443 protein-coding genes, 6 tRNA genes, 3 rRNA genes, 2 pseudogenes and 1 riboswitch (2 of these 455 only partly in view) are annotated in these 461373 nt (G+C 58.7%); of the genes and pseudogenes, 207 read left to right on the top strand and 247 right to left on the bottom strand.

The window, feature by feature from the left end; all coding sequences use genetic code 11:
• The 5 genes from miaB to lnt form a co-directional block, all read left to right on the top strand.
• Positions 1–709: the 3' portion of a tRNA (N6-isopentenyl adenosine(37)-C2)-methylthiotransferase MiaB gene (miaB, locus tag KQP88_RS21185; RefSeq protein ID WP_216704106.1), read on the top strand. The gene continues 620 nt to the left of window position 1, outside the view; 709 of the gene's 1329 nt are visible here — the last part of the coding sequence; its start codon lies off the left edge, out of view; its stop codon occupies positions 707–709.
• 156 nt (positions 710–865) lie between these two features.
• On the top strand, positions 866–1888 hold the full coding sequence (locus KQP88_RS21190) for a PhoH family protein (protein ID WP_025261953.1): 1023 nt from the start codon (positions 866–868) through the stop codon (positions 1886–1888).
• The gene (gene ybeY, locus KQP88_RS21195) at positions 1881–2381 is read left to right on the top strand and encodes an rRNA maturation RNase YbeY (RefSeq protein ID WP_025261954.1); all 501 of its coding nucleotides are present in this window, start codon (positions 1881–1883) and stop codon (positions 2379–2381) included. Before KQP88_RS21190 ends, ybeY begins: the two co-directional genes overlap by 8 nt.
• A gap of 5 nt (positions 2382–2386) precedes the next feature.
• The gene (locus tag KQP88_RS21200) at positions 2387–3229 is read left to right on the top strand and encodes an HlyC/CorC family transporter (protein ID WP_025261955.1); all 843 of its coding nucleotides are present in this window, start codon (positions 2387–2389) and stop codon (positions 3227–3229) included.
• A 17-nt stretch (positions 3230–3246) separates the two neighbouring features.
• A complete protein-coding gene (gene lnt, locus KQP88_RS21205; RefSeq protein WP_216704107.1) occupies positions 3247–4767 on the top strand; it encodes an apolipoprotein N-acyltransferase in 1521 nt (506 codons plus the stop codon).
• 101 nt (positions 4768–4868) lie between these two features.
• On the opposite strand, the gene KQP88_RS21210 is transcribed toward lnt, so the two are convergent.
• Complete coding sequence (locus KQP88_RS21210) at positions 4869–5627, bottom strand: YdcF family protein (RefSeq protein WP_216704108.1); 759 nt, start codon at positions 5625–5627, stop codon at positions 4869–4871.
• A gap of 85 nt (positions 5628–5712) precedes the next feature.
• On the bottom strand, positions 5713–6084 hold the full coding sequence (locus KQP88_RS21215) for a hypothetical protein (protein WP_200994501.1): 372 nt from the start codon (positions 6082–6084) through the stop codon (positions 5713–5715).
• A 315-nt stretch (positions 6085–6399) separates the two neighbouring features.
• On the opposite strand from KQP88_RS21215, the gene leuS reads away from it, so the two are divergent.
• The 5 genes from leuS to KQP88_RS21240 all read left to right on the top strand — a co-directional run bounded on the left by leuS (position 6400) and on the right by KQP88_RS21240 (position 12507).
• Positions 6400–9006 carry a leucine--tRNA ligase gene (gene leuS, locus KQP88_RS21220; RefSeq protein WP_216704109.1) on the top strand — a complete coding sequence of 869 codons (2607 nt, stop codon included), beginning with the start codon at positions 6400–6402 and terminating at the stop codon, positions 9004–9006.
• Between the two features lie 88 nt (positions 9007–9094).
• On the top strand, positions 9095–9700 hold the full coding sequence (locus KQP88_RS21225; RefSeq protein WP_200994499.1) for an LPS-assembly lipoprotein LptE: 606 nt from the start codon (positions 9095–9097) through the stop codon (positions 9698–9700).
• Positions 9701–9741: 41 nt separating this feature from the next.
• On the top strand, positions 9742–10779 hold the full coding sequence (holA, locus tag KQP88_RS21230) for a DNA polymerase III subunit delta (RefSeq protein ID WP_025261961.1): 1038 nt from the start codon (positions 9742–9744) through the stop codon (positions 10777–10779).
• Positions 10780–10935: 156 nt separating this feature from the next.
• Positions 10936–11091 (top strand): alternative ribosome rescue factor ArfA, encoded by a 156-nt coding sequence (gene arfA, locus KQP88_RS21235; RefSeq protein ID WP_198728013.1) that lies wholly within the window; start codon positions 10936–10938, stop codon positions 11089–11091.
• 87 nt (positions 11092–11178) lie between these two features.
• The gene (locus tag KQP88_RS21240) at positions 11179–12507 is read left to right on the top strand and encodes a lytic murein transglycosylase (RefSeq protein ID WP_200994497.1); all 1329 of its coding nucleotides are present in this window, start codon (positions 11179–11181) and stop codon (positions 12505–12507) included.
• Positions 12508–12576: 69 nt separating this feature from the next.
• Here the strand turns inward: KQP88_RS21240 and lipA are convergent, their stop codons facing one another.
• The 12 genes from lipA to KQP88_RS21300 all read right to left on the bottom strand — a co-directional run bounded on the left by lipA (position 12577) and on the right by KQP88_RS21300 (position 23970).
• Positions 12577–13584, bottom strand: coding sequence for a lipoyl synthase (gene lipA, locus KQP88_RS21245; protein WP_025261964.1), 1008 nt, complete (start codon positions 13582–13584; stop codon positions 12577–12579).
• 1 nt (position 13585) lies between these two features.
• Positions 13586–14233: a lipoyl(octanoyl) transferase LipB gene (lipB, locus tag KQP88_RS21250; RefSeq protein ID WP_200994496.1), complete on the bottom strand. Its 648-nt coding sequence runs from the start codon at positions 14231–14233 to the stop codon at positions 13586–13588.
• A complete protein-coding gene (locus tag KQP88_RS21255; RefSeq protein WP_025261966.1) occupies positions 14233–14508 on the bottom strand; it encodes a DUF493 domain-containing protein in 276 nt (91 codons plus the stop codon). The genes lipB and KQP88_RS21255 overlap by 1 nt, the downstream gene beginning before the upstream one ends.
• Before the next feature lie 89 nt (positions 14509–14597).
• Positions 14598–15758, bottom strand: coding sequence for a D-alanyl-D-alanine carboxypeptidase family protein (locus KQP88_RS21260; RefSeq protein ID WP_200994495.1), 1161 nt, complete (start codon positions 15756–15758; stop codon positions 14598–14600).
• Between the two features lie 234 nt (positions 15759–15992).
• The gene (locus tag KQP88_RS21265) at positions 15993–17009 is read right to left on the bottom strand and encodes a septal ring lytic transglycosylase RlpA family protein (RefSeq protein ID WP_200994494.1); all 1017 of its coding nucleotides are present in this window, start codon (positions 17007–17009) and stop codon (positions 15993–15995) included.
• Positions 17009–18016, bottom strand: coding sequence for a lytic murein transglycosylase B (gene mltB, locus KQP88_RS21270; protein ID WP_200994493.1), 1008 nt, complete (start codon positions 18014–18016; stop codon positions 17009–17011). Before mltB ends, KQP88_RS21265 begins: the two co-directional genes overlap by 1 nt.
• 17 nt (positions 18017–18033) lie before the next feature.
• Positions 18034–19137, bottom strand: coding sequence for a rod shape-determining protein RodA (gene rodA, locus KQP88_RS21275; RefSeq protein ID WP_200994609.1), 1104 nt, complete (start codon positions 19135–19137; stop codon positions 18034–18036).
• A gap of 31 nt (positions 19138–19168) precedes the next feature.
• The gene (gene mrdA / locus KQP88_RS21280) at positions 19169–21064 is read right to left on the bottom strand and encodes a penicillin-binding protein 2 (protein WP_216704110.1); all 1896 of its coding nucleotides are present in this window, start codon (positions 21062–21064) and stop codon (positions 19169–19171) included.
• Positions 21065–21092: 28 nt separating this feature from the next.
• Positions 21093–21560 (bottom strand): 23S rRNA (pseudouridine(1915)-N(3))-methyltransferase RlmH, encoded by a 468-nt coding sequence (gene rlmH, locus KQP88_RS21285; RefSeq protein WP_025261972.1) that lies wholly within the window; start codon positions 21558–21560, stop codon positions 21093–21095.
• Between the two features lie 9 nt (positions 21561–21569).
• Entirely contained in the window at positions 21570–21956 is a 387-nt protein-coding gene (rsfS, locus tag KQP88_RS21290; RefSeq protein WP_025261973.1) for a ribosome silencing factor, read from the bottom strand.
• 60 nt (positions 21957–22016) lie between these two features.
• A complete protein-coding gene (nadD, locus tag KQP88_RS21295; protein WP_162883684.1) occupies positions 22017–22676 on the bottom strand; it encodes a nicotinate-nucleotide adenylyltransferase in 660 nt (219 codons plus the stop codon).
• A 22-nt stretch (positions 22677–22698) separates the two neighbouring features.
• The gene (locus KQP88_RS21300) at positions 22699–23970 is read right to left on the bottom strand and encodes a glutamate-5-semialdehyde dehydrogenase (protein ID WP_198728019.1); all 1272 of its coding nucleotides are present in this window, start codon (positions 23968–23970) and stop codon (positions 22699–22701) included.
• Between the two features lie 274 nt (positions 23971–24244).
• Here KQP88_RS21300 and KQP88_RS21305 point away from each other — a divergent pair, with 274 nt between their 5' ends.
• Both KQP88_RS21305 and KQP88_RS21310 read left to right on the top strand, forming a co-directional pair.
• The gene (locus KQP88_RS21305; RefSeq protein WP_216704111.1) at positions 24245–24916 is read left to right on the top strand and encodes a DNA-3-methyladenine glycosylase; all 672 of its coding nucleotides are present in this window, start codon (positions 24245–24247) and stop codon (positions 24914–24916) included.
• Positions 24917–24919: 3 nt separating this feature from the next.
• Positions 24920–26236, top strand: a complete 1317-nt coding sequence (locus tag KQP88_RS21310; protein WP_216704112.1) for a bifunctional DedA family/phosphatase PAP2 family protein — start codon at positions 24920–24922, stop codon at positions 26234–26236.
• A 157-nt stretch (positions 26237–26393) separates the two neighbouring features.
• On the opposite strand, the gene KQP88_RS21315 is transcribed toward KQP88_RS21310, so the two are convergent.
• Genes KQP88_RS21315 through KQP88_RS21325 form a run of 3 tightly spaced genes read right to left on the bottom strand, consistent with a single transcriptional unit; the run spans position 26394 to position 28072 of the window.
• Positions 26394–26984, bottom strand: a complete 591-nt coding sequence (locus KQP88_RS21315) for an LON peptidase substrate-binding domain-containing protein (RefSeq protein WP_200994488.1) — start codon at positions 26982–26984, stop codon at positions 26394–26396.
• A gap of 12 nt (positions 26985–26996) precedes the next feature.
• On the bottom strand, positions 26997–27713 hold the full coding sequence (locus KQP88_RS21320) for an LrgB family protein (RefSeq protein ID WP_374011506.1): 717 nt from the start codon (positions 27711–27713) through the stop codon (positions 26997–26999).
• Entirely contained in the window at positions 27710–28072 is a 363-nt protein-coding gene (locus KQP88_RS21325; protein WP_216704113.1) for a CidA/LrgA family protein, read from the bottom strand. The genes KQP88_RS21320 and KQP88_RS21325 overlap by 4 nt, the downstream gene beginning before the upstream one ends.
• 205 nt (positions 28073–28277) lie before the next feature.
• On the opposite strand from KQP88_RS21325, the gene KQP88_RS21330 reads away from it, so the two are divergent.
• The 3 genes from KQP88_RS21330 (at position 28278) to KQP88_RS21340 (ending at position 31255) form a co-directional block, all read left to right on the top strand.
• Positions 28278–28733 carry a MaoC family dehydratase gene (locus KQP88_RS21330; RefSeq protein WP_216704114.1) on the top strand — a complete coding sequence of 152 codons (456 nt, stop codon included), beginning with the start codon at positions 28278–28280 and terminating at the stop codon, positions 28731–28733.
• 128 nt (positions 28734–28861) lie between these two features.
• A complete protein-coding gene (locus tag KQP88_RS21335; RefSeq protein WP_216704115.1) occupies positions 28862–30586 on the top strand; it encodes a C13 family peptidase in 1725 nt (574 codons plus the stop codon).
• 27 nt (positions 30587–30613) lie between these two features.
• A complete protein-coding gene (locus KQP88_RS21340) occupies positions 30614–31255 on the top strand; it encodes an oxidoreductase (protein ID WP_216704116.1) in 642 nt (213 codons plus the stop codon).
• A gap of 55 nt (positions 31256–31310) precedes the next feature.
• Here KQP88_RS21340 and KQP88_RS21345 read toward each other — a convergent pair whose 3' ends face one another.
• Genes KQP88_RS21345 through mpl form a run of 3 tightly spaced genes read right to left on the bottom strand, consistent with a single transcriptional unit; the run spans position 31311 to position 33563 of the window.
• Complete coding sequence (locus KQP88_RS21345) at positions 31311–31595, bottom strand: YceK/YidQ family lipoprotein (protein ID WP_025261985.1); 285 nt, start codon at positions 31593–31595, stop codon at positions 31311–31313.
• Positions 31588–32217, bottom strand: coding sequence for a flavin prenyltransferase UbiX (gene ubiX, locus KQP88_RS21350; protein WP_025261986.1), 630 nt, complete (start codon positions 32215–32217; stop codon positions 31588–31590). Before ubiX ends, KQP88_RS21345 begins: the two co-directional genes overlap by 8 nt.
• Positions 32214–33563, bottom strand: a complete 1350-nt coding sequence (gene mpl, locus KQP88_RS21355) for a UDP-N-acetylmuramate:L-alanyl-gamma-D-glutamyl-meso-diaminopimelate ligase (RefSeq protein WP_216704117.1) — start codon at positions 33561–33563, stop codon at positions 32214–32216. The genes ubiX and mpl overlap by 4 nt, the downstream gene beginning before the upstream one ends.
• A gap of 192 nt (positions 33564–33755) precedes the next feature.
• On the opposite strand from mpl, the gene exaC reads away from it, so the two are divergent.
• From exaC to KQP88_RS21395, 8 genes are all read left to right on the top strand, one after another.
• Positions 33756–35276 (top strand): acetaldehyde dehydrogenase ExaC, encoded by a 1521-nt coding sequence (exaC, locus tag KQP88_RS21360; RefSeq protein WP_216704118.1) that lies wholly within the window; start codon positions 33756–33758, stop codon positions 35274–35276.
• A 304-nt stretch (positions 35277–35580) separates the two neighbouring features.
• The gene (locus tag KQP88_RS21365) at positions 35581–36975 is read left to right on the top strand and encodes an ethanolamine ammonia-lyase subunit EutB (RefSeq protein ID WP_216704119.1); all 1395 of its coding nucleotides are present in this window, start codon (positions 35581–35583) and stop codon (positions 36973–36975) included.
• Positions 36972–37811: an ethanolamine ammonia-lyase subunit EutC gene (eutC, locus tag KQP88_RS21370; RefSeq protein WP_216704120.1), complete on the top strand. Its 840-nt coding sequence runs from the start codon at positions 36972–36974 to the stop codon at positions 37809–37811. Before KQP88_RS21365 ends, eutC begins: the two co-directional genes overlap by 4 nt.
• 84 nt (positions 37812–37895) lie before the next feature.
• Positions 37896–38348 (top strand): GNAT family N-acetyltransferase, encoded by a 453-nt coding sequence (locus KQP88_RS21375; RefSeq protein ID WP_200986290.1) that lies wholly within the window; start codon positions 37896–37898, stop codon positions 38346–38348.
• A gap of 209 nt (positions 38349–38557) precedes the next feature.
• A complete protein-coding gene (locus KQP88_RS21380; protein WP_216704121.1) occupies positions 38558–39205 on the top strand; it encodes a DedA family protein in 648 nt (215 codons plus the stop codon).
• Positions 39206–39208: 3 nt separating this feature from the next.
• Positions 39209–40021, top strand: a complete 813-nt coding sequence (locus tag KQP88_RS21385) for a M90 family metallopeptidase (protein WP_216704122.1) — start codon at positions 39209–39211, stop codon at positions 40019–40021.
• Positions 40022–40125: 104 nt separating this feature from the next.
• Entirely contained in the window at positions 40126–40653 is a 528-nt protein-coding gene (ppa, locus tag KQP88_RS21390) for an inorganic diphosphatase (RefSeq protein ID WP_201018648.1), read from the top strand.
• Positions 40654–40999: 346 nt separating this feature from the next.
• A complete protein-coding gene (locus KQP88_RS21395; RefSeq protein WP_200994476.1) occupies positions 41000–41731 on the top strand; it encodes a LexA family transcriptional regulator in 732 nt (243 codons plus the stop codon).
• Positions 41732–41987: 256 nt separating this feature from the next.
• On the opposite strand, the gene KQP88_RS21400 is transcribed toward KQP88_RS21395, so the two are convergent.
• The gene (locus KQP88_RS21400) at positions 41988–42290 is read right to left on the bottom strand and encodes a hypothetical protein (protein WP_253950512.1); all 303 of its coding nucleotides are present in this window, start codon (positions 42288–42290) and stop codon (positions 41988–41990) included.
• A 123-nt stretch (positions 42291–42413) separates the two neighbouring features.
• Here KQP88_RS21400 and KQP88_RS21405 point away from each other — a divergent pair, with 123 nt between their 5' ends.
• A complete protein-coding gene (locus tag KQP88_RS21405) occupies positions 42414–42659 on the top strand; it encodes a helix-turn-helix domain-containing protein (protein ID WP_216704123.1) in 246 nt (81 codons plus the stop codon).
• A 334-nt stretch (positions 42660–42993) separates the two neighbouring features.
• Here the strand turns inward: KQP88_RS21405 and KQP88_RS21410 are convergent, their stop codons facing one another.
• The 5 genes from KQP88_RS21410 to KQP88_RS21510 all read right to left on the bottom strand — a co-directional run bounded on the left by KQP88_RS21410 (position 42994) and on the right by KQP88_RS21510 (position 55858).
• Positions 42994–43311: a helix-turn-helix domain-containing protein gene (locus KQP88_RS21410; protein ID WP_253950513.1), complete on the bottom strand. Its 318-nt coding sequence runs from the start codon at positions 43309–43311 to the stop codon at positions 42994–42996.
• A complete protein-coding gene (locus KQP88_RS21415; RefSeq protein WP_216704124.1) occupies positions 43308–44627 on the bottom strand; it encodes a type II toxin-antitoxin system HipA family toxin in 1320 nt (439 codons plus the stop codon). The genes KQP88_RS21410 and KQP88_RS21415 overlap by 4 nt, the downstream gene beginning before the upstream one ends.
• A gap of 234 nt (positions 44628–44861) precedes the next feature.
• Positions 44862–45233 (bottom strand): hypothetical protein, encoded by a 372-nt coding sequence (locus KQP88_RS25335; RefSeq protein WP_253950514.1) that lies wholly within the window; start codon positions 45231–45233, stop codon positions 44862–44864.
• Positions 45234–45383: 150 nt separating this feature from the next.
• Positions 45384–54944, bottom strand: a complete 9561-nt coding sequence (locus KQP88_RS25340) for a calcium-binding protein (protein WP_253950515.1) — start codon at positions 54942–54944, stop codon at positions 45384–45386.
• 536 nt (positions 54945–55480) lie between these two features.
• On the bottom strand, positions 55481–55858 hold the full coding sequence (locus KQP88_RS21510; RefSeq protein ID WP_216704125.1) for a hypothetical protein: 378 nt from the start codon (positions 55856–55858) through the stop codon (positions 55481–55483).
• Between the two features lie 312 nt (positions 55859–56170).
• Between KQP88_RS21510 and KQP88_RS21515 the strand changes: the two genes are divergently transcribed.
• Both KQP88_RS21515 and yghU read left to right on the top strand, forming a co-directional pair.
• Positions 56171–57067 (top strand): EamA family transporter, encoded by an 897-nt coding sequence (locus tag KQP88_RS21515; RefSeq protein WP_216704126.1) that lies wholly within the window; start codon positions 56171–56173, stop codon positions 57065–57067.
• Between the two features lie 71 nt (positions 57068–57138).
• Positions 57139–57978, top strand: coding sequence for a glutathione-dependent disulfide-bond oxidoreductase (yghU, locus tag KQP88_RS21520; protein ID WP_216704127.1), 840 nt, complete (start codon positions 57139–57141; stop codon positions 57976–57978).
• A 178-nt stretch (positions 57979–58156) separates the two neighbouring features.
• On the opposite strand, the gene KQP88_RS21525 is transcribed toward yghU, so the two are convergent.
• Positions 58157–59203: a PDDEXK nuclease domain-containing protein gene (locus tag KQP88_RS21525; RefSeq protein ID WP_216704128.1), complete on the bottom strand. Its 1047-nt coding sequence runs from the start codon at positions 59201–59203 to the stop codon at positions 58157–58159.
• Between the two features lie 143 nt (positions 59204–59346).
• On the opposite strand from KQP88_RS21525, the gene metC reads away from it, so the two are divergent.
• From metC to dxs, 4 genes are all read left to right on the top strand, one after another.
• Positions 59347–60519: a cystathionine beta-lyase gene (gene metC / locus KQP88_RS21530; RefSeq protein ID WP_216704129.1), complete on the top strand. Its 1173-nt coding sequence runs from the start codon at positions 59347–59349 to the stop codon at positions 60517–60519.
• 89 nt (positions 60520–60608) lie between these two features.
• Positions 60609–60851, top strand: a complete 243-nt coding sequence (locus KQP88_RS21535) for an exodeoxyribonuclease VII small subunit (protein WP_025262006.1) — start codon at positions 60609–60611, stop codon at positions 60849–60851.
• Positions 60848–61735, top strand: a complete 888-nt coding sequence (locus KQP88_RS21540; protein WP_216704130.1) for a polyprenyl synthetase family protein — start codon at positions 60848–60850, stop codon at positions 61733–61735. The genes KQP88_RS21535 and KQP88_RS21540 overlap by 4 nt, the downstream gene beginning before the upstream one ends.
• A gap of 149 nt (positions 61736–61884) precedes the next feature.
• Entirely contained in the window at positions 61885–63777 is a 1893-nt protein-coding gene (dxs, locus tag KQP88_RS21545) for a 1-deoxy-D-xylulose-5-phosphate synthase (protein ID WP_216704131.1), read from the top strand.
• 74 nt (positions 63778–63851) lie between these two features.
• Here dxs and KQP88_RS21550 read toward each other — a convergent pair whose 3' ends face one another.
• The 10 genes from KQP88_RS21550 to nrdR all read right to left on the bottom strand — a co-directional run bounded on the left by KQP88_RS21550 (position 63852) and on the right by nrdR (position 71006).
• On the bottom strand, positions 63852–64271 hold the full coding sequence (locus tag KQP88_RS21550; protein WP_198728201.1) for an MFS transporter: 420 nt from the start codon (positions 64269–64271) through the stop codon (positions 63852–63854).
• Positions 64268–64885 (bottom strand): GTP cyclohydrolase II, encoded by a 618-nt coding sequence (gene ribA / locus KQP88_RS21555; protein ID WP_200994463.1) that lies wholly within the window; start codon positions 64883–64885, stop codon positions 64268–64270. Before ribA ends, KQP88_RS21550 begins: the two co-directional genes overlap by 4 nt.
• A gap of 104 nt (positions 64886–64989) precedes the next feature.
• The gene (locus KQP88_RS21560) at positions 64990–65499 is read right to left on the bottom strand and encodes a phosphatidylglycerophosphatase A family protein (protein WP_025262011.1); all 510 of its coding nucleotides are present in this window, start codon (positions 65497–65499) and stop codon (positions 64990–64992) included.
• Positions 65496–66461, bottom strand: a complete 966-nt coding sequence (gene thiL, locus KQP88_RS21565) for a thiamine-phosphate kinase (protein ID WP_200986269.1) — start codon at positions 66459–66461, stop codon at positions 65496–65498. The genes KQP88_RS21560 and thiL overlap by 4 nt, the downstream gene beginning before the upstream one ends.
• An 18-nt stretch (positions 66462–66479) precedes the next feature.
• On the bottom strand, positions 66480–66977 hold the full coding sequence (gene nusB, locus KQP88_RS21570) for a transcription antitermination factor NusB (protein WP_025262013.1): 498 nt from the start codon (positions 66975–66977) through the stop codon (positions 66480–66482).
• The gene (gene ribH, locus KQP88_RS21575) at positions 66974–67450 is read right to left on the bottom strand and encodes a 6,7-dimethyl-8-ribityllumazine synthase (RefSeq protein ID WP_025262014.1); all 477 of its coding nucleotides are present in this window, start codon (positions 67448–67450) and stop codon (positions 66974–66976) included. The genes nusB and ribH overlap by 4 nt, the downstream gene beginning before the upstream one ends.
• Before the next feature lie 130 nt (positions 67451–67580).
• On the bottom strand, positions 67581–68672 hold the full coding sequence (gene ribBA, locus KQP88_RS21580; RefSeq protein ID WP_200994461.1) for a bifunctional 3,4-dihydroxy-2-butanone-4-phosphate synthase/GTP cyclohydrolase II: 1092 nt from the start codon (positions 68670–68672) through the stop codon (positions 67581–67583).
• 17 nt (positions 68673–68689) lie between these two features.
• Positions 68690–69352, bottom strand: a complete 663-nt coding sequence (locus tag KQP88_RS21585; protein WP_198728196.1) for a riboflavin synthase — start codon at positions 69350–69352, stop codon at positions 68690–68692.
• A gap of 47 nt (positions 69353–69399) precedes the next feature.
• Positions 69400–70545 carry a bifunctional diaminohydroxyphosphoribosylaminopyrimidine deaminase/5-amino-6-(5-phosphoribosylamino)uracil reductase RibD gene (ribD, locus tag KQP88_RS21590; RefSeq protein WP_216704132.1) on the bottom strand — a complete coding sequence of 382 codons (1146 nt, stop codon included), beginning with the start codon at positions 70543–70545 and terminating at the stop codon, positions 69400–69402.
• The gene (gene nrdR / locus KQP88_RS21595) at positions 70542–71006 is read right to left on the bottom strand and encodes a transcriptional regulator NrdR (protein WP_025262018.1); all 465 of its coding nucleotides are present in this window, start codon (positions 71004–71006) and stop codon (positions 70542–70544) included. The genes ribD and nrdR overlap by 4 nt, the downstream gene beginning before the upstream one ends.
• Positions 71007–71199: 193 nt before the next feature.
• Between nrdR and KQP88_RS21600 the strand changes: the two genes are divergently transcribed.
• The 3 genes from KQP88_RS21600 (at position 71200) to trxA (ending at position 73266) form a co-directional block, all read left to right on the top strand.
• Entirely contained in the window at positions 71200–71649 is a 450-nt protein-coding gene (locus KQP88_RS21600) for a hypothetical protein (RefSeq protein WP_216704133.1), read from the top strand.
• The gene (locus KQP88_RS21605) at positions 71646–72299 is read left to right on the top strand and encodes a class I SAM-dependent methyltransferase (protein WP_216704134.1); all 654 of its coding nucleotides are present in this window, start codon (positions 71646–71648) and stop codon (positions 72297–72299) included. Before KQP88_RS21600 ends, KQP88_RS21605 begins: the two co-directional genes overlap by 4 nt.
• A gap of 94 nt (positions 72300–72393) precedes the next feature.
• Positions 72394–73266, top strand: a complete 873-nt coding sequence (gene trxA, locus KQP88_RS21610) for a thioredoxin (RefSeq protein WP_025262021.1) — start codon at positions 72394–72396, stop codon at positions 73264–73266.
• A gap of 40 nt (positions 73267–73306) precedes the next feature.
• On the opposite strand, the gene KQP88_RS21615 is transcribed toward trxA, so the two are convergent.
• The 4 genes from KQP88_RS21615 to KQP88_RS21630 are packed head-to-tail and all read right to left on the bottom strand — an operon-like array spanning position 73307 to position 76134.
• Complete coding sequence (locus tag KQP88_RS21615) at positions 73307–73666, bottom strand: hypothetical protein (protein WP_216704135.1); 360 nt, start codon at positions 73664–73666, stop codon at positions 73307–73309.
• Between the two features lie 42 nt (positions 73667–73708).
• Positions 73709–74125: a nuclear transport factor 2 family protein gene (locus KQP88_RS21620; protein WP_216704136.1), complete on the bottom strand. Its 417-nt coding sequence runs from the start codon at positions 74123–74125 to the stop codon at positions 73709–73711.
• A gap of 12 nt (positions 74126–74137) precedes the next feature.
• Positions 74138–75076, bottom strand: coding sequence for an aldo/keto reductase (locus tag KQP88_RS21625; protein WP_253950516.1), 939 nt, complete (start codon positions 75074–75076; stop codon positions 74138–74140).
• A 2-nt stretch (positions 75077–75078) separates the two neighbouring features.
• Complete coding sequence (locus KQP88_RS21630; protein ID WP_216704137.1) at positions 75079–76134, bottom strand: type III polyketide synthase; 1056 nt, start codon at positions 76132–76134, stop codon at positions 75079–75081.
• Positions 76135–76343: 209 nt separating this feature from the next.
• Between KQP88_RS21630 and KQP88_RS21635 the strand changes: the two genes are divergently transcribed.
• From KQP88_RS21635 to KQP88_RS21655, 5 genes are all read left to right on the top strand, one after another.
• Positions 76344–76931 (top strand): DUF2796 domain-containing protein, encoded by a 588-nt coding sequence (locus KQP88_RS21635; protein WP_200994453.1) that lies wholly within the window; start codon positions 76344–76346, stop codon positions 76929–76931.
• Positions 76932–77012: 81 nt separating this feature from the next.
• Positions 77013–77723: an ABC transporter ATP-binding protein gene (locus KQP88_RS21640; RefSeq protein WP_200994452.1), complete on the top strand. Its 711-nt coding sequence runs from the start codon at positions 77013–77015 to the stop codon at positions 77721–77723.
• A 1-nt stretch (position 77724) separates the two neighbouring features.
• Positions 77725–78990, top strand: a complete 1266-nt coding sequence (locus KQP88_RS21645; protein WP_200994451.1) for an ABC transporter permease — start codon at positions 77725–77727, stop codon at positions 78988–78990.
• A gap of 11 nt (positions 78991–79001) precedes the next feature.
• Positions 79002–79523, top strand: a complete 522-nt coding sequence (locus KQP88_RS21650) for a DUF3299 domain-containing protein (RefSeq protein WP_025262029.1) — start codon at positions 79002–79004, stop codon at positions 79521–79523.
• Between the two features lie 104 nt (positions 79524–79627).
• Positions 79628–80314, top strand: coding sequence for an OmpW/AlkL family protein (locus KQP88_RS21655; RefSeq protein WP_200994450.1), 687 nt, complete (start codon positions 79628–79630; stop codon positions 80312–80314).
• A 55-nt stretch (positions 80315–80369) separates the two neighbouring features.
• On the opposite strand, the gene KQP88_RS21660 is transcribed toward KQP88_RS21655, so the two are convergent.
• The 4 genes from KQP88_RS21660 to KQP88_RS21675 all read right to left on the bottom strand — a co-directional run bounded on the left by KQP88_RS21660 (position 80370) and on the right by KQP88_RS21675 (position 85152).
• A complete protein-coding gene (locus tag KQP88_RS21660) occupies positions 80370–80825 on the bottom strand; it encodes a hypothetical protein (RefSeq protein ID WP_216704138.1) in 456 nt (151 codons plus the stop codon).
• A gap of 205 nt (positions 80826–81030) precedes the next feature.
• Positions 81031–81960: an NAD-dependent epimerase/dehydratase family protein gene (locus KQP88_RS21665; protein ID WP_216704139.1), complete on the bottom strand. Its 930-nt coding sequence runs from the start codon at positions 81958–81960 to the stop codon at positions 81031–81033.
• The gene (locus tag KQP88_RS21670; protein WP_117163564.1) at positions 81953–82837 is read right to left on the bottom strand and encodes a sugar nucleotide-binding protein; all 885 of its coding nucleotides are present in this window, start codon (positions 82835–82837) and stop codon (positions 81953–81955) included. Before KQP88_RS21670 ends, KQP88_RS21665 begins: the two co-directional genes overlap by 8 nt.
• 122 nt (positions 82838–82959) lie before the next feature.
• Complete coding sequence (locus KQP88_RS21675; protein ID WP_216704140.1) at positions 82960–85152, bottom strand: mechanosensitive ion channel family protein; 2193 nt, start codon at positions 85150–85152, stop codon at positions 82960–82962.
• A gap of 207 nt (positions 85153–85359) precedes the next feature.
• Between KQP88_RS21675 and KQP88_RS21680 the strand changes: the two are divergent.
• The 5 genes and pseudogenes from KQP88_RS21680 (at position 85360) to KQP88_RS21700 (ending at position 90432) form a co-directional block, all read left to right on the top strand.
• Positions 85360–85674 (top strand): annotated as a pseudogene (locus KQP88_RS21680) (DUF1348 family protein).
• A 174-nt stretch (positions 85675–85848) separates the two neighbouring features.
• Complete coding sequence (locus tag KQP88_RS21685) at positions 85849–86754, top strand: LysR family transcriptional regulator (protein WP_216704141.1); 906 nt, start codon at positions 85849–85851, stop codon at positions 86752–86754.
• 112 nt (positions 86755–86866) lie between these two features.
• Positions 86867–88057, top strand: coding sequence for a CaiB/BaiF CoA transferase family protein (locus KQP88_RS21690; RefSeq protein ID WP_216704142.1), 1191 nt, complete (start codon positions 86867–86869; stop codon positions 88055–88057).
• On the top strand, positions 88054–88992 hold the full coding sequence (locus tag KQP88_RS21695) for a hydroxymethylglutaryl-CoA lyase (protein ID WP_216704143.1): 939 nt from the start codon (positions 88054–88056) through the stop codon (positions 88990–88992). The genes KQP88_RS21690 and KQP88_RS21695 overlap by 4 nt, the downstream gene beginning before the upstream one ends.
• Before the next feature lie 105 nt (positions 88993–89097).
• Positions 89098–90432 (top strand): MFS transporter, encoded by a 1335-nt coding sequence (locus tag KQP88_RS21700; protein WP_216704144.1) that lies wholly within the window; start codon positions 89098–89100, stop codon positions 90430–90432.
• Between the two features lie 384 nt (positions 90433–90816).
• On the opposite strand, the gene KQP88_RS21705 is transcribed toward KQP88_RS21700, so the two are convergent.
• On the bottom strand, positions 90817–91362 hold the full coding sequence (locus tag KQP88_RS21705) for a single-stranded DNA-binding protein (RefSeq protein ID WP_200994442.1): 546 nt from the start codon (positions 91360–91362) through the stop codon (positions 90817–90819).
• 9 nt (positions 91363–91371) lie between these two features.
• On the bottom strand, positions 91372–92766 hold the full coding sequence (locus KQP88_RS21710; protein WP_216704145.1) for an MFS transporter: 1395 nt from the start codon (positions 92764–92766) through the stop codon (positions 91372–91374).
• Between the two features lie 140 nt (positions 92767–92906).
• On the opposite strand from KQP88_RS21710, the gene uvrA reads away from it, so the two are divergent.
• Positions 92907–95741, top strand: a complete 2835-nt coding sequence (gene uvrA / locus KQP88_RS21715) for an excinuclease ABC subunit UvrA (RefSeq protein WP_216704146.1) — start codon at positions 92907–92909, stop codon at positions 95739–95741.
• Between the two features lie 84 nt (positions 95742–95825).
• Here uvrA and bfr read toward each other — a convergent pair whose 3' ends face one another.
• The 54 genes from bfr to KQP88_RS21985 form a co-directional block, all read right to left on the bottom strand.
• Positions 95826–96290: a bacterioferritin gene (gene bfr / locus KQP88_RS21720; RefSeq protein WP_095067807.1), complete on the bottom strand. Its 465-nt coding sequence runs from the start codon at positions 96288–96290 to the stop codon at positions 95826–95828.
• A 155-nt stretch (positions 96291–96445) separates the two neighbouring features.
• On the bottom strand, positions 96446–97894 hold the full coding sequence (locus tag KQP88_RS21725) for a catalase (RefSeq protein ID WP_095067808.1): 1449 nt from the start codon (positions 97892–97894) through the stop codon (positions 96446–96448).
• A gap of 164 nt (positions 97895–98058) precedes the next feature.
• Complete coding sequence (gene rplQ, locus KQP88_RS21730) at positions 98059–98445, bottom strand: 50S ribosomal protein L17 (RefSeq protein ID WP_025262043.1); 387 nt, start codon at positions 98443–98445, stop codon at positions 98059–98061.
• 42 nt (positions 98446–98487) lie between these two features.
• Entirely contained in the window at positions 98488–99489 is a 1002-nt protein-coding gene (locus tag KQP88_RS21735; protein WP_025262044.1) for a DNA-directed RNA polymerase subunit alpha, read from the bottom strand.
• A 22-nt stretch (positions 99490–99511) separates the two neighbouring features.
• Complete coding sequence (rpsD, locus tag KQP88_RS21740) at positions 99512–100132, bottom strand: 30S ribosomal protein S4 (protein WP_025262045.1); 621 nt, start codon at positions 100130–100132, stop codon at positions 99512–99514.
• An 18-nt stretch (positions 100133–100150) separates the two neighbouring features.
• Positions 100151–100540 (bottom strand): 30S ribosomal protein S11, encoded by a 390-nt coding sequence (rpsK, locus tag KQP88_RS21745; RefSeq protein ID WP_002555466.1) that lies wholly within the window; start codon positions 100538–100540, stop codon positions 100151–100153.
• A 30-nt stretch (positions 100541–100570) separates the two neighbouring features.
• Complete coding sequence (rpsM, locus tag KQP88_RS21750; RefSeq protein WP_004883692.1) at positions 100571–100927, bottom strand: 30S ribosomal protein S13; 357 nt, start codon at positions 100925–100927, stop codon at positions 100571–100573.
• A 130-nt stretch (positions 100928–101057) separates the two neighbouring features.
• Entirely contained in the window at positions 101058–101174 is a 117-nt protein-coding gene (gene rpmJ, locus KQP88_RS21755; protein ID WP_002555468.1) for a 50S ribosomal protein L36, read from the bottom strand.
• A 28-nt stretch (positions 101175–101202) separates the two neighbouring features.
• A complete protein-coding gene (gene secY / locus KQP88_RS21760; RefSeq protein WP_025262046.1) occupies positions 101203–102537 on the bottom strand; it encodes a preprotein translocase subunit SecY in 1335 nt (444 codons plus the stop codon).
• On the bottom strand, positions 102538–102972 hold the full coding sequence (rplO, locus tag KQP88_RS21765; RefSeq protein WP_007924183.1) for a 50S ribosomal protein L15: 435 nt from the start codon (positions 102970–102972) through the stop codon (positions 102538–102540).
• 3 nt (positions 102973–102975) lie between these two features.
• A complete protein-coding gene (gene rpmD / locus KQP88_RS21770) occupies positions 102976–103152 on the bottom strand; it encodes a 50S ribosomal protein L30 (RefSeq protein ID WP_010220317.1) in 177 nt (58 codons plus the stop codon).
• A gap of 2 nt (positions 103153–103154) precedes the next feature.
• Entirely contained in the window at positions 103155–103655 is a 501-nt protein-coding gene (gene rpsE, locus KQP88_RS21775; protein WP_024687031.1) for a 30S ribosomal protein S5, read from the bottom strand.
• Between the two features lie 3 nt (positions 103656–103658).
• A complete protein-coding gene (gene rplR, locus KQP88_RS21780; RefSeq protein WP_002555473.1) occupies positions 103659–104009 on the bottom strand; it encodes a 50S ribosomal protein L18 in 351 nt (116 codons plus the stop codon).
• Between the two features lie 10 nt (positions 104010–104019).
• The gene (gene rplF, locus KQP88_RS21785; protein ID WP_200994439.1) at positions 104020–104553 is read right to left on the bottom strand and encodes a 50S ribosomal protein L6; all 534 of its coding nucleotides are present in this window, start codon (positions 104551–104553) and stop codon (positions 104020–104022) included.
• Between the two features lie 12 nt (positions 104554–104565).
• The gene (gene rpsH, locus KQP88_RS21790; protein WP_025262048.1) at positions 104566–104958 is read right to left on the bottom strand and encodes a 30S ribosomal protein S8; all 393 of its coding nucleotides are present in this window, start codon (positions 104956–104958) and stop codon (positions 104566–104568) included.
• Between the two features lie 213 nt (positions 104959–105171).
• Entirely contained in the window at positions 105172–105477 is a 306-nt protein-coding gene (gene rpsN / locus KQP88_RS21795; protein ID WP_025262049.1) for a 30S ribosomal protein S14, read from the bottom strand.
• A gap of 13 nt (positions 105478–105490) precedes the next feature.
• Positions 105491–106030 carry a 50S ribosomal protein L5 gene (rplE, locus tag KQP88_RS21800; RefSeq protein ID WP_004883677.1) on the bottom strand — a complete coding sequence of 180 codons (540 nt, stop codon included), beginning with the start codon at positions 106028–106030 and terminating at the stop codon, positions 105491–105493.
• A 20-nt stretch (positions 106031–106050) separates the two neighbouring features.
• Positions 106051–106365 (bottom strand): 50S ribosomal protein L24, encoded by a 315-nt coding sequence (gene rplX, locus KQP88_RS21805; RefSeq protein WP_002555478.1) that lies wholly within the window; start codon positions 106363–106365, stop codon positions 106051–106053.
• Positions 106366–106376: 11 nt separating this feature from the next.
• Complete coding sequence (gene rplN, locus KQP88_RS21810; RefSeq protein WP_002555479.1) at positions 106377–106745, bottom strand: 50S ribosomal protein L14; 369 nt, start codon at positions 106743–106745, stop codon at positions 106377–106379.
• A gap of 23 nt (positions 106746–106768) precedes the next feature.
• The gene (rpsQ, locus tag KQP88_RS21815) at positions 106769–107035 is read right to left on the bottom strand and encodes a 30S ribosomal protein S17 (protein WP_002555480.1); all 267 of its coding nucleotides are present in this window, start codon (positions 107033–107035) and stop codon (positions 106769–106771) included.
• A 2-nt stretch (positions 107036–107037) separates the two neighbouring features.
• A complete protein-coding gene (rpmC, locus tag KQP88_RS21820; protein ID WP_002555481.1) occupies positions 107038–107229 on the bottom strand; it encodes a 50S ribosomal protein L29 in 192 nt (63 codons plus the stop codon).
• On the bottom strand, positions 107229–107642 hold the full coding sequence (gene rplP, locus KQP88_RS21825; protein ID WP_025262050.1) for a 50S ribosomal protein L16: 414 nt from the start codon (positions 107640–107642) through the stop codon (positions 107229–107231). The genes rpmC and rplP overlap by 1 nt, the downstream gene beginning before the upstream one ends.
• A gap of 12 nt (positions 107643–107654) precedes the next feature.
• On the bottom strand, positions 107655–108341 hold the full coding sequence (gene rpsC, locus KQP88_RS21830) for a 30S ribosomal protein S3 (RefSeq protein ID WP_025262051.1): 687 nt from the start codon (positions 108339–108341) through the stop codon (positions 107655–107657).
• Between the two features lie 13 nt (positions 108342–108354).
• Positions 108355–108687, bottom strand: a complete 333-nt coding sequence (gene rplV / locus KQP88_RS21835; RefSeq protein ID WP_002555485.1) for a 50S ribosomal protein L22 — start codon at positions 108685–108687, stop codon at positions 108355–108357.
• A gap of 13 nt (positions 108688–108700) precedes the next feature.
• Complete coding sequence (rpsS, locus tag KQP88_RS21840) at positions 108701–108976, bottom strand: 30S ribosomal protein S19 (protein WP_004883670.1); 276 nt, start codon at positions 108974–108976, stop codon at positions 108701–108703.
• Positions 108977–108992: 16 nt separating this feature from the next.
• A complete protein-coding gene (gene rplB, locus KQP88_RS21845; protein WP_007924198.1) occupies positions 108993–109817 on the bottom strand; it encodes a 50S ribosomal protein L2 in 825 nt (274 codons plus the stop codon).
• Positions 109818–109831: 14 nt separating this feature from the next.
• Positions 109832–110131 carry a 50S ribosomal protein L23 gene (gene rplW, locus KQP88_RS21850; RefSeq protein WP_002555488.1) on the bottom strand — a complete coding sequence of 100 codons (300 nt, stop codon included), beginning with the start codon at positions 110129–110131 and terminating at the stop codon, positions 109832–109834.
• Positions 110128–110730, bottom strand: coding sequence for a 50S ribosomal protein L4 (gene rplD / locus KQP88_RS21855; RefSeq protein ID WP_117163586.1), 603 nt, complete (start codon positions 110728–110730; stop codon positions 110128–110130). The genes rplW and rplD overlap by 4 nt, the downstream gene beginning before the upstream one ends.
• Positions 110731–110742: 12 nt before the next feature.
• The gene (gene rplC / locus KQP88_RS21860; protein WP_025262053.1) at positions 110743–111378 is read right to left on the bottom strand and encodes a 50S ribosomal protein L3; all 636 of its coding nucleotides are present in this window, start codon (positions 111376–111378) and stop codon (positions 110743–110745) included.
• 81 nt (positions 111379–111459) lie between these two features.
• The gene (gene rpsJ / locus KQP88_RS21865) at positions 111460–111771 is read right to left on the bottom strand and encodes a 30S ribosomal protein S10 (RefSeq protein ID WP_003186070.1); all 312 of its coding nucleotides are present in this window, start codon (positions 111769–111771) and stop codon (positions 111460–111462) included.
• Between the two features lie 140 nt (positions 111772–111911).
• Positions 111912–113105 (bottom strand): elongation factor Tu, encoded by a 1194-nt coding sequence (gene tuf / locus KQP88_RS21870; RefSeq protein ID WP_025262054.1) that lies wholly within the window; start codon positions 113103–113105, stop codon positions 111912–111914.
• Between the two features lie 31 nt (positions 113106–113136).
• Positions 113137–115239, bottom strand: coding sequence for an elongation factor G (gene fusA / locus KQP88_RS21875; protein WP_025262055.1), 2103 nt, complete (start codon positions 115237–115239; stop codon positions 113137–113139).
• A 30-nt stretch (positions 115240–115269) separates the two neighbouring features.
• Positions 115270–115740: a 30S ribosomal protein S7 gene (gene rpsG / locus KQP88_RS21880; RefSeq protein WP_010490886.1), complete on the bottom strand. Its 471-nt coding sequence runs from the start codon at positions 115738–115740 to the stop codon at positions 115270–115272.
• 122 nt (positions 115741–115862) lie between these two features.
• Positions 115863–116234, bottom strand: coding sequence for a 30S ribosomal protein S12 (gene rpsL / locus KQP88_RS21885; protein ID WP_002555494.1), 372 nt, complete (start codon positions 116232–116234; stop codon positions 115863–115865).
• Positions 116235–116431: 197 nt separating this feature from the next.
• A complete protein-coding gene (gene rpoC, locus KQP88_RS21890; RefSeq protein WP_200994438.1) occupies positions 116432–120631 on the bottom strand; it encodes a DNA-directed RNA polymerase subunit beta' in 4200 nt (1399 codons plus the stop codon).
• A 64-nt stretch (positions 120632–120695) separates the two neighbouring features.
• A complete protein-coding gene (rpoB, locus tag KQP88_RS21895; RefSeq protein ID WP_200986236.1) occupies positions 120696–124769 on the bottom strand; it encodes a DNA-directed RNA polymerase subunit beta in 4074 nt (1357 codons plus the stop codon).
• Between the two features lie 219 nt (positions 124770–124988).
• The gene (rplL, locus tag KQP88_RS21900) at positions 124989–125354 is read right to left on the bottom strand and encodes a 50S ribosomal protein L7/L12 (protein WP_200994437.1); all 366 of its coding nucleotides are present in this window, start codon (positions 125352–125354) and stop codon (positions 124989–124991) included.
• Positions 125355–125432: 78 nt separating this feature from the next.
• A complete protein-coding gene (rplJ, locus tag KQP88_RS21905) occupies positions 125433–125933 on the bottom strand; it encodes a 50S ribosomal protein L10 (protein WP_117163592.1) in 501 nt (166 codons plus the stop codon).
• A 193-nt stretch (positions 125934–126126) separates the two neighbouring features.
• Positions 126127–126822, bottom strand: coding sequence for a 50S ribosomal protein L1 (gene rplA / locus KQP88_RS21910; protein ID WP_025262060.1), 696 nt, complete (start codon positions 126820–126822; stop codon positions 126127–126129).
• Positions 126822–127253 carry a 50S ribosomal protein L11 gene (gene rplK, locus KQP88_RS21915; protein ID WP_025262061.1) on the bottom strand — a complete coding sequence of 144 codons (432 nt, stop codon included), beginning with the start codon at positions 127251–127253 and terminating at the stop codon, positions 126822–126824. Before rplK ends, rplA begins: the two co-directional genes overlap by 1 nt.
• A gap of 118 nt (positions 127254–127371) precedes the next feature.
• Positions 127372–127905: a transcription termination/antitermination protein NusG gene (nusG, locus tag KQP88_RS21920; RefSeq protein ID WP_025262062.1), complete on the bottom strand. Its 534-nt coding sequence runs from the start codon at positions 127903–127905 to the stop codon at positions 127372–127374.
• 9 nt (positions 127906–127914) lie between these two features.
• Positions 127915–128283, bottom strand: coding sequence for a preprotein translocase subunit SecE (gene secE, locus KQP88_RS21925; protein WP_025262063.1), 369 nt, complete (start codon positions 128281–128283; stop codon positions 127915–127917).
• Positions 128284–128329: 46 nt separating this feature from the next.
• Positions 128330–128405, bottom strand: a tRNA-Trp gene (locus KQP88_RS21930).
• A gap of 171 nt (positions 128406–128576) precedes the next feature.
• Positions 128577–128652: transfer RNA gene (locus tag KQP88_RS21935), tRNA-Thr, on the bottom strand.
• A gap of 26 nt (positions 128653–128678) precedes the next feature.
• A tRNA-Gly gene (locus KQP88_RS21940) sits at positions 128679–128752 on the bottom strand.
• Positions 128753–128776: 24 nt separating this feature from the next.
• Positions 128777–128861: transfer RNA gene (locus KQP88_RS21945), tRNA-Tyr, on the bottom strand.
• A gap of 142 nt (positions 128862–129003) precedes the next feature.
• Positions 129004–129432: a hypothetical protein gene (locus tag KQP88_RS21950; RefSeq protein ID WP_216706017.1), complete on the bottom strand. Its 429-nt coding sequence runs from the start codon at positions 129430–129432 to the stop codon at positions 129004–129006.
• A gap of 7 nt (positions 129433–129439) precedes the next feature.
• A complete protein-coding gene (locus KQP88_RS21955; RefSeq protein WP_216704147.1) occupies positions 129440–130189 on the bottom strand; it encodes a pantothenate kinase in 750 nt (249 codons plus the stop codon).
• Positions 130179–131138: a bifunctional biotin--[acetyl-CoA-carboxylase] ligase/biotin operon repressor BirA gene (gene birA, locus KQP88_RS21960; RefSeq protein WP_216704148.1), complete on the bottom strand. Its 960-nt coding sequence runs from the start codon at positions 131136–131138 to the stop codon at positions 130179–130181. The genes KQP88_RS21955 and birA overlap by 11 nt, the downstream gene beginning before the upstream one ends.
• 132 nt (positions 131139–131270) lie before the next feature.
• A 5S ribosomal RNA gene (gene rrf, locus KQP88_RS21965) occupies positions 131271–131386 on the bottom strand.
• A 133-nt stretch (positions 131387–131519) separates the two neighbouring features.
• Positions 131520–134412, bottom strand: a 23S ribosomal RNA gene (locus tag KQP88_RS21970).
• Between the two features lie 258 nt (positions 134413–134670).
• Positions 134671–134746 (bottom strand) — tRNA-Ala (locus tag KQP88_RS21975).
• Positions 134747–134753: 7 nt separating this feature from the next.
• Positions 134754–134830: transfer RNA gene (locus KQP88_RS21980), tRNA-Ile, on the bottom strand.
• Between the two features lie 64 nt (positions 134831–134894).
• A 16S ribosomal RNA gene (locus tag KQP88_RS21985) occupies positions 134895–136433 on the bottom strand.
• The 16S, 23S and 5S rRNA genes sit together here with 2 tRNA genes alongside, the layout of an rRNA operon.
• A gap of 32 nt (positions 136434–136465) precedes the next feature.
• Between KQP88_RS21985 and KQP88_RS25345 the strand changes: the two genes are divergently transcribed.
• Positions 136466–136939, top strand: coding sequence for a hypothetical protein (locus tag KQP88_RS25345; RefSeq protein WP_253950517.1), 474 nt, complete (start codon positions 136466–136468; stop codon positions 136937–136939).
• Positions 136940–136947: 8 nt separating this feature from the next.
• Here KQP88_RS25345 and tyrS read toward each other — a convergent pair whose 3' ends face one another.
• Positions 136948–138147 (bottom strand): tyrosine--tRNA ligase, encoded by a 1200-nt coding sequence (tyrS, locus tag KQP88_RS21995; RefSeq protein WP_216704149.1) that lies wholly within the window; start codon positions 138145–138147, stop codon positions 136948–136950.
• A 202-nt stretch (positions 138148–138349) separates the two neighbouring features.
• Here tyrS and KQP88_RS22000 point away from each other — a divergent pair, with 202 nt between their 5' ends.
• Together KQP88_RS22000 and KQP88_RS22005 are read left to right on the top strand one after the other, a co-directional pair.
• Positions 138350–139768 (top strand): peptidoglycan DD-metalloendopeptidase family protein, encoded by a 1419-nt coding sequence (locus tag KQP88_RS22000; RefSeq protein WP_216704150.1) that lies wholly within the window; start codon positions 138350–138352, stop codon positions 139766–139768.
• Between the two features lie 3 nt (positions 139769–139771).
• Positions 139772–140866 (top strand): anhydro-N-acetylmuramic acid kinase, encoded by a 1095-nt coding sequence (locus KQP88_RS22005; protein WP_216704151.1) that lies wholly within the window; start codon positions 139772–139774, stop codon positions 140864–140866.
• Between the two features lie 57 nt (positions 140867–140923).
• Here KQP88_RS22005 and erpA read toward each other — a convergent pair whose 3' ends face one another.
• Both erpA and argC read right to left on the bottom strand, forming a co-directional pair.
• Positions 140924–141274, bottom strand: coding sequence for an iron-sulfur cluster insertion protein ErpA (gene erpA / locus KQP88_RS22010; protein WP_025262070.1), 351 nt, complete (start codon positions 141272–141274; stop codon positions 140924–140926).
• A 156-nt stretch (positions 141275–141430) separates the two neighbouring features.
• The gene (gene argC / locus KQP88_RS22015; protein WP_025262071.1) at positions 141431–142465 is read right to left on the bottom strand and encodes an N-acetyl-gamma-glutamyl-phosphate reductase; all 1035 of its coding nucleotides are present in this window, start codon (positions 142463–142465) and stop codon (positions 141431–141433) included.
• 133 nt (positions 142466–142598) lie between these two features.
• Between argC and hemJ the strand changes: the two genes are divergently transcribed.
• From hemJ to coq7, 5 genes are all read left to right on the top strand, one after another.
• Complete coding sequence (hemJ, locus tag KQP88_RS22020) at positions 142599–143027, top strand: protoporphyrinogen oxidase HemJ (protein WP_198728606.1); 429 nt, start codon at positions 142599–142601, stop codon at positions 143025–143027.
• A gap of 77 nt (positions 143028–143104) precedes the next feature.
• Positions 143105–144013 carry a DUF805 domain-containing protein gene (locus KQP88_RS22025; protein WP_216704152.1) on the top strand — a complete coding sequence of 303 codons (909 nt, stop codon included), beginning with the start codon at positions 143105–143107 and terminating at the stop codon, positions 144011–144013.
• A gap of 65 nt (positions 144014–144078) precedes the next feature.
• Positions 144079–144855: an SDR family NAD(P)-dependent oxidoreductase gene (locus KQP88_RS22030; protein WP_216704153.1), complete on the top strand. Its 777-nt coding sequence runs from the start codon at positions 144079–144081 to the stop codon at positions 144853–144855.
• 92 nt (positions 144856–144947) lie between these two features.
• The gene (locus KQP88_RS22035; protein ID WP_216704154.1) at positions 144948–145286 is read left to right on the top strand and encodes a histidine triad nucleotide-binding protein; all 339 of its coding nucleotides are present in this window, start codon (positions 144948–144950) and stop codon (positions 145284–145286) included.
• Between the two features lie 137 nt (positions 145287–145423).
• Positions 145424–146071 carry a 2-polyprenyl-3-methyl-6-methoxy-1,4-benzoquinone monooxygenase gene (gene coq7 / locus KQP88_RS22040; protein WP_025262076.1) on the top strand — a complete coding sequence of 216 codons (648 nt, stop codon included), beginning with the start codon at positions 145424–145426 and terminating at the stop codon, positions 146069–146071.
• A gap of 58 nt (positions 146072–146129) precedes the next feature.
• Here coq7 and speD read toward each other — a convergent pair whose 3' ends face one another.
• The gene (gene speD, locus KQP88_RS22045) at positions 146130–146924 is read right to left on the bottom strand and encodes an adenosylmethionine decarboxylase (RefSeq protein WP_025262077.1); all 795 of its coding nucleotides are present in this window, start codon (positions 146922–146924) and stop codon (positions 146130–146132) included.
• A 240-nt stretch (positions 146925–147164) separates the two neighbouring features.
• Positions 147165–147587 carry an OsmC family protein gene (locus KQP88_RS22050; RefSeq protein ID WP_025262078.1) on the bottom strand — a complete coding sequence of 141 codons (423 nt, stop codon included), beginning with the start codon at positions 147585–147587 and terminating at the stop codon, positions 147165–147167.
• Between the two features lie 208 nt (positions 147588–147795).
• Here KQP88_RS22050 and crp point away from each other — a divergent pair, with 208 nt between their 5' ends.
• A complete protein-coding gene (crp, locus tag KQP88_RS22055) occupies positions 147796–148440 on the top strand; it encodes a cAMP-activated global transcriptional regulator CRP (RefSeq protein ID WP_216704155.1) in 645 nt (214 codons plus the stop codon).
• 12 nt (positions 148441–148452) lie between these two features.
• Here the strand turns inward: crp and KQP88_RS22060 are convergent, their stop codons facing one another.
• The 23 genes from KQP88_RS22060 to KQP88_RS22170 form a co-directional block, all read right to left on the bottom strand.
• Positions 148453–149148: a lipoate--protein ligase family protein gene (locus KQP88_RS22060; RefSeq protein WP_216704156.1), complete on the bottom strand. Its 696-nt coding sequence runs from the start codon at positions 149146–149148 to the stop codon at positions 148453–148455.
• Positions 149149–149158: 10 nt separating this feature from the next.
• Positions 149159–149995, bottom strand: a complete 837-nt coding sequence (trpC, locus tag KQP88_RS22065; RefSeq protein ID WP_216704157.1) for an indole-3-glycerol phosphate synthase TrpC — start codon at positions 149993–149995, stop codon at positions 149159–149161.
• Positions 149992–151041, bottom strand: coding sequence for an anthranilate phosphoribosyltransferase (gene trpD, locus KQP88_RS22070; protein WP_216706018.1), 1050 nt, complete (start codon positions 151039–151041; stop codon positions 149992–149994). The genes trpC and trpD overlap by 4 nt, the downstream gene beginning before the upstream one ends.
• 8 nt (positions 151042–151049) lie before the next feature.
• The gene (locus KQP88_RS22075) at positions 151050–151658 is read right to left on the bottom strand and encodes an aminodeoxychorismate/anthranilate synthase component II (RefSeq protein ID WP_198728610.1); all 609 of its coding nucleotides are present in this window, start codon (positions 151656–151658) and stop codon (positions 151050–151052) included.
• Between the two features lie 430 nt (positions 151659–152088).
• Entirely contained in the window at positions 152089–152598 is a 510-nt protein-coding gene (locus KQP88_RS22080; RefSeq protein ID WP_216704158.1) for a lysis system i-spanin subunit Rz, read from the bottom strand.
• Complete coding sequence (locus KQP88_RS22085) at positions 152595–153140, bottom strand: glycoside hydrolase family 19 protein (protein ID WP_216704159.1); 546 nt, start codon at positions 153138–153140, stop codon at positions 152595–152597. The genes KQP88_RS22080 and KQP88_RS22085 overlap by 4 nt, the downstream gene beginning before the upstream one ends.
• 66 nt (positions 153141–153206) lie before the next feature.
• A complete protein-coding gene (locus KQP88_RS22090; RefSeq protein WP_216704160.1) occupies positions 153207–153797 on the bottom strand; it encodes a hypothetical protein in 591 nt (196 codons plus the stop codon).
• A gap of 17 nt (positions 153798–153814) precedes the next feature.
• Positions 153815–155557, bottom strand: coding sequence for a phage tail protein (locus KQP88_RS22095; protein WP_216704161.1), 1743 nt, complete (start codon positions 155555–155557; stop codon positions 153815–153817).
• Positions 155558–155568: 11 nt separating this feature from the next.
• A complete protein-coding gene (locus KQP88_RS22100; protein WP_216704162.1) occupies positions 155569–156168 on the bottom strand; it encodes a YmfQ family protein in 600 nt (199 codons plus the stop codon).
• On the bottom strand, positions 156156–157196 hold the full coding sequence (locus KQP88_RS22105; RefSeq protein WP_216704163.1) for a baseplate J/gp47 family protein: 1041 nt from the start codon (positions 157194–157196) through the stop codon (positions 156156–156158). Before KQP88_RS22105 ends, KQP88_RS22100 begins: the two co-directional genes overlap by 13 nt.
• Complete coding sequence (locus KQP88_RS22110; protein ID WP_216704164.1) at positions 157186–157584, bottom strand: phage GP46 family protein; 399 nt, start codon at positions 157582–157584, stop codon at positions 157186–157188. Before KQP88_RS22110 ends, KQP88_RS22105 begins: the two co-directional genes overlap by 11 nt.
• Positions 157584–158093, bottom strand: coding sequence for a phage baseplate assembly protein V (locus KQP88_RS22115; RefSeq protein WP_216704165.1), 510 nt, complete (start codon positions 158091–158093; stop codon positions 157584–157586). Before KQP88_RS22115 ends, KQP88_RS22110 begins: the two co-directional genes overlap by 1 nt.
• Before the next feature lie 45 nt (positions 158094–158138).
• Positions 158139–159188 carry a phage baseplate assembly protein gene (locus tag KQP88_RS22120; RefSeq protein ID WP_216704166.1) on the bottom strand — a complete coding sequence of 350 codons (1050 nt, stop codon included), beginning with the start codon at positions 159186–159188 and terminating at the stop codon, positions 158139–158141.
• A 4-nt stretch (positions 159189–159192) separates the two neighbouring features.
• Positions 159193–160542: a DNA circularization protein gene (locus KQP88_RS22125; RefSeq protein WP_216704167.1), complete on the bottom strand. Its 1350-nt coding sequence runs from the start codon at positions 160540–160542 to the stop codon at positions 159193–159195.
• Positions 160526–162685 (bottom strand): phage tail tape measure protein, encoded by a 2160-nt coding sequence (locus KQP88_RS22130; RefSeq protein WP_216704168.1) that lies wholly within the window; start codon positions 162683–162685, stop codon positions 160526–160528. The genes KQP88_RS22125 and KQP88_RS22130 overlap by 17 nt, the downstream gene beginning before the upstream one ends.
• 130 nt (positions 162686–162815) lie before the next feature.
• Positions 162816–163112, bottom strand: coding sequence for a phage tail assembly protein (locus tag KQP88_RS22135; RefSeq protein WP_117167738.1), 297 nt, complete (start codon positions 163110–163112; stop codon positions 162816–162818).
• Complete coding sequence (locus tag KQP88_RS22140; RefSeq protein WP_216704169.1) at positions 163109–163456, bottom strand: phage tail tube protein; 348 nt, start codon at positions 163454–163456, stop codon at positions 163109–163111. Before KQP88_RS22140 ends, KQP88_RS22135 begins: the two co-directional genes overlap by 4 nt.
• 60 nt (positions 163457–163516) lie before the next feature.
• Positions 163517–165013, bottom strand: coding sequence for a phage tail sheath subtilisin-like domain-containing protein (locus KQP88_RS22145; protein WP_216704170.1), 1497 nt, complete (start codon positions 165011–165013; stop codon positions 163517–163519).
• Positions 165014–165031: 18 nt separating this feature from the next.
• The gene (locus tag KQP88_RS22150) at positions 165032–165214 is read right to left on the bottom strand and encodes a DUF2635 domain-containing protein (RefSeq protein ID WP_216704171.1); all 183 of its coding nucleotides are present in this window, start codon (positions 165212–165214) and stop codon (positions 165032–165034) included.
• Positions 165211–165801, bottom strand: a complete 591-nt coding sequence (locus KQP88_RS22155; protein ID WP_198727701.1) for a phage tail terminator protein — start codon at positions 165799–165801, stop codon at positions 165211–165213. The genes KQP88_RS22150 and KQP88_RS22155 overlap by 4 nt, the downstream gene beginning before the upstream one ends.
• Positions 165802–165834: 33 nt before the next feature.
• Complete coding sequence (locus KQP88_RS22160; RefSeq protein ID WP_117167743.1) at positions 165835–166173, bottom strand: hypothetical protein; 339 nt, start codon at positions 166171–166173, stop codon at positions 165835–165837.
• Entirely contained in the window at positions 166154–166543 is a 390-nt protein-coding gene (locus tag KQP88_RS22165) for a DUF3450 domain-containing protein (protein WP_198727700.1), read from the bottom strand. Before KQP88_RS22165 ends, KQP88_RS22160 begins: the two co-directional genes overlap by 20 nt.
• 535 nt (positions 166544–167078) lie before the next feature.
• Entirely contained in the window at positions 167079–167537 is a 459-nt protein-coding gene (locus tag KQP88_RS22170) for a hypothetical protein (protein ID WP_216704172.1), read from the bottom strand.
• A gap of 158 nt (positions 167538–167695) precedes the next feature.
• On the opposite strand from KQP88_RS22170, the gene KQP88_RS22175 reads away from it, so the two are divergent.
• The 4 genes from KQP88_RS22175 (at position 167696) to estP (ending at position 171267) form a co-directional block, all read left to right on the top strand.
• Positions 167696–168307 (top strand): LexA family protein, encoded by a 612-nt coding sequence (locus KQP88_RS22175; RefSeq protein ID WP_198727720.1) that lies wholly within the window; start codon positions 167696–167698, stop codon positions 168305–168307.
• A gap of 155 nt (positions 168308–168462) precedes the next feature.
• Positions 168463–168729, top strand: coding sequence for a DUF1654 domain-containing protein (locus KQP88_RS22180; protein ID WP_216704173.1), 267 nt, complete (start codon positions 168463–168465; stop codon positions 168727–168729).
• A gap of 165 nt (positions 168730–168894) precedes the next feature.
• Positions 168895–169137, top strand: a complete 243-nt coding sequence (locus KQP88_RS22185) for a pyocin activator PrtN family protein (RefSeq protein WP_198727696.1) — start codon at positions 168895–168897, stop codon at positions 169135–169137.
• Between the two features lie 201 nt (positions 169138–169338).
• Positions 169339–171267: an esterase EstP gene (estP, locus tag KQP88_RS22190; protein ID WP_216704174.1), complete on the top strand. Its 1929-nt coding sequence runs from the start codon at positions 169339–169341 to the stop codon at positions 171265–171267.
• A gap of 43 nt (positions 171268–171310) precedes the next feature.
• Here estP and KQP88_RS22195 read toward each other — a convergent pair whose 3' ends face one another.
• Complete coding sequence (locus tag KQP88_RS22195) at positions 171311–172588, bottom strand: acetyl-CoA C-acetyltransferase (RefSeq protein WP_216704175.1); 1278 nt, start codon at positions 172586–172588, stop codon at positions 171311–171313.
• Positions 172589–172708: 120 nt separating this feature from the next.
• On the opposite strand from KQP88_RS22195, the gene KQP88_RS22200 reads away from it, so the two are divergent.
• The 7 genes from KQP88_RS22200 to KQP88_RS22230 all read left to right on the top strand — a co-directional run bounded on the left by KQP88_RS22200 (position 172709) and on the right by KQP88_RS22230 (position 179584).
• Positions 172709–174064, top strand: coding sequence for a 3-oxoacyl-ACP reductase (locus KQP88_RS22200; protein WP_216704176.1), 1356 nt, complete (start codon positions 172709–172711; stop codon positions 174062–174064).
• A gap of 28 nt (positions 174065–174092) precedes the next feature.
• Entirely contained in the window at positions 174093–174944 is an 852-nt protein-coding gene (locus KQP88_RS22205; RefSeq protein ID WP_216704177.1) for a MaoC family dehydratase, read from the top strand.
• Positions 174945–175014: 70 nt separating this feature from the next.
• Positions 175015–175320, top strand: coding sequence for a MazG-like family protein (locus tag KQP88_RS22210; protein ID WP_198727691.1), 306 nt, complete (start codon positions 175015–175017; stop codon positions 175318–175320).
• Entirely contained in the window at positions 175317–176066 is a 750-nt protein-coding gene (locus KQP88_RS22215; protein ID WP_216704178.1) for a methyltransferase domain-containing protein, read from the top strand. The genes KQP88_RS22210 and KQP88_RS22215 overlap by 4 nt, the downstream gene beginning before the upstream one ends.
• Positions 176067–176084: 18 nt before the next feature.
• Positions 176085–176711, top strand: coding sequence for a DUF4136 domain-containing protein (locus KQP88_RS22220; RefSeq protein WP_200995281.1), 627 nt, complete (start codon positions 176085–176087; stop codon positions 176709–176711).
• An 18-nt stretch (positions 176712–176729) separates the two neighbouring features.
• A complete protein-coding gene (locus KQP88_RS22225; RefSeq protein ID WP_216704179.1) occupies positions 176730–177293 on the top strand; it encodes a DUF4136 domain-containing protein in 564 nt (187 codons plus the stop codon).
• Positions 177294–177538: 245 nt separating this feature from the next.
• A complete protein-coding gene (locus tag KQP88_RS22230) occupies positions 177539–179584 on the top strand; it encodes a TadG family pilus assembly protein (protein WP_216704180.1) in 2046 nt (681 codons plus the stop codon).
• Here KQP88_RS22230 and KQP88_RS22235 read toward each other — a convergent pair.
• Together KQP88_RS22235 and KQP88_RS22240 are read right to left on the bottom strand one after the other, a co-directional pair.
• Positions 179581–182349, bottom strand: coding sequence for a PAS domain-containing sensor histidine kinase (locus tag KQP88_RS22235; protein ID WP_216704181.1), 2769 nt, complete (start codon positions 182347–182349; stop codon positions 179581–179583). The genes KQP88_RS22230 and KQP88_RS22235 overlap by 4 nt on opposite strands.
• Complete coding sequence (locus KQP88_RS22240) at positions 182339–182794, bottom strand: TadE/TadG family type IV pilus assembly protein (protein WP_216704182.1); 456 nt, start codon at positions 182792–182794, stop codon at positions 182339–182341. Before KQP88_RS22240 ends, KQP88_RS22235 begins: the two co-directional genes overlap by 11 nt.
• 75 nt (positions 182795–182869) lie before the next feature.
• On the opposite strand from KQP88_RS22240, the gene KQP88_RS22245 reads away from it, so the two are divergent.
• Together KQP88_RS22245 and KQP88_RS22250 are read left to right on the top strand one after the other, a co-directional pair.
• The gene (locus KQP88_RS22245; protein WP_216704183.1) at positions 182870–183340 is read left to right on the top strand and encodes an A24 family peptidase; all 471 of its coding nucleotides are present in this window, start codon (positions 182870–182872) and stop codon (positions 183338–183340) included.
• 130 nt (positions 183341–183470) lie between these two features.
• Positions 183471–184205, top strand: coding sequence for a response regulator transcription factor (locus KQP88_RS22250; protein ID WP_216706019.1), 735 nt, complete (start codon positions 183471–183473; stop codon positions 184203–184205).
• 37 nt (positions 184206–184242) lie between these two features.
• Here KQP88_RS22250 and KQP88_RS22255 read toward each other — a convergent pair whose 3' ends face one another.
• From KQP88_RS22255 to cpaB, 8 genes are read right to left on the bottom strand one after another with little or no spacing between them, the layout of a single operon-like run.
• On the bottom strand, positions 184243–184518 hold the full coding sequence (locus KQP88_RS22255) for a DUF3613 domain-containing protein (RefSeq protein WP_216704184.1): 276 nt from the start codon (positions 184516–184518) through the stop codon (positions 184243–184245).
• Positions 184515–185228: a tetratricopeptide repeat protein gene (locus KQP88_RS22260; RefSeq protein WP_216704185.1), complete on the bottom strand. Its 714-nt coding sequence runs from the start codon at positions 185226–185228 to the stop codon at positions 184515–184517. The genes KQP88_RS22255 and KQP88_RS22260 overlap by 4 nt, the downstream gene beginning before the upstream one ends.
• 28 nt (positions 185229–185256) lie before the next feature.
• Positions 185257–186144 carry a type II secretion system F family protein gene (locus KQP88_RS22265; protein WP_216704186.1) on the bottom strand — a complete coding sequence of 296 codons (888 nt, stop codon included), beginning with the start codon at positions 186142–186144 and terminating at the stop codon, positions 185257–185259.
• 1 nt (position 186145) lies between these two features.
• Complete coding sequence (locus KQP88_RS22270; RefSeq protein WP_216704187.1) at positions 186146–187030, bottom strand: type II secretion system F family protein; 885 nt, start codon at positions 187028–187030, stop codon at positions 186146–186148.
• Positions 187031–187051: 21 nt separating this feature from the next.
• The gene (locus KQP88_RS22275) at positions 187052–188308 is read right to left on the bottom strand and encodes a CpaF family protein (RefSeq protein ID WP_025262123.1); all 1257 of its coding nucleotides are present in this window, start codon (positions 188306–188308) and stop codon (positions 187052–187054) included.
• A complete protein-coding gene (locus KQP88_RS22280; RefSeq protein ID WP_216704188.1) occupies positions 188308–189498 on the bottom strand; it encodes a pilus assembly protein in 1191 nt (396 codons plus the stop codon). The genes KQP88_RS22275 and KQP88_RS22280 overlap by 1 nt, the downstream gene beginning before the upstream one ends.
• Positions 189495–190766 carry a type II and III secretion system protein family protein gene (locus tag KQP88_RS22285; protein WP_216704189.1) on the bottom strand — a complete coding sequence of 424 codons (1272 nt, stop codon included), beginning with the start codon at positions 190764–190766 and terminating at the stop codon, positions 189495–189497. The genes KQP88_RS22280 and KQP88_RS22285 overlap by 4 nt, the downstream gene beginning before the upstream one ends.
• A gap of 19 nt (positions 190767–190785) precedes the next feature.
• Positions 190786–191742, bottom strand: coding sequence for a Flp pilus assembly protein CpaB (cpaB, locus tag KQP88_RS22290; RefSeq protein ID WP_216704190.1), 957 nt, complete (start codon positions 191740–191742; stop codon positions 190786–190788).
• Positions 191743–192033: 291 nt separating this feature from the next.
• Here cpaB and KQP88_RS22295 point away from each other — a divergent pair, with 291 nt between their 5' ends.
• From KQP88_RS22295 to KQP88_RS22310, 4 genes are all read left to right on the top strand, one after another.
• Entirely contained in the window at positions 192034–192240 is a 207-nt protein-coding gene (locus tag KQP88_RS22295; protein WP_122320494.1) for a Flp family type IVb pilin, read from the top strand.
• A gap of 62 nt (positions 192241–192302) precedes the next feature.
• On the top strand, positions 192303–192710 hold the full coding sequence (locus tag KQP88_RS22300; RefSeq protein WP_025262128.1) for a response regulator: 408 nt from the start codon (positions 192303–192305) through the stop codon (positions 192708–192710).
• An 83-nt stretch (positions 192711–192793) separates the two neighbouring features.
• Complete coding sequence (locus tag KQP88_RS22305; RefSeq protein WP_200995295.1) at positions 192794–193087, top strand: hypothetical protein; 294 nt, start codon at positions 192794–192796, stop codon at positions 193085–193087.
• A 172-nt stretch (positions 193088–193259) separates the two neighbouring features.
• Complete coding sequence (locus tag KQP88_RS22310; protein ID WP_216704191.1) at positions 193260–194600, top strand: MATE family efflux transporter; 1341 nt, start codon at positions 193260–193262, stop codon at positions 194598–194600.
• Here KQP88_RS22310 and KQP88_RS22315 read toward each other — a convergent pair.
• The 5 genes from KQP88_RS22315 to KQP88_RS22335 all read right to left on the bottom strand — a co-directional run bounded on the left by KQP88_RS22315 (position 194594) and on the right by KQP88_RS22335 (position 200348).
• The gene (locus tag KQP88_RS22315; protein WP_216704192.1) at positions 194594–195994 is read right to left on the bottom strand and encodes a type VI secretion system Vgr family protein; all 1401 of its coding nucleotides are present in this window, start codon (positions 195992–195994) and stop codon (positions 194594–194596) included. The two genes, KQP88_RS22310 and KQP88_RS22315, sit on opposite strands and share 7 nt — an antisense overlap.
• Positions 195995–196174: 180 nt before the next feature.
• Positions 196175–198088 carry an arginine decarboxylase gene (gene speA, locus KQP88_RS22320; RefSeq protein ID WP_216704193.1) on the bottom strand — a complete coding sequence of 638 codons (1914 nt, stop codon included), beginning with the start codon at positions 198086–198088 and terminating at the stop codon, positions 196175–196177.
• An 88-nt stretch (positions 198089–198176) separates the two neighbouring features.
• A complete protein-coding gene (locus KQP88_RS22325; protein ID WP_025262133.1) occupies positions 198177–198548 on the bottom strand; it encodes a translation initiation factor Sui1 in 372 nt (123 codons plus the stop codon).
• 175 nt (positions 198549–198723) lie between these two features.
• Positions 198724–199269, bottom strand: a complete 546-nt coding sequence (locus KQP88_RS22330) for an NUDIX hydrolase (protein ID WP_200995299.1) — start codon at positions 199267–199269, stop codon at positions 198724–198726.
• Positions 199269–200348, bottom strand: a complete 1080-nt coding sequence (locus tag KQP88_RS22335; protein ID WP_200995300.1) for a DUF2333 family protein — start codon at positions 200346–200348, stop codon at positions 199269–199271. Before KQP88_RS22335 ends, KQP88_RS22330 begins: the two co-directional genes overlap by 1 nt.
• A 299-nt stretch (positions 200349–200647) precedes the next feature.
• Between KQP88_RS22335 and KQP88_RS22340 the strand changes: the two genes are divergently transcribed.
• The 13 genes from KQP88_RS22340 (at position 200648) to KQP88_RS22400 (ending at position 217332) form a co-directional block, all read left to right on the top strand.
• The gene (locus KQP88_RS22340) at positions 200648–202312 is read left to right on the top strand and encodes a response regulator (protein ID WP_216704194.1); all 1665 of its coding nucleotides are present in this window, start codon (positions 200648–200650) and stop codon (positions 202310–202312) included.
• Between the two features lie 100 nt (positions 202313–202412).
• Positions 202413–204185, top strand: a complete 1773-nt coding sequence (locus tag KQP88_RS22345; RefSeq protein ID WP_216704195.1) for a protein-disulfide reductase DsbD — start codon at positions 202413–202415, stop codon at positions 204183–204185.
• A 128-nt stretch (positions 204186–204313) separates the two neighbouring features.
• A complete protein-coding gene (aroQ, locus tag KQP88_RS22350) occupies positions 204314–204766 on the top strand; it encodes a type II 3-dehydroquinate dehydratase (protein WP_025262138.1) in 453 nt (150 codons plus the stop codon).
• Between the two features lie 79 nt (positions 204767–204845).
• Positions 204846–205301, top strand: coding sequence for an acetyl-CoA carboxylase biotin carboxyl carrier protein (accB, locus tag KQP88_RS22355; protein WP_200995303.1), 456 nt, complete (start codon positions 204846–204848; stop codon positions 205299–205301).
• 17 nt (positions 205302–205318) lie between these two features.
• Positions 205319–206662 carry an acetyl-CoA carboxylase biotin carboxylase subunit gene (gene accC / locus KQP88_RS22360; protein ID WP_216704196.1) on the top strand — a complete coding sequence of 448 codons (1344 nt, stop codon included), beginning with the start codon at positions 205319–205321 and terminating at the stop codon, positions 206660–206662.
• A 126-nt stretch (positions 206663–206788) separates the two neighbouring features.
• Entirely contained in the window at positions 206789–207667 is an 879-nt protein-coding gene (gene prmA, locus KQP88_RS22365; protein WP_216704197.1) for a 50S ribosomal protein L11 methyltransferase, read from the top strand.
• Positions 207668–207691: 24 nt separating this feature from the next.
• Positions 207692–209017, top strand: a complete 1326-nt coding sequence (locus KQP88_RS22370) for a DUF3426 domain-containing protein (protein WP_216704198.1) — start codon at positions 207692–207694, stop codon at positions 209015–209017.
• A gap of 315 nt (positions 209018–209332) precedes the next feature.
• Positions 209333–210346, top strand: coding sequence for a tRNA dihydrouridine synthase DusB (gene dusB / locus KQP88_RS22375; protein ID WP_200995306.1), 1014 nt, complete (start codon positions 209333–209335; stop codon positions 210344–210346).
• The gene (gene fis / locus KQP88_RS22380; protein ID WP_002555375.1) at positions 210343–210663 is read left to right on the top strand and encodes a DNA-binding transcriptional regulator Fis; all 321 of its coding nucleotides are present in this window, start codon (positions 210343–210345) and stop codon (positions 210661–210663) included. Before dusB ends, fis begins: the two co-directional genes overlap by 4 nt.
• An 86-nt stretch (positions 210664–210749) precedes the next feature.
• A complete protein-coding gene (purH, locus tag KQP88_RS22385; RefSeq protein ID WP_216704199.1) occupies positions 210750–212351 on the top strand; it encodes a bifunctional phosphoribosylaminoimidazolecarboxamide formyltransferase/IMP cyclohydrolase in 1602 nt (533 codons plus the stop codon).
• A gap of 171 nt (positions 212352–212522) precedes the next feature.
• Positions 212523–213818: a phosphoribosylamine--glycine ligase gene (gene purD, locus KQP88_RS22390; protein WP_200995308.1), complete on the top strand. Its 1296-nt coding sequence runs from the start codon at positions 212523–212525 to the stop codon at positions 213816–213818.
• 91 nt (positions 213819–213909) lie between these two features.
• Positions 213910–216696 carry a hybrid sensor histidine kinase/response regulator gene (locus KQP88_RS22395; RefSeq protein ID WP_216704200.1) on the top strand — a complete coding sequence of 929 codons (2787 nt, stop codon included), beginning with the start codon at positions 213910–213912 and terminating at the stop codon, positions 216694–216696.
• A 39-nt stretch (positions 216697–216735) separates the two neighbouring features.
• Complete coding sequence (locus KQP88_RS22400) at positions 216736–217332, top strand: MarC family protein (protein ID WP_025262147.1); 597 nt, start codon at positions 216736–216738, stop codon at positions 217330–217332.
• A gap of 13 nt (positions 217333–217345) precedes the next feature.
• On the opposite strand, the gene KQP88_RS22405 is transcribed toward KQP88_RS22400, so the two are convergent.
• The 8 genes from KQP88_RS22405 to cobG form a co-directional block, all read right to left on the bottom strand.
• Positions 217346–218005, bottom strand: a complete 660-nt coding sequence (locus KQP88_RS22405; protein ID WP_122320490.1) for a hypothetical protein — start codon at positions 218003–218005, stop codon at positions 217346–217348.
• Positions 218002–218817 carry a hypothetical protein gene (locus KQP88_RS22410; RefSeq protein WP_216704201.1) on the bottom strand — a complete coding sequence of 272 codons (816 nt, stop codon included), beginning with the start codon at positions 218815–218817 and terminating at the stop codon, positions 218002–218004. Before KQP88_RS22410 ends, KQP88_RS22405 begins: the two co-directional genes overlap by 4 nt.
• Positions 218783–219574, bottom strand: a complete 792-nt coding sequence (locus tag KQP88_RS22415) for a hypothetical protein (RefSeq protein WP_200995311.1) — start codon at positions 219572–219574, stop codon at positions 218783–218785. The genes KQP88_RS22410 and KQP88_RS22415 overlap by 35 nt, the downstream gene beginning before the upstream one ends.
• A gap of 310 nt (positions 219575–219884) precedes the next feature.
• Positions 219885–220532 (bottom strand): hypothetical protein, encoded by a 648-nt coding sequence (locus KQP88_RS22420; protein WP_216704202.1) that lies wholly within the window; start codon positions 220530–220532, stop codon positions 219885–219887.
• Between the two features lie 197 nt (positions 220533–220729).
• Positions 220730–222433 carry a precorrin-3B C(17)-methyltransferase gene (gene cobJ / locus KQP88_RS22425; protein ID WP_216704203.1) on the bottom strand — a complete coding sequence of 568 codons (1704 nt, stop codon included), beginning with the start codon at positions 222431–222433 and terminating at the stop codon, positions 220730–220732.
• The gene (locus tag KQP88_RS22430; protein WP_198727719.1) at positions 222433–223164 is read right to left on the bottom strand and encodes a precorrin-2 C(20)-methyltransferase; all 732 of its coding nucleotides are present in this window, start codon (positions 223162–223164) and stop codon (positions 222433–222435) included. Before KQP88_RS22430 ends, cobJ begins: the two co-directional genes overlap by 1 nt.
• Positions 223164–223790 carry a precorrin-8X methylmutase gene (locus KQP88_RS22435; protein WP_198727653.1) on the bottom strand — a complete coding sequence of 209 codons (627 nt, stop codon included), beginning with the start codon at positions 223788–223790 and terminating at the stop codon, positions 223164–223166. The genes KQP88_RS22430 and KQP88_RS22435 overlap by 1 nt, the downstream gene beginning before the upstream one ends.
• The gene (cobG, locus tag KQP88_RS22440; RefSeq protein WP_318295324.1) at positions 223787–225127 is read right to left on the bottom strand and encodes a precorrin-3B synthase; all 1341 of its coding nucleotides are present in this window, start codon (positions 225125–225127) and stop codon (positions 223787–223789) included. The genes KQP88_RS22435 and cobG overlap by 4 nt, the downstream gene beginning before the upstream one ends.
• 129 nt (positions 225128–225256) lie before the next feature.
• On the opposite strand from cobG, the gene cbiE reads away from it, so the two are divergent.
• The 19 genes from cbiE to ureC all read left to right on the top strand — a co-directional run bounded on the left by cbiE (position 225257) and on the right by ureC (position 243187).
• Entirely contained in the window at positions 225257–226459 is a 1203-nt protein-coding gene (gene cbiE / locus KQP88_RS22445; RefSeq protein WP_216706020.1) for a precorrin-6y C5,15-methyltransferase (decarboxylating) subunit CbiE, read from the top strand.
• The gene (locus KQP88_RS22450; RefSeq protein ID WP_216704205.1) at positions 226459–227556 is read left to right on the top strand and encodes a cobalt-precorrin-5B (C(1))-methyltransferase; all 1098 of its coding nucleotides are present in this window, start codon (positions 226459–226461) and stop codon (positions 227554–227556) included. The genes cbiE and KQP88_RS22450 overlap by 1 nt, the downstream gene beginning before the upstream one ends.
• Entirely contained in the window at positions 227553–228317 is a 765-nt protein-coding gene (locus KQP88_RS22455; RefSeq protein ID WP_216704206.1) for a cobalt-precorrin-6A reductase, read from the top strand. The genes KQP88_RS22450 and KQP88_RS22455 overlap by 4 nt, the downstream gene beginning before the upstream one ends.
• 195 nt (positions 228318–228512) lie before the next feature.
• Positions 228513–228890, top strand: a complete 378-nt coding sequence (locus tag KQP88_RS22460) for a DUF2946 domain-containing protein (protein WP_200995316.1) — start codon at positions 228513–228515, stop codon at positions 228888–228890.
• Between the two features lie 55 nt (positions 228891–228945).
• Positions 228946–229407, top strand: a complete 462-nt coding sequence (locus KQP88_RS22465; RefSeq protein ID WP_200995317.1) for a copper chaperone PCu(A)C — start codon at positions 228946–228948, stop codon at positions 229405–229407.
• Between the two features lie 22 nt (positions 229408–229429).
• The gene (locus KQP88_RS22470; protein WP_216704207.1) at positions 229430–229846 is read left to right on the top strand and encodes a DUF2946 domain-containing protein; all 417 of its coding nucleotides are present in this window, start codon (positions 229430–229432) and stop codon (positions 229844–229846) included.
• 101 nt (positions 229847–229947) lie between these two features.
• Positions 229948–231321, top strand: coding sequence for a PepSY-associated TM helix domain-containing protein (locus KQP88_RS22475; RefSeq protein ID WP_216704208.1), 1374 nt, complete (start codon positions 229948–229950; stop codon positions 231319–231321).
• 318 nt (positions 231322–231639) lie between these two features.
• On the top strand, positions 231640–232905 hold the full coding sequence (urtA, locus tag KQP88_RS22480) for an urea ABC transporter substrate-binding protein (RefSeq protein ID WP_216704209.1): 1266 nt from the start codon (positions 231640–231642) through the stop codon (positions 232903–232905).
• Between the two features lie 241 nt (positions 232906–233146).
• Positions 233147–234076, top strand: a complete 930-nt coding sequence (locus tag KQP88_RS22485; protein ID WP_216703852.1) for an IS110 family transposase — start codon at positions 233147–233149, stop codon at positions 234074–234076.
• A gap of 156 nt (positions 234077–234232) precedes the next feature.
• Positions 234233–235822, top strand: a complete 1590-nt coding sequence (gene urtB, locus KQP88_RS22490; protein WP_216704210.1) for an urea ABC transporter permease subunit UrtB — start codon at positions 234233–234235, stop codon at positions 235820–235822.
• Positions 235822–236901: an urea ABC transporter permease subunit UrtC gene (gene urtC / locus KQP88_RS22495; RefSeq protein WP_200995321.1), complete on the top strand. Its 1080-nt coding sequence runs from the start codon at positions 235822–235824 to the stop codon at positions 236899–236901. Before urtB ends, urtC begins: the two co-directional genes overlap by 1 nt.
• Entirely contained in the window at positions 236898–237758 is an 861-nt protein-coding gene (gene urtD / locus KQP88_RS22500) for an urea ABC transporter ATP-binding protein UrtD (protein WP_216704211.1), read from the top strand. The genes urtC and urtD overlap by 4 nt, the downstream gene beginning before the upstream one ends.
• Before the next feature lie 149 nt (positions 237759–237907).
• A complete protein-coding gene (gene urtE, locus KQP88_RS22505) occupies positions 237908–238606 on the top strand; it encodes an urea ABC transporter ATP-binding subunit UrtE (RefSeq protein WP_216704212.1) in 699 nt (232 codons plus the stop codon).
• A gap of 48 nt (positions 238607–238654) precedes the next feature.
• Positions 238655–239500, top strand: a complete 846-nt coding sequence (locus tag KQP88_RS22510) for an urease accessory protein UreD (RefSeq protein ID WP_216704213.1) — start codon at positions 238655–238657, stop codon at positions 239498–239500.
• A 148-nt stretch (positions 239501–239648) separates the two neighbouring features.
• Positions 239649–239951 carry an urease subunit gamma gene (gene ureA, locus KQP88_RS22515; protein ID WP_117165508.1) on the top strand — a complete coding sequence of 101 codons (303 nt, stop codon included), beginning with the start codon at positions 239649–239651 and terminating at the stop codon, positions 239949–239951.
• Between the two features lie 12 nt (positions 239952–239963).
• Positions 239964–240506, top strand: coding sequence for a GNAT family N-acetyltransferase (locus KQP88_RS22520; RefSeq protein WP_200995325.1), 543 nt, complete (start codon positions 239964–239966; stop codon positions 240504–240506).
• Positions 240507–240516: 10 nt separating this feature from the next.
• The gene (locus KQP88_RS22525) at positions 240517–241050 is read left to right on the top strand and encodes a GNAT family N-acetyltransferase (protein ID WP_216704214.1); all 534 of its coding nucleotides are present in this window, start codon (positions 240517–240519) and stop codon (positions 241048–241050) included.
• Positions 241047–241352: an urease subunit beta gene (locus KQP88_RS22530; RefSeq protein WP_095068296.1), complete on the top strand. Its 306-nt coding sequence runs from the start codon at positions 241047–241049 to the stop codon at positions 241350–241352. Before KQP88_RS22525 ends, KQP88_RS22530 begins: the two co-directional genes overlap by 4 nt.
• Positions 241353–241486: 134 nt before the next feature.
• Positions 241487–243187 (top strand): urease subunit alpha, encoded by a 1701-nt coding sequence (ureC, locus tag KQP88_RS22535; protein ID WP_025262173.1) that lies wholly within the window; start codon positions 241487–241489, stop codon positions 243185–243187.
• Between the two features lie 39 nt (positions 243188–243226).
• Here ureC and KQP88_RS22540 read toward each other — a convergent pair whose 3' ends face one another.
• A complete protein-coding gene (locus KQP88_RS22540; RefSeq protein WP_216704215.1) occupies positions 243227–243553 on the bottom strand; it encodes a thioredoxin family protein in 327 nt (108 codons plus the stop codon).
• A gap of 229 nt (positions 243554–243782) precedes the next feature.
• Here KQP88_RS22540 and KQP88_RS22545 point away from each other — a divergent pair, with 229 nt between their 5' ends.
• Positions 243783–244904, top strand: coding sequence for a sensor histidine kinase (locus tag KQP88_RS22545; protein ID WP_216704216.1), 1122 nt, complete (start codon positions 243783–243785; stop codon positions 244902–244904).
• A gap of 39 nt (positions 244905–244943) precedes the next feature.
• Here the strand turns inward: KQP88_RS22545 and cbpA are convergent, their stop codons facing one another.
• Positions 244944–245894 carry a curved DNA-binding protein gene (gene cbpA, locus KQP88_RS22550; protein ID WP_198727636.1) on the bottom strand — a complete coding sequence of 317 codons (951 nt, stop codon included), beginning with the start codon at positions 245892–245894 and terminating at the stop codon, positions 244944–244946.
• 303 nt (positions 245895–246197) lie between these two features.
• Positions 246198–247862, bottom strand: coding sequence for a DUF4153 domain-containing protein (locus tag KQP88_RS22555; RefSeq protein ID WP_216704217.1), 1665 nt, complete (start codon positions 247860–247862; stop codon positions 246198–246200).
• Between the two features lie 155 nt (positions 247863–248017).
• On the opposite strand from KQP88_RS22555, the gene KQP88_RS22560 reads away from it, so the two are divergent.
• Positions 248018–249283, top strand: a complete 1266-nt coding sequence (locus tag KQP88_RS22560) for an Hsp70 family protein (RefSeq protein WP_216704218.1) — start codon at positions 248018–248020, stop codon at positions 249281–249283.
• Between the two features lie 130 nt (positions 249284–249413).
• Here the strand turns inward: KQP88_RS22560 and KQP88_RS22565 are convergent, their stop codons facing one another.
• Both KQP88_RS22565 and KQP88_RS22570 read right to left on the bottom strand, forming a co-directional pair.
• On the bottom strand, positions 249414–250424 hold the full coding sequence (locus KQP88_RS22565) for an AI-2E family transporter (RefSeq protein ID WP_216704219.1): 1011 nt from the start codon (positions 250422–250424) through the stop codon (positions 249414–249416).
• 188 nt (positions 250425–250612) lie between these two features.
• Positions 250613–250903 (bottom strand): PsiF family protein, encoded by a 291-nt coding sequence (locus KQP88_RS22570; protein ID WP_025262180.1) that lies wholly within the window; start codon positions 250901–250903, stop codon positions 250613–250615.
• A gap of 134 nt (positions 250904–251037) precedes the next feature.
• Here KQP88_RS22570 and KQP88_RS22575 point away from each other — a divergent pair, with 134 nt between their 5' ends.
• Positions 251038–251916 (top strand): DMT family transporter, encoded by an 879-nt coding sequence (locus tag KQP88_RS22575; protein WP_216704220.1) that lies wholly within the window; start codon positions 251038–251040, stop codon positions 251914–251916.
• Here KQP88_RS22575 and KQP88_RS22580 read toward each other — a convergent pair.
• The gene (locus tag KQP88_RS22580; protein ID WP_198727632.1) at positions 251913–252803 is read right to left on the bottom strand and encodes an esterase/lipase family protein; all 891 of its coding nucleotides are present in this window, start codon (positions 252801–252803) and stop codon (positions 251913–251915) included. The genes KQP88_RS22575 and KQP88_RS22580 overlap by 4 nt on opposite strands.
• A gap of 236 nt (positions 252804–253039) precedes the next feature.
• Between KQP88_RS22580 and osmE the strand changes: the two genes are divergently transcribed.
• On the top strand, positions 253040–253378 hold the full coding sequence (osmE, locus tag KQP88_RS22585; RefSeq protein WP_200995332.1) for an osmotically-inducible lipoprotein OsmE: 339 nt from the start codon (positions 253040–253042) through the stop codon (positions 253376–253378).
• A 49-nt stretch (positions 253379–253427) separates the two neighbouring features.
• On the opposite strand, the gene KQP88_RS22590 is transcribed toward osmE, so the two are convergent.
• From KQP88_RS22590 to KQP88_RS25705, 8 genes are all read right to left on the bottom strand, one after another.
• Positions 253428–254126 (bottom strand): permease, encoded by a 699-nt coding sequence (locus KQP88_RS22590; RefSeq protein WP_216704221.1) that lies wholly within the window; start codon positions 254124–254126, stop codon positions 253428–253430.
• 104 nt (positions 254127–254230) lie between these two features.
• Positions 254231–254929: a permease gene (locus tag KQP88_RS22595; RefSeq protein ID WP_216704222.1), complete on the bottom strand. Its 699-nt coding sequence runs from the start codon at positions 254927–254929 to the stop codon at positions 254231–254233.
• 102 nt (positions 254930–255031) lie between these two features.
• Positions 255032–255730, bottom strand: a complete 699-nt coding sequence (locus KQP88_RS22600) for a permease (RefSeq protein ID WP_253950518.1) — start codon at positions 255728–255730, stop codon at positions 255032–255034.
• Between the two features lie 104 nt (positions 255731–255834).
• Entirely contained in the window at positions 255835–256536 is a 702-nt protein-coding gene (locus tag KQP88_RS22605) for a permease (RefSeq protein WP_216704223.1), read from the bottom strand.
• 77 nt (positions 256537–256613) lie between these two features.
• A complete protein-coding gene (locus KQP88_RS22610) occupies positions 256614–256865 on the bottom strand; it encodes a hypothetical protein (RefSeq protein WP_216704224.1) in 252 nt (83 codons plus the stop codon).
• 31 nt (positions 256866–256896) lie between these two features.
• Entirely contained in the window at positions 256897–257598 is a 702-nt protein-coding gene (locus tag KQP88_RS22615; protein WP_253950519.1) for a permease, read from the bottom strand.
• Between the two features lie 9 nt (positions 257599–257607).
• Entirely contained in the window at positions 257608–260991 is a 3384-nt protein-coding gene (locus KQP88_RS22620; protein WP_216704225.1) for a T6SS effector BTH_I2691 family protein, read from the bottom strand.
• Between the two features lie 342 nt (positions 260992–261333).
• Complete coding sequence (locus tag KQP88_RS25705) at positions 261334–261420, bottom strand: small membrane protein YohP (RefSeq protein WP_442963079.1); 87 nt, start codon at positions 261418–261420, stop codon at positions 261334–261336.
• A 206-nt stretch (positions 261421–261626) separates the two neighbouring features.
• Between KQP88_RS25705 and KQP88_RS22625 the strand changes: the two genes are divergently transcribed.
• Complete coding sequence (locus KQP88_RS22625) at positions 261627–262160, top strand: ferritin-like domain-containing protein (RefSeq protein ID WP_117165493.1); 534 nt, start codon at positions 261627–261629, stop codon at positions 262158–262160.
• A 93-nt stretch (positions 262161–262253) separates the two neighbouring features.
• Here the strand turns inward: KQP88_RS22625 and KQP88_RS22630 are convergent, their stop codons facing one another.
• Entirely contained in the window at positions 262254–264320 is a 2067-nt protein-coding gene (locus tag KQP88_RS22630; RefSeq protein ID WP_216704226.1) for an AsmA family protein, read from the bottom strand.
• A 226-nt stretch (positions 264321–264546) separates the two neighbouring features.
• Between KQP88_RS22630 and KQP88_RS22635 the strand changes: the two genes are divergently transcribed.
• The 12 genes from KQP88_RS22635 to KQP88_RS22690 all read left to right on the top strand — a co-directional run bounded on the left by KQP88_RS22635 (position 264547) and on the right by KQP88_RS22690 (position 275495).
• A complete protein-coding gene (locus KQP88_RS22635) occupies positions 264547–265179 on the top strand; it encodes a TetR family transcriptional regulator (protein WP_216704227.1) in 633 nt (210 codons plus the stop codon).
• 181 nt (positions 265180–265360) lie between these two features.
• Entirely contained in the window at positions 265361–265861 is a 501-nt protein-coding gene (gene ureE / locus KQP88_RS22640) for an urease accessory protein UreE (protein WP_198727629.1), read from the top strand.
• Complete coding sequence (locus tag KQP88_RS22645) at positions 265858–266532, top strand: urease accessory protein UreF (protein ID WP_216704228.1); 675 nt, start codon at positions 265858–265860, stop codon at positions 266530–266532. The genes ureE and KQP88_RS22645 overlap by 4 nt, the downstream gene beginning before the upstream one ends.
• A gap of 17 nt (positions 266533–266549) precedes the next feature.
• Positions 266550–267167 (top strand): urease accessory protein UreG, encoded by a 618-nt coding sequence (gene ureG / locus KQP88_RS22650; protein WP_216704229.1) that lies wholly within the window; start codon positions 266550–266552, stop codon positions 267165–267167.
• 26 nt (positions 267168–267193) lie between these two features.
• Positions 267194–267766, top strand: a complete 573-nt coding sequence (locus tag KQP88_RS22655; protein ID WP_216704230.1) for a HupE/UreJ family protein — start codon at positions 267194–267196, stop codon at positions 267764–267766.
• 228 nt (positions 267767–267994) lie between these two features.
• Positions 267995–270262 carry a pyrroloquinoline quinone biosynthesis protein PqqF gene (gene pqqF, locus KQP88_RS22660; RefSeq protein ID WP_216704231.1) on the top strand — a complete coding sequence of 756 codons (2268 nt, stop codon included), beginning with the start codon at positions 267995–267997 and terminating at the stop codon, positions 270260–270262.
• 170 nt (positions 270263–270432) lie between these two features.
• Positions 270433–270504, top strand: a complete 72-nt coding sequence (gene pqqA, locus KQP88_RS22665) for a pyrroloquinoline quinone precursor peptide PqqA (RefSeq protein ID WP_008365141.1) — start codon at positions 270433–270435, stop codon at positions 270502–270504.
• Positions 270505–270599: 95 nt separating this feature from the next.
• A complete protein-coding gene (gene pqqB, locus KQP88_RS22670) occupies positions 270600–271511 on the top strand; it encodes a pyrroloquinoline quinone biosynthesis protein PqqB (protein ID WP_216704232.1) in 912 nt (303 codons plus the stop codon).
• Between the two features lie 8 nt (positions 271512–271519).
• Positions 271520–272272, top strand: a complete 753-nt coding sequence (pqqC, locus tag KQP88_RS22675) for a pyrroloquinoline-quinone synthase PqqC (RefSeq protein WP_216704233.1) — start codon at positions 271520–271522, stop codon at positions 272270–272272.
• Positions 272269–272544 (top strand): pyrroloquinoline quinone biosynthesis peptide chaperone PqqD, encoded by a 276-nt coding sequence (gene pqqD / locus KQP88_RS22680; RefSeq protein WP_216704234.1) that lies wholly within the window; start codon positions 272269–272271, stop codon positions 272542–272544. Before pqqC ends, pqqD begins: the two co-directional genes overlap by 4 nt.
• A complete protein-coding gene (pqqE, locus tag KQP88_RS22685; RefSeq protein ID WP_216704235.1) occupies positions 272537–273703 on the top strand; it encodes a pyrroloquinoline quinone biosynthesis protein PqqE in 1167 nt (388 codons plus the stop codon). The genes pqqD and pqqE overlap by 8 nt, the downstream gene beginning before the upstream one ends.
• Complete coding sequence (locus KQP88_RS22690) at positions 273669–275495, top strand: S9 family peptidase (protein WP_216704236.1); 1827 nt, start codon at positions 273669–273671, stop codon at positions 275493–275495. Before pqqE ends, KQP88_RS22690 begins: the two co-directional genes overlap by 35 nt.
• Before the next feature lie 87 nt (positions 275496–275582).
• On the opposite strand, the gene KQP88_RS22695 is transcribed toward KQP88_RS22690, so the two are convergent.
• The 10 genes from KQP88_RS22695 to bioB form a co-directional block, all read right to left on the bottom strand.
• On the bottom strand, positions 275583–275744 hold the full coding sequence (locus KQP88_RS22695) for a YqaE/Pmp3 family membrane protein (protein ID WP_038400070.1): 162 nt from the start codon (positions 275742–275744) through the stop codon (positions 275583–275585).
• Positions 275745–276067: 323 nt separating this feature from the next.
• Positions 276068–277846: an acyl-CoA dehydrogenase C-terminal domain-containing protein gene (locus tag KQP88_RS22700; RefSeq protein WP_216704237.1), complete on the bottom strand. Its 1779-nt coding sequence runs from the start codon at positions 277844–277846 to the stop codon at positions 276068–276070.
• A 226-nt stretch (positions 277847–278072) separates the two neighbouring features.
• Positions 278073–279371 (bottom strand): GGDEF domain-containing protein, encoded by a 1299-nt coding sequence (locus KQP88_RS22705; protein ID WP_216704238.1) that lies wholly within the window; start codon positions 279369–279371, stop codon positions 278073–278075.
• 238 nt (positions 279372–279609) lie between these two features.
• A complete protein-coding gene (locus tag KQP88_RS22710) occupies positions 279610–281415 on the bottom strand; it encodes an acyl-CoA dehydrogenase C-terminal domain-containing protein (protein WP_216704239.1) in 1806 nt (601 codons plus the stop codon).
• 322 nt (positions 281416–281737) lie between these two features.
• A complete protein-coding gene (locus KQP88_RS22715) occupies positions 281738–282034 on the bottom strand; it encodes a pyrroloquinoline quinone biosynthesis protein PqqE (protein WP_200995201.1) in 297 nt (98 codons plus the stop codon).
• Positions 282035–282196: 162 nt separating this feature from the next.
• Positions 282197–282877, bottom strand: a complete 681-nt coding sequence (bioD, locus tag KQP88_RS22720) for a dethiobiotin synthase (protein ID WP_200995202.1) — start codon at positions 282875–282877, stop codon at positions 282197–282199.
• A 31-nt stretch (positions 282878–282908) separates the two neighbouring features.
• Positions 282909–283718 carry a malonyl-ACP O-methyltransferase BioC gene (bioC, locus tag KQP88_RS22725; protein WP_216704240.1) on the bottom strand — a complete coding sequence of 270 codons (810 nt, stop codon included), beginning with the start codon at positions 283716–283718 and terminating at the stop codon, positions 282909–282911.
• Positions 283711–284442 (bottom strand): alpha/beta fold hydrolase, encoded by a 732-nt coding sequence (locus KQP88_RS22730; RefSeq protein WP_216704241.1) that lies wholly within the window; start codon positions 284440–284442, stop codon positions 283711–283713. The genes bioC and KQP88_RS22730 overlap by 8 nt, the downstream gene beginning before the upstream one ends.
• On the bottom strand, positions 284435–285625 hold the full coding sequence (gene bioF, locus KQP88_RS22735) for an 8-amino-7-oxononanoate synthase (RefSeq protein ID WP_216704242.1): 1191 nt from the start codon (positions 285623–285625) through the stop codon (positions 284435–284437). The genes KQP88_RS22730 and bioF overlap by 8 nt, the downstream gene beginning before the upstream one ends.
• Positions 285626–285691: 66 nt before the next feature.
• Positions 285692–286750, bottom strand: a complete 1059-nt coding sequence (gene bioB, locus KQP88_RS22740) for a biotin synthase BioB (protein ID WP_200995205.1) — start codon at positions 286748–286750, stop codon at positions 285692–285694.
• Positions 286751–286842: 92 nt separating this feature from the next.
• Here bioB and KQP88_RS22745 point away from each other — a divergent pair, with 92 nt between their 5' ends.
• From KQP88_RS22745 to KQP88_RS22755, 3 genes are all read left to right on the top strand, one after another.
• Positions 286843–287577: a ComF family protein gene (locus tag KQP88_RS22745; RefSeq protein WP_216704243.1), complete on the top strand. Its 735-nt coding sequence runs from the start codon at positions 286843–286845 to the stop codon at positions 287575–287577.
• 62 nt (positions 287578–287639) lie between these two features.
• Positions 287640–288404 carry a TOBE domain-containing protein gene (locus KQP88_RS22750; protein WP_216704244.1) on the top strand — a complete coding sequence of 255 codons (765 nt, stop codon included), beginning with the start codon at positions 287640–287642 and terminating at the stop codon, positions 288402–288404.
• Between the two features lie 82 nt (positions 288405–288486).
• Positions 288487–290388 carry a PhoX family protein gene (locus KQP88_RS22755; protein WP_216706023.1) on the top strand — a complete coding sequence of 634 codons (1902 nt, stop codon included), beginning with the start codon at positions 288487–288489 and terminating at the stop codon, positions 290386–290388.
• A gap of 167 nt (positions 290389–290555) precedes the next feature.
• On the opposite strand, the gene KQP88_RS22760 is transcribed toward KQP88_RS22755, so the two are convergent.
• From KQP88_RS22760 to KQP88_RS22785, 6 genes are read right to left on the bottom strand one after another with little or no spacing between them, the layout of a single operon-like run.
• The gene (locus KQP88_RS22760) at positions 290556–291389 is read right to left on the bottom strand and encodes a phosphodiesterase (RefSeq protein ID WP_216704245.1); all 834 of its coding nucleotides are present in this window, start codon (positions 291387–291389) and stop codon (positions 290556–290558) included.
• 24 nt (positions 291390–291413) lie between these two features.
• Complete coding sequence (locus tag KQP88_RS22765) at positions 291414–292445, bottom strand: ABC transporter ATP-binding protein (RefSeq protein ID WP_216704246.1); 1032 nt, start codon at positions 292443–292445, stop codon at positions 291414–291416.
• A complete protein-coding gene (locus KQP88_RS22770) occupies positions 292442–293236 on the bottom strand; it encodes an ABC transporter permease (protein ID WP_216704247.1) in 795 nt (264 codons plus the stop codon). Before KQP88_RS22770 ends, KQP88_RS22765 begins: the two co-directional genes overlap by 4 nt.
• Positions 293233–294102 carry an ABC transporter permease gene (locus tag KQP88_RS22775; protein ID WP_216704248.1) on the bottom strand — a complete coding sequence of 290 codons (870 nt, stop codon included), beginning with the start codon at positions 294100–294102 and terminating at the stop codon, positions 293233–293235. Before KQP88_RS22775 ends, KQP88_RS22770 begins: the two co-directional genes overlap by 4 nt.
• Complete coding sequence (locus KQP88_RS22780) at positions 294102–295103, bottom strand: ABC transporter substrate-binding protein (RefSeq protein WP_216704249.1); 1002 nt, start codon at positions 295101–295103, stop codon at positions 294102–294104. Before KQP88_RS22780 ends, KQP88_RS22775 begins: the two co-directional genes overlap by 1 nt.
• Entirely contained in the window at positions 295087–296106 is a 1020-nt protein-coding gene (locus KQP88_RS22785) for a substrate-binding domain-containing protein (RefSeq protein WP_216704250.1), read from the bottom strand. The genes KQP88_RS22780 and KQP88_RS22785 overlap by 17 nt, the downstream gene beginning before the upstream one ends.
• A gap of 182 nt (positions 296107–296288) precedes the next feature.
• Here KQP88_RS22785 and KQP88_RS22790 point away from each other — a divergent pair, with 182 nt between their 5' ends.
• A complete protein-coding gene (locus KQP88_RS22790) occupies positions 296289–297263 on the top strand; it encodes a serine/threonine protein kinase (RefSeq protein ID WP_216704251.1) in 975 nt (324 codons plus the stop codon).
• A gap of 33 nt (positions 297264–297296) precedes the next feature.
• The gene (rarD, locus tag KQP88_RS22795; protein ID WP_216704252.1) at positions 297297–298184 is read left to right on the top strand and encodes an EamA family transporter RarD; all 888 of its coding nucleotides are present in this window, start codon (positions 297297–297299) and stop codon (positions 298182–298184) included.
• A gap of 273 nt (positions 298185–298457) precedes the next feature.
• Here rarD and KQP88_RS22800 read toward each other — a convergent pair whose 3' ends face one another.
• The 3 genes from KQP88_RS22800 to KQP88_RS22810 form a co-directional block, all read right to left on the bottom strand.
• On the bottom strand, positions 298458–298733 hold the full coding sequence (locus KQP88_RS22800; protein WP_216704253.1) for a type II toxin-antitoxin system RelE/ParE family toxin: 276 nt from the start codon (positions 298731–298733) through the stop codon (positions 298458–298460).
• Positions 298733–299005, bottom strand: a complete 273-nt coding sequence (locus tag KQP88_RS22805; protein WP_216704254.1) for a CopG family ribbon-helix-helix protein — start codon at positions 299003–299005, stop codon at positions 298733–298735. The genes KQP88_RS22800 and KQP88_RS22805 overlap by 1 nt, the downstream gene beginning before the upstream one ends.
• 185 nt (positions 299006–299190) lie before the next feature.
• Positions 299191–299709 (bottom strand): glycine cleavage system protein R, encoded by a 519-nt coding sequence (locus KQP88_RS22810; RefSeq protein ID WP_198727608.1) that lies wholly within the window; start codon positions 299707–299709, stop codon positions 299191–299193.
• Between the two features lie 320 nt (positions 299710–300029).
• Here KQP88_RS22810 and KQP88_RS22815 point away from each other — a divergent pair, with 320 nt between their 5' ends.
• Entirely contained in the window at positions 300030–302204 is a 2175-nt protein-coding gene (locus tag KQP88_RS22815; RefSeq protein ID WP_200995216.1) for a malate synthase G, read from the top strand.
• Between the two features lie 61 nt (positions 302205–302265).
• Here KQP88_RS22815 and KQP88_RS22820 read toward each other — a convergent pair whose 3' ends face one another.
• On the bottom strand, positions 302266–302712 hold the full coding sequence (locus tag KQP88_RS22820) for a response regulator (RefSeq protein WP_198727606.1): 447 nt from the start codon (positions 302710–302712) through the stop codon (positions 302266–302268).
• Positions 302713–302945: 233 nt separating this feature from the next.
• On the opposite strand from KQP88_RS22820, the gene KQP88_RS22825 reads away from it, so the two are divergent.
• From KQP88_RS22825 to otnI, 7 genes are all read left to right on the top strand, one after another.
• On the top strand, positions 302946–304880 hold the full coding sequence (locus KQP88_RS22825; protein ID WP_216706024.1) for a putative nucleotidyltransferase substrate binding domain-containing protein: 1935 nt from the start codon (positions 302946–302948) through the stop codon (positions 304878–304880).
• Complete coding sequence (locus KQP88_RS22830) at positions 304877–305590, top strand: 3'-5' exonuclease (RefSeq protein WP_216704255.1); 714 nt, start codon at positions 304877–304879, stop codon at positions 305588–305590. The genes KQP88_RS22825 and KQP88_RS22830 overlap by 4 nt, the downstream gene beginning before the upstream one ends.
• Before the next feature lie 244 nt (positions 305591–305834).
• Positions 305835–306740, top strand: coding sequence for an L-threonate dehydrogenase (ltnD, locus tag KQP88_RS22835; protein WP_216704256.1), 906 nt, complete (start codon positions 305835–305837; stop codon positions 306738–306740).
• 10 nt (positions 306741–306750) lie between these two features.
• Positions 306751–308040 carry a 3-oxo-tetronate kinase gene (gene otnK / locus KQP88_RS22840; protein ID WP_216704257.1) on the top strand — a complete coding sequence of 430 codons (1290 nt, stop codon included), beginning with the start codon at positions 306751–306753 and terminating at the stop codon, positions 308038–308040.
• Positions 308040–308678 carry a 3-oxo-tetronate 4-phosphate decarboxylase gene (gene otnC / locus KQP88_RS22845; RefSeq protein WP_200995219.1) on the top strand — a complete coding sequence of 213 codons (639 nt, stop codon included), beginning with the start codon at positions 308040–308042 and terminating at the stop codon, positions 308676–308678. Before otnK ends, otnC begins: the two co-directional genes overlap by 1 nt.
• A gap of 161 nt (positions 308679–308839) precedes the next feature.
• The gene (locus KQP88_RS22850; RefSeq protein WP_200995220.1) at positions 308840–310297 is read left to right on the top strand and encodes a GntT/GntP/DsdX family permease; all 1458 of its coding nucleotides are present in this window, start codon (positions 308840–308842) and stop codon (positions 310295–310297) included.
• Between the two features lie 21 nt (positions 310298–310318).
• Entirely contained in the window at positions 310319–311098 is a 780-nt protein-coding gene (gene otnI, locus KQP88_RS22855) for a 2-oxo-tetronate isomerase (protein ID WP_216704258.1), read from the top strand.
• Between the two features lie 44 nt (positions 311099–311142).
• Here otnI and KQP88_RS22860 read toward each other — a convergent pair whose 3' ends face one another.
• Positions 311143–311541 carry an acyl-CoA thioesterase gene (locus KQP88_RS22860; protein WP_200995222.1) on the bottom strand — a complete coding sequence of 133 codons (399 nt, stop codon included), beginning with the start codon at positions 311539–311541 and terminating at the stop codon, positions 311143–311145.
• A gap of 166 nt (positions 311542–311707) precedes the next feature.
• Positions 311708–311812: riboswitch (S-adenosyl-L-homocysteine riboswitch) on the top strand.
• A gap of 23 nt (positions 311813–311835) precedes the next feature.
• Here KQP88_RS22860 and ahcY point away from each other — a divergent pair.
• The 3 genes from ahcY (at position 311836) to KQP88_RS22875 (ending at position 316538) form a co-directional block, all read left to right on the top strand.
• Positions 311836–313245: an adenosylhomocysteinase gene (gene ahcY, locus KQP88_RS22865; RefSeq protein WP_025262223.1), complete on the top strand. Its 1410-nt coding sequence runs from the start codon at positions 311836–311838 to the stop codon at positions 313243–313245.
• Between the two features lie 188 nt (positions 313246–313433).
• Positions 313434–314279 (top strand): methylenetetrahydrofolate reductase [NAD(P)H], encoded by an 846-nt coding sequence (metF, locus tag KQP88_RS22870; protein WP_025262224.1) that lies wholly within the window; start codon positions 313434–313436, stop codon positions 314277–314279.
• A gap of 366 nt (positions 314280–314645) precedes the next feature.
• Positions 314646–316538, top strand: a complete 1893-nt coding sequence (locus tag KQP88_RS22875; protein WP_216704259.1) for a DEAD/DEAH box helicase — start codon at positions 314646–314648, stop codon at positions 316536–316538.
• Between the two features lie 107 nt (positions 316539–316645).
• Here the strand turns inward: KQP88_RS22875 and KQP88_RS22880 are convergent, their stop codons facing one another.
• Genes KQP88_RS22880 through KQP88_RS22895 form a run of 4 tightly spaced genes read right to left on the bottom strand, consistent with a single transcriptional unit; the run spans position 316646 to position 319956 of the window.
• Positions 316646–317224, bottom strand: a complete 579-nt coding sequence (locus KQP88_RS22880) for a YceI family protein (RefSeq protein ID WP_216704260.1) — start codon at positions 317222–317224, stop codon at positions 316646–316648.
• A gap of 27 nt (positions 317225–317251) precedes the next feature.
• Positions 317252–317800, bottom strand: coding sequence for a cytochrome b (locus KQP88_RS22885; RefSeq protein WP_200995225.1), 549 nt, complete (start codon positions 317798–317800; stop codon positions 317252–317254).
• 22 nt (positions 317801–317822) lie between these two features.
• Positions 317823–318131, bottom strand: a complete 309-nt coding sequence (locus tag KQP88_RS22890) for a hypothetical protein (RefSeq protein ID WP_200995226.1) — start codon at positions 318129–318131, stop codon at positions 317823–317825.
• A 4-nt stretch (positions 318132–318135) separates the two neighbouring features.
• Positions 318136–319956, bottom strand: a complete 1821-nt coding sequence (locus KQP88_RS22895) for a flavin monoamine oxidase family protein (protein ID WP_216704261.1) — start codon at positions 319954–319956, stop codon at positions 318136–318138.
• A gap of 188 nt (positions 319957–320144) precedes the next feature.
• Here KQP88_RS22895 and KQP88_RS22900 point away from each other — a divergent pair, with 188 nt between their 5' ends.
• A complete protein-coding gene (locus KQP88_RS22900) occupies positions 320145–321551 on the top strand; it encodes an adenosylmethionine--8-amino-7-oxononanoate transaminase (protein WP_216704262.1) in 1407 nt (468 codons plus the stop codon).
• Between the two features lie 141 nt (positions 321552–321692).
• Complete coding sequence (locus KQP88_RS22905; protein ID WP_216704263.1) at positions 321693–322412, top strand: 16S rRNA (uracil(1498)-N(3))-methyltransferase; 720 nt, start codon at positions 321693–321695, stop codon at positions 322410–322412.
• An 86-nt stretch (positions 322413–322498) separates the two neighbouring features.
• On the opposite strand, the gene trhA is transcribed toward KQP88_RS22905, so the two are convergent.
• Positions 322499–323113 carry a PAQR family membrane homeostasis protein TrhA gene (trhA, locus tag KQP88_RS22910; RefSeq protein ID WP_216704264.1) on the bottom strand — a complete coding sequence of 205 codons (615 nt, stop codon included), beginning with the start codon at positions 323111–323113 and terminating at the stop codon, positions 322499–322501.
• Between the two features lie 141 nt (positions 323114–323254).
• Between trhA and KQP88_RS22915 the strand changes: the two genes are divergently transcribed.
• Positions 323255–324178, top strand: a complete 924-nt coding sequence (locus tag KQP88_RS22915) for a LysR family transcriptional regulator (RefSeq protein WP_216706025.1) — start codon at positions 323255–323257, stop codon at positions 324176–324178.
• 86 nt (positions 324179–324264) lie between these two features.
• Here KQP88_RS22915 and madM read toward each other — a convergent pair whose 3' ends face one another.
• From madM to mdcA, 9 genes are all read right to left on the bottom strand, one after another.
• Entirely contained in the window at positions 324265–325029 is a 765-nt protein-coding gene (gene madM, locus KQP88_RS22920) for a malonate transporter subunit MadM (RefSeq protein ID WP_200995231.1), read from the bottom strand.
• A 1-nt stretch (position 325030) separates the two neighbouring features.
• Positions 325031–325447 carry a malonate transporter subunit MadL gene (gene madL, locus KQP88_RS22925; protein WP_025262235.1) on the bottom strand — a complete coding sequence of 139 codons (417 nt, stop codon included), beginning with the start codon at positions 325445–325447 and terminating at the stop codon, positions 325031–325033.
• Between the two features lie 70 nt (positions 325448–325517).
• Positions 325518–326453: a malonate decarboxylase subunit epsilon gene (gene mdcH / locus KQP88_RS22930; protein WP_216706026.1), complete on the bottom strand. Its 936-nt coding sequence runs from the start codon at positions 326451–326453 to the stop codon at positions 325518–325520.
• Positions 326450–327088 carry a malonate decarboxylase holo-ACP synthase gene (locus KQP88_RS22935; RefSeq protein WP_216704265.1) on the bottom strand — a complete coding sequence of 213 codons (639 nt, stop codon included), beginning with the start codon at positions 327086–327088 and terminating at the stop codon, positions 326450–326452. The genes mdcH and KQP88_RS22935 overlap by 4 nt, the downstream gene beginning before the upstream one ends.
• Positions 327082–327882: a biotin-independent malonate decarboxylase subunit gamma gene (gene mdcE, locus KQP88_RS22940; protein ID WP_216704266.1), complete on the bottom strand. Its 801-nt coding sequence runs from the start codon at positions 327880–327882 to the stop codon at positions 327082–327084. Before mdcE ends, KQP88_RS22935 begins: the two co-directional genes overlap by 7 nt.
• Entirely contained in the window at positions 327879–328730 is an 852-nt protein-coding gene (locus tag KQP88_RS22945) for a biotin-independent malonate decarboxylase subunit beta (protein ID WP_216704267.1), read from the bottom strand. Before KQP88_RS22945 ends, mdcE begins: the two co-directional genes overlap by 4 nt.
• A complete protein-coding gene (locus KQP88_RS22950) occupies positions 328723–329022 on the bottom strand; it encodes a malonate decarboxylase subunit delta (RefSeq protein ID WP_025262240.1) in 300 nt (99 codons plus the stop codon). The genes KQP88_RS22945 and KQP88_RS22950 overlap by 8 nt, the downstream gene beginning before the upstream one ends.
• A 2-nt stretch (positions 329023–329024) precedes the next feature.
• Positions 329025–329900 carry a triphosphoribosyl-dephospho-CoA synthase gene (locus tag KQP88_RS22955; protein WP_216704268.1) on the bottom strand — a complete coding sequence of 292 codons (876 nt, stop codon included), beginning with the start codon at positions 329898–329900 and terminating at the stop codon, positions 329025–329027.
• A complete protein-coding gene (gene mdcA, locus KQP88_RS22960; RefSeq protein ID WP_216704269.1) occupies positions 329900–331576 on the bottom strand; it encodes a malonate decarboxylase subunit alpha in 1677 nt (558 codons plus the stop codon). The genes KQP88_RS22955 and mdcA overlap by 1 nt, the downstream gene beginning before the upstream one ends.
• A 263-nt stretch (positions 331577–331839) precedes the next feature.
• Between mdcA and KQP88_RS22965 the strand changes: the two genes are divergently transcribed.
• Positions 331840–333774 (top strand): M60 family metallopeptidase, encoded by a 1935-nt coding sequence (locus tag KQP88_RS22965; RefSeq protein WP_216704270.1) that lies wholly within the window; start codon positions 331840–331842, stop codon positions 333772–333774.
• Positions 333775–333822: 48 nt separating this feature from the next.
• Here the strand turns inward: KQP88_RS22965 and KQP88_RS22970 are convergent, their stop codons facing one another.
• The 10 genes from KQP88_RS22970 to KQP88_RS23015 all read right to left on the bottom strand — a co-directional run bounded on the left by KQP88_RS22970 (position 333823) and on the right by KQP88_RS23015 (position 356550).
• Positions 333823–334053: a DUF6124 family protein gene (locus KQP88_RS22970; RefSeq protein WP_216704271.1), complete on the bottom strand. Its 231-nt coding sequence runs from the start codon at positions 334051–334053 to the stop codon at positions 333823–333825.
• Positions 334054–334512: 459 nt separating this feature from the next.
• A complete protein-coding gene (locus tag KQP88_RS22975; RefSeq protein WP_374011527.1) occupies positions 334513–334743 on the bottom strand; it encodes a DUF6124 family protein in 231 nt (76 codons plus the stop codon).
• Between the two features lie 557 nt (positions 334744–335300).
• On the bottom strand, positions 335301–336440 hold the full coding sequence (locus KQP88_RS22980) for a Fic family protein (RefSeq protein WP_216704272.1): 1140 nt from the start codon (positions 336438–336440) through the stop codon (positions 335301–335303).
• A gap of 170 nt (positions 336441–336610) precedes the next feature.
• Positions 336611–345100 (bottom strand): calcium-binding protein, encoded by an 8490-nt coding sequence (locus KQP88_RS22985; RefSeq protein WP_253950520.1) that lies wholly within the window; start codon positions 345098–345100, stop codon positions 336611–336613.
• Positions 345100–345885 carry a hypothetical protein gene (locus KQP88_RS22990; protein ID WP_253950521.1) on the bottom strand — a complete coding sequence of 262 codons (786 nt, stop codon included), beginning with the start codon at positions 345883–345885 and terminating at the stop codon, positions 345100–345102. Before KQP88_RS22990 ends, KQP88_RS22985 begins: the two co-directional genes overlap by 1 nt.
• A gap of 86 nt (positions 345886–345971) precedes the next feature.
• Entirely contained in the window at positions 345972–346925 is a 954-nt protein-coding gene (locus KQP88_RS22995) for a sulfotransferase family protein (RefSeq protein ID WP_216704273.1), read from the bottom strand.
• Positions 346913–347701, bottom strand: coding sequence for an aspartyl/asparaginyl beta-hydroxylase domain-containing protein (locus KQP88_RS23000; protein WP_253950522.1), 789 nt, complete (start codon positions 347699–347701; stop codon positions 346913–346915). The genes KQP88_RS22995 and KQP88_RS23000 overlap by 13 nt, the downstream gene beginning before the upstream one ends.
• A gap of 6 nt (positions 347702–347707) precedes the next feature.
• Positions 347708–349228: a TolC family protein gene (locus KQP88_RS23005; protein WP_216704274.1), complete on the bottom strand. Its 1521-nt coding sequence runs from the start codon at positions 349226–349228 to the stop codon at positions 347708–347710.
• A 73-nt stretch (positions 349229–349301) separates the two neighbouring features.
• On the bottom strand, positions 349302–355568 hold the full coding sequence (locus KQP88_RS23010) for an Ig-like domain-containing protein (protein WP_216704275.1): 6267 nt from the start codon (positions 355566–355568) through the stop codon (positions 349302–349304).
• Positions 355569–355713: 145 nt separating this feature from the next.
• A complete protein-coding gene (locus KQP88_RS23015) occupies positions 355714–356550 on the bottom strand; it encodes a sulfotransferase family protein (RefSeq protein WP_200995240.1) in 837 nt (278 codons plus the stop codon).
• A 413-nt stretch (positions 356551–356963) separates the two neighbouring features.
• Here KQP88_RS23015 and KQP88_RS23020 point away from each other — a divergent pair, with 413 nt between their 5' ends.
• Both KQP88_RS23020 and KQP88_RS23025 read left to right on the top strand, forming a co-directional pair.
• Entirely contained in the window at positions 356964–357557 is a 594-nt protein-coding gene (locus KQP88_RS23020) for a phage tail protein (RefSeq protein WP_216704276.1), read from the top strand.
• A 47-nt stretch (positions 357558–357604) separates the two neighbouring features.
• On the top strand, positions 357605–357916 hold the full coding sequence (locus KQP88_RS23025; protein WP_200995242.1) for a DUF6916 family protein: 312 nt from the start codon (positions 357605–357607) through the stop codon (positions 357914–357916).
• Here the strand turns inward: KQP88_RS23025 and KQP88_RS23030 are convergent, their stop codons facing one another.
• From KQP88_RS23030 to pilG, 10 genes are all read right to left on the bottom strand, one after another.
• Entirely contained in the window at positions 357917–358414 is a 498-nt protein-coding gene (locus KQP88_RS23030) for a GNAT family N-acetyltransferase (RefSeq protein WP_200995243.1), read from the bottom strand.
• Positions 358415–358447: 33 nt separating this feature from the next.
• Positions 358448–360544 (bottom strand): HlyD family efflux transporter periplasmic adaptor subunit, encoded by a 2097-nt coding sequence (locus KQP88_RS23035; protein ID WP_216704277.1) that lies wholly within the window; start codon positions 360542–360544, stop codon positions 358448–358450.
• Complete coding sequence (locus KQP88_RS23040) at positions 360545–361867, bottom strand: efflux RND transporter periplasmic adaptor subunit (RefSeq protein ID WP_216704278.1); 1323 nt, start codon at positions 361865–361867, stop codon at positions 360545–360547. It abuts the gene before it with no gap.
• Positions 361864–362649: an efflux RND transporter periplasmic adaptor subunit gene (locus tag KQP88_RS23045; RefSeq protein WP_216704279.1), complete on the bottom strand. Its 786-nt coding sequence runs from the start codon at positions 362647–362649 to the stop codon at positions 361864–361866. Before KQP88_RS23045 ends, KQP88_RS23040 begins: the two co-directional genes overlap by 4 nt.
• Before the next feature lie 424 nt (positions 362650–363073).
• A complete protein-coding gene (locus KQP88_RS23050) occupies positions 363074–363544 on the bottom strand; it encodes a chemotaxis protein CheW (protein WP_198729158.1) in 471 nt (156 codons plus the stop codon).
• The gene (locus KQP88_RS23055; RefSeq protein WP_216704280.1) at positions 363537–369515 is read right to left on the bottom strand and encodes an Hpt domain-containing protein; all 5979 of its coding nucleotides are present in this window, start codon (positions 369513–369515) and stop codon (positions 363537–363539) included. Before KQP88_RS23055 ends, KQP88_RS23050 begins: the two co-directional genes overlap by 8 nt.
• 44 nt (positions 369516–369559) lie before the next feature.
• The gene (locus tag KQP88_RS23060) at positions 369560–371602 is read right to left on the bottom strand and encodes a methyl-accepting chemotaxis protein (protein WP_200995249.1); all 2043 of its coding nucleotides are present in this window, start codon (positions 371600–371602) and stop codon (positions 369560–369562) included.
• Positions 371603–371681: 79 nt separating this feature from the next.
• Entirely contained in the window at positions 371682–372221 is a 540-nt protein-coding gene (locus KQP88_RS23065; protein ID WP_025262260.1) for a chemotaxis protein CheW, read from the bottom strand.
• 14 nt (positions 372222–372235) lie between these two features.
• Positions 372236–372601, bottom strand: coding sequence for a twitching motility response regulator PilH (gene pilH, locus KQP88_RS23070; RefSeq protein ID WP_002551739.1), 366 nt, complete (start codon positions 372599–372601; stop codon positions 372236–372238).
• 42 nt (positions 372602–372643) lie between these two features.
• Complete coding sequence (gene pilG / locus KQP88_RS23075) at positions 372644–373054, bottom strand: twitching motility response regulator PilG (RefSeq protein WP_025262261.1); 411 nt, start codon at positions 373052–373054, stop codon at positions 372644–372646.
• Positions 373055–373283: 229 nt separating this feature from the next.
• Between pilG and gshB the strand changes: the two genes are divergently transcribed.
• The 7 genes from gshB to KQP88_RS23110 all read left to right on the top strand — a co-directional run bounded on the left by gshB (position 373284) and on the right by KQP88_RS23110 (position 379417).
• Positions 373284–374237, top strand: a complete 954-nt coding sequence (gshB, locus tag KQP88_RS23080) for a glutathione synthase (protein WP_216704281.1) — start codon at positions 373284–373286, stop codon at positions 374235–374237.
• Positions 374238–374522: 285 nt separating this feature from the next.
• The gene (locus tag KQP88_RS23085) at positions 374523–375425 is read left to right on the top strand and encodes an energy transducer TonB (RefSeq protein WP_200995252.1); all 903 of its coding nucleotides are present in this window, start codon (positions 374523–374525) and stop codon (positions 375423–375425) included.
• Between the two features lie 75 nt (positions 375426–375500).
• On the top strand, positions 375501–376070 hold the full coding sequence (locus KQP88_RS23090; RefSeq protein WP_095068379.1) for a YqgE/AlgH family protein: 570 nt from the start codon (positions 375501–375503) through the stop codon (positions 376068–376070).
• Positions 376070–376513 carry a Holliday junction resolvase RuvX gene (ruvX, locus tag KQP88_RS23095; protein WP_025262265.1) on the top strand — a complete coding sequence of 148 codons (444 nt, stop codon included), beginning with the start codon at positions 376070–376072 and terminating at the stop codon, positions 376511–376513. The genes KQP88_RS23090 and ruvX overlap by 1 nt, the downstream gene beginning before the upstream one ends.
• A 100-nt stretch (positions 376514–376613) precedes the next feature.
• A complete protein-coding gene (gene pyrR, locus KQP88_RS23100; RefSeq protein ID WP_095068380.1) occupies positions 376614–377132 on the top strand; it encodes a bifunctional pyr operon transcriptional regulator/uracil phosphoribosyltransferase PyrR in 519 nt (172 codons plus the stop codon).
• A gap of 12 nt (positions 377133–377144) precedes the next feature.
• Complete coding sequence (locus tag KQP88_RS23105) at positions 377145–378149, top strand: aspartate carbamoyltransferase catalytic subunit (RefSeq protein ID WP_117166432.1); 1005 nt, start codon at positions 377145–377147, stop codon at positions 378147–378149.
• Positions 378146–379417 carry a dihydroorotase gene (locus KQP88_RS23110; RefSeq protein ID WP_216704282.1) on the top strand — a complete coding sequence of 424 codons (1272 nt, stop codon included), beginning with the start codon at positions 378146–378148 and terminating at the stop codon, positions 379415–379417. Before KQP88_RS23105 ends, KQP88_RS23110 begins: the two co-directional genes overlap by 4 nt.
• Before the next feature lie 165 nt (positions 379418–379582).
• On the opposite strand, the gene KQP88_RS23115 is transcribed toward KQP88_RS23110, so the two are convergent.
• Entirely contained in the window at positions 379583–379987 is a 405-nt protein-coding gene (locus tag KQP88_RS23115; RefSeq protein WP_216704283.1) for an NINE protein, read from the bottom strand.
• 250 nt (positions 379988–380237) lie between these two features.
• Between KQP88_RS23115 and KQP88_RS23120 the strand changes: the two genes are divergently transcribed.
• Positions 380238–380921 (top strand): C40 family peptidase, encoded by a 684-nt coding sequence (locus tag KQP88_RS23120; protein WP_200993707.1) that lies wholly within the window; start codon positions 380238–380240, stop codon positions 380919–380921.
• 37 nt (positions 380922–380958) lie between these two features.
• On the opposite strand, the gene KQP88_RS23125 is transcribed toward KQP88_RS23120, so the two are convergent.
• Positions 380959–381993, bottom strand: coding sequence for a type IV pilus twitching motility protein PilT (locus tag KQP88_RS23125; RefSeq protein ID WP_025262272.1), 1035 nt, complete (start codon positions 381991–381993; stop codon positions 380959–380961).
• Between the two features lie 55 nt (positions 381994–382048).
• Here KQP88_RS23125 and KQP88_RS23130 point away from each other — a divergent pair, with 55 nt between their 5' ends.
• From KQP88_RS23130 to KQP88_RS23170, 9 genes are all read left to right on the top strand, one after another.
• Positions 382049–382735, top strand: a complete 687-nt coding sequence (locus KQP88_RS23130; protein ID WP_025262273.1) for a YggS family pyridoxal phosphate-dependent enzyme — start codon at positions 382049–382051, stop codon at positions 382733–382735.
• A gap of 22 nt (positions 382736–382757) precedes the next feature.
• Complete coding sequence (gene proC, locus KQP88_RS23135) at positions 382758–383576, top strand: pyrroline-5-carboxylate reductase (protein WP_200978651.1); 819 nt, start codon at positions 382758–382760, stop codon at positions 383574–383576.
• Between the two features lie 26 nt (positions 383577–383602).
• Positions 383603–384193: a YggT family protein gene (locus KQP88_RS23140; protein ID WP_200993710.1), complete on the top strand. Its 591-nt coding sequence runs from the start codon at positions 383603–383605 to the stop codon at positions 384191–384193.
• Between the two features lie 133 nt (positions 384194–384326).
• Positions 384327–385466: a homoserine O-succinyltransferase MetX gene (gene metX / locus KQP88_RS23145; RefSeq protein WP_200993711.1), complete on the top strand. Its 1140-nt coding sequence runs from the start codon at positions 384327–384329 to the stop codon at positions 385464–385466.
• 7 nt (positions 385467–385473) lie between these two features.
• A complete protein-coding gene (gene metW, locus KQP88_RS23150) occupies positions 385474–386094 on the top strand; it encodes a methionine biosynthesis protein MetW (protein ID WP_117166441.1) in 621 nt (206 codons plus the stop codon).
• A gap of 26 nt (positions 386095–386120) precedes the next feature.
• Positions 386121–386555 (top strand): DUF4426 domain-containing protein, encoded by a 435-nt coding sequence (locus tag KQP88_RS23155; protein WP_200993712.1) that lies wholly within the window; start codon positions 386121–386123, stop codon positions 386553–386555.
• On the top strand, positions 386552–387148 hold the full coding sequence (rdgB, locus tag KQP88_RS23160) for an RdgB/HAM1 family non-canonical purine NTP pyrophosphatase (protein WP_038400085.1): 597 nt from the start codon (positions 386552–386554) through the stop codon (positions 387146–387148). The genes KQP88_RS23155 and rdgB overlap by 4 nt, the downstream gene beginning before the upstream one ends.
• On the top strand, positions 387145–388359 hold the full coding sequence (gene hemW, locus KQP88_RS23165) for a radical SAM family heme chaperone HemW (protein ID WP_253950523.1): 1215 nt from the start codon (positions 387145–387147) through the stop codon (positions 388357–388359). The genes rdgB and hemW overlap by 4 nt, the downstream gene beginning before the upstream one ends.
• Before the next feature lie 9 nt (positions 388360–388368).
• Positions 388369–388692, top strand: a complete 324-nt coding sequence (locus KQP88_RS23170) for a DUF3392 domain-containing protein (protein WP_117166444.1) — start codon at positions 388369–388371, stop codon at positions 388690–388692.
• 65 nt (positions 388693–388757) lie between these two features.
• Here the strand turns inward: KQP88_RS23170 and trmB are convergent, their stop codons facing one another.
• The 4 genes from trmB to KQP88_RS23190 all read right to left on the bottom strand — a co-directional run bounded on the left by trmB (position 388758) and on the right by KQP88_RS23190 (position 391027).
• Positions 388758–389405, bottom strand: coding sequence for a tRNA (guanosine(46)-N7)-methyltransferase TrmB (gene trmB, locus KQP88_RS23175; protein ID WP_216706031.1), 648 nt, complete (start codon positions 389403–389405; stop codon positions 388758–388760).
• 97 nt (positions 389406–389502) lie between these two features.
• Positions 389503–390297: a thiazole synthase gene (locus KQP88_RS23180; protein WP_025262283.1), complete on the bottom strand. Its 795-nt coding sequence runs from the start codon at positions 390295–390297 to the stop codon at positions 389503–389505.
• 46 nt (positions 390298–390343) lie between these two features.
• Positions 390344–390544: a sulfur carrier protein ThiS gene (gene thiS / locus KQP88_RS23185; RefSeq protein ID WP_117166447.1), complete on the bottom strand. Its 201-nt coding sequence runs from the start codon at positions 390542–390544 to the stop codon at positions 390344–390346.
• Positions 390545–390643: 99 nt separating this feature from the next.
• Entirely contained in the window at positions 390644–391027 is a 384-nt protein-coding gene (locus tag KQP88_RS23190) for a DUF423 domain-containing protein (protein ID WP_200993715.1), read from the bottom strand.
• 81 nt (positions 391028–391108) lie between these two features.
• On the opposite strand from KQP88_RS23190, the gene mtgA reads away from it, so the two are divergent.
• On the top strand, positions 391109–391819 hold the full coding sequence (mtgA, locus tag KQP88_RS23195; protein WP_200993716.1) for a monofunctional biosynthetic peptidoglycan transglycosylase: 711 nt from the start codon (positions 391109–391111) through the stop codon (positions 391817–391819).
• Between the two features lie 83 nt (positions 391820–391902).
• On the opposite strand, the gene rpoH is transcribed toward mtgA, so the two are convergent.
• The 4 genes from rpoH to ftsY form a co-directional block, all read right to left on the bottom strand.
• Positions 391903–392757 (bottom strand): RNA polymerase sigma factor RpoH, encoded by an 855-nt coding sequence (gene rpoH / locus KQP88_RS23200; RefSeq protein ID WP_198725241.1) that lies wholly within the window; start codon positions 392755–392757, stop codon positions 391903–391905.
• 114 nt (positions 392758–392871) lie between these two features.
• Positions 392872–393903, bottom strand: a complete 1032-nt coding sequence (gene ftsX / locus KQP88_RS23205) for a permease-like cell division protein FtsX (protein WP_200993717.1) — start codon at positions 393901–393903, stop codon at positions 392872–392874.
• Positions 393900–394571 carry a cell division ATP-binding protein FtsE gene (gene ftsE, locus KQP88_RS23210; RefSeq protein ID WP_216704284.1) on the bottom strand — a complete coding sequence of 224 codons (672 nt, stop codon included), beginning with the start codon at positions 394569–394571 and terminating at the stop codon, positions 393900–393902. The genes ftsX and ftsE overlap by 4 nt, the downstream gene beginning before the upstream one ends.
• Positions 394568–396037: a signal recognition particle-docking protein FtsY gene (gene ftsY / locus KQP88_RS23215; protein ID WP_216704285.1), complete on the bottom strand. Its 1470-nt coding sequence runs from the start codon at positions 396035–396037 to the stop codon at positions 394568–394570. The genes ftsE and ftsY overlap by 4 nt, the downstream gene beginning before the upstream one ends.
• 257 nt (positions 396038–396294) lie before the next feature.
• On the opposite strand from ftsY, the gene KQP88_RS23220 reads away from it, so the two are divergent.
• The 3 genes from KQP88_RS23220 to rsmD are packed head-to-tail and all read left to right on the top strand — an operon-like array spanning position 396295 to position 399721.
• Positions 396295–397647: a M16 family metallopeptidase gene (locus KQP88_RS23220; RefSeq protein WP_216704286.1), complete on the top strand. Its 1353-nt coding sequence runs from the start codon at positions 396295–396297 to the stop codon at positions 397645–397647.
• The gene (locus KQP88_RS23225; protein ID WP_216704287.1) at positions 397644–399137 is read left to right on the top strand and encodes a M16 family metallopeptidase; all 1494 of its coding nucleotides are present in this window, start codon (positions 397644–397646) and stop codon (positions 399135–399137) included. The genes KQP88_RS23220 and KQP88_RS23225 overlap by 4 nt, the downstream gene beginning before the upstream one ends.
• Positions 399137–399721: a 16S rRNA (guanine(966)-N(2))-methyltransferase RsmD gene (rsmD, locus tag KQP88_RS23230; RefSeq protein WP_216704288.1), complete on the top strand. Its 585-nt coding sequence runs from the start codon at positions 399137–399139 to the stop codon at positions 399719–399721. The genes KQP88_RS23225 and rsmD overlap by 1 nt, the downstream gene beginning before the upstream one ends.
• A 278-nt stretch (positions 399722–399999) precedes the next feature.
• Here rsmD and KQP88_RS23235 read toward each other — a convergent pair whose 3' ends face one another.
• From KQP88_RS23235 to rpmE, 3 genes are all read right to left on the bottom strand, one after another.
• The gene (locus KQP88_RS23235; RefSeq protein ID WP_025262294.1) at positions 400000–401268 is read right to left on the bottom strand and encodes a malic enzyme-like NAD(P)-binding protein; all 1269 of its coding nucleotides are present in this window, start codon (positions 401266–401268) and stop codon (positions 400000–400002) included.
• Between the two features lie 184 nt (positions 401269–401452).
• The gene (locus KQP88_RS23240; protein ID WP_216706032.1) at positions 401453–402256 is read right to left on the bottom strand and encodes a thermonuclease family protein; all 804 of its coding nucleotides are present in this window, start codon (positions 402254–402256) and stop codon (positions 401453–401455) included.
• Between the two features lie 23 nt (positions 402257–402279).
• Positions 402280–402501, bottom strand: a complete 222-nt coding sequence (gene rpmE / locus KQP88_RS23245) for a 50S ribosomal protein L31 (RefSeq protein ID WP_216704289.1) — start codon at positions 402499–402501, stop codon at positions 402280–402282.
• Between the two features lie 165 nt (positions 402502–402666).
• Here rpmE and KQP88_RS23250 point away from each other — a divergent pair, with 165 nt between their 5' ends.
• From KQP88_RS23250 to KQP88_RS23295, 10 genes are all read left to right on the top strand, one after another.
• The gene (locus KQP88_RS23250) at positions 402667–404886 is read left to right on the top strand and encodes a primosomal protein N' (RefSeq protein ID WP_216704290.1); all 2220 of its coding nucleotides are present in this window, start codon (positions 402667–402669) and stop codon (positions 404884–404886) included.
• A gap of 154 nt (positions 404887–405040) precedes the next feature.
• Entirely contained in the window at positions 405041–406777 is a 1737-nt protein-coding gene (gene argS / locus KQP88_RS23255) for an arginine--tRNA ligase (protein WP_216704291.1), read from the top strand.
• 1 nt (position 406778) lies between these two features.
• Complete coding sequence (locus tag KQP88_RS23260) at positions 406779–407474, top strand: SPOR domain-containing protein (RefSeq protein WP_198725260.1); 696 nt, start codon at positions 406779–406781, stop codon at positions 407472–407474.
• 236 nt (positions 407475–407710) lie between these two features.
• The gene (hslV, locus tag KQP88_RS23265; RefSeq protein WP_025262300.1) at positions 407711–408241 is read left to right on the top strand and encodes an ATP-dependent protease subunit HslV; all 531 of its coding nucleotides are present in this window, start codon (positions 407711–407713) and stop codon (positions 408239–408241) included.
• Between the two features lie 45 nt (positions 408242–408286).
• Positions 408287–409624 carry an ATP-dependent protease ATPase subunit HslU gene (hslU, locus tag KQP88_RS23270; RefSeq protein ID WP_200993724.1) on the top strand — a complete coding sequence of 446 codons (1338 nt, stop codon included), beginning with the start codon at positions 408287–408289 and terminating at the stop codon, positions 409622–409624.
• 99 nt (positions 409625–409723) lie between these two features.
• Complete coding sequence (locus KQP88_RS23275; protein ID WP_200993725.1) at positions 409724–410101, top strand: gamma-butyrobetaine hydroxylase-like domain-containing protein; 378 nt, start codon at positions 409724–409726, stop codon at positions 410099–410101.
• Positions 410102–410523: 422 nt separating this feature from the next.
• Positions 410524–412203 carry a class II poly(R)-hydroxyalkanoic acid synthase gene (gene phaC, locus KQP88_RS23280; RefSeq protein WP_200993726.1) on the top strand — a complete coding sequence of 560 codons (1680 nt, stop codon included), beginning with the start codon at positions 410524–410526 and terminating at the stop codon, positions 412201–412203.
• A gap of 147 nt (positions 412204–412350) precedes the next feature.
• A complete protein-coding gene (phaZ, locus tag KQP88_RS23285) occupies positions 412351–413208 on the top strand; it encodes a poly(3-hydroxyalkanoate) depolymerase (protein WP_200993727.1) in 858 nt (285 codons plus the stop codon).
• 161 nt (positions 413209–413369) lie between these two features.
• On the top strand, positions 413370–415055 hold the full coding sequence (gene phaC, locus KQP88_RS23290) for a class II poly(R)-hydroxyalkanoic acid synthase (protein ID WP_200993728.1): 1686 nt from the start codon (positions 413370–413372) through the stop codon (positions 415053–415055).
• A gap of 135 nt (positions 415056–415190) precedes the next feature.
• Positions 415191–415805 carry a TetR/AcrR family transcriptional regulator gene (locus KQP88_RS23295; protein ID WP_216704292.1) on the top strand — a complete coding sequence of 205 codons (615 nt, stop codon included), beginning with the start codon at positions 415191–415193 and terminating at the stop codon, positions 415803–415805.
• A 43-nt stretch (positions 415806–415848) separates the two neighbouring features.
• Here the strand turns inward: KQP88_RS23295 and KQP88_RS23300 are convergent, their stop codons facing one another.
• Both KQP88_RS23300 and KQP88_RS23305 read right to left on the bottom strand, forming a co-directional pair.
• A complete protein-coding gene (locus KQP88_RS23300; RefSeq protein WP_200993729.1) occupies positions 415849–416625 on the bottom strand; it encodes a phasin family protein in 777 nt (258 codons plus the stop codon).
• Between the two features lie 10 nt (positions 416626–416635).
• A complete protein-coding gene (locus KQP88_RS23305; protein ID WP_216704293.1) occupies positions 416636–417109 on the bottom strand; it encodes a phasin family protein in 474 nt (157 codons plus the stop codon).
• A 188-nt stretch (positions 417110–417297) separates the two neighbouring features.
• On the opposite strand from KQP88_RS23305, the gene KQP88_RS23310 reads away from it, so the two are divergent.
• From KQP88_RS23310 to KQP88_RS23325, 5 genes are all read left to right on the top strand, one after another.
• Entirely contained in the window at positions 417298–417561 is a 264-nt protein-coding gene (locus tag KQP88_RS23310; protein WP_216704294.1) for a hypothetical protein, read from the top strand.
• A 491-nt stretch (positions 417562–418052) separates the two neighbouring features.
• Positions 418053–418586: a PAAR domain-containing protein gene (locus KQP88_RS23315; RefSeq protein ID WP_216704295.1), complete on the top strand. Its 534-nt coding sequence runs from the start codon at positions 418053–418055 to the stop codon at positions 418584–418586.
• A gap of 5 nt (positions 418587–418591) precedes the next feature.
• Positions 418592–419305, top strand: coding sequence for a peptidoglycan recognition protein family protein (locus KQP88_RS23320; protein ID WP_216704296.1), 714 nt, complete (start codon positions 418592–418594; stop codon positions 419303–419305).
• Positions 419302–419589, top strand: a complete 288-nt coding sequence (locus KQP88_RS25350; protein WP_253950524.1) for a hypothetical protein — start codon at positions 419302–419304, stop codon at positions 419587–419589. Before KQP88_RS23320 ends, KQP88_RS25350 begins: the two co-directional genes overlap by 4 nt.
• Before the next feature lie 214 nt (positions 419590–419803).
• Positions 419804–420496, top strand: coding sequence for a hypothetical protein (locus KQP88_RS23325; protein WP_216704297.1), 693 nt, complete (start codon positions 419804–419806; stop codon positions 420494–420496).
• A gap of 54 nt (positions 420497–420550) precedes the next feature.
• Here the strand turns inward: KQP88_RS23325 and KQP88_RS23330 are convergent, their stop codons facing one another.
• The gene (locus KQP88_RS23330) at positions 420551–420829 is read right to left on the bottom strand and encodes a polyhydroxyalkanoic acid system family protein (protein WP_117182510.1); all 279 of its coding nucleotides are present in this window, start codon (positions 420827–420829) and stop codon (positions 420551–420553) included.
• Positions 420830–420973: 144 nt separating this feature from the next.
• Here KQP88_RS23330 and ubiE point away from each other — a divergent pair, with 144 nt between their 5' ends.
• From ubiE to KQP88_RS25665, 12 genes and pseudogenes are all read left to right on the top strand, one after another.
• Positions 420974–421744: a bifunctional demethylmenaquinone methyltransferase/2-methoxy-6-polyprenyl-1,4-benzoquinol methylase UbiE gene (gene ubiE, locus KQP88_RS23335; protein WP_117182508.1), complete on the top strand. Its 771-nt coding sequence runs from the start codon at positions 420974–420976 to the stop codon at positions 421742–421744.
• Complete coding sequence (locus tag KQP88_RS23340; RefSeq protein WP_216704298.1) at positions 421744–422367, top strand: ubiquinone biosynthesis accessory factor UbiJ; 624 nt, start codon at positions 421744–421746, stop codon at positions 422365–422367. The genes ubiE and KQP88_RS23340 overlap by 1 nt, the downstream gene beginning before the upstream one ends.
• A complete protein-coding gene (ubiB, locus tag KQP88_RS23345) occupies positions 422364–423983 on the top strand; it encodes a ubiquinone biosynthesis regulatory protein kinase UbiB (RefSeq protein WP_216704299.1) in 1620 nt (539 codons plus the stop codon). The genes KQP88_RS23340 and ubiB overlap by 4 nt, the downstream gene beginning before the upstream one ends.
• A 70-nt stretch (positions 423984–424053) precedes the next feature.
• Positions 424054–424446, top strand: coding sequence for a phosphoribosyl-AMP cyclohydrolase (gene hisI, locus KQP88_RS23350; protein WP_025262313.1), 393 nt, complete (start codon positions 424054–424056; stop codon positions 424444–424446).
• Positions 424447–424448: 2 nt separating this feature from the next.
• Positions 424449–424781 carry a phosphoribosyl-ATP diphosphatase gene (locus KQP88_RS23355; RefSeq protein ID WP_025262314.1) on the top strand — a complete coding sequence of 111 codons (333 nt, stop codon included), beginning with the start codon at positions 424449–424451 and terminating at the stop codon, positions 424779–424781.
• Between the two features lie 42 nt (positions 424782–424823).
• On the top strand, positions 424824–425099 hold the full coding sequence (locus KQP88_RS23360; protein WP_095068435.1) for a twin-arginine translocase TatA/TatE family subunit: 276 nt from the start codon (positions 424824–424826) through the stop codon (positions 425097–425099).
• Positions 425100–425102: 3 nt separating this feature from the next.
• Positions 425103–425537 (top strand): Sec-independent protein translocase protein TatB, encoded by a 435-nt coding sequence (gene tatB, locus KQP88_RS23365; RefSeq protein WP_198725282.1) that lies wholly within the window; start codon positions 425103–425105, stop codon positions 425535–425537.
• Positions 425534–426331, top strand: a complete 798-nt coding sequence (tatC, locus tag KQP88_RS23370; protein ID WP_025262317.1) for a twin-arginine translocase subunit TatC — start codon at positions 425534–425536, stop codon at positions 426329–426331. Before tatB ends, tatC begins: the two co-directional genes overlap by 4 nt.
• Complete coding sequence (locus KQP88_RS23375) at positions 426328–427035, top strand: 16S rRNA (uracil(1498)-N(3))-methyltransferase (RefSeq protein WP_216704300.1); 708 nt, start codon at positions 426328–426330, stop codon at positions 427033–427035. Before tatC ends, KQP88_RS23375 begins: the two co-directional genes overlap by 4 nt.
• A 90-nt stretch (positions 427036–427125) precedes the next feature.
• The gene (locus KQP88_RS23380; RefSeq protein WP_200993734.1) at positions 427126–429042 is read left to right on the top strand and encodes a methyl-accepting chemotaxis protein; all 1917 of its coding nucleotides are present in this window, start codon (positions 427126–427128) and stop codon (positions 429040–429042) included.
• Between the two features lie 331 nt (positions 429043–429373).
• Positions 429374–430330, top strand: a pseudogene (locus KQP88_RS25660) (methyl-accepting chemotaxis protein); the annotation flags it as partial.
• A gap of 144 nt (positions 430331–430474) precedes the next feature.
• Complete coding sequence (locus KQP88_RS25665) at positions 430475–431191, top strand: methyl-accepting chemotaxis protein (RefSeq protein WP_407681847.1); 717 nt, start codon at positions 430475–430477, stop codon at positions 431189–431191.
• A 79-nt stretch (positions 431192–431270) separates the two neighbouring features.
• On the opposite strand, the gene mdoH is transcribed toward KQP88_RS25665, so the two are convergent.
• From mdoH to pip, 4 genes are all read right to left on the bottom strand, one after another.
• Positions 431271–433853, bottom strand: a complete 2583-nt coding sequence (mdoH, locus tag KQP88_RS23390) for a glucans biosynthesis glucosyltransferase MdoH (RefSeq protein WP_216704302.1) — start codon at positions 433851–433853, stop codon at positions 431271–431273.
• Positions 433846–435792: a glucan biosynthesis protein G gene (locus KQP88_RS23395; protein ID WP_200993737.1), complete on the bottom strand. Its 1947-nt coding sequence runs from the start codon at positions 435790–435792 to the stop codon at positions 433846–433848. The genes mdoH and KQP88_RS23395 overlap by 8 nt, the downstream gene beginning before the upstream one ends.
• A 263-nt stretch (positions 435793–436055) precedes the next feature.
• Entirely contained in the window at positions 436056–436493 is a 438-nt protein-coding gene (dtd, locus tag KQP88_RS23400) for a D-aminoacyl-tRNA deacylase (protein WP_200993861.1), read from the bottom strand.
• Between the two features lie 126 nt (positions 436494–436619).
• On the bottom strand, positions 436620–437591 hold the full coding sequence (gene pip / locus KQP88_RS23405; RefSeq protein ID WP_216704303.1) for a prolyl aminopeptidase: 972 nt from the start codon (positions 437589–437591) through the stop codon (positions 436620–436622).
• A 277-nt stretch (positions 437592–437868) separates the two neighbouring features.
• Between pip and KQP88_RS23410 the strand changes: the two genes are divergently transcribed.
• From KQP88_RS23410 to KQP88_RS23435, 6 genes are all read left to right on the top strand, one after another.
• Positions 437869–440319, top strand: coding sequence for a glycogen/starch/alpha-glucan phosphorylase (locus KQP88_RS23410; RefSeq protein WP_216704304.1), 2451 nt, complete (start codon positions 437869–437871; stop codon positions 440317–440319).
• A gap of 279 nt (positions 440320–440598) precedes the next feature.
• Positions 440599–441948, top strand: a complete 1350-nt coding sequence (locus tag KQP88_RS23415) for a DUF3999 domain-containing protein (protein ID WP_253950625.1) — start codon at positions 440599–440601, stop codon at positions 441946–441948.
• Between the two features lie 146 nt (positions 441949–442094).
• Entirely contained in the window at positions 442095–443105 is a 1011-nt protein-coding gene (locus tag KQP88_RS23420; RefSeq protein WP_200993740.1) for a class 1 fructose-bisphosphatase, read from the top strand.
• Between the two features lie 4 nt (positions 443106–443109).
• Entirely contained in the window at positions 443110–443712 is a 603-nt protein-coding gene (locus KQP88_RS23425; protein WP_216704305.1) for a DUF924 family protein, read from the top strand.
• Positions 443713–443900: 188 nt separating this feature from the next.
• Positions 443901–444155 carry an outer membrane protein assembly factor BamE domain-containing protein gene (gene bamE / locus KQP88_RS23430; RefSeq protein WP_025262329.1) on the top strand — a complete coding sequence of 85 codons (255 nt, stop codon included), beginning with the start codon at positions 443901–443903 and terminating at the stop codon, positions 444153–444155.
• A gap of 3 nt (positions 444156–444158) precedes the next feature.
• Positions 444159–444728 carry a lipocalin family protein gene (locus KQP88_RS23435; protein ID WP_200993742.1) on the top strand — a complete coding sequence of 190 codons (570 nt, stop codon included), beginning with the start codon at positions 444159–444161 and terminating at the stop codon, positions 444726–444728.
• A gap of 66 nt (positions 444729–444794) precedes the next feature.
• On the opposite strand, the gene KQP88_RS23440 is transcribed toward KQP88_RS23435, so the two are convergent.
• Complete coding sequence (locus KQP88_RS23440) at positions 444795–446159, bottom strand: formimidoylglutamate deiminase (protein ID WP_216704306.1); 1365 nt, start codon at positions 446157–446159, stop codon at positions 444795–444797.
• 185 nt (positions 446160–446344) lie between these two features.
• Between KQP88_RS23440 and hutC the strand changes: the two genes are divergently transcribed.
• The 6 genes from hutC to KQP88_RS23470 all read left to right on the top strand — a co-directional run bounded on the left by hutC (position 446345) and on the right by KQP88_RS23470 (position 450859).
• Positions 446345–447055: a histidine utilization repressor gene (gene hutC / locus KQP88_RS23445; protein WP_200993863.1), complete on the top strand. Its 711-nt coding sequence runs from the start codon at positions 446345–446347 to the stop codon at positions 447053–447055.
• Positions 447052–447648: a HutD/Ves family protein gene (locus KQP88_RS23450; protein ID WP_216704307.1), complete on the top strand. Its 597-nt coding sequence runs from the start codon at positions 447052–447054 to the stop codon at positions 447646–447648. The genes hutC and KQP88_RS23450 overlap by 4 nt, the downstream gene beginning before the upstream one ends.
• Positions 447649–447674: 26 nt before the next feature.
• Positions 447675–448850, top strand: coding sequence for a Na+/H+ antiporter NhaA (gene nhaA / locus KQP88_RS23455; RefSeq protein WP_216704308.1), 1176 nt, complete (start codon positions 447675–447677; stop codon positions 448848–448850).
• A gap of 106 nt (positions 448851–448956) precedes the next feature.
• Complete coding sequence (locus KQP88_RS23460; RefSeq protein ID WP_198725313.1) at positions 448957–449490, top strand: DUF3455 domain-containing protein; 534 nt, start codon at positions 448957–448959, stop codon at positions 449488–449490.
• 104 nt (positions 449491–449594) lie between these two features.
• Positions 449595–450161: a sigma-70 family RNA polymerase sigma factor gene (locus tag KQP88_RS23465; protein ID WP_216704309.1), complete on the top strand. Its 567-nt coding sequence runs from the start codon at positions 449595–449597 to the stop codon at positions 450159–450161.
• Entirely contained in the window at positions 450158–450859 is a 702-nt protein-coding gene (locus tag KQP88_RS23470; RefSeq protein ID WP_216704310.1) for an anti-sigma factor, read from the top strand. Before KQP88_RS23465 ends, KQP88_RS23470 begins: the two co-directional genes overlap by 4 nt.
• A gap of 20 nt (positions 450860–450879) precedes the next feature.
• Here the strand turns inward: KQP88_RS23470 and KQP88_RS23475 are convergent, their stop codons facing one another.
• From KQP88_RS23475 to KQP88_RS23485, 3 genes are all read right to left on the bottom strand, one after another.
• Positions 450880–452067 (bottom strand): cyanate transporter, encoded by a 1188-nt coding sequence (locus tag KQP88_RS23475; RefSeq protein ID WP_216704311.1) that lies wholly within the window; start codon positions 452065–452067, stop codon positions 450880–450882.
• 114 nt (positions 452068–452181) lie between these two features.
• Positions 452182–453444, bottom strand: coding sequence for a type II toxin-antitoxin system HipA family toxin (locus tag KQP88_RS23480; RefSeq protein WP_216704312.1), 1263 nt, complete (start codon positions 453442–453444; stop codon positions 452182–452184).
• Positions 453437–453751, bottom strand: a complete 315-nt coding sequence (locus KQP88_RS23485; protein WP_216704313.1) for a helix-turn-helix domain-containing protein — start codon at positions 453749–453751, stop codon at positions 453437–453439. Before KQP88_RS23485 ends, KQP88_RS23480 begins: the two co-directional genes overlap by 8 nt.
• A gap of 414 nt (positions 453752–454165) precedes the next feature.
• Between KQP88_RS23485 and hutU the strand changes: the two genes are divergently transcribed.
• The 6 genes from hutU to hutH (KQP88_RS23515) form a co-directional block, all read left to right on the top strand.
• On the top strand, positions 454166–455863 hold the full coding sequence (hutU, locus tag KQP88_RS23490) for a urocanate hydratase (protein ID WP_216704314.1): 1698 nt from the start codon (positions 454166–454168) through the stop codon (positions 455861–455863).
• Between the two features lie 131 nt (positions 455864–455994).
• Entirely contained in the window at positions 455995–456960 is a 966-nt protein-coding gene (locus tag KQP88_RS23495) for an ABC transporter substrate-binding protein (RefSeq protein ID WP_200993752.1), read from the top strand.
• A gap of 71 nt (positions 456961–457031) precedes the next feature.
• Complete coding sequence (locus KQP88_RS23500) at positions 457032–457883, top strand: ABC transporter permease (RefSeq protein WP_117182789.1); 852 nt, start codon at positions 457032–457034, stop codon at positions 457881–457883.
• Positions 457883–458710 carry a quaternary amine ABC transporter ATP-binding protein gene (locus tag KQP88_RS23505; protein ID WP_260406385.1) on the top strand — a complete coding sequence of 276 codons (828 nt, stop codon included), beginning with the start codon at positions 457883–457885 and terminating at the stop codon, positions 458708–458710. Before KQP88_RS23500 ends, KQP88_RS23505 begins: the two co-directional genes overlap by 1 nt.
• An 11-nt stretch (positions 458711–458721) precedes the next feature.
• Positions 458722–460263: a histidine ammonia-lyase gene (gene hutH, locus KQP88_RS23510; protein WP_216704315.1), complete on the top strand. Its 1542-nt coding sequence runs from the start codon at positions 458722–458724 to the stop codon at positions 460261–460263.
• Positions 460264–460332: 69 nt separating this feature from the next.
• Positions 460333–461373, top strand: the 5' portion of a protein-coding gene (hutH, locus tag KQP88_RS23515; RefSeq protein ID WP_216704316.1) for a histidine ammonia-lyase. 507 nt of this gene lie beyond the right edge of the window; only the first 1041 of its 1548 coding nucleotides appear in the window; the start codon lies at positions 460333–460335; its stop codon lies off the right edge, out of view.

The following is a 461373-nucleotide window of genomic DNA, read 5'->3' on the forward strand; positions in this document are numbered from 1 at the left end:
CGGCACGACCCATGACGGCCGCGTGGCCGATCTGGCCGACCTGATCCGCGTGGTTGCGGCAGTCGACGGTATCGACCGCATCCGCTACACCACTTCGCACCCTCTGGAGTTTTCCGACAGCCTGATCCAGGCTCACGCCGAAGTGCCGGAGCTGGTCAAACACCTGCATTTGCCTGTGCAATCGGGCTCCGACCGCGTTCTGGCAGCCATGAAGCGCAACCACACCACGCTGGAATACAAGTCCAAGCTGCGCAAGCTCAAGGCTGCCGTGCCGGGTATCAGCATCAGTTCGGACTTCATCGTCGGCTTTCCGGGGGAAACCGAGAAAGACTTCGAGAACACCATGAAGCTGATCCAGGACGTGGGTTTCGACTTCTCGTTCTCGTTCATCTACAGCCCGCGCCCTGGCACACCAGCCGCCGATCTGAAAGACGACACCCCGGAAGCCCTCAAAAAGGAACGCCTGGCGGCCCTGCAACATCGTCTCAACCAGCAGGGTTTCGAGATCAGCCGACAAATGGTCGGCAGCACCCAGCGCATTCTGGTGACCGATTACTCGAAAAAAGACCCCGGAGAGCTGCAAGGGCGCACCGAAAACAACCGGATCGTCAACTTTCGCTGCGACAACCCCAAGCTGATCGGGCAATTCGCCGATGTACACATTGACGATGCACAGCCGCATTCCTTGCGGGGTTCGCTGTTGCAGTAACGTTTTTTCGCAAATGAATTCGCGCCCACAAATGGCCGTGTGGGCGCGAATTCATTCGCGAACAACTCCTGCATGGCAAGTCAGACCTTTCGCCCAAGGTTCTCTAGGGGTATTCTTCAATTCAACTCAACTGCCGTCGGGCGGCTAAAAACGACCTTGAACGCTCCCACAGAACCTCATCGCTTCATCCTCGAACCTTTCGAGGCCCATCGTTTCGCCAACTTGTGCGGGCAACTCGACGAGCATCTGCGCTTGATCGAACAACGCCTGGACATCGAGATCCGCAATCGCGGCAATCAATTCGAGCTCATTGGCGAGTCCCGGCAAACCACCTCGGCTGAAAACCTTCTGCGCCGCCTGTACCGTGAAACCAAAGGTACGGACCTGACGCCAGACATGGTTCACCTGTTCCTGCAGGAATCCGGTGTCGACGGGCTGGACAACCATCCGGCCGCCGAAGTGGGCGTGGCCCTGCGCACCAAGAAAGGCATGATTCGCCCACGCGGCTTGAATCAGCAGCGTTACGTCAAGGAAATCCTCGGTAACGACATCAACTTCGGCATCGGCCCTGCGGGTACCGGCAAGACCTATCTGGCTGTCGCCTGTGCGGTGGATGCCCTGGAGCGCGAACAGATCCGCCGTATCCTGCTGGTGCGTCCGGCCGTGGAAGCGGGCGAAAAGCTCGGCTTCCTGCCCGGCGACCTGGCCCAGAAGATCGACCCCTATCTGCGCCCGCTCTACGACGCCCTCTACGAAATGCTGGGCTTCGAGTACGTCGCCAAGCTGATCGAGAAGCAGGTCATTGAAGTTGCACCGCTGGCCTACATGCGCGGACGCACCCTTAATAACAGCTTCATCATTCTCGACGAGAGTCAGAACACCACCGTCGAGCAGATGAAAATGTTCCTGACACGTATTGGCTTCGGCTCTACCGCCGTCATCACGGGTGACATTACCCAGGTCGACCTGCCCAAGGGCACGAAGTCGGGCCTGACTCATGTCATCGATGTCCTCAAGGACGTACCGGGCATCAGCTTTACCCATTTCAAACCCAAGGACGTGGTTCGCCATCCGCTGGTGCAACGCATCGTCGAAGCCTATGAGCGCTTCGATGACCGTTTCAGCGACACGCAGAGCAGCAGCGTCAATTCCTCACGGGACAGCCGCCGCGATGCTTGAGCTGGATCTGCAACTGGCAAGCGAAACAAAAGCCCCCAGCGAAGCCCAGTTCCGCCTCTGGTGCGAAATGGGCCTGCGCCAGCGCAGCGCCGATTCGGAGCTGACCATCCGTCTGGTCGACGAACCCGAAGGGCGCGAACTTAATCACACATGGCGGCACAAAGATTACGCCACCAACGTGCTTTCCTTTCCTGCGGACGTGCCCGACGACATGCTGGACATCCCGTTGCTGGGTGATCTGGTCATCTGCGTGCCGGTGGTCAATCGCGAAGCACAGGAACAAGGCAAGGCCGTTGATGCGCACTGGGCGCACATGGTCATTCACGGCTGCCTTCATCTGCTTGGTTACGACCATATCGACGATGAAGAGGCCGAAGAAATGGAAGCACTGGAACGAACGTTGCTTGAGGAACTGGGCTATCCGGATCCTTATGCAGACGACGAAAGCGCCGAACATCAACCTTCAGAAACGACAAGCAAGGATCACGAGTAAGGGCTATGAGCGAAGACCGATCGAGCAACGGACAAAAGTCATGGCTGGGTAAACTGACCCAGGCTTTTGTCCACGAGCCGAAAAACCGCCAGGAGCTGCTTGAGCTGCTGCGCGAAGCCCAACAGAACAAACTGCTGGACAGCGAAGCGCTGGCCATTGTCGAAGGCGCCATTCAGGTGGCTGACCTGCAAGTACGCGACATCATGGTGCCGCGCTCGCAGATGATCAGCATCAAGGCGACCCAGACACCCCGCGAATTCCTGCCAGCTGTCATCGATGCCGCGCATTCGCGCTATCCGGTGATCGGCGAAAGCCACGACGACGTGCTCGGCGTGCTGCTGGCCAAGGATCTGCTGCCGCTGATCCTCAAGGCCGACGGCGACAGCGACGACATCAAGAGCCTGCTGCGCCCGGCGACATTCGTCCCCGAGTCCAAGCGCCTCAACGTGCTGCTGCGCGAGTTCCGCGCCAACCACAACCACATGGCCATCGTCATCGACGAATACGGCGGTGTGGCGGGTCTGGTGACCATCGAAGACGTACTGGAACAGATCGTCGGCGACATCGAGGACGAGCATGACGTCGAAGAGGACAGCTATATCAAACCGCTGCCCAGCGGCGACTTCCTGGTCAAGGCCCTGACTCCCATCGAGAGCTTCAACGAGTTCTTCGACAGCGAATTCTCCGATGATGAATTCGATACGGTCGGCGGGCTGGTCATGAATGCCTTCGGTCATTTGCCCAAGCGCAACGAAATCACCGAAATCGGTGCCTATCGTTTCCGCGTCCTGAGCGCTGACAGCCGTCGCATTCACTTACTACGCCTGAGCCCTATCTCTCGCCCGTAACGCTTCAAGGAATAGACATGCGCTGGATAACCCGTCCCGGCTGGCCCGGTAATCTGCTGGCCGTGGCGGCTGGCGGACTCACGACCCTGGCCCTGGCACCCTTCGACATCTGGCCTCTAGCCCTGGTGGCGGTGGCGATTTTCTACCTGGGCCTGCGCGAACCGAGTCCGCGCCAGGCATTCGTCCGAGGCTGGTGCTACGGCTTCGGCCTGTTCGGCGCAGGCACCAGCTGGATCTACGTCAGCATCAACACCTACGGCGGTGCATCGCCACTGCTGGCCGGGTTGTTGATGCTGCTGTTCATCAGCCTGATCGCCCTGTTCTTTGCCCTGCCCGCCTGGGTCTGGGCACGCTGGATTCGCCGCAATGAAGCACCTTTGGCCGACGCCCTGGCCTTCGCAGCCTTATGGACCGCCCAGGAAGCGTTCCGCGGCTGGTTCCTGACCGGCTTCCCGTGGCTGTATTCGGGTTACAGCCAGCTCCATGGTCCGCTGGCCGGTCTGGCACCGGTCGGTGGCATCTGGCTTATCTCCTTCGTACTGGCGCTGACCGTTGCACTGCTGAGCAATCTGCACCGCTTGCGGGCACGCAAGTCCTTCCTGGCGGCAGGCATCGCGCTGTTGCTGGCCCCCTGGATTATCGGTATCGCCCTCAAAAACCACGCCTGGACTTCACCGGCGGGCGCACCGCTGAAAGTCGCAGCGATACAGGGCAACATCGAACAAAGCATGAAGTGGGACCCCAAGCAGTTGAATGCGCAACTGGCGCTTTATCGCGACATGACTTTCAACTCGCAGCAGGCCGACCTGATCGTCTGGCCGGAAACGGCTGTGCCGGTGCTCAAGGAGTCGGCGGAAGGTTACCTGACGATGATGGGCAAGTTCGCCGCCCAACGAGGCTCGGCGCTCATTACCGGCGTACCGGTGCGCGAAGTGACCGAGCGCGGCGAGTCCCGCTACTACAACGGCATCACGGTCACTGGCGAAGGTGATGGCACCTACCTGAAGCAGAAGCTCGTTCCGTTTGGCGAATACGTGCCGCTGCAGGACATTCTGCGCGGGCTGATCGCCTTCTTCGACCTGCCGATGTCAGACTTCGCCCGCGGCCCGAGCGACCAGAGCATGTTGCAGGCCAAGGGTTATCAGGTTGCGCCGTTCATTTGCTATGAAGTGGTCTACCCGGAATTCGCGGCCGGCCTTGCGGCACAAAGCGACGTGCTGCTGACCATCAGCAATGACACCTGGTTCGGCACCTCCATCGGCCCGCTGCAACACCTGCAAATGGCTCAGATGCGTGCCCTGGAGGCCGGTCGCTGGATGATCCGCGCCACCAACAACGGCGTCACCGGCCTGATCGACCCGTTCGGCAAGATCACCGTGCAGATACCGCAATTCGAACGCGGCGTACTGTATGGCGAAGTGGTCCCGATGCAGGAACTGACACCCTACCTGCACTGGCGCTCATGGCCGCTGATCATACTCTGCGGGCTGCTGTTTGGCTGGGCGTTGCTGGCGGCGCGGATTGCGAAGACGGTATAGGAGCACAAGCTGCAAGCTGCAAGCTGCAAGCTGCAAGCTGCAAGCTGCAAGCTTTTGACTTGAAGCTTGCGGCTTGCGGCTTGCAACTTGCCGCTTCCCGCTCAATACATTGCCCTATAAAACAGCTGCCCCAACGCCTCGTTGATCAGCCACATGTTCTGCATGAAGGCCTTGGCTTCCGGCATCCAGCCACCCAATGGCTGGTCGTTGGCGCCTCCCAGGAATCCGACGGGGGCGGCGACTACGGTGAAACCTGCTTCCTCGAAGCTCCAGCGTGAGCGAGGCATGTGCCAGGCCTGAGTGACCACTACAACGCGCTTGATTCCCAAGGGCTGCAAGACCTCGGCTGTCATGGTCGCGTTCTCCCAGGTGGTGCGGCTGAGCCCTTCCTGCCAGCGCACCGTGACACCGAAGTCATCCTGCAGCGATTGAGCCATGATCGCTGCCTCGCTTGGCGGCTCACCAAAATGCAGGCCACCGGTTGTCAGGATCGGCAGCCCTGAAGCCTTCGACAATTGTGCAGCAAAGCGCAACCGCTCAAGTCCGGGCCCCGTCGGGGTATCCGTGCCCCAGGCCGGGTCATTACGCTCGCGCCCTGCCCCAAGAACCACAATGGCATCGGCCTGCTGTGCAAGCGTCGACCACTGCTGGCGCGACAGCGGCTGCTCGCTTTCAAGCCCCCGCGCAGCCCACTCCACCACCACAGGCAGGGTCATCAGCCAGAAGCCGCCCAGGCCCAGCGTGAAACACACAGCCGCGATACGCGGACGGGTGCGACGCAGCCACCAGGCGCTGATCAGCAATACAAAGAAAATGCCCGGAGGCAGAAGAAGGGCTTTAAGCAGGTAACGTATAGGCATCGAGCATCTCCAGAGATGCCCGAAGCCTAAGTTTTTTGAAACTAAGCAGCAATGCTTATAAGGCGGACACGCAGCCCGCTACGGTTTAGAGCTTGAACGTGGTATTTGACGTGTAACGGCTCAACCCACCCGATGCCCTGGCCCGCCTCTTGTCCTTGAGCCAGATGATTCTGGCGGACTCTTTAGGCGGCATTATCGAATGTGTCTGCTCCGGCGAAACAATGAAACTGCCCTCAGACTTACCCTTAACAGCCCCGCTCACACCCACCGTATCTTTCTCAAGATAAGCCTCGATAAATTCGAGTTCGGCACTGCTCAAACCTGCAAGCTCAAGCTCGACGGGCGACTCGTTACGGAGTCGAACCGCGGTATCTGCCGTTTCCAGAGCAAGCCCCAGACGATGGATCAAACGTTCATACAGCTCAGGAGTGCTTACTGTGTGCTGCAACTCTGTCATCCGCTCACCTCTTTGAAGAGTAAAAACATACTCTCGTCATTGAGCTTAGCGCTGCTGTAAAAACAGGCGAGATACTGCGACCAACGGCCAGATAGAGCCGTCTGAACGGTCTTTGGAGGGGCGGTGCAACAATCAGCGTTTCCCTCGGTAGACAGCGCTCATGTATGCTACGGCGCTTCCTGTAATTCCACTTCCGCTCTCCAAGAGCCTGTACGCACCGCAAAGACAGTCACGATTGTCCGGCAAAGGGTGCCAAGCTGACTCGGCGAAGCAATGAAGAGGTCAAGGGTCACCAATCTTTAGTAAAAAGTAGCCATGCACGAACTCTATCAGCCCCGCGAAATCGAAGCCGCCGCCCAAGCCTTTTGGGAAGAGCAAAAGTCTTTTGAAGTCAGTGAGCAGCCAGGCAAGGAAACATTCTACTGCCTGTCGATGTTCCCTTATCCGAGCGGCAAGCTGCACATGGGTCATGTGCGCAACTACACCATTGGCGACGTGATCTCTCGCTACCAGCGCATGCAGGGCAAGAACGTCCTGCAGCCCCTGGGCTGGGATGCTTTCGGCATGCCTGCGGAAAACGCCGCAATCGACAACAATGTCGCGCCGGCCAAGTGGACTTACGAAAACATCGCTTACATGAAGGCTCAGCTCAAGAGCCTGGGCCTGGCCATCGACTGGTCCCGTGAAGTGACCACCTGCAAGCCAGACTACTACCGCTGGGAACAATGGCTGTTCACTCGCCTGTTCGAGAAAGGGGTGATCTACCGCAAGAACGGCACCGTCAACTGGGACCCGATCGACCAGACCGTACTGGCCAACGAGCAGGTCATCGACGGCCGTGGCTGGCGTTCGGGCGCGCTGATCGAGAAGCGCGAAATCCCGATGTACTACTTCAAGATCACTGCCTACGCCGATGAGCTGCTGCAAAGCCTCGACGAGTTGCCGGGCTGGCCTGAACAGGTCAAGACCATGCAGCGCAACTGGATCGGCAAGTCCCGTGGCATGGAAGTCCAGTTCCCTTACAACGAAGCTTCCATTGGCGAAGCCGGCGCGCTGAAAGTCTTCACCACACGCCCCGACACCCTGATGGGCGCCACCTACGTGGCCGTGGCCGCCGAGCACCCGCTGGCGACCCAGGCAGCGCAAGGCAATCCCGAGCTGCAAGCGTTCATCGATGAGTGCAAGGGCGGCAGCGTCGCCGAAGCCGACGTCGCCACCCAGGAAAAGAAAGGCCTGCCGACTTCGCTGTTCGTCGAGCATCCACTGACCGGTGAAAAACTGCCGGTGTGGGTCGCCAACTACGTGCTGATGCACTACGGCGATGGCGCGGTAATGGCCGTACCGGCTCATGACGAGCGCGATTACGAGTTCGCCACCAAGTACAACCTGCCGATCAAGGCCGTTGTGCGTACCAGCGCGGGCGACGAAACCCCGGCGCCATGGCAGGAAGCCTACGGCGAGCATGGCGTGCTGATCAATTCCGGCGAATTCGACGGCCTGGATTTCCAGGGCGCGTTCGACGCCATCGAAGCCGCCCTTCTGAAGAAAAACCTGGGCCAGTCCCGCACCCAGTTCCGCCTGCGCGACTGGGGCATCAGCCGCCAGCGCTACTGGGGCTGCCCGATCCCGATCGTCCACTGCGCCACGTGCGGCGACGTACCGGTTCCGGAAGATCAACTGCCGGTCGTACTGCCGGAAGACGTCGTACCCGACGGTGCAGGCTCGCCACTGGCGCGCATGCCTGAGTTCTACGAGTGCAGTTGCCCGAAATGTGGCGCACCGGCCAAGCGTGAAACCGACACCATGGACACCTTCGTGGAATCGTCCTGGTACTACGCTCGTTACGCTTCCCCGCACTACGAAGGTGGTCTGGTCGAGCCGAACGCTGCCAACCACTGGTTGCCGGTGGATCAATACATCGGCGGTATCGAACACGCGATCCTGCACCTGCTCTATGCGCGCTTCTTCCACAAACTGATGCGCGACGAAGGTCTGGTAACGTCCAACGAGCCGTTCAAGAACCTGCTGACTCAAGGCATGGTCAACGCCGAAACCTACTTCCGCATGGAAGCCAGTGGCAAGAAGACCTGGATCAACCCTGCCGATGTAACCCTGGAGCGTGACGCCAAGGCCAAGGTCATCAGCGCAGTCCTGACCAGCGACGGCCTGCCAGTGGAAATCGGTGGCACCGAAAAGATGTCGAAGTCGAAGAAAAACGGCATCGACCCGCAAACCATGATCGACCAGTACGGCGCCGACACCTGCCGTCTGTTCATGATGTTCGCCTCGCCGCCTGACATGAGCCTGGAATGGTCCGACTCCGGCGTCGAAGGTTCGCACCGCTTCCTGCGCCGCGTATGGCGTCTGGCTCAGGCCCACGTTGGCCAGGGCCTGCCGGGCAGCCTCGATCTGACGACCCTGAGCGATGACCAGAAGGCCATCCGCCGCTCCATTCATCAGGCGATCAAACAGGCGAGCCAGGATATTGGTCAGAACCAGAAATTCAACACGGCCGTCGCCCAGGTGATGACCTTGATGAACGTGCTGGAAAAGGTCCCGCAGGCCACTGCCCAGGATCGCGCACTGCTTCAGGAAGGCCTGGAAACCGTCGCCCTGCTGCTGGCACCGATCACGCCGCACATCAGCCACGAGCTGTGGAAACAGCTGGGGCATGACAATGCGGTTATCGATGCCGGCTGGCCGGTTCTGGACGAAAGCGCACTGGTACAGGACAGCCTGCAACTGGTGATTCAGGTCAACGGCAAGCTGCGTGGCCAGATCGAAATGCCGGCCAGCGCCAGCCGCGAAGAAGTCGAAGCCGCTGCACGGGTCAACGAAAACGTGCTGCGCTTCATCGATGGCCTGACGATCCGCAAAGTGATCGTCGTGCCGGGCAAGCTGGTCAATATCGTCGCAAGCTGATTGGATCGGGCGCCTGGCAAGGGTCGGGCGCCAGACATATTTCCAGGGCTGCATGGTCGGCCCAAACGGATTCAAGGGGAGCATCAAGATGATCAAACGCAATTTGCTGGTGATGGGCCTGGCGGTGTTGTTGAGTGCCTGTGGCTTCCAGCTGCGTGGCACCGGCACCAACGAGCTGGCGATCAAGGAACTGGATCTGAGTGCACGCAATCAGTACGGCGAGACAGTCACCCAGCTCAATCGCACACTGACCAACTCGGGCGTCAAGATCTACACCGGCGCGCCCTACAAGCTGATCCTGACCAACGAAGCCGAAACCCAGCGCACCGCCAGCTATTCGGGCTCCGGTCGCTCGGCCGAGTACCAGCTGACCGTTACGCTCAACTACGAAATGCGTGGCGAGAAAGACCTCGTCCTGCTGGGCGATAAAGTCACCGTGGAGAAGATCTACAACCACGACGGCAACAACCTGACCGCTTCGGACAACGAAGCCCAGCAAGTGCGCAATGAAATGCGTAGCGAACTGGTCCAGAAGATGATGGCTCGTCTGCAACAGTTGACCCCGGAGCGTCTGGAGCAACTGCAGAAGAAAGCCAACGATGTTGCCAAGGCTGAAGCGGACGCTCTGGAAGCGGCCCAGCGGGTACGCGACGCAACACCTCAGCAATCGCCTCTCGAAATACCAGCCAGGTAAGTGTCCGGGGCCAGCTTGCTGGCCCCGGTATCATCTGAACCATGAAACTCGCCCCCGCCCAACTCAGCAAGCATCTGCAAGGCGCGCTCGCGCCTGTGTATGTCATCAGCGGCGACGATCCGCTGCTCTGCCAGGAAGCTGCCGACGCCATCCGCACGGCCGCACGCCAGCAAGGTTTCGACGAACGCCAGGTATTCAGCGCCGACGCCAGCTTTGACTGGGGCACGCTGTTGCAGGCAGGTGCCAGCATGTCGCTGTTCGCTGAGCGCCGTCTGCTGGAACTGCGCCTGCCGTCGGGGAAACCCGGCGACAAAGGCGCTGCCGCGCTGATGGAGTACTGCGCCAACCCTGCCGAAGACACGCTGCTGCTGATCAGCCTGCCCAAGCTGGACGGCAGCGCCCAGAAGACCAAATGGGGCAAGGCGCTGATCGAAGGCCCGCAGACCCAGTTCCTGCAGATCTGGCCGGTGGATATCGGCCAGTTGCCGCAATGGATTCGCCAGCGTCTTTCCCAGGCCGGACTGTCTGCCACTCAGGATGCCGTCGAGCTGATTGCAGCCCGTGTCGAAGGCAACCTGCTGGCTGCCGCCCAGGAAGTCGAAAAGCTCAAGCTGATGGCCGAGGAAGGCCAGATCACCGTCGACACCGTACAGGCTGCCGTGGCTGACAGCGCACGCTTCGATGTTTTCGGCCTGACCGACGCGGTACTCAATGGCGAAGCCGCCCATGCCCTGCGCATTCTGGAAGGACTGCGCGGTGAAGGCGTCGAGACGCCGGTGATTCTCTGGGCGCTGACCCGGGAGCTTCGGGTACTGGCCAACATGTCATTGCAGTACAGCCAGGGCATCCCGCTGGATAAAGTCTTCAGCTCGGCAAGGCCGCCGATCTGGGACAAGCGCAAACCCCTGATGAGCAAAGCCCTGCAACGCTACTCCGCCAAGCGCTGGGCTCAGTTGCTGATGGACGCCCAACGCATCGACGCCCAGATCAAAGGCCAGGCCGCCGGTTCACCCTGGAGCAGCCTGAGTCGGTTGGCCCTGTTGATGGCTGGCCAGAAACTGCCGTTGCCTGCTGAGTGAACGCTTGTTCGTGAATGAATTCGCTCCTACGGATTTTTTTTTGTAGGAGCGAATTCATTCGCGAACAAGGTCTGCCATAGCACACAACTATTAGACACAAGCCCCACCCTGCCTGATCATACGCACCGTTCAATCCCCAGCCGAGAGTACCCCGCCATGAGCAAACCGAAGCGGCCGAACAAGGCCAAGTCCATCATTGCCCAGCCATTGTTCCGCAGTCGTCAGGAACGACCAGCCAAGGGCAAAGGCAGCTACCGCCGCGAAGCCTTCCAGTCTAAAAGCTGGGAGGCTTCTTGCTTTCTGGCTGCGTGATAAAGAGCAACAAGCCTCCAGGCGCTTTCAACCGCCAAGCCGTGTTAAGGTCTGCATCTGTCGTCGGTAATCCCTTTGGACCCAAGCATGCCTTCTTGTTTTACCCATCCCTGGCAGTTGCGCCAACTCATCGCCGCCTCCAGCCTTATTGCTCTGGTAGCTTGCGCAGAAAAACCCACTGCTGCCGATGCCACCCCTCTTCAAGCCAGCAAGACCCTGCCTGTTGCGCCCGTAGCGGTGCCGACACCGGCTCTGGTCGTGGATGAAAACCTCACCATCCAGCCCGCCATCAGCTTTGCGGAATGGCAGGCAGGCTTTCGCAATCAGGCACTGAAGGCCGGTATTCGCGCAGACGTCTTCGACCGTGCATTCAGCGGCGTGACGCCAGACATGAGCGTGGTAAAGGCCGACCGCAGCCAGCCGGAGTTCAGCCGCCCGGTGTGGGAATACCTGGACGGCGCGATTTCTGCCGCACGGGTACGCAAGGGCCAGGCCCTGCTTTCCCAGTACAGCACCGACCTGCAGAACATCGAGCAACGCTATGGCGTCGACCGTCAGGCACTGGTCGCGGTATGGGGCATGGAGAGTAACTTCGGACAGTTCCAGGGTTCACAGTCGGTAATCCGCTCTCTGGCCACACTGGCCTATGAAGGCCGTCGCCCGGACTTCGCCCAGAGCCAGTTGCTGGCGGCGCTGGAAATCCTCCAGCAAGGCGATATCACGCCTGAGAAAATGCTTGGCTCATGGGCTGGCGCCATGGGACAGACCCAGTTCATACCGACCACCTACAACACCCATGCGGTGGACTTCAACGGAGACGGTCGTCGGGATATCTGGAACACACCGGCCGACGCCCTGGCGTCCACCGCTCATTACCTGCAAAGCTCCGGATGGCAGCGTGGCCAGCCGTGGGGCTTCGAAGTCGTGTTGAGTTCGGATTTCGACTACGCCCTGGCTGACGCGTCGACCCGAAAGAGCCTGACTGAATGGCAAAAGCTTGGCCTGAAGCTTCCCGACGGCTCGGCACTGCCTCTGGCCTCCAGCCAGCAGCAAGCGGCCCTGCTTCTGCCTGCAGGCTATCGCGGCCCGGCCTTTCTGGTGCTGGACAACTTCCGCGCCATCCTGCGCTACAACAACTCGTCGTCCTATGCCCTGGCCATCAGCCTGCTGTCCGACCGCTTCAAGGGGGCCGGTTACATCGTAGGCAATTGGCCTCGTACAGACCTGCCTCTGAGCCGCTCAGAGCGGATCGAGCTGCAGACCCTGCTGTCGGCCCGCAAGTACGATGCAGGCGCGCCAGACGGCATTATCGGCGCCAACACCCGCAAGGCGATTCGCAGTGCCCAACAGTCTCTGGGCTGGCCAGCCGATGGCTATCCGACTCATGAGCTGCTGAACAACCTGCGCAAACCCTGACAGACCGCCATAAAAAAACGGGCCGGATATCACTATCCGGCCCGTTTTTCATTACCCGTCAAATGCTCTTCAGAGCAGATTCTTGGCAATCTTGGCCTGTTCGTCAGCGTGGTACGACGAACGCACCAGCGGCCCGGAAGCCACGTTCTTGAAGCCCATCTTGTAACCTTCCTCGGCGAACCAGGCAAAAGTGTCTGGATGCACGAAGCGCTGAACCGGCAAGTGGCTGCGCGAAGGTTGCAGGTACTGACCCAGGGTCAGCATGTCGATGTCGTGTTCGCGCATGCGCTGCATGACTTCGATGACTTCGTCGTCGGTTTCGCCCAGGCCCAGCATCAGACCGGATTTGGTCGGAACGTGCGGCACCATCTGCTTGAAGCGTTGCAGCAGGGTAAGCGACCACTGGTAGTCAGAACCCGGACGCGCAGCCTTGTACAGGCGCGGTACGGTTTCCAGGTTGTGGTTGAACACATCAGGCGGCTCGGCTGCGGTGATTTCCAGCGCAACGTCCATGCGGCCACGGTAGTCCGGGACCAGGGTTTCGAGCTGGACATTCGGCGACAGGGCACGGATTTCACGGATGCAGTCGGCAAAGTGCTGGGCACCGCCGTCGCGCAGGTCGTCGCGGTCCACCGAGGTGATGACCACGTACTTGAGGCGCAGGTCGGCAATCGCCACCGCCAGGTTATGCGGTTCTTCGGTGTCCAGAGGCTTCGGACGGCCATGGCCGACGTCGCAGAACGGGCAGCGACGGGTGCAGATGTCACCCATGATCATGAAGGTCGCGGTACCGCCGGAGAAACACTCGCCCAGGTTCGGGCAGGATGCCTCTTCGCAGACGCTGTGCAGCTTGTGCTTGCGCAGCAGTTGCTTGATACGGTCGACTTCAGGGGAAACCGGGATTCGTACACGAATCCAGTCCGGCTTCTTGGGCAATTCAACCGTCGGGATGATCTTGACCGGGATGCGTGCGACTTTTTCGGCACCGCGCAGCTTTACGCCCGCTTCGACTTTCGGACGGGGAGCGCGCTCGGAAACATCCAGCGTCGGGATCAGGGTTTGCACGGTGTCAGTCATATCATTCTATTCCGCCCGTAAGGGTCGCCTGCTCAGCATAGTCGAGGTGTTTGACGAGCTGCGCGCGCAGCCGGGCACTTACCTCGGAAAATTCCGTCTTCCCTGCGTGATCGCGCAACTGGGTCATTGCCAGCCCGGCATATCCACAGGGGTTGATGCGGCGGAACGGCTCCAGGTCCATGTCGACGTTCAACGCCAGTCCATGGAACGAACAACCGTTACGAATGCGCAGGCCGAGAGACGCGATTTTCGCGCCGTCGACATATACGCCAGGGGCATCGGCCTTGGCCGCCGCCGTCACCCCATAACTGTCCAGCAAGGCAATAAGGGTGTTTTCGATCCGGGTAACCAGATCGCGAACCCCGAAACCAAGGCGCCTGACATCGAGCAACAGATAGGCAACCAATTGGCCGGGGCCATGATAGGTCACTTGGCCGCCACGATCGACCTGTACGACAGGAATATTACCCGGCAACAGCAAATGTTCTGCCTTGCCGGACTGTCCCTGGGTAAAGACCGGGGGATGCTGCACCAGCCAGATCTCGTCTGCGGTGTCACGGTCACGCCCGTCGGTGAAGCGCTGCATGGCATGCCAGGCGCTTTCGTAATCGATCAAGCCAAGATCACGAAAGCCCAGGATATCGCCCATCAGAGCACCATGTGCACGACACCCGTAGCGCGAAGAGCACTATTGATATCGCGCAACTGGTCTTCGCCGGTGGCGACGATATGCAGTTGTACGGTGGTGTACTTGCCGTTGCTGCTCTGACGCTCGGCGAGCGTGGAGACGTCGATCTTGGCATGTTTGCCGAGAATCTCGATCACTGCAGCAGTAAAACCCACGCTGGTATCACCGATCACCTTGATCGGGTAGTCATCGCAGGGGAATTCGATTTTGTGCGACTTGACGTCGGTATCGGTCATGGCAGTAAAGGTCTCACAAGCCGTGACGACGGACACGCGGCCTGCTCAGGAAGCAGGCCGCGAGAAGGTCGGCATTGATTACTAGAAGGTCAGTTGAACAAGCCGTAGAAGAACAAGCGAATGCTATCCCACACGCGGCGGAAAATACCACCTTCCTCGACAGCTTCAAGTGCGATCAGGTTGGCAGTGTGCACAACCTTGTCTTCCTTCTTCACTTCAACCTTGCCGATCACGTCACCCTTGGCAATGGGCGCAACCAGTTGCGGGTTCATGGTCATGCTGGCGCTGAGCTTCTTCATGTCGCCCTTGGGCATGGTCATGCTCAGGTCTTCTGCCAGACCGGCCTTGACCTGACGGGTGGAGCCTTTCCAGACGGACGCCTGGGCCAGCTCGGTACCCTTCTGGTAGAAGTTCTGGGTTTCGAAGAAACGGAAACCGTAGGTCAGCAGCTTCTGGGTTTCGGCTGCACGAGCCTGCTCGCTGTTGGTGCCGAACACCACGGCGATCAGACGCATGCCGTCACGTACGGCCGAGGACACCATGCAGTAGCCGGCTTCTTCGGTGTGGCCGGTTTTCAGACCGTCAACGGTCTTGTCGCGCCACAGCAGCAGGTTGCGGTTAGGCTGTTTGATGCCGTTCCAGAAGAACTCTTTCTGCGAGTAGATCGCGTAGTGAGCCGGGTCTTCGTGGATGATGGCACGTGCCAGGATGGCCATGTCATGAGCCGACGAGTAGTGCTCGGGGTTCGGCAGACCGGTCGGGTTCATGAAGTGACTGTTGGTCATGCCCAGATCGCCAGCCGTCTTGTTCATCATGTCGGCGAAAGCGTCTTCGCTGCCGGCAATGTGCTCGGCCACTGCAACGCTGGCGTCGTTACCCGACTGGATGATGATGCCGTGCAACAGGTCGCTGACCGTTACCTGGCTGCCAACCTTGATGAACATCCGCGAACCGCCGGTGCGCCAGGCGTTTTCGCTGACGGTGACCGGATCGTTCTCGCCGATCTGGCCGCGACGGATTTCCAGGGTTGCGATGTAGGCCGTCATCAGCTTGGTCAGGCTCGCAGGAGCCAGACGCTGGTCACCGTTGTTTTCAACCAGAACGTTGCCGCTGGAGGCATCCATCAGCACGTAGGACTTGGCGGCCAGTTGCGGCGCAGCAGGCGTCATCTGTTCGGCAGCCCAGGCAGCCGGGGCAATGACCAGTGGCACAAGCAGGCACAAACGTTTTGCAAAGGTGGTGATGTTCATCCGTCTCTCGAAATTGCTAATGGGCAAACATGCCCTCACGGGCAAAGCGGAACAAGCTGGCGAAGCGCATGCACTTCACCGCGGCTCGTGGCGCCAGGCTAAAACCCTGGCTGACAAGATCGCCTGTTCAACACACGATCCTGCGGGCAGTGCCTGCAACACTTGCTCTGACGGCAAGTCCGCATTGCGGGCCACTGCATATCGCTCTTCATACTGCCAAGAACGACTGTTGACTCAATCCAGTGTTACAAGGCTCGGCTGACCAAGGTTGGCCGATCTGACACTATCCTGCAATTGCTGGGCTTCACCCTGAGTGCCTATCGGCCCCATGCGAACCCGATAGAGCGTCTGTTGGTTGCGGGCTATCGAACTCACGAAAACCGGCGCCCGGACCATCGCGCTCAACTTCGATCTCAGGAGCTCTGCAGCGTCCGGATTCGCGAAGGCTCCCACCTGGAGAAATAGCCCAGAGGCTTGTCCTGAAGCGTTTTTTTTTGCGTCAACCTGCAAAGGTACAGGCGGAGCGGCATGCTGCTGAGGCGGTGGCGTGTATTGCTCGACCGTCCCGGTGGAGGTCGTGAACGCCGGCGTAGCCGCCTGGGCCACCACTTGTGGCTGATCCAGGGCCAATGGCGCCGGGCGACCCCGTTGTGCCCACCATTCCTGGGGATCGATACCTTCGACCTTGACCCGCGCCGTGCCGATTTCGGCATAACCGAGCTTCTTGGCGGCCGCATAGGACAGGTCGATGATCCGGTCGGAGTAGAACGGACCACGGTCGTTGACGCGCAGAATCACGGTGCGGTTGTTGTCCAGGTTGGTCACACGCACATAGCTGGGCAATGGCAGGGTCTTGTGGGCCGCGCTCATGCCGTACAGGTCATAGACCTCGCCATTGGCGGTGTTCTGACCATGAAACTTGGTGCCGTACCAGGAAGCCGTACCCGTGGCGACATAGCGCTTGGATTCGCTCATCGGGAAGTAGCTCTTGCCCAGCACCGTATAAGGGTTGGCCTTGTAGGGACCTGTGTGGACAGTCGGCGTGGCATCGGGAATACGCGAGATATCCACATCCCACCAGGGAGCCCCGTCCTTGTGCGCACGGTTGATATCGAGCCCGGGAGCAGAGCGCACGGCGGTGCCGCTCTGCTGTTGTGGCGACCGCGAAGTGGACGAGCAGCTTGCCATCAGCAATGCCAGCCCAGCACAAGCCAGCACTTTCAAAGGTGTACGAATCGGCAATGGCCGCATTACTTAACGCCTCGTGCTTGAACCAACGATTCAGACAGCTGATACACGGCCATGGCGTACATCACACTGCGGTTATATCGCGTGATTGCATAAAAATTATTCAATCCCAGCCAGTATTCCGGACCTTGATCGCCTTCAAGGCGAAATGCCGTGACGGGCAGGTCGTCACGCAGCGCATCATGACTCGCCCAGCCCAGGCCTCGCAACTCCCCGACCGACATGACCGGGTCCAGAGCAGGGCTCAAACCCTCATCGACCCGACTGCCGCGTGCCGAGGCACGACTGACGACACGCTGTCCGGCCACCCAGCCATGGCGCTTGAAGTAGCTGGCGACACTGCCGATGGCATCGTCCGGATCGGTCCAGATATTGATGTGCCCGTCACCGTCGAAATCCACGGCATAGGCGCGAAAGCTGCTCGGCATGAACTGCGGCAGGCCCATCGCACCGGCGTAGGAGCCCTTGAGCGTCAGAGGATCGACCTGCTGTTCACGGGCCAGCAGCAGGAACTCGCGCAGTTCCTTGCGGAAAAACGGGGCGCGGGGCGGATAGTCGAAGCCCAGCGTGGACAGCGCATCGATCACCCGGTAGTTGCCGGTATTGCGACCGAAGAAGGTTTCGACGCCGATGATCGATACGATGATCTGCGCAGGCACGCCATATTCCTGCTCGGCACGAGCCAGGGCCGCTTCATGCTGACGCCAGAAATCGACGCCGCGAGCGATACGGGCATCGGTAATGAACATCGGGCGATATTCTTTCCACTGCTTGACCCGTTCGGCCGGGCGGGAAATGGCATCTAGGATCGCCTGCTTGCGCTCGACCTCGCGAAACACGTCCATCAATTGCTCGCCGGCAAAACCGTACTCACGGGTCATCTCACCGACAAATTCGGCCACTTGAGGAGAACCTTCGTAGTCGCCGGCGATAGCTTCTTGTACAGATCCAAGGATGCTGACCAGACCGACCACCGGAGCATATCGAGCCCAGTTTCGCACTACCTGCATTGAATTCTTCACCTTAATCAAACCTGAGCGATCCATTTACGATGCGTATGGATCGACATCAAAACCCCAAACGCTGACAGCAGCGTCACGAGCGAAGTTCCGCCATAGCTAATGAAAGGCAGTGGTACGCCTACAACCGGCAACAGGCCACTGACCATACCGATATTGACGAATACATAAACAAAAAATGTCATTGTCAGCGCCCCGGCCAGCAACTTGCCGAACAGGGTCTGGGCTTGCGCGGTGATGACCAGGCCACGACCGATCAGCAGCAGGTAAATGACCAGCAGCGCGCAGATCCCCACCAGGCCGAATTCCTCGCCCAGTACGGCAATGATGAAGTCCGTGTGGCTTTCAGGCAGGAAGTCCAGGTGCGACTGGGTGCCCAGCAGCCAGCCCTTGCCGAAGACGCCACCCGAACCGATGGCCGCCTTGGACTGGATGATGTTCCAGCCGGTGCCCAGCGGGTCGCTTTCCGGATCGAGAAAGGTCAGTACCCGCTGCTTCTGGTAGTCGTGCATGAAGAAGAACCACATGGCGACAGCCGCTGGCACCGCAGCAGCCAGCACGCTGACGATCCAGCGCCAGCGCAGCCCGGCCATGAACAGCACGAAGGCGCCCGAAGCAAGGATCAGCAGCGAGGTGCCAAGGTCAGGCTGGCGCACGATCAGCACGAAGGGCACGCCGATCAGCGCAAGACTGACCGCCACATGCTTGAGCTGCGGCGGCAAGGTGCGCTTGGACAGGTACCAGGCGATGGTCGCCGGCATGATGATTTTCAGGAACTCCGAAGGCTGGAAGCGGATGACCCCCGGAATGTTGATCCAGCGCGTGGCCCCCATGGCGTTGTGGCCCATCACATCCACCACCACCAGCAACAACACGCCCATGACGTACATGACCGGCACCCAGCGCGCCATGAATCGCGGCTCGAACTGGGCAATGATCAGCATCGCCGTCAGGCCGATCCCGAAAGAGCTGGCCTGCTTGAGCAGCAGATCCCAGTTCTTGCCGCTGGCCGAATACAGGACGAACAGGCTGCCCGCCGCCAGGGTGAGCAACAGGATCAGCAACGGGCCATCGATATGGATGCGCTGCAGCAACGTCGCACGACGACGCATCACGTCTTCGCTGGAAAGGATGCGGTCGAAATTACTCTTCACGGGCCGCAGCCTCCGGATTCAGGGAACCGGCGTACTCAGGCTTGAGTGCGCCATTCTGGTCGAGCAGCCAGGCATCCATCACCTGACGAACCACGGGAGCCGCAACGCCAGAGCCGGACTCACCGTTCTCCACCATCACAGCCACGACAATCTTGGGGTTGTCGGCGGGCGCAAAGCCCACGAACAAGGCGTGGTCACGATGGCGCTCCTGAACCTTGGTGCGGTCGTACTTCTCACCCTGCTTGATGGCGACAACCTGAGCGGTACCGCTTTTACCGGCGATCCGGTATTGCGCACCGATGGAAGCCTTGCGCGCCGTACCACGGGCGCCGTGCATCACTTCCTGCATGCCGTGGTTCACCCTGGCCCAGTTGGACGGGTCGCGCAGGATGATGTCCGGCATCGGGTTCTCGTCAACCGGCGCCTTGCCTTCGATGCTCTTGGCCAGATGCGGCCGGTTCCATTTGCCCTTGTTGGCGACCAGCGCCGTGGCCTGCGCCAGTTGCAGCGGCGTGGCCTGCATATAGCCCTGGCCGATCCCGAGAATCAGGGTTTCGCCGGGGAACCACGCCTGACGCCGGGTGGCCCGTTTCCAGTCACGGGACGGCATCAGGCCGGGAGATTCCTCGAACATGTCCAGAGACACCTTCTGCCCAAGACCGAACTTGTTCATGTAGCTGGACAGCCGATCGATACCGAGCTTGTGCGCCAGATCGTAGAAATAGGTGTCGTTCGAACGCATGATCGCCACATCGAGGTCCACCCAGCCATCGCCGGTGCGGTTCCAGTTGCGGTATTTGTGGTCATAGTTCGGCAACTGGTAGTAGCCGGGGTCGAACACACGGGAAGACGGAGTCACGACGCCAGCATCCAGACCGGCAATGGCGACCGCTGGCTTGATGGTGGAACCCGGCGGATAAAGGCCGCGCAGAATACGGTTGAACAGTGGCCGGTCGATGGAATCGCGCAGCTCGGCATAAGCCTTGAAGCTGATGCCCGTCACGAACAGATTCGGATCGAAACTCGGTGCGCTGACCATCGCCAGCACCTCACCGGTATTCGGCTCCAGGGCCACTACGGCACCGCGACGACCGCCCAGTGCGGCTTCGGCGGCTTCCTGAAGATTGATGTCCAGGCTCAGGACGATGTCCTTGCCGGGAATCGGGTCGGTGCGCTTGAGCACACGCAAGACACGGCCCCGGGCATTGGTTTCGACTTCTTCGTAACCGACCTGACCATGCAGCTCGTCTTCGTAGAAACGCTCGATACCGGTCTTGCCGATATGGTGCGTGCCGCTGTAATTGACGGGATCGAGGCCTTTGAGCTCTTTCTCGTTGATGCGGCCCATGTAACCGACCGAGTGGGCAAAGTGCGGCCCCTGGGGATAGTGACGGACCAGTTGCGCAACCACTTCGACGCCAGGCAGGCGGAACTGGTTAACAGCGATCAGGGCAATCTGCTCTTCGGTCAGCTCGAACAGGATCGGCACCGGCTCGAATGGCCGACGCCCCTGTTTCATGCGTTTCTCGAAGATGATGCGGTCATCGGGCGTGAGCTGCAGCACTTCGACGATGGTATCGAGCACCTGGGACCAGTTGCCGGAGCGCTCGCGGGTCACGCTGAGGCTGAAGCTTGGCCGGTTGTCGGCCACCACAACGCCGTTGCGGTCGAAAATCAGGCCGCGACTCGGCGGAATCGGCTGGACATGGACCCGGTTGTTTTCCGACAGGGTCGAGTGATAGTCGTACTGAATGACTTGCAGGAAATACAGGCGCGCAATCAGGACGCACACCAGCAACATGACGGCCACTGCCCCGAACACGACCCTGCTGCGCACAAGGCGTGCGTCTTTTTCATGGTCTTTTAGGCGGATCGGCTGAGGCATCTAGGGCGCGTTCACAGTAAAGACAAGGCTACTTGTGATAAGGGTGCCCGGACAGAACTGTCCAGGCGCGATAGATCTGCTCACCGATCAGGATCCGCACCAGCGGGTGCGGCAAGGTCAGTGGTGACAGCGACCAGCGCTGCTCGCTGCGCGCGCAAACCTCGGGGGCAAGGCCTTCCGGCCCTCCGACCATGAGGTTTACCGTGCGCGAGTCCAGACGCCAGCGATCAAGCTCGCTCGCCAGTTGTTCGGTGCTCCAGGGCTTGCCCTGCACTTCAAGCGTGACGATCCGCTCACCCGGTTGCACCTTGGCCAGCATGGCTTCGCCTTCCTGACGGATCAGGCGTGCCACGTCGGCATTCTTGCCACGGGTATTGAGCGGAATTTCCACGAGTTCAAGCGCAAGTTCGGAAGGAAGACGCTTGGCGTACTCATGCCACCCCTCTTCCACCCACTTGGGCATACGCGAACCAACGGCGATCAGACGCAGACGCACAACGATGCCTTATTCGTGGCCCGGAGTGTGGTGCGCAGCGCTGGCAGCGCGGCTCTGCTCTGCGCCTTGCCACAGACGCTCCAGGTCGTAGAACTGACGTGCGGCAGCAGTCATCACGTGAACCACGACATCGCCCAGGTCCAGCAGAACCCAGTCGCTGTCGCCCTTGCCTTCTTCGCTCAGCGGCATCAGGCCGGCAGCCTTGACCTTCTCGCGAACGTTATCGACCAGCGCGTTGAGCTGGCGGTTGGAAGTACCGGTGCAGATCAGCATGTAATCGGCGATGCTGGTCTTGTCACGCACGTCGAGCGCCAGGATGTCCGACCCTTTGACGTCTTCCAGTGCAGCCGTTGCCAATGCCACGACTTCTTCACTACTCATTTTCTGCTTTGTCATAAAAAACTCATTCAACTCATAGGTGTGGAAACGCCCAAACGCTTATCTATAAAAGCAGCTTCAGGGCGATCCATCAGTTTTCGGCGCACAGTACAGTCCGTGCACATCGATATAGGCCAGTACCGCGTCTGGCACCAGAAAACGTACCGACTTACCGCTGGCCAGCAGTTGACGGATCTGGGTGGCAGACACCGATAACGGCGTCTGCCAGACGAATGTAATGTGTCCGCCCGGCCCTTTCAGGGCCTTGGGGTCGCTGACCGAGCGTGCCGCCAGCAGGTTGCGCATGGCATCCGGCGACTCGCTGTCCGCGTCCGGGCGTTGCAGCACCACGATATGGCAGTGCTCCAGCAGTTCTTCCCACCGATACCAGGTGGGCAGCCCGCAAAAGGCATCCCAGCCCAATAACAGAAACAACTGGTCCTCTGCGGCCAGTTCGGCCCGCATCGATTCCAGAGTGTCGATGGTGTACGACGGTTTATCCCGTTTCAGCTCACGGTCATCCACCGTCAAGGGTGACACACCGGCCACCGCACACTGAACCATCGCCAGACGGTCCTGCGCAGTCACGCTCGGCATGTCGCGATGGGGAGGTCTGGCGCTGGGCGTCAGGCGCAACTCATCGAGTTCAAGCAGCTCGGCCACTTCCAGTGCGCCGCGCAAATGACCTATATGTACCGGGTCGAACGTTCCCCCCAGCATGCCGATACGTCTGGGCAAGGCTGCTACGGGCTCGCTCAAGTCAGGCTGGCTCCTGGCCGCGCAATTGACCGTCACCGATCACGATGTACTTCTCGCAGGTCAGGCCTTCAAGGCCGACAGGGCCACGGGCGTGCAGCTTATCAGTAGAAATGCCGATCTCGGCACCCAGACCGTACTCGAAGCCATCGGCGAAGCAGGTCGGGGCATTGATCATCACCGAACTGGAGTCGACTTCCGCCATGAAACGGCGAATCTGGCCCTGCTGCTCGGAAACGATGGCGTCGCTGTGATGCGAGCCATAGTGGTTGATGTGTTCGATGGCTTCATCCAGCCCGGTCACTACGCGAATCGACAGGATCGCCGCCAGGTACTCGGTGTGCCAGTCTTCTTCGGTCGCCGGAATCGCGTCGATCAGCTCGCGGGTACGTTCGCAGCCACGCAACTCGACGCCCTTTTCATGAAAGCGGGCCGCCATTGCAGGCAGGAACTCGGCCGCAACGGCCTGATCCACCAGCAGGGTTTCCATCGAGCCGCAGATACCGTAACGGTAGGTCTTGGCATTGAAGGCGATGTTCCGGGCCTTGGGCAAATCGGCGTAAGCGCTGACATACACGTGGCAGATGCCGTCCAGATGCTTGATGACCGGCACACGGGCATCACGGCTGACACGCTCCACCAACCCCTTGCCGCCACGCGGAACGATGACGTCCACGTATTCGGGCATGGTGATCAGCGCGCCCACGGCATCGCGATCGGTGGTTTCGACAACCTGCACCACACCGGAAGGCAACCCGGACTCGGCCAGACCGCGCTGGATGCAGGCAGCCACTGCACGGTTGGAATGAATGGCCTCGGAGCCGCCGCGCAGGATAGTGGCGTTGCCGGACTTGAGGCACAGGCTCGCGGCATCGATGGTCACGTTCGGGCGCGACTCATAGATGATCCCGACTACGCCCAGCGGCACGCGCATCTTGCCGACCTGAATACCTGAAGGCCGGTAGCTCATGTCGCGGATGGCGCCTACCGGGTCCGGCAGACTGGCAACCTGACGCAACCCGACGATCATGCTGTCGATACGTGCGGGGGTCAGGGCCAGGCGTTCGAGCATGGCGGGAGCCAGGCCATTGGCGCGACCTGCGTTCAGGTCAAGCTCGTTGGCGGCGGACAGCTCGGTGCGGGCTTCGTCCAGAGCGGCGGCAATGGCCTGCAGGGCGCGGTTTTTCTGCGCTGTGCTGGCACGACCGATCACTCGCGAAGCTTCGCGGGCGGCGCGACCCAGGCGGGTCATGTAGTCAAGAACGGACTCAGTCATGGTCTCAGAGGTCTTGGCAGAGAAGAAAGCGGCCGATTATAGCTGTCGCGCCGCCCGAACGACAGCGCAGACAGGCGGATGGTCGATAACAGTGCAAAAAATGACCATGCAGCGCCCATTTCGCCAGCATCCAGCCTCTCAGGGTGAAAGGTTGCGAGTGAGCCTGTATTTTTGTCATGTCCAGAAACAACAAAGTTGGCGGCCAAATGACATTAAGGTGCTTTTAAGACAGCGCTTGTTATGATTTGCGCCCTCTCACTTCATGTGTCCGCTTATGCCCGTTGCTCTTGCCGACAGCTTTTTCAACCGAGATGCCCAGGTCCTGGCCCGCGACCTGCTGGGCAAGGTCATCCGGCACAAGGTCGGTGAGCTATGGCTGGCAGCACGGATCATTGAGACCGAAGCCTATTACTGCGCCGACAAGGGCAGCCATGCTTCGCTGGGCTACACCGAAAAACGCAAGGCGCTGTTTCTGGACGGTGGGCACATCTACATGTATTACGCCCGTGGCGGGGACTCGCTGAATTTCAGCGCCCAGGGCCCTGGCAATGCGGTGCTGATCAAGTCCGGTTTTGCCTGGGTCGATGAACTCAGCGATGCCAATGCCCTGGCACAGATGCAACTCAACAACCCGGATGCCAGCGGAGCCATTCGCCCGCAGGAGCGCCTGTGTGCGGGCCAGACGCTGCTGTGCAAGGCACTGGGCCTGAAAGTGCCCATGTGGGACGCCAAGCGCTTCGATCCGCAAAAGCTGCTCGTCGAAGACATTGGCCAGACACCGAAACTCATCGTTCAAACCACACGCCTGGGGATTCCCCAAGGCCGCGACGAGCACTTGATGTACCGCTTCGTCGATGCCGAATACGCCCGCTTCTGCACGCGGAACCCACTACGTCGCGGTCAGGTCGAAGGCCGCGACTATTTTCTAATCCCTCAAGGAAACTGATCCATGGGCGAACTGCTCGATGGCATTACCGGCTGGTTGACTGCTAACCCGTCCTGGGTGGCGATAGCGATATTCGTGGTGGCATTCATCGAATGTGTCGCCATTGCCGGGATCGTCGTGCCAGGCACCGTTCTGATGTTCGCCATTGCGGCCCTGGCAGGCAGCGGCATTCTGTCGTTGAGCGAAGTCCTGCTGCTGGGCTTTCTGGGCGGCCTGTTGGGGGATGCGGTGTCGTACTTCATCGGCAAGCACTTCCATCAGAATATCCGCCAGTTGCCGGGCCTGCGTCAGCACCCGGAATGGCTGACGGGTGCAGAAACCTATTTCCATCGCTATGGCATCGCGAGCCTGCTGGTGGGCCGCTTCATCGGCCCGTTGCGCCCGATGCTGCCGATGATTGCCGGCATGTTCGACATGCCCTTCCCGCGCTTTGCCATTGTCAGCATCATCGCCGCCGCTGGCTGGTCGATCGTTTACCTGATGCCGGGCTGGGCTGCGGGCGCCGCCATTCGCCTGCCTTTGCCGGAAGGGTTCTGGAGCGAAGCCGCCTTCGTCGGTGCAGGCCTGGCCATTCTGTTCGGGCTGAGCATCCAGGCCAGCATGCGCAAACAGCGTCATGCGACCAAGGTGATTGCAGGCCTGAGCGTGGTGATGCTGGCGGCCTTGCTGATCGGCTGGCCGTACCTGAACCATTTCGACCAGGGCCTGATGACGCTGGTCCAGGAACATCGCAGCGCGACCGCACAGAATATCGTCCTGCTGGTCACCAGCATTGGCGACTTCAAGGCCCAACTGCTGGCGGCGGCGCTGCTGATCATTGTCCTGCTGATCGCCCGGCAATGGCGCCATGCCGCCTTCGCCCTCGCCACCACGCTGGGCACCGCCGTGGCGAACGGCACGCTCAAGGCCTTCTTTGGTCGCGCCCGACCTGAGGTTCTGCTCGACCCGCTGACCACCTACAGCATGCCCAGCGGACACAGCTCGGCGGCGTTTGCGCTGTTCATGACCCTGGCAGTGCTGGCCGGACGCGGGCAGCCGATCAGACTGCGCCTGAGCTGGCTGCTGCTGGGCGGCGTTCCGGCGCTGGCGATTGCCTTGTCACGGGTTTATCTGGGGGTTCACTGGCCAACGGATATCCTGGCCGGGATGATGCTGGCGTTCTGTATCTGCGCCGCGAGCCTGACCCTGATCCAGCATCAGACGCCATTGCCGGCCATGTCGGCAAAAGTGTGGTGGCTGATCGTGCCGGCCATCACCGGCCTGCTGGGCATCTTTGCGGTCAATGCCCTGGCTCATGCGACGTTGCGGTATCAGTATTGATAGCGGGCTTTCGCATCACTTTGTGGGAGGCAGCTTGCTGGCGACTTCAGCGTACGACGCAGAATATCTGCCAATCTCAGGCATTTTTCGCCAGCAAGCTGCCTCCCACACGTATTGTTTGTGCCTTAACTGATCGGCATTAGAATGGAGCGCGAAATCAGGCCTGCAAGTCGCCCTGCATTTCATCGAGCAACTCCTGGATTGCATCCAGGCGCTCCTCGGGGTCGTCGATTTTCAGCAGTTCGATCTTGTCCTGCTCGGTAAAGGGCAGCAGGTAGGCCAGTTGATTGGCCAGTGATTGCTGACCGCTGGCCTCAAGCCCCATGTTCAGGGAAGCCACCATCGGGTGCTCTCCCAAGGCTTCGAGCAAGGCGACCAGATCGGCGTCCTCCTCCTGCAACGGCCGATCCTGCCGCTCGTCCAGCCACTGGATTTCGGCCAGCAACGACTGGTCCCGCTGCACGGTGGCGTCGGTCACCCGAAAACGCCGTCCGCCGACGACGCGAATCCCCAGCAGGCCGTTTTCCTGCTGCTGGAAGTCGGTGACCAGCGCTTCACAGCCGATCAGCGAATAACCTTCAGGCGCCATGCCGACTTCGCTGCCATGGGTGATGCACACCACGCCGAAGCCCTCTCCCTGTTTCATGCAGCGGCTAACCATGTCCAGATAGCGCGCCTCGAACAACTGCAGGTCGAGCACACAACCGGGAAACAGCACAGCATTGAGTGGAAACAGTGGCAACGTCATAAATAAGTACCCTTAAACAGCCAAAGACACGGCCAACGGCAGAAACAATGCAGTTGCAACACCCATCAGGCTCATTGCCAAGGCAGCAAACGCGCCCGCCTCCTCACCTTCCTGCAAGGCCAGCGAGGTTCCCACCGCATGGGCGGTAAGCCCCAGCGCCATGCCGCGGGCCGCATGATTGTGCACCCGCGCCAATGACAACAGGCCCGGTCCGAAAATGGCACCGAACACACCAGTAATCAAGACGAACACCGCAGCCAGCGCCGCAACGCCACCAATCTGTTCAGCCACCAGCATGGCAATCGGCGAGGTGACCGACTTGGGCGCCATGGTCATCAGGATCATGTGATCAGCACCCAGCAACCAACCCAGGGACAGGCACAGGCCGGTGGCAAAAACACCACCAATCACCAGCGTAGTTAAGGTTGGCCACAACAACTGCCGAATCCGCCGCAGATTCAGATAAAGCGGCACTGCCAGCGCCACCGTGGCCGGCCCCAGGAGAATGCCCAGGATCTCGGTGCTTTTGCGGTACTCGGTGTAATCCAGGCCGCAAGTGAACAGGATGCCGATCACGACCACCATCGAAACCAGCACCGGCTGCAGAAACAGCCAGCGGGTTTTCTCATAAGCGGCCATCGCCAGCTGATAGGCGCCCAGCGTGATGGCGATGCCAAACAGAGGATGATGAATCACCGACATCCAGGCCCCGTGCCAATCCAGGTTCATGGCTGCTCCTGACGGCGCGCCTGACGCTCGATGAGTTTCTGCATCAGCCAGCCGACAAAGGTCAGCGAAACGATCAGCGACAGAAAGAGGGTGCCAAAGATGGCCCAGAAGTCCTCGGCAATGGCAGAGGCATAAACCATCACGCCCACCGCAGGCGGCACCAGCAGCAGCGGCAGGTAACGCAACAGGCTGCTGGCGGCGATGCTGATGGGCTCGCTCACTTCACCGCGCCAGATCAGGTACACGATCATGAAGACCAGCCCGATGATCGGCCCCGGCAGTATCGACAAGAACAGATGATTGAGCGCCGTCCCCAGCAATTGGAACAGCACCAGCCACGTCAGACCCCGTAACAGCATGGGAACTCCAGAAAATAAATGAACCCGGTGAATTCACGGCGCCATTATAAACACGCTGCGTTCAACGCTATGGACAGGTATTCGCCTGCAAGGAGTCACTTGACCAACCGGCAACCCTCTGCTGATCTTGTCACTCGCCCGACAGGGAATGCCCCGCACGGAGTCGGGCATCAAGGTGTAAAACCGAAAGATCAAGGAGAGTGACATGCCTTTTGTACCTGCTACAGAGCTCAAGAACTACATCGGCAAGGAACTGGGACGTTCCGAATGGCTGACCATCGATCAGGAACGCATCAATCTGTTCGCTGAAGCAACCGGCGATTTCCAGTTCATTCATGTCGATCCGGTCAAGGCAGCAAAAACTCCTTTTGGCGGCACCATCGCCCACGGCCTGCTATCGCTCTCGCTGATCCCCAAACTGATGGGCGATCTGCTGGTTATGCCCGAAGGCCTGAAGATGGTGGTCAACTATGGCCTGGACAGCGTGCGTTTCGTCCAGCCAGTGAAGGTCGACTCACGGGTGCGCCTGAAAGTGGAACTCACTGACGTCACGGAGAAAAAACCGGGGCAATGGCTGCTCAAGGCCACGGCCACCATGGAGATCGATGGCCAGGAAAAACCGGCCTTTGTCGCAGAGCCTTTGACCCTGTGCTTTGTGTAATCCCGCTGAAACATGAAACAGTCGTAACAGACTGTTTCACCCCTATTACTCGCTGCGGCATACTCCCACCGGTGTGACACCAATATCTGCTCAAGCAGAGTCACGGACCAACTCTCTTGGGATCTTAAATGCGCGCGCTTGCTCCTCTGGCTCTGACCCTTCTGATCGCTGGCTGCGGCGACAGCGAATCCCTGTTGCCGCCCGATGGCCTGCTGCCCGACGGCGGACGCTACCGTGGCGATCTGGTCAATGGCCGCTTGCAGGGCGAAGGCCGTATCGACTATCCCAATGGCAGTTGGTACGCCGGCCAGTTCGAGAATGGTCTGCGCCATGGTCGCGGCGAATGGCATGCCAGTAACGGCGACATTTACAAAGGCCAGTTCGAACACGGCATGTTTCAAGGTCAGGGCAAGCTGACCACTGCAGGCGGGACGTACGTCGGCGGCTTCAAGCTCGGCCGCCGGGATGGCGAAGGCACCTGGCAGGAAAAAGGCGTGCTCTACAGAGGTCATTTCAAGGACGGTCAATACGATGGTCCCGGACGCCTCGAGATGGAAGACGGCAGCCAGTTCCAGGGCCAGTTCGCCCAGGGCAAACCCAATGGCGAAGGCGTGCGCACCGATGCCAGCGGCAATCAGTTCAGCGGCCCGTTCGTCAACGGTCAGCTCCAGGGTAACGGTAGCTTCGCCAGTGCCGATGGCGATCACTACATCGGCGGCTTTCGCAACAACCTGCTCGACGGCGATGGCCGCTACGAGAACAGCGATGGCGATGTCTGGAACGGCCAGTTCAAGGAAGGGGCGCTGACCGGCCCGGGCGAACTGATCGGATCGGACGGCAGCCGCTACAAAGGCCACTTCAACAATTGGCAGTTTTCCGGCGAAGGCCATCTGCAACTGGCAGATGGCAGCCACTACGTCGGCCAGTTCGCCAATGACACCTACCAAGGCCCCGGCGTGCTGACGTCCGCCGACGGGACCGAACTGCGCGGAGTCTGGGCCAACGGTCAGCGGATTCGCGACGCTCAGGGCAAGTTGCTGCCCGATCCACTGGAAGCCGGCCTGCTCGCCCAGGGCCCGTTACTGGACAAGGCGCTGGCCGCCGTTCCCGCCTCGACACCCGGCCTGGAGCTGTACAGCCTGGTGGTGGCCGGTGACGGCAAGCAGAGCGTGTTCATGCGCGAAGCCGATTACGTCAACAACCTGCTGGCGTCGAGGTTTGGCGCTTCAGGGCAAATCAGCCTGGTCAATCATCGCGATCACATGATCGACCGCACTCTGGCGACCCGCGAATCCATCAGCCGTGCCGCCCAGACCCTGGCGCAACGCAGCGGCCCGGAAGACCTGGTGTTCATTTACCTGACCAGCCATGGCACTCAGGATCATGAACTGGTGCTCGATCAGCCGCGCCTGTCACTGGCGGATCTGCCTGCCGATGCACTGGCCGCAGCACTGGCACCGCTGAAAGACCGCGACAAGATCATCGTGATTTCTTCCTGTTACTCGGGAGGCTTCATCCCCGACCTCAAGGACGAGCGAACCCTGGTCATGACGGCCTCGCGAGCGGACCGTGTATCGTTCGGCTGTTCGGAGGAAGCAGACTTCACTTATTTCGGAGATGCACTATTTGCCAGGGCGCTGGTCGAAACCGATGACCTGCAACAAGCTTTCAACGAGGCAAAAGCGTATGTCGCGCAGCGCGAAATCGAGGATGATTTCGAGGCTTCCGAACCGCAGATATGGGCACCCAAGGGCGTCATTGCCCGCTGGCAACTGTTACGCAAGAATCAGGCAGAACGAGCGCTGAATACGACGTTGAATCGCAAGGAAGCGAAGACCTCCACTAGCCGCTAGGCTATTCAGTATCAAGGGAGAAACACTATGTACTTGACGCCGCAACACATCCTGCTTGCAGGGGCAACCGGACTCACAGGCGAACACTTGCTGGATCGTCTGCTCAACGAACCCACCGTCAGCCGCGTGCTGGCCCCGACCCGTCGCCCATTGGCCGCCCACTCCCGCCTGGAAAACCCGGTGGGCGAACTGCACAGCCTTTTACCCACCCTGGGCGGCAAAGTGGATATCGCGTTCTGCTGCCTGGGCACCACTATCAAACAGGCAGGCTCGCAAGAGGCCTTCCGCGCCATCGACCTGAATATGGTACTGGCCGTGGGTGAACGTGCCCGCGAACTGGGTGCGCGGCATTTTCTGGTGATCAGCGCCATCGGCGCCGATGCCCGGTCCAGCGTGTTCTACAACCGCACCAAGGGTGAAATGGAAGAAGCCCTGCGAGCGCAGGACTGGCCGCAACTGACCATCGCCCGCCCGGCCCTGCTGGTAGGCAACCGCACGGAAACCCGCTGGGCCGAACAGCTCGCCGCACCGATTGCCAAACTGCTGCCCGGCAAATACGGCGCCATCGAAGCCTGCAGCCTGGCTCGCGCCATGTGGCGGCTGGCCCTGGAAGAACAGGATGGTGTGCGGGTTGTGGAGTCGGATGAGTTGCGCAAGTTGGGGAAATGACAACCATTGGTTCGCGAATGAATTCGCTCCCACAAGGGGGAAGTCGCGAAAAAAATCAGAGCCCTCCCTGGGCCTGATAGCCAACCCCCAGCGCAGTCAGCAGAGACAACGGCAACAACAGGGTGTCGAGCAATGCGCTGGCGGGTAAATCCAGGGCCGGGTACTCAGGTGCTTCGGCGCCGAACCGGTCCTTCTCGCAGCAACCGCCTTGCATCGCATACAGATCGAGTCGTGTACCGGCATACACGACAGGCGCGCCCGGCTGAGCCGCATCCAGCGTCCTGACCGTCGCGCAGCCTGTCATGAGCAGCGCGACGGCGATCAGCAGCAGCTTATTCATCACTCCCCATGTGATGCTCACCCCAACGCGGCAACATGTCCTGAGGGATGTTCAACAGGTTGAGGATCCGCGCAACCACGAAATCCACCAGATCGTCGATGGTCTGCGGCTGATGATAGAAGCCGGGAGAGGCAGGCAGGATCACCGCCCCCATGTTCGACAGCTTGAGCATGTTTTCCAGGTGAATGCTGGAGAACGGCGCTTCACGCGGCACCAGAATCAACTGGCGGCGCTCCTTCAAGGTGACATCCGCCGCACGCTCGATCAGGTTGTTGCAGGCACCGCTGGCAATGGCCGACAAAGACCCCGTTGAACACGGCACCACCACCATCGCGCTGGGCGAACCCGAGCCCGAGGCCACCGGCGACATCCAGTCATCGCGGCCATAGACGCGAATCTGCCCGGCCGTCGCGCCGGTGTATTCGGTCAGAAACGCCTGCATCATCGCGGGCTTGGGCGGCAGCCTCACGTCGGTTTCAGTCGCCATCACCAGTTGCGCGGCCTTGGAGATCAGAAAGTGGACTTCCCGGTCTTCACGCACCAGACAATCCAGCAGGCGCAAACCGTACTGGGCGCCCGAAGCACCGGTCATGGCCAGGGTAATGCGCTCGGGCCCGCTCATTTCAGGGCCTCGGCCAGCTTGCCATGCAGGCCGCCAAAGCCACCGTTGCTCATGATCACCACATGAGTACCGGGCTGAGCCTGGCTTTTGACCCGCTCGATGATCCCTTCAAGAGAATCGCTGACGATGGAAGGCACTGTGCATTGCGCAGCGGTCGCGGCCAGGTCCCAGCCCAGATTGGCCGGTGCATACCAGACCACCTGATCAGCCTGCTGCACGCTTTCCGGCAGACCATCGCGGTGCGCGCCAAGCTTCATGGAGTTGGAGCGCGGTTCGATAATGGCGATCACCGGCGCATCGGCAACTTTCTTGCGCAGGCCGTCGAGGGTGGTGGCGATGGCCGTCGGGTGGTGAGCGAAGTCGTCATAGATAGTGATGCCGCGAACCTCTGCGACTTTCTCCATGCGGCGTTTCACGCTCTTGAAAGCACTCAGCGCCTCGACGCCCTGCGCAGGCACCACACCGACGTGTCGCGCTGCCGCCAGGGTCGCCAGGGCATTGGCAACGTTGTGCTGCCCGGTCATGTCCCACTCGACCACGCCTTGAAGCTGCCCCTCGAACAGCACTTCAAAACGCGAGCCGTCTTCACTCAGCAGACGTGCCTGCCACTGGCCGTTCTGGCCTGTGGTTTGTACCGGCGTCCAGCAACCCATTTCAACGACACGCTGCAAGGCAGGCTCGGTGGTCGGGTGAATCACCAGCCCTTCGCTCGGGATGGTACGCACCAGATGGTGGAACTGCCGCTCGATGGCTGGCAGATCAGGGAAGATATCCGCGTGATCGAACTCAAGGTTATTGAGGATCGCGGTACGCGGGCGGTAATGGACGAACTTGGAGCGCTTGTCGAAAAAGGCGCTGTCGTATTCGTCAGCCTCGACCACGAAGAACGGCGTGCCGCCCAGTCGCGCAGACACCGCGAAGTTCTGCGGAATGCCGCCGATCAGGAAGCCCGGGCTCATGCCCGCATGCTCGAGCACCCAGGCCAGCATGCTGCTGGTGGTGGTCTTGCCGTGCGTACCGGCAACGGCCAGTACCCAGCGGCCCTGCAATACATGGTCGGCCAGCCACTGCGGGCCGGAAACATAAGGCAAACCTTTATTCAGCACATACTCGACTGCCGGGTTGCCACGCGACAGCGCATTGCCGACCACCACCAGATCCGGTGCCGGGTCGAGTTGGGCGGGATCATAGCCCTGAGTCAACTCGATGCCCTGAGCCTCCAGCTGGGTGCTCATCGGCGGGTAGACGTTGGCGTCGGAGCCCGTGACGCGATGCCCCAGCTCTTTGGCGAGTACCGCCAGCGAGCCCATGAACGTGCCGCAGATACCAAGGATATGAATATGCATGATGACCTCTTATAACATCCGCGCAGGGTAGCTCAGGACCGCTGAAATGGCACCCGGTCTTTGTCCGGTCGTGCAAAAGCCCGTGCCTGAATTTCATTCCCGAAGCGGGTATAAATGGCCTACTCTTGGCTACTCTCTGCCACAGGTTTGACCACGCTGAATTCCCCACAACAAGAATCAGGAGACTTCACCATGCGTTACGCACATCCCGGTACCGAAGGCGCGCTCATCAACTTCAAGGAACGCTACGGTAACTACATCGGCGGCGAGTTCGTCGCGCCGGTCAAAGGCCAGTACTTCACCAACACCTCGCCTATCACCGGCAAACCCATCGCAGAATTCCCCCGCTCCACCGCAGAAGATATCGACAAGGCGCTGGATGCCGCCCACGCCGCTGCGCCGGGCTGGGGCACGACCTCCGTGCAAGAGCGTTCGCTGACGCTGCTGAAAATTGCAGATCGCATCGAAGCCAACCTCGAAAAACTGGCCATCACCGAAACCTGGGACAACGGCAAGGCCGTTCGTGAAACCCTGAACGCCGACATCCCGCTGGCAGTCGACCATTTCCGCTACTTCGCTGGCGTCCTGCGCGCCCAGGAAGGCAGCGCGGCAGAGATCGACGGCAATACCGTGGCGTATCACATCCACGAACCGCTGGGCGTGGTCGGCCAGATCATCCCGTGGAACTTCCCGATCCTGATGGCCGCCTGGAAACTCGCGCCAGCCCTGGCAGCCGGCAACTGCATCGTGCTCAAGCCCGCCGAGCAAACGCCACTGGGCATCAGCGTACTGGTCGAGCTGATCGGCGACCTGCTGCCACCCGGCGTGCTGAACATCGTCCAGGGTTATGGCCGCGAAGCGGGGGAAGCGCTGGCCAGCAGCAAGCGCATCGCCAAGATCGCCTTTACCGGCTCCACGCCGGTGGGTTCGCACATCATGAAACTGGCGGCGGACAACATCATTCCGTCCACCGTGGAGCTGGGCGGCAAGTCGCCGAACATCTTCTTTGAAGACATCATGAGCGCCGAGCCGGAGTTCATCGAAAAAGCTGCCGAAGGCGTGGTGCTGGCGTTCTTCAACCAGGGCGAAGTCTGCACCTGCCCTTCCCGTGCGCTGGTTCAGGAATCCATCTATCCACAATTCATGGAAGCGGTGCTGAAGAAGGTCCTGAAGATCAAACGCGGCGACCCGCTGGACACCGACACCATGGTCGGCGCGCAGGCCTCACAGCAGCAATTCGACAAGATCCTCTCGTACCTTGAAATTGCCCAGTCCGAAGGCGCCGAGCTGCTGACCGGCGGCAAGGTGGAAAAACTGGAAGGCGATCTGGCGACCGGCTACTACATCCAGCCGACGCTGCTCAAAGGCAACAACAAGATGCGCGTCTTCCAGGAAGAAATCTTCGGCCCGGTGGTCAGCGTCACGACCTTCAAGGACGAAGCCGAAGCACTGGCCATCGCCAACGACACCGAGTTCGGCCTGGGTGCCGGTGTATGGACCCGCGACATCAACCGCGCCTACCGCGTAGGCCGTGCCATCAAGGCCGGTCGTGTCTGGACCAACTGCTACCACCTGTATCCGGCGCATGCGGCGTTCGGTGGTTACAAAAAGTCCGGCGTGGGTCGCGAAACCCATAAAGTGGCGCTGGAGCATTATCAGCAGACCAAAAACCTGCTGGTGAGCTACGACACCAATCCGTTGGGCTTCTTCTGATTGGTTGTTCGTGAATGAATTCACTCCCACAAGAGTGACTGTGGGATTTATCCACACAGCCTGTGTGGGAGCGGATTCATCCGCGAACAGCGCACCAACGCCGGGCATTCTCCCGAATCCCGGCGCCCCACCTTGAAGCAGCACCCGTAAATACCTCCCGCCACACCCCGCAAATTCGCACTTCCATTCACTATGGAGTATTAATTGCTTACATCGCTTCCCACAGTCGCTTGAACCGGAACGTCACCGGTTTGACCGAAAGACTACGTCCGACGCCAACGGCGGGACGTCATGGAGAATCTGTATGGCAAGCTTTTCACAGGCTATCGGTGCGCTGACGTACCGTTTCGACAGCCTCAAGGACGTGATGGCAAAAGCCAGTCCTGCCCGTTCCGGCGATTTTCTGGCCGGGGTTGCAGCGCAAAACGATGGTGAGCGAGTCGCCGCACAAATGGCGCTGGCCAATATTCCCCTCAAGCATTTCCTTGAAGAAGCGCTGATCCCTTACGAAAAAGACGAAGTCACCCGTCTGATTATCGATACCCACGACAAGCTGGCTTTTGCGCCCGTCAGCCACCTGACCGTGGGCGGCTTTCGGGACTGGCTGCTCAGCGACAAGGCCGACGAAACCAGCCTTCGCGCCCTGGCTCCCGGCCTCACGCCGGAGATGGCGGCGGCAGTCTCGAAAATCATGCGCGTGCAGGACCTGGTGCTGGTGGCGCAAAAGATTCGCGTCGTGACGCGCTTTCGCAACACCGTCGGCCTGCGCGGCCGGCTGTCGACACGCCTGCAGCCCAATCACCCGACCGACGAGCCTTCAGGCATTGCGGCCAGCGTGCTGGACGGCCTGCTGTACGGCAACGGCGACGCCATGATCGGCATCAACCCGGCCACCGACAGCACGTCGTCCATCGTCGCCCTGCTGGAAATGCTGGATGCGATCATCCAGCGTTATGAAATCCCGACTCAATCCTGCGTGCTGACCCACGTCACCACGTCCATTGAAGTGATAAACCGTGGCGTACCGGTCGATCTGGTCTTTCAATCCATCACCGGCACCGAAGCCGCCAACGCCAGCTTCGGGATCAACCTGAAACTGCTGCAGGAAGGTTATGACGCAGGCCTGAGCCTCAATCGCGGGACGCTCGGGCAAAACCTGATGTATTTCGAAACCGGCCAAGGCAGCGCTCTGTCGGCCAACGCGCACCATGGCGTCGACCAGCAGACCTGCGAAACCCGCGCCTATGCCGTGGCCCGGCATTTCAATCCGTTTCTGGTCAACACCGTGGTCGGCTTCATTGGCCCGGAATACCTCTACAACGGCAAACAGATCATCCGCGCCGGGCTCGAAGACCACTTCTGCGGCAAGCTGCTGGGCGTGCCCATGGGCTGCGACATCTGCTACACCAACCACGCCGAAGCCGACCAGGACGACATGGACACCCTGCTGACGCTGCTGGGCGTGGCGGGAATCAACTTCATCATGGGCATCCCGGGTTCCGACGACATCATGCTCAATTACCAGACCACCTCCTTCCATGACGCACTCTATGCGCGGCAAAGCCTGGGCTTGCGTCCGGCACCCGAATACGAGGCCTGGCTGGAAAAAATGGGCATCTTCACCCAGGCCGATGGCCATGTGCGCTTTGGCGACAGCCTGCCACCGGCCTTCCGCCATGCTCTGGCGCATCTGGCATGAGTGAAACTTCCATGACCGACGAAACACTCCCCAACCCGTGGCTGGAACTGCGCCGCCTGACTCCGGCGCGTATTGCCCTGGGCCGTACCGGCACCAGCCTGCCCACCAGCGCACAACTGGACTTCCAGTTCGCCCATGCCCAAGCACGGGATGCCGTGCATTTGCCCTTCGATCATGCAGGACTGAGCGCACAACTGGCGGAAAAAGGCCGTGAAACCTTGCTGCTGCACAGCGCCGCTGCCGACCGTAACAGCTACCTGCAACGCCCGGACCTTGGACGACGCCTGAACGACGACTCGGCCAAACAGTTGAAGGATTACGCTGCTGCCCATCCCGGCGGCGTCGATCTGGCCATCGTGGTTGCCGATGGCCTGTCATCGCTGGCCGTGCATCGCCATACCGTACCGTTTCTGGCGCGACTGGAAGAACAGGCCGCCACCGAAGGCTGGACACTGTCTCCCGTGGTTCTGGTGGAGCAAGGCCGTGTCGCCATCGCCGACGAAATCGGCGAGCTGCTGGGGGCGAAGATGGTGGTGATCCTGATCGGCGAACGCCCGGGCCTGAGCTCTCCGGACAGCCTGGGGCTATATTTCACCTATGCGCCCAAGGTTGGCCTGAACGACGCCCATCGCAACTGTATTTCCAATGTGCGACTGGAAGGCCTGAGTTACGCAATGGCGGCTCATCGCCTGCTTTATCTGATGCGTGAAGCCTGCCGGCGACAGGTGTCGGGGGTAAATCTCAAGGATGAAGCCGAATTGAAGACTGTGGAATCGGATGGCGCCGCCGATAACAAGGGTAACTTCCTGCTCGCAGGCCCGGTTGAGCCGCATTAGATTGCGCTTTCTAAAGCCAGTCGGCAGCATCAAACCGTCGCCCGAACACACTGCATTCGCCCATAGTGAAGTTGAGGCCCAATCATGCGGATCATAAAAGCAACTCTTGAACACTTGGACCTGCTCTGCCCGCTGTTCATCAAATATCGCGAGTTTTATGGCGAGTTGCCCTTCCCGGATTCGTCACGCGACTTTCTGGAGAAGCGTCTGCGCCGTGATGAGTCGGTGATCTACCTGGCACTGTCCAAGGATGACGACACCAAGGTGCTGGGCTTCTGCCAGCTCTACCCGAGCTTCTCGTCCTTGTCGCTCAAGCGCGTGTGGATTCTCAACGACATCTACGTGGCCGAAGACTCCCGCCGCCAACTGGTCGCAGACCATCTGATGAAGCATGCCAAACAGATGGCCAAGGAAACCCATGCCGTACGCATGCGCGTGTCCACCAGCAGCGACAACGAAGTGGCGCACAAGGTCTACGAGTCCATTGGCTTCAAGGAAGATACGCAGTTCAAGAACTACGTATTGCCGATCAACTAAGGTCACCACTCTCTTTGTGGGAGGCAGCTTGCTGGCGACTTCAGCCTTGTCGCCAGCAAGCTGCCTCCCACAAGTTCAGCATTACCCGTGGGAGCGACTTCAGTCGCGAAAAACCCATGCCTTGTTTATACCTCTATAATGCCGCCCGTAGCGCACAGTAGTTTCTTCCGCACGCGCCCTGCTCCAAGGGGCTGGCCTCAGGTATACCAATGGAATTCAACCCCCTCGATCTCATCCTGCACCTCGATGTGTACCTCGACCTGCTGGTAACCAATTACGGTACCTGGATCTACGCCATCCTGTTTCTGGTGATTTTCTGTGAGACCGGGCTGGTGATCATGCCCTTCCTGCCGGGCGACTCGCTGCTGTTCATCGCAGGCGCAGTGGCAGCCGGTGGCGGCATGGACCCGGTTCTGCTGGGTGGGCTTCTGATGCTGGCCGCCATAATGGGCGACAGCACCAACTACGTTATCGGGCGTACCGCCGGAGAACGACTGTTCCGCAATCCCGACTCGAAAATCTTCCGTCGCGACTACCTGATTCGCACTCAGATGTTCTACGCACGCCATGGCGGCAAGACCGTTACGCTGGCGCGCTTTCTGCCGATCATTCGTACTTTTGCGCCTTTCGTCGCGGGCATTGGTCGGATGAACTATCTGCGCTTCCTGGGGTTCAGCGTGCTGGGCTCGATCCTGTGGGTCGGCAGTCTGGTGACGCTGGGGGTCTATTTCGGCAATGTGCCCTTCATCAAGAAGAACCTGACGCTGCTGGTGCTGGTGATCATCTTGATTTCCCTGCTGCCCATGATCATCGGCCTGATCCGCAGTCGCACGGGCCGCTCGGCAGACGCACGCTGAGCCATGTGGTCTTTCAGCAACTGGCGCAGGCAGCGCACGCTGGCCAAAAACCCCGTCGCCCCCGAAGTGTGGGAACGGGTGCGCCAGCGGCTGCCGATTCTGGAGGGCTTGAGCGACGCGCAGGACCAGGCCCTGCGCGAAGCCTGCGTGCTGTTCCTGCAGGCCAAGCACCTGACGGCATTGCCGGGCGTAGAACTGGATGATGAACAGCGCCTGTTCCTCGCCGCCCAGGCCCAGTTGCCATTGCTCAACCTTGAGGATCTGAACTGGTATCAGGGCTTTCATGAAATCGTCCTGTACCCCGGCGACTTCATCAGCCCGCAACGCCATCGCGATGCCAGCGGTATCGAACATGAATGGGATGGCGAACACAGCGGCGAGGCCTGGCAACAAGGCCCGGTGATTCTGGCGTGGCCGGGCGTGCTGTCCAGCGGCGACTGGGATGCCTATAACCTGGTTATCCACGAGCTGGCGCACAAGCTCGACATGCTCAATGGCGATGCCAACGGCCTGCCGCCACTGCATGGCGACATGCGGATCAGCGAGTGGGCCAGTGTCATGCAAAGCGCCTACGACGATCTCAACCGGCAACTGGACAACAATCCGGACATCGAGACGGCCATTGATCCTTATGCCGCCGAAGACCCGGCCGAATTCTTTGCCGTGACCAGCGAGTACTTCTTCAGCGCGCCCGACCTGCTGCACGACACCTATCCCGAGGTCTATGAGCAACTGAAGGCCTTTTACCGCCAGGACACCCTGGCACGCCTCGAGGCCCTGCAAAAGGGCGACACAGCCTGTCAAAGCCCCCACTGATCCAACGCGGTACGTGTCAACGCCAACAGAATGTGCCTATAATCCGGCCCACTTTTTGGCGTTAATGCCAATATCTGTCTGGTCAACTACGGGGGCAAAACCCAATGAGCTACAGCAAGATTCCGGCTGGTAAAGACCTGCCGAACGACATCTACGTCGCTATCGAAATCCCGGCCAACCACGCGCCGATCAAATACGAAATCGACAAAGAATCCGATTGCCTGTTCGTTGACCGTTTCATGGCCACCCCGATGTTCTACCCGGCCAACTACGGTTTCATCCCTAACACCCTGGCTGACGACGGTGATCCCCTCGACGTGCTGGTTGTTACTCCTTACCCGGTTGCTCCAGGCTCGGTCATCCGTGCCCGCCCGGTCGGCATCCTGAACATGACCGACGATGGCGGCGGCGATGCCAAGGTTATCGCTGTACCACACGACAAGCTGTCCCAGCTGTACGTCGACGTGAAAGAGTACACCGACCTGCCAGCCCTGCTGCTGGAACAGATCAAGCACTTCTTCGAGAACTACAAGGATCTCGAAAAAGGCAAATGGGTGAAGATCGATGGTTGGGGCAATGCTGACGCAGCCCGCGCCGAGATCCTGAAATCGGTTGCAGCCTACAAAGGCTGATCACCCGTTTCACCGTTTCGGAACACCTGACCGGGTGTTCCGAACACCTTCTGCAAAACCCTCGCCTCCTCCGCTCCTCTCCTGCCTCGCAAATCCTCCAGAACACCATCAATAAACAAACGTATAAAAATACAGCTCTCATTTGAAACGCGATAAACACAGCGTGAACACCGCGCAATCGGTTTAAAGCAGAACGCAGCGTTTACTTCAAATAAACGGATTGCGGAACATGCCTACGCAACGGCTGTTGTACCTGTAGGTCGCTAACCGTAAGCAATAAGGGAACTGCAGTATTTGCACATCCCGTTCATTTAAACGGATTCGCGACCGCCGTAAACTCGACCTCATGAATACATCCGGTGATCGACTACGCATCCTCCTTCGGGAGTGCCATCTTTCTGCGACGGACTTTGCAGCCAACCGCAAAGTCACGCCCCAGCACGTGAACAACTGGTTCAAACGCGGCGTACCCATGGCGCGGCTGGAAGAAGTGGCTGAACTACTGACCGTCAACCCCCGCTGGCTGCGCACCGGCGAAGGACCCAAACACCCGACAGACTCCGCCAACGAGAACAATGGCGGCGACACCCCGATTACGCTCCACCAAGGCAGAAGCCTGCTGCGCGGCGATGTGGAAATCCAGATCTACAAGGAAATCGAATCCACCAACAGCATTGGCAAGACCGTACTGGCCGAAGCGCCCGGCCAGAAAATACGTTTGCCCATGCACGTGCTGCAAACCATGAACATCGACCCCAAGAACACCATGTGCGTCGCCATGATCGGCAACAGCATGGCCGACAAGATCCAGGACGGCTCACTGCTGGGCGTCAACCGTGACCTGACCCAGGTCATCGACGGCGAAATGTACGCCCTCGAACATGGCGGCATCCTGCGCGTCAGATACCTCTACCGCCTGCCCAACGGCGGCCTGCGCCTGCGCAGTCACAACAACAGCGAATACCCCGACGAACTCTTCAGCGCCGAAGAAATCGAGCGGGAAAACATCCGCATCCTGGGCTGGATATTCTGGTGGTCCACCCTCAACAGCCGCCGAAACGCCATGCTGCTGCGCTAAACCGGGACAGCCACGTATGAGAAAGTGTTTCAAGACTGGGCATCGGAGGAAAACATCAGTATCCTAACGCCACCATTCGGCACAGGCCGCCCAGCGCGACCCGTGCCACACAAGGCGAACGACACGTTCGGTTTGTTACCTTTTTAGCATCCCTTGCGGTTGCACCTGTTGAAGGCGATTGCGGTTTACCAAAAATAAACCAAGACCGTCCCCGAGAAGCCGGCCACAAGCCGGCTTTTTATTTGCTTGCGAAAAGTCAGTCAATCACTCCCATACGTCTGCGCCGCGCAACCAAAGCCCTCCGAAACGAAATCTCCGCATACTCCATGAACAACCGCGCCAAGTGATTCAGCGCTTCCTCTTCCCCTTCGCCACCCACGACAAAATCAAAACCCAGCGCACGCTTGTTCTGCTCAGGCAACTCGTCCCAACTGTTCATCAGGTAGGCGTACATGGCGCTGACGACTTGTTGCCTGGTCATAACCTCCCGCGCCGAGAAGGTTGAGGATCTGAGTCTGCGAGGCTTGCGAGACAACAGTTGTGGTTTCTTGTTTTTCATACTGACTCCCTTGCACTTGTGCGTGCACATCCCTGGAAGCAGAAGCTTAAACCAAAAACCCATTTTGGGATAATCCCAAATCAGGTTTATTCAGGGTGTCGGACCATCAAACGGCACACCTACGTGAAAACCATCCACAACACCCGCTACCAAGCATTGCTCCAGCTTTTGCTGGAGGCACGCGAAGCAGCCGGTCTGACTCAAAAAGAACTGGCAACCCGGCTCGGCCGCCCACAATCCTTCGTCTCGAAAACCGAGAATGCCGAGCGCAGGTTGGATGTGATTGAGTTTTTGGAGGTGTGCAAGGGGATTGGGGTGGATCCGTATGGGGTGCTTCGGGGGGTGGAGGGTGCGACTACCTCGATTTGAGCGAGCAAAAGGATAGGATTGGGCATTTAAAGACTTGCACGACACCATCTGGCGATGGTGTCGAGGTGCTTGACAGGGCCCACTGACAAATGCTCAAAGTGTCCTCAGTCCTAGGACAAAGGACAGTTGCTAACCGAGAACCTCATGAAGAGCCAAGACGTCCTGCTGCTACTCAAATTGATCTGCCTCGAATAACGTGAGCGCCAGCAACTGAAGCGCGAAAGCGAAACGGCAGAGTTGATCATGTTCACAGGCCATCACTGGAATGGAAAGGGCGTCCCACTTATTTTGAAATCCCTCTGATCGATAAGAAGCTAAGCACATATCACCATTTTTAACGCCCCCCCACATACTGACTCCGCTTCACCCTCACCGGACAAAGCTCAAGACCAAACGGCTTGAACACCGCATTCATCGACTTGATCGTCTGATTACCTTCTTCATGCTCAATATGCGCCAGGGTACGAATCGAGATTTTGCACATTTTGGCAAAGGTACGCTGATCCAGCCTGGCCACCATTGTTCGAAGCATCTCAACAGCCTTGCCCATCGATATTTCACCATGACCCAGCATGTTCTCGATGGAGCGAATGAGCTCTTCCCTTGTCATTTTGCTGAAGTCCTGCCCACTCATGGCGGCATTTGAACTCATAGAACACCCCAGGCTTGCATTCGGTTTTTGAGGTTGGCCAGCGGGATGCTGGGGTGGTTCCAGATTAACTCCGGCAGATCTGGCTGAAGGATGTCAGGAAGTTGAAGGAACAGCTTGGCGTCCTCCATCAGGCGTTCATATAAGCGAGCGGGATGCACATAGGTTCCCAAGCTCATACAGGCGGCCTTCCAATCGATGTTATTGGCCAACTCAATCGGCTTAGGCCATCGTGTCGTTCTGATGATCCCTTCGCGATCTGCAGACATCGGAGCCAGGTCATAAATGGGGGCCAGTTTGAAGCGCCCCTTCTCACGGATGATTGACGTGTTCCGACCGTGATTGTCGGTGTTACCCAATACCTGGTTGAGCAAATCGCGGCGCAGATATTCAGAAATCAGTTCAGGGATCTCCTCTTTCTGGCCCGCGTATCTCCAGATGCTTACCAGCACATCGATGACCTGAAGATGACTCATTTGAACCCCAGGCTCTGAAATACCGGCCAATGAGTAAATGGACTCCACCGCAAAACGTTTAACGCCTTCAGCTGATGTTTCACGATCAAACCGCTTCATCCAGAGACTTGGCTTGCGACCTTCATGAAGTGCCAGCCCATCCTGCGAAATCGTATTCAGCCCGAGCTGGTGAATCGCTTTGTAGTACAGGTACTCCGCGTGCAGGATGGCGACGTCTTCGTTTAGTGCCTGCCCCCTTGGAAACTTGATAAACCAGTGCTCAGCAGCCTCTGTATCTGGAAGCGATGCATCCGGGTAAAGAAGGCCCGTTTTGTCTTCCGTCATCAGAATCTTTGGTGCTGCACCACCTGCTCCACTGGCACCGCCAATGGCAGCTCCTTGATCGTATGCGTAGTCGATGAACTCAGTACTCAGAGCAATCACCTCATCACGAGAAAATCCAAGGCGAGCTGACTGATCAATCAGGTCGGCAGACTCTTTGATTCGCATGTTGCCGATTGGCGCTGGCGTACAACGACGGAGCAGAAAGAGGTCAGTGGCCAGACCCTCAGGCTTTTCCCCGCCTATTCGCCGCATCAGAGAACTCTTTGCTGCACCCGCTGGCGAGATATCGTGAAGAAATGCTGGAGCGATCTTGATTGTGTTGTCGTCAAAACCTACCGGGAAGTTGTAGCTGACCGCCGACTCATCCTGTGCCAGAACGTCGTTGATGTGGCGAATGATGTAATCACGGTCGTAGGCATAAGAACACGGCCCAAGGAAACCTTCCGCAGGCTCTTGAAAGGTGAGATGAAAAGCATCACGCCACTGGCCTTCATCGTGGATCTGGATTGTGAGCTGCATAACGCCACCTGCAATATAGTGCAGATAATCATAGGGAAGAGGCCTAAAAAATGCAATTTATTGCAGAAAACCCACCCTCAAAGGCTGTATAAGTGCACTATATTGCAGATTGCTCGATAACGATGCCCACAAGCCTGATCCAGATCTGAAGGACTTGTGGGAGGCAGCTTGCTGGCGACGACTGATGAAAAAACACCGCATATGTACTGGTCGGCCTTAACCACAAACCAGCTTTTATTTATCAACGGAAACCTTCTCAACCCCAAGCCTTCTACGCCGCGCAACCAACGCCCGCCGAAACGAAATCTCCGCATATTCCATAAACAACCGCGCCATATGATTCAGTCCCTCTTCCTCCCTTTCACTGCCCACGACAAAATCAAAACCCAGCGCACGCTTGTTCTGGTCAGGCAGTTCTTCCCAACTGTTCATCAGGTAGGCGTACATGGCGCTGACGACTTTTTGCTTGCTCAGTGGTTCGTGTGACGGGCGAGGTGACCGGGCAAGCATGTGACGCCTTCGGAGAAGGCCACACTTCTTGCAGGTGGTTTGCGAGGATGAAAAGCGATGTTTCGGGTAGCGGACAGGTGAGTCTTTGATGTTCATGAAAGGTTCCGGCCTTGATGAGTCGTACGAGATACCCATCATTTTTGGACGCAAACCTGTCAATGAACACACGCTATGGCGTGCGTTCAGCGATTTTCTCTTCGATTGGATCAAAAGCAACCGCGCCCAAAGGCGCGGCTGCTTCCTGCCTTACTGCCAGTTCGCAGCAATCACCGCATTCAACGAGGCCTGGTAGTTTTCCGACAGTTTCACTTCTCCCGGTGCAGGAGGCGCGAAAGCCGCCATGGCTTGTACCATCTGGTCAACCTGACTGGCCATCAGGACCTTGCCGTCCGCCGTGCGGAATTGCTCGATCTGTTGGGCCTTCTCCCAAGTGCCCTCGCCCCAGAATGACCATTTGGATACCGTCACCTTGTCGCTCGTGCCGATGACGCCGACTTCCAGGTCCCAGCCATTCTTGCTGAACCACAGTTGGTCGGCCGCAATACCGCTACCGAACTGCAGCACATCCGTGTTGGCATCCGGGTCAAAGTCGTCGATGACGTCCTGGCCACCGCCGCGCTCGAACTGATAGAGGTCGTTGCCACGGTCGCCATACAGCCGGTCATTGCCCGTGCCACCGATGAGGGTGTCCGCGCCTGCGCCGCCGTTCAGTTCATCATCCCCGGCACCGCCCGACAGCACGTCGTTGCCGCCCAGACCATAGAGCTTGTCGTTGCCTGCAAGGCCACTGAGCGAATCGGCCACAGCATCATCGCCATAAAGCGCGTCATTGCCCTGGGTGGACGTGCCGTTGCTCATGGTCTTGATGGTGCTGGCATTCCAGGTGGTCCCGTCAGCGAACTGGATCTGTTCGATCAGGTTCGCGCTATTGGAGAACCATCCGGAAACCGTCAGCCTGTCGCTGGTGCCGGCAATGCCGACATACAGGTCGTTCAGGCTACGGGTGAGCTGGATATCGGCAGGTTTGAGGCCTTCCGCAAGCTTGATCACGTCCAGGTTGCCGGCCGTATTGTCGTAGTCGCTTATCCAGTCCTGCCCGGCACCGCGATAGAACAGGTAGGTGTCGTTGCCTGCATCGCCATACAGGCTGTCATCACCGGCACCGCCATCGAGGATGTCCGCTCCTGCTCCGCCATAGAGCTTGTCCTTGCCAGCGCCACCGTTGAGGGTGTCGTTGCCTGACAAGCCGTAAAGGCTGTCGTCACCGCCCAGACCGCTGAGGACATCGGCAACAGACTCTTCGCCTTGCAGGGTGTCGTTGCCTTCACTCGCCACGCCTTTGACCATGGCTTTGAGGGCCGTCGCATCCCAGACGGTGCCGTCCACGAACTGGACTTGCTCGATCTGCGAGTCGGTGGAGTAGAACCAGTCGCGAACGGTGATCTTGTCCGAAGTGCCGATGATCGCCAGTTCGAGGTTGTCGCCCACGCGCGAAGCCTTGATATCGCCCGGGCTGATACCTGGTGCCAGCTTGATCACATCGATATTGCCGGAGGTCCAGTCACGGTCGTAGATCTGGTCCTGGCCACCGCCCCGCTGGAACAGGTAGATGTCGTTGCCCGAGCCACCATACAGCGTGTCGTTGCCTGCTCCGCCATCCAGCGTATCGACACCCGTTCCGCCATCGAGCATGTCATCGCCAGCACCGCCAATGAGCACATCGTTACCGGCCTGGCCGTACAACTGATCATTGCCGCCAAGCCCGTCGATCTGCTCGCCCGTCTCGTCGCCGTAAATCGTATCGGCCGCTTCGCTGGCCACGACCACCGACAGGCGCTTGAGGTCCGCAACAGACCAGACGGTCCCGTCCGCGAACTCGACGCGCTCCACCTGATAGTTGGAGCTGGTGTAGTCGTAGATTTTCATCCAGTCGTTCGTGCCCTTGATGGAGAGCACGATATCCGTCCTGTCACGCTTGACGATGACATCGCCAGGGGTGATGCCTGCCGCGACTTTGATGGTGTCGACATTGCCCGTGGTGGAGTCGAACTCGTTGATCGTGTCCTGGCCCATGCCGCGATAGAAGAGGTAAGTATCATCGCCGCGAGATCCGCTCAGGGAATCGTTGCCGGCACCGCCATCGAGAATGTCATTGCCATCGCCACCATCGAGGTAGTCGTTGTCGGCTCCGCCATTGAGGGTGTCGTTGCCATTGCCGCCATACAGCGAATCTCTACCGGCACCGCCATTGAGCTGGTCGTTACCACCGTCACCGTAGAGTTTGTCGTCACCATTGAGCCCATCAAGCACATCGGCTCCACTGTCACCATACAGGGTATCGGCTGCATCACTGGCCACACCGCGGCTCATGGCCTTGAGGGTGTCGATATCCCAGACTGTGCCATTGGCAAACTCGACACGCTCCACCTGATAGTTGGCGTCGCTGAAAGAACTGATCGACAGTTTGTCGGTGGTCCCTTTGATCGAGAGTGTGAGAGAGCTGAGATCACGACTGAGGATCACATCTTCCGGTGCGATACCCGCTGCGACCTTGATGGTGTCGACGTTGCCGACGGTCCGGTCGAAATCGGACACGGTGTCCTGCCCCATACCGCGGTAGAACAGGTACGTGTCGTTGCCCGCATCGCCAGACAATCTGTCATTGCCCGCACCACCATCCAGCGTGTCGTTGCCGTCGCCACCGTAAAGCCAGTCGACGCCATCACCACCGTTCAGTACGTCGTTGCCAGCCCTGCCGTAAAGGGTATCGTCGCCACCCAAGCCGTTGATGGTATTGGCGAGCGCATCGCCATTGAGGTAGTCACCGCTCTGGGTGCCGGTGATCAAACCGGTCTGTTCGCCGACCACGATGTCGAACACATCACTGACCACTGCGCCTGCACGGTCCACGGCCGAAACCTTGACCGAGACGGTTCCCTGACTTCCAGGCGTGCCGCTGAAGGTGCGAGTGGCCGCATCGAACGTCAGCCAGGCAGGCAACGACTTACCGTCGGCAGACTGCGCGGTGATGCTCAATGTGTCACCGGCATCCACGTCGGTGAACGTTGCAGCAGGTAGCGCAAAATTCAGGAGGGTGCCTGCGGTTGCGGCCTGATCGACAATGGCCTTGGCCAGGACCGGTGCATCGTTGGTATTACTGATCCGCACGTCAAAGCTGTCGCTGACGGACAGGCCGGCCTTGTCGGTCGCGGTGACGCGAATCGACAGGTTACCCACGGCGCTGTTGTCCGGCGTGCCACGGAAGGTACGGGTGGCAGCATCGAAACTCAGCCAGGCTGGCAGAGGGTTGCCATCAGCCAGTGTGGCGTTCAGTTTCAGGGCATCACCGCTGTCCGCATCGACAAAGGCGTTGGGTGCCAGGGTCAGGACGAAGCCGCTGTCTTCGGCCACGCTCTGGTCGGCAATCGCCTGCGCCAGGGTCGGCGCACGGTTGGCCTGGGTCGCCAGCGCTGCTGTATTCCAGACCGTGCCGTTGGCGAACTCGATGCGCTCGATGCTGTGGCCACGGGCTGCGGTCCAGCCGGAAATGATCTGCTGACCATCGTTCAGGCGCAGCACCATGCCTTGCGCTGAGTGATCGACAGCAACGTCGCTTGCATTGATGCCCGCTTCAAACACGATGGTGTCAACGCCACCGCTGGCATCCAGGTCTTCGTTGATCGTGTCCTGGCCATGGCCGACGCCGAACACGTAGCGGTCATTGCCTTTGCCACCCTGCAGGAAGTCGTCGCCAGCGCCGCCGTACAGGCGGTTGTCGTGTTCGTTGCCGAACAGTTCGTTGGCCTGGGCGTTACCCGTGGCATTCAGGGCGGAACCGGACAGGGTCAGGCTCTCGACATTCGTCGCCAGGCTGTAGTCGACTGTGGAAATGACCTTGTCATTACCCGCGTCGGTATCCTCCATGACCACATCGCCGATGTGATCGACGAAGTAGGTGTCATTACCCAGGCCACCGATCATCAGGTCTGCACCTTGGGCGCCGTCGAGACGGTTATCGCCGATATTGCCGCGCAGAATGTTGTCGGCGCTGTTGCCTGTAGCGTTGATGTTGGCGCTGCCGGTCAGGTTCAGGTTTTCCAGGTTGCTGGCCAGTGTGAAGGAAACCGAGGCATTGACCGTGTCCGTGCCCTGACCTTGGGACTCGACGACCCGGTCGGAACCGTCATCGACCACATAGGTGTCGTCACCCAGGCCGCCGATCAGCACATCGGAGCCACCGGCACCATCCAGCACGTTGTTGGCGCTGTTGCCCACAATGCGGTTGGCCAGTTCATTGCCGGTGCCATTGATAGCCGCTGTACCCAGCAATTGCAGGGACTCGACTTCACTGGACAGGGTATGGCTGACACTGGACTTGACCAGGTCATAGCCACCGCCCACCACTTCCTTGATCACGTCACCGACGTTGTCGACCATATAGGTGTCGTCGCCTGTCCGTCCTTCAAGCACATCCGCACCGGCACCGCCATCGAGGGTATTGCCGCCAGCGTCGCCGATCAGCAGATCGTTGGCAGCAGTGCCGCTAAGCAGCACTTTGGGCTGTGCAACGGCCTGACCAAAAATGAAGTTGGTGGCGGACAGTTGATTGGCGGTAACGCCTTTGAGGGTCAGGTATTGAGTGCCGCTGGCCATCGCGCCCAGCCAGACTCTCAGGTATTGCTCGCCATCCACCGTCACGGAACTGAAGTTCAGTTCGGCAAAGCTGTGTACCGCTCGGATCTGTGACAGGTCGATTTTCTCGGCGGGATTGGCCACCTCGAAATCGTCGATCAGGTTGGCCATGATGCCTTGCGAAGCACTCGCCTTGAGGTCTTCGACCACGACAAAACGATCATTCCCGGCACCGCCCGCCACCGAGGCTCCGGTGTGCGAGGCTGCACCGCCGAGGTTGATGTTCGGTGACAGCAATGTGGTGGTCGCGTAGTCAGCGATGCCTTGATCGCCTTCCAGATAGAGGACATCGTTACCGGCATCGCCTCCGAGATAATCCAGCCCGGCACCGCCGTAGAGCACGTCATCGCCTGCACCGCCACGCACCACGTCATTGCCTTCGCCACCGTTCAGGGTGTCGTTACCGCCGACAGTCGAAGACGTGGAGCTTTCGCCGACCAGCACATCATCACCCAGACCACCGGTGATCACATCGGCTCCCGTGCCACCGAAGACGCGCTCACCGCCCTCATTGGCCCAGTACAGAACGCCATTGGTCGTGTCCGGCAGAATCCGCTCGGTCACGGTGCCATCAAGCCCGAAACCAAAGCCGGAATAACGCTCCAGACGGCTCAGGCTCACACCTTCCGGTACATGCACGAAGCTGCTCAGGGTCAGGCCCTGGGACTGCACATTTTTAAGTACCAGGACTTGCCCGTCATCCAGCGTCAACCGGGTGTCCGCACCTTGCTGGCTGATGCCCATCGTCGAATACACATCAGGGCCGAAACCGGACAGAACGATTCGGTCGGTGCCGATGACGAAGTCGGTCAGGGTATCGACGTCGCCCGCGTTCTTGTCGATCACAAAATAGTCGGTATCGGCGCCGCCGGTCAGGGTGTCATTGCCCTGCCCTGCGATCAGCGTATCGATACCTGCACCGCCCGACAGCAGATCGTCGCCACGCCCACCCGAGAGATGGTTATCCGCAGCGTTACCGGTCAGCGAGTCACCAAACTCGCCGCCGATGAGGTTTTCGATCTGGCCAGGGTTAGAGATGGTCAACTGGGCACCGGCCAGGGTCGCCTGACCTTTGGAAAGGTCGATGACGCTGGCGCTGGCAATCGCTGCGGCATTGATCGTGTCCAAGCCACCATCGGTATCGTTGAGCACATTGCGCCCACCAGCAGCCGCCAGCTGTGCATATTCATTGGTATACACATACTGGTCATCGGACGTACCGGCCTTGCCATAAACGTTCATGCTCCAGCTATTGAGTGTGCCGGTGTCGCCGGTGACCGTATCGATGACTTGCAGCGTCCAGTTGCCCTGCGCCGTTTCACCCCGCAGAAGCGCCGTGTCGAACACATAATTCAGGGTCGAGCTGCCAGCGAAGTCGGCATTGCCACGATCGCTTGCCGCGCTGCCCGGCGCCTTGCCCGGACGGTTCATCAGAATGGATTCCGTACCGGACGGCGAGATCAGCTTGAGGATCAGATCACCCGGTCGGGAATGCGTCAGGCTGACTTTGACTTCAACATGCTCGACAGAAATACCGGCGTTACCCAGGGTCAGGGAATGGCTGATGCCTGCGCCCTGTCCATCAGTGATTGCGCGGTTGAGGGTGCCGGAGTCCAGGGGCTGGTTCAGGCTGAATTCATTAGCGAAGGTCTGCTGGGTATTCCAGGTTTCGGCCAGACGAACCGCCGCGCGAGCATCGACTTCGCCATAACCATAGTCGTGGCTGACGTGCATGCCGCCGCCGTTCCAGTTCTGGCTTCCGTTTTCCTGCCAGGAGGTATCAGGGTCGGCGACCTTGCGGGCCGAAATCGCCAGGATCTGCTGGACGTCGCGATACCCCAGTTCAGGGTTGGCTTCTAGCATCAGTGCCACGATGCCGGAGACAATCGGCGCGGCAAAACTGGTGCCTTGCGAAACGCTGGTGTCGGCCCCGAACGTGGAGCCATTGTCGTTCTGCACCAGACGCGAAGTGGAGGTCACGTTCGAGCCCGGCGCACTGACCAGAATGCTGGCGCCCGGGCTGGAAAACGGCTTACCGCCAAACTGGAGCGCCCCCAGATCGGTGGTGGCATTGATCGCGCCGACAATGATACTGCTGCGGCTGTTGGAGACGTTCGAGTAGTTGGTGTTCCCGCCTTTCTCACGGTCGTTGCCGCCCCCCGTTACAATCACGGTCCCCAGACCATCGCGCCCCTCTTGCAAGGCCTGACGGTGGGGCGTCGGCATCAATCCCAGTTCGGCCGGGGAAAACTTCAGGTCGAAGGGAATGCTACTGCCCCAACTGTTGTTCACCACGTCATATTCGTGCATGTGGGACATGGTGCTGAAGTCGTCTTTATTGACCCAGTAACCGGCAACCGTGGCGTCATAAGCCACGCCCACACTGCCTTCGCCATTGCGGGAGGCGACCATCACACCGGCCACCAGAGTGGCGTGATCGCTGAAGACGCCGCCGCTGCCCTCGCCCGCCATCTGCCCCGGCGTGGCATTGGCCAGCCAGTTCTTGTCGATGTTGTCTTTCAGGTCGGCATGACGGTAATCGAGCACTTCCTTGGTCGTGCCGAAAGGGCTGGTGGTTTCGATCTGGGCAATTCTGACGCCCTTGCCGGTGTAATCCTTCCAGACCGGAAGAATATTGGCCTGGGACAGATACCATTGATCGGTCACCAGCGGATCGTCGGGCAGGTCCGAGGTCTTGAGGTAAACCGCAGCACGCATCGTCGCGCTTTCGCCGGTCCCCATGCTGATGACCGTACCGGCCTCATTGCCCTTGGCGTCGGCAACGGTGTACTTGAAGCCCATGATGCCGGTAAAGGTTGCATCCGGCGTGAACAGCACATCGCCCGCCTGGGTCACACTGGCCGTACCGCCCACGACATCGAACAATCCGGTGATGTGCAGCGCATCATGCTGCCAGTCGATGTCGTTCTGCAGCAGTTGTTCCTTGCCGATCAGATGCGCACTGGTACGCTCGAAAGCAGCACCGGCCTTGTCGTTGCTCAGGACATCCTTGACCAGCAGAGGATTCTCGATGCCTTCGCTGGTGGTGCTCGGGATCTCGACCAGCTTGAGATTCTTGAAGTTGACCTTTTCGATGTTCTGCAGGAAATCGGTACCGTCGCGCCCGGCCACGGTGTCGCTGATCCAGACACCTTCTGCCGTTCGTGTCAGACGGTAGTCGGCAAAGTCGCCGGACAGTTCGATGACGTCCAGGCCGTCACCGCCATCAATCACATCATCGCCCGCACCACCGATCAGTACATCGTCACCGGCACCGCCGTTGAGCGTATCGTCATCAAGGCCACCATCGATAAAGTCGTTGCCCAGGCCACCATGAATCTGGTCCTGTCCACGGTGACCACGCAGCACATCATTACCGGCACCACCGCTGATAAAGTCGTCGCCATCCTCACCGGACAAGGCATCGTTGGCAGAGCCACCCACCAAGACATCGTCACCGTTGCCACCGCGCATGTAGACCGTGCTTTGCCCGTCGGCGATAAACACGTCATTGCCTCTGCCGCCCTGAGCGATCTCGATCTCAGCCGTGGTCAGGTTGAGAACAACACCTTGATCGCCGATCACCTGAACGATATCGGTACCCGCACCGCCATGGATATTGGTTGCATCGTCATCAGCGTCGATCAGCAGCACGTCATCCCCGGCACCGGCCTGGAAGCTATCGCTGCCCTGCCCACCTGAGAGCCAGTTGTTCTTGCTGTCGCCCAGCAGAGTATCGTTACCTGATGAACCACTGGCATTGCTGACGCCCTTTTGCGCCACATCAATGGTTTCACCGGCCACAGAAGAGGACGCATAGGCACTCACGGGTGCCACCTCTCCTCCCCCCTGAGTCGAAACAATCGTTCCGTTACCACTGGCACTGAAGGTGTGGCCATTTGGGTTTGCCAGGAAATTGGCTGCAATCGCTTCCTTACTGACGCCATTCTGGATGAACGTGCCACGGGCCAGCACTTCGTTGCCATCGCGTACTTCGCCGTTCTGCAAAGTATTGGCAAGGTTGATACGGGTGATACCAAGCTCGTTCAGCGAGCGAACTTCATCGGCCTCGCCAGCATCGACCGCCCCATTGCCGTTGCTATCCACCCAGCTTTTGCCGTCATGGTTAGCATCGACCCAAACCTTGACACTGGACCAGGCGTCATCGCGATTATCAAAAACGTTGTCGCCATTACTGTCCAGACTGGCAAGCGCAGCAAAACCATTGGCAAAACGTTTTTCTCCTGCATTTCCGGCAGCCCCTGCGGCTCCGCCAAAGTATTCGGAAAGGGTCTCGCTGATATTGTCGATCTTGCCGTTATTGTTGCGGTCGACCACGACAATCCCGTCTTGAGCACTGACCCAACCGGTTTCTTCCAGACTGCCGCCATCGTTGTCGACATCAAAAAGCACAGGCTGGCTGACATAATCAGTCAGCCGGACGCCATCGCCATTAAGATCGAGTACCAGAGGGTCAGTCGGAAGGGTCAGACGTGAAAAGGCATTGCCCGAGTTCAACCAGGCACCTGCCTGCCCCGAAACACTGTCGAATGACAGACCACTGCTGGCACTCTTCAGGCTGAAATCGAATACGTCCTTGACCGTGTTGCCGTTACCAGGCCGATAGCTGTCGGCAAGAATCTGCGTCGCAGCGGCAGCAAAAGTATTGTTGACCCACGAATCCTGCATCTGGTTGATGTTCAAACTGCTCGGGTTGTAAGTGATCGCCCAACCACCGCCACTGCGCACAAGCCCATCCGCTACTTGTGCCGCAAACCGATCATGGTCTGTGGCGTCTTTCTCGAGTGTCAGACCCGCGTTGAAGATATCGAGATTGAAATCACTCACGCTCGGTGGTTTGTTGGGGGTGCCTACATAAGCCTTGATCTGATCAACGTTCTCAAGGTAAACCTCACCACCACTGACGCCTCCGCCTGGCTTGGGTACGTATTGACCACCGGGGGTCTCGGCGAAAAACTTGTCAGCCCTCTCGCTCGCCCATTCCTTACCGTTGTTGTAATACGTGATCAGAATGGCGTCTTTGGTGTCTTGATCATAAATATTCCAGGCAGTGGCGGCCCTGGTAGAGTAAAACTCCTGTCCTTCCTGCAGCATTAAGGCTGCAAACTTCAAACTCAGGTTATTACCTTCGTTAGAAAGATCGCTGACTAATGTCTTGTAATCCTGCGTATAGCCTTTAAGCCCCAAAGGGTCCGAGTCTGGATTATTGCTATTGTATTTATTCAACAGATCAATGGCCGTCAAGACCTTGACATTACCGGGACCAACATCATTGAGTACCGGGTTTTCCCATTTGATCTGCGCCTTTTGAAGTGAACCGGCCTTGACGACATCTTTCAGAATCTGCTGATCGCTAATGACACTTTCGTAGTTCTGCTTTAGCTCTTCATGCGTAAAGCTGGTTACCCTTTGGGTTTGAATCCAGTCTACTGCACCGAGCGATTCGTACTCTTCCCCAATAGCGCCCAACAATCCTTGGGCGGTTACCCCTGGAACGCCAAGCGCGCCAGCGACTTCCTTGGCTTTATCAGCTTGGCTTTTTATATATTCAAGTGTTGATTCACTGAACGCCATGACACAATTCCTTATGAGTACATAAACCAGCTAAAAGAGAAACGATGACCGGCGTATCAAGAGCCGGCTCCCAGGGTAAGAATCGATATCAGAAATAAACCATGCGAAATGACCGAGACGATGGATACCCATAACCCGGCCTTTTTCAAATAGCGCGCATTGATCAATTTCCCGAAAATAGCCAAAGCGCCCCCAAGCCATCCGACTTGGGAAAACGCAAACATCACTACAAGAAAAGTCACTAAGTTCCAGCCACCGCCGCTGCCATGGACCCAGAGCAAATAGCAAAAAGCAGACAGCGGAATACTGCAGCACCCTATAAACAGAGAAGCCGCATACTCGGATTTATATTTGATGGCGATAAAGGTTAAAAGCAGCAATCCCAGATAGATATATACATCCAGACCTGCGAACAAAACCTTGAACTCATCCATTAGCCTCTCGCTCCCTGCATTACAGCCACCGACCTTTAGTTGAAGCCCTGGAAAAACGACTGACGCCGCTCTCCGTCATCCTCGAAAAGCGGCGCTACTTTGTTCAGGGGGCACCACGCAGGCACTAGGCCAGCAAATGTATCCATGACGATACATTCCTGCAAGCCAAGTTTTTTGTTCAAGAAACAGGCAAGTAGACCATTTTTCAGGCATAAACCTCACCGGACGCCAGAAGACCGGCAGGTCAGACTGTATTAACCTGCCGCTGTAGATGACTCGCACGGCACACCCGATCAGGAAGTCCTCCCCACAATGAAACTCCACCACCTGCTCCTCGCCATCCTGGTTACTGCCCTCTGGGGCCTTAACTTCTCGGTCATCAAGCTGGGCCTGACCTCAGTTGATCCGTTCATCCTCGCAGGTCTGCGCTTCACGCTCTGTGCGCTGCCAGCGATCTTTTTCATTCCCAAGCCTGATGTCGCGTGGCGCTACATCATTAGCTACGGGCTGATATTCGGTATAGGCCTGTGGGGTGTCGTCAATCTGGGGATCAAGTCCGGGTTGTCGGCGGGGATTGCTTCGCTGGTTTTGCAGTTCAGCGCGTTCTTCACGATGCTGCTGGGAGCCTGGGTCTTCAAGGAGACAATCTCTCGTTACCAGTTGGCCGGGATTGGCGTTGCGCTGTGCGGACTGTTGAGCATCATTTTCATTTCGGACGGTTCGGTCACTGCGACCGGGTTGGTGCTGGTGTTATTCGGCGCAGCGGCCTGGAGTGTCACGAACATCATCAACAAAAAGGCCAGGACCAAGCAGGTGCTTGCCTTTCTGGTCTGGTCCAGCGCCTTTTCGCCGATTCCGCTTTTCGTTCTGGACTACATCGTCAATGGCACCAGCGGTTACTCTGCGCTGATACACCAGATCGACCATCGCGCCGTTCTGTCGATCCTGTTTCAGGTTTACCCCAACACCCTGTTCGGGTACTGGGTCTGGAACTCGTTGCTCAAGCAATATCCGGTTTCTACTGTTGCACCATTGTCACTGTTGGTCCCTATCTTCGGAATTCTGGGTTCGGTGGTGATTTTCGATGAAAGCCTGACGCCGATGAAAATCGTTGCCGTGGGCCTTATCGTATCGGGCCTGGCCGTCGGTCTTTACGGACAACGCATCAGCAATGCCTTGTTCGCTCGCCGCAGTCGTCCTCTGGTCTGATCGATGATTCATGAACAACGTGCAGCTTCATCGGTCGAAACGATCGTCCTCAATCATTCCGAGGTTCCCGCATGAGCACTACTCCTTATACGCCTCCAAAGGTCTGGCAACCTGCTTCGTCCGGTGGCGCCTTCGCCAATATCAACCGCCCGGTTGCCGGCCCTACCCATGACAAGGAACTGCCGGTCGGCAAGCATCCGTTGCAGCTCTATTCGCTGGCCACGCCCAACGGGGTGAAGGTCACTATTCTGCTGGAAGAGCTACTGGCCCTTGGGCACAGCGGTGCCGAATATGACGCCTGGCTGATCAAGATTTCGGAAGGCGATCAGTTCTCCAGCGGTTTTGTCGGGGTCAATCCCAACTCCAAGATCCCTGCGCTGCTGGATCGCAGCCAGGAGAAGCCTGTGCGGGTGTTCGAGTCCGGCTCGATCCTGCTTTACCTGGCAGAGAAGTTTTCCAGCTTCCTGCCCACCGATCACGCGGGCCGGACTGAAACCCTGAACTGGCTGTTCTGGCAGATGGGTGCAGCGCCGTATCTGGGTGGCGGGTTCGGGCATTTCTATGCCTACGCACCGGAAAAGATCGAGTACGCCATCAACCGCTTCGCCATGGAAGCCAAGCGCCAACTGGATGTGCTGGACCGCCGCCTCGGGGAAAGCCGCTATCTGGCCGGTGACACTTACACCATCGCCGACATCGCCGTGTGGCCATGGTACGGCGCGCTGGTGCAGAACAGTGTTTATTCCGCTGCGGAGTTCCTGTCGGTGCATGAATACCCGAACCTGCTTCGCTGGACCGAAGAAATCGCCGCACGCCCTGCCGTCATCCGCGGCAAGAAGGTCAATCGCACATGGGGCGATGAAGCGGATCAGGTTCCAGAGCGGCATCAGGCGTCTGATCTGGAGAAGTGACACGAGCCCAAAGGCTCACTCCAGAGTAATGCCGATCAATTAAAGTCATGAATCACTTTGTGGGAGGCAGCTTGCTGGCGACTTCGGCGTACAGACGCAGAATATCTGTCGTTTTTTAGGCCTTTTTCGCCAGCAAGCTGCCTCCCACCAGTTTTGCTTGTACCTCAACTGATCAGCATTATTCCTCCAGAGTGTCCAGCTCATCAGACAAGGCCGCTTCGATCTGAGCAATACTCGGCAGGCTTTGCGTCAATGTTTCAGGCAAGTCTCGCAGTAGCTGGTATTCCGCGACGCCCATGGGTTTGCCGAAGCCGGATAAGGCGTAATCCGCTACCAGACGGTTGTGCTGTCGGCACAGTAACAAGCCGATGGTGGGCTTATCATCGTCAGCCTTGATCTGTGCATCGACAGCTGCCAGATAAAAGCTCAGTTGCCCGGCGTGCTCAGGCTTGAATGAAGTGGCCTTAAGTTCTACCACCACATAGCACTTGAGCCGTGTGTGGTAGAACAGCAAGTCAATGAAGAACTCGTCACCCCCCACTTCCAGCCGGAACTGGCGCCCTACAAATGCGAAACCGGCCCCCAACTCCATCAGGAAACGGGTGATGTGCTGAATCAGCCCATTCTCGATCTCTCGCTCCCGGGCATCATTGCCCAGCCCAAGAAAATCGAACAGATACGGATCCTTCAACACCTGCCGGGCAAGAGCGGAATCATCGGATGACAAGTGCATATCGAAGTTGGAGACAGCCCCACCCTGGCGCAGGTGCAAGCTACTTTTGATATTGGCTTCCAGAGTGCTGCGTGACCAGCCATGCTGCACGGCTTGCGCCGCGTACCATTCTCGATCTGCGGTGTTATTCAGCTTGGTCAGCAGGGTGACGATGTGGAACCAGGGTAATTGGTCAGCAGCCTGCTGACCAAATTGAATGCCGGGGCAATGCTGCGCAAAAAAGCGCATGTATTTAAGGTTGCTGGCAGACCAACCATGCATATCAGGGAAAGCTTCTTTCAAATCATCAGCCAGTTGCTGGATAACTTTTGCCCCCCACCCCTGAGTCTGTTGCCGCTGCCTGATATCCATGCCAATCCGATGATAAAGCATCACCAACTCACTATTGACCGCCAGAGCCGCACGCTGCCGCGCCCGCTTGATGTCCCCCTTGAGCGACGCCAACCAATCGCTATACCCCTCAGGCTGAACAGACGTCGTACTATTACCCACAAATCACCTCTTCTATCGCTCAAATACAAGAGGCAGCGCATGATAATCACCCGTGACGCCAGGCTGTATGCAGGATGCTTCTGAATCGCGTGTCTCCTGCGTAGCAAGCTGAAATTCTTTTACCCAGTAGTTCGGAGCCTGCAATGCCCCAAGACAAAGACCCTCTCGCCCAGACTGCGTTATCCCAGCATGGCCGTAGCGCCAGCAGTGGGCCGGGCATTGCGGTGAATCCGCCGGTGGTGCGCATGAGCACGGTGTTGTTCGACAGCCTGCAAAGCCTGCGCGAAGCGGAGGCGCGGACTGCCGGGCCGGATCGCTCTCTGACATATGCGGCCAACGGCAACCCGACGGCCTTTGCATTGCAGGACCTGGTTTCCGAGCTGGAAGGCGCCCACGGCACTTGCCTGTATTCCACGGGGCTGGCGGCAGCGGCGCAGATGTTTCAGGCCTTTGTGCGTCCTGGTCAGCATGTGCTGATCACCGAGGCGGTATACGGCCCGGTTCGTCGTCTGGTCAGGACATGGATGACGGCCTTCGATATCGAGTTCGATTATTACGCCGCCGACGGCAGTAACGTGGAGTCATTGATCAAACCCAATACACGCATGATCTACGCGGAAGTCCCCGGTTCGCTGACGTTCGACATGTGTGACCTGCGCGCCCTGTCGCGGCTCTGCAAAGAGCGTGATCTGTTGCTGGCTGTGGATAACTCCTGGGGTTCGGGGGTGCTGTTCAAGCCGCTTGAACTGGGCGCGGACATTTCGTTGATGGCCCTGACCAAATACATCGCCGGGCATTCGGACGTGATGATGGGCAGCATCAGCACCACCGAAGAGCACTGGAAAACCCTCAAGACCATGAACACCGCCGTGGGCAATACCGTGAGCCCGGACGATGCCTATCTGGTATTGCGCGGCGCCCGAAGCCTTGCGGCACGCATGAAGATGCACGCGCACAATGCCCTGCAGGTCGCTCAATGGCTGCATGGCCACGAGCAGGTCGGTCGTGTCCTGCATCTGGCACTGCCGAGCGATCCGGGACATGCCCTCTGGAAGCGGGATTTCCATGGCTGCAACGGTTTGCTGAGCTTCGAGTTCAAGACCGCCGACCGTCAGGTACTGGACCGTTTTACCGGAGCCTTGAAGCTGTTTGGTGTCGGTTATTCATGGGGTGGCTTTGAAAGCCTGGTGTCGGAGGTGGATCACTATGGTGCCCGGGAGCAGGGTCTACCAATGTTGCGCCTGCAAATCGGTCTGGAAAACCCGGATGATCTGATCGAAGACCTGAAGGCCGGATTTGCCGCCGCTCTGAACTGACTGTCAGCCACTCTGCCCTTCAAGCGTTTGCCCCGCGGCCCCGGCTCTGCTAGTGTCGCGGCGGTTTAATCTTCACCGGGAATGCCGCCATGGCCCGCAAGAAAGCTGCACTGGATTTCGAACAATCCCTCACCGATCTGCAAACGCTGGTTGAGCGTCTGGAGAACGGTGAGCTGTCGTTGGAAGACTCATTGACCGCTTTCGAGCAAGGCGTGCGCCTCACACGTGACTGCCAGAATGCCTTGGCCCAGGCCGAGCAGAAGGTGCAGGTATTGCTGGAGCGCGACGGCGAACTGGCCGAAGAGCCCTTCGAAGCGGATCAACCCGAATGATCGCGAGCTATCAGGCCCAAAGCCAGGCTCGCGTCAACGCGGCACTTGATGGTCTGTTTGAGGCGCCGAGCCCGGAGCTGACCCGACTTTATGCCGCCATGCGCTATAGCGTGATGAACGGCGGCAAGCGGGTGCGCCCGCTGCTGGCTTATGCAGCCTGCGAAGCGCTGGGCGGTGTTGCCGAGGATGCCAATGGCGCGGCCTGTGCCGTCGAGCTGATCCATGCCTATTCACTGGTGCATGACGATCTGCCGGCCATGGACGATGACGACCTGCGTCGCGGCCAGCCCACTACCCACAAAGCCTTTGATGAAGCCTGTGCGATCCTCGCGGGCGACGGCCTGCAAAGCCTGGCTTTTACCGCTCTGCTCGATCCGCGCCTGAGTTCACGTGACGCCGAAACCCGCTTGCAGATGGTCAGCACCCTGGCCCTGGCCGCTGGTCCGGCAGGCATGGTGGGCGGGCAAGCCATTGATCTGGGTTCGGTCGGCCTGAAACTCGATCAGGCGGCACTGGCCTTCATGCACCGGCACAAGACCGGCGCACTGATCGAAGCCAGCGTCAGGCTCGGCGCACTGGCCAGTGGTCATGCCGATCAGGCCCGACTCGATGCCTTGCAGGTCTATGCCCAAGCCATTGGTCTGGCCTTCCAGGTGCAGGACGACATTCTTGACGTAGAAAGCGATACCGCGACCCTGGGCAAACGCCAGGGCGCCGACATTGCCCGCGACAAACCGACCTACCCCGCGCTGCTTGGCCTTGAACCTGCCAAACTCTATGCGCTGGAGCTTCGCGACCAGGCGCTGAACGCGCTGCAACCTTTCGACGCCGCCGCAGAGCCTTTGCGGGAGCTGGCGCGTTACATCGTCGAACGCCGCAACTGATACAGACAACCGAACGTCAGACCTGATGAATCAAACGCGCCAAATCAGGTCTGATTTTTCATACCCGCGTATCTGCAGGATGCACTTCATGGGCAGCTTGCGATGCATAAGGTAAACTGCCGCCTCTTTTACTTATAACGATTCGCCTGATGCCCACGACGTTCAAAGAGATTCCCCGCGAGCGCCCGGTTACGCCGTTGCTTGACCGTGCAGATACACCGGCCGGCCTGCGCCGCCTGGGTGAAGCCGAGCTGGAAACCCTGGCCGATGAACTGCGCCTGGAGTTGCTCTATTCCGTTGGCCAGACCGGCGGGCACTTCGGTGCAGGCCTTGGCGTCATCGAACTGACCATCGCCCTGCATTACGTGTTCGATACCCCGGATGACCGCCTGGTCTGGGATGTCGGTCATCAGGCCTATCCGCACAAGATCCTTACCGGCCGCCGTCAGCGCATGACCACGCTGCGCCAGAAGGACGGCATTGCCGCGTTCCCGCGTCGCAGCGAAAGCGAGTACGACACCTTTGGCGTCGGGCACTCCAGCACTTCCATCAGTGCCGCGCTGGGCATGGCGATCGCCGCCCGTCTGCAAGGCAGCGACCGCAAGTCCATCGCGGTGATCGGCGACGGCGCCCTGACCGCAGGCATGGCTTTCGAGGCGCTGAACCACGCGCCGGAAGTCGCCGCGGACATGCTGGTGATCCTCAACGACAACGACATGTCGATTTCACGCAATGTCGGCGGTCTGTCGAACTATCTGGCCAAGATCCTTTCCAGCCGTACCTACACCAGCATGCGCGAAGGCAGCAAGAAAGTGCTTTCCCGTCTGCCGGGCGCCTGGGAAATTGCCCGCCGCACCGAAGAGTACGCCAAGGGCATGCTGGTCCCCGGCACGCTGTTTGAAGAGCTGGGCTGGAACTACATCGGTCCTATCGATGGGCACGACCTGCCAACCCTGATCGCCACCTTGCGTAACATGCGTGACCTCAAGGGTCCGCAGTTCCTGCATGTCGTGACCAAGAAAGGCAAAGGCTTCGCGCCAGCCGAAGTCGATCCTATCGGCTATCACGCCATCACCAAGCTCGACCCGCTGAATGCTCCCGCCGCGCCGAAAAAAGCCAGCGGGCCGAAGTATTCGGGCGTGTTCGGTCAGTGGATCTGTGACATGGCCAAGGCTGATTCACGGCTGGTGGGGATTACTCCGGCCATGAAGGAAGGCTCCGATCTGGTGGAGTTCAGCGAGCGCTTCCCGAGTCGCTACTTCGACGTGGCGATTGCCGAGCAGCACGCGGTCACCCTCGCCGCCGGCATGGCCTGTGAAGGCAGCAAGCCAGTGGTCGCGATCTACTCCACGTTCCTGCAGCGCGGTTATGACCAACTGGTGCATGACGTGGCGGTGCAGAACCTCGATGTGCTGTTTGCCATCGACCGCGCCGGCCTCGTGGGCGAAGACGGTCCGACTCACGCGGGCAGCTTCGATCTGTCTTATCTGCGCTGCATTCCCGGCATGCTGGTAATGACGCCGAGCGACGAAAACGAGCTGCGCCAGATGCTCAACACCGGTTACCTGTACGTCGGCCCGGCCGCTGTGCGCTACCCGCGCGGCACCGGCCCGAATGCAGTGATCGACAATGGCCTGCAACCCATCGAAATCGGCAAGGGCGTTGTTCGTCGTCCAGGCAAGCGCGTTGCCATGCTGGTGTTCGGCGTGCAACTGGCCGATGCACTGGAAGTCGCGGAAAAGATTGATGCCACGGTTATCGACATGCGCTTCGTCAAGCCACTGGACGAAGCCCTGATCCGTGAAACGGCAGCCAGTCATGATCTGCTGGTCACCATCGAAGAAAACGCCATCATGGGTGGCGCGGGCGCGGCGGTCAGCGAGTTCCTGGCGCGGGAGAACATCCTCAAGTCGGTGCTGCATCTCGGCTTGCCGGACATCTATGTCGAACACGCCAAGCCGGCACAGATGCTGGCCGAGTGTGGGCTGAATGCCGAAGGTATCGAAGCGGCAATCAATGCACGGTTGGCGTTGATCGGCTAATTTGTGGGAGGCAGCTTGCTGGCGACAACGTCACGTCGCCAGCAAGCTGCCTCCCACAGATGTGTGCCTGGGTTTTATCCCAATTGCGGCGGGATGCGATACAGGTAGAACAGCGCCACGGTGGAGAGTGCGAGCAGAAATACCGGCACCGGTTCAAGCCCGATGAACAAGGCTGCAGCGGCGATCCAGGCCGGAATCCCGGCAAACAGGAAGGCAATGCGGCGAGTGGCGGCCAGCTTGAGCCAGGCTGCGGTTTCTTCAGGTGTATCGAGTGCCGCCTGAGTGGCGATCAAGGCGCGCTTGAATGCGCCGAAGGGCTTGAGACTAAGGAACATAGAAGCAACACCGGCGATGAACAATGGCATCGCCAGCACATGGATCAGGACTTCGCCTGCATCCAGAAAGATGCAGACCACCAACAATGGCGCAAGACTCAGACCCAGTTGCTGCCACCAGGCCAGCGCCATCCGTCTGCGCACATTGTTGCGATTCACGCCGGATCGACCTCACTCTGGTGCTCATTGCCCATCATGTGACCCAGCTTGCCGGCCTTGGTCGCCAGGTACAGTTTGTTGTGCGGGTTATGCCCGGTGTGCAGCGGAACACGCTCGGAAACCTTGATGCCCATGTCGGTCAAGGCTTTGACCTTGCGCGGGTTGTTGGTCATCAGGCGCAGGGAACCGACATTCAGGTGTTGCAGCATCGGCAGGCAGATCGCGTAATCACGCTGATCGGCCGCAAAGCCCAGACGCTCGTTGGCTTCAACGGTATCGGCGCCGCCGTCCTGCAATTCGTAGGCGCGGATCTTGTTCATCAGGCCAATGCCACGACCTTCCTGGCGCAGATACAGCAGAACACCACGACCTTCGGTGGCAATGGCGCGTAGCGCGGCTTCCAGTTGCGAGCCGCAGTCGCACCGCTGGCTGAACAGAGCATCGCCGGTCAGGCATTCGGAATGCACTCGCCCAAGAACAGGAGCGCCATCGGCAATATCACCCAAGCTCAGAACAACGTGCTCGCGCCCGGTTTCCTGCTCGAAAAAGCCGTTCATGGTGAATTCTGCAAAAGGGGTAGGCAGCTTGGAGGCAGCAACAAATACGACGGGCACCGTGTGCTCCTGGTAGTAGAAGACTGAGAATTCGCAAGGTCCGATTGTAACAGCACGTTCCAAGGGACGCTTAGGCTGAATTCTTACCGATTAATATCAAAAAGCTAGATCAATCCCCAGGCCCAGACCAGTCCCTGCATGGAAAACCAGGCAAAAACACCGGCCAGCACATCGTCGATCATGATGCCGAAACCACCGTGAACATGCCGGTCCAGCCAGCGAATGGGCCATGGCTTGAGAATGTCAAAAAAGCGGAATACCAGAAAGCCCACCAGTAACCATGCCCAGCCTTCGGGCACCAGCCAGAGGGTAATCCACATGCCGACCATTTCGTCCCAGACGATACCTTCGTGGTCGTGCACGCCCAGATCGTCCGCCACCTTGCCGCACAACCAGAAGCCAAACAGCATGGTGACGCCCAGCATGAGCCAGTAGCCCCAGTCCGGCAGCATCTGCCACAAGGGAATAAACGGCACGGCAACGATCGAACCCCAGGTTCCGGGGGCCTTGGGCAAGGTGCCCGAGCCAAACCCGAAGGCGAGAAAATGCCAGGGGTTGGTCCAGACCGAAGGCGGTACGAACTCGGCGGAAACCTGCTCGGGGTTATCTTTCACGCTTCACTCCGAAAATGCTGATAGCCCAGCGCGGCAGGCGTGATGTCATGCCCGTCGGCATCCAGCAATGCAACGCCCTGCCCTTCGACCACTCGCCCGATCACATGCACAGGCCAGCCAGCTTCCAGCAGGCCTGGAAGGTGTTCGGGCGGCAGCGTGAAGGCCAGCCGATAATCATCGCCACCACTGAGCGCAGCCTGTTGCGCCTCGGGCAGATCAAACAACTGTAGCAAGGGCCCGGACATTGGCAGCTTGTCCCGCTCGACCAGCAAGCGCACAGCCGACGACCGGGCAATGTGCCCACAGTCCGCGAGCAGGCCATCGGAAATGTCCAGCGCGGCCGTGGCCTTGCCACGCAGCGCCTGCCCCAGCGCCAGTTGCGGCTGTGGCGACCAGTAACGTGCCAGCAGTGGCTCGGCAATCGAAGGCTCGGCACGGCGCTGATCGAGCACCAGCGGCAAGGCAGCCGCCGCATCGCCCAGTGCGCCACCGACACACAGCAGGTCACCTTCACGGGCACCGCTACGGGTCAGCGCCTGACCTGCAGGCACGGCACCGAACACCGTCAGTGTCAGGCTCAACGGCCCACGGGTGGTATCGCCGCCCACCAGGCGCAACGAGCAGCCCTGCGCCATCAGGTTCAAACCTTCGGCAAAGGCCTGCAACCAGTCGGCTTCGACCTGAGGCAAGGTAAGCGCAAGAGTGAAAGCCACTGGGCGGGCGCCCATGGCAGCCAGATCGCTGGCAGAAACCGCCAGGGCGCGCTGGCCAAGCAGAAAGGGGTCGCAGGCGTCTGGGAAATGCACCCCGGCAACCAGCGTGTCGGTGGAAATCGCCAACTGCTCGCCGGGCGGTAACGCCAGCAGCGCGCAGTCGTCGCCGATGCCAAGTGCAACGCCTTCGCCGTCCTGCGCACAGGGCGCGGCAGCGAAGTAATTGCGGATCAGCTCGAATTCACCCATGTGAAGTCCAGGCGCCAATCAGCGCTTGTGAGCCTTCACTTCAGCTTCGCGCAGACGCGGTGCCAGCTTGTCCAGCACGCCATTGACGAACTTGTGGCCGTCAGTGGAACCGTAGACTTTCGCCAGCTCGATGCCTTCGTTGATCACAACGCGGTAAGGCACGTCGATGCGCTTGAGCAGTTCGAACGTGGACAGGCGCAATACCGCCAGCTCGACCGGGTCCAGCTCTTCGACGGTCAGGTCAAGGCAAGGCTTGAGCGCGACATCGATTTCGGTCTTGTTGGTGGCAACGCCATGCAGCAATTCGCGGAAGTAAGCGCTGTCGACGTTACTGAAATCGTTGTCGACGCGAAACTGCGCTTCGATTTCGTTCAACGAATGACCTGCCATGTGCCACTGGTACAGCGCCTGGGTCGCGAGCTGACGTGCTTCGCGACGTTTGGCGCTCTTGCCTTTGGCTGCCTCGGGAGACTGGGCGTCACGCGGGTTGAACTGATCGCTATCGTCGGAAATCACTTGGCCTCCAACTGCGACAGCAGACTGACCATTTCAATGGCAGACAGTGCAGCTTCAGCGCCTTTGTTACCGGCCTTGGTGCCGGAGCGCTCGATGGCTTGCTCAATGGAGTCGACAGTCAGTACGCCGAAAGCGACGGGGATGCCTGCGTCCATGGAAACCTGAGCCAGGCCTTTGACGCATTCGCCAGCCACGTATTCAAAGTGCGGAGTACCGCCACGGATCACCGCGCCCAGGGCGACGATGGCCGAGAACTCTTTGCGTTGGGCAACTTTCTGCACAACCAGAGGAATCTCGAAAGCACCCGGCGCGCGGATGATGGTGATGTCGCTTTCGCTCACGCCATGGCGAACCAGGGCATCGACAGCGCCGCTCACCAGACTTTCCACGACGAAGCTGTTGAAACGGCCAACTACCAAGGCATAGCGGCCTTGTGGGGCGATGAAGGTACCTTCGATGGTCTTCAAGGTCATTGGGGTGAGTCTCGTATTAAAGAGCAAGCCCGCCTTGGGGCGGACTTTCAGGGATTGTAGGCCACGAATCGGAACTGCCAGGCCGGAACATGCAAAACACAAGCGTCAGCACGCAACGACCTGCCGGTATTTATTCGGAGGGCACGTATTCTACAACTTCCAGATCGAAACCGGATATCGCATTGAACTTCATTGGCGAACTCATCAGGCGCATTTTGCGCACGCCGAGGTCACGAAGGATCTGGGAACCGGCGCCAACCGTGCTGTAAGTGGTCGGTGTCTTGATGACCTGTTGCCCGGCTTTTTCCCGGATATGGGCCAGCAGAACATCGCCATCGAGCGGATGACCGAGCAACAGAACCACACCGCTGCCCGCCTCGGAAACCGCAGACATCGCGGCCCGCAGGCTCCAGCGGCCCGGCTGTTTGACCATCAACAAGTCGCGCAACGGGTCCATGTTGTGCACACGAACCAAGGTCGGTTCTTCTGCACAGATATTGCCCAGGGTCAGCGCCAGGTGGACGTCGCCTTCAACGGAATCGCGGTAGGTCACCAGGTTGAAATGACCCAGCTCGCTGTCCATTGGCTGTTCGGCAATCCGCTGAACGGTACGTTCGTGGATCATCCGATAGTGAATCAGGTCGGCAATGGTGCCGATCTTGATGTCGTGCTCCAGGGCAAAGGCTTCAAGTTCGGCGCGACGGGACATGGTGCCGTCGTCGTTCATCACTTCGCAGATCACGCCGCTCGGCTCGAAACCGGCCATGCGCGCCAGATCGCATGCGGCTTCCGTATGACCGGCACGGGACAGGGTTCCGCCTGCCTGCGCCATCAACGGGAAGATATGGCCCGGGCTGACGATGTCTTCAGCCTTGGCATCCTTTGCCGCAGCCGCCTGCACGGTGCGGGCACGGTCGGCGGCGGAAATGCCGGTGGTCACGCCTTCGGCAGCTTCGATGGACACCGTGAACTTGGTGCCGAAGCCGGAACCGTTGCGTGGCGCCATCAGCGGCAGCTTGAGGGTTTCGCAACGCTCACGGGTCATGGGCATGCAAATCAGGCCACGGGCGTACTTGGCCATGAAGTTGATGTGTTCGGCTTTGACGCATTCGGCGGCCATGATCAGGTCGCCTTCGTTCTCGCGGTCTTCATCATCCATCAGGATGACCATCTTGCCCTGGCGGATGTCTTCAACCAGTTCTTCGATCGTGTTGAGCGCCACTCGGCACCCCCTTCAATTCAGGATTTGAGGTAGCCGTTCTCGGCCAGAAAGCTTTCGGTGATCCCGCCATGGCCGGGCTCGGCAGCCTTGTCACCCAGCAGCAGACGCTCCAGATAGCGCGCCAGCAGATCCACCTCCAGATTGACCTTACGGCCCGGGCGGTAGTCGGCCATGATGGTCTCGACCAGGGTGTGCGGCACGATGGTCAGCTCGAATTCGGCGCCATTGACCGAGTTGACGGTCAGGCTGGTGCCATCGACGGTGATCGAACCTTTGTGAGCGATGTACTTGGCCAGTTCGCGGGGAGCGCGCACGCGAAACTGGATCGCACGGGCATTGTCTTCCCGGGAGACGATTTCACCCACGCCATCCACATGGCCGCTGACCAGATGACCACCCAGACGCGAGGTCGGGGTCAGGGCTTTTTCCAGGTTGACCCGGCTGCCGGTCTTGAGGTCGACGAACGCGGTAACGGTCAGGGTTTCACGACTGACGTCGGCCCAGAAACCGTCGCCCGGCAATTCAACGGCGGTCAGGCAGACGCCGTTGACCGCGATGCTGTCGCCCAGTTTGACGTCACTCAGGTCGAGCTTGCCGGTTTCAACGTAAACGCGGACATCGCCGCCTTTGGGAGTCAGGGCGCGGATGCTGCCGATGGATTCGATAATGCCGGTAAACATGGGTCCTCCGGGAGAACAAGGGCTGCGCGCTAAGCGAAAGCCGGGAATTATACGCCCTGAGCCGGAACAGGGAGAGCGATGACTCGCCAGTCATTGCCGACTGCGCGCATTTCTACAATCTTCAGCTCCAGGGCTTCGCTCATTTGTGCCAGCGGCAGGTCGAGCAGCGGGCGGGCCGTGGAGCCCATGAACTTGCCCGCGATGAAAATCTGATATTCGTCGACCAGCCCCAGGCGTGTGAAAGCACCAGCCAGACGCGGGCCCGCTTCGACCAGCACGTCGTTGACACCACGCGCCGCCAGCTCGACCAGCAACTTGCGCAGGTCAACATGGCCGTCGTTGTTGGCCAGGGCCAGCATTTCATGGCCTTCTTCGTGATAACGGCTACGTGCCGACGCGGCGGCGCAGGTCGCAACCAGAGCGCTGCCGGCCTTGAAGAACGGCGCATCCAGCGGCACCCGCAGACGACTGTCGATCAAGACCCGCAAGGGCGGGCGCGTGGCGGCCAGGGCACTGAGCTCTGCATTCACGCCCAGCTCGTCGGGGCGCACAGTCAATCGCGCCTTGTCGGCCAATACCGTATCGGCGCCCGTCAGCACCACACTCGACTGCGCTCGCAGCCGTTGCACGGCGGAACGGGCCTCAGGGCCGGTGATCCACTGGCTTTCACCGCTGGCCATGGCCGTACGGCCATCCAGGCTCATGGCCAGTTTGACCCGCACATAAGGCAGGCCTTTTTCCATTCGCTTGAGGAAGCCCTTGTTCAGCGCACGGGCTTCTGCCTCCAGCACACCGCACTGAACCGCGATGCCAGCGCTCATCAAGCGCAGCAGACCGCGACCTGCCACTTCCGGATTGGGGTCCTGCATGGCAGCAACCACGCGGGCGACGCCGACATTGATCAGCGCATCGGCACAAGGCGGCGTGCGGCCATGGTGACTGCAAGGTTCAAGAGTGACGTAAGCGGTTGCACCACGGGCCTTGTCGCCCGCCTGACGCAAGGCATGCACTTCGGCATGGGGCTCGCCCGCCCGCGCATGCCAGCCCTCGCCCACGATCTGGCCGTCACGCACGATCACGCAGCCGACACGGGGATTGGGATGAGCGGAATAGATGCCTTTGCGCGCCAGTTCCAGCGCACGGGCCATGTAATGGACGTCCAGAGCGCCTTGCTCAGTCAACGCGGTACTCATTCTTTACCCGGCTCACGAGCAAGACGCTCGATTTCCTCACGAAATTCGTTGAGATCCTGGAAGCGTCGATAGACCGAAGCAAAGCGGATATAGGCCACTTCATCGAGCTTTTGCAGCTCGGTCATGACCAGTTCACCCACCACCAGGGATTTGACTTCACGCTCGCCGGTTGCCCGCAGCTTGTGCTTGATGTGCACAAGAGCCGCCTCAAGGCGCTCGACGCTCACGGGGCGTTTTTCAAGAGCACGCTGCATGCCGGCCCGCAACTTTTCTTCGTCGAAGGGCTGTCGACTGCCGTCCTGTTTGATCAGGCGGGGCAGGACCAGCTCGGCGGTTTCAAAGGTCGTGAAACGCTCGCCGCAAGCCAGGCACTCGCGACGGCGACGTACCTGTTCGCCTTCGGCAACAAGGCGTGAGTCGATGACTTTGGTGTCATTGGCACCGCAGAAGGGACAGTGCATGGTGGCAGGCAACAAAAAATGGGGAGCGCCATGGTAGCGCATCCCGCCGTCAAGACAAGACTCCGGCGCTACCCTCGTGCTCTTAATGCCGCATAAAAATGCATCCAGGCGATGTGAAACTGCCTGCATTCGGTAATACTGCATCACGGTCTTTTTATGGACCCTTTGTATTTTGTTTTTGTTGGAGCCGTTCATGACGCTACGCCCCTTTGTCTTGCTCGGGCTCATCGGCCTGCTGAGCGCTTGCAGCAGCACCGAAGCCCCACAACCGGCTCCCGCCAAACCCGTGGTGACAGCCCCCAAGGTCCCGGCAGGTCCAGGCCCGCTGCTGCCTCATCAACGAGAACTGAGCGGGCAACTGCTGGGCGTACCGGCTGGTGCGGAAGTCGAGCTGGCGGTGCTGGTGATCGACGAACGTGGCCGCCCGCAGAAACTGCTGACCAATACCAAACTGCAAGGCAACGGCCAGTCGCTGCCCTTCCAGTTGCGCTTCAACCCTGAAGCCTTCCCGGTTGGTCAACGGGTTGAATTGCGCGGACGCGCCAGCAAATCGGGCCAGTTGATCCTGCATCTGCCTTCGTTGCGCATAGAACAGCCCACCACTCAGGCTTTGGGACAGTTGCAATTCGTCAGCGCGCCATGAATGCACCGCCAGCCCTTCAGCAGTCGCTGAGCCAGTTGCTCGGCGACGCTCGACTGGTCGCGACCCCGTTACCGGGCACCGAGCTGAAACTGTGGCTGATCGATGCCGACAATATGGACCGCGCTTTCAGCCCCGACGAAACACGCCGTATTCTGGAAGAACCGCCTTACTGGAGTTTCTGCTGGGCCAGCGGCCTGGCTCTGGCGCACTTCCTGGCCAAGCATCCGCACTGGGTCGCGGGCAAGCGCGTGCTGGATTTCGGTGCTGGCTCCGGCGTGGCAGGCATTGCGGCAGTCAAGGCCGGTGCTGCCGAAGTGGTCGCGTGCGACCTGGACCCGCTGGCGCTGGCAGCCTGTCGAGCCAATGCCGAACTCAATGATGTACAGCTCGGTTACTCGGCGGACTTCTTTGCCGAGGCCGATCGCTTCGACCTGATCCTGGTTGCGGATGTGCTGTATGACCGCGCCAACCTGCCGCTGCTGGATCAGTTTCTCAGCCGTGGCCGTGAGGCACTGGTGGCGGACTCACGAGTCCGGGACTTCAGGCATGACGCCTATCAACGCCTGGCGATGCTGCATGCCCATACCCTTCCGGATCTGGCAGAGCCCCACGAGTTTCGCGACGTCAGCCTGTATCACGCCAGACGCTGAAGCGTCACCGCAGGTCTTGCCCTGATACTCGCCGCTTTCAGCAATGCCTTGAGGCCTTTATAGTTGGCGGCATTCAGATTTTGCGAGACACGCAATGAGCCAGGACACTTCTTACATCTTCGAGACAACCGCAGCGAACTTCGACCAGTTGGTGATCGACAAGTCATTCGATCAGCCGGTGCTGGTGGACTTCTGGGCCGAGTGGTGTGCACCTTGCAAAGTGCTGATGCCGTTGCTGGAGCAGATCACGGCCAGCTATCAGGGTGAATTGCTGCTGGCCAAGGTGAACTGCGATATCGAACAGGAAATCGTCGCCCGCTTCGGCATCCGCAGCCTGCCGACCGTGGTGCTGTTCAAGGACGGCCAGCCGGTGGATGGTTTTGCCGGTGCACAGCCCGAGTCGGAAATCCGCAAGATTCTCGAACAGCATGTGGTCATGCCGCCTCCGCCAGCAGCCGATCCGCTGCAACAGGCTCAGGCGCTGTTTGCCGAAAGCCGTTTCTCCGATGCCGAAGCCGTCCTCAAGGTGCTGCTGGGCGAAGACAACACCAATGCCTCGGCGCTGATTCTGTATGCGCGCTGCCTGGCTGAGCGTGGTGAGCTGGGTGAAGCCCGCACCGTGCTGGATGCGGTCAAGAGCGATGCCCACAAGGCCGAACTGGCAGGCGCGAAGGCGCAACTGACGTTCCTGGCCGAAGCCGCCACACTGCCGGATGCTGCCGAGCTGAAAACCCGTCTGGCCCAGAATCCGCTGGATGATGAAGCGTCACATCAACTGGCCGTCCAGCAATTGTCCCGCCAGCAATATGAGGCGGCGCTGGAAGGCCTGCTCAAACTGTTCATCCGCAACCGCAATTACGCCGAAGGCCTGCCGCACAAGACGCTGCTGCAAGTGTTCGACCTGCTGGGTAACGACCACCCGCTGGTGACCACCTACCGCCGCAAGCTGTTTGCAGCGCTCTACTGAGTGAGCAAAGTCGCCAGCAAGCTGCCTCCCACAAAGTGATTTATGCCTTATCGGGAAGGTTGACCCAGCTATACAGCGGTGCATCCGCGCCGCTTTCGACTTTCACATTGGCGCTATGGCGCAGACGTACCAGCAGGCGTTTGCCAGCGGCGGTGCTGCCGGTCAGCCCTTCCAGTTTCCCCAGCAGATCCGGCCCGCTGAGTTGCCCGGCCTCTTGCAGCAAATCCCTGGCGGCCTGCCAGGTCCTGTCGTCCTGATTGACCGGCTTGCTTTGCACCACACTGCTCACCTCTGGGGCTGCCGCCTTGAGCTGGGCACCCAGTTGCGCCCAGTCACCGTCATCCAGCTCCAGCGTCAAATCAACAGGCCACTGGCCGATGGTTCCACGGATACGCAACATGCTCTGTCTCCTCGCTTGGCAGGCGCACATGCTCCCACAGCATCAGACACAGAGCCAGCGAGCAGCCCGAACATCATCGCCCCCAAGAAAGCCAGCAAAGGCTTCGACGTCGTAGGCGTTTTCCCAGTGCTCGATGACCTTCCCATCACGAAAGCGCCAAAGCCCGCAGAACGGCATGCAGATGCGCTTGTCGCCCGACGTTGCACGCAGGCTTCCCAGAACCGCGCCGAAATAATCATTGGCGATGATTTCCTGCACATCCATATGAAGCGACGAGTGCGTCATCGCGATGAGTTCGACTTCATGAAGACGCACCGCCTGTTTGCCGATGGCGGTAGGCGGGCAGGCATTGCGGTCAGCCTTGTGCAATACGATGTCATCGTCCGAAAACTCGGCAATACGGGTCAGGTCCTCATAAATAGCCCACAGAGTGGCGATATTGCTCTGGCAGGTGCTCATGGCATTTCCTCCTCAGCGCTCGGGACGCCACACCGGCAACAGAAGCTGATCGACTTCCCGAACAATGGCTGACAACTGATCCTCATCCAGTTGCACACTCGCCGCCCTGGCGTTTTCTTCCAGATGGGCGATGGATGTAGTGCCGGGAATCAACACGGTGTTCGGGGCATGATTGAGCAACCACGCCAGAGCCAGTTGCGAAGGTGTCAGCCCATAGTGACGGGCTAGAGGCAACAACGCGCTGTCAGGCCCGACAAGAGCGCCGTGCCCGAGGGGGAACCATGGAATGAATGCAACATTCAGCTCCAGCGCCCGTTGCAATACCGCCTCATCGGTACGGTCGACAATGTTGTAGAGGTTCTCGATGGCTGCAATGTTCGCCACGCAATGGGCCTGTTCCAGTTGCTCAAGGGTCACGCCTGGCTGGCTCGATAAACCGATATGGCGGATCTTGCCCTGTTCGCGCAAACGGACAAGCTCGCCCAGGGAATCGGCAAGCGGCACCAGGGGATCAATGCTGTGCAACTGGTACAGGTCGATCCGCTCGACCTGAAGTCGGCGCAAGCTCATCTCGACCTGCTGACGCAAATACTCGGGCCGCCCCAAGGGCACAATGTAGGGAGCGCCCGGCGCGCCATGAATCCAGTCGTTGGGGCCCGACCGCAGCATTCCGCCCTTGGTGGAAATGACCAGATCCTGAGGGTATGGGTAAAGCGCCTCGCGAATGATGTCTTCGTTATCCCCCGGCCCATAGGCGTCTGCCGTGTCGATGAAGGTAATGCCCAGGTCATGAACGGCATGACGCAGTACGGCTCTGGCCTGCTCCGTATTCTCCGCAGGCCCCCACATGCCATAACCGGTCAGGTGCATGGCGCCATACCCCATGCGCCTGATGGGCATGTCATCTCCCAGCACAAAAGTATCCGCGGCCAAAGCTGCTGTGAACGTCATGGTTAAACCTCCCTGTTGTGCCATGTGCCCAGGGTTATTTCAGCGGTAATGCCAGGACCGAACCCGGCAATGATTCCGCGAGCTCCCTGATGAGCGCCACCGGCCTCGAACAACCGGCGCAATGCATCCAGCACAACCGCCGAAGCGATGTTGCCGTACTCGGTCAATGTGGCGCGGCTGTGTGTGAATAGAGCGCAATCCACGCCCAGATAGTGCGACAGGTCATCGAGGATCCGCGGGCCACCGGCATGAATGATGTAGAAATCCAGATCGTCAGCCTGCCATCCATGATCTGCGGCCACCGAACGCAGCTCCGGTGCCAGTTGCTCCATGGTTCCCGGCACACGCCGATCAAGACAGAAGTGAAAGCCGGTGGCTTTGACGGCGTAGCTGATCCAGTCTTCGGTCCCCGGAACCAGACGCGAGCCATTGCTCACCAGCCGGATACCTTCCCCCCCCTGCCCCCGTACCACCGCAGCCGCCAAGGCATCGCCGAACAGGCCGTTGGACAGAAGATTGCCCACCGTCATGTCCGCAGGCTGGTAACACAGCGAACAGAATTCGCAGGCCACAATCAGCACATTGGCATCCTGATAAGCCAGGCAGAAGTCATGAGCGCGATTGATGGCCGAGCCGCCGGCCGCACATCCCAACTGCGCGATGGGTATCTGCCGTGTATCGGTGCGAAACCCCAGTTCATTGATCATCCAGGCCGTCAGTGAAGGCATCAGGAAACCGGTGCAGGACACATAAATGATCGCGTCGATCTGCTCAGGGACAAGCTGAGCATTGGCCAGCGCCCGACTGACAACCGCGGGAATCCGCGCCTTGGCCTCACGCTCATAAATCCGGTTGCGCACCTCGAAACCCGGATGCTCCAGGGTCTGCTCTATCGATTGCACCAGATGGCGTTTGCTTACTCGGGTATTGCGGATCAGACGCTTTGCAAGCGCCAGTTGGGGGTGATGTGGATGCAGGCTGGAAACAAGTGCCAGGGTTTCTTCAAGACTGATCGTGAACTCCGGAACAGCGACAGCCGGGCAACAAAGCATTGGCATGGTTCTCTCCCTGAGACTCGGTTCCGGACCGATGAAATGCCTTCTTCATTTGACGTTAGGAGGAATTTCAGGCGCCATGAGATTGCTTCGTCATAACTTGAGTACCGCGTATGCCAAATCGAAGACGCGGAGAAAAAACAGGTCACTCGCACCATCAATTGTTATAAGATCACATAACAGATTTTTTCAAATCATGTCCGGAGTCCTTCATGCGCCGTCTGTTTCTCGCACTACCCTTCGCCCTTCTGCCACTGGCCGTTGCCAACGCTGCCGAACCACATGACCACGAACACGAGCACGGCAGCCTGGGTGCACACGAGCATGGCGTGGGCCGTCTGGATGTAGTGCTGTCGGGCAAGACACTGGAGCTGGAATTCGAAAGCCCGGCGATGAACATCGTGGGCTTCGAGCATGAAGCGACTTCCGCCGAAGACAAGGCAAAGCTGGCCAAGGCTCGCGAGCAACTGCTCAAGCCCAATGCGCTGTTCAGCATCTCGGATGCCGCCAACTGCTCGGCCACTTCGGTGAAGCTCGAAAGCCCGCTGTTCGGCGACAAGGATGATGATCACGACGAAGACGACCACGCCAAGGGCGGTGATGAACATCATCACGAACACAGCGAAATCAAGGGCCATTACAAGTTCGTCTGCGATGCTCCGGCCATCCTGAAGAAGCTGGACCTGAGCCAGATTTTCCTGACCTTCCCCGATACCAAGAAACTGCAGGTACAAATGATCTCGCCAAGCGGCCAGTCTGGCGCAGAAGTGATTGCATCGAACCCGTCGATCAAGTTCTGATTGCCGCACGCTGCAGAACGACCGGGCCTGGCCCGGTCTTTTACTTTTCATGTACACCTCAACACACCGCGAGTCAGGCTTATGACCCAAGCACTTATCGAGCTGTCGGACCTGAGCTTCAACTGGCCGGGGCATCCGCAATTGCTGGATATCCCGGCATTTCGCCTGGAGCCTGGAGAAACGCTGTTCCTCAAAGGCCCGAGCGGCAGTGGCAAGACCACCTTGCTGGGCCTGCTGGGTGGCGTACAGAAACCTGGGAGCGGCAGCATCCGTCTGTTGGGCCAGGACCTGTCGAAATTGTCGGCGGGTGCCCGGGACCGCTTTCGGGTCGATCACACCGGTTATATCTTCCAGCAGTTCAACCTGCTGCCGTTTCTCTCGGTGCGGGAGAATGTCGAGTTGCCCTGCCACTTCTCCAGAGTCCGCGCTGAACGGGCGAAACAGCGACATGGCAGCGTCGAACAAGCCACCAGCACGCTGCTCGCTCACCTGGGCCTGAAAGATCCAGCCTTGCTGAGCCGTCGCGCCGGGTCCCTTTCCATCGGCCAGCAACAACGGGTGGCGGCCGCTCGTGCCTTGATCGGCCAGCCGGAACTGGTGATCGCCGACGAACCCACCTCGGCTCTGGATGCCGATACCCGTGAATCCTTCATTCGTCTGTTGTTCGCCGAATGCCGCGAAGCCGGTTCCAGCCTGTTATTCGTCAGCCATGACCAGAGCCTGGCGCCGCTGTTCGACCGCAACCTGTCGCTGTCCGAACTCAATCGCGCTGCCGTCGACGTGGAGATTTGAGATGTATCTGTTTCGTCTGGCAATAGCCAGCCTGGCCAACCGCCGCTTCACCGCATTCCTCACTGTTTTCGCCATTGCCCTGTCGGTCTGCCTGTTGCTGGCCGTGGAGCGGGTGCGCACCGAAGCCCGCGCCAGCTTCGCCAGCACCATCAGCGGCACGGACCTGATCGTCGGCGCCCGCTCCGGCTCGATCAACCTGCTGCTCTACTCGGTGTTCCGCATCGGCAATGCCACCAACAACATTCGTTGGGACAGCTTCGAGCATCTGGCCAATCACAAGCAGGTCAAATGGGCCATTCCGATTTCCCTGGGCGACTCCCATCGCGGCTATCGGGTGATGGGCACCAACGAATCCTATTTCGAGAATTATCAGTACGGCCGCCAGCAACACCTGACACTGGCCGATGGTCGTGCCTTCCAGACCGACCCGTTTGAAGTGGTCCTGGGCTCGGAAGTCGCCAAGGCCCTGCATTACAAGCTGGGCGACAAACTGGTCCTGGCACACGGCGTGGCTGCGATCAGCCTGGTCAAGCACGACGACAAACCGTTCACGGTGGTGGGCATTCTGAAACCCACCGGCACACCGGTCGACCGCACGCTGCATATCAGCCTGGGCGGCATGGAGGCCATTCACATTGACTGGCACAACGGCGCGCCTGCACGGGGCAATGAACGCATCTCCGCCGATCAGGCACGCAACATGGACCTGACGCCAACGGCGATCACGGCCGTCATGCTGGGCCTGAACAGCAAGATCGCGACGTTCAGCCTGCAACGCGAGATCAATGAGTTCCGCGGCGAGCCATTGCTGGCAATATTGCCGGGTGTTGCGTTGCAGGAGTTGTGGAGCCTGATGGGCACCGCCGAAAAAGCCCTGTTCGTGATATCACTGTTCGTGGTGCTCACCGGCCTGATCGGTATGCTGACGGCCATTCTGACCAGCCTGAACGAACGTCGTCGTGAAATGGCGATCCTGCGATCGGTCGGCGCACGGCCCTGGCACATCGCAAGCCTGTTGATTCTCGAAGCCTTTGCCCTGGCACTGGCGGGCGTTATCAGCGGCCTTGCACTGCTCTATCTCGGCATCGCGCTGGCTCAGGATCCTGTACAAAACAGTTACGGTTTATACCTGTCGACTATGCCACCCGGCCAATATGAATGGAAATTGCTCGGTGGCATCCTTGCTGCCGCGCTGTTGATGGGGACTATCCCGGCATGGCGAGCCTACAGGCAATCGCTGGCCGATGGCCTGTCGATTCGCTTATGAGGAGCTTCACTATGCGGCGCCTGCTGATAACCCTGCTGTTCTCGGCCAGCACTTCGGTGTGGGCCGTCGAGCCGCGCGAGCTGACCTGGAACGACATGATTCCACCCGATGCACCTGTCGTGGCGCCGATAACAGCGCCGATGCACGACATGTCGAAGCTGTCCGATGCACTGGCCATGGAGTCAGCACCGGCAGCCAGACAACTGGCTCCCCATGCACCTGTCGTCAAGGCACTGGATGGCAAGCTGGTACGCCTGCCGGGTTACATCGTGCCGCTCGAGGTCAGCGAGGAAGGTCGAGTGACGGAATTCTTGCTGGTGCCGTATTTCGGTGCCTGCATCCATGTTCCGCCACCGCCCGCAAACCAGATCGTACATGTCACCAGTGAACTGGGCGTGAAGGTCGATGAGCTGTATCAGCCGTACTGGATTGAAGGGCCGATGCAGGCAAAATCATCGACCAGCGAGCTGGCCGAGGCGGGTTATCAAATGCAGGCAGACAAGATTTTTGTCTATGAATTGCCGGATTCGTGAGGTTCCAGAGGGCTCTCAACAGTTTCATTGAGCTGTATCAAAGTCGCCTCAAAACAGCGCTTTAACATTAGCCCATAAAACTTTTTGACCCCTTGGAGCCACTCATGAAAACGTCCTTGCTTCGCGCTTCCCTGATAGCCCTGGCCATCGCTGCACCCACTGCCGCACAGGCCTATGAAGCGGGTGATTTCATCGTCCGTGCCGGTGCCGCCCATGTTGATCCTCAAGAAGAGAGCGGCGAACTGAAGTTCGATGGCAACAAAGTCTCCGGCACCAAGGCAAGCCTCAATGGCGATACTCAGCTCGGCCTGACCTTTGCCTACATGCTGACCAACCATATCGGTATCGAGCTGCTGGCAGCGACCCCTTTCAACCACACCGTTTCGGTCAGCGGCCTGGGCGCAGGACTCGACGGCAAGCTGGCCGATGTAAAGCATTTGCCACCAACCCTGTCCCTGCAGTACTACCCGATGGCGCCTTCGTCGAAGTTCCAGCCTTATGCAGGCATCGGCATCAACTACACCACATTCTTCGACAACGACCTGACCAGCAACCGCAAGGATCAGGGCTTCAGCAACCTCAAGCTCAAGGATTCGGTTGGCCTGGCTGGCCAGTTGGGCATGGACTACCTGATCACTGACAACGTTCTGCTCAACGCCTCGGTCTGGTATGTCGACATCGACACCGAAGCCACCGTAGACGGCCCGGCCGCTCTGGGCTTCAGCAAGACCAAGGTCAACGTGGACATCGACCCATGGGTCTACATGGTTGGTGTGGGTTACAAGTTCTGATCGCTGCAACAGAATGCACAAAGGCACCCACCAGGGTGCCTTTGTGCATTCTGGGCTATCCGCGGGTTATCTGAAACCGGGAGCCCTGCACGTGCGCGATAGAAATGCCTTGCCCTTCAGGCAATTGCAACTCATAGAACGCCAGCAGAAACCGCTCAGGCGTGAGTGGAGTAGCGCTGCTACTGCAATCGAAGAACTTGCTGATAACAAATAGAAGAGCGCCTATCGAAACGATAGCGCCGGGATATATTTGAATGAACTGTAAAAAAGTTGGTCCGGTCTGACTGCTGTAGCTAAGGGTTTCAGGACCAAACATGATCGTGAAAACACCCACCAGAATCATCAACCAGGAAGTAATGCGAAGCACCATATAACATGTAGACCGGAACGTTCTCCCATCACCTCTTACTTGCTCAAGATATTGTGAATACTCATTCACGAAACCTGCTACGACCAACTCACACGGCACTTTTTCGACCCTGACGAAATGGGCGTCGTTTTCACCCTGCATATCTCATACGCTCCGTTTAAAAAGGCGCTGGATGCGATAAGGCTATTCAAACGGTTTTGTGTTCCAAAAAAAAGCCGACTACATCTGATACAGAAAAGTCCTACGAGACAAAAGGAAAAAGATCTAGATCGGAATAATCGCTGGCTACGTAACTACCTGAAAGCCTGCTCCCACAAATAAATTTGCGGGAACAGACACTCAATATTCAACGCCCCAGCAAACGCGCCAGCCCGACACTCAGCGGTGTCGTTTCATCCAGCTTGAAACGTTCCAGCAGACGCCGGTTATCCGCCCGCGAATGACGAATGTCGCCAGAACGCGGGGCCTGATAGCTGACGGGTGGCAGGCCCCCGACTACGTCCTTCAGAGCCGCCAACAGCTCATTGAGCGAAGTGGCCTTGTTCAGACCGACATTGATAGCGCCTTCGGCCGGGCTGGTCTGCTCCAGAGCCTGGGTCAGCAGCCTGGCCAGATCGCCGATGTAGAAAAAGTCCCGGGTCTGCTCGCCATCACCAAATACCGTGATCGGCAGCCCTTTCTCGGCACGCTCGGCAAAGATGCTGATCACACCGGAATACGGTGACGATGGATCCTGACGCGGGCCGAAGATATTGAAGAAGCGAAAGATCACGGGCTCGAAACCGTGCTGACGGCGATAGAAGTCCAGGTATTGCTCGCTGGCCAGCTTGTCCGAGGCATAAGGCGTCAACGGCGACTTGGGCGTGTCTTCAGTGATCGACTCACCTTCGCCATTGTTGCCGTACACCGCCGCACTGGAAGCAAACAACACGCGCTTGATCCCCGCCTCGCGCATGGCTTCGCAGACATTCAAGGTGCCGATGAAGTTGCTCTGGTGGGTTTTGACCGGATTTTCTACCGAGGCTTGCACCGAAGCGACCGCTGCCAGATGCACAACAGCCTGACACCCCTGGGCCGCACGAGTGACCAGGGCACTGTCGGCGACATCGCCTTCGATCAGCTCGATACGAGGATTATCCAGCGGCAGATTGCTGCGCTTGCCGGTTGAGAGGTCATCAAGGATGCGTACTGCATACCCCTGGGCCAACAAGGCATCAGCCAGGTGGGAGCCAATGAAGCCAGCACCGCCGGTAATCAGGATTGGAGCGTCAGACATGTCGATAGTACCGATCCAGCAGGCTTGGCAACCCCGCACGCCAGGCGCGGGGCTTGATGCCGAAGGTATGGAGAATTTTCTTGCAGGCCAGCACGCCATGCTGCGGCTCTTGCGCGGCATCGGGCCGTGCGGCGTGGGCCTGGGCAGTAGGCGATTCGATGGCCAGCGGATGCAACAGCCTCGCCTCGGTGAGGACAGCCTGCCCCAACGCCAGCGGCGTCGTGGCCTCGTGACCGGCGTAGTGGTAGGTCCCCCACAACGGCGCCTCGCAGTCGAGCTGCTTGAGAACCGAAATGATGACCCGGGCAGCATCGTCGACCGGCGTCGGATTGCCGCGCCGGTCATCGGCCAGCAACAGTTCCTCCGGCTGTTCGGCGCGGGTCAGGAAACGGCCCAGCACGCCATCGGCGCTGTCATCCAGCAACCAGCCAAAGCGTACCAGCACATGTTGCGGACAGGCTGCACGCACGCTCTGTTCGATACGCCACAAGGCCTGGCCACGCAGCCCTAAAGGCACGGGATCGTCCTTTTCGCTGTAGGCAGTCGCCCGCGAGCCATCGAACACTCGATAGCTGGAAGGCTGAACAAGAATGATGTTGTGGTGCTGACACAATTCGGCCAGGCGCTCCACGGAGCGTTCCTGGTGGGTCAGACGCGCTTCACTCACTGTCTCCGCCTGAAACCAGTCGAAGTAGTAAGCAAGGTTGATCAAGGCATCGGGACGGGTGTCATCGAGCAGTTGCGTCAGGCTCGCTGCGTCCCAACCGTCTTGCGGTGGACGCGGCGCGAGGAAACCAATGTCTTCCTCGGCACCCAGACGAATCAGCGCTTGCCCGAGGGCATTCCCGCCGCCCAATAGCATAAGGCGCATTCGCATAGAGTCAGCAGGCTCGGTAAATCATCAAGTAATCAGGTGAAAAACGCCTGCAAACATATCACGTTGACCGCTAACCCCCAACACTTGCAGCCAAGGAGCGGATTCATTGGCCGATGAATTCGCTACTCGGGAGCAGGAGCCGAAGCGGGTGCGGGTGCGGGTGCGGGTGCAGGCACCGGAGCCTGTGCCTGACCCGGCCCCATCACCATCTGTGGATAAGTCTGGGCAAAGCGCACATCGGGATGTTTATCCACAAGTCGCTTGAGACGCTCGTTGAAGGCCCGGCCTACGCTGTACTGCCCACCCGACGAGGTGCGGAACTGGGCGGTCAGGACCACGCCATTGAGATCCATGCGGTCCACACCGAACACTTCCAGCGGCCCTTGCAGATTGTTCTTGAGCAGAATGTCCTCGGTGATCGACTGCCCTGTTTCACGAATCAGCGCCAGGGCTTCATCGATATCGGAGTCATAGGTGAACTGCACCGAGAAGAACGCATAGGCAAACTGCCGGGACTGGTTGGTAACGGCCTTGATCTGCCCGAACGGCACAGAATGCACGAAGCCTTTGCCGTCACGCAGGCGCACGGTACGAATCGTCAGGCTTTCCACCGAGCCGGAATGTCCAGTGCTGAGCACCACCCAGTCGCCGACGGAAAAGGTGTCTTCGATGATGATGAACAGGCCGGTGATGACATCCTGCACCAATTGTTGCGAACCGAAACCGATGGCCAGACCCACCACACCGGCACCGGCCAGCAATGGCGCGACGTTGATCCCCAGGTTGGCCATGGTGGTAATTGCGCAGATCACCACCAGAATGATTTTCACCGCATTACGCAACAACGGCAGGATGGTCTTGATTCGCGTGCTGGGCTGACGCCCGTTGCGATGGTTGACCGGTGGCTTGAGAGCTTCCTGAATGGCCGTGTCGAGCACCACCCACAGTAACCAGGTCACCAGAAAGATCAGACCGATACTGCTCAGCGAATCGCTGATCACCCTGCCCAGCGTGTTGCGCTGGGCGAACTCGAACATCGAGAAGCCCCAGATCCGCCCCAGGATCTCGATGAACGCCACCGCCAGCGTAATCCGCAACATCGCATACACCAGCCGCAGCAGGCGCGCCTTGTACACATGCCCGCCGCGCCCTCCCTCTTCGGCCGGTTTGAATATGTGCTCGAATACCGTGCTCAGGAACACCGTCGCGATCAGCAACAGCGTGGTGAACAGTGCACAACGCAGGGTTTGCTGACTGTCCTCGCCAGCACCGATCAGGTTGATGGCCGACACCAGGATCATCAACAGGATCGGCAGGTGCCAGAGGTTGGAGAATATTTTCAGGGATCGCTGCAATGCTGGCCTTTGCATGCGACTGCTCAGCGAGCGGTTGCGAATCAGGTGAGCAATCGGACGACGCACCTTGATCACCAGCATGCAGAACACGACCGAAGCGAACAACCCGGTGAACACCGACACGCTGGTGGTGAAGTTGCTGCCCAACTGGCGGGCGATCTGCGGGCTGGTCAGCGCATCGCTCAGCGCCGCCAGAAAGCCGATGATGAACAGCGGGCGCGGGCTGTAGCGTCGGATCATGCGCACCGCTGCACGCTTGTGCCCCGAGTTGAACATGACGATGACGCACAGCAGCACCGACGTGGAAACGATACCGCTGCTGGTCGCGTAGGCAAAACAGAGCGACAGCGCACGCCCCACGGAGGATGGCATGAAGTGGCTGACATACAGCGTCAACGGTAGACAGATTATTGCGGGCAGCGTGAAAGGCAGCACGTATTTCAACAGCGCCTGGCTGCGCTCACGGACCTGAAGAAACGGTCGTCGATTCAGGCGGACCGCCAGAAAACGTCCCAGGGTTGTCAGCACGGCAAACGCACCGATCCACACCACTGACAGAATCAGGAAGTCGCCCACCACACTCCAGGGAGAACGTGCCGTACGCTTGTTGACCAGATCGCCAATCTCATCGGCCGCTCGGTCGGCCCGCAAACGCCAGGCATCCCACAGGCTTTCGTCCAGATTGAGGGTCTTTTGGATGTCATCGATGCTGGTGCTGATCGCACCGAGCAGACCACCCTGCACCAGAATCTCGGCAGCCGGTGGATCGGTCTCTGCAGCTTTTTCCTCGGGTTTTTCAGCGGCCTTCTCGTCAGGTTTGTCAGCCTTTTTCTCAGCAGACTTGTCATCGACAGGAGCCGCTGCCGCCATAGGGAGAGCCGGCACGTCGGCGGCCTGAACGTGAAAGCTGCCTGCGCAAAACAGGAGCCCCAACAGGATCAAGGTTCTTAACTGAGACACCGGGCAGCTTCTCCTTCGTTGAATGACCGACAGAGCAAAAACTCCCTGCAACTGATTCCGGTTCGGGCCGCAAGTTCGATGACCGTCACAAATGCATGGCACTTCAGAATCAGAAAGAGTGGTTGCCTGACCGAAGCAGAACGATCATTCCACTCTCTGATACCGACGTTCAAAACATCCTGACACTCACCGCTCCGAGGTTCTGACATGTCCGCCGCAGCCCTGACACGCCCGCCGTTAACGGCCTTTACCTGGGGTAACCGCTATTCAGAAAGTCCGCCTGGCTGAAGATGGCTGGAACAGCCGGAACGCGGAAAAGTCTCCATGACTTACACCGAAGATACTCAGTGGCGTAACCGTGCCGAATTTGTCACCAATCGTGAACAGGCCAGAGATTTCCTCGCTCGCTAGTGGGCCAAAGAGCTGGGCTATCGCCTGATCAAGGAGTCGGAGCGCAAGTTCCACTGGCCGACTGGACGCCGGCCGGATGATCATCCGGGGATTTCGGAGCTGGGGTTGTAATGCAGTTCAAGGGCGGCAGTCCAAGCCTATGATTGTGAGCGAGATTACCCATAATCATCTCCGCCGGATGGTTCATGATGCATTTTGGGCACGGCGCTGTTGAAGCACCGTGCCGCTACCACGCCTGCAGCACTCAAGATCAATATCTGCACATACTAAGCACGAGCCCCCCTGATGCTTCAAAAACAGCTTGTTCGTCGACTCGATCTCATGACGCTACAGTTATTCGTTTCAGTCCACGAGGAAGGCACCTTAACCCGAGGAGCAGATCGAGAGATGATTGCCCTGTCGGCGGCGAGCAAACGCATGAACGACATGGAGCACGCGCTGGGCATCGAGGTATTCGAAAGAACCGCCAAGGGGATGGGGCTCACTGCCGCAGGGGAAACGCTTCTCTACTACGCAAAGCGGATACTGGCTGATGTAGAGAAAATCAGCATTGATGTCGGCGAACATCTTCATGGGATCCGCGGGTATGTCCGTATGCTAGCCAATATCTCTGCGATCATTGAATTCTTGCCCGAGGATTTGCAGACATTCATCACCCGTCACGGGCAGGTCAAGATCAATCTGGAAGAGCGCCCGAGCGTCGGCGTAGTGAAAGGTATTCTCGATGGTGTCGCCGACATTGGCATTTGCTCGGCAGATACGGAAATCAAGGGCCTTCATGCGGTTGCGTACCGCCATGATCAATTGGTTGTCGTTATGCGACCGGAACACCGTCTGGCCAGCCAAGAGCGGATTTCGTTTGCTGACACATTGGACTTTGATCACGTCGGGCTACACGCTGATAGCTTTATCAATCTGCGCACCCATGCTGCTGCCAGAGCCTGCGGCAGACCGCTACGCCTGCGCATCCATGTTCCGGGCTTCGATGCTGTATGCCGCATGGTGCAAGCCGATCTGGGGATAGGCGTGCTACCGCTCAAGGCATTCGAATTGATCGGACGACCGCTTGGCCTCACCTCGGTTGCCCTTTCAGATGACTGGGCAGAGCGGAGCATGTTGTTGGTCATTCGTGAGTTGGCAGCCCTTTCTCCAGTCAGTCGCCTGCTATACGAGCACTTGCAGAAGCCCTAGCTCCGGCCCCTTCGCGTTTCGCGAAGGGTTGTTACCGATTTACGGTTGGTCGTCGGGCGTACGCCTCTCATACCCTTGGTTCAAATTCCAAGAAACATGAGGTAACGCCACCATGACTGCCTTGAACGGCCTGCGCGTCATTGAAATCGGCACATTGATTGCTGCCCCATTCGCCGCTCGCTTGATGGGTGAGTTTGGTGCCGAGGTCATCAAAATCGAGTCAATGGGTACCGGAGACCCTCTTCGCAAATGGCGAAAGATGCACGAAGAAACGTCTTTGTGGTGGTATCTCCAGTCCCGCAACAAGAAGTCTCTGGCTCTCAACCTCAAGTCGCGTGAGGGAATCGACATCGTCAAGAAGTTGGTGGAAGGCGCTGACGTTCTCATCGAAAACCTGCGTCCAGGCGCATTGGAAAAACTCGGGCTGGGCTGGGACGTTTTGCACACCCTCAATCCAAAACTTACCTTGGTTCGCATCTCCGGCTATGGCCAAACCGGGCCCTACCGCGATCGCCCAGGCTTTGGAGCAATAGGTGAGGCGATGGGGGGTATTCGCTATACCACCGGCACACCCGGCATACCGCCTGCCAGGGTAGGCGTCAGCTTGGGTGACTCACTCGCTTCGATGCACGCAGTGATCGGTGCGCTGATGTCCGTGCTGCGCGTAAAAACAGGTCAGGGCGAGGGCCAGATTGTTGATGTCTCCCTGGTAGAGAGCGTCTTCAATGTGATGGAAAGCCTGGTACCGGAGTACGCCATGCTCGGTCACGTCCGCGAGCGTACTGGAGGCTCTCTGCCAGGCATCGCGCCTTCTAACACTTACCCGACAGCTGATGGTGCCTATGTTGTTATCGCGGGTAACAGTGACCCCATCTTCAAGCGCTTGATGCACGCAATCGGACGCTCTGATCTGGCGCAGCGGCAAGATCTGGCGCAGAACGATGGCCGAGCCCGCGAAAGCACGATGCTGGATACGGCGATTACCGAGTGGACATCCCAGCAGTCCATAGATCATGTACTGACGGTTCTGGAGCAGGCTGAGGTCCCATCTGGACGCATTTATTCAGTCGCAGACATTGTGGCTGACCCCCACTATCAAGCACGCGACATGATTCTGGATGCGACGCTACCTGGTGGCGCCGAGGTGAAGATGCCAGGCATCGTTCCCAAGCTTTCCGAGACACCGGGGCAAGTGAACTGGCAGGGGCCGGCACTGGGTCAACACACCGAACCTGTCCTCGCCGAGCTGGGGTTCAGCGACTCAGACATTCAGCGCTTCAAGGCGGGAGGCGTTGTTCAATGATCACCGATTATTCCCATCGTTTGGTAGTACAAGAGGTCTCTCCGCGGGACGGCCTCCAGATTGAACCAGTATGGGTAGACACCGCCGATAAGATCGCTCTGATTAATCAGCTCTCTCTGGCAGGCTTCTCGCGCATCGAGGCTGGCTCTTTTGTGTCGCCCAAGGCCATTCCTGCACTGCGAGACGGCGAAGAGGTGTTCAAAGGCATCGAACGCCAACCCGGGGTTATCTACGTAGCACTGGTACCCAACCTCAAGGGCGCACAGCGAGCGGTGCAAGCCGATGCGGACGAAATCAACCTTGTGATGTCTGCCAGCCAAACTCACAACCGCGCCAACATGCGCATGAGCTGCGAGCAGTCGTTGAGTGCCTTTGCAGATATCGTTGCACTTGCCGACGGCACCTCGCTGCGGCTTAACGCATCCGTCGCAACGACTTTCGGTTGCCCGTTCGAAGGATCAATTGCCGAAGATCGCGTGTATGAGATTGTCGAAGCCTATCTCGAACTTGGGATGACAGACATCACACTGGCCGACACGACTGGCATGGCCAACCCCCGACAGGTCACCCGGATGGTTCAGCGGGTTTTGCAAATGGTGCCGCCATCCGCTCTGACGTTGCATTTCCATAACACTCGCGGTCTGGGCCTTTGCAATGTTCTGGCGGCGTACGAGGCAGGAGCACGGCGGTTCGACGCCTCACTGGGTGGATTGGGCGGATGTCCGTTTGCACCGGGGGCCTCCGGCAACATCTGTACAGAGGATCTCGTGAATCTCTGCGATGAAATGGGAATTGAAACTGGCATAGATCTTCCGGGCCTGCTGAAACTCTCTCAAACGCTGCCCTCGCTACTGGGTCACGAACTGCCGGGCCAGGTTGTGAAGGCCGGCCGGACCTGCGATTTACATGCGGCACCTGGCGGTTTGACTGTTTGATCCTCGGAGGGAGCGGCGCACAAGCCGCTCTCTTTATAAAACTGGTCAGAATCCAGACTACAAAAACAATCAGGCTACTGGACGTTAGTCTATCTGGAGATTGAAATGAATCTTTCCGCTACTTCTGTTAATGGCATCATCGATGATGTCGGTGCTGAAAAAGCAATTATTCGAAAAGTGGCCTGGCGGTTAATGCCGCTCATAATGATCTGTTATCTATTTGCTTTCTTCGACCGTATTAACATCAGCTTTGCCAAATTCCAACTGCAGGCTGATTTATCGTTGAGCGATACCGCCTATGGGCTCGGTGCCGGGCTATTTGTCGTGGGCTATGTGTTGTTTGAAGTGCCAAGTAACATGATGCTGTATAAGTTGGGTGCACGGCGCTGGATCGCTCGGATCATGATGTCCTGGGGGGTCGCTACCGCCTTGATGGTCTTCGTAACCGCCGAATGGCAGTTCTACGTGCTGCGCTTTTTGATAGGTGCCATGGAAGCAGGTTTCGCACCGGGCGTGCTGTACTACCTCACACTATGGTTCCCTCAGAGCTATCGCGGCCGCATCACTTCCACTCTATTCCTGGCATCGGCGTTTGCTGGCCTGCTTGGCGCACCCGTCTCTGGCCTTGTGCTTGGCCACATGGATGGCTTGCTGAATATGCGTGGGTGGCATTGGTTATTCCTGCTGGGTGGCGTGCCTTGTGTACTGCTAGGGCTGGTGGTGCTTTTCGTTCTTAAAGATCGTGTGGCGGACGCACCTTGGCTCAGCTCGGACGAAAAGGCATTTCTGAGCAGCAGGATCGCCAGCCATGAATCCAATCAACACGGCTCGCTGTTGGCTGCGATCAAGTTGCCGGGCTTCTTGATGCTGGGGTTGATTTACTTCCTCATCCAGGTCGCCTCATACGGGCTGAATTTCTGGGCCCCGCAACTGATTCGCAGCTCTGGCACTGAGAGCCCGGTTGCAATCGGCATGCTCACTGCTATTCCGTATGTCTGTGGGGCGATAAGCATGGTCATTATCGGACGGCTATCAGATGCCAGTGGCGAACGTCGCAAGTATGTTTGCGCCTTGGTCATCGCTGGAGCAATCGGCTTCTTCAGTACAGGTATTTTCGCGAGCCACACAACACTGCTAATCGTCTCGTTGGCACTTTTGGGGGCGGGCATCATTGCCTCGATCCCGGCATTCTGGGCTTTGCCTCCCAAGTTGCTGGCCGGCGCCGGTGCCGGAGCAGCTGGAGGCATTGCATTGATAAATACCATGGGCCAGTTTGGAGGTATTGTCAGCCCTGTGATGGTGGGCTATATCAAAGACCTTACGGGTAGCACGACACCTGCACTTTATGTCATTGGTGTCACCAGCTTGCTAGCGGCGGCGCTACTCTTCTGGGGTTTGCCAGAACGGCTGCGCACCATAGATAAACCTGGCCACCCGTAATAACGCTGACCGTCGGCAAGTTACTCTCAACGCTCGGTCTGGCTACTCGTTGTCCCAACTGCACTTTTGCTAAGCATGCAAGCGTTTACCCCAGCCACGCACTGGTAGTAAACGCGGTAAATAGTCCCTCTGTTGCATGCCTAGCCGTTTTTTCTGACACTCGCCAGGATCAAACGCCAAGGTGCCACTAAACCAGTCCCCTCTCTGGAAGCGTCGCGCCTACGTTGTCATTTCCAGTATGTCATTGAGCTTCTGATGTTTATAACTCTGGAGCAGAGGGTTCTCGTAACGGCTCTCTCAACATCACTTTTAGCAAACAATAAAAAAGCGAAGCCAAATCAAAGGCTTCGCTTCTAGTATTCACAGTTCTGAAAAAGCTGGGTTTCAGAATGGAATATCATCATCAAAGCTGTCGAAATCAGCAGCCGGCTGTGGTGCTTGCTGTTGCGGAGCCGGGCGGGATTCGCGTTGTGGCTGTTGCGAATACGACTGCTGAGGCGGAGCCGATTGCTGGCGCGATTGTTGTGGACGTGGTGCGGAGTTGCCGTAGCTGCCACCGCCCTGACCTTGTTGAGCGTCGCCTTGTGGACGGCCGCCCAGCAGTTGCATGGTGCCTTGCATGTCGACGACGATTTCGGTGGTGTAGCGCTTGATGCCGTCTTTTTCCCACTCACGGGTTTGCAGCTTGCCTTCGATGTAAACCTGCGAACCCTTGCGCAGGTATTCGCCAGCGATCTCGGCAACCTTGCCGAACATCGAAACACGGTGCCATTCGGTCTTTTCGACTTTCTGACCGGTCTGCTTGTCAGTCCATTGTTCGCTGGTTGCCAGACTCAGGTTGGTCACGGCGTTACCGTTAGGCAAGTAGCGAACTTCGGGATCCTGGCCGCATGTACCGACCAATATGACTTTGTTAACCCCACGGGCCATAACGTTCTCCTAGGCTTCGCACGTTTCGGTTGCCGGGTTGACCAGCTTTTCCAGAGACGCACGATCCAATAATTTTGTATCGAGTTTGATATAGATGGCGCACTCTTCTGCGACCACCACTGCATCCGTCACGCCTGCTACGGACATTAAACGTTCTGCCAGGCCTGCTTCACGCTGGGCCTCGGCTGACAACGGCAGGCGCAGGCTCGTCACGTAAGGCGGTTCACGCATGGTTACCGCAAAGGCAAGCCAGATGGCGGCCATGCCGGCGCCTCCCAGGAAAACCACGTCGAGCCCACCATGCTGGAACAACCAGCCGCCGAGTATCCCACCTGCAGCCGAACCAAGGAACTGGCTGGTTGAATAAACTCCCATCGCCGTGCCTTTTCCGCCAGCCGGCGATACTTTGCTGATCAGTGACGGCAAGGACGCTTCCAGCAGGTTGAACGCGGTAAAGAATACCACTGTCCCTATCACCAGCGCCCGCAGCGTGTCGCCGAATGCCCAGAAGGATAGCTCAGAGAGCATCAGAACTGTGACGGCGCCGAGCAACACGCGCTTCATCTGACGCTTTTTTTCTCCGTAAATGATGAACGGGATCATCGCGAAGAAAGAGATCAGCAACGCCGTGAGGTAGACCCACCAGTGCTGTTCCTTGGGCAGACCTGCTTTTTCCACCAGCGCCAGCGGTAATGCGACGAAACTGGACATCAGCATCGCGTGCAACACGAAGATACCCAAATCCAGACGCAGCAGGTCCGGGTGACGCAGGGTCGCACCCAATGCCTGTTTCGCCACGCCCGACTCACGGTGCAACAACGGACCATTGGCTTTCGGGACGACGAACGCCACGATCAACACTCCCAGCAGCGCCATGCCTCCCGTCGCCAGAAACAGCCCCGACAGACCGAACGCACCGGTCAGCAAAGGTCCCACCACCATGGCGACAGCGAACGACAGACCGATGGTCATGCCGATCATGGCCATGGCCTTGGTGCGATGCTGCTCGCGCGTCAGGTCAGACAGCAAGGCCATGACCGCCGCGGATATGGCACCAGCACCTTGCAGGACCCGCCCGATGATGACGCCCCAGATCGAATCGGCATTGGCGGCCACCAGGCTACCTACAGCAAAAACGATCAGGCCCAGGTAAATCACCGGTCGTCGTCCGATCCGGTCGGAGATGACGCCGAACGGGATCTGCAAAACGGCCTGGGTCAATCCGTAGGCGCCGATGGCCAGGCCAATAAGAGCCGGGCTAGCGCCAGCCAGGTCCATGCCGTAGGTCGCCAGGACCGGCAGAACCATGAACATGCCAAGCATTCGGAAAGCGAATACCAGGGCCAGACCGCCTGCTGCGCGTGTCTCACCGCTACTCATCCGTTCGCTATAGGGATCGTGCATGGAAAAACCTCGTGTGAACCGGCGGCGATTCTACCAGTCCCATCGTGGTACAGCACATACACGAGATGTACGCGACGCTTTGCCGCGTAATGGCATGCAGCCGTATACTCCGATGTTTATGCCCGCCAAGCGAGGCCGCAGTGGACAAGATCCTGATACGTGGGGCACGAACCCACAACCTGAAAAACATAGACCTGACCCTTCCGCGCGACAAACTGATCGTTATTACCGGCCTGTCCGGCTCCGGCAAGTCATCGCTGGCATTCGATACGCTGTATGCCGAAGGCCAGCGTCGTTATGTCGAATCTCTTTCAGCCTACGCCCGCCAGTTTCTGTCGATGATGGAAAAACCGGACGTGGACACCATCGAAGGCCTGTCGCCTGCGATTTCCATCGAGCAGAAATCCACTTCTCACAACCCGCGTTCGACCGTCGGCACCATTACCGAGATCTACGACTACCTGCGCTTGCTGTATGCGCGAGTCGGTCAACCTCGCTGCCCGGATCACGATATTCCGCTGGAGGCCCAGACGGTCAGCCAGATGGTCGACCTGGTGCTCGCACAACCCGAAGGCAGCAAATTGATGCTGCTGGCCCCGGTCATCCGTGAGCGCAAGGGTGAGCATCTTTCGGTGTTCGAGGAATTGCGTGCTCAAGGCTTCGTCCGGGCTCGGGTCAACGGCAAGCTGTTCGAGCTAGACGAACTGCCCAAGCTGGATAAACAGAAAAAGCACTCCATTGATGTGGTCGTAGATCGCTTCAAGGTGCGTCCGGACTTGCAGCAGCGTCTGGCAGAATCCTTCGAAACGGCCCTGAAGCTGGCCGACGGCATTGCGCTGGTCGCGCCCATGGACGATGAGCCTGGCGAAGAGATCATCTTCTCCGCACGCTTTGCCTGCCCGGTCTGCGGCCATGCCATCAGCGAGCTGGAACCCAAGCTGTTCTCCTTCAACAACCCGGCCGGCGCGTGCCCGACGTGTGACGGCCTGGGCGTGAAGCAGTTCTTCGATGTGAAGCGATTGGTCAATGCCGAACTGACGCTGGCAGAAGGCGCAATACGCGGCTGGGACAGGCGTAACGTCTATTACTTCCAGATGCTGGGCTCGCTGTCCAAGCACTACGATTTCAGCCTGGAAGTACCGTTCAAGGAGCTGGCTGCCGAAACACAGAAAATCCTGCTCAACGGCAGCGGCACACAGAATGTCGATTTCCGTTACCTCAATGATCGCGGGGATATCGTCAAACGTGCGCATCCGTTTGAAGGCATCGTGCCGAACCTTGAGCGCCGTTACCGGGAAACTGAATCGGCAACGGTTCGTGAAGAACTGGCCAAGTTCCTCGGTACTCAGCCTTGCCCGGACTGCCGTGGCACTCGCCTGCGTCGCGAAGCGCGTCACGTGTGGGTCGGCGAGAAAACTCTCCCTGCAGTCACCAACCTGCCGATTGGCGATGCCACTGATTATTTCAGCGGTCTGAAGCTGACCGGACGTCGTGGCGAGATTGCCGACAAGATTCTCAAGGAGATCCGCGAGCGTCTGCAGTTCCTGGTCAATGTCGGACTGGATTACCTGACCCTGGATCGCAGCGCCGACACGCTCTCCGGCGGCGAGGCACAGCGCATCCGGCTGGCGAGCCAGATCGGTGCTGGCCTGGTGGGTGTGATGTACATTCTCGACGAGCCATCTATCGGCCTGCATCAACGCGATAACGATCGCTTGCTGGGCACGCTCAAGCATCTGCGGGATATCGGCAATACCGTGATCGTGGTCGAGCACGATGAAGACGCTATCCGCCTGGCGGACTATGTCGTGGACATCGGCCCGGGCGCTGGCGTGCATGGCGGTAATATCGTCGCTGAGGGTACGCCTGACGAGGTGATGGGGCATCCTGATTCCCTGACCGGCAAATACCTGTCAGGCCGGGTCAAGATTGAAGTACCCGCCAAGCGCACACCGCGCAACAAGAAGCTGTCGCTCACGCTCAAGGGCGCACGCGGCAATAACCTGCGCAATGTGAACCTGGATATTCCAATTGGCCTGCTGACCTGCGTGACCGGTGTTTCCGGCTCGGGCAAGTCGACGCTGATCAACAACACCCTGTTCCCGCTCAGCGCCACCGCACTCAACGGCGCGACAACGCTTGAAGCCGCGACCCACGACAGCATCAATGGCCTGCAGCATCTGGACAAGGTTGTGGACATCGACCAGAGTCCCATCGGCCGTACGCCACGCTCGAACCCGGCGACCTACACCGGTCTGTTTACGCCGATTCGTGAACTGTTTGCCGGCGTGCCGGAATCCCGCTCTCGCGGCTACGGCCCGGGGCGCTTCTCGTTCAACGTCAAGGGCGGACGCTGTGAGGCGTGCCAGGGTGATGGCCTGATCAAGGTCGAGATGCACTTCCTGCCGGACATTTACGTGCCCTGCGACGTGTGCAAGAGCAAGCGCTACAACCGCGAAACCCTTGAAATCAAATACAAGGGCAAGAACATCCACGAAGTACTGGAAATGACCATCGAAGAGGCTCGTGAGTTCTTCGATGCCGTTCCGGCTCTGGCGCGCAAGCTCCAGACGTTGATGGATGTGGGGCTTTCATACATCAAGCTGGGGCAGTCGGCGACAACCTTGTCGGGCGGTGAAGCACAACGGGTCAAGCTGTCTCGCGAGCTTTCCAAGCGTGATACAGGCAAGACACTGTATATTCTCGACGAACCCACCACCGGTCTGCACTTTGCCGATATCCAGCAATTGCTCGATGTCTTGCATCGTCTGCGGGATCACGGAAACACAGTGGTCGTGATCGAGCACAACCTGGACGTCATCAAGACAGCCGACTGGCTGGTGGATCTCGGTCCGGAAGGTGGTTCAAGGGGTGGGCAGATTATCGCCACCGGTACGCCAGAAGAAGTCGCGGAGATGGAGCAATCCTATACCGGCCACTATCTCAAGCCCCTTCTGATAAGGGACCGCGCTTGAGTCGGCGGATTGCGTAAACACGCAACATGAAAAAGCCCCTGCCACATGAGTGTGCAGGGGCTTTTTGCTATACGGGCTGTGGAATCAGAACTGCGACTGCAGATAGTTTTCCAGACCGATAGCCTTGATCAGACCCATCTGCTGCTCCAGCCAGTAGGTGTGATCTTCTTCGGTGTCAGCCAGCTGCAGACGCAGGATGTCGCGGCTGATGTAATCCTTGTGCAGTTCGCACAGCTCGATGCCTTTGCACAGCGCAGCACGCACCTTGTATTCAAGACGCAGGTCGTTGGCGAGCATTTCAGGCACAGTCGTACCGATTTCCAGATCGTCCGGACGCATGCGAGGCGTGCCTTCGAGCATCAGGATACGGCGAATCAGGGCATCGGCGTGTTGCGCCTCTTCTTCCATTTCATGATTGATACGTTCGTAGAGCTTGGCGAAACCCCAATCTTCGTACATGCGCGAATGGATGAAATATTGGTCACGAGCAGCCAATTCGCCAGTGAGCAACGTGTTCAGATAATCGATTACTTCTGGATGGCCTTGCATCGCACCAGATCTCCCTGCTGAAAGGCCATAGTTTGAACCAAGCTGACTGTCAGGTCACTTCCAAAAACGCAATAATCCAATAAAAAGCGGCGAAAAACGGCCTATAAGAAGCGAAAAACCGCCCAAATGAGGGCGGTTCTGTTTCTCACTTCGAGTTAGCCCAGTTTGACGCCCAGGGCTTTGGCAATACCTTCGCCATAAGCCGGGTCGGCCTGGAAGAAGTACTGCAACTGGCGCTGCACCACATCACTGGAAACGCCCTGCATTGCGCCGGCAATATTGCTGATCAGCAATGCCTTCTGGTCGGCGTCCATGAGGTTGAACAACTTGCCAGCCTGACTGTAGTAATCGGTGTCCTCACGATGATCGTGACGATCGGCAGCACCACTCAACGCCAGAGCCGGCTCGGCATAACGAGGCGCCTGCTTTGGCGCATCGCCGTAGCTGTTTGGCTCGTAGTTCGGAGCTGCACCGCCGTTAATGCCAAGCGCCATGGCGCCGTCACGCTGATAGCTGTTTACCGGACTTTTCGCAGCATTGATCGGCAAATGCTGGTGGTTGGTGCCTACACGGTAGCGATGAGCATCGGCGTAAGCGAACACACGCCCCTGGAGCATGCGATCAGGCGACAGCCCTACGCCAGGCACCATGTTGCTCGGACCGAAAGCAGCCTGCTCGACTTCAGCGAAATAGTTGAGCGGGTTACGGTTGAGCTCCAGTTCACCGACTTCGATCAACGGGAACTCTTTCTGCGACCAGGTCTTGGTCACGTCGAAGGGATTCTCGTGATGGTTGGCAGCCTGAGCTTCACTCATCAACTGGATGCACACCTGCCATTTCGGGAAATCACCACGTTCAATGGCGGTGAACAGGTCGCGCTGTGCGTAATCCGGGTCAGTACCTGCCAGACGTGCAGCGTCAGCTGGCGTCAGGTTCTTGATGCCCTGCTTGGACTTGTAGTGCCATTTGACCCAGTGACGCTCACCCGCAGCGCTGATCAGGCTGTAAGTGTGGCTACCGAAGCCATGCATGTGGCGGTAGCCATCAGGGATGCCGCGATCCGAGAACAGGATGGTGATCTGGTGCAACGCTTCTGGAGAGTACGACCAGAAGTCCCACATCATTTGCGCGCTTTTCAGGTTGCTCTGCGGCAGACGTTTCTGGGTGTGGATGAAGTCCGGGAATTTCAGCGGGTCGCGAATGAAGAACACCGGCGTGTTGTTACCCACGATGTCCCAGTTACCTTCTTCGGTGTAAAACTTCACAGCGAAACCACGCGGGTCACGCTCGGTGTCAGCCGAACCACGCTCACCACCGACCGTAGAGAAGCGCAGGAATATAGGCGTCTGCTTGCCGATCGACTCGAAGAGCTTGGCGCTGGAGTATTGGGTAATGTCGCGGGTGACTGTGAAAGTACCGTGAGCACCCGAGCCCTTGGCGTGTACGCGACGCTCAGGGATGTTCTCGCGGTTGAAGTGAGCAAGCTTCTCGATCAGGTGAAAGTCATCCAGCAGCAACGGGCCACGAGGACCGGCGGAGCGAGAGTTCTGGTTGTCCGCGACAGGCGCGCCACTGGCAGTGGTAAGCGTTTTGGTCTGGCTCATTGGATTCTTCCTCAGTCTTATAGGCTGGCTAATGGTCTGGGGAGGATTATTGGTCAGAACTGAAACACTCTCAAATTTATTAAATTATGCGAGTTGATAGTTTTTACGAATTTCAAAAACAAAAAACCGGGCACAAGGCCCGGTTCTTTGTTCAGACTGACGTCTTATTCAGCAGCTTCTACAACACCACCGACAGGACGATCAACCAGCTCGACGTACGCCATAGGCGCGTTGTCGCCAGCGCGGAAACCGCACTTGAGGATACGCAGGTAGCCGCCCTGACGGGTTGCATAGCGCTTGCCCAGATCGTTGAACAGCTTACCAACGATTTCTTTCGAACGAGTACGGTCGAAAGCCAAACGACGGTTAGCAACGCTGTCTACCTTGGCCAGAGTGATCAGCGGCTCGGCAACGCGGCGCAGTTCCTTGGCTTTCGGCAGGGTAGTTTTGATCAGCTCGTGCTCGAACAGCGACACCGCCATGTTCTGGAACATGGCCTTGCGGTGAGAGCTGGTACGGCTCAGGTGACGTCCACTTTTACGATGACGCATGGTTCATTCCTTACCAAACACAACGTTCGGTGATTACGACGATCAGGCAGTCGCCTTGTCGTCCTTCTTAAGACTTGCAGGCGGCCAGTTGTCGAGGCGCATGCCGAGGGAAAGACCACGAGAAGCCAGGACATCCTTGATCTCGGTCAAGGATTTCTTGCCCAGGTTCGGAGTCTTCAACAGTTCTACTTCGGTACGCTGAATCAGGTCGCCGATGTAGTAAATGTTCTCCGCCTTAAGGCAGTTGGCCGAACGCACGGTCAGTTCCAAATCGTCAACCGGACGGAGGAGGATCGGATCGATCTCATCTTCCTGTTCGATTACCACTGGTTCGCTGTCACCTTTGAGGTCGACGAACGCAGCCAACTGCTGTTGCAGAATGGTTGCAGCACGACGTATAGCCTCTTCAGGATCCAGAGTACCGTTGGTTTCCATATCAATAACCAGCTTGTCCAGGTTGGTACGCTGCTCGACACGGGCGTTTTGCACCTCGTAGGCGATGCGACGTACTGGGCTGAACGAAGAGTCAAGCTGCAGACGACCAATGCTGCGGCTTTCGTCTTCATCGCTCTGACGCGAGTCTGCCGGTTCATAACCACGACCACGAGCTACTACGAGCTTCATGTTCAAGGCGCCGTTAGACGCCAGGTTAGCGATTACGTGATCGGGATTAACGATCTCGACATCATGATCCAGCTGAATATCGGCAGCGGTAACCACCCCCGAACCCTTCTTCGACAAGGTCAGCGTAACTTCGTCTCGACCGTGCAGCTTGATAGCCAGACCTTTAAGGTTCAACAGGATTTCAATGACGTCTTCCTGTACACCTTCGATGGCGCTGTACTCATGGAGTACACCGTCAATCTCGGCCTCGACTACTGCACAGCCGGGCATGGAGGACAACAGAATGCGGCGAAGCGCGTTGCCCAGGGTATGGCCAAAACCACGCTCGAGAGGCTCGAGAGTAATCTTGGCGCGGGTTGGACTGACAACCTGCACATCAATGTGGCGGGGTGTCAGGAACTCATTTACCGAAATCTGCATGGATGCACCTATTTTCTAGCCCTTACTTGGAGTAGAGCTCGACAATCAGGCTTTCGTTGATGTCGGCGGATAGATCACTGCGAGCTGGAACGTTCTTGAAAACGCCCGATTTCTTCTCAGTGTCTACTTCTACCCATTCTACGCGGCCACGTTGGGCACACAGATCGAGAGCCTGGACAATACGCAGTTGGTTCTTGGCCTTCTCGCGAATAGCGACTACGTCACCAGCACGAACCTGGTAAGAAGGAACGTTAACGGTTTTGCCGTTGACGCTGATCGACTTGTGCGAAACCAGTTGACGGGATTCGGCACGAGTCGAGCCGAAGCCCATACGATATACAACGTTGTCCAGACGGCATTCGAGCAATTGCAGCAGGTTTTCGCCTGTTGCGCCTTTCTTGCCTGCAGCTTCTTTGTAGTAGCCGCTGAACTGACGCTCGAGAACGCCGTAGATACGACGGACTTTTTGCTTTTCACGCAGCTGAGTACCGTAATCGGACTGACGACCGCGGCGTTGGCCGTGGATGCCTGGAGCTGCTTCGATGTTGCACTTGGATTCGATAGCGCGAACGCCGCTCTTCAGAAAGAGATCGGTGCCTTCACGACGAGCAAGTTTGCATTTTGGACCAATGTAACGAGCCATTTCTTACAGTCTCCTGGATTACACGCGGCGCTTCTTCGGCGGACGGCACCCGTTGTGCGGGATTGGCGTCACGTCGGTGATGCTGGCGATCTTATAGCCACAGCCGTTCAATGCACGGACAGCGGATTCACGACCTGGGCCTGGACCCTTGACATTGACGTCGAGGTTTTTCAGACCGTACTCCAGCGCGGCTTGACCAGCACGCTCGGCAGCTACTTGAGCAGCGAACGGGGTGGACTTGCGTGAACCACGGAAACCCGAACCGCCGGAGGTAGCCCAGGAAAGAGCGTTACCTTGACGATCGGTAATGGTGACGATTGTGTTGTTAAACGACGCGTGGATGTGGGCGATGCCATCAACCACTGTCTTTTTAACTTTTTTACGAGGACGAGCAGCAGGTTTTGCCATGACTAAATTCCTGTCGAAACGCTGGAGCGATTACTTGCGGATCGGCTTACGCGGACCTTTGCGAGTACGCGCGTTGGTCTTGGTACGCTGACCGCGTACTGGCAGACCACGACGATGACGCAGACCGCGGTAGCAGCCCAAATCCATCAAGCGCTTGATTTTCATGTTGATTTCGCGACGCAGGTCACCTTCAGTGGTGAACTTCGCCACTTCGCCACGCAGCTGTTCAATCTGCTCGTCGCTCAGATCTTTGATCTTTGCCGCTGGGTTAACCCCAGTGGTTGCACAAATTTTCTGTGCAGTTGTGCGACCAACACCATAGATGTAGGTCAGCGAGATAACAGTATGCTTGTTATCTGGAATGTTAACGCCTGCAATACGGGCCATTCAGTGGGACTCCAATTGACAGCTACCTACGCCCCGGAAGCCAAGAAATAGGGCGCGAGATAATATCGCTGTAGGAACAAATAATCAACCCAGCAGCGCACTAGCTGCTGGGCTTAAGCACAAATCACAATCAGCCTTGGCGCTGCTTATGACGTGGTTCCGCGCTGCAAATTACTCGAACCACACCTTCGCGGCGAATAATCTTGCAGTTACGGCACAGCTTTTTCACCGATGCACGAACTTTCATCACCAACTCCTCGAACCTTATGGGTACCTCAGCGCAGCATTCCGCCGCCGCTGCCGTAACCCTTCAGGTTGGCTTTCTTCATCAGGGATTCATACTGGTGCGAAACGAGGTGAGATTGCACTTGCGACATAAAGTCCATCACAACCACGACCACGATCAGCAACGAGGTCCCGCCAAGGTAGAACGGTACGTTTGCCGCAACCACCAGAAACTGGGGAAGCAGGCACACGGCCGTCATATAAAGAGCACCGAACATGGTCAAGCGGGTCAGGACGCCATCAATATAGCGTGCCGACTGCTCACCTGGACGGATACCCGGAATAAAGGCACCGGACTTCTTCAGGTTTTCCGCTACGTCTTTCGGATTGAACATCAACGCCGTATAGAAGAAGCAGAAGAAAATAATCCCTGCACTAAACAGCAGAATATTCAACGGCTGACCAGGAGCGATCGACTGCGAGATGTCCTGCAACCAGCCCATACCTTCAGACTGACCGAACCAGGAACCCAGCGAAGCCGGGAACAGCAAGATGCTGCTCGCGAAAATGGCAGGAATAACACCAGCCATGTTCACTTTCAGCGGCAAGTGGCTGGTCTGCGCAGCGAAGACCTTGCGGCCCTGCTGACGCTTGGCGTAGTGAACAGCAATACGACGCTGACCACGCTCAATGAACACCACGAAACCGATGATCGCTACTGCCAGCAAACCGATCGCGACCAGGGCGAAGATATTGATATCACCCGTGCGTGCAGACTCGAAAGACTGCCCGATCGCTCTCGGAAGACCGGCGACGATACCTGCGAAAATCAACATCGAGATACCGTTGCCAACACCGCGCTCGGTAATCTGCTCGCCCAGCCACATCATGAACATTGCACCAGCCACGAAGGTGGTGACAGCCACGAAGTGGAAGCCGATATCTGCAGAGAAAGCAACGCCCTGACTGGCCAGGCCAACGGACATGCCGATAGCTTGAACCAATGCCAGGACGACGGTGCCGTAGCGGGTGTACTGGCTGATCTTGCGACGGCCAGCTTCACCTTCCTTCTTCAACTGCTCCAGCTGCGGGCTGACGGCGGTCATCAATTGCATGATGATCGATGCCGAAATGTACGGCATGATCCCCAGTGCAAAAATGCTCATCCGCTCCAGCGCGCCGCCGGAAAACATGTTGAACAAGCTAAGAATGGTCCCCTCATTCTGTCGAAACAGGTCTGCGAGTCGATCCGGGTTGATACCTGGAACCGGGATGTGTGCGCCTATTCGGTAGACGATAATCGCCAGGAACAGAAAACGCAGACGAGCCCAGAGTTCAGACATACCGCCTTTGCCGAGCGCAGAGAGAGCACCTTGCTTAGCCATTTATTCCTCGAACTTGCCGCCAGCTGCTTCGATAGCCGCACGCGCACCTTTGGTGGCTGCGATACCTTTGATGGTGACAGCGCGAGTAACTTCGCCGGACAGCATGATTTTCACACGCTGTACGTTTTGGTTAATCACGTTGGCATCCTTCAGAGACTGCACAGTTACGATGTCGCCTTCCACTTTGGCCAGCTCGGACAGACGCACTTCTGCGCGGTCCATGGCTTTCAGGGAAACGAAACCGAATTTTGGCAGACGACGATGCAACGGCTGTTGGCCGCCTTCAAAGCCCGGAGCAATGGTGCCACCGGAGCGGGAGGTCTGACCTTTGTGACCACGGCCACCAGTCTTACCCAAACCACTACCGATACCACGGCCCGGACGATGCTTTTCGCGACGGGAACCCGGCGCTGGACTCAGATCATTGAGTTTCATCGATTAACCCTCGACTCGCAGCATGTAGTAAGCCTTGTTGATCATCCCGCGATTCTCGGGAGTATCCAGGACTTCTACAGTGTGACCGATGCGACGCAGACCCAGACCCTTAACGCACAGTTTGTGGTTAGGGAGACGGCCGGCGGTGCTTTTGATCAGCGTTACTTTAACGGTAGCCATGATCAGATGATCTCCTCAACACGCTTGCCACGTTTGGCAGCGATGGACTCAGGAGACTGCATGCCCTTCAGACCCTTGAAAGTGGCGTGAACCACGTTTACCGGGTTAGTAGAGCCGTAGCACTTGGCCAATACGTTCTGAACACCAGCAACTTCCAGCACTGCGCGCATAGCGCCGCCAGCGATGATACCGGTACCTTCAGAAGCAGGCTGCATGTACACCTTCGAAGCGCCATGGGCAGACTTCATTGCGTACTGCAGAGTAGTGCCGTTCAGATCGACTTGGATCATGTTGCGGCGAGCAGCTTCCATCGCTTTCTGGATTGCAGCAGGCACTTCACGTGACTTGCCACGGCCGAAGCCAACACGCCCTTTACCATCACCTACTACGGTCAACGCAGTGAAAGTGAAGATACGGCCGCCTTTTACGGTTTTGGCCACGCGGTTAACTTGAACCAGCTTCTCGATGTAGCCTTCGTCGCGTTTTTGGTCGTTATTTGCCATAACTTAGAACTCCAGCCCGCCTTCACGAGCAGCATCAGCCAGCGCTTTGACACGGCCGTGGTACTTGAAGCCAGAACGGTCGAAAGCCACTTGCGATACGCCAGCGGCTTTTGCACGCTCGGCGACCAGCTTGCCAACCTTAGTGGCCGCGTCGATGTTGCCAGTGGCGCCATCACGCAGTTCTTTGTCCAAAGTCGAGGCGCTTGCCAGGACTTTGCTGCCGTCGGCCGAAATGACCTGGGCATAAATGTGCTGCGAAGAGCGGTGCACGCAGAGACGCACGACTTCTAGTTCGTGCATTTTCAGGCGTGCTTTGCGAGCGCGACGCAGTCGGGTAACTTTTTTGACGGTCATTTGCTATGCCCTACTTCTTCTTGGCTTCTTTACGGCGGACGACTTCGTCTGCGTAACGCACACCTTTGCCTTTGTACGGCTCAGGACGGCGGAAGTCGCGGATCTCAGCGGCCACTTGACCAACCAACTGCTTGTCGATACCACGAATGAAGATATCGGTTTGGTTGGGGGTCTCAGCGGTAATGCCATTCGGCAATTCGTAATCCACCGGGTGCGAGAAGCCAAGTGCCAGGTTCAGGACCGAGCCTTTTGCTTGCGCTTTGTAACCAACACCGACCAGCTGGAGCTTGCGCTCGAAGCCTTGGCTTACGCCCTGGACCATGTTGTTAACCAGTGCACGAGTTGTGCCTGCCATTGCGCGAGTCTGTTGATCGCCATTGCGAGCAGCGAAACGCAGCTCACCAGCTTCTTCAACAATTTCAACGGACGAATGGACGTTCAGTTCCAGAGTACCCTTGGCACCCTTCACCGAAAGCTGCTGGCCAACGAATTTGACTTCGACACCGGCTGGCAACTTAACGGGGTTCTTAGCTACGCGTGACATGCTTATCCCCCCTTAGAACACAGTGCAAAGCACTTCGCCACCGACACCGGCAGCGCGCGCAGCACGATCCGTCATCACACCTTTGTTGGTGGAGACGATAGACACACCAAGACCGCCACGAACTTTCGGCAGATCATCGGAGGACTTGTACTGACGCAAGCCTGGGCGGCTGACGCGCTTCACTTCTTCGATGACTGGACGGCCTTCGAAGTACTTCAGCTCGATGGACAGCAGTGGCTTGATTTCGCTGCTGATCTGATAACCCGCAATGTAACCCTCGTCTTTCAGGACTTTGGCTACAGCAACCTTCAACGTGGAAGATGGCATGCTTACGACGGGCTTTTCAGCCATCTGGGCATTACGGATACGAGTTAGCATGTCCGCTAACGGGTCCTGCATACTCATGGGCTAGACGCTCCTAATACAAAATAATTAGCCTTGCGGCTACAGCTTGTCGCCGAGATATTCCGGGCAAGTAAAAACACGGGCTCAGGCGAGCCGGCAATTCTAGTCCTACCGCAGAAACGAATCAAGCCCCAAAAGGGGCTTGATTTGATTTCCCGACTCACCTGGCATCGATTTCTTGCGAAACCGACGACAGGTAGCGAGAGGTACGTCTTACCAGCTGGCTTTAACCAGACCCGGTACGTCGCCACGCATTGCTGCTTCACGCAGCTTGTTACGGCCCAGGCCGAACTTGCGATAGACGCCGTGTGGACGACCGGTGATGCGGCAACGGTTGCGCATGCGCGAAGCGCTTGCGTCACGTGGTTGCTTCTGCAGAGCTACGGTAGCTTCCCAACGCGCTTCTGGACTTGCGTTCAGATCAACGATGATTGCTTTGAGCGCTGCACGCTTCACGGCGAACTTGGCAACGGTGAGCTGACGCTTCAGCTCACGGTTTTTCATGCTCTTCTTGGCCATTTTCCTACTCCAATCAGTTGCGGAACGGGAATTTGAAAGCACGCAGCAGTGCGCGACCTTCATCATCGTTCTTGGCAGTGGTGGTCAGGGTAATGTCCAGACCGCGGAGAGCATCGATCTTGTCGTAGTCGATTTCCGGGAAGATGATCTGCTCTTTTACGCCCATGCTGTAGTTGCCACGACCATCGAAGGACTTGGCATTCAGGCCGCGGAAGTCGCGAACCCGAGGCAGGGAGATCGACAGCAGACGATCCAGGAACTCGTACATACGATCGCGGCGCAGAGTTACTTTGACGCCGATCGGCCAACCTTCACGGACTTTAAAGCCAGCGATGGATTTCCGAGCGTAAGTCACAACAACTTTTTGACCGGTGATCTTTTCCAGGTCAGCAACAGCGTGCTCGATGACTTTTTTGTCGCCGATCGCTTCGCCCAGACCCATGTTCAGGGTGATTTTGGTAACGCGCGGAACTTCCATCACGTTCGCCAGCTTAAGTTCTTCCTTAAGCTTCGGAGCGATTTCCTTCCGGTAAATCTCTTTTAGTCGTGCCATGGTCTTCTACCTAGCAGTGTTCAAGCATCAACCGCTTTTTGGGTCGACTTGAAGACACGAATTTTCTTGCCGTCTTCAACTTTGAAACCAACGCGGTCAGCCTTGTTGGTTGCGCCGTTGAAAATGGCGACGTTGGAAGCGTGCAATGGCGCTTCTTTCTCGACGATACCGCCCTGTACGCCCGACATCGGGTTTGGCTTGGTATGACGCTTCACCAGGTTGATCCCACCAACGACCAGACGGTCGTCAGCGAGAACCTTGAGCACCTTACCGCGCTTACCTTTGTCTTTGCCGGCGATCACGATGATCTCGTCGTCACGACGAATCTTTTGCATGTCGGATCTCCTTACAGAACTTCTGGGGCGAGCGAGACGATCTTCATGAACTTCTCAGTACGAAGTTCACGGGTCACTGGCCCAAAGATACGGGTACCGATCGGCTCTTGCTTGTTGTTCAGAAGAACAGCAGCGTTGCCATCGAAGCGGATGATGGAGCCGTCTGCACGACGAACACCATGGCGAGTGCGGACTACAACAGCAGTCATCACTTGGCCTTTTTTCACCTTACCGCGCGGAATTGCTTCCTTGACGGTCACTTTGATGATGTCACCGATACCAGCGTAACGACGATGGGAGCCACCCAGCACCTTGATGCACATAACGCGGCGAGCGCCGCTGTTATCGGCCACATCGAGCATGGATTGAGTCTGAATCATATAATTTCTCCGACCCCTAGTCCTTAGACTTCCACAGCGCGTTCGAGGATATCAACCAATGCCCAAGACTTGGTCTTGGCTACCGGACGAGTTTCACGAATAGTGACTTTGTCGCCGATATGGCACTGATTGGTTTCGTCGTGCGCGTGCAGCTTAGTCGAACGCTTAACGTATTTACCGTAGATCGGGTGCTTTACGCGACGCTCAATCAGAACGGTGATGGTCTTGTCCATCTTGTCGCTGACAACACGGCCAGTCAGCGTACGGACGGTTTTTTCGGCTTCAGCCATGATTACTTACCTGCCTGCTGGTTGAGCACAGTCTTCACGCGAGCGATGTCACGCTTAACTTGCGAGAGCAGGTGAGACTGCCCCAACTGGCCAGTTGCTTTCTGCATACGCAGATTGAACTGGTCGCGCAGCAGGCCGAGCAGTTGCTCGTTCAGCTGCTGTGCTGATTTTTCACGAAGTTCATTCGCTTTCATCACATCACCGTCCGCTTAACAAAGGAGGTGGCGAGCGGCAGCTTTGCAGCAGCCAGGGCGAAAGCCTCACGCGCCAGCTCTTCAGTAACACCCTCGATTTCATACAGGACTTTGCCTGGCTGAATCTGGGCAACCCAGTACTCGACGTTACCCTTACCTTTACCCATACGAACTTCGAGGGGCTTTTTGGAAATAGGCTTGTCCGGGAATACACGGATCCAGATCTTGCCGCCACGTTTAACGTGACGGGTCAGAGCACGACGCGCTGACTCGATCTGACGAGCGGTGAGACGACCACGAGCTACAGACTTCAGCGCGAATTCGCCGAAGCTGACTTTGCTACCGCGCAATGCCAGACCACGGTTGTGGCCAGTCATTTGCTTGCGGAACTTCGTACGCTTTGGTTGCAACATTTGGCGTACCCCTTACTTAGCAGCTTTTTTACGAGGCGCTGGTGCTTGTGGTTTCAGTTCTTCTTGGCGACCACCAATTACTTCGCCTTTGAAGATCCAAACCTTTACACCGATCACACCATAAGTGGTGTGAGCTTCGTAGTTGGCATAGTCGATGTCGGCACGCAGGGTGTGCAGTGGCACACGACCTTCGCGATACCATTCAGTACGTGCGATTTCAGCACCGCCGAGACGACCGCTCACTTGGATTTTGATGCCTTTGGCACCAATGCGCATGGCGTTCTGTACAGCGCGCTTCATGGCGCGACGGAACATTACACGACGCTCCAGCTGCTGAGCTACGCTCTGCGCAACCAGCATACCGTCGAGCTCCGGCTTGCGGATCTCTTCGATATTGATGTGCACAGGCACACCCATTTGCTTGGTCAGGTCCTGACGCAGTTTCTCAACATCTTCACCTTTCTTCCCGATAACGATACCTGGACGAGCGGTGTGGATGGTGATGCGTGCTGTCTGAGCCGGACGATGGATATCGATACGGCTTACGGACGCGCTTTTTAGTTTGTCTTGGAGGTACTCACGCACCTGCAGATCTGCCAGCAGGTAGTCTGCGTAAGTGCGACCGTCTGCGTACCAGACGGAGGTGTGCTCCTTGACGATTCCCAGGCGAATGCCAATGGGATGTACTTTCTGACCCATCTCTTCGACTCCGTTACTTGTCAGCGACCTTGACAGTGATATGGCAAGACCGCTTGACGATGCGATCAGCACGGCCTTTGGCACGTGGCATGATGCGCTTCAGCGAACGCCCTTCGTTGACGAAAACGGTGGAGACCTTCAGGTCATCAACGTCTGCGCCTTCGTTATGCTCGGCGTTGGCTACAGCCGACTCCAGCACTTTCTTCAGGATCTCGGCGGCTTTCTTACTGCTGAAAGCCAACAGGTTGAGCGCTTCGCCCACCTTCTTCCCGCGGATCTGGTCGGCGACCAAGCGGGCTTTCTGGGCGGAGATTCGAGCGCCCGACAACTTAGCGGCTACTTCCATCGTTCCTTACCCCTTAACGCTTGGCTTTCTTGTCTGCCACGTGCCCACGATAAGTGCGGGTACCGGCAAACTCGCCCAGTTTATGGCCGACCATGTCTTCGCTCACGAGAACTGGGACATGTTGACGACCGTTATGCACAGCAATGGTCAGACCGACCATTTGTGGCAGGATCATCGAACGACGCGACCAGGTTTTCACTGGTTTGCGATCGTTCTTTTCCGCCGCCACTTCGATCTTCTTCAGTAGGTGAAGATCAATAAAAGGACCTTTTTTCAGAGAACGTGGCACTGTCGTATCCCTCTATTTACTTGCGACGACGGACGATCATTTTGTCGGTACGCTTATTACCACGAGTCTTCGCGCCCTTAGTCGGGAAGCCCCACGGCGATACCGGATGACGACCACCAGAGGTACGACCTTCACCACCACCATGTGGGTGGTCAACCGGGTTCATGGCAACACCACGAACGGTTGGGCGAACGCCACGCCAGCGTTTGGCACCAGCTTTACCCAGGGAACGCAGGCTGTGCTCGGAGTTCGAGACTTCACCAAGCGTTGCACGGCACTCAGCCAGTACTTTACGCATCTCACCGGAGCGAAGACGCAGAGTAACGTACACACCTTCACGAGCGATCAGCTGTGCAGAAGCACCAGCGGAACGAGCGATCTGTGCGCCTTTACCTGGTTTCAGTTCGATGCCGTGTACGGTGCTACCAACTGGAATGTTGCGCAGTTGAAGAGCGTTGCCTGGCTTGATTGGAGCCAGAGCACCAGCAATCAGCTGGTCGCCAGCACTCACGCCTTTAGGGGCGATGATGTAGCGACGCTCGCCGTCTGCGTACAGCAGCAAAGCGATGTGAGCAGTACGGTTTGGATCGTATTCGATACGCTCGACAGTGGCAGCGATGCCATCTTTGTCGTTGCGACGGAAGTCAACCAAACGATAATGCTGCTTATGACCACCACCCACGTGACGTGTAGTGATACGGCCATTGTTGTTACGACCACCAGACTTCGATTTTTTCTCGAGCAGCGGTGCGTGAGGAGCGCCTTTATGCAGCTCCTGGTTGACCACCTTGACCACAAAACGGCGGCCAGGGGAAGTCGGTTTGCATTTAACGATTGCCATGATGCACCCCTTCCTTACTCAGCACTGCTGCTGAAATCGAGATCTTGGCCTGGCTGAAGGGAGATAACTGCCTTCTTCCAGTCATTACGCTTGCCCAGACCGCGAGCAGTGCGCTTGCTCTTACCCAGAACATTCAGGGTAGTAACACGCTCTACTTTCACGCTGAACAGGCTTTCGACGGCCTTCTTGATTTCCAGCTTGGTTGCGTCAGTAGCAACCTTGAAAACGAACTGGCCTTTCTTGTCAGCCAGAACCGTGGCCTTCTCGGAAACGTGCGGGCCAAGTAGAACTTTAAATACGCGTTCCTGGTTCATCCCAGCAGCTCCTCGAATTTCTTCACGGCCGACACAGTGATCAACACTTTGTCGTATGCGATCAGACTAACTGGATCGGAACCTTGAACATCACGTACATCGACGTGAGGCAGGTTACGAGCAGCCAGGTACAGATTCTGGTCAACAGCGTCAGACACGATCAGAACATCGGTCAGACCCATGCCATTCAGCTTGCTCAGCAGATCTTTGGTTTTCGGTGCTTCGACAGCGAAGTCCTGAACCACGACCAGACGATCAGTACGGACCAGCTCACCAAGGATGGAACGCAGAGCAGCGCGATACATCTTCTTGTTGAGTTTCTGGGTGTGATCCTGAGGACGAGCTGCGAAAGTGGTACCGCCGCCACGCCAGATTGGGCTACGGATAGTACCGGCACGAGCGCGGCCAGTACCCTTCTGACGCCATGGGCGCTTACCGCCACCGGAAACGTCGGAACGGGTCTTTTGCTGCTTGCTGCCCTGACGACCGCCAGCCATGTAGGCTACGACTGCCTGGTGCACCAGTGTCTCGTTGAATTCGCCGCCAAATGTCAGTTCGGAAACTTCGATTGCTTGAGCGTCATTTACATTTAATTGCATGTCAGCTTCCCCTTAACCGCGAGCCTTGGCTGCTGGACGTACAACCAGATTGCCGCCAGTAGCGCCAGGAACAGCGCCCTTGACCAACAACAGATTGCGTTCAGCGTCCACGCGCACTACTTCGAGGGACTGCACGGTCACGCGCTCAGCGCCCATATGACCGGACATTTTTTTGCCCTTGAATACACGACCAGGAGTCTGGCACTGGCCGATAGAGCCTGGGACGCGGTGGGATACGGAGTTACCGTGGGTGTTATCCTGACCACGGAAATTCCAGCGCTTGATCGTACCCTGGAAGCCTTTACCTTTGGACTGACCGGTTACATCAACCAGTTGACCAGCAGCGAAGATTTCAGCGTTGATCAGATCGCCAGCCTTGTATTCGCCTTCTTCAAGACGGAATTCAAGAACAGTGCGACCAGCAGCTACGTTCGCCTTGGCGAAGTGGCCAGCTTGGGCAGCTGTAACACGCGAAGCGCGACGCTCGCCGACAGTGACTTGCACTGCACGATAGCCATCGGTTTCTTCGGTTTTGAACTGAGTGACGCGATTCGGCTCGATCTCAATGACCGTGACCGGAATGGAGACACCTTCTTCGGTGAAAATACGGGTCATACCGCATTTACGACCGACTACACCAATAGTCATGTTGTAAACCTCATGAGTGTACGGGGCTTTCACCCGCTATGGCCGCCCATTTCAGAGCGTTACACGACTAAGACCCGAGTCTTAGCCGAGGCTGATCTGCACTTCCACACCGGCCGCAAGATCAAGCTTCATAAGAGCATCAACGGTTTTATCCGTTGGCTGGACGATGTCCAGAACGCGCTTATGAGTGCGGATCTCGTACTGGTCGCGCGCGTCTTTGTTGACGTGCGGAGAAACCAGAACGGTGAACCGCTCTTTACGGGTCGGCAGTGGAATTGGACCACGCACCTGAGCACCAGTACGTTTCGCGGTTTCCACGATTTCCTGGGTTGATTGGTCGATCAGGCGATGGTCAAAAGCCTTCAACCTGATACGGATTTGCTGATTTTGCATTGGATTTCAGACTCCAGATTGCTGTTCCCACCGAGCGCAATACGCCCGTTAAAAGGAGGCGCAATTCTATAGACGAGCTAACAGAGTGTCAACCCAATAAAAAAGCCCCCGCAAGCGGAGGCTTTTTCTTGAATCAACGCTTAAGCGATGATTTTGGCTACGACGCCAGCGCCGACGGTACGACCGCCTTCACGGATAGCGAAACGCAGACCGTCTTCCATTGCGATTGGCTTGATCAGGGTAACGGAAACTTTCACGTTATCACCTGGCATTACCATCTCAACGCCTTCCGGCAGTTCGCAGCTACCAGTTACGTCGGTAGTACGGAAGTAGAACTGTGGACGGTAGCCTTTGAAGAACGGAGTGTGACGACCGCCTTCTTCTTTGCTCAGAACGTAGATTTCAGCTTCGAACTGAGTGTGCGGCTTGACGGTGCCTGGCTTGACCAGAACCTGGCCACGCTCAACGTCGTCACGCTTGGTGCCACGCAGCAGAACGCCGCAGTTCTCACCAGCACGGCCTTCGTCCAGCAGCTTGCGGAACATCTCAACGCCAGTGCAAGTAGTTTTGGTAGTGTCACGCAGACCTACGATTTCTACTTCTTCCTGGATCTTGATGATGCCACGCTCAACACGACCAGTTACAACAGTACCGCGACCGGAGATCGAGAATACGTCTTCGATTGGCATCAGGAACGGCTTGTCGATAGCGCGCTCTGGCTCTGGGATGTAGCTGTCCAGAGTTTCAACCAGCTTCTTGACAGCCGAAGTACCCATCTCGTTGTCGTCCTGGCCGTTCAGAGCCATCAGAGCCGAACCGATGATGATCGGAGTGTCGTCGCCCGGGAAGTCGTAAGTGCTCAGCAGATCGCGCACTTCCATCTCAACCAGTTCCAGCAGCTCAGCGTCGTCAACCATGTCAGCCTTGTTCAGGAAGACAACGATGTACGGAACGCCAACCTGACGGGACAGCAGGATGTGCTCACGAGTTTGTGGCATCGGACCATCAGCGGCCGAACAAACCAGGATCGCGCCGTCCATCTGGGCAGCACCGGTGATCATGTTTTTTACGTAGTCGGCGTGACCTGGGCAGTCAACGTGTGCGTAGTGACGCACGGACGAATCGTATTCAACGTGAGCGGTGTTGATGGTGATACCACGAGCTTTCTCTTCCGGGGCGCTGTCGATCTTGTCGAAGTCAACCTTTGCGGAACCGAAAACTTCGGAGCAAACGCGAGTCAGAGCAGCGGTCAGAGTGGTTTTACCATGGTCAACGTGACCGATGGTGCCAACGTTGACGTGCGGTTTGTTACGTTCAAATTTTTCTTTAGCCACGACAGTGAACTCCTAGCCTAAAGGGGCTGAATCAGCCTTGTTTTTTAACGATAGCTTCGACGACATTCGACGGAGCTTCGGAGTATTTGGAGAATTCCATAGAGTAGCTCGCGCGACCCTGAGACATGGAGCGGACGTCGGTCGCATAACCGAACATCTCACCCAACGGAACCTCGGCGCGGATAACCTTGCCGGAAACCGTATCTTCCATACCCTGGATCAGACCACGACGACGGTTCAGGTCACCCATCACGTCACCCATGTAGTCCTCAGGTGTTACAACTTCAACCTTCATGATCGGCTCAAGAACAACACCGCCACCCTTGGTAGCCAGTTGCTTGGTCGCCATGGAGGCCGCCACCTTGAACGCCATCTCGTTGGAGTCGACGTCGTGGTAAGAACCATCGAAAACGGTAGCCTTCAGGCCGATCAGCGGATAGCCGGCAACAACACCGTTCTTCATCTGCTCTTCGATACCCTTCTGGATAGCCGGGATGTATTCCTTAGGAACAACACCACCAACTACTTCGTTCACGAATTGCAGACCTTCCTGACCTTCGTCAGCAGGGGCAAAACGGATCCAGCAATGGCCAAACTGACCACGACCGCCGGACTGACGAACGAACTTGCCTTCGATCTCACAAGCCTTCGTGATCTTCTCACGATAGGAAACCTGTGGTTTACCGATGTTGGCTTCGACGTTGAACTCACGGCGCATCCGGTCAACCAGGATGTCCAGGTGCAATTCGCCCATGCCAGAGATGATCGTTTGACCAGTCTCTTCATCAGTCTTGACGCGGAAAGACGGGTCTTCCTGAGCAAGCTTGCCCAGTGCGATACCCATTTTTTCCTGGTCATCCTTGGTTTTTGGCTCAACGGCAACCGAAATAACCGGCTCCGGGAAGTCCATACGAACCAGGATGATTGGCTTTTCAGCGGAGCAGAGGGTATCACCAGTGGTGACGTCCTTCATGCCGATCAGGGCCGCGATGTCACCAGCGCGAACTTCCTTGATCTCTTCACGGGTGTTTGCGTGCATTTGCACCATACGACCCACGCGCTCTTTCTTGCCTTTTACCGAGTTGATCACGCCGTCGCCGGAGCTCAACACGCCCGAGTAAACGCGGGCAAAGGTCAAGGTACCCACGAATGGGTCGGTAGCGATCTTGAACGCCAGAGCCGAGAACGGCTCGTTGTCGTCTGCATGACGCTCCATTTCAACAGTCTCGTCATCCGGATCGGAACCCTTGATGGCAGGAATGTCGACTGGTGCAGGCAGGTAGTCGATAACGGCGTCGAGAACCAGGGGAACACCCTTGTTCTTGAAGGAAGAACCACAAACAGCAAGAACGATTTCGCCAGCGATTGTGCGCTGACGCAGTGCGCCCTTGATTTCCTCGATGGAAAGCTCTTCGCCTTCGAGGTACTTGTTCATCAGCTCTTCGTTGGCTTCAGCAGCTGCTTCAACCATGTTGCTGCGCCACTCTTCAGCCAATTCCTGCAGTTCAGCAGGGATCGCCTCGCGACGAGCAGCCATACCCTTGTCAGCATCATCCCAGTAAACAGCTTCCATGGTCATCAGATCGATCTGACCCTGGAAATTGTCTTCTGCACCGATAGCCAACTGGATTGGCACTGGAGTGTGACCCAGACGCTGTTTGATCTGACCGATCACGCGCAGGAAGTTCGCACCAGCACGGTCCATCTTGTTTACATAAACAAGACGCGGAACGCCGTATTTGTTGGCTTGACGCCATACGGTTTCCGACTGAGGCTCAACGCCCGAAGTACCGCAGAAAACCACGACAGCACCGTCGAGAACACGCAGCGAACGCTCTACTTCAATAGTGAAGTCAACGTGGCCGGGGGTATCGATGATGTTGAAGCGATACTTGTCGAATTGCTTGGCAGAACCAGCCCAGAAGGCTGTGGTTGCAGCGGAAGTAATGGTAATACCCCGCTCCTGCTCTTGAACCATCCAGTCCATGGTCGCGGCGCCATCATGCACCTCGCCCATTTTGTGGTTTACGCCAGTGTAAAAAAGGACGCGCTCGGTGGTCGTGGTTTTACCAGCGTCCACGTGAGCAACGATACCGATGTTACGGTAGCGGTTAATCGGAGTAGTACGAGCCATAAAGCCCTCGCAAAATTAGTGACGCCGGAATTAGAAGCGGTAGTGCGAGAAAGCTTTGTTAGCTTCAGCCATACGGTGCACGTCTTCACGCTTCTTAACTGCAGCACCTTTACCTTCGGCGGCGTCCAACAGTTCGCCAGCCAAACGCAGAGCCATAGACTTTTCGCCACGCTTGCGCGCGAAGTCTACCAGCCAGCGCATTGCCAATGCATTACGACGGGACGGACGAACTTCAACCGGAACCTGGTAAGTAGCACCGCCTACACGGCGCGACTTCACTTCGACCAGCGGAGCGATGGCGTCGAGAGCTTTCTCGAAGATTTCCAGGGGGTCGCTGTTCTTGCGTTCTTTAACCTTGTCCAGCGCGCCATAAACGATACGCTCGGCAACGGCTTTCTTGCCGCTTTCCATCACGTGGTTCATGAACTTGGCCAGGATTTGGCTTCCGTATTTTGGATCGTCAAGCACTTCGCGCTTGGCTGCTACGCGTCTTCTTGGCATGGATAAGCCCTCAAACGGTCTTCAGGTTAGCTCGGAACCACCATCCCCTTAGGAATGCGTCCGACCTTACTCTTATCGACTCAGAAAAATAGAAATCTGCAAACTCAATCAGAAGCCGAATACTACTTAGGCTTCTTGGTACCGTATTTCGAGCGACCCTGGTTACGACCTTTAACGCCGGAAGTATCCAAAGAACCACGAACGGTGTGATAACGAACACCTGGCAAGTCTTTTACACGACCGCCACGGATCAGTACCACGCTGTGCTCTTGCAGGTTGTGACCTTCACCACCGATGTACGAGGAAACCTCGAAACCGTTGGTCAGGCGCACACGGCAGACTTTACGCAATGCCGAGTTAGGTTTTTTCGGCGTGGTGGTATACACACGAGTGCACACACCGCGACGTTGCGGGCAGTTCTGCAGCGCAGGCACGTCGGATTTCTCGACGATACGCTTACGCGGCTGACGTACCAGCTGGTTGATAGTTGCCATCTACTAGCTCCACTGTTGTCTTGCGACGCTATTGTCTTACAAGAAAGCAAATGACAGGGCGTAAGCCCCGCCAAATTTAGGGGTACAAGAGTCTAAAGAGGATCCTGCCCCCAGTCAAGACAAAGCCCCGACCTCTTCACCCGGCGAACACAGCAAAAAACTGTGGTCGCCGGAAGAAAAATGCCGAGGCTTTACTCTTAATTACCGCTGGAGTTCAACGCTTCAGTCAGAGCGGCTTCTACTTCGCTCGCGCTGACACGCAACGGTTTGTCGATATCACGGCGACGCTTGCGCTCGCTGTGGTATGCCAGACCGGTACCAGCCGGGATCAGACGACCCACGACTACGTTTTCCTTCAGGCCGCGCAGGTAGTCACGCTTGCCGGTCACTGCCGCTTCGGTCAGTACGCGGGTTGTCTCCTGGAAGGAGGCCGCGGAGATGAACGACTCGGTGGACAGGGAAGCTTTGGTGATACCCAGCAATACACGAGTGAACTTGGAGACAAACTTGTCTTCCGCGCTCAGACGCTCGTTCTCTACGAGAACGTGAGTCAGCTCCATCTGGTCGCCCTTGATGAAACTGGAATCGCCGGATTCGGCAATTTCAACTTTACGCAGCATCTGACGCAGGATGGTCTCGATGTGCTTGTCGTTGATCTTCACGCCCTGCAGACGATAAACGTCCTGGATCTCGTTGACGATGTACTTGGCGAGAGCACTTACACCCAGCAGACGCAGGATGTCGTGCGGATCGCTAGGACCGTCGGAAATAACTTCACCACGGTTGACCTGCTCACCTTCGAACACGTTCAGGTGACGCCATTTCGGGATCAGCTCTTCGTACGGATCGCTACCGTCGTTCGGAGTGATGACCAGACGGCGCTTGCCTTTGGTCTCTTTACCGAACGCGATGGTGCCGCTGACTTCAGCAAGAATCGACGCCTCTTTCGGACGACGAGCTTCGAACAGGTCGGCAACACGCGGCAGACCACCGGTGATGTCACGGGTTTTCGAAGTTTCTTGCGGGATACGAGCGATAACATCACCGATCGCGATCTGCGCACCGTCCGCCACGCCAACAAGGGCGTTTGCTGGCAGGAAGTACTGAGCCGGCACGTCAGTACCTGGCAGCAGCAGATCCTTGCCATCCAGACCCACCATCTTGACGGCAGGACGAATGTCCTTACCGGCAGCTGGACGGTCCTTGGCATCAAGAACTTCAATGTTGGTCATACCGGTCAATTCGTCTGTCTGACGCTTGATCGTGATGCCTTCTTCCATGCCCACGTAGGTCACGGTACCTTTCATTTCGGTAACGATCGGGTGGGTATGCGGATCCCACTTGGCCACGATCGAACCAGCGTCGACCTTGTCGCCTTCCTTCACCGAAATCACTGCACCGTAAGGCAGCTTGTAACGCTCACGCTCACGACCGAAGTCATCAGCGATAGCCAGCTCACCGGAACGGGACACGGCTACCAGGTGGCCATCCACTCGCTCAACGTGTTTCAGGTTGTGCAGGCGAACAGTACCGCCGTTCTTGACCTGGACGCTGTCGGCAGCCGAAGTACGGCTTGCAGCACCACCGATGTGGAACGTACGCATTGTCAGCTGGGTACCAGGCTCACCGATCGACTGGGCAGCGATAACGCCGACAGCTTCACCGATGTTGACCTGATGACCACGAGCCAGGTCGCGACCGTAGCACTTGGCGCAGATGCCGTAGCGGGTTTCACAGCTGATTGGCGAGCGAACGATCACTTCGTCGATGCTGTTCAGCTCGATGAACTCGACCCACTTCTCGTCTACCAGCGTGCCAGCAGGCACGATAACGTCTTCGGTGCCTGGCTTGAATACGTCACGGGCGATAACTCGACCCAGAACGCGCTCACCCAGAGGCTCTACAACGTCACCGCCTTCAATGTGCGGAGTCATCAGCAGGCCATGCTCGGTACCGCAGTCAACTTCGGTAACGACCAGATCCTGTGCAACGTCCACCAGACGACGGGTCAGGTAACCGGAGTTAGCGGTTTTCAACGCGGTATCCGCAAGACCTTTACGAGCACCGTGAGTCGAGATGAAGTACTGAAGTACGCTCAGGCCTTCACGGAAGTTCGCAGTGATCGGCGTCTCGATGATCGAGCCGTCCGGCTTGGCCATCAGACCACGCATACCGGCCAGCTGACGAATCTGAGCAGCAGAACCCCGGGCACCGGAGTCAGCCATCATGTACATCGAGTTGAACGATTCCTGGTCAACAGTCTCACCGTGACGGTCGACAACCTTCTCTTTCGAGAGGTTCGACATCATCGCCTTGGAGACTTCATCGTTGGCCTTGGACCAAAGGTCGATCACCTTGTTGTACTTCTCGCCCTGAGTTACCAGGCCCGAGGCGTACTGACTTTCGATTTCCTTAACTTCTTCGGTAGCAGCATCGATGATGCGAGCTTTTTCATCCGGGATAACGAAGTCGTTAACACCGATCGAAACACCCGAAATGGTCGAATAGGCAAAACCGGTATACATCAGCTGGTCAGCGAAAATGACGGTCTCTTTCAGACCAACCACGCGGTAGCACTGGTTGATCAGCTTGGAGATCGCCTTTTTCTTCATCGGCTGGTTGACGACGTCATAGGACAGGCCGGCCGGAACCACCTGGAACAGCAGCGCACGGCCGACAGTGGTGTCGACGATACGGGTGTTCTTGACGCTGCCGCCATCACGATCATTGATCGTTTCATGGATACGGACTTTGACCTTGGCGTGCAGAGCTGCTTCGCCGGCGCGGAATACGCGGTCGACTTCCTGCAGATCCGCAAACACACGACCTTCGCCCTTGGCGTTGATCGCTTCACGAGTCATGTAGTACAGACCCAGTACAACGTCCTGCGAAGGAACGATGATTGGCTCACCGTTCGCTGGCGAAAGGATGTTGTTGGTCGACATCATCAGCGCACGCGCTTCGAGCTGGGCTTCCAGCGTCAGCGGTACGTGAACGGCCATCTGGTCACCGTCGAAGTCGGCGTTGTATGCCGCACAGACCAGAGGGTGAAGCTGGATTGCCTTGCCTTCGATCAGAACCGGCTCGAACGCCTGGATACCCAGACGGTGAAGCGTCGGTGCACGGTTGAGCAGGACCGGGTGTTCGCGAATCACTTCAGCAAGAACGTCCCAGACCTCTGGCAGCTCGCGCTCGACCATTTTCTTGGCAGCTTTGATGGTCGTGGCCAGGCCACGCATTTCCAGCTTGCCGAAAATGAACGGTTTGAACAGCTCGAGAGCCATCTTCTTCGGCAGACCGCACTGGTGCAGACGCAGGGTCGGACCCACGGTAATTACCGAACGACCGGAGTAGTCAACACGCTTACCGAGCAAGTTCTGACGGAAACGACCTTGCTTACCCTTGATCATGTCGGCCAGGGATTTCAGAGGACGCTTGTTGGAACCGGTGATAGCGCGGCCACGACGACCGTTGTCGAGCAGGGCATCGACAGCTTCCTGCAACATACGCTTTTCGTTGCGCACGATGATGTCCGGAGCAGACAGATCCAGCAGGCGCTTCAAACGGTTGTTACGATTGATCACTCGACGATACAGATCGTTGAGGTCGGAAGTCGCGAAACGACCGCCATCCAGCGGAACCAGAGGACGCAGATCTGGCGGCAGAACCGGCAGAACGGTCAGGACCATCCACTCAGGCAGGTTGCCCGAGCCCTGGAAGGCTTCCATCAGTTTCAGACGCTTGGACAGCTTCTTGATCTTGGTTTCGGAGTTGGTTTGCGGAATCTCTTCACGCAGACGGCCAATCTCGTGCTCCAGATCGATAGCGTGCAGCAGTTCACGGACGGCTTCGGCACCCATGCGGGCATCGAAATCATCACCGAACTCTTCCAGCGCTTCGAAGTACTGCTCGTCGTTCAGCAGCTGACCTTTCTCAAGAGTGGTCATGCCTGGATCGATAACGACATAGCTCTCGAAATAGAGAACGCGCTCGATATCACGCAGGGTCATGTCCATCAGCAGGCCGATACGAGACGGCAGGGACTTCAGGAACCAGATGTGGGCAACCGGCGAAGCCAGTTCGATGTGGGCCATACGCTCACGACGAACTTTTGCCAGTGCAACTTCAACGCCGCACTTCTCGCAGATCACACCACGATGCTTCAGGCGCTTGTACTTACCGCACAAGCACTCGTAATCCTTGACCGGGCCAAAGATCTTGGCGCAGAACAGGCCGTCACGCTCAGGCTTGAACGTACGGTAGTTGATGGTTTCCGGCTTTTTAACTTCACCGAACGACCACGAGCGGATCATCTCAGGCGACGCCAACCCGATACGGATCGCGTCAAACTCTTCGACTTGACCCTGGTTTTTCAGCAAATTCAGTAGGTCTTTCAAGGCTTTCCCTCCTGGCGGAGCAGGGAGCGGACCATACGGCACCGCTCCCGATTCGCGTCACGTGTTATTCGGTTTCCAGATCGATATCGATACCGAGCGAACGGATTTCTTTGATCAACACGTTGAAGGACTCGGGCATGCCCGGCTCCATACGGTGATCGCCGTCCACGATGTTTTTGTACATCTTGGTACGACCGTTCACATCGTCCGACTTCACTGTGAGCATTTCTTGCAGAGTGTACGCCGCGCCGTATGCTTCCAGCGCCCACACTTCCATCTCCCCGAAACGCTGACCACCGAACTGCGCCTTACCACCCAGCGGCTGCTGGGTAACCAGGCTGTAAGAACCAGTGGAACGCGCGTGCATCTTGTCGTCCACCAAGTGGTTCAGCTTCAGCATGTACATGTAGCCAACAGTTACAGCGCGCTCAAACTTGTTGCCGGTACGACCGTCAAACAGTTGCATCTGGCCGCTTTCCGGCATGTCTGCCAGTTTGAGCATTGCCTTGATTTCACGCTCTTTGGCACCGTCGAAAACCGGAGTAGCCATAGGCACGCCATTGCGAAGGTTCTTCGCGAGGTCTTGAACTTCCTTGTCGGACAGATCATCCAGGCTTTCCTGGCGACCGCCGATTTCGTTGTAGATCTCGTTGAGGAACTTGCGCAGTTCGGCAACTTTACGCTGTTCTTCGAGCATGCGATTGATCTTCTCGCCCAGACCTTTGGCCGCGAGGCCCAGGTGAGTTTCGAGAATCTGACCAACGTTCATACGCGAAGGTACGCCCAGCGGGTTGAGTACGATGTCCACAGGCGTGCCATTGGCATCGTGTGGCATGTCTTCAACCGGCATGATCACGGAGACCACACCCTTGTTACCGTGGCGACCGGCCATCTTGTCGCCCGGCTGGATGCGACGACGGATTGCCAGGTAGACCTTGACGATTTTCAGAACGCCTGGAGCAAGGTCATCACCCTGCTGCAGCTTGCGCTTCTTGTCTTCAAACTTGTCATCGAGCAGACGACGACGATCAACGATGTAAGCCTGTGCCTTTTCGAGCTGCTCGTTCAGAGCATCTTCAGCCATGCGCAGTTTGAACCACTGACCATGTTCAAGACCGTCCAGAACTTCATCGGTGATTTCCTGACCTTTCTTCAGGCCAGCACCGCCTTCAACTACGCGACCAACCAGAGCAGCACGCAGACGCTCGAAAGTAGCGCCTTCGACGATACGGAACTCTTCGTTCAGGTCCTTGCGGATCTCGTCGAGTTGCGACTTCTCGATGGAAAGTGCACGAGCATCACGCTCTACACCATCACGGGTGAAGACCTGAACGTCGATGACAGTACCCTTGGTACCGGTAGGTACACGCAGGGAAGTGTCTTTAACGTCGCTGGCTTTTTCACCGAAGATGGCGCGCAGCAGTTTTTCTTCCGGAGTCAGCTGGGTTTCACCTTTAGGGGTGACCTTGCCAACCAGGATGTCGCCGGCGCCCACTTCGGCACCCACATAAACGATACCGGCTTCGTCCAGTTTGTTCAGAGCCGCTTCACCCACGTTAGGGATGTCAGCAGTGATTTCCTCTGGGCCAAGCTTGGTGTCACGAGCAACGCAAGTGAGTTCCTGGATATGGATCGTGGTGAAACGATCTTCCTGAACCACACGCTCGGACAGACAGATGGAGTCTTCGAAGTTGAAACCGTTCCAGGCCATGAACGCGATGCGCATGTTCTGACCCAGAGCCAGCTCACCCATGTCGGTGGACGGACCGTCGGCCATGATGTCGCTGCGCTGAACGCGATCACCCTTGCTCACCAGCGGACGCTGGTTGATGCAGGTGTTCTGGTTCGAACGGGTGTACTTGGTCAGGTTGTAGATATCTACACCCGCCTCGCCCGTTTCAACTTCGTCATCGGCAACGCGCACAACGATACGGCTTGCATCGACCGAGTCGATCACGCCGCCACGACGAGCCACGACGCAAACGCCGGAGTCACGGGCAACGTTACGCTCCATGCCAGTACCTACCAGCGGCTTGTCGGCACGCAGGGTTGGTACAGCCTGACGCTGCATGTTCGAACCCATCAACGCACGGTTGGCGTCGTCGTGCTCGAGGAACGGAATCAGGGAAGCTGCGACCGAAACTACCTGCTTGGGCGAAACGTCCATCAGGGTTACGTCGGCAGGCGCCTTGACGGTAAATTCGTTCAGGTGACGAACGGCTACCAGCTCGTCGATCAGCTCATTCTTGTCGTTCATTGCGGCCGAAGCCTGTGCAATGACGTGGTCCGCTTCTTCGATTGCCGAAAGGAAAACGATTTCGTCGGTTACCAGGCCTTCTTTCACAACGCGGTACGGGCTCTCGAGGAAACCATACTGGTTGGTACGGGCGTAGGCCGCCAGGGAGTTGATCAGGCCGATGTTCGGACCTTCCGGCGTTTCAATCGGGCATACACGACCGTAGTGAGTCGGGTGTACGTCACGAACTTCAAAGCCGGCGCGCTCACGAGTCAGACCACCAGGGCCGAGTGCAGAAACACGGCGCTTGTGGGTAATCTCGGACAGCGGGTTGTTCTGGTCCATGAACTGGGAAAGCTGGCTGGAACCGAAGAACTCCTTGACTGCCGCAGCGACAGGCTTGGCGTTGATCAGGTCCTGAGGCATCAGGCCTTCGCTTTCTGCCATGGACAGACGTTCTTTTACAGCACGCTCTACGCGGACCAGACCGACACGGAACTGGTTCTCGGCCATTTCGCCAACGCAACGAACACGACGGTTACCCAGGTGATCGATGTCATCGACAATGCCTTTACCGTTACGGATATCGACGAGAGTCTTCAGAACGGCAACGATGTCTTCCTTGCACAGGACGCCCGAACCTTCGATCTCGGTGCGACCGATACGACGGTTGAACTTCATGCGGCCTACAGCAGACAGGTCATAGCGCTCTGGGCTGAAGAACAGGTTGTTGAACAGTGTTTCAGCGGCATCTTTGGTCGGTGGCTCACCAGGACGCATCATGCGATAGATTTCGACCAGGGCTTCCAGTTGGTTGCCGGTGGAATCGATCTTCAATGTGTCGGAGATGAACGGACCGCAATCGATGTCGTTGGTGTACAGAGTCTCGATCCGAACGACCTGAGCCTTGGCGATTTTTGCCAGGATTTCAGTGTTCAGCTCGGTGTTGCATTCAGCGATGATTTCACCAGTCGCAGGATGCACGATGACCTTGGCGGTAGTGCGGCCCAGGACGTAGTCCAGCGGCACTTCCAGCTCTTTGATCCCGGCTTTTTCCAGCTGATTGATGTGGCGAGCGGTAATACGGCGACCTTGCTCGACAATAACCTTGCCGTTGCCATCCTGGATATCGAGGACCGCAATTTCACCACGCAGGCGCTGAGGCACCAGTTCCAGGCTCAGGTTTTCACCGCGAACATGGAAAACGTTGGTGGTATAAAACGCATCAAGCACTTGCTCGGTCGTGTAACCCAGAGCGCGCAGCAGTACGGAAGCAGGCAGCTTGCGACGACGGTCGATACGGACGAATACGCAGTCTTTCGGATCGAACTCGAAGTCCAGCCACGAGCCACGGTAAGGAATGATGCGAGCGGAGTACAGCAGCTTGCCGGAGCTATGCGTCTTGCCACGATCGTGGTCGAAGAATACGCCTGGCGAACGGTGAAGCTGGGACACGATTACACGCTCGGTACCGTTGATAACGAAGGTACCGTTTTCAGTCATCAGGGGGATTTCACCCATGTAGACTTCTTGCTCTTTGATGTCCTTGATCGCTTTGTTCGACGACTCTTTGTCGAAGATGATCAGACGGACCTTGACTCGCAGAGGTACAGCGTAAGTCACACCGCGCAGCACGCACTCTTTGACATCAAATGCCGGTTCGCCCAAGCGATAACCTACATACTCCAGCGCAGCATTGCCGGAGTAGCTGATGATCGGGAAAACGGATTTGAAGGCTGCATGCAGACCGACGTCGCGGAACTGATCTTTGGTCGCTCCCGCCTGCAGGAATTCGCGATACGAATCCAGCTGGATGGCCAGTAGATACGGCACATCCATTACGTCCGGCAACTTGCTAAAGTCCTTGCGGATACGTTTTTTCTCAGTATATGAGTAAGCCATCAGCGTTCCCCAGCTTGGTCACCTGCTTGTTTGGCTCCCTCCGACGGAAGCAGCCAGAAAATCGTGCAAACCCCTTGGTCTGCGCCACCATCTTGGTGGTTCTTGCACGTTATGGACGTTAGCAAAGCCAATCGTCTGTAACGGAAAAAGGCCGGTGGCAAAAGCCACCAGCCATCAGCCTTTCGCTTAACGCGTGGGCTGGACGTTCAAAATCGATGCTTATTTCAGCTCGACTTTGGCGCCTGCTTCTTCCAGAGCAGCTTTGGCTTTTTCAGCAGCGTCTTTAGCTACTGCTTCCAGAACCATTGCTGGAGCGCCGTCAACGACTGCCTTGGCTTCTTTCAGGCCCAGACCGGTCAGTTCACGAACTGCTTTAATGACGTTAACTTTCTTCTCGCCAGCTTCGGTCAGCATGACGTTGAATTCGGTTTGCTCTTCAACAACAGCAGCAGCAACAGCTGGGCCAGCAGAAGCAGCGGCAGCGCTTACGCCGAATTTTTCTTCGAAAGCCTTGATCAGCTCAACGACTTGCAGAACGGACATCTCGGCTACTGCGTTGAGGATATCGTCTTGAGAGATAGACATGAATCTAATTCCTGAATTGGGGGACGGCCTACGCGACCATCGAAATAAACAAAGATACGCGAGAAAAGACGCTCAGCCTTAGGCTGCAGCAGCTTCCTTCTGCTCGCGAACAGCCGCCAGAGTACGAGCCAATTTGCTGGTAGCGCCTTGAATCACGCTCATCAGCTGGGAAATTGCTTCGTCACGGGTCGGCAAGGTTGCCAGTACGTCGATCTGATTAGCTGCGAGGAACTTGCCCTCGAACGCAGCTGCCTTGATCTCGAACTTGTCCTGACCTTTCGCAAACTCTTTGAACAAACGCGCAGCAGCGCCTGGATGCTCATTGGAGAAGGCGATCAAGGTCGGGCCTGTGAACGCGTCATTGAGGACACTGTATTCAGTACCTTCAACAGCGCGCTTGAGCAGGGTGTTACGCACTACACGCACGTATACGCCAGCTTCACGAGCCTCTTTACGGAGTCCGGTCATTGCGCCTACTGTAACGCCACGGGCATCAGCCACGACAGCGGACAGAGCAACTTTGGCAGCCTCGTTGACTTCAGCGACGATGGCCTTCTTGTCTTCGAGTTTAATTGCCACGGGTTTAACTCCTGCTTGTTACCGTTTCATCTGGCCTGAGCCGGATGTCGTTTTGGTGTCTGATTCGGTAAGGAACCGGGAGCACCATCTGCGTAGGCTTGTGGTTTAAGACTTGCGTCGCCTACGGTCTTGGATAGCCCCCGCCAGGCAGGGACCCCAATCTTTCGTAACACAAAACTGTGTTACTTCTGTCTTACGCGTCCAGGGAACCTTGGTCGATGACCAGGCCCGGGCCCATGGTGGTGCTCAGGGTAACGCGCTTGACGTAGATACCTTTCGAAGAAGCAGGCTTGATGCGCTTGAGGTCAGCGATCAGGGCTTCAACGTTTTCCTTCAGCTTGACTGCGTCGAAACCGACCTTGCCAACGGAAGTGTGGATGATGCCGTTTTTGTCGGTGCGATAACGAACCTGACCAGCCTTCGCGTTCTTGACGGCGTTAGCGACGTCAGGAGTAACGGTACCGACTTTAGGGTTAGGCATCAGGCCGCGTGGACCCAGAACCTGACCCAACTGACCAACAACACGCATCGCATCAGGAGAAGCGATAACTACGTCGTAGTTCAGGTCGCCAGCTTTCATTTCGGCAGCCAGATCGTCCATACCAACGCGATCAGCACCGGCAGCCAGAGCAGCTTCAGCAGCCGGGCCTTGGGTGAAGACAGCAACACGTACGGTTTTACCGGTACCGTGCGGCAGAACAGTTGCGCTACGAACAACCTGGTCGGATTTACGAGGATCGACGCCCAGGTTAACAGCAACGTCTACGGACTCGCTGAACTTGACGGTAGACAGCTCGGTCAGCAGAGCAGCAGCGTCTACGAAGTTGTAGGCTTTGCCAGCTTCAAGCTTGCTAGCGATTGCCTTTTGACGTTTGGTCAACTTAGCCATTACACACCCTCCACGTTAAGGCCCATGCTACGAGCGGAACCGGCGATAGTACGCACGGCCGCTTCCAGGTCTGCAGCAGTCAGATCAGCGCTTTTTGCTTTAGCGATGTCTTCCAGCTGAGCACGAGTCACGGTGCCAACTTTAACGGTGTTCGGGCGAGCCGAGCCGCTGGTCAAGCCTGCAGCTTTCTTCAGCAGAACAGAGGCAGGAGTACTTTTTGTTTCAAAAGTGAAGCTACGGTCGCTGTATACAGTGATGATCACTGGAGTCGGCAAGCCTGGCTCAAGACCCTGAGTACGGGCGTTGAATGCTTTACAGAATTCCATGATGTTCACACCGTGCTGACCCAGAGCAGGACCAACTGGCGGGCTCGGGTTAGCCTGAGCGGCTTTCACTTGCAGCTTGATGTATGCGGTTATCTTCTTGGCCATGAGGCACTCCAATTACGGGTTCAAACGCCCTTTAGGGCTCCCCGGCTACTTACACGTATATCCCAGTGACGAAAAAACCCCACAGCCTTAGGCTGCGGGGTATGGGATTCCAGCTCAGTTATGCCTTTTCGACCTGACTGAACTCCAGCTCTACCGGAGTAGAACGTCCGAAAATGAGCACCGCCACTTGGATACGGCTCTTTTCGTAGTTAACTTCTTCGACCGTGCCATTAAAATCAGCGAACGGACCATCGGTGACACGAACAACTTCACCTGGCTCGAACAGTGTTTTTGGCTTCGGCTTATCGCTACCATCAGCAACGCGACGCAAAATTGCTTCTGCTTCTTTGTCGGTGATTGGAGCTGGCTTATCAGCAGTACCGCCGATAAAGCCCATGACGCGAGGAGTATCCTTGACCAAGTGCCAAGTACCCTCATTCATTTCCATCTGTACAAGCACGTAACCAGGGAAGAATTTACGCTCGCTTTTGCGCTTCTGGCCATTACGCATTTCAACCACTTCTTCAGTGGGAACCAGAATTTCGCCGAAGCCATCTTCCATGCCTGCCAGCTTCACACGCTCGATCAACGAGCGCATTACATGCTTCTCGTAACCCGAGTAAGCATGCACTACGTACCAACGCTTAGCCACGGGACACCCTTAGCCAACTATCAAGGAAACAAGCCAGCCGAGCAGGGAATCAAGCCCCCACAACAGCAACGCCATGACCAGAACGACAGCCACCACAATCAAAGTGGTCTGCGTGGTCTCTTGGCGAGTAGGCCATACGACTTTACGGATCTCTGCACGCGCTTCTTTTGCCAGGACAAAGAATGCCTTGCCTTTACCGGTTTGAAGAGCAACAAACGCAGCAACGGCAGCAATGACAAGAAGTACGAGAACACGGTACAGAATCGGAGCGGACGAGTAATACTGATTACCGACGACACCAACTACAACCAAAGCGACTACCAAGAGCCATTTCAGCGAGTCAAAGCGCGAGTCTGATGCTTCAGCCTTGGGATTCATCTACGGAGATCCTGTGAAAAGAAAGCCAGATTACATCTAGGGAATCTGGCAGGTCAGGAGGGAATCGAACCCCCAACCTACGGTTTTGGAGACCGTCGCTCTGCCAATTGAGCTACTGACCTAAAAGCAAAATCAGGCCGACCATTATGCGGACCCGACAAGAGTTTTTCAACACCTCATTCAGAAACCATCAACAGATGCTGCCGACAGATGCTGAAAGCTTTAAGCACAACACTTCAAGAGTGAAGCCACTTAAAACAAAGGCAGATATTTTCATATCTGCCTTTGAACAATGGAGCTCTTGAGCGGATTTGAACCGCTGACCTCACCCTTACCAAGGGTGTGCTCTACCAACTGAGCTACAAGAGCGAAACACTTTGCAAGAACCGCAAACATGGAGCGGGTAGCGGGAATCGAACCCGCATCATCAGCTTGGAAGGCTGAGGTTCTACCACTAAACTATACCCGCACAACTTGCAGCTCGCGCTAAATATGGTGGAGGGGGAAGGATTCGAACCTTCGAAGTCGTAGACGTCAGATTTACAGTCTGATCCCTTTGGCCGCTCGGGAACCCCTCCTAAGCGAGGCAGCATTCTCAATGCTTACTGCCCTTCTGTCAACCTTTTTCTCATTAAAAACCTGAGGTTACATGCGTTGACTACTGCTGCTTCACTTGCGAGGTTTACACCTCACTGCGAAGCGGGCGCCATTCTATGCAAACTAATCGGCAGTTGCAATGCCCTCACAAGACATTATTTTGTTTTTTAATTGCGGGAAATCCTGAAGCAACTGATTGAGCATTCCATCACCGACCAGACGACGACTTTCAGGAGAGATCCTGAGCCAGTAGCCTGTCACACCACCCGACGGCAAGACCTGAAACTGCGACTGCACATCCAGGCTATTGAAACGCTGCTCGACAGCACGCGCCTCCTCCTGGCGTGGAAAGCCCCCTAGATACAGACAGCTACTTTCCGCCTCGCGAGAGGCGCGCCCCACGTCGGACTCGCTGAGCAGCCGGATATCCTGCTGGGGAGCACGGTACAACGACAAAGGCAGCACCTCCTTGGCACGCAAAGGAGCTTCTTGCTGATGCCAGATGTAATAAAAGGCATTGAGCATCAACAGCAAAAGGAATAGCCAACGCATAAAAACCTCAGCGCAACGGACAGGCCAGAGCCAGACCGACGAAAACCAGGTCAGGCACCACTCGAACATCAGTCAGGACATCCTCGACCAGCCCCGCATCGCCGCCGGTTACGAAGACACAAAAATCATCACCCCAGTAATTGCGCGCCAACTCCAGTTGCGTCAGGGCAAAGCCTCTCAACATCAGGGAGCAACCACGCTCGACAGCCTCGGAAGTTGCACGCCCAGGAACGAAGCTGACCAGCGCACGCTCGGCCGCAGCATCGTCGTATCGGATACGCCGCGTATGGGTGCGCAATTGGTTACGCATCAACGGCATACCCGGACATATGAAGCCTCCCAGGTGCCGACCATCCGCATCAACGAAATCAGAGGTCACAGCCGTACCCAGATCAATGACCAGGCACGCCTTTCGGGCTATGTGATAAGCACCTACAAACGCAAGCCAGCGGTCGAGCCCCAACCGCTCGTAGTCGTCGTATCCATTCTCAACCCCCGCCAGCTCTCTTGCAGGCATCGCACAGACAGGGTGAATCGAGAAGGCCTGAACAAGAGCAGCCACAAGCTTCTCGGTTTCCTCGGCGCTACGGACACTGACCAGACGGCAGGCACTCAACTTCAACCCTGGAAGGTGCAACAGATGCTCCAGCAGCGCACTATCGGAATCGACGACACCACCCGCAAATCGAGCCACACCTCCTACATCAATTACACGCCACTTGATGAAGCTATTCCCACAGTCGAGTTCAAGTATCATCACGCAACCTCAGGCTGAGCTCACCACCACTAAAGCTTTTCTCCACGCCACCTACATCGAGGCGCAACGCACCCAGCACATCAATACCCAAGACTACACCCTCGACCACCTCGGCACCCGAAAGCAGGGTGACAGCACAACCCTGCCACAAGTGTCCTTGCTCCCACTCAGCCTGAAACGCTGCAAAACCCCTCTCACGATGCAGGGCGAGCAAGGCATCAAGCTTTTGACTCAAACGGGCAGCCAGATTATTGCGATCAGAAAGAGCGCCCGTCTCAAGACGCAGAGACGTCCAGGACTGATCCACGTCGACGGAGGTCTGCATATTGACGTTGACGCCTATGCCTATCACGACATGACACACATCTGCAGGGTCACCGATCAGCTCAAGAAGGATGCCGGCAATCTTGCGTCGACCTACGAGAACATCGTTAGGCCACTTGAGGCCTGCACCCTTGACTCCTGACTCACGCAGGACCTGCATGACCGCAAGCCCGACCAGCAGGCTGAGCCCCTCAAGCTGACGCATTCCGCCATCCACGCGCAACGCCAGGCTGTAATACAGGTTTTCACCAAAGGGGCTCACCCACTTGCGACCACGACGCCCTCTTCCAGCCGTCTGGCTTTCTGCCAGAACCAGCATAGGCATGGCAGCGCCCAGGCCGATCTGACGCACCGCTTCGGCATTTGTAGAATCGACCGAGTTTGCGACATGAACCGACCAGCCCGCAGGAAACCCCATTTGCGATATGGACGGCGCAGACAGAAGAGAAACCGGGCTGGCAAGCCGATAGCCACGGCCACGCACCTTATGAACCTCAACGCCCAACTCAGCCTCAAGCTGTTGAAGCCGCTTCCAGACGGCGCTTCGGCTGACACCGAGCACATCACCCAAAACCTGCCCGGAGTGAAACTCGCCATCGGCCAGAAGCCTTAACAAGGTCATCATGTAAATATCGCCTAGCAATGAGGCACGCATGATAGCCACGCAAGCCTGGGATGCATAGAAACGAAAAAGTGTTTTTCGAGCCAAAAGACAAAACCCCCACCTGCGTGAGCAGATGGGGGTTTCGGAATGTAATCTTGACGATGACCTACTCTCACATGGGGAAACCCCACACTACCATCGGCGATGCATCGTTTCACTGCTGAGTTCGGGATGGGATCAGGTGGTTCCAATGCTCTATGGTCGTCAAGAAATTCGGTAGCCGGTGCGTGATGATTCACGTGCCAGCGAATGGGTGTGTAATAGAATGTGTGGGTGGCGCAAACTTTCGGTTCGTCATCTTCACTCACCACAACCTGCGTCAGCAGATTGCTTGGGTGTTATATGGTCAAGCCTCACGGGCAATTAGTATGGGTTAGCTCAATGCCTCACAGCACTTACACACCCCACCTATCAACGTCGTAGTCTTCGACGGCCCTTCAGGGAACTCAAGGTTCCAGTGAGATCTCATCTTGAGGCAAGTTTCCCGCTTAGATGCTTTCAGCGGTTATCTTTTCCGAACATAGCTACCCGGCAATGCCACTGGCGTGACAACCGGAACACCAGAGGTTCGTCCACTCCGGTCCTCTCGTACTAGGAGCAGCCCCTCTCAAATCTCAAACGTCCACGGCAGATAGGGACCGAACTGTCTCACGACGTTCTAAACCCAGCTCGCGTACCACTTTAAATGGCGAACAGCCATACCCTTGGGACCGGCTTCAGCCCCAGGATGTGATGAGCCGACATCGAGGTGCCAAACACCGCCGTCGATATGAACTCTTGGGCGGTATCAGCCTGTTATCCCCGGAGTACCTTTTATCCGTTGAGCGATGGCCCTTCCATACAGAACCACCGGATCACTAAGACCTACTTTCGTACCTGCTCGACGTGTCTGTCTCGCAGTCAAGCGCGCTTTTGCCTTTATACTCTACGACCGATTTCCGACCGGTCTGAGCGCACCTTCGTACTCCTCCGTTACTCTTTAGGAGGAGACCGCCCCAGTCAAACTACCCACCATACACTGTCCTCGATCCGGATAACGGACCTGAGTTAGAACCTCAAAGTTGCCAGGGTGGTATTTCAAGGATGGCTCCACGCAGACTGGCGTCCACGCTTCAAAGCCTCCCACCTATCCTACACAAGCAAATTCAAAGTCCAGTGCAAAGCTATAGTAAAGGTTCACGGGGTCTTTCCGTCTAGCCGCGGATACACTGCATCTTCACAGCGATTTCAATTTCACTGAGTCTCGGGTGGAGACAGCGCCGCCATCGTTACGCCATTCGTGCAGGTCGGAACTTACCCGACAAGGAATTTCGCTACCTTAGGACCGTTATAGTTACGGCCGCCGTTTACCGGGGCTTCGATCAAGAGCTTCGCTTGCGCTAACCCCATCAATTAACCTTCCGGCACCGGGCAGGCGTCACACCCTATACGTCCACTTTCGTGTTTGCAGAGTGCTGTGTTTTTAATAAACAGTCGCAGCGGCCTGGTATCTTCGACCGGCATGAGCTTACGGAGCAAGTCCTTCACCCTCACCGGCGCACCTTCTCCCGAAGTTACGGTGCCATTTTGCCTAGTTCCTTCACCCGAGTTCTCTCAAGCGCCTTGGTATTCTCTACCCAACCACCTGTGTCGGTTTGGGGTACGGTTCCTGGTTACCTGAAGCTTAGAAGCTTTTCTTGGAAGCATGGCATCAACCACTTCGTGTTCGAAAGAACACTCGTCATCAGCTCTCGGCCTTGAGACCCCGGATTTACCTAAGATCTCAGCCTACCACCTTAAACTTGGACAACCAACGCCAAGCTGGCCTAGCCTTCTCCGTCCCTCCATCGCAATAACCAGAAGTACAGGAATATTAACCTGTTTTCCATCGACTACGCTTTTCAGCCTCGCCTTAGGGACCGACTAACCCTGCGTCGATTAACGTTGCGCAGGAAACCTTGGTCTTTCGGCGTGGGTGTTTTTCACACCCATTGTCGTTACTCATGTCAGCATTCGCACTTCTGATACCTCCAGCAAGCTTCTCAACTCACCTTCACAGGCTTACAGAACGCTCCTCTACCGCATCACCCGAAGGTGATACCCGTAGCTTCGGTGCATGGTTTGAGCCCCGTTACATCTTCCGCGCAGGCCGACTCGACTAGTGAGCTATTACGCTTTCTTTAAAGGGTGGCTGCTTCTAAGCCAACCTCCTAGCTGTCTAAGCCTTCCCACATCGTTTCCCACTTAACCATGACTTTGGGACCTTAGCTGACGGTCTGGGTTGTTTCCCTTTTCACGACGGACGTTAGCACCCGCCGTGTGTCTCCCATGCTCGGCACTTGCAGGTATTCGGAGTTTGCATCGGTTTGGTAAGTCGGGATGACCCCCTAGCCGAAACAGTGCTCTACCCCCTACAGTGATACATGAGGCGCTACCTAAATAGCTTTCGAGGAGAACCAGCTATCTCCGAGCTTGATTAGCCTTTCACTCCGATCCACAGGTCATCCGCTAACTTTTCAACGGTAGTCGGTTCGGTCCTCCAGTCAGTGTTACCTAACCTTCAACCTGCCCATGGATAGATCGCCCGGTTTCGGGTCTATACCCAGCGACTAAACGCCCTATTAAGACTCGCTTTCGCTACGCCTCCCCTATTCGGTTAAGCTTGCCACTGAATATAAGTCGCTGACCCATTATACAAAAGGTACGCAGTCACCCAACAAAGTGGGCTCCCACTGCTTGTACGCATACGGTTTCAGGATCTATTTCACTCCCCTCTCCGGGGTTCTTTTCGCCTTTCCCTCACGGTACTGGTTCACTATCGGTCAGTCAGTAGTATTTAGCCTTGGAGGATGGTCCCCCCATGTTCAGACAAGGTTTCTCGTGCCCCGTCCTACTCGATTTCATTGACAAGAGATTTTCGCGTACAGGGCTATCACCCACTATGGCCGCACTTTCCAGAGCGTTCCGCTAATCTCAACTCAACTTAAGGGCTGGTCCCCGTTCGCTCGCCACTACTAAGGGAATCTCGGTTGATTTCTTTTCCTCAGGGTACTTAGATGTTTCAGTTCCCCTGGTTCGCCTCTTGCACCTATGTATTCAGTACAAGATAACTGTCTTATGACAGCTGGGTTCCCCCATTCAGACATCTCCGGATCACAGTCTGTTTGCCGACTCCCCGAAGCTTTTCGCAGGCTACCACGTCTTTCATCGCCTCTGACTGCCAAGGCATCCACCGTATGCGCTTCTTCACTTGACCATATAACCCCAAGCAATCTGGTTATACTGTGAAGACGACATTCGCCGAAAATTTGCAATTCACTCACAAATTTTACCTTAGCCTGTGATTCCACCAGTGAAAGTGGTTCACAGTCTAACTTTCTATTACATACCCAAATTTTTAAAGAACGATTCTGATAAAGATCAGAAATCAACATTCAGGCACCGTCTCGGTGGAATGCTCATTTCTAAGCTTTGACTGTGGTTGCTGCTGCAGCACTTGATGCTGACCAATGTATGGTGGAGCCAAGCGGGATCGAACCGCTGACCTCCTGCGTGCAAGGCAGGCGCTCTCCCAGCTGAGCTATGGCCCCAAACAATTGGTGGGTCTGGGCAGATTCGAACTGCCGACCTCACCCTTATCAGGGGTGCGCTCTAACCAACTGAGCTACAGACCCAATCGTCTTCTTCAATGAATCAAGCAATTCGTGTGGGAGCTTATGGCAAAGCTGAGTCGTCGATTAAGGAGGTGATCCAGCCGCAGGTTCCCCTACGGCTACCTTGTTACGACTTCACCCCAGTCATGAATCACACCGTGGTAACCGTCCCCCCGAAGGTTAGACTAGCTACTTCTGGTGCAACCCACTCCCATGGTGTGACGGGCGGTGTGTACAAGGCCCGGGAACGTATTCACCGCGACATTCTGATTCGCGATTACTAGCGATTCCGACTTCACGCAGTCGAGTTGCAGACTGCGATCCGGACTACGATCGGTTTTGTGAGATTAGCTCCACCTCGCGGCTTGGCAACCCTCTGTACCGACCATTGTAGCACGTGTGTAGCCCAGGCCGTAAGGGCCATGATGACTTGACGTCATCCCCACCTTCCTCCGGTTTGTCACCGGCAGTCTCCTTAGAGTGCCCACCATCACGTGCTGGTAACTAAGGACAAGGGTTGCGCTCGTTACGGGACTTAACCCAACATCTCACGACACGAGCTGACGACAGCCATGCAGCACCTGTCTCAGTGTTCCCGAAGGCACCAAACCATCTCTGGTAAGTTCACTGGATGTCAAGGCCTGGTAAGGTTCTTCGCGTTGCTTCGAATTAAACCACATGCTCCACCGCTTGTGCGGGCCCCCGTCAATTCATTTGAGTTTTAACCTTGCGGCCGTACTCCCCAGGCGGTCAACTTAATGCGTTAGCTGCGCCACTAAAATCTCAAGGATTCCAACGGCTAGTTGACATCGTTTACGGCGTGGACTACCAGGGTATCTAATCCTGTTTGCTCCCCACGCTTTCGCACCTCAGTGTCAGTATGAGCCCAGGTGGTCGCCTTCGCCACTGGTGTTCCTTCCTATATCTACGCATTTCACCGCTACACAGGAAATTCCACCACCCTCTGCCCTACTCTAGCTCGCCAGTTTTGGATGCAGTTCCCAGGTTGAGCCCGGGGATTTCACATCCAACTTAACGAACCACCTACGCGCGCTTTACGCCCAGTAATTCCGATTAACGCTTGCACCCTCTGTATTACCGCGGCTGCTGGCACAGAGTTAGCCGGTGCTTATTCTGTCGGTAACGTCAAAATCGTCACGTATTAGGTAACGACCCTTCCTCCCAACTTAAAGTGCTTTACAATCCGAAGACCTTCTTCACACACGCGGCATGGCTGGATCAGGCTTTCGCCCATTGTCCAATATTCCCCACTGCTGCCTCCCGTAGGAGTCTGGACCGTGTCTCAGTTCCAGTGTGACTGATCATCCTCTCAGACCAGTTACGGATCGTCGCCTTGGTGAGCCTTTACCTCACCAACTAGCTAATCCGACCTAGGCTCATCTGATAGCGCAAGGCCCGAAGGTCCCCTGCTTTCTCCCGTAGGACGTATGCGGTATTAGCGTCCGTTTCCGAGCGTTATCCCCCACTACCAGGCAGATTCCTAGGCATTACTCACCCGTCCGCCGCTCGCCACCCGGTACAAGTACCTGTGCTGCCGCCCGACTTGCATGTGTTAGGCCTGCCGCCAGCGTTCAATCTGAGCCATGATCAAACTCTTCAGTTCAAACATCGTTGGGTTTTGAGAAAACCCTAAACTTGGCTCAGCAATCGTTGGTTACATCTTTGATTTCTCGCGGAGTAACTTGCGTTGCTGATAATCTGTTGACTTCAGTCTTACACCACAAGCACCCACACGAATTGCTTGATTCAGTTGTTAAAGAGCGGTGGGCTGAGCCTTTCGTCTCAACCGAGGCGCGCATTTTACAGCGCCCTCTGTATCTGTCAAGCGGTTATTTCAACAAGTTTCAAAGTTTCCTTTGCAACTTCAACCACTTGCGCTTCGATCAACGTCGCGTTGCTCGTCAGCGGGAGGCGAATTCTACAGGACCCGAAGGCTGTGTCAAACGCTTTCTCACACCGCTGTCGATCACGCTGCAATCGAAGCACTTCCAGCCCGACTCCAGAACCGCCAAACACTTGCAAACTGTTGATTTACAAGGCTTTTTCAGTTCCGTCTGCGCCGGAAGTGGGGCGAATTATAGAGAGATTAAATCGCCCGTCAACCGTTAATTTAACTTTTATTCCAAAACCAGGGTAATGCGCCCAAAAGCCTTCTTGCCAGCCTGGCAAACATGGGTAGCCCCAACCTTGAAGATAAAGCTGCGATCAACAACCTCACCATCTATACGCACACCACCGGAAGCCAGCAGATCACGAGCGACAGCAGAGTTCTTCACCAAGCCTGCCTTATTAAGGACGGCGGCCACCGGCATATCTTCAGCAGCGCTGACAGAAATTTCCGGCAAGTCGTCTGGCAGCTCGCCATCCTTCATGCGGTTACCCGCAGACCGATGCGCATTAGCAGCAGCCTCTTCACCATGGAAACGAGCCACGATCTCTTCAGCGAGCTTGATCTTGATGTCGCGAGGATTGGCACCGGCTTCGCACGCTGCCTTGAGCTCATTGATCTCTTCCATGGAGCGGAAGCTCAACAACTCGAAGTAGCGCCACATCAAGGCATCAGGAATAGAAACCAGTTTGCTATAGATGACGCCCGGCGCTTCCTGAATACCTACATAGTTACCCAGCGACTTGGACATCTTCTTGACGCCGTCCAGACCTTCCAGCAAAGGCATAGTCAGAATACATTGCGCTTCCTGGCCATAGGCACGCTGCAGCTCACGCCCCATCAGGAGGTTGAATTTCTGGTCGGTACCGCCAAGCTCGACATCCGCACGCAACGCGACCGAGTCATAACCTTGCACCAGCGGGTACAGGAACTCATGGATGGCGATCGGCTGGCTGCCTTTATAGCGTTTGTCGAAGTCGTCACGCTCCAGCATCCGCGCAACGGTGTACTGCGAAGACAGACGAATGAAGTCCGCCGGACTCAGCTTGTCCATCCAGGTGGAGTTGAAGGCGACTTCGGTCTTGGCCGGATCGAGGATCTTGAAAACCTGAGCCTTGTAAGTCTCGGCGTAATCCAGAACCTGCTCGCGGGTCAGCGGAGGACGAGTAGCGCTCTTGCCGCTCGGGTCGCCGATCATCCCGGTGAAGTCACCGATCAGGAAAATGACCTGATGCCCCAGATCCTGGAACTGGCGAAGCTTATTAATAAGGACAGTGTGCCCCAGATGCAGGTCAGGTGCCGTTGGATCGAACCCTGCCTTGATACGCAGCGGCTGACCGCGCTTGAGTTTGGCGACCAGTTCGGCCTCGACCAGGAGTTCATCCGCGCCACGCTTTATAAGCGCAAGCTGCTCTTCAACCGACTTCATATCAGCCCCCAATTTAAAGGGAACCAACCATACAAGATCAGAGCCCAATTACAAGTTTTTGCCCAGCACACAGCCACGAATCGAATACCGATACGTCAGCAGGGTTGCTTCGTGCTGGATTTGGTTATATTTTATACAGTTATTTCATCTTCATCATGTCATTCATCTTTTCCATTTCACCTTTTTCAAAGTCAAATTACCTATGATCGACACACCACCGCCTAAAGCGCCCCCGCTTTATCCGAAGAGTCACCTGCTCGCTGCCAGCGGTATCGCCGCCCTGCTGAGCCTGGCACTTCTGGTATTCCCTTCCAGCGAAGTCGAAGCAAAACGAACCAATCTGGTTCTGGATCTGGAAGCACCCACAGATCAGAACGCACAAGACCAAGACGCTCAGCAAGCCACTCAAGCCACACCCGATAGCACTGTTTCACCGTTTGCACAGGTCGATAACGGCGAAGATCAGTCTCAGGAAAGCGCTTCTGCTCAGCCAACCCCGGCTACAGACATAAAGAACCCGAACCACAAGGAAGTCGTGGTTTCCAAGGGCGATACCCTTTCCACACTGTTTGAAAAGGTCGGCCTGCCGGCCACGACCGTTCATGAAGTCATGGCCAGCGACAAACAGGCCAAACAGTTCAGCAAACTGCAGAACGGTCAGGTTCTACAGTTCGAGCTATCCTCCGACGGCCAGCTCAAGCAGTTGCACAGCAAGCTCAGCGAACTGGAAACCATCAGTCTCTCGAAAACGGATGCCGGTTTCACGTTCAGCCGCGAAATCAGCAAGCCTACCGTGCGTGAAACCTATGCTCACGCCGTCATAAACAGCTCGCTGTCCCAGTCTGCACAGCGCGCAGGCCTGACCCACAGCATGACCATGGACATGGCCAATATCTTTGGCTACGACATCGACTTCGCCCAGGACATCCGCAAGGGTGACGAATTCGACGTGGTTTATGAGCAAAAAGTCGTCAATGGCAAGACCGTAGGCACCGGCAACATCCTGTCCGCGCGCTTCACCAACCGCGGCAAGACCTACACCGCCATTCGCTACACCAACAAGCAAGGCAATACCAATTACTACACCGCTGACGGCAACAGCATGCGCAAGGCATTCATCCGCACGCCGGTAGACTTCGCACGTATCAGCTCGATGTTTTCCATGGGCCGCAAGCACCCGATCCTGAACAAGATCCGCGCTCACAAGGGCGTCGACTATGCAGCCCCACGCGGTACGCCCATCAAGGCAACCGGCGACGGCAAAGTGCTTCTGGCCGGACGTCGCGGCGGGTACGGCAACACCGTCATCATTCAGCACGGCGAGACTTACCGCACGCTGTACGGACACATGCAAGGCTTCGCCAAAGGCATACAAACCGGTGGCAGCGTCAAGCAAGGTCAGGTGATCGGCTATATTGGAACAACCGGCTTGTCGACAGGCCCGCACTTGCACTATGAATTCCAGGTCAATGGCGTGCACGTCGATCCGCTGGGTCAGAAACTTCCGATGGCGGACCCGATCGCCAAATCCGAAAAACAGCGGTTCATGCAGCAAAGCCAACCGTTGATGGCGCGCATGGACCATGACAAGGCCACTACGCTGGCCTCTAATAAAAGGTAATCCATGGCCTTCTTCTATATAGGTGTGATGTCCGGCAGCAGCCTCGATGGGATAGATATCGCCCTATTGGAGCAGGATGACCGTCCAAGGCTTCTGGCAACTCATTACATTCCGATGCCGGAAGATCTGTATACCGAGTTGCTCGGCCTTTGCTCCAGCGGCGCAGATGAATTGGCACGCGCCGCCATTGCCGAGCAGAAGTGGGTGAAGCTGGTAGCACAAGGCATTGCCACCCTGCTGCAAGAGCAGAACATGGTTGCTGGCCAGATACGTGCCATCGGCAGCCACGGTCAGACCATCCGTCATGAGCCGGGCCGCGGCTTCAGCATCCAGATCGGCAACCCTGCCCTGCTTGCCGAACTGACCGAAATTACCGTCGTCAGCGACTTCCGCCGTCGCGATATCGCCGCTGGCGGCCAAGGCGCGCCATTGGTGCCGGCTTTCCATGAAGCGCTGTTCGATGACAACAAGGACCGCCGTGCAGTATTGAACATCGGAGGCTTCAGCAACCTGAGCATCATCGAGTCGGACCGTCCGGTTTCCGGTTTCGATTGCGGACCGGGCAACGTGCTGCTGGATGCCTGGATTCAGTCGCAACGCCATCAGAGCTTCGACAAGGACGGCGCCTGGGCTGCCAGTGGGCAGGTCGATCCTGCACTGCTCAAGGGATTGCTGAGCGATCAGTTCTTCCTGACCAAAGGCCCGAAGAGCACTGGCCGTGAAGTCTTCAACCTCGGCTGGCTGCATCATCACCTGTTCCAGTTGCCGACGATTGCACCGGAGAACGTACAGGCGACATTGCTTGAGCTGACGGCTTTGACGATTACAGAGTCTCTGCAAGCGGCGCAATCAAGCACTTCAGAGCTTCTGGTGTGCGGCGGTGGCGCCCATAACGTAGCGTTGATGGACAGACTGGCAGCGCTGTTGCCAGAGACGAAAGTCAGCAGCACCGCAAAATTCGGCGTGGATCCGGATTGGGTCGAAGCCATGGCGTTTGCCTGGCTGGCGCATTGCTGCCTGGAAAGCGTGCCGGCCAACCGGCCAACCGTGACCGGAGCCAGAGGGTTGCGGGTTCTGGGCGCTATCTATCCCGCCTGACCGAAGCCACAATGAAAAACGCCGCGCATATGCGCGGCGTTTTCATATGGAGCGCAATCAGATCGAGAACGACGAACCGCAACCACAGGTGGTCGAAGCATTCGGGTTCTTGATCACGAAACGCGAACCTTCCAGACCTTCCTGGTAATCCACTTCAGCGCCCGCCAGATACTGGAAGCTCATCGGATCGACAACCAGGCTGACGCCTTCGCGCTCGACGACGGTATCGTCATCAGCCACATCTTCATCGAAAGTGAAGCCGTACTGAAAGCCGGAGCAACCGCCGCCGGTTACGAAAACCCGCAGTTTCAGGCGATCATTGCCCTCTTCATCGACCAGGGTTTTCACCTTGTGCGCGGCTCCTGGGGTGAACTCCAGAGCTGTAGGAGTAAAGGATTCGACGCTCATGTCAGATATCTCCCGGCGTTAAGCCGTCATAATGCGTAATGACGGGCATTATCCGCTTCTCCTAGAAAACTGGTCAACTATTGAAGTGAAGAGCAGCGGCAAGCGGTCAAGCTACAAGCCGCAAGTGCTTGTAGCTTGTAGCTTGTAGCTTGTAGCTCAAGGCATCATGCCTGCGTGTGACAGGCCGGCACGTTCGTCCAGGCCGAACATGATGTTCAGGTTCTGTACGGCCTGACCCGAAGCGCCCTTGACCAGATTGTCGATAACCGACAGCACGACGACAAGATCGCCACCCTGCGGACGATGCACGGCAATGCGGCAGACGTTCGCGCCCCGCACGCTGCGGGTTTCCGGATGGCTGCCGGCCGGCATTACATCCACGAAAGGCTCATCGGCGTAGCGCTTCTCGAACAGGGCCTGCAGGTCTACCGACTTGTCGGCAACGGTTGCGTACAGTGTGGAGTGAATGCCGCGAATCATCGGCGTTAGGTGCGGCACGAAGGTCAGGCCGACATCGCCACCGGCAGCGCGACGCAGCCCCTGGCTGATTTCCGGCAGATGGCGATGCCCCTTGACCGCATAGGCCTTGAAGCTCTCGTTGGCCTCGGAGTACAGCGAACCCAGGCTCAGACCACGACCGGCACCACTGACACCCGACTTGCAGTCGGCAATCAGGCGGGAGTTATCCGCAAGACCTGCTTCCAGCAAAGGCAGGAAGCCCAGTTGGGTTGCGGTTGGGTAGCAACCCGGCACGGCGATCAGGCGTGCATTCTTGATCTGCTCGCGATTGACCTCAGGCAAACCGTATACGGCATCCTTCAGCAGTTCAGGCGCGCCGTGAGGCTGGCCATACCACTTGGCCCACTCAACCGGGTCCTGGAGACGGAAGTCCGCGGAGAGGTCGATAACCCGGGTGCCTGCAGCCAGCAGTTCGCCAGCCAGCGCATGAGCAACGCCGTGAGGCGTAGCGAAGAACACGACATCGCATGCGGCCAGGGTCTTGACGTCCGGCACGCTGAAAGCCAGGCCATCGTAATGGCCTCGCAGGTTGGGGTACATGTCGGCTACTGCAAGACCGGCCTCCGAGCGAGAGGTAATAACGACCACTTCTGCTTGCGGATGCTGTGCCAACAGACGCAGCAGCTCGACCCCGGTGTAACCCGTGCCGCCGACGATACCGACCTTGACCATAACCTGCCCTCAACGAAACAACTGGAAAGCCGTCGATGATATGAGCCTATGGCCTCTGCGACAACCGACAACGTGACGTATGGCCGCGCAACCCACTACTATTTGTCCACCGTGAACCTGGGGATAACTGAAAATGCTCTTTTTATGGGTCAAAGCGCTTCACATCGTTTCGATGGTCTGCTGGTTTGCAGGCCTGTTCTATCTGCCGAGGCTGTTCGTCTACCACTCACTGAGCGAAGACACTGTCAGCAAGGAACGCTTCAGCGTGATGGAGCGCAAGCTGTACCGGGGCATCATGGGACCTGCCATGATTGCCACACTGATTTTCGGTGGCTGGCTGATCAGCTTCAGTCCGTCAGGCTATTTCAGCCAGGGCTGGATGCATGCGAAGTTGACCCTGGTTTTCCTGCTGATCGGTTACCACCACATGTGCGGCGCACAGGTAAAGCGCTTCGCGCGTGGCGAGAAAGGCCGCAGCCATGTGTTTTATCGCTGGTTCAATGAAGTCCCTGTAGTAATACTGCTGGCTGTTGTGATTCTGGTAGTCGTCAAACCGTTCTGATCCATATCGGGCAGCCACGCCATGCTCCGTAGTGGCTGCCCGCGCTGCACCCTTATACCGAGACAAGGAAGCCCTTGATGGCCGATACCCACTTCAAGATCATGTTTGAAGGGCAATTGCGTAATGGCGTTGAGCTGGAAACTGCAAAGCTCAACCTGGCCCGGTTGTTCAAGAGTGAAACCTCGGCAGTCGAGAGCCTGTTCAACGGCAATCCTGTATCCCTCAAGCGCGGGTTGTCTCAGGCGGATGCCCAGAGATATATCCAGGCACTCAATGACGCTGGCGTCGAAGCACGTATAGAACCCGATCCGGCAATCAGCCTGAGCCTGGACGAAATCGATGAACCGAAACCCTATCGCGCTCCTGTAGAACCCGCACCGGCGCCCTCGCCCTACGCGCCACCCAAGTCATCAACCGTCGCACCGGACCTGCCTGCACACTCGTCGCTCAAGGTGTTCAGCGTGGAAGGCCGTATCGGTCGCTTGCGTTATCTGGCCTGGAGCCTGGTATTGGTACTCGCGGGCCTCGCGACCATGGGTGTCTGCATTTCGGTCATGAGCGTTTCACTGGTGGGCGGCGGGCTGTTGAGCACAGTGGCCGTTGCTGCATTCTTTATTCTGAGCGTGCAGATGGGGGTCCAACGCCTGCACGATGCTGGTTGGAGCGGCTGGCTTCTGCTGCTTAACCTGGCACCCTTCGTAGGCGGTATCTTTCCATTCCTGATGATGGTCATACCGGGCACCAAAGGCCCCAACAAATATGGTCCACCTGCGCCACCCAACTCGAAGGCCGTGAAAATCCTGGCCTGTCTATGGATTGTCTTTCTCAGCCTCGTCTTTGTGATCGTGCTGAGCACGGGTCTAGATGCCGTGAAGAATGAACTCGAAACCACGGCCAGCGAATACGAACAGTCCCTGCCCTATGATGACGACTCAGACAGCGATCAGGCCCAACCGGCCCCATCGGTGTCCGGACAAAGGCTTTAAGCAAATACGTTGCTCATGAGCCGGCACCCGAAATGCCGGTTGCAATACGTTCAATGGAGAAATGCATGACCCGTTACGCCCTGATCACAGGCGCTTCCAGCGGTATCGGCCTGGCCATGGCCGAAGCCCTGGCTCGTCGCGGGCACAATCTGCTGCTGGTTGCCCGCCATCGTGACCGCCTGGAAAGCATCGCCATCGAGCTGACCCAACGCTTTGGCGTGGAAGTGCTGTTTCGTGCGTGCGATCTGGGTGAGCCGCTGCGCCTTTCGGGCTTCCTGCTGGAACTGGAAGATGGTGCCCATCAGATTGATCTGCTGGTCAACTGCGCAGGCATCGGAACGTGCGGCCCGTTTCTGGCCCAGGAATGGGCTGCCGAGCAGGACCTGATCGATCTGAATATCCTCGCCCTCACTCGCCTGTGCCATACCGTTGGCAATCTGATGGCGCTGCAGGGCGGCGGACAGATTCTCAACGTGGCCTCGGTGGCCGCTTTCCAGCCCGGGCCATGGATGAGCACTTATTACGCAAGCAAGGCTTACGTGCTGCACTTTTCCGAAGGCTTGCGCGAAGAGGTCAAGAAAAACGGAGTGAAAGTGTCGGTCCTTTGCCCTGGCCCGACCCGCACATCTTTCTTTCGTACGGCCCAGCTCAACGTGAACGACGAGAAGATGATGACCCCTGAAGAGGTGGCACTGTATACAGTACGCGCGCTGGCAAAAAACAAGGCTGTTATCATCCCCAGGCTGCGCAACCGGTTATGGGCCTTCAGCCCCCGACTGGGGTCGCGCTGGCTGGTTCGTCAAATCAGCGGCTATATCAACAAGGCCTGCTGTCCACGCTGAGTGACAAATAATTATCGCTCGGTAAACTCGAACTCATTGGTACCGGCCTGTCGACCGGCCATGCCCCATCCACCCAAAAGGAGCAAACGGCTGTGGATACTTTGTTTACCAGGATCATCAACCGGGAAATCCCGGCCAACATCATCTACGAAGACGATCAGGTACTGGCCTTCCACGATATCGCCCCTCAGGCGCCCGTGCATTTTCTGGTCATCCCGAAAAAGCCCATTCGCACCCTCAATGACCTGACCGAAGAAGACAAGGGTCTGGCTGGCCACATTCTTTTCACGGCCCAGCGCCTGGCAAAGGAACAGGGCTGCGAAGAAGGTTTCCGCGTCGTCATGAACTGCAATGAACTGGGTGGACAGACCGTTTATCACATTCACATGCATGTTCTGGGCAAGCGCCAGATGAACTGGCCACCGGGCTGAGTCTGTTTTTTCAATAACTTGCATCCTGTCGAGGCCGCCGAGTGGTCTAAACAAGGGTTTTGACAGGATGATCCAGCTCAAGCCTGGCCGCTCCGATTGGGGTAAACTGGCCAGCATGGACCTACCCGGAGGTGCCCATGGCTACCGAACGTCACTACTCTCCCCTTGATCGTCTTCTGCTACAGGCCGACAGTGCAATGCGCACGCTGCTGCCTTCCAGCGGGCATTCACATCGGCCTTCGCCCGCCATCCTGCGCCCCGAACACAAGATGAACGATGCCGACACCCGCCATGTGGCAGGCCTGATGCGCATCAACCACACCGGCGAAGTCTGCGCACAGGCGCTGTATCAGGGTCAGGCCCTGACCGCCAGGCTACCCAAGGTGCGCAAGGCCATGGAGCACGCCGCCGAAGAGGAAATCGATCATCTGGTCTGGTGTGAACAACGCATTCATCAGTTGGGCAGCCACACCAGCGTGCTCAACCCGCTGTTCTATGGCTTGTCCTTCGGCATTGGCGCGGCGGCCGGCCTGATCAGCGACAAGGTCAGCCTGGGTTTCGTGGCTGCGACTGAGGATCAGGTCTGCAAACACCTGAACGAGCACTTGCACCAGATACCCGCCGAGGATGAAAAGTCCCGGGCGATTCTGGAGCAGATGCGCGTAGACGAGGAGCAACACGCCGAAACCGCACTGGACGCAGGCGGCTTTCGCTTCCCGGCACCGGTCAAGTTCGGCATGAGCATCCTGGCCAAGGTCATGACCAAGAGCACTTACCGGATCTGACGTTCAGCCACGCACAAAAAAAGGCGCCTGATCGGCGCCTTTCTTGTTTGCTGTGAAATCAGACAGCCACGTTGCGGCCGTAGAAGATTTCCAGCATTTCGTGCTTCACCTTGGCGGTGACCTGTGCACGCTGTTCAGCGGACAGGTTGCTGGTCGCGTCGCCGAACAGGTAGTTATCCAGTTCGAACTCCTTGAGCAGCATCTTGGTGTGGAACAGGTTCTCCTGGTACACGTTGACGTCGGTCATCTGGTAACCGTTGCGAGTGTCTTCGGAGAGGTAGTTCTGGATCGAGTTGATCTCGTGATCGATGAAGTGCTTCTTGCCTTCTACATCGCGGGTAAAACCACGCACGCGGTAGTCGACCGTCACGATGTCGGACTCGAACTTGTGAATCAGGTAGTTCAGCGCTTTGAGCGGTGAAATCACGCCACAGGTCGACACATCGATGTCCACACGGAAAGTCGCGATCCCGTCGACCGGGTGAATTTCCGGATAGGTGTGAACCGTGATGTGGCTCTTGTCCAGGTGGGCCAGAATGGTTTCCGGCAATGGACCTGGCGACTCTTCGATCTGGCTTTCGGTAGGCGTTACCGGTTGCTCGGAGATCAGAATGGTCACACTGGCGCCCTGGGGATCGTAATCCTGACGGGCGATGTTCAGGATATTGGCACCAATGATATCGACAACATCGGTCAGAATCCGCGTCAGGCGTTCGGCGTCGTACACACTGTTGATGTACTCGACGTAGGCCTGCTGGTCTTGCGGGGTTTCCGCATAGCAGATGTCATAGATATTGAAGCTCAAGGTCTTTGTCAGGTTATTGAACCCGTGGAGCTTGAGTTTGCTTTTCACCGTTAAAAACTCTCTATATGTGTGCGGCGCCAGCCGCGTGATCAAGCATGCCCGTCAGATGAGCGGCGCTCAGCTGCGTAGGACGGTTAACACCTCTTCGCGTTGGCGATTTTGGTTGTCTGTTCTGGTGCGGCAGCAGAAAACCAATGCATGCCGCGCCTGAAAAAGTCGCGCATTATGCAGACGTCGGAAGCCGTCTGCCAGAGTGTGCGCCGTTTTTATGATCGTTGGATGTCTGGATCAGCCCAGTTCGACAATTTCATAGTCGTGGGTGATCTCTACACCGGCATTACCCAGCATGATCGACGCTGAACAATACTTCTCGGCCGAAAGCTCGATGGCACGCTTGACCTGTGCTTCTTTCAGGCCGCGGCCCTTGACGACAAAGTGCAGGTGGATCTTGGTGAACACCTTGGGGTCTTCGCTTGCACGCTCGGCTTCAAGGAAGGCTTCGCAGCTTTCGACTGGCTGACGGGACTTCTTGAGAATGCTGACAACGTCGAAGTTGCTGCAACCGCCCAGACCGATCAGCACCATCTCCATCGGGCGTACGCCCAGATTTCGACCGCCGCTTTCAGGCGGGCCGTCCATTACCACTACATGACCGCTACCGGACTCGCCGAGGAACATGGCTTCGCCAGCCCATTGGATGCGTGCCTTCATCGCCAGACTCCACTGCTAAAAAAGGGGGACCAGCTTAGCACAGGCCCGTGAATCCACTGGAGTGGCCTCTGAAAATGCTTTTTGCGGCCGATGTGTAGGAAAGGTCCCAAATGCTCTGAAACCCTCGTCGAAAAGCTGGCGAGAATGCCGGTGCAGCCGATACCTATGAAAGTGCCATTTGGCGAAGGGTCTTTTTCGGAATAAACGCATGGTCGCAATCACAGTGACACCCAAAATAAAGAGTCTCGAAAAACTTCTCCCCCATGCACAACGTCGTCGCTGCGCCGCCAAGAGCAATATCATCTGCGCTGGCGAGAAATCAGAGTCGTTGTTCATCATTCTCAAGGGTTCGGTGACGATCCTGATCGAGGACGATGAAGGTCGGGAGATGATCGTCGCGTACCTCAACAGCGGGGATTTCTTCGGTGAACTGGGGTTGTTCGAGCAGACCGGTCATGAAACAGTGCGCAGTGCGTGGGTTCGCGCCAAGACCGAATGCGAAGTGGCCGAGATTTCTTATTGCAAGTTTCGCGAGCTGACGCACCAGGAGCCGGAAATTCTCTATGCGCTGGGCGCCCAGATGGCTGATCGCCTGCGCAATACGACACGCAAGGTCGGCGACCTGGCTTTCCTCGACGTGACCGGACGAGTGGCCCGCACGCTGCTGGACCTGTGTCGGCAACCGGACGCCATGACTCATCCAGACGGCATGCAGATCAAGGTGACCCGTCAGGAAATCGGACGTATCGTGGGCTGTTCGAGGGAAATGGTCGGGCGCGTGCTCAAGGCCCTGGAAGAACAGCAACTGGTCGACGTCAAAGGCAAGACCATGGTGGTGTTCGGAACCCGTTGACGCCGGTGCCGCTCAGAGCCTGATCAGCATCTGCCGGTAAGACTGGTCCAGACGTTCGAGCACATTGAGGTCGCCTTCGGGAAAGGCTTCATACAGTGCAATATGGCTTTGGGCTCGCACCCGTGCTTCCAGCTCGCACAATTCGTTGAAGCGATTGACCGCAGCTACCATCTGCTCGCGCTCGTTATCCAGCAACAAGGCGCCATGAGCCAGTACCACAGGACGTGTTCCACCCTGGCTTTGACGCCAGCGCTGGGCAGTACCGACCATCTTGCGGCCATCGAGGTTGACGTTGAAGCGGCCGTCGCAGAATGCACCGTCCACCTCACCCAGCGAAGCCTGGCCACCCAGTTCAGTCAACAGGTCCAGAATCGGCTGGCACAAGCGTCGGTAGGCGATTTCTATTCTGTCCCGATCGGCGTCCGTACCGGGTTGCGCATAAACCAGGGCAATGTTCACGGTGGCAGAAGACTGCGGCACCGGTTCACCGCCCGTTTCACGCAGCAGGACAGGCCAGCCGTTGTCTGCAAGGGTTTCACTGGCTTCGGTGAAGCCGGGCAGGCGACTCATCCGACGCGGCATGACCAGCGCCTGATCATTCGGGCGCCAGAACAGCAGCCCATGATCCGCATCACCGGCACACACCGAAGCCAGCAGGTCCTGCTCGGCCTGCAGGCCTTTTTCGATGCAGATGTCGACTACCGACACGATCTACGGCTCAATCAAGAGCCGAGCCACTGACCGGTACGCCACGCTCCGGGAAGAACAGCCGCTGCAACTCCGCTCCCGGCTGTTCGGCGCGCATGAAAGCCTCGCCCACCAGGAATGAATACACGTCGCTGATTTCCATCAGCTCGACATCAGCTCGGTTGAGAATGCCGCTCTCGGTAATGACCAGTCGATCACGAGGAATGCGCGGCAGCAGATCCAGCGTGGTTTCCAGGCTCACCTCGAAGGTATGCAGGTTGCGGTTATTGACACCCACCAGCGGCGTATCGAGGGTTTTCAGGGCGCGCTCCAGCTCATCGCCATCATGCACTTCAACCAGAACGTCCAGACCGACACCCTTGGCAACCGCTGCCAGCTCGGCCATTTTCACGTCATCCAGCGCCGCCACGATCAGCAGGATGCAATCGGCACCCAGAGCACGGGCTTCGATGACCTGATACGGATCGATCATGAAATCCTTGCGGATCACCGGCAGCTTGCAGGCCGCACGGGCTTCCTGCAGATAGGCGTCGGCGCCCTGGAAGAAATCGATATCGGTCAGGACCGACAGGCAGGTCGCACCGCCGGCCTGATAGCTTCTGGCGATCTCGGCTGGCTGGAAGTCCTCCCGGATCACGCCCTTGCTCGGCGAGGCCTTCTTGATCTCGGCAATCACCGCCGGCTGCTTGTTTCTGGCCTGCTCGATCAAGGCATTGGCAAAACCGCGAGGCGCATCAGCCAATGCGGCCTGCCGCTCCAGCTCTGCCAGGGTCACAATGGCACGACGAGCAGCCACTTCCTCGGTTTTACGAGCGAGAATTTTTTCCAGTACGGTTGGCACACTCATCCTTCATTCTCCTGCTTGAATACCGCCGTGAAAGCACCCAATTCGTCCAGCTTCTCCCGGGCCAGGCCGGTGTGCAGGGAATCGTGTGCCAGTTCTACGCCTTCTTTGAGGCTGGTGGCATGATCAGCAGCGTAGAGCGCCGCACCGGCATTGAGCACGATCATTTCCGCGGCCTTCTGGCCATTTTCAGTCTTGCGACGCCCAAGGGCGTCCCGAATCAGCTCAAGAGAGGCTGCCGGGCTTTCGACCGCCAGACCATACAGGCTCTGGCTTTTCATGCCCAGGTCTTCGGGTTGTACCGAGTATTCGGTGATTTCGCCGTTCTTCAGCTCAGCGACAAAAGTCGGTGCCGCAAGGCTGAACTCGTCCAGGCCATCCTGGGAATGCACCACCAGCACATGCTTGCTGCCCAGGCGAGACAGGACTTCCGCCAGCGGGCGGCAAAGCGCCTGATTGAACACGCCCACCACTTGATGACGAACGCCAGCCGGATTCGTAAGCGGGCCGAGCATATTGAACAGGGTGCGCAGCCCCAGGTCACGCCGAGGGCCGGCGGCATGTTTCATGGCGCTGTGATGGGACTGGGCGAACATGAAGCCGATGCCCACGCTGTCGATGCAACGTGCGACCTGGACCGGATCGAGGTTCAGGTATACGCCCGCCGCTTCCAGCAGGTCGGCACTGCCGCTCTTGCCTGACACCGCACGGTTGCCGTGTTTGGCCACCGTGCAGCCCGCCGCCGAGATCACGAACGCCGAAGCCGTGGAGACGTTGAAGATGTTGGCGCCATCACCACCGGTGCCGACGATATCCACGACCTTGTCCAGAGACTGCAGCTCGACCTTGTTTGCCAGCTCGCGCATGACCGAAACAGCACCGACGATTTCATCGATGCTCTCGCTTTTCATGCGCATGCCCATGAGAAAGGCGCCGATCTGCGCTTCGCTGCATTGGCCTGTCATGATTTCACGCATGACATCGCGCATCTCGTCTGTACTCAGATCCAGATGATTGACGACGCGGTTGAGCGCCGTCTTGATATTCATGGGTGAACTCATGAGAGGTTCTCCTGACGAGTGCCGCCGGTCTGCTTGAGGAAGTTGGCGAACAGCTCATGACCCTGCTCTGTCAGGATCGATTCGGGGTGAAACTGCACCCCTTCGATATTCAGTGTCTTGTGGCGAAGCCCCATGATCTCGTCTACCGAACCGTCGTCCAGAGCGGTCCAGGCGGTGACCTCAAGGCAATCAGGCAAGGTGTCGAGCTTGACCACCAGCGAATGGTAACGGGTCACGACCAGTGGATGGTTCAAGCCATTGAACACGCCCTTGTCCTCATGGACGACAGGACTGGTCTTGCCGTGCATGACCTGACGGGCGCGCACCACATCACCACCGAACGCCTGACCAATGGACTGGTGCCCCAGGCAGACACCCAGAATCGGCAGTTTGCCCGCGAAGTGAGTGATCACCTCAAGCGAGACACCGGCTTCGTTAGGCGTGCAAGGGCCGGGGGAAACGACAATGCGCTCCGGGTTCAAGGCTTCGATCTGAGCAATGGTCAACTCATCGTTACGAATCACTTTAACGTCGGCACCCAGTTCACCGAGGTACTGCACGACGTTATAGGTAAAGGAGTCGTAGTTATCGATCATCAGCAGCATGTTGCTATCAACCTTTTGAATTTACTGACTTTATTCAGCCTTCCGAATTCTGGCCCGCTTGCGTATGCACCCAAGGTCCGGCACGTGACCTGGCGCAATACAACAGGGGGATCGAAGGCATACAGGTAAAGGTCCGGGCAGGCCGGAAAAGAAATAGTCAGGCGCGCCAACGCCAACGGGCGTGGGCCTTGATAACGCGCATCAAGAGTTTGCTGACAATCGTCACGGGAGGCGTCTCATCTAAACGTTTCGGGACATTAACTTACCGAATCACACGGCGCAATATGATTGTGCCGGGTAAATCAGGCCATGTATCCGATCAGATGACTTTTGGAGGGGCAGATCAGTGTCTGCGGGTACGGAAGGGGGAATGTGGAAGTGGGAGGCGGCTTGCCGGCTCCCACAGTGACTGAACACTCACATCGGGAAATCAACGGGCTATCTCGCGCACATAGGCCTGACAGGCCTTGAGCGCAATCAGTCCCTGATCTCCGTCGTCGGTGATGGCGACAATTCGTTGAGCAGCCGCTGGGTCAAGTTCGGCTCGCGTGGTTCCATGAACCAGGCTGCCGGTGGTGGCAGTGGCTGGCTCTCCACCACCACGGGCGGGAGTGGCGAGGAGGACTGACAACCGCAAATCAGAGGTAGCCAGACGACTACGCAAGCGAGCCTGAAGTTTCTGTGCATCGCTCAATTCCTTGTAGTGAGTTGCATCGTTGGTTTGCAGGCGGGCCTCCATGTCCCGCCGCAGTTTCTGTTGAGCCTCCTGCCAGGCAATGACAGCCCTGGAAGCAAGCTCGCGTTCTTGCAGATGAATCTGCGCCTGTTCGGCCAATTGCTGGCCGTAGTTGCGGGCCTGCCATTGCCACGCTGCCCAGGCGCCAAGCCCCAAACCCACTAACAGCGCCAGCGCCACGGAGCGCAGATCCAGCACCTTCATGACAACACCTTCAAAGCGCGTTGATAAAAGGCTTCTCGATCGGCAAGTCCATTGGTGCCGCCATTGATACGTTTGGTGATCAACAGAAAATCCCCCTTGTCAGCCAGACCATTGAGCCTTGCCCGATCCCAGAACCAGGCAGCGGACATGGCAGCGTGCTCCGGCTGCTCAAGCAGCTCGGGATGATTGAGCAGATCCAGCCCGAGTGCCTCGCCACAGGCAACATAGTTCGCCCGGCCCGTCACCTGAATAAGCCCCCGTCCACGATAGAACTGACCGTCACCATCGTCTTCGGGGGTATTACCCAGGCGCAAAGCCAGTTGTCCCGTGTCGTACCGCTTCAGGTAATCATCACTTCCCAGTTCGCGGACATACCGCAACTGACCGGATTCGTGACCGATCTGCGCGATGAAAGCCGATACCTGCAACCGGGTGAGGATGCTGTATCGGTTCATGGCGGCGTTGAGAGCGGAAACAAAAACGCCGGCTTTAGGGCCGGCGTTGGGGAGGATTTGCAGGAGTTGTTGTTGGGTTATGGGCATGTAGCCTCCATACAAAAAAGCCCCTGTGCGGGGCTATTCGTTTTTCCTGGCCATTATCCAGGCTTGTCACTGCACTGCCTTGAGAGGCTCCCCCCCACTTCCGGCTGTCAGCTCCCTGATCAGATCAATCACGGTGGCGACAACCGCCTTCGCCTGATCGTGCTCACCGGCAGCCACCAGAGCACGCACACTCTCCTTGGCCGCAAGACGTGCTTCACGAATCTGGTAAAGCATGTCGGCGGTATCCGCCGATGCCTGCAGAATGGCGTCCGCCGCCTCCTGAGGCGTTCGACCATTGATGGCATAGGCCGCCACGGCACGAGGAACGGCATCGGCCGGGTAGCCGGCCGCCTTGAAGGCTTGCGCCTCGGAGACGGCCAGACTGTACTCAAGAACCCGCAGGGCCTCGAGTGTGCCAACCAGGCGCACAGCGTCGATCTGCTCACACAACTCGTCGGCAGTCGCAATGACCTGAACGGGGTCGATCAGAATCGGCAAGCCCGACTCATCGTGCGAACGCACCTTGCCCGCTGGCGGGTTGGCGATCACGGACGTGTAAGTTTCCTCGGATATCTCCACCGCATCCGACGGGATCTGATCGCCGTGGATCGCTGGCAGATATGTGCAGCCTGTGCTTGAACTGTAAAAACGTTGCATGGTGATTCCTTGAGTGATTAATAGCCGATAGCGAACCAGTAGAAACCTTTAGGGGACGAGTTTCCCCCCACATAGTTCTGAATGAAGCAGGAAAAGCTCGTGGCCGAAACACTGCTCACCTGAGGCCCAGAGTCGATACCCACATCTGAGGTCGGGTTGAAGGCCTGTGGTATTGCGCACAAGCACGCGGATGGAAATTGCAGGGGGAAGCTTGTGGTTCTCGATGAGTCGAAAGTAGAGACAGAGGTGAGCCCCCACTGCAGGATCAGACCTCCAAGCCAGCTAGGTAATGCGACATAACCATTCTCATTGAGACTGATGGCAAAACCCTTGCGAAGCTTTCGGGGCGTAACGAATGTCGTGTCATCCACTCCAGCATCCACTTCCGTCTGGGTGGCTATTTTTCTCGAATGATCCAGCAAAGCGGATCCCGACGCCCACCATGCAGCCTCTCCATTGCTGACAAGCTCCAAGCTGGAACCAGCAGGAAGTGACACGCTCGTGACTTGTCCAGAGCCAGAGTTGATTAAATCAGCTCCCGTGCAAGTGACCGTCACAGCTTCAGTGCCAATATTTCGGAAATGAATGGCAGAGCCGCCGACTCCAACTATTGCCAACGGCAGCGTCAGAGTAAAACTGCCGATACAGGTGACCACTGATCCAAAGTTGCTTGCGGTCAATGCTGTAGCGCTCGTGACACTGGTGAAGTTTCGGTAATTGCCCAAAGCTCTCTGAACGAACTCGGTTGTTGCGAGGGCTTTGGTATTGTCGAACTGCGCAGCCGTGGGGATGCTCCCCAAAGCCCTCTGGACGAATTCGGTCGTAGCAATAGCTTTGGTATTGTCAGACTGCACAGGAGTGGGAGCTTTAGGCACGCCGGTAAAAGTCGGAGACAGCAGAGGCGCAAAATCCTTGAGATTATTCTCAAGAGTGGAAAAGTTCTTAAGACTTTTTTCCAGCGCAGCAATATCGACACTCCCCTGGTTGACCGATGCGTTCCAGGCCTTGATGCACCACATGACAGCTATATTTCGTGGCCGAGACTCACCGCCCCCACTGGCTGCCCAGTCACTCGGCAACGAAGAGTAGTTGTCTGTTGAGGCAATGTCGTCGTAAAGGATTTGGGTGAATGTAGGTTGAGCTACTTTGCTACCCGCCACGAATTGCGCCGAATCAGCAACCTTCGGATTGGTTACGAGCTGAGCATGTGTATGCCGAAGGTTTTGACTGATCTGAGAGCTACCCAGCACACGTCCGGTATCAATACCGCGGCCATTATCCCATCCTCGCAAAAACTCACCACGCGACTCGGGAAGACGGAAATATCCATCAGGGTCACCAGCCCGGTTGTATGAAGTTCCCAAGTAAGCCGCAAGATCTGGATAAGCACTGATACTCTGCAGGCTGCCATCGACCTCGAGAAACCCCGGTGGAATGGCAGCTTTTGGAAACGCCGTCATCATACCGATGGGGACCGCATTACCAAGCGTCAGCAACGTGTCCATTTCTTCTTTGTTGTAAACACGATTTTTAACGTAAGCATCGTTACGGATAATGGTACGAATGGCTTCCAGCAATTGGTCCAGATCATCCTCTTTGGGATCAACTTGTCCCGCACGAATGACAGCTAACAACTCATCCGTTACCGCATTCCCCCAGCTCGCAGGAATCAAGGACCCCTGTGCGCCAGAAACGGTATTTTCATCAACAAACTTTCCATTCACCAAGCCGACGCTGGGAACACTTTTTGGATAGTCCACGTTATTACTCCTCAATTGAAATTAATGAATTCACTGGTATGGGCTGGCGCTGCACGACGGATCAAGCACTCAATTGCCGTCCCAGGGTTCACTCCAAAACGCTCCCCCCAATAGCTCGCGCCAAAACGACGTCCCAGCCGTTTGCGCCCCCCCGTATTCAGGGCCCACATGAACTGCGCATTCCAGGTACCAAAATGCTCCTTGCCGAAACGAGAACGCCCCATACGGGGCGCTCGATATTCAGTAACGGTGGCATTGGGATAGCCCTGGCTGATGGCAATGTCGATGTAGAACGCAGGACTTTGCCCTCCTACGGCTACCAGCCGTTGCCGTACCGACAGACGTCGGTCTTCGAACAAAGGGCTAAGGCCCAAACATGGGTCGGGCAGGTTCATGACCCTCTCCCAATCAGGAACCAGATCACTGACACTGGCCGGATCCATCTCGTTGAGCAAAGTAAAAGCTCGCCCGTCGATACGGGAGAACTCCTGAGATAGGCCGGTGATTATCTGCTGCAACTCGGGGACTCGCTCCGGATCCCAAGCAGGTCCCGACGGCAGCAGGGCTTGCAGTTGATCTGCGTACTGGCGAGCGGTTCTCAAGACGACCATAGAATCCCCCCGAATGTCAGCAGCTCATTGGCTGCGGCTTGCACATTGGCCGTGGGAGAGAGCAATACATGATCCGCCTCGCCTGTCGCTCCGCTGATGGCCTCGGCTATGTGTGTAAGAAGCAATGTTTCACCAAGCCCGGCTTCGCGGTTATGAAGATCCAGCAGTTGTGCTTCGACTGCGGAACGCACCACAGAGGTATCAGGAAAGAGATTAATGGTGTAGATGACTGGCTTCTGTAGTGGTGCCAACACATACAGCTCCGACGTGACCGGCCGAAGCAACTCGATATAAGCCGCTACCTGCTCAAGCTGCTCTGGATCGGGAATCGGGCTGACGTCATTGTCCCGCATGACAAAAACCGCCACAGTCCCCGGCCCCATATACCGACTCACACACCATGCCCGGGTCACTCCCGGAACTTCCAGCGCCCAGGTGACGTAGTCGTCCTGATTACCGCCATGGGGAATGACCCGGTATGAACGAACCACACGAGAGCGCAACGACTCGATACTTTCCTGGGCGATACCACCGGTCAAGCCGTCCGCCAGCACCGTAAAGCTGCTGTCGATCCCTTCGATAGGCTGCACGGCCGTCATGACCAGACCGGCATCGGCGTTCCCCAGAATGCCCGCTTCCACCGCTTCAACGGTGGTCACGTTATTGCCTGACACTGTGGTCAGGCCCTGAGTAACGCGATAGGTGCGGCCATCACTGAACTGCAGCACGGTGTCGGCATCCAGCACCGCACCCGCTGCCGCCGTGAAGCGCACCGAGCCGGTGGCCGGTTGCGCAGCATTGCGGGCTTGCCGGAGCCTGAGGATGGCCTGGCGCTCAAGGGTTTCGTCATCGGCCGTGTCGGGCAGAATCTGATCGGCGATCCAGCGCTGATAGCCATAAAGCCCATAGGCTGCACCGCTGTGGGCACGCGATAACACGCGAGCATCGGATTGCCGAAGCGCTTCATCAGCCAGGTCAACCTGTGTTCGGCTGATCAGCGCAGGCAATGTAGGAGTTTCAAACGGCATAGATCACCTGCCACTGTTCGGATGGGTTGAAGCGCACGGTCTGGCCGTTCGAGACGACCAGCACGACGCCGAGATTCAAGCGATTGTTCTGCACTCGCTCGGTGAGGATTTCGATGTCCTGCACATGGCCGTCTTCGATCAGCCAGAGAAGCGCTTCGCGAGCGTAGAACTCGGCATCGCGTTGCGTCTGCGCGGTGAGTTTCACTCGCCGCAACAGCCACAGACGCGAGCCGATACGATCATCCGTCACTGCCGGATAGGTATCGCCCCACCAGCCATAACGTTCGTCATCGTCGGCCTGATCGTCAGGGCCGGCTCGACGCCAGGTGAAGAGGCTGATGATGACCGAGCGCAGCAGTGAAGCTTCCAGAGAGCCTGCGATAATCATCAGGCACCCCCCACGGGTGGCCCGCTCTGGCCGTTTCCGCCTTGTACGCCGCTGTGCGTATGGCTGATCTGGCTGATACCGCCAGCAACCTGATCACCCTGGGAAACGATCTTGCCGGTCTGGGTGATCTGCGGCGTGTCAAAGTTCACCGCCACGGCGGCCTTGACGTTCAGGGTGCTGGTTTCGATGTCGATGACCTTGCCGCGCCTGAGGTGAATCTTGTCTCCCTCGTCGGTGTAGATCGCCACCTCTCCCGACTCCAGGGCCTTGAGGCGGTAGCGACGATCGGCGACAACCAGCAGCAGACCGTGGGAACGGTCACCGCCGATAAACGCTGCAATGCCTTCGGCGCCAGGCAAGGGATTGCTGGTGAAACCATAGGGCTCGAAGTGCTCCATATCGTCCCTGATTTCACCGGAGGTCAGATGCATTTGCAGCGCCTGCATCTTGCTGGTTGCTCTGGCGAGCACAACCGTGCCACGCGCCAGCATGCGATTGAGTATGCTCATTGGGATTTTTCCTTTTCGGGGAGGGCAACGCAGCGTTGCCGCTCTCTACTTTTTGGCAGTCTTTTGCGGGTCGTCGGGTTCGGCGTCGAACATTTCAGGCGGGCCGACCACAAGGGTCGTTACCGTCCCTTTCTCGTCGAGGGTGTAAGTGATTTGCGAGATCAGCATGTCCTGATCGAGCCCGATCACTCGATCCACGACGCGCACCAGCGTGTTGTGTCGCCAGAGACTGCCATTGGACTGACGCCACCCTTGCACTTTGTAGGTGGTGAGTTGCGCCTTGCCCATGCGGTTGCTACGCTCCCAGTTCGCCCGGCTCTGGGCAAGCTCGGGGGTCACCGGTGACGACTCATGAATGACAAGGACTCGCTTGCGATTGACCCTGCCATCAAGAGCCTGTGCCGACACTTCGCTGGCTTGCTTGCCGAACGCCTTGTCATTGCCGGCGCGTTGTCCGATCACCTGGTACTCGGAAAAAGTACCGGAGAAATCGAGAGGCACTGACGCAGAAAGAATGTTCTGCCCCAACTCCAGACGATCGACTGCGCGTCCCTGGCTGCCTGGCATGGCCAGCACCAGACGACCTTTCTCATCATCGGTAGAGAAAATACGAAACTTCGTCAGGATCCGGTCGATGGACTTGAACGCTGTTTCAGCAGGCTCGATGTTGTGGATGGGAACCTTGCCGGGCTCAGCGATTTCACTCACCACCGTCACGTTGTAAGGGGCAGCAAGCGCCTGGATGATGCTGAGCGCTCCTTGATCCTTCCACTGACTGGGTTTGTTGATCGCCGAGCAATCGACAAGATCGGCCGTCAGAGAACGTCCGGAAATACTCAGGGTGATCGTCTTGTCGTCATAGCTGATGGGCGTCGCAAAGACCCAGCCCGTCAGGATCAGATCACCTCCGATACGAACCTGGCATTTGTCGCCTTGCCCAATCGGTCGGGTGATGTTCTGCCCCGGCCACTGCCAGGTAATGCCCACCGTGAAACTGCGGGCCTGACGCTCGATGCCGGCAGAGATCGAGATGGTTTTCCAGCCACCGTAATCCATACCGCCCACCGTCAAGGTGACAGCATTTGCCTTATCCATGGGGTTACTCCTGGGCGACTTTCAGAGTGCCTGGCGGCAAGAAGCCTGGATGCTGGACACGGTTACGCAGCACCACCTCGGTCAGGCGAGTTGCATCGCCGAAGCGACGATAAGCCAGTACCAGCGCAGGCAGCGGTTCGGCCACCTTGATGTCGACCAACCGCACCCCGGAAGCAGCCACCGCGTTCAGATGACGGATCAATGCCTGGCGCAGTGTGTTGAGCACCAGGTAATGCTCCGGATCAGCTTTCAGCGAGGCTTCCCAGATGGCCGAACTGAGCGTGTCACGCAACTCGATCACATCATCGGCGACAGGCACCTGCGCACGATCGACCGGCATCACCACTTGATGCTCCAGTGACGGCGTGGCGATGATCTGCACCGCAGCAGTGGCCACCGGCATGCTCGCCACCACCCTGGCAACCTTGACCAGCAAAGCATCCTGAACAAGGTTGGCAGTCGCCTGGGCCGTGGAGCCGGTATCGAGACCGCCGCCCTGATTGACCAGATTGATACTGGCAATGGACTCGGCCTGCTGAGTGGCATCGGAAATCGTCGCCCTGTAATTGACCGACGAACTGTTACTGCTCACGCTTGCACTGGTGCCCGCTCCGGCATTTGTGCCACTACCTGAACCTGAACCCGTGCTCGCATTGAAGCTTGCACTCGAGCTGCTATTGCTACTGCTGCTGTCCCCATCAAAGCTGGCAAAGAAACTGGAGAACATTGTGCTCAACGTCAGGGGCGCATTGACCAGCGAATGGACCAGGCTGGTCAGATCCGAGTAGATCGTCATGAAAGGGGTAAACTGCCGCTGAATCACGGCAAAAATCCCCGACAACGTACTGCGCAACGCCTGAATGTTGATGCGCGCTGCGTCCACCACAGACATGACCGCCTGGTAGCGCTTGAGTGCCGAAGCCAGCAACCCATCGGATGCCTGCACGAGCTGTCGCCGGGTATTGATCGTTGAAGTCGGAAAGCGCAGCGGCTGATCCGGATAAAACTTCAACGACAGCCTGACTACGCCACCTTCAGTCCGGTTGTGCTTCAGAATACAACCGCCAACCTGCACCTGCATGCGTCCAAGCCAGGGGTGGACAAGCTCGCCCGCCCCATTGACTTCAAGAGCTTCCAGCAACCTGTCACGACGCTCGAAACAGTCATCGCCAACCAGGAAGGCCTCCATCGTATAGATTTGGGATTCCTTGCCCAGCGACTCGAAGTAAGGCTCGTCGCGTTGTGGAAACTCGTGAAGCTGCCCTTTGCGACCGACCGGCACAGAATCCGTATCGACAAAGAAACCAATGCCGCGGAAAGAAGCGGGCATCAGCCTGTCACGCCATGTAGTCATATCCTGCTCCTCCGATTGTCCGGTAGCCAACACTTGGCGAAATCGTCAAGCCTGGCTGATTGGTCCGCACCTCACCCGGGCGCATGCCCGCAGGTGCATTGTCAAAACGGATGCTGAGCTCACCTTCAAGACGCCGATTAGCGGCTGCGCCTTGCATAAGCAGGCTGCCGGGTTCAAGCGGGTTTGGAGGCGCCAGCAGCTGGCTGGTCGATGGCACGCCAGTCGCAGCGTTGAGGCGCTGCTGATTCAACTGACTGGTGGCATCTGCCATCAGCAACGCGCCAGTACCACCACCTGGCCCTGCATTGCGAAGCCTTTGTGCTTCGGCGAACTCATTGAGTTTTTTGCTGGTGCCTTTGAGAATCCCTTCCTCCCCAAAGCCGAAAAAGCTCAATACCGAGTCGATGCCCGACTTCACATCCTTCCACAGCTCCGTGAACCAACCTCTGATCGGCTCCCAATGCTTGATGATTATCCCAAGGGGCGACCACTCAAACATCGTTTTCAACACATCGCCGACAACCAGTGAAGAGGCCTTGATCCCCTCCCATATGCCACTGAAAATCTCAGTGAGCGGCTGCCAGTTCGTCGCGATGGCATCCTGAGGTGACCAGTCGAACATGCCCTTGAAGAACTCCACGACAGGCGTGGACAACGCCACAATCACACCCCAGAGGGCTGAGAAAACGTCGGCCAATGGCTGCCAGTTCGCAACGATCATGCCCAGAGGTGTCCAGTCGAACGCGGCCTTGAGCCAGTCCCAGGCCACACTGGCCGCGCCTTTGATCGACTCCCAGATGGCCGTAAAAAACGGCGCGACAGAAGACCAGTTGGCGATGAGCGCGCCCGCCGCCAGGGCAATAACACGCATAGCGATTGCCACCGGCGACAAGCCGATGACCATGCTGAACAGCCGAGCTGCATTGGTCGCGGCCAGCACGGCCACTTGCAACACGCCAAAGCCAATCGCAGCGCCTACAACGCCTTTGATGACCTCGGGGTGTTCGGCCGCCAATGCAGCGACCATGGAAATCATGGGACCGATGACCGCGATTGCATCGTTTATCGCAGGCAGGAAAATGCCGCCGATATTGGTGCCAAGCCGGTCCATACGGTTTTGCATCTGCTGAATGGCAACTGCCGTGTTGCGCGAGTTGTCGGCGAACTCCTGCTCGATCGAGCCCGCGGCCCCGGCGCCCTCTGCGACCTTGGCAAAGTTGGCCTTCAGACCGTCAAGGTTCTTCAGCAACGGTGTTATGGCGCCCAGCGATTCGGCACCGAACAGACTCGACACCACATCGCCCTGCTTGGCGGGATCAACCTTGGATATGGCGCTCAGAACGCTGTCGATGGTCCCGGAAGGGTCCGTCTGCATGCCCTTGCTCAGTTGATCGATATCGAGCTGCAACTCCTTGAAAGCCCCGGCTTTCGCTGGCCCGCCTTCGGTCAGCGTTTTCATGAGGCTCTTGACGCCCGTGGTCGCCACATCAGCCGGCACATCCATGCCCGCCAGAGTGGCTCCCATGACCGCAACCTCACGGGAAGCCTTGCCTGCGACAGCGCCCAGCGGCGCCATTGCAGTCACCATGGTTGCAATCTCTTTCTCCAGATCATTACCGCCCAGGGTGTTGATCTGTTCGGAAAGCTTCTTGACTTCAGGTCCCGTGAGGTTGAGCGAAGATCGCCATTTGGCCATCATTTCGCCCGACTCAGCACCCGTCTGCCCGAAAGCAATGCCCATTTTCACGGCATCGCTCGCAAAGGCTGTCAACTCTTCACGCGGCAGGCTGGCCTTGGCGCCTGTTGCCACGATTGCCGCAATGCCATTGGCGGTTTCCGGGAGCGTTTCGCTCAGGTCCAGAATGTCGGTGCCCATCTGCCGGAATTGCTGCGGTGTTTCAAAAGCCACGACTTTCTTGACGTTGGCCATTGATGTTTCAAAACCGATTGCTGCCTTTACTCCGGCAATCAAGGGGCCCGTCAGGGCATTCCCCTCGATCACACCTGCAAGATCGATGTTTCCCAGACCGGACCCTTCGAGCCCGGTTTTGAAAGAATCGACATTCTTGCGCATGTTAGCCAGAGCAGGAGACAGCTCATCGACGCCTTTGAAAAGCGTTTCAAGCTTGAGTGGATTTGCCATCACTCCCCCTGCAGGATCTGATTGATACGCTGCGACTGCAAAATCGACTCGGTGATGATGTCCAGATCCCTGGACATCATCAGTTCGGGGTCAATTTTCCAGAAGTACGCGAGGTCGTAGACGACGGCTATCAGGCCTTCGAGGTCTCTGATGCCGCTGCCATGAAAAAACTCGCGACCTTCCAGCTCAGCTTGTTGATATCGGAAAGGTCCAGTTGATCGACCGAGGACGGAGGAATGCCTGCGCAGACCGCGATGTACTTCGCAGCAACGTCAAGGTCGAGCGACACTTCTTCGTGTTTGTCGATCTTGTAAGGCAGCGCCTTGATCGCTCGTGCTTCCTGCGCCGTAGGGCGACGGAAAGTCAGTTGCGAAAGGGATTCCCCGTGAGCCTCGACCGGGCTCGCCAGTACGAAGACTTCACTCATTGCCAGCTCCCCTGGTTACCGTCGAACTTCAGATCGATGGTGCCTTCTTCGCCCTTGCTGGCCGGTTCTTCGATCATGTAAGCGCCCGACAGGACGTAAACCTTGCCGTTCTTGAATTCACAGGTGATGGTCATGTCCACACCGGTGATGAGCGCTTTCAAGGGAAAGTCCGGGGTGTGGACCGCCGTGAGTTTCAACCACGGCGCCTTGTCAGTTTCCTTGAAATAACCCGGCATGACGGTTTCGCGCTTGATGTTCATCAGCGGGGCTTCAACACCGCCGCTGATGGTCAATTGAGTGCCGTCGACCTTGATGTAGCAAGTACCAGCTACTTTCTGACCCATGTTTTATATCTCCAGAATGAAAAAACCCGCACAAGGCGGGTTTGAATGTTGAGGTTGGATTTAAGCCGCAGTGTCGTACTGCAGGCGGAACTGATTGAGCAGGGCGAACACGCGCAGACCGTTGATGTAATCCGGTGGGAACATCACGTTGATGCGGCTCGGGTCCTGGCTGTCGCGCTCGACGATCAGATACTCGGCGAACAGCTCTGCGTTTTCCACATGGCCTTCTTCTTCAAGCCTGGCGTACTGAGCGATCAGTTCACCACGGATGGTGATTGGCGTGACGATCGGCTGGCCGGCACCGAAACGGGTACCGTCGTTGGCCAGCTTGTGACGGCCATACTTGCTGGTGATCACGCTTTGCAGACGACGAATGATGAACGCCGACTGGTGCAGGGTTTCGCTGTCCAGGTACGAGTTGTCCGCCTGACCGTAGGCGTTCTTCTGGTACGTGGTGATCGAACGCTGAATGCGCACGTAACCGCCTTCGTAGTAAGCGGTCGCGATACCGTAACGCAGCAACGACTCGCGCTCGGTGAGCGTGAAGCGCGCACTGGCAGGCGCCGGGTCCAGGCCAGGCAGGGTGCCGGTCTGGGTCGGACGGCTGGCGTCGGCCGAGATGAACACGGCAGTACGCGCAGCCAGCGCTGCAGCCTGCACCCACACCGGTTGTGGAACACCGATTTCGACGCCCTGGATCGTGACATGCTGATCGTTGCGCAGTTGACCTGCGGCGACCAGAGTACCGACCGTACCGCGCTTGGCGCTGTAGACGTGGCCATAGAGTTGCTTGGCCCAGCTCCAGCGACCGGTGCTGTCATCCATTGCAGCCTTCCAGGCATCCAGCGTGTTGGTATCGGTCCATGGCACGCACAGGAACTCGAAAGGCTCATCGCCCAGCGCGGCCAGTGCAGCCACCTGATCCGGAGTGCCGACACCGCCGGTCAGGGCAGTGGCAACAACGGCCAGACCGGCTGGAGTCACCTCGCCATTGGTTTTACCCAGGCGATTGAAGGCCAGCTGGATGTCGTTGCCGCTCTCACCGGTCCATTTGACGGACAGGGTCACAACACCCGCCTCGACCTCGGCCTTGATCGGCAGGTCTGGCGTAGCATTGATCTTCACCGACAACGCGCTGGCTGCCTGGGCAGCGGTCGCGCCATTGACGACGGTGGCTTGCACACGCACGCCACCGACGTACAGATTCAGCAGACCGGCCTCGGTGGCAGTGCCTGTCACCGTGAGGGTAGCGCTGGCCTTGGAGCCGACCGTGTTGAGCAGAGGCAGGCACCAGACTTCACCGGTCGGATCGGCCTTGCGCCAGGTCTCGTACATCGAGGCCAGCATGGAACCCTGGCCGCCAATGTTCTTGGCCAGCGATACGCTGGGCACCAGTACCAGCGAACCGATTTCAGGACCGGTTGCATCGTCGTTGACCTGAGCAACGATCAGGCGACGCATGCTGGCCGACGCGCTGTTGGCTGCAGAGTTGTCCATTTCCGCATAGAACAGCGGAACACGAACATCGGATGGAATGTTATTGAAACTGATAGCCATTGTTTGGCTTCCTCTTGATTACGCCGTGACGGCTTTGGTGGTTGGTTGCTCGGTTGCAGTGATGACATCGCCGTCGTTGTAACGGCGTTGCCACCATGCGTTGAATCGGACTTCACGACCTTCGGCCGGCAACAGGTCGCCAGCCTCCGGATCGGGTACAACACGGCCAGTGGCCGGAATCACAGTGATGCGTTGAGTCATGGTGTTACGTCTCCTGAGAACTTCATTTCGATACGTCCATCGGGTCCGGGAGATTTCAGGTTCGGATCTGCCGGATCGATGCAGTCCATCTCGAAGGTCGCGCCGGTGAAACCCGGCAGACCATCCAGAAAAGCCTCGTGCCAGGTTTCGGCAGGCTGATCGGATGTATTGCGGCCCAGTTGAAACTGCGCCGAGAAACCAAAGCGCCACGCCACTTGCGAGGCATTGACCTGCAACAGCCCGCCGCCCGTGTACTCCAGCGGCTCGTAATGGCTACCGGCGTTCCAGCCCACCAGCGCACGCCATATCTCGGCGCGAATGGCATGCAGTTGCTCGCTTGCGTCCTGGCCGCGCTCATCACTGCCAGAGAGCACGACCACCACATCAATCCGGTCGGTGATGTTCTGGCGGATCGCGTTATTCAGGTCGTTGGCCGTCGCCGCATCGCCCGTGGCAATCACGTAGGCCGAGGGGGAAGCGAGCGCAGTGCTGTTCATGACAGCGTTCCAGTAAATGCCGGCGCTGATTCGTCCGGCAAAGGTCGGGCATGTCGCCTGCAGATGAGCAACAATCGGGGTTATCTTCATGAGTGAATCCAGAGGTGTCGGAGATCGATAGGGTTACTGTCTGGCCTTGCTCAGGGCTGCATCGGCCTTGTCAGCCGCACGGCTTGCCGTGTTCGCCGCCTCGGTCGCTGCCGATGCCGCGCTTTCGGCCTTGTCCACTGCCTGAGTTGCGCTCTGCGCCAGCTTGACCAGGCTGATGTCCCGCTTGCCCATGGCCGCGTCGTACGCCTGACGCACCTCGGCCAATTGCTTGGTGTGCTCGGAGTTGGCCGACCACTGCCCGGCCTGAAAGCCCAGCGTCAGACTGCCCGCCGCCAGCAAGGCGGCGATCACCCAGATCTCCACCCGACGCCACCAGTGGCGGGCGATAAAGTTAATTGCGCATCTGTCCATCCGTGGAGCCTCCTAATTGAGAACGCAGCCGGGCAATTTCGGCGCTTTGCGTTGTCACCTTGTCAGTGAGCTGGGCAATCTGGTTGGTAAGGACTTCAACCTTGCCCTCCATCCGCCCCACCGCAGCCGCCAGCTCGTTACGCTCCCTGGCAAACTGGTCAGCCCGGGCCTCAGCCTCCTTGCGAGCCTCACGCTCGGAATCGAGCAATTCATTCAGGCGCCGGACTGTGCCGATATCGGCGTTATCCATTGCCCTGTCTGCGGCGTCCCTGGAAAGAAACTTGCGCAGCCATAAAAAACCACCAAGCAGGATGGTGCCGGTCCCGCCCAGCCAGGTAGCTGTGCCTGGGCCTAGGTCAGTAGGGTCCATCGGTACTCCGGGAATAAAAAAGGCCGCACTAGGCGGCCAGAAGGAACATAGAGAAGAAGCTGATTGAGGTAGCGGTGAAGTGCATTCCAGGTTGTTGCCCCAAGACGCAAATCGCATATCGTGGTGCCTTTGTACCCCCCGCCGGAAAGGATGAAAAGGGCCTTTTTGGGGGTGGGTCGAGTTCGACCAGACTTCAACCGGAGTTCAACCAGGCTTCGACAATTGGGCCGGATAAACGGTATTTAGCTTTGCTTTTCGTGGGCTTCAAACAAGGCGCAACACACACCTGGGTAGGAGCGAATTCATTCGCGATAGGCCGGTACATCCGAAGAAAATCTATAGCCTTCAATGACGTCTCGCGAATGAATTCGCCCACACAGCCTGCACAGAGTCGGAACAGGGGTGACGTTGGTAGAAGGAAAAGAATCGAGGGAGCAGCGTCCCTCTATAAGAACACGGCTCAGAAATGGCCGTGAGGTACATCTGCGTTCGCCAGTACGCAGGACGGTTCTGGCAAACAGGTTCAAAACAACACTCAACCCGCCTTGCGGCCTGACACCTCGCTCGCTTGAACCTTGTCTTTTGCACCACGATTTGCACTGCGATCCGCCAGGATCGACAACACTTGCCGGTGGAGCTTCTCGACCCAGTTCCGGTAAGTCCTGTCGGCACCTTCATTGATACCGAGCAGGCGCATCTGCTCACGGGCGGGCAACAAATCGACGTAGCGGTATTGCGCCAGCTTCGCCAGCTCGGGGCCTCTGCTCTTGGCAGGGCCACGTGCCAGCTCCGCGACAGCAGCCTCGACTTCGCTACCGATGTAATCCATGCCACTGCCATTACCGATCAAGGCTCGGGAGCCCGGCGTGCGACGAGGAATATAAGCGCCCCACTCCATGATGCCTGCCATAGGGCTGCTCAATCCGCCGCCCAGGCCAACCCGCATCCGCTGCTCGCCCCAATTCACCATCACTGCTTCGACTTCAACGATCATGTTCTCTGCCCGTAATTAAACAAACTGTTTATTTTGCGAGTAGAATACATTTTGTATTTTAAATCCAGAAAAACCACTACACTGTGTCGATTGTCCAACCTCATACAGGCTGTAGTATTTCGCGCATGAAGAAATGGTATGAAATCGCCAGGCAAGCCATGGACAACCAGTCAATCAGCCAGGAAGAGATGGCTGAACGAATGGGTGTGACTCCAGGTGCCGTAGGGCATTGGCTGAACGGAAAGCGTGAACCGAAGATCGATGTGATCAACCGGTTTTTGAGCGAGCTGGGTTTACCCATTCTTGAAACGTCGCTCCCTGCCCACGAGCAAGGACAACAGAACGTTGAACCTACCGCTCAACCCTCGCGCTTTTATCGGTATCCCGTGATCAGCTGGGTAGAAGCAGGCGGCTGGAATGAAGCCGTCGAGCCTTACCCCGCGGGCTATTCCGACACCTTTGAACTCACCGACTACAAGGCCAAGGGCCGTGCCTTCTGGCTGATGGTGCGCGGTGACTCCATGACCGCGCCCGCAGGTCAGAGCATTCCGGAAGGCATGTTGATTCTGGTCGACACCGGACTTGAGCCAACCCCCGGCAAGTTGGTGATTGCCAAACTGCCCGAAAGTAACGAGGCCACATTCAAGAAGCTGGTCGAGGATGCGGGTCGCTATTTCCTCAAGCCCCTCAACCCGGCCTATCCGACAATCCCCATCACGGAAGACTGCAAGCTGATCGGCGTCATCAGACAGATGACGATGCGGCTCTAGCTCAGGCTTTCCAGCCCAAGGCCCCGAATGTTCGGGGCTTTTTTGTTTTCGCCATCCGCATCATTCCCATATCTAGCAGGCAGGACGCATTTCACTGTTGCGTAGGAAAAAGACCTGAATTACTGTATGCACATACAGTAAAAAGGAATTGGAACATGCCTGTCCGGACAGATATCCCGCAGAACGATGCTTACCTGGCGTTGGTGCAACGCATTCAAGCACTCATCACCAGCCCCCAGGCTCAGATCGAACACCAGATCCGCCTGCACCGGGAGCCCGGCGAATCGCTTCTGCATTGGGAACAGATAGCCGAACAGCTCATGGAATCTGAGGGTGTCACCGTCACACGCGACAGCAAAAACGACACCATTCACCTCTCCTGGTACGTGGAATATGAAGACGGCGACAAATACAAATCGTAGATAAAAATACAAATCGTATTGCACGCCTTCCATACATATCGTATTGTTGCCTCACGTCTCTCATCGCAGATGACCGAGCCATCCAGGCAACACTTGAAGACCCGATGGCCCGTGGGAAAGAGACGAAACATGACTCAGATTTTTACCCACAGGGAGTAATCGACAATGACCAACACACTGGATCTGCTTCGCAAAGAGTTCGCCACCCCATGCCCGACCTTGAGCGCGGTCAGGGAACGGTATTTCTCGCACATCTCGAACGATCGCAATCTGCTGCGCAAGATCAATGCAGGCCGCATCGCCTTGAAAGTCAACCGCACTGGCGGCACGCGCCAGGGCCATCCCTTCGTATACCTGCACGAACTGGCCGCCTACCTGGATGCAATCGCGCACGACCAGGCTGCATGATGTGAAACCAAGACAGCCAGCGGGAGCCATCCCGCTGAGCGCCCAGCCAGCCCCGGTCGCACTGTAATAATCTGGATAAACACCTATCGAGCTTTCAGATAGGTGCTGGCACCACTGGGCGGTAAGTCCTTTCAGTTCTGGCAGTGCCGAGGATGCTTGCTAGGGTCCCTACAGTGACAAAACAATAAAAAGGGCTTTTCCATGACCGGAATATCACTGCGCATGCCTTTGGCGGCATGTTTGTTAACGCTGGCCTGCACCTCGACATTTGCGGCCCCGATGCCTTACTCCACGATGATCGTGTTTGGCGACAGCCTGGCCGATGCCGGACAGTTCCCGGATGTGGATGGGCCAACCGGCGCAACGCTGCGCTTCACCAACCGGGTCGGGCCGACTTATCAGGACGGCAGCGGCGAGATCATCGGGCTGAACTCCTCGACGATACTGGGTACGCTGCTCAACATCCCTGGCCGTGACCTTAATGCCTCTACCTCTGCGGTAAATGCCGCACTGGGAATACCGGACGGCAATAACTGGGCGGTGGGCGGTGATCGAACGGACCAGATCTTCGACGCCATCACTTCTGAATCCAGCGTGGTCGATCCCGATAGCGGCACCGTGCTGCGAACCCGGACCGGCTATCTGCCGGGCATCAATTTTCAAGCGGACCCGAATGCGCTGTATTACTTGACGGGTGGCGGCAATGACTTCCTGCAAGGCCGGGTGCTGAGCAGCAGTGACGCAGCGGATGCCGCCGACAATCTGGCTGACAGCGTCCAGGCCCTGCAACAGGCCGGAGCGCGCTACATCATGGTCTGGCTGCTGCCGGACATCGGCCAGACGCCCGCTCTGAGTGGCACCATCCTGCAACCGCTGACGTCTGCACTCAGCGCCGACTTCAACGAACAACTGATCAGTCGCCTGCAACAGATCAATGCCCAGATCATCCCGCTCAATGTGCCACTTTTCATCAGTGAAACCCTGGCCAACCCTGCCCGCTTCGGCTTCGCGGCGGATCAGGATCTGGTGGGCACCTGTTTCAACGGCGCAGGCTGCGATGAAAACAGCACTTACGGCCTGGACAGCGCCACGCCTGACCCGGACCGGCTGTTCTTCAATGATCGCGTGCATCCCACCACCGCAGCCCAGCGCTTGTTGGCCGACTACGCCTACTCGCTGCTGGCCGCGCCGTGGGAAATCACGCTGCTGCCGGAAATGGCCCTCGGCACCTTGCGCACTCAACAGGATGAACTCCGTTCCCAGTGGCTCGGCGACCTGGGCAACTGGCAGGGCGTTGGCCAGTGGCGCAGCATCCTTGCCGCAGGCGGGCAGAAGATCGACTTCGATGCTCAGGACACCTCTGCCCAGGCGGATGGACGCGGCTATAACCTGACAGTCGGCGGCAGCTACCGGTTCGCTGAAAACTGGCGGGCCGGGGTGGTTGGCGGGGCGTATCGGCAAAGTCTGGAAGCTGGTGCGCAAGACTCGGAATATCGACTCAACAGCTACATTGCCACAGCCTTTGTGCAGTATCAGGCCAATCACTGGTGGGGCGACCTGTCAGCATCCGGCGGGCATCTGGATTACGACAAGGCCGAACGCAAATTCGCGCTGGGTGTGGGCGAAGGTCAGGAAAAAGGTGATACCAACGGCAAGCTCTGGGCAGCAAGCGCACGGCTCGGCTTTGATATTGCGGGGTCGGCGAGCCGCTGGCACCTGTCACCCTTTGTAAGCGCCGATTACGCCCATATCGATGTAGACGGCTACTCGGAGCAGAGCAACCGTTCGACAGCCCTGACCTTCAGCGACCAGACCCGCAAGTCCCGGCGCGCAGGCGTAGGCTTGCAGACCGCGTTCGAGCTGACCTCCTCGACCCGGGTATGGGGCGAGATCGCTCATGAACGGGAATTCGAAACGGACCGGCAGAACGTGACCATGGCACTCAACAGCGTGCCCGGTATTGATTTCACCCTTGAAGGCTATACACCCCAACGCAAACTCAACCGCGCCACCCTTGGCGTGAGCCAGCAACTGAGTCGCGACCTGACACTGCGTGCAGGCTACAACTGGCGCAAGAATGATGACACGACTCAACAGGGCGTCAGTGTGGCATTGAGCCTGGACTTCTGAGGGTTGCCCCATCGCGAGCAGAGCGCTCGCGATGGGGCCTGTATCAGCGCTCCAGAATTGCAGTAACGCCCTGCCCGCCTGCGGCACAGATCGATATCAGGCCACGGCCCTGCCCTGCAACCGCCAGCAACTTGGCCAGATTGGCAACGATCCGGCCTCCCGTTGCCGCAAAGGGATGACCGGCCGCCAGTGAACTGCCCTTAATATTCATTTTGCTGCGGTCGATGGAGCCCAAAGGAGCCTCAAGCCCCAGGCGTGTCTTGCAGTATTCGGGGTCTTCCCAGGCCTTGAGCGTACACAGCACCTGGGCCGCGAAGGCCTCGTGAATCTCGTAGTAATCGAAATCCTGCAGCGTCAAACCGTTGCGCGCCAGCAGACGCGGCACCGCATAGGCCGGAGCCATCAACAGCCCTTCTTCGCCATTGACGAAATTCACGGCAGCCGTCTCACCGTCACGCAAGTACGCCAGCACCGGCAAGCCTCGCTCCCTGGCCCATTCCTCACTGGCCAGCAGCACCAGCGAAGCGCCATCGGTCAACGGCGTAGAGTTACCGGCCGTCAAAGTGCCCTTGGCGCTGCGCTCGAATGCAGACTTGAGACTCGCCAGTTTTTCCAGGGTCAGGTCAGGGCGAAGGTTGTTGTCGCGGGTCAGGCCGAGATAAGGCGTCATCAGATCGTTCTGCCAGCCCTCGGCATAGGCGGCTGCCATCTTCAGATGACTCTCCAGTGCCAGTTGGTCCTGAGCCTCGCGCTCGATCCCCCAGTGCTGCGCCATCAATTCGCAGTGCTGGCCCATGGACAAACCTGTGCGTGGTTCGCCATTGCGGGGCAGTTCCGGTTTGAGGTGCTGAGGACGCAGTTGCAGGAGCGCCTTGAGCTTGTCGGCTGCGGTCTTGCTGCGATTGATCTGCAACAGAATATTACGCAACTCCTCATTGACGCCGATGGGCGCGTCGGACGTCGTATCCACACCGCCTGCAATGCCGCACTCGATCTGCCCCAGGGCAATCTTGTTGGCCACCAGCAGGGTCGCCTCAAGGCCGGTGCCGCAGGCCTGCTGCAAATCGTAAGCAGGTGTTTGCGCCGACAGGCGCGAGCCCAGCACGCATTCACGGGTCAGGTTGAAATCGCGGGAGTGCTTGAGCACTGCACCGGCAACCACTTCGCCCAGACGCAGGCCATGCAGGTTGAAGCGCTCGATCAAGCCCTCCAGCGCGGCCGTCAGCATGTCCTGGTTACTCGCAGTGGCATAAGCGCCGCTGGAACGGGCAAATGGAATCCGGTTGCCACCGATGATGGCGACACGACGTAGCTGCGTCATGAAAAACTCCCTTTTCTTCAAGCGTTGTCTGGGCAGGTGATGAACAGCGTGCTGAAACAAGAACAAATCTCGCTTCAGTGTGGTCCATGTCTTTGAACCCCGATTCAAGGAGAGTGTTCCATGTCGTCAGATCGCTACATCAATTTCGCCAATTCCGATGTGGGTCGGCGCTTGGTGAAAGCCGTAGGACTTCCGAACCCGACGCATCTGGAGCGCTGGCAAGCCGGGCGCTTGCGGCCTGTAGACGGAACCTTGCTGATCAGCGCAGGATCGCTTGCCGATCACATCAGGCTGTTCGCCCAGCGCCTGACCGACTCACTCTACAGCTTCGGCAGCGATATCCCCGGCGCAACCACCTGGGTCGCCGAGCAGGGCCCGAAACTCAAGGCCGTGGTGTTTGACGCCAGCGCCCTGGTGCGTGCCGAACAGCTCACTCAGTTGCGTGACTTCTTCAAACCACTGCTGCGCGGTCTGGATCGGTGCGCCCATGTGGTCATCCTCGGTCGTGCGCCCGGAACACTCGATGATCCTCTGGCAGCCAGCACGCAACAGGCCGTCGAAGGCTTCAGCCGCTCGCTGGCCAAGGAAATGCGCAACGGCGGCACCCTTCAACTGTTGCAGGTAGACGAAGGTGCCGAGGATCAACTGGAAGGTGCGTTGCGGTTTTTCCTGTCGCCCAAGAGCGCTTTCGTTTCCGGTCAGGTCATCCGCCTGAGCCCGTCCACCGCGCAGGTTCAGGACTGGAGCCGCCCGCTGGCCGGGCGCAAGGCGGTGGTCACGGGCGCAGCGCGTGGCATTGGCGCCGCGATTGCAGAAACCCTCACCCGCGATGGCGCCGACGTGGTGCTGCTGGATGTGCCACAGGCGCGTTCGGACCTGGAAGCCCTGGCGGCGCGGCTGGGTGGTCAGGCACTGGCTCTGGATATCTGCAGCCCGGATGCCGCCGCCCAGCTACTGGAACACTTGCAGGGCAGCATCGACATCCTGGTGCACAACGCCGGTATCACCCGAGACAAGACTCTGGCCAACATGCCCGACGACTTCTGGGATTCGGTACTGGCAGTCAACCTTGAAGCACCACAGGTGCTGACCCAGGCGTTGCTGGATAACGGTGCCCTGAACGACAACGCTCGAGTGGTATTGATGTCCTCCACCAGCGGGTTGGCAGGCAATCGCGGGCAAACCAACTACAGCGCCAGCAAGGCTGGCCTGGTCGGGTTTGCACGGGCAATGGCTCCATCGCTGGGCCTGCGCGGCATCAGCATCAACGCCGTGGCCCCCGGTTTTATCGAAACCCGCATGACGGCCGAAATGCCATTCACCTTGCGTGAAGCGGGTCGACGCATGAATTCCCTTGGCCAGGGTGGCCTGCCTCAGGACGTCGCTGAGGCCGTTGCCTGGTTGAGCCAGCCCGGCAGCGGCGCAGTGACCGGCCAGGTCTTGCGTGTCTGCGGCCAAAGCGTGATCGGGGCCTGAGCCCGCATTCGTTAAAAGGAGATGGATAATGACTGCTCACTGGCGCTACCTGGATTCCCTTCAACCCCTGTCCAACCTGTTCATCCAGGCGGCACTGAAACGCAAGGTGACCGGGACCCAACTGCCTGATCTTGGCCTGCGCAGCTGGATGTCGGTGGACGCCGACAAGCTGGCAGCCTACCGCAGTGTCTGTGGTTTCAAGGATGGAAGCCTCCTGCCGCCGACTTACCCGCACATACTCGCCTTCCCGCTGCAGATGCAGTTGATGACCTCCCGGGAGTTCCCGTTCCCGTTACTGGGCCTGATCCACATTGCCAACCGCATCCGGATTCATCGCCCTCTGGGCGGCATCAGCCAGCTGTATATCAGCGTCCAGGCCAATAACCTGCAACCTCACGCCAAAGGCGCGACATTCAGCCTGCTCACTCAGGTCGAAGACGGTCTGGGACTGCTCTGGGAAGAAGAAAGCACCATGCTCTGCAAGGGCGTGAAACTGGAAGGGGAAATCAGCGACGATTTCGAGCCCGCGCCACTGGCGATGAACGAACTGGCCCACTGGCAGGCGCCGTCACATATCGGGCGGCAGTACGCCAGGGTTTCCGGCGATTACAACCCGATTCACCTGAGTGCGCCCAGTGCCAAGCTGTTCGGCTTCCCGAGGGCCATCGCCCATGGCATGTGGCTCAAGGCCCAGACCCTGGCGACGCTGGACGACCACTTGCCCGCCTCCAACGTTGAAATCAGCGTGCAGTTCCACAAGCCGGTCCGTCTGCCTGCCGATGTCATTCTGTCAGCCAGCGAGGCCGGTTCCCACGGTCAACTCCAGGTGGAAGGCGAACAAGGCATCGTGCACATGACCGGGAGCTGGCAGCCGCTGTAACGATTTCATCCGTGAATGACTTGCCTGAAGCCCGGTTCCCCCTGAAGCTATGCGCCTTCAGGAGAGCATCATGAACATCGACGAGTTGACCCGGCGTCTGCACAGCATTCGCGATCAGAACGACTGGAAACAGTTTCACAGCCCCAAGAACCTGGCCATGGCCGCCAGCGTGGAGATGGCCGAGCTGGTGGAAATCTTCCAGTGGCTGCGCGAAGACCAGTCTCGCGAACTGCCACCGGAGCAACTGGCCCATGCAGGTCAGGAAGTCGGCGATATCGTGCTGTATCTGCTGCTTCTGTGCAGCGAGCTCGGGCTGGACATGGAAGAAGTCGTGCGCAGCAAGCTGGCTGACAGCGAGCGGAGATTCGCCAAGTGAGTGATCGTCATTTCGACCAGTTGGCCACCCGTTTTGCGGAAAAGATCTACGGCGGTGCCAAGGGCGCCATTCGCCTGGCCGTACTGCAGGCCGACCTTGCAGAGGCGCTGCCTGAGCGTCCGTTGCGCGTGCTGGATATCGGCGCGGGGCTTGGGCATATGTCGCTGTGGCTGGCAGAGCGCGGTCATGAAGTCACGCTGGCCGAACCGGCAGAACCTATGCTCGAAGGCGCACGCCAGCGCTTTGCCGAAGCCGGACAGAACGCGACGTTCATCCAGGCGCCCTGGCAGGATCTGCCTGGGCAACTGACCGAATCTTATGACCTGGTTTTGTGCCATGCCGTGCTGGAATGGCTGGCCGACCCCCATGCCATCCTGCCGGTACTGCATCGTTTGACCAAGGCCGATGGCTGGTTGTCGCTGGCCTTTTATAACCGTGATGCGCTGATCTATCGCAATCTGCTCAAGGGGCATTTTCGCAAGATGCGCAAGAACGACATGGCGGGCGAAAAACAGAGCCTGACGCCACAACAGCCCCTCGACCCTCGGGAACTGGCAACGCAACTTGAAGGGTTGTGGCAGGTCGAAACCCGCAGTGGCGTGCGAGTGTTCCACGATTACATGCCGGTCGAGTTCCAGGCGCGAGCCGAACTGCAAGACCTGCTGGAAATGGAGCTGGCCTACCGACGCCATCCGGGCTTTGCAGGTCTGGGTCGTTACCTGCACTGGATATGCCGTCCGGTCTGAAACCACGCGGAGATCATCATGAAACGCCGCCTCGCCCTGATCGCCATCTGCCTGAGCGTGAGTGCCTGCCAAAGCAACAACCCGTATGTCGCCAGTTCAGCGCCCATACCGCCTGCCCCGCCGCAAGCAGCAACCACTGTGGACATGAGCGCCTACCCGGCAGCGCCGCGAGATTACGCACGCTATCGAAACTGGGCCTGGCTGGACGGTCATCTGCCGCCGGGCACGGCGTGGATGGATTCGGCGCAGATCGCGGATGCGGTCAGCAATGGCCTGGATCAGCGCGGGCTGCGCCCCAACCGCAATGGCCAACCGGCAGACGTCTACGTCAGCGCCTCGATTCGCCAGGAAACCCGGTTGCGGCAGGTGCGTGAAGACTATTCCGACCCGTACTATGGCGGCGGTGTGGGTTATGGCCGCTACAACGGTTATCGTAATGGCTATGGTGGTTACGCCAGCGTCCCGGTGGTGCGCACCTATCAGGTCAAAGTGATGGTGGTGCAGATCAACATGTTCGACGCACGCACTGGCCAGCCGGTATGGAGCGCCAGCGCAGACACCGGCAGCGGTAACGATGAAGCGTCGCGCAGCAAAGCCTTGCGTCAGGCGGTGCAACAAGCCTTGACGGCGTATCCCCCTTCGTAACCTTTTCGGAGAACTGCCATGTTTCGCCGCCTAGCCTTACTGTCACTGGCCTTGTTGCTCACCGCCTGCCAGACCAGTCAGATCAACCGTGACTTCGATGCCCAGCGGGATTTCGGCGGCTATCGCAGCTGGAGCTGGAAAGAGCCCGGCGTGCAGTATCAGCCCGAAGACCCGCGAATCAAGAGCGACCTGACCGAACAGCGCATTCGCCAGTCGATTGGCGATCAACTGGACCAACGCGGTCTGCGCATGGCCTCCAATGGAACTCAGGCCGATCTGCGGGTGCAGGCCTGGCTGATCGTCGAAAACCGCCAGCAACTGGTCAGCACCAACAACAATGCCGGCTGGGGACCCTGGGGCAGCTATGGTTATTGGGGCGGTCCGTTCCCGACTGAAACCCGTAGCGTGGATTACAAGGTCACGACCTTGCAGATCGACCTGTTCGACGGCAAGGACGGCAAGCTGGTCTGGCGCGGTAGCACCGAACGCATCCTGAGCGAGAACGCAGCAAACCCGGCGGCCAGGGACACTGCCGTGCGCAATACCGTGGCCAAAATCCTGGAGCAGTACCCGCCTCGCTGAGCCGTTTCACACGTTAAGGTCATAAATCACCTTGTGGGAGGCAGCTTGCTGGCGACTTCAGCGTACGACGCAGAATATCTGCCAGTTTCAGGCCTTTTTCGCCAGCAAGCTGCCTCCCACAGGTTGTGCCTTGACGAATACGTTACTCCCACACACTCAAAGAACCATCCGGCAACCTCCCGAGGCCTTGTCTACACTCCTCTGCACACAGGCGAGTAAGCGACGGCGTGGCCGAAGGAGTGCTGATGTCTCCCCTGAATCGTTATGCCGGGTTACCGGTAAGGCAACGTGGCGCCATCAGCTTACTGGCCGCGTTGACCCTGGGTTTTGCCCTGTTGTGCACGCTGCTGGTCATCGACAGTGGCAGGCTGTATCTGGAAAAGCGCTCGCTGCAACGTATAGCGGACATGGCCGCTCTGGAAGCGGCTGGTCGTAAAGGCACCTGCAGCCCGGGAAGCAGTGCTTCCACGTTCGCCAACCAAAGCGCGACCCGAAACAGTTTCGTGGCTGGCAGCGACAACCGCACGCTGACCATCAATTGCGGCACCCTGTCGCTGGATGGCGACAGCAAACGCACCTTTACCGCCGACGCCACCAAATCCGAGGCCATCAGGGTCGTCGCCACTCATGCCGTCCCCAGAAGCATCGCAGCGGGCATTGCTGCGATTTTCGACAAGACGCCGACTCCGCCGAATATTCAGCTCAGTGCCATAGCGGTCGCGGGAGGCACACCGCCACTGGCAGCCTTGACCATCCGCAGCGCCGCGATGACCATCGACAGCACCAAGGCCGCGCTTCTCAACCCCGTGATCGGCAGCCTGCTGGGCGGGACCCTGAACCTCAGTGTCGCCAACTGGCAAGGCATCGCGAATACCGACCTGAGCATGCTCAGCTACCTGAACCGACTCAAGACCGACCTGAACATCAATGCCATCGGCTACACCGACGTGCTGAACAGCAATGTCGCGGTCAGCCAGTTGATTCAGACCGCGATCAATGTGCTGGACCCTGCAGGAACCTTGAGCGCCACCGCCACCATCGCCGGATTGAGGGCCTTGAAGGTTGCCGCGGGTGCGACCACGGTGTTGCTGGGGGATCTGCTGTCGGTACAAGGCAGTTCGGATATCGCGGCGCTCAATACCACCCTGCGCCTGCTCGACCTGGTGCAAGGCATTGCACAACTGGCCAATGACAAGAACGGCATTTCGGCAGCCGCACAGATCAACCTTGCAGGGCTGGCACAGGTCACCACCAAGGTTCAGGTCATCGAGCCGCCGCAACTGTCGGCAGTAGGCGACCCCAGCAAGATCGACCCGCTCAACCCAAAGACCGGCGCCAACAGACTTTATGTGCGCACCGCGCAAATGCGTGCGCTGGTGTCCATCAACCTGCCGGTGCTCGGAGCAATTACCCCGCTGGTCAATACGGCCACCTCGCTGGTCAGCAGCCTCACGCCGGTGCTCAACAGCGCCCTGAGCCTGAACCTCGCCGGGCTACTGGGCTCGACCACCTGCGCGATCGGCCTGACCAGTTGCATGGTCTCGGACATCAAGCTGCTGACTTCGAGTTCATCCTCAAGCGCCGGCCCCAGAATCGACCTGAGCATTTCACTGGCCAGTGCCGACACTTACGTTACCGGCTACACCTGCACCAGCAACACCAGCAAGACCTTGAGCATTCACACCGATACGGCGCTGATCAGCACCAAAATAGGCCTGATCGATAACGCAGGGGCCTTTCCGGCAAGCACCGACCCTTCCGCCATTACCGCTCTTCCCATACCGGTAATCGATATCGGTACCCAGACCTGCCAGAAAATTCTGGGCTTGCTGGGTAGCTGCACCACACGGGTTCCTTTTGGCGGTGGAGGCGTGGGGATAAGTTTTGATCCGGTCAATCAGTCACCGCTGGGTGGAAGCTCGTCCTCCACCAACAGCACCTTCAGCTCACCCAATCTCCCGGAGGTCAGTAGCGCCCCACACTTCCCTGCGGACCCGGCAGCCGCTGTTCTGCCCAGCACCTTGCTCGACGGTGTCATCTCAGGCGCAAAAGTCAGTGTGTACAGACCCTCGACCACCAGCCCCAATGGTCTGGGCAACGTGATAACCGGCGCCGCATCCCTGCTGGGAGCAATCACCACCAGCCTGGATGGAATTGTCGCCAGCACCCTCAGGCCGTTACTGACATCCGTGGTAGACCCGCTGATTGACGCGCTGGGCCTGACCCTGTCGCCAGCCGAGGTGGGCGGCAACCTCAGTTGCAACTTCGGCCAGGCCACGCTGGTCATTTAGGCGTGTTTGAAAATCGGCAATTCGATCTGGAACCTTGCGCCCTCATCGACATTGCTGACACTCAATTGCCCGCCCATCTGATCGACAATGCCATAGCTGACGGACAACCCCAGACCGGTGCCGACGCCCACCGGCTTGGTGGTGAAAAACGGCTCGAAAATACGCTCCAGCAGACGCGGATCGATACCACCGCCGTTGTCCTGAACCGAGAGGCGAATGATGTTTTCGTCCTCTTCCAGGCCAAGACCGATCCAGGGCTCGAAATCACGGTCCTTTTCCCGACGCGAGAGCAAGGCATCACGGGCGTTGACCATCAGGTTGATCAGCACTTGCTCCAGTTGGTCTACATGCCCGCGCACCTGCACGGTGGCGCACATTTCTCCGATGCGAATCTGTACGCCCTTGCCTTTCATGCCCTCGGCAAGCATGGAGAGGGTGCCTTCCACGGCCTGGATCGGGTTGAATAGCTGCTCTTCGATCTCGGAGCGACGACCGAATACCCGCATATGGTCTACGACACGGGCAGCACGCTGAACCTGGGTGTCGATGCGATTGAGCTTTTCGGTGAGGTAGTCGATATCGATGTCGCCTTTGCCCAGGCGCTTGAGCACGTTGACCACCGCCATGCGCATGACATTGAGCGGCTGATTGATCTCGTGAGCCAGACCGGTCGCCATCTCGCCCAGGGTCGCCATTTTCGCGCTCTGATTCAGTTGCATCCGCGAGCGGCGCACATCGGTGTTATCGCGTCCGACCGCCTGAATCTCGATCAGCTTGCCGTCCTCATCGAACACGCCCCGGTCGGCCCATACCCACCAGGCATATTCACGACCGGGCAGCTCGATGCAGATTTCCTCGGTGCTCATGGGCGCTTCGGGCGTCAGCAGGCCGATACGCTTCTTGAAGGCCTCGCGCTGCTCGTCTGAAAGCCAGTCACCCAGATTGATGCCTGTCAGTTGCTCCGGCGTGCATTCCATGTAATTGGCCAGTGGACGGTTGCCGAAACTGAGCACCAGATCCGGTGTGTAACGGCAGATCATCGCGGGCGAGTCTTCCACCAGAATCCGGTAGCGCTCCTCGCTCTTGCGCACCTGCTCGGCCGCGAGGGTAGCGTCGGTCACGTCCAGCCACAGCCCGACGGCTTCCACCGGTATTCCGAGGTCGTCGCGCAGCAGCCGCGCTTCATCCAGCAGCCAGTGATAGTCGCCCTTCTTGTCTCGCAGCCGGTAACGACGACTGACAAAACCTTCGCGCAGCAACTGCCGGTTGCGATCGAACCAGATGTCCTGATCGTCGGGATGGATATACCCGGCCAGTTGCCCGTCGACGCAATCGGCCAGCGTCCAGCCCAACAAAGGCGTGAGGCTGTCGCTGAAGAAACTCGGCTCCAGGTTGCCCTGGTCATAGCGCTGGACGTAGATCACCGCTGGCGAACTGGCAATGAGATTACCCAGCCGCGCATGGGCAGCAGCCGCTTCGGTTTCCTGGTTCTTGATATCGCTCACGTCGAGCATGAAACCCAGTACCCGCTGCACCTGCCCACTGATCAAGGCCTGGCCCTGAATACGGAACCAGATATTTTCCTGTGCGGGATCCGCTTGCAGCACACGCACACACAGCAACATCGGCGTGCCTTTGTCACGCAACAGGACAAGGCGCGTGGACAGCTCCTGCCGATCGGCCGGGTGAATCATCGCCAGCCAGTCCTGGCGTGGCAAACGATCGACCCTGTCGCTCAGGCGCAGGCTGCGCGCCAGTTGCGGGGCCAGCAGAATCTCGTCGCTGTCGGGCAACAACTCCCACCAGCCGGTGCCCAACAAATCCTGAAGCACTGCCAGCCGCTCGACATGATGACGGTTGTGCTGCTCCGACAAACGGAACAGCACCGGGCCGGCCAGCGCCGAGCACAGGTTCAACCACTCACGCTCGCCAAGATCCGGCGCCTGCTGCTGCGCATTATAGAAACCGAACATCAGCCAGGCCTTGGCCACCCGATCACGGCTGTGAGGCATGACAAAACCGTCGGCATTGCCGAAGGCGCTTTGCAGTTGCGCAAACCCCGTACCGGGTCCAAACGCCAGTTGATGGCTGATATTGGCATCCAGCCTGTCCAGCTCCACTCCAAGCCGCTGACCGACCTGCCACAGCTCCGGCGCGGTATGGGCGTGGTACTGGGCATAGACTCGCCAGCCGACGCCATTGATCTCCGGCAGCGCCAACGCCACGCAGGGGATGTGCCAGAGCTGAGCCAGTTCCTCCAGTTGTTCGGTCACAACTGCGGCCAGCCGCTCAAGGTTGCAGACCCGTATCTTTTCGGCGATCTGCCCGGCCAGGCGCAGGCACTGCTGACGAGTGCGTGCGGCGCTGGCCTCTTCCATCAGGTCGCTGATATCCAGCAACTGCAACAGCCAGCCCTTGCCATGGGCCTGAACCCAGCCACGAGCATGCAAGGTATGGGCATCGGCACTCTTGAAATCCAGATCCAGCATGTGCCCCACCCATTCAGACGGCACACCTTCGATCACCAGGGCGCTGTTGGGCAGCAGCAGATTCATCAGGCGCTGCATCACCACATGCTGGGCCGAGATTCCCAGACGCGAGAGCAGGTGCTGGCTGACGCTCTGCACACGTCCCTCTTCATCGAGCAGAAGATAGAGGTCCGCGCCAATCGGTTCGGGTTCGACTGTCGCTGCCACAGGTTGTGGGGCCGTCGGCGCATCGGAACGCCCCAACCAACGACTCAAACGGGTTTTATCAAGGGACAAGTTGCAGACTCGCTCGGGCAGAAAGGTTGGTCGGCAGGTTCGGTACTTCGCCGATTCCTGGCAGGGTCAACACCGGCAGAATTCTGGTCAGTTTGCTCTTGGGGTAGTGAATGCTCACCGTCAGGACGCCCGCTGTGTAACTCACCGTCATGTCGGAGGCAGTGAAATTCAGCCCGGCAGGCATCCAGGCCAGTTGGCTGGTCAGGACGGTACGAGCCTGGGTAACCAGCAAGGTGTCGTAATTGGCAATGGTCGGGCTCAACGCCACACTGCGGCGCACCGCTTCACTGGCAGCAGCATTGAAAGACTGCACCATCAGCAGGGGCAGGCTATAGCTCACCACGCCATAGAACACAGCGAAGAACACAACGAACACCACTGCGAACTCGATTGCAGCGGCGCCCTTCTGCTTTCGACGGGAGAGTTTACGAAAGGCTGTTGGCATGTCGACGTCCATCCTGACCTTTACTACCTTTAGACAGCATAGGTTCTTTCAGAAAAACAGGATGTTTTTTACACAATGGAATTACTTTTCCTACTTATCTGGTTCGCCATATGCGCAGAACAAGACGCCCGCCAACGACAGATATCCAACTGGCTGACCCTCGGTGGCTTTACCCTGGCACTGGGTTATCTGCTGTATAGCGGCCATACATGGCTGGGGTATGAATCAGCCGACGCAGGCTGGGCATTTTTATTGGCGGTGGCGCTGACGTTGCCCGGCTATGCCTTGCGCAGACTGGGCGCAGGGGATGTGAAGCTGCTGTCAGCGCTGGCTCTGGCAAGCGGCAGCCTGTATCTGTTGGGCACTTTCATCGGTGCGGGACTGGCCATGCTTACATGGATGGCTATACGTCAAAAAGTCTGGCCCCTTATGGGACAACGATTTACGCAGCGCTATGTATACATGAATGCCGAAGCGACAAATAAACATCCCTTCTCGCCCTTCTTACTTGTCGGCTTCCTGTTGGCAGCACTCTGTATCCACTAGTCGAATGGCAGACTAACGCTATGTACATAGTCGGAAAGTACGACTACGGTAAATTGTAAACCGTGTTTTGCTGATATGGACTGGCCTCAGTCAGTAGTTGTGGCCCACCAGCATGGAGTAGCGCGTGAACATGTATTCAGCCGTCAAAGTCCTGGTAGTCGATGACCAGCCTCTTATCGTTGAAGAACTGAGCGACTTCCTCGAAAACAACAGCTATCACTGCATCCCTTGCCACTCGGGGGCCGAAGCCGTCGAGCAGTTTCGCAATGACGACAACATCGGCATCGTGCTGTGCGATCTGGATATGCCGGACATGGACGGCATCGAGATGGTCGAAGCCATGAAGCGGGCCGGCGGCAAGCAGCACCTGTTCGAAGCCATCATGCTGACCGGGTTTGCGGAGAAAAAAGACGTCATCAAGGCGCTGCGTGCCGGTATCGCCGACTACTACCAGAAACCCGTCGACCTGAACGAACTGCTTCAGGGCATCCAGACCCAGGAGCTGGCACTGCTGGAGCGGCAAAAAAACCTGCAACAGTTGGGGCTGCTCAATGAAAAGCTCCAGTATCTGGCGGCATCCATCGACGATCTGTACAAGAACCTGGATAAAAAACAGGACGCTCCGGAGCAGGACAGCCTTGAGGTCGAGAGCAAGCTTTTCGCCCAACTGTCACCCAGGCAACTTGCCGTCGCCCGTCTGGTGAGCAAGGGCCAGACCAACTACCAGATCGCCTGCGAACTGGGCATCACGGAAAACACCGTCAAACTGTATGTTTCGCAGGTACTGCGCCTGACCCACATGCACAACCGCACCCAATTGGCGCTGGCCCTTTCACCCAGTCGACAACGCCTATCAGCCCTGTAGCAAAGGCAGCGTGCTGACGACACGGCCGTAAAGCTGATTATTTCCCGCCCGACGAGACGCTCCCTCCTTCCTGCTGCTCATAAAATTCCGGGATCTCATGCTTGTAGGTTTCGAGCCAGCGCTGCAGGCTCAGATCACGCTCGGCAGGCGTGACGGTCTGCGGAGTGGGCGAAGCCGCATTGCCGCGAACCTGCAATTGCAGCCAGGCCTCGGTCTGCTTCTGCGCCTTCGATGAAGGCCCTTCGTCGATGGCCCATGCATCGCCGCACAGACCAAAAACCAGAATGCCGCTGAAGATGATGCTGCGCTTCATGGGTGTGCTCCCTCGGATGGACGACTGGACGCAACCTGGTCTTTCGGGATTGCCTGCCTGGCGACAGGTTTTTTCAGTTTTTCGGCCCTGACCTGAGCGTCGCTGACCTGCTGCGCCGTCAGCCCGGCACGGGAAGCCAGCTCTGCGGCCTGGGTCCAGTTGTCCTGATAGATCAGCAGCGTGACCAGATTGGCCGCCGCCAACGTGTCGGACTGCCGAAGCTCGATGGCGGTCAGAAACTCGAAGCGGGCCTGTTCAAGCTTCAACTGATTGAGATAGACCACGCCCAGATCATTGCGAATCTTTTCATCGGTCGGTGCCAGTTTGCTGGCTCGCATCAAGTGCTGCTGAGCCTGGACATTATCGCCACGGGACGCCGCCAGTTGCCCCAGGCCATGTTCGCCCTGAGCCGCACGACAAGTGCCCAGCAGGCTGCGATACAAAGGCTCGGCTTCGCGGCTGCCCAGCAGGCGCAATACCCGTGCCTTGCGCAGCCTCACTTCCTCAATGTTGTCAGGCAGCGTTTCGAGGTTGGCCAGGCTCGCATGCAGACGCCCTTCATCGGCCATGTTCTGGGCCATATTCAGCGTGAACTCCTGATCCGACGTCGGCTTGGGACAACTCGCCGCCGATTGCATCCAGGGCGTGGCACCGTGACCGGCGCACCCGCCCAGCATCAAGAGTCCCAAGAGGGTCATCGCTGCTTTCATTGCACCCTTTCCTTCATCCATGCACGTTTCACCGGCCGCCCAAGGCATGGCCGATGGCGGTAAATCCTGGCCCGGCCAGCACGATCAATAGCGCAGGGAACAGAAACACCATCATCACCACCGACATCTTGGCCGACAGTTTGGAAATGTATTCCTGCAAACGCGTCAGACGGCGGTCGTCGAGCAATTGCTTGAGGGCCAGCAAGGAGCGCATCGCTCCGCCGCCCTGATGGATCAATTGATTGAGGATCACGCAGGTATCGCTGAACTCGTCCACGGCCAGCAGGGCTGCGGTCTTTCTCAACTCTTCGCCCAGCTCCAGGCCGGAATCGACCCGCACCAGAATCACCCGGATTTCTTCGGACAGCACCGGCAGCAAGTCCTTGCCCTCGTTGCTCAGCACTCGCAGCGCCTGCTCCACAGCCATGCCGGACTCGAAGAGGATGCGCAGCAGCGGAATGAAGGTAGAGATCTCTATCACCACCTGCTTCTGGCGATACTTGGCGTAGGCAGCCAGCGCTCTTTTAGGAATCAGATAACCCACGCCGAACGCGAAGACCGGCGCAATGATCGGCTGCTCGATGGAGTTGAAAAACACTATCTGAAGCAGGATCACCAGCGTACAAAGCCCGAAGGGCACACCAATCTGGCAAGCCGCATACAGCGAGCGCTTGCTGGCCCGGCGCCAACCGATACGGTTGAGCAGCATCTGGGTTTCGGTATCCAGACTGATCGAGCGCTGCCCGAGACGCGTATCGCCCAGCAGTCGAAGCCAACTGCCGATTCGGCTTTCACGCACTATCTGCCCCTTGAGCCGCAAGGCAACCTGGCGCTCATTGCGACGCTGGCGAGCCAGATTGGACAACAGCAACAAGGCTGCTGCCACAAACATCACTGCACTGATGGTCAGGCCCATTTCATACACTCCGCAGCATGCGCCACAACGCCAGGCAGCCCATCACCTGAAAGGCAAACGCGACGATCAGCATTCGCTGCCCGCCGCTGTCTTGCCACATGTGCATCAGGTAATCGGGATTGGTCAGCATGAAATAACCCACCATCGCGATGGGCAACAGCGCCAGCACGATGGCGGTCATCCGGGTTTCACCGGTCATGGCACGCAACTGACGACTTGCCTGCTCACGCTCGCGGATCAGCTTGATCAGGTTCTCCATCAATTCGCTGGCGTTACCGCCATAGCGATGGTTGACCTTGAGTCCGAGGGCGAACAGATGAAATTCGTCGCGCTCATACAGCTCGGCAAAGTCCCGGGCCGCATCGGGCAGGCTGACGCCCATTTGCACGTTGCGCTCGATCCGCAGCATGCCGTCGTGCAAAGGCTGGTCTGCGGCCTCGATACCGTGTAACACCGCATCGGCCAGGGTCCGCCCGGATTTGAGGCTGCGCACCGTGTGATCGAGCATCTGCGGCAATTGCTCGATCATGCGCCGTACGCGCTTGCGATAGCGCCAGGAAATGAACATGCGCAGCATCAGTGGAGCCGCGACCATCCCGACCCCGAAACCGAACCAGTCGCCTATGAGGTAGCCCAGCAGCATCGAGACGGCCCACAAGGTCATCGCCAGACCGATTCGATCGGTGGGCCTGCCCAGCCCGGCGCGCAGGAAGGCACGCTCCAGCCACTCGATACCGGGCTTTTCTTTCACCGCTATCGTCTGCCCGACCTGCAGACGCTTCATCACTCGCTCGCTGGCGCCACGATTCAGCGCCAGATAGAACATGTAGAACGCAGCGCCCAGCAGCAGTACAAAAATGATCGCCAGCACCAGTGATGCTTTCATGGGGCAGCCTCCCTGCTCGGGTCAGTAAGAAGGTCGCAATTTGTCACCCGCGGCGTGCACGGCCTCACGCAGGAAGCCGATGCCGGTGCGCCGGTCAAGACGGAACAGGGTGTTGGTGACATAAATGTCGTCGCGAATGCCCACCACCTCGACCACTTCACTGACGCAACGGCGCCCGTCGGGCAGGCGGGCCAGCTGGATGATGACGTCCAGTGCCGCGCAGATCATTTGCCGCAGGGTCCGCTCGGGGATCTGCCGACCAGTCAAGCCAACCAGGGTTTCCAGACGCAACAAGGCATCCTGAGCGTTGTTGGCGTGCACCGTGCTCATAGAGCCATCGTGGCCGGTGTTCATGGCGGTCAGTACATCCAGCACCTCCACGCCACGAATCTCCCCAAGGATGATGCGGTCCGGACGCATCCGCAGGGAGTTGCGGATCAGGTCGCTGGCGCGCACTTCACCATGGCCTTCGGCGTTGGGCGGCCGGGTTTCCAGGCGCACCACATGGGGGTGAATCAGTTGCAGTTCGGCAACGTCTTCGATGGTCACCAGCCGCTGTTGCGTGTCGATCATCTGACTGAGCACGTTGAGCATGGTGGTCTTGCCGGTGCCGGTACCGCCACTGACCAACACATTGCAACGCTTGCCCACCGCCTCGTGGAAGAAGTCGAAGATCGATTGATCGATGGTCTGCATCGCCACCAGATCGGTGCTCTTGAGCATGTCCTTGCGGAATTTCCGGATCGACAGGCACGGCCCGTCCAGAGCAATCGGCGGGATGATTGCGTTGACCCGGCTGCCGTCGGGCAGTCGCGCATCTACCATGGGCGAGGACTCATCCAGACGACGGCCAAGGGGCGCCAGAATGCGCTGCATAACCCGCTCGACGTGGTGCGAGTCGATGAAACGCAAATCGGTGTGGTGCAAGATACCGTCACGTTCCACAAAGACCTTGCCCGGCCCGTTGACCAGAATTTCCGTCACCGCGGTGTCGCGCAGCAGCACTTCCAGCGGGCCGAAGCCGGTCAGTTCGTCAACCAGCTCTTCGGCAAGACGCTCCATTTCATAACGCGAAATGGCCAGCCGCAATCGGGCGACATATTCGGCCACCTTGTCGAACACAAACTGCGCCAGCACCGGACGCGAGCCTTCGAGCAGGTTCTTGCCGCTCTCCTCGATGCCATCGATGATGTAGCGATGCAGCACCAGCTTGAGCCCCTGCCCGTCATCCGTGCTGCCCTGGGTACGCGAAGCAACGCCAAACAATTTCTCCGCCATTATTTACTCCCCCATAGCCGAGCGAAGAAGCCTTCACTGGGTTTCTCATAAGCATCGGAATGGCGGACCAGATGATCACCCAGACGACGCAAGCCCGTGCACAGTGACTCCCTTGGTGCGAGATCGAACAACGAAACGCCCTGATTTTTCGCGTTGAGCCTTAACTCAGGGCTCAGGGGCAAGACCGAAAACACCGGCAGCCCGAAGGTCTTCCCCAGGGTTTCCGAATTGGGTGCAACCGCCCGCAGATAACCGTCGACCAGCAGCCCGGCGTGCTGCATCTTCATGCCCTTGTCCCTCCAGAGATTGAGCACCGCCAGGTTGCGCCGGCACTCGATCACGCTCTGGTCGGCGTACCACAGCAACTGGTCACAGTGGGTTACAAAGGTGCGCAGGGCTTCGCTGTCGGGCTGGCCTACCAGATTGACGATGACATGCTGAAAATGCTGGCGCAGGGCACTGAGCAACATGTACAGCTCGGCCGCACTGGACTGTTCCAGATGATCGTCAGCCTCGGTGTAGGCCAGAATGCGCAAGCCGTTCTCGTACGTTGTAAAAGCACTGTCGATCAGGGTTGCGTCCAGCCTGCGCAAATGGCGCAGCGCGTCGCCGAAGCTGAAAGTCGATTCAAGACCGAGCATCGAAAGGCTGTCGCCACGAGGCAAACCCAGATCCAGCAGCAAGGTGCGCTGCCCGGCCTTCTGCACCACCATCGCCAGGTGAGACGCGATCAGGGCACCGTCACCATCGCATTGAGCCCCATACAACACCGACAGACCGCTCATGTTGGGGTTGGGCGTCACCGCTGGCAGACGTTTGCTCAGGCGCCTGACCAGACCGGCGACCTCACTGGAGCGGGAGCCATAAGCCACGAAATCCCTGGCTCCTGCGCGCATGGCATTGAGCACCAACTGGTTATCCATACCGTCGCCCAGCGCGACAATCGCCAGCATCGGCTTGGCTTCCAGAGCGCCTTCGATCAACGCGCTCTGGTTCATCAGGTGCTCACGATCAAGCCCCACGAACACCACGCTGGCGAAGGTCACGTCCACCAGCGCCAGCAAATCGTCCAGGCTGCCGCTGCCAGCACTCACCACCTGACCCAGCGAACCCAGAGCGCCCTGCAACCATTCAAGATCAGTGGGGTTTCGGGTAATCGCCAGGAATGTCTGGCTCAGGCTCTGACTCATTGAGATAACCCGCTACGGCGCTCGAAATCACCGTTCTCGAGGAAATACATACGGAAGAAATTCGGATCGTAATTGCGCAGGCCTTCGCCGGGCAGCGTAGGCAACTGGGCGTTGACCGCCAGAGGCTGCACCAGATGCGGCGTGACGATCATCAGCAGCTCACGCTCATCGCGCTGGATCTGCGAGTTACGGAAAAAAGCGCCCAGAATGGGGATATCGCCAAGCCCCGGAAACTTGTCCACCGAGGCAATATTGCTGGAGCTGATCAGGCCGCTGACCACAAAGCTTTCCCCGTCGGCCAGGGAAATACTGGTGTCGGTGCGTCGCACATTGAGTGCAGGCACAGTGGTTCCGGAAATGGTGATACCTGCCGAGAAGTCCAGCTCGCTGACCTCGGGGGCGACCTTGAGCAGAATCCGGTCACGTCCGACCACGGTAGGCGTCAGCGTCAGGCGTACGCCGTATTCCTTGTACTCGATGGAAATGCCATTGCCATCTCCGCTGGGCACCGGCACCGGAAACTCGCCGCCCGCCAGAAAGCTCGCACTCTGCCCGTTCAGCGCCACAAGGCTCGGGCGCGCCAGGGTGTAGGCAAAGCCGCTGCCCTCCATGGCGTTGATCATGCCCAGCACCTTGCTGCTGCCACCGCCCCAGACGATATTGAAGTTGTTGTTATTCAGGCCGATGGCTGGCCGCGTGGAGCCGACCGTGCCCGGCGAGACCGTGACATCGGTTACCGTGCCGGGAGCGCCGAACAGAAAGTTGTTCGAGCCGGTCCCGAAGATGGAGGTACTGGCCTCCTTGAGTTTGGTGCGACTGACTTCAATGAAGCGGATGTCGGTCTGCACCTGACTGGGCAACTGGGGATCGAGAGAAGGCACCGGCACAGGATCGACCAACGCGGCCGTGCCGCTGCCCCGAACAAACACCATGCTCTGGCGCGGAGAAGTCGAACAGGACGTCCAGACCATCAGGCTGGTGGCGCCCGTAGAGACGCCTGTCAGCAGAAAGCCCTGGTTGCCATTGACCCGCACATCGGCCACCTTCGGATCACCCACGGCAATCCGGGTGATGGCCACCGGCGAACGAATATCCTGCTGCATGCCTTGCGTGACTTCCAGCACGGTCGGCATGGCCGCCAGACTTGCGCAGCCATTGTCGGCATTACTGGCAGTGCTTGAAGCTGCCCAGCTCGAATCAACGCCCAGTCCAGCGAACAGCAAAAACAGCGCGTGACGTTTCAAGACCGGTACGAAACAACGGCTCATCAAATGCTTCCTTGCTCGATCAGGGAGTTTGTTGCGTTACCTGGTTGCCGCGTATCACCTCGACACCACGAGATCCGCGGGACGCACCGCCATGCTGATTGCCTCCACCACTGAGGGCCAACTGGCTGAACTGCACCAGGTTGCGCCTGGCCGTATCCAGGCGTACGGCAACATCGGGGCGACCGGGGTCACCGGTCCAGTAATCCTGCAGATTGCCTTCATCGGCACTGCGCACGGCCAGACGCAACACGCCAGTCTGGGTGGCCAGCAGCAAGCGGCTCAGCAAGGCTTCGGGCACCGCCACCACTACGCTCCTGGCGTTTATGCGTTGCTGCTCCAACTGGAAGCGCTCGTCGGCACTGATGTTGTGGGCAGGCTTGCCGTCGCGAGTCAGCCCGAGCAGCCCACCCACACTCAGGATTCTCAAAGCAGGCACCGCCACCTGACTGGAGCGAACAGGGTTGGCGGTGTCTTCAGGGAGATAAAGCAGAACGTCGACATAATCGCCGGGGCTGAGCAGCCCGCCAGCACCAATCACCTCATCCACGGACAAGGCCAGTGCCCGTTCGTCGGGACGAATCATCCGAGCCAGGGTTCCACCCGCCTCGAAACTGCTTTCACTCAGCCAGGTCCCTGCCGCCAGTGGGCGCCAGGTGCGGCGTTCGAGCACGTCTTCGATCTTGCTGAAACTGCCGACAGGCGCGACCTTGAGACGCTCGATCAGCAGATCGTCTTCCTTGAGAGATGTGTAGGGAGGCACATCACGCGCCAGCACCACGACACTCTGGCGCAGCGCTTCTTCGACGGGCGGAGCAGGCGGCGCGACCTCCACAGGAGGCGGTGCCTCAACGACGGGAGCCTCCACAACAGGAGGCGGCGGCGCTGGCTCTTTACTGACCACTATTCCCAGATACCCGGCAACCAGTGCACCGAGTAAAAAAACGATAGCGAGCACCATGGTGATACGACTGCTCATGGCAACGCTTCCTTTGTCATCGCATGACCACCTCAATCCAACGCATCAACTTCGCAATAGCAATGAAGAACAATCACATGCCGCACTTTTGAAGGTAGCCCACACCACCCAAAACGCCATCAAGGTTGGTGAAATATCCTTCTCTGGATGGTCTGGAAAGCGATTTATAACTTTGTGATTAATGCTTTATTACGGTTGTGGGTTCGCGAGTTGGAGGCAATGCTGTAAGTGCAAAGATTGTACGAAATTGCTGGTATGAGCCGCGCCATGAAGGGTGCAAGGAGAATCGAGATGTTCCTTACCAATCTGTACATACGCGTCTATACGCACATTCAAGCCTTCCTGAAAAACCGGGAAGCCGCTTCGGCTATCGAGTACGTACTTCTGGCCGCCATGGTCGCCGTGGCGATTGTTGCCTTCGTCCCGGCCATCAGCGCCCAGGTCAAAGTCATCTTCAACCAGGTTCTGGTGGCATTGGGCGGTACGGCAGTCGCTTGATTGAACAAGGATAAAGTGTTGTAAGATCCGAGGCCGTTACCAACGTTTTCAAGGGTATCTATATGGCCGTCCACCCCACACGCCAACAGCTGCTTCTGGTTGATGACGAAGAGGACGCCAATGAAGAGTTGGCAGAACTGCTCGAAGGCGAGGGGTTCTGCTGCTTCACTGCGTCCTCCGTCAAGATGGCTCTGCAACAGCTGACCCGTCATCCGGACATCGCGCTGGTCATTACTGACCTGCGCATGCCGGAGGAGAGCGGCATCCAGTTGATCAAACGCCTGCGTGAACACACCTCGCGCCAGCACCTGCCTGTGATCGTCACTTCGGGACATGCCGACATGGAGGACGTCAGCGACTTGCTGCGCCTGCAGGTACTGGATCTGTTCCGCAAGCCGATTTACCACGTCCGCCTGCTGGAAACCCTCAACAACCTCTTTCCCGAGCCGAAAATCTTTCAGGTGCAGTGACACGAACCTTCATGATCCACGGAACTAGCCATACTGCTGCGTAGCCAAAGCGAGCAGACCTATAACGTGATCAGGATGCACCTATGAAGGTAGAAAGTTTTTTTGAATGGCTGGGTCAGGCAATAGGGTCCGTGATCCGCTTTGTGGTGGACGCCCTTGCCTGGCTGTTCAACGGTTTTACCCATGCCGGCGGCAACTTCGTGGACGGTTTGTCCCGCACCCTGGGCATGGACGCTTCACTGATCAGCATCGTCGCTCTGGTGATCGGCCTGATGCTCCTGTACTCCGCCATCCGCGCCTTCATGCGCGCCTCCATCATCATGGGCATCATCTGGCTGGCGCTGGGACTGTGGCTGCTGAGCTGGATCATCCACTGACCGCTACCCATATCACTCTGTGGGAGGCAGCTTGCTGGCGACTTCAGCGTACGACGTAGAATATCTGCCGGTTTTCAGACTTTTTTCGCCAGCAAGCTGCCTCCCACACGTTCTGTTTGTGCCTTGACTGACCGGCATTACGGCTACAATGCCCGCCTTGCCGGGAGTACTCATGTCCAAGTTGTCCAGCGATTGGCGTCATCGCCCCACTCATCATCGGGTCTGGGGCCTGGCGCTGCCGATGATTCTGTCGAATATCTCCGTACCGCTGGTGGCGCTGGTGGACACCGCCGTGATCGGCCACCTGCCCCACGCTCATCAATTGGGCGCAGTCGCGGTGGGCGCCACGCTCTATACCTTCCTGGCCTGGGCCATGGGTTTTCTGCGCATGGGCACCACCGGATTCGCTGCACAGGCTGCCGGGCGTAGTGATGGCGCGGCGTTGCGCCAGATTCTGCTGCAAGGTCTGCTGCTGGCGATGGGGCTGGCCTGCCTGCTGGGACTGATTGCCCTGCCTTTCAGCCATCTGGCCCTGTCGTTGATGCAGCCCTCGGCCGACCTGCAACAGATGACTCTGGATTTCTTCCACGCCCGGCTTTTCGGCCTGCCTGCGGCACTGGCCACCTATGCGCTGGTGGGCTGGTTTCTCGGCACCCAGAACGCCAGGGCGCCGCTGGCGATTCTATTGATCACCAATGCGGTGAACATCCTTCTCAACCTTTGGTTCGTTCTGGGCCTGGACTGGGGAGTGGTCGGCTCGGCGCGGGCTTCGGTGCTGGCAGAGTGGACCGGCGCATTGATCGGTCTGTTCATGGCACGCAACGCTCTGCGGGTCTGGCCAGGCAGGATCGTCTGGGCAGCCTTGAAACTCTGGAGCAACTGGCGCCCGCTGCTGGCGGTCAACCGCGACATATTCATTCGCACCCTGGCGCTGCAATCGATCATGTTCCTGATCACCGCCCAGGGCGCCCGATTGGGAGATGCCACCGTCGCTGCCAATGCATTGCTGCTCAACGGACTGCTGCTGACGTCCCACGCACTGGACGGGCTGGCCCATGCCGTGGAAGCCTTGTGCGGGCATGCCATAGGAGCGCGTGACCGCACGGCATTGCGTCGTTCTCTGGTGGTCGCCGGTGGCTGGTCCCTGATTGCCAGCCTGGCCTTTGCGCTGTTGTTCCTGACGGGCGGGCATCTGTTCGTGCAGATGCAGACCAACATCCCCGAAGTGCGTGAAACCGCCCTTCTCTATTTGCCCTATCTGGCAGCCATGCCGCTGCTCGCGGTGTGGAGTTATTTGCTGGACGGCCTGTTCATCGGCGCCACACGCGCCCGTGAAATGCGCAATGCGATGCTGATCAGCGTTGCCCTGATCGCTCCCGTGGCCTTTTTCGCCGTCGACCAGGGCAACCATGGACTCTGGCTGACGTTCATGACCTTCACCCTGCTGCGCGGCTTGAGCCTTGGGGCCATCGCCTGGCGCCTGAACCGCAAGGACGGCTGGTTCGCCTATTGATCGCTCTCGGCCATCCTGCCGGCAAAGGTGATTCTCGGACTGGTCAGGGTCAGGCCGCTTGAATCAAGCCGCACCCGGCTGGAACCGATGCTCAACGACAGCTCGCTACCCTCCTCAAACGAGACCGTCGGCCCGTTATCCAGACGAAAGCGGCGCTTCTCGCCCATGATCATCTGCCAGTCCAGTTGCGCCTGAACGCTGTCGGCAGGCAAGGCACTTTCGCCTGGGCTGAAGGCCGGCTCACAGGCACGAGAATGCAGGCAGGCAGTAATCACCGGGCGGTCCATATCGTCATCGAGCAAACTCACCAGCACTTCCATCCCGCCGGTAAACACCAGTTCAAGCCCCTGCATCACCGGTAGCCAGCAATCGTTGTAACGCGCGCCCCGTCCCTGCAACCCCCACTCGAACTGTACCTTCAGGCGTCCCACCGAATCGCGCTCGACCTCCTGCCCCGGCGGGCCGACGACCCAGGCCCGCTGCAACTGCGGCACCTTCGCACGTGGCGGCGGTTCTGGCACGCTGAAGCCCACTTCCCAGGGGACGGCATGAAAGCGATTGGTATAACCCTCGCCGTCTTCAACTTCCGGCCCCGGTGCAAGGCAGCGATGCTCGACCTGGTTGACCAGCCACATGTGGTTCCACTCGGTTTCCGGGTGGCCGGTCAGCGGCAGCAGATACCCCGACACCACAAAGGGCAGGCTGCTTTCGCCTTCGGCCCGCTGCCGGGAACGACTGCCCGGCAAGTCCTGGCCCTGGGAGGTGACGGCAAAACGGGTAACGCCCTCTCGGTGTGGCAATTGCTGCCAGGGCGCCGCTGGCGCAGGACGAAAGCCGCGCAAGCTATCGCCAAAGACCAGCTCATGGCGCTGGCGAGAATGAATGAAGTGATAGTGAATGCCCTCTTCGGCACACAGGCGCTCCACCAGTTGCAGATCAGACTCCTGATACTGCGCGCAATACTCACGCTCGCGGCATTGGGTTTTCAGCTCGAAGCGATAGCTGCCCTTGCGCAGCCCATGCTCCTCCAGAACCCTGGCGATAATCTGCGGGGCGGTCATGTGCTGAAAGATGCGCTGGTTGTAACGCTGCCCGAGACAGGCCAGCCGGGGGCCGATCTTCAATCGATAACAGGCAGGTCCGGGCCGGAAATGGCTGCGCATCGCACTGTGGATCTGGCCATGAAAGCCCTGACTACCATCTTTGAAACTCAGGAATACCGGCTTGTACATCAGACTGGCCAGATCCACATCGAGGCTTTCGTTGACGACTTCCAGCTCAAAGGCAAACGGCTGACTGATTGCTTCCGTACCCCGTAACCAGAGGACGGTAAAACAATGACGCAGACGGGCGATCTCCAGACGAAAAAGCGGCACGCTGGCGGGATCGGGCATGAGGGTGTTCTCTACAGGGGAATCCGAGCGGCGATTCTGGCCGAGAAGCGGGATCGAGTAGAGGGCAAAAGGCAGAACAGGAAGCTGCCTACATGTGAAGAGGTTTTGGACTACACAGTGATTGATCGCGAATGAATTCGCTCCTACAGGTGGTGCAGGAGCGGATTCATTCGCGAAAGATCAGGAAGACAGATAAGAGGAACGAGTCAGGCCAAGGCGCAACGCATCCAGGTACTGAGTACGCTCACGCGGGCTGATCCTGGCGCTGGCAACCTTGTCCCGATAATGGGTCATCAGTTCTTCCGGCGACAAGTGCACGTAACGCAGCATGTCTTCGATGGTGTCGTGGGTTTCGATACCGGCGTGGTAAACGCTGCCATCCTGGTTCTGGTAGATGTTCACCGAGTCGGTATCACCGAACAGGTTGTGCATGTCACCCAGAATCTCCTGATAGGCCCCCACCAGGAAGATCCCCAGCAGGTAATCTTCACCTTCATTCAGGGCATGCACCGGCATGCTGGTTTCGATGCTCTGCTCGTCCACGTACTGGTTGATCTTGCCGTCGGAGTCGCAGGTAAGGTCCTGAAGCACCGCACGGCGTACGGGCTCTTCGTCCAGACGATGCAGCGGAATGATCGGCAGCACCTGTCCGATGGCCCAGGTGTCGGGCAGGCTCTGGAAGACCGAGAAGTTACAGATGTACTTGTCGGCCAGCTTGTCGTTGAGCTCGTCCAGCACCTGACGATGGGAACGCTGACGTGCTTTCAACGAGTTGTGCAGGCGGCGGCACACCGCGAAATAGCACTGCTCGCCCAAAGCTTTCTGCGCCAGGGTGATCTTGCCGTCGGCATACTGGGTCGCGATATCGCTCATGTAGTGCGTGGCACGCCAGTAGGTTTCGGTGACCATCTCGATATCGGTCGGGCCCAGCAGATCGATCAGCCACTGCACGGTTTCCGGCAGGCTTTCCTTGTCTTCGATCAAAGGGACTTCGTCGTTGTGCCTTTCGACGTCGGTCACCTGCACCACCAGCATGGCGTGGTGGGCGGTCAGCGAGCGGCCGCTTTCGGAGAAGATGTGCGGATGCGGCAGACCCTGGGCATCGCAGAACTCCTTGAGCATGCCGACCACGACACCGGCGTAGTCGTCCATGTCGTAGTTGATGGAACTGGCGTTACGCGAGTGCGTACCGTCGTAATCCACGCCCAGACCGCCGCCCACATCGATGTGGTCTACCGGCAGTCCCAGATTGCGCAACTCGCCGTAGTAACGAATCGCTTCCTTGAAGCCGTGCTGGTAGTCCGCCAGATTGGCGATCTGCGAGCCCATGTGGAAATGCAGCAGGCGAATGCCCTGATCCAGGCCCGCCTTGCGGAAACGATCGACCACCGAGAGCAGTTGCGCGGCCGACAGACCAAACTTGGATTTCTCGCCGCCGGTATCGGCCCACTTGCTCGACGCCAGCGAAGACAGGCGCACGCGAAGGCCCACTTGCGGAGCGACCTTGAGATCTGCGGCCTCTTCGATAACCAGTTCGACCTCGGACTCTTTCTCGATCACGATGAAGACGTTGTGACCCAGCTTCTGGCCCATCAGCGCCAGACGGATGAACTCACGGTCCTTGTAACCGTTGCAGACAATGGTCCCGCCCTTGGGCGCCAGCGCCAGCACCGCCATCAACTCAGGCTTGGAACCCGCTTCAAGGCCGATGGAGACGTTCTGGGTGGCAATGATGTTTTCCACCACTGCTTCCTGCTGGTTGACCTTGATCGGGTACAGCGCGGTGTACTGGCTCTGGTATTCCAGGCGCGCGATGTTGCTGTCGAAGGCACCGGTCAACTGGCGAACGCGGTCCTGCAGGATATCGGGGAAACGCACCAGCAATGGCAGGGACAAACCGCTCTTGCGCAGATTGTCGACCTGCTCGTAGAGGTCGATGGGCGAACTGCCCGGTCCGTTGGGACGAACTTCAACGCGACCGGATTCATTGATCGCAAAATAACCGGCCCCCCAATGACGAATCCCGTAAACACTGCGGCTGTCCGCAACGGTCCATTGGCTGCCATCGTCTTTGCGTGTGCGTCTTACGGACATCGAAGTCCCCTATAGATAAGTCATGTAGCGCCGCCCCAATGACAGGCATGCGCAGTGTAGAGAGTGGAAATGACGGTTTGGTTCTCGCTCAGCCGCCGGACTTTTTGGCCTTGAAACCTTTTTTGACCAGTTCCGCGAGCAACAGCTCGACGTGATCGCCCTGAATCTCGATCACTCCGTCCTTGAGGGCTCCGCCCGTGCCGCAACGCTGCTTGAGCGCCTTGGCCAGTTCCTTGAGCCCATCCTCGGCCAGCGGCACGCCCGTGATGGTAGTCACAGTCTTGCCTCCACGGCCTTTGCTCTCGCGCCGCACGCGCGCAATGCCATCCCCCTCGGGGATGACGTTCTGCTTGCAGGTGCAGGCATCGACAGGTTGACGACATTCGGGACAATGACGCCCTGCGTCGGTTGAAAACACCAGGCCACCCAGGGCGGCGAAGGATGCGGCTTTTTTAGCCACTGGAAATCCTCTTGTTGAGGACTGAAGACGGGCCGGGCTCGATTGTGAGCCTTCGACCGCGAAGCCCCACTCTGGCAGGGGCAGCGCTACTGGAACGGCATGGCCGGCCCAGTTTTAAAAGGTCGCGCAGTGTACCGGCAAAAAGCATGCTTGCTAAGAGCCTGAATGCGCCAATTTACTGAACATTTGCGACCTGCTCCAGGTAGCGTTTCAACGCGGCCAGAGAGTCCGGGCAATAGGGCTTTTCGGCAGTTTCTGCCAAGACCTGGCCGACGGGGATGAAGCGTGCCTGCAAGACCTCTTCCGGTTGCAGGCTCAGAGGCCCGTCCCAGACGGCGGAAAATACCGCGCACCAGATCCGGTTGCCCGGCTGATCGAAGAGAAACTGCTCATGGGCCTGCAAGGCAACACCGCCAACACCCAGCTCTTCCTCAAGCTCACGGGCCGCCGATTCGGCATAGCTTTCACCGGCCTGCACCATGCCACCGGCCGCCACATCCCAGAAACCGGGATAAATGGCTTTGCTCAGGGTGCGCTGGTGAACGCAGAGTTCGCCTGCCGAATTGAACAGCAGGATATAAGTGCCTCGCCCGATCAGACCACGGTCGCGCAGCTCGGCCCGAGGGAGTGAACCCAGGAGCCGGTCCTGCTCATCGACCCAGGCGATCTGCTCGGCGTCGGAGGCGGCGCGATGCGCGGCCTCTTGCGCAGAAACGTCCATCAGCCCTGGGACAGCAACTGGCGAAGGTCGATCACCGCCGCGTTGGCACGGGAGATGTAGTTGGCCATGACCAGCGAGTGGTTGGCCAGCACGCCAAACGCGCTGCCGTTCAAGACCATCGGGCTCCACAGCGGCTCCTGGGAAGCCTCCAGTTCACGAATGATCTGGCGCACGCTGACGGTCGCGTTCTTCTTGGCCAATACATCGGCGAAGTCCACTTCGATGGCACGCAACAGATGCGACAGGGCCCAGGCCTGACCGCGGGCCTCATAGAAGACGTTATCGATCTGCAGCCAAGGGGTTTCAACTATTTCCTCGTCGACCTGCGGCACTTCACCCGGCTTGACCGAGGCAATGGCTTCGGTTTTCAGAGTGCTGTTGAGCTTGACCCGGCCGACACTGGCCGACAGACGCTGGGACAGGGAACCCAGGCGTGTGCCCACGTCGCCCAGCCAGTTATTCAGGTTATCGGCACGGGCATAGAACAAGGCGCCTTTCTGATTCGGGTCGGAGAGACGTGCCTGATAGCGGCTCAGGGCATTGATACCGTCGGTGTACTGCGACTCGCTCGACGGCAGCACCCAACTGCGGTTATCGAAGTTGAACAACGGCTCGGCACGGGCCAGATCACCGTCTTCAGCCGATTGCGACTGCGAACGGGCAAAGTCCTTGCGCAACGCACGACTCAGGTCGCGGACCTGTACCAGCACGCCGTATTCCCAGCTTGGCATGTTGTCCAGCCACAGACCTGGCGGGAAGCGATCGTTGGACAGGTAGCCACCACGTTTGTCGAGCAATGTCTGGGAGACTGTCTTGAGGGTTTCGACCGTGGTGTAGCCGATCACCATCGGCTTGCCTTCACGCTCGGCAGCGGCCTGGGCATTCTGCTGCACGGGAAACAGCGCAGGCTCCTTGCTCCAGTACCAGCCCACCAGCAGGGTGACCAGCAGATAGATCAGAATCAGGGAACCCAGGGCTCTGCTATAGAAAAGGTTGCCCAGGTAACCACGTCTCTTGACCGACGCAGTATCAGCGGTACGCTCACCCGCGCTGCCTGCGCGGTTCTTCCAATCCAGCATGGTAAGGGTCCTTTCAGTCCGGGTTCAGGGCTTCGACCGCAACCTTACAGCAAGGTGCCTTTTGCTGACATGCGCGACGCAAGGTTTTGTTGTCGCATCGACACCAGCCTCTCGGGAACAAGGTTCGAATGGCAGAGAAATACAGCTATCGTGCAAACTTTAGGCACAAAAATGACTCTGACAGAAACCGGACGCCCTTTTGTTGACGAATAAGTGACTTACGGCACTCTTCTATACAACCGGAGGTGCTAGCATAGAGCCAGCATCGGTACTACTCAGCAACCCACAGTACTCATAATATGACCGAGTCAGAAGACCCTAGCCGCGATCGCCTCAAGCACCACTTTGCCCAAAGGGTCACTCATCAAGCACGTCAGATTCTTGAGACTTGGCAGCGACTGCAGAAATCCGAATGGTCCCTCGCCGACATGGCCGAACTGAAGGACTCGACCCTGCGCCTGCAGCGGTTCGCCGAACGGTTCGAGCAGGACGAACACCTGGAGCTGGCACGGGATATCGGACAGGCACTGGATACCGTCGAAGCCAACCGCGGCCGCCTCAACAGCACCCTGATCACCGAACTCAACCGTTTGATGCAGCGCCTTTCCCGTACCGGCCTGCGTCACGGCGACAAACTGGAACAGATCGCACTCCCGCCACTGCGCAAGCCGGTCTATGTCGTGCTTCAAGACCTCGAACGGGCCGAGCGCCTTGCCAAACAGCTGGAGTTCTTCGGCCTGTCAGCCCTGTCACTGGACAGCGTTGCCCAGTTTCAGTCCGCAATGCTGGAGCGCCATCCGTCGGTCATCATCATGGATGTGGACTTCAGCGGACCAGGCGAAGGCCTGAAACTCGCCTCACAGGTTCAGGAAGGACTTGAGCAGAAACTGCCCCTCCTCTTCTTCAGTCATCATGAAACCGATACACCGACGAGGCTGGCAGCCGTACGCGCCGGTGGTGAGGAATTCCTGACCGGAACCCTGGAAGCCTCGAGCCTGCTGGAGAAAATCGAAGTCCTGACCTGCGTGGCCCAGTACGAGCCTTACAAGGTGCTGGTCATCGATGACTCCCGCGCCCAGGCCACCCACACCGAACGGGTGCTCAATGCGGCCGGAATCGTGACCCGCACCTTGCTGGACCCGATCCAGGCCATGTCCGAACTGGCGGAGTTCCAGCCGGACCTGATCATCCTCGACATGTACATGCCCGGCTGCACAGGCACGGAACTGGCCAAAGTCATTCGCCACAACGACCGCTACGTCAGTGTGCCGATCATCTACCTGTCTGCCGAAGACGATCAGGACAAGCAGCTCGACGCCATGAGCGAAGGCGGCGATGACTTCCTCACCAAGCCTATCAAGCCGCGCCATCTCATCACCACGGTCCGCAACCGGGCAGCCCGGGCGCGCAGCCTGAAGGCGCGTATGGTGCGTGACAGCCTGACCGGCCTGTACAACCACACCCACATTCTCCAGTTGCTGGAAGACTGCAGCTTCCGCGCTCGTCGCGAAAACAAGCCGCTGTGCTTTGCCATGCTCGATATCGACCATTTCAAGAAGGTCAACGACAGCCACGGCCACCCCATGGGCGACCGCGTTATCAAGAGCCTGGCGCTGTTTCTTAAGCAGCGCCTGCGCAAGACCGACTTCATCGGGCGCTACGGCGGCGAAGAGTTCGCCATCGTGATGCCGGACACCGATATTCAGAGTGCCCATCAGGTACTCGAAGAGATCCGCCACCGTTTTGCGGAAATACATTACCCCGCCCAGCCGACAGACCTGTTCTGCACCTTCAGTGCAGGCGTGGTTGCGCTGGGCGTGCATGACGACAGCCTGACTCTTGCCTCCCAGGCCGACAATGCGCTGTATCGTGCCAAACACGCAGGCCGCAATCAGGTTCACTCGGCCGTGGTTGAAGAGCCCTATCACGTGGTACTGCCCGAGCCGCAAGCCCAGGAACAGTAGCCGCCGGGGACAAGTACGAAATCCGTCCTTACAAACCTCACCCCTGCATGCCTTGAAACACTCCGCTATCATGCGCTGACTTTCCAGAATCGAGCCTGCCATGCGCCGTTTGTTATGCCTGATGCTGTTGATCCTGGCCCTGCCCGCTTTCGGGACCAGCCTGCTGGACAGTCGCCCCGCACCGACACTGGGTGGCACCTCACTGGATAACAGCAAGGAATTCCTGCCTGTACGCGAGGCATTCAAACTGAGCCTGATCGAAACGACTCCGCAATCGATCAAGTTGCGCTTCGTCGCCACCGACGGTTATTACCTGTATCGCCATCGTTTCCAGTTCCGCACCGAACCCGCTGACATTGGCCTGGGCGAAGCGCAACTGCCTCCCGGCGAAAAGAAGCACGACGAGTACTTTGGCGACGTCGAGGTCTATCACGGCATTCTCGATATCGACCTGCCCCGCAAGCCCGGCGAAGAGCGCCCCTTTGTCCTGAGCGTGAGCTACCAGGGCTGCGCCGACAAAGGCCTGTGCTATCCCCCGGAAACCGAACGCCTGAATATTGGTGATGTGCCCGCCGACACGGCTTCAACAACCGGCCAGCAGGCCTGGAGCTGGAAAGAACTGGCACTGTTTTTCCTCGCAGGTATCGGCCTGACCTTCACCCCTTGCGTGCTGCCGATGCTGCCGATTCTTTCCGGCGTGGTCCTGCGGGGTCAGGTCGGCGGGCTGCGCGGCCTGAACCTGTCACTGGCCTACATACTGCCGATGGCTCTGTGCTTCGCCTTGCTGGGTGCATTGATGGGCATGTTCGGCGCAGGACTGAACCTGCAGGCACGCCTGCAATCGGCCTGGGTGCTGGTGCCGTTCTCGCTGTTCTTCGTGCTGTTTGCGGTGGCGATGTTTGGCGTCTTCGAATTGCGCCTCCCTCAGGCCATCAGCAACCGGCTGGATCGTATTGCCGGCAAGACTGAAGGCGGCTCGCTGTGGGGCGCCGCCGTACTGGGTGTGGTTTCCAGCCTGCTGGTATCGCCTTGTGTCTCGGCGCCACTGGCCGGTGCGCTGCTTTATATAAGTGCCAGCGGCGATGCACTGGGCGGCGGTTTGAAACTGTTTGCCCTGGGCCTGGGCATGGGAGCGCCGCTGTTGCTGGTCGCGACCGGCGGTGCGGCCTGGCTGCCTAAAAGCGGCCCGTGGCTGGTGACCGTGAAAAACGCCATTGGCGTGCTGCTGCTGGGTCTGGCCATAGGCTTGCTGAGCCGTGTATTGCCGGGTCAGGTCACGTTGCTGCTGATCGGCATTCTGTGTGCCGGCGTCGCGCTGTTCCTCGGCACACTGGAACTCAGTGCAAAATCTCCACGACAAAAACTCGCACAACTGCTCGGCCTGCTTTTGTTGGTCTACGCTCTGGCATGCTGGTACGGCGCATTGAGCGGGCAGACCGACCCGACTCGTCCACTGGGACGCCCGCAAGCGGCCCTCAATAACGGCACGGTATTACCAACGTCATCCCAATGGCAGACCATCACCACGTCTGCCGAACTGGAGCGTGCCCTCAGCGAAGCCAGAAATGCAGCTAAACCCTTGCTGCTCGACTGGTATGCCGACTGGTGCATCAGTTGCAAGGTGATCGAGCACGAAGTCCTGCCCGATCCGGGCGTCGTCGAGAAACTGGCAGGCTACAGCCTGATCCGTTTCGACATGACAGACAGCAATGCAGAACAACGAGCCCTGCTTGACCGCTACAAGCTGTTCGGACCACCCGCGTTGTTATTTTTCAGTAAAAGCGGCGAAGAACTGGAAAATGTCCGGGTTATCGGTGAAATCGACGCCCCTGCCTTCATTGAGCGCATAAATAGAGCAAATGACCCAAAATAGCTGTCGGGTCACAAACTTTACGCAAACATCGCTCATTGTGCTGGCTACTGTAGTTAACTGGACAGTACATCCTCCTTGCGGCATAGTCGCCGGGCATGAACGCCCGTAAACACAAAAAGGAACAATCGATGGCGACTTTCCTGGTACTGCACGGCCCCAACCTGAATCTGCTCGGTACTCGCGAGCCCGGGATATATGGCGCAGTGACCCTGGCTCAAATCAACCAGGATCTGGAACGGCGCGCTCGCGACGCCGGTCACCATCTGATGTACCTGCAAAGCAACGCCGAGTACGAATTGATCGACCGGATCCATGCCGCCCGCACGGAAGGCGTGGACTTCATTCTGATCAATCCGGCTGCTTTTACACATACAAGTGTGGCAATACGTGACGCGTTGCTGGGAGTGAGCATCCCATTCATCGAAGTGCATTTATCAAACGTGCACAAACGCGAACCTTTCCGCCATCACTCCTACTTTTCAGATGCTGCTGTAGGAGTGATCTGCGGCCTTGGCGCCAGCGGTTACCGACTGGCCCTGGAGGCCGCCCTGGAACAATTGGCCGTTAGCTCCAAGCCATGAGCGGACCAGCAACGCTGGCCCACCCGGCTTGAACCGGCTGCCGAAATGCCCTGACAGACCCCTTGGGAGTTGATGATTAATGGATATTCGCAAAGTCAAGAAACTGATCGAACTGCTGGAAGAATCCGGTATCGACGAGTTGGAGATCCGTGAAGGCGAAGAATCCGTACGGATCAGTCGTCACAGCAAGACTCCGGCACAACCGTATTACGCGCCAGCTCCAGTGGCTGCACCTGTAGCTGCTCCGGCCGCACCGGTTGCCGCTGCCGCCGCAGAAGCACCTTCGGCTCCAAAGCTGAACGGTCACGTGGTCAAGTCGCCGATGGTCGGTACTTTCTACCGCACCCCTGCTCCTACTTCGCCTGCATTCGTCGAAGTCGGCCAGACCGTCAAGAAAGGCGACACCATCTGCATCGTCGAAGCGATGAAAATGATGAACCACATCCAGGCAGAAGCCAGCGGCGTCATCGAATCCATCCTGGTAGAAAACGGTCAGCCGGTTGAATTTGACCAGCCGCTGTTCACTATCGTTTGAACCGGGGAGAGCCAGCGATGTTGGAAAAAGTTCTGATCGCCAACCGCGGCGAAATTGCCTTGCGCATCCTGCGTGCCTGTAAGGAACTGGGCATCAAGACCGTCGCTGTACATTCCACGGCAGATCGCGAGTTGATGCACCTGGGTCTGGCAGACGAAACCGTCTGCATCGGCCCGGCTCCAGCCAACCTGTCCTACCTGAATATCCCGGCAATCATCTCGGCAGCCGAACTGACCGGCGCCACGGCGATTCACCCGGGCTACGGCTTCCTCGCGGAAAACGCGGATTTCGCCGAGCAGGTAGAGAAGTCGGGCTTCGCCTTCATTGGTCCGAAAGCAGACACCATCCGCCTGATGGGCGACAAGGTTTCCGCCAAGGACGCCATGAAGCGCGCCAACGTGCCGACGGTTCCAGGTTCTGACGGCCCGCTGCCGGAAGACGAAGAAACCGCACTGCGCATCGGTCGTGAAGTCGGCTATCCGGTGATCATCAAGGCCGCCGGTGGTGGTGGTGGTCGCGGCATGCGCGTGGTTCACCGTGAGGAAGACCTGATCGAAGCTGCCAGCCAGACCCGCGCCGAAGCGGCTGCCTGGTTCAGCAACCCGATGGTCTACCTGGAAAAGTACCTGACCAACCCACGTCACGTGGAAGTCCAGGTCATTTCCGACGGCCAGGGCAATGCGATTCACCTGGGCGACCGTGACTGCTCGCTGCAACGCCGTCACCAGAAAGTCCTGGAAGAAGCACCGGCACCGTTCATCGACGAAGACGCGCGCAAGGAAGTACTGCAAAGCTGCGTTCAGGCCTGTATCGACATCGGCTACCGTGGCGCAGGCACTTTCGAGTTCCTGTACGAAAACGGCCGTTTCTACTTCATCGAAATGAACACTCGTGTTCAGGTAGAGCACCCGGTTTCGGAAATGGTCACCGGTATCGACATCGTCAAGGAGATGCTGAGCATCGCCGCCGGCAACAAACTGTCGTACACCCAGGATGACGTTGTCATCACAGGTCATGCGCTGGAATGCCGGATCAACGCTGAAGATCCGAAAACCTTCATTCCGAGCCCGGGCCTGGTCAAGCACTTCCACGCGCCAGGCGGCAACGGCATACGTGTCGATTCGCACCTGTACAGCGGATACAAGGTTCCCTCGAACTACGACTCCTTGATCGGCAAGCTGATCACCTGGGGCGCGACCCGCGACGAAGCCATGGCACGCATGCGCAATGCCCTGGACGAAATCGTGGTCGACGGGATCAAGACCAATATCCCGCTGCATCGCGATCTGACCCGTGATGAAGGCTTCTGCGAAGGCGGAGTCAACATCCACTATCTGGAACACAAACTGGCCAATCAATAAGTCAGCGTGTTTCAGATCAACAAAGCCGCAGCGATGCGGCTTTGTTGTTTGCGTCGCATAGAAGTAAACTTGCCCGCTTCTTCGCGGCAGTACCGCGCACCCATTTTGACTCGAAGGTAATCCGCCATGCCTTGGCTGCAAGTCCGCCTCGCCATCAGCCCAGAACAAGCCGAAACCTACGAGGACGCGCTGCTTGAAGTCGGCGCCGTATCCGTGACCTTCATGGATGCCGAAGACCAGCCGATTTTCGAGCCAGAACTCAATACCACGCCACTGTGGGCACACACCCACCTGCTGGCCCTGTTCGAAGCCGATACCGACGCCGATCTGGCCCTGGCGCACCTGCGCCTGCTGATCGACGCCGAACTGCCCGAGCACACCGCCGAAGTCATCGAAGACCAGGACTGGGAACGCAGCTGGATGGACAACTTCCAGCCAATGCGCTTCGGCCAGCGCCTGTGGATCGTCCCGAGCTGGCATGCCGCACCCGAGCCTGACGCCGTGAACCTGCTGCTCGATCCGGGTCTGGCATTCGGTACCGGCACCCACCCCACCACGGCGCTGTGCCTGGAATGGCTGGACGGTCAGGACCTCAAAGGCTGCAACGTGCTGGACTTCGGTTGCGGTTCGGGCATTCTGGCCATCGCTGCACTGTTGCTGGGCGCAGAGCAGGCCGTCGGCACCGATATCGACGTCCAGGCGCTCGAAGCCTCTCGCGACAACGCCGGGCGCAACAACATCGCAGCCGAACGTTTCCCGCTTTACCTGCCTGAAGACATGCCTCAGCAGCAAGCTGACGTACTGGTCGCCAACATCCTGGCCGGTCCGCTGGTATCGCTGGCTCCGCAACTGGCAACCCTGGTCAAGACCGGTGGTCGCCTGGCGCTCTCCGGCATCCTTGCAGAACAAGGCCCGGAAGTGGCAGCCGCCTATGCTGCTACATTCGACCTGGACCCTATCGCCAACCGTGATGGCTGGGTACGCATCACAGGTCGTCGCCGTTAACAGCCGCCTGAACCGGACAGCAGCATGACCGACAGCTTCGTCACCCAGTGCCCACACTGCCAAACCAGTTTCAGAGTCAGCCACGCCCAACTGAGCGTGGCCCGCGGCGTGGTGCGCTGCGGTGCCTGCCTGCAGGTCTTCAATGCCGCCCGGCAATTGCTGGAACAGCGCTCGGTCGACGAAGCCGACATCACGCCACCGCCCGGGCAGAAAATCGTCACCCCTGAAGTCGTCGAGCAAGCGCCTGCCGCGCTGATTGCCGAGCCACTTCCCGAGCCGACGCAAACCACTTCGGAAGATGACGATCCCTGGAAAGTCAGCGAGTTCGACCTGGACAACCTGGACCTGGACGAAGAACTCGCCCGGCTCGAGCAGCGGGAAATCCAGCTGGCCGACAATTTCGGCAAGCCGAACGCACGCAACAACGATGCAACGTTGACGGCCCAGCGTGATCACTCGGAAACCGAAGAAGGCACATGGGTCGGCAGTCTACGCAACGACGATGTCAGCCAGTTGCCGGAAATCCAGGCCGAGGTGGTCAGCACCACGGAGCAGGCTCCTGAGCCGGAGCATGAAGACGAACCCGAGCAGCCTTCCGGCCGCGAGCGGACCGAGCCTTCATTGTCATTGACCCCTGTCGATCTGGACGATGATCAGCCAGCACTCAGCGCCCGCAAGCAGCCCGCCAGCGAGAGCACAGAGCGCTGGTCGGCACGGGATGACGACGAAGACGATCACGACGATGACCACGAGCCGACAATCGACCCTCGCGGCAAACGCGCCCGAAACGAACCGGCGGTCCGCGATCAGGCTCTTCTGGACCTGACCGATGACCCGCTGCAACTGGACTGGCAGCGCCCCAAGCCACGCTGGGGCCGTCGTCTGCTCTGGAGCCTGCTGGTTTTGCTCGCGCTTGCTGGCTTGGCAGGCCAGTACATCTGGTATCACTTCGACCATCTGGCCAGACAGGATCAATATCGCCCCTGGTTCCAGCAGATCTGCCCGAAGATCGACTGCAAGGTGCCCTCCAAGGTCGATATCAACCTGCTCAAGAGCAGCAATCTGGTGGTACGCAGTCATCCCGAGTTCCAGGGTGCTCTGGTGGTGGACGCCATCATTTACAACCGCGCCTCTTTCTCCCAGCCCTTTCCGCTCCTTGAGCTGAGATTTGCCGATACCAGCGGTCAGCTCATTGCCAGTCGTCGGTTCAAGCCGGGCGAATACCTGAGCGGCGAAATGGCTGGCAAGGAAGAGATGCCACCCCAGACACCTATCCATATTGCGCTGGATATTCTCGATCCTGGCGCGAAAGCCGTGAATTACAGCCTGAACTTCCGATCACCGGAATAAGCCTCTGCCTGATCCTGTCTGCAGGAGTTTCTGGGGCCTGAGGGTGCGTTTTTCCGTGGCAGACAGCTCGAATACCAACGTTTTCAAGACAATTCGCTCAAGAAGCGAACCGTTGGCGATAAGAAAATAACTGTTCAGATTTTATCCAATTCAGCCTTTATCCAGTCATCGAGAGCGGGTATCATGCCAACCCTTTTTCAAACTCTCGGTTCGGTCTGAATGTTGCGAAAGCAACCGAAGACGGGGCTGTTGCAGACCGTGTAGAACGGTTTTTACACGGCCTGCGGATGATTCGGCCCCACGATAGGTAAAGCTATGTCGGCGGTACGCATCGGTCCATATACGTTACAGAATGGCTTGATCCTCGCCCCGATGGCGGGAGTCACCGACCAGCCTTTCCGGCAACTGTGCAGAGAACTCGGCGCAGGACTTGTCGTGTCGGAGATGGTCACCAGTGACATGAGCCTGTGGAACAGTCGCAAATCGCGGCTGCGCATGATCCACGAAGGTGATCCTGAGCCCCGCTCGGTCCAGATCGCCGGTGGCGATCCACAGATGCTCGCTCAGGCAGCGCGGGCCAATGTCGAACTGGGTGCCCAGATCATCGACATCAACATGGGCTGCCCGGCCAAGAAGGTCTGTAACAAGGCCGCAGGTTCGGCGCTTCTGAAAGATGAAAAGCTGGTAAGCGAAATACTGCAGGCCGTGGTGGCCGCAGTCGATGTACCGGTGACCCTGAAGATCCGCACCGGCTGGGACCGCGATAACAAGAACGGCCTTACGGTCGCCAGAATCGCCGAGCAGGCCGGTATACAAGCGCTGGCGGTCCACGGGCGAACCCGTGCAGACCTTTACACCGGCGAAGCCGAGTACGACACCATCGCCGAAATCAAGCAGGCGATGTCGATTCCGGTGTTTGCCAATGGAGACATCGTTTCACCCGAGAAAGCCCGGTACGTGCTAGAGGCCACCGGAGCGGACGGGTTGTTGATTGGCCGGGCCGCCCAGGGGCGACCATGGATTTTTCGTGAGATAGATCACTACCTGCGTACCGGCGAGAAATTGCCAGCGCTGCCGGTGAGTGAAGTGGAACGTATTCTGCTTGAACATCTGACAGCCCTGCACGCCTTCTATGGAGACGTGATGGGCGTGCGCATTGCACGCAAGCATGTCGGTTGGTATCTCGCAACCTTGCCGGGCGCCAGGGAATTTCGCGCCCATTTCAATCGTTTGGAAGATACGGAAGCACAGTGCGCCAACGTCCGGGAGTTCTTGAGCCAAGGCTACAGGGGCCCGGATAACGAGAATAAAGAAGAGGTGGCCGCATGACGATGATGACCGAGACTTTAGTGAGTGGAACAACACCCGTGAGCGACAACGTCAATTTGAAACAGCACCTCAACACGCCGAGCGAAGAGGGTCAGACCCTGCGCGGCAGTGTCGAGAAGGCGCTGCACAATTATTTCGCCCACCTCGAAGGCGCTTCCGTCACTGACGTCTACAACCTGGTGTTGTCGGAGGTCGAGGCTCCGCTTCTCGAAAGCGTGATGAACTACGTCAAGGGCAACCAGACGAAGGCTTCCGAGCTGCTTGGGCTCAATCGCGGCACGCTGCGCAAGAAACTCAAGCAGTACGATCTGCTTTAAGCATTATTCAATACAGAAAAGGCGACCCACCTTGCACAGCGGTCGCCTTTTTTTGCTGACTTCCTTTGCTTTTGATGGAAATTGAAATGACCGACCAGACTACCCGCCTGCCGATCCGCCGCGCTTTGATCAGCGTTTCCGACAAGACAGGAATCCTCGAATTCGCACGCGAGCTTGAAGCGCTGGGCGTAGAGATTCTTTCGACTGGCGGTACTTTCAAGCTGCTGCAGGACAACGGTGTTGCAGCCGTGGAGGTAGCCGACTACACCGGTTTTGCCGAGATGATGGATGGCCGGGTCAAGACCCTGCACCCCAAGATCCACGGCGGCATCCTGGGTCGTCGCGGCATCGACGATGCAATCATGAACGAGCACGGTATCAAGCCGATCGATCTGGTTGCGGTCAACCTCTATCCGTTTGAAGCCACGGTTTCCAAGCCGGGCTGCGACCTGCCGACCGCCATCGAGAACATCGATATCGGCGGCCCGACCATGGTTCGCTCCGCTGCGAAGAACCACAAGGACGTCGCCATCGTGGTCAATGCCAGCGACTACGCCCAGGTCCTGGAAAACCTCAAGGCCGGCGGCCTGACCTACGCTCAGCGTTTCGACCTGATGCTCAAGGCCTTCGAGCACACTGCTGCCTACGACGGCATGATCGCCAACTACCTGGGCAGCGTCGACCAGAGCGCAGAAACCCTCAGCACCGAAGGCCGCAGCCAGTTCCCGCGCACCTTCAACACCCAGTTCGTCAAGGCGCAGGAAATGCGTTACGGCGAGAACCCGCACCAGAGCGCGGCGTTCTACGTTGAAGCCAAGCCTGCCGAAGTCGGCATCGCGACCGCTACCCAGTTGCAAGGCAAGGAACTGTCGTTCAACAACGTGGCCGACACCGATGCTGCACTGGAATGCGTCAAGAGCTTCGTCAAGCCGGCCTGCGTGATCGTCAAGCACGCCAACCCGTGCGGCGTTGCCGTAAGCCCCGAAGGCGGCATTCGCCAGGCCTACGAACTGGCCTACGCCACCGATACCGAATCCGCTTTTGGCGGCATCATCGCCTTCAACCGCGAGCTGGATGCCGAAACCGCCAAGGCCATCGTTGACCGTCAATTCGTCGAAGTCATCATCGCACCAAGCGTCAGCGCCGAAGCGGCGGCCATCGTCTCCGCCAAAGCCAACGTTCGCCTGCTGACCACCGGTCAATGGGCTGCCGAACGTGGCGCGGCCTGGGACTACAAGCGCGTCAATGGCGGCCTGCTGGTACAAAGCCGCGACATCGGCATGATCACCTCTGCCGACCTCAAGATCGTCACCCAGCGCGCACCGACCGAACACGAAGTACACGATCTGATCTTCGCCTGGAAAGTCGCCAAGTACGTCAAGTCCAACGCCATCGTCTACGCCAAGAACCGCCAGACCATTGGTGTCGGCGCCGGCCAGATGAGCCGCGTGAACTCTGCACGCATCGCCGCCATCAAGGCCGAGCACGCAGGCCTGCAGGTTCAGGGTGCGGTCATGGCATCCGACGCCTTCTTCCCGTTCCGCGACGGCATCGACAATGCCGCCAAGGCCGGCATCACTGCCGTCATCCAGCCAGGTGGCTCGATGCGCGACAACGAAGTGATTGCGGCAGCGGATGAAGCGGGCATTGCGATGGTATTCACCGGAATGCGCCACTTCAGGCACTGATTGCAGTTTTGAGCCTCAAGCTGCAAGCGACAAGAAAGAGCGGAAGCGAATTGCACCGTTCTTTCCTGATGCGGCAGTTCCATTTTTCAAAGCCATAAGCTGTAGTTCGAGAGCTGCGCGATCAGCCTTCACTTGCAGCTTGTAGCTTTTCTCCGAAGGAGACTTTCACTTATGAACGTTTTGATTATCGGCAGCGGCGGTCGTGAACACGCTCTGGCCTGGAAAGTGGCTCAGGACCCGCGGGTCGAGAAGGTTTTCGTTGCGCCGGGCAACGCCGGTACGGCTATCGAAGCCAAGTGCGAGAACGTCGCCATCGACGTGCTGGCTCTTGAGCAACTGGCCGACTTCGCCGAGAAGAACGTGTCGCTGACCATCGTCGGCCCGGAAGTCCCGCTGGTTGCAGGCGTTGTGGATCTGTTCCGCAGCCGTGGCCTGGATTGCTTCGGCCCGACGGCTGGCGCCGCTCAGCTTGAAGGTTCCAAGGCGTTCACCAAGGATTTCCTGGCTCGCCACAAGATCCCGACCGCCGACTACCAGAACTTCACCGAGATCGAGCCGGCACTGGCTTACCTGCGTGAAAAAGGCGCTCCGATCGTCATCAAGGCTGACGGCCTGGCTGCCGGTAAAGGCGTGATCGTTGCCATGACGCTGGCCGAAGCCGAAGACGCCGTGCGCGACATGCTGGCTGGCAATGCCTTTGGCGAAGCCGGTTCGCGAGTCGTGATCGAGGAATTCCTGGACGGCGAAGAAGCCAGCTTCATCGTGATGGTCGATGGCAAGAATGTCCTGCCAATGGCCACCAGCCAGGACCACAAACGTGTCGGCGACGGCGACAGCGGCCCGAACACCGGCGGCATGGGTGCCTACTCCCCGGCCCCAGTGGTCACTGCCGACGTTCACCAGCGCGTCATGGACCTGGTCATCTGGCCAACTGTCCGTGGCATGGCAGAAGAAGGCAACGTTTATACCGGTTTCCTCTATGCTGGTCTGATGATCGACAAGGCTGGCAATCCAAAGGTCATCGAGTTCAACTGCCGCTTCGGCGACCCGGAAACCCAGCCTGTCATGTTGCGCCTGCAATCTAGCCTGGTGCTGCTGGTAGAAGCTGCGCTGGCACAGGCACTGGACAAGGTCGAAGCACAGTGGGACCCTCGTCCAAGTCTGGGCATCGTCCTGGCTGCCGGTGGTTACCCTGGCGATTACGCCAAAGGCGCCGTGATCGAAGGCCTGGATGCTGCGGCACAACTGCCGGGCAAGGTCTTCCATGCAGGTACAGCACTCAAGGACGAGCGTGTCGTCACCAGCGGCGGTCGCGTATTGTGCGCAACCGCACTGGGCGAAACAGTCGGCAAGGCACAGGAAAATGCCTATGCCCTGGCTGCAAGGATTGATTGGGAAGGTTGCTTCTACCGCAAGGACATTGGCTACCGTGCCATTGCCCGTGAGCGTGGTGAGAGTCAGGAGTAAGTCTGCCGGACCAGCCCCTGACAAGGGGGCTGGTCGGTTGCTCCGGCACTGCGCACTGTTATCAGGCATTCACTCAGGAAGGGATATCACCGTGCGCTGGCTCAGGATTGCCATAGTTTCAACGGCCGGACTACTGTCCTTGCTCTTCATGCTCACGGCCAAGGCCGAGCATGGCGCAGGGTGGTCCACGCTGCTCGACGAACAGGCAAACCTGCAACTGAACGATATCCGCTCGGCCCGCTACCAGAACCAGTTCAGCCCCATCGACCTTGAACGGGTCACGGCAGCCGACCGCGACAGCGCGTTATGGCTGCACTACCGGGTACCTCCTACCCGACACGAACAACTGATACGCATCTTCGCGCCAGACCTGGCCAGCGGAGACCTGTACATCATCGAAGGCGAAAAGCTGGTCGATCACCTGCGCACCGGCAACGATGTGCCCAAGCAGGATCAGCGACTGCCCTCCAACGATTTCCTGCTGCCCGTCCCGCAAAGCGATGTCCCGCTGGACCTGTACCTGCGACTCGTCTCGACCCAGAAACTGCGCCCCAGCATCACGCTGCAACCGGCGATAGCCAGCGCGGCCGACGAGCGCGAACCTTTCCTGTTCGGCCTGCTGTTCGGCGCGCTGATCATGCTGATCACCCAGAACCTCACGCGCTACTGGCACACAAAGTCGCGCAGCAACCTGTGGCTGGCCGCCTGTGAAGCCCTGCTGGCACTGAGCGCGTTCCTGCTGCTCAACCTGCTCGACATGGCCAAGACCTGGCATATCGCGCAGACGCCAGGTGCCCACGTTGCGCTGTTGCTCGCCGCCGTGGCGGGACTGTTCTACACCTACTGCTTCTTCGTACATCGCGGCATCAAGGTACTCGACCGACTGATGCAGATCGATGCCGTGCTCATGGGCACCGGCGTGCTGCTGGTACTGCTGTTCGACAGCGTGCCACTCAACGTCATGACCTTCCTGCTGGTCTCCCTGACCACACTGAGTATCCTGACGGTATCGGTCTGGCACTGGCAGAAAGGCTACCGTCCGGCGCGGACGTTCGTGGCCTCGATGATCCTCTTCAACCTCGGATATCTGGTGATCGTGCCGGGTCTGTTGTGGCTGAGTCTGATCCCGCCACAGTGGCTGATCCTCGCCCTGCTGGGGGTTTTCTGTATCTGCGGCCTGCTGATGAGCATCGCTCTCAACGAACGCTCGCGCAGCATTACCGAGGACAAGTTCAGCCTGAGCCGCGATCAGGCCGCCAGCACGGCGGAAGTCAACGCCAAGGCCGAGTTCCTGGCCAAGATCAGCCACGAAATCCGCACGCCCATGAACGGCGTGCTCGGCATGACCGAACTGCTGCTGGATACCCCGCTTTCGGTGAAGCAGCGTGACTATGTGGAAACCATCCACAGCGCAGGCAACGAACTGCTGACGCTCATCAACGAGATTCTCGATATCTCCAAGCTCGAGTCGGGCCAGATCGAACTCGATGACGTGCAATTCGATATCAGCGCCCTGATCGAGGACTGCCTCAACATATTCCGCGCCAAGGCCGAACAGCAGAACGTCGAACTGATCAGCCTGATCCATCCCCAGGTGCCGCGAGTCATCAGCGGCGACCCGACACGTCTGCGCCAGACGCTGCTGAGCCTGCTGGAAAACGCCCTGAAGAAAACCGAAGAAGGCGAAATCCTGCTGGCCGTGGCACTTGACTCCAAGCCCGGCAAACATCGCGTACGCATCTCGGTACAGGACAGTGGCATGCCGTTGTCTGCGGAAGAGCGCGATGCACTGATGCACACCGAACTTCACAGCAAGCACTTCCTGACCAGCAACAAGCTCGGCGGCCACCTGGGTCTGGTCATCGCGCGGCGGCTGACAGAGCTGATGGATGGCGAGTTCGGTATCCAGAACGGCCAGACTCAGGGCACCACACTCTGGCTGAGCCTGCCACTGGACGCCAAGCTGCTGGAGCAGCCGACCACCGATCTGGACAGCCCGCTCAAGGATGCTCGCGTGCTGGTGGTCGATGACAACGATACCTGCCGCAAGGTACTGGTGCAGCAGTGTAGCGCCTGGGGCCTGAACGTCAGTGCCGTGCCGTCCGGCAAGGAAGCGCTGGCGTTGCTGCGTACCAAGGCGAACCTGCGCGACTATTTCGATGTGGTACTACTCGACCAGAACATGCCCGGCATGAGCGGCATGCAACTGGCAGCCAAGATCAAGGAAGACCCGAGCCTCAATCACGACATCCTGCTGATCATGCTCACCGGCATCAGCAATGCGCCCAGCAAGATCATCGCCCGCAATGCCGGCATCAAGCGCATTCTGGCCAAACCGGTGGCTGGCTATACGCTCAAGACCACGCTGGCAGACGAACTGACTCAACTGAACAAGGGTGTCGTTACGCTTGCCTCGCAGCCCGCCCTGAACACGCCGGTCAGCGTGCCCGGCGACTTCCGTATTCTGGTAGCCGAAGACAACACCATCTCGACCAAGGTCATTCGCGGCATGCTCGGCAAACTCAACCTGCGCCCCGACACCGCCAGCAACGGCGAAGAAGCGCTGCGGGCCATGAAGGCACAGCGTTACGATCTGGTACTCATGGACTGTGAAATGCCGATCCTCGATGGCTTCTCCGCCACCGAGCAACTGCGGGCCTGGGAAGTGGGCAACCAGCGGGTACGGACTCCGGTAGTCGCCCTGACGGCGCACATTCTGGCCGAACACAAGGATCGTGCCCGACAGGCAGGCATGGACGGGCATATGGCGAAACCCATCGAGTTGTCGCAGTTGAGGGAGTTGATCGAATACTGGGTCGAACAGCGTGAGGCAACCCGAGCCCTGACGTCCAACGGCAACCTCTACCAGCAGAACTGACGGGCCATGACAAAGCCTTCCCCCAAGTGAGCCAAAACCATGCTCCATGTGCTGTTCAGCGTTTATCTGAAGATGCTGGTGCTCTATAGCCCTTTTTTCGTACTTTCCTGCTTCATCAGCCTGACCCGTGGCCACTCACGCAAGGAGCAGCGGCGTCTGGCGTGGAAAGTCGCGCTGGCGACGCTGATTTCCAGCGTGCTGCTCTATCTGTTCGGTCGGGTAATCTTCGATGTATTCGGCATTACCGTGGATGCCTTCCGGATTGGCGCAGGCAGCGTGCTGTTCATTTCGGCGCTGGGCATGGCCCAAGGCAAATCGGCAGTACAGACCGATAACATCCAGCAGGATGTCACCATCGTCCCGCTGACCATCCCGATCACCGTCGGCCCGGGCACCATCGGTGCGCTGCTGGTCATGGGGGTCAGCCAGCCTCATTGGGATGACAAGCTCACTGCCATCCTGAGCATTGCCCTGGCCAGTTTCAGCGTTGGTGTCGTTCTGTACCTGTCCGACCGGATCGAGCGAATCCTGGGTGACCAGGGACTGCAGATCGTCAGCCGCCTGATGGGGCTGTTCGTCTGCGCCCTGGCAGCGCAAATCATTTTCACCGGGGTCAAAGGGTATCTGGTGCCCTGAAACCCAGGCTCTGTCAGAGCGGAATGCGCTTGATACGCTCCGCTCCCCTGTCCTGTAACTCCTTTCGCACACGGTCGCGATTTAACGCGTATTGAGCATTGTCGAAGACGAAGCCGCCGCCCTTTAGCAACAACTTCATTTCATAGTTGAGCGGCCACATGGGAACCTTCGAAATCCATGAATACCAGGGCTTGGGTTTGGTAAGACTGATCATCTGCAACCCGCAGATCACGAGATGGATCTGCCCGGACTCGCGCTTCTCGCAAGGCACAATCTGAAAGTTTTCGGTGCGCCCCACACTGAACCAACTGCTGAAAAAAACCTTCGCATGCTCACTGTTGAACATGTCCTGCAGCGAGGATTTCGCCAGTTCAGCGAGCCGGGGAGATGCGATGCGCGCCACCAGCAGTGCGGCCTGGCTCTGAAAATCCTTGGGCTTCTTGAATACCGCAGACTTTCGATCAATGACCGATGTGCGTGAAAGCCCGCACGCCACCAACTTCTGCTGGTACGCATTGATCCAGCCATCCCAGTTTTTCTTGCGATCAAAAGCATCGAAAGCACACAGCTCGGCCAGTAACAGGCAATCCTGAATATCTGCCCGCTCCTGCGCATCAAAGCCAGGCAGGAAGGAAACCAGGTTATTGGCCATCAACAGAGCGTTTGAACTCATGACTCATCCTCCCCCAGACCGACAATCAACTCGTCGCGTCTGGCTCCCAGCCTGGCGACCAGATCCTTTCGGAAATAACCGAAACCATGTTCATCCAGTTCGGCTGAAACATGTGCGATCTCCAGGCTCTTCACGCCGCCCAACTCGGCAAACAAATGCGCAAGCGGCAACTCACCAGCAGGTGTCGTGCTTTTGAAAGAAATAATGAACAGGTTGACGACTGGCTCGACATCGACGAATGCCAGCTGAAGGATGACCGAGCAATCCTGCTGGCCGGGTACGTCCGGCTCCGTGGTCGATTCAGAGGGAGCCAGAACCGGCAGACAATGCGTCGTTTGCTGCTTCAACAAGGCTGTGGTGGCCTCATCTTCGGTGCCATCCATAAAGCGTTTCGAGATGCACTCTGCACGCTCGATAAGCGGCAAAGGCACGCGCCTGATCAGCTTTTCCTTGAGGTAGTCCCACAATGAACCTGTGTACTCCAGAGGCGCATTCTGCACTTCGCGGTAGACGATATTGCAGCGAAACCGGCTCAGCGCATTGAAATAGGTCTGACGCCATTCGACAGGCTCGGCAAACTTTTCATGCCTGGCCGAAGCGGCCAACTGGCTATACAGGCTGCAGTCCAGCACATCCGCCTTGAATGAAGGGGATACGTGGCTGGAAAAAAAGAACAGGCTGCCTGCATTGATATAACTCTGCTGCATTCCTTTGCACATAAAGACGCCCTCACTACGCTCATAAAAAAGCCGCGGCGAACCGCGGCTCAACAACACATCAGATCTCGAATTCAGCCAGTGCAGATCGGGCATTTGCCGTCAGCTTCGCCTCAACCTCACCCTTTACCCGCGCATAATGCTGAGGGTTGAGAACCAGATTGTTCTCGGCGCGCTTGATGCGCACAGAAGCATTGTTCCACTCCCAGAACAGCACGTTGGTAATGTTCTGAGACGTGACAAAGTTCACTGCCCCCATTGCCATGACCACTTCACCATCACTGGACTCGGCGGCGGACGCGATCGCGAATTTGGCACTCTTGTGGGTTTTGCTTGAGTTCTCGAACAAGCGAAGCGGCTTGTCACTGGACTGCAGAGCCTTGACGGTGTCCTTGGCTACCTTGAGCAGCAATACAGAGGTCGGACCTGGCACAGCCATGGCAACGATGGCCGACTCCAGAATCTTCAAGGCTTCCTGCTCCATGGTGAAGCGCGTATTGCTGCTCCGGTAATCCGAAAGCTCTTTGGACTGAGAGAACCAGCCGCAGTAACCCAGCACCTTGGTGAAGGTTTCATACCACTGCACGGCATTTTCATTGCTGTCGCGGTACTTCTTGTTGGCAGCCAGCGAAGCGAGCAGAACACTGTCCTTGAGAATCTGCTTGTTCTCTTTCGACATGCCGGAAACGATGGAGACAACGGTATCGCCAGCCACCAGTGCACCAGGATTTTTTTCATCCACTTCCATAAGGCCCAGAGATTTCCGCTTGTTATCAACATGTTCCTGGTGCCCGCAGTCACCCAGATCACAGTTAGCGATTTCGATCTTGCTTTCTTCAACGTTATCAAACATTTTCAAATTCCTTTTCAAGTCAAGTTCATCCGTAAGGGACAATTCCAAGCTAACCCATGTCTTTGTGTTTCTCCATACCTTGCAAAAGCAACAAACTGCAAAAAGTAGGACCTCGGCAAGCGACTAAAAATAAAACAAATAATTACCGCAAACACCAAAAACACAAGATAGGCAAAGGGACAGATTGAGCATTACTTACAAAAAAACTTTATGTCCGTCACCCTCGAAGAATCGGGATGACACCCATTTCTTCCAAAAACCTGCCCCATAGATGGAACATTTCTTACATTCTTTGCTGTAAGAAAATAATTCAGATGTTTATCTGCCGGATATTGAAGTTGCCGACTTCCTTCAAGCGGGCGCGGATACGTTCCCTCTGGGGAGCAAAAGCGGCGCTTGTGAACCCGTAGACACCGCCGCCCAGACGCACCACCATCTCGCGCTTGGTCCACGAGTCCCCACCGCGGCGATCCGAGGTGACAGTGGCGTTGGCATTCAGGCCGCACAGCATAAGGTGCACCTCCCCGGCGATCTCTTCACAGGGCACGACCTGAAAATTGCCAACCGCCCCAGAACCCGAGCCGTACTGAAAAAAATGCTGTGCATACTGATTGAGCCGAGCCGCCTTGAATGAGCGCCGGGTAAGCTCCAGCAAGTTGCCGACACGCACTGAGCCTGTGATATTGAAGCTGATACTATCCAACTCTTCAGCGTTGGTAATGACCATCGGTTCCTTGACAATCTGGCTTTTGAGTTTGCACCCTGATCGAACAAGGGAACTGCGGTAATAGTTGAGCCAACTGGTCCAGAACTCGCTTGGCCGGTAACTCTGGGTGGCGAAGAATTCAGCATATAGCAGCATATCTGCAATATCTTCCCGCGCCTGCCTTGAGATATTGGAAGAGAAAGAAACAATGTTACTGCCCGCTATCAGGGCATTGAAAGTCTGACTTGCCATTTTCTACATCCTTATAGAAACAAGGACATGAAACTAGCCAGACTGGCACGGTTATACAACAAGAGAATGGCTGCCTGAGGGAAATTACAAAAACAATAAACAACGACCCGCAGGGCTTAAAGAGACTTCTTACATATTGCCTTCGCGAATGAATTCGCTCCTACTGTTTGTAGGGGGAAATTCATTCGCGAAAGACATCAGCTACCCGGTTTGACCGGATACCAACGCGGCGTATACACCCATTGCTCACCATTGGGGCGGGCAAAGGTGCAGGTGGTCGAAGAACCAATCAGCACCATGGTGCGCATATCCACCTGTTCAGGCGTCAGTTCGCCCAGGGTAATGACACGCAGCGTCTGCCCCGGACGACCGATATCACGCCCCAGCGTCACGGGCGTTTCAGGCGTCCGGTGCTGGCGCACGATCTCCAGGGCTCGGCCCAGTTGCCATGGGCGTGAACGCGAAATCGGGTTGTAGAAAGCCAGTGCCAGATCAGCCTGAGAAGCCAGGTCCAGACGCTTTTCGATCACATCCCAGGGCTTGAGGTTGTCCGACAGCGACATGACGCAGAAGTCATGCCCCAAGGGCGCACCCGCCTGAGCGGCCGTGGCCAGGGAAGCGGAAACACCCGGCAGGATTTCCAGCTCGACGGCATGCCATTGAGGGTTCGTGGACTCATGCAGCGCTTCCAGCACCGCCGAGGCCATGGCGAACACACCCGGATCACCGGACGACACCACCACCACCGAACGACCTTGCGCTGCCAGCTCGAATGCATGACGAGCACGCAGCATTTCTTCGCGGTTGTCGGTGCAATGCAGCACCTGATCGGGACGGAAAGGCCCGGCCATGCGCACATAGGTTTCGTAACCCAGTACATCGTTGGCACGCGCCAGTTCGGCCTTGACCGCAGGCACCATGAATTCGGCAGCACCCGGCCCAAGGCCAATCACCGCCAATCGACCGCGCCCGCGACCGATCTGCTGAACGTCCAGTGGCTGACGGGCAACCGCAATTGCCATGCCCTCGCCCACACTGATCGGTGGCAGCAGTTGCGGTACCGCATGCCGGGCCATTTCACTGGCGGTTTCAGTCTGGACAAAACGCACAGGTACACCCAGATCGGCAGCCGCCTGATGCAAATCGGCATCGGCCATCTGTGCATCACCCGCCAGCAGACAGGCCAGAGACTGCACAGCCACTCGGGCTTCGTGCAGTGCCGCACGCACACTGTCGGCCAGTTGCGAACCGGTTTCGCTGACGGCAACCAGCACACTGCGCGGATAAATCAGCAACTCATTGCTTGAAGGCTCACGCTCGGCACAGCCCACGAGAATGGCCAGTTCGGCATGTGGATCTTCCGGCAACTGCGCCTGAGCCAGCCAGGGCGCAGCGCCTTCGATACGCACGCGCTCGCCGGAAAGCAGATCGGAAACGAAGCGCTTGCCCAGGTCCAGGTCGCCCAGGGCATAACCACTGGGCGGATTGAGCAGGCAAGTGCCGAAACGCAACTCGCCACTGGTGGTGATGGCTGGCGCAACGCCAAGACCCGCAGCGATTTCACGGGCCATGACATTGACGCCACCCAGCCCGCCCAGCAGCGGAACGACGGCGCTGCCATCTTCGGCTACCGCCAGCACGGCGGGTTCGGCGCCCTTTTCGAGCAGCAGCGGCGCCAGGGTCCGGATCACGATACCCGCAGCGCACAGGGCAATGATCGGCGTGTTCTGTTGATACAACTGGCGCAGGGTCGCACCAAACTCGGTGTAGGTGCTGTCCGCCCCTTGCACCCGCTCGGCCAGACCATGAATCAGCGCATCCGGGTAAAGCTGCTGGATGCGCCGCGCGGTAGCCAGGCTGCCATTGCCCAGGATCACAATGGCTGGAATATTCTGGACCATCAGCCTTGCCACCTTTCACCGGGAACGATGATCAGCGAGAAGTAAGGCGATGACATGGGATTGACCTCATCCAGCGGCACGATCTTCTGATTGGCCATGGTGGCGCGCTCGACGTACAGCGCACGCCCGGCCATGCCCAGCTCTGTCAGCACATCCCGTACCTTGGGGAAGTTGCGACCCAGCTTCATGATCACCGCCGCATCGGCGTCGGCCAGTTTGCGCTTGAGTTCGTCGGGAGGCAGTACGCCGGACAGGACCGACAGGCTCTGGTTGCGATACACCAGTGGCGCACCCAGCACGGACGCACCGCCCAGCATCGAGCACACACCCGGAATCACCTGGGCCTCGTAACGCTCGGCCAGCCGATCATGCAGGTACATATAAGAGCCATAGAAGAACGGGTCGCCTTCGCAGATCACCGCTACATCGCGCCCGGCATCCAGATGGGCCGCCACGTCGAGGCTGGCCTCGTCATAGAAGTCACTGATGACCTGCTCGTAGGACAGCGGCGCAGGCAGCGCTTCGGTGGTCACCGGGTAGACCAGCGGCATCAGCGTCTGGGCTTCCTGCAGATGGCCTTCGATGATGCCGAACGCATTGCCTTTCTTGCCCTTGGCCACGAAATAAGCCACTACGGGGGATTCGCGCAGCAGGCGCAGCGCCTTGACGGTAATCAGTTCCGGGTCGCCGGGGCCGACGCCCAGGCCAATCAATCGACCACGAGCCTGCATCATTCGATCTCCGTCGCCAGTGCATTGACCGCGGCCACCGCCATGGCGCTACCGCCGCGACGACCTTGCATGATGACGAAGGGCACGCCACGGCTGTCGGCAGCCAGCATGGCCTTGGACTCGGCCGCGCCCACGAAGCCCACCGGGAAACCGAGGATCAACGCGGGTTTCGGCGCGCCTGCATCGAGCATTTCCAGCAGATAGAACAGCGCAGTCGGTGCATTGCCGATCACCACGACACTGCCTTCCAGATGTGGACGCCACCGCTCCAGCGCCACGGCAGAACGGGTATTGCCCAGTTCACGGGCCATTTCCGGCACACCCTCGTCATGCAGGGTGCAGATGATCTGATTGTTGGCCGGCAGCCGCGAGCGGGTGATGCCTTCGGACACCATGCGCGCATCGCAGAGGATCGGCGCGCCCGCCGCCAGTGCGTTGCGCCCGGCAGTACCGGCACCCGGCGAGAAGCGCAGGTCTTCGATGACCTCGACCATGCCGCAGGCGTGGATCACGCGCACGGCGAGTTTTTCCAGGTCGGCGGGGATCGTGTCCAGACGCGCTTCAGCGCGAATGATCGAGAAGGAGTTGCGATAAATCTCCTGACCATCGCGGATGTAATCAATCATGCAGAACTGCTCCGTGAGTCGGCTGCCAGCTGCGCGCCGACTGCTTCAATAGTGAGGTCACGCGCACGCAACACACCGAAACCGGAGTGTGCTGCGTCGCGAAAATAGAGGTCGTAATGGCCGGGCGAAACCGCCAGCAAGGTCACAGGCGCGACATGGGCAGCCGCACAGGAGCGACCACAACCGGTCAGGTGCGCCGCTTCGCCGGGGGGCAACTGCCCGGCCAGCAACAGGGCATCGGCCTTGGTATCGGCAAGCCCTTTGCCGCAACCGGCAGAACCGGTGCAGGCAACGATGCGCGACAGCGGCTGTTCGCTGGAACAGATCAAGCCCGCCGCCTGTAATGCAGTCATCACCTCCTGCGCCCGTTCGCCGGGAACATTGGGCAACAACAGGCTTTGCCAGGGCGTCAGCCGCAAGGTGCCGTCGCCCTTTTCGCTGGCCAGCCGGGCGACGCTGGTGAGCATCGCGGCATCCAGACGCCCGAGAGGCACCGCGCCACCGACGGACACGAGGCCGGGTTGCGCCTGTGGATAAATGCCGAGGTGACGATTGTCGCCTGGGTTCGGACGCTGCCATCCGGTTATTTTTTGATCAGTTCGAAGAGGCACGCTCAGTCGCGTCTCCAACTGGCGCAGGATTTCCACGACCGGCACCTCAGCCAGCAAATGCCGCATGCGGCTGTGCTCGGCGCTGGCCAGATCGAGAAACAGCTCCAGCAACGCGACAACCAGTTCATGCCCGTTCGCCAGTGGCACCGCTGCCAACGGGTGATCCTGAGCCGGGCAACCGGCCAGTCCGAAGGCCAACAGCAGTTCACCGTCCAGCGACAATGCCGAAAGCCACAGGTCATGGGGGTGCTCCAGCATGACCAATGCCTCGCCACCGTCCAGCGACAGGGCGAACTTGGCTGACAGTTCATGAAACCGTGCGTGGGTTTCCAGAGACGCCAGGATCTGCGCCGCCAGTGGCCGCGTATCGAACAGCATTTGCGGGTCCAGGCCGGCAGTCGGGCTGAGCATCAGGTTGCGCACATCATCGCTGTCCGGATTGGCCGGGCCAAGACCGGCAGCCATCAACGACTCGATCAGCCCTTCATGATCGGCACCGATCCCGCGAATCTGCAGGTTGGACCGGTTGGTCGCCTCGATCACGCCCTGTGCATACGTGCTCGCAGCCCTGGCCACCGCCAACGACTGGGCGCTGGTGATCACGCCACCGGCCAGCTTGATACGGCAGATTCCGCCGTCCAGCGCCGGGACGATACGCAGCAACCCCGGACAGGCCGAGGGGCGAATGGCTATGGAGGACTTGCGAGCGTACTTCGGCTCGTTCAATGAATCACCCGATCTGGACTCTGGTTGCAGCTTCAATAGGCACATGTGCCTATCGGGCGCGGTATTATGCCTGCTTTGTCCGCCAGCATGAAAAGACGCTCTGTCGGAAGTTCGGATCGAGGTATGCACATGTCACCGTGGCTGACAGTCGTGGGAATCGGGGAAGACGGTTACAAAGGCCTGGGCAAGAACGCTCGGCATGCGCTGCTGCACGCCGATCAGGTGTTCGGCAGCCCGCGCCAGCTCGCCCTGTTGCCGCCCTGCATTCGCGCAGAGCGCCGCAACTGGCCCAGCCCGTTCTCCCTGACCCCGGTGCTGGAGCAGCGTGGCGCCGAGGTCTGTGTCCTGGCCAGCGGCGATCCGATGCTGTTTGGCGTCGGTGCCAGCCTCGCCCGCGTGGTCGCCATCGAGGAAATGCGCGTCATATCAGCGCCCTCCTCCTATTCCCTTGCCGCGGCACGCCTGGGCTGGCCGTTGCAGGAGGTCGTCACGCTTTCGGTGGTCGCCCGGCCTCTGGCCGCTCTGAACGCACATTTCCACCATGGCCTGCGCCTGCTGGTGCTGAGCAACGATGGCAGCAGCCCGGCAGCCATTGCCGGTTTATTGCGCGAGCGCGGCTTCGGCCCCAGCCACATGACCGTGCTCGAACATCTGGGCGGCGAAGCCGAGCGGCGTATCGACGGGCTGGCCAGTGAGTGGGGCAGCCCGGACATCGCGGCGCTGAACCTCGTTGCCATCGACTGCCGCGCCAGCGCCGACGCCCCGCGCCTGAGCACCCTGGCAGGCTTGCCGGACTCGGCGTTCGAGCATGACGGCCAGCTCACCAAGCGCGATGTGCGGGCAATCACCCTGGCACGTCTGGCTCCGGTGCCCGGCGAACTGCTCTGGGACGTGGGCGCAGGCTGTGGCTCCATCGGCATCGAATGGATGCGCGCCCATCCCACCTGCCGGACCCTGGCCATCGAAGCGGATGAAGGCCGTCAACATATGATCGAATTCAACCGCGATGCGCTGGGTGTGCCCGGCCTGCAACTGGTACGCGGCAGTGCCCCCGAAGCACTGCATGGCCTTGAAACACCCGATGCCATCTTTATCGGCGGCGGCGTGACCCGGCCCGGCGTGCTGGAGGCCTGCTGGAAACAACTGCGCTCCGGTGGCCGGCTGGTCGCCAATGCCGTGACCCTGCAAAGCGAAGTCGCCCTGATGGTCTGGCGCGAACAGCATGGCGGCGAGCTGACCCGCATCCACGTCGCCCACGCCAGGCCACTGGGCGAATTCGACACCTGGCGTCAGGCATTGCCTATCACTCTGCTGGATGTGGTCAAGCCCTGATGCGCGAAGAAACCGCCGAACAGCCCGCCCCGCTGCGCAGTGGCCTGACAACGGGCAGTTGCGCCACGGCCACCAGTCTGGCGGCAGCACGTCTATTGCTGGGCGGACCAGCCAACGATGCGGTGCAGATCGTGCTGCCCAAGGGCAAGCAGGTGCAGATGCGCCTGGAGTTCTGCCGACTTGTGGGAGACGGCGCTGAGGCTGCAACCATCAAGGATGCCGGAGACGACCCCGACGTGACCCATGGCGCACTGATATTTGCCAGGGTGCGGCTTGAGACCGAGCCTGGCGTGCGCTTTGTCGCAGGCCCCGGCGTGGGCACCGTGACACGCCCCGGTCTGGTGCTGAATGTCGGCGAACCCGCCATCAACCCGGTGCCACGGCGCATGATGACCGAGCATTTGCTGGGGCTGGCGCAAGAAATGGGCTACGGGGGCGGTTTCGAGGTGACGGTAGGTGTCGAAGGCGGTGAAGCCCTGGCACTGAAAACCATGAACCCGCGCCTGGGCATTCTGGGCGGGCTATCGATACTGGGCACCAGCGGTATTGTCCGGCCGTTTTCCTGCGCGGCTTATATTGCGTCCATCCACCAGGGCATCGATGTCGCCAGGACCAATGGTTACCTGCATATCGCCGCCTGTACCGGCAATGCCAGCGAAGACACCATGCGCCGGGTCTACGGCATCCCGGATATCGCCCTGATCGAAATGGGCGACTTCGTCGGCGCAGTGCTCAAGCATCTGCGCAAGGTGCCTGTGGATAAACTGAGCCTGTGCGGCGGCTTCGGCAAGATCAGCAAACTGGCTGCCGGTCATATGGACCTGCATAGCCGCCATTCAAGCATCGACCTGCCGCAACTGGCCCAATGGGCCGCCCATGCCGGGGCCGATGAGTTGTTGCAACAGCAGATCCGGGAGGCCAACACCAGCCAGCAGGCCCTGGCCATGTGTACAGCGGCGGGCGTGTCGCTGGGTGATGTGGTTTGCCAGCACGCTCTAGACTTCGCTCGCAGCGTGGTTCCGGCACAGGTTCAAGTGGAGGTGTTCGCGATTGATCGTCAGGGTGCCATTGTCGGAAAAGCCGGAGTGACTGCATGAAACGCATATTGCTGCTGGGCGGCGTGACCGAAGCACTGGCCATCGCCCGTACTCTCGGGCCGCAACATTTCTACAGTCTGGCCGGTGTCGGTCGCGTGCCCACGGACCTGACCTGCCAGCTCAAGGTCGGCGGTTATGGCGGCGCTGAAGGCATGGCGCAGTTCATCCGGGAAAATGATGTAGACCTGCTGCTGGATGCCACCCATCCCTATGCCGCGCAAATCAGCCGCAATGCTGCTGTTGCTGCGGGTCTGGCGGGTATCGCGTGCTGGGCGCTGCGTCGTCCGGCGTGGCAGCCCGGCCCTGGGGATGACTGGCGCGAAGTGGCGGACTGGGCCGAACTGACAACGGCGCTGCGGCCTTTCAAGCGCCCACTGTTCACCCTGGGCCGCGAGCCCTTGCAGCATCTGCACGAAATCCCCGAACACCAGTTCTGGACTCTCCGCGCCCTGGACCCATACCCCGGCAACGAGCGCTGTGAAGTGATCGGCGCACGCGGGCCTTTCCACCTCGAAGACGAACGCGCTCTCTTCGAGCGTCGCCAGATTGATGTCCTGATCAGCAAGAACAGCGGCAGCAGCTCCACCGAACCCAAACTGGAAGTGGCCCGGGAGCGTGGCTTGCCGGTGCTGGTGTTGAAACGACCGGATTTGCCGGAAGTGGACCGGGTGCTGGAAAGTGTCGAGGAAGCTCTGAGTGCCCTTAGTGAAGCGCATACCTGTCACTTGTGGGAGGGGCCTTGGCCGCGACGACCTGCTTGAGGGCAACACATTTTCAGCGCCTTCAACTGTCTGTCGCGGCCAAGGCCCCTCCCACGGATTGTGATCCAGCCACCTGCTTTTAAAATCCATCTCAGATCCCGCGACACCCGGCCACAGGCCACCCTTTTTACTTATCGCCGCCATTCAGGCTAAATGGCGCAGTTGACTGGACCCTTCGATAAAACGGAAACCGTAATGTCCCGACGTCGGACAACATCGGTCTGGATCGCCTGCTTTGCAGTGCTGTTCAGCCTGCTGGCCATGCCTCTGTCGCCTCGTTCTCAAGGTGAGCAGTTGCTGTGGGGCAGTTTCTGTAGCAGCAGTGGCACACGTCTGGTGGCGATTTCCCTGGGTGATGCGACAAACAGCATTCCCGGCAATGACGATCACTCGGGCATGCAACATTGCGCCTGCTGCTCAGGTTCGTTGGTTGTCGTCATTCCCTCCGGCTTTACCCATGGCCCGCAGACACGACTCGGCCCGGAATACTTCCCGCCTGCCCTTTTTGTGATCCACACCTCGCCTCGCCAGCAATGGCCAAGCGCCAATCCCCGGGCCTCTCCGCTGACCTGACATTCACTTCGCACGTGTCTTGACGCACCTGAATGAATTGACCGGAGAATCACCCATGTTGAAGAAAGCCCTCATGCTGGCTGCCTTGTTGCTGCCTGCCTGTTTTGCCAATGCCCACGAATACACCGGTGGGCAGTTGTTGATCGGCCACCCGTGGTCCATGGAGCTGCCACCGAATGCGCCGACCGTCGCGGCGTATTTCACCATCGAGAACAAGGGCAGCAGCGCCGATCGTCTGCTGAGTGTCACAACCCCCATCGCCAGCCAGGCAGAGTTGCATGAACATGTACAGGCAGATGGCCTGATGAAAATGCGCCAGGTCCCGTCAGTCGACGTTCCAGCCGGGGCCAGGGTCAGTTTTGCGCCCATGGCTTATCATGTGATGTTGCTGGGTATCAAAGACCGGTCCATGCTCGCATTGGGCCAGCGTTTTCCGATGACGTTGCACTTCGAGAAAGCTGGCGATATCGACGTACAGGTCGTGATCCAGAAGCAGGAACCCGAACACAAACATTGAGTGATTGCCTGACTTGAGCGCCATGCGCACCGACCGCGTTCGTTCAGCCGTGCCTCGTAAATCCAGAGGCGCATGGTTGAGCCTGTTCGCCATGTTGATGATCTTTATCGGCCCACTGATTTCCCAGTCGATGCCGATGGAACATCACGCCGGTATGTCCATGTCCGCACCGACCAGTGAGGCTCACCACGCACACCATGGCAGCGAGCACGCCAGCCCTGCAGAGACGGGCATGAGCGATCACGCGCTGTGGGCCAAATGCGGCTACTGCACCTTGCTGTTCAGTTGCCCGGCCCTGTCTCGGGTAATAACCCTGGTTGCCGCAACACCTCCCAAGCCCTCCGACTTCTTTGCCGCGCTCACCCGGCAAGGCCATGCGCGTCAGAGCGCCTTCCTGCATGCCCGCAGCCGGGCACCGCCCGTCACCACGGTAGCCTGACCCCATAACGACCGCAGCCCGGAAAGCTGCGCGAACCTGACTGATTTGCCGGAAAACCTGCGCGACTCAGTCCTGTGCCTTTTACCGTGAGCACGCTTTTCATGTCACAGCGTAAAGTCTCTTTTTATAACCTGGCCTGGCGCTGGCATTTCTATGCCGGTCTGTTCGTGGCACCGTTCATGATCCTGCTGGCGCTGACCGGGATCATTTACCTGTTCAAGCCACAGCTGGACAACCTGATGTACAGCGACCTGCTGACCGTCAAACCCGCTCATCACCAGATCAGCGCCGACGAGTTGCAGCAGCGGGTGCTGACCCGTTATCCACAGGCGGCCGTCAGCAAATACTTCCCGCCCGTCAGCGCCGAAGGCAGCGCGCAGTTCGTGGTGCGCGAACAGGGCCGCGAGCTGAATGTCTTTATCGACCCTTATCGCGGCGAGATCCTGGGCACCCAGGATGCCAAAGACAACCTGCAAGCCATCGCCCGCGCTCTGCATGGCGAGCTGATGATCGGCACAATCGGCGACCGGCTGATCGAACTGGCTGCCGGCTGGGGCATCATGCTGGTGATATCGGGCCTGTACCTGTGGTGGCCACGGGGAAGCAATGCCGCTGGAGTCTTGTGGCCGCGCCTGAGCAGTCGCGGGCGGGTGTTGTGGCGCGACCTGCATGCGGTCACCGGTTTCTGGGGATCACTGATTCTGCTGTTCATGCTGCTCAGCGGCATGACCTGGACCGGTTTCTGGGGCAAGCAATACGCCGAACTGTGGAACACCTTCCCTGCCGCGATGTGGACCAATGTGCCCAAATCCACGCAACTGGCCGGTGAACTCAACACGGCCAGCGTGCAGACCGTGCCCTGGGCGCTGGAAAACACGCCAATGCCACAGTCCACGGGCGAGCATGCCGAACACATGCATCATCACGGCATGTCCGCAGGCCCCGCTGCGCCGAAAGTCACGCTGCAGCAGGTCGTGGATATCGCCACCGAACGGGGCGTCGAGCCCGGCTACAGCATTACCGCGCCCAAGACCGCCGAAGGTGTGTTCACGGTGGCGGTGTTCGCGGACGATCCGCGCAATGACGCGACCCTGCATATCGATCAGTACAGCGGCAAGGTACTGGCTGACGTGGGCTGGAAGGACTACAGCCTGGTTTCCAGAGCCACCGAGATGGGCGTGATGCTCCATGAAGGCAAGTTCTTCGGCTGGGTCAACCAGCTACTGATCTTTGTGGCGTGCCTGATGATTCTGCTCGGCTCGGTCAGCGGGCTGGTGATCTGGTGGAAGCGTCGCCCCACAGGCGGCCTTGGTGTACCGCCCTTGCGCCATGATCTGCCCCGCTGGAAAACGGCCATCGTGATCATGTTCGCACTGGCCGTCGCCTTCCCGCTGGTGGGCATTTCACTGCTGCTGGTGTGGGCGTTCGATCGGATTGTTTTTTCCCGCTTTGCTAAATCTTCGGCGGCAGCTTAAATTGCTGCTACGAAGCCTGAAACCGGCGGGCGGTTTTGTGATGAATTCCTCACCCGACCGGTTCGGGCCTCGTCAGATTCTCTGAAAAAGCCGACCTCGAGTCGGCTTTTTCATGGGCGCGAACCCTCCACGCACCAACAACGAACAAAAAACCCACGACGCACCACCCTCAGCGCCACTTCAGTGCGCTCGCTTCCCCGGCGGTTCCTCTAGAACGGATATGAGCTCCATTTGCCCGGCTGGGCACAGCCTTTGCTTAGGAGCATTGAGGCATTTCTTCGCCCTCCCAAAAAAAGCCAACCGAACGGAGCCCGTCCAATGAAGCGTCGCAGCCTGATCAAAGCTTTCACCCTGACCGCATCAATCGCCGCAATGGGTATGACCTGGACAGTTCAGGCAGCCGAAACGATCAAGGTCGGTATTCTGCATTCGCTTTCCGGGACCATGGCCATTTCCGAGACTTCGCTCAAGGACATGGCTTTGATGACCATCGACGAAATCAACGCCAAGGGTGGCGTGAACGGCAAGATGCTGGAAGCTGTCGTCGTCGACCCGGCCTCCAACTGGCCGCTGTTCGCGGAAAAGGGCCGTCAGTTGCTGGCTCAGGACAAGGTCGCTGTCGTGTTCGGTTGCTGGACGTCGGTATCGCGCAAGTCGGTATTGCCGGTATTTGAAGAACTCAATGGCCTGCTGTTCTACCCCGTGCAGTACGAAGGCGAAGAAATGTCGCCGAACGTGTTCTACACCGGTGCAGCGCCTAACCAGCAGGCAATTCCTGCGGTCGAGTACCTGATGGGCGAAGACGGCGGCGCAGCCAAGCGCTTCTTCCTGCTGGGCACCGACTACGTCTACCCGCGCACCACCAACAAGATTCTGCGCGCATTCCTGCACTCCAAAGGCGTGAAGGACAGCGACATCGAAGAGGTCTACACGCCGTTCGGCCACGCCGATTACCAGACCATCGTGGCGAACATCAAGAAGTTCTCCGCTGGCGGCAAGACTGCTGTGATCTCCACCGTGAACGGCGACTCCAACGTGCCGTTCTACAAGGAACTGGCCAACCAGGGCCTGAAAGCCACCGACGTTCCGGTCGTGGCCTTCTCGGTCGGCGAAGAAGAACTGCGCGGCATCGACACCAAGCCACTGGTCGGTCACCTGGCCGCCTGGAACTACTTCCAGTCCGTGGAAAACCCGGTCAACAAGAAGTTCGTGGCTGACTGGAAAGCCTACGCCACCAAGAAAAACCTGCCGGGCGCCGACAAGGCCGTGACCAACGACCCGATGGAAGCCACCTACGTGGGCATTCACATGTGGGCCCAGGCCGTCGAGAAAGCCAAGTCCACCGATGTGGACAAGGTTCGCGAAGCCATGGCCGGCCAGACCTTCGCCGCGCCGTCGGGCTTCACCCTGACCATGGACAAGACCAACCACCACCTGCACAAGCCGGTGATGATCGGCGAAGTCGAGGATAACGGTCAGTTCAACGTGGTCTGGCAGACCAAGGAGCCGATCCGTGCACAGCCTTGGAGCCCTTACATCCCGGGCAACGACAAGAAGCCTGATCATGCAGTGAAGAGCAATTAAGACCTAGTCACTGTCTTCGCGAATGAATTCGCTTGTGTCTTTGATCAGGGTAATGTCTGGGGTGAGAGGGGTGGATGGCAAGCTGACCATTCGCGGTGCCCAGAGCACGTGTGGGAGCCAAGCTGCCATCCACTCTTCCCGCTTTGGCTCAAAGCTCGAACAGTTGACTGAGTCCGACCTCGAACAACAAGCGTGAGCCAGGCCAAAGCGCCTCTCACTCTTTATCCTAGAGGTTTTACTCATGTCCGCCTATGCCGGAATTGATGTTTCCAAGGCCACGCTGCAGGTTGCACTGTTTCCCAAAGCAGATGATCTCTGCGTGCCTAACACCGAAGAAGGTCTCGCCAGCATCGCTGAGTACCTCAGCGCCCATCAGGTTGAACGTGTTCTTGTTGAGGCCACCGGGGGTTACGAGAGACTGTCGGTAAAGCTGCTGGCTAATGCCGGGTTCAAGGTCCAGCGTATCAACCCTGTCCGCTCACGCCAGTTCGCGCTGGCCATGGGCAAGCGCGCCAAGACGGACCCGATCGACGCGCAAATGCTGGCCATGTTCGCCTCCAGCCTGGAGGAAAAGGGTTTCGCCAAGCCTGACGAGGAACGCGAAGTCCTGCTTGAACTGGTCAACTTGCGTAGCAACCTGCTTCAACAACGCGATGACAACCGGCGCCGTATCAAACAGGCCGTACTGCCCTGCGTGGTGGAAATCTACCTCGCGTTGGAGGCCAGCCTTAAAGTGCAGATCAAGTCGGTGGATCAGCTTGTCGCTGCACAAACCCGCCGGGTCGACTCAGAACTGCTGCAACGGCTAGAGGCTGTAAAGGGCGTGGGGGCCGTGACAATCGCCAGCCTCTTCTGCTACCTGCCCGAGCTGGGCGACCTGAGCCGTGGACAAATCGCTGCCTTGGCCGGCGTGGCGCCGTACAACAACGACAGCGGTACCAAGACCGGTAAGCGGCAGATCTACGGTGGGCGGTCGAAACTACGCCGTGCGGCCTACATGTGTGCGCTGGGGATGGTGCGCTACAACTCCGATTTCAAGGAGCGTTATGCGAGGCTGCGTGCCAAAGGCAAGTGCGCGAAAGTGGCCCTGGTGGCCTGCATGCGGGTGTTGCTGATTCGCCTGAACGCCATGGCGCGCGACGGAACACCATGGCGTGATCAGGTGGTTTGAATGGGGGGCGGGCGTTGCCCGCCATCGCGGAATCTATCCGCGATGACATCATGAAAATGCCCGTTCATCGGGGAGCGATGAAAGACAGTTGGCTCCCACCGTTCAGGAGTGGGTTCATTCGCGAAATGCCTCACCGCCGACTGCCAGGCTATCGATATGCCCAAAACCCTGTACCGCCTCATTCTCACATTCGCGTTCCTGCTGCCGATTGCAGTACACGCCAGTGATGCCGGCGATTTCGTTTCTGCCAGCTCTTCGCAACAGGCCGACCTGCTTGAAACCTGGGCAGCCAAACCTGCGCCCGAGCGTGTCGAGCTGCTTGAAGCCTTGCGCGATGGACGTGTTGCAGCAGACAGCAGCAAACGCGCCTACCTCGAAAACAACGAGCAATACGTGGCCGTGGATGCCCAGGCACCTGCCGCCGCCGATGCGCCAAACCCTGATGAACCGCGCAAACTGCGCCTGAACAATCGGCTGCGGGGTCTGGTCGAGACCGCGCTGGCCAGTCACCAATTGCTGGCGGCCGATGCAAAATTGCGTCTGTCTGCTGCCCGGCAATTGCAGAAAAGCGCCCGCCCCGCTCAGCTTGAACTGCTGACCCAACGGACCGCCGCCGAAACCGACTCCGGCGTCAAGGACGCCCTGACGCTGGCGCTGGCCAACCTGCAACTGGTCGACAGCAGCCCTTCGGTGCGTCTGGCAGCCGTGCGCCTGCTGGGTGAAACCGGCGACCCGCTGGCCCGCACCCGGCTTGAAAGCCTTCTATCCCCCGGCGTGGAAACCGATGCAACCGTGCGCATTGCGGCCGAAACCAGTCTGGCGCAGGTCAAGCGCAAGCTGATGATCGGCGAAGTGCTGGGGCAGGCCTTCAGTGGCATGTCCCTGGGCTCGATTCTGTTGCTGGCCGCTCTCGGGCTGGCGATCACCTTCGGCCTGCTGGGCGTGATCAACATGGCCCACGGCGAAATGCTGATGCTGGGTGCCTATTCAACCTACGTGGTGCAGTTGATGTTCCAGCGCTATGCGCCGGGCGCCATCGAGTACTACCCGCTGATCGCCTTGCCGGTGGCGTTTTTCGTCACGGCGCTGATCGGCATGGCGCTGGAACGCACCGTGATTCGCCATTTGTATGGCCGCCCGCTGGAAACCCTGCTCGCCACCTGGGGCATCAGCCTGATGCTGATTCAGGCCGTGCGGCTGGCTTTCGGTGCTCAGAACGTTGAAGTCGCCAACCCTGAGTGGCTGTCGGGCGGGATTCAAGTGCTGCCCAACCTCGTGCTGCCTTACAACCGTATCGTGATCATCGCCTTCGCGCTGTTCGTGGTGGTGCTGACCTGGCTGCTGCTGAACAAGACCCGACTGGGCCTGAACGTGCGCGCCGTGACCCAGAACCGCAACATGGCCGCCTGCTGCGGCGTGCCCACCGGACGAATCGACATGATGGCCTTCGGGCTGGGCTCGGGTATCGCCGGGCTGGGCGGCGTGGCCTTGAGTCAGATCGGCAACGTAGGTCCGGACCTGGGCCAGAGCTACATAATCGATTCGTTCCTGGTGGTGGTACTCGGCGGTGTCGGCCAACTGGCGGGCAGCGTAATGGCCGCCTTCGGGCTGGGCATCGCCAACAAGATTCTTGAACCGCAAATCGGTGCCGTATTGGGCAAGATCCTGATCCTGGCGCTGATCATTCTGTTTATCCAGAAACGTCCGCAAGGCCTCTTCGCACTGAAAGGACGGGTGATCGACTGATGAATCAGCCATTGATAGTGACCGCCGCACAGAAAGTCGGGCCAAAGGGCACGCTGACCGTGGGCATTCTGGTTCTGGCCATCCTGCTGGCCATGCCCCTGTTGTCGTTGCTGCCTGCCGATAACGGTCTGCAGGTTTCGGCCTATACCCTGACGCTGGTGGGCAAGATCCTCTGCTACGCCATCGTTGCCCTGGCACTGGATCTGGTCTGGGGTTATGCAGGCCTGTTGTCGCTGGGCCACGGCCTGTTCTTCGCCCTGGGCGGTTATGCCATGGGCATGTACCTGATGCGTGAAGCGGCAGGCGATGGCTTGCCGGCATTCATGACCTTCCTGTCGTGGACCGAATTGCCCTGGTACTGGGCAGGCACCGACAACTTCCTCTGGGCCCTGTGCCTGGTGGTGCTGGCGCCGGGCTTGCTGGCGCTGGTGTTCGGCTTCTTCGCCTTCCGCTCGCGGATCAAGGGCGTGTATTTCTCGATCATGACCCAGGCCCTGACCTTCGCTGGCATGTTGCTGTTCTTCCGCAACGAAACCGGTTTTGGCGGCAACAACGGCTTCACCAACTTCCGCAGCATTCTGGGCTTCAGCATCAGCTCCCAAGGCACCAGGGCCACGCTGTTTCTGCTCACGGTCCTGTTGCTGGTGGCGAGCCTGTATGTGGGCTGGCGTCTGGCACAGAGCAAGTTCGGTCGAGTGCTGACCGCTCTGCGCGACGCCGAAAACCGCCTGATGTTCTGTGGCTACGATCCACGTGGATTCAAGCTGTTCGTCTGGGTCCTGAGCGCCGTGCTCTGTGGTCTGGCCGGTGCCTTGTATGTGCCACAGGTCGGCATCATCAACCCCAGCGAAATGTCACCGACCAACTCCATCGAAGCTGCCGTCTGGGTAGCGCTGGGTGGTCGCGGCACCTTGATCGGCCCCTTGCTGGGCGCCGGTCTGGTCAACGGCATGAAGAGCTGGTTCACCGTGGCATTCCCTGAATACTGGCTGTTCTTTCTGGGCGCACTGTTCATCATCGTGACGCTGTATCTGCCCAAGGGCGTGATCGGCCTGCTGAAGAAAAGGAGCGAGTCATGAACAACACACCGACACCCGCTTTCATGCTCGAACCGATCCTCGATCCCAACTCCGACGCGGGCACCAGCCGAGACGCCATCGGTCTGGGCCAGGTTGCAGGCCAGGGGCTCAATACCCGGCACGGCACGATCCTGACCCTGGAAGACATCAGCGTCAGCTTCGACGGCTTCAAAGCCCTCAATGACTTGAACCTGTACATCGGCGTGGGCGAGTTGCGCTGCATCATCGGCCCCAACGGCGCGGGCAAGACCACGCTGATGGACGTGATCACCGGCAAGACACGCCCCAGCCACGGCAAGGCCTGGTTCGGTGAAACCCTGGACCTGACGCAGATGAGCGAAGTGCAGATCGCTCAGGCCGGGATTGGCCGCAAGTTTCAGAAACCCACGGTCTTCGAAGCCCTGAGCGTGTTCGAGAACCTGGAACTGGCGCAAAAGACCGACAAATCGGTCTGGGCTTCGCTGCGCGCAAAACTCAATGGCGAACAGCGCGACCGGATCAACGAAGTGCTGGAAACCATCCGCCTGACCGCATCCGCCCAACGCCCGGCCGGTCTGCTGTCCCACGGCCAGAAGCAGTTTCTGGAAATCGGCATGCTGCTGGTCCAGGACCCGCAACTGCTGCTGCTCGACGAGCCGGTGGCCGGCATGACCGACGCCGAAACCGAATTCACCGCCGAGCTGTTCAAGAGCCTGGCAGGCAAGCACTCGCTGATGGTGGTGGAACACGACATGGGCTTCGTGGGCTCGATTGCCGACCACGTGACCGTCTTGCACCAGGGCAGTGTTCTGGCAGAAGGATCGCTGGAAGACGTACAGGCCGACGAGCGAGTGATCGAGGTGTATTTGGGGCGCTGAAGCGCCCAGCTGTTAGCTTGAAGCCACAAGCTGCAAGAAAAAGCAGTCCGACTTGGATTTTTCTTGTGGCTTGTGGCTTACCACTTCGCTCGATTTTGATTGTTCTTGCGGCTTGTAGCTTGCCGCTTATGGCTCCTGAGGAACGAAGCATGCTTCAAGTCGAAAAACTCCACCAATACTACGGCGGCAGTCACATTCTTCGCGGTCTGTCCTTTGACGTGAAAGTCGGCGAAGTCACCTGTCTGCTGGGGCGTAACGGTGTAGGCAAGACCACGTTGCTCAAGGTATTGATGGGGCTGTTGCCGTCCAGAGAGGGGTTGGTGCAGTGGGAAGGCAAGCCCATCACCGGTTTCAAGCCCCACCAGCGGGTGAATGCCGGTATTGCCTATGTGCCTCAGGGCCGGGAGATTTTCGGGCGGCTGACGGTTGAAGAGAATCTGCTGATGGGCCTGTCGCGCTTCCCGGGCTCCGAAGCCAAAGAGGTTCCGGCCTTCATCTACGAACTGTTCCCGGTGCTGCTGCAAATGAAGCATCGCCGTGGCGGCGACCTGTCGGGTGGTCAGCAGCAACAGCTGGCGATCGGCCGGGCCCTGGCGAGTCGCCCTCGCCTGCTGATTCTCGACGAGCCCACCGAAGGCATTCAGCCCTCGGTCATCAAGGAAATCGGCGCGGTCATCAAGAAGCTGGCCGAGCGTGGTGACATGGCGATTCTGCTGGTGGAGCAGTTCTATGATTTCGCAGCCGAGCTGGCGGACCAGTATCTGGTGATGTCCCGTGGCGAGATCGTCCAGCAGGGGCGCGGCGAAAACATGGAAGCCGAGGGCGTTCGCGGTCTTGTCACCATTTGAGACGCCAATCCGTTAAGGTGCATGACTCGACAAAGCAATGAAGACACCATGAATCTGCCTGCCCACACCGCCCTGTTCACCCCCAGCTGGCACGCCGAGCTGGAACTGGGCTATGGACGTTTCGATGACTGCACCCGGCCGATACAGCGACGCCATAAAGGGCCGCTGCGGGTGCAGAAGCATTTGTATGCCGAAGGTCCGCAAGTCTGCCAGCACATCATCGTCCATCCGCCCGGAGGCATTGCGGGCGGAGACCGGCTGGATATCTCGGCCACTGTCGGCAAAGAGGCCTGGGCGCAACTGACCAGCCCCGGTGCTGCCAAGTGGTATCGCGCCGCGAGCCCGGCCTATCAGCAACTGGAGCTGCGGGTCGAACCCGGAGCGACTCTGGAATGGTTGCCCCAGGAAACCATCGTGTTCAGCCAGGCCCAGGCCGAACTGACCACCCGTATCGACCTGCAAGGCGATGCCCGGCTGTGTTATTGGGATGTGGTAGCGCTGGGACGTCCAGCCAGTGGCGAGCGTTTCGAGCAGGGCCATTTTCAGTCGCATCTGGATATCCGCCGCGACGGCCAGTTGCTATGGCATGAACGACAGCGCATTGTCGGTGGCGATGGTTTGCTGGATTCTCCCATCGGGCTGAACGGCAGGACCGTATTCGCGACCCTGTTGATCACCGGTGACATCGACAGCGAACTGCTCGAAGCCTGCCGCTCGCTTTCGATGCCCAACCCGGTCAGCGGTGACCTGACCCAATTGCCGGGTCTGGTGGTCGCCCGCTGTCTGGCGGATGAAGCCCTGCATGCAAGAGCCTGGCTGATCGAGTTATGGAAACGGCTGCGCCCGGCATTGCTGGGCCGCGAGGCGGTAACGCCCAGGATCTGGAATACATGATTGTATGGGAGGCGTTGTGGGAGGGGGCTTGCCCGCGACAGGGCAAATGCTATTCATGCAGCGTATTCGTCAGCAGTACCGCTGTCGCGAGCAAGCTCCCTCCCACAAACACGAACAACACATCGGAATTTGAAAAGCGGACCCGACAATGGACCTGACTCCACGCGAAAAAGACAAACTGCTGATTTTCACCGCCGGCCTGGTTGCCGAGCGCCGTCTGGCTCGCGGGGTGAAGCTCAACTACCCGGAAGCCATGGCCTATATTTCAGCAGCGCTGCTGGAAGGTGCCCGTGACGGGCAGACTGTGGCCGAACTGATGCATTACGGCACCACGCTGCTGAGTCGCGATCAGGTCATGGAAGGCATCCCGGAAATGATCCCCGAGATCCAGGTGGAAGCTACCTTCCCGGACGGCACCAAGCTGGTGACCGTGCATCAACCGATTGCCTGAGCCAGGAAACTTATGAACGACCTGATTCGCGATGCACTGCCCGCCGATCTGCCGGGCATCCTCGCCATCTACAACGACGCGGTGCTCAACACCACGGCGATCTGGAACGAACAGCCCGTGGACCTGGCCAACCGTCAGGCCTGGTTCGAGGCGCGCAAGGTTCAGGCCTACCCCATCCTGATCGCCGTCGACGATGCGGGTGAAGTGCTGGGCTACTCGTCATTTGGCGACTGGCGCCCTTTCGAGGGCTTTCGGCATACGGTCGAGCATTCGGTCTACGTTCGCGCCGATCAGCGCGGCAAGGGGCTGGGGCCAAAACTCATGGCCGCGCTGATTGAACGCGCCCGTCTTTGCGACAAGCACATCATGGTGGCGGCCATCGAGAGCGGCAACGCGGCCTCCATCGCCCTGCATGAACGCCTGGGCTTCAAGACCACCGGGCAGATGCCACAGGTCGGCACCAAGTTCGGACGCTGGCTGGACCTGACGTTCATGCAACTGGATCTCTCGCCCGGCGCACCCGCACCGGCTTCTCAGGCCCCACAACCTCACTAGGGCATTGCTCATGAATCCTGCACAGTTGCGTCGTGTAAACGCTGACAGTTTTGCGCATTACCGCCACGGGCTGGCCGAGCTGCTGCTCGATGCCGTGCACAACGGAGCTTCGGTAGGATTCATGGCTGATCTGGATACGGAGCAGGCCCTGGCCTGGTGCGACAGCCTGAAGAGCGATATTTCCAGTGGCAGCCTGCTGCTGTGGGTAGTGGTTCAGGACGAACAGGTACTGGCCAGCGCGCAATTGTCGCTGTGCCAGAAGCCCAACGGCCTCAATCGTGCAGAAGTGCAAAAGCTCATGGTGCTGCAAAAGGCCAGAGGCCGCGGCCTGGGTACTCAACTGATGGAAGCGGTCGAACATGCCGCCGTCCAGCACAAGCGCGGCCTGCTGCATCTCGATACAGAAGCCGGCTCGCCTGCGGAAGCCTTCTACCGCGCCCTCGACTACACCCGTGTGGGCGAACTGCCGGATTACTGCGCCACACCGGATGGTCGCTACATGCCAACCGCCATTTATTTCAAAACCTTGGGGCAACAGCCATGATCCCTGGCCAATACCAGATTCAGCCCGGCGATATCGAACTCAATGCCGGACGCCGCACCATCAGCCTGACCGTCGCCAACAGCGGCGACCGCCCGATTCAGGTCGGTTCGCACTTTCATTTCTTCGAAACCAACGACGCCCTGACCTTCGACCGTGCCGCCAGCCGTGGCATGCGCCTGAACATCCCGGCCGGCACCGCCGTTCGCTTCGAGCCGGGCCAGTCACGGGAAGTGGAACTGGTGGACCTGGCCGGGTTGAGGCGGGTTTTCGGTTTTGCGGGACGTGTTATGGGAGACCTGTAGAACGTGCCCGCACCAGGTCCAGTTGCAAGCGCCAAGCTACAAGCTGCAAGAAACAGCAGCCGCCGCGCGTGTGATCCGCTTTTACTTGAAGCTCGCAGCTTGAAGCTTGCAGCTCAAAATTCGAGACCCGATAGATGAAAATAAGCCGACAAGCCTACGCCGACATGTTCGGCCCCACCGTTGGCGACAAGGTTCGCCTGGCCGATACCGAGCTGTGGATCGAGGTCGAAAAAGACTTCACCACCTACGGCGAAGAAGTGAAGTTCGGCGGTGGCAAGGTCATCCGTGACGGTATGGGCCAGGGTCAACTGCTGGCCGCCGAAGTGGTGGACACACTGATCACCAATGCCCTGATCATTGATCACTGGGGTATCGTCAAGGCGGACGTCGGGATCAAGGACGGGCGCATTGCTGCCATCGGCAAGGCAGGCAACCCGGATATCCAGCCGGATGTGACCATCGCCGTGGGCGCGGCGACCGAAGTGATTGCCGGTGAAGGCATGATCCTGACCGCTGGCGGCGTCGATACGCACATTCACTTCATCTGCCCGCAGCAGATCGAAGAAGCGCTGATGAGCGGCGTGACCACCATGATCGGCGGCGGCACAGGCCCGGCCACCGGCACCAATGCCACCACCGTCACGCCAGGTCCGTGGCACATGGCACTCATGCTCAAAGCTGCCGACTCGTTCCCGATGAACATCGGCCTGACCGGCAAGGGTAACGTCAGCGTTCCCGGCCCGTTGATCGAACAGGTCAAGGCCGGGGCCATCGGTCTGAAGCTGCACGAAGACTGGGGCACCACGCCTGCGGCCATCGATAACTGCCTGAGCGTGGCCGACGAATACGATGTGCAGGTGGCGATCCACACCGACACGCTCAACGAATCGGGCTTTGTCGAAACCACACTGGCAGCGTTCAAGAACCGCACCATCCACACCTATCACACCGAAGGTGCCGGTGGCGGCCATGCGCCGGACATCATCAAGGCCTGCGGCTCGCCCAACGTCCTGCCCAGCTCCACCAACCCGACCCGGCCGTTCACCCGCAACACCATCGACGAGCACCTGGACATGCTGATGGTCTGCCATCACCTGGACCCCAGCATCGCCGAAGACGTGGCCTTCGCCGAAAGCCGCATCCGCCGGGAAACCATTGCCGCCGAGGATATCCTTCACGACCTGGGCGCGTTCTCGATGCTCAGTTCCGACAGCCAGGCCATGGGCCGTGTCGGCGAAGTGATCATGCGCACCTGGCAGACCGCCGACAAAATGAAGAAACAGCGCGGCCCGTTACCTGGAGACGGTCCGGGCAATGACAACTTCCGCGCCAAGCGTTATATCGCCAAATACACCATCAACCCGGCGATCACCCACGGCATCAGCCATGAAGTGGGTTCCATCGAAGTGGGCAAGTGGGCGGATCTGGTGCTGTGGCGCCCGGCGTTCTTCGGCGTGAAACCGACCCTGATTCTCAAGGGAGGTGCCATCGCGGCCAGCCTGATGGGAGACGCCAACGCCTCGATCCCGACGCCACAACCGGTGCATTACCGCCCGATGTTCGCCAGCTATGGCAGTTCATTGCATGCCACCAGCCTGACCTTCATCAGCCAGGCGGCATTCGATGCTGGCGTGCCGGAAACACTGGGCCTGAAGAAACAGATCGGTGTGGTCAAGGGCTGCCGCAGCGTGCAGAAGAAAGACCTGATTCACAACGACTACCTGCCCGATATCGATGTCGATCCGCAGACCTATCAGGTCAAGGCCGATGGTGTCCTGCTATGGTGTGAACCGGCGGATGTGCTGCCCATGGCGCAGCGATACTTCCTGTTCTGATCCCGCAAGGGCCTTCCTTCGGGAAGGCCCTTTGGGTTTTCAGTCTTCCAGGAGCCTTTCGATTTCCTGTTCGTAATCGTCCTGCTCGTGAACGCCGCTCATTCTCGACACCTCAGCACCGTTCCTGAAAAAGATGACCGTGGGCACGCTGTCTACGGCGAAATTTTCGACAGTCGCCTCCGTGCTGTCGGCATCTAACCGAAGAATCAATAGCTGGTCATCGAACGTTGTCGCAAGGTCATCGATGATCCGGCTGGTCAGGGCACTGTCACTGCTGCCCGAAATACTGAACTCGGCCAGTACGAGCCTGTCCGTGTTGAATACCTGATCCTGAAAGCTGTCATCATCAACATTCATAACGCTCATGATTCAATTTCTCCTATGTGATCTACAGGAGCGGGATGTACGCGATACCTCATTCACAAAACGTCTTCATCGCCAGTGAGCAACCTATAACCGCTCTCTCACCTCGTCTACCTGTCAGAAATGACAGTATCCGCCTCTTCCAAGGCGTCAGACGGCTGTTTGTCGGACAAGGCAAAAACGGTAATATGCCCGGCACCCCCTCATTACACCTGAAGCAAGGTAACCGGCAATGCGACTATCTGAATTCATCGTCGCTCATGTGGATAGCATCGTCGATGAATGGGAAGACTTCGCCAAGACGCTGAAACCGGCAGCCGACACCATGAGCCGTGTCGAACTGCGCGACCATGCCAAGTCGATCATGCTGGCGGCCGCCAGAGACATGGACGCAGTCCTGAGCAAGCGCGCCCAAGCCATCAAGGCTCCCAAGTCCGCGCTGAACCTCGATGAAGCAGCCGCCAGCCATGGTGAACTGCGGCACACCGTAGGCTTCGACCTGGTGCAGATGACCTCCGAGTTTCGCCACTTGCGCGCCAGTGTCATCCGGCTGTGGAGCGAAAGCCTGAGCGCACCGGAGCCGACTGCGTTCGAGGACATGATCCGTTTCAACGAAGTCATCGACGAAGCCCTGGCCGAATCCACGGCAGCCTACGTCGAGCAGGTCACCCGTTCCCGGGACATGTTCCTGGCCATTCTCGGCCATGACCTGCGGGCACCGTTGCAGGCCGTCAGCATGTCCACGGAAATGCTGATGCGCAAGGAACAGCAGGATGAAAAGACGCGCGCCTATATTTCCCAGATCAAGAACAGTACACGCCATATGGGCGTCATGGTCGCAGATTTGCTGGAGTTCGTGCGCAGCCGCCTGGGTGCCAGCCTGCCAGTCGAGCGCAAACCCATGGACCTGGCAGTCGCCTGCCGTGAAGCCATCGAAGAAGCCTGTGCCGGGCAGCCGACCAGTACGCCGCATCTGAAAATCGAGGGCAATACCCTGGGCGAATGGGACAGCTCGAGAATCGGTCAACTGCTGCAGAACCTGATCGGCAATGCACTGCAGCACGGAACCTCAAACAATGAAGTCACCGTCAAAGTCACCGGTTGGGAAAACAGCGTGGAGTTGGTCGTCCACAACGACGGCGAACCCATTGCAGAAGAGGCAATCGGCACGATTTTCGATCCGATGGTGCGCAGCGTGAATCATGACTCGGACACCCGGCAGCCCTCGACCAGCCTCGGCCTGGGACTGTTCATCGTCAAGGAAGTGGTAAACGCTCATGCGGGCAGCATCACCGTGACGTCAAACATCGGTGAGGGAACCACCTTTACCGTGGTCTTGCCCCGCGGCGTCTGAACATTCAGGTGGCCGGTCATCGACCACCTGACAGATGACTCAATTACCCCACTGACTCCGCGGATCGAAGGCAGCCTTGTCGGCCAGCTTCTGCCAGAGCGCCTTGGTGGCCTCATCGACCGTGCGAGGCATGACAATCTTGAGCTGAGCGTACAGATCGCCACGCTCGCCTTTCTTGTCCAGCAGGCCATTGCCCTTGATGCGCAGGCGCTGACCGTTCTGACTTTCCGGCCGGATGGTCAGGTTGATCTTGCCGGTCAGGGTCGGCACCGCGACCTTGGCACCCAGCGCCGCTTCCCATGGAGCCAGCGGCACGGTAATGATCAGGTCATGGTTTTCCACCTCGAAAAGCGGATGCGGCGCCAGGCGAATGATCAGGTACAGATCGCCATTCTCGCCACCTGCAACACCAGGCGCGCCCTGGCCCTTGAGGCGGATACGCTCGCCATCCACGACGCCGGCAGGAATCTTCACGTTCAGGGTCTTGGTGATATCCGCCATGCGCTGCCCGTTGGGGCTGTGCTGAGGGACCTTGAAGCTGACCTGCTTGGATTCGCCCGACAGGGTTTCTTCCAGGAAGATCGCAAGCTCCATCTCCACGTCCTGCCCCTTGCGACCCTGATTACGCGAACGGCCACCCTGCTGCTGGGCACGACCGCCGAAGATCGAACTGAAGAACTCGGAAAAGTCCGTGGTATCGCCACCAAAACCACCGCCGCCCGCACCGGCACGGCTCTGCCAGCCGGGAGGCGGCTGGAAAGGCCGGCCCTGACGCCCGTACTTGCGCAGCTCGTCATATTCGGCGCGCTTTTCCGGGCTGCTCAGGACTTCATAAGCCTCCGAAGCCTCCTTGAACTTGTCTTCCGCTCCAGCTTCTCTGCTGACATCCGGATGATACTTGCGCGCCAGCTTGCGATAGGCCGCCTTGAGCGCCTTGTCATCGACCGTCGGCTCGACGCCGAGAATCTTGTAATAATCTTTGAAATCCATCTAACGATCACCCATCCCCAATATGTCCAGACGCACCCGACGTCTCTACCTATCCTGTCTTGGGGTGGCGTCTGGAGAACTCAAGTCGCAGAGTGTATCCGCAAACGGTCGCAATGGATGACAACGCAGTAGCCTTTGATGCAGTTACTGGCTAATGCCGATCAGTCAAGGCACAAACAAAACCTGTGGGAGGCAGCTTGCTGGCGAAAAAGTCAGTGAAACCGGCCGATACTCTGTGTCGTATGAAGTCGCCAGCAAGCTGCCTCCCACAAGGTGATTCATGACCTTGACTGATCGGCCTTACTATCGATTGTCTACGGGGGTGTATAACCGACCGTCTATGTCCAGGGTTCGATAACGTGGTTCGACAAGCCTGGCTTTACCCGCACGAATCAGATCGGCCAGGTCTTTACCTTTATGAAACGGGCCATACATTCTCCCGGCCGCTTTCCAACGGCCGTCTGCATCACGCCTGAAGAAAGTCATCCAAACGTCGGAGGCAATCAGCCTCACCACCTCGTTCTGCCCGTCACTATCCAGATCGACACCCCACATAATGCATTGCACCCGATTACAGTTGTCGCTCCCCAGCCTGGGGTTGGTGAACTGTTCGTGGCCATCAACACGCTCCCCGATCCAGAGCAGGCTTTGATCCGGTACAGGGATCACCCTGTAGCGATTTGTAGAGGCTTCCAATGCGTCATGCATCCGTGACTTGAGCACTTCACGGGCATTGGCATCGATGCTTTGCGGAAGGTGATCAAGATCAGCCATCAGGCGGTCGAATGCCCTGTGCCCCGGCTTACCCAACCCGTTGCGCAGGTGATCGGCATCAAACAGGGCGGGCGGTGTCGTTCCATCCATCAGGCGTTGTAACTGATTGCGAGCGCTCAACTCTTCCGGGTTCCACCAGGGGGTGTGAATCGTGACCGTCATCACGCAGGCCAACAGAGCCAGACAGGGATTGGTGAACCGCAGATTGCCAAGCCAGACAGGTCCTGACCTCAAGACCGCCATAAACGCTGCCAGACTGTATAGAGCAGCGATCACCACCAGCAGCAGGGCGATGACCCGCGATGGAGACAGCCCGTATTGTTCGACACGCAACCAGATCGAATAACACGCCAGAGCGGCCAACACCGGCAACAGCAGCAGGCTGGCATTGATCAGCCACTTGAACCACTGTGGTGAAGCGTGTTGCTGGCTGCCATCCTGAAACACGCCGTTGGCAAGAAATACATTAGCGGCCACCAGACATAGCAATATCGTGGTGGCACGACCGGTCTCCCAGATCGACTCCAGGCCAGTGAACGGCAAAGCCAGCGTGAACAAGACCACGATAAACGCTGCCAGCGGTGCAAGAAAACGGCACAGACTCAGCAGAATGCCACGCAGCATGCCGATGACTTTGTCGTTCTGACGGCCTATGCGTATGCCCAGCGAAAACACCATACACAGGCTGACAATGTTGAAATTCCGGGTTTTGATGACCTCTTTGAACACTTCGATGCCGATCATATGAAACAGGCTGGCGCATAGCTGCAACAACGACCAGAACAGCCCCGCCAGCAGCAGAGCAAGCAGTACGATGAGGCCATCGTTCCAGGCATGCTGGAACAAGGTCCGGTAAGGCAGGTGCAAGCGGTTGCCCGACGGCCAGCTCTGGATGAAAGCAGAGCAGATGTAGCCCACGATGACTGAGCAGACTATCCAGTTCTCATCCGAGAATCTCAGCGCCCTTTGCAAGGCCCATTCAGTCACCATGGCCAGTATCAGCGCCAACAGACCGGCCAAGGCCCAGGCACCACGCTGCCTGAAGTTACTACCCAGCAATTGCAGATTGACCCCGAAAACCAGGGCTGCCACAAAGACAGGCGTCTTATCAGACTCCCAGGCAACTACCATGATGATGGCTTGCAACAGGCCTACAGCGATATAGAACGGCAGGGTTCCCTTGAGCACGGACATTCAACTTCCTTATTGAAAACGAGAGCGTGGGCGCGCAAAGCGGCGGCGGATCATGTCACGGAAAATGCCGCAACTCCATTCGCCCAAGAACACTACGCAATCGCGATGCACTGACATACACTGCGCGGCCGTTTTTTGACTGGAACGTAAAAGACATGAATGACCAATCCCCGGCCCGTGCCTGCGGCATCGATTTCGGCACGTCCAATTCCACTGTCGGCTGGCAAAGACCTGACGTGGAAGCGTTGATTGCGCTGGAGGACGACAAGATCACTCTGCCGTCGGTGGTGTTCTTCAATATGGAAGAGCGCCGCCCGGTGTATGGCCGCCTGGCACTGCACGAGTACCTGGAAGGCTATGAAGGCCGCCTGATGCGCTCGCTCAAGAGCCTGCTGGGCTCCAAGCTGATCAAGCACGACACCAGCGTGCTGGGTACGGCCATGCCGTTCAAGGATTTGCTGGGGCTGTTCATCGGCGAGCTGAAAAAGCGTGCTGAACGCACCGCTGGCCGGGAGTTCGAGCAGGTTGTGCTGGGTCGTCCGGTGCATTTCGTCGATGACGACGCCCAGGCCGACCAGGAAGCCGAAGACACCCTGGCCGAAGTCGCCCGCAAGATCGGCTTCAAGGACGTGTCCTTCCAGTACGAGCCCATTGCGGCCGCCTTCGACTATGAATCCGGTATCAACAGCGAAGAGCTGGTGCTGATCGTCGACATCGGCGGTGGTACCTCAGACTTCTCGCTGGTGCGCCTGTCACCGGAGCGCCGCACCCGCGACGACCGTCACGAAGACATCCTGGCCACGGGCGGCGTGCATATCGGTGGTACCGACTTCGACAAGCAACTGAGCCTGCAAGGCGTGATGCCGTTGTTCGGTTATGGCAGCCGCATGAAAAGCGGTGCCTACATGCCGACCAGCCATCACATGAACCTGGCGACCTGGCACACCATCAACGCCGTGTACTCGCAGAAATCCCAACTGGCCCTGGGCAGCATGCGCTACGACATCGAAGACACCGGTGGCATCGACCGCCTGTTCAAGCTGATCGAACAGCGCGCCGGGCACTGGCTGGCGATGGAAGTGGAAGAAACCAAGATCCAGCTGACCCACGCCGAAACCCGCCACGTTCCCATGGACCGTATCGAAAGCGGCCTGAGCGTGGACTTGAGCCGTGCAATGTTCGAATCAGCCATCGACGCGCAGCTTGAACGTGTGCGTGACAGCGTGCGCAAACTGCTGAGCGATGCAGGCGTGGCTGTCGAGCAGGTTAACACGGTGTTCTTCACCGGAGGTTCAAGCGGAATTCCGGCACTGCGCAACAGCGTGTCGGCCATGCTCCCGAATGCCCGCCATGTGGAAGGCAATATCTTTGGGAGTATCGGGAGCGGGTTGGCGATTGAGGCCAAGAAGAGGTATGGGTGAGGGAGCTGCAAGTTTTAAGCTTCAAGCTGCAAGGAAAAGCGGGGCGGTGCTTTTAACTTGCGGCTTGTAGCTTGTAGCTTTCGCGAATAAATTCGCTCCTACAGTAGGAGCGAATTCATTCTCGAAGCTTCTAAACCAACCCTTCCTTCTGTAGCTCGCTCTTGAGATACGCATAATAAATCGGCCCTGCCACCACGCCCGGCAGGCCGAAGGCTGCTTCGAACAGGAGCATGGCCAGCAGCAGTTCCCAGGACTTGGCATTGATCTGCCCGCCGACGATCCGAGCATTGAGGAAGTATTCGACCTTGTGGATCACGATCAGGTAGGTCAACGCCGCGAAGGCCACCCAGATCGAGACCGACATGCCGACGATGAAGATCAGGGTGTTGGACATCAGGTTACCCACCACTGGCAACAGGCCGAGCAGGAAGGTCATGATGATCAGGGTCTTGGTCAACGGCAGGTGAATGCCCCACAACGGCAGGACAATCGCCAGGAACACCGAAGTGAAAGCGGTGTTGAGCAGCGAGATCTTGATCTGGGCAAAGACGATGTTGCGAAACGCACGGCTCAGCAGGCCCAGTCGGTCGAACAGCGCAGCGGCCAGGGGCTTGCGGGTGTGAACGTCCGAGATTCGCTGCAAGGCGATAATCGCGCCCAGCACCATGCCGATCAGCATGGTCACGAACATGTGGGCCGCGCCCTTGCCGATCATCTGCAACTCACCGATATGCTTTTGCAGCCATTGGCCCAGGGACACCTGAAACTCGGCTGCACTGGCGGGCAGGTAGGCATCGATGAAAGGCGGCAATTGCCCTCGTGCGCGGTCCACCAGAACCATGAACTTGTCCAGCGACGCGCCGGGGTTCTCGGCTTCATGCAGTACAAAACTGATGGCGCCAGCGAAAATCAGGGTCAGCAGACTGACAATGATGGTCCCCAGCAAGGCCACGGCCAGCCAGCGGGCACGCTCGCCGGAAATCAGGCGTTGCAGCCTTGGGGTCAGCATGTTGACCAGTTCGTAGACCAGCAGACCGGCCAGCAGACTTGGCAGGAGCTTGAAAGGCAGGATCAGCAGCAAACCGCCAAAGACCAGAATCCAGCTGGCTAACAACACCTGACGCGCAGAAAACGTTGGCATAAAGTCTCAACGGGCGGCACAAAGAAGACGGCAGTCTGCCAGCGTTCAGAGCCGAGGACCAGTGATCCGAAGGCCTGAACAGCAATAGCGCGACCCTTGACTGAAGAGCTGCGGCGGGAATCAGGCCGGAGGGCTTTATTTCCCGCACCTGAACCGGCATTCGGACGAACTCGTCCCTCGCCGGAAAATTATTTCTTCTTGAGACAATCGCTCATGAAGCTCTTGCGAGCATCGCCCTTGAGGGCCTGGGTGGTGGCTGTGGCGTTGCAGGTCTTCATTTTTTCCTGCTGGGTTTGCGCCGGAGCCGGTGCCGCTTTCAGGCAGGTACTCATGAATGCCTTGCGCTCATCGCCCTTGAGCGATTTGGCACTGGCGTCAGCATTGCAGGAAGTCATTTTGTTCTGCTGCTCCGTGGCGGCAAAACCTTGGGCGGATACCATCAGACCAACGAGCAACAAAGAAATACCGAGCGTCTTCATCAGGTCAACTCTCCATAACGACCGTGCCGATCAGCGCAGCCTCAGAAGAGTGTAGTCAAAGATGTTGCGATGTATGTCGAGCCAAGACGCCCCATCGGGTGGATAATCCCCTCAGGTTTTTTATCGGTTATCCCATGCAATACGCCTTTCCTCTGCTGACCATCCTGATCTGGGCAGCCAACACCGTGATTACCAAGGCTTCATCGCTGGTGATCTTCCCTTCCGAAATCGGTTTCTATCGCTGGTTGCTGGCGGGCCTGCTGTTTACGCCCTTCATGCTGAGACCCGTGTGGAAGAACCGGGCGCGGATCAAGCCGGTGCTGGGCAAGATCGTCATTCTGGGCGTGCTGGGCATGGCGGTGTATCAGAGCCTGGCGTATTTCGCCGCCGGCATGACCACGGCCACCAACATGGGGATCATTCAATCCCTGGTGCCGATGATGGCGCTGGGGCTGTCCATTGCCTGCCTGGGCAACCGCCTGACGTTCGGTGCCCTGCTCGGGGCCGTGCTGTCTTTTGCAGGCGTGGTCGTGGTGGTCTCGGCTGGCAACCTGAGCGCACTCGTGGAACAGGGCATCAATCGCGGGGATGCGATGGTTCTGGTGGCGGCTGCCGCCTACGCCGTCTACAGCACCCTGCTGAAAAAGTGGCAGTTGTGCCTGCCGCCCTTGCAGTTGCTGTACCTGCAGATTCTGGTGGCAATCATTGTGCTGTTTCCGCTGTTCATTCTCTCGCCCAGAACCGGCCTGAACATGAGCAACATTCCCATGGTCCTGTATGCGGCCATTCCGACCTCGATGCTCGCGCCCTGGCTGTGGATGACTTCAATCATGCGACTGGGGCCCAGCCGCACGACGCTGTTCTTCAACCTCATGCCCATTGCTACCGCGCTGATCGCAGCCGCCTTTCTGGGCGAACGACTGGCGCTCTATCACTTGGCCGGCGGAGCCTTGACCCTGTGCGGAGTCATCCTGGCAGAACGCTGGAAGACCCCGCTGCGTCAGACGACCTAAAGGCCAGCGGCTTTCAGGCGTGCAGCGTGGTCGAGGAAGAGCTTTACAGGGTTCGCCCCCTTACCCACAAGGCCGAAGGTCTGGTTGACGATATCGAAGTGGTCGAGGGGAAAGTCATCACCGATCACGGTGCCCAGGTGTGAGCTGAAACGCCCGACCATACCATCGCACTGGCCCTTTTCCTTGACGAAGGTGCGGGCGAAGATCCGGCAGGTGACGTTGGTCCCGTCGATCAGGTTGCGCCCACGGTTGGTAACGCCCGGCTGAAGGATCCCGGACCAGGAGTAATAACGCACCCCATTGACCAGTTCCTCACCCTGCCCGCCCCAGGTATGCGGCAGCCCCTGAGGGTATTGCCGGTTGAACAGTGCTACCCCGGTCGTGGTCAGGGATTGGTGGGAGGCCGAGATATTCATCGGCAACTTCGGCCCGCGATACCCGGTTTCAAACACCGTGATCGTCCAGGACAGCAAACCGATCACCGCATTCACCACACGCCCGCCCGCACTGCCTACCGGGAAAGTACGCTCCAGATAATCCGCCAGTTCGGAACCATGATTGGGACCGGCCACGGAAGTCACCGAAGCCACCAGATCCGGGCGCTTGGCGGCGACATAACGAACCGTCAGCGCGCCCTGGCTATGGCCGATCAGGTTGACCTTGGACACACCGGTTTCGCGGATGGTCTTCTCGACGACCTTGAGCAACTGTTCTCCACGTATCTCGGTGGAGTTGACCCCGGAAACCATCACCGGAATCACCGTCGCGCCACCCCGCTCCAGCGCCTTGATGATGCCGAACCAGTAGGGATAGACCAGTAAACGCACAAACCCCAACAACCCGGGCACGAGCAGCAACGGATACCGCGTAGCTTGTTCTTGCGCCATATATGCCTCTCCCACATTAGCCAATAGCCAGACCTTTGGGTGTGTTTGAAAAGTCACCCAGCGGTGATCAGGCAAGGTACTTTTCAGACAAAGCCTAGCGGTGTTTGGGAGCAAGACAGATTTATATGACAAATACACGTACTGCCTTATCGCCATCAATTATCGAACTCTCGCGCACCTTCCCGGCTCCAACCTGCATCGGGCCAAGAACGGCTCTGTCATGCGGAGAAACAACGATGTACAAGAAAATCCTGGCGGCTACCTGTGTATTGGGGACATTGGCGGGTTGTGGCACCACTACCGTGCAGAATCCGGTGGACTTCGTGACCTATCGCGACGAACCGCTGGTCAAGCAGGTCGAAAACGGCATGACCCGCCAACAAGTCCTGACCATCGGCGGTGAGCCATCGTCCACCTTCGAGCGCAAGGTGAACCCGGGAACCTGCAACAACTACGTGTTGTTCAAGGACGGCCACAAGCAGGTTTATCACGTGAGCTTCAACGGCGACGGCCGCGTGAACCACAAAGGCTTCATGACCTGCGAACAGCGCGAAGCGAACGAACGCGCCATGTGATGTCGGCCATGTAGTAATAAAAAGCTCGTTGCAGCCCGCACCGGGCTTTTTACCATTCCCAGTCTTTCTCCAGGTACTCGGCCGTGGGTGGCAGGACGGAGTGCAGGAATTGCAGGTACTGCTCGAATAACGCCTTGTTGGGGAGGTGGGCCACAAAGCCTGTGGTGATGTCAGTGCAATGGATAACGATGATTGAGCGCTTACGATCAAGCGTGACAAAGTTATGCATATCCCATGGGCGAGTTTCTCGATGATGGATCGGGTTCTTCCAATTCAGCAAAGTACGTGCTGCCCCGAGTGAAATGGCGGCTGGGCCGATCAGGAAGAGCAGCGAGCCGGTGACAAGTGCGACGCCGAGAAAGAGCAGGATGATGAAAATGGCGATGCCTTTGAAGAACGGGCCTGCGAAGTCTGGGTAGTGAAGGAAGTATTCGACAGAGCCTGACTGGTTTTTAATGTGGTAGTTAAATACCGTTTTCTGCCTGACTGCAAACACAATCAAATAAGTTGCGAATAGTGCGCACGCACAGCCTGCACCAATAAGCAAGTTCAGTTCCTCAGGCAAACCATCCCACATTAGCCACAGGCAATAAAGAAAAGGAAGAAGGCCTGATACGACTACTGCGATATGAGCTTTTATCAATTCCTTTGGGGGGCAATCGATTGTTTTGGCGCTCCACATCATGACAGATGTATCAGTACAAAATGATGCGCTCTGTTCTCCGCTGCAAGCGACCATATGATTCATGGCGTTTATTACTCCGAAAAAATAACAGACACGATTTGATTCTTCTCTGACAAAAAATAAGAACGTTATTTTCTTGCAATACTGTTTCTTAAGCCGCTCGCATTTCACCACTCCCAATCTTTCTCCATATACTCGGCCGTTGGCGGCAGGACGGAGTGCAGAAATTGCAGGTACTGCTCGAATAACTCTTTGTTTGGGAGGTGGGCCACAAAGCCTGTGGTGATGTCAGTGCAATGGATAACGATGATTGAGCGCTTACGATCAAGCGTGACAAAGTTATGCATATCCCATGGGCGAGTTTCTCGATGATGGATCGGGTTCTTCCAATTCAGCAAAGTACGTGCTGCCCCGAGTGAAATGGCGGCTGGGCCGATCAGGAAGAGCAGCGAGCCGGTGACAAGTGCGACGCCGAGAAAGAGCAGGATGGTGAAAATGGCGATGCCTTTGAAGAACGGGCCTGCGAAGTCTGGGTAGTGAAGGAAGTATTCGACAGAGCCTGACTGGGTTTTTATATGGTAGTTGAAGATGGTTTTTTGTCTTGCAACAAGCATTATCAAATAGGTTGCATACGCCACACCAATACAGGCAAGTCCTATAAGCACATCTATATCTTCAGCAAGCGTATCCCACATTAGCCATGCGCAGTAAAGAAAGGGCAGAAGGTTTGACATCACGATTATAAGATAAACCTTCATTAGCTCCTTTGGAGAGCAATCAATTGTTTTGGTGCTCCACATCATGGCAGATGTATCAGTACAAGATGATGCGCTCTGTTCTCCGCTGCAAGCGACCATATAATTCATGGCATTTATTACTCCGACAAAACAACAGACATGATTTGATTCTTCGCTGAAAAAAATAAGAATATTATTTCTTGCAATATTTTTTCTTAAGCCGCTCGTATTTCACCACTCCCAATCTTTCTCCATATACTCGGCCGTTGGCGGCAGGACGGAGTGCAGAAATTGCAGGTACTGCTCGAATAACTCTTTGTTCGGGAGGTGGGCCACAAAGCCTGTAGTGATGTCAGTGCAATGGATAACGATGATTGAACGCTTACGATCAAGCGTGACGAAGTTATGCATATCCCATGGGCGAGTTTCTCGATGATGGATCGGGTTACTCCAATTCAATAGAGTGCGTGCTGCCCCGAGTGAAATGGCGGCTGGGCCGACCAGGAATAGCAGCGAACCGGTGACGAGCGCGACGCCGAGAAAGAACAGGATGGTGAAAATGGCGATGCCTTTGAAGAGCGGGCCTGCGAAGGCTGGGTAGTGAAGGAAGTATTCGACAGAGCCTGACTGGGTTTTTATGTGGTAGTTGAAGGTGGTCTTTTGCCTTATTACAAGCATGATCATGTAAGTAAAGTACGCGCCTGATGCGCAAACAGATCCTATAAAAAAACCTGCACTTTCAGTTATTGCATCCCACATCAACCATGTGAAATAAGTGAAAAGCGCAAGAGCCGCAATTATGAAAGAGACTTGAAACCTCATAAACTCTCTAGGCGGGCAATCGATTATTTTGACACTCCACATCATGACAGATGTATCGGTGCAAGATGATGCGCTCTGATCTGCGCTGCAAGCGACCATATGATTCATGGTGTTTATTACTCCCAAAAAACAACAGACACGATTTGATTCTTCGCTGACAAAAAATAAGAATGTTATTTTCTTGCAATACTGTTTCTTAAGCCGCTCGCATTTCACCATTCCCAATCTTTCTCCATATACTCGGCCGTTGGCGGCAGGACGGAGTGCAGGAATTGTAGGTACTGCTCGAATAAATCCTTATTGGGAAGGTGAGCCACAAAGCCTGTAGTGATGTCAGTGCAATGGATAACGATGATTGAGCGCTTACGATCAAGCGTGACGAAGTTATGCATATCCCATGGGCGAGTTTCACGATGATGAATCGGGTTCTTCCAATTCAATAGAGTACGTGCTGCCCCGAGAGACATGGCGGCTGGGCCGACCAAGAAGAGCAGCGAGCCAGTGAAGAGCGCGACGCCGAGAAAGAACAGGATTGCGAAAATGGCGATGCCTTTGAAGAGAGGACCTGCGAAGTCAGGATAATAGTCGTAGTATTCAAGCAGTGCCTTTTGAGAGGTGACACTGTAATTGAATACCGTTTTCTGCCTGAAGACCAGTATCAAGTAAAATACATAACTATAGAAAGCGACATAGCATGCCACAACCATCGAAACATCAAGCTCAACCCTCCCCCATGACAACCATGTAATAAACAAGATCCACACTGTACCCACCAAAAAAATAACTAACTGACCTTCCATAACTTCCTTGGGAGGGCTTTTCATTGTTTTAATTGACCACTCAAATACTTTCTCATACTCCACTGATTCCTCAGCAGTCGTATCAATGAGCGAAGCTTTTTTCTCGCTGTGCATAGTGCCTACTTACTCCGGGGTTGGAAGGATCAAGGATTGGGCGCGAGGTTCTGCACTCACCAAAAGTTTGGTGAGGGTTAATCCATCTGCTGTGCCATTGCCTTTCTTGTCGGGTTCCATCTGATAAAGGTAACCCCGCCCCCTTCTCCATGACTTACTACATCACCGGGGTACCAGATCTGCAGTTCGATATAGTCAGTACTCTTGTTTAGCGGCCCCCAGGTCTGCCAGACAACATCCTCGCCTTCAGGCATGATCGGGAAATGCAACTCTGAGGAAGGATGGGATGGACGTTCGTTGCTGATTTTTGCAAATTTTCTGATATGCATATATCGGCCACGCTCTTCAAAAATATCTTGTTTACCACTCCCAGTCTTTCTCCATGTACTCGGCCGTGGGTGGCAGGACGGAGTGCAGGAATTGCAGATACTGCTCGAACAGCTCTTTGTTGGAGAAGCGGGCCTCAAATCCCAGCGTAATGTCCGTGCGATGGGTAATAATCATGGAGCGTTTTCGATCTACCGTGACAAAGTTGTACTCGTTCCAGGGCAAGCTTTCCTCGTTGTGAATCTTGTTTTCCCAATTCAGCAAAGTACGAGCTGCTCCGAGTGAAATCGCGGCTGGGCCAATCAGGAAGAGCAGCGAGCCAGTGAAGAGCGCGACGCCAAGAAAGAACAGGATTGCGAAAATGACGATGCCTTTGAAGAGAGGACCTGCGAAGTCAGGATAATAGTCGTAGTATTCAAGCAGTGCCTTTTGGGAGGTGACACTGTAGTTGAATACCGTTTTCTGCCTGAAGACCAGTATCAAGTAAAATACATAACTATAGAAAGCGACATACCCTGCCACAATTACTGACCTATCAAGCTGAACCCTCCCCCATGAAAGCCATGTAATAAACAAGATCCACACTGTACCCAGTAAAAAAATAATTAACTGGCCCTCCCTGACCTCCTTGGGAGGGCCTTTGATTGTTTTAATTGACCAGTCAAATATTTTTTCATATTCCACTGATTCCTCAGCAATCGTCTCAATGAGCGAAGCTTTTTTCTCGCTGTGCATAGTGCCTAGTTACTCCGGGGTTGGAAGGATCAAGGAGTGGGCGCGAGGTTCTGCACTCACCAAAAGTTTGGTGAGGGTTAATCCATCGGCTGTGCCATTGCCTTTCTTGTCGGGTTCTATCTGATAAAGGTAACCCCGCCCCTCTTCTCCATGACTTACTACATCACTGGGGTACCAGATCTGCAGTTCGATATAGTCAGTACTCTTGTCTAGCGGCACCCAAGTCTGCCAGACAACATCCTCGTCCTCGGGCATGATTGGAAAATGTAACCCTGAGGAAGGATGGGGTGGACGTTCGTTGCTGGCTTTTGCAAATTTTCTGATGTGCGTGTATTGACCACGCGCTTCAAAAATATCTTTTATGGATGATTCAATCTTGGCGACAGGCAGAACACCCAGAGGGCGCTTACTGCCGATAACGTTAAGTTGAATCCACTTTCCGCGCACGGCGTTAGGGAGCCGAATCTGGATCCATGCGCCATTAGGTACGGCCACTTCCATGTAGTCGCCTTTCCCCAGGTAACGCGACTCATAAACAACCGTGCTTTTGACAAAAACTTGAGGACTTAGCTGGACCTCCAATAACGAGCGCTTTTCCTCGCTACGCCCCTCTGGAGTGTCGGCGTGACGGAGTTCTATAGAGCGTGTCCAACAGCACTTCTTTAACCACCAGCCCACATTGTCGCTCTTGAAATAGTTCAAAGCCAAGCAAGCCGTTAAATAAATAGCACCTATGACAAAAAGCCCGACCATAAACCATGGATTCATGACAAACATTGTCAATTTACTGTATATTTTCAGGCCCGAAAACATATACAGTACGCCGCCAAAACCCATACCAATTACAGAAAATTTCTTTACTGTTATGGCCATTTTCTCTTCTGATGTTTTAGCACTATCCTGATCAGCGAGTAGATCCACATACTCCAACACCGCCGCCACCACGGCAAACGCACCCAACGCCACCATCGTGACCCGGAACCCACGAATTGCCTTACCCCATACCGCATTCCCCTGTTTGGTCCAGTACGCAGCAGGACGATCCAGTATCCCTACGCTCTTACCGTCGATCAGCACCGGCTTCGCCTCCTTGATCACCGCCCACGGCGCTTCAACAAACACCGCCATCAACAGGTTGAAGCTGTAACCCAAGCTGTAACCGATCTTGGCGATGTCCTTGGCGCTGAAGTCGCCATCGCGGGTCAGGTCTTGGTAGAGCACGGCGGTGTTGATGAAGTTGATGAGGATGACGCCCCAGGTGATCGCGGCACCCAAGCCCCCAAGGCGTTCGCTCCAGGCCTTGGCGCGGGCGTGCCAGTCCCTGGCGACGTCCAGGCCGGATTTGAAGAAGGTGCGGATTTCCTCTTGCAGCAACCGGGCGTACTGGTTGTTCTGGAAGTCCAGTAACGCTGGGATTTTCAGCTCATGCCGGCGCAGGGCGTCCAGCTGTGATTGCAGCTGGCGCGCCAGGTGTCGGCGCTCCCGGGGATGGAGGGGGTAGAGCCAGTTGTGGCGGGTGTCGTCGATCTGTTTGATGAGAAGACGCTGCTCGCGCTTCCACTGTTTGAGCCGGGAGGCGATCTGGTCGTCGAGGCGGATCCGCTCCGGCGCATTGATCAGTATCTGGCCGATCATGAAGTTACGGGTCAAGGCTCCGAGATTCTGACCCTTGCCCAGGGCCAGACGACTGTCCACCGGCACCCAGGCCAGCAGCATGTTTTCGGCAATCGTCTTGCCCGCTCCGCTCGCCAGTTCGCGCAGGGCCTTGAAGGTGTCCTGTACCGGTTGCTTGAGCTTTTTCATCCAGGCCGCGTCGGCGAAACCCTGATGATTGAGCACGGCATTGAGTTCACCGGCTCGGGTGGCCAGGTTGGTGAGGTCGCCGAGGCCGTTGAGCAGCGCGTTGGCTTCCTGGTGCAGGGCTTCCTTGAGGGCAGGAGAAAATCCATAGCGCATCGTCCCGAACAGGCTGTTGCCGCTGGCTTCCTGCTCGGCCAGCCAGGCACTGGCCTGCTGATCCTGTGCGTACACGACCAGCAGGTGGGTCATGACGGTTTGCAGGTACAGCAGGGTATTGGGGTTGGTGGTATCGATAAACAGCCGGCGCGGGTCATTGCCCAGATGTTCGGCCCAGGCCTGAAAGTCCGCTTGAGTATCGCGCACCTGTTGCAGCAGGGTTTCGCTGAGGGGCAGGTGTTCTTGCAGATAGGCGCGTGCGCCTTCGAGGTCGATTTCACGACGCCACTTTTCGCGATCCTTCCAGGCCTGACGATCTTCCTGGGACGGGTAGCGGCCATAACGGGCACGCAACGTATTGCGCATGTCCACACTCTTGAACATGTCGCCGGTGCCCATATAGCCACCCAGCGAGTTGCCATGCTGGGTCTGCATGTCCTCCAGGTCCATCTGATCGAAACAGGTTTCCAGCTCGCTCAGGTACTGCTGCGTCTTGAGGCGGTCATCGCGCACCGATTCGGGTAAGTGCTGCGGGTCACTATTGGCACCGCAGAGCAGCGTCACGGTCTGGGCCATCTGCAGCTTGTGCTCGTGCTCCTGTTGCCAGGTCTGAAAAGCCGCCTGATCCCCCGCCAGTTGCAGGCCCAGATCATTGAGCACACCCAGCGGGTCGTCCAGGGCGATCAGCAGCGAGCTGTATTTGTCCGGAACGCTGCCCAGCCAGTACACGTCAGCCCCGGGCGGGGTCACGATCGATTTTGCGACTGGGTCCTGAGGTTCAGGCGCAGCGGTGGGGATGGACGAATCGGCAAAACGGTTGTCTTCGACCACGTATTCCTTGTCGATATCGGCCACGGCGGCGGCCAGATCCAGCAGGGGCAAAGCGCCGGGTTCGTTCAGGGTGGTGCAGAAACGCGCCAGGTCCACCGGCTTCATCCACAAGGCACGGCTGTCGGCATGGGAGCGCATGTGCTCGCAGAGGCGCCAGGTCCATTGCACCGGGGAAAAAGCCAGGTGCAGGCGGTGTTTGCGGGGATACAGCAGATAGGGTTTGCCGTCGCCCTCGCCGCTGCGAACATCCTGCCCCTGATGGGCCGCAGTCCAGACAATGCGCGTCAGGCAGGCATCGACGCCCGAGAATATGTACTCATGAAAGGTGCCAGCCGTTTCGTCGAACACATAGACATAGCCCTCATAGAGCTGGCGCAAGGTGTAATTGCGGGTCTTGAGCCTGGGCAAGGCGTTCCAACGGCCCTGCGCAGGCAAGGGCTTGAGCTGTTCGGGGGCGACATCGTAACGGGAGCGATCCAGGGCGTAGCGCACCGGAACAATCGCCACGTCCGGCCCCTTGAAGGGGCACAGGCTGGTGGCGGTGGAAAGGGTCTTTTCGAAGCGGGTTGCACGCCGTTGTTGAAGGGTGCCGTATTTTTCAGTCATCTGCCGCGCCCGTGGTGGTGACGAGCAACATCGCTCGTGCCTGGGTGCGGCTTGCATCAAGAGTCATGCCTTCTTTAATTTAAATATATAAATCAATAAGTTAAGAATTTACCTCTTTAAAAATGGTTATTTTTCGTACAAGAACCATGAAAAAGTGCGCAGGCCTCTGCGCACCTGCGCAAAAATTTGCGCAGACGACGCAAGCGCCTGGCTCATAAGGCCTGGCAGAGGTTTTGAGGGGGATTTGTCAAAGAGGGGTGCGCAAGTATTTGCACATCAAGGCTTGATGCCGGTAGCCATCAAAAAGCTCGCTGCCATAAACAACGAGCTATCTATCGAGTATCAGAAAACCAGCTTGAACAGCGCAATGACCACGATCAGACCGATCAGGAAAATGATGCCGACGGTGCCACCTAGAAACTTGAGCATTTTTTCTCTCCATAAATGAATGCCTCAAGTTAGGGACCACTGGGTGCGGCAGTCGTTTCTTATATTTTTTACATCGGCGGCAAACGGCGGGTTATCCGAAATTCGATAAAACTTTTCTCGATGTTCATCACTCACATTCACTGACGATCTCGCCTACCCCCTGATCAAGAGCGGGACGAAAACCTGATGAAACCTGGAGATGAATCATGATTTCTGCACCCCAGCTATCCGATGTCAGCAGCCTGCGTGAACGCGCACGTCAAAACGTTGAGAACGGTGCCGTCACCGAAGGATACAGCGCGGACCGGGAAACCATCCTGCGTCTGCTCAATGAGTCGCTGGCGACCGAACTGGTCTGCGTACTGCGCTACAAACGTCACTACTTCATGGCGAACGGCCTGAAGGCGAGCGTGGCCGCCGATGAATTCCTGGAGCATGCGCAGCAGGAAGCCGAGCACGCCGACAAATTGGCTGAGCGTATCGTGCAACTGGGCGGCGAGCCTGAGTTCAACCCGGACACCCTGTCGAAGAACTCCCACGCCCAATACGTCGCTGGCAAGACTCTGAAGGAAATGGTCTACGAAGACCTGGTTGCCGAACGCATCGCCGTCGACAGCTACCGTGAAATCATTCAATACATCGGCGAATCCGACCCGACCACCCGCCGCATCTTCGAAGACATCCTGGCCCAGGAAGAAGAGCATGCGGATGACATGGCGGATATCCTGAACGACCTGTAAAAAGCTGTGGGAGCGAATTCATTCGCGATAGGCCGTGAGGTCTTCAGTGCCATTTCGCGAATAAATTCGCTCCCACTTACCATCACCATCATTTCACTTCACAGTCTTGGGCGCCTTGCCCGCCCTCATCTGCTCCAGCAATGGCCCGCACTGATTCGGTGTGCTGTCGCCGGTAGCGACCAGTGCCAGCAGTCCTGCCGCCGGACCGACCGTAGCGCCCAGCAGCACCATGCCCGCTCCGCGCAACAGCAACGGGCCTGATTGCACGCCCGCATTGGGGCTGGCGAACGGGCCGTTCACGTAGAGTGGCGAGCGCAGCGAGAACACCCTGAAACCCTTGGACTCGGGGTTGATCTTCAAGTCCAACTGCTCGGTCTTGAAGTTCGCCGTGCCGTCGATGTAGATGATTGCGTTCTCGGTATCGAACACGAACAGGCGACTGGTGGCCAGACCGTCCTTGATGCCGAAATCCGACGCCGCGCAGTTGATCTTCACGTCCTTGTCGCCAAACAGCCTGCCGACCACGTAGTTACCCACGTTGAGCCCCGCAATCTCCATCAGGCCCCGGCTGATGGCGCCGTCGTTGACCAGCATTTTCAAGTCACCATTGGCGGTGCCCAGCAAGGCCGCAATCGAGTTGCCGCGACCGCTGATATCGGCATCGCCATTGAGCTCACCGAAGCTGGTCTTCATGGGCTCGAAGGTCGGAAACAGTTGCTTGAGCTTGAAGTTGCGCGCCGACAATCTGGCCCGGCCCTGCAACGGCTGGGTGCGGCCATCCAGACGAATCTCGGCATCCAGCCTGCCGCCAGCCACGCCGAAGCGCAGCGGTTGCAGGCTCAACTGACCGTCATTGAGCAACAGGTGCGTATAAAGATCGGTAAAGGGCAAGTCCGGGCTCTGGACGATCCGTTTGCCGGTGAACTCCACATCGGCATCCATCGCCCGCCAGCGATCCGTCTGAAACTCTTCCACAGGCAGGACCTTGCCTTTGGGCTGCTTGCTCTCGCCACCGCGTTTTTTCTGCGCGGCATTGGAGTCGGCACCAATCAGGGGCGCAAGGTCGCTGAACAGCAACTGGTTGGAAACCAATACGCCGCTCAGTTTGGGCCGTGGCTGGCTGGCCACGAAACTCAGGTCGCCATGAATGTCGCTGTTGCCGATCTTGCCGTTGAAGCCTTCATAGCGGAAGTTCGCTCCGGCGTCGTCATGCAATTTGGCAATCAGGCGGCCATCGGTGGAATAGGCCGGCGAGTCAGGCAAGGCAACGCCGGTCAGTGGATAAAGATGGCTCAGGCTGGTGCCGGACAGTTTAAGACGCAGATCCAGCGCCCCCAGGTTCTGCGGATCGGTCAGGGTGCCGGCAATTGCAATCTGCGTATCGCCGATCTTCAGATCGGCCTGCACCGGGAAGGGTTGCGTGGAATCTTTCAAGGCCAGCAAACCGCCGACCTTGCCCGTCCCGTTCAACTTCTGCTCGTGATACTGCCCTTTGACCGACAGGCCAAAGGCGTAGTCCTGCGGGACAGCACCCTTCTCCTGAGCCTTCTTCACCTCTTTGCTGCCGACGATGTCACCGAAAGGGATCGGCTTGCCCAGCATATCGATCACGACATCCAGTTGCGTCTTCAAGGTCTGGTCATTGAAACTGACCAGCCCCTTGTCGAACTTGATCGCGCCGATATCCACCACCCAGCGCGAAGGCTCAGCCTCGGGGTCGGATTTGGGCAGGTCGAAGACCCAGTTGGCGCGGCCATCGGCCAGACGCTCAAGCCTGGCTTCCGGGCCGGTGAGATCGATACGCGGGATCACGACTTCCTGCACCAGCAAAGGCAGCAGGGCAAGACGAAACTCGACTTGCTTGAGCGTGACCATTTGCGGGGTTTTCGACCACTCGGGGTTGCCCAGGCTCAGATCCTGGGCAACGAAATGCGGCCATGGCACCCAGGCGCGCCAGCCACCGGATTCAGGCTCACGCTGCCAGTGCACGGCCAGATCGCCGTTGATGGCGAACGGACGATGCAGCGCTTCGCTGACTTTTTCGTTGAGGGTGGGTTTGATGCGGTTCCAGTCGAAGGTGGCGATCACAATGACCAATACGGCAAGCACCAGTAACAACGTGGCGCCTGTCCAGGCGAAAATCTTGCGGCTGCGCGTCATCGCACGTCACTCCAAAAACCAACGCCCCGGCCATGGTGCGTTGAATACGACATGTTCCTTCGACTGACAAAAGCGCCGAGGGTTTGCTGTGATAGGTAAATAGCCCGACAGGTTCCATCAAATGGAAAAGGTAGCCGCGTCAAGCACTCCCATCAAAAGCCTTTCGACGCATGCAAAGCTCATTTGCTAGAGTGCAACCTAGTCCAATCGTAGAACTCTTTACCTCATGCTGCCCCGCGCCGAACAGAAACAACAGACCCGAAGAGCCTTGCTGGACGCCGCGCATCAGTTGATGGAAAGCGGGCGCGGCTTCGCCAGCCTGAGCCTGCGGGAAGTCGCACGCACGGCAGGGATTGTACCGACCGGCTTCTATCGCCATTTCGAAGACATGGACCAGTTGGGGCTGGCACTGGTCAGTGAAGTGGGCCAGACCTTTCGTGAAACCATTCGCCTGGTGCGCCATAACGAACTGGTCATGGGCGGGCTGATTCATGCCTCGGTGCAGATCTTTCTCGATCAGGTGGCCGCCAACCGCTCGCAGTTCCTGTTTCTGGCACGTGAGCAATATGGCGGCTCCCTCAAGGTACGTCAGGCGCTTGGGGCCTTGCGCGAAGGCATCAGCGCCGACCTGACCACCGACCTGGCGAAAATGCCCAAATGGAAACACCTCGATATCAAGGCGCTGTCGGTGATTGCCGACCTGGTGGTCAAGAGCGTGTTCGCCATGCTGCCCGAGCTGATCGACCCGCCTGCTTCAACTCTCGCAGCCCATCTCACTCCCCAGGCCAAGATCACCCAGCAACTGCGCTTTATCTTCATGGGCGCCAAGCACTGGAAAGGTCTTGGAAGTAACGACTGATACTTCTGTCAGAAAAATCGCACCAGCTTGAAACACAAATAAACACCCGCACCAAAAAAGAGCAATCAATTGACGCTTTTCTGTTCAACCCTCCCGTCACGCCTGTCTTTTTACGTTTCCTGCACTGTTGGCAAGCCCCTTGCTCTGATTTGAAGCATCGCAATTAGCTGGAAACATTCTGATGCTGGTGATTCATAAAAGAATCGACCCCCAAACCGAGTGGGCTGCCGAGCTGCATTTGAATTTCGAGGCCCGCAGCAAAAGTCGCCTGCGCTGCTTCAGTGCCGAGAACGAAGACGTAGGATTGTTCCTGCAACGCGGTCAACCACCTCTTCATGATGGCGAATTCCTGCAGGCCGAAGATGGTCGCATCGTTCGGGTCTGCGCCCGTCCTGAACAACTGATGCACGTGACCTGCAGCAGCACTTTTGAACTGACACGTGCGGCCTATCACCTAGGCAACCGCCATGTGGCCCTGCAAGTGGGCGATGGCTGGCTGCGCCTGCTGGACGACTATGTGCTCAAGGCCATGCTCGATCAGTTGGGAGCAACCACCGAAACCATCGAAGCACCCTTCCAGCCGGAACACGGTGCCTACGGTGGCGGTCATCACCATTCACGGGCCGGCGAGGAAGACTTCAATTACGCGCCGCGCCTGCACCAGTTCGGCGTGCGCAAGTGAACCGTGCCTGGGCGCTTCTGCGTCTGGCCAGCCCCCAGCTTCCGATTGGCGGCTACAGCTATTCACAAGGGCTGGAAATGGCCGTTGAGCAATCCATCGTGGTCGATCCGCAAACCGCTGCGCGCTGGATCGGCGATCAGTTGCTGCTCAACCTCGCCCGTTTCGAGGCGCCCTTGATGCTCGCTCACTGCACAGCCGCCGCCGAGGAAGACTGGGGGCAGTTGCTGCAATTGAGCGAGCAACACCGTGCCAGTCGTGAAACCCGCGAGCTGCACCTGGAAAGCCGGCAGATGGGTTACTCGCTACAACAGTTGCTCAATGGCCTGCCGGAACTGGATCGGCCTGCCCGTCGCTTTCTGGAACAGACAAGCGAGCCGCATCTGGCCCTGGGCTGGGCGCTGGCCGCACGGGCCTGGCAAATCAGCCCGCAGGATGCGCTCGCCGCCTGGCTGTGGAGCTGGCTGGAAAACCAGTTGGCGGTGCTGATGAAAACCCTGCCGCTGGGCCAGCAGGCTGCACAACGACTGACCAGTGAACTGCTGCCCTTGTTGCAGCAGGCCCAACAGAACGCCACTGCTCAAGACAGCCAACAGATCGGCAGCGCCGCTTTCGGCCTGTCACTGGCGAGCATGGCCCATGAACGTCAATACAGCCGGTTGTTCCGGTCCTAGAACCCATGGAGAACTCAATGAACAGCCAACCTCTGCGCGTCGGTATCGGTGGCCCGGTCGGTTCCGGCAAGACCGCACTGACTCTGGCTCTGTGCCTTGCCTTGCGTGAGCGCTACAACCTGGCGGTCGTGACCAACGACATTTATACCCGTGAAGACGCCGACTTCCTTGTACGCAACGAAGCACTGGCCCCGGAACGCATCATTGGCGTGGAAACCGGCGGCTGCCCGCACACGGCGATTCGCGAAGACGCCTCCATCAACCTGGAAGCCGTTGACCAGCTCAACCGCCGCTTCGAAGGGCTGGACCTGATCATTGTCGAGTCCGGTGGCGACAATCTTTCCGCGACCTTCAGCCCGGAGCTGTCGGACCTGACCATCTATGTGATCGACGTTTCGGCGGGCGACAAGCTGCCGCGCAAGGGCGGCCCCGGCATCTGCAAATCCGACCTGCTGGTGATCAACAAGATCGACCTGGCACCGCTGGTGGGCGCGTCTCTGGAAATGATGGATCGCGATACCAGGAAGATGCGCGGCGAAAAACCGTTCGTGTTCAGCAATCAGAAAACCGGTCAGGGTCTGGAAGAGATCATTGCCATTATCGAGCGCCAGGGTCTGCTGACACTCACCGCCTGAATTCAAACCTCCAAGGAAACCCGTTCATGAACTACAAAAAAGTCCTCGGCGCCCTCGCCCTGCTGCTCACCCCTGCATTGGCCATGGCGCACCCGGGTCATGGCGATAACGGCCTGATCGCGGGCCTCGGCCATCCGGTCGGCGGTCTGGATCACCTGCTGGCCATGCTTGCGGTCGGCTTGTGGGCCGCGCAACAGCAAGGCGCCGCCCGCTGGGCTCTGCCTTGCACCTTCGTGGGCACCATGCTGATCGGCGGCCTGCTGGGCTTTGCCGGTCTGGAACTGCCTGCACTGGAAAGCGGCATCTCGGCCTCGGTACTGGCGCTGGGCCTGGCCGTTGCGCTGGCTGTGCGTCCTCCTCTGGCACTGGCCGTCGTGGCCACAGCCGTCTTTGCAATGTTCCATGGCGTGGCCCATGGTCTTGAACTGCCTGACATGTCCAGCCCATGGGCTTATGCCGCCGGTTTCGTGGTTGCGACGGCTGCATTGCATGCGGCAGGCTATGCCGTGGTGCGCGTACTACCACAAGCAGCTGCGCCGCTGGTGCGGATTGCAGGTGCAGCTTCTGCAGCAACCGGTGTCTGGTTGCTGGCAGGCTGACAGAGGTACATCTGTGGAAGTCATACGGATCAGTTAAGGCCATAGATTACTTTGTGGGAGGCAGCTTGCTGGCGACTTCTTACAGCCGCAGAATATCTGCCGGTTTCAGGCCTTTTTCGCCAGCAAGCTGCCTCCCACACGTTTTGTTTGTGCCTTGACTGATCAGCATTAATTCGCTCCCACGTTCATATCCGTTAGCATGACGGCTTGTTTTCCGTGGAAACGGTCATGCCTGATATCCAGCGACTTGTGCTGCCCAATGGCTTGAACGTGGTGCTGTGTCATGCGCCACGGCTCAAGCGTTGCGCGGCGTCGCTTCGGGTCGCCGCCGGTAGCCATGATGTTCCCTTGGCGTGGCCAGGCCTGGCGCACTTTCTGGAACATCTGTTTTTTCTGGGCACCGAGCGCTTCGCTGCCGACCAGAACCTCATGGCGTTCGTGCAGCGTCATGGCGGACAGATCAATGCCAGCACCCGGGAACGCACCACCGACTTCTTCTTCGAGCTGCCCCCCTCGGCATTCGCCCAAGGGCTGGAACGGCTGTGCGACATGCTCGCTCATCCGCGCATGTCACTGCCCGATCAGTTGCGCGAGCGCGAGGTGCTGCATGCCGAGTTCATCGCCTGGGCTCAGGATGCCAAGGCCCGCCAGCAGATCAGCCTGCTTGAACCCATCAACCCGCAGCATCCGCTGCGTGGCTTTCATGCGGGCAATCGTTACAGCCTGTCAGTGCCCAACCCGGCGTTTCAGCAGGCGCTTCATGAGTTTTATCAGCGCTTCTATCATGCCGGGCAGATCACTCTGTGCCTGAGCGGCCCTCAATCGCTGGCTGAATTGGCGTCTCTGGCCACTGAGCATGGCGCACGCTTCAGCGCCGCAGGCAAGGTCAGGCAGCAAACACCGCCGCGCCTGATCGATAAACGACCTGATCACAAAACAACCAGCACGCATCTGCTCTTTGCCTGCGAAGGCTTACCGGTGAACAGCGAAGAGGCTGTCGCATTTTTCTGCCATTGGCTGATGGAGCCCCAAACGGGCGGGCTGGTTGCAGCACTGATTGACCAAGGGCTGGCCGACTCGCTCAAGGCCACGCCGCTGTATCAGTTCAAGGGGCAATTGCTGCTCGATATCGATTGCGTGGGCGCAGCGCCTGATTCATCCGGCACCCTGGCCACACTGTTTTTCGACTGGCTTGCCTTCTTCAAGAACCGCTGGCCCGAACTGATCGATGAATACCGCCGCCTGCAACAACGGCGTCTGCAAACCTGTGGCGCCCTGGAGCTGGCGCATCATTTTTGCCGCAATGCGTCCGGCGATGATCTCCCCGCACTGAATGCAGTGCTCGACCAGTTGAAGCCCGAAACCCTTCTCACCGTGCAGCCTGTGGATAACCTGGCCTGTGGACAAGTCCAATGGCGCCTGCCGACCGCCAATCCTTTGCTGTTGGTCGACAGCACTGACGGTACCGAAGCGGCACTCTTTCTGCGCTGGCAGTTGCAGGCTCCACAACCCCGCTTGTGGCGGATGCTCAATGGCAGCCTGCAGAACCTGATCGAACAGGCCAGGCAAGCCGGTGTAGCAGTGTCGTTCAGCGCCTACGGCACGTATTGGGAGCTCAGACTGAGCGGCATTCACGAACCGATGCCAACCATCGTCGAACACGCCCGCCAATTGTTGCTGCAACCCGACCCGCGACATGCTCAGGCCCAGAGCGGGCCAGCGCTGATTCCGATCCGGGAATTGCTCAAGGCGCTTCCCGATCAGTTCCTGAACATGACTGCCGGGCAATGCAGTGATGATCTTCAGACCGTCTGGGCCAGCGCCCGACGGATCAGCCTTGCCGTTGGCCTGCCCGCCCACAGCCTGGCGCTCGTCAATGCCGCATTGCAGGACATGCCTGGCACAGTGGATGACACGGCAACTGAAGCGCCTTCAGTGCAACCCGGCAAGCGCTGGCAAATGCAGGAATCAGGCTCACCGGAAGATGCCGTGCTGGTGTTCTGCACCGCTCCCGGCGTTTCCATCGACGATGAAGCGGCCTGGCGTCTGCTGGCGCACTTGATACAGGCTCCCTTCTACCAACGCCTGCGAGTCGAACTGCAACTGGGCTATGCGGTGTTCAGCAGCTTGAGGCAAATCGCCGGACGAACCGGGTTGCTGTTGGGTGTGCAATCGCCCACATGCAGCGCCGAGCAAATTGTCCGGCACATCGAAACGTTCATGGGTGAGCTGCCAGACCTGATCGACGCCGCCGACCTTCCGGGACTGCGCCAGGCACTGGCCGGGCAGTTCGATTCAGCGACGATGCCCCATGAACAGGCGGCAGAGCTGCTGTGGCAAGCGCGTCTGGCCGGGCATGAAAAGAGCGGTCCCGAGCCGCTTAAAAAAGCACTGTTACATCTGGAAAAACACTCGCTACTCGCTGCCGCCGGTCAGTTGAGCGATGCCAGCGCAGGATGGCTCATTCTGTCCAACCGCCCTGTTCCTGCGGCTTGAACGTGCAACGCTGGGTGGTGGCAGGTATCTTTCATGAAACTCCCCCCCTGCCAAATCGTTAAATTAAGTAAGATAGCTTCCTAAGCATCTGAACGTATGCGCGCGCGTACGCACTAAGATGTAGTCACCACCCTGATTGAACCGCTGCAATCACCTAGAAGGAGTCTCCCATGTGGACCAAACCTGCTTACACTGATCTGCGTATCGGCTTTGAAGTCACCATGTACTTCGCAAGCCGTTGATACACATGCGGTGCAAAGCCTCGGTTCGCCGGGGCTTTTTTATTGGCCGGGCCATTTTTATTTCAGCGTTTCAGGTCACGCGGTATGGAGCTGACATGTACATCCAGATTCTAGGTTCCGCTGCTGGCGGTGGTTTCCCCCAGTGGAACTGTAATTGTGTGAACTGCGCAGGCTTTCGTGATGGCAGCCTTAACGCCAAAGCACGCACCCAATCGTCCATCGCAATCTCCGACGATGGCATCAACTGGGTCCTGTGCAACGCATCGCCGGACATCCGGGCACAACTGCAAGGTTTCGCGCCGATGCAACCAGGCCGTGCACTGCGCGATACGGGAATCAGCGCCATCGTGCTGATGGACAGCCAGATCGATCACACCACGGGGCTGCTCAGCCTGCGTGAAGGTTGCCCGCATCAGGTCTGGTGCACGGATATGGTCCACGAAGACCTGAGCACCGGCTTCCCGCTGTTCGAGATGCTCAAGCACTGGAATGGCGGCCTGAACTGGAACCGCATCGAGCTACAAGGCAGCTTTGTCATTCCCGCCTGTCCCAACCTGCGTTTCACGCCCTTCCCGTTGCGCAGCGCTGCACCGCCCTACTCGCCTCACCGCTTCGATCCGCATCCCGGCGACAACATCGGCCTGATCGTCGAAGACCTCAGAACCGGCGGCAAACTCTTCTACGCGCCCGGCCTGGGCAAGGTCGATGAAGCGCTGCTGGAAAAGATGCACGCCGCCGATTGCCTGCTGGTGGACGGAACACTGTGGGACGACGACGAAATGCAGCGCCGCGGCGTCGGCACGCGCACCGGCCGGGAAATGGGCCACCTTGCCCAGAACGGCCCGGGCGGGATGCTGGAAGTGCTCGAAAGCTTTACGAAGCAGCGCAAGGTGCTTATCCACATCAACAACACCAACCCCATCCTCGACGAAGACTCCCCGGAGCGCGCCGAGCTGGTTCGCCGTAATGTCGAAGTGGCTTATGACGGCATGAGTATCGAACTTTAGGAGCCAAGATGAGCGAAGCAGCGCTGTCGCGCGCCGAATTTGAACAGGCCCTGCGCGCCAAGGGTGCCTACTACCATATTCATCACCCCTTCCATGTGGCGATGTATGAAGGCCGGGCAACTCGCGAGCAGATTCAGGGCTGGGTCGCCAACCGCTTCTACTATCAGGTGAATATCCCGCTCAAGGATGCGGCGATTCTGGCCAACTGCCCGGACCGCGAGATCCGTCGCGAATGGATTCAGCGCCTGCTCGATCACGATGGCGCGCCCGGTGAAGATGGCGGTATCGAAGCCTGGCTGCGCCTGGGTCAGGCCGTGGGGCTGGACCCGGATCAGTTGCGCTCCCAGGAGCTGGTGCTGCCGGGCGTTCGCTTCGCGGTGGATGCTTACGTGAACTTCGCCCGCCGCGCCAATTGGCAGGAAGCGGCCAGCAGCTCATTGACCGAACTCTTCGCGCCGCAGATCCACCAATCGCGCCTGGACACCTGGCCTCAGCATTACCCGTGGATCGATCCTGCGGGCTATGAATACTTTCGCACGCGCCTTGGTCAGGCACGTCGCGATGTGGAACATGGATTGGCGATTACACTTGAGTACTACACCACCCATGAAGGCCAGCAGCGCATGCTGGAAATTCTGCAGTTCAAACTCGACATTTTGTGGAGCATGCTGGACGCCATGAGCATGGCGTACGAGTTGCACCGCCCGCCTTATCACAGCGTCACCAACAAGAACGTATGGCATAAGGGAATCAGCCTATGAGATTCAATAGACAGTTAGTCCCCTCCTGGCGTCAGGGTTATCGCTTCCAGTACGAGGAGGCGCAGAAGTGCCATGTGCTGCTGTATCCCGAAGGCATGATCCAGTTGAATGAAAGTGCAGGCCTGATCGGCGCCTTGGTGGATGGGCAACGGAATGTGGCGCAGATCATCGCATCGCTGCAGGAACGCTTCCCGAACATTCCGGAGCTGGGCACCGATGTTGAAGACTTCATGAGCGTCGCTCAGGAAAAGAGTTGGATCGACCTTGACTGAGACAGGGCTCACAACCGGGGACGTCCTCATTCCGCCAACGCCACCTGTGGGGCTACCGCTGTGGCTGCTGGCGGAGTTGACCTATCGCTGCCCGTTGCAATGTCCGTATTGCTCCAACCCGCTGGACTTTGCCAGACAAGGCCAGGAGTTGAGCACCGAGCAGTGGTTCACGGTGATGCAACAGGCTCGGCAGATGGGCGCGGCACAGATCGGTTTCTCAGGCGGTGAACCGCTGGTGCGCCAGGATCTGGCCGTGCTGATCGCCGAAGCCAGACGGCTGGGTTACTACACCAACCTGATTACCTCCGGGATCGGCCTGACCGAACAGAAGATCATCGATTTCAAGGAAGCGGGCCTGGACCATATCCAGATCAGCTTCCAGGCCAGCGACGAGCAGGTGAACAACATGCTCGCCGGCTCGAAAAAGGCCTTCGCGCAAAAACTGGAAATGGCCCGTGCCGTGAAAAAGCACGGCTACCCGATGGTGCTGAACTTCGTCACCCATCGGCACAATATCGACCGGATCGACAAGATCATCGAGCTTTGTCTGGCGCTGGAAGCGGACTTCGTGGAACTGGCGACCTGTCAGTTCTATGGCTGGGCACACCTGAACCGCGTAGGCCTGCTGCCGACCAGGGATCAACTGGTGCATGCAGAAGCCGTCACCAACCAGTACCGGGAAAAGCTCGCGGCCGAAAAGCATCCGTGCAAGCTGATCTTCGTCACGCCGGACTACTACGAAGAACGTCCCAAGGCCTGCATGAACGGTTGGGGCAAGCTGTTTCTGACCGTGACCCCGGACGGCACTGCGCTGCCCTGCCATGGCGCGCGTCAGTTACCGGTCGAGTTTCCCAACGTGCGCGACCACAGCATGCAGCACATCTGGTACGACTCGTTCGGTTTCAATCGTTTCCGGGGTTACGAGTGGATGCCCGAGCCTTGCCGCTCCTGCGACGAGAAGGAAAAAGACTTCGGCGGCTGCCGTTGCCAGGCCTTCATGCTGACGGGCGATGCTGCCAATGCCGACCCGGTGTGCAGCAAATCCCCGCATCACGAGATGATTACCCAGGCCCGTGAAGAAGCTGAAACAGCGACCCAAACCATCGAAGAGCTGGCCTTCCGCAATGAACGAAACTCACGCCTCATCGCCAAATCCTGAGCTGTTCAGCGCCGCCCAGGCCGTAGCCGCCGGTGTGGACTTCGCCGAACTGGCCGCAAGTCCGGCAGGCCTGTTCTGGAGCGAATTTCGCCCACAGGACGCGGCCAGCCGGATCTGGCACTGGTCCGAAGGCCAGGCCCGTTGCCTGACGCCCGAGGGTTTCAGCGTGCGCAGCCGGGTGTACGAATACGGCGGCGGAGCCTTCTGCATTGCCGACAATGCCGTGGTCTTCGTCAATGAACGTGACCAGCAGCTCTATCGACAAGCCCTGAACGCCGACGCGCCCTTGCAGTTGACCCATGGCGAACGACGCTATGGCGCAGTGCATTTCGCTGCCGGGCAGATTCTGGCGGTGGAAGAAGATCACGACATTCATCGTCTAGTGGCAATCGATCTGGCTGACGGCCAGCGTCATCTGCTGGCCGAAGGCGCGGACTTCTATTCGTCCCCCGTCCTCAGCCCGGACAGACAGCGACTGGCCTGGATCGAATGGCAACGCCCGCACCAGCCCTGGACCCGAACCCTATTGATGTGTGCCGAACGGCTGAGCGATGGCGGCTGGTCCAGGGCGCGTTGCGTGGCAGGCGACCGCCCCGAAGACGAATCACTGCAACAACCGCGCTTCGATGCCAAAGGGCGACTGTGTTGCCTGACGGATCGTGATGGTTTCTGGCAGCCCTGGGGTGAAACCCCGTCAGGTTTTGCGCCCTTCCCCGCAGCGGCTGCCGATCACTCGCCAGCGCCCTGGCAATTGGGCGGCTGCACCTGGTTGCCGGTAGACAGCGGCTACCTTGCCAGTTGGTCGCAAGACGGCTTTGGTGTATTGGGTCTGCGTCATGCCGATGGCTCGGTCGAAGCGTTCAGCGGCGATTACACGCGGTTCCGCAGTCTGGCCATTGATGAGCAGTTCATCTATTGCATCGCGGCGTCGGCGGTCAGTCCGTCTGCCGTGCTGGCCATTTCCCGCAAGGATCACAGTACGCACGTACTGGCTGGCGGTGTCGCGCCATTGCCGCCCGAACGTATCAGTCGCCCGCAATCGTTGCGTTACGCCAGTGGCGGTGCCGAGGCTTATGGCTACTTCTATCCGGCCATGGACGGCACCGAGAAACCGCCGCTGGTCGTGTTCATCCATGGCGGTCCCACTTCGGCCTGTTACCCGGTGCTGGACCCGCGCATTCAGTTCTGGACCCAACGGGGTTTCGCCGTCGCCGACCTCAATTATCGGGGCAGCACGGGCTATGGCCGTGCCTATCGGCAAAGCCTGCATCTGAACTGGGGTGTTGCGGATGTGGAAGACGCGTGTGCGGTCGTGGAGCATCTGGCACAACAAGGCCTGATCGACAAGGACCGGGCGTTCATTCGAGGCGGGAGCTCGGGCGGCTATACGACGCTTTGCGCCCTGGCTTTCCACAACGTATTCCGCGCCGGAGCAAGTCTCTATGGCGTCAGCGACCCCATTGCTCTGGGCAAGGCCACTCACAAGTTTGAAGGTGACTATCTGGACTGGCTGATCGGCGACCCGGTGAAAGATATCGAGCGCTATCAGGCCAGAACGCCGGTGCTGCATGCGCAAAACATCCGTGTTCCGGTGATTTTCTTTCAGGGTGAACTGGATGCCGTGGTCGTCCCGGAGCAGACCCGCGCCATGCTCAAGGCGCTGCAGGACAATGGCATCCCGGCCCAGGCGCATTTCTATCCAGACGAACGCCATGGCTTTCGCAAGGCGCAGAACCTGGCGGATGCGCTGGAAGCTGAATGGGAGTTTTACCGGGATACGTTTAGCGAATGAACCCAATGCTGTGCAGACTGACTGTGTGGGAGCGGATTCATCCGCGAAGGGTTCGCGAATAAATTCGCTCCCACGGAAACTCCAAAATCACTTACGGCTGGCAATGATGTAAACGGCATGCACGATGCCCGGGATGTAACCCAGCAGCGTCAGCAGGATATTCAGCCAGAAGGCACCTGCGAAGCCGACTTGCAGGAAAACGCCCAGTGGAGGCAGCAAGATAGCGAAGATGATACGAATGATGTCCATGGGCAAGCTCCTAGTGGATGACCTTTTGCAGGCCTGGTAGCTAATCGACCCTGGGCATCAACAAGGGTTCCACGCGATCTGGCACACAGCCATTATTAAAGCGCAGAAACAAAGAAAGCCCCGCCTAAGCGGGGCTTTCCAGACTGTTTCCCTGATATCCTTTTCGTCCCGCCATCCTGGGCAGGTATCCCTTCGTGTCCCTGTTATGTCTTATTGCGCATCCTGCGCTACGTCCATGGATTTAGAGTAACTTTGGATCCATTCTGAGGGAAGAGGCAAAAAGCCAACACGTCGTGTAAGCAAATGCTTACAGACTGTTACCTTCAAAATTGTGAAGCATCCATCAGGTACAACGACTCACTGCCCGCACGCACGCTGGCATCGAGAGAATGGATACGCGGCAGCAGGCGGGCGAAGTAGAAGCGCGCAGTGCCCAGCTTGCTGGCATAGAACTCTTCCTGCCCTTCCTTGCCCAGCGCCGCCTTGGCCATCTTCGCCCACATATAGGCGTAAGCGGTGTAGCCGAACAGGTGCAGGTACTCGACCGAGGCCGCGCCGATTTCGTTGGGGTTGGAGCGCGCACGGTCCAGTACCCAGCGAGTGAGCTCATTGAGCATGTCCAGCGCAGCGCCCAGAGGCTTGGTGAACTCGGCCAGTGAGCTGTCGGATTCGCTGATGAAAGCCTGCACTTCGTCAGCGAACAACTGATAGAGCGCACCGTTCGACCCGACAATCTTGCGACCCACCAAGTCCAGCGCCTGGATGCCATTGGTGCCTTCGTAGATCTGGGTGATGCGCACATCACGTACCAGTTGCTCCTGGCCCCATTCGCGAATGTAGCCATGGCCACCGAACACCTGCTGGCCATGAACCGTGGTTTCCAGGCCGATATCGGTCAGAAAGGCCTTGGCGACCGGTGTCAGCAGTGCGACCAGATCATCGGCGCGCTGACGAGCGGCATCGTCTTCGCTGAACTTGGCGATATCCAGTTGCAGGGCCACATAGCTGGAGAAGGCACGGCCACCTTCGTTGAAGGCTTTCATCGTCAGCAGCATGCGACGCACGTCCGGGTGAACGATGATCGGGTCAGCCACCTTGTCCTTGTTCTGCGCACCGGTCGGCGCACGGCTTTGCAGACGGTCACGGGCATATTCCACGGCGTTCTGATAGGAACGCACACCGGAAGCCAGACCCTGAATACCGACGCCCAGGCGCTCGTAGTTCATCATGGTGAACATGGCCGCCAGGCCTTTGTTGGGCTCACCGATCAGATAGCCGACGGCATCGTCGAAGTTCATCACACAGGTGGCAGAAGCCTGGATACCCATCTTGTGCTCGATGGAGCCGCAACTGACGGTATTGCGCTCACCCAGGCTGCCATCCGCGTTGACCATGAACTTGGGCACCAGGAACAGGGAAATACCTTTAGGCCCAGCGGGCGCATCCGGCAGCTTGGCCAGCACCAGATGGATGATGTTCTCGGTCAGGTCGTGCTCGCCGCCGGTGATGAACACCTTGCTGCCGGTGATCTTGTAGGAGTTGTCTGCCTGAGGGATGGCCTTGGTGCGAATGATGCCAAGGTCAGTGCCTGCATGGGCTTCGGTCAGGCACATGGAGCCGCACCAGACGCCCGAGTGCATGTTCGGCAGGTAAATCGCCTTGAGCTCTTCGCTCGCGTGGGTGTTGATCGAGACGCAGGCGCCGGTGGTCAGCATCGGGTACAGCCCGAACGCCAGGCTGCCGGAGTTGAGCATTTCCTCGACCTGGGCCGATACCACCTTGGGCATGCCCATGCCACCGAAATCCGGGTTGCCACCCACACCGACCCAGCCGCCTTCGGCGTAGGTCCGGTAGGCCTCGGGGAAACCTGCCGGAGTGGTGACGACGGTGTCGTTCCAGTGGCAACCCTCTTCGTCGCCATTACGGCTGAGCGGGGCGATGGTTTTACTGCAGACCTTGCTTGCCTCTTCGAGGATCGCATCGACCGTCTCGGCATCGACAGTTTCGGCAAGCGCGGGCAGTTGAGCCCAGAGTGTGGAAACTTCGAATACTTCATTGAGGACGAAACGCATATCGCGCAACGGGGCTTTGTAGTCAGCCATGGCAAACCTCACAAGCAGGGAGCAAGAAAAACCTGAAAAAGAAGATCCGGACATGCTGCATGCCTGGAATCAGGTGGCAATGATCGCGAGTCTAACCGAACAACGATTCAGAGACATAGGGTCATGGTGTGACTATAAATTAATTTAAAGTCACACACACAACAGACAGACGAAACAACACGGCGCCGCCCTACAGCCTGCGCCGCTCACCTGCAGTTCGTCTATATCAGCTCACGGCGTCAGCGGTACGCACCGCTCCGCGCTTGTTATGCTGACCGTGGGAAATGACGCAGTTACGGCCTGCGCCCTTGGCGGCGTACAGCGCCTGGTCGGCAGATTTGAGGACTTCTTCGGGCGTGCGGTGCTCGGGCTGACGCTCGGCAACTCCGATACTCACCGTTACCGAAACACTGTTGGAGGCGGTCGCACCGCGCCTTTGCCGACCTTGCTGGTCGTCCTTGGGGCGATTGTCCTTGTTGCGCAGCAGGATCTCGTAACTGGCGATAGTCTCGCGGATGGCTTCCAGATGCGGCAGGCACTCTTCCACGGTCTTGCCCGCGAAGACGATGGCGAACTCTTCACCGCCATAGCGATAGGCTTTGCCGCCACCATTGGTGATTTTCGAGAGTTTGCTGGCCACCAGACGCAAGACCTGATCGCCCACATCATGGCCGTGGGTGTCGTTGAATTTCTTGAAGTGGTCGACGTCGCTCATGGCCAGCACGTAATTGCGCCCGAGGCGCTGCATGCGTTCATTGAGCGCCCGACGCCCAGGCAGGCCAGTGAGTTCGTCGCGGAACGCCATCTGATAGGCCTCATGAGCAACCGCTGCGGCAATCATCAACATTACCTGGCTGCACATGATATTCAGGGTGAACGGAAGGATGAACGTCTTGGGTAACGCCCAGAAAACGCCCAGCAATCCGACGATCTGCGCCGCATGCAAAGGCCGTGGCTTTTCCAGGTATTGCCAGATCAGCAAGCAGAACGACCCCAGAAACATCGCATAGGACAACTGGATCAGGCTCATCCACGAGCCATGCAATGCTGGCCAGCGAATATCCGCCAGCCAGGTCTGCACGGCGTCGGGATAGCTTTGCTCAAGCCCGAACGCAACGCTGCCCACGGCAATCAGGACCGCAATGCGCGCCACCAGATCCTGAAACAGGTGCGTGCGCTCTTCCCATGCTGCATAGAGCCCGAACAGCAACGGCAACAGCAGACACACAAGATGAAACACCACGGCCGCATCTTCGCGGACCTTGCCATGATCGCGGTAGTAATCGGTCTGGGTGTCGAGCAGAAAGTAGGCGATATACACGGTGATCATCAGAAACAGCTCACGCTGACGCCGGTATACACCGCAATACGCACCGCCCAGCAACAGCACCAATGTCGGCAGCACGTTGAACAGGGAGGTGAAGAAAACGTTCAGGTCCTTGACGTAGGCAGCCGCCAGCCCTGCAAACAACAACGCTGCAGAAGGGAGAAAATGACTCAATCGTGCAGCAGATGGACGCAACAAGGGGAATATCTCCTACTCGGCATCGGAGTGAATATCTGGAGTAATGGCATTGTGCCTTTCTCCAGCGAACAATGCATATAGCAGGATTGATAGCTGGCTACTTTTCTGTAACGGCAGGAGATCGAAAAGGTTTATTGATTGCTTGAGCAAGAAAGCGCTTTCTTACGTTTTTTCATCCACCTACGAAAAAGCCGCCTGACCCGCAGGGTCAGACGGCTTTGAACGACGACCGGATTTATCAGTAAGCCAGGCCGAAGTCTTCCTCTTTCATGTCCATCAGGTTGCCAGCGCCGGAAAGGATGGCGGCAACATGAGTACGGGTACGCGGCAGGATACGCTGGAAGTAGAAACGCGCAGTCTGCAGCTTGGCGGTATAGAAGGCTTGCTCGGACGTACCGGCTGCCAGTTTCTCGGCCGCCACACGCGCCATGTCGGCCCAGAAGTAAGCCAGACACGCATAGCCGGAATACATCAGGTAATCCACCGAGGCGGCACCGACTTCTTCACGATCCTTCATGGCGGCCATGCCCACTTTCATGGTCAGCTCGCCCCACTCCTTGTTCAGCGCAGCCAGTGGCGTCACGAACTCCTGAACGCTTTCTTTGCCTTCGTTGGCCTGGCAGAACTTGTGGACGATCTTGGTGAAGCCCTTGAGCGCTTCGCCCTGGGTCATCAGGACCTTGCGGCCCAGCAGGTCCAGCGCCTGGATGCCAGTGGTGCCTTCGTACAGCATCGAGATACGACTGTCGCGAACGTTCTGCTCCATGCCCCACTCGGCAATGAAACCGTGGCCACCGTAGATCTGCACGCCATGGTTGGCGGCCTCGAAGCCCACTTCGGTCATGAAGGCCTTGGCAATCGGCGTCATGAACGCCAGCAGTGCGTCGGCGGCTTTCTTCTGGTCTTCGTCTTCGCTGTACTTGACGATATCGACCTGCTTGGCAGTGAAGTACACCATGGCCCGCGTACCTTCGGCGAATGCCTTCATGGTCAGCAGCATGCGGCGCACGTCAGGGTGAACGATGATCGGGTCAGCGGCCTTGTCGGGTGCTTTAGGGCCGGTCAGTGAGCGCATCTGCAGACGGTCGCGAGCGTATTTCAGGCCACCCTGAAACGCGACTTCGGCGTGTGCCAGACCTTGCAGTGCAGTCCCCAGACGAGCGGTGTTCATGAAGGTGAACATGCAGTTCAGGCCTTTGTTCGGCGGGCCGATCAGGAAGCCCTTGGCCGAGTCGAAGTTCATCACGCAGGTGGCGTTGCCGTGGATGCCCATCTTGTGTTCGATGGAGCCGCAGGTCACCGCGTTGCGCTCACCGATGCTGCCATCGGCGGCAGGCAGGAACTTGGGCACGATGAACAGCGAAATACCCTTGGTGCCCGCCGGAGCATCCGGCAGACGTGCCAGCACGATATGGACGATGTTGTCGGCCATGTCATGTTCGCCAGCGGAAATGAAAATCTTGGTGCCGGTGACCTTGTAGGAACCATCGGCCTGAGGCTCGGCCTTGGTGCGCAACATGCCAAGGTCAGTACCGCAGTGAGGTTCGGTCAGACACATGGTGCCGGTCCATTCGCCGGACACCAGCTTGGTCATGTAAGCCTCTTGCTGCTCAGGCGTACCGTGCTCGGAAATGGTGTTCATCGCGCCGTGCGACAGGCCCGGGTACATGCCCCAGGACCAGTTGGCCTCGCCAACCATCTCGCTGACGGCCAGCCCCAGAGACTCGGGCAGACCCTGACCGCCGTGCTCGACGTCATGGGCCAGGCTCGGCCAGCCGCCTTCGACGAATTGCTTGTATGCCTGTTTGAAGCCGGTCGGCGTCTTAACGCCCGACTCGCTCCAGGTGCAACCTTCGGTGTCGCCGACACGGTTCAGGGGAGCCAGTACCTGTTCGCAGAACTTGGCACCTTCCTCAAGAATGGCATCGACCATATCTGGCGTTGCGTCCTGGCATGCCGGCAGACTCTGATAGTGCGCCTCATAACCGAGCAGCTCATCACGAACGAAACGAATATCACGCAAGGGGGCCTTGTATTCAGGCATAGCGATAAACCTCTGCTGATGAATCCTGGAACGAATGACCGGGCGGTCGCCGGGAGCATACTCCCAGGCACCAGACAATCTCGTATGCCTTACGGTCAAACAGGTGTTTGAAACATACGTTTACGCCTAAATCTTGTCAATAGCGCTTCACACACCGTTTGTCATCCATACGCTACAGGCCGCGCACGCAAAGGCATACAGCGTCGACAAAACGATACTGTGAGTCTAGGTGATGAGAAAAGAGGTTGCGCAGGCGATACAGGCTGCTGATAGGGGGGAATTCAGAAAATGACGCCGTGCACGGAAGGCACGGCGCGGGGTATCAGGCGTAAGTGTCGATCAGGGTACCCAACGCTTCATCGCTGGCTTTCTGAGCGGCCAGACCCGCCTGGACCTGTTCTTTACCAGCGGCCAGCTCAACGATGTTGGCAGGCAGATCGGAACGCTGGCTACGGTCGACCGATCGCAGGTTTTCGAGCTGGAAATCCGAAGACTGGCTTCTGCCGGAGACTTCGATATTGGTGCTGGCGATCTGGGTGGCCGCCTGATCGACACGCTCCAGCCCAACCTGAATCGCGCTCAGGCCTGGATAGAGGGTATTGTTCATGGTGATTTGCATAAGCCGTTCCTCAGTTCAAATAGCGAACAAGTGCTATTGAACCAGTAAATGCAGCGGAATACTCGACAAAAAGACTAATGGCACATAGCCGGATAATAGGTTATGCCTTGAACCGGGCAAAAGCGCCTTGTGTATCAGCGACATAGTGAATGTGTTTCAAAATCAGTCGAGCAGCTCCAGATGCAGATGTTCCGCAACGGCATCGGCACTCGCTTTCTTGAGGCGCGGCACACGCCCGATACAGGGGGCTGGCAGACGCTCGGACAGGGTCGCAAGGTTTTCTTCCAGCCGCGAGGTCTTGGGGTCGATGATGTTGGCGACCCAGCCCGCCAGTTGCAGCCCGTCCTGGGCGATGGCTTCGGCAGTCAGGAGCGCATGGTTGATACAGCCCAGGCGCACACCCACCACCAGAATGACCGGCAGCCCCAGCCCCATGGCCAGATCGGAAAGGTTGCTCTGGTCCGCCAGCGGTACACGCCAGCCGCCCGCGCCTTCGATCAGGGTGAAATCCGCGTTTCGTTCCAGCAGGCGACGCATGGGTTGCAGCAAGGCATTGACCGTCAGTGACACACCGGCTTCCCGGGCGGCCAGATGCGGCGCGATGGCGGGCTCGAAGGTGTAGGGATTGACGTCGTCGTAGCCAAGCTCCAGCGAACATTCGGCCAGCAAGGCCAGGGCGTCGGAATTGCGCAGCCCTTGGGGAGTGATGACGCTGCCGGAAGCGACAGGCTTGCCCGCCGCCGTGCTCAGCCCGGCCAGTCGGGCCGCATGCAACAGGCCAGCGGCGACAGTGGTCTTCCCCGCGTCCGTATCGGTTCCAGTGATGAAATACGCAACACTCATCTCGGCATCCTTCCCTTGTTTCGCAAACCCATCAGTTCTTTTCCAGCACCCCGTAGACCACTTGATAAGTCGCGGGCAGCCCAGGCTCCTGACGGAACCTTTCGTACGCCTCGACCAAACCGCGAATCCGCGCCCTTCCCGTCAGGCCACCGGGGCGTCCGGGATTGAGATTATGCGCGCCCAGCGCTTTAAGCTCATGGGTCAGGCTGCGCACATCCGGGTAATACAACACGTGAGGCCGAACCTCAAGGCTGCGCACCCGCAAGCCACTGGCCGCGCACAACTGACGATAGTCATCCTGCTCGCGAAAGCGATTGACGTGTACCAGACCATCGACGCTCTGCCAGCTTTCCCGAAGCTCCTGCAAAGTACCCACACACAGGCTGGAAAACGCGAATACACCACCAGACTGCAAGACCCGGCTGGCTTCACTGAGCACGACTGCAAAGTCCGCACACCATTGCACCGCGAGGCTGGAGAACACCAGCTCGCAACTGTGCGCCTGCAACGGCATGCGCTCGGCATCGCCAGCCACAAAGTAACGGGCACCGCCCAGGGGACGGGCATGTCGCAACATGCCTTGGGCAATATCCAGTGCAACACCTTCGCTTTGCGGGAAGGCCTGCCCCAGCACCCGGCTGAAATAACCCGTGCCGCACCCCAGATCCAGCCAGCGCGAAGGGTTCAGTGCTTCAGGCAGACGGGCGAACAGCTCATGACCGACTGCGCGCTGCAAATCGGCCACGCTGTCGTAACTGCCAGCGGCCCTGGAAAACGATTCGGCCACCTGACGCTTGTCAGGCAGGCCGCCCGGTAATTTCACGTGAGAAAGATCAGTCATCGCCGGACTCATGCAAAAAGGCCTGGATCGCCGCCGCCACGCCGTGGGGATTTTCCAGAATGAAGGCATGGCTGGCCTGTTCAATCAGACCCACTTCTATATCCGGCAACAATGCCAGCAGATCGCCCGCTGCCTCGGCTGGCACGAACGCATCGTGCCCCGCAAACAGATGCAGTTGCGGCCCGCGATAGGTCTGCAAGGCACTGCGGGTATCGAGCTGCCCGAGGACTTTCAGGCCATCGACCAGCGTATTCGTCGACGTCTGTGGCGCACCGGCCTTGAGCAGCCGTGACAGGCCGCGCGGGTCTTCTGCGCCTTGGGTACACAACAGACTGAAACGCTTCAACGTCGCTTCGGAGTCAGCCGAGCAACCGGCCAGAAACGCCGAGAACTCGCCTTCCGTCATCGCATTGGGCCACGCGCCACGGGTCACGAAACTGGCATTGCTGGCCAGGGTCAGCAGCCCGCAGCAGTCATCGCCGCGTCGTGCCGCCAGTTCCGCAGCCAGCATGCCGCCAAGCGACCAGCCACCCAGCCAGGCACCGGTCGGGATATTGGCGTCCAGTTCATCGAGCCATTCTTGAACATCGCAACTGTCGAGGTCCGGCAACGGCTCGATCTCGACCCGCAAATGCTCGTCCAGCCCGCGCAGCGCGGCCGCCAGCGGTTCAAGTGGCGAGACACCAAGGCCCCAACCGGGTAGCAGGATCAAACGATCACGCATGCTCGGACTCCATCGATTCACTTGCGCCCAGCAGCGGGTAACACTGCTCCAGTGCATTCAACAATAGCTGCACTTGGTCGGCACTGTGCGCCGCAGACAACGTCACCCGCAAACGGGCGCTGCCAGCGGGCACGGTCGGTGGACGAATCGCCGTGACCAGCAGGCCCCGCTCACGGAGCATCTGCGACAGGCGCAAGGCGCGACCCGCATCGCCGATCATGATCGGCTGGATCGGCGTAAAGCTGTCCATCAGTTGCAGACCGATCTGCTCGGCGCCATGGCGAAACTGCTGGATCAAACGCCCAAGATGCTCGCGACGCCAGTGTTCGGTTCGCAGCAGCTCCAGGCTCTTCAGGGTGGCGCAGGCCAGCGCGGGTGGCTGGCTGGTTGTATAAATGTAGGGCCTGGCGAACTGGATCAGGGTTTCGATCAGTTCCTCGCTGCCCGCCACAAAAGCGCCCGACGTACCGAACGACTTGCCCAGCGTGCCCACCAGCACCGGCACCTCTTCGATGCCCAGACCGAAGTGCTCGACGATACCGGCACCGTTGGCACCCAGCGGTCCGAAGCCATGGGCATCGTCCACCATCAACCAGGCGCCTTTGGCTTTCGCGGCCTGTGCCAGCGCGGGCAGGTCGGCGATATCGCCGTCCATGCTGAACACACCATCGGTCACCACCAGCGTATCGCCGACGGCTTTTTCCAGCCGTGTACTCAGGCTGGCCGCATCGTTGTGCAGGTAACGGGAAAAACGCGCACCGCTGAGCAGGCCGGCATCCAGCAATGACGCATGATTGAGCCGGTCTTCCAGCACCGTATCGCCCTGCCCCACCAGCGCCGTGACGGCACCGAGGTTGGCCATGTAGCCATTGGAAAACAGTAACGCCCGCGGGCGGCCGGTGAGTTCGGCCAGGGCTTCTTCCAGTTCGTGATGCGGGCCGCTGTGGCCGATCACCAGATGTGATGCGCCGCCACCCACGCCCCAGCGCGCTGCGCCCGTCTGCCAGGCAGCGATGACTTCAGGATGATTGGCCAGGCCCAGGTAATCGTTGTTGCAGAAGGCTACAAGCGGCTGGCCATCGACCGTTACCTGAGGGCCTTGCGGACTTTGCAGCAGCGGGCGCTGGCGATAGAGATGTTCGGCGCGACGGGCCTCAAGGCGCGTGCGGAGATCGAAAGACATGCAAGCCCCGGTCTTCGGAAAAGATGATTCAAACCAGGCCACTCATACGTGGCCCGGTAATGAGGATCAGGCAGACGCCGCGTCGTAGAACATGGCGCTGCTCTTCTGCTCGACCAACGCCTGCTCGATAGCCGCCTGATGCACTTCATCGGCGTGCTCTTCACGGGCTTCGGGCTGGATGCCCAGACGCGAGAACAGCAACATGTCCTTGTCGGCCTGCGGGTTGGCGGTGGTCAGCAACTTCTCGCCGTAGAAGATCGAGTTGGCACCGGCGAAGAACGCCAGGGCCTGCATCTGCTCGTTCATGGCCTCGCGACCGGCCGACAGACGAACATGGGACTTCGGCATCAGAATCCGGGCCACGGCCAGCATGCGGATGAAGTCGAACGGATCGACATCTTCGGCATTCTCCAGCGGCGTACCGGCGACCTTCACCAGCATGTTGATCGGCACCGACTCCGGGTGCTCAGGCAGGTTCGCCAACTGGATCAGCAGACCGGCGCGGTCATCCAGCGACTCGCCCATGCCCAGAATCCCTCCGGAGCAGATCTTCATCCCCGCATCGCGCACATACGCCAGCGTCTGCAGACGCTCGCTATAGGTGCGGGTGGTGATGATGCTGCCGTAGAACTCCGGCGAGGTGTCCAGGTTGTGGTTGTAGTAATCCAGACCAGCCTGGGCAAGCGCCTCGGTCTGATCCTGATCCAGACGCCCCAGGGTCATGCAGGTTTCCAGGCCCATGGCTTTGACGCCTTTGACCATTTCCAGCACGTAAGGCATGTCCTTGGCCGATGGGTGTTTCCAGGCTGCGCCCATGCAGAAACGGGTCGAACCGATGGCCTTGGCGCGAGCGGCCTCTTCCAGCACCTTCTGCACTTCCAGCAGCTTTTCCTTCTCAAGACCGGTGTTGTAGTGACCGGATTGCGGGCAGTACTTGCAGTCTTCGGGGCAGGCGCCGGTCTTGATCGACAGCAGGGTGGAAACCTGAACGCGGTTGGCATCGAAGTGAGCGCGGTGCACGGTCTGCGCCTGAAACAGCAGGTCATTGAATGGCTGTACGAACAGCGCCTTGACCTCGGCTAAAGTCCAGTCGTGACGCAGAGTGGCGGTGGTGCTGGCGCTCATCGGGCGGCTCCTTGGTTTTATTCAGGCAGTGCGCCAAGGCGAGGAAAGCCCACAAGCGCTACACGGATGTTCGGCATATTTAAGGAAGAGCCATGCCCTGTCAACCCAATCACAACCATGAGGTTTACATCTGGTTAAAAAGCAAACATATCTGTTTATTGTGCGATGAATTCAGCGATGCGCCTTTTCCCGTTTGCGTGGCCTGCGAAACCGAGCTGCCCTGGCTTGGGGATCAATGCCTGCAATGCGCCCTGCCGCTTCCGGTCTCCGGTATGAATTGCGGGCAATGCCTCAAACGGCCACCGGCATTCACGGAAGTCATCGCGCCCTGGCTGTACGAGTTTCCGGTAGACGGCCTGATTACGCGCTTCAAACACCAGAGCCGGTGGCCCATGGGACGCTTGCTGGCGGAACTGGCCGGGCAGTTTCTACAGCACCGCTTTGACGAAGGCCTGACCCGGCCCGATTGCCTGTTGCCAGTTCCCCTGGCCACCCGGCGTCTGCGCCAGCGTGGCTACAACCAGGCGGGCATGCTGGCCGGCTGGCTGGGCAAAGCCCTGAATCTGCCCGTGGATGAACGCCAGTTAGTGAGAATTCGCGAAACAACGGCTCAGCAGGACCTGGATGCAAAAAGCCGCAAACGCAATCTGAACGGCGCCTTCAAGGTGGTCGATTCTGCCTGGGTGCAAGGCAAGCACCTGGCCTTGATCGATGATGTACTGACCACAGGCTCCACAGCGGATGTGATTGCCCGCACCTTGCTCAGTAATGGTGCTCGGCGGGTGGATGTCTATTGCCTGGCCAGAACGCCCAGGCCGGAGTGCTGATCCGCTTCTGGACGCCGACTTGTCTTACACTCGCCTCTCCATCAGTTACCTAATCCGTCGCCATGCCCTTACCGACTCTGCTGACGCAACACATGGTCCGTCGCCCACAGCGCATCGAGTTGCTGCAACACATCGCCGAGCAAGGCTCCATCACCCGGGCCGCCAAAAGCGCAGGCCTGAGTTACAAGGCGACTTGGGATGCCATCGACGAACTGAACAATCTGGCGCAAAAACCTCTGGTCGAGCGCAGTGTCGGCGGGCGTGGTGGTGGCGGTGCGAAACTGTCTGCCGAAGGTGAGCGTGTGCTGCGTCTCTATCAGCGATTGCAGGCACTGCAAGCTCAGGTGCTGGAAGCCACCGAAGAAAGCACGGACCTGGACCTGCTCAGTCGCCTGACCCTGCGCACCAGCGCCCGCAACCAGTTGCTGGGCCGCATCGTGAGCATCACGCGGCATGGGCATAACGATCATATTCGTCTGCAAATGGCCGACGAGGTGTTCATCGAGGCGCAGATTACCCATGACAGCACCCAGCGCCTGGACCTGCAGACCGACACCGATGTCGTGGCGCTTATCAAGGCGGGCTGGCTTGAGCTGCACCCTCACGATCACGAAGAAACAAATGGAAACAATTGTCTGTTCGGGCTGATCGACAGCATTCTCGAAGCCGAAGACGGCCCCTGCGAAGTGCGCATCAATCTGCCTGGAGGCCAGACGCTGTGTGCCTTGGCGCCTTCTGCACAGCTTCAGGCTCTGAGGCTGGAAACAGGCAGTCAGGTGCAAGTCCGTTTCCCCCCGTCACTGGTCTTGCTGGGCACACCTTTGTAAGCGGCTGTGTCGTCATTCCTGCGACACAATTTCGTCATATACGGCAATTATCGTGGCTGCCACCTCTGTGGGAGCCGTGATGATGAAACTATTAGAAGAAAATCAATCCACCGACCTCGAAAAGATGGTCGGCCTCACTCGCCGTGGGTTCATCAGCGCAGGCGCCCTGTGCGGTGCCGCGATGTTCCTGGGCGGCAACCTGCTGACCCGTAGCGCACTGGCCAACAGCGTCAGCGCTGCATCGGGCAAGCTGCTGGGTTTTGAAAGCATCCCAGCCGCCACCGCCGACACCATCAGCCTGCCGCCAGGCTACAAATCCTCGGTTCTCATCAGTTGGGGTCAGCCCTTGCAGGCAGGCGGTCCGGCCTTCGATCCAAGCGGCAAAGGCACCGCCAAGGCACAGGAAGTGCAGTTCGGCGACAACAACGACGGCATGAGCCTGTTCCCGATGCCCGGCCACAAAGACCGGGCGCTGATGGCGATCAACAACGAATACACCAACTATCGCTACCTCTTCGATCACGGCAAGGAGCCGCAATCGGCCGAAGAAGTACAGAAGGCGCTGGCCGCTGAAGGCGTGTCGGTCATCGAGGTCCAGCAGAAGAACGGCCAGTGGCAATTCGTGCAGGACTCCAAGTACAACCGCCGCATTCATGGCAACACGCCCATCGACCTGAGCGGCCCGGCTGCCGGTCATGAATGGCTCAAGACCGACGCCGACAAGACGGGCACACATGCCCTGGGCACCTTCCAGAACTGCGCCAACGGCAAGACGCCGTGGGGCACTTACCTGACCTGCGAAGAGAACTTCACCGACTGTTTCGGCAGCAGCGATCCGGAACAGAAATTCGACGCCGGCCTCAAGCGCTACGGCGTCGTGGCCGCCAGCAAGGACATCAACTGGCATCAGCACAACCCACGCTTTGACGTGGCCAAAAATCCCAACGAGGTCAACCGTCACGGCTGGGTCGTCGAGATCGACCCGTTCGATCCCAAATCCACGCCAGTCAAACGTACCGCGCTGGGCCGCTTCAAGCATGAGAATGCCGCACTGACCGAAACCAAAGGCGGTCGCGTCGTGGTGTACATGGGCGACGACGAGCGTGGCGAGTTCATCTACAAATTCATCAGCCGCGACAAGATCGATCATCAGGATCCCAAGGCCAATCGCAACCTGCTGGATCACGGCACCTTGTATGTGGCGCAGTTCGACGGCGGTGACAACAACCCGGATCGCCCGAAAGGCAAAGGCCAGTGGATCGAACTGACCCACGGCAAGAATGGCCTGGATGCCGCAGCCGGTTTCAACAATCAGGCAGAAGTGCTGATTCATGCACGTCTGGCCGCCAGCGTGGTGAAAGCCACACGCATGGACCGCCCGGAATGGATCGTGGTCAGCCCCAAGGATGGCCAGGTCTATTGCACCCTCACCAACAACGCCAAGCGCGGCGATGATGGCCAGCCGGTCGGCGGGCCGAACCCGAGGGCCAAGAACCAGTACGGGCAGATCCTGCGCTGGAAAGAAGCCGAAGATAATGCCTCGGCCATGGAGTTCGAGTGGGATCTGTTCGTGGTCGCGGGCAACCCGGTGGTACATGCCGGCACGCCACAAGGCGGATCGAGCAACGTCAACGCCCGGAACATGTTCAACAGCCCGGACGGCCTGAGCTTTGACGAAGCCGGTCGCCTGTGGATTCAGACCGACGGCGACTCCAGCAACAAGGGTGACTTCGCTGGCATGGGCAATAACCAGATGCTTTGTGCCGACCCGCACAGTGGCGAGATTCGTCGCTTCCTGGTCGGGCCGATCGGTTGTGAAGTGACCGGTATCAGCTTTGCGCCGGACTACAAAACCATGTTCGTCGGTATCCAGCATCCTGGCGAAAACGGCGGCTCCACCTTCCCCGAGCACCAGCCCAACGGCAAGCCCCGCTCTTCGGTGATGGTGATTACCCGCGAAGACGGCGGCATCATCGGCGCCTGAACAGTAGGAGCGCGCTTGCCCGCGACCGGCTGCGTAGCAGTCGTAAATTTTGCGAGCGCTTCGCACTCGGTCGTCGGAGTGCCGCCCAGGGCAAGCGCGCTCCTACCTGTTTGCTGCGCGACAGCGCGGCGCCGAGGCGGCGGGTGATCTCCTACGGCTGCCGGGTATCAATCGATCAACCCATTGGCATCATAAAACGGGTACGGCCCCTCATAATCGCCGAACACTGCGTTATGGGTCATCAGGCCGTCCTGCGGGTGCCAGCGATGCAGCAGGTAACCGGCAGGCTCCAGGTTGAAATGCGCCGGGGCGTTCTCTGCGAGATCGAGCACGATCTGATGGGAAGTACCGGGGCAAATACACGCCATGCTGCCGCCAAACCGGCGCTGCATCGGTCGGTGCAGATGTCCGCAGAGCACGCGCTCAACCTGTGGATGCAACGCAATCATCTCTTCCAGCGCGGCCGCATTGCCAAAGGGCTGCTGGTCCATGTGACCGATGCCGCTGATAAAGGGTGGATGGTGCAGGATCAGAATCGTCGGTACATCGGGTCGACGCGACAGTTGCGTATGCAGCCAGTCGATCTGGCCATAATCCAGCCGCCCGCCATGCTCGCCCGGAATGGTTGAATCCATACCGATCAAACGCACCGGATACTGCTCGACAACCCAGTCCAGTGGCCCACTCGCCGACAAGGGCAGATACAGGCGGTCAGCAAAAGCGGCCAGCAGATGCTCACGGTCATCATGATTGCCAGGCACCAGATAGAACGGCATGTGCAAACGTTCCAGCTCGGGCTTGAGTACGGCGTATTCGTCGGCGCGGCCAAAATCCACCAGGTCACCGCTGACCACGACGATATCGGGGCGAGGCGTGCTGGCGTTGATATGTTCGACCGCTCGACGCAACGCGCCCAGCGTGTCGACGACGCCATAGGTCAGACGCCCACCGGCTTTGAGGTGCAGGTCGCTGATTTGAGCAATAAGAAAAGGATGGTTCAAAATGATCTCTCGGTCAAAACGGCATCACGACGCCAGGGTAAACAGCTCTTGAGGCGCGACACTCAAGGCAATGGAGGTACCGGCCGCATGGATGACATTGTCTGAACTGTCCACCAGCAAAGGCTGAACCCCACCGACATCCACCAGCAGACGGCTTTGCGCGCCCTGGAAAAACTGCCCCACGAGTCGACCTTGCAGGTGCCCGCCAGCGGACATCACACGCAGGTGCTCAGGGCGGCAATAAACGATGGCCGGATCCTGATCAGCACTCCAGGGCAGCTCACCGCCACTGACTTTCAGGCCGAACGGCGTACGCCCAAGCACGCTGAAAGCGTTGAGATTGCCGACAAAACCGGCCACGAAAGCATTGGCAGGCTGCTGATAGATTTCCCGCGGGGTCGCCAGTTGTGCGACGCGGCCTTTTTCCATGACCAGAATGCGATCCCCCAAGGCCATGGCTTCGCCCTGATCGTGGGTGACAAACACGGAGGTGATCCCCAGGCCACGCAGCAACTGATCCAGCTCGCTACGCAAACGCTCACGCAACTGGGCATCCAGCGCGGCCAGAGGCTCATCCAGCAACAGCACCCGAGGACGAGGCGCCAGGGCCCGGGCCAGTGCCACGCGCTGGCGTTGTCCGCCGGACAGTTCGTGAATGCTGCGCTTGCCATGATCGTGCAGGCCCACCAGCTCCAGCAGTTCGGCGCAACGCTTGTTGCGCTCGGCGGGCGACATGCCGCGAATCTTCAGGCCATAGACGATATTCCCCGCCACATCGAGGTTGGGAAACAGCGCATAGTTCTGGAACACCATCCCCACATCACGCCGTTCGATAGGCAGGCGCGTGACATCCTGATTGTCGAACAGCACCTGCCCGGTATCCGGTCGCTCAAGCCCGGCTATCAGCCGCAAGGTGGTGGTCTTGCCGCACCCGGAAGGCCCGAGAATGGCCAGGGTTTCGCCTGGCTCAATGGTCAGGTTCAGATCATGTACAGCAACCGTGCCGTCGTGAAACGACTTGCGGCAACTTTGCAGGCGTATGGTTGTTCCGCTCATCGGCTTTCTCCACGGGCAAGACGGGCACTGATGGCCTGCAACGCAATGAGCAGCGGCACAATCAGCAACAGAAACAGAAGGGTGTAGGCGCTGGCGACTTCCAGGCGCGCCGAGGCATAACTGTCGGCCAGCCCAACGGGCAAGGTCTTGGTCATGGGGGTGTGGAGCATCCAGGTCAGGTTGAACTCACCCAGGGACAAGGTCACGACCATCAGCACGCCCGCGAGAATCCCGGCGCGGCAATTGGGGACCACCACACTGAAAAAGCGCTTGATCGGCCCGGCGCCAAGGCTGGCCGCTGCCTCTTCCAGGACCGGCAGTTGCTGGCGCTGCATCACGGCCATGACCGGCCGCACCAGGAACGGCAGCGTGAATAAAACGTGGCCCACCAGAATGAACAGCCAGCTCCCTCGAAAGCTGCCGAAGTGGCCATAGGTCAATAGCAACGCCAGAGCGCTGGCCAGACCGGGCATGGCCACGGGCAAGACCATCAGTTCCTCGAAGGCGCGACTGAAACGGTTGTTCATCCGCACCAGCGCATAGGCCGCTGGCACTCCGATCAGGCACACACAAAAGGCACAGGCCACAGCCAGTTGCAGTGACAGCCAGACCGTCGGCGAATAAGCCTGCCAGACTTGCAGCAGCCAATCGAAAGTCAGGCCGCTGGACAGGCCCTGGAAATAATTGCGCGTCAGACCGGCCAGCAGCGACAACACCACCGGGACCAACATGAACGCGCAGACCAGCAGGGTAAAAAGCAGTTGCACGACAAACAGTGTGGAACGTTTCACAGTGCAACTCCTGAAGTCTTGACCAGACGACGAGCCAGCAGCAACACCGCCCAGGTCACCGCACCGAGGATGACTGACAGCGCAGCGGCCACGGTGAAGTTGGCGTAGTTGGTGAAGACGTTGTAGATCGCGACCGGCGTGACGTTCAGCCGGGTACCGAGTGTGAAGGCCGTCCCGAAGGCGCCCATCGACGTGGCGAAACAGATCGCCCCGCAGGACACCAGCGCTGGAGTCAGGCCCGGCACAATCACGTCACAGACCACCCGCCAGTGACCGGCGCCCAGAGAATGCGCGGCCTCTTCCAGGCTGCGGTCCAGACTTTCGCAGGCCGCCATCACCGTGAGGATCACCCGCGGAATCGAGAAGTACAGATAGCCAATGAACAGGCCGGTGAGCGAATAGGCGAAGATCCAGCGCTCCCCCGCCAGCTCAAGCCCGAGCGCGGCAAAGATCCCCTGGCGTCCGGCCAGCAGAATCACCAGAAACCCCACCACCACACCGGGAAACGCCAGCGGAAAAGTCAGCAAGGCCACCAGTGCCGAGCGACCGAAAAAGCGCTGTCGGGCAAGAAACACACCGCTGATGCCACCCACCAGCAGAGCGGCAAGCGTGACCACCACGGACAGCAGGCAGGTCTGCGCCAGACTGCCCAGATACTGGGCGCTGCTCAGTACCTGCCAATACCCGTTGCCAGCCCCCTCGGGGTTCTGCCCGCCCAGAATGATCAGATGCGCAAGCGGCAACAGCCAGAAGGCCAACAGCACCGCCATTGCCGGGGCAAGCGCCACGGCAGCGCCCGGGCAATGGCTCAGCCTGAGGAGGCTGCACGGCCGCACAGTGCTTGCCTGCTCCAGCGAGGCAGTCATTACTTCACCTCACGCAGATAACGGGCGGCGAAAGCTTCCTGCGCAGCGGCCATCTGCTGGTAATCCACCACACCGGCACGGGCATAATCGCTGTCAGGCAGGAACTGAGCGGCCACCTCGGCTGGCATTTTCGAGCGCACAGGGCGCAGATACGCCTTGGCCCACAGCGCCTGCCCTTCATCGGACAGCACAAAATCCAGCACCTTCTCGGCATTGGCGCGATGCGGAGCTTTGTTGATCATGCTCATGACATACGGGACGCCAATGGTGCCTTCCTGCGGAATCACGAAAGCGACGTTGGCCTTGTCCTTGTAACGGGCGCGATAAGCGTTGAAGTCATAGTCGATCAGGATCGGCAGCTCACCGGAGAGCACCCGCGCATAGGCGGTCTGCTTGGGCACGATCGGTGAGTTTTTCGCCAGTTTCTGGAAGTAGTCGATGGCGGGAGCGAAGTTATCCAGCGTGCCGCCCATGGCCTGGTTGATGGCCACCGCCGAGACATAACCGACGAATGCGCTGGATGGATCGAGATAACCGACCATGCCCTTGTACTCGGGCTTGAGCAGATCCGCCCAGCTCTGAGGCACCGGCAGACCGCCCAGAGCATCAACGTTGACCATGATGCCAAGCGTGCCGGAGTGAATCGCAAACCAGTGACCGGCCGGGTCTTTCAGGCCAGCCGGAATATCGTCCCAGTGCTTGGGTTTATAGGTATCGACCACACCGGCCTTCTGCGCCTGCAAGCCGAAGGTCACGCCGTAATACACCACGTCGGCTACAGGCGCGGCCTGCTCGGCGACGATCTGCGCCAACGCCTGACCGGAGTTCTTGTTGTCCAGCGGGACCTGCACGCCCGTCTTGTCGGCAATCGCCTTGAGCTGCGTCCCCCAGTCAGCCCACTCAGGCGGGCAGTTGTAACAGATAGCGGTTTCAGCGGCCTGAGTCAGGCTTGCCACGCCGCACAGCAGCAGGGCTGCCAGGCTTTTACTGAGACTGAACATGAAGCATCTCCTCATGGGGCTGGGTACTTTCGCCAGGCCGGATATGGCACGGCAGACAATGGGAAACCGGGGCCGCGCCGCCGATCCGGGCCAGCAACTGGTCGATGACGATCTGCGCCAGTGCGGCAATCGGCTGAACAACGCTGCACAGCGTCGGGTGCATCTGGGTGCCGAGGGCGATGCCATCGAACCCGATCACCGAAAGCTGCTCAGGCACACCGAGGCCGTTACGGCGCAACTCGGCAATCAGGCTGATGGCCAACAGATCGTTGGAACAGACCAGCGCTGTCGGCGCATTCGGGCCACTTAACGAAGGCATCAAGGCAGCAAAATCGGCGCGGGTGTGGTCAGGCATTTCAATGACCGGCAGCACATCGAGGCCGCGCTCGGTCATGGCATCGCAATACCCGGCATAACGCAGGCGTGCCCGGTCGGACTGCATGGCCGGACCAGCCACCATGCCGACACGCCGATGACCGGCATCCAGCAGATAACGGGTCGCGAGGGCCATGCCTGCACGGTTATCCACAGACACGGCGCTGTAATCGGGGTTATCGGTCTGGTGATAGGCCAGCACGAAAGGCGTGTCTTCACTGGCAAGGTCTTGCAGAACACGATTGCACTCGGCATCGGTGACCGTCAGCACCAGGCCATCGACCCTCTGGCGCAGCAGCTCTTCGACCACTTCGCTTTCGCGCTCGCTGGCGTAGTCGGTGGTCGCCAGAAGCAGGTTGTACCCCCGCGCACGGGCTGCACGCTCCATGGCCTGGAACTGTTCGGCGAATACCGGGTTGAGCAGGTTGGGTACCACCACGCCGATCAGGTTGGTGGTTTGCAGACGCAGCTGACGCCCAAGGCGGTTGGGACGAAAACCCAGCTCGCTGGCCGCCGCGAATACCTGGTCACGGGTGGTCGGGCGCACCATGTCGGGCGTCGCGAAGGCACGTGCCGCGGTGGCTCGCGATACCCCTGCGCGTTGTGCAACCTCTTTCAAGTCAGTCATTGTCACTCGCTTGAGATCGATCTCATTGGCGGCGACACTAATCGACGGATATGGCTATGCGACGACCAAACGATGACCGTTGTGTGACGTTTGCGAAAAAGCGGATCGGCTTGGCGAACCACAGCCAGTCTGCGTTACCATCAGCAGTCCAACGCGGCGACTTGCTGCGCGCAGGAGTCAGCATGGCCCACCCGTTTGCAACACTCACCCCCGATCTCGTTCTCGACGCCGTGGAAAGCATCGGCTTTCTCAGTGACGCCCGCGTCCTGGCTCTCAACAGTTATGAAAACCGGGTCTATCAGATCGGTATCGAAAACGAACAGCCCTTGATCGCCAAGTTCTACCGCCCGCAAAGGTGGAGCAACGCAGCGATTCTTGAAGAGCACAGCTTCACCTTCGAGCTGGCCGAAGTCGAAGTGCCTGTCGTTGCTCCGCTGGTACAGAACGGGCAAACCCTGTTCGAGCACGGCGACTTCCGGTTCACGCTGTTCCCGCGTCGTGGCGGACGAGCCCCGGAGCCGGGCAACCTCGATCAGCTTTATCGCCTGGGCCAGTTGCTGGGGCGTATTCACGCCGTGGGCGCAACCCGGCCGTTCGAGCATCGCGAAGCCCTGGGCGTGAAAAACTTCGGCCATGACTCCCTCGACTATCTGCTGAGCAACGACTGCATCCCGCGCAGCCTGCTTCCGGCCTACGAGTCAGTCGCCCGGGACCTGCTCAAGCGTGTCGAAGAGGTCTACGCGGCAACACCCCACAGCAATATCCGCATCCATGGCGATTGCCATCCGGGCAACATGATGTGCCGTGACGAAATGTTCCACATTGTGGATCTGGACGACTGCCGCATGGGACCTGCCGTACAGGACATCTGGATGATGCTGGCAGGTGATCGTCAGGAATGCCTGGGACAATTGTCGGAACTGATGGACGGCTACAACGAGTTTCATGACTTCGATCCCGCCGAACTCGCGCTCATCGAGCCGCTGCGCGCCCTGCGCCTGATGCACTACAGCGCCTGGCTGGCCCGACGCTGGGACGATCCGGCCTTCCCGCGCAGCTTTCCATGGTTCGGCACGGAACGTTACTGGGGCGACCATATCCTGGCCCTGCGTGAACAGTTTTCGGCCCTCAACGAAGAACCTCTGAAGCTGTTCTGACACCCAGAAACCTGCCTTTGACAAGGACGCTACATGCAAGCTGCCAACCCACGCCGTGGATACCTTCTTGGCCTGAGTGCTTACATCATCTGGGGCCTGTTCCCGATGTACTTCAAACTACTCGCCACCGTTCCCGCCCTAGAGATCATCATTCATCGGGCGATCTGGTCGGCGCTGTTCGGCTCTCTGCTGCTCCTGTTCTGGAAACATCCCGGCTGGTGGCGCGAACTGCGGGAAAATCCGCAGCGGCTGGCGGTACTGGCGCTCAGCGGCAGCCTGATCGCCTGCAACTGGATGGTCTACGTCTGGGCCGTGAACAACGGACGCATGGTCGAGGCCAGCCTGGGTTACTACATCAACCCGCTGGTCAACGTGCTGCTCGGGATGTTGCTGCTGGGTGAACGCCTGCGACGCCTGCAATGGCTGGCGGTGCTGCTGGCTGCCGCCGGAGTGGCCCAGCAGGTCTGGCAGGTCGGCAATCTGCCGTGGGTATCGCTGCTATTGCCTCTGACATTCGGCTTCTACGGGCTGATCCGCAAGAAAGCGCCAGTGGCCGCACTGCCCGGCCTGGTGGTGGAAACCTGGATGCTGGTCCCGCTGGCACTGGCCTGGCTGCTGCTCACCCCCATTGCCCAGACTGCACAGCCTGAGTTCTGGACCACCAGCCAGGCGCTGTGGCTGGCAGCGGCCGGTCCGGTGACGCTGGTGCCTCTGGTCTGCTTCAACGCCGCCGCACGCCACTTGCCCTACACCACGCTGGGCTTCCTGCAATACATTGCGCCGACCCTGGTTCTGGCCCTTGCAGTGCTGTTGTATGGCGAGCACCTGAACACCAGCACCATCGTCACCTTCGTCTTCATCTGGGCAGGGTTGGCGATCTACAGCGTCGATGCCTGGCTGAGCCTGCGCCGCCGCACCTGATCAAAAAACATACAACCCTTTGCAAGCCACGATCCACATGGCCTGCAAAGGGTTCTCCAACGGTTATCCACAGGCAGGCTCACCTTATCTGTGCACAAGCCATTGAAACTGCTGGTTTTTTGATCAACCCCCGCAAAGCCTTGCCAACCGTGGCGCACAAGGCCATCTCCCCAGGTTATCCACAGGTGGGTGCACGGTTAACTTGGATAACCTGAGATTGAATGCAGCTTGCTTTGGCCAAACGTTTTGTTCGTGGCTCTTTGGACAACCACATCACCGATCTTCGCGTGTATGCCACAGACGCAACAGGTAAATAGTGGGGCCCTTTATTTCATAGCGCAGCTCGTAGTGCCCGATCAGGATTCGACGCACATCACGAGGTTCAAACTCTTCAAGGTATTCCCCAATGCGGGGGTTAGTCAGCAAAATGGTCGGAGCAGCAGTGAGTTGTTGAACCGTATGGGCAGCGGCAGGCTGATTCACAGCAGCAAGAAATTCGTACAATCTGGCAATGTCGGAGAGCGCTTTGCTTGTCCACTTCAACTCCATTAACGCGGCACCGGTAACGGAGTCTCGGTGCTGAGGCTATCCGCCCATGCCTGAACAGCCTGATGCTCAATAACGCGGCCAGCGTCCACATCTGCCAAGGCCTCTCGAGTCAAGCGGCTGCGCTCTTCTTCCTGATCAATCCAGGCACAAAGAGCCTGTTTGACGATCCAGTTTCTTGAACGCTCCAGACGCTCAGCCATCATGTCGATTTTCTCAGCCAGGTGGACTGGCACGTGAGCTGTGACAGATCGAGTTTTAGCGGTAGTTGTCATGGTGGATTTACCTCTGCGCAACCATGCAGCAATTAGATTGAAAGCTAATCATATTGAATAACAATTCATCGTCAAGCCGAGCAGACCAAACGGCATGCTGAGTTCTGGGGTGAGCCGCGATAGCAAAACAAGAAGAACGAGTAGCACTCCAAGATGCCGCTCGTCTTCACAGGATGCAAATCACCTCAACCCTCCGTCTTCAACACCAACTCAACCATCAGATCATCCGCCAGGGTTTCGAGCCGGGCCTGCAGATCGTCCAGTGACAGGCTCAAGGGCACGCCCAGTACCGCGTCGGCATGGAACAGCAGTTCGCTGCTCATGGGTGCCGGGGTGATGTCGGTGATCAGGCTTTCGACGTTGACGCCCTGCCCGGTCAGCAAGCGGGTGATGTCGCGCACGATGCCGGGGCGGTCATTGCCCACGAGTTGCATGCTGATGGTTTTCCAGGAGCCGAGGGCTTCGGCGGTGCTTTCGGCCAGTTGCACATGAATGCCATGGACCGTCAGCACCCGCAGTGCCTGGATCAGTTCATCCTGACTTTCAGCCGGTACACCCACCCGCAGGATACCGGCGAATTGCCCGGCCATGCGTGACATGCGGCTTTCCAGCCAGTTGCCGCCATGATCGGCGATGCATTGGGCGATACGCTCGACCTGGCCCGGTTTGTCGGGTGCAACCACAGTGACTACGAGATGATTCACAGGTGACTTCCTCTGCTTTCAAAAAGACGCCGTCAGACCCCGGCGGATGTCGCGAAAGTATAGGCAAGGTTCACAAAGGCACTGCAAAGCGCAGAACGTGTACCGTTTTGATAATTATCTGGAACAATCGCCGTCATTTTTGAGAACATCCGGGTCGGCAGCGTGACTGGTCGTGAAACTTCAGTCGTTTGGTGACATATTCATCCCCCATCGCTGCTGCTCATGTAGTATTCCGCGGCGCGCACTACATAACACCAAAACCAATAAACAGAGCGCTCCTTGAGTGAGCTCGACCTGCTGAGCAGAGTGAGGCAAGTGCAATGACTGAGTACGTTCAAGTCGGTGACCTGCAGGTCGCCAAAGTCCTGTTCGACTTCGTGCAGAACGAAGCCACCCCGGGAACCGGCATCGATGCCGCAGCGTTCTGGGCCGGGGCTGACAAACTGATCCATGAGCTTGCGCCAAAGAACAGAGCCCTGCTCGCCAAACGTGATGACTTGCAGGCAAGAATCGATGCCTGGCACCAGTCCAATGCCGGACAGGCCCACGACGCCTCGGCTTACAAAGCTTTCCTTCAGGAAATCGGTTATCTGCTGCCAGAAGCGGCGGACTTCCAGATCACGACGCAAAACGTCGATGAAGAAATTGCCACCATGGCAGGCCCGCAACTGGTCGTGCCGGTGATGAACGCCCGCTTCGCCCTCAATGCCTCCAACGCCCGCTGGGGTTCGCTGTACGACGCGCTCTATGGCACCGATGCCATCAGCGAAGAAGGCGGTGCCGAGAAGGGCAAGGGCTACAACAAGGTTCGCGGCGACAAGGTGATTGCCTTCGCCCGCGCCTTCCTGGACGAAGCCGCGCCACTGGCGGCCGGCTCCCACGTCGACTCGACGGCTTATAAGCTGATCGATGGCAAACTGGTCATCGGCCTCAAGGGCGGCAGCAATACCGGCCTCAAGGATGACGCACAACTGATCGGTTTCCAGGGCGATCCTTCTGCACCGCTGGCCATTCTGCTCAAGCACAACGGACTGCACTTCGAGATCCAGATCGATGCTTCCAGCCCGGTCGGCCTGACAGATCCGGCAGGTGTGAAAGACATTCTGATGGAAGCCGCGCTGACCACCATCATGGACTGCGAAGACTCCATCGCCGCGGTCGATGCCGACGACAAGGTCGTAGTTTACCGCAACTGGCTGGGCCTGATGAAAGGCGATCTGGCCGAAGAAGTGGCCAAGGGTGGCGAAACCTTTACCCGCACCATGAACCCGGATCGCGTCTACACCACCCCCGCTGGCAGCGAAGTCACGCTGCATGGCCGCTCGTTGCTGTTCATCCGCAACGTGGGCCATCTGATGACCATCGACGCCATTCTGGACAAACACGGCAACGAAGTGCCCGAAGGCATTCTCGACGGCCTGTTGACCAGCCTTGCGGCGATCCATAACCTCAACGGCAACACATCACGCAGCAACAGCCGCAGCGGTTCCGTGTACATCGTCAAACCGAAGATGCATGGCCCGGAAGAAGCAGCCTTCACCAACGAACTGTTCGGCCGTGTCGAGCAGGTCCTGGGCTTGCCGCGCAACACGCTGAAAGTCGGGATCATGGACGAAGAGCGCCGCACCACGGTCAACCTCAAGGCCTGTATCCAGGCGGCGAGCGAGCGTGTGGTGTTCATCAACACCGGTTTCCTGGACCGCACGGGCGACGAGATCCATACCTCCATGGAAGCAGGCCCTGTGGTGCGCAAGGCGCAGATGAAAGCCGAGAAGTGGATCGGTGCCTACGAGAACTCCAACGTCGATATAGGCCTCAAGTGCGGCCTGCAAGGCCGGGCTCAGATCGGCAAGGGCATGTGGGCCATGCCGGACCTGATGGCCGCGATGCTGGAGCAGAAAATCGCCCATCCACTGGCGGGTGCAAACACCGCCTGGGTGCCTTCGCCTACCGCAGCCGCCCTGCACGCCTTGCATTATCACAAGGTCGACGTGTTCGCCCGCCAGGCCGAACTGGCGCAGCGAGTGCCCGCTTCGGTGGACGACATCCTCACCATCCCGCTGGCCCCACAGGTCAACTGGACGCCGGAAGAGATTCGCAACGAGCTGGACAACAATGCCCAGGGCATTCTTGGCTACGTCGTGCGCTGGATCGATCAGGGCGTGGGTTGCTCGAAAGTGCCGGACATCAATGACATCGGCCTGATGGAAGACCGCGCCACGCTGCGCATCTCCAGCCAGCACATGGCCAACTGGCTGCGCCATGGCGTGGTCACTGAAGCCCAGGTACTGGAAAGCCTCAAGCGCATGGCGCCGGTAGTGGATCGCCAGAATGCCAACGATCCGCTATACCGCCCGCTGGCCCCGGATTTCGATAGCAATATCGCGTTCCAGGCCGCCGTCGAACTGGTGATCGAAGGCACCCGGCAGCCTAACGGCTACACCGAACCGGTGCTGCATCGTCGTCGTCGGGAGTTCAAGGCTCAGAACAGGTAGTGGGGTTTTCGCGGATGAATCCGCTCCTACGCCCGTAGGAGCGAATTCATTCGCGAACAGCTCAAGCCATCCCCAACTCACGCTTCACCAGCCTCACAAGCTGCTTGGTATTGAGCGGTTTGAGCAGGAAGTCCACCACACTCAAATGCATGGCATCGATGGCATCGCGCACGTTGGCGTCGCCGGAAACGATGATGATCGGCAAAGCCGCGCGTTCGGAGTCGCGCACCTGGCGGATGAGGTCCAGGCCGTCGCAAGGCGCCATGCGCAGATCGGTGATCAGCAGGCCTATGGACTGACGGGTTTCAAGCAGCTCCATTGCGCTGTTGCCACCACCAGCCGTCAGGCAACTGATGTCATTGAGACTAAGAATTTCTGCCAGCAACTCCCGTGCGTCGCTGTCGTCATCGACGATCAGCACACGTTGCGGCAAGTCACGATTGGACTGGAGCATGACCTCTGTAAGGGCGTCGCGCTCTTCATCGCTCAAGATGTCGTGGTCACTCATTACCGTCTCATCATTCCCTGGACTAATTCCTACAGCAGATCAGGCTAAACCTGAAGCGCACTTTACGGGCCTCCCAGCCGGGTATTCGAGCGCGATCCCATGCGTTCGTCAAAACAGTTCTACACAAACCCGTGCATCAGGGCACTACCTGTCAGCGTAAGACTTACGTCCAATGGGCACTGCGGCCCAAGCGGTCGACCATGACAACCAATAACAAAAACGCGGTACAGGTCATGAGCAAAGCCGACGCTTTCACCCAGGCAGGCAAAACTGCGGTGTTGCAAAACATCCACGGCACCATGCAGTTCCTGCAAAAATTTCCGCCGTTCAACCAGATGGAAAACGCACACCTTGCGTATCTGGTCGAGCAATGTCAGCTCCGTTTTTACGCCTGCGACGAGAGCATCATCAAGCCTGCCGATGGTGCAGTAGAGCACTTTTATATCGTGAAGCAAGGCCGAGTGGTAGGGGAACGACCACATTCGGCAAAAGGTGGCACCGAAACCACCTTTGAAATCACCACCGGAGAATGCTTCCCGCTGGCAGCCCTGCTGGGCGAACGGGCCACACGCACCGAACATCTGGCAGCCGAAGATACTTTTTGCCTGCAATTGAACAAACCGGCCTTCATCAAACTGTTTGCACTGTCCACCACCTTCCGGGACTTCGCCTTGCGCGGTGTCAGCAGCCTGCTGGATCAGGTCAATCATCAAGTCCAGCAACGCGCCGTGGAAACCCTGGGCACTCAATACTCCCTGAATACCCGCCTTGGCGAACTGGCCATGCGCCATCCGGTGATGTGCGACCCTGAAACACCGATGCGCGAAGCGGTCAGGATGATGCATGAGCAGCAAGTGGGCAGCATCGTGATTGTCGATGAGCAGCAGGCACCGCTCGGTATCTTCACCCTGCGGGACTTGCGCGAAGCGGTTGCCGACGTGAATGCCGACTTCAGCCAGCCCATCAGGCACACCATGAGCCAGGCACCGTTTCATCTGAGCCCCGACGCCAGCGCCTTCGATGCGGCCATCGCCATGACCGGTCGCCATATTGCCCACGTCTGCCTGGTCAAGAACGGACGCCTGTGCGGCGTGGTATCGGAGCGCGACCTGTTTTCCCTGCAACGTGTGGATCTGGTGCACCTGGCCCGCACCATTCGCAATGCACCACGGATCGAAGCACTGACCAATCTGCGCGGCGATATCGTGCAACTGGTCGACCGCATGCTGGCCCACGGTGCCTCTTCAACCCAGATCACCCAGATCATCACCCTGCTCAACGACCATACTGTCTGCAGGGTCATCGAATTGACCCTGGAAGAAAGAGGCGACCCCGGCGTGCCTTTCAGTTGGCTGTGTTTCGGCAGTGAAGGACGGCGCGAACAGACGCTGCACACCGATCAGGACAACGGCATTCTGTTCGAAGCCAGCGATGCCGTGCAGGCCGCCGAAATACGCACGCTGTTGCTGCCCATCGCCGAACGCATCAATCAGAGCCTTGCCCTGTGCGGCTTCAGCCTGTGCAAAGGCAATATCATGGCCAGCAATCCCGACCTGTGCCTGTCACGCAGCGAATGGTCCAGACGCTTCTCGTCCTTCGTGCGCGAAGCCACACCCGAGAACCTGCTGGCATCGAGCATCTACTTTGATCTGCGAGTGGTCTGGGGCGACGAAGCCGGGTGTGAACAATTACGCCGTGGCATTCTCGATCAGGTCGCAGACAATCGTCTGTTCCAGCGCATGATGGCCGACAATGCGCTGCGACAGCGTCCACCAGTCGGACGCTTCAAGGACTTCGTGCTGGCGCGCAAGGGCAGCGACAAAGACACTCTGGACCTGAAAACCGAAGGCCTGACGCCATTTGTCGATGGCGCACGGCTGCTTGCGCTGGCCAATGGTATCGGCGCCAACAACACGCTGGAACGGTTGCGGCAACTGGTGGAGCGCGAGGTCATCGACCCGCTGGACGGCGCCGCCTATGAAGAGGCTTATCACTTCATCCAGCAGACCCGCATGCTGCAACATCAGTTGCAAAGCCGTCAGAACCTGCCGTACTCAAACCGCATCGATCCGGACACCCTCAACCACCTGGACCGGCGCATCCTGCGCGAATCGTTTCGCCAGGCACAGCGCCTGCAAACCAGCCTGACCATGCGTTATCAACTATGAATCTGTTCGAGTGGCTACGACCACGCCCGAAAAAGACGCCGCTGGAGCAGCAGCACCTGCAGCGTCTGGCAGAGCTGCCGCCCTTCGCGCCACTGAGTGAGGAGTCCTTGCGCAAGCAGCGCTGGGTCGTGCTGGATCTGGAAACCAGCGGCCTGAACATGAACCGCGATCAGGTCCTGTCCATCGGTGCCGTAGTGATCGAAGACGGGGCCATCGATCTGGGCCAGCAGTTCGAGCGCACCATCTTGCGTGTCGATCACAAGGTCAGCCCGGCCGTGCTGATTCATGGCCTGGCGCCCAGCACCATCGCCGCGGGCAGCGAGCCGGTGGAAGCTTTTCTGGACTTCCTGGAGTTCGCAGGCTCAAGCCCGATGCTGGCGTTCCATGCACCATTCGACCAGCACATGCTGTCCCGTGCCCTGAAGGACAGTCTGGATTATCGCTTGCAGCATCCTTTCTTCGATGTCGCTGAAATCGCCCCGATGCTCTGCCCCGACGCCAGCTTTTGTCAGGCCGGGCTGGACGACTGGACGAACTTTTTCGGGCTGCACGCCGAAGAACGTCACCATGCCAGCGCCGATGCGCTGGTCACGGCTGAACTGGCCCTGATCCTGTTCAGCCACGCCCGCCGCCAGGGCATCGACAGCCCTGCACGGCTGGAGGAATCCCTGGGGCAATGGCGCAGGCGCAAGCAGAACCACTCGTTTTAATTCCTCGCTCTCCCCCCTTCCTTCAACATCTTCACTGCTCTCGTCGCGGCCAAGGCCCCTCCCACACATCCTGTTCTGTGGGGAAGGAGGCTTGGCCGCGATGCTTTCCCAATGTGAACTTTTGTTAAAAACAAAAAATACTTCACATTATCCACTCACTGATTCACTATCAGATTCACAGATCAGAACAATATCGCCCGTTTGCCAGCTCCAAAGGCATCGGCACTGACTTGAGGATGACTTCATGACTACGAAGAATGTTGGCGTTATCGGCCTGGGTGCCATGGGACTGGGTATTGCCCGTTCGCTGCTGCGCAATGGTTTCAATGTGCATGCCTGCGATGTACGTACCAGCGTGACCGAAGCGTTCGCCCAGGAAGGCGGTGTTGCCTGTGACTCGCCAGCAAGCATGGCGGCCGCCTGCGACGTGATCATCACCGTCGTCGTCAACGCCGAGCAGACTGAAGCGGTCCTCTTTGGCGAGAACGGTGCCATCGGCGCACTGCGTCCCGGCAGCCTGGTCATCGGCTGTGCCACCGTCGCGCCAACCTTCGCAGTCGAACTGGGCCAGCGCCTGGTCGATCAAGGCCTGCTGTATCTCGATGCCCCGATCTCCGGCGGCGCGGCCAAGGCAGCAGCTGGCCAGATGACCATGATGACCTCAGGCCCGGCCGAGTCCTACGCCAAGGCAGAAGCCGTGCTCAACGGCATGGCGGGCAAGGTCTATCGCCTGGGCGATGTCCATGGCCTGGGCTCGAAAGTCAAAATCATCAACCAGTTGCTGGCCGGCGTGCACATCGCGGCAAGCGCCGAAGCCATGGCCCTGGGCCTGCGCGAAGGTGTCGATGCCGACGCCCTGTACGAAGTGATCACCAACAGCGCCGGTAACTCGTGGATGTTCGAGAACCGTGTACCGCACATCCTCAACGCGGATTACACCCCGCTGTCGGCGGTGGACATTTTCGTCAAGGATCTGGGCCTGGTACTGGATACCGCCCGCACCAGCAAATTCCCGCTGCCGCTGTCGGCCACGGCTCACCAGATGTTCATGCAGGCTTCCAGCGCCGGTTTCGGCCGTGAAGATGACTCTGCGGTGATCAAGATTTTCCCGGGCATCGAACTGCCGAAAGCCAAACCAGAACAAGCCTGAGGAACGCCCCATGACTTCGACTTCCTCTCGCCCGTTGCTGGGCTGCATCGCCGATGACTTCACCGGTGCCACGGACCTGGCCAACATGCTGGTTCGCGGCGGCATGCGCACCGTGCAAAGTATCGGTATCCCGAGCGCTGAAATGGCAGCCGGCCTTGATGCCGACGCCATCGTGATCGCCCTCAAGTCGCGCACAACACCCACCGCCGAAGCCATCGATGAGTCGCTGGCTGCGCTGGAATGGCTGCGCGAGCGCGGTTGCGAGCAGATCTTCTTCAAATACTGCTCGACCTTCGACTCGACAGCCGCTGGCAACATCGGCCAGGTCAGCGAAGCCCTGCTGGAAAAACTCGGCAGTGACTTCACCCTGGCGTGCCCTGCCTTCCCGGAAAACGGCCGCACGATCTTCCGTGGTCACTTGTTCGTTCAGGACCAGTTGCTCAACGAATCCGGCATGCAGAACCATCCGCTGACGCCCATGACCGACGCCAATCTGGTGCGCGTTCTGCAAGAGCAGACCAGCAAGAAAGTCGGCCTGTTGCGCTATGACACCGTCGCCAAGGGCGTGGACGCCGTACGCAGCAGAATCGCCGAGCTGCGCGCCGACGGCGTGAGCATGGCCATTGCCGATGCCGTTTCCGATGCCGACCTTTATGTACTGGGCGAAGCCTGTGCCGACCTGCCGCTGCTGACCGGTGGTTCGGGTCTGGCGCTGGGCCTGCCGGGCAACTTCCGCAAGGCTGGCAAGCTGCGCGATATCGATGCGGCAAAACAGGCCGCCGTCGGCGGTGGCGAAGTCGTCCTGGCGGGCAGCGCTTCGGTGGCCACCAATGGCCAGGTCGCGGCCTGGCTGGAAGACAACCGCCCTGCCCTGCGCATCAATCCGCTGGAGCTGGCGGCAGGCAAGCCGGTGGTCGAGCAGGCCCTGGCTTTCGCTCGCGATGCCGGGCAAACCGTTCTGATCTATGCCACCAGCACGCCGGATGAAGTCAAGGCCGTGCAGAAGGAGCTGGGTGTCGAACGCTCCGGCGCCATGGTCGAGGAAGCGCTGGGGCAGATCGCCAAAGGCTTGCTGGAGTCGGGCGTACGTCGCTTTGTCGTCGCCGGTGGCGAAACGTCGGGTGCAGTGGTTCAGGCGCTCGGCGTGCAATTGCTGCAGATCGGCGCACAGATCGATCCGGGCGTTCCGGCGACCGTCAGCAGCGGCGCACAGCCGCTGGCGTTGGCACTCAAGTCCGGCAACTTCGGTGCCCGTGACTTCTTCGCCAAAGCCCTCAAGCAACTGGCAGGAGAAGCTTGATGAGCAGCGAAAAAGCCCTGCGCGAAGAAATCTGCGATGTCGGCAGACTGCTGTATGGCCGTAGCTACACGGTCGGCAGCGCCGGCAACATCAGTGCCCGCCTCGACGACGGCTGGCTGATTACCCCGACCGACGCCTGCCTGGGCCGACTGAACCCGGCGGATATCGCCAAGGTCAATCTGGCGGGCGAATGGGTGTCCGGCAACAAGCCGTCCAAGACCCTGGCGCTGCATCGCGAGGTCTATGACCGCAACCCGGAAGTCGGCGGCGTGGTGCACACCCACTCGACGCATCTGGTCGCGCTGACGCTGGCCGGCGTCTGGAAAGAAGACGACATCCTGCCGCCACTGACGCCGTATCAGGTCATGAAAGTCGGGCATATCCCGCTGATTGGCTACGAACGTCCGGGCTCCCCGAAAGTCGCCGAGCGCGTCGCACAACTGGCCAACAGTGTGCGCGGCGTGATGCTGGAGCGACTGGGCCCGGTGGTCTGGGAAAGCTCGGTCGCCAAGGCCTGCTACGCCCTGGAAGAACTCGAAGAAACCGCTCGCCTGTGGCTGATGACCAACCCCAAGCCTGCGCCACTGGACCCGGCAGCCCTTGAAGAGCTGCGTCAGGTCTTCGGCGCGAAGTGGTAACTCGCAAGCATTGATCGGGAGTTGCCTGGCGACTCCCGACCGACGACAGCATCACCACACACAATAACAACAGGACTCAAGAGCATGAATCATCCCTATCTCGCTTTTGTCAGCTATCGCTCAGCGTTTGTCTCGCTAACCCTTCTGCGGAGTGCACAGGCATGACTCCTTTCATGTTGATGGCTATTGCGGGTGCAGGGATCGCACTGCTGCTGTTTCTGGTTCTCAAATACAAATTCCAGCCTTTCGTGGCCCTGATGCTGGTCAGCATCATCGTGGCACTGGTAGCCGGTGTGAAACCGGCCGATCTGGTCGCGACCATCGAAGGCGGCATGGGCAAGACCCTTGGCCATATCGCGATCATCATTGCCCTGGGCGCGATGATCGGGCGCATCATCGAACTGTCGGGAGGCGCCGAAGCACTGGCCAGAACGCTGATCGACCGCTTCGGTAACAAGCGCACGCCACTGGCGCTGACCGTTGCAGGCTTCATGGTCGGTATTCCGGTGTTCTTCGAAGTGGGCGTGATCATTCTCATGCCACTGGCCTACGGCGTGGCACGTGCGGCCCGCAAACCGCTGCTGATCTTTGCCTTGCCGATGTGCGCCGCGTTGCTGGCCGTGCATGCCTTCCTGCCGCCGCATCCGGGTGCCGTCGCTGCTGCCAGCCAGCTGGGTGCAGACCTGGGTCGTGTGCTGATGCTGGGCATTCCGATGGTCGCGGTGCTGTGCATCATCGGTTACTTCGTCGCCGGTCGCATGACCCGCAAGACCTACCCGATGACAGACGATATCCGTGCCGAAGTCTACGGCCCGCATGTCACCAACGAAGACCTGGAAGCCTGGGCGCGCAACGACTATTCCACTGTCCGCGAAACCACGCAGGCCAGGACGATGGGCGGCGAAGAAAGCGCCAGCAGTCTGGCAAGCAAGCTGCCGCCAGCGCCTGCACCGGGTTTCGGCCTGATCATCGGGCTGATTCTGCTGCCTATCGTGCTGATCCTGCTGGGAACACTGGCCACCACCATGCTGCCGGTGACGTCCACGCTGCGTGGCGTTCTGACCGTCCTCGGTGCTCCACTGGTTGCCCTGCTGATCGACACCCTGCTGTGCGCCTGGTTGCTGGGTACACGTCGCGGCTGGAGCCGTTCCCAGGTATCGGACGTCATCGGCTCGGCACTGCCGGGCGTGGCCATGGTGATCCTGATCGCTGGCGCCGGTGGCGTGTTCGGTAAAGTGCTGGTCGATACCGGCATCGGCGCAGTGGTTTCCGAAGCCTTGCGCCATACCGGCCTGCCGGTTCTGGCTCTGGGCTTCCTGCTGACCATGCTGCTGCGTGCGGTCCAGGGCTCCACCACTGTGGCGCTGGTTACCACCGCCGGTATTCTGAGCCCGCTGATCGCCACGCTGGACCTGAGCGCCAACCATCTGGCCCTGCTCTGCCTGGCCATGGGCGGTGGCGGTCTGGCCATGTCGCACATCAACGACGCGGGTTACTGGATGTTTACCAAGCTGGCAGGCCTGAACGTCGCCGACGGCTTGCGCACCTGGACCGTACTGGTCACGCTGCTGGGTACATTGGGCTTCGTCCTGACCCTGCTGCTCTGGCCCTTCGTCTGACCTTTAGAGACTGGAGTTAACATGCCTCGTTTTGCCGCCAACCTCAGCATGCTGTACCCACAGCATGATTTCCTTGAGCGCTTCGCCGCAGCCGCTGCCGATGGTTTCGGCGCGGTCGAGTATCTGTTTCCCTACGACTACAGCCCGCAGGAGCTCAAGCAACGCCTGAGCGACAACGGTCTGGTGCAGGCGCTGTTCAACGCTCCGCCGGGCGACTGGGCCGCCGGTGAACGAGGCATCGCCACCTTGCCGGGCCGTGAGGCGGAATTTCGCAGCGGCATCGAAAAGGCACTGGAATATGCCCAAGTGCTCGGTAATGACCGGATTCACGTCATGGCAGGCCTGCTGCCCGGCGAAGACCTGCGTCAGCGCCATCAGGCGGTGTACCTGGAAAACCTGACGTTTGCGGCTGAACAGGCCAAGGCTGCCGGAATCACGGTGCTGATCGAGCCGATCAACACACGCGACATGCCGGGCTTCTTCCTCAATCGTCAGGATCAGGCCCAGGATATTTGCCGTCAGGTGGGTGCCGACAACCTCAAGGTCCAGTTCGACTGCTACCACTGCCAGATCGTCGAAGGCGACCTGACAGCCAAGCTGCGTCGCGACTTTGCCGGGATTGGCCACATCCAGATCGCGGGCGTGCCGGATCGTCACGAACCGGATCTGGGCGAGCTGAACTACGCGCACCTGTTCGAGGTGATCGACCAGTTGGGCTATAAAGGCTGGATCGGTTGCGAATATCGTCCGAAGGGCGATACCAGTGAAGGCCTGGCGTGGCTGCGCCAATTGCAGGCTTGACCGCTTGACGTCCTGCCTCAGCAGTTGAGGCAGGACGCTTCTCTTTATTCTTCCTGTGTATCGAACTGGTCCTTGATGTAGCGGATTTCAGTACGGCCATGGGGCGCAGGCAATCCGTCTTCGCCCAGGTTGACGAACACCATCTTCTCTACCGTCAGGATGCTCTTGCGAGTGATCTTGTTACGGACCTCACACATCAGAGTGATCGACGTACGCCCGAACTCGGTGGCGGTGATCCCCAGCTCGATGATGTCGCCCTGGCGCGAAGCGCTGACGAAGTTGATTTCCGAGATGTACTTGGTCACCACACGCTGATTGCCCAACTGGACGATGGCGTAGATCGCCGCCTCTTCATCGATCCAGCGCAGCAGACTGCCACCGAACAGCGTACCGTTGGGGTTGAGGTCTTCGGGCTTGACCCACTTGCGGGTGTGGAAATTCATGTTCACTCCTGGGCGACTGCCAATGGATGCCTGTCTTCGTGGCAGCATACCTAAAAACCCGGTGTCCGGGATTTCACCGATAGAAAACCTTGGGAAGAATCGCCAGCGCGGCTATACTGCCAAACGTTTCAAAACGGTCATCTTCACTTGATACCGTTCCCGCCACCTGTCCGAGGGGCGCTGCAGCAGGTTTTCCCTGTCAGGCTCGGATGGGGCGTTGTTTGACCGGTCCACTGGTCAAGCCTTAAACGCACAACGGCGCCCATTCGCATTTTTATGGAATGGAGACTCTCAATGAGTGCTGTAATCACGCCTGCAGAATTCAACGATTTCAAAGTGGCCGATATTTCCCTGGCTGCCTGGGGCCGTCGCGAAACCATCATCGCCGAATCCGAAATGCCTGCCCTGATGGGTCTGCGCCGCAAGTACGCCGGTGAGCAACCGCTCAAGGGCGCCAAGATCCTCGGCTGCATCCACATGACCATCCAGACTGCCGTGCTGATCGAAACTCTGGTCGCACTGGGCGCCGAAGTTCGCTGGTCGTCGTGCAACATTTTCTCCACCCAGGATCAGGCTGCTGCCGCAATCGCCGCTGCCGGCATTCCTGTGTTCGCCTGGAAAGGCGAGACCGAAGAAGAATACGAGTGGTGCATCGAGCAGACCATCCTGAAAGATGGCCAGCCTTGGGACGCCAACATGATCCTCGACGACGGCGGCGACCTGACCGAGATCCTGCACAAGAAATACCCACAGATGCTTGATCGCATCCACGGCGTGACCGAAGAAACCACCACTGGCGTACACCGCCTGCTGGACATGCTGGCCAAGGGCGAGCTGAAAATCCCGGCCATCAACGTCAACGACTCGGTCACCAAGAGCAAGAACGACAACAAGTACGGCTGCCGTCACAGCCTGAACGACGCCATCAAGCGCGGTACCGACCACCTGCTGTCCGGCAAGCAGGCGCTGGTCATCGGTTACGGCGACGTGGGCAAGGGCTCGGCTCAGTCCCTGCGTCAGGAAGGCATGATCGTCAAGGTCACCGAAGTCGACCCGATCTGCGCCATGCAAGCCTGCATGGACGGTTTCGAAGTGGTTTCCCCGTTCATCGACGGTGAAAACGACGGCACCGAAGCCAGCATCGACAAGGCCCTGCTGGGCAAGATCGACCTGATCGTGACCACCACCGGCAACGTCAACGTCTGCGACGCGAACATGCTCAAGGCGCTGAAAAAACGCGCTGTGGTCTGCAACATCGGTCACTTCGACAACGAAATCGACACCGCTTTCATGCGCAAGAACTGGGCATGGGAAGAAGTGAAGCCACAGGTTCACAAGATCCACCGCACCGGCGCTGGCGCTTTCGACCCACAGAACGACGACTACCTGATCCTGCTGGCCGAAGGCCGTCTGGTTAACCTGGGCAACGCCACAGGTCACCCAAGCCGCATCATGGACGGCTCGTTCGCCAACCAGGTTCTGGCTCAGATCTTCCTGTTCGACCAGAAGTACGCCGACCTGTCGCCAGCCCAGAAAGCCGAGCGCCTGACCGTTGAAGTACTGCCGAAGAAACTAGACGAAGAAGTGGCCCTGGAAATGGTCCGCGGCTTCGGCGGCGTCGTGACCAAACTGACCAAGACCCAGGCCGACTACATCGGCGTGACCGTCGAAGGCCCGTTCAAGCCACACGCTTATCGTTACTAAGTAGCGGCAAGCTGCAAGCCACAAGCAGCAAGTAAAAGCATTCCGTTTGCTTGCTGCCCTGGCCTGAAGCCTGCTCCTTTTATCGCTATTCATGCAGCCGCGAGCTGTAAGCTCCAGACTCTTGAGACAGGCGCACAGCCCTCTTGCAGCCTGGAGCTTGAAGCTTGCCGCTGGAGGCTCCCTCCACCATGTCCCAAGACCGCCGTTTCAGCTTCGAGTTCTTCCCGACCAAGACCGACGCTGGGCATGAAAAGCTGCTGACCGTTGCGCGTCAGCTGGCCAGTTACAACCCGGATTTCTTCTCCTGCACCTATGGTGCCGGTGGTTCTACCCGTGACCGCACGATCAACACCGTGCTGCAACTGGAAAACGAAGTCAAAATCCCTGCCGCACCGCACCTGTCGTGCGTGGGTGACAGCAAAGCCGAACTGCGCGAACTGCTGACCCAATACAAGAATGCCGGCATCAAACGCATCGTCGCCCTGCGCGGCGACCTGCCGTCCGGCATGGGTATGGCCAGCGGTGAACTTCGCTACGCCAGCGACCTGGTTTCCTTCATCCGTGAAGAAACCGGCGATCACTTCCATATCGAAGTGGCGGCGTACCCGGAGATGCACCCTCAGGCTCACAACTTCGAAAACGACCTGAAAAACTTCGTGCACAAGGCCAACGCCGGTGCAGACAGTGCGATCACCCAGTACTTCTTCAACGCCGACAGCTACTTCCACTTCGTGGAACGTGTTCAGAAGCAAGGCGTGAGCCTGCCGATCGTGCCGGGCATCATGCCTATCACCAACTACAGCAAGCTGGCCCGTTTCTCGGATGCCTGCGGTGCGGAAATCCCGCGCTGGGTTCGCAAGCAACTGGAAGCCTATGGCGACGACATCCAGAGCATCCAGGCGTTTGGCGAACAGGTCATCACCGAAATGTGCGAACGCCTGCTTGAAGGCGGCGCACCGGGCCTGCACTTCTACACGCTCAACCAGGCAGAACCGAGCCTGGCCATCTGGAACAACCTGAAGCTGCCACGCTGACAGGCCATTCTCCAGGCAGGGTCTTTCGGTGACTACCGTGCGAAAGATCCTGCAGCAGAAACCGTTGGGCAGCATGAAAGCAGCGCAGCGCGTTTGCTCTGTTATACTCCAGCCTTCCCGCCAGGCTTACGCCCGGACGCTCGGTCTTGCAGAAGCCATCTCGATCACGAAAACAGCGCATTTCCAACCCGCGCCGATGACACGAGATGAATCAAAGACCCCGCAGGACCGGACGGGATCGCGTCTTCTCAGTCTCTGTACACAAGGTCGGCAATCCAGCGATTGGCCGCTTCTACACGAGTTGAACGTCATTCGCGCCAGGCAGACTATCCCTTGAGCTCAAGCTCCAACAGAACAGGATTACTCATGTCCTTTGCTTCCCTCGGTCTCTCCGAGGCTTTAGTCCGCGCCATCGAGGCAGCGGGCTATACCCAGCCTACTCCGGTGCAACAGCGGGCCATTCCCGCCGTGTTGCAAGGTCGCGACCTGATGGTTGCGGCACAGACAGGTACTGGTAAAACCGGTGGCTTCGCCCTCCCGATTCTGGAGCGGTTGTTCCCCAACGGTCATCCGGACAAATCCCAGCGTCATGGCCCGCGCCAACCCCGCGTACTGGTCCTGACCCCAACCCGCGAACTGGCTGCCCAGGTGCATGACAGCTTCAAGCTGTATGCCCGCGACCTGAAGTTCGTCAGCGCCTGCATCTTCGGCGGTGTCGGCATGAACCCGCAGGTCCAGGCCATGGCCCGTGGCGTGGACGTGCTGGTCGCCTGCCCCGGCCGCCTGCTCGACCTGGCCGGACAAGGCAGCGTCGATCTGTCCCACGTTGAAATCCTGGTGCTCGATGAAGCAGACCGGATGCTCGACATGGGCTTCGTCCACGACGTGAAAAAGGTCCTTGCCCGCCTGCCGGCCAAGCGCCAGAACCTGCTGTTCTCGGCAACGTTCTCCAACGACATCACCGCCCTGGCCGGCAAGCTGCTGCACAACCCCGAGCGCATCGAAGTCACGCCACCGAACACCACGGTCGAGCGTATCGAGCAACGGGTTTTCCGCCTGCCCGCCAACCACAAGCGTTCGCTACTGGCGCACCTGATCACTCAGGGCGCGTGGGAACAGGTTCTGGTCTTCACCCGCACCAAGCACGGCGCCAACCGCCTGGCCGAGTACCTGGACAAGCACGGCCTCAGCGCTGTCGCGATCCACGGCAACAAGAGCCAGAACGCCCGTACCAAAGCCCTGGCCGACTTCAAGGCCGGTGACGTACGGATCATGGTCGCCACCGATATCGCCGCCCGCGGCCTGGATATCGACCAGTTGCCACACGTGGTCAACTTCGAGCTGCCAAACGTCGATGAAGACTACGTGCACCGCATCGGTCGTACCGGCCGTGCAGGCCGCACCGGCGAGGCCATCTCGCTGGTCGCGCCGGACGAAGAAAAACTGCTCAAAAGCATCGAGCGCATGACCCGTCAGAAAATCCCTGACGGCGACCTGATGGGTTTCGACATCAATGCAGTCGAGGCGGAAAAGCCTGAAGTTCGTGAGCGTCCGGACGTCCGCAACCCACGCGCAGCACGTGCTCCACGTGGCGAAGGCGAAAAGAGCAGCAACAACGGTGGTCGTCGCGACAAGGGCAAGGACAAAGGCAAGGAAAAGCCGGCAGCAGCTGCAGCAGCGCCTGGCGAACGTCCGGCACGTCAGCCGCGTGAAAGAAAACCTCGCGAAGGTACGCCACGTGAGCAGCGTCACTCGCAACCACCACGCCCATCGCCTGATCGCGCACCTGACGAGTTTCGGGATGACGATGTGGATAACTTCGGCAACCGCGCTGACTATGTAAGCCCTTACCAAGGCAAGAATCAGGGCCGTGGCCGCCGTCCCGGAGCCCCTGCCGCTCCAGGCGCAGCACCTGCTGGCGCCGGACGTCCGCAAGGTTCGGGGCGCCCGGCCAACCCACGCAACTCGGGCGCAGGGGGTGCAGGCACCGGTGCCAAGCGCAATGGCTCGGGTTCCGGCTCGCGCAGTGGTGGCGGAGGCCGTGACGGCCAACAGCGCAATCGCCGCCCGGCACGTGACGATCAGTCCCGCCAGGAACCGGCCGTTCGCAGTTCCCGTGAAGGCCAGCAACCTCAGCCGAAGATCGTGCACAAGGAATCGAAAATCGATCGGTTCCCGTCTGCCGAGCAGCTCGATCAGTTGCCAAGCCGCCCACGCGGTGAAAAACCGGCCTTGCTGACTCGCAACCGCGATAGCTGACAGCACGGCTGAAACAGAAACGCCCCGACTGGTTCGGGGCGTTTTTGTATGTGCTGCAAAAACAGGAACGCCGACACAAGGTCGGCGTTCCGTCGATCAGGCAGCGCTTACTTCTTCTGGACGCCTTCGAGGCTGATGTCCAGGTCCAGCGTCTGAGAGGTCGGACCTGGGCCTTTGATGCCGAAGTCGTTCAGGTTCAGAGTGCTGGTGCCGTTGAAGCCGGCACGGTAGCCGCCCCATGGATCCTTGCCTTCGCCGTTGAAGGTAGCCTTGATCACGATTGGCTTGGTGACGCCGTGCAGGGTCAGGTCGCCAGTGACGTCAGCGGTTTTCTCGCCGGTGGATTTGACGCTGGTGGAAACGAACTTGGCTTCCGGGTATTTGGCAACGTCCAGAAAGTCCTTGCTGGAGATGTGCTTGTCGCGCTCTGCATGGTTAGTGAAGAGGCTGGCAGTTTTCAGCTCGACAGCGATCTTGCTGGCTTCAGGCTTGGCAGCATCGAAGCTGAAAGTACCGTCCCAGTCCTTGAAAGTGCCGTGGATGAAGCTGTAGCCCAGATGGCTGATCTTGAAGTCGATGAAAGCGTGCTGGCCTTCCTTGTCGATCACGTAATCAGCAGCCATCGCCTGACCGGCAGACAACAGAGCAGTACCAAGAGCCAGAGCGGCGAGAGACTTCTTCAACATGCTTTTATTCCCGTTTTGGTTGAACAATCAGTTACGACCCAGCATACGCTTGAGGGTCACATCGCGATCTATGAAGTGGTGTTTCAGTGCAGCCAGGCCATGGAACCCCGCGAAAACCACGATGAGCCACGCCAGATAGAGATGAATCCAGCCCGCCGTTTCCGCCTGCTCGGGAAGGCCGCTGACCAATGCAGGCACCTCGAACAGACCAAAGACCGGGATTCCCACGCCATCGGCAGTGGAAATCAGGTAACCGGCGAACATCACGGCAAACAGAACGACATACAGAAACAAATGACCCAATGCAGCTCCGATGCGCGTCAGCTTACTGTAGCTGGCCAACGGCGGAGGTGGCGGGCTGAGCAGGCGCCAGACCACGCGGAACAGCATCACGGCAAAGAGCGTGATGCCGATGCTCTTGTGCAGATCGGGTCCGGCCTTGCGCCAGGTATCGTAATAATCCAGCCCCACCATCCACAGCCCAAGCGCAAACAACCCGAAGACCACAACAGCCACGCCCCAATGCAGCACCATGCCGACCAGACCGTAGCGGGAGGATGAATTACGTAACTGCATCGCAAATACCCTGTTAGAAGTGTTACCAGACTAGCTTTTTATCTATCGATTGAAAGCGCAAAATTTTGCTCTGAACTATCGAAAAACATGATGAAGACTTTTCTATCATCGATCTTTCGACTTCAACCAGCGCCCTTTTCAGGACCGCTGGCTGTTCTGCTGGCGCAGCATCTCGATAAATTCCGCCCAGTAACACTGTGCCATGACCGTCGGCATTTCGATGGCGATGAACGGCACTATTGTTGAGGTTCCACTGCACAGTTTTATAAAGAACGAATCGATCACCCATAAAAAAAGGCGCGGTTTTATCCGCGCCTTTTCTGTCAGCCATGGCTTCAGTTCTTGACGTCAGCCGGTGCTGCTTCGGTTTTAGCCGGTGTTTTAGGGGCAGCAGCCGGTTTGGCGGGTGCCTTTTCCTTCACTGGCTCCTTCTTGGCAGCCTCTTTTTTCACAGGCTCTTTTTTCACGGCTTCCTTTGCCGGTGCCTTTTTGGCTGGCTCGGCCTTGGCCGCCGCTTTCTTGGCAGGCTCGGTCTTGGCAGGCGTCTTGGCCGGCTCAACCGCTGGCGCAACCACCGGAGCAACAGGCGCTGGTACAGGCGCCGGGGCTGGAGTCGGCTCGGGTGCTTTTTCGACCGGCTTCTCGGCAGGTTTTTCAGCAGGCTGGTCGGAAGAATCACCGAAACCGAACAGGTTGCTGAAGAAACCACCTTCCGACTTCTTCACTGCTGGCGCAGGCGCAGGTGCCACAGGCGGAACCACCTTGACCGGCTCGAACGACTTGCCAGCCGCCAGATCCTGTACCTGACTGGCGGCACGCTGGCCACTACGCAGAGCGCCTTCCAGTGTGCCCGGGTACAGAGCGTCCGTATGTTCACCCGCAAAAGCTACACGCTGCACGGGCTTTTCCCACAGGCGCCAGTATTTGCTGATCTGGCCGGGACCAAATGCCAGGTAAGAACCGCCGGTGGATGGATCGACGCTGTAGCGACGGATTTCATAACCGGTGTAGGCGCCACGCGCCTGTGGATAAAACGTGTGCAGACGAATCAGCACCTGATCCACCAGTTGCTTGTCGCCAAAAGCCTGCATGATCCGGGCATTGTCGCCCGACAAGTTGATCACCACATTGGCGCCACCCTTGAGCGCGGGCTCGATCCACAGCATGCCCAGTCCGGTATTGCTGAACACTTCACCCGACATGCGCGCCTTGCTGTCCCAGACCGGCGTCTTGAACTTGAGCATGATCTGGTCGCGCCAGCCATAGTTGGTGCCCTTCAGGGCGCCCAGGTGCCGGGCATCCAGTGCCGGTGTCATCTGAATGTTGCCCAGCGAGCGCAAAGGCACGGCCAGCACCACGTAATCGGCGCTGTAGCCGACGCTGCCGACCTTGACCGCGACGCTGTCCTTGTCCTGCACGATGGCCGAGACCGCAGAGCTGGTCTTGATGGTCTTGAGTTGTTTGACGAAAGCCTGGGCCAGTACCGCACTGCCGCCCGGCAGACGTGCAGCGCGCTGATCGCGCTCGTCCACGCCACGGTAGACCCGCGACTGCTGGGCGAAATACAGCAGCGACAGACGCGAAGGTTCGTCATAGCGGGTGCGAATCTGCTGGTTGATCAACTGACGCGCCGTCGCAGGCAGGTTCAGACGATCCAGCCAGTTGGCCACGTTGATCTGGTCCAGGGCGAACAGCGTGCTGTTGGCGGCCGGGTTTTCCGGGTCTTCGATGGAGCGAGCCAGATTATCCAGGGTTTCCTCATAACGCTTAATAGCCTCGGCAGTCGCCGGTTGCTTGAGCGCCAGGTCGGCCTGGGTGAAATGCACGCCGTCGATCAGGTAGCTGGGAGTGCGCACGAACTCTGGAGCCGGCACGCTCTGGATCTTGAAGCTGTCCAGATAGCGGTTCAGGACGGGCTGCGCCTTGGCGTTGCCGATCCACTCACTGGTGGCGAGTCCCGAACGGCCGCCGATAACGGGCCGGGCTTCCAGCAGCGTGACCTGCCAGCCTTTGTTCTGCAATTCATAAGCCGCCGTCAGGCCGGCCAGACCGCCTCCGACAACAATGGCTGTACGTTGTTTTTCATTGGCGAACGTCGAAACGCTGACCAGACCTATCACTATCAGCGCACACGCGCGCAGCCACCCAGAAAGCATTCCGCGAACTCCGAAAACGTGGGGAAAATTGCCAGAAACAAAGAAGAGGCGCGCAGCATACGCCAGCCATAAAATGCCCGCCAGCGATGTTCAAAACGATACAAATGGTTGTCCCACAGCCATGCATTGCATAGGCTTGCGCGATTGTTCGCCCTCGCGTCATGCGAGTCGTTACCCGGAGATTGCCAATGGGCCTGAATGACCAGTGGATGCAACGTGACCTCAAGGTCCTGTGGCACCCCTGCACGCAGATGAAAGATCACGAAAACCTGCCACTGATCCCCATCAAGCGCGGTGAAGGCGTCTGGCTGGAAGACTTTGAAGGCAAGCGTTATCTGGATGCCGTCAGCTCCTGGTGGGTCAACGTGTTCGGCCATGCCAACCCGCGCATCAACCAGCGGATCAAGGACCAGGTCGACCAGCTTGAACACGTCATCCTGGCAGGCTTCAGCCACCAGCCGGTGATCGAGCTGTCCGAGCGACTGGTCAAACTCACGCCCGAAGGGCTGACACGCTGCTTCTACGCCGACAATGGGTCGTCCTGCATCGAAGTCGCGCTGAAAATGAGCTTTCATTACTGGCTCAACCGCGGCAAGCCGAACAAGAAGCGCTTCGTGACCCTGACCAACAGTTATCACGGCGAAACCATGGCCGCGATGTCGGTGGGTGACGTACCGCTGTTCACCGAAACCTACAAAGCGCTGCTGCTGGATACCCTCAAGGTGCCGAGCCCGGACTGCTATAACCGCCCGCAAGGCATGAGCTGGGAAGAACACTCACGCAACATGTTCGCCGCCATGGAACAGACCCTGGCCGAACATCACGACAGCGTGGCGGCAGTGATCGTTGAGCCGCTGATCCAGGGTGCAGGCGGCATGCGCATGTATCACCCGGTCTACCTCAAACTGCTGCGCGAGGCCTGTGACCGTTACGGCGTGCACCTGATTCACGATGAAATCGCCGTGGGCTTCGGTCGTACCGGCAGCATGTTTGCCTGCGAACAGGCCGGTATCCGCCCGGACTTCCTGTGCCTGTCCAAGGCCCTGACCGGTGGTTATCTGCCACTGGCCGCCTGCCTGACTACAGACGAAGTGTACGACGCCTTCTACGACGACTACCCGACCCTGCGCGCTTTCCTGCATTCCCACAGCTACACCGGCAATCCGCTGGCCTGTGCGGCGGCATTGGCGACCCTCGATATCTTCGAGCAGGACAATGTCATCGAAAACAACAAGGCGCTGGCACAACGCATGGCCACTGCCACGGCGCATCTGGTGGATCATCCCCATGTAGCTGAAGTACGCCAGACCGGCATGGCGCTGGCCATCGAGATGGTGCAGGACAAGGCGACCAAGACCGCCTACCCATGGCAGGAGCGCCGCGGCCTGCAGGTTTTCCAGCACGCGCTGGAGCGCGGCGCACTGTTGAGGCCACTGGGCAGCGTGGTGTACTTCCTGCCGCCGTACGTGATCACCCCCGAGCAGATCGACTTCCTGGCCGAAGTCGCCAGCGAAGGCATAGACATCGCCACCCGCAGCAGCATCAGCGTGGCCGTACGCGAGAACTTCCATCCGGATTTTCGCGATCCGGGCTAAACCCCGTTGAACCGTAGGAGTAATGCCGATCAGTCAAGGCACAAAGGGATTTATTGACCTCTGAAGACCGGCATTAAACCGTAGGAGGGGATTCATCCCCGAACCTCTCCTGCACAAAGAATAATCACCCAGAGAACCTCCATGAGACTGTCCCGATTCTTTACCGACGCCACACTGAGCCTGGGCGAACACGAATTGCCCGAGGCTCAGGCGCACTACATCAGTCGCGTCCTGCGCATGGCCGAGGGCGATGCGCTGCAACTGTTCGACGGTTCGGGCACGGAGTTTCGCGGCACGCTGGTGGAAGTCGGCAAGAAGCGCGTGCGCGTCCAGCTCACGGAAAGCCTGGCCGGGCAGATCGAATCGCCGCTGCGCATTCATCTGGGCCAGGGGCTGTCTCGTGGCGAGCGGATGGACTGGGCGATCCAGAAAGCCACAGAGCTGGGCGTGACTGAAATTACCCCCATCGTCAGCGAACGCTGCGAAGTCCGCCTCAAGGACGAGCGCGCCGAAAAGCGTCAGGCGCACTGGCAACAGATCGCAATCAGCGCCTGCGAGCAATGCGGCCGTTCAGTGGTGCCGGTGATTCATCCACCAATGCCGCTGGCCGACTGGCTCAAGCAGACCCAGGCCGACCTCAAGCTGGTCCTGCACCCGGTCGCAGAAGCCCTGACCAGCCATGAAAAACCGACGACCCTGGCCTTTCTGATCGGCCCTGAAGGCGGTTTGAACGATGCTGAAGTCGAGCAGGCCAAAGCATCAGGCTTCCACGCCGCCCGCCTCGGCCCCCGCGTGCTGCGCACCGAGACAGCGCCGGTGGTGGCACTGAGCGTGGCGCAGCAATTGTGGGGGGATTTCTAAGGCACATGCTTCCTTGTGGGAGGGGGCTTGCCCGCGACGGCGTCAAAATTGAATCGTCGCCAGCAAGCTGCCTCCCACAGAATCCGTTAGAGCACGTAGAAGAAGATAGCTACGAAGTGCATCAGGCTTCCGGCAATCACGAACAGGTGCCAGATGCCGTGCCAGTGGCGGATGTGGTCGTAGGCAAAGAAAATGATGCCCACGGTGTACAGCACGCCGCCACCTGCCAGCCAGATGAACCCTGCCAACCCCAGCGTCGCCAACAGCGGTTTTACGGCCACCAGCACGATCCAGCCCATGACCGCGTAGATCACGATGGACATGATCCGGGCCTCGGAACGTGGCTTGATCTCTTGCAGGATGCCGATCAGCGCCAGTCCCCAGACCACACCAAACAGGCTCCAGCCCCACGGGCCGCGCAACGTCACCAGACAGAATGGCGTGTAACTGCCTGCAATCATCAGGTAGATCGAAAAATGATCGACCTTCTGCATGATGACCTTCGCCCGTCCGCGGACGCTGTGATACACCGTCGAAACGCTATACAGGCTCACCAGACACAGGCCGTAGATGGCCACGCCGACAATCTTCCAGATATCGCCCTGCAGGCTCGCCATCACCAATAACCAGATCGCACCGACAGCCGCCAATACAGCGCCCACCAGATGTGACCAGGCGTTGAATTTTTCTCCGTAGTACATCCGCACATGACCTCTGGCTGCAAGAAACTCCTTTTTAGAGGCTCGCGGTTACAGATGTAAAGCGCAATGCAGATATTTGCAGCAGTCATCGTCTTCGGGGTCAGGCACAATCGTGCCCACACCAACAACAAGCGCCACGACATGCAGATCGATGACGAGCTGACCCTGAAAAAACTTGAAATCTTCCTGGCCTTCATGCGCACCGGCAATCTGGCGCGGGCGGCTGCGGAGTTGCAGACCAGCAATGTCAGCGTGCACCGCGCCATTCATTCGCTGGAAAGCGCCCTGCGTTGCCCGCTGTTCAAGCATGAGGGTCGCAACCTGACGCCGATGGAAAGCGCCTATGTGCTGGAAGAGCGCGCCCAGAAGCTGATCCAGGACGTGCTGAGCACCATTGAAGCCACCCGCCAGGCGGCAGGTTTTTCGGCTGCACGCTTCAAGCTCGGCGCGTTGTATTCACTGACGGTCAAGACCGTGCCGCAGCTCATCATGGGTCTGAAGATCCGCCGCAGCGAACTGAATATCGACCTGATCCTGGGCTCGAACATCGACCTGTTCTACAAGCTCAAGAACATGGAAGTCGATGCGATGCTGGTCTCGCTGGATGAAAGTCTCAATGACGCGGACTGCGAGCACCTGCCGCTGTTTTCCGACGATATCTTCCTCGCCGTACCGGCCGACTCACCCCTCTCGCAGCACAGCGAAGTCGATTTGAGCGACCTGCGTGAAGAAACCTTCATTACCCTGACACAAGGCTTCGCCACCCACCGAGACGGCATACGGGTATTCGAGCAGGCGGGGTTCGAGCCCAAGGTCGCGATGCAGGTGAACGACATCTTCACCCTGCTGAGCATGGTCAGCTCCGGCGTGGGTTACGCCCTGCTGCCAGGGCGCATCGCAGCGGTCTATGAAAACCGCGTGCGACTGATCCCGCTGCAGGAACGCTATCGCATGCAACAACACATCGGTCTGGCCTTCCTCAAATCCAGAGAACGCGACCCGAACCTGCTGGCACTGATTGCCGAGTGTCGGATGTATGCCAACCGCCTCTCAACTACCCCGTAACGCAGAGGCGGAGCAACACCCCGTAGGAGCGAATTTATTCGCGAACAAACCATTTCGCGGATGAATCCGCTCCTACAACGGGGCGACTATCCCACTATCCCGCGCACGATGAAGTAGAGCAGCGACGGCCCGAGCAGGCAGCCCAGCCCGGTGTGGAAGGTGGCGGTGAGTGCGCCGTAAGGCACCAGGCGCCGATCTGTAGCAGCAAGGCCAGCCGTCACGCCGCTGACGGTGCCGGCCAGGCCGCCGAAGACCATCGCGGAGCGTGGGTTGTCCAGCCCCATCCAGCGGGCCGCCATGGGTGTGCCGACCATCACCACAATCGCCTTGATCAAACCGGTGGCAATGGACAGGGCCATTACATCCGAGGTCGCACCCAGGGCAGCGCCCGTCACCGGACCCACGATGTAGGTGACGGCTCCTGCGCCGATGGTGGTCATGCTGATGGCGTCGCGATAACCGAACACCCAGGCAACGCTCGCACCCACGATGAACGGCAGGATGGTGCCCAGGAACAAGGCAACCGCGCCGATCATCCCGGCCTTGCGTGCTTCGGTGGCCTGCACCTCGAAGGCCGTGGCGACGATGGCGAAGTCTCGCAGCATCGCGCCGCCCATCAGGCCGATCCCGGAGAACAGCGCCATGTCGGCCAGGCCTTTCTGCCCGCCAGTCAAGGTGCCGCCGACCCAGGCCAGAATCAGGCCGATGACAATCGCAATGGCCGAACCATGCACCCGCCCGAAAGTGAGTCGCCTGGACAGAATGACCGAAATCCACATGATGACGCCGACGAAGGCGAAGGCTGTGATCAGACCGTTGTGTTCAAGACCTTTCTCGATGAGATCCCACATATCAGCGGCCTCCTACAGGGGTTGCAGTCGGGATCACGTCCGGCTCTTCCTTGGGCAGCGGCTCGCCCCGGTTGGTACGGCTGATCAACGCAATGGTGCAGGCACACAACACCACCGAACCGATGGCTGCCAGCACGGCAACAGGTCCGCCCTTGAGCGCTGTGACCACATTCTGTTGGGCGGCCATGGCCACCACCACCGGAATGTACATGGCACCCCAGAAGCCGACGCCCATCTCGCATTCCTTGCTCATGCCGCCGTTTTTCTCCATCCACAGGCGGGCGCAGATCAACAGGATCATGGCGATACCGACACCGCCCACGTTGGATTTGACCCCCAGCAGAACGCCGAGCATGTCACCTAGAATCACCCCTGCAAGGGTGCAAATAGCCAGCAAAGCCACACCGTAGATAATCATTGTTGTTATTCCTCAATTGCGTTGCCGAAGTTGTTGTTTTTGTCCTTCGCAGCAGCATTGCACTCACACTTTATGGATTGCGGGTTCCCTCCTCTCGCGACAACGCGACCAGACTGTCCAGGCGAGCGCCTTGAAAGGCGACAGCCGTTCCTTGTTCAAACACCTTGCGCGCCAGCCCCGTCAGCACGGTGCCGGGCGGTAACTCGATCTGCAGCCGCACGCCACGCTCGTAGGCGGTCTGCACGGTGCTGCGCCAGTCAATGACCCGGCACATGTTGAAGGTCAGGTCATCGCGCAGTTTTTCGACGTTCACGATGGGGCGCGCTGTACTGCCGCTCAGATAACGCACCTTGGGCGTTTCAAGGCGAACCTCAGCGAAGGCCTTGGCCAGCACCTGCGCCGGTTCATCCAGCAGAGCGCAATGGGACGGCACGCTCACGGCCAGGCGTTTGACGGCAGCGGCGCCGGCCTCTTTGGCCAGACGCCCGACCTGCTCCATCGCCTGGCTGCTGCCAGCAATGACGCATTGGTTATCGGCGTTGATATTGGCCAGGAAAACCGGCGTCTCCTGGCTGTGAACCCGGTCAATCGATGCCTCGATACAGGCTTGATCCAGACCGATAATGGCGGTCATGCCATAGCCTTCGGGGTAAGCGTTCTGCATCAACTCGCCGCGCAGGGCCACCAATCGCAACGCATCCTCGAAAGCCAGAGCCCTGGCGACGACAGCTGCCGGATAAGCCCCAATCGACAGGCCGGCGACGTAATCCGGCTGACAACCGTGGTGCTGCAAAACCCGGGCACAGGCCACCCCGGCGATCAGCAGGCAAAGCTGAACGGAACGGGTCGACTGCAACGCTTCGGCACAGTCCAGCGCCAATACATCCTCGCCCAGAGCCTCGGCAGCTTCGTGCAGGCAATCGTGGACCAGAGGCAAATCCGGCAACTGATGCAACATGCCCACTTGCTGCGCGCCCTGGCCGGGAAACACCCAGAAGCTGCTCATGCGCTCACCCCAGACTGCTGCCATGGATCGCTGACCAGTCGGGTATCTGTCGAACTTTTGAACAGAACCTCACGGGAAGACCCGGCCCACTCCTTCAAAGCCACCGCCCCTTCGGCCAGTTGCAACTGAACATCGACCCGGCAGATGGCTGTTTCCAGCGCCTCCACCAGTTCAGCAGCCCAACCGCGACTCACAGGCTCCGGCGTGCGCAAAATCAGATCCAGATCGCTGCCCTGATGCAGCGCGGCAAAACCACTGGCCAGCTCGAAGCCTGCACTGCCACTGACACCCCAGCTCAAGTCCAATACGTCCATTACCGGACGGACCTGACTCAATGCATCCAGCGCAGGCCAGCGTTGGGGATTTCTGTCAGTCAGATGAGTCAGTTGTTCAGGACGTACATGACGCTCGATGGCCGAGCACGGCATGGTCGTGGCATAGCGTTGCTCGCGACGCGGCCCGCGGATACCCACCGCCACCTGCCCTGCCGCAACAGCACCACGGCGCACCACCACTGGCTGGCCCTGACTGATCACTTCAAACACCCAGTCAGGCGCATCCCCAGGCAAGCCGGACAGGCTCATGCCCCACAACAAATCATGGGGCAGCACCGCCAGCGGGGTATTCATTACCACTGAGCCCGCAGCAGTTGGCGCACGTTCGACGAAGCTGCGCGATTGCTGGCACCCAGTCGACTGCTCAAGTCAGCACCTGTGGCCTGAACATCCTTGATGGCGCTGCCCAGCACATGCTGAACCTGAGCGACATCATCGGCCGCCGGTTGCTCGATCTGGCTGACCGACAAGGTTTCCCACAGCAAACCCAGGCTCGCGTAATTGTCGATGTCATAAGCCATAGGCGGGATGCTGGCAGTGAGTTTTTCCAGTTCCTCGACGCTGCGCAGCGTAACGCGGGCGGCGGACGCCTTACCCATGGCATGCACCATCACACCCGGATCGCGCAGGGCAATCAGCCGGTTGGCCTGATAACCATGAGCCAGAAAGGCGCCAGACATGGCTTTGCCCACCAGCAGGCCAATCACCGGATGCCCGGCCAGCCGCGCACGGGCATAACTGTCCACAGCGCCCGCCAAGGCCTGATGAATCCCCAAGGCTTCTTCGCGGCGGCCATAGGCCTGGCTCGGCACATCGATAATCGCAATCAGCGCACGCTTGTGTTCGGCATCGCGATCCAGCTCGATGGCATCGTCCACGGCCTTGGCAAGACCCCAGCCTTCCAGCAGCCCGACTTCACCCTGGCGAGCGCGAGGAAAACGGTTATCCGCATCCGCGACCACCGCCAGAAAACGTACTGCCTGTTCGCCCAGCATGCCGTCCGCCGCCTTGACCGAAGCCGGCAGGCCCACCACTTCCCGGGCCTGTGCGCTCAAGGCATTGAACCAGTTCAAACCGCGTGGGGAATCACTCATGACTTGGCTCCTTGATAGAGATTGCGCACGGCCTGCGGGTCGATCTGCGCCGTGGTGTCCAGGCGCGAGAGACGCTGCAGGAACAGGTCGTACTGGCTGCTGCGGTGCTGGGCAGGTACGCCGTCACCGAGCCAGCCACTGACTTGCTGCCGGATATCCGCCACATCGTCAGCAGCAAAGCCGTCCACCAGCTCGCTGGCGAAACGTTGTTCGCCACCGGTCAGGCTCCAGATAAAAGGCCGGTCGCGTGAATCGTATTCTTCGATACCCGCTTCCTGCTCGATCACCTGCGGACCATTCAGACCCAGGCGAGCTTCCTGAGTGACCAGCAGATAACTGCACAGGCCAGCGGCGATGGACATGCCGCCGAAACAACCGACACTGCCCGCCACGACACCGATCACCGGCTGGTACTGACGCAGGTCGACAATCGCGGCATGAATCTCGGCAATCGCGGCCAGGCCCAGATTGGCTTCCTGCAAACGCACGCCACCGGTTTCCAGCAGCAGGATCGCAGCAGTGGGAATGCCCTTGCGGTTGTCCTCGGCAGCCAGCTCCAGCGCGCCGGCCATTTTCGCGCCGCCCACTTCACCCATGCTGCCGCCCTGGAAACTGCCTTCGATAGCCGCGATGACCACGGGGCGTCCATCGACGGTGCCTTTGGCGACCACAACCCCATCATCGGCCTGGGGCACGACACCCTGACGTGCCAGCCAGGGCGACATGACACGGGCAAACGGATCAATCAGCTCGCGAAAGCTGCCCTCATCCAGCAAGGCTCGGGCACGCTGACGGGCACCGAGTTCGATAAAGCTGTGCTGGCTCAGCAAACGGGCGGTATCAGTCATGGCCGATCTCCTCGAAACCCTGTTCCAGACGCAGACGCACCACGCCCGGTGTCGCCCCGAAATCGTGAATATCGATACTCAGCGCGGGCGGTGTCTGGCCCTCGAACATGCGCTCGAACAGATGCTGCCAGCGTGCCGAGGCACCGTTGACCGAAGTCACCACCTGAATCGACAGCTTGCCCGGCAAGCCAGGCTCCAGCAGCACTTCAAGGTCGCCCGAACCGACACAGCCCACCAGCGCACGGCCTGTGGGCGGCTGTCCGGCAGGAAATTCAAAAGACAGGGTTTCCATGATCAAAGACTCCTCGATAAATGGTCGAGCGCAGGCTCAAGACCATCGATAAACAGGCAGGCGGCAAGCAGGTCGGCAGCGCCGCCAGGAGAGGCATTCAGGCTCAACAGTTGCTGATCCAGGGCTTGCAGATGACGGCGACCCGCCAGGCTGGCACTGCCTCCGGCATCCAGCACCCGTTGCGCACCCCGCTGCATGGCTTCCAGCCCGGTCATGCCGGAACGGTGCAATACACAGGTGTCCGCCAGCGTGGTCATGATCGCCAGCAGCGCATCCAGCCGTGCATTCTGCTCACCGCTGCCACTGGCCCGGCTGTATTGCAGTTGCGGCAGACCGAAACGGATGACTGCCGGAAAGCCCTGTTGCGCCTGTTCCCTTGCGCCCATGACGCCATAACGGCGTGCGACTTCGCGACCATGGCTGGGCTGAGCGATGACATGCCGGTCTTCGATCAGCGCCAGTTGCGCCGCCCGCAGACACAGCGCCGCTGGCGCACAGTTATCCGGCTCCAGCGCAGCAGCCGTCACCAAGAGGCCCAAGGCCCAGATCGCCCCACGATGGGTATTCACGCCATCAGTGGTGCGCAGCATCTCTGCTTCACCTTCACGACCAAGACGGCCCAGGGTTTCACGTAATGGCTGGCCAACTTCACCGAGCGCCAGCGCGGCATCGGCCATTTGCTTGAAGGTCGGCCATAACGACAGCGCCGAAGCGTGCATCAGGCCAAGGTGCAAGTCGGTATGAGCCCCGCTGCCACGCCGGTCGACCAGCGCCGGTTTGGGTGACAGGTCGGCTTCGTCGATCAGTGCTTCCACAGCCAGATCGGCCAGGTGCTCGCTGAGGGTGACAGGCGGCGAATCCAGTTTGAGTGCGCGCATCACCAACTCCTGAATTTCGCAGGCGGGTTGTACAGGCCGCCCGACCACTGAACCAGTTCGGCAATGCTCTTGGCGGCAAGCAATTCGCGGCTGGCGTCGGTGCGACGAATCCCCAGATCCTCCGGCAGAGCGATCAGGCCTTCGCGACGCATGCGGGCGGTGTCCTTGGGGTTGTGGCGCATGCCGATCACGGTCACGCCTGCCACGGCGGCAATCATCGCCTGACGCTCTTCCAGGCTGCGGGCCTTGTACAGATAGGCGATGCCCTCTTCGGTCAGCAAGTGGGTGACGTCGTCGCCATAAATCATGATCGGCGCCAGCGGCATGCCGCTTTTCTTCGCCACGTCCACTGCATCGAGGGTTTCGACGAAGGTGGGTTTGCCGCCTTCCTGGAAGGTCTCGACCATCTGCACCACCAGCTTCTTGCCGCGCTCCAGATAAGCTTCGGGAGCATCGCCACTCTGCTGGCGCATATCGAGCCAGGCCGGGGTTGCATGACGGCGACCACGGGGGTCATGGCCCATGTTGGGTGCGCCACCGAAGCCTGCCAGCCTGCCGCGAGTCACGGTCGAGGAATGCCCGTCGCCATCGACCTGCAAGGTCGCGCCGATAAACAGATCCACCGCGTACTGCCCGGCCAGCTGGCACAACTGGCGGTTGGAGCGCAGCGAACCGTCGCGCCCGGTAAAGAACACATCGGGCCGGGCCGCGATGTAGTTTTCCATGCCCAGCTCGGTGCCGAAGCAATGCACACTTTCGACCCAGCCGCTTTCAATGGCGGGGATCAGCGTCGGATGCGGGTTGAGTGTCCAGTTGCGACAGATCTTGCCCTTGAGGCCCAGCGACTCGCCGTAGGTCGGCAGGATCAGCTCGATGGCTGCCGTGTTGAAACCGATGCCGTGGTTCAGCGACTGAACGTTGTGTTTTTCGTAGATCCCGCGAATAGCCATCATCGCCATCAGCACATGCACGGGCTTGATATGGCGCGGGTCGCGGGTGAACAGCGGTTCGATGTAGAACGGCTTGTCGGCCACCACCACGAAATCAACCCAGGAAGCCGGGATATCGACACGCGGCAAGTCGCTGACGTCATCAACAAGCTGGTTGACCTGCACGATGACAATGCCGTCGCTGAAGGCAGCAGGTTCGATCAGTGCCGGAGTGTCTTCGGTGCTCGGACCGGTGTAGATATTGCCTGCCCGGTCGGCCATGAAACCGGCAGCCAGTACGACGTTGGGGATCAGGTCCACCACCAGTCGCGAATAAAGTTCGATGTAAGTGTGGATGGCGCCGACTTCCAGCAGCCCGTCTTCCAGCAACTGGCTGATGCGCAGGCTTTGCGTGCCGGCAAAGGAGAAATCCAGCTTGCGGGCGATGCCTTGCTCGAAAAGGTCCAGATGCTCGGCCCGCCCCACACTGGGCATGATCATGTGCAGGTCGTGCACCTTGCCGGGATCGACCTTGGCCAGCGCACGGGACAGAAAGTCCGCCTGCTTCTGGTTATTGCCTTCCAGCACCACACGGTCCCCGGAAACCAGCAAGGCCTCCAGCGCCGCGACAATCTTGTCAGTCGGCAGAACCACACCATCGGCGAGGGCTCGCACCTGCTCGAGCCGCCGCTGTTTCTCACTGCGACGACGCGACCAGCGCGCGTCGGGGTTCGTTGTTGTTGTCATGATCACTCCACGAATTCGCTGTCGTGGGTCACCTTAGGAGCGAAGGGTGTGGAGCATCAATCAAGCTGGGAGCGGGATCGTTACGGTCAGAGTAATGAATGGTGATTTTTCGCTTGAGCAACGGACTTTACATACGTTCATTCCAGGCAGCGCTGGCTTTCAATATGAATAGCCCAAAACGTTATACCCACAAAACTTCAACTTAAACCCGAACAAACTAAAATAAACAAAACAAAGGAAGCACTATAACAAGGAACAAGACAATGGCCACGCCGACTGCACAACCCATGCATAAACTCATAAGAAAAACCCTTTACTCACTGATACCTTTATTCTTTTTAATATCAGGTTTTTCAGCAACCGCCGCTGACGATGCGGTCTATGATGACCAGGAAACACTCATGCCCTCAGTCGCGTCTGAAAAAAGTTCAGAGGTCACTCAGGCTTCTGCCAGCAGCGTAATTTCTGAGACGTTGATATGGCGAATCCGGGCGGCTGAAATATACGGAGGAGGAGAAAACACTTATAACATCCCCGTGCTTGAAGATCAGGGAAATGAAATCCAGCGTTTAGCAGGCTGGCAACGTAGAAATATTTATATACCCACGCATGTCTATCTGGACCCTGGAGACACCGTCACCCTGAAACCACAAGAATACCCCAGCACGACAACACAATGCTCCGCTCATATATTCCCCAACTTTGACAAACCTTACAGCGCCGCCGAAACCAGCAAGAAACTCTTGTACATGTTCATCAACAATACATATAAAGCTGAAATATCAGGCATGCTGATGCTTGCCTGTGTCGACACGGGAAAGAACATGAATAACTGGGCCAGTTGGGGTAAGGCCGTCACCATCACTACTTCCCCACCGGCAAAGAAAACCTCGCTGTATCTCTATGGAACAACACCACCGAGTGATTGGCCATCTATCGCGAAATCACCTGATCCTTCCGGCCATGTTTATCTGTTCAATGGTAGAACCGTAATGGATTTCCCTGCGGCAGTTGCAGCACACCATGCAGACAAGAATATCGATGCCATGATGCTGGAACACCTGATCATCACATCCAGCTATGACCGTCTCAATGGCCTGAGTTGGCAAGTGGAAAACCCATTGGATACACAGCCCTTTTCAATGTACCAGGCCGGTTTCAAAAACTGTTGCTCCTCCAGTTACTTCAATGGCTTGATCAGTATTAACTTTGGTGGGGACAGGACAGTCAGCCACTGGGGGGACTGGCATGAATATGGTCACCAGAATCAATTGGGCTGGAAGTGGAACCACCTTACAGAAATCAGTAACAACCTGTTTTCCCTGGAAGCGTGCAAGATGCTGACCGGTAAAAAAACAGGTGACTTCAGCCGGTGCCATTCCAGATTTGGCTCATATGTTTCCTCGGATCCAGAGTCCGTGGGGCGTTTTCTGGCAACGGATGGTTTACCTGACATACCCGAGAGCGGCGCGGATAGAACGTTAATGATGCTCGGGCAACTGTATGTATCTTTCCCGAACTGGCATGCCCAATTCGCCAAGGATTTTCGCGCGGCCTATGCCCGTGGCGATAACGCTGCCGACTTCTCCACAGAGCAGAAGAAAATCGACTGGTTCGTGCTCAATACCAGCCGGATAGTCGGCAGGGATTTACGTAGCTTCTTTGATAAATGGTCACTGACTTACACGGCAACGGCGCGTGAAGCAATCGCAGCCCTCAAGCTGCCAGAACCCATCAAGCCCAGCATCCAGCACTCCGCAGACTGGACCATTTCTGCAAACCCGGTCATCGAAGGCGTCATTCCAGTGCCTGCCCTGAAACACTCCCTCGGGCTTATTGCCTATGACAGAGAAGAAGGGCCGACATCGCTGCAAACAACCGGGGAAGAAAGTTATACACGATTGACCACGCTGCTCGTCGGCTCTAAAAGAGTGCCCTACCCGGTCGTCCTGCGAGGCACCTTGAAACATGGTGAATGCCCCGACGAAGGCCCTATGCATGCCATTGCGACCTGCGTGGGCACTGACCGTAATGTCTACTGGAAGTTGACTTACAACCCCATAGACAACGTGTTATCGCCACTGCCCGACGACAATTACGAAGGCGTGTTGAGACTTGGGATACGGGCTGCCTATGACGAGAACTGGGGCGGCACTCTGACCGTGCCGCTCAAGTTTAATGTTACGAAGAGTCAGTAGTTCGTTCGCGAATGAATTCGCGGAACGGATTCATTCGCGAAAATCCATTTACCGCAGCGACCGCTCCACCATGGTCCTGGCCATTTCAATCAAATGGACCACGGAAAACGCCAGGTCACGTTGCGCACCGCTGAGGCTATCGCCGCATTCGTATGCAGTGGCCATGGCGCAGCGCAACAAGTCGGAGGCATGGACAAGGGCTTCTTCTTGGCCAAGAGATTCGCTGGCTGTGAAATGAGCGGTTGGGGTAATGGATGTTTCGGGCGGGACTTCATGCATGTTGATATCTCCTACGTAAACCAAGGAGCCATCACCCTCGCTACCAAACGGCGGGTGGCGGCCGTACGCAGGTTGGTAGAACCGGTCGTAGGCGCCCGGCGCGTCCGAGGACGCCATGCGCACGGCCACCAAAACGCAGGCCGTAAAAAAGCGCCTCGCAAAAGGTGGCGCCTTGCGCCTACGTAGCTCAGGTCTACCAAACCTGATCGCTGATTTTGCAGCGACGGCAGGAGGTTAGTGACCCGAATCACAGGGCGCAAGCGGCCAAGATTCTCTCGGAAATTTCACTCAAGGGAAAGAGAGGCGTCTTGCTATCGGCGGGCATTTTCGCGAATGACACCACATCCGCGTAGGAGCGAATTCATTCGCGAAAATGGTACATCCGACAGAGATATTTCGTCTGTAATGCCGTCTCGCGAATGAATTCGCTCCCACTGAAAGCACATGCTGCGGTGACATCTACCTCAACGACCGCTCCAGCAAGGTATTGGCCATCTCGATCAGGTGCACCACAGAAAACGCCAGGTCACGCTGCGAGCCGCTGAGGTTGTCGCCGCACTCGTACGCGGTGGCCATGGCGCAGCGCAGTAAATCGGAGGCATGGACAAGGGCTTCTTCTTGGCCAAGAGATTCGCTGGCTGTGAAATGAGCGGTGGGCATAACGGGAGGATCGGGGGTTACTTTGAGCACGAGATACAACTCCAATAAACCAAAAGGAGCCGTCATCCATCGCTACCAACGATTGGGTGGCGGCCGCACGCAAGTTGGTAGAACCGGTTATTGGCACCCGGCGCGTCCAAGGACGCCATGCGCACGGCCACCAAAACACAGGCCGTAAAAAAGCGCCTCGTAAAAGGTGGCGCCTTGCGCCAATAAACTCTAGGTCTACCAAACCTGATCGCTGATTTTGCAGCGACGGCAGGAGGTTAGTGACCCGAATCACAGGGCGCAAGCGGCCGGGATTCTCTCGGAAATTTCACTCACGGGAAAGAGAGGCGTCTTGCTATCGGTGGCTGAGTGAGGTGGATGTTCGCGAGCGTTTGGCCAATTCCCAGCGAGTGAAGATTTCGCTGGATGACCTATAACCTTGAGTTCGGTGCGCTTGTGGGAGGCAGCTTGCTGGCGACTTCAGCGTACGACGCGGAATATCTGCCGGTTTCAGGCCTTTTTCGCCAGCAAGCTGCCTCCCACAAAGTGATTTATTAACCTTAAGTGATCGGCATTGCCTAGCGAAAAAGCCAGAGCGTTTACCCCCACCTCACTTCATACCGCGTACTTCGCCCACCGCCCGGCAGTTTTTGCAAACAGCCTTTTTCCAGTAGATCGGCCAGATGCCGGGTGGCCGTGGCTTTACTGACTTTGGCAACGGCCTGATATTGCGCAGCACTGATGCCGCCTTCAAAACCCGGTTTGTCGGCCAGCAGGTTTCCATCCAGCAAGCGGTTCAGGACTTTGATCTGCTCTGCTGCAAGGCCTTTGTCTTGGTGCTGTTGCCAGAAACGCGCTTTTGCCAGAACCCGGTCGATGCGATTTATCGCCTGCTCCAGGGTATGCAGCAAAGTCTGAAGGAACCATTGAAGCCATGGCGTGATATCCAGGCCGTCTTTCTGGCTGCGCTCCAGGATGAGGTAATACTCCTTGCGGGTGGCAAGAATGCTGGCAGACATGGCGTAAAAACGAATCGACTGATTTTCAGCCTGAGCCAGCGCCAGATCGGTGATGGCACGCGTCAGGCGTCCATTACCGTCGTCGAAGGGATGAAGAGTCACGAACCAGAAGTGCGCCAGCCCCGCACGCAACAGAGGGTCGAGGCTGATATCGGAGCGGCTGGTATTGAACCAGTCCAGAAATGCTTGCAGTTGGGCTTCCAGCCCGTGGCGTGGCGGTGCTTCAAAATGCACGATGGGCTGATCCATACGCCCGGAAACAACTTGCATGGGCTCTTCGCCTCGCAGACTTCCCACCCGAATACGATGAGTCATGAGCGATTGCGGCTCCGGGAACAGCAAGGTATGCCAGTGCAATACCCGCTCGAGGCTCAGCGCAGGCTGATGTTGTTGCGTGGCATCGAGCATCAGTTCTGCCAGGCCTTCGCTGCGCGGGTTGGTCTGTTGACCACCCTCAAGCCCAAGGCGTCTGGCAAGCGAAGAGCGCACCGAACCGACATTCAGTTGCTCTCCCTCGATGGCCGATGAAGTGATGATGTTTTGCAGCAGAGCATCCAGTTCAGTCTGCGCGCTGGTATCCGCTCCGGCTGCGTTCAACATACCCAGCAACCGGCCCTGAGCCTGTGAACACGCACGCAACAATGCCGCCAACGACTCGGCCTGCCAGCGAAAATGCGGCCAGTCTGGCTGCTGCCAGATCCAGTTGAGGGGTTCGTTCATGGGAAAGCTCTCTGGGTGTGAGCCGAATAATAGCGCTATTCGGCTCACCAGATGAGCCGAATAGGCAAAATAATCGGCTCAGCTTCCCGGAAGACATTGCGCCTTCCGTATAACGTCAAGGCTTCATAGCCAACCAGCCTGATGGCGGGCGGGCTATGAAGCAGAAGTGCTTACTGCCAGTTGGCCGCAATCACCGATGACAACTGCTCCTTGTAAGTATCCGGCAACGTCAATTGACCAGCCGCTGGCGGCGAGAATGCTGCCATCGCGTCCACCAGGCCCTGCACCTTGCTGTCGAGCAGTGTCTTGCCATTACTGGTCTTGAACTGTTCGACATGAGTGGCAGAACCTGCGTACCAATCCTTGATTACCAGTGCATCGGAGGTTCCGATGATGCTGACTTCCAGGTTGTTGGTACCGGACACCTTGCGGAACCAGAGCTGATCGGCAGCGATGCCTTCCATGAACGAAGCAACGTCGATATTGCCGCTGGTCGAATCATTCTCGACCACCGTATCGACGCCATAGCCACGCCCCAGAATATAGGTGTCGTTACCCGCGCCACCGGTCAGGGTGTTGGCCGCAGCATTGCCACTCAGGACGTTGGCAAGGGCATTGCCCGTGCCGTTGATCGCGGACGTGCCGACCAGTGTCAGGTTTTCCAGGTTGGAACCCAAGGTCCAGGTCACGCTGGATTCGACGGTGTCGATTCCCTCGTTGGCATTCTCGGTGATGATGTCGCCGGTATTGTCCACCCCATAGGTGTCGTTACCCGTTCCACCGATGAGCCTGTCGGCCCCCGCCTTGCCATCCAGACGGTCGTTGCCTGCTCCGCCTGTCAGCGTGTTGACCGCACTGTTGCCGGTAAGGATGTTGTCCAGGGCATTGCCCGTACCGTTGAGCGCGGAGGTGCCTGTCAGCGTCAGGTTTTCCAGGTTGTTGCCCAGCGTCCAGGTCACACTGGATTCGACGGTGTCGGTTCCCTCGTTGGCATTTTCCGTGATGGTGTCGCTGGTGTTGTCCACCACGTAAGTGTCGTTACCCGCACCGCCGATGAGTCGGTCAGCACCGGCCTTGCCGTCCAGGCGGTCATTACCGGCTCCGCTCGTAAGGGTATTGATGGCACTGTTACCGGTGAGGATGTTGTCCAGCGTATTTCCCGTACCGTTGATAGCCGAGGTACCGGTCAAGGTCAGGTTCTCGACATTGGCGCCCAGGGTCAGGGTCACACTGGACTCCACGGTGTCGGTCCCCTCTGCTGCGTTTTCGATTACCACGTCGGAAGCCGAATCCACCACATAGGTGTCGTCGCCGGTACCGCCCCGCATCGTGTCGTTACCCGCGCCACCATCGAGTCGGTCATTGCCCGCATTGCCGGTCAGAGTGTCGTTGCCGGCAACGCCGCTCAGGGTATCGTTGCCCGAGCGACCGGTAAGGGTATCGGCTCCCGATGTACCGTTCAGCGTCAGGTTCTGCACGGTCACAACGATGTCCATGACATCCGAGGCCGTCAGCCCGCCCTTGTCCCTGGCAATGACTTTGACGCTCGTCTTACCGATGGCCGAGGTCGGTGCCGTACCGCTGAACTGACGGGTAGACGCATTGAATGTCAGCCAGGAAGGCAATGCGCTGCCATCCGCCAGAGTCGCGGAGTAGGTCAGCGTATCGCCGCTGTCGGGGTCGGTAAACGCGCCGCTTGGCACGGTATAGGACAAGACCGCTCCTTCTGCCACGCTCTGGTCCGCCAGCGCGTTGGCAACTCTGGGAGCCTGGTTGGGCAGGGTAACGGTCAGGTTGGCATAGGTACCGGCAGCATAGCCGTAGTTGTCCGTGCCCCACAGGATGAATTGCAGGCTTCCCACATCAGATGCCGAAGGTGTGCCGGACAGCGTCCGGGTCTTGGCATCGAATTTAAGCCAGGCGGGCACATCGGAGCCGTCCCTCATTTTCACGCTGTAGGTGATGGAGTCCCAGGCATCCGGGTCGGTAATGGTGTTTTCAGCAATGGTGTAGCTGAAAGCCGCACCCTGACTGGCCGTCAAGGACGGGACGCTGGCGTTGACTACCGGGGCTTTGTTGCTGGCAGCACGGCTCGCGACCTCCTGCAGTCTGGCCTGATCCCAGACAACTCCGTTGGCGAACTCAACCCGGTCGATCTTCTTGTCAACAGTGACGCCGTTGCTGACGGTATTGGCCGAGTAGTAACCCGACAGGGCGATCTGGTCATTGGCGCCCTTGATCTTCAGGAACAGATGTTCGCCCTGCTGGAAAGCCAGGACGTCGTTATCGCTGATCCCCAAACCGAAACGCAGCGTGTCGACTGCGCTGATAGCGTCGGTGTTGTCGATGGTGTCCTGACCATCGCCCAGGTTGAACACATAGACATCGTTGCCTGTGCCACCGGAGAGATAGTCGTTGCCCAGCAGGCCAGCCAGCACGTTATCGCCAGCATTGCCCCACAAGCCGTTGGCCAGCTCGTTGCCGGTCAGGACCAGATTCGCCGAACCATCGGAGGCCATGCGTTCGATATTGGCACCGAGCGTGTAACTGACCGTGGTGCGAATGAAATCATCACCCTCATTCGCGAGTTCGATGATCTGGTCGTTGACGTCGTCGATAGCGTAATAATCATCGCCTGCACCGCCCACCAGCACATCCGCGCCTTGCCCACCCATCAACGAGTCGTTACCGGCTCCACCCTCAAGGCGGTCGTTACCGATACTTCCGTCCAGATAGTCCGCGCCGTCTCCGCCCACCAGCAGGTCATTGCCTGCCTGGCCCCAGAGCTGGTCATCACCAGCGCCACCATAGATACGGTCATCCTGATTCCGGTAGCCGATGATTGTGTCGTTGCCGCTGGAACCCAGGGTAATGGCACGCGCCTCGACGTCCAGACCGCTGAGCACGGTGCCATCGGCAAACTTGAAGCTTTCCAGCTTGAAGTGATCGCTTGGTTCCTGATACCAGTTCTGCACCGTAATGGCATCGGTACCGTTGCTGTGACTGATGACAAGATCGTTGCCTGTGCGGGTGAAGGCCAGATCCTGAGCCCTTATCCCCTCACCGAAACGCAAGATGTCAAAGGACGGCGCAATATTGCTATAGGCCTGCTCGGCACGACGCTCGATCAACAGATCCAGGCCATCACCCAGATTGAAAAGATAGGTGTCGTCACCAAAGGAGCCGTATAGCGTGTCATCTCCCGTACCGCCGGAAAGCGTGTTTGTATTGCGAATCCAGGGATTGCTATAGGCCTCCAGAACATCATTGCCCGCACCGCCTGACAATATGTCATTGCCCTGGCCTCGCAGAATGTCCTCTCCATCTCCGCCAAGCAGTTCGCCACTGCCTTCGATCAAGTCATTTCCGGTACCGCCATCCAGCAGACCGTAGCCACGAAGTGTGTCGTTGCCCGCGCCGCCATGCAGTGTGTCAAAGCCTCCACCGCCGATCAGCAGGTCGTCGCCGTCGTCTCCATGCAGAGTGTCGTTCCCGCCACCGGCATAGAGCGTGTCATTGCCGTCACCTCCGGCCACTACGTCATCACCTTCCGCGGCATCGACATAGTCATTGCCAGCGCCCGCCTCGATCACATCATTGTCAGCGTGGCCCAGGATGGCGTCATCCTTGTCGGAGCCTTCAATGGCCTTGAGCCTGAGCGCCTCGAAATCCCAGACCATGGCATTGTCGAAGACGAACCGCCCGACCGCTGTCGCTCCGGGCTGCCCGGCCTGATAGGAGAACTGGCCCTGGATACGGAGCCGGTCGCCAGTAACCTGATGAATGACCAGCAAATCCAGGCCATCGCGGCGTAGCAGCAGGTCAGTCGGCGCTACGCCACTGAAATGCACGCTATCGCTACCGACGCTGTTGAAAATGATGTCATCGCCCCAGCCGGCACGGAGTAAATACCGATCATTGCCGCCACCACCGTCCATGCGGTCATTGCCACTGCCACCAGTGAGCACATCGTCGCCCAGACCACCCAGCAGGGTGTCATTACCGTTGCCCCCCTGCAACGTGTCGTCGCCATCACCGGCGTCGATATAATCGTTGCCCTCACCACCATCGATGCTGTCATTACCGGCACCGGCATACACCTCATCGTCGCCACCACGTGCCTCGATCAGATCGTTACCGGAATAGGCCTGGATCAGGTCAGCAGCTTCGGTGCCCTCCAGGGTCAACAGATGCAGTTGTTCCGGGCTGATGACAGCCTCAAGCCCATCTCCGTAATGCAGGTGAATGCCACCGGAGGGCGTTTCGTTGTTGAAGAAGTATGCGAGCGACAGCAAATCCTGCGGGCTGTCCGGGAAATAGACATCCAGACTTGTGCCTTTGCGACGGAACACCAGGGTTTCCAGAGGCAAGTCGGCCAGGTAAATGGTGACCACATTCTCGTAGGCATCCAGAATCAGGTCTTGACCGCCACCGCGGGCAAACAGGTAGCTGTTGGTGCCACTGCCTCCGTCAAGACGATCATTACCTTCACCGCCTGCCAGGAAATCGTCCCCGGCATCGCCGTACAGATAATCGTTGCCAGCACCGCCCTGAAGCGTGTCTCGACCAGCACCACCATTGAGGCTGTCGTCTCCAGCCCCGCCGATCAGGGTGTCATCACCGACGTCCCCATTCATCCAGTCGTTGCCGTCGCCACCATCGAGCAGGTCGTTACCTTCACCGCCGTACAGGTTGTCGTTGCCAGCCTCGCCGTACAGACTGTCGTTTCCGACACCGCCATCGAGAGAGTCCTGTCCGTCACCACCGAACAGGGTGTCGTTGCCGCCGTATCCGGCGATAAAGTCGTCACCGCCCAGACCATTCAGTACATCGTTCGAGGCATAGCCCAGCAGTTCGTCGTTACCGGCGCTGGCCTCCAGAACCTTGCGCTTGATGTCGGCAATGCCCCAGAGCGTGCCGTCGTGGAAGACGACTTCATCGACTGCCGTGCCATTGCCCGCTTCGGAGACGAAATAGCCGTTCAGACGAATGCTGTCATTGGCTGAGGTGGACAACAGGAGGTCATCACCTGCCCGCCTGGCGATAACCGATGCAGGCTCGATACCGGCTCCAAACATCAGTCGGTCACGCTTGACCTCGGTCGCATCGGCAACGTTGTCGATGACATCATGGCCATGGCCTGCCTCGAATATGTAGGTGTCACTGCCGCGGCCTCCGATCAAGGTATCGTCGCCAGTGCCACCGTTCAGCACATCATCGCCGTCGTCCCCCATCAGTACATCATTGCCAGCCCCACCGGACAGTTGATCGTTACCCCCCAGACCATGGATGTTGTCATTGCCGGCCAGCGCGTCGATGGTGTCGCTGGCCGCCGTGCCGAACACCAGATCATCCCCTTGGGTCAGGGAGTTGGAGGTCAACAACGCCAGTATCTGCTGCTGGTTCAGACTGCTTCCATCAGCCAGGCGGATTAATTCGATGGCGCCGAAATCGAGTGAACCATCAAAGTTGAAGAAGTTATCGATCTGCAATGAACCTGCATCACTGCCGTCGGCATTCCTGACATGAATCCAGACCGTCGTGACGTTGCGCGAAAACACCAGATCGCTCTGGGCAATGCCGTCTGCAAAGACGATCTGATCCAGGCCTCCCCGATCCAGAATGACGTCGTTGCCATGCCCACGCGCGAAGTGATAGCTATCATCGCCCGCATTGCCATACAGCCGATCATCCCCTCCAAGGCCGTAGAAGAGAGTCCCATAGCCCATGCCATAGAGCGTATTGTTAGCGGCTGTGCCTATGAAGCTGGAGAAGTCAAAGAAGGTGGCCAAATCGGGATTGAATGCCGCAATGGTTTCAAAGGCATCATCACGCTGGGCCCGATAAGAAGGGGAATAGGTCCCAAGATCAGTCAGTACTCTGATGACACCACGGATGCGATCATCCTGCCCGTTGGCAAGCAATACGTTCAGCTTGTCCTTTAACGCATTCCAGTCGACCGAAATACTGTGGGCGTCCGAGCCGAAGGCCGTGCGGATAATGTCCAGTTCACTGGCATATTCGGTCTGGGCCAGAATCTGCGCCGCCGTGAAACGTTTGAATTCAAGGTATTCGGCCACAAGGACCGGAGCAGCCTGGCCGTGCGGGTTGGGGTCGCGCTCCCCCCAGCACCATAGTCCCATGTAGGCATGGCCCACGAGCTTTTCCAGGGTAACAAGCTGACGCGCGTCCATCACATGGGAGTAGACCTTTTTGGGATCACGGCTGAAGGGATCGACATCCTGCGCTCCGGCCCAACGATAGATCAGGTTGTCCAGTAACTGGTCGCGGCTGGCCGCGTCGGTAGCGGATACATACTGGGCGAGCAGCGTCTTCAGTTCAGGGTCGAGCACCATGGCCTGATGCAGATCCTGCACCTTGCCAAACCCCTTGGCGTTGGCCAGGAAATAGACATCGTCAGTGAGCGCGATGTCCCCGCTGTTGACGCGCTTGGAGGCGTCAACCTTGAACCAGACGTCCGCTGCGGTCGACGCCATGCCGTTGGCCAGCATGATGGTGCTGACCTGGCGGTGCTCATGACCGTAGGCGTCGACATGGTTTGAGTCGGTGTAGCCTGTACTGATCGACACCACGCCAGCATCGGTCAGGCTTTGTAGCTCTCCGGCATCACTGGTGCCGTTGCCGTTGAGATCGCGCCAGACCTGCAACTTGGCATAGGAGGCGTCCTGGGCATTGATCATGCCGTCGCCATTGCTGTCGTATTCAGCCAGGGCTTGATAACCATTCTGGGCAGTCTGCCCATTGTTCAGCAGACTGTGGTTACCGAACAGTTCGGTACCGTTGCTGATACGGCCGTCACCATTGCGATCATGCACCAGCAGGCCGTCGTCGGGGCTGACCCAGCCGGCCATTTCGCTCAGACCGTCGCTATCGAGATCGAAATAGCTGGCACCGACCGCAAGCGTTTCAATGCCGTCGCCGTCAAGGTCGAGAACAATGGGGGAAGTACGACTTTCGGCATCGTCAGTCTCGGGAGCTTCTTCCTCTTCCTCCTCTTCGTCCTCCAGCTCCAGAGCAATGCCGAGGTCATAGTTCTTGAAAGCATTGACGGTCAGGCTGCCGTTGATGGTCAGGATGCCGTTCTTGAGCACATAAGTATTGCCGTCACCGTAATAGGTGTCTTCAGGATCTTCCTCTTTGCGCTTGCCGCCGGTGAGTCGGCGGTTCTCGAGATAGACGCCTCCGCTGCCATCAGAGTCGAAGATGACGTCATTGGACTGCGCTTTGTAGATATCGAAGCCTGCGCCTCCGTTCAGCGTATCGGAGTCGGAACTGCCTCTGTCGCCGCTTTCACTGCCTTGAAGAATGTCATTGCCATCCCCGCCTTCCAGCACGTCACTGCCATAGCCACCAATGAGTGTGTCGTTCCCGGCGCCCCCCTCAATCGTATCGTTGCCGGAGTTGCCCGAAATGTAATCGTTGCCGCCCTCTCCTCTCAGAACGTTACTTCCCGAGTTGCCCAGAATCCGGTTGTCGAGGTTATTGCCTGTTCCATTGACACTGGCAGTTCCTGTCAACTCCAGATTCTCAAACTCATCAGCCAAGCTGAACTCGACACTGGACTTGACGGTATCCGTGCCCTCACCTGCCTTTTCGACGACGGTGTCACCCTCGTCATCCACGGTATAGGTATCGTCTCCTGATCCGCCGAGCATGCGGTCAGCACCTTTACGGCCATCGAGCTTATCGTTCCCGGCACCACCGTAGAGTTCGTCGTTTGAGTAGTTTGTTCCATAAAGGGTGTCGTTACCGTTGCCAGCTATAACGGCTGCACCGTCATACATGATGAGCTCGGTGACGTTATTCAGATTGTCAGGGTCGATTACACCGCTGTTATTGATATCTTTACCGTCATAGACAACATACCGACCCTCGCTGTCTTCATAGGTAATGATATCGTTAGTCACCAGCCTTCCAAGAATGGCTGCAAACTGTGCGGCAAACCCCGGCGACCCGGTAAGAAGCAGGAGTTGATTTTCGGTTTCGATCTTTTCCTTTTCACGACTCAACGCTTCCAGCGAAGCCCAGTCAGCACTTGTAAGATTTTGCCTGTTCGTCACTGTGCCGGTAAATTTTATAGGCACTGTCCGACCGATACCGGAAGGATCGATATTTCCTACCGTTAAAGCATTTGTCACTTTGGCGAGAAGTCCGCCACCTTCATAATCGAAGTTATCGTCTACCGGTTCGACGCTGACATTGGAGATCGCTCTTGAACCGTCTTCCCCCACGTAAAACAATGCATCGGCATTGACTTGATATCCGCTGGTACCAAATACATAAGCACGCTCAGCATAGTCACTCTGATCGACGCCTCGCGTATAACCACTGACCGACATGACCCGATCAGCAGCTTTAATCCCATAAAAGTCCAGAAGTTCGGAGGTGCTGTAAGTACCTGGAGGCAGCTTTTTATCACCGTAGTCGTTACCGGCCAGAAACCTGCGTACGAACCTGAACTCCTCAATGCCCACGAAGCGCCCGGCGCCCGTGGTCATGTATTCATTCATATCAACATATACGGCATCACCCGTTGCATCTTTAGGACGGATCAGCTTTTCGTCCTTGAGATTGCCAGGAGGTGCGTCCTGATTGAAAAGGTATCTCGATACAATTTGCTCGCTGGTTGGCATACTCATCATTCACCCCCTGAATTGATCCATATTATGCTGCGCGTTCCAATTCCATTATCACCCGTCAACACCTCTCCACACCCCGATGAAACCGCCACATGGGTATGAGTAGCAAAGTCTCTGGAAATAGAACTCAACGTATTATTCCAGGCCTGCTCTTTCATCTGTTGATAGCGCTCCTCGGTTTGACTGTATTTGTCATTTCCGCAGCACTCAACATTGACGAAAGTAAAACCCACTTTATAAAAGCGGCTTCCGAATCCTCTGACTCTGTCGTAAAAACTAACCTGATCACGTAATAAAGCCGTGTCTTTTACAATCGAGACATCTCGCGAATCAGTAAACGTCGAGGAGCCACCGCGTTGGTCGTAATAGCTCACCAGAACGAACGGCTCACGGGGGTAGTCAATCCTGCGCTCTTCTCTGAAGGGCGCAAGTAATTTTATCCCGAAATTATCTTCAAAAGACCGGTCATTGTTTTTTGAGGTCTTGATTATCCGAACAGGGTCATAATACTTGGCATCGTATACAACACCTGTCTTTAGAAAATCATTACCATCATGTCTTTTGTAAAGATAACTGTTTTCGACTTCAAACCTGACCAGACTCTCAAGAAAACGCTGCCGATGCTCTTCATCACTGAGCACTTTCCCTTCCGCCAGACATAGCGTCGCATCGGTCCAGAAAAGCCGGTAAACAGCAAAACTTCCGGGTACGGCTATCAGCAAAAAGATGACGGCCAGCACAATGAATTTCAAATCGCCCCACAATGTTCTTTTATGCACTGCCATACCTGGACTTCCTGTTGAGCATTCACAGCGATGCCCGGGAAACTCTGATCCCAGGCCAATAATGGAAATGTGTAGAGCTATCGAGCTTATGCCTGCCGGTTGAGGCTGCGCTCACCTCGCAAGACTTCCAGCGCCTCGTAGGACGTGCGGGTCCAGCATTCTATCCGTTCCCTGAGCAGGTCGCTGGCCTCACGGTGTTTATCCCGGCTGTCGGCAACAAATACCTGGCCCGGTTGTTTGGCGTGCTGGACCGTCGCCAGCAGCGCCTTGCTGCGTTGCGCAGCCTCAAGCCCGAAGAAGTCCGCCAGGTGCCCTTCCATTGCGCCGGGGAGTTCCCGGTAGTTCACCGGCAGGCCGCCAAAAGCGCGGCAGTATTCAAGACCGAAGTCGAGAATCCGGCCCAGTCGCTGAGCGATGTAGTCTTCCCGGATACTGCCCTGACTTTCCCCATCAAGCGAGCTGGGGCCAATGATGCCGGGCACCATGTGCATGCCTGCACGGCGTATATGGGAAACGGCAATTTCCAGAGGCTCGCGATACACAAACATCCACGGCACATCAGGAAAGCACTCGCGCAGCAGCGGCAATTCACCGATGTTCCACGCATCCAGTTTGATCACCAGTTTCTGCTCGGTGCCGCGTCGGAGCTGGCCATAGGCGGCGAGCAGGCCACGCAGGGCCGCATTACGCAAGTCGGAATCAAGCGTGCCGCGCAGCAGTGCATCGAGCGGTGGCGGTTCGGAAATCACTATCGCTTCGTCGAGTTGCGCCAGCATCTGGCCGATCAGGGTCGAGCCGCAACGGGAAGCGTGATAAACGAAGGCCGTAGGTTCAACGGCAGGCAGTTGCCAATCACACAACACGGCAAGGGGTGTTTCACGACGGAACGCCTGATTGAAAGGCAGGCGCAGCGCTTCGTCCACCGCATCGCGAAAGAACGGCTGATCGAGTTTGCGCTCGCCAAACCAGCACCAGTCCACTCGCCACTCATGGGCTTGCTGCCAGATGCGGATGGGCAGCCAGTCTTTCAGGCTGTCCATTGTCGATTCCATCGATTGCGCCCCAGACGCATCGCAGCGCGTATGTCTTCACGACCGAAGTGCAGGCCACGTTCGGCCCCCATTTCCAGAGTACGAGCGATGAAAAGCTCGATGTCAGGCTCGGCCTGCAGGATACGGCACAGCCGGGGATCGCTCTCCAGCAAGGCCCTGAACTGTACAAAAGCTTCGGCAGCACGGCCCAGACCGGCGGGTGGCGTTGTGGATAAACCGGCTTCGATCTGCTGTTCCAGCCAGGCATTGGGTCGGCAGTCGAGCACCAGATGCACCCGCTCTTGTTGCCCCCAGTTATCGACGCTGTGAGGCCTGGCCAGATCGAGAAACCAGCACTCGCCCGCATTCATCGGGATACGTTGGCGGTCCAGCATGAAGTCCACGTCCGGTGAACTGAGCAAGGGAATGTGCAGACGACGATCAGCCTGCGGACCATCGAGGTCGTAGTCGCGGTGTTCGTGGATCCGGCTGCCCGGCCCGAGACGCAATAGGCGGGCGCTGCGAATATCCAGCGGCAGGTCGCGCAGGGCTGTGGCCCAACGTTCGTCGGTTCGCCATGGTTCCCGGAGGATGGCTTCGCCTGCGCCCGAGGATAATTCGGTCAGGGCATCGGCAGCGGAAATCAGCGCGACACCGGACCACTGCCCTTCGTAGTAACCGGCATTGAAATGCGCAGCCCAGGCCGTGTCGGCAATACGCGAAAGCGCCTGTAACAGCAGAGGCAGATCCGCTGTTACAGGCAAGCGGGAAAAGACCGGAAGCACGGATGCTTACTTGGCCTGTACTTCAGCCGCCTTCACAGGCTCGGCGATGTTACCCGCCGACCATTGGTTCTCACGGGATGCCAAGGCCCCTGCGATCACTTGAACATCGCTCGAAGGCAATTGCTCCGGCAGAGGATCAAGCCCGGCACTGGCAAAGATCTGACCATAGGCATTGCGCAGATCGGCGTAGGCCAGGTCACGGCGCAGGTCGGCTTGCAGGGTATTCAGTTCGCCCTGGATCAGGTCCAGCTCACCAATGCCTGCGGCCTTGTAGCGGTTGCGCAGTTGGCCGACGATTTCGCCGTCGATATCGGACAATTGCTGGCTGGTCTTGAACTGACGCATGGCTTCGCGATAGTTGGCGTTGGCCACGTAAAGCTGGGCCAGCACGGCAATCGACATGGCCTGACGACGTGCAGCTGCGACTTCTTCACCGGCCTTGGCAACGTCGATAGCCGCAGGCGCGGAGATCACGTTGAACAGGTTCCAGGTGACCTTGACGCCCATGTCGGCCCATTTGTCATTGACCAGGAAGGAGTTGCTGTCGTAATGGCCCCCGGCGGAGAATTCCAGGCCCGGCAGCAGGCGCAGCATGGCTTTGCGGGTTTCGGCAGAGCTGATACGGGTCTGGTAATCCTGCTCGCGCAGTTCCGGACGGGTAGCCAGGGCTTCGTGTTCCAGCACGCTCATGTCGACTTTCAGTTCCGGGATCGAGTAATCGTCCGGAGTCGCCAGGGTCAGCTCACTGCCAAGAGGCAGGTTGATCAGGGTTGCCAGTTCGGTCTTGGCCAGCGACAACGCCTTGCGCTGTTCTTCAAGCTGACGGGTCGCCTGGATCAGCGAACGCTGGTAGCTCAGTGCCTGAACCGGATCGCCGACGCGCTGCGCGCTCATTTTCTGGCTGTTGCCCTGAGCCTGCTCGACGCGGGCCATCAGGCTGTCGATCTGCTTGAGCAAACGTTCGGCGGCCACTGCACGCCAGTAGGCCGAGCGCACGTCCTGAACGATGGTGTTGACGACCTTGCGGCGGCGCTCCTGAACGATCAGGCGCTGGTCGCCCTGCTGCTTGGCGCTGATGTAGCTGACGCCGAAGTCGAGGACGTTCCAGACCATGGTGAGGTCGGCGACGCGACGGCTGCGATCCTGGGAGGTCGAGGGTTCCAGGGACTGGGTGCCAGTCTCGACACTTTCACTGCTGGAGGCGCTGACGTTGCTGCGCCCGGCGTAGCCTGCGGAAAGAGCCATGCGTGGCAGCATGTCGAAGCTGGCAAGGTCCAGCTGACGCTTGGCCAGGGCTTCTTCCATGATTTTCAGGCGGGCTTCAAGGTTGTACTTGACCGCACGAGCCATGGCCTGGTGCAGGGTCAGGGGGCCGTTCAAAGGCTCCTGATTCTTGTACATATCCTGCAGATCGCTTTGTGCGCGTTGCTCACTGACACTACGGTCGATCGGCTTGCTGGTGACAGCACAACCACTGACGACCAGCGCCAGCAGGCTGACACTGAATAACTTCTGACTTCTATTCATCCTTCGACCGCCCCTGTCCCACATTCTTTTTTATAAGCGCCGGGATTTGCCGGCGCCTGACTCAAACGCTGTTTCAAGCCTGCACTTCACTGATACCGGCTTTCCCCAAAGCCCATGCCAGTTCATGCAGTTGTTTCTGCTCGCCTTCTTTGAGCAATTGCAGCTGCTGCTCCAGGGTCAGCGCGCCAAAGCTGCCGCGAATACCTTGTGACGATTCGCTTAACCCACGGCTGCTGCCACTACCGAAAGCACCTTGTGACGAGGTGTCAGTCGAGGACTCGCGAGTGAAGAGCGTCGACAATGTGCTGTTGCCGAACACGCCGCCTTCCCCGTTACCAAAGCCCAGGAAACCGCCGTTGGAGGCTGCGTTACTGCCAGGCGCATCCGACGTGAAGACTTGAGCGATGAAGCTGGGTGCCAGCGCGCCGTTGCTGATGAAGATATTGCCCACCGGTGGCAGGCTGCCGCCTGTTGTGCGCTGCTCGAACAGCGGCGCGAAACTCAGTGGCGAACCCAGGTTTCCGGTCGGCGGGCCAAACAGCGATGGCTGCAATGGCAGGTTTGGCTGGCTGGTCAGCGGCACCGAATCGGCAATACGGAACTGTGGATCGCCACCTTGGGAAAGGGTCGCGATCGCGTAGTTGCCGGAGTTGGTGATACCGATACCGGCATTGCCTGCCAGGTCCGTCACACCGCTGCTGTCCAGGGTGATGAAGTTGCTCGGATCCAGCGTATTCGCTGTCGGCGTCAGGGTCGCGGACCAGGTCAGGCCACCATCGCTGCTGGCCAGGTTGGACAGGGTGCCGTTGGCCACACTGAGATCCGAAAGGTCGAAGTTGCTGACACGCTCGCTGAAGTTGAAGGTCACCTGAGTGGTCTGACCCGTGGTCAGGTTCGGGTTGGCAATCACAATACTCGCAAGGCTCGGCGCCTGGCCGTCAATGACATAGTTGGCCGAGTTGATGACACCGGAGCCGGCATTGCCCGCCAGATCCGTGACATTACTGGTGTCCATGACAATGAAGTTGCTCGCATCGCTGATATTCGCCGTTGGCGTCAGGGTTGCGGTCCAGGTGATGCCGCCGTCGTTGCTGACCAGATTCGACAAGGTGCCGTTGGCCACGCTGAGGTCCGAAAGATCGAAGTTGGTGACCGCCTCGCTGAAGGTAATCGTGACCGGCGAGGTCTGGCCGATGCCCAGCGTGCTGTTGGCAACCACGATGCTCGCGACAGGACGCGCGGTATCGATAGCGTAGTTGTTGGAAACGGTCGTGCCGCTGCCGATGTTGCCGGAAGCATTGGCAATGCCGGTGTTGTCCAGCGTGATCAGGTTGGTGGCATCGGTCACGTTCGCGGTCGGCGTCAGGGTTGCCGTCCAGGTGATACCGCCATCGCTGCTGCTGACAGCACTCAAGGTGCCATTGGCAATCGTCAGGTCAGCGTTGGTGAAACCGGTCACCGCTTCGCTGAAGGTGATAGTCACCAGGGAGGTTTCACCGACCGCCAATGCGCTGTCCGCGACCACAATGGTTGCGGTCGGCTGCTGGGTGTCGATAGTGAAGTTGCCCGAATTGACGATACCGGTTCCGGCGTTGCCTGCAAGGTCCGTCACGCCGCTGCTGTTCAGGCTGATCACATTACTGGTGTCAGAGCTGTTGGCATTCGGCGTAAAGGTCGCTGTCCAGGTGATACCGCCATCGCTGCTGCTGACTGCGCTCAAGGTGCCATTGGGAACTGTCAGGTCGGCGTTGGTGAAACCGGTGACCGCTTCGCTGAAGGTGATGGTCACCAGCGAGGTTTCGCCTGCTGACAGAGCGCTGTCTGCCACAACGATGCTCGCGGTAGGACGCGCAGAGTCGATCGCGTAATTGCCCGAAGTCGTGAGGCCAGTACCTGCGTTGCCCGCCGCATCGGTCACGCCACCGTTATTCAGGGTAATGACGTTACTGGCGCTGGTGAGGTTGGCAGTCGGCGTCAGGGTTGCGGTCCAGGTGATACCGCCGTCGCTGCTGCTGACTGCGCTCAGGGTGCCATTGGCAACGTTGAGGTCGGCATTGGTGAAACCGCTGACCGCCTCGCTGAAAGTGATGGTCACCAGCGAGGTTTCACCGATGGCCAGAGCGTTGTCGGCCACGACTATGGTCGCGGTCGGACGTTCTGTATCGATGGCGTAGTTGTTGGAGACGGTCGTACCGCTGCCCGAGTTGCCTGAAGAGTTGAAGAACCCGGTGTTATCCAGCGTGATCAGGTTGCTGGCGTCGGTCAGGTTGGTGGTCGGCGTCAGGGTGGCTGTCCAGGTGATACCGCCATCGCTGCTGCTGACCGAGCTCAAGGTGCCATTGGCAACCGTCAGATCGGCATTGGTGAAGCCTGTTACCGCCTCACTGAACGTAATGGTGACCAGCGAGGTTTCACCGATTCTCAACGCAGTGTCCGACACCACAACGGTGGCAGTCGGTTGCCGGGTATCGATGGTGAAGTTGGACGAGTTGGTCGAGCCGCTCCCGGAGTTGCCAGCCAGATCCGCCACACCGGAATTATCGAGCGTGATCAGGTTGCTGGTGTCGAAGACGTTGATATCGGGCGTATAGGTCGCCGTCCAGGTGATACCGCCATCACTGCTGCTGACTGTGCTCAAGGTGCCATTGGGGACCGTCAGGTCGGCATTGGTGAACCCGGTTACGGCCTCGCTGAACGTGATGGTGACCAATGAGGTTTCACCAACCGATAGCACAGCATCGGCCATGGTAATGGCCGCAGTCGGGCGCAAGGTGTCGATCGCGTAGTTATTGGAGTCGGTAGTACCCGTGCCTGCGTTGCCTGCCGCATCGGACACGCCAGTATTGGCAAGAGTGAGGACGTTGGTGTTGTCGGTGATATTAGCCGCAGGCGTGAATAGCGCTGTCCAGGTCACACCGCCATCGCTGCTGCTGAGCGAATTGAGTGTACCGTTGCTCACAGTGATGTCTGCCAGGGTGAAACCGGTCACGGCTTCGCTGAAGGTAATGGTCACCAGCGAGGTTTCACCGATGTTCAGGGCGTTGTCGGCCACGACTATGGTCGCGGTCGGGCGCTCGGTATCGATGGCGTAGTTGTTGGATACGGTCGTGCCGCTGCCCGAGTTGCCGGAACCGTTGAAGAACCCGGTGTTATCCAGCGTGATCAGGTTGGTAGCGTCGGTCAGGTTGGCGGTCGGCGTCAGTGTGGCCGTCCAGGTGATGCCACCGTCGCTGCTGCTGACAGCGCTCAACGTGCCATTGGCAACCGTCAGGTCGGCATTGGTGAAACCTGTCACCGCCTCGCTGAACGTGATGGTCACCAGCGAAGTTTCACCGATTCTCAATGCGGTGTCCGACACCACGATGGTGGCAGTCGGCTGGATGGTATCGATGGTGAAGTTTGGCGAGTTGGTTATACCGGTCCCGGCGTTGCCGGCCAGGTCGGTCACGCCGGCATTACTCAGCGTGATCATGTTAGTGGTGTCGGCGATATTGATATTAGGTGTATAGGTCGCCGTCCAGGTAATACCGCCATCGCTGCTGCTGACGGCAGTCAAGGTGCCGTTGGGGACCGTCAGGTCGGCATTGGTGAATCCGGACACGGCCTCGCTGAACGTGATGGTGACAATCGAACTTTCACCGATGGAAAGAGCGGTGTCCGACATTGTGATAGACGCTGTCGGGCGCAAGGTGTCGATCGCATAGTTATTGGAGCTGGAGATACCTGCACCGACGTTGCCTGACCCATCGGTGACACCGCTGTTGTCCACGGTAATGATGTTGGTGCTGTCAGCAATGCCGCCGACCGGCGTGAAGGTGGCTGTCCAGACTATGTTGTTGCTGGTGGTCGGAGTACTCAAGGTACCGTTTTGCACAGTAATGTCGGCAACGCCGAAACCGCTCACCGCTTCGCTGAACGTGAAGGTGACCTGCGCGGTTTCACCGATACTCAAGGTCGTATCGGAAACCACGATAGTGGCAACCGGACGGGTAGTGTCGATTGAATAGTTGTTCGATGGGGTCGTGCCGCTGCCCGCATTGCCCGACAGATCCTGCACGCCGGCCATGTTGAGGTTTATCGCGTTGGTCGCGCTGGTCAGATTAGAGTTCGGCGTCAGGGTTGCGGTCCAGGTAACACCGCCGTCACTGCTGCTCACCGCGGTCAGTGTGCCGTTGGCAACCGACAGATCAGCGTTGGTGAACCCGGTTACCGCTTCGCTGAACGTAATGGTGACCAGTGAGGTTTCACCAAAGATCAGCGCATTGTCAGACACCACAATAGACGCTGTCGGAGGGACGGTATCACTGACCACATAGTTGTTGGACGTCCCGGTGCCCGTACCGATATTGCCCGCTGAGTCCTGCACGGCAGAACCGGCCAGGGTAATGGCGTTGCTCGAGTCACCGACATTGCTGGCCGCCGTCAGCGTGGCAGTCCAGGTGATGTTGTTGGTCGTGGTGAGGCCGCTCAGCGTGCCGTTTGGAACGGTAATCTCGGAAATATCCAGACCGAACACCGGCTCACTGAAGGTGAACGTCACGGCAGACGTGCCACCCGAACCCAGAGACGGGTTGGCAATCACGATGCTGGAGATGGTGGGTGAAGTAACGTCAGAGTTGTAGGCGGTGTTCAGCGTTCCACCGTCATTGAAAATATTGCTGACGCTCGCTGGCGATGTACCGTTCGTACCACCACTGGTTGCCTGGCCACCCGCACCGCTGCCCCCCACGTTACCGGTCATTGCCGCGTTGTTGGTCGCCGTGATGTTGAGCGTGCCTCTGTTCCAGATGGCACCAACACCACGACCTCCGTTGCCACCGATCGAGCCACCACCGCCGCCACCACCGCCTGCTGCGATGTTGCTGCTGATGGTCGAAGTACCGATGATCGCCAGGGTTCCGGTGGTGGAGTTATAGATACCGCCTGCTGCCGATCCGCCTCTGCCGCCGTTTGCGTCGAAGCCCGAGCCGCCACCACCGCCGCCGATGGTCCGCCCGCCTGAGGAAGCGGTACCGCCGGCACCGCCATTGGTATAGCCATAAGGCGCACCCACGCCACCGGCGCCACCACCACTTCCGTTACCACCACGCCCACCGAAATAGATGGTGCTGAAAGCTGCACCATTACCGCCCGTGTTGGCCGAAGGAGAGGACGGACTATAGGAGCCGGCACTACCACCGGCAGCACCATTCTGGCCACCGATACCGCCGCCACCACCGCCGCCACCACCGATATTAGGTGACAGCACACCACCGCCACCGCCACCACCAGCAGCCGAGTTTGCAGTGACGGCAACGTTACGCAGCGTCAGGTTACCCGCGTTATTGATACCTGCACCCAATGCATCAGCCGCCGCGATGGCCGAACCACTGGAGGCACCTGCCGTACTGGCCAGGCCTCGTGTGATGATCAGGCCGTCAAAGGTGGCCGTCGTACCGGAGGTGACACGGATCACGCTCGTTCTATTCTGACCGTCGAGGGTGACGTCAGCCACGCCGTCGTTGTTCAAGTCGCCATCGACGGTGATATTCCTGTTGACCACCAACTGGGAGTCGAGCAAGACGGTCATGCTGCTGGCGAAGGTCACGATGTCGCCGTTCTGAGCACTGGCAAGGGCCGCACGCAAGGTGCCTGCGCCGGTGCTGCTTGTAGAGGTGACGGTGAAAGTCGCCAGCCCCCACTCGTACGAGTTCATCGCCTGCTGAGACAAGGCACTGGCACTTTCGATGGTGCCGGTCGCGATCTCCAGCGTCCAGTCACCGCCCACGCCTGTGCGGTTGGTCGATGCCGCGATGTCACGGCCGGTCAGGCTCGCCAGCGAGTCGACGAAACTCAGGCCCAACTCGCCCTCGGCGGTATTACAGGCGTAAATCAGGATATCGCCGCCGGCGACCATGTCATGGCCGATCTCGGCCAGCAAAGCGCTGCGCTGGGCAATGTTGTCCGCCGACAGATAGCTGTTGCCCAGCCACAGATCGCCCGAATTGCCGTGGGCAATGATCTGCACCGAGCTCACGCCCTGGTGGGACTCAAGATAATCGGCGATCTGTTGCAGGCCGTCCTTGGTGGCATCGAGCATGACCACCTGGGCACCGGGCGCAACACCCACCAACAGGCTGTCGGCATCCTTGACCCGGGAGTCGACGAAGACCACGGTATTGCCTGTCACGGCAGTCGACGTGGTAGTGATATCAGCCGTGGCAGCCGATTGCGCATGGCTGTCGCTACCGGTGTCCTTGGCGCCAGCCTGATCGGTAGTCTTGGCAGCCTCGTTCGTCGCGTTGCTGTCGGATTGAGCGGCATCGGCCACGGTGGCAGCCACAGCGCCGTCAAACAACATCCGCGGCTCAAGCGACATGATCATGGGGGAAGCGGAGGATTTCGCACCCGAGGATGCCCGCTTTACGGTCGGCGACTTCTTCTTATTCCACCACATGCTGCTCACCCGGGATCGAACGCTGTAACACTGATATGGAAAACCGCGATCAACTGACCGCGGCGTCTGATTTCATGCGAATGACGTTGGCAGCGCTTGCCGAACCGTCATTCCAGAACGACAACTTTGAATATTGCTCAAACAGGTCGGGCGGCAGGATCGTGTGCCTGGTTTCGAAGGCAACCCTGGGTTTTACCTTGTGCAGGCCGGAGACGCCCAAGGCATCGTCGAACTGCGGCGCGTCATAGGAAAGGTTGTTGAAATCGTGGGCAAACCAGGGCTCGCCGATGAATTCGTACACCAGGCGCATGACTCGCTCCGGTGCCTGGGAAAGCAGGTCGTAATCGATCAACAGCAGCGAATCGGCATGTTCGCCGTAATAGGCTTCCTTGAGCGAAGCCCAGGCAAAACCCACCAGACGATTGCGTTGCGCAAGGGTCTCGACGCGGCTGTAGACGGTGTTGCGCTCGGCATCGTCGACAAACAGCTTGGTGTTCTCGAACGGATTGTTGCGATACACGCGCTCGATGCTGTCCATGATCCAGGCCACATTGCGCACGCAGGCAATCACCTTGGATTTGGGGAACAGGTCCATCAAGGCGGGCAGGCGTGAAGACCAGCCGCGGCTTGTATCGAAGACGATGGATTTGTCGGTCTTGTCGGCGTAGTAGCTATCGAAAATCCCGCGCAGCAGGCGGCGGCGAGCGTCGGTGTCGATAACGGAGGCGAATTCGCTGCCAGCACTGCACTGGCCCAGAACGCTGGAGAACAGCGAAGCGACCGGGCTGCTCATGCCAGCGTGAAAGCGAGGGTTTTGCAGAAGGATGGCCGACAACAGGGTAGAACCCGAACGTGGCAGACCCGATATGAAGTGGAAGTCGTGCATCCCGTGCCTGCCTGTTCCTGTCCGTCTGGAAACCAATGTCAGCCTAACGTAACAAAAAATACTCGAATAGTATTACTTCGACATTAGTTCCCTGAACTTGAGCCCATATCGTCACAAAACACGCATATTCAGACGCGAAAGCCTTTATTTCCGGGCTTTACCGTTTTTTTGGATGATAGTTATCAGATGAACGGTCGTGGGAAACGCTAAAAATTTTGTAGCCCTTTTCCTGAAATGGAGGAGGGAGAAAGCATCTTTATCAACACACCGCGTCAAAATGTTTCAATCACGACATGCATGTGTAAAAGCAAAGCAGTTCATGAAACACCAACTACGCTCTCATCTTGCCACTACTGCAGGCCGAAGCCTGGGTGGCTCACGCATTACCCATAACATAGGAAGGATGAGGGTTTATGGAAGTTTTTATGGGCTCGATCATGACGTTCGGCTTTCCCTTTGCACCCAATGGCTGGGCGCAATGTAACGGCCAGACGCTGAACATCAGTCAGTACAACGCCTTGTACGCGTTGCTGGGCGTCATTTATGGAGGCAATGCATCACAGAACTTCATGCTGCCCAACCTGCAAGGCAGGGTGCCGGTCAACCAGGGAACCGGCCTCAACCTGACCAACAGAGTGATCGGCACTGCGTCGGGCGTTGAAAAGGTCACGGTCGCCATCGCCAACATGCCGGCTCACGTACACCAGATGAGTGCCCTGACAGCGACAACCACCATCAACCTGGGCGCCCTGCCAAGCACTACCGGATCCATTGTGCCAACGGCTACCAACAGCTATATCGGAGGCACAACAGCCGGCCCGACTTCCGCCAACATGTTTGCACCGGACCTGGGAACCGGAGCGCCTATCGTGCAGAAAGGCGTCTCGACCGCTATCAGCGGGACCATGCAGTCCGTTGGAGGTAGTCAGCCTCTGGATAGCATGAACCCTTTTCTGGTCGTGAACTTCAGCATTGCCCTGCAGGGTCTTTTCCCTACTCGCAACTGATCCGCCCGAGCCCAGGGAAGGGCTCTTCCCCTTGCTGGAGTCGTTCCATGCTGCAAGACATTACCGTCGAACATTTCCGTACACTGCTGGGCAGCACCTGCTCGCTGCAACTGGACGATGGCAGTCAGTTGCCGATTGCCATCTCTTCCATCGATGAAAAACCGCTGGCGCGCCTGTCCGACAACCAGCGCCTGCCCTTCAGCGTCAGCCTCAACTCACTGGAGCCCAGCGCCTTCGTCGATGGCCTGTGCGCCCTCGATCTGCCGGAACTGGGCAGGCTGGAAGAGATTTTTGTTTCCCGAGTGCCGCCCATGGGACGCGATGCAAACCTGGCTTATTACTGCATCAGCTTCAACTGATCAGCCCGCCTTGGCCTGGCCCGGATACCAGACCAGACGCTCCGCCGCCACATCCCGCTCCTCGACCTGAAACCCCAGCGCCAGATAATGCTGGCGCGCATGGGGGTTATTGGCCCAGACCACCGTCGCAACGGGGCAACAGACCTTTTCGGCGGCTTGCTGCACACCTTGCAATACCGTGCGCCCATAACCCTTGCCCCGGGCTGCCGGAATGAACGCCAGATACAACACACGGATTTCATTGGGACCAAAGTCCACCACCAGCGCGCCGATCAGAGTGCCGAGCTTTTCGATCACGTAATGCATCGCATTGGGAAACTCACCCCCCAGGCCGGCTTCCTGCACACGAAATTGCTGGGCAATGACGTCCTCAACCAGATCACGCTCGCCATCGATCAGTTGCAAATCGGGCCTGGCCGAATGGTAGAGCGACTGAATGAACGGGCTGTCCGTATCACGTGAAGGCCTGACTTCAAGCCCGTCTGCATTGTTCAACATCAGTGTCGTCCTCTTTCCCTGGAAACCACTTTTTCAGAAACCGCTTTCACGAACCCCCAGGGCCGCCAACCTGCGCCAGGTTGCCCCCAAGAGCGATTCACTTCGGCCTTGCAACACCGCAACCCCGCGCAACGGCTGGGTGGGTGCTTCGATATCGTCCATCACTTTCAGGCGTACCCCGTATTGCGCCTGCACCGGCTCCGCACGCTGATTCTCGTCGCGGCGCACGGCGATCGGCCCGTGGTGATCGGACGCCAGAGCTTCCTGATCCAGATAGGACACGCCGTTGGCATCCACATCCAGTAACTCGACCTGCAGCGACGAGCGCATGGGGTCGTCCGCGATAAAACGGCCCTTGTCACCCGGAGCGATACGCCACAAGGCATCTTCAGCCAAATACCCCCGAATCCGGGTGCCGCCCTCGACGACACGGGCCAGAGGCGTCTGGGTCGAAACCCAGCGGCCCGGAGCCAGTTGCGGCATGAGGTCGCGAACCTGACCGGCCTGTGGAGCACGTACCAGCAAACGCTCACGCTGAGCTGCCAGACCGCGATACTCCGCCACGGCGCTGGCCAGACGCTGCTCGATGATGCCCACATCCGCCACCGTCTCGCTGCGCCCGGCCTGACGACGTATCTGCAATTGCAGGATTTCGATTTCACGACGCACGATGGCCTGGCGCGAATCGACATCCGGCGATTCCAGTTCCACCAGCACTGCGCCCTGCTCCACCTTCTGGCCGTCCTGCACGTTCACCTGCCTCACCCGTGCGGCGACCGGCGCATGGAGTGCCGTAACCCTGCCTGCTTCCAGCATGACCGGCAGCTCGACACTGCTGTGCCAAGGCACCACCAGCAGCAACACCAGCGCCAGAAGCCCTGCGCCACTGAGCAACACACGCGGCGTATGGGCCTGCTCGCGATTTGCCCACCAGTGACGCGTTTCCTTGAAGATCGGCAGAAAGATGAACCAGCCCAGTTCCACCAACATCAGGAAAATCCCCAGCAACTTGAAAAACAGGTGATAGACCGCCAGCGCGATCCCGAAAAACAGCACCGCACGCCACAGCCAGGACAGATAACCCCACCACAGCAGACGCCGTTGCATGGTTGGCGTCCAGGGCTCGGGCGCTGGCAGGCCGTAACCGAACAGGGCTTCGCGCAAGCGCCAGCGACACAGGGCAAAGGCGCGGCCCTGAAGGTTATCCACTTCCCAAAGATCACTGATCAGAAAGTAACCATCGAAGCGCATGAACGGATTGAGATTGACCACCACCGTCGTCAGCCAGGTCGCGCTGGCGAGCATGAACGCAGCCGTGCGTGCCGGCCCGTCGGGCAGCAGTGACCAGGCCAGCAGCGCGATACAGGCCAGCAGCATTTCAGCCAGCACACCGCCTGCGCCAATCAGCAAACGGGCGCGTCGGTCATTCACTCGCCAGGCATCGCTGACATCGGTGTAGAACAACGGCAGCAACACCATGAACGCAACGCCCATGCTCTGCACGCGACACCCGGCACGCTTGGCCATGAAGGCATGGCCGAACTCATGACAGAGCTTGGCAAAAAACAGCGCCGCACCGAACGCCAGCGCACCGCCGAGGCTGAACAGATGCGGGAAGGTGCCGATAAAGCGCTGCCAGTCCCGCGCCACCAGAAATATCCCGAGCCCCAGCGTGGCAGGCAGGCCATAGCGCAGGATGCCGGGACCAAAGCGCTTCAACCAGGGCCAGGCGCGATTGAGAAATGCATCCGGGCGCCACAGAGGAATGCGGAAAAACAGGTATTGATGCAGCAGCATCTGCCACAGCCCCTGACGCGAAGCCATGGCCTTGTAGGCATAGCTGGCGCGCTGATCCGGGTCAGTCGAGGCGATCAGGTCATGGCTGCGCAGAAAGATCAGCAGCTCTTGCACTTCGTCATCGCCCAACGGCAGACCGGGCTCACGATTGGCGGCCTGCAGCACCTGCGCAGGATCACCCAGCGACCAATGCCGCAACAGGCGGATAGCCTGGGCACCCAGCTTGAAATAACGACCGCGTATGGGATCGGCCAGCGTCCAGCGCGGCGACCCGTCGAGTGCAGGGGCCGCAGAAGTGAGTTGCAGATCCGCCCGCAGGCTGGGCAGCGCCATTTACAGGCCTACGCTCTGACGCAGACCTGCCAGAGGCCGGCGCAACAGATACAACGCCAGGGGCGCTCGCTCGCCAAAAACCTTGGCGGTGCCGCGCAGACCGATACGCGGAGGCGGTGAATCCAGGAATGAGGCGTCCAGGCGATAGGCCAACTGGCCGCCGGGCGTCGGCTGAGCCTCATAGGCCGCACGCTCCAGGCGAGCGGAGTGACGATGCAAGGGATCGCTGTCCAGGAACAGAGCAATTTCCGCGTCCGGTTCAAGAGCAATGGCATCTCCCACCGCCAGTTCGATACGCAGCTCGGCCTGGGATGGATCAGCGATTTCCAGCAGGCGTTCGCCGGTCTGGACCGGTTTGCCTGTCCAGCGCTGGGCATCGGCGAAAACCGCAATCCCGTCACGCTCGGCGCGGACTTCACTGCGCTTGAGCAATTCACGTGCGTAATCGCGCTCTGCGCGTTTCTGCTCGACGCGAGCGGCCAGCAAGTCGACCTTCGAGTTTGACTCGGCATCGGCAAACGCCCGCTGCGAGTTGGCTTTCAGCTCGGCCTCGGCAACACCCAGGGTGCGCTCGGCCACGTCGGCCTGAGCCTTGAGCGTGGTGTTTTCAAAACGCACCAGCAGGTCGCCGGTCTTCACGGGCTGGTTGGGCTTGATCAAAAATTCGGCAATCACGCCGTCCAGCGGCGCAGCCACCACACGACCGGCCAATGGCACGACTTCGGCAGGCGCCAGAACCGACTGGCGAACCGGGATCAGCAGGCTCAGCAGCGCAAGAGCCACCAGCAGCACCTGACGCTTGCGACTCCAGCGCAGACGCCAGGGCTTGTGCGGCGCCAACGCCAGCCACGCATGGCTGTAGGTATCACCCAATTGCGAGAGCAGAACCTGTTCGGGCGCAGCCCAGGGTTTGTCGCGGGCCAGCCACAGGCCACCGAACACTTCGCCCTTGTGGTCCAGCAACGGCAGCCAGAACACATGGAGGGCCGACAGGCTTTGCCAGTCTTCACGTACCGAATCGCTGAGCGACTCCATCGCCACGACACTGGCCGGCTTGGCCTTCTCCAGCTTGAACAATTGCGCGACTGCATGCTCGACGAACGCGACAAAGGGCGCATTGGGATCAATCACGCTGACACCGGTCACTGCTCGCACCTTGCCGGCAATCACCAGCGCGGCATGACGAAAGCCAAACAGTGGCTGACCGTCATTCACCAGGCTGTAAGCCAGTTGATCGGTCGTGCGGGCGGCGCGGGTCAGTCGTTCAAGATCAAGAAACTGGGCAAAGACCCGCTCTACCACGCCGGGCACAGAGGCGTTCACTTAAGCTCCGGGAAACGAGCCGTTCCGCTCATGCCCGCCAGCAGGCCTTCGGACTTTGGCAGACCGGCTACCAGCAGCAAGGTCTGGCTGCCTTCATCGATTCGCGCACCGAAGCGCTTGATAGTGGCGGTCAGTGGCTTGCCGGTTTCGTCAGGCACGAAACTGAACGTCTGCCCGGCCTTGAGCTTGCCCATCCAGCGGGACGGCACCAGAAGGTGGATTTCCAGAGTCCGGTTATCGACGATCTCCAGCAGCGGCGTGCCGGGGGAAACACTTTCATAACGCTGGACCTTGCGCTCCACGACCTGCCCGTCATACGGAGCGATCACGCTGCAACGTTTGACCTGGACCTGAAAGACACTGGATTGCGCCTGGGTTTCGGCGACACGGGCTTCTGCACGTGCAACCTCGAAACGACCCACCGAATTGAGCGAAGCCAGTTGCCGATTGTGAGCAAGCTCTTCATTGGCACCGCGACTGGCGGCCTGGGAGGCATTGAGCTGGGCCTGATAGGCCGAGCAGTCGAAGCGAGCCAGCATATCGCCCTTGTTGAAGGTTTCACCTTCGCGCAGCGGCAGGTCGACAATACGCCCGGCCAGCTCACTGGCAAGCACCGCCTGATCCTGCGCCCGCAACACCCCTCGCGCCTCACTGGCAGAAGCAGGCTGGACACCGGCAGATGCAGCGTTATCCAACAACGGGTCAACCTCGGCCGGCGTTTGCGCCTGAGCGACACACACCACACCCATCAACCCGAAAAACAAACCGTGCAAATACCGCATACCGGAGACTCCTTGTCGGATGAAGTCAGTCTACGGCAGCAGTGATAAGCGTCAAGCCAATAGCCAGTATCTTTGCCGGGGGTTGAATCCGGGAAAGGTATGCCTTCACTGATCGGACTTACAAAGTAGGAGCGAATTTATTCGCGAGAGGACCGTACATCCAAAGAAAATGCATCGTCTTCAATGACGCCTCGCGGATAAATCCGCTCCTACTAAGTCAAACACCTGTGGGAGCGAATTCATTCGCGAGAGGACCGTACATCCAAAGAAAATGCATCGTCTTAAATGACGCCTCGCGGATGAATCCGCTCCTACTAAGTCAAACACCTGTGGGAGCGCCCGTACATCCGAAGAAAATCTATCGCCCTCAACAACGCCTCGCGGATAAGCGGAGCGCCGCCCGATCCGCTCCTGCTGAATCGCCTCAAACCAGCCCCGCATCCACCACTCGCTGTTCAAGCGCCACGAGATCGGGGATGCGGGCCACGGTGTCTCCGGCCTGGACGGCGGCCAGTTCCAGTTCGGCGAGGGGCACGTCCACGTAGCTCAACTGGCTGTCGACCTTGAATGAGCGCGGAATACCCTGGGTCAGCAAGGCGATGAAGCGGACTTCATTTCGCCCACCCAAGGCGTTGAGGACGACGATGCGCGCACGGCCTCCTACACGAGGTCGGCCGCCGCAGGCGGCTTCGAAGCTGATCAGGGGCAGTTTCAGGTCACGCCAGCTGATCGGCCCCAGATACCACTCGGGTGCGTCAGGTTCGGCAGTGCAGTCCTGATAGTCGATCAGTTCCGCGACCGCGACATTGGGCAGCAGCAGGGAGCGGTCGCTCAAGGGCAGGAGCAGCCCGGTCAGGGTGGTGAGGCGGCTGCTCTGGAAGGTTCTTTCAGGCATTGACCTGGCTCCAGTGGGCAATGCTCTGCAGCAGCACCGACTCTTGATACGGCTTGCTCAGGTAGTCATTGACCCCGATGGCCATGGCCCGGTCGCGGTGTTTCTGGCCGGAGCGGGAAGTGATCATGATGATGGGCAGGTCCTTGAGCTGTGGGTCGTGGCGAATCTGACTGGCAACCTCGAAGCCGTCCATGCGGGGCATTTCGATATCCAGCAACATCACATCCGGCGTGTGTTCCTGCAGCAGGCTCATGGCGTCGATACCGTCCTTGGCGGTCAGCACATGCATGCCGTGGCGCTCCAGCAAACGGCTGGTGACTTTGCGCACCGTCACCGAATCGTCCACCACCATGATCAGCAGAGGCCGGGTGTGTTCGGTTTCGCTGAAAACAGGAGCAGCCAGCCCTTGTGACTGTTGCATCTGCGAGCGACCTTGCAGGGCACGGATCTGGGCCAGCAGGTCAAGAATGAAGATCACCCGGCCATCGCCCAGAATGGTCGCACCGGAAATCCCTTGAACCCTTGAGAATTGCGGCCCCAGGTTCTTGACCACGATTTCCCGGGAGCCCGCCAGCGCATCGACCTGCACCGCCAGCCATTGCTCTTGCAGATGCACCAGCAACACCGGCACAGACTGCAACTGACCGGCAAACCTGGGCTTGCCGCTATTGAGCAGTTCACCCAGATAACGCAATTCATAACTGCGCCCGCCGTAGTGATAGCGCGGTGGGCTGCTCTGGTAACAGGCCTCCAGGTCGGTGGACATGACCTGCACGATGCCGTCGACGGTATTGAGCGGCACCGCATACTGCTCTTCGGCGCACTGCACCATCAGGGCACGGTTGACCGACACCGAGAAAGGCAGACGAATCCGGAAGCGCGTGCCCTGCCCCGGCACCGAATCGATGACGATCGAGCCGCCCAGTTGCTTGACCTCGGCATGCACCACATCCATACCGACCCCACGCCCGGAAATCTGGGTGATGATTTCAGTCGTGGAAAACCCGGCCTGAAGAATGAAGGGCAAGACTTCGTCGTCGGAGAGCTGCGCATCCTCCTGAATCATGCCGCGCTTGATGGCCTTGCGGCGCACGGCAGCGATATCGACACCGGAACCGTCATCGCTCAGTTCAATGACGATATCGCCGCCTTCATGCATCAGATTCAGCTGGATATGGCCCTGCTCCGGCTTACCGGCAGCGAGGCGTCTTTCGGTGCTTTCCAGACCATGATCCACCGCATTGCGCAGCATGTGTTCCAGCGGCGCAACCATGCGTTCGAGGATCGTGCGATCCATTTCGCCGTCGGCATTGCCCACGTCGAAACTGACTTTTTTGTGCAGTTGCGCAGCAACCTGACGCACCACCCGACGCAAGCGCGGCACAAGCCGCTCGAAAGGCACCATGCGGGTCCGCATCAGGCCTTCCTGCAATTCCGTGTTGACCTTGGCCTGCTGCTGCAAGAGGGTTTTCGCATCCCGGGCGCGACTGCCCAGGGTTTCTTTGAGGTCCATCAGGTCGGAGGCCGACTCGAACAAGGCTCGCGACAATTGCTGAAGCTGCGAATGTCGATCCATTTCCAGCGGGTCGAATTCTTCATAACCCAGGCGCTCGGCCTGAACCTGATCGCGACTGAGAATACGGCCCTGGGTTTCCATATCCAGACGCCGCAACTGGTCGCGCATACGCTCGATGGTGGTTTCCATCTCTACCAGCGTGATTTGCGTGTCGATGATCTGCTGTTCGATCCGCCCACGGAAAATCGAAGTTTCACCTGCCAGATTGACCAGTGTCTCCAGTTGCTCGGCGCCGACCTTGACCATTTCCGGGCCACTGCGCTCGGCTTCCGGCTCGGTATTGCCCGGCGTCGCGGGCACAGGCTCCGGGGCCTCGATAATCGGTGTTTGAACCACAGGCTCGAGGCTGGCCAGTTTCTGGATGTTCTCGATCAACAAGGCAGCGCTGGGCAAAGGCTTGTCTGCACGCACCGCATCAAGCATGTCGACCAACAGATCATGGCCGCTTTGCAGCAGGCTGATCATCAGCGGGCCTGGCTGAAGGTCGCCACGTGAAAGCCCTTCGTAAAGGGATTCAAGTTCGTGGGCCAGATCGCCGATGGGAGCAATTTCGACCATGCGCGCACCACCTTTGAGGGTGTGCAGGTCGCGCAGCAGGTTTTCCACTTCCAGCAGGTTCTGCGGATCGGCTTGCCAGCGCGCCAGGGCAGCGCCCGAGCTTTCGCTGAGGTCGTAGCCTTCTTCGAGGAAGATTTCCAGCAGTTCCGGGTCGCGCTCCGGGGCATCCTCGGTTTGAGGCTCAGCCGGTTCGCACATCTGCTCGGCCTCGCTGTCTGCGGGAACGAAGGTGCCTTGACGGAAGCTGCCGATGGCCTCGATCAGTGGCGCAGGATCGGTCAGTCGATGATGGTCCTGCAGTTGCTCCAGCATGCGCGCCAGATGGTTGTGACTGGCGCGCAACAGACCGGCAAGTTCCGGTGAATAGCTGTAGCGCCGGTCGATCAGGCCCTCGTAAAGAACTTCCAGTTCATGACCCAACGCCGCCACCGGCATGATATCGGCCATCCGCGCGCCGCCCTTGAGGGTGTGCAGATCGCGCTGCAAGGACGGTAACGGCAATGGGCTTTCGGGATCTTCCAGCCAGCGCTGCAATGATTGTCCGGCGCTGTCGAGGATATCGACGGCTTCTTCAAGAAAGATTTCGACGATCTCGTCGTCAAGATCAGCCACCTCGGCACCTGACGCTTCACTGGCCAGTTGTGCGGTGGCTGCATCGAACTCCGTAATGCTCGGCGCTTGCACACCGTCACTCTTGATCAGGCCCATGGCGGACGGGTCCAGCGCCTCGTCGAGCAGTTCATGCAAGGCGCGAATGCATTCGGGACGCGGATCGACATTCTGACCGGCCGCCACCTGGTCGAGCATGTTGATCAAGGCTTCATGGGCATTTTCGGCTTCGCTGAAAAAGCGCTCACTGACCGCAAGACTGCTTTCTTCCACAGCGCCATAAAGGTCCAGCAAGGCCTCGCACAGCTCATCGACCTGAGGCAGATCAGCCAGATGGGCGCCATGGCCAAGGGTGGTCAACTCGTCGAGCAATGCGCTCAGTTCCTGTCGCTCACCAGGGTGCTCGCGCCAGCGCTGCAACAGGTTCTCGGCATCCAGGACAATGTCCATGCCTTCGGCCAGGAAGGTGGCGATCAGCTTGGGGTTGTGATTGATGCGCAAGCCGCTGTCCGACTCACGCAGCGCACTGGTCAGGCGCTCGTTGAGCAACGTATGAGCCGCCTCGATCAATCTGGCAGCTCCCGGAATCTCGGCCAGCGGCTTGCTCTCCAGTTGCTCGAGGCCCTTGCGCAGCAAAGGCTCGGCACTGCGCAACAGCTTGAGCTCAGGCGCGCCGATGGCGATCAGGTTGGCCTTGTACTCGCGCACCAGTTGGTCCAGCGGGCTCGCCAGTTCGGCAATCGGCAAAACGCCGGCCATGTGCGCACTGCCCTTGAGGGTATGCAGCGAGCGCAGCAAGGCATCGGTGATGGAGGGCGAAGCACTTTGCGCGGCGTGATCGAGGAAGCGGTTGAGCGCCCCCAGATGCCCATAGGCCTCCTGACGGAAAATCTCCAGCAACTGCGGGTCCAGCGCTTCTGCTCCATGGCGGGCAGCCGGGATGCTTTTGGGAGGCTCAAGACCGTTGGCCAGTGCATGGGCGCGGGCGGCCAGGGTATCCACATCGTTGCGCTGGCGCTGCGCATCACTGGCAAAGTCGTCGATCACCGAAGGCAGCAAGGCAAGCACTTCAGTCAGCAATTGCTGCACTTCCAGGCCCGCAAGAACATCGCCTTCCAGCACCCGGTTAAGCAGGTTTTCAACCGACCAGGCCAGCTCACTCAGAACCAGGGCGCGAACCATGCGCCCGCTGCCCTTGAGGGTATGGAACGCCCGGCGCACTTCGGTCAATGCGCTGCTATCGCCATGGCCGGGAGTGCCAAGCGACGCAAACCAGCGCGGCAGGTATTCACGCAGCGCATCCAGTACTTCCTCGGTTTCTTCGAGGAAGACTTCGCACAACTCCTGGTCCACGGCCTCCTCACCCTCGGGCGGAGGCAGCAGGCTGGCGGGGATATGGCGAGCTGGCGGGTTGACGGCAGACACCGGGCTGGCCAGGACCTGAGCGATGGTCTGCGTCGGACTGACCAGCACCTGCCGGTCATCCAGCTCCAGCAATTCGTCCTGAGTGATGACTTCGTCCAGCAGCGGCACATCCAGCGTGTCCGGTGCAGGCGAGTAACCCAGCCGGGCGAGGCTTTGCTGGGCCAGGTCCAGAATCTGGTTACCCGGCGCCTCGTGATCCTCGCCCATGCGCTCCAGGTAATACTCGACCCCGGTCAGGGTATCGGCCAGGCAATCGAGCTGAGTCCATGAAGGACGGTTGTCGTCCACCAGCAAGTGCTCGACGATGTATTCGTTGCAGGCGGCCAACAGGCTCGCCGCCCTGGCCAGAGGAATCATCGCCAGAGCACCACGCACCTGGATCAGCAAGGCACACAGCGGCTCAAGCCGCTGGCGATCCCACTCGCCATCGATGTAATCGAGCACCACATCCTTGGCTTGCTGCAGGACAATCCGTGCTTCGCGGATCACCAGTTGGTGAATCTGCATCAGGTCAGTGGTGGGCAGACGACTGTCTTCCTGATTGGTCTGCTCGGTAGGGCCGATCATCCCGGCCAGTGTCGACTCGACATACAGCAAGGCACCGGCCACATCCATCAGCGCGGCATCATTGGGTTCTCGCTGCCCTTGAGCGAGACCTTGAACCACTGCCAGTTGATCGATGATGACCTTGCGCGGCTGACCAAACCCAAGCACCGCCAGGGTATCGGCAATCTGGCGCAACGGCGGCAGCAGCGGATTGAGTTCGCTGACGTGCTGGCGGTCACCGCGCACGAACACATCAAGCCGCTCCTTGACCCGCACCAGCCCTTCGCACAACGCAACGATCACCGAACGCATGGCATCGCGGTCCGGCCCGGCCATGCGGGCGCGCTCTTCATTGACCACGTCATTGCCGGGCAAGGCTTCCGCCAGGGCGTACTGATCCTTGAGGTCCTGCATCTTCGGCGCCTGGCTGTCGGACTTGGCGATGTAGAACAGCAGGCTTTTCAGCAATTCTTCAGGCGCGGGCTGGTTGATGCCGTCGATACCCTGCTCCAGCAGGCGCTTGAGTTCCTTGTCTGCGTCCTTGAGCAGGCTGCGCAACGCCGGACTGTTGGTGAAGTTGCCGTTGAGCATGGTTTCGACCAGCGCCGAAGCGATTCGCCACAGCGGCCCAAGCGGCGCATCTGCACACAAAAGCTCCAGCCGGGCGAACACCTTGGCCATGAAACCCAGCTGAGCCTTTACATCCTGCTCACGCATCAGGCCCACCAGCGCAGCCTGCAGGGTATGGCGCAACTTGCGCAGCAACTCGGGCAATTCCGCAGTATTGCGCCGGGCCAGTGTCTCGGCATCGAGCGGCGGGACGACGACCAGTTGCGGGGCAAACAGGCTGGTTTCAGAGAGCAGGCTTTCACCACGGGCGCTGCGCAGGTCATTGAGCAGCGGCAAGACCACCAGCGGCAGGTCACGCCGTGCGGACTGGACCCGTTCCAGATAAACCGGCAACTGGGTCATGGCCTGATCCAGCAACTGCATGGACTCGGCCAACTGGCTGACCCGATGCTGTTGCAGGGCCAGAACCAGTTGCTCGATTTCCTCGGCGAGCAGGGCCGCGCCATAGAACTCGATCATCTGCAGGCTGCCGTGAACCTGATGTACAAGGTTCAGGCATTCATCCAGGGCAGCCGTGTTCGCCGGCTCGCTGGCGAATGCGTCCAGCGCCTGACGGGCCTGCCTGAGTGTTTCGGCTATCTCGCCCTTGAGCCATTCCAGAGCGACATAATCGCGGCGGTCAGCCATGAGTCCTGCCTCTTACCCGATCAAGACTGTTCATTTCCAGGGCATCATCCGATTTCTCTGGATGGCGGCAAGGTAAATCCCGACACCGAGCGGCGCATTTCGCTGGCCATTTTCGCCAGGTTGCCGATGCTCTCTGCGGTGGCGGCAGTACCCGAAGTCGTTTGTGTCGAGGTTTGCTGGATCACGGTCATGGTCTGCGAAATCTGCCCGGCAGACGAGGCCTGCTGGCGAGCCGCGTCGGTGATACTTTCGATCAGTTCGGCCAACACCCTGGAAACACCCTCGATCTCTTCCAGCGCGACACCGGCATCCTGCGCCAGCCGTGCGCCGCGCACCACCTCGCTGGTGGTCTGTTCCATGGAAATGACCGCTTCATTGGTATCGTTCTGGATGGCCCGCACCAGCATTTCGATCTGTTTGGTCGCGGACGACGAACGCTCGGCCAGACGCTGTACCTCATCGGCAACCACCGCAAAACCACGCCCGGCATCCCCCGCCATGGACGCCTGAATGGCGGCATTGAGGGCCAGGATATTGGTCTGGTCGGCAATGTCATCGATCAGGCTGACGATATCGCCAATTTCCTGCGAGGACTCGCCCAGGCGCTTGATGCGCTTGGAGGTGTCCTGAATCTGCTCGCGAATGTTGTCCATGCCATGGATGGTGTTGTGCACCACCTCGTTGCCCTTGTTGGCAATGGTGACCGAACGCTCTGCCACCGCCGAGGATTCCGAGGCGTTGGCGGAAACCTGATCGATGGAAACCGCGATGTCGGTGATTGCTGCCGATGCGGCGCTGATCTGCAACGCCTGATGCTCGGACGCTGCCGCCAGTTGCGTGGCGGTGGTCTGAGTTTCCTGCACCGCTGCCGCGACCTGCTCGGCGGTGAGGTTGATGGTCACCACCAGTTCGCGCAATTGATCGATGGAATAGTTGATGGAGTCGGCAATCGCACCGGTGAAGTCCTCGGTCACTGACGCGGTCACAGTCAGGTCGCCATCGGCCAGGTTCTCGATTTCATCCAGCAGCCGCATGATCGCGTTCTGGTTGCGCTCGTTCTTCTGGGCGGTTTCGCGCAACTGGCGATTGGTTTCGCGCACCATCACCAGACCGATCAGGATGATGGACATCAACGCCAGCAGGCCCAGCACGTACTCGCCGATGGAGTTGGCAGAACGGGTGGTCGCCAGATTTTCCAGGCCGCTGGCCAGCACCGATGCTTTCTCCAGCAGGGTCTGCGAAGTATTGAAGATATTGCCGGACGCTTCACGCACCTGGAACAGCTCGGAAGACGTTTCGAGGATTTCGTCGACCGAACCGGACACGAACTCGAACAGTTCGGAGATTTCCGCCAGGCGCGTACGGGCATCGCGGTCCTCGACCTGAGCGATGCGCATGCTCGAATTGCCTTCGAGCATGCCGTTGAGCACACGCCCGAACTGGCTGGCATCACGGCCAAAGGCATCGGCGGCCTGCACGGCGGTTTCGTCACCGGACAGCACGATATTCACCGCACCGAGGATTCTTTCCGCCAACAGGGCCTGACGTTGCGCCAGGACGACCTGACTGGCCGGAGCGTGACTCTTGAGCAGGATTTCAACGACCTTTTCGTACTCGACCTGCAATTGCGGGATGGTCTCGGACAAGGTCGCGGCCACCTGATGCAGGGACAGCACCGTCTGCTCGCTGGCCAGAATAACATCGGCACTCTTGCGCAGGTTCTCCCAGTCGTTCTGCACGGCGCGTAACTCATCACGAACGGCAGAAGGCGCAGCCGGAAGGCCCGTGGCTGGATCGCCCTTCTTGAGATAACCCCAGCGCAGGTCGAAATCGTTGCGGGCATCGGTCAGCAACTTGAACGCCTGGGCCTTGCCGGCCGCCGCTTCGGTGGCGTTCTTGGCGATGCGCTGGGACAACACCCGCAGCTCACCGGCATGGCCGATGTACTGTTTGTCGTAGTTCGACTGGGTATTGAGATAAGTGAAGTTGGCGAACAACAAAATGATGAAAACGATGAGCGCGACGAACAACAGAATAATCTGCGCCCGGCTCTGTGCGCCTTCCAGTGACCTGCCAGTCTTACTCATTAAATCAGGCCCCCGCCTGGACCAACCGCGATTCGTGAAACAAACACGCCCGACCAGATCGGGCGGACCGACCTGCCGCTTACAATGCCACGTCCATGAAATCAGGAGACTGTGTCAGCGCCCAGGGGCTGAATACCAGCCAGGCCTGCTCACGCAGAAATTGCCCGCGCAGGAACGGCACCACGGCCATGTCCGGCGCAACAAGGGTTTCGGGCATCAGGCTCAACTGACTGAAATGCTGCATACCAAAGACTTCATCCACCACCAGACCCGCAAACACGTCCTGATGCTCAACGACCAGCACCCGCCGTTGCTTGCGAACCGTTGACAGTTCGTGACCGAAGAAACCGCACAGATCCATGAGCGGCAACAGCCGCCCGCGCAGGTTTGCCATGCCGACCACCCACGGCTTTACGCCAGGCATCACGGCATAACGCGGCTCGTGCAGGATTTCGGCGATTTCGCCCATGGGCGCCACGAAGCGTTGCTCGCCCATGCGAAAGCCGATGCCGCTCCAGTCCTGCTGGTGGGTTTCCTGCAACGGCAGACCTGCCGCCAGAGATCGACACCGCTGATCGATATCGAGCAGCAGCTCAAAGGCAGTACGTGGCTCGACCATGGAAAGCCCGGCTGTCAGCCGGCCAGCACCGCGTTCAGGGTTTTCATCAGGGTTTCTTCGTCCACCGGCTTGGTCAGGTAATCCCTGGCGCCCTGGCGCTTGCCCCAGACCTTGTCGGTTTCCTGATCCTTGGTGGTGATCATGATCACCGGGATCATGTTGGTGTCGGCATCCTTGGTCAGCTGGCGCGTGGCCTGAAAACCGTTGAGCCCCGGCATGACGATATCCATCAGCACGGCATCGGGTTTTTCCTGACGGGCCAGGGCAACGCCATCGGCGCCATTTTCAGCCTTCAGCACCTCATGGCCGTGCTTTTCCAGCATGCCGGTGAGTTTGTACATTTCGGTCGGCGAATCATCGACGATCAATATTCGAGCCATGGTGTTCCCCATCAGGTGCGAAGCCGCGATCAGGCGCGGGCATCACGAAATTTGTTGTTCTACCGCAACGAAACCGGGCACGTGGGCCTTGATGGCGTTCAGTAGCTCTTCCTTGCTGAAAGGCTTGGTCAGAAACTGGTCGGAACCGACGATCCTGCCCTTGGCCTTGTCGAACAACCCATCCTTGGAAGAAAGCATGATGACTGGCGTCGACTTGAAAGCCCTGTTGTTCTTGATCAGTGCACAGGTCTGATAACCGTCCAGACGCGGCATCATGATATCGACGAATATGATTCGCGGATGATTATCGGCGATCTTTGCCAACGCATCGAAACCGTCTATTGCCGTGATGACTTCACAGCCGACGTTCTTGAGCAGCGTTTCGGCGGTACGGCGAACGGTCTTCGAGTCATCGATGACCATGACCTTCAATGCTGTGGCGTACTGTTCCATATCTGTTCTTCCGTCGCCGCAGCGATTTTCTGCGTGTTCTGCGTGGCACTGGCGCCGGATCGTGGCGTTTGGCCGACCCATGGCGCAGAAGAGCGGATGTCGAGCCTTTTTAGCACACTCTCCAGACTCAATCCATAAAGCGCTGCCCCTTGACCCGAAGCAATCGGAGCGCCACCCTGACGCCTATTTCAAGGTCATCATGGCCGTTATCGATCAGAGGATATTACCCATGAGCGTTCGCTTAGGGATTGTCATGGACCCCATTGAGCGCATCTCCTATAAAAAGGACAGCTCGCTGGCCATGCTGCTTGCCGCGCAGGAACGTGGCTGGTCGCTGTTCTACATGGAGCAGAAGGACCTGTACCAGAACGCTGGCCAGGCTCGCGCCCGGATGAAACCGCTGAAGGTCTTCGCCGACCCGGCCCACTGGTTTGAACTGCAGGACGAAATCGACACCGGCCTTGACGATCTGGACGTGATCCTGATGCGCAAGGACCCGCCGTTCGACATGGAATTCGTCTACACCACGTACCTGCTGGAACAGGCCGAGCGTGCAGGCGTGCTGATCGTCAACAAACCACAGAGCCTGCGTGACTGCAACGAAAAGCTGTTCGCCACGCTGTTCCCGCAATGCACCCCGCCAACGCTCGTCAGCCGTCGCCCGGACATCATTCGTGAATTTGCCGCGCAGCACGGCGATGTGATCCTCAAGCCGCTGGACGGCATGGGCGGCGCGTCGATCTTCCGTCATCGCGCAGGCGACCCGAACCTGTCGGTGATTCTGGAAACTCTCACAGCCCACGGCACCCAGCAGATCATGGCCCAGGGTTATCTGCCGGCAATCAAGGACGGCGACAAACGCATCCTGATGGTCGATGGCGAACCCGTCCCTTACTGCCTGGCGCGTATCCCGGCAGCAGGCGAAACCCGTGGCAACCTGGCCGCTGGCGGGCGTGGCGAAGCTCGCCCCCTGACTGAAAAGGATCGCTGGATCGCTGAGCAGATCGGCCCGACCTTGCGCGAAAAAGGCCTGATTTTCGTCGGCCTGGATGTGATTGGTGAGCATCTCACCGAAATCAACGTCACCAGCCCGACCTGCATCCGAGAAATCGACAACGCCTTCGGCACCAACATCGGCAGCTTGCTGATGGACGTGATCGAGAAGAAACTTCAGGCTCGGTGAGCAGGGCTTTCGCGAATGAATTCGCTCCCACCTGGTAATGCCGATCAGTTAAGGAATTTCTATCACTTGTGGGAGGCAGCTTGCTGGCGATAAAGGCCTGAAACTGGCAGATATTCTGCGTTTGTACGCTAAAGTCGCCAGCAAGCTGCCTCCCACAAAGTGATTCATTGACCTTAACTGATCGACATTACTCCCACCTGCTTATGTACAGACTGTGTGGGAGCGACTTTAGTCGCGAAGAGAAATTATGATGAAACGGATTTTGAACGAGACACTGAACCGCCAATGACATCCATGGCCAGAAACGACCTGCCCCTCGAACTCTCGACAGTTGGGGTGCGTCCAGCGGATCGCCTGGGCTTCACCATGATGATCGCCGCGCTTATTCATGCCGCGGTGATTCTTGGCGTGGGCTTCACCTATGTAAAACCTGAACAGATCTCCCAGACGCTGGAAATCACCCTCGCCACGTTCAAAAGCGAGGAAAAACCCAAGCAGGCGGACTTTCTGGCCCAGGACAATCAACAGGGCAGCGGCACCCTGGACAAGGCAGAAACCCTCAAGACCACGGAAATCGCGCCCTATCAGGACACCAAGGTCAACAAGGTGACGCCACCACCGGCCAACAAGCCTGTGGAAAAACAGGAAGCACCGAAAACCGCGGTAGCCACCGTCGCCCCTTCCCCGCAGCACACGACCGCCAAGCGCGAGGAAGTCAAACCCGAGCCGGCCGTCAAGGAAGCGCCCTCCTTCGACAGCTCGCAGTTGAGCAATGAAATCGCCAGCCTGGAAGCCGAACTGTCGGCCGAACAGCAGCTTTATGCCAAGCGACCGAAGATCCATCGCCTCAATGCGGCCTCGACCATGCGCGACAAGGGCGCCTGGTACAAGGATGACTGGCGCAAGAAAGTCGAGCGGGTCGGTAACCTGAATTACCCGGAAGAAGCGCGCCGCCAGCAGATCTACGGCAACCTGCGGCTATTGGTCTCGATCAATCACGATGGCTCGCTCTATGAAGTGCTGGTGCTGGAGTCCTCGGGCCATCCATTGCTGGATCAGGCCGCTCAGCGAATTGTACGTCTGGCAGCGCCATTTTCGCCGTTCACCGGCGATCTGGCCGACATCGATCGGCTGGAAATCATCCGCACCTGGAAGTTTGCACGGGGTGACAAGCTGTCCAGTAACTGACCGTTCCTTCACAAATCGCAAGGCTGCCATAACTGACAGTTGTCAGGTCTGCCCGGCAGCGCCACACTAAGGCTCATGAAAAAACTATCCCCGAGCTATCTCAAGCATCAGTTCCTGATCGCCATGCCTCACATGCACGATCAGAACTTCGCGCAAACCTTGACGTATATCGTCGAGCACAACGCCAATGGTGCAATGGGTCTGGTGATAAACCGCCCGCAGAGCCTGAGCCTGGCCGATGTGCTCGAACAGTTGCGACCGGAGCTGCCCGCTCCCGTGCGCTGCCAGCACATCCCCATTCATTCCGGTGGCCCGGTACAGACCGACCGCGGGTTCGTGCTGCACCCAAGCGGCCAGATATTTCAGGCAACGGTCGAGCTGGGCGGCATTTCGTTGTCCACGTCACAGGACGTGCTGTTTTCCATCGCCGACGGCTACGGCCCTGATCAAAATGTGATCGCCCTGGGCTACGCCGGCTGGGACGCGGGTCAACTGGATGCCGAAATGGCCGCCAATGCCTGGCTGACCTGCCCTTTCGACCCGGCCATCCTGTTCGAGGTCGACAGCGAACTGCGGCTCGACGCTGCGGCAGCGCGCCTGGGGATCAATCTGAATCTGCTCTCTACCCAGGCAGGTCACGCCTGATGGCTGCATTGCGCCTGCTCCTGGGTTTCGATTACGGCACCAAACAGATCGGCATTGCGGTCGGCCAGGCCATTACCGGTCAGGCCCGCGAGCTGTGCACGCTCAAGGCCCAGAACGGCGTCCCGGACTGGGACAAGGTTCAGGCGCTGATTACCGAGTGGAAACCCGATGCCATCGTGGTCGGCCTGCCGCTGAACATGGACGGTACGCCCAGTGAAATGAGCGCCCGGGCCGAAAAGTTCTCGCGCAAGCTCAATGGCCGCTTCAACATTCCGGTCTACACCCACGATGAACGCCTGACCACCTTTGAAGCCAAGGGCGAACGCATGGCCCGTGGCGGTCAGCGTGGTAGCAGCTATCGCGACAATCCCGTGGATGCCATCGCCGCCGCGCTTTTGCTGCAAGGCTGGCTGGATGCCCATCCCGAGTTGTTGAATGCGTGACTTTTCGGGCCAGAACAGCTTCGAGATACCCGGATTTCAAGTTTCCGCCTGAGCAGCCTGCCCGATGGGCAGTGCCCGGCCCTTTGATCAAGGAGCAATCATGAGCTTGCCCAACCCCAGCGATCTGATTCGTCAGATGGCTACCGACCTGAGCGCTCACCTGAGCAAGCGCGGCATCAACGACCCTCGTTTCATCGGCATCCGCACCGGCGGTGTATGGGTCGCACAGGCGCTGCTCAAGGCCCTGGAAAACGACACGCCCCTCGGCACACTGGATGTGTCCTTCTATCGCGACGACTTCAGCCAGAACGGCCTTCATCCTCAGGTTCGCCCCTCAGAGCTGCCTTTCGAGATCGAAGGCCAGCACCTGGTCCTGATCGATGACGTGCTCATGAGCGGGCGCACCATTCGTGCAGCCCTCAACGAACTGTTCGATTACGGACGCCCGGCCAGTGTCACGCTGGTCTGCCTGCTGGATCTGGACGCCGGTGAACTGCCGATTCGCCCCAACGTGGTGGGCGCATCGCTGTCCCTGGCCCCCGACGAGCGCGTCAAGCTGACCGGCCCCGAGCCGCTGGCGCTCGAGCTTCAAGACCTTTCCACCGCTTCAGCCCTTTAAGAGTCCCTTGCGATGACGCCTCTCGACGCCAAGCGCCCGCTGCAACTCAACCATCAGGGTCAGCTGCGCCATTTTCTGTCTCTGGACGGCTTGCCCCGCGAGCTGCTCACCGAAATCCTCGACACGGCTGACTCCTTCCTTGAAGTCGGCGCCCGTGCGGTGAAGAAAGTCCCGCTGTTGCGTGGCAAGACCGTCTGCAACGTGTTCTTCGAGAACTCGACCCGCACGCGGACCACCTTCGAACTCGCCGCCCAGCGGCTGTCGGCGGACGTCATCACCCTCAACGTGTCGACGTCCTCCACCAGCAAGGGCGAGACGCTGTTCGACACCCTGCGCAATCTGGAAGCCATGGCTGCCGACATGTTTGTCGTCCGCCATGCCGACTCCGGCGCAGCCCACTTCATTGCCGAGCACGTGTGCCCGGAAGTGGCGATCATCAACGGCGGCGACGGCCGTCACGCGCACCCGACCCAGGGCATGCTCGACATGCTGACGATCCGTCGCCACAAAGGCAGTTTCGAGAACCTGTCGGTGGCCATCGTCGGCGATATCCTGCACTCGCGAGTGGCGCGCTCCAACATGCTGGCCCTCAAGGCGCTGGGTTGCCCGGACATCCGTGTCATCGGGCCGAAAACCCTGTTGCCCATCGGCATCGAACAGTACGGGGTCAAGGTTTACACGGACCTGACCGAAGGCCTGAAGGATGTGGACGTGGTCATCATGCTGCGCCTGCAACGCGAACGCATGACCGGCGGCCTGCTGCCCAGCGAAGGCGAGTTCTACCGCCTGTTTGGCCTGACCACTGCACGTCTGGCGGGCGCCAAGCCGGATGCCATCGTCATGCACCCAGGCCCGATCAACCGAGGCGTGGAAATCGAATCGGCCGTGGCCGACGGCGCGCACTCCGTCATTCTCAATCAGGTGACCTACGGGATCGCCGTGCGCATGGCCGTACTGTCCATGGCCATGAGCGGACAAACCGCACAACGACAATTCGAGCAGGAGAACGCCCTGTGAAGCTCAGCATTCTCGGCGCTCGCGTCATCGACCCGGTCAGCGGGCTGGATAAAATCACGGATCTGCACCTTGAAGCGGGCAAGATCCTCGCCATCGGCGCTGCTCCGTCAGGCTTCGAGGCGACACAGACCATCGACGCCAACGGTCTGGTGGCCGCACCCGGCCTCGTGGACCTCAATGTCTCCCTGCGCGAGCCGGGTTACAGCCGCAAAGGCACCATCGCCAGCGAAACCCGTGCGGCAACGGCAGGCGGCGTGACCAGCCTGTGCTGCCCACCGCGCACCAAACCGGTCCTCGACACCTCGGCAGTGGCCGAACTGATCCTGGACCGCGCTCGCGAAGCCGGTTACAGCAAGGTTTTCCCTGTCGGCGCCTTGAGCAAAGGATTGGAAGGCGAACAACTGGCCGAACTCATCGCTCTGCGCGATGCCGGCTGCGTGGCATTCGGCAATGGCCTGAGCAGCTTCAGCAATACCCGTACCCTCTGCCGGGCGCTGGAATATGCGGCGACCTTCGACCTGACGGTGATTTTCAACTCTCAGGATCGCGACCTGGCTGAAGGCGGCCTGGCCCATGAGGGCCCGACTGCCAGCTTCCTGGGTCTGGCAGGCATTCCGGAAACAGCGGAAACCGTGGCGCTGGCCCGGGACCTGCTGCTGGTGGAACAAAGCGGTGTTCGTGCGCACTTCAGCCAGTTGACCAGCGCCCGCGGCGCAGCCCTGATCGCCCAGGCGCAAGCCCGCGGCCTGCCGGTGACCGCCGATGTGGCCTTGTATCAGTTGATACTGACCGATGAAGCCTTGATCGACTTCTCCAGCCTGTATCACGTCCAGCCGCCACTGCGCACCCGCGCTGACCGCGACGGTCTGCGTGAAGCCGTGAAATCCGGTGTGATCCAGGCCATCTCCAGCCATCACCAGCCTCACGAGCGTGACGCCAAGCTGGCACCTTTCGGTGCGACAGAGCCGGGCATCAGCAGCGTCGAGCTGTTGCTGCCGCTGGCGATGACGCTGGTTGAAGATGGCCTGCTCGACCTGCCCACCCTGATCGCCCGCCTGAGCTCCGGCCCTGCAACCGCCTTGCGCCTGCCAGCCGGGCAATTGAGCGCGGGTTCGGCGGCTGATCTGGTGCTGTTCGATCCGGCAGCTTCGACGGTTGCCGGCGAGAAATGGCTGTCCAAAGGCGACAACTGCCCGTTCCTGGGCCATTGCCTGCCCGGAGCGGTGCGTTACACGCTGGTGGATGGACGGATCAGTTACAGCGCGTAGCTCCTACCGGGTAATGCCGATCATTTAAGGTCAATAAATTACTTTGTGGGAGGCAGCTTGCTGGCGACTTCAGCGTACGACGCGGAATATCTGCCGGTTGCAGGTTTTTTCGCCAGCAAGCTGCCTCCCACACGTTTTGTTTGTGTTAACTGATCGGTATTACCCTCAACCGCGCTGCGCGTTCTTGATGGATATCTGGTTATTCATCGTCCAGAAATCATAAAGCACGCCCAGCAGGAACAGCCCGCCTGTCAGCAGGTAGATAAACCCGGTAATCCACTTGCCCTGATACATGCGGTGAACACCGAAAATGCCCAGGAAGGTCAGCAACAGCCACGCCACGTTGTAGTCGGTCGAGCCCTGATTGAAGCGCAGGTCGGCTTCGCGATCCATGGACGGGATCAGAAACAGGTCGATCAGCCAGCCAATCCCCAACAAGCCGAAGGTGAAGAACCAGATAGTCCCGGTCACCGGCTTGCCATAGTAAAAACGATGCGCCCCCAGAAAGCCGACAATCCACAGCAGATACCCCAAAAGCTTGCTGTGCGTATCCGGTCGATAGCTGTTCATTTCTTACCTCTTTGAGCTGATAGAAAAAAATATGTGTGAATTTTGTGACTTCCACGAGGCGTTCCGACGTATGGCAGTACGTCGCTAGTGGATGAGCCAACCCCTTGTCAGCAAAGGGATTGAGCCGGGAACCGAAAGAGTTTGTCGCACAAAACGTAACGATGCGAGTGTGATCGGGTCGACAAATGGGGTCAGGTTTGATCGAAAAGCTGTTATAAAGTTGCGCGCTGACCACTATGAGCCTTGCAAAATGCGTCCCTTTTTCAAGACATGGCTAACCATTTGCCTTTTTATGCCTCTGGCCGCCCACGCCACCAACCGTGAGCAACAGCTTCCTGCGAGCTTCACCGGCTATACCGCCAAGAGCCACTTTTCTCCAGTCATCACACCTCGCACTATCCCGCTGGAAGCCTCTATCCCTCTCAAGTTTCAAAGTGCCACCGACACTCAGATACCGGCACCAGGAAAGAATTCAGCCAAGCACGTCAAAGCCACCAAGGCCGTATCGACCGCCAATGCCAAACAAGGCAATGCTGTCGTGAAGCGCGCCTTGCAAGCGGTCGGCACCCCTTATCGCTGGGGCGGCAACACGCCGGGCAAAGGTCTGGATTGCAGCGGGCTGGTGAAATACGCCTTCAACGACGTGCAGGAAGTCGATCTGCCGCGCACCTCCAATGCCATGGCTGAAGGTCATGGCCAGAAGGTCGATCGCAAGGATCTGAAGCCGGGCGACCTGCTGTTCTTCAATATCAAGAGCCGCAAGATCAACCATGTGGCCATCTACCTGGGCAATGATCGCTTCGTACATGCACCCCGTCGTGGCAAGGCAGTGACTGTCGATACGCTGAAAAAGCCGTACTGGAACAGCCACTACAAGATCGCCAAGCGCGTTCTGCCCAAGCAGGCAGCGCCCATCCATCTCGCCCAGCGATAACGCATGAAGGCCTGTCTCATCACAGACAGGCCCTCAATCAGAAGTTATCAGGCACCTTGGCCCGCTCCCGCGCACTCTCGCGGGTAATCAGCCCTTTCTTCACCAGATCTGCCAGACACATATCCAGCGTCTGCATGCCCACCGACCCGCCCGTCTGGATGGCCGAGTACATCTGCGGCACCTTGTCTTCACGGATCAGGTTACGAATCGCGGGCGTGCCCATCATGATTTCGTGAGCTGCCACACGCCCACCCCCCACTTTCTTGAGCAGCGACTGCGAAACCACGGCATGCAGTGACTCGGAAAGCATGGAGCGGATCATGGATTTCTCCTCCGCCGGAAACACGTCGACCACACGGTCGATGGTCTTGGCCGCCGAGGTGGTGTGTAAGGTGCCAAAGACCAGGTGGCCGGTTTCAGCAGCCGTCAGCGCCAGGCGAATGGTTTCCAGGTCGCGCAGCTCACCCACCAGAATCACGTCAGGGTCTTCACGCAGGGCCGAGCGCAAGGCCTCGGAAAAGCCCAGCGTATCGCGATGCACTTCACGCTGGTTGACCAGGCACTTCTTGGATTCGTGAACGAATTCGATAGGGTCTTCGATGGTCAGGATATGGTGATGCTTGTTGCAGTTCAGGTAATCGATCATCGCCGCCAGCGTGGTCGACTTGCCCGAACCGGTCGGCCCGGTCACCAGAATCAGGCCGCGAGGCACGTCGGTAATCTTGCGAAACACTTCCCCCATGCCCAGGTCTTCCATGCTCAGGATCTTGGAGGGAATGGTCCGGAATACCGCGCCTGCGCCACGGTTCTGATTGAAGGCGTTGACCCGGAAACGGGCGACACCCGGCACCTCAAAGGAAAAGTCGGTTTCCAGGGACTCCTCGAACGCCTGACGCTGCTTGTCGTTCATGATGTCGTAGATCAGCGCCTTGACCTCCTTGGCATCCAGCGGCGGCAGGTTGATCCGCCGCACATCGCCGTCCACACGGATCATCGGCGGCAGGCCCGCAGAGAGGTGCAAGTCCGACGCGCCCTGTTTGGCACTGAAAGCCAGCAGCTCGGTAATATCCATACAGCTCCTCAATCACATAGAATGCCGCAGACTTTAGCCCTGCTGGCGCAAATCAATGTCCACGATAGCAGCGAACATTTCAACGCTCGAAGAACGAATTCGCGCAGCGGCACACGCCGCGCAACGCAACCCGTCCGCAATCGGCCTGTTGGCCGTCAGCAAGACCAAGCCGTCAGGCGACCTGCGCGAAGCCTTTGCCGCCGGCCTGCGCGATTTTGGCGAAAACTATTTGCAGGAAGCCCTGGGCAAACAGCAGGAATTGACCGACCTGCCCTTGTGTTGGCATTTCATCGGCCCCATTCAGTCGAACAAGACGCGCGCTATCGCCGAGAACTTCGCCTGGGTACATTCCGTGGACCGCCTGAAAATCGCTCAACGCCTGTCCGAGCAACGCCCCGAGCACCTTGAGCCGCTCAATATCTGCATTCAGGTCAATGTCAGCGGCGAGGCGAGCAAGTCTGGCTGTACGCCTCAGGACCTGCCAGCCCTGGCCGCAGCCATAAACGAACTGCCCCGCCTGAAGCTGCGCGGGCTGATGGCGATTCCCGAACCCACAGATGACAGCGCCGAACAGAACGCTGCCTTTGCTGCGGTCCGTACACTGCAAGAACAACTGAACCTGCCACTGGACACACTTTCCATGGGTATGAGCCACGACCTGGAAGCCGCCATTGCCCAAGGCGCGACCTGGGTGCGGATCGGCACTGCCCTTTTTGGCGCCCGTGACTACGGCCAGCCATAACCCACATACAAGGATCTCTTTCATGAGCAAGACTCGTATCGCCTTTGTCGGCGCCGGAAACATGGCAGCCAGCCTGATCGGCGGCTTGCGCGCCCAGGGCGTGGAAGCCGCACTGATCCGCGCCAGTGATCCGGGTGCCGAAACCCGCGAGCGCATCGCAACCGAGCACGGCATCACCGTGGTCGCCGACAACGCAGAAGCCATCGAAGGCGCGGATGTGGTGCTGCTGGCTGTAAAACCGCAAATGATGAAAGCCGTCTGCGAAGCCCTGCGCCCAAGCCTCAAGCCTCAACAACTGATAGTCTCCATTGCCGCAGGCATCACTTGCGCCAGCATGACTCAGTGGCTGGGCGAGTCGCCTATCGTACGCTGCATGCCCAACACGCCGGCTTTGCTGCGCCAGGGCGTCAGCGGCCTGTACGCCACCGACAAGGTCAGCGCCGCACAACGCGAGCAGGCCGAGCAGTTGCTGTCGGCGGTGGGCATCGCGGTCTGGCTGGACGAAGAGAAACAACTGGATGCCGTGACCGCTGTCTCCGGTAGCGGCCCGGCGTATTTCTTCCTGATGATCGAGGCAATGACAGCGGCGGGCGTAAAACTGGGCCTGCCCGAAGACGTTGCCAAAAAGCTCACCCTGCAAACCGCTCTGGGAGCCGCGTTGATGGCAACCGGCAGTGATGTGGATGCCGCCGAATTGCGTCGCCGCGTGACCTCACCTGCCGGCACCACGGAGGCCGCCATCAAGGCGTTCCAGGCAGGCGGTTTTGAAGCACTGGTAGAAACGGCCCTCAGCGCCGCTGATAATCGTTCGGCAGAATTGGCCGAATTACTGGGTAAATAATTTTCCAGGCTTTCCGGAGCAGATCGATGATTGGATTGAACACCGCTGCAATTTACGTCCTGCAAACCATTGGCAGTCTCTATCTGCTGATCATCCTCTTGCGCTTCGTGCTGCAACTGGTGCGGGCGAACTTCTACAACCCGCTGAGCCAGTTCACCGTCAAAGCCACACAGCCATTGCTCAAGCCTCTGCGCCGGATCATCCCGAGCCTGTTCGGCCTGGACATGTCTTCTCTGGTGCTCGCGATCATCGTGCAACTGATCCTCATGGCCCTGACCCTGCTGCTGAGCTACGGCACCACCGGTGACCCGCTGCACCTGCTGATCTGGGCAATCATTGGCGTGACGGCGCTGTTCCTGAAGATATTCTTCTTTGCCCTGATCATCAGCGTGATCCTGTCCTGGGTCGCACCGGGCAGCCACAACCCGGGTGCCGAACTGGTCAACCAGATCTGCGAGCCTGCACTGGCACCGTTCCGCAAGTTCCTGCCCAACCTGGGCGGCCTGGACCTGTCGCCGATCTTCGCCTTCCTGGCCCTCAAGCTGCTGGACATGCTGGTCATCAACAACCTGGCTGCCATGAGCATGATGCCGCAGGTTCTGCGCATGCTGATCTGATGGTTGTTCGCGAATGAATTCGCTCCCACGAGATTGTGTGTGGGAGCGGATTCATCCGCGAAAAGCTTTCCTCTGTTGCCGCTCCCCCCCGCGATCTTTAGACTTACGCCTCATTCAAGCGAGAGCAGGGTCGATGCCCACGGTCTTTCCCCACGATTCTGTCGGTCTGGTCACACCGCAACTGGCACATTTCAGCGAACCCCTGGCACTGGCCTGTGGACGTTCGCTGCCAGCCTATGACCTCATCTATGAAACCTACGGCCAGCTCAATGCTGCGCGCAGCAACGCCGTACTGATCTGTCACGCACTGTCCGGTCATCATCATGCTGCGGGTTTCCACAGCACTGAAGACCGCAAGCCGGGCTGGTGGGACAGTTGCATCGGCCCCGGCAAGCCGATCGATACCAACAAGTTCTTCGTGGTCAGCCTGAACAACCTCGGCGGCTGCAACGGCTCGACCGGCCCCAGCAGCATCGACCCGGAAACCGGCAAGCCCTTCGGCGCCAACTTCCCTGTCGTGACCGTGGAAGACTGGGTCAACAGCCAGGCACGTCTGGCGGACCGGCTGGGTATCGAGCAGTGGGCAGCCATTGTCGGCGGCAGCCTGGGCGGCATGCAGGCGCTGCAATGGACCATCAGCTACCCGGACCGTGTGCGCCATTGCCTGGCAATCGCATCGGCACCCAAGCTGTCGGCACAGAACATCGCGTTCAACGAAGTGGCGCGTCAGGCGATCCTCACCGACCCTGAATTCCATGGCGGCTCCTTCCAGGAAATCGGCGTGATCCCCAAGCGCGGCCTGATGCTGGCGCGCATGGTCGGGCACATCACTTACCTGTCGGATGACTCCATGGGCGAGAAATTCGGCCGTGGCCTCAAGAGTGAAAAGCTCAACTACGACTTCCATAGCGTGGAATTCCAGGTCGAAAGCTACCTGCGCTATCAGGGCGAAGAGTTTTCCGGGCGCTTCGATGCCAACACTTACCTGTTGATGACCAAGGCGCTGGACTACTTCGACCCGGCCGCGAACTTCAATGACAATCTGGCGCAGACCTTCGCCAGTGCCAAGGCGAAGTTCTGCGTGATGTCTTTCACCACCGACTGGCGTTTCTCGCCTGCCCGCTCGCGGGAACTGGTGGACGCCTTGATGGCGGCCCGCAAGGACGTCTGCTACCTGGAAATCGACGCGCCTCAAGGGCACGACGCCTTCCTGATCCCGATCCCGCGCTACCTGCAGGCTTTCGGTAACTACATGAACCGAATTTCGTTGTGAGGACGCCATGAGAGCCGATCTTGAGATCATCCAGGAATGGATCCCCGCTGGCAGCCGCGTACTCGACCTGGGTTGCGGCGATGGCGAACTGCTGACCTGGTTGCGCGACAACAAGCAGGTCACCGGCTACGGCCTGGAAAACGACCCGGACAACATTGCCGAGTGCGTGGCCAAGGGCATCAACGTGATCGAGCAGGACCTGGACAAGGGCCTGGGCAACTTTGCCAGCAACAGCTTCGACATCGTGGTCATGACCCAGGCCCTGCAGGCCGTGCACTACCCGGACCGCATCCTCGACGAGATGCTGCGTGTGGGTCGCCAGTGCATCATTACCTTCCCGAACTTCGGCCACTGGCGCTGCCGCTGGTATCTGGCGAGCAAGGGCCGCATGCCGGTATCCGAGTTCCTGCCGTACACCTGGTACAACACGCCGAACATTCACTTCTGCACCTTTGAAGACTTTGAAGAGCTGTGCCGCGAGCGCGAGGCACGGGTGATCGACAGGCTTGCCGTCGATCAACAGCACCGTCATGGGTGGGCCAGCAAGCTATGGCCTAATCTGTTGGGTGAAATCGGCATTTACCGGGTCAGCAGCCCCGGCCTGCCGGAACATCAGGTCGCTGTCTGATTCACAGCTTCTGGAGGAGAACGAACATGAGTCGCCTGGCCATTTTCCTGCTGACTGCCTGTCTGGGCCTGCCTGCGCTGGCAGCCGATGCCATCAAGGGCGAGCGACAGGAAAGGTTTGGTGACATAACCGTTCACTACTCCACCTTCAACTCGACCTTCCTGCAGCCGGAAATCGCCAAAGGCGTCGAGCTGATCCGCAGCAAGAACCAGGGCGTGATCAATATTTCCGTGATCAAGGATGGCAAGCCACAAGCGGCACAGGTCAGCGGTACGGTCAAAGACCTGACCAGCGCCTCGATCCCCTTGAGCTTCAAGCAGATCACCGAACCCGGCGCGGTCTACTACATCGCGCAATACCCTGTACCGCAGCAGGAAAACCGGACCTTCGACATTCACGTCAAGACTGGCAGCGATACCCATCGCTTCAGTTTCAATCAAGAGCTTTTCCCGGGCCAATGATGAACCTCACGCAACTTGTATTGGCCAGCCACAACGGCGGCAAACTCAAAGAACTCCAGGCCATGCTGGGCGACAGCGTGCAATTGCGCTCCGTGGGCGAGTTCAGCCATGTCGAGCCGGAAGAAACCGGCCTGTCCTTCGTCGAGAATGCGATTCTCAAGGCCCGCAATGCCTCGCGCCTTTCCGGTCTGCCGGCACTGGCCGACGACTCGGGGCTGGCGGTGGACTTTCTCGGTGGTGCGCCGGGTATCTATTCAGCCCGCTATGCCGACGGCAAGGGTGACGCAGCCAATAACGCCAAGCTGCTGGACGTCTTGAAAGACGTGCCAGACGAGCAACGCGGCGCGCAATTCGTCTGCGTGCTGGCGCTGGTTCGCCATGCCGACGATCCGTTGCCGATCCTCTGCGAAGGCCTGTGGCACGGGCGCATCCTGCATGCGGCCAGCGGCGAACACGGCTTCGGTTACGACCCTCTGTTCTGGGTGCCCGAGCGCAACTGCTCCAGTGCCGAGCTGAGCCCGACCGAGAAAAACCAGCTCAGCCATCGCGCTCGCGCCATGGCCATACTGCGTCAACGCCTGGGCCTGCAATGATTCACGATCCACCTGCGCAGCCTCTGTTTCTGGGTGAGGCGGGTTTCTCGTCCGAAAGTCCGAGGACGGCCCTGGCGCAACTGCCACCACTGTCGCTGTATATCCATATCCCGTGGTGCGTGCGCAAATGCCCGTACTGCGACTTCAACTCCCACACCGCAAGCCCCGTGCTGCCGGAGCAGGAATACGTCGATGCGCTGCTGGCGGACCTGGATCAGGACCTGCCGCATGTTCATGGCCGGGAGCTGCGCTCGATCTTCTTTGGTGGCGGCACACCCAGCCTGTTCAGCGCTGAAGCCCTGGGCCGACTGCTGGCCGGTGTCGAGCAGCGCATCCGCTTTGCCAGCGACATCGAAATCACCCTGGAAGCCAACCCCGGCACCTTCGAGCAGGTCAAATTCAGCGCCTATCGCGGGCTGGGCATCAACCGGCTGTCCATCGGCATCCAAAGTTTCCAGGAAGCCAAGCTCAAGGCGCTGGGGCGGATTCACAACGGTGACGAAGCCATTCGCGCCGCCGACATGGCGCGCATGGCCGGCTTCGACAATTTCAACCTTGACCTGATGCACGGCCTGCCGGACCAGTCCCAGGACGAGGCCCTGAACGACCTGCGCCAGGCCATCGCCCTGGCACCGACGCATCTGTCCTGGTATCAGCTGACGCTGGAGCCCAACACGGTCTTCTGGAACCAGCCGCCCGTTTTGCCCGAAGACGACATCCTCTGGGATATTCAGGAAACCGGCCAGCAACTGCTGGCAGACAGCGGTTATACGCAATACGAAGTCTCGGCCTACGCACAGCCCGACAAGGCTGCGCGGCACAACCTCAATTACTGGAGTTTCGGCGACTTCATCGGTATCGGTGCGGGCGCCCACGGCAAGCTCAGCCATCCGGACGGTCGGATTGTCCGCACCTGGAAAACGCGCCTGCCCAAGGATTACCTCAATCCGGAAAAGCCGTTCCAGGCCGGTTCCAAGCTGCTGAGCGTCGAAGAATTGCCCTTTGAATTCCTGATGAATGCGCTGCGTCTCACAAATGGTGTGGACGCTGCATTATTTCGCGAAAGAACAGGTCTAAACGTCGATTCACTGGCCAGCGCCCGCCAGCAAGCCGAACGACGCGGTCTGCTGCAGGCCGACCCGACCCGTCTGGTTGCGACCCCGCAAGGCCAGCTATTCCTCAATGACTTGCTGCAATACTTTCTGATCTAAGGACCCTGCATGGATCTCATACTCGATCTGCTCGCCACCGTCTCGCGCTGGAGTCGCAGCAATCTTTCAGACATTGCACTGGCGCTGGTGGGCTGTCTGCTGGTGCTGTTCGGCTCGGACTTCAAGGTGTGGATCGAACAGCGCATCAGCAGCATGACAGGTGCATTGCGCATCCCGCTTCTGGCCCTGCTGTGCACGATCGGCAGTGGTCTGGCACTGATCTATGCCACGCCGTGGGTGGTGCGTGGCCTGAGCCAGTTCAACAACTACAGCCTGGCGCCGGTTCTGTTGGTGGTGCTGGTGTTGATTGGTGTGATTGCGGATCGTAAATAGTTTTCTTCTGTTCGCGAATGAATTCGCTCCCACACTGTAGGAGCGGATTTATCCGCGAACCGGTTTTAAGCCAGCTTCTCGAACTTCAGATCCCAGACACCATGTCCCAACCGCTCGCCACGGCGCTCGAACTTGGTGATCGGGCGTTCGGCAGGGCGCGGCACATACTGGTTGTCTTCAGCCTGATTGCGATAGCCAGGCGCTGCACTCATCACTTCCAGCATGTATTCGGCGTAAGGCCCCCAATCGGTGGCCATGTGGAACACGCCGCCGACCTTGAGCTTGCTGCGCACCAGTGCTGCGAACTCAGGCTGCACGATGCGGCGCTTGTGGTGACGACTCTTGTGCCACGGATCAGGGAAGAACAGCATCAGACGGTCAAGGCTGTTATCGGCGACGCAGCGGTTCAGCACTTCAATCGCGTCACAATCGTAGACCCGAATGTTGGTCAGGCCTTGAGTCAGCGCGCCATTGAGCAACGCGCCCACACCCGGCGAATGCACTTCGACACCGATGAAATCGTGCTCTGGCGCAGCCGCCGCCATTTCCAGCAGCGAGTGGCCCATGCCGAAGCCGATTTCCAGAGTACGCGGCGCCGAGCGACCGAACACCTGGTCGAAATCAACCGGCGCGTCAGTCAGCTGCAAACCGAACTTCGGCAGACCTTGATCCAGACCGCGCTGCTGGCCTTCGGTCATGCGACCGGCGCGCATCACAAAGCTCTTGATGCGGCGGTGATGGCGCTCTTCGCCTTCTTCGGTAGCAGGCGACTCTGGGTGTGGAACGTGCGAATCAGTCATCAACGGGCTCTTACTTGATCAGGCCATCCAGCGGCGAAGATGCGCTGGCATAGAGTTTTCTTGGCATACGCCCGGCGAGGTACGCCAGACGACCGGCAATTACAGCGTGCTTCATGGCCTCGGCCATCATGACCGGCTGCTGGGCATGGGCAATGGCCGAGTTCATCAGCACGGCTTCGCAACCCAGCTCCATGGCGATGGTTGCGTCGGAAGCAGTACCGACACCGGCATCCACCAGCACGGGCACTTTGGTTTCTTCCAGGATGATCTGCAGGTTGTACGGGTTGCAGATTCCCAGGCCGCTACCGATCAGGCCGGCCAGCGGCATAATGGCGATACAGCCGATCTCCGCCAGTTGACGGGCGATGATCGGGTCGTCGCTGGTGTAGACCATCACGTCGAAACCGTCCTTGACCAGCACTTCGGCAGCCTTGAGGGTTTCGATCACGTTGGGGAACAGGGTTTTCTGGTCGGCCAGCACTTCCAGCTTCACCAGATTGCGCCCGTCGAGCAGTTCGCGGGCCAGACGGCAGGTACGCACCGCTTCCACAGCATCGAAGCAGCCCGCCGTATTGGGCAGAATGGTGTAGCGGTCCGGCGGCAGGACGTCCAGCAGGTTCGGCTCGCCCGGGTTCTGGCCCAGGTTCGTGCGCCGCACGGCGACCGTGACGATTTCAGCACCCGAGGCTTCGATGGCCAGGCGGGTCTGTTCCATATCCGCGTACTTGCCGGTGCCTACCAGCAGACGCGACTCAAAGGTCCGACCGGCCAGGATGAATGGCTTGTCGCTGCGAACATTGCTCATCGGAAATCCTCTTAACTAGCACAAGGGGGTCATTGCTGTACCGGGGCTAGCCGCCGCCGATGGCATGGACCACTTCGACCTGATCGCCTTCGCGCAGGACTGTGGATTCATGCTGGCTGCGGGGCACGATATCCAGGTTCAGCTCGACGGCCACCCGGCGTCCGGCAAGATCCAGACGAGCCAACAACGCCGCGACGGTTTCACCATCGGGCAATTCAAAGGATTCACCGTTCAACTGAATGTGCATGCGCGATAGCAGCCATCATTTTAGGGGCCAGCATTCTAGCCCGATCAGCCGGTATGACCAAGGCAAAGCCGAGCCATTCGTCTCAAGCGCGACTGGTGCTCACTGGGATATGCCACCCAGACGCCAGGCCGCAACGCCCAGCGTCAGCCAGCCGATCAGGAAAGCCAGGCCGCCGAATGGCGTCACGATCCCCAGCTTGCCGATGCCGCTGAGGGTCAGCGCGTACAAGCTGCCGGAAAACAGCACGATGCCAATGGCAAAGGAAAAACCGGCCCAGGTGACCAGCCGACCGGGAATCTGGGCCGCGAGCACAGCCACGCCCAGCAAGGCCAGCGCATGCACCAGTTGGTAAAGCACGCCGGTGTGAAAAATCGCCAGGTACTCGGGGCTCAGGCGACCTTTGAGGCCGTGGGCAGCGAATGCGCCGAGGGCTACACCGGTAAAACCGAAAAAGGCAGCAAGCATCAAGAAGCTACGAAGCATCAAGGATCTCCAGTCAAAAATCGTCCAATGGCGCACGGTCTGTATAATGGCCCGCTCAACGGGTTCGGCCAAGCCATCTCTATGCTGCGTTTTCTCTTGCATCGTGTCGCCAAAATCCTGCTGTGGTTCGCAGCGGGCAGTTTCGTTCTGGTTCTTGTCCTGCGCTGGGTGCCACCACCGGGTACGGCGCTGATGATCGAGCGCAAGATTGAATCATGGGTCGATGGCGAGCCCATTGATCTGCAGCGCTCCTGGCAGCCGTGGAACAAGATTTCCGACAACCTGAAAATCGCGGTCATTGCCGGTGAAGACCAGAAGTTCGCCGAGCACTGGGGTTTTGATATCAGCGCCATTCAGGCGGCGATCCTGCACAACGAGCGCGGTGGTTCGATACGCGGGGCCAGCACCCTGAGCCAGCAGGTTTCGAAAAACCTGTTTCTGTGGTCGGGACGCAGTTATCTGCGCAAAGGGCTGGAAGCCTGGTTCACGGCCCTGATCGAGCTGCTGTGGTCCAAGGAACGCATTCTTGAGGTGTACCTCAACAGCGTCGAATGGGATGAAGGCGTATTCGGCGCACAGGCTGCGGCGCAGCATCACTTCGGCATCAACGCCAGCGCCCTGTCGATGCAACAGGCCAGCTACCTGGCCGCCGTACTGCCCAACCCGCGCCAATGGAGCGCCAGCCATCCCAGCAGCTATGTTTCACGCCGTGCAGGCTGGATTCGTCAGCAGATGCGTCAGTTGGGTGGGGATGGGTATCTGGCGGAGTTGAACAATAGCCGGAAGCTGTAATTGATTGCTTTTGACCGTGGGAGCGAATTCATTCGCGAAACATAGATACAAAAACGCCCTGAATTATCAGGGCGTTTTGCGTATTACGCAGCTATCGAGGTCTTGAGCTTGTTCATCGCGCTCTTCTCGAGCTGGCGAATACGCTCGGCGGAGACGTTGTACTTCTGCGCCAGGTCGTGCAGCGTGGCTTTTTCTTCTGCCAGCCAGCGCTGGTAGAGGATGTCACGACTGCGCTCGTCCAGTACGTCCAGAGCCTGATGCAGATTGGCCGTGGAGTTGTCGCTCCAGTCGGAATCTTCCAACTGACGCGCAGGATCGTAGCGATGGTCTTCCAGGTAGTTGGCCGGCGACTGGAATGCGCTGTCATCATCGGCTTCGGAGGCCGGATCGAAGGCCATATCCTGACCGGTCAGGCGGCTTTCCATCTCGCGCACTTCACGAGGCTCGACGCCAAGGCTTTCGGCCACGCGATGCACTTCATCGTTGTTCAGCCAGGCCAGACGCTTCTTCTGGCTGCGCAGATTGAAGAACAGCTTGCGCTGCGCCTTGGTCGTGGCGACCTTGACGATACGCCAGTTGCGCAGGATGAACTCGTGGATTTCCGCCTTGATCCAGTGCACGGCAAACGACACCAGACGCACGCCCATCTCGGGGTTGAAGCGTTTGACGGCCTTCATCAGGCCAACGTTGCCTTCCTGGATCAGGTCGGACTGTGCCAGACCGTAACCCGAATAGCTGCGTGCGATGTGTACGACGAAACGCAGGTGAGCGAGGACCATCTGACGAGCCGCATCCAGATCCTGGTCATAGTAGAGACTCTCAGCCAGTTCACGCTCCTGCTCAGGCGTCAGCAAGGGAATGCTGTTCACCGTGTGCACATAGGCCTCCAGGTTCGCACCCGGGACTAATGCATATGCAGGTTGCAAAGAAGTGGTCATACCGAAAAAACCTCCAACTCATGACTCGTGCAGTTCAGCACTGCGAAAGTTGACCGGGGAACCGCTAGACAAGTTCCCTCTGCTGAATAGTCAATGGGTTAAACAAAATTCACTTTAACGTGGCGCCAGCTCTCGCAAATGGCGGGCGACCGCAATCCAAGCACCGATATACCCTAACAGGACCGCACCAAGCAAGAGCGACAGACCGTCGGCCAGGGGAACACCCGCCAGCGCGAAGTCGCTTCCATACAGGCCGGCCAATCCAACGACCGAATCATTCAACCAGTCCAGGCCAAACGCCAGTACTCCCCAGGACAGGAAACCCGCCCCGAAACCGTACAACGCGCCCATATAAAGGAAAGGCCTGCGCACATAGCTGTCTGTACCGCCTACCAGTTTAATGACTTCAATCTCGGTACGGCGGTTCTCGATATGCAGACGGATGGTATTACCGATAACCAGCAGCAAAGCGGAAACCAGCAAAACCGTCAAGCCGAAAACGAAACGATCGCCCAGCTTGAGAATCGCCGCAAGACGCTCCACCCAGACCAGATCGAGCTGAGCCTGTTCCACCTTGGGCAATTCGGCCAGTCGGGCGCGCAGGGCTTCAAGTGCAGGCTTGTCGACTTCAGTCGGCGTGACCAGCACCACACCCGGCAACGGGTTCTGTGGCAATTCCTTGAGCGCCTCGCCCAGCCCGGACTGCTGCTGGAACTCGCCCAGAGCCTGCTCGCTGCTGATGTACTCGGCTTCGGCAACGCCGGGCATGGCCTTGATTTCGTCACGCAAACGGGCGCCATCGGCCGCATTGGCGTTCAGGTGCATGTAGATAGAGATCTGCGCCGCACGCTGCCAGGAACCGCCCAGGCGCTCGACATTGTTCAGCAGCAATGACAGGCCCATAGGCAGGCTCAGGGCAATCGCCATCACCAGACAGGTAAAGAAACTGCCGATCGGCTGCTTGCCAAGACGGCGCAGGCTGTCGAGCAGGCTGGAGCGATGGCTTTCCAGCCAGGCCGCCAGCAGGGTGTTGAAGTCCGGACCGTCATCATCGTGATCCTGGCGCTTCTTCTGTTTCTGGGGTGCTGGATCTGCGGCCTTGGGCGCGACGCGATCCGAAACCTTGGGGCTGCGAGTGGCACTCATGCTCCGGCCTCCCCGTCACCGATCAGACGACCGCGCTGCAGGGTCAGCATGCGATGGCGCATACGTGCGATCAGTGCCAGGTCGTGACTGGCGATCAATACACTGGTGCCCAGCCGGTTGATATCTTCAAACACGCCCATGATTTCCGCGGCCAATCGTGGGTCGAGGTTACCGGTGGGCTCATCGGCCAGCAGCAAGGCCGGGCGATGCACGATGGCACGGGCAATACCGACGCGCTGTTGCTGACCTGTGGACAGGTCGCCGGGATACAGATCGCCCTTGTCGGACAAGGCCACGCGCTCCAGCGCCGAATCCACACGCTTGGCGATATCGACCTTGGAAAGCCCCAGAATCTGCAAAGGGAGTGCGATGTTGTTGAAAACGGTGCGGTCGAACAGCAACTGGTGATTCTGGAACACCACACCGATCTGGCGCCGCAGGAACGGGATCTGGGCGTTGCTGATCTGCCCGAGATCCTGACCGGCCAACATCAATTTGCCAGTTGTCGGGCGCTCCATGGCCAGCAACAGGCGCAGCAAGGTGCTTTTACCGGCGCCGGAATGGCCGGTAACGAACAGGAACTCACCGCGACGTACTCGAAAGCTCAGTTCATGCAATCCGACATGTCCATTCGGATAACGCTTACCGACCTGCTCGAAACGAATCATGTACGCTCCCGCTCCGCAAACAGAGCCTGAACAAAGGGTTCGGCTTCGAAGGTACGCAAATCGTCGATACCCTCACCCACGCCGATATAACGGATCGGCAGGCCGAACTGCTTGGCCAGGGCAAAGATCACACCGCCTTTTGCCGTGCCATCGAGTTTAGTGAGTGCCAGGCCGGTCAGGGAGACCGTCTGGTTGAATTGCTTGGCCTGATTGATCGCGTTCTGACCGGTGCCGGCGTCCAGGACGAGCAAAACCTCGTGAGGCGCTTCGGTATCCAGCTTGCCGATCACCCGACGAACCTTTTTCAGTTCTTCCATCAGGTTGTCCTTGGTGTGCAGACGACCTGCCGTATCAGCGATCAGCACATCGATGCCACGGGCCTTGGCGGCCTGCACGGCATCAAAGATCACCGAGGCCGAATCGGCGCCGGTGTGCTGGGCGATGACCGGTATCTGGTTGCGCTCGCCCCAGACCTGCAATTGCTCCACCGCTGCGGCACGGAAGGTATCCCCCGCCGCCAGCATGACTTTCTTGCCTTCGAGCTGCAGCTTCTTGGCCAGCTTGCCGATGGTCGTGGTCTTGCCGGCGCCATTGACGCCCACCACCAGAATCACGAACGGCTTGTGCTCGGCCTTGATGACAAGAGGCTGTTCGACAGGCTTGAGCATCGTCGCCAACTCGCCTTGCAGCGAGGTGTACAGCGCCTGAGCGTCGGTCAATTGCTTGCGCGCAACCTTCTGGGTCAGGCTCTGGATAATCACGGAGGTGGCTTCGACACCCACGTCGGCGGTCAGCAGACGGGTTTCGATTTCTTCCAGCAGATCATCGTCGATGACCTTTTTGCCCAGGAACAGGCTGGCCATGCCTTCGCCAATGCTGGCGCTGGTTTTCGACAGCCCCTGTTTGAGACGGGCGAAGAAGCCCGCCTTGGGGACCTCGGCCACTACGGGCTCGACGGGAGCTGGAACTGGCGCGGCTTCGGCAACAGGCTCGGCGACCGGTGCGGCAACAGGAACAACCGGCTGCTCCACCACAGGAGCGGCAACCGGCGTGACCACTGCAACGGGCTCAGGCTCAGGCACAACGGCTGGCGCAGCTTCCGGCAGCGGAGCAGGCTCGGGAGCCACATGCACCGGCTGCGCAATCGGCGGCGTGACATGAACGTCACGCTCATCGGTGAAGGCCACGGGCTCTTCAGCCACCGGCAAGGTCAGCCAGGGCTGCGGAGCCGGCTCACCCGGCTGCACATGCCCATGAGGCTCTGGCGTGGCGGCTTCGTGTGAAGGTTCAGGGGCGCGAGGCGGCTCGACAGGCGGCGTCGCTTCGGTAACCGGCTCGGGCTGGGCTGTGGATAACTCTGGCGCAGGTTCTACGGCTTCCTGCGGCTTTTTACGCAGCCATCCGAACAGGCCTTTCTTTTCTCCAGCCGCGGCTGGGGTCTTCTTGTCGTCGTTGGAACCAAACATGGAGGACGGCTATCTCAAGGTAGCGAAACGCCATGAGGCGCTTCGGAAAATTCTGACATGTTACCAAGACTGCTTTTAGGACTGCTTGTTCATTAGGCCGTCGTTAAATAGGCCTGGTGTTTAAGTGCGATTTGAACAGGTTTCACTCGCACTTGGCTAATGAAGGCTGTTTCTGTCGCAAACGGATCAGTATCCTAACACCCCCGCGCCCGCCGACGCTAAGTTCAAGCGGGCAGTCCTACAGGTTCAAATTACGAATGAATGCTCTAGCCCGCCGCGCCGCTGGCCTGCTGCTCAGCACGATTTGTCTGCCCCTGACAGCATTGGCCGCCGATCCACAGCCTACTCATGAGTTCACCCTGGACAATGGCCTGAAAGTCATCGTCCGCGAAGACCATCGCGCACCGGTGGTCGTTTCCCAGATCTGGTACAAGGTCGGCTCCAGCTACGAGACGCCGGGCCAGACCGGTCTGTCCCATGCGCTTGAGCACATGATGTTCAAAGGCAGCAGCAAGACAGGCCCCGGCGAATCCTCATTGATCCTGCGGGATCTGGGCGCCGAAGAGAACGCCTTCACCAGCGACGACTACACCGCCTACTATCAGGTGCTGGCCCGCGACCGCCTGAGCGTGGCCCTGGAGCTGGAAGCCGATCGCATGGCGACCCTGAAGCTGCCCGCCGACGAGTTCAGCCGCGAAATCGAAGTCATCAAGGAAGAGCGCCGCCTGCGCACCGATGACAAGCCCATGAGCAAGGTGTTCGAGCGCTTCAAGGCCATGGCCTACCCGGCCAGCGGCTATCACACGCCGACCATCGGCTGGATGAAAGACCTGGACCGCATGCAGATCGAGGACCTGCGTCACTGGTACCAATCCTGGTACACCCCGAACAACGCCACGCTGGTGGTGGTTGGCGATGTAAAGCCTGACGAAGTCAAAGCCCTGGCCGAGCGCTTTTTCGGCTCGATCCCGCGCCGCGATGTGCCGCCAGCGAAAAAACCGCTGGAACTGGCAGAGCCAGGCGAGCGCCGCATCAGCATGCACGTCAAGACTCAGCAGCCGAGCCTGATTTTCGGTTTCAACGTGCCGAGCCTGAGCACCGCTGAAGACCAGCGCTCGATCAATGCCCTGCGCCTGATCTCGGCCCTGCTCGACGGCGGCTACAGCGCCCGCATCCCGACCCGTCTGGAGCGTGGCGAAGAGCTGGTATCCAACGCCTCGTCCATGTACAACGCCTTCGTGCGCGGCGACAGCCTGTTCATGATCAGCGCAACCCCCAACGTGCAGAAGAAAAAGACCCTGGCCGATGTCGAGGCCGGCATCTGGCGCCTGCTCAATGACCTGAAAACCAAGGCACCGTCGGCCGAAGAGCTGGAGCGCGTGCGGGCCCAGGTGATTGCCGGCGTAGTCTACGAGCGCGACTCGATCACCAGCCAGGCCACCACCATCGGCCAGCTGGAAACCGTCGGCCTTTCCTGGAAGCTGATCGACGAAGAGCTGACTGACCTGCAAAGCGTGACCCCTGAAGACATTCAGAAAGCCGCCAACACCTATTTCACCCGTGAACGCCTCAGCGTTGCACACGCTCTGCCTGAGGAGAAAGCCAAATGATCAAGCGCAATACTCCCCGCCACGTCCTGCTGGGCCTGGCCCTGAGCGTTTCGCTCGGCGCATTCGTTGCCCAGCCGGTTCTGGCAGACAACGCAGCAGGCAGCGATACCACACCAGCCCCTGCACAACTGGGCAGCCAGCTGCAGACCCTCAAGGAGCTGGACGGCAAAGCCCCGGCCCGTCGCACGCTGAACATCCAGACCTGGAACACCGCCGAAGGCGCCAAGGTGCTGTTCGTCGAGTCCCGCGAACTGCCGATGTTCGACCTGCGCCTGATCTTCGCCGCTGGCAGCAGCCAGGACAAAGCCTCGCCCGGTATCGCGCTGCTGACCAACGCCATGCTCAATGAAGGCGTCAAGGGCAAGGACGTCAGCGCCATCGCCCAGGGCTTCGAAGGCCTGGGCGCCGATTTTGGCAACGGCTCCTACCGCGACATGGCCGTGGCTTCGCTGCGCAGCCTCAGCGCCACCGACAAACGCGAACCGGCCTTGAAGCTGTTCGGCGAAGTCGTGGGCAAACCCACCTTCCCTGCCGATTCGCTGGCTCGCATCAAGAACCAGTTGCTCTCCAGCTTCGAACAGAAGAAGCAGAACCCGGGCGCCATTGCCGGTCAGGAACTGTTCAAGAAGCTGTACGGCGATCACCCTTACGCCCACCCAAGCGACGGCGATGCCAAAAGCATCAACGCCATCACCCTCGCCCAGCTCAAGGCCTTTCACGCCAAGAGCTATGCGGCTGGCAATGCGGTCATCGCACTGGTCGGCGACCTGTCACGGGACGAAGCGCAAGCCATCGCCGCGCAGGTCTCGGCGTCGCTACCAAAAGGCCCGGCACTGCCGAAGATCGCCAAGGCTGTCGAACCCAAACCCGGCAGCACGCATATCGAGTTCCCGTCCAACCAGACTCACCTGATGCTGGCGCAGATCGGTATCGATCGTAACGACCCTGACTATGCGGCACTGAGCATCGGCAACTCGATCCTGGGCGGTGGCGGTTTCGGCAGTCGCTTGATGACTGAAGTCCGCGAAAAGCGTGGCCTGACCTACGGCGTGTCGTCCGGGTTCTCCCCGATGCAGGCGCTGGGGCCTTTCACGATCGGCCTGCAAACCCGCGCAGACATGAGCGAGAACACCCTGAAACTGGTCCAGGACATCGTGCGTGACTTCCTCGCCAACGGTCCGACCCAGAAAGAACTCGACGACGTCAAACGCGAGCTGACCGGCAGCTTCCCGCTGACCGCTGCCAACAACGCCGCGATTGTCGGCCAGTTGGGCTCCATCGGTTTCTATGATCTGCCGCTGACCTTTCTCGAGGACTACATGACTCAGGCCCAGAGCGTGACGGTCGAGCAGGTCAAGACCGCCATGAACAAACACCTGAGCGCCGACAAGATGGTGATCGTCACGGTTGGCCCGACAGTGCCGCAAAAGCCGCTGCCGCCGCCTACCGACAAACCCGTTCAACGACCTACAGGGGTTCCGGAGCACTAATGGCCAATCCACGTCCGAAGACCCATAACGGCCTGGGTCAACTTCGCATCATCGGAGGAGAATGGGGCAGCCGCCGCCTGACCTTCCCCGACGCACCCGGCTTGCGCCCGACACCCGATCGCGTGCGCGAAACACTGTTCAACTGGCTGTCGCCCTATATTGCGGGTGCCAAGGTGCTGGATGTCTTCACCGGCAGCGGCGCTTTGTACTTCGAAGCCCTGTCGCGTGGCGCCAGCATGGGCCTGGCGCTGGACAGCAACGCTGCCGCCATCGCCAGCCTGCGCCAGAACCTGAACCTGCTGAACTGCACGACAGGCCAGATCGCCCAGACCGACGCCCTGCGGTATCTGGAAACGGCTGTGGCAACGCCGTTCGACGTCGTCTTCCTCGACCCGCCTTTCCACCAGGGCCTGCTGGCCTCGGCCTGCGCCCTGCTTGAATCCCGTGGCTGGCTGGCAGAAAACGCCTGGATCTACACCGAAAGCGAAAACGCACCCTCCACCACCGGCCTGCCGGGTAACTGGAGACTGCACCGCGAGAAAAAGGCCGGGCAGGTTCACTATGCGTTGTGGGAGAGGGGGTAGGCCCCCCTCAGCGGCAAGCTGCAAGCTTTAAGCTGCACTATCACTTGTGGGAGGGGCCTTGGCCGCGACGACCTGCTTACAGGCAACACATTTTCAGAGCCTGAACTGAAGCTGTCGCGGCCAAGGCCCCTCCCACGGATTGTGGTACAGCCGCCTGTTTTTTTGAAATCAGCCCGGTATTGAGGTGTGCGGTGCTCTTGCTTGCCGCTTGAAGCTTGTAACTTACAGCTCCCCATAAAAAAACCGGCCAAAAGGCCGGTTTTTTTATGGAGCTGCAATCAACCCTTGAACACATCATCCACGCTGGTCAGCGGGTAGTGTTTCGGGTACGGCTGGGTAGCAACGCCGCTCTCGATGGCAGCCTTGGCTACTGCATCGGAGATCAGGCCCAGCAGGCGAGCGTCCATTGGTTTCGGGATGATGTACTCACGACCGAATTCCAGTTTGATGCCGCCGTAGGCGTCGCTGACTTCCTGAGGTACAGGCAGCTTGGCCAGTTCGCGCAGGGCGTTGGCAGCAGCGATTTTCATCTCTTCGTTGATGCGCTTGGCGCGAACGTCCAGAGCACCACGGAAGATGAACGGGAAGCCCAGAACGTTGTTGACCTGGTTCGGGTAGTCGGAACGACCGGTCGCCATGATCACGTCGTCACGGGTAGCGTGAGCCAGCTCAGGGGAGATTTCCGGATCAGGGTTCGAGCAAGCGAACACGATCGGGTCCTTGGCCATCAGCTTCAGGTTTTCAGCGCTCAGCAGGTTAGGACCGGACAGGCCGACGAACACGTCAGCGCCATCCAGAGCTTCGCTCAGGGTGCGTTTTTCGGTCGCGTGGGCGAATACAGCCTTGTACTGGTTCAGGTCGGTACGGCCGGAGTGAACCACGCCAGTACGGTCAACCATGAAGATGTTCTCGATCTTCGCGCCCATGCTCACCAGCAGCTTCATGCAGGAGATGGCAGCAGCGCCAGCGCCCAGGCAGACGATCTTGGCGGTGTCCAGGCTTTTGCCCACGATTTCCAGGGCGTTGATCATGCCGGCTGCGGTCACGATAGCGGTGCCGTGCTGGTCATCATGGAAAACCGGGATGTCGCACTGTTCGATCAGGGCCTTTTCGATTTCAAAGCACTCAGGTGCCTTGATGTCTTCCAGGTTGATGCCACCGAAAGTGATGGAGATGCGCTTTACGGTGTCGATGAAAGCTTGCGGGCTTTCGGAGTCGACTTCGATATCGAAAACGTCGATACCGGCGAAACGCTTGAACAGAACCCCTTTACCTTCCATGACCGGCTTGGAAGCCAATGGGCCCAGATCGCCGAGGCCCAGGATAGCGGTGCCATCGGAAATAACTGCTACCAGGTTGCCTTTGCCGGTGTACTTGTAGGCAAGTTCAGGATCACGGGCAATTTCACGCACAGGTTCAGCAACGCCAGGGCTGTAAGCCAGGGACAGGTCACGAGCAGTTGCGGTCGGCTTGGTGAGTTCGACGCTCAATTTACCAGGACGTGGATTGGCATGGTATTCGAGCGCGGCAGTTTTCAAATCTGACATTTAGGGATTCCGCTTTTTTTACTGTGGGACAGACGGACCGCCGAGGATACGCAAGATGCATAGTCCTAACAAGACTGACCAGTCACTGCTGTCAATAGGCGCAGGTATAGACTTTACGCTTAGAGGCCTTGAATAGAATACTGCGGACCATTCATCAGTAAAAAGCCGGATTCGGCAATGAATGCTAGCGACTCGACAGGCTCAGCATGACCGGATGGGTAATCGGCATCATCCAGCGCGCCTGTCCTGACTCTAGACCACCGCGCCGGGAACGGTCCACTACCCAGCCGCGCGCCTCGATCTGCCTGCCTTTGAGGCGATCAAGCAGGCTGGCATCAAACAGAGGAATCTGCTCGGGAGCGATGCGCAATACCATCGACTCGGACAGCTCGATCCAGATACCGCCACGATTGCGCTGCACATCCCGAACCTGCCCGGAAACCAGGGCAAAGCCGCCCTTATCGATCTGCCCTGCTGGCTGGACCTGCGCATTGCGCCAGACACCCAATCCAGCCTGACGCGCCTTCAACTCGGCGCTCTTCTGGCAATCGACCAGCGCCACGTTGGGCGCAACCGCCACCAGATAACCCAGGCCTTCGCCCAGCATCTGCGCTTCCAGATTGGCGCCGTTGCGGCCATAGACATTGGCCAGCGTACGACCGTAATGGTCCTGTGCCTGCTCACCGACCCGCAGACTGACCTGACCACCGCTTTCATCCACCAGCGCTTGCAGGCGCCGCTGGGCGGCCACGGCAAAAGGCTCGGCGGACCGGCCGTTCTTGCCGGTTTCGGGGGTATTGAGGCCGATCATCCGCACATTGCGTCCGTCGGCAAGGCGCAAGGTGTCGCCATCTACCACCCGCTGCACCTGGGCGACCGGGAGCCCTTGAGGTGCCGGGCAGAAAGCCTGAGCGCCGGATGACCAGATCGCGGCCATAAAAAAGGCACCCACGAGGGGTGCCTTTTCAAGCTGCCTGGAGTAGCGCAAAAGCCAGCCCAGAGCGGCCAACATTACTTGGCTTTGGTTGCGCCGAACGTACCGAAACGCGACTTGAACTTGTCGACGCGGCCGCCAACGTCCAGAGTCTTCTGCTTACCGGTGTAGAACGGGTGGCACTCGTTGCAAACGTCCAGGCTCAGAGGCTGGGCGAGAGTCGAACGGGTTTTGATGACATTGCCGCAGCTGCAAGTAGCGTCAATGGCTTCGTAAACTGGATGGATATCAGCTTTCATGGATACTTCCTCGGTCTAGCGAGCCGCCACCCAACACTATTGTTGAATACCGCACGCAATCAGGCGGCGGATATTACCAGACAATCCGTCCGACGCAAGCGAACCTTTAAACCGGTCGTCTGCTAAGATCGCCCATCTTTCGCCCACCATCACAGGAAGCATCGCTTGCCAAACGCCATCCTGCGCCTGGCCCTGCCCTCGCCGCTTCGCCGCCTGTTCGACTACCGCGCACCCGCCGGAGTCTCGCGCAGCGCCTTGCAGCCCGGCATGCGTTTGCGGGTGCCGTTCGGACGGCGGGAAATGATCGGCATTCTGGTGGAAGTGGTCGATCACAGCGAAGTCCCCGACGAAAAGCTCAAGCCAGCCATCGCACTGCTCGACAGCCAGACGCCCATGCCTGCGTCGCTGTTCAAGCTGTGCCTGTGGACGGCCCAGTATTATCAACACAGCCTGGGCGACACACTGAGCTGGGCCCTGCCGGTACTGCTGCGCCAGGGCGAACTGGCCGAGACACGCCAGGAACGCTTCTGGCACGTTGCTTCCGGCGCAAGTGTCGATGACCCGCGCATCGCACGCGCGCCCAAGCAGCGCGAAGCCCTGACTACACTGGCCCAGCACCCCCATGGCGTGGCGCATCAGTTGCTCAGCAAACTGATGCTTAACAAGGAAAGCCTCAATCTGCTGCTGGCTAAGGGGCTGGTAGAAGTCGAAGTGCGCAGCCATGCCCCTGCTGCGCGCCATGAACGCTGGCTGGCGCAGCCGGAACTGCCGCTCAACAGCGAGCAACGTGCTGCCAGCGAAGCGATTCGTGCCGGTTTCGGCAGTTTTCATGCCTTCCTGCTGGCGGGCGTTACCGGCAGCGGCAAGACCGAAGTCTATCTGCAGTTGATCCGCGAAACCCTGGAGGCCGGCAAGCAGGCGCTGGTGCTGATCCCGGAAATCAATCTCGGGCCACAGACCCTGGCGCGCTTCGAGCAACGCTTCAATGCCCGGATCGCCCTGCTGCACTCGGCCGTCAATGATCGCGAACGACTGGACGCCTGGCTGGCGGCCCGGGATGGCGAGGCCGACATCATCATCGGCACCCGTTCGGCGCTGTTCACCCCGATGAAAAATCCGGGGCTGATCATCATCGACGAAGAACATGACGGCTCCTATAAACAGCAGGAAGGCCTGCGCTATCACGCCCGGGATCTGGCGCTGGTCCGGGCGCGGCAGGAAAACATCCCGATTGTGCTGGGCTCGGCCACGCCTTCACTGGAAAGCCTGCACAACGCCTACACCGGCCGTTATGGCCTGCTGCGCCTGAATCAGCGGGCTGGCGGCGCACAGCAGCCGCGCTTTCTGCGTCTGGACGTGAAAAGCCGACCGCTGGACAGCGGCATTTCCGGGCCGATGCAGCAAGCCATCGGCCAGACCCTTGCGGCAGGCCAGCAAGTGCTGGTTTTCCTCAACCGTCGTGGCTTTGCGCCAACCTTGCTGTGCCACGATTGCGGCTGGCTGTCGGGCTGCCAGCGCTGCGATGCGCGCATGACCGTCCATCAGCGCTCCGGCGAGCTGCGCTGCCATCATTGCGGCCATGTGGAGCGTGTACCACGTCAGTGCCCTTCGTGCGGCAAGGTGGATCTGCGGCCCGTGGGCGCAGGCACCGAACGGGCCGAGGAGCGGCTGGCGATTCTGTTCCCGGATTACCCGGTATTGCGCGTCGACCGCGACAGCACGTCGCGCAAGGATGCGATGAATCAGTTATTCGCTACCATTCAGCGCGGGCAGCCCTGCATTCTGGTAGGCACGCAAATGCTCGCCAAAGGTCATCACTTCCCCAGGGTGACACTGGTTTCGATTCTGGACGCCGATGGCGGGCTGTTTTCCGGCGACTTCCGCGCCAGCGAGCGCATGGCGCAGTTGATCGTGCAGGTAGCCGGGCGTGCTGGCCGCGCCGAAGAGCCGGGCAAAGTGATTATCCAGACGCATCTGGCCGATCATCCGCTGCTGATCCAGTTGACCGAGCAAGGCTACTTCGCCTTTGCCGAACAGGCCCTGAGCGAGCGACGTGCTGCCGGTCTGCCGCCCTTCTCGCATCTGGCCCTGCTGCGCGCCGAAGCCCACAAGCCGGGACAGGCAGAGGAATTCCTCGATCAGGCTTGCGCCGAAGCCGAGCAGTTGCTGGCCCAAATGAATCTGAGCGGCGTTGAACTACTGGGGCCGGTCCCTGCTCCCATGGAGCGACGCGCCGGACGCTACCGGTCGCAACTGCTGGTCCAGGCCAACGCCCGGGCGCCGCTGCATCGCATGCTCAGCACCTGGCTGTTGATGCTGGAACAAATGCCCAGCGGCAGGCAGGTGCGCTGGTCGCTGGATGTGGACCCGGTCGATCTTTATTGAGTGGCCCTTTTAGCGAATGAGCGGAGCACCGCCCGATTCGCTCCCGCAAGGTCATCAGGGTAAAGGTTGGCAAGGTGGCTCCAGCCACGGATAATGCCCAGTTTTTCCACCCGCGCATCCCGGCGCCACCGCGCTTGCGGTTGAAGAGAGCATCATGAAAGACACCATTCGCCAGCTGATTCAACAAGCCCTGACCCGTCTCGTCACCGAGGGCGTCTTGCCAGAAGGGCTGACGCCGGCGATTCAGGTGGAAAACGCCCGCGACAAGACCCACGGCGACTTCGCCAGCAATATCGCGATGATGCTCGCCAAACCGGCTGGCATGAAACCCCGTGATCTGGCTGAAAAGCTGATCGCTGCACTGCCTGCCGACGAGCAGGTCAGCAAGGTCGAAATCGCAGGCCCGGGCTTTCTGAACTTCTTCCAGAACACTCAGGCACTGGCTGCGCGCCTGGATGCCGCACTGGCCGACCCGCAGTTGTCGGTCCGCAAGGCTGGCGCAGCCCAGCGCGTGGTCGTCGACCTGTCGGCGCCGAACCTGGCCAAGGAAATGCACGTTGGCCACTTGCGCTCGACCATCATCGGCGACGGCGTGGCCAATGTCCTGGAGTTCCTGGGCGATACCGTGATTCGCCAGAACCACGTGGGCGACTGGGGCACCCAGTTCGGCATGCTGCTGGCCTACCTCCAGGAAAAACCGGCCACCAGCGACGAGCTGTCGGACCTGGAAAACTTCTACCGTGCCGCCAAGCAACGCTTCGACGAATCCGAAGAGTTCGCCGAGCGCGCTCGCGGTCTGGTGGTCAAGTTGCAGGCGGGCGACGCCGAATGCCTGGCCCTGTGGACGCGCTTCAATGAAATCTCGCTGTCCCACTGCCAGAAGACCTACGAACGCCTCAACGTCAAACTGACACCCGCCGACGTCAAGGGCGAAAGCGCCTACAACGACGATCTGGCCAATGTCGTCAGTGACCTGAAAGCTTCGGGCCTGCTGGTGGAAAGCAACGGCGCCCAGTGCGTCTTCCTCGAAGAATTCCGCACCGCCGAAGACACACCGTTGCCGGTCATCGTGCAAAAGGCCGGTGGCGGCTACCTGTACGCCACCACCGACCTGGCTGCCATCCGCTATCGCAGCAAGACCCTCAAAGCCGACCGCGTGCTGTATTTCGTGGACCAGCGTCAGGCCCTGCACTTCCAGCAGGTGTTTGAAGTTGCCCGTCGCGCCGGTTTCGTTCATGACGGCATGCAACTGGAGCACATGGGCTTCGGCACCATGAACGGCGCCGATGGCCGCCCGTTCAAGACCCGCGATGGCGGCACCGTCAAACTGATCGACCTGCTCGACGAAGCCGAAGAGCGCGCCTACACGCTGGTCAAAGAGAAAAACCCGGAGGTCGCCGAAAGCGAGCTGCGTACCATCGCCAAGGCCGTGGGCATCAGCGCCGTGAAATACGCCGACCTGTCCAAGCATCGCACCAGCGATTACAGCTTCAACTTCGATCAGATGCTGAGTTTCGAGGGCAACACCGCGCCGTACCTGCTCTATGCCTACACCCGCGTATCCGGTGTGTTCCGCAAGCTGGGCACGCCGTTCGATGCCAGCCAGGGCCAGATCGTTCTGCAGGCGCCTCAGGAGCAGGAGCTGGCTGCACGCCTGGCTCAGTTCGCCGAAACCCTGAACAATGTTGCAGAAAAAGGCACGCCTCACGTTCTTTGTGCTTACCTGTATGACCTTGCGGGTCTGTTTTCCAGCTTCTATGAAAACTGCCCGATCCTTGGTGCGGAAAATCCCGATCAGCAACAGAGCCGCCTGCGTCTGGCAGCGCTGACCGGTCGCACTCTCAAGCAAGGCCTGGATCTATTGGGTCTGGAAACTCTGGAGCGTATGTAAGTTGGCAGTTGCGAAGAAGAAACCGGCACCCAAGCGGGGCGCCAGCCGTTATCAGGCACCCGCGAAGAAGCCGATTCCAGGATGGTTATGGCTGGCGATTGGCTTGACCGTGGGCGCGTTCATCGTCTTTCTGATGAAGCTCGAACCCGGCGGTGAAGACGTCAAACGCGCCAAGGCCGAGGCCAAGGCAGCAAAAATCGCAGAAGCGAACAAGACGCCACCGAGCCCGACAGCGCCGGTCAAGCCCAAGTACGACTTCTACACGCTGCTGCCGGAATCGGAAGTGATCGTGCCGAACGAAGCGGTGCCGGAAAAGACGCCGCCGCCCGTGACCCCGATTGCACCGGTATCGCCGGAACAGGCTGCCAAGATCGACACTGCCCGCGCACAGGCGGCCCTCAGCGGCCTGACACCACCACCGGCGCCGCCTGTGTCGACCGCGAAACCGGCACCCGTGACGCAGTTCTTCCTGCAGGCGGGCTCGTTCCGCAAGAAAGAAGATGCCGACAAGGTTCGCGCGCAGATCATCCTGCTCGGTCAGACTTCGACAGTGGAGTCCGGCACGGTCAAGGAAGAAACCTGGTACCGGGTGCTGGTCGGCCCGTTCAGCAACCGCGAGCAACTGACCACCGCCCAGAAACAGTTGGCGAGCGGTGGATTTAGTAACCTGTTGTTGCAGCAGCGTAGCAAGCAGTAGCGAACGGCTTCTGGCCTCAATCACTTTGTGGGAGGCAGCTTGCTGGCGACTTCAGCGTACAGCCGCAGAGTATCTGCCGGTTTCAGGCTTTTTTCGCCAGCAAGCTGCCTCCCACGGGTTTTGTTGTGCCTTGACTGATCGGCATCGCAAATGAATTTGCGGTTGAAATACCCAGCCCCACCCCCATATGAGTCTGCATCAGGGCATTTTCGCCCCGCTGCGTGGAGACTCTCCCCTTGACCACCATCGTTTCAGTGCGCCGCCACGGCAAAGTCGTCATGGCTGGCGACGGCCAGGTTTCCCTGGGCAACACCGTCATGAAAGGCAACGCGAAGAAAGTACGCCGCCTGTATCACGGTGAAGTGATCGCCGGTTTCGCCGGAGCCACGGCTGACGCCTTCACGCTGTTCGAGCGTTTCGAAGGTCAGCTGGAAAAGCATCAGGGCCATCTGGTACGCGCCGCTGTCGAACTGGCCAAGGACTGGCGTACCGATCGCTCCCTCAGCCGCCTGGAAGCCATGCTGGCCGTCGCCAACAAGGACGCTTCGCTGATCATCACCGGTAACGGCGATGTCGTGGAGCCTGAAGACGGCCTGATCGCCATGGGTTCGGGTGGCGCATTCGCCCAGGCGGCTGCCCGCGCATTACTGCTCAAGACCGATCTGTCGGCCCGCGAAATCACCGAGACTGCATTGCACATCGCTGGCGATATTTGCGTGTTCACCAACCACAACATCACCATTGAGGAGCAGGACCTCGCTGAATAAGCCGCTGCCTAGCCGACTTCTTCTGCCTGAGGACCATCAATTACCATGTCCATGACTCCCCGCGAAATCGTCCACGAACTCAACCGCCATATCATCGGCCAGGACGATGCCAAGCGCGCCGTTGCCATTGCCCTGCGCAATCGCTGGCGCCGGATGCAGTTGCCTGAAGAGCTGCGCGTCGAAGTAACGCCAAAGAACATTCTGATGATCGGCCCGACCGGTGTCGGCAAGACCGAAATCGCCCGTCGCCTGGCCAAGCTGGCCAACGCGCCTTTCCTGAAGGTTGAAGCCACCAAGTTCACCGAAGTGGGCTATGTGGGCCGTGACGTGGAATCGATCATTCGTGATCTGGCCGACGCTGCCATGAAGCTGCTGCGCGAGCAGGAGATCGTCAAGGTTCGTCATCGTGCAGAAGATGCTGCCGAAGACCGCATCCTCGATGCGCTGCTGCCGCCAGCCCGCAGCGGTTTCAGCGAAGAACCGGTTTCGACCAGCGATTCCAATACCCGTCAGCTGTTCCGCAAGCGCCTGCGCGAAGGTCAGCTGGACGATAAGGAAATCGAGATCGAGATCAGCGAAACCATAGGTGTGGATATTTCCGCACCGCCGGGCATGGAAGAGATGACCAACCAGTTGCAAAGCCTGTTTGCCAACATGGGCAAGGGCAAGAAGAAGAGCCGCAAGCTCAAGGTCAAGGAAGCACTCAAGCTGGTGCGCGACGAAGAGGCCAGCCGTCTGGTCAATGACGAAGAGTTGAAGGTCAAGGCGCTGGAAGCCGTCGAGCAGCACGGTATCGTGTTCATCGACGAAATCGACAAGGTCGCCAAGCGCGGTAACTCCGGCGGTGTCGATGTCTCCCGTGAAGGCGTACAGCGCGACCTGCTGCCGCTGATCGAAGGCTGCACCGTGAACACCAAGCTGGGCATGGTCAAGACCGACCATATCCTGTTCATCGCTTCGGGTGCGTTCCACCTGAGCAAGCCAAGCGACCTGGTACCCGAGCTGCAAGGCCGTCTGCCGATCCGCGTCGAACTCAAGGCCCTGACACCTCAGGACTTCGAGCGCATCCTCAGCGAGCCGCATGCCTCGCTGACCGAGCAATATCGCGAACTGCTCAAGACCGAAGGCCTGGGCATCGAATTCCAGCCTGACGGTATCAAGCGTCTGGCCGAGATTGCCTGGCAGGTCAACGAGAAAACCGAAAACATCGGCGCCCGCCGCCTGCACACCCTGCTTGAGCGCCTGCTTGAAGAAGTGTCGTTCAGCGCCGGTGATCTGGCTGGCAGCCCTGATGCTTCGCCTATCCTGATTGATGCCGACTACGTCAACAGCCACCTGGGCGAACTGGCCAACGACGAAGACCTGTCGCGGTATATTTTGTAATAGCTGCAAGTTGGGAGCTGCAAGCTGCACGCGGATCGTGCTTGTAGCTTGCAGCTTCCTTCACTTGAGGCTTGCCGCTTAAAACTTGAGGCTCTTTTGATGCCCCCTATCCCCACAGCCATCGAACTGCATAAAGCCTCCAAAACCCTGACGCTGAAGTACGGGACGGATGAGGTCTATCATTTGCCTGCGGAGTTTCTGCGGGTGCATTCGCCTTCTGCCGAGGTTCAGGGCCATGGCAAGCCGATTCTGCAATTCGGCAAGCTGGGTGTAGGCCTGAGCAAGATCGAACCCGCTGGCCAGTACGCACTGAAACTGACCTTCGATGATGGCCACGATAGCGGTCTGTTCACTTGGGAATACCTTTACGAGTTGTCCAGACGCCAGGAATCCCTGTGGGAGGATTATCTGCTGGAGTTGAAAAAAGCCGGCAAGTCCCGCGACCCTTCCGAGCAGGTCATCAGGCTTATGCTCTAGTCATCAGAAAAGCGACGACATGCGCTCGTCTGTTTTTCCCGCTGCTCCAGTCCACACCCATCTTTCCCGGAAAGCTCTAGCCTGCCGTTTGACGTATTAGGAAGCGCTTTCTAATCTATTTTGTTTCAATATCCCGCGCAGCGGTCAATGACTGACGCTGCTTGCGATTTTTTGAAATCTCGCGTAACCAATGACTTTGGTAAATTCCCTGCATCCCTCCGATGCGCGAATAAGCAGTATGCAAAGCAGTGGTCACACGAAGCGCAGCTGTTCAGGCGCCTTCGCGGTAGCTTGCATAACAAAACCCGGGAATTGGCAGCCAAGCCATCATCGGTCACACGAGCAGTAGTACTGGCGACTCGCCTGTGTCACTGGTTCACAGGGAAAGTCAGTACTCGTCTCAGGACAATGGAGCGTCGTAGATGAGTAGCAAGAACAACGATGACCTGCAGCAGCATGCCTCTGAACACACCTTGGGTCTGAACCCGGTGGTTGGCTTGCGCCGCAAGGATTTACTGACCACCGCTCGCATGGTTCTGCGCCAGGCAATCAAGCAACCGTTCCACAGTCTCAAGCATGTCGCCCACCTGGGTGTTGAAATCAAGAACGTGATGTTCGGCAAGTCGGCCCTGCAACCTGCCGCCGACGACAGACGCTTTTCGGATCCGGCCTGGAGCCAGAATCCGCTGTATCGCCGTTATCTGCAGGGTTACCTGGCCTGGCGCAAGGAACTGCATGACTGGATCGACGGCAGCAACCTGACACCTCAAGACATCAGCCGTGGTCATTTTGTGATCAATCTGATGACCGAAGCCATGTCTCCGACCAATACGGCCGCCAACCCGGCGGCGGTAAAGCGGTTTTTCGAGACAGGCGGCAAAAGCATTTTCGATGGTCTTGCGCATCTGGCCAAGGATCTGGTGCACAACGGCGGCATGCCGAGCCAGGTCAACATGGACGCCTTTGAAGTCGGCAAGAACCTGGGCACTACCGAAGGCTCGGTGGTGTTTCGCAACGAAGTGCTGGAGCTGATCCAGTACAAGCCCATCACCGAGCAGGTTCATGAGCGGCCATTGCTGGTCGTGCCGCCGCAGATCAACAAGTTCTATGTCTTCGACCTGAGCCCGGAAAAGAGCCTGGCGCGCTTCTGCCTGCGCAGCAACGTGCAGACCTTCATCATCAGTTGGCGCAACCCGACCAAGGCACAGCGTGAGTGGGGCCTTTCCACCTACATCGAAGCACTCAAGGAAGCAGTCGATGTGGTGACTGCCATCACCGGCAGCAAAGACATCAACATGCTCGGCGCCTGTTCCGGCGGCATCACCTGCACTGCATTGCTGGGGCATTACGCCGCGCTGGGCGAACAGAAGGTCAACGCCCTGACGCTGCTGGTCAGCGTGCTGGACACCACGCTGGATACCGAAGTCGCCCTGTTCGTCGATGAGCAGACCCTGGAAACAGCCAAGCGCCACTCCTATCAGGCCGGCGTACTGGAAGGTCGCGACATGGCCAAGGTATTCGCCTGGATGCGCCCCAACGACCTGATCTGGAACTACTGGGTCAACAATTACCTGTTGGGTAACGAACCGCCCGTGTTCGACATTCTGTTCTGGAACAATGACACCACTCGCCTGCCGGCCGCCTTTCATGGCGACCTGATCGAGATGTTCAAGAACAACCCGCTGACCCGCCCCAATGCCCTTGAAGTCTGCGGCACGCCGATCGATCTGAAGCAGGTCACCAGCGACGTGTTCTGTCTGGCGGGCACCAACGACCACATCACGCCCTGGGCTTCCTGCTACAAGTCAGCCCGCCTGTTTGGTGGCAAGACCGAGTTCGTGCTGTCCAGCAGCGGCCATATCCAGAGCATTCTCAACCCGCCGGGCAACCCCAAGGCTCGCTACATGACCAACCCGGAACTGCCGCCCGAGCCTTCGGTCTGGCAGGAAAACGGGACCAAGCACACCGATTCGTGGTGGCTGCACTGGCAGGCCTGGAAGACAGAACGTTCAGGCAAGCTCAAGAAAGCGCCTGCGGCACTGGGTAACAAGGCATTCCCGCCAAGTGAAGCCTCGCCGGGTACATACGTTCACGAACGCTAAGCTGATAGAGACGAGCGAATGCTTGCTGCCGGGTCCAGGACGGAAGTACCGGCAACAGGCAGGCGCAAACATGACCGTCGCACCTCGGTCGATCTGGTAAAAGCGCAGGACGGCTTTCCCAGCGGTTTAACCAACAGGGCTTAGCGTATGCCTCAACCGTTTGTTTTCCGTTCCATCGATCTGGACGGTCATACCATCCGCACCGCAGTGCGACCCGGCAAGAGCCATCTGACGCCCTTGCTGATCTTCAATGGCATCGGCGCCAACCTCGAGTTGGTGTTTCCGTTTGTCGACGCGCTGGACCCGGATCTGGAGGTCATCGCTTTCGATGTACCGGGAGTCGGTGGCTCTTCGACGCCCAGCCGCCCTTATCGTTTTCCGGGGCTGGCGAAGCTGGCGGCGCGCATGCTCGATTATCTGGATTACGGCCAGGTCAATGCGATTGGTGTGTCATGGGGCGGAGCACTGGCTCAGCAGTTCGCTCACGACTATCCCGAGCGCTGCCGCAAACTGGTGCTGGCGGCGACGGCGGCCGGCATGATCATGGTGCCGGGCAAACCTCGTGTGCTGTGGTTGATGGCCAGCCCACGGCGTTATATCCAGCCGTCCCATGTCATCCGCATTGCGCCGGAAATCTATGGCGGTGCCTTCCGACGCGATCCGTATCTGGCAGCCAATCATGCGGCCAAGGTGCGTTCGTCCGGCAAGCTGGGTTACTACTGGCAACTGTTCGCCGGCATGGGCTGGACCAGCGTCCACTGGCTGCACAAGATCCATCAGCCGACGCTGGTCCTGGCCGGCGACGACGATCCATTGATCCCACTGGTAAATATGCGCCTGCTGGCCTGGCGTATACCCAATGCCCAGCTACACATAATCGATGACGGTCATTTGTTTCTGATCACACGAGCCGAAGCCGTGGCTCCCATCATCATGAGTTTCCTGCAGCAGGAACGCCAACGCGCTGTCATGCATCCACAGCCCACACCACCCCGAGGGCACTGATCCAACCCGTCGTACTCAACGAAGCAGGAAAGCTTCGAGACAATCCGCTTTACCGACTGCGCCAAGACAGGAGTGTCACACGGAGCAGAACGACGCAGGCTGCCATAACTGGCGCTGCGTCAGACCACTGGTTGATGGCTTGACGAAGGAGTGTTGCCCTCATGCGAGAAAAATCAACGAAGGTCGCCGCCACGACTCCGGCGACTTACATAAATGCACAAAGCGCTATCACCGGCCTGCGCGGCCGAGACCTGTTTCATACCCTGCGCAGCGTCGCCTCCCAAGGCTGGAAACATCCGCTGCGCAGCGCCCGACATGCCCTGGCACTGGGCAGCCAGTTGGGCAAAGTGATGCTTCTGGGAGATATGCCCCATACCCCCAACCCGCGTGACAGCCGATTCGCAGACCCGACCTGGAGCCTGAACCCGCTGTACCGTCGTGGCTTGCAGGCTTACCTGAGCTGGCAGCATCAGACCCGACTCTGGATCGATGAAAGCGACCTGTCCAAGGATGACCGGGCGCGGGCGCACTTTCTCTTCTCACTGATCAACGATGCGCTGTCGCCGTCCAATACCCTGCTCAACCCGCTGGCCATCAAGGAGCTTTTCAACTCAGGCGGCAGCAGCGTACTCAAGGGCCTGGGCCACATGGCCGACGACCTGCTGCACAACAATGGCCTGCCTCGCCAGACCACCAAGGATGCCTTCGAGATTGGCCGTACGCTCGCCACTACTCCGGGCTCCGTGGTGTTTCGCAACGAAATGTTCGAGCTGATCCAGTACAAGCCGATGAGCGAAAAACAGTACTCGCGGCCCTTGCTGATCGTCCCGCCACAGATCAACAAGTTCTACATTTTCGACCTGAGCCCCACCAACAGCTTTGTGCAGTACGCCCTGAAGAATGGCCTGCAGACCTTCGCCATCAGTTGGCGCAATCCCGATGTGCGGCATCGTGAATGGGGGCTTTCCAGTTACGTCGAAGCGACCGAAGAGGCCATGAACATCTGCCGGGCGATTACCGGCGCACGGGAAGTCAATCTGCTGGGCGCCTGTGCCGGAGGCCTGACCATTGCTGCCCTGCAAGGCCATTTACAGGCCAAGCGGCAGATCCGCCGGGTCGCCAGCGCGACTTACATGGTCAGCCTGCTGGACAGCCAGATCGAAAGCCCGGCCACGCTGTTCATCGACGAAGAAGCCCTGGAAGCCGCCAAGCGTCGCTCGTATCAGCGCGGCGTGCTGGAGGGCAGCGACATGGGCCGGATCTTTGCCTGGATGCGCCCCAACGACCTGATCTGGAGTTACTGGATCAACAACTATCTGCTGGGCAAGACTCCGCCCGCGTTCGACATCCTGTACTGGAACAACGACACCACGCGCTTGACGGCAGCGCTGCATGGCGACCTGCTGGACTTCTTCAAACACAATCCGCTCAGCCATCCGGGCGGCCTGGAAGTCTGCGGCACGCCCATCGACCTGCAGAAAGTGACAGTGGACAGCTTCAGCATTGCCGGCATCAACGACCACATCACGCCCTGGGATTCAGTCTATCGCTCAACGCTGCTGCTGGGCGGTGAGCGACGTTTCCTGCTGGCCAACAGCGGCCATGTGCAAAGCATCCTCAACCCGCCGGGCAACCGCAAAGCCAACTTTGTCGAGAACGACAAACTGAGCAGCGACCCGCGGGCCTGGTACTACGATGCCAAACACAACGAGGGCAGTTGGTGGCCAACCTGGCTGAAATGGATTCAGGAACGCTCCGGCACCCAGCACGAAACCCGGATCGAACTGGGCAACGCCAATTACCCTGCGATGGAGGCTGCGCCTGGAACCTATGTGCATGTGCGTTGAAGGTATAAGCAGGAGTGAACTCATTCGCGAGACGTCATTGAAGGCGACAGGTTTTCTTCGGATGCATGGGCCTGTCGCGAATAAATTCGCTCCTACAACCGGTTTGCGCTCCCGAACCCCAACCAAGAAGACTGGATGAAAACCCGCGACCGCATACTTGAATGCGCCCTGACACTGTTCAATCAGCAGGGCGAACCCAATGTCTCCACGCTGGAAATCGCCAACGAACTGGGTATCAGCCCCGGCAATCTCTATTACCACTTCCATGGCAAGGAGCCATTGGTGATGGGACTGTTCGAGCGCTTCCAGGCCGAACTGGCCCCGTTGCTCGACCCGCCTGCCGATGCGCGACTCAATGCAGAAGATTACTGGCTGTTCCTGCACCTGATCGTCGAGCGCCTGGCGCACTACCGTTTTCTGTTTCAGGACTTGTCCAACCTGGCCAGTCGCCTGCCCAAGCTGGCACGCGGCATTCGCAACCTGCTCAACTCCCTCAAACGCACCCTGGCTTCGCTACTGGCCAGACTCAAGGCTCAAGGGCAATTGATCAGCGAAACCCAGGCACTGGGCCAACTGGTGGAGCAGATCACCATGAACCTGCTGTTCTCGCTGGACTATCAGCGCATTCTGGGACGCGAAGGGGAAGTACGGGTGGTGGTCTATCAGATCATGATGCTCGTGACACCGCATCTGGTGCCGACATCGAGGCAGGCGGCCGAAGAGCTGGCCATGCAGTATTTGAGCAGGTAACCCGACCTGTCGAACAGGTCGGGCTGGATGCAGCAACCTGTTATCAGGCCTGACCGGTGGTTGGCGTCGACGCAGGGGGTGTCGACGGCGCAGCAGCCGGAGAAGCAGCAGGTGTCGCCGAGGCCGACGCTGCTGGTTTGGCAGCCGGTTTTGCAGCCGGCTTCCTGGCAGCAGGTTTTTTCGGAGCGGGTTTGGCTGCCGATTTGGCCTTGTCTGCTGTCGAAGACGCAGCCTTGCTCACAGCATCGACCGGCTTGGCGGCAGCTTTCTTGACTGCCGGTTTGGCCGCTGCGGTTTTGGTCGCAACCTTGTCTGCGGTTTTCGCCACAGTCTTGGCAGCAGCCTTGGCCAGCGGTTTCGCCGTGCTTTTGGCTGGTGCTGTCGAACGGGACGCAACCGGCTTGGCCTTGGCGCCTGTCAGCAGCTCGATCTGGCGGGTCAGTTCATCGACCTTGCCATGCAACGCCTGCACTTCATTACGGCTCGGCACACCGAGGCGCGAAATGGCACTGTTCAGACGCTTGTCGAACGCGCCTTCGAGTTCATTCCATTTGCCCAGCGCGAGATCCTTGACGTCACCCACACGGGACTTGGCAGCCTTGGCAGTATCCTTGGCATTGTCGAGTTGCTTCTCGGCCTCTGCCTTGGTCTGCTTCTCGGCCTTTTCGCCGTCCTTTACCAGTGTTTCAAATAACTTACTGCCGTCATTGCTGATCTTGGAGTAAGCGCCCAAACCAGCCAGCCAGATCTGGCGAGAGTATTTTTCAACCTCGCCAATCCAGGAGCTGCCTTCTTTTTCAACTTTTTTCTTGCCAGCCATCCTGCTCTCCTTAATGTTCAGGCTCGATACGTTCGAGCTTTTTGGGCTCATTACGCTCGAGCTTTTTAGGCCCGACACGTTCAAGCAATGCCGTCAGCTCATCGAGCTTAGCAGAGAGTGTCTCAACATCATGTTTAGATGGAATGCCAATCCGGTTCAAGCCCTTGGCGACACGGCGATCAAAGGCGCTTTCGATCTTGTCGAGCTGAGCTTCGACACGGCCCTTGACGCTTGAAACCTCACCTTTGATCGAATCGATTTCGCTGTTGGCCGCTTCGAGCTTTTCGTCGACAGCCTTCTTGGCGTCTTTCTGCACTTTTTCGCCAGTCTTGATCAGCTCTCTGACGTACTCGGTGCCCTCCTGATTGGCCTTGGCATAAGCGCCCAGACCTGCCAGCCAGATTTTGCGGGCATACAGTTTCACTTCGGAAAACGTGGTTGCCTGATCGTCTTCAACTTTTTTCTTCAGGGTAGCCTTGGCCATGGTGCACCTCACTCTCGAAAGTTCAAGGAACCGCCCTTGTCGGGGCATGACTCAAAAGTACGGAGAAAAATTAGAATGCACACCCTAGGTCCTCGACCACCGCTCACTATCTTTTCGGGAACGGTTAATTCGTAGCTAAAATGAGCGAAACCTTGTTTACTACGGCGTAGTGACTAGTGGAGGCAATCATGGCAAAAGCCGCACGTAAAAAGCTGTCTGAGGAAGCGATTGAAAACCTTGAGGGACATATTCCCGAAATAGCTGCAAGCGCCACTTCTGCTGCGTATTACCGCGCCCTGGCTGCTGGCCACACCGTCGTGCAGGTCAAAGGAGTGAATGTCGTGGCATCCGACGCCGATGGCAACACTCGCATCATTGCAGCGGCCAAGCCACGTCGTAAAGTCACTGTAGGTCAGGTCATCAAGGTGCGCAGGCTGGATGTAAGTGCCTAACGTGCGGTCTTGAAAATAAGCTCTCCAAATTAATATCCATGCTTTGCCGCTGATCACGCCCTTAGGGACGAGAGGATGAGCAGTCAAATACTGTTCTGAGCCCCAAAGAAAGCACCTAACCAAGCCGCCACACAAGATCTGCCATCATCAGCCAGTGTACGATCGTCGCTGCACTCAGGTAATCCTGATGGCCTCTCAAGGTTTTCCGCAGATTGAAATAGCTCGACTGGTCGAAGTCCTCTGCATTTAATCACTTTTTGGTGTCAGCTTTTTCAAGGACAGCCGCTCGGCTATTTGATCTGTAGACTTGGCCGCGCGCGATGCGACGGCCCCCGCACGGCGATGGCATCGCAGACATAAAAGATGTTAATCACAAGACCGTGTAATGAATTGATACGGATGAACCACCAAAGATACGAGCCATCCAAAGTCCACCTTTCAAGCAAGCCTGATAAGATCGGCCTCGTGAATTCACTGACAGGAAGTCAAATATGGCAAAGCCAGCCGCACGCATCACCGACCCCACCAGTTGCCCGCTACCAGGGCACGGCCCCAAAGCAGTTGCCTCCGGCTCTCCCGACGTGTTCTTCGATGGACTTGCAGCAGCGACGAAAGGTGATACCTGCACGTGTGGCAGCATCCTAACGTCTGCCGTGTCGACTACCGTTTTTATCAACGGCAAAAATGCTGCTCTGGTCGGTACTGTAGGCACCCATGGCGACGTTGTAGTTGGCGGTTCTGGTACAGTAATCATTGGTGATTCGCATACCCCGGCAACGTTCATCCCTCCCCTCCCGTTGTTACTGAAAAAAACCTACGGGCATACCTTCAGCATCGTTGATAGCGAAACGGGTCAACCTTTAGCCGGAAGAAGTTTTACTGCCTCCGTTGATGGCAAAAGAATTACCGGCATTACTGATAGTTCGGGAATAGCACATATCAAAACTCCGATCAAAGATGCCTCTATTTCGGTGAGCATTGATTTTAACTCCCCAGCTCGGCTGCTCAGCGAACTCACGGAGTAATCAAGGTGGCCGAACAATTTACTACCGAAGCAAAAGCAACCGAATTGAAAGCCGGAGAACCCGCAACCCCTACAAACATTACTGTCAACGATAGAGCGGCTACCAGAGAGGCCATACTCAGACTTGTCCGCAAAAAAGGTTGTGAGTTTGTAGAGCGCTCATTTTGGGGAGCACATAAAGCAAAAGGAGAGATGGTCAATGACTGGGACTACTCGATGATTGCGCTTCATCATGCAGGCAGAAGTGTGGGCTGTGGTGCTGGAGCAGCACAAATGCTTTCAATTCAGAATGCACACCAAGCCAAGTTTGCCGATATCGGCTATCACTATGGCATTGACTGTATGGGCAAAATCTTTGAAGGACGGGATATCCGATTCAAAGGTTCAAATGTGAATAACTACAACACTGGCGTCATTGGCATCGTCTTGCTAGAGAACCTGACAACCGCCGATGAAGGTGGCGATATAGTTGCCCTGACTCGGCAGACCCTTGAAGTTCTCGCCGGCAACATGGATCAAAAAATCCCTGACATTCAAATCGATGCTCTACTGAGCTTGGTTCAAGCCCTGACCAGCGTTTTCAGGGTTACAACTCTGGGTGGGCACCGTGAATTTCCTATGCAGGCAGGCGAGGGAAAAATCTGCCCTGGCAATATAGGAATGGAACTGGTAAACAACCTTAGAATTAAAACCAAACTATTACGACCACCATCCTCATGAAATCACTTATCATTTTCTTATCGATCACCTTTATCGTTTCTCTATACATTGGCTTTTATGAAAAAATGGAGGACGCTTATCCGGAGAAAGTATTTTTCATAAAAAAATCCCCAACCCTTAAAATGCAATTTGAAAATATTTTCGCGTATGAGTCAGATGACAAAAAACTGAGTGAACTGAGCGATACGGAACGACAGCAGGTCATTCAATATTGTAAATACCGGTTAGGCGTGACAACCACATTGAAAAACCAAAACGAGCTTGAAGAGTGCAAGAAGAGATAGGGCTAATGTACTCGAAGCTCTACCACTCTATCGCAATGCGCAAGCGAATCGGGCGGCGCTCCGATTATTCGCGAGAGGGCCGTACATCCGGAGACAATCTATCGTTTCCAATGACCGCTCGCGGATAAATTCTGATCTACCTCAGAAAACACCTGCTCCTGTTTACTGTGCGACAGCCTGATAACTGTCGCACATGACCGAAGATTGAAGCCCAGTGAAAATAAATAATGCCATTCTGCTCGTTGCTTTCGTCCTGACCGGCTGCGGTGAAGAACCGCAACCTGCGAAGCTGCCTGCTTCAGAGGATGTATTGGCTCAGTATCAAACAATCCACATAGGCCAAGAGAGGCTGAGTCTGCCGACCATTGCATTGCTCTCCTCCACGACCAACAGCAATTTGACTCTGCGCGACAGTACAGAGGTGCCTGTCAGAAATGTGCTGTCGCAGAGCACCCATGGCTCCCGGGTTTCACAGGTCCAATTAGCGCTTGATGCTTATCGCCAGCTATACGATTACAACCTCGATACACATGCCTATGTCTCTAAAGCTTTTTGCGAAAGGTTGTTGATGCATTGGGAAAGGAACCAATGCAAAACAGGGCTCTACGATGGGAAGACAGTATTCCTTCCTCGTCATATCAGCCTTGTTGAGCGCAGCTATCTTCTCGGCTCGACCGAACAACTATTTGCATTGGCTGGCAAGGGGCCAAGCGCCGGGGAGTCAGCTCGAAGAATGCTCGCACAGACACCCGAGCCACAGTTTACGTGCGTACCAACCCAACAACCCTTGTGCATAGCAATCATGCCCATTCGAGGCGATCTTGTTGCCGTCTGGGCCACAGGACGGAAATCCGTGGAAGAGGAACGGGAGAAAGTCAGATGGCTCTTGGAGAAGTTTCTGAAGTAAGCGAACTCATTCGCGAAGGGCGCTTTCGCGGATGAATCCCCTCTCACCCGGCATTCAAGCCACCAGCGCCTTGTCCAGCACACGCTCCACTTCGGACTTGATCGAGCCGCTCATGGCCGAGAGGATGAAGTTCAGTTCGATGCTGATCCGGATCAGCGCATCTTCGACTTCAACCTTGCCCTTGGCGCCCTTGCCTTCCAGCTTCACGGTGTCGCCGACCCATTCGTGGGCCAGGCCATATTTTTCGGCCAGTTTCTCGACCAGTTGCTCCGCTCTCTCCCGCGCCTTGTCGCGGCCCAGAGTGTGCGGGCGCTCAACTGTGATTTTCGCCATTGGAGAGTTCCTTTTCAGTCGTTTGAATTGCGGCGCAACTATAACAGCCGCTCATGCCGAAGAAAGCCTTGAGGATGAGCCTTGTCAAGACAAAGCCAGCCCTGGCGATTAGAATGACCGGCATTCTATTCCGGCGGCAGCGATATGAACGATCAGCGCAAAGGTAGCGATACCGAACCCACCACTCATTTCGGCTACAAAAACGTACCGGAAAGCCAGAAGGCCGAGAAAGTCGCTGAGGTTTTCCACTCCGTAGCGGCCAAATACGACCTGATGAACGACCTTCTGTCCGGCGGCATGCACCGGCTCTGGAAGCGTTTCGCCATCGAGCTTTCCGGTGTCCGTACGGGCAACCGGGTGCTGGATATCGCAGGCGGTACGGGCGACCTGACCCGCAAGTTCTCGAACCTGGTCGGCCCGACCGGCCAGGTGGTTCTGGCAGACATCAACGCTTCGATGCTCAAGGTCGGTCGTGATCGCCTGCTGGATCTGGGCGTCGCGGGCAATGTCGAGTTCGTGCAGGCGGATGCCGAAAAGCTGCCGTTCCCCGATAACCATTTCGATTGCGTGACCATCGCTTTCGGCCTGCGCAACGTGACGCACAAGGAAGATGCCCTGCGCTCCATGCTGCGCGTACTCAAGCCCGGCGGTCGTCTGTTGGTGCTGGAGTTCTCCAAGCCGACCAACAAGCTGATGTCCAAGGCCTATGACGCCTACTCGTTCGCGTTCATGCCGCTCATGGGCAAGCTGGTAACCAATGATTCGGAAAGCTATCGCTATCTGGCAGAGTCGATCCGCATGCACCCGGATCAGGAAACCCTGAAGTCGATGATGGTAGACGCCGGTTTTGACCGGGTGACCTACCACAACATGACTTCCGGCATCGTCGCCCTGCACCGCGGCATCAAGCCCTGATGTTGCTCCGGGGTCTGCTCGCCAGCGTCGAGCACGGCATCAATCGCGTATTGCGCCTGGACAGCACGGCGGCGCCGCGTCTTGCCGGACTGACAGGCAAGGTCATCGCCATCGATTGCCGCGACCCGGCGTTGCAACTGTTCATCCTGCCCAGTGACGAAGGCCTGCTGCTGGCCGCTGACTGGGCAGCCGATGCCGACTGCATCCTGCGCGCCCCCGCCACCAGCCTGCTGCGTCTGGCTCTAAGCCAGGACAAGACCGCCGTGCTGCATGGCCCCGAAGTCGAGCTGGACGGTGACAGCGCGGTATTGCTGGAGCTGGTCGGTATCCTGCAAGACCTGGAGCTGGACTGGGAGTATGAACTCTCCCGCTGGCTCGGCCCGGTCGGCAGCCAGTTGCTCGGTGGCCACCTGCGCAGCCGAGCGCGCTGGACCCGCGACAACCTTGCCAGCCTCGGTCAGAACGTGGCCGACTACCTGAGCGAGGAATCGCGTACTCTGGTGGGCAAGCACGAGGCCGAAGCCCGTTTTGCCGAACTCGATCAGATCAAAATGGATCTGGAACGTCTTGAGGCGCGCTTTGCACGTCTCGCCCAATCCCTCAATTCCAGCGATAACGCATGAAGCTGCTTGCCGTCCGCCGTCTGTTCCGCATTCAACGTGTCGTGATCCGCTACCGCCTCGATGATTTGCTCTTCGCTCTGCCACTTCCGTGGTGGATGTTGGCCGTGCGCTTTGTCCTGCCGTGGCGCTGGCTGCCGCGCAAGGCCTCGGAACTGAACCGTGGCGCACGCCTGCGTCTGGCGCTTCAGGATCTGGGGCCGATCTTCATCAAGTTCGGCCAGTTGCTTTCGACCCGCCGCGACTTGCTGCCCGAAGATATTGCCGACGAGTTGATGCTGCTGCAGGACCGTGTACCGCCGTTCGACCAGCAACTGGCCGTGCAACTGATCGAAGAGCAACTGGGCGCAAGAATCAGCGATGTCTTCAGCCGCTTCGACGTGACGCCATTGGCCTCGGCCTCCGTGGCCCAGGTTCATGCCGCACGCCTCAAGAGCGGTGAGGAAGTGGTGGTCAAGGTCGTGCGTCCGGGCCTCAAGCCGGTCATCAGCCAGGATCTGGCCTGGCTGTTCATCCTGGCCCGCACTGCCGAGCGGTTGTCTGCCGATGCACGGCTGCTGCATCCGGTGCAGGTGGTCAGCGACTACGAAAAAACCATCTACGACGAGCTGGACCTGTTGCGTGAAGCCGCCAACTCCAGCCAGTTGCGCCGCAACTTCGAAGGCTCCGACCTGCTGTATGTGCCTCAGGTCTACTGGGACTGGTGCCGCCCGAAAGTGCTGGTCATGGAGCGTATCTACGGCGTTCAGGTCACCGATCTGGCGACTCTGGCCGATCAGCGCACCGACATGAAACTGCTGGCCGAGCGCGGCGTGGAGATCTTTTTCACCCAGGTGTTCCGAGACAGCTTCTTTCACGCCGACATGCACCCCGGCAATATTTTCGTCAGCACGGTCAATCCGTGGCGCCCGCAGTACATTGCCATCGACTGTGGCATCGTCGGCAGCCTGACGCCACAGGATCAGGATTATCTGGCCCGCAACCTGTTTGCCTTCTTCAAGCGCGATTACCGCCGCGTGGCGCAATTGCACATCGACTCAGGCTGGGTGCCCGCCGAAACCAAGCTCAACGAGTTCGAGGCCGCGATTCGTACCGTCTGCGAGCCGATTTTCGAGAAGCCGCTCAAGGATATTTCCTTCGGTCAGGTGCTGATGCGCCTGTTCCAGACCGCTCGCCGCTTCAATATGGAAGTCCAGCCGCAACTGGTCTTGCTGCAGAAGACCCTGCTCAATATCGAAGGCCTGGGTCGTCAGCTCTACCCGGACCTGGATCTGTGGACCACCGCGCAACCCTTCCTGGAGCGCTGGATGCGTGAGCGAGTCAGCCCCAAGACCCTGGTTCAGAACCTGCAGACCCAGGTCGAACAGTTACCGCATATTGCAGGCATGACCCGCGACCTGCTGGAACGCTTGTCACGGCCCCATGCAAACGACCCACCGCCGCCACGATTCGGCTCCAGCGATGGCTGGGCCTTGCGCCTGTTGGGCGCGGCACTGCTGAGTGGCGGCGCGGTGCAGGTCTGGGCGTTGAGCGCAGCCGGCCTGCCACTGTTGACGCTGACTGCATGGCCCGTTGGAATCATGCTGGTGGCCGGGCTGTATCTGATCGTTCGCCGATAGCCAGCGACGCATGTGACTGGCACACTGTTCAACCCGCCGGGATTATTGAAGCCCGGCTGCCGGAGTAGTTATGAAAGACTGGCTGGACGAGATTAAATGGAACAGCGACGGTCTGGTGCCTGCAATCGCTCAGGATCACAAGACCGGTCGTGTATTGATGATGGCCTGGATGAACCGCGAATCCCTGAGCCTGACTGCAAAAGAGAACCGTGCAATATATTGGTCGCGTTCGCGTGGCAAACTCTGGCGCAAGGGAGAGGAATCCGGCCACGTTCAGCAACTGCATGAGCTGCGCCTGGATTGCGACGCCGACGTCATCATCCTGATGGTCGAGCAGATCGGCGGCATTGCCTGCCATACCGGACGCGAAAGCTGCTTCTACCGGGTTTATGAAAACTCGGGCTGGAAGACGGTCGATGCGGTGCTCAAAGACCCGGATGCCATTTATCACGCAGGACACTGAACATGACTGATACCTTGTCCCGTCTGGCCCAGGTGCTGGAATCGCGCAAGGATGCCGCTGCCGACAGCTCGTATGTCGCCAGTCTGTACCACAAGGGTTTGAACAAGATTCTGGAAAAGATCGGTGAAGAATCGGTCGAAACCATCATTGCTGCCAAGGATGCCGCCATCAGCGGCGATTGCAGCGATGTCATCTACGAAACCGCTGACCTCTGGTTTCACAGCATGGTGATGCTGGCGGCACTCGGTCAGCATCCACAGGCTGTGCTCGATGAGCTGGACCGCCGTTTCGGGCTGTCTGGACACGCAGAAAAAGCTGCACGCACAGCGGATTAATTACCTGTCTTTCAGGTTCGAATTTTCTACGAGGAATGCTTCATGGGTATTTTTGACTGGAAACACTGGGTCGTCATCCTGATCGTGGTCGTGCTGGTTTTCGGCACCAAGAAACTCAAGGGTCTGGGTAGCGATATCGGCGAATCGATCAAGGGCTTTCGCAAGGCCATGAACGATGACGAGAAACCTGCCGAACAGCCAGGCGCGCAGCCACAGCAGGCTCAGGCCGCACCTCAGTCCTCGCCGCTGAATCAGCCGCACACCATCGACGGGCAGGCGCACAAAGTCGAAGAGCCGACCCGCAAAGACCAGGTGTAAGCCATGTTCGGTATCAGCTTCTCTGAACTGCTGCTCGTGGGTCTGGTGGCCTTGCTGGTGCTGGGCCCCGAGCGTCTGCCGGGCGCAGCGCGCACCGCCGGCCTGTGGATAGGCCGGTTGAAGCGCAGCTTCAATGCGATCAAACAGGAAGTTGAACGTGAAATCGGTGCCGACGAAATCCGTCGGCAACTGCACAATGAGCACATTCTGTCTCTGGAAGAAGAGGCGAGAAAAATCTTCTCGCCCCACGCCGAGCCAGAACCTGCCGCAGAGCCGCAGAACGAACCGCAAGCAGCGCCCACCCAGGAAATCGGTCCGGCAGAACCGGCACCCAAGAGCCAGCTGTCCTTGGAAAAACGTCCCAGACAGACGGCATCCCCGGTACCGGCCACGCCACCTTCCGCCCACGATTCGTCACTGCCCCCACGAGCCCCATGAGCGATATCCCGGAAAACGATCAGCAAATGCCGCTGGTCTCGCACCTCACAGAATTGCGTACACGCCTGCTGCGTTGTGTTGCGGCGGTGTTCCTGATTTTTGCCGGTCTGTTCTACTTCACTCAGAAGATCTACACGCTGGTTTCGGCTCCGCTACGGGTCTACCTGCCTGAAGGCGCGACAATGATCGCCACGGACGTGGCCTCACCGTTCATCACGCCGTTCAAGCTGACCATGATGGTGGCGCTGTTCCTGTCCATGCCGGTCATCCTGCACCAGATATGGGGCTTTATCGCGCCGGGCCTGTACAAGCACGAGAAGCGTGTTGCCGTTCCGTTGCTGGTATCGAGCATCATCCTGTTCTATGCAGGCATGGCGTTCGCCTACTTTCTGGTCTTCCCGCTGATATTCCACTTCTTCGCCAGCGTGACGCCTGAAGGCGTCTCGATGATGACGGACATCGCCAGTTACCTGGACTTCGTCATGACGCTGTTCTTCGCCTTCGGTGTCGCCTTCGAGATTCCGGTGGCCGTGGTGCTGCTGGTCTGGATCGGCATCGTCGACGTGAAGTACCTGAAAAAGATTCGTCCCTACGTGATCATCGGCTGCTTCGTGGTCGGCATGATTCTCACGCCGCCGGACATCTTCTCCCAGACTCTGCTCGCCGTGCCCATGTGGCTGCTGTTCGAACTGGGCATCCTGTGCAGTTCGATGATCAAGAAGCGTGGCGAACATCCGGACGACCAGCCCGACGACGCTGACAAGCAAGACCAGCCGCCCGCGACACTGTCGTGAACCTGCTGCTTCTTGAAGAGGCCGACTTCATTGCGGCCGACCGGGTCATTCTGCGCGACAGGCGCCTCAGGCACATGCAAGAGGTGCATCGCGCAGAAGTCGGTGACAGCCTGCGCGTAGGCCGCATCAACGGCTTGCTGGGCACTGCCGAACTGCTTCGTCTCGAAAGCCATGAAGCCGAATTGCGCATCAGCCTGGACACTGCACCTCCCGCCAAACTGCCTTTGACCCTGCTGCTGGCACTGCCTCGGCCCAAGATGCTGCGCCGGGTGTTCCAGACGGTTGCGACCATGGGTGTGCCAAAAGTCATTCTGCTCAACAGCTACAGGGTGGAGAAAAGCTTCTGGCAGACGCCGTTTCTGGAGCCCGACGCCATTCGCGAGCAGTTGATTCTGGGGCTGGAACAGGCCCGCGACAGCGTGCTGCCCGAGATCATCATCGAGAAGCGCTTCAAACCGTTCGTCGAAGATCGCCTGCCACAACTGGCTGAAAATACGCTGGGGCTGGTGGGTCATCCAGGCGACTTTCCCGCCTGCCCACGCGCCGTTGAGCAACAGGTCACACTGGCAATCGGCCCCGAAGGTGGCTGGATTCCCTATGAAATCGACCTGCTGCGCAAATCCGGACTGCAACCGGTACAACTTGGCGACCGGATACTGAGAGTCGAAACCGCCGTGACAGCCCTTCTGGCCCGTCTATTCTGAGCCTTTCTTTTATCGGTTCCCTGACTACAGTTTTGTCATCGGGAGCCGATGTAGAAGCGAATCTATAAGAATAGATATTGAGGAGTTGTCATGCATCGCTGGTTCGCTCGAAGTCTCGCAAACGCGGGTGTAAGTTTGAAATTGGCGATCGGCTTCGGTCTCGTCCTGATATTGACCCTTATGATCACGGCTACAGCCTGGTTCAGCACGCAGGGCCTGATCTCTCGTGGGGACAGGGTTGCTGCAATCACCGAGGTCAACGTGCTGACCCTTGAGTTGCGCATCAATCGCATGCGCTACGAAGCACTGTACAACGCCGAAACGGCCAGCGCCGTCGTGGCAAATCTGGACAAGCTCGACGCTGCTCTCAAGGAAGCCAGAGCGTTGCTGCGCTCGCCTGAGAACATCAAGCGCCTCGATGCCCAGATCCAGAGCGCCAAGGAATACCGCCAGGCATTCGGCGAAATGACAAAAGCCATTGAAACCCGGGAAGGCACTCGCAGCCTGATGGGCGACAACGCCGACAAAGCCGTTGCCGAAGTCGCCAAAATCGAAGCCGAATTGCTGAAGGCCGACAACATTCTGGCCTTCAACAATATTGTCGGTGCCAGCAAACAGATCCAGCAGGCACGCTTCCAGGTCCGCGGCTACACCTACAGCGGCCGTGCCGAATTCGAGAAAAACGCCAATGCGGCCATCGATGAAGCAGAGGCTGGCATCAATACCCTGGCTGGCGATATCTCTTCCTCTTACCTGCCCATGCTGCAACAGGCCATTGCAGGCCTCAAAGGTTACCGCGCAGCCGTTGGGCAATATCGCGATGCCCAGGCAGCCAGCAAGGTAGCGCTGGAAAAAATGACCACGCTGGGCGTCAGCATGCTGACCGTCAGCGATCAGATGATCGAGGCACAAACCGCCAGCCGCGATGCGGAAAGTGAACAGGCCGTCATGATGATTGCCATCGCCACGGCTCTGGCGCTGGTCTTCGGCATCCTCGCCGCCTGGGTCATCACTCGCCAGATCACCACCCCACTGCAGCAGACACTGAACGCAGTGGAGCGCGTAGCTTCGGGCGACCTGAGCCATAACCTGACCATCGACCGCAGTGACGAACTGGGCAGGCTGCAAGGCAGCATCCAGCGCATGACGGTTTCCCTGCGCGAGCTGATTGGCGGCATTCGCGATGGCGTGACTCAGATCGCCAGCGCGGCCGAAGAACTGTCCGCTGTGACCGAACAGACCAGCGCCGGGGTCAACAGCCAGAAGGTAGAGACCGATCAGGTCGCCACCGCCATGCACGAAATGACCGCAACCGTGCAGGAAGTCGCCCGTAACGCCGAAGAAGCCTCGGAAGCCGCAGTCGCTGCCGACCAGCAGGCCCGCGAGGGTGAGCGCGTGGTGAAAGAAGCGATTTCCCAGATCGAACGCCTGGCCTCGGCGGTCGGCAACTCCACCGAAGCCATGGGCGCGCTCAAGCTGGAAAGCGACAAGATTGGCAGCGTCCTGGACGTGATCAAGTCGGTTGCCGAACAGACCAACCTGCTGGCGCTCAACGCAGCCATCGAAGCAGCACGCGCCGGTGAAGCCGGTCGCGGGTTTGCGGTAGTGGCAGATGAAGTACGCAGCCTCGCGCAGCGTACCCAGAAGTCCACCGAGGAAATCGAAGCCCTGATCGCCAGCCTGCAGAACGGCACTCAGCAAGCCTCGAGCATCATGGACAGCAGCCGCGACCTGACCGCCAGCAGCGTGGACCTGACGCGCCGTGCCGGCACCTCGCTGGAAAACATCACTCAGACCGTGTCCGCGATCCAGTCGATGAACCAGCAGATCGCCGCAGCGGCCGAGCAGCAAAGCGCCACTGCCGAAGAGATCAACCGCAGCGTGCTCAACGTTCGCGACGTCTCCGAGCAGACCTCCGCAGCCAGCGAAGAAACCGCCGCTTCCAGCGTCGAGCTGGCGCGCCTGGGTAACCACCTTCAGGTGCTGGTGGGCCGCTTCAAGATCTGACGCGAGCAGGAAGCGGTGCAGGCCACCGCTTCCTTGTTCGACAGGTTACGCCCACGACGTGACCGGTTTCACCCGAAAGTCCTCCCCGGAAATCTCCTACGACCTCTTCAGGTCGAGCGATACCTCTCTCCTGCCGATGCGCTCATGACGCATGCCCTGCAACCTTCAGGGCCTGCTTTTGCTCGCTGATCGCAGGAGAAGCCCGATGTTTAGATGGATCAATCACTCGCTCGACAACATGAGCGTCAAACTCAAACTGTCCCTGGGCTTCGGCCTGGTCCTATTGCTGACGCTTTCCATCACACTGACCGGCTGGCATGGCCTGGACACCATGATCGAGCGCTCCGAGTCGCTGTCCTCTATCGGCCAGCTCAGCAATCTGACGAAGGACCTGCGCGCCGAACGCATCATGTTTCGCGAAGAAAATACCCCGGAAAACGCCAACCGGGTGGTCGAGCGGCTCAATGAGCTTGAAGCCCAACTGGTCACGCTGCGCAGGGAAACCGACGATGCCCCAAGCCTGGCACTGCTCACCGAACAGAGCCAGATCGTCAGTCGCATGGAAAAAACCTTCACCGACCTTGGCCTGGATCGCAAGGCTCGTGACCAGTCGCGCCTTGAACTGGACCAGCAATCGGAGCAGGCCGCACAAGCCGTGGCCCAGGTCGAAAGTGAAGTACTTAAAGCCGTGAGCCAGGAGCAGGACAACAGCGAGCGGCTGGATGAATTCACCAATATTTCCCAGCTCCGGCAACAGATCCAGATTGCCCGCTATCAGGTCCAGGCCTACACCTTTACCAACAAGGAAGCCGACGAATCGGCTGCCATCGCGGCTATCGACGAAGCGCTCAAGGAAGTGCAGCAGATTGCCCGGGAGCAGGCCGACGAAAATATCCAGGGGCTCATACCCGCCAGCGAGACGTTACAGCGTTATCGCGAGCAACTGACCCGCTTCAAGGATATCCAGATCAAAGTGGAAGCCCTTCAGGAAAGCATGGAAGAACTGGGCGACAGGATGCTGGAGCTGGTTGCCCGGCTGATCAGCCTGCAAAGCACCCAGCGGGATGTCGAGGCGGCAGGCTCGCGAACCCTGCTGACCGGTGTGGCCGGGCTGGCATTGCTCATCGGTTTGCTGGCCGCCTGGGTCATGACGCAACAGATCACGCTTCCGCTGCAGCAGACGCTGGTGGCTGCCGGGCGTATTGCCAAGGGCAATCTGAGCAAGGACCTGGATATCAAGCGCCAGGATGAAATGGGCCAGCTTCAGGACAGCATGCAGGCCATGACGCTGAGCCTGCGCACTCTGGTGAGCGGCATTGGCGATGGCGTCACCCAGATTGCCAGCGCGGCCGAACAACTCTCGGCAGTAACGGAGCAGACCTGTGTCGGGGTCAACAGCCAGAAGGACGAAACCGATCAGGTGGCCACGGCCATGAATCAGATGACGGCCACGGTGCAGGAAATCGCCCGCAACGCGCAGGAAGCTTCCCAGGCGGCGGTCAACGCCGATCAGCAGGCCCGCAACGGCGACCGGGTGGTCAGTCAGGCCATCAGCCAGATCGAGCAACTGGCCAGCGAAGTCGCCAACTCCACCCAGGCCATGAATCGGCTCAAGCTGGAAAGCGGCAAGATTGTCGGGGTGCTCGATGTGATCAAGTCCGTATCCCAGCAGACCAACCTGCTGGCGCTCAATGCGGCCATCGAGGCGGCACGTGCCGGTGAAGCCGGGCGCGGGTTTGCGGTGGTTGCTGACGAGGTACGAGGCCTGGCGCAACGCACTCAGGAATCCACCGAGGAAATCGAGGAACTGATCGCAGCCTTGCAGAGCGGCACCCAGCAAGTCGCCACGACCCTGGACAACAGTCGCAGCCTGACCGACAGCAGTGTGGAACTGAGTCGTCGTGCGGGGTGCGCGCTGGAGCAGATAACCCGGACGGTGGCCACCATTCAGGACATGAACCAGCAGATCGCGACCGCCAGCGAGGAACAGAGCAACGTGGCCGAGCAGATAAACAGCAATGTACTGAGGGTGCGGGATATTTCGGAACAGACCGCTGCAGCGAGCGATGAGACGGCGGCATCAAGCATTGAGCTGGCCCGACTGGGCACTCACTTGAGGGAGCTGGTGGGGGAATTCAAGGTGAGCTAGGAGCTTCGCGAATGAATTCGCTCCCACATGACTGTGTCATCTGTGGGAGCGAATTTATTCGCGAAAGGGACAGTGAGGCTTACGCCAACACCGGCTCCGCATCCTGCTTGACCGGCTGAAGCGGCAGCAGAGGTGCATGTGGATCGGCTTCGATGGAAGCACGCCATGCGGCCAGCCACTCGGGATGACCTGCGCTCCAGACCTGCTCGTGCAGACGGCCCAGGGCAACCGGGTCGCTCAGCAGCATCAGGCGCTCATGGTTACTGAGCTTTTCAGGTCCGACCTTGAGTGCATGCTCGACGCGCTCATGACGCACCGTCTCGACAGGCTGAGCCAGACGGTGACGGGAAGTCGCCAGTGCGCACGCCAGGGCGTTCTGCTGAGGATCGACCACCGCACGGATGAAGCCTTCCTTCAGTGCATGCCAGCGGTTCTCGTGGGTGTACTGATCGGTGGAGATCAGTTCCTGAGGCGTGTCGTACTCTTCCGGGATCAGGAAGAAGCTTTCGTCACGCGCCTTGAGACCCAGCTTGGTACGGCTGGAAATCACCGAGACCGGAATCGACAGCATCAGGGAAACCACGATCGGCGCAAGCCACCACAGGAAGCTCGGGTTCAGCCAGGCCACCAGCAGGGCCCAGCAGGCACCCAGCAAGGTTTGCGGACCATGGCGTTTGACCGCCTCGATCCATGGCGTGGAATCGTCGTCGCGCTGCGGAGAGTTCCAGGTCGCGGCCCAGCCCAGGAAAGCAGCCAGTACGAAACGGGTGTGGAACAGCATGCGAACCGGAGCCAGCAGCACCGAGAACAGCATTTCCAGCAGCATCGAAACCGTGACCTTGAACTTGCCGCCAAATGCCTTGGCGCCCTTGGCCCAGATCAGAATGACGCTGAGCAGCTTGGGCAGGAACAACAGGACAATGGTGGTCGAGAACAGTGCGACGGCTTTTTCCGGGTGCCATTGTGGCCACAGCGGATACAGCTGACGCGGTTCAAGGAAGTAGGTCGGCTCCATCAGCGTGTTCACGGCCAGCAAGGCGGTGGACAACACCAGGAAGAAGAACCATAACGGCGCCGACAGATAGGACATCACGCCTGTCAGGAACACCGCACGGTGAACCGGGTGCATGCCCTTGACCAGGAACAGCCTGAAGTTCATCAGGTTGCCGTGGCACCAGCGGCGGTCACGCTTGAGTTCGTCCAGCAGGTTGGGCGGCAACTCTTCGTAACTGCCCGGCAGGTCGTAGGCAATCCACACGCCCCAGCCGGCACGGCGCATCAGCGCAGCTTCGACGAAGTCGTGGGAAAGAATCGCACCGGCAAACGCACCCTTGCCCGGCAACGGCGCAAGGGCGCAGTGCTCGATGAAGGGTTTCATGCGGATGATCGCGTTGTGGCCCCAGTAGTGGGATTCACCCAGTTGCCAGAAGTGCAGGCCGGCCGTGAACAGCGGACCATAGACACGGGTCGCGAACTGCTGCATGCGGGCATACAGCGTGTCCATGCCCGAGGCACGTGGCGCAGTCTGGATGATACCTGCGTCCGGAGTAGCCTCCATCAGACGTACCAGACTGGTCAGGCATTCGCCGCTCATGACGCTGTCGGCGTCGAGCACGACCATGTAGCGGTAATCGCCACCCCAGCGACGGCAGAAGTCATCGAGGTTGCCGCTCTTGCGTTTGACGCGACGGCGACGACGACGATAGAAGATCTTGCCGAAACCACCGGTTTCACGGCACACGTCCAGCCAGGCTTGCTGCTCGGCTACGGCGATGTCGGTGTCGTTGGTATCGCTGAGTACGAAGAAATCGAAGCGGTCCAGATCGCCCGTTGCGGCAACCGACTCAAAGGTCGCACGCAGACCGGCAAATACCCGTGGCACGTCTTCGTTGCAGATCGGCATGACCAATGCGGTACGCGCACCGGCTTCGATCGGCTCGTTACCGGCGCTGGCACCGGAGATGCGGTATTTGTCACGACCGGTGAGCAGTTCGAGAAAGCCCATCAGTGCGGTCCAGAAACCGGCCGAAACCCAGCAGAACAGGATTCCGAACAGCAACAGGATGCTGGTCTGCAAGGCATAAGGCAGAACCTGCCATGCGGTCTGCACGAAGGTCTGGCGGGTGATTTCATCCAGCGAAACCAGCGACCAGCCCTGATACGGCAGAATGCCTTTCATGTACCAGCCAGCCACGATGGTCTGGCCAAGCATCAGCAACAGCAGAATGTAGCGACGAATCGAACCGACCGTACGCCAGCGCGCCTTGGGCAGATCACGGGGCAGATCGCTGTGATCGGGCTTTGGCGGGTTGGTCTTGCCGGTCAGGCGACGCCAGCCGCGCACCAGAATGTTGGTGCGCCATGGCTCCGGAACCACCTTGGTACGGCGGATCGGTGGCGTGGCCTTGAGGCGAATGCGACCACTGGCATCGACTTCGAGCAGTTCGGCATCCTGCAGTTCGTCAGCCGTGGACAGCGTCAGGCGACGGCCGACGGACGCCTGGGCGACCTCGGCCTTGTCGCTTACCGGCTGTGCGGAAAGACGTTCGTGCAATTCAGCGAACGACTTGCAGCTGGCAAGTTCTGCCCGCTGCTCGTCACTCATCGGCAGGTGCGCCAGGTACTCGTTCAGAGACTCTGGCACGGATAGAGAATTACTCATCGCTTGGCAACTGATAGCTCCAGGTCTCGGTCATGACTTGCAGGGTCTTGGCCGGCTCTGGATGGGTGGGTGCGGCCTCGGCTTCAGGCTGCTTGATCTCTTTACCTTCAGCATCCTTGGCCACATCGGCTTTCGCTACTTCAGGCTTGTCAGCTTTGGCTGCATCGGCCTTCGGTGCTTCAGCTTTCTTGGCAGGATCGGCCTTGGCTACGTCGGCCTTGGCGGCTTCAGGCTTGGCATCGCCAGCCTTGGCTGCATCGGCTTTCGACGCATCGGCCTTGGCTAAAGCGGCGTCAGCCTTGGCAACTTCCTTGGCGGCTGCAGGTTTTGCAGCTTCCTTGGATGCTGACTTCTTGTCATCTTTGTCAGCGACAAGCAGCGCAGGTTCCTTGCCGGGCTCGGCAGGAATTTCACGCAGCAGGTAGGCGCGCATCTCGGTCGGCTTGTTGCGATCCTTGACCTTGACTCGCAGGGTCAGGCGATAGCCCTTGGTAACCGGGTTGTAGCGCAGGTTGTTCTCGACCAGCTCGACGTTGTCATCGGTGGTGACCTGACTGCGGATGGTCTTGTCTTCAGGCAATGCGGCCAGGACCGGGCCGACGAAGTCGACCAGGAATGCCAGGCTGCCGTCCGGCTGACGAACCAGGTTGGACTGCCTTACGTCACCGATGGAGCGCTGGGTCTGCTTGACCCAACCCAGATCAGGCGAGTGAATGGCGTTTTCCTGCATGGTCCAGTGCAGGCGGTAGTTGAACTCCATCGGCTCACCTGGAGCAGCCAGGGTTTCAGGCTTCCAGAATGCAACGATGTTGTCGTTGGTTTCGTCGGCAGTCGGGATCTCTACCAGATCGACAGTACCTTTGCCCCAGTCGCCTTTAGGCTCGATCCATGCGCTTGGGCGCTTGTCGTAGCGGTCGTCGAGGTCTTCGTACTGGCTGAAGTCACGACCACGCTGCAACAGACCGAAGCCACGCGGGTTCTCCACCGAGAAGCTGCTGACGGCCAGGTGTTTCGGGTTGTTCAGAGGACGCCATACCCACTCGCCATTGGCTGCCTGGATCGACAGACCGCTGGAGTCGTGGAGTTCACGACGATAGTTGGGTACACGCGAAGGCTGGTTGGCACCGAACAGGAACATACTGGTCAGCGGAGCCACGCCCAGCTTGGTGACGTTTTCACGCAGGTACATGCGCGACTTGACGTCCACCAGGGTGTTGGTACCAGGACGCAGGGTCAACTGGTAGGCACCGGTGGCACGCGGCGAATCGAGCAGTGCGAAGATCACCAGATGGTTGTCATCCGGGCCCGGTTTCTCGATCCAGAACTCTTTGAAACGAGGAAACTCTTCGCCAGACGGCAAGGCGGTATCGATCGCCATGCCACGAGCGGACAGGCCATAGACCTGACCCTTGCCGATCACGCGGAAGTAGCTCGCGCCCAGCATGGTCATGATCTCGTCCTGCTTGTCATCCTTGTTGATCGGATACAGGACGCGGAAGCCCGCATAGCCAAGCTTTTCAGTGGCTTTAGGGTCGATCTTGATGTCGCCGAAGTCGAAACGGTTCGCGTCGTACTTGATCTCTTCGACAGTAGTAGCCGTGACTTCGTTGATCTTGACTGGCGTGTCGAAGTGCATGCCCTGGTGATAGAACGACAGCTTGAACGGCGTCTTGTCGGTCGCCCACTCAGCCTTGTCTTCACGGAAGCGGATCTTCTGGTAGTCCGCGAACTTCATTTCGCGCAACTCGGTAGGCAGATTGCTTTTTGGAGCCTCGAACTTCTGCCCGGCCATTTCTTTGGCCTTTGCCGCTACATCATCAAGGTTGAATGCCCACAGCTGGCCTGAACCCAGCAGGCAGACAAGAGCCGAGCTTGCCAAAAGCGCACTACGCAACCGTTTGACAGGTGTCTTTGGAGCATCACAGGGACTAACAATCACGAGCAACCCTCGCCGAAAACAGATGAAGAAACCAACGGCCAGCTATCAGATGCCGGGTTGGCGAGCATTGTTCCGACTCCGAATGGGCTTAATGATTCCCCAATCAATGTCAGAACCCGCTTCTGAATACGCAATGGACCAACTATCGTCGGTCCCCGTAGCGCGCGATTATCCAGTAGCGCGCGTAACAACGCATCATGTATGACAAAGATTTTCTTGCACGCAGGGCTAATAAATCCGCGGCGGGCAGAGATTTCATCTTGTCAGGTATCAAACAAAAATGTCACAGGGCCATCATTCACCAGATGAACCTGCATGTCCGCACCAAATTGGCCCGCTGCAACCACCGGATGCGCGATCCTGGCCTGAGACAATAAATAGTCGAACAACTGCGCACCCAGGGCCGGAGGCGCTGCTTTTGAAAAGCCCGCGCGCATGCCGCTCCTGGTATCCGCCGCCAGCGTGAACTGCGAAACCAGCAGCAGACCACCCCCGACATCACGCAATGACAGATTCATCTTGCCGTCGTCATCACTGAACACCCGATAGTTGAGCAGCTTATGCAGCAACTTATCGGCACTGGCCTGAGTGTCTTGAGGCTCTACACCCACAAGAACCAGAAGCCCCTGGTCCACAGAACCGACAACTTCTCCAGCCACTTCCACACGTGCACTTCGCACGCGCTGTAACAAGCCTTTCATAAACAAGAATCCCATCGTGCAGGCTGTGTGGGAGCGAATTTATTCGCGAGAAGCCCGTACATTCAAAGAAAATGTATCGCCTTCAATGACGCCTCGCGAATGAATTCCCACACACAGGGTTGGGGGTTACGCTTCTTCAGGTGGCAGATCAAGCAGGCGACGGGCGACCTGCGACGCCGCACGCACCAGCGCATCGGTGATACCGGGTTCGGAAGCGGCATGCCCGGCTTCGCGAATAACCTGCAACTCACTGTTGGGCCACGCCTGATGCAGCTCCCAGGCATTATCCAGCGGGCAGATTACATCGTAGCGGCCGTGCACGATGATGCCAGGCAGGTGCGCGATCTTGGGCATGTCGCGAATCAGCTGGTTCTCTTCCAGGAAGGCATTATTGATGAAGTAATGCGATTCGATGCGCGCAATGGACAAGGCGCGCTGAGGCTCGGCAAAACGGTCGACGACCTGCGGGTTCGGACGCAGGGTCGCGGTACGGCCTTCCCAGGTAGACCATGCCTTGGCGGCATGCATCTGGGCGATCTGGTCGGCACCGGTCAGGCGCTTGTGGAAGGCACTCAGCAGGTTGTCGCGCTCATCCAGCGGGATCGGCGCCACGTAGTCCTGCCAGTAATCGGGGAACAGGCGGCTCGCGCCGGACTGGTAGAACCATTCGATTTCCTGGGCACGGCACAGAAAAATACCGCGCAGGATCAGGGCGTGTACGCGATCGGGATGGGTCTGGGCGTAGGCCAGCGCCAGGGTCGAGCCCCAGGAACCGCCAAACAGCACCCATTTTTCGATCCCCAGATGCTCGCGAATGCGCTCCAGGTCTTCTACCAGATGCCAGGTGGTGTTGTTTTCAAGACTCGCGTGAGGGGTCGAACGCCCGCAGCCACGCTGATCGAACGTGACGATGCGGTAAAGATTGGGATCGAAATAACGGCGACTTTGCGCATCGCATCCCGCACCCGGCCCGCCATGGATGAACACCACAGGCAACCCTTCGGGCGACCCGCTTTCATCGACATAGAGCACATGCGGCTGTTCCACAGCCAGATCGTGCCGGGCGTAGGGTTTGATCTGCGGGTACAAAGTCTGCATACATGCTCCATAAGTCCAGTTCAGAGGCGTCTATTATTCTGCCGTTGGGCATCATAAACCCGAAACGATGAATCAGCATGCTGCACATTGCTCATCCGGGTGGAACGATCAATGCAAGCGATTTGCCAATTGCTCGGATTCGCGAACCAGAGCATTGCAACCGAGTCGAAACGCTGGCACTTGCTCGGTTATTTAAATTTTTTCAGGAAATAACTGACGACACGCCTACAGTCAAAGAACCCACTTTCCACTCGTCTGACTACTTGAGGTCGTAACGATGTCTCAGGAACCACTTGTTCGTGACGCTGATGTGGCTGCTTTTCGCGCCGCCGTTCTTGCCAAACTCACTTATGCAGTGGGCAAGGACCCTGACCATGCGTTTGAGCATGACTGGTTTGAAGCTGTAGCCCTGGCTGCCCGTGACCATATGGTCGAGCACTGGATGGACCACACGCGACAGATTTATCGCAAGGTCCAGAAACGCGTCTATTACCTGTCCCTCGAATTTCTGATCGGGCGGCTTCTGTACGACAGCCTGAGCAACCTCGGTCTTCTGGAAATCGCCCGCGAAGCGATGACCGAGCTGGGCGTGGACATCGAGCGTATCCGCCTGCTGGAACCGGACGCGGCACTGGGCAATGGTGGTCTGGGCCGTCTGGCAGCCTGCTTCATGGAAAGCATGTCGACGCTGGGCATTGCCGGTCACGGCTATGGCATTCGTTACGAGCACGGCCTGTTCCGTCAGGCGATAGTCGACGGCTGGCAACAGGAGCAGACGGAGCACTGGCTGGACTTCGGCAACCCGTGGGAGTTCGAGCGTCCCGAGGTGGTCTATTCAATCGGTTTCAGCGGCAGCGTCGATACGGTGCTCAATGAAGCGGGCGAGCCGCGCCAGGTCTGGCGTCCGGCAGAAACCGTGCGCGCCATTGCCTACGATACGCCTGTGGTCGGCTGGCGCGGCAAAAGCGTCAACACCCTGCGCCTGTGGCGTGCTCGCGCGCTGGATGATCTGCATCTGGAACGCTTCAACGCCGGCGACCACTTCGGTGCGGTTGCCGAAGTCGTGCGGGCCGAAAGTATTTCCCGCGTCCTTTACCCCAACGATGCAACGGAGGCTGGCCAGGAGCTGCGCCTGCGCCAGGAATACTTCTTTGTCTCGGCGTCCTTGCAGGACCTGCTGCGTCGCCACCTGAACATGCACGCGACCCTGATGGATCTGCCCGAACACGCGGCCATCCAGATGAACGACACCCACCCCTCGATTGCCGTGGCCGAGCTGATGCGACAGCTGATCGACACCCACGGAATCGCCTGGGATGCGGCCTGGAAAATCACCGTAGGCACCTTGAGCTACACCAACCACACCCTGCTGCCCGAAGCGCTGGAAACCTGGTCGGTAGGCCTGATGGAACGCATGCTGCCGCGGCACATGCAGATCATCTACCTGATCAACGCCCAGCACATCGACACCCTGCGCGCCAAAGGCGTGCACGACTTCGACGTCCTGCGGGCCGTCTCGCTGATCGAGGAAGACAACGGCCGCCGGGTACGCATGGGCAACCTGGCGTTCCTGGGCTCCCACAGCATCAACGGCGTTTCCGCGCTGCACACCCAGTTGATGCGCAAGACCGTATTCGCCGAGCTGCACAAGATTTATCCAGAGCGGATCAACAACAAGACCAACGGCATCACCTTCCGCCGCTGGCTGTACCAAGCCAACCCGAAGCTGACCGAAATGCTGGTGGAAGCCCTGGGCGAAGACGTCCTGGACAGTGCCGAAAAACGCCTGATCGAACTGGAACCGTTCGCGGAAAAAAGCTCCTTCCGCAAACAGATGGCCGACCAGCGTCTGCACAGCAAACGAGCCCTGGCCGCCATCATCCATGAAAGACTGGGAATCGTGGTCAATCCTGCCGCGATGTTCGACGTGCAGGTCAAGCGTATCCACGAGTACAAGCGCCAGTTGCTGAACCTGTTCCACACTGTCGCGCTGTATCAGGCAATCCGCGCCGAACCCGGTACCGACTGGGTGCCAAGGGTGAAGATCTTCGCGGGCAAGGCAGCGGCCAGCTATCACTCGGCCAAGCTGATCATCAAGCTCGCCAACGACATCGCCCGCACCGTCAACAACGACCCGACCGTGCGTGGCCTGCTCAAAGTGGTGTTCATGCCCAACTACAACGTCAGCCTGGCCGAAAGCATCATTCCGGCAGCCGACCTTTCCGAGCAGATTTCCACTGCCGGCCTGGAAGCTTCCGGGACCAGCAACATGAAATTCGGCCTCAACGGCGCGCTGACCATCGGCACGCTGGACGGCGCCAACGTGGAAATGAGCGAGCAGGTCGGCCTTGAACATATGTTCATCTTCGGCATGACTTCGCAGGAGGTAGAAGCACGCAAGCAGGCTGGCGACTTCAGCGCTTACGCCGATGTGGCTGCATCCGGCCGCCTCAACGATGTGCTGCAGGCGATTCGCGGCGGCGTGTTCTCGCCGGACGATCCGAACCGCTATGCGGGCTTGATCGATCAGTTGCTGGCCTACGACCGTTTCCTGGTCTGTGCCGACTTCGACTCGTACTGGGCCGCCCAGGCCAAGGTCGAGGAACACTGGCACGACTCCAAGCAATGGTGGCGCTCGGCAGTTCTCAACACGGCGCGCATGGGCTGGTTCTCGTCAGACCGAACCATCCGCGAGTACGCCGGAGAAATCTGGAAAGCACTGGAGTAACTCCGATGAGTTGAGGCCAATAAATCACTTTGTGGGAGGCAGCTTGCTGGCGACTTCAGCCTTTTTCGCCAGCAAGCTGCCTCCCACAGGTTTTGTTTTTGCCCCCCCTCTCCTGCCCCTGACTCACATCCTTTTACTCCATAGGTGTTGGCATATTGCTACTGGTGGTGGGATATTTCACACATCACTGCCAAATTCTTTCGCCATACATCGGTGCGCAAGCAGACATCGGCTGCCTGCCCAACCCTGAGGAAAACGTTCGTGAGTCGTCCGCTCGTCATCAAAATCGCTGTGCTCGGCGCAGCCCTGTGCGCAGCGATGACTGTCAACGCCCTGGAAAAACCGGCGGACTTCACCAGCCAGACGCCTTTGACCCTCATCGGCCAAGGCCCGCTGTATCGCATCGAACTGCCTCTGGCACTGCAACTGAACGCCCGCCAACCCAATCTGAATGATCTTCGTGTATTCGATGCCGACGGCCAGGCTCAAGCCTTTGCACTCGTGCGCAAACAGGAATCCCACGAAGAAAACCCTGCACCAACAGCCGTGAAGTGGTTCCCGCTATACACCACTGCCGAAGCGGGTGATGCCGTGCCGGTTATCCGCAGCAAACGTTCGAGCGACGGAGCCCTCATCGATGTACAGCCGCAAAGCGACATCGAAGCAGGTGAAGAGATACTGCGCGGCTGGCTGCTGGACGCCAGTGCGATCAAGGCTCCACTTGAACAACTGCTGATCGACTGGAGCTCCGAACGCGAAGGCTTCCAGCACTTCAGCATCGAGGCCAGCGATGACCTCCAGCACTGGCAGGCCTGGGGCGAAGGACAAGTGGCGCGCCTGACGTTCTCCGATGAAATGGTCGAGCAGCGAGAGGTCGGTCTGCCCGGTCAGAACGCCCGCTACCTGCGCCTGCTGTGGCGCTCACCGCAAAACGCGCCAACCCTGATTTCAGCTTACGTACTGAGCGCCAGCCCCGACAGCCCGCCGACCACTCTGAGCTGGTCGCCATCAATCACGGGGGTCGTCGGGCAACCCAATGAATATGTCTGGCAGTTGCCGGTCGACCTGCCGGTGGAGCGGGTGAAAATCGATATCAGCCAGGACAATAGCCTGGCACCCGGCACGCTTTATGGTCGACTTGATGGCAGTCAGGAATGGCAGATCATCAGCAGCGGCCTGCTGTATCGCCTGACCCAGAACAATGGCGAGATCGTGCAGGATCAGTTGCAGCTCTCGGGGCAGACCGTGGGGCAATTGAAACTGGTGGTCGATGATCGTGGCGGCGGTCTGGGCGCACAGGCTCCAGGGCTGAGCGTTGCCGTGCCTGCAACTCAGGTGGTGTTCCGGGCCAGCGGCAACGGGCCGTTTACCCTCACCATCGGTCATGCAACAGCACCGGCAGTCGAGCTGCCGCTGACGACACTGATACCCGACTTCGACCCGCAGAAACTGACGACGCTGGGCAAGGCCAGACCGGCCACGGCACCTGCTGCCAGCGCAGCGGTTGCTGCACCGCCAGTCGCTGAAAGCATGGACTACAAGCGCATGGGCCTGTGGGCCGTGCTGATACTGGGCACGTTATGCCTGAGCGGGATCGGTCTGAGTGCCCTGCGCACCTCAAAACATTGACCCGTCACGGCTTCGACGTGTGGTTTTGCAGCTACGCTGAGCAAGCGGATGAACTCAATTCGCCATAAGCCAGTCTGATAGCAGTATTACGCAGCCACTCGCGCTAAACTGCGCGGGTTTTTTATCCCCCATTTTCGGAGCTATCCATGTCCCGCGTTACACTGAGTCGCTTTTTGATTGAGCAGACCCGCAGCAACAATACTCCTGCCGATCTGCGTTTCCTGATCGAAGTAGTGGCGCGAGCATGCAAGGAAATCAGCCATGCCGTTTCCAAGGGCGCACTGGGCGGCGTCCTCGGCAGCATGGGTACCGAGAACGTACAGGGCGAAGTGCAGAAAAAGCTCGACGTGATCTCCAACGAAATCCTGCTCGAAGCCAACGAATGGGGCGGTCACCTGGCTGGCATGGCGTCCGAAGAAATGGACAACGCCTACCAGATCCCGGGCAAATACCCGAAAGGCGCCTACCTGTTGGTATTCGACCCGCTGGACGGCTCCTCGAACATCGACATCAACGCTCCGGTCGGCACGATCTTCTCGGTTCTGCGCTGCCCTAGCGAATACCTGAGCCAGAACGAAGCCTTGAACGAAAAGGCCTTCCTGCAACCGGGCACCGAGCAGGTCGCAGCCGGTTATGCCATCTACGGCCCACAGACCATGCTGGTCCTGACCCTGGGCGACGGCGTGAAAGGCTTCACCCTGGACCGTGAAATGGGCAGCTTCGTGCTGACCCACGAAGACCTCAAGATCCCGACGTCCACTCAGGAATTCGCGGTCAACATGTCCAACCAGCGTCACTGGGAAGCTCCGGTACAGCGCTACGTCGAAGAAATGCTGGCTGGCGAAGAAGGCCCGCTGAAAAAGAACTACAACATGCGCTGGGTTGCCGCGATGGTTGCCGACGTGCACCGCATCCTGACCCGTGGCGGTCTGTTCATGTACCCACGCGACAGCCGCGAGCCTTCCAAGCCGGGCAAACTGCGTCTGATGTACGAAGCCAACCCGATGTCTTTCCTGGTTGAACAGGCAGGCGGCGCATCCACCGATGGTCATCAGCGCATCCTCGACATCCAGCCTGAAGGCCTGCACCAGCGTGTAGCCGTTTTCCTGGGCTCCAAAGAGGAAGTCGAGCGCGCCACGGCGTATCACAAGGAATAAGACCATGTCTGCTCCCTGGCTACCTCTGCTGCAATGGTGGTTCGGCTCTGCCGAATCCGCCAGCGAAGTAGTGAAGGCCAGGGAGAAACTGTGGTTCGGCAAGAGCCGGACCACTGACACCGAAGCTCGCGAACGCTTCGGTGTGCTGGTCGAACAGGCGCTGACTGGCGGCCTCAAGGAATGGGCAGAAAACCCCAAGGGCTGGCTGGCACTGGTCCTGCTGCTCGATCAGTTACCCCGCATGATCCATCGCGACACACCCAAGGCATTCGCTGGCGATGAACGCGCTCAGGCTCTGGTGCAACATGGCCTGAAACTGGGTCGGGATCAGCATCTGGAACCCCTTGAACGCACCTTCATCTATCTGGTGCTGGAGCACAGCGAAAACCTCGACGTGCAGAACCAGGCCATCACCTGCTTTGGCAAACTGCTTCCCCTGCTGCCTGCCACCGACCGCGACTATTTCAATCAGAGCCTTGATTACGCTGAGCGTCATCAGAAAATCATTGCCCGCTTCGGTCGCTTCCCCCATCGCAACGACATTCTCGGTCGTGCCTCGACCGATGAAGAGATCGAGTTTCTGAAGACGCCCGGCTCAAGCTTTTAGGGGCTTGGCCAATCAATGCGTTCTGGCTTGCCGGAAATCACCCGTCGTCCGTGCATCACCTGCCATCAGGGATTTACGGGTCAAGGGAACCAGATCCCGGTTTTATCTTCTAAGCTTTCGGCATTGCGCCAGCCAGGTTCATAGGCCCGTGCTGCGACGCAGCCTCCTTCCGTTCAGGAGCTTCATCCATGTCTTTGCGCTCTCTCGCGTTACTGTCGTTTTGCGTGCTGCTGACTGCCTGCAGCAAGATCACCCAAGAGAATTACTCCAAGCTTTCCGCTGGCATGCCCAAGGCGCAGGTCGAAAGCCTGCTGGGCAGCCCGACTGAATGTTCCGGCGCACTGGGGATGTCCAGTTGCACCTGGGGCGACCAGAAAACCTTTATCAGCGTGCAATATGCTGGCGACAAAGTGCTCATTTTCTCGGGCCAAGGTCTGAAATAACTCATGATCAAGCTACTTCTACGCTTCGGCATTCTCGTCATGGCCAGCTTCCTGGCCATCGGCTTTGCGCATTCTGCAGAAAACCTCGAACCCAAGACCGTCGACAGCGTCGACCTGAACCGCTATCAGGGCACCTGGTATGAACTGGCGCGGCTGCCCATGTTTTTCCAGCGCAACTGCGCGCAGTCCGAAGCCCATTACACGCTCAAGCCTGACGGCAATATCGGCGTAACCAACCGCTGCCGGACAATCGAAGGCAAGTGGCAGGAAGCAACTGGCACCGCCTCGCCACAAGTACCGGGCAAGACCGACAAGCTGTGGGTGGTCTTCGACAACTGGTTCTCACGACTGCTGCCGGGCTTGGCCAAAGGCGACTACTGGGTTCTGGCCATCGGTGACGACTACAAGACCGCCGTGGTGGGCAACCCTGACCGCAAATACCTGTGGCTGCTGTCCCGCACGCCAACCGTGTCGGAGCAGGTCAAGCAGGACATGATGAGCAAGGCACGCCAACAGGGTTACGACACCAGCAGGCTGATCTGGCGTGAGGATGATTCAAAGATCGGGAAGTGATTTGAGTCTAGGGATTGTGGAAGGGGGCTTGCCCGCGACAAGCCCCTTTCGTGAATAAATTCACGCCTACCCCAGCAACTCCCGAAGCACCTGCGCAAACGCCCGGCTGCTTTCTTCTTCTGCGGCATGGCGCCCTTCGCGCACGACCCAGCGGCCATTGACCAGCACATCGCGAACCTGACGATCACCGCCCGCAAACAGCCAGCGGTTGAGAATTGCATCGCCAGAGGCGGTTTCCAGATACGGGTCCGAGCCATCCAGCACCACCCAGTCGGCGCGCTGCCCGACCTCAAGCTTGCCGATGCCCTGCCCCAACGCCTGAGCGCCGCCGCTCAATGCTGCATCGAACAGGGTTCGACCGACCATGGGTTGATCGCTGCGATACAGTCGGTTGCGGCGCTGATCCCGCAGACGCTGGCCGTATTCCAGCCAGCGGAGTTCTTCGACCACACTCACCGACACATGGCTGTCCGAGCCAATCCCCCAACGACCGCCCTGAGCGATGTAATCCACGGCCGGGAAAATACCGTCGCCGAGGTTGGCTTCCGTGGTCAGGCATAAACCCGCCACGCTGCCGCTTTGCGCCATGAGGGCGACTTCATCCGGCTCGGCATGGGTCGCATGGACCAGACACCAGCGCTGATCGACAGCCACGTTTTCATACAGCCACTGCAACGGACGTCTCCCGCTCCAGTTCAGGCAATCGTCGACTTCCTTCTGTTGCTCGGCGATATGGATATGCACCGGGCACTGCCGGTCGCTGGCGGCCAGCACTTCACTGATCTGCTGCGGGGTGACGGCGCGCAGCGAGTGAAAGCACAGCCCCAGGTTCTGAGCTGCCTGACCGGTGATGACCGGCCTCAGACGAGCCTGCAAATCCAGGTAGCTATCGGTGCTGTGGATAAACCGGCGCTGCCCTTCGTTTGGCGCTTGCCCGCCAAAGCCCGAATGGCTGTAGAGCACCGGCAGCAAGGTCAGGCCAATGCCTGCCGACGTTGCGGCCTGGCTGATCTGCAAGGCCAGCTCGGCAGGATCGGCATAGGGTTTGCCGTTGGTGTCCTGATGGACGTAGTGAAACTCCGCGACCGAGGTGAAGCCGCCCTTGAGCATCTCGATGTAGAGCTGCCGAGCGATGACGCCTACCTGCGGCGCGCTGATCTGCCCGACCAGTCGATACATGAGGTCGCGCCAGGTCCAGAAGCTGTCGCTGGGATTGCCTGCCACTTCCGCCAGCCCCGCCATCGCACGCTGGAAAGCATGGGAGTGCAGATTCGGCATGCCGGGCAGTAACGGGCCGCTTACCCGTTCCGCGCCCTGGCTATCCCCATTGGCTTGCACCGAACTCAATAAACCGTCGGCACTGACCTCAAGACGGACATTCTCGGCCCAACCGCCAGGGAGTAATGCGCGCTCGGCAAAGAAGGCTGGCATTGACTTCACACCTCAACGTTGTAATTTGTATATACATATACAGACGTTCGGATGCCCGGTAAACCTTTGCGTGCTTGCCGCAGCGCAGGTTAATGGTTAGCTTGGGCGCTATTTCGTAGCTGAACCATCCAGACAAGGACCCGCACGTGCCGATTCCGCCCGCCTCTTCTCCCTTGGCAGCCCAGATGGGCGAAAGTCCGGCACCGCTCTATGCCCGCGTCAAACAGATGATTGCCCAGCAGATCCAGAATGGCACCTGGCCGCCGCATCATCGCGTGCCATCGGAAAGCGAGCTGGTGACACAACTGGGTTTCAGCCGCATGACCATCAACCGGGCCTTGCGCGAGCTGACCGCCGAAGGCCTGCTGATCCGCATGCAGGGCGTCGGTACTTTCGTCGCCGAGCCCAAAAGCCAGTCAGCGCTGTTCGAGGTCCATAACATCGCTGACGAGATCGCGACCCGTGGCCACAGGCACACCTGCAAGGTCATCATCCTGCAGGAAGAACCTGCCGGATCGGAGCGAGCCCTGGCGCTGGACATGCGTGAAGGCCAGAAGGTGTTTCACTCGCTGATCGTTCACTTCGAGAACAATATCCCGGTGCAGATCGAGGATCGCTTCGTCAATGCACTGGTTGCGCCTGACTATCTCAAGCAGGATTTCACCCAGCAGACGCCTTACGCCTATCTGTCGCAAGTCGCGCCGCTGACTGAAGGCGAGCATGTGGTCGAAGCGATTCTGGCCGATGCCGATGAGTGCCGACTGCTGCAGATCGATGCAGGCGAGCCGTGCCTGCTGATTCGCCGTCGCACATGGTCAGGACGCCAGCCGGTTACCGCCGCTCGCCTGATTCACCCCGGCTCCCGCCATCGCCTTGAAGGACGTTTCACCAAATGACCCTGACCAGAACCCTGCGCGCCATCGATTACCCCCGCATGCCGTGGAAAAACGGCGGCGGCAGTACCGAAGAAATCACCCGCGATGCCGGGCAGGACCTGGACGGCTTCGGCTGGCGCCTGTCGATTGCCGATATCGAGACTTCCGGCGATTTTTCGGTGTTTGCCGGTTATCAGCGAATCATCTCCGTGATCCAGGGTGCCGGCATGACCCTGAACATCGACGGCGTCACCAGCCGCCCGTTGCTGCCTTCCGACCCGCTGGCCTTCAGTGGCGACAGCCAAGTCAGTTGCGCCCTGCTCGACGGGCCCATTCGTGACTTCAACCTGATCTATGCTCCACAGCGCTACAGCGCACGCCTGCACTGGATCGATGTACGCCAGCCACAACGGGTATTCAGTTCCGCCAGCACCTTTCTGCTGTTCAGCGTTGCCGAGCAGATCGGCGTCAGCGTGAACGAAGGTCCCTGGGAAATCCTTGGCAAACACGACTGCCTGCAAGTGGATAACCCCGGCAGCCTGCTGGAAATCGAGCTGCAAGCCCCTAGCGCCAGCCGCTGCTGCCTCATCGAACTGAGCGCCCTGGGCGCTTGAATCAAGATCCTGTTTCAAGGACGAGCATGACCCGATTTTCTTCCAGGGAAACCCCAAGAGCCGTTGCCATCCTCGCCCGCTTCCTGGCATCGGAATCGGCAGGCGGCATTGTCCTGATGGGCGCGGCGCTGGCCGCACTGATCGTTGCCAACTCACCGCTGGCTCCCGGCTATTTCGCCACCCTGCACAGCGTCTGGCTGGGGCTTTCCGTCGAGCTGTGGATCAACGACGGGCTCATGGCGATCTTCTTCCTGATGGTGGGCCTGGAAATCAAACGCGAAGTACTGGCGGGCGGGCTCGCCACCTGGGAGCAACGCGCCCTGCCCGGCTTTGCCGCCGCAGGCGGCATGCTGGTCCCGGCGCTGCTCTATCTGGCCGTCAACTGGGGCAATGCGCAAACCATCAGCGGCTGGGCCATTCCGGCGGCCACCGACATTGCCTTCGCGCTCGGGGTCCTGTCGTTGCTGGGCAAGCGGGTGCCGACGTCACTGAAAGTGTTCCTCGCGGCGCTGGCGATTCTCGACGATCTGGGGGCCGTGACCATCATTGCCTTCTTCTACAGCTCGGGCCTGAACCTGCCGATGCTGCTGGCGTCTTTCGCGACCCTGGCGGTGCTGATCGTGATGAACCGCCTGAAGGTGCGACGCCTGTTGCCTTACCTGATAACCGGCGCGCTGCTGTGGTTCTTCGTGCTGCAATCGGGTGTGCATGCCACGCTGGCGGGTGTGGCGCTGGCGCTGTGCATTCCCTTGGGCAAGCCTGAGGAAGAAGCGCGGTCGCCACTGCTGTTTCTCGAAGAAAAACTGCATTACTGGGTCGCCTTCGCCATCGTGCCAGTGTTCGGATTCGCCAATGCCGGGGTTTCGCTTGCCGGCATTTCCGCTGACAACCTGCTGGACCCGGTACCCCTCGGCGTGGCCCTGGGCCTGTTCGTCGGTAAACAGATTGGCGTGTTCCTGGCCGCCTGGCTGGCGATTCGGGCCGGGTTTGCGGTCCTTCCGCAAGGCAGCAACTGGGTACAGCTCTATGGTGTGGCGCTGCTTTGTGGCATCGGTTTCACCATGAGCCTGTTCATCGGCAACCTCGCCTTCCCGGGCGCAGCGTATCTGGTGGATGAGGTGAAGATCGGCGTTCTGATGGGCTCTGGCCTGGCTGCCATTGCCGGTGTGCTGCTGTTGCGAAGCCGTTTCAGTCGGCCCTGAAAAAATATTTTCAAATCACTGCATCCAGATCGTTTTCTCGCGGGTAGTACATACAGCAGCCACTTCGAGTTGCTGAGCGCGGTTAAACAATCTGGAGATTTTCTGCATGAACGCAAAACGTTTGCTCTGCCTTGCAGGTAGTACCCTGGCTCTCACTTGCCTGACTTCTGTTGCCATGGCTCAGACCAACCTGCCGGAGAGCGTCCGGGTTCCAGACGGCCACAAGATCACCCTGGAAACCACCGGTGTGGGCGAAATCACTTACGAGTGCCGCGCCAAGGCCAACTCCGCCAGCGAAACCGAATGGGTGTTTGTCGGCCCCAAAGCGGTCCTCAATGATCGCAGCGGCAAACAGGTCGGTACCTATTACGGCCCACCTGCTACCTGGGAATCCAAGGACGGCTCCAAGCTGACCGGTACTCAAGTGGCCGTTGCGCCTTCCAGCGCAGGCAACCTGCCTTATCAACTGGTCAAGGCCAACCCGGCTGAAGGCAAAGGTGCACTGACCGGCACGGCCTACATTCAGCGCGTAGCCTTGAAAGGCGGCGTTGCGCCTGCCACTGCCTGCACGGCCAGCAACAAGGGCGCGAAGGAAGTGGTCAAGTATCAGGCTGACTACATCTTCTGGGCCAGCAAGTGATTGAAGCCACTCAATCGGGTGTCGCGCAGCCAGTAGTCTATGCTGCTGCGCGGGGGCCTCGTGATGTCAACGAGGCAGCAATCATCCATTGATGGCGGATCGACGTGTCTTCACACGAATCTCTTTTTGACTACGAAGCCACGCTGCATGCCTGCGCTCGCGGTGAGCGCCAGGCATTGCAGCGTCTCTATCAACAGGAAAGCGCCCGGCTGCTCGGCGTCGTCGTGCGGCTCGTGCGTGACAACGCGCTGGCGGAAGACATCGTGCATGATGCGTTCCTCAAAATATGGAGCAATGCGGCAAGCTTCGATCAGACACGAGGTTCGGCACGCGGCTGGATTTTCAGTGTGACCCGGCATCTGGCGCTCAATCGCCTGCGCAACAATGCCCGGGAAGTCCACCTGGAAGACGACGGCAGCGAAGACCACCACGAACTGGCCACCCTTGAAGGCTGGCAGGAAACCGGTGATGCCTTTGACTGGCGTGTGAATCCCGGACGAATCCAGTTCTGCCTCGAACAACTTGAACCGGTGCGGCGCAACTGTGTTTTCCACGCTTACGTGGACGGCTATTCGCATCAGGAAATCGCGCAGAAAATCGGCGCCCCATTGGGTACGGTCAAAGCCTGGATCAAGCGCAGCCTGACGGCTTTGCGGGAGTGTATGGGATGACTCGGCCCACAGACGAAAACATCCATGAACTGGCTGGGGAATACGTGCTCGGCACCTTGTCTGCCCGGCAAAGAATCGATATCCAGCGCCGCCTGCCAAACGAGCCTGCCTTGCAGGCCGCAGTCGACGCCTGGGAAGAACGCCTGCTGCCATTGGCCGATATGGCCGAGCCCGTGACGCCAACGCCCGGACTCTGGAACCGGATCGAACGTAATCTCACAGGCTTCACGGCAAGCAAGGCCGAACCACAGCGTGTCCGCTGGTGGGACAACCTTTCGATCTGGCGCGGCCTGGCGGGTGCAGGTCTGGCCGCATCTCTGGTGCTGGGCACAATGCTTGTCATCCAGCCGGCGCAAGCTCCGTCCTACCTGGTCGTACTCGTTGCCCCACAGGACAAGGCACCTGGCTGGGTCGTTCAGGCCAGCAACTCACAGGAAATCCAGCTCATTCCTCTGGGCGAAATCCAGGTCCCGACGGACAAGGCACTGGAATTCTGGACCAAGGCCGACGACTGGCAAGGTCCGATATCCCTCGGCCTGGTGAAACCGGGCCAGACCCTGCATATACCACTGGACAAGTTGCCACCGCTGCAACATAACCAGTTGTTCGAGCTGACACTGGAGAAGTCTACGGGTTCGCCTGTTGGTAAACCGACCGGGCCTATTCAGTTTATCGGGCGGGCGGTGAAGGTGATTTAGCCTGCAACACGGCCTCACCTTCAGTGAATACGTTCGCTGTACTGGCGAGGATTGAACCGCAACACAATCCCGATCATCACTACCATCACCGCCGTCAACGTCCACCACGCCCCCTCGAAACTCCCCGACTGGTCACGGATGACACCAGCCAGCAGAGGCGACAGTCCCGCGATCAGGTAGCCGATGCCCTGCACGAAGGCTGTCAGGCTGCCGGCACGGGCCGGGTTATCGATGTGGTCCATCGAGATGATCAGGCTCATGGGGAACAGACCGCCGATACCAAGGCCCAGCAGGCAAGGCCACAGCAACGGCATGTGATCGAACGACAGGATAAGGCCGCAGAAACCGGCAACGATCGACAGCAGCAAGGCAGCCAGTGCCCAACGCTTGTCCCGGGTATTGTTGACCATCGCAGGTACCGCCAGACCGGCCAGAACCTCCATCGCCGTCAAGAAACCCAGCACCAGCCCGGCGTCCTGCTCACTCCAGCCTCTTTCGACGTAATAAGGGGCCAGCCAGGCGAGCACACAGGTGTACGAAGCCGTACCCAGGCCGAAGAACACGGCCAACAACCAGGCGCGAGGTTTTGCGGAAAACGAGTCGGTCTTGCCCTTGGGCGCTGCTTCGACGACCGGAATCGCCGAGCGTTGAAACGTCCACAGGACCAGTGCCAGCAACGCGAGCACACCCCATATCGCCAACGAAACCTTCCAGCTACCGCTCTGCTTGAGCACGAAGGGCGAGAACGACGCCGCCAGTGCAGCACCGCCCATGATCGAGGTGACATACAAGCCCATGAACAGGGAAACGTTGTCCTTGAAACGGGTCTTGATCAAGGCCGGCATCAACGCCTGAATCATCGCGATCCCCAGCCCGGAGAGGACCGCGCTCACGATCAGCTCCACCGCGCCATCAATGAACAGCCGGGACGCACTGGCGATACCGATCACCAGCAGCGACAACCCGATGGCCCGATGCTCGCCCAGGGATCGGGCCAGTCGCATCCCGAAAAACATCCCGAGCCCCATCGCCATCACCGGCAACATGGTCAACAGCGAAGCAAGACTGAAACTGAGGGGAATATCCCCCCGAATGGCCGAAAGAAGCGGCCCGACAGCCGCCATGCTGGGCCGAAGATTCAACGCCACCAGCACGACACTGGCCATCAACCAGAAGGCGTGACTGGTTGAAGTACGTATGTTTTCCATCACAAGACCTTGCAATCCCTAAAGCCACGATTAGGCCCCTCAACCGCGCAGGCTACAAATGAAAATCTGGGGGGTGGTATTGAGAAATTAGGTTTGTGGGGGAAACCATTGTCTTTATCGAAGCCTGCGGATGTTGTCGTTGATCTGATTCTGGATGGTGCGCATTGTTTGCGGTGTGATTTGCTCAGGGAACATGCTTTTGGACATGGCCGTGAACCCACTGGCAACGTCGCAGACCTTCTCAATGATGGCGTCTGTATCACGAGCTGAAAGCCCGGCTTCTTGCATTCCAAGCAAGACAAGGCTCTTGCGGCTTATATCCAGAGCTTCGCCCATCACATCCATCTGGTGGTAACCACCCGGTCCGTCACAGAAGGTTACGTCATAGGCAGGAGCCAGCGTCCATTCGCCGGTTGCGGACATGATGTAAGCGAAGTTCTTGGGATGATCGTCCCGGTTGTTGAATACAACATTGAAAACGACTCGCTCGTAAGCAATCGCCTGCTCTCGCACATCGTTGGTACACATCAAGGTAGCACGCAGGAAATTGGCATAATCCAGCGTGCCTGGCGTCTGGAAGTCTGCTCCCGTAAAGGCAGCCAGACTCTGCATGGGGACCCGCATACCGGCTTGTCGATCAAAACGTCTGGTAGCAAAGGCCGCCTGCCCATTGGGAAGCTGGAAGTACTGCGTCTGCGGGGTCTTGATGGCGCACTTGTGCAAACATTCGGAGTAAACCGCTTCGATTGCACAGACTTCAGGATGCTCCTGCCTGGCAGGGAACTTGATCAACCAGGCCTCCAGTCCGGGAGCCGCAGTCGTGGTGAACATCTCACTTGCGGGTGCACGATAGAGCAAGGCTTTTGGCCTGGCACCTTGCGGGGATCCGCCCATTTGCAACAGCTTCTGCAAGAACTCGCCACCTTCGCCATTGAGCACGTCCAGGACCTCGGCAGCCAGGCGGGCAAGGGGGATATCTTCTTGCGATGCATATGCCTCTGGCGCCATAGGCTCGAATGACATCGCGCCCATTGCATTGGCGCCAATGTAAGTCAGTCGCTCCAGAGGACCAATACGTGCGGGATTGAGACCTCGGCGCTTGAACAGACGATCCATCAACAGCATGCCCCAGCCGTCCGGCAGGGAGTCATAGATCGGTCCGGGCAGACCCAACTGATGAACCGGAAAGTCTTTGCGCAGCGCTGGCCCGTTCAAGGGAAGCTTATAGGCCGACAGCTCCAGCCCCCTGCTCTTTGCCTCATCACTGAACTCAAACGCTATCAGAGGGCGTCCGGTAATGGAGCTTGATGAAACAAGCGTGCCCCAGCGCCAGTGTTCGCCCCAGCCATCGTAGTAAACGTCGACTTGCCTAAGCATTGTTGGGTTTCCTCTTGGCACGTTGGCGGCTGGCGCTGTTTTCGTAGCGAAGAATGTCGTCCAGGCTGTCCAGTTTGGGCTGAAACAAGCCCTCCAGCTCGCTGATACGTCCAAGCACCATCGCAACACGGACAAGACTCTCGAATGCCACGTTTCGACCCGCCTCCAGATTGGACACAGTATTGACGCCGATGCCAGCACGCGCAGCTACATCAGCCTGGGTCATCTGCTGCGCCAGTCGCTCCTTGCGCAGCCGCTCGCAGAGCAGTTTGACCAGCTCATCAGGCCTTCTAAATCCTAAATCCATAATATTGTGTCTTAAATCATATTTAATGACTTAATCCACAATACTACAGATTTAAAAACCAATCCCCTCCCTTTTACTAACAAGCCCCACCACAAAGCAAAACCATTACCCGCTGTTACCCATCGCCCCAAAACCGTGCAAAACACCCCGCCAGTAACAAACTTTTCCTTCGTGCCCGGCAGCTCCACATACCCGCATAAACTCTCGAACCCCACGTTTTACTTAGCCTTCAGGCTTTCCATGGCTTTCTTCATCTGCCTGTGAAGAAAGTTGGTCTCTCGATTGCATATGCTTGTATGTACAAGTAGAGACAGGTTATAAAAGACCTCGCTCCACTCAACAGAATTCGCCTGAGTGCCAGGCACCGCTCGCCCGTCATCGGGCTGGTTTGGATTGATCGCTGAGGATTTTTTTGTGACCGACACTCATCAAGACCGCAAACAAGACTGGACCCGCCACCGCGATGTAGAAGTGCGGGCTGCCCGTGGCACTCAACTGACGGCAAAGAGCTGGCTGACCGAAGCGCCGCTGCGCATGCTGATGAACAACCTTGACCCGGAAGTGGCCGAAAACCCGAAAGAGCTGGTGGTCTACGGCGGGATCGGGCGTGCGGCACGCAACTGGGAGTGCTACGACAAGATCGTCGAGAGCCTGACCCAGCTCAACGATGATGAAACCCTGCTGGTGCAGTCCGGCAAGCCGGTCGGCGTGTTCAAGACGCACAGCAATGCGCCGCGTGTGCTGATCGCCAACTCGAACCTGGTGCCGCACTGGTCCAGCTGGGAGCATTTCAACGAGCTGGATGCCAAGGGTCTGGCAATGTATGGCCAGATGACGGCAGGCAGCTGGATCTACATCGGCAGCCAGGGCATCGTCCAAGGCACTTACGAAACCTTCGTCGAAGCCGGTCGTCAGCATTACGACGGCAGCCTCAAGGGCCGTTGGGTACTGACCGCAGGTCTGGGTGGCATGGGTGGCGCACAGCCGCTGGCCGCGACCCTGGCCGGAGCCTGCTCGCTGAACATCGAATGCCAGCAGAGCCGTATCGATTTCCGTCTCAAGACCCGCTACGTCGACGAACAGGCCACCGATCTGGACGACGCCCTGGCACGCATCGCCCGTTACACCGCCGAAGGCAAGGCCATCTCCATCGCCCTGTGCGGCAACGCGGCTGAAATCCTGCCGGAAATGGTCCGCCGCGGCGTGCGCCCGGACATGGTCACCGACCAGACCAGCGCCCACGACCCGCTCAATGGCTACCTGCCCAAAGGCTGGAGCTGGGAAGACTACCGCGCCCGTGCGCTGAGCGAGCCGGCCGCCGTCGTCAAGGCCGCCAAGCAGTCCATGGCCGAACACGTCGAAGCCATGCTGGCTTTCCAGAAAGCCGGGATTCCGACCTTCGACTACGGCAACAACATCCGTCAGATGGCCAAGGAAGAAGGCGTCGCCAATGCCTTCGACTTCCCGGGATTCGTGCCCGCCTACATTCGTCCGCTGTTCTGCCGTGGCATCGGTCCTTTCCGCTGGGCTGCCCTGTCGGGCGACCCGCAGGACATCTACAAGACCGACGCCAAGGTCAAGGAGCTGATCCCGGATGACGCGCACCTGCACAACTGGCTGGACATGGCCCGCGAGCGCATCAGCTTCCAGGGTTTGCCGGCACGCATCTGCTGGGTCGGCCTGGGCCAGCGCGCCAGACTGGGTCTGGCCTTCAACGAAATGGTCCGCAGTGGCGAGTTGTCTGCGCCCGTGGTGATCGGTCGTGATCATCTGGACTCCGGCTCGGTCTCCAGCCCCAACCGCGAAACCGAGTCCATGCGTGACGGTTCCGATGCCGTATCCGACTGGCCGCTGCTCAACGCCCTGCTCAATACCGCCAGCGGCGCGACCTGGGTTTCTCTGCACCATGGCGGCGGCGTCGGCATGGGTTTCTCGCAGCATTCCGGGATGGTGATTGTCTGCGACGGCACCGATGAAGCCGCCGAGCGTATTGCACGCGTGCTGCACAATGACCCGGCCACAGGCGTGATGCGTCACGCCGATGCCGGTTACGACATCGCTATCGATTGTGCCAAAGAGCAGGGCTTGAACCTGCCAATGATCGGGCGTTAATGGCATTTGCCGTGGGTGTGGCGGTTCACAGCCGCCACACCAGGATAATCAGGATGGACACTGATAACGCCCACAGGCCGGATGCCTACTTGAAGCTGCCGTCATCCTTTTCAGGCTTTGGAGCATCGACAATGAAAATGAAAAAAGCGCTGTTAACCACTCTGGTATCCGCTGGCCTGCTGGTCAGCGCCGGTGCAAGTCAAGCAGCCGGGTGGTGCGAGTCAGGCAAGCCGGTCAAGTTTGCCGGTCTGAACTGGGAAAGCGCGATGTTGCTGACCGACATTCTTCAAGTCGTCCTGAGCAAGGGCTACGGTTGCAGCGTGGACGCGCTGCCGGGCAACTCCATTGCCATGGAAAACGCCCTGAGCACCAATGACATTCAGGTTTTCGCTGAAGAATGGGTAGGCCGCAGCGAAGTCTGGAACAAGGCCGCGGCGGCTGGAAAAGTCGTAGGCATCGGCGCTCCCGTGGTCGGTGCTGTCGAAGGCTGGTACGTGCCGCGCTATGTGATTGAAGGCGATGCCAAGCGCAAGCTGGAAGCCAAGGCCCCGAACCTGAAATCCATTGCCGATCTGGCCCAGTACTCCGCCGTATTCAAGGATCAGGAAGAGCCCGGTAAAGGCCGTTTCTACAACTGCCCGGCAGGCTGGACCTGCGAGCTTGAAAACAGCGAAATGCTCAAGACCTACGGCCTGGAAAGCAAGTACACCAACTTCCGCCCAGGCACCGGTCCGGCGCTGGACGCCGCTATTCTCTCCAGCTACAAGCGCGGTGAGCCGATCCTGACGTATTACTGGTCGCCTACTCCGCTGATGGGCCAGGTCGATCTGGTTCGTCTGGAAGAGCCCGGCGTCAACAAAACCATCGATATCAAGGTCGGCGTGTCCAAAACCTTCCACGAACAGGCACCAGAACTGGTCGCGGTCCTGGAGAAGGTCAACCTGCCTATCGACCTGCTGAACCAGAACCTGGGACGCATGGCCAAGGACCGGATCGAATCGCCGAAACTGGCGAAGATTTTCCTCAAGGAGCACCCGGAAGTCTGGCACAAGTGGGTCAGCGAAGACGCTGCGAAAAAGGTTGAGGCCTCTCTGTAAACCCCGAGCAGATTTATCTGCGCAGGCACAGGCGACATGGCTGTGCCTGACAACTTGATCGAGAGCACCTTATGTTTCCCGAAAGTTTTACCTTCTCCATCGCCAACTGGGTCAACGACGGGGTTGATTCGCTGGTCACCGAGTACGGCGATGTGTTCCGGCACATCTCCGATACCTTGCTGTGGGCCATCGTCAATCTGGAAAGCCTGTTGCGCATGGCGCCCTGGTGGCTGGTACTGATGATCGTCGGCGGCATTGCCTGGCATGCGACGCGAAAAGTCGTCACCACCGCATTGATCGTCGGCCTGCTGTTCCTGGTCGGCGCTGTCGGGTTATGGGACAAGCTGATGCAGACCCTGGCGCTGATGCTGGTGGCCACCTTCATCGCTGTGCTGATCGGCATTCCTCTGGGCATTCTGTCGGCGCGCAGCAATCGCCTGCGCTCGGTGCTGATGCCGCTGCTGGATATCATGCAGACCATGCCCAGCTTCGTTTACCTGATCCCGGTGCTGATGCTGTTCGGCCTGGGCAAGGTCCCGGCCATCTTCGCCACCGTGATTTACGCCGCACCGCCGCTGATTCGCCTGACCGACCTGGGTATCCGTCAGGTCGATGGCGAAGTGATGGAAGCGATCAACGCCTTTGGTGCCAACCGCTGGCAGCAACTGTTCGGCGTGCAACTGCCGCTGGCGATGCCGAGCATCATGGCCGGTATCAACCAGACCACCATGATGGCGCTATCGATGGTCGTGATTGCGTCGATGATCGGTGCACGCGGCCTGGGCGAAGACGTTCTGGTGGGCATCCAGACCCTCAATGTCGGACGCGGCCTGGAAGCCGGTCTGGCCATTGTCATTCTGGCGGTTGTCATCGACCGCATCACCCAGGCCTATGGCCGCCCACGGCATGAGGCGAGCAAATAATGAGCCTGGAAGCAGACAAAATCGTCGTCAAGAACGTCTTCAAGATCTTCGGCAGCCGCTCGAAAGAAGCGCTGGCGATGGTAAAACAGAGCAAGAGCAAGGATCAGGTGCTGGACCAGACCGGCTGCGTAGTGGGCGTCAACGACCTCTCGCTGTCGATCGGCAGCGGCGAGATCTTCGTCATCATGGGCTTGTCGGGTTCGGGCAAATCGACGCTGGTGCGCCACTTCAATCGCCTGATCGACCCCACCAGCGGCGAGATTCTGGTGGATGGCGAAGATATCCTGCAGTACGACACGGAGGCCCTGCGCCAATTCCGTCGTCACAAGATCAGCATGGTGTTCCAGAGCTTCGGCCTGCTGCCTCACAAGAGTGTGCTGGACAACGTGGCGTATGGCCTGAAAGTACGCGGCGAGAGCAAAGCCCTCTGTCAGGAGCGCGCGCAGCACTGGATTACCACCGTGGGCCTCAAGGGCTACGAAAAGAAATACCCGCATCAGCTCTCTGGCGGCATGCGCCAGCGCGTTGGTCTGGCACGGGCATTGGCGGCCGACACCGACATCATCCTGATGGATGAAGCGTTCAGCGCGCTCGACCCGCTAATCCGCGCCGAGATGCAGGACCAGTTGCTGGAGCTGCAATCGACGCTGAAGAAAACCATCGTATTCATTACCCACGACCTGGACGAAGCCGTACGTATCGGCAACCGGATCGCGATTCTCAAGGATGGCCGCCTGATTCAGGTGGGAACCCCCAGGGAAATCCTTCACTCGCCCGCCGACGATTACGTTGATCGTTTCGTGCAGCGGCGCGCAGTTACTGTTTAAGGATTGTGTCGATGCAACGAGCAGAACAGATCGTTTTCGGTGATGCCCCGACAGGCTGGCAGGACGTGGTGGCCGTCGCCCGTGATGGCGCGCAACTGACGCTGTCGGAAAGTGCCTGGGCTCGCATCGACAATGCCCAGGCCATCGTCCAGCGCATCGTCGCCAGCGGCGAACGGGCCTACGGCGTGAACACCGGCCTTGGTGCGTTGTGCAATGTCTCACTGGCAGACGAACAACTCAGTCGCCTGTCGCGCAACACCTTGCTCAGCCATGCCTGTGGCGTAGGCGCACCGCTGCCCGACGAGCAAACGCGGGCAATCATCTGTGCCGCGATTCTCAACTACAGCCAGGGCAAGTCCGGCATCCATCGGCAGGTTGTGCAGGCGCTGCTGGCCTTGCTCAACCACGGCATCACGCCGCAAGTGCCGTCGCAGGGCTCGGTGGGTTATCTGACCCACATGGCGCATGTCGGCATCGCGCTGCTGGGCGTGGGTCAGGTCAGCTATGGCGGACACATCGTTCCAGCGCAGCAGGCCTTGAGCGAAGCAGGTCTGCACCCCGTTGAACTGGGCGCCAAGGATGGATTGTGTCTGGTCAACGGCACACCCTGCATGACCGGCCTGAGCTGTCTGGCCATTGCCGACGCCACACGCCTGACGCAATGGGCCGATGTGATCGGGGCCATGACCTTTGAAGCGCTGCGCGGCCAGCTCGATGCCTTCGACGAAACCATCATCGCCCTCAAGCCCCATCCGGGTATGCAGCAGGTCGGCAGAAACCTGCGCAATCTGCTGGCGGGCAGTGAAGTGCTCGCCAGCAGCCAGGGTATCCGCACCCAGGACGCACTGAGCATACGCTCGATCCCGCAGGTGCACGGCGCCACGCGGGACCAGTTGGCCCATGCGATCAAGCAGGTCGAAACCGAGCTGAATGCGGTCACCGATAACCCGTTGCTGCTGGGCACACCCGAGAATTACCGCGTGGTGTCGCAAGCCAACCCTCACGGCCAGTCCGTCGCCATGGCGGCGGATCTGCTGTGCGTGGCGGTGGCGGAGCTGGGTTCGATTGCCGAGCGGCGTCTGGATCGACTGATCAACCCGGCCGTCAGCGGCTTGCCGGCGTTTCTGGTCAGCCAGCCGGGCGTCAACTCGGGAATGATGATCGTCCAGTACGTGGCCGCATCGTTGTGTGCAGAAAACCGCCAGTTGGCCCAACCGGCCGTGGTCGACAACTACGTCACCTCTGGCCTGCAGGAAGATCACTTGAGCCTGGGCACCAGCGCCGCCTTGAAGCTGCACAAGGTAGTGAGTAACGCGACACAGATCCTGGCCATCGAATACCTGCTGGCGGCCCAGGCGTTTGAATTTCTCAAGCAACAGCGCTTCGGGGCAGGCACCGACATGGCCTGGCGTGCATTGCGTGAACAGATTCCTGCTTACGACGAAGACCGCTGGCTGGCTCCGGATATTGCCAGCAGCGTCACCGTCCTCAAGAACGAAGAAGTGCTGGAGAGGATTTTCCGGCACTGTCGTAACCAGACGACAACCCCATAACAACAGGGCTGCAAGGCGGCCTGCTTCAAAAGAGCAACCGCCTGACATCAATCAAGGAGTAGCTGCATCGTGACCAAACCCTCTGCCAAGTCATTGAATCTGATCCCCGGCCAACTGACGCTGGCGCAACTGCGAGCGATCTATCAGCAACCGGTAACGCTGAAGCTCGATAGCAGTGCCGATCAGCAGATCGACGACAGCGTGGCCTGCGTTGAACGCATCCTGGCCGAAAACCGCACGGCCTATGGCATCAACACCGGTTTCGGCCTGCTGGCCTCGACCCGCATCGCCAGCGAGGATCTGGAAAACCTGCAGCGTTCCCTGGTGCTGTCTCATGCCGCCGGTGTCGGGCAGCCGATCAGCGACGAACTGGTACGTCTGGTCATGGTGCTCAAGGTCAACAGCCTGAGCCGTGGTTTCTCCGGCATCCGGCGCGTGGTGATCGATGCCCTGATCGCCCTGATCAATGCCGAGGTCTATCCGCATATCCCGCTCAAGGGCTCGGTAGGCGCATCCGGCGATCTGGCACCGCTGGCTCATATGTCGCTGGTGCTGCTGGGTGAAGGCAAGGCTCGCTACAAGGGCGAATGGCTCGATGCCGTCGATGCGCTTGAAGTGGCTGGCCTGAAACCTCTGACCCTGGCTGCCAAGGAAGGTCTGGCCCTGCTCAACGGGACCCAGGTTTCCACGGCCTTCGCATTGCGTGGCCTGTTCGAGGGCGAGGACCTGTTCGCGGGCGCCATGGCCTGCGGCGCCCTGACCGTTGAAGCCGTGCTCGGCTCGCGCTCGCCTTTCGACGCCCGTATTCATGCCGCTCGCGGCCAGCGTGGCCAGATCGATGCCGCCGCCTGCTATCGCGACCTGCTGGGGGAAAGCAGCGAAGTGTCCGAATCCCATCGCAACTGCGACAAGGTCCAGGACCCCTACTCCCTGCGCTGCCAGCCACAAGTCATGGGTGCCTGCCTGACCCAGTTGCGTCAGGCCGCCGAGGTATTGGAGATCGAGGCTAACGCCGTTTCCGACAACCCGTTGGTGTTCGCAGCCGAAAACGATGTGATTTCCGGCGGCAACTTCCACGCCGAGCCCGTTGCCATGGCCGCTGACAACCTG

Source organism: Pseudomonas lijiangensis (assembly GCF_018968705.1).
GTDB lineage: Bacteria > Pseudomonadota > Gammaproteobacteria > Pseudomonadales > Pseudomonadaceae > Aquipseudomonas > Aquipseudomonas lijiangensis.

Coding starts and splice junctions, on each gene's coding strand:
- KQP88_RS23360 (WP_095068435.1), top strand. CDS start 424,824: ATGGGTATTTTTGACTGGAAACACTGGGTCGTCATCCTGATCGTGGTC.
- KQP88_RS22755 (WP_216706023.1), top strand. CDS start 288,487: ATGAAACTATTAGAAGAAAATCAATCCACCGACCTCGAAAAGATGGTC.
- KQP88_RS22775 (WP_216704248.1), bottom strand. CDS start 294,102: ATGACTGCCTCGCTGGAGCAGGCAAGCACTGTGCGGCCGTGCAGCCTC.
- KQP88_RS21690 (WP_216704142.1), top strand. CDS start 86,867: ATGACTGCCTTGAACGGCCTGCGCGTCATTGAAATCGGCACATTGATT.
- KQP88_RS22575 (WP_216704220.1), top strand. CDS start 251,038: ATGCAATACGCCTTTCCTCTGCTGACCATCCTGATCTGGGCAGCCAAC.
- KQP88_RS23425 (WP_216704305.1), top strand. CDS start 443,110: ATGTCTGCTCCCTGGCTACCTCTGCTGCAATGGTGGTTCGGCTCTGCC.
- KQP88_RS22315 (WP_216704192.1), bottom strand. CDS start 195,994: ATGCCCGATCCCGCCAGCGTGCCGCTTTTTCGTCTGGAGATCGCCCGT.
- KQP88_RS21385 (WP_216704122.1), top strand. CDS start 39,209: ATGTGGTCTTTCAGCAACTGGCGCAGGCAGCGCACGCTGGCCAAAAAC.
- KQP88_RS23025 (WP_200995242.1), top strand. CDS start 357,605: ATGCTGCAAGACATTACCGTCGAACATTTCCGTACACTGCTGGGCAGC.
- KQP88_RS22245 (WP_216704183.1), top strand. CDS start 182,870: ATGGAATTACTTTTCCTACTTATCTGGTTCGCCATATGCGCAGAACAA.
- metX (WP_200993711.1), top strand. CDS start 384,327: ATGCCCACGGTCTTTCCCCACGATTCTGTCGGTCTGGTCACACCGCAA.
- bioC (WP_216704240.1), bottom strand. CDS start 283,718: ATGACTGATCTTTCTCACGTGAAATTACCGGGCGGCCTGCCTGACAAG.
- lnt (WP_216704107.1), top strand. CDS start 3,247: ATGCGCTGGATAACCCGTCCCGGCTGGCCCGGTAATCTGCTGGCCGTG.
- rdgB (WP_038400085.1), top strand. CDS start 386,552: ATGATGAACCTCACGCAACTTGTATTGGCCAGCCACAACGGCGGCAAA.
- KQP88_RS23495 (WP_200993752.1), top strand. CDS start 455,995: ATGAAAATGAAAAAAGCGCTGTTAACCACTCTGGTATCCGCTGGCCTG.
- KQP88_RS21260 (WP_200994495.1), bottom strand. CDS start 15,758: ATGAACATCACCACCTTTGCAAAACGTTTGTGCCTGCTTGTGCCACTG.
- mpl (WP_216704117.1), bottom strand. CDS start 33,563: ATGCATATTCATATCCTTGGTATCTGCGGCACGTTCATGGGCTCGCTG.
- KQP88_RS21325 (WP_216704113.1), bottom strand. CDS start 28,072: ATGCTGTTACGGGGTCTGACGTGGCTGGTGCTGTTCCAATTGCTGGGG.
- eutC (WP_216704120.1), top strand. CDS start 36,972: ATGAGTGAAACTTCCATGACCGACGAAACACTCCCCAACCCGTGGCTG.
- KQP88_RS21400 (WP_253950512.1), bottom strand. CDS start 42,290: ATGAAAAACAAGAAACCACAACTGTTGTCTCGCAAGCCTCGCAGACTC.
- KQP88_RS21365 (WP_216704119.1), top strand. CDS start 35,581: ATGGCAAGCTTTTCACAGGCTATCGGTGCGCTGACGTACCGTTTCGAC.
- KQP88_RS21670 (WP_117163564.1), bottom strand. CDS start 82,837: ATGCGAATGCGCCTTATGCTATTGGGCGGCGGGAATGCCCTCGGGCAA.
- KQP88_RS23470 (WP_216704310.1), top strand. CDS start 450,158: ATGACTCGGCCCACAGACGAAAACATCCATGAACTGGCTGGGGAATAC.
- KQP88_RS22595 (WP_216704222.1), bottom strand. CDS start 254,929: ATGAATTATATGGTCGCTTGCAGCGGAGAACAGAGCGCATCATCTTGT.
- KQP88_RS23140 (WP_200993710.1), top strand. CDS start 383,603: ATGATTGGATTGAACACCGCTGCAATTTACGTCCTGCAAACCATTGGC.
- KQP88_RS22050 (WP_025262078.1), bottom strand. CDS start 147,587: ATGAAGGCACGCATCCAATGGGCTGGCGAAGCCATGTTCCTCGGCGAG.
- bioD (WP_200995202.1), bottom strand. CDS start 282,877: ATGAGTGTTGCGTATTTCATCACTGGAACCGATACGGACGCGGGGAAG.
- KQP88_RS22230 (WP_216704180.1), top strand. CDS start 177,539: ATGTCTCCCCTGAATCGTTATGCCGGGTTACCGGTAAGGCAACGTGGC.
- pilG (WP_025262261.1), bottom strand. CDS start 373,054: ATGGAACAGTACGCCACAGCATTGAAGGTCATGGTCATCGATGACTCG.
- rpsG (WP_010490886.1), bottom strand. CDS start 115,740: ATGCCAAGAAGACGCGTAGCAGCCAAGCGCGAAGTGCTTGACGATCCA.
- ribD (WP_216704132.1), bottom strand. CDS start 70,545: ATGAGTACCGCGTTGACTGAGCAAGGCGCTCTGGACGTCCATTACATG.
- KQP88_RS22415 (WP_200995311.1), bottom strand. CDS start 219,574: ATGTTTGATAACGTTGAAGAAAGCAAGATCGAAATCGCTAACTGTGAT.
- KQP88_RS22780 (WP_216704249.1), bottom strand. CDS start 295,103: ATGTTCAGTCTCAGTAAAAGCCTGGCAGCCCTGCTGCTGTGCGGCGTG.
- rarD (WP_216704252.1), top strand. CDS start 297,297: ATGCAAGCTGCCAACCCACGCCGTGGATACCTTCTTGGCCTGAGTGCT.
- KQP88_RS23010 (WP_216704275.1), bottom strand. CDS start 355,568: ATGTTGTTTGACGGCGCTGTGGCTGCCACCGTGGCCGATGCCGCTCAA.
- KQP88_RS21255 (WP_025261966.1), bottom strand. CDS start 14,508: ATGACCGATACCGACGTCAAGTCGCACAAAATCGAATTCCCCTGCGAT.
- KQP88_RS22030 (WP_216704153.1), top strand. CDS start 144,079: ATGACCCGTTACGCCCTGATCACAGGCGCTTCCAGCGGTATCGGCCTG.
- trpC (WP_216704157.1), bottom strand. CDS start 149,995: ATGAGTGTGCCAACCGTACTGGAAAAAATTCTCGCTCGTAAAACCGAG.
- KQP88_RS23115 (WP_216704283.1), bottom strand. CDS start 379,987: ATGAACAGCTATCGACCGGATACGCACAGCAAGCTTTTGGGGTATCTG.
- KQP88_RS21735 (WP_025262044.1), bottom strand. CDS start 99,489: ATGCAGATTTCGGTAAATGAGTTCCTGACACCCCGCCACATTGATGTG.
- KQP88_RS22160 (WP_117167743.1), bottom strand. CDS start 166,173: ATGGACAGATGCGCAATTAACTTTATCGCCCGCCACTGGTGGCGTCGG.
- metC (WP_216704129.1), top strand. CDS start 59,347: ATGCCCCAAGACAAAGACCCTCTCGCCCAGACTGCGTTATCCCAGCAT.
- KQP88_RS22455 (WP_216704206.1), top strand. CDS start 227,553: ATGAAACGCATATTGCTGCTGGGCGGCGTGACCGAAGCACTGGCCATC.
- hslU (WP_200993724.1), top strand. CDS start 408,287: ATGTCCATGACTCCCCGCGAAATCGTCCACGAACTCAACCGCCATATC.
- KQP88_RS23125 (WP_025262272.1), bottom strand. CDS start 381,993: ATGGATATTACCGAGCTGCTGGCTTTCAGTGCCAAACAGGGCGCGTCG.
- tyrS (WP_216704149.1), bottom strand. CDS start 138,147: ATGAAGTCGGTTGAAGAGCAGCTTGCGCTTATAAAGCGTGGCGCGGAT.
- KQP88_RS22545 (WP_216704216.1), top strand. CDS start 243,783: ATGCGACTATCTGAATTCATCGTCGCTCATGTGGATAGCATCGTCGAT.
- urtB (WP_216704210.1), top strand. CDS start 234,233: ATGCCCAAAACCCTGTACCGCCTCATTCTCACATTCGCGTTCCTGCTG.
- phaC (WP_200993728.1), top strand. CDS start 413,370: ATGCGAGAAAAATCAACGAAGGTCGCCGCCACGACTCCGGCGACTTAC.
- KQP88_RS25705 (WP_442963079.1), bottom strand. CDS start 261,420: ATGCTCAAGTTTCTAGGTGGCACCGTCGGCATCATTTTCCTGATCGGT.
- hemW (WP_253950523.1), top strand. CDS start 387,145: ATGATTCACGATCCACCTGCGCAGCCTCTGTTTCTGGGTGAGGCGGGT.
- ltnD (WP_216704256.1), top strand. CDS start 305,835: ATGACTACGAAGAATGTTGGCGTTATCGGCCTGGGTGCCATGGGACTG.
- rpsH (WP_025262048.1), bottom strand. CDS start 104,958: ATGAGTATGCAGGACCCGTTAGCGGACATGCTAACTCGTATCCGTAAT.
- KQP88_RS21635 (WP_200994453.1), top strand. CDS start 76,344: ATGCGCCGTCTGTTTCTCGCACTACCCTTCGCCCTTCTGCCACTGGCC.
- exaC (WP_216704118.1), top strand. CDS start 33,756: ATGCGTTACGCACATCCCGGTACCGAAGGCGCGCTCATCAACTTCAAG.
- rpsJ (WP_003186070.1), bottom strand. CDS start 111,771: ATGCAAAATCAGCAAATCCGTATCAGGTTGAAGGCTTTTGACCATCGC.
- KQP88_RS22710 (WP_216704239.1), bottom strand. CDS start 281,415: ATGCCTGAATACAAGGCCCCCTTGCGTGATATTCGTTTCGTTCGTGAT.
- KQP88_RS22025 (WP_216704152.1), top strand. CDS start 143,105: ATGGCCGATACCCACTTCAAGATCATGTTTGAAGGGCAATTGCGTAAT.
- osmE (WP_200995332.1), top strand. CDS start 253,040: ATGTACAAGAAAATCCTGGCGGCTACCTGTGTATTGGGGACATTGGCG.
- KQP88_RS21415 (WP_216704124.1), bottom strand. CDS start 44,627: ATGCAGCTCACAATCCAGATCCACGATGAAGGCCAGTGGCGTGATGCT.
- KQP88_RS21335 (WP_216704115.1), top strand. CDS start 28,862: ATGCGCGCGCTTGCTCCTCTGGCTCTGACCCTTCTGATCGCTGGCTGC.
- KQP88_RS22695 (WP_038400070.1), bottom strand. CDS start 275,744: ATGGACATCATTCGTATCATCTTCGCTATCTTGCTGCCTCCACTGGGC.
- KQP88_RS23035 (WP_216704277.1), bottom strand. CDS start 360,544: ATGGCGCTGCCCAGCCTGCGGGCGGATCTGCAACTCACTTCTGCGGCC.
- KQP88_RS22860 (WP_200995222.1), bottom strand. CDS start 311,541: ATGAATTTCCACACCCGCAAGTGGGTCAAGCCCGAAGACCTCAACCCC.
- rpsE (WP_024687031.1), bottom strand. CDS start 103,655: ATGGCAAATAACGACCAAAAACGCGACGAAGGCTACATCGAGAAGCTG.
- KQP88_RS23060 (WP_200995249.1), bottom strand. CDS start 371,602: ATGAGTAAGACTGGCAGGTCACTGGAAGGCGCACAGAGCCGGGCGCAG.
- rplL (WP_200994437.1), bottom strand. CDS start 125,354: ATGTCTATCTCTCAAGACGATATCCTCAACGCAGTAGCCGAGATGTCC.
- KQP88_RS21345 (WP_025261985.1), bottom strand. CDS start 31,595: ATGAATAAGCTGCTGCTGATCGCCGTCGCGCTGCTCATGACAGGCTGC.
- otnI (WP_216704258.1), top strand. CDS start 310,319: ATGCCTCGTTTTGCCGCCAACCTCAGCATGCTGTACCCACAGCATGAT.
- rpsM (WP_004883692.1), bottom strand. CDS start 100,927: ATGGCCCGTATTGCAGGCGTTAACATTCCAGATAACAAGCATACTGTT.
- KQP88_RS22630 (WP_216704226.1), bottom strand. CDS start 264,320: ATGACGCGCAGCCGCAAGATTTTCGCCTGGACAGGCGCCACGTTGTTA.
- KQP88_RS21660 (WP_216704138.1), bottom strand. CDS start 80,825: ATGCAGGGTGAAAACGACGCCCATTTCGTCAGGGTCGAAAAAGTGCCG.
- KQP88_RS22815 (WP_200995216.1), top strand. CDS start 300,030: ATGACTGAGTACGTTCAAGTCGGTGACCTGCAGGTCGCCAAAGTCCTG.
- KQP88_RS22555 (WP_216704217.1), bottom strand. CDS start 247,862: ATGTCCGTGCTCAAGGGAACCCTGCCGTTCTATATCGCTGTAGGCCTG.
- KQP88_RS22430 (WP_198727719.1), bottom strand. CDS start 223,164: ATGCAGGCTCGTGGTCGATTGATTGGCCTGGGCGTCGGCCCCGGCGAC.
- KQP88_RS21585 (WP_198728196.1), bottom strand. CDS start 69,352: ATGTTTACCGGCATTATCGAATCCATCGGCAGCATCCGCGCCCTGACT.
- KQP88_RS22950 (WP_025262240.1), bottom strand. CDS start 329,022: ATGGAAACCCTGTCTTTTGAATTTCCTGCCGGACAGCCGCCCACAGGC.
- KQP88_RS21600 (WP_216704133.1), top strand. CDS start 71,200: ATGACGCTACGCCCCTTTGTCTTGCTCGGGCTCATCGGCCTGCTGAGC.
- leuS (WP_216704109.1), top strand. CDS start 6,400: ATGCACGAACTCTATCAGCCCCGCGAAATCGAAGCCGCCGCCCAAGCC.
- KQP88_RS23380 (WP_200993734.1), top strand. CDS start 427,126: ATGCATCGCTGGTTCGCTCGAAGTCTCGCAAACGCGGGTGTAAGTTTG.
- KQP88_RS22165 (WP_198727700.1), bottom strand. CDS start 166,543: ATGGACCCTACTGACCTAGGCCCAGGCACAGCTACCTGGCTGGGCGGG.
- trhA (WP_216704264.1), bottom strand. CDS start 323,113: ATGTACTACGGAGAAAAATTCAACGCCTGGTCACATCTGGTGGGCGCT.
- KQP88_RS23420 (WP_200993740.1), top strand. CDS start 442,095: ATGTCCCGCGTTACACTGAGTCGCTTTTTGATTGAGCAGACCCGCAGC.
- bioB (WP_200995205.1), bottom strand. CDS start 286,750: ATGAGCGCCAGCACCACCGCCACTCTGCGTCACGACTGGACTTTAGCC.
- KQP88_RS22520 (WP_200995325.1), top strand. CDS start 239,964: ATGAACGACCTGATTCGCGATGCACTGCCCGCCGATCTGCCGGGCATC.
- dxs (WP_216704131.1), top strand. CDS start 61,885: ATGCCCACGACGTTCAAAGAGATTCCCCGCGAGCGCCCGGTTACGCCG.
- phaC (WP_200993726.1), top strand. CDS start 410,524: ATGAGTAGCAAGAACAACGATGACCTGCAGCAGCATGCCTCTGAACAC.
- ruvX (WP_025262265.1), top strand. CDS start 376,070: ATGGCTGCATTGCGCCTGCTCCTGGGTTTCGATTACGGCACCAAACAG.
- KQP88_RS22175 (WP_198727720.1), top strand. CDS start 167,696: ATGGACAACCAGTCAATCAGCCAGGAAGAGATGGCTGAACGAATGGGT.
- purH (WP_216704199.1), top strand. CDS start 210,750: ATGACCGACCAGACTACCCGCCTGCCGATCCGCCGCGCTTTGATCAGC.
- mltB (WP_200994493.1), bottom strand. CDS start 18,016: ATGCAGGTAGTGCGAAACTGGGCTCGATATGCTCCGGTGGTCGGTCTG.
- KQP88_RS22305 (WP_200995295.1), top strand. CDS start 192,794: ATGAAGGTAGAAAGTTTTTTTGAATGGCTGGGTCAGGCAATAGGGTCC.
- erpA (WP_025262070.1), bottom strand. CDS start 141,274: ATGAGCGTCGAATCCTTTACTCCTACAGCTCTGGAGTTCACCCCAGGA.
- ftsY (WP_216704285.1), bottom strand. CDS start 396,037: ATGTTTGGTTCCAACGACGACAAGAAGACCCCAGCCGCGGCTGGAGAA.
- aroQ (WP_025262138.1), top strand. CDS start 204,314: ATGGCGACTTTCCTGGTACTGCACGGCCCCAACCTGAATCTGCTCGGT.
- KQP88_RS22090 (WP_216704160.1), bottom strand. CDS start 153,797: ATGCAACGTTTTTACAGTTCAAGCACAGGCTGCACATATCTGCCAGCG.
- KQP88_RS23190 (WP_200993715.1), bottom strand. CDS start 391,027: ATGCTTCGTAGCTTCTTGATGCTTGCTGCCTTTTTCGGTTTTACCGGT.
- KQP88_RS22240 (WP_216704182.1), bottom strand. CDS start 182,794: ATGCCAACAGCCTTTCGTAAACTCTCCCGTCGAAAGCAGAAGGGCGCC.
- rplK (WP_025262061.1), bottom strand. CDS start 127,253: ATGGCCAAGAAGATAACCGCATACATCAAGCTGCAAGTGAAAGCCGCT.
- rodA (WP_200994609.1), bottom strand. CDS start 19,137: ATGCGTCGTCGTGCGACGTTGCTGCAGCGCATCCATATCGATGGCCCG.
- KQP88_RS22990 (WP_253950521.1), bottom strand. CDS start 345,885: ATGGCAGTGCATAAAAGAACATTGTGGGGCGATTTGAAATTCATTGTG.
- KQP88_RS22255 (WP_216704184.1), bottom strand. CDS start 184,518: ATGAAGCGCAGCATCATCTTCAGCGGCATTCTGGTTTTTGGTCTGTGC.
- KQP88_RS22330 (WP_200995299.1), bottom strand. CDS start 199,269: ATGGACGTTTCTGCGCAAGAGGCCGCGCATCGCGCCGCCTCCGACGCC.
- KQP88_RS22525 (WP_216704214.1), top strand. CDS start 240,517: ATGAATCCTGCACAGTTGCGTCGTGTAAACGCTGACAGTTTTGCGCAT.
- KQP88_RS22200 (WP_216704176.1), top strand. CDS start 172,709: ATGTCGTCAGATCGCTACATCAATTTCGCCAATTCCGATGTGGGTCGG.
- KQP88_RS22195 (WP_216704175.1), bottom strand. CDS start 172,588: ATGACGCAGCTACGTCGTGTCGCCATCATCGGTGGCAACCGGATTCCA.
- KQP88_RS22580 (WP_198727632.1), bottom strand. CDS start 252,803: ATGGCGCAAGAACAAGCTACGCGGTATCCGTTGCTGCTCGTGCCCGGG.
- KQP88_RS23355 (WP_025262314.1), top strand. CDS start 424,449: ATGACTGATACCTTGTCCCGTCTGGCCCAGGTGCTGGAATCGCGCAAG.
- mdcA (WP_216704269.1), bottom strand. CDS start 331,576: ATGACAACAACAACGAACCCCGACGCGCGCTGGTCGCGTCGTCGCAGT.
- KQP88_RS22820 (WP_198727606.1), bottom strand. CDS start 302,712: ATGAGTGACCACGACATCTTGAGCGATGAAGAGCGCGACGCCCTTACA.
- mdcE (WP_216704266.1), bottom strand. CDS start 327,882: ATGAGTGATTCCCCACGCGGTTTGAACTGGTTCAATGCCTTGAGCGCA.
- KQP88_RS21310 (WP_216704112.1), top strand. CDS start 24,920: ATGGGCGAACTGCTCGATGGCATTACCGGCTGGTTGACTGCTAACCCG.
- KQP88_RS22270 (WP_216704187.1), bottom strand. CDS start 187,030: ATGAAAGCATCACTGGTGCTGGCGATCATTTTTGTACTGCTGCTGGGC.
- KQP88_RS22970 (WP_216704271.1), bottom strand. CDS start 334,053: ATGCATGAAGTCCCGCCCGAAACATCCATTACCCCAACCGCTCATTTC.
- KQP88_RS22280 (WP_216704188.1), bottom strand. CDS start 189,498: ATGAGTCAGAGCCTGAGCCAGACATTCCTGGCGATTACCCGAAACCCC.
- KQP88_RS22830 (WP_216704255.1), top strand. CDS start 304,877: ATGAATCTGTTCGAGTGGCTACGACCACGCCCGAAAAAGACGCCGCTG.
- KQP88_RS22825 (WP_216706024.1), top strand. CDS start 302,946: ATGAGCAAAGCCGACGCTTTCACCCAGGCAGGCAAAACTGCGGTGTTG.
- trxA (WP_025262021.1), top strand. CDS start 72,394: ATGAGCCAGGACACTTCTTACATCTTCGAGACAACCGCAGCGAACTTC.
- rplB (WP_007924198.1), bottom strand. CDS start 109,817: ATGGCAATCGTTAAATGCAAACCGACTTCCCCTGGCCGCCGTTTTGTG.
- ybeY (WP_025261954.1), top strand. CDS start 1,881: ATGCTTGAGCTGGATCTGCAACTGGCAAGCGAAACAAAAGCCCCCAGC.
- KQP88_RS21540 (WP_216704130.1), top strand. CDS start 60,848: ATGATCGCGAGCTATCAGGCCCAAAGCCAGGCTCGCGTCAACGCGGCA.
- KQP88_RS22570 (WP_025262180.1), bottom strand. CDS start 250,903: ATGAAGACGCTCGGTATTTCTTTGTTGCTCGTTGGTCTGATGGTATCC.
- hutC (WP_200993863.1), top strand. CDS start 446,345: ATGGGCGAAAGTCCGGCACCGCTCTATGCCCGCGTCAAACAGATGATT.
- pqqC (WP_216704233.1), top strand. CDS start 271,520: ATGAGCGAAGCAGCGCTGTCGCGCGCCGAATTTGAACAGGCCCTGCGC.
- trmB (WP_216706031.1), bottom strand. CDS start 389,405: ATGCGCGCCGGTCGCATGACCGAAGGCCAGCAGCGCGGTCTGGATCAA.
- KQP88_RS23050 (WP_198729158.1), bottom strand. CDS start 363,544: ATGCCTGAAAGAACCTTCCAGAGCAGCCGCCTCACCACCCTGACCGGG.
- argC (WP_025262071.1), bottom strand. CDS start 142,465: ATGGTCAAGGTCGGTATCGTCGGCGGCACGGGTTACACCGGGGTCGAG.
- KQP88_RS22510 (WP_216704213.1), top strand. CDS start 238,655: ATGAATCTGCCTGCCCACACCGCCCTGTTCACCCCCAGCTGGCACGCC.
- KQP88_RS21700 (WP_216704144.1), top strand. CDS start 89,098: ATGAATCTTTCCGCTACTTCTGTTAATGGCATCATCGATGATGTCGGT.
- KQP88_RS22560 (WP_216704218.1), top strand. CDS start 248,018: ATGAATGACCAATCCCCGGCCCGTGCCTGCGGCATCGATTTCGGCACG.
- KQP88_RS22185 (WP_198727696.1), top strand. CDS start 168,895: ATGACCAACACACTGGATCTGCTTCGCAAAGAGTTCGCCACCCCATGC.
- KQP88_RS22405 (WP_122320490.1), bottom strand. CDS start 218,005: ATGAGTTCAAACGCTCTGTTGATGGCCAATAACCTGGTTTCCTTCCTG.
- purD (WP_200995308.1), top strand. CDS start 212,523: ATGAACGTTTTGATTATCGGCAGCGGCGGTCGTGAACACGCTCTGGCC.
- madM (WP_200995231.1), bottom strand. CDS start 325,029: ATGTGGGATCTCATCGAGAAAGGTCTTGAACACAACGGTCTGATCACA.
- secE (WP_025262063.1), bottom strand. CDS start 128,283: ATGAATCCCAAGGCTGAAGCATCAGACTCGCGCTTTGACTCGCTGAAA.
- KQP88_RS21265 (WP_200994494.1), bottom strand. CDS start 17,009: ATGCGGCCATTGCCGATTCGTACACCTTTGAAAGTGCTGGCTTGTGCT.
- KQP88_RS21510 (WP_216704125.1), bottom strand. CDS start 55,858: ATGGATGAGTTCAAGGTTTTGTTCGCAGGTCTGGATGTATATATCTAT.
- rpmD (WP_010220317.1), bottom strand. CDS start 103,152: ATGGCTACCGTTAAAGTAACGCTGATCAAAAGCACCGCCGGCCGTCTC.
- KQP88_RS23295 (WP_216704292.1), top strand. CDS start 415,191: ATGAAAACCCGCGACCGCATACTTGAATGCGCCCTGACACTGTTCAAT.
- KQP88_RS22690 (WP_216704236.1), top strand. CDS start 273,669: ATGAACGAAACTCACGCCTCATCGCCAAATCCTGAGCTGTTCAGCGCC.
- KQP88_RS21705 (WP_200994442.1), bottom strand. CDS start 91,362: ATGGCCCGTGGGGTTAACAAAGTCATATTGGTCGGTACATGCGGCCAG.
- ureA (WP_117165508.1), top strand. CDS start 239,649: ATGGACCTGACTCCACGCGAAAAAGACAAACTGCTGATTTTCACCGCC.
- ribH (WP_025262014.1), bottom strand. CDS start 67,450: ATGACCTTGAAGACCATCGAAGGTACCTTCATCGCCCCACAAGGCCGC.
- KQP88_RS23130 (WP_025262273.1), top strand. CDS start 382,049: ATGTCCACGATAGCAGCGAACATTTCAACGCTCGAAGAACGAATTCGC.
- ureC (WP_025262173.1), top strand. CDS start 241,487: ATGAAAATAAGCCGACAAGCCTACGCCGACATGTTCGGCCCCACCGTT.
- KQP88_RS22085 (WP_216704159.1), bottom strand. CDS start 153,140: ATGCCCATAACCCAACAACAACTCCTGCAAATCCTCCCCAACGCCGGC.
- KQP88_RS23120 (WP_200993707.1), top strand. CDS start 380,238: ATGCGTCCCTTTTTCAAGACATGGCTAACCATTTGCCTTTTTATGCCT.
- KQP88_RS21340 (WP_216704116.1), top strand. CDS start 30,614: ATGTACTTGACGCCGCAACACATCCTGCTTGCAGGGGCAACCGGACTC.
- metF (WP_025262224.1), top strand. CDS start 313,434: ATGTCCCAAGACCGCCGTTTCAGCTTCGAGTTCTTCCCGACCAAGACC.
- KQP88_RS22155 (WP_198727701.1), bottom strand. CDS start 165,801: ATGAAGATAACCCCGATTGTTGCTCATCTGCAGGCGACATGCCCGACC.
- KQP88_RS23085 (WP_200995252.1), top strand. CDS start 374,523: ATGACATCCATGGCCAGAAACGACCTGCCCCTCGAACTCTCGACAGTT.
- KQP88_RS23015 (WP_200995240.1), bottom strand. CDS start 356,550: ATGCACGACTTCCACTTCATATCGGGTCTGCCACGTTCGGGTTCTACC.
- KQP88_RS23275 (WP_200993725.1), top strand. CDS start 409,724: ATGCCCCCTATCCCCACAGCCATCGAACTGCATAAAGCCTCCAAAACC.
- KQP88_RS22915 (WP_216706025.1), top strand. CDS start 323,255: ATGCAGATCGATGACGAGCTGACCCTGAAAAAACTTGAAATCTTCCTG.
- KQP88_RS23220 (WP_216704286.1), top strand. CDS start 396,295: ATGAATGCTCTAGCCCGCCGCGCCGCTGGCCTGCTGCTCAGCACGATT.
- KQP88_RS22745 (WP_216704243.1), top strand. CDS start 286,843: ATGCCCTGTCAACCCAATCACAACCATGAGGTTTACATCTGGTTAAAA.
- KQP88_RS23225 (WP_216704287.1), top strand. CDS start 397,644: ATGATCAAGCGCAATACTCCCCGCCACGTCCTGCTGGGCCTGGCCCTG.
- KQP88_RS23305 (WP_216704293.1), bottom strand. CDS start 417,109: ATGGCCAAGGCTACCCTGAAGAAAAAAGTTGAAGACGATCAGGCAACC.
- KQP88_RS22250 (WP_216706019.1), top strand. CDS start 183,471: ATGTATTCAGCCGTCAAAGTCCTGGTAGTCGATGACCAGCCTCTTATC.
- ppa (WP_201018648.1), top strand. CDS start 40,126: ATGAGCTACAGCAAGATTCCGGCTGGTAAAGACCTGCCGAACGACATC.
- urtC (WP_200995321.1), top strand. CDS start 235,822: ATGAATCAGCCATTGATAGTGACCGCCGCACAGAAAGTCGGGCCAAAG.
- otnK (WP_216704257.1), top strand. CDS start 306,751: ATGACTTCGACTTCCTCTCGCCCGTTGCTGGGCTGCATCGCCGATGAC.
- rpsD (WP_025262045.1), bottom strand. CDS start 100,132: ATGGCTCGTTACATTGGTCCAAAATGCAAACTTGCTCGTCGTGAAGGC.
- KQP88_RS21330 (WP_216704114.1), top strand. CDS start 28,278: ATGCCTTTTGTACCTGCTACAGAGCTCAAGAACTACATCGGCAAGGAA.
- speA (WP_216704193.1), bottom strand. CDS start 198,088: ATGTCCGTAAGACGCACACGCAAAGACGATGGCAGCCAATGGACCGTT.
- KQP88_RS22540 (WP_216704215.1), bottom strand. CDS start 243,553: ATGAGCGTTATGAATGTTGATGATGACAGCTTTCAGGATCAGGTATTC.
- KQP88_RS21315 (WP_200994488.1), bottom strand. CDS start 26,984: ATGACGTTGCCACTGTTTCCACTCAATGCTGTGCTGTTTCCCGGTTGT.
- KQP88_RS21605 (WP_216704134.1), top strand. CDS start 71,646: ATGAATGCACCGCCAGCCCTTCAGCAGTCGCTGAGCCAGTTGCTCGGC.
- KQP88_RS22205 (WP_216704177.1), top strand. CDS start 174,093: ATGACTGCTCACTGGCGCTACCTGGATTCCCTTCAACCCCTGTCCAAC.
- thiL (WP_200986269.1), bottom strand. CDS start 66,461: ATGGGTGAATTCGAGCTGATCCGCAATTACTTCGCTGCCGCGCCCTGT.
- pqqB (WP_216704232.1), top strand. CDS start 270,600: ATGTACATCCAGATTCTAGGTTCCGCTGCTGGCGGTGGTTTCCCCCAG.
- KQP88_RS23045 (WP_216704279.1), bottom strand. CDS start 362,649: ATGCGGTATTTGCACGGTTTGTTTTTCGGGTTGATGGGTGTGGTGTGT.
- rplX (WP_002555478.1), bottom strand. CDS start 106,365: ATGCAAAAGATTCGTCGTGACGACGAGATCATCGTGATCGCCGGCAAA.
- urtD (WP_216704211.1), top strand. CDS start 236,898: ATGAACAACACACCGACACCCGCTTTCATGCTCGAACCGATCCTCGAT.
- ureE (WP_198727629.1), top strand. CDS start 265,361: ATGCTGGTGATTCATAAAAGAATCGACCCCCAAACCGAGTGGGCTGCC.
- KQP88_RS21410 (WP_253950513.1), bottom strand. CDS start 43,311: ATGAGTTCAAATGCCGCCATGAGTGGGCAGGACTTCAGCAAAATGACA.
- rpoH (WP_198725241.1), bottom strand. CDS start 392,757: ATGACCACTTCTTTGCAACCTGCATATGCATTAGTCCCGGGTGCGAAC.
- KQP88_RS22980 (WP_216704272.1), bottom strand. CDS start 336,440: ATGAACGAACCCCTCAACTGGATCTGGCAGCAGCCAGACTGGCCGCAT.
- KQP88_RS21620 (WP_216704136.1), bottom strand. CDS start 74,125: ATGAGCACCTGCCAGAGCAATATCGCCACTCTGTGGGCTATTTATGAG.
- KQP88_RS22120 (WP_216704166.1), bottom strand. CDS start 159,188: ATGGATAAGGCAAATGCTGTCACCTTGACGGTGGGCGGTATGGATTAC.
- KQP88_RS21725 (WP_095067808.1), bottom strand. CDS start 97,894: ATGAGCCAGACCAAAACGCTTACCACTGCCAGTGGCGCGCCTGTCGCG.
- KQP88_RS23460 (WP_198725313.1), top strand. CDS start 448,957: ATGAACGCAAAACGTTTGCTCTGCCTTGCAGGTAGTACCCTGGCTCTC.
- KQP88_RS21655 (WP_200994450.1), top strand. CDS start 79,628: ATGAAAACGTCCTTGCTTCGCGCTTCCCTGATAGCCCTGGCCATCGCT.
- KQP88_RS22530 (WP_095068296.1), top strand. CDS start 241,047: ATGATCCCTGGCCAATACCAGATTCAGCCCGGCGATATCGAACTCAAT.
- rplO (WP_007924183.1), bottom strand. CDS start 102,972: ATGAAACTCAATGATCTGAGTCCAGCGCCGGGTTCCCGTCGCGAAAAG.
- ubiE (WP_117182508.1), top strand. CDS start 420,974: ATGAACGATCAGCGCAAAGGTAGCGATACCGAACCCACCACTCATTTC.
- holA (WP_025261961.1), top strand. CDS start 9,742: ATGAAACTCGCCCCCGCCCAACTCAGCAAGCATCTGCAAGGCGCGCTC.
- trpD (WP_216706018.1), bottom strand. CDS start 151,041: ATGAATATCAAGACGGCGCTCAACCGCGTCGTCAATCATCTGGATCTG.
- KQP88_RS22655 (WP_216704230.1), top strand. CDS start 267,194: ATGAACTACAAAAAAGTCCTCGGCGCCCTCGCCCTGCTGCTCACCCCT.
- KQP88_RS25665 (WP_407681847.1), top strand. CDS start 430,475: ATGAATCAGATGACGGCCACGGTGCAGGAAATCGCCCGCAACGCGCAG.
- KQP88_RS23155 (WP_200993712.1), top strand. CDS start 386,121: ATGAGTCGCCTGGCCATTTTCCTGCTGACTGCCTGTCTGGGCCTGCCT.
- KQP88_RS21225 (WP_200994499.1), top strand. CDS start 9,095: ATGATCAAACGCAATTTGCTGGTGATGGGCCTGGCGGTGTTGTTGAGT.
- rplP (WP_025262050.1), bottom strand. CDS start 107,642: ATGTTGCAACCAAAGCGTACGAAGTTCCGCAAGCAAATGACTGGCCAC.
- KQP88_RS22210 (WP_198727691.1), top strand. CDS start 175,015: ATGAACATCGACGAGTTGACCCGGCGTCTGCACAGCATTCGCGATCAG.
- ftsX (WP_200993717.1), bottom strand. CDS start 393,903: ATGAGTGCCACTCGCAGCCCCAAGGTTTCGGATCGCGTCGCGCCCAAG.
- dusB (WP_200995306.1), top strand. CDS start 209,333: ATGTCGGCGGTACGCATCGGTCCATATACGTTACAGAATGGCTTGATC.
- ftsE (WP_216704284.1), bottom strand. CDS start 394,571: ATGATTCGTTTCGAGCAGGTCGGTAAGCGTTATCCGAATGGACATGTC.
- cobJ (WP_216704203.1), bottom strand. CDS start 222,433: ATGGTCCAGAATATTCCAGCCATTGTGATCCTGGGCAATGGCAGCCTG.
- KQP88_RS23030 (WP_200995243.1), bottom strand. CDS start 358,414: ATGTTGAACAATGCAGACGGGCTTGAAGTCAGGCCTTCACGTGATACG.
- KQP88_RS23450 (WP_216704307.1), top strand. CDS start 447,052: ATGACCCTGACCAGAACCCTGCGCGCCATCGATTACCCCCGCATGCCG.
- KQP88_RS22890 (WP_200995226.1), bottom strand. CDS start 318,131: ATGGCTGACAGAAAAGGCGCGGATAAAACCGCGCCTTTTTTTATGGGT.
- KQP88_RS21625 (WP_253950516.1), bottom strand. CDS start 75,076: ATGACGTTCACAGCAGCTTTGGCCGCGGATACTTTTGTGCTGGGAGAT.
- rpsK (WP_002555466.1), bottom strand. CDS start 100,540: ATGGCAAAACCTGCTGCTCGTCCTCGTAAAAAAGTTAAAAAGACAGTG.
- KQP88_RS23105 (WP_117166432.1), top strand. CDS start 377,145: ATGACGCCTCTCGACGCCAAGCGCCCGCTGCAACTCAACCATCAGGGT.
- KQP88_RS25340 (WP_253950515.1), bottom strand. CDS start 54,944: ATGCTGCAGGAAGGACAGGAGTTTTACTCTACCAGGGCCGCCACTGCC.
- fis (WP_002555375.1), top strand. CDS start 210,343: ATGACGATGATGACCGAGACTTTAGTGAGTGGAACAACACCCGTGAGC.
- KQP88_RS22700 (WP_216704237.1), bottom strand. CDS start 277,846: ATGGCTGACTACAAAGCCCCGTTGCGCGATATGCGTTTCGTCCTCAAT.
- ureG (WP_216704229.1), top strand. CDS start 266,550: ATGAACAGCCAACCTCTGCGCGTCGGTATCGGTGGCCCGGTCGGTTCC.
- mrdA (WP_216704110.1), bottom strand. CDS start 21,064: ATGCCTCAGCCGATCCGCCTAAAAGACCATGAAAAAGACGCACGCCTT.
- rpmJ (WP_002555468.1), bottom strand. CDS start 101,174: ATGAAAGTTCGTGCATCGGTGAAAAAGCTGTGCCGTAACTGCAAGATT.
- crp (WP_216704155.1), top strand. CDS start 147,796: ATGGTCGCAATCACAGTGACACCCAAAATAAAGAGTCTCGAAAAACTT.
- KQP88_RS22100 (WP_216704162.1), bottom strand. CDS start 156,168: ATGGTCGTCTTGAGAACCGCTCGCCAGTACGCAGATCAACTGCAAGCC.
- birA (WP_216704148.1), bottom strand. CDS start 131,138: ATGATGACCTTGTTAAGGCTTCTGGCCGATGGCGAGTTTCACTCCGGG.
- fusA (WP_025262055.1), bottom strand. CDS start 115,239: ATGGCTCGTACTACTCCGATTAACCGCTACCGTAACATCGGTATCGTT.
- mdoH (WP_216704302.1), bottom strand. CDS start 433,853: ATGAGTAATTCTCTATCCGTGCCAGAGTCTCTGAACGAGTACCTGGCG.
- KQP88_RS21300 (WP_198728019.1), bottom strand. CDS start 23,970: ATGACTGAGTCCGTTCTTGACTACATGACCCGCCTGGGTCGCGCCGCC.
- KQP88_RS21665 (WP_216704139.1), bottom strand. CDS start 81,960: ATGTCTGACGCTCCAATCCTGATTACCGGCGGTGCTGGCTTCATTGGC.
- KQP88_RS22955 (WP_216704268.1), bottom strand. CDS start 329,900: ATGCGCGCACTCAAACTGGATTCGCCGCCTGTCACCCTCAGCGAGCAC.
- KQP88_RS22135 (WP_117167738.1), bottom strand. CDS start 163,112: ATGAGTGAAGTCTTCGTACTGGCGAGCCCGGTCGAGGCTCACGGGGAA.
- KQP88_RS22075 (WP_198728610.1), bottom strand. CDS start 151,658: ATGCTGCTGATGATCGATAACTACGACTCCTTTACCTATAACGTCGTG.
- rpsL (WP_002555494.1), bottom strand. CDS start 116,234: ATGGCAACTATCAACCAGCTGGTACGTCAGCCGCGTAAGCGTATCGTC.
- KQP88_RS22370 (WP_216704198.1), top strand. CDS start 207,692: ATGACCGACAGCTTCGTCACCCAGTGCCCACACTGCCAAACCAGTTTC.
- KQP88_RS22750 (WP_216704244.1), top strand. CDS start 287,640: ATGCCCTTACCGACTCTGCTGACGCAACACATGGTCCGTCGCCCACAG.
- estP (WP_216704174.1), top strand. CDS start 169,339: ATGACCGGAATATCACTGCGCATGCCTTTGGCGGCATGTTTGTTAACG.
- cbpA (WP_198727636.1), bottom strand. CDS start 245,894: ATGGATTTCAAAGATTATTACAAGATTCTCGGCGTCGAGCCGACGGTC.
- KQP88_RS21515 (WP_216704126.1), top strand. CDS start 56,171: ATGAAACTCCACCACCTGCTCCTCGCCATCCTGGTTACTGCCCTCTGG.
- rpsC (WP_025262051.1), bottom strand. CDS start 108,341: ATGGGTCAGAAAGTACATCCCATTGGCATTCGCCTGGGAATCGTCAAG.
- dtd (WP_200993861.1), bottom strand. CDS start 436,493: ATGAAAGGCTTGTTACAGCGCGTGCGAAGTGCACGTGTGGAAGTGGCT.
- rsmD (WP_216704288.1), top strand. CDS start 399,137: ATGGCCAATCCACGTCCGAAGACCCATAACGGCCTGGGTCAACTTCGC.
- KQP88_RS23440 (WP_216704306.1), bottom strand. CDS start 446,159: ATGCCAGCCTTCTTTGCCGAGCGCGCATTACTCCCTGGCGGTTGGGCC.
- pip (WP_216704303.1), bottom strand. CDS start 437,591: ATGCAGACTTTGTACCCGCAGATCAAACCCTACGCCCGGCACGATCTG.
- rpoB (WP_200986236.1), bottom strand. CDS start 124,769: ATGGCTTACTCATATACTGAGAAAAAACGTATCCGCAAGGACTTTAGC.
- KQP88_RS22615 (WP_253950519.1), bottom strand. CDS start 257,598: ATGCACAGCGAGAAAAAAGCTTCGCTCATTGAGACGATTGCTGAGGAA.
- KQP88_RS23020 (WP_216704276.1), top strand. CDS start 356,964: ATGGAAGTTTTTATGGGCTCGATCATGACGTTCGGCTTTCCCTTTGCA.
- KQP88_RS22345 (WP_216704195.1), top strand. CDS start 202,413: ATGCGCCGTTTGTTATGCCTGATGCTGTTGATCCTGGCCCTGCCCGCT.
- KQP88_RS22600 (WP_253950518.1), bottom strand. CDS start 255,730: ATGAATCATATGGTCGCTTGCAGCGCAGATCAGAGCGCATCATCTTGC.
- KQP88_RS21375 (WP_200986290.1), top strand. CDS start 37,896: ATGCGGATCATAAAAGCAACTCTTGAACACTTGGACCTGCTCTGCCCG.
- KQP88_RS22790 (WP_216704251.1), top strand. CDS start 296,289: ATGGCCCACCCGTTTGCAACACTCACCCCCGATCTCGTTCTCGACGCC.
- urtA (WP_216704209.1), top strand. CDS start 231,640: ATGAAGCGTCGCAGCCTGATCAAAGCTTTCACCCTGACCGCATCAATC.
- madL (WP_025262235.1), bottom strand. CDS start 325,447: ATGATTATCTACGGTGTGGCTTTGCTGGCTATTTGCACCCTTGCAGGG.
- KQP88_RS22765 (WP_216704246.1), bottom strand. CDS start 292,445: ATGAGCGGAACAACCATACGCCTGCAAAGTTGCCGCAAGTCGTTTCAC.
- KQP88_RS22460 (WP_200995316.1), top strand. CDS start 228,513: ATGTCCCGACGTCGGACAACATCGGTCTGGATCGCCTGCTTTGCAGTG.
- KQP88_RS23315 (WP_216704295.1), top strand. CDS start 418,053: ATGGCAAAGCCAGCCGCACGCATCACCGACCCCACCAGTTGCCCGCTA.
- pilH (WP_002551739.1), bottom strand. CDS start 372,601: ATGGCTCGAATATTGATCGTCGATGATTCGCCGACCGAAATGTACAAA.
- KQP88_RS22995 (WP_216704273.1), bottom strand. CDS start 346,925: ATGGACAGCCTGAAAGACTGGCTGCCCATCCGCATCTGGCAGCAAGCC.
- KQP88_RS22985 (WP_253950520.1), bottom strand. CDS start 345,100: ATGAGTATGCCAACCAGCGAGCAAATTGTATCGAGATACCTTTTCAAT.
- KQP88_RS22400 (WP_025262147.1), top strand. CDS start 216,736: ATGCTCCATGTGCTGTTCAGCGTTTATCTGAAGATGCTGGTGCTCTAT.
- KQP88_RS22625 (WP_117165493.1), top strand. CDS start 261,627: ATGATTTCTGCACCCCAGCTATCCGATGTCAGCAGCCTGCGTGAACGC.
- rsfS (WP_025261973.1), bottom strand. CDS start 21,956: ATGACAAAGCAGAAAATGAGTAGTGAAGAAGTCGTGGCATTGGCAACG.
- KQP88_RS22265 (WP_216704186.1), bottom strand. CDS start 186,144: ATGGGCCTGACCATCAGTGCAGTGATGTTTGTGGCAGCAGCCTTGTTG.
- proC (WP_200978651.1), top strand. CDS start 382,758: ATGAGCAAGACTCGTATCGCCTTTGTCGGCGCCGGAAACATGGCAGCC.
- KQP88_RS21210 (WP_216704108.1), bottom strand. CDS start 5,627: ATGCCTATACGTTACCTGCTTAAAGCCCTTCTTCTGCCTCCGGGCATT.
- coq7 (WP_025262076.1), top strand. CDS start 145,424: ATGGCTACCGAACGTCACTACTCTCCCCTTGATCGTCTTCTGCTACAG.
- KQP88_RS21695 (WP_216704143.1), top strand. CDS start 88,054: ATGATCACCGATTATTCCCATCGTTTGGTAGTACAAGAGGTCTCTCCG.
- KQP88_RS22180 (WP_216704173.1), top strand. CDS start 168,463: ATGCCTGTCCGGACAGATATCCCGCAGAACGATGCTTACCTGGCGTTG.
- ubiX (WP_025261986.1), bottom strand. CDS start 32,217: ATGAGCGGGCCCGAGCGCATTACCCTGGCCATGACCGGTGCTTCGGGC.
- KQP88_RS25335 (WP_253950514.1), bottom strand. CDS start 45,233: ATGAACATCAAAGACTCACCTGTCCGCTACCCGAAACATCGCTTTTCA.
- KQP88_RS22475 (WP_216704208.1), top strand. CDS start 229,948: ATGTCACAGCGTAAAGTCTCTTTTTATAACCTGGCCTGGCGCTGGCAT.
- metW (WP_117166441.1), top strand. CDS start 385,474: ATGAGAGCCGATCTTGAGATCATCCAGGAATGGATCCCCGCTGGCAGC.
- KQP88_RS22900 (WP_216704262.1), top strand. CDS start 320,145: ATGGGCCTGAATGACCAGTGGATGCAACGTGACCTCAAGGTCCTGTGG.
- KQP88_RS23090 (WP_095068379.1), top strand. CDS start 375,501: ATGAAAAAACTATCCCCGAGCTATCTCAAGCATCAGTTCCTGATCGCC.
- KQP88_RS21640 (WP_200994452.1), top strand. CDS start 77,013: ATGACCCAAGCACTTATCGAGCTGTCGGACCTGAGCTTCAACTGGCCG.
- KQP88_RS23500 (WP_117182789.1), top strand. CDS start 457,032: ATGTTTCCCGAAAGTTTTACCTTCTCCATCGCCAACTGGGTCAACGAC.
- KQP88_RS22170 (WP_216704172.1), bottom strand. CDS start 167,537: ATGATCGTTGAAGTCGAAGCAGTGATGGTGAATTGGGGCGAGCAGCGG.
- rplW (WP_002555488.1), bottom strand. CDS start 110,131: ATGAACCAGGAACGCGTATTTAAAGTTCTACTTGGCCCGCACGTTTCC.
- KQP88_RS23435 (WP_200993742.1), top strand. CDS start 444,159: ATGATCAAGCTACTTCTACGCTTCGGCATTCTCGTCATGGCCAGCTTC.
- KQP88_RS22850 (WP_200995220.1), top strand. CDS start 308,840: ATGACTCCTTTCATGTTGATGGCTATTGCGGGTGCAGGGATCGCACTG.
- KQP88_RS22115 (WP_216704165.1), bottom strand. CDS start 158,093: ATGAGCATACTCAATCGCATGCTGGCGCGTGGCACGGTTGTGCTCGCC.
- KQP88_RS22340 (WP_216704194.1), top strand. CDS start 200,648: ATGACCGAGTCAGAAGACCCTAGCCGCGATCGCCTCAAGCACCACTTT.
- KQP88_RS22875 (WP_216704259.1), top strand. CDS start 314,646: ATGTCCTTTGCTTCCCTCGGTCTCTCCGAGGCTTTAGTCCGCGCCATC.
- hutH (WP_216704315.1), top strand. CDS start 458,722: ATGCAACGAGCAGAACAGATCGTTTTCGGTGATGCCCCGACAGGCTGG.
- bamE (WP_025262329.1), top strand. CDS start 443,901: ATGTCTTTGCGCTCTCTCGCGTTACTGTCGTTTTGCGTGCTGCTGACT.
- ahcY (WP_025262223.1), top strand. CDS start 311,836: ATGAGTGCTGTAATCACGCCTGCAGAATTCAACGATTTCAAAGTGGCC.
- otnC (WP_200995219.1), top strand. CDS start 308,040: ATGAGCAGCGAAAAAGCCCTGCGCGAAGAAATCTGCGATGTCGGCAGA.
- thiS (WP_117166447.1), bottom strand. CDS start 390,544: ATGCACATTCAGTTGAACGGTGAATCCTTTGAATTGCCCGATGGTGAA.
- accC (WP_216704196.1), top strand. CDS start 205,319: ATGTTGGAAAAAGTTCTGATCGCCAACCGCGGCGAAATTGCCTTGCGC.
- bfr (WP_095067807.1), bottom strand. CDS start 96,290: ATGCAAGGCCATCCAGAAGTAATCGATTATCTGAACACGTTGCTCACT.
- KQP88_RS23170 (WP_117166444.1), top strand. CDS start 388,369: ATGGATCTCATACTCGATCTGCTCGCCACCGTCTCGCGCTGGAGTCGC.
- tatB (WP_198725282.1), top strand. CDS start 425,103: ATGTTCGGTATCAGCTTCTCTGAACTGCTGCTCGTGGGTCTGGTGGCC.
- rplV (WP_002555485.1), bottom strand. CDS start 108,687: ATGGAAGTAGCCGCTAAGTTGTCGGGCGCTCGAATCTCCGCCCAGAAA.
- KQP88_RS22885 (WP_200995225.1), bottom strand. CDS start 317,800: ATGCAGTTACGTAATTCATCCTCCCGCTACGGTCTGGTCGGCATGGTG.
- rplC (WP_025262053.1), bottom strand. CDS start 111,378: ATGACTATTGGTGTAGTCGGTCGTAAATGCGGTATGACCCGTATTTTC.
- yghU (WP_216704127.1), top strand. CDS start 57,139: ATGAGCACTACTCCTTATACGCCTCCAAAGGTCTGGCAACCTGCTTCG.
- KQP88_RS21395 (WP_200994476.1), top strand. CDS start 41,000: ATGAATACATCCGGTGATCGACTACGCATCCTCCTTCGGGAGTGCCAT.
- KQP88_RS22420 (WP_216704202.1), bottom strand. CDS start 220,532: ATGGCAAGTCAGACTTTCAATGCCCTGATAGCGGGCAGTAACATTGTT.
- KQP88_RS21950 (WP_216706017.1), bottom strand. CDS start 129,432: ATGCGTTGGCTATTCCTTTTGCTGTTGATGCTCAATGCCTTTTATTAC.
- KQP88_RS23505 (WP_260406385.1), top strand. CDS start 457,883: ATGAGCCTGGAAGCAGACAAAATCGTCGTCAAGAACGTCTTCAAGATC.
- hemJ (WP_198728606.1), top strand. CDS start 142,599: ATGCTCTTTTTATGGGTCAAAGCGCTTCACATCGTTTCGATGGTCTGC.
- KQP88_RS23005 (WP_216704274.1), bottom strand. CDS start 349,228: ATGAATAGAAGTCAGAAGTTATTCAGTGTCAGCCTGCTGGCGCTGGTC.
- lipA (WP_025261964.1), bottom strand. CDS start 13,584: ATGACTGACACCGTGCAAACCCTGATCCCGACGCTGGATGTTTCCGAG.
- KQP88_RS23310 (WP_216704294.1), top strand. CDS start 417,298: ATGGCAAAAGCCGCACGTAAAAAGCTGTCTGAGGAAGCGATTGAAAAC.
- nrdR (WP_025262018.1), bottom strand. CDS start 71,006: ATGCACTGTCCCTTCTGCGGTGCCAATGACACCAAAGTCATCGACTCA.
- KQP88_RS22150 (WP_216704171.1), bottom strand. CDS start 165,214: ATGACTCAACGCATCACTGTGATTCCGGCCACTGGCCGTGTTGTACCC.
- KQP88_RS22145 (WP_216704170.1), bottom strand. CDS start 165,013: ATGGCTATCAGTTTCAATAACATTCCATCCGATGTTCGTGTTCCGCTG.
- KQP88_RS22130 (WP_216704168.1), bottom strand. CDS start 162,685: ATGGCAAATCCACTCAAGCTTGAAACGCTTTTCAAAGGCGTCGATGAG.
- KQP88_RS22335 (WP_200995300.1), bottom strand. CDS start 200,348: ATGCTGGATTGGAAGAACCGCGCAGGCAGCGCGGGTGAGCGTACCGCT.
- KQP88_RS23180 (WP_025262283.1), bottom strand. CDS start 390,297: ATGAGCAATGTTCGCAGCGACAAGCCATTCATCCTGGCCGGTCGGACC.
- KQP88_RS22105 (WP_216704163.1), bottom strand. CDS start 157,196: ATGCCGTTTGAAACTCCTACATTGCCTGCGCTGATCAGCCGAACACAG.
- KQP88_RS22410 (WP_216704201.1), bottom strand. CDS start 218,817: ATGCCCGATCTGCACTGGCTGAATTCGAGATCTGATGTGTTGTTGAGC.
- KQP88_RS21305 (WP_216704111.1), top strand. CDS start 24,245: ATGCCCGTTGCTCTTGCCGACAGCTTTTTCAACCGAGATGCCCAGGTC.
- pyrR (WP_095068380.1), top strand. CDS start 376,614: ATGAGCTTGCCCAACCCCAGCGATCTGATTCGTCAGATGGCTACCGAC.
- nhaA (WP_216704308.1), top strand. CDS start 447,675: ATGACCCGATTTTCTTCCAGGGAAACCCCAAGAGCCGTTGCCATCCTC.
- mtgA (WP_200993716.1), top strand. CDS start 391,109: ATGCTGCGTTTTCTCTTGCATCGTGTCGCCAAAATCCTGCTGTGGTTC.
- KQP88_RS23235 (WP_025262294.1), bottom strand. CDS start 401,268: ATGTCAGATTTGAAAACTGCCGCGCTCGAATACCATGCCAATCCACGT.
- KQP88_RS23485 (WP_216704313.1), bottom strand. CDS start 453,751: ATGGATTTAGGATTTAGAAGGCCTGATGAGCTGGTCAAACTGCTCTGC.
- rplF (WP_200994439.1), bottom strand. CDS start 104,553: ATGTCACGCGTAGCTAAGAACCCCGTTAAGTTGCCAGCCGGTGTCGAA.
- KQP88_RS21215 (WP_200994501.1), bottom strand. CDS start 6,084: ATGACAGAGTTGCAGCACACAGTAAGCACTCCTGAGCTGTATGAACGT.
- arfA (WP_198728013.1), top strand. CDS start 10,936: ATGAGCAAACCGAAGCGGCCGAACAAGGCCAAGTCCATCATTGCCCAG.
- KQP88_RS21320 (WP_374011506.1), bottom strand. CDS start 27,713: ATGAACCTGGATTGGCACGGGGCCTGGATGTCGGTGATTCATCATCCT.
- KQP88_RS22945 (WP_216704267.1), bottom strand. CDS start 328,730: ATGACTGATACCGCCCGTTTGCTGAGCCAGCACAGCTTTATCGAACTC.
- KQP88_RS22300 (WP_025262128.1), top strand. CDS start 192,303: ATGGCCGTCCACCCCACACGCCAACAGCTGCTTCTGGTTGATGACGAA.
- KQP88_RS22965 (WP_216704270.1), top strand. CDS start 331,840: ATGGCCACGCCGACTGCACAACCCATGCATAAACTCATAAGAAAAACC.
- pqqF (WP_216704231.1), top strand. CDS start 267,995: ATGCCTGATATCCAGCGACTTGTGCTGCCCAATGGCTTGAACGTGGTG.
- KQP88_RS23330 (WP_117182510.1), bottom strand. CDS start 420,829: ATGGCGAAAATCACAGTTGAGCGCCCGCACACTCTGGGCCGCGACAAG.
- KQP88_RS22610 (WP_216704224.1), bottom strand. CDS start 256,865: ATGCATATCAGAAAATTTGCAAAAATCAGCAACGAACGTCCATCCCAT.
- KQP88_RS23475 (WP_216704311.1), bottom strand. CDS start 452,067: ATGGAAAACATACGTACTTCAACCAGTCACGCCTTCTGGTTGATGGCC.
- KQP88_RS22805 (WP_216704254.1), bottom strand. CDS start 299,005: ATGACAACTACCGCTAAAACTCGATCTGTCACAGCTCACGTGCCAGTC.
- secY (WP_025262046.1), bottom strand. CDS start 102,537: ATGGCTAAGCAAGGTGCTCTCTCTGCGCTCGGCAAAGGCGGTATGTCT.
- KQP88_RS23055 (WP_216704280.1), bottom strand. CDS start 369,515: ATGGCTGACCGCCGCGATTATGTCGCTCTGGAATGGCTCAAGGGCGAG.
- KQP88_RS21240 (WP_200994497.1), top strand. CDS start 11,179: ATGCCTTCTTGTTTTACCCATCCCTGGCAGTTGCGCCAACTCATCGCC.
- KQP88_RS23480 (WP_216704312.1), bottom strand. CDS start 453,444: ATGCTTAGGCAAGTCGACGTTTACTACGATGGCTGGGGCGAACACTGG.
- KQP88_RS22785 (WP_216704250.1), bottom strand. CDS start 296,106: ATGACTGACTTGAAAGAGGTTGCACAACGCGCAGGGGTATCGCGAGCC.
- KQP88_RS22260 (WP_216704185.1), bottom strand. CDS start 185,228: ATGAAAGCAGCGATGACCCTCTTGGGACTCTTGATGCTGGGCGGGTGC.
- KQP88_RS22465 (WP_200995317.1), top strand. CDS start 228,946: ATGTTGAAGAAAGCCCTCATGCTGGCTGCCTTGTTGCTGCCTGCCTGT.
- rpsQ (WP_002555480.1), bottom strand. CDS start 107,035: ATGGCTGAAGCCGAAAAAACCGTCCGTACGCTGACTGGCCGTGTTGTC.
- rplR (WP_002555473.1), bottom strand. CDS start 104,009: ATGACCGTCAAAAAAGTTACCCGACTGCGTCGCGCTCGCAAAGCACGC.
- KQP88_RS21380 (WP_216704121.1), top strand. CDS start 38,558: ATGGAATTCAACCCCCTCGATCTCATCCTGCACCTCGATGTGTACCTC.
- phaZ (WP_200993727.1), top strand. CDS start 412,351: ATGCCTCAACCGTTTGTTTTCCGTTCCATCGATCTGGACGGTCATACC.
- KQP88_RS21645 (WP_200994451.1), top strand. CDS start 77,725: ATGTATCTGTTTCGTCTGGCAATAGCCAGCCTGGCCAACCGCCGCTTC.
- KQP88_RS22125 (WP_216704167.1), bottom strand. CDS start 160,542: ATGACTACATGGCGTGACAGGCTGATGCCCGCTTCTTTCCGCGGCATT.
- KQP88_RS21650 (WP_025262029.1), top strand. CDS start 79,002: ATGCGGCGCCTGCTGATAACCCTGCTGTTCTCGGCCAGCACTTCGGTG.
- bioF (WP_216704242.1), bottom strand. CDS start 285,625: ATGTCTTTCGATCTCCGCACGCGCCTTGAGGCCCGTCGCGCCGAACAT.
- KQP88_RS22895 (WP_216704261.1), bottom strand. CDS start 319,956: ATGCTTTCTGGGTGGCTGCGCGCGTGTGCGCTGATAGTGATAGGTCTG.
- KQP88_RS21685 (WP_216704141.1), top strand. CDS start 85,849: ATGCTTCAAAAACAGCTTGTTCGTCGACTCGATCTCATGACGCTACAG.
- lipB (WP_200994496.1), bottom strand. CDS start 14,233: ATGGGCGATATCCTGGGCTTTCGTGATCTTGGCTTGATCGATTACGAA.
- KQP88_RS21200 (WP_025261955.1), top strand. CDS start 2,387: ATGAGCGAAGACCGATCGAGCAACGGACAAAAGTCATGGCTGGGTAAA.
- accB (WP_200995303.1), top strand. CDS start 204,846: ATGGATATTCGCAAAGTCAAGAAACTGATCGAACTGCTGGAAGAATCC.
- rplD (WP_117163586.1), bottom strand. CDS start 110,730: ATGCAATTAAATGTAAATGACGCTCAAGCAATCGAAGTTTCCGAACTG.
- KQP88_RS22730 (WP_216704241.1), bottom strand. CDS start 284,442: ATGCGTGATCGTTTGATCCTGCTACCCGGTTGGGGCCTTGGTGTCTCG.
- rplQ (WP_025262043.1), bottom strand. CDS start 98,445: ATGCGTCATCGTAAAAGTGGACGTCACCTGAGCCGTACCAGCTCTCAC.
- KQP88_RS23340 (WP_216704298.1), top strand. CDS start 421,744: ATGTTGCTCCGGGGTCTGCTCGCCAGCGTCGAGCACGGCATCAATCGC.
- KQP88_RS25350 (WP_253950524.1), top strand. CDS start 419,302: ATGAAATCACTTATCATTTTCTTATCGATCACCTTTATCGTTTCTCTA.
- KQP88_RS22800 (WP_216704253.1), bottom strand. CDS start 298,733: ATGGAGTTGAAGTGGACAAGCAAAGCGCTCTCCGACATTGCCAGATTG.
- KQP88_RS22110 (WP_216704164.1), bottom strand. CDS start 157,584: ATGATTATCGCAGGCTCTCTGGAAGCTTCACTGCTGCGCTCGGTCATC.
- KQP88_RS22000 (WP_216704150.1), top strand. CDS start 138,350: ATGATCGACACACCACCGCCTAAAGCGCCCCCGCTTTATCCGAAGAGT.
- KQP88_RS23410 (WP_216704304.1), top strand. CDS start 437,869: ATGTCTCAGGAACCACTTGTTCGTGACGCTGATGTGGCTGCTTTTCGC.
- prmA (WP_216704197.1), top strand. CDS start 206,789: ATGCCTTGGCTGCAAGTCCGCCTCGCCATCAGCCCAGAACAAGCCGAA.
- rplE (WP_004883677.1), bottom strand. CDS start 106,030: ATGGCACGACTAAAAGAGATTTACCGGAAGGAAATCGCTCCGAAGCTT.
- mdcH (WP_216706026.1), bottom strand. CDS start 326,453: ATGAGCAGCTTCTGGGTGTTTCCCGGCCAGGGCGCGCAGCAAGTGGGC.
- KQP88_RS22140 (WP_216704169.1), bottom strand. CDS start 163,456: ATGGGTCAGAAAGTAGCTGGTACTTGCTACATCAAGGTCGACGGCACT.
- KQP88_RS22275 (WP_025262123.1), bottom strand. CDS start 188,308: ATGGCGGAGAAATTGTTTGGCGTTGCTTCGCGTACCCAGGGCAGCACG.
- rplN (WP_002555479.1), bottom strand. CDS start 106,745: ATGATTCAGACTCAATCCATGCTCGATGTGGCCGATAACAGCGGCGCT.
- KQP88_RS22880 (WP_216704260.1), bottom strand. CDS start 317,224: ATGTTGAAGAAGTCTCTCGCCGCTCTGGCTCTTGGTACTGCTCTGTTG.
- rpsN (WP_025262049.1), bottom strand. CDS start 105,477: ATGGCCAAGAAGAGCATGAAAAACCGTGAGCTGAAGCGTCAGCTCACC.
- KQP88_RS22715 (WP_200995201.1), bottom strand. CDS start 282,034: ATGCAAATCACCATGAACAATACCCTCTATCCAGGCCTGAGCGCGATT.
- KQP88_RS22005 (WP_216704151.1), top strand. CDS start 139,772: ATGGCCTTCTTCTATATAGGTGTGATGTCCGGCAGCAGCCTCGATGGG.
- hisI (WP_025262313.1), top strand. CDS start 424,054: ATGAAAGACTGGCTGGACGAGATTAAATGGAACAGCGACGGTCTGGTG.
- KQP88_RS22435 (WP_198727653.1), bottom strand. CDS start 223,790: ATGATTGATTACATCCGCGATGGTCAGGAGATTTATCGCAACTCCTTC.
- KQP88_RS22590 (WP_216704221.1), bottom strand. CDS start 254,126: ATGAATCATATGGTCGCTTGCAGCGGAGAACAGAGCGCATCATTTTGT.
- ubiB (WP_216704299.1), top strand. CDS start 422,364: ATGAAGCTGCTTGCCGTCCGCCGTCTGTTCCGCATTCAACGTGTCGTG.
- gshB (WP_216704281.1), top strand. CDS start 373,284: ATGAGCGTTCGCTTAGGGATTGTCATGGACCCCATTGAGCGCATCTCC.
- pqqD (WP_216704234.1), top strand. CDS start 272,269: ATGAGATTCAATAGACAGTTAGTCCCCTCCTGGCGTCAGGGTTATCGC.
- KQP88_RS22565 (WP_216704219.1), bottom strand. CDS start 250,424: ATGCCAACGTTTTCTGCGCGTCAGGTGTTGTTAGCCAGCTGGATTCTG.
- rpmC (WP_002555481.1), bottom strand. CDS start 107,229: ATGAAAGCGAATGAACTTCGTGAAAAATCAGCACAGCAGCTGAACGAG.
- KQP88_RS22295 (WP_122320494.1), top strand. CDS start 192,034: ATGTTCCTTACCAATCTGTACATACGCGTCTATACGCACATTCAAGCC.
- KQP88_RS22605 (WP_216704223.1), bottom strand. CDS start 256,536: ATGCACAGCGAGAAAAAAGCTTCGCTCATTGATACGACTGCTGAGGAA.
- KQP88_RS22620 (WP_216704225.1), bottom strand. CDS start 260,991: ATGACTGAAAAATACGGCACCCTTCAACAACGGCGTGCAACCCGCTTC.
- argS (WP_216704291.1), top strand. CDS start 405,041: ATGAAAGACACCATTCGCCAGCTGATTCAACAAGCCCTGACCCGTCTC.
- KQP88_RS22905 (WP_216704263.1), top strand. CDS start 321,693: ATGAGACTGTCCCGATTCTTTACCGACGCCACACTGAGCCTGGGCGAA.
- cpaB (WP_216704190.1), bottom strand. CDS start 191,742: ATGAGCAGTCGTATCACCATGGTGCTCGCTATCGTTTTTTTACTCGGT.
- KQP88_RS21955 (WP_216704147.1), bottom strand. CDS start 130,189: ATGATACTTGAACTCGACTGTGGGAATAGCTTCATCAAGTGGCGTGTA.
- KQP88_RS21630 (WP_216704137.1), bottom strand. CDS start 76,134: ATGCCAATGCTTTGTTGCCCGGCTGTCGCTGTTCCGGAGTTCACGATC.
- KQP88_RS22080 (WP_216704158.1), bottom strand. CDS start 152,598: ATGAAGGTGCTGGATCTGCGCTCCGTGGCGCTGGCGCTGTTAGTGGGT.
- KQP88_RS22635 (WP_216704227.1), top strand. CDS start 264,547: ATGCTGCCCCGCGCCGAACAGAAACAACAGACCCGAAGAGCCTTGCTG.
- KQP88_RS21615 (WP_216704135.1), bottom strand. CDS start 73,666: ATGTTGCGTATCCGTGGAACCATCGGCCAGTGGCCTGTTGATTTGACG.
- rplA (WP_025262060.1), bottom strand. CDS start 126,822: ATGGCTAAGTTGACCAAACGTCAAAAGGCAATCGCTAGCAAGCTTGAA.
- urtE (WP_216704212.1), top strand. CDS start 237,908: ATGCTTCAAGTCGAAAAACTCCACCAATACTACGGCGGCAGTCACATT.
- KQP88_RS23065 (WP_025262260.1), bottom strand. CDS start 372,221: ATGGTCGAGCCACGTACTGCCTTTGAGCTGCTGCTCGATATCGATCAG.
- KQP88_RS22220 (WP_200995281.1), top strand. CDS start 176,085: ATGAAACGCCGCCTCGCCCTGATCGCCATCTGCCTGAGCGTGAGTGCC.
- KQP88_RS22450 (WP_216704205.1), top strand. CDS start 226,459: ATGCGCGAAGAAACCGCCGAACAGCCCGCCCCGCTGCGCAGTGGCCTG.
- KQP88_RS21535 (WP_025262006.1), top strand. CDS start 60,609: ATGGCCCGCAAGAAAGCTGCACTGGATTTCGAACAATCCCTCACCGAT.
- KQP88_RS21710 (WP_216704145.1), bottom strand. CDS start 92,766: ATGCACGATCCCTATAGCGAACGGATGAGTAGCGGTGAGACACGCGCA.
- KQP88_RS22285 (WP_216704189.1), bottom strand. CDS start 190,766: ATGAGCCGTTGTTTCGTACCGGTCTTGAAACGTCACGCGCTGTTTTTG.
- KQP88_RS23300 (WP_200993729.1), bottom strand. CDS start 416,625: ATGGCTGGCAAGAAAAAAGTTGAAAAAGAAGGCAGCTCCTGGATTGGC.
- cbiE (WP_216706020.1), top strand. CDS start 225,257: ATGTCACCGTGGCTGACAGTCGTGGGAATCGGGGAAGACGGTTACAAA.
- KQP88_RS22310 (WP_216704191.1), top strand. CDS start 193,260: ATGTCCAAGTTGTCCAGCGATTGGCGTCATCGCCCCACTCATCATCGG.
- rpmE (WP_216704289.1), bottom strand. CDS start 402,501: ATGAAAGCTGATATCCATCCAGTTTACGAAGCCATTGACGCTACTTGC.
- tatC (WP_025262317.1), top strand. CDS start 425,534: ATGAGCGATATCCCGGAAAACGATCAGCAAATGCCGCTGGTCTCGCAC.
- KQP88_RS22225 (WP_216704179.1), top strand. CDS start 176,730: ATGTTTCGCCGCCTAGCCTTACTGTCACTGGCCTTGTTGCTCACCGCC.
- KQP88_RS22470 (WP_216704207.1), top strand. CDS start 229,430: ATGCGCACCGACCGCGTTCGTTCAGCCGTGCCTCGTAAATCCAGAGGC.
- KQP88_RS22485 (WP_216703852.1), top strand. CDS start 233,147: ATGTCCGCCTATGCCGGAATTGATGTTTCCAAGGCCACGCTGCAGGTT.